Genomic DNA, 461,373 nt, shown 5'->3' on the forward strand with positions numbered 1-461,373 from the left:
TTACTTGGATTAAGTGGCTCCGTTCTGGTTTTCAGAACGGAGCTCGATCATTTCTTTAACAGGAAATTGCTTCATGGGTTACCGACCGGGGATTCCGGCAAGGATCAGGTATTAAAGCGGTGTTATGAACGTATCACAAACAGCTATCCGAATTTGGATGGTATCGCCTGGGTCAATCCGGATGCAGGACCTGGGGATGCGTATAATTTTAGAATTTACTTCAACGATACACATCTGCTGACCTATGACCTGGCATTAATTTCATTTGATCCTGCTACCGGTAAAATACTTCGGGAGGGGCCTGCCAGTGATTTTACACCCAGTTTTATCGAATGGCTTTTTCAATTTCATTTTAGTTTTCAACTGGGGATTCCCGGCGCCGCGTTGACGGCAATTTTTGGTATTACCATGTTGCTGTCACTTTTAACGGGTGCGGTTGTATACCGGAAAATGCTGCTGAAAGTACTGACATTTCAGATAAAATTTAATACAAAAAACTGGCGGACAATCAGTTCGGACCTGCACCGGACGATTGGTGTTTGGTCTTTGCTCTTGAACTCAGTTATTTTTTTCACTGGGTTCTGGATGAATCTTTTTGCTTTTAAAGAGAAGACATGGAAAAATGAGTTGGTTGCTACGAAGCCCAATACAAAAATATTGATCTCACCAGATCGCATGTATCGTCAGGCCCTTTTGACTATGCCGGAACTGGAACCTACGTATGTGTATTTACCAACACAACCTGAACGCAAATTTGAAGTCAGGGGCTACGAAAAAGGCCAGTGGAAATTATGGGGTAGCGGCAATTCAGTGCGTGTTAATCAGCAGACTGGCGAAATCATCCAGGTTATAAGGATAGTTGACAAACCTTTTTGGGAGCGCGTCGAGGCAACTTTTTTTCCATTACACGTGGGAAATTACGGAGGCATTATAGTCAAGATTCTTTATGTTATTATCGGTCTCACGCCAGGATTGCTGTCTGTGACGGGTTTTTTACTCTGGTGGCGTAGGGTTAAAAAATAACAACTGCAGCAAATTGATATAACATCCCCGCTTTGATAATTTGGATGCCTCAGTATTTGTGATTGTCTGTTTTAACGTTAATTGAGATATATAAAGGTTTTATTGCCCCGCGGGCGGATAGTTTTTGTGTATGGCAGATTTTTTGTAGAGGATTTGTAAATTAATTTTCACAAAATGAACAATCTGCCAATCTCCGTATTAACAATCGCCAAATCGAGGAATGAGGCTCTGCGTAACTTAGTTCTCGGTCTGGAAATGTCTGAGAGATATCCGGCTGAGCTGATAATTGTCAATATGAACGAACCTGCGAGCGAGCTCATCTCGGAAAACTTTCAGGTTCGTTCTTTTCGGTTCGATGCTGAGGAAAAGCTGCCACTTGCCGCAGCGCGGAATTTCGCAACTGTTCAGGCGACTTTTCCAGTAATGATTTTTCTTGACGTCGATTGCATTCCCTCTTCAAATCTGACAGGTAAATATTTTGATGCTTGTCAAGAAAGTGATCATCTTTGGATAGGACCTGTGAGATATCTTACAAAAGGAGCAACTCTGGGACACGATTTTTTGCATAAAATGCGTGAAATGAGCTCACCAGATCCGGTAAGAGGCGATTTGCGCGATGTGAATTACGCACTTTTCTGGTCGCTTAATTTCGCTTGCAGTAAGAAAATCTATGATCATATTGGCGGCTTCGACACACGATTTACGGGTTATGGAGCAGAAGACACAGATTTTGGATTTAGCGCTAGAAAAAAGTCAGTTCCGCTGAGTGTAGTCGACGCTGTTGCTTATCATCAGTATCATGCAAGTTATGATCCGCCTCTAAATCACTTCAGAGATATTCTTGCAAATGCCAGAACCTTTTTCGACAAATGGAAAACTTGGCCTATGGAAGGTTGGCTGCGAAAATTTGAAATTGCCGGCCTGATAGAACTGGAAAATGATGAAGTGAGGATTTTACGTGAACCCGAAGAAATGGAAATCATCGCTGCCATGAAATCACAGTAAATGTTCAGGGAAATTATTTTGCCAGACTTTATGTAATTGCAAAGCAATATCCGATAATGCCGATTTGCTGATTACGCCTTTCCAGCAATCCGAAGGCAGATTTTCAGCACTTTCGATTGTCTTTTTCCAGTCGAGATTCTCTAAATTTTCTGCCTGGACGACAATGGCAAAACCATTTTGTCTCAATAGTTCTGCTTTACGAAGTTGCTCCTGAAACGGACGATCTTCCGGTATGCAGATAAACTTTTTTTCAAGGTCGGCCATTTCCATTACCGTGTTATGTCCGGCATTCCCGACAACGACACCACACTGATAAATCACAGATGCCGGATTTTGGATCTGACCATGAAGTAATACATTAGGCGCTGAGATTAGCTCTGAGTCTGCTATTTTACCTATGACTGAAATTGTCCTGTCAGGGCATTGTGCTGCCAGAGCACTTATAATCCTGCCGTCTAATGAAGTGCCACCTGTGCCAACAATGACACCAATCTCCCTATAATCCTTTTCCTTTGAAAATTTTGCATGCCCTGAATATTTAGAAAACCCACCTGAGAAAAATGTTTTTTTTGTTACCCATTCATGGCATGATGAGTCAATCAACCGCTCCGGTGACGGTGCAATCAGCAATTGTGCGCATTCATACGCGCGTAGGTGAGGATCGTCATCTCGGTCGCCATTCTGGCGCATCACTACCGTGGGGGTACCGCCCAGCGTGGCTAATATTGTCACCTCGACAGATACGTCAACAACCAGTATGACAGGAAACAATTTGAGCAGTGAAGCTGAAATCACCGCGGTGCGCCTGGCAACCTTTTCAATGTTAATTGGGACGTAATGCAAAAAGCCTAACCGTAACAGGGAAGAAAAAGTATCTTCTGGTCCCGCCACATCGCCTGGCAAGTGTATGCATTCGAAGTCCTCTGGAATAATATCAGCAAACCGTTTGAGGTCACTTCCAAGGAAAGTAACCCTTGCGTCTTTTAGCTGTGATGCAATCGCAAGAGCCCTCATGAAGTGCCCCGAGCCGTGATGATGAATGTAAAAAGCAAAATTAGCTGACATTTTCTTTGATCTTCGTTCTGGTTGCCTCAAAAGCTTTTTTTATAAATAATGCCTCATATGCGTCGACCATTTTTTCGACATCAAAAAGACGCTCTGCGCGGCTGCGGCATTCGTAACGATCCAATTTTTCTGCCTGTAAAATACAGTCAGCCAATTCCTGTACATCGTTGCCGCTACATAGCTTACCGGTAAGCCCATCGAGCAGATTTGGCAAGGCTCCTTTGGAGATACCTGCTACCGGCGTCCCGCATGCCAATGATTCAGCAACTACAAGCCCGAATGGCTCATTCCAGCACGGAGTGATCAAAGAAACTATTGCGTTACCGATCAGTCCGTTCAGCTTTTTATGATCACAGACCCCGAGCAATTCAATGGAATCGTCAAGACGTGGCAGTATCTGGGTTTCATAATAATATTGATCGCTTATTGCACCTGCAACCTTTAATTTTTTTCCGGCAAGTTTGGCTGCCTCAATGGCGAGGTGAAGACCCTTGTCCGGATGTATCCGGCCAAACCACATTACATAACCGCCATCATTCTCAGGGTAGAATTTCCAGGCGGCCAGATCGACGCCGTTAAGTATCACTTCGCAATTTGGTGCGTAATCTTTCCAGTTTTCAGCGTTGGTCTGAGAAACGGATACATATTTAATTCGTCCGGAATTCTGTTCGAGTCGTATGGCATTTTTCAGCTCAAAGATCGGTGGGGTATGCAGCACTGTAACCATTGGAGCCTTAACGAGTTCAGACATCATGATGGGAACATAATTAAGGCTATTGTTGAAAATCACATCCAGCTCATCTTTATCTATATCCTGCATCATTTCCACATAAGCGTGATGTGTAGAAATATATTCCGTACTTAACTGGTGAGATGTGAACTGTGAAGATGTAATAGGGTGATAATCTTCCGCACAGAGTATCGGCCTAACGTTAAGAATGGGGTCCGATCCTGCGCAGGCGTATAAGAGCACATCATGTCCGCGTGAGAGTAACCGCTGACAAATATCATAGGTGAAAGCCTCCAATCCGCCCATGAAGGGTTTAGATATTGGATACTTAAGGTGAGCAATTATACCAATTTTCATGTCGCTTACAGTAAAGTTTGATGATGAGTATATGCGGATATGGTGTAATTAGATACGGATGTATTTTGACCGCGTCGTACCTATATAGAAAATCGTGCCGACGATAAATGTTTTCCTGATCGGCTGGTACGAAATTTAAACTTACCTTTCTTTACTTAAAATGAAAGCATCGTGATCTTTACACCAAAAGAAACACTTACCGAGCGAGAGGTCGAAAACGGGCTGAATACAGTGCTAAAGGAAGGAATGGCGACTGAGGCCATGGTAACTCTGGCCGGAGGGACCTTTATGGTTGCATTTGCAATCATGCTTGGTGCAAGTAATTTTCAAATCGGACTGCTGGCTTCATTGCCTACATTCACCAATATTTTCCAGCTAGTTTCGGTCTTTTTAATCCGTAAATATAATAACCGCCGGGCAGTTTCAGTTATTTGCTGCATACTGGCCCGCATTCCGATGGTATTACTGGGGGCGATGCCATTTTTTTTCGGTGACAATGCTCCGGTTAGTTTGCTGCTTTGTTTCCTGTTTTTTTACTACCTGTTCGGCTCGATCGCGGGTCCCAGCTGGAATGCCTGGATGAAAGACCTGGTACCTGGTGATAAACTTGGTGCTTTTTTCTCAAAACGAAGCCGGTATGCACAAATATTAAATGTCGTTCTCAGTATTCTTCTGGCAGTCTCTATTGATTACTTGCGCAGGAATGCACCGCAATATCAACTCTACGTGTATGCGGCGATGTTCATGACAGCCGGAATTGCCGGTCTCGGTGCGGTAGGCTTGTTGGCTAGGGTGCCGGAGCCCAGATCTTATCTTCCGAACGAAAATATCATGAAAATGTTCGTGAAACCGTTGCGTGATAAAAACTTCCAGAGATTGTTGGTTTTTAATTCGCTATGGTTGTTCTCAGTAAATATAGCGACACCTTTTTTCACTGTCTTTATGTTAAAAACGCTGGGGCTTACCATGACCTATATCATCCCGCTGACTATCTTGAGCCAGCTTGCCAGTATTCTTACGATCGGATACTGGGGGAAATTTGCCGACCGGTATAGTAACAAGACAATCATTTCCATTTGCGCGCCGCTCTATCTGGCGTGTGTAATCGCGTGGTGTTTCGTAGGAATTTATACCAATTTAATATCCAATCTCGCACTTCTGGCAGTGATCCACATAGTCAGCGGGTCGAGTAATGCAGGTATAGGGCTGGCGTTGACAAACATAGGATTGAAGCTTGCTCCTTCGCGTGAAGCGATCGTCTATCTTTCGGTCAAAAATATTATTACCGCAGTCTTTTCCTCACTAGCACCATTGCTCGGAGGCTATATGGCCGATTATTATACATTAAGACAACTGCGGGTAATTGCCGAATGGAGTGGGCCAAATCTGCAAAAAACCTTTCGATTACTGCTTTTACATGAATGGAACTTCCTTTTTCTTATAGGTGCAGTACTCATGGTGATTGCACTCCAGTTTTTACCTCGTGTGCGCGAAGCAGGAGAAGTTCACAAAAGCGTGGTAAAAAGGATCATGCGGACAAGCCTGCGGAGCAACTTACGTGATTATTTTGTGATTGATGTATTAATAAACTGGCATTCATCATTAAATAATATGCTTAAAATTAACCTTCTCAATTCTGAAAAGACCAGCCGGGAACAGCGGCACCAGTAGTACTTTGCCGGATTTCTGTAAAGCTTTAAAGGAATCAACGAGAAAACATTTTACCAATCAATTGCCCAATCTCCGCAAAATCGTCATGATTATTTACTGAACGTTTTTCTTTGTGATCAGGGTGCTGCTGACTGAAAGGATAAACAAGAAGAAAGTTATTTTCCTTGACGTGTTTATCGAGAAAATCGGTAATTAAAGCCATTTGCGGGAAATAGGAAACCATTCCCCGTTTTGCCATAAATATAATCAGGCCTTCGTCTTCGGTAAGACTGGTTGCAGCCAATTCTGCTTCCTGCCAATGACTTATGCTGTGCAGCGACGATTCAATACTGGATTTATTTATAACTCTTTGCAAGACCTGCAAGACAGAATCGTCAGCATAAAAGCTCATTAATGCACCTGAATTTTTGGCGATGTTCCAGACACGCAGAAGAGCATTGAAAAATCCTGCTTCTCTTTCTGCTCTGCTTGGAATAAGAACGAGATATCGCTTAACAGTAGCAATGGGCTGCCCAGCGTGATAGATCAGCGTATTTACATTATCATTTTGAAGATATCCATTGTGAAGATTGTGTACGAATGATGGCGTGAAACCTTTTTCCGGCTGCAAACCGATGACAAGGTCTGTGATATGCTTTTCCTTGATAACATTGCTTATTCCGGATGCAACATCGCTGTCGTAACGAGTCAGTGACTGGATTTCTACATCAGCGGCGGCACCTGTATCGACTGCGATATGAAGTGTTTTTTTTGCATTTCTGATCGACGATTCGTTTTTATCATCATTAATAATATTCAAAGCAATCAGCCTGTCGTGGTTATGGTGTGCCTTGATCAGTAAACTGAGATTGACTATTTTTTCTACCGTTTGTTCATAATTTACAGCCATCAGAATATTCTCTGTTTCAGGATTGATTCCGGAGGCAGTATCTTCCTTTTCTGCTTCGGCAACACGTTGTGCGCTGGACATCGATACAAACGAAGAAACAGTACAGGAAACAAGAATAAGAAGAATACTACCATTCAACACGTGTTCACTAAGTAATCTGACAGACGTTCCATCGGCTGTTTCAGAAACGATAATATTGTATCCGACCATGACAGATGCCAGTGTAGCTGCCGCTGATGCCGAACTCATTCCGAAAATAAGCATTCCTTCATCTTTGCTGAGGTGGAATGTCTTTTGAGTTACAACAGCTGCCAGGTATTTTCCTCCAATTGAGGCGACCAGCATAACGGCAGCAACGCCCAAAGTTTCCAGACTTTTAAAGAATACCTTAAAGTCGATCAGCATCCCGACACTGATCAGAAAGAAAGGAATGAAAATCGCATTGCCTACAAATTCAACCCGGTTCATCATCGCAGATGAATGAGGTATCAGTTTATTTAACGCCAGTCCTGCGAAAAAAGCTCCGATAATTGCTTCAATACCCGCCAGTTCGGCCAGCACGGCAGCCAGATAAATGATGACAAGAACAAAAATATATTGTGAGATTTTATCATCTACACGTTTGAAAAACCACCTTCCGATGATCGGGAAAACGAAGAGTACCGTCGCTCCGAATGCTACGATTGATAAGCTCAGGCGGGTCCAGAAGGCATTGTTAACTTCCCCTTGTGTCATTCCGACGACAACAGCCAGAACCAGAAGAGACAATACATCGGTGATCATCGTGCCTCCAACGGTGATGTTGACCGAGAGATTTTTCGATATGCCCAATTTGCTCACCATCGGGTAGGAGATGAGCGTATGAGAAGAAAACAAACTGGCAAACAGCACAGAGGTTAACACAGAAAAATGAAGGACGTAATAGCCACCTGTAAATCCCAGAATAAAGGGTATTGCGAAGGTGTACAACGTGAAAGTGATACTTTTCCATTTGTTCTTTTTGAAATCGCCCATATCAATTTCGAGCCCGGCCAGAAACATAATGTAAAGCAATCCGGTTGTCCCGGTGACGACTACGCTGCTGTCTCGTGCGAGAAGATTTAGACCATTTGGCCCAACCACGGCTCCGGCAATCAGTAGTCCGAGTAAATGCGGCACCTTTATTTTATTAAGCAAAAGTGGCGCGCTTAAAATAATGATGAGTTCGAGCAGAAATTTCAATACCGGGTCTTCAATCGGCAGGCTGCCGATATGTATATTTAATAACGGCATATTAGCGTTGGGTTGAACGGGTGAGTTCCACATAAAATTTAGCCGTACAAGACTGATTAATATTAATTGTCTGTATGCCTTTCAGAACCTCATTGGTAAGAGGATTAAGATCAACGGTTAGCGTTGCCATTTTGGTTGCTGAAGTATCGCTGCTAAATTGCAGGTTTATGCCGGTACTATCAAAACGCGCATTGTAGACCCGGACAGTTTTGTTGTTTTTATCAATCACCCGGGTGTATAATCCGGTCGAATCGCTTATAAATTCCCACTGATTTGCACGCTGATCACCGATGACATATTCGCTGCAATTGGACTCGCGGCAGACGGATCTTCCGCTCCACAGGCCAGCAATATTTTCAGGCCAATGCTGAATAATCAGCGTGTCCTTTTTGGTTAAAAGGCTATCCCGCATCTTTAAGAGTGAAATGTAATCCGCTTCTTTTAGCGCGAACTCTTGCTCTTTTTTGCTTACTGCCTGTTCTCGCTGGGCAAGTTGCTGCTCTTTCTGCTCGTTTTGGCACCCCCATATTAAAATGCAGCTGAGCAAGATGGCGAAGAAAGTTTTAGGTATCGTCATGGCGTATGGGCTGGATTGAAACGATCTTTATCGTCTGCTTTTTCTACAATTTACTTTCGCAAGTTATCAATCCAATTGAAGGAACCAAATATAAGCCTTGATTGCTTCATGAAAATCTTTCAGCAGTTTAATGAAAGTACGTCCTGATACTTTTCGTAAGGCCATTTGGATGTGAGTTATATCAGTTGAATATTATTTGTCGGGATCGGTAAAGTTTTTTTAGATGAAAAACTTCATATGGGTTTATAAAGAATAGACGAAATAATGAAAGAAGTTTTCCGGAAGCCCTTTCTTTAGCGTATTGTCAGTATGTCTGATAAATTTTTTTGTAAAAAAGAGAAGCCAACCTTTTACAATTGACTTCTCAGAGGCGTAATAATTCAGTTTAGGTTTCGAAAATTTTATCCGATGACTTTCTTTAAATTCGTATAACAAGTCTGGATGGTATCAAATGATGGCGCGAGGTCATATTCAACAAAAAAATATTTTAATCCTGATACATTGGCAGCTTCAAAAATTCTCTTAAATTCTACCACTCCGTTACCAACTTCGGTGATGGTCTGAAGATCTTTTTTAATATCCTTGACGTGCCACAACGGAAAGCGGCCAGGATGTTCTTTGAATAACGCAACAGGATCTTTTCCGGCTTTAGTTGCCCAGGCCAGGTCCAGTTCCATTTTTACAAGATCTTTATCTGTTTGAGAAAGTACCAGTTCGTAAGCTGTTTTACCGCCTTCAACAGGATCAAATTCCGTTGCATGATTGTGATATGCAAACTCAATTCCTGCTTTTTTACTGGCTTCTCCTGTCTTCTGGAACACTTCGATGGAATTTTTCACTTCATCCATAGTGCCCACAGGCGTGCTTGCACAAACCAAAAAACTAAGTTGAGCTTCGGCAGCGTCGTCAACCAATTGCTGATAATTATCACGAAGATTCATCATCGTAGGGATTGTAATCGGTTTTCCGTCCGAACCCGTAGGCATTTTACGGCCCGGTGGCATTTTGAAAGGCGCACCGAGCGCATGGTGTGCACGCCATTTTAAACCCAGATCTTCCGCTAACTTTTTGAATTCTTTTGGTTTATATCCGTAATATCCTCCACGTGTGCTGAATGCTGTTTCAATTTCTTTATATCCGATCGAGGCAATTTTTTCAAGTGTTGCTTTCGGATCGTTGTTCATTTTTTCAAATACAGTAAATAACTGAATGCCGACAGGTCTTTCCGCTGCAAACATCTCAGCCAGCCCCGAAGCTTTTGATAAATAGGGTAAAGCCAGGCTTCCAGCCGCAATTGCGCCTGCTTTTTTTAGAAAACCTCTTCTGTTATCACGCATAAAATAGAAAATTAGTAAGTTAAAGTTAGTTCTGGACTATTGCTGAAATTTGATTTTTGAGAATGACATCAAAGGCTGAATTGCCTTCGCTTCCTCATTTTTAAACACAAAGTATAAATCGTGTTTTCCTTTGGTGTCGTTTAATTTGATCTTTACCGGGGGGCGTGCGAACGGATTTCTAGGTTTCACGGGTTCTCCCGGTTTTGCATTTTTCTTTTCACTTTCCATTTCAGCCATTACTTTGGCGATATCTACTTCCGGCGCAATGTCCACCTTTTCCGTTCCAACGACCGGTCCTGTCGGAGAATCAAGTCTAACCTCTATCGTTCCTCCAACACTTCCTTCCCGTCGTTGCGCAGAAGCATCCAATTCAAGTTTTTCGATACCCGAAAGATCGATGTTTTGTAAAGCCAGATAACTGTTATTGAACGTGACCATACTAAAACCTAAACCTGCCACACCGAGTGCTTTTAACTCTGTTCCTTTCGAAACAGGCGCTTCGGCCGCATATATTTCAGGATTTCTAAGCACGATCATTTCTTCGGAAGTTTGTGCCGGAATTGATTTGGCTCCGCTAACAGCTCGGTCGGTGAACGCGGCGCGAATGATCACAGAGCCTTTCCCGTTGTCACCTTTTGGAATTTCAGGCTTATAATCACCTTTGATAGGAAGGGTGCTGAGTGTTTTGTCTGTACTATTCAAAATATATTTGACAATAACTTCCGCGTCAGCTACCGGTAGCGCCGGGTGAGCAGCCATTGCAACTTCTCCCCAAACACCTGATCCGCCCTCTAGTACTTTTTTTACAAGTTTATCCAGTGCACCTGACTGTCCTTTGTATTTATTGGAAATATCGGCGAAAGACGGACCAACCGATTTTGTGTTTGGCTGATGACAAACTTTACAATCGCTTTTACTCATCAGGACCTGGGCCACGGCAAATTGTGTTGACGCGTCTACACTTCGTTGGCTCTGAATTACTTCAGCATAATCAAAACCTTCGGAAGTGTAATCAATACTGACTGCCACCTGATCTGGTTTGATTTTTCCGTCTGACAAACTTCCGTCTTCCTTATCGCTTACGTTTACCGCATATGCTATCGGCTTATCGGCAAAGAAAAATGTTTTATTTCCTGTCAGATCGACTGAAACCTGTGGAGGCTCATTACCTGCAACAATTTTCAAAGACTGGGTATTACTCGCGCCTTTCGCATCCGTTACTGTCAAACTTGCCGTGTACACTCCCGATTTAGCGAATGAAACGGCAGGGTTTGCCGTTGCAAAGGTTCTTGGAGCGACTCCTGCTCCTGTAACTTTCCAACTATATTTCAAAGCGTCGCCATCAAAATCTTTTGTGCCTTCCGATGACAATTTAGCAGAAAACGGAACTGTTCCACCTTTTTTATCAGTAGAGACCTGGACGATCGGCTTTCTGTTTCCTCCGTTGTATTCAATTCTGATCAGACGTGAATTATCGCTTTTTCTGAACCAGTTGCTGCCATATTCCAGAATATACAAGTCGCCATCGGGACCAAATTTAATGTCGATCGGCTGCACCGGATGATAACTCGGAAGAACCCGCTCCATAGTATCATAGTCCCCGTTTTCTTTCATGGATATTGCCATAATCCAGCCACGTGAAAAGTCGGCAGCGATCCACTTGTTTTCATAATATGCCGGCCACGGACGTTTTGGATTTACAAAATCTGATTTGTGGTAAATCGGTCCGCCTGTCGCACTTCTTGAACCTGAGCCAACCAATGGGAATTTCTCAGAAACACCGTAAGGATAGTAAATAAAATTAGGTGCCGTGGCAGGCAGTTCTCTTAATCCTGTATTATTCGGTGAAGTATTAATCAGGTTATTCGGATCTTTTTTCTCCATCGGTTTATTGGCAGCATAATCGAAAACCGGGAAAGCTTGATTATCAGCAACAAACCAGGGCCAACCGAAATTTCCAGGTTTGCGGGCCTGATTCAACTCATCATAACCTCTTGGTCCGATATCAGAATCTTCATTGGCGTCAGGGCCCACTTCTCCCCAATATACATAACCTGTTTTGCTGTCAATCGCAATTCTCCATGGATTCCTATGTCCCATAGAATAAATTTCCGGACGCGTTTTTGCTGTTCCCTTTGGATAAAGGTTACCATCCGGGATTGTATAGGTACCGTCCGCTTCCGGATGAATTCTCAGAATCTTTCCTCTCAAATCATTTGTGTTTCCGGCATGTCCCTGGTCGTCCCAGCTGCTTCTTCCTTCGCGCTCATCAGTTTGCGCAGCCTTCTGGTTTCCGGTATTATTTCCAACGGTCAGATAAAGATTTCCAGCCTTGTCCCAGGTCATTCCGCCGCCGGTATGACAGCAGACCTCGCGTTGCGTTTCGACTTCTAAAACTGTTTTTTTGGAACTTTCCACCAACTGGTCCTCTTTAATTTCCCAGCGCGTGAGAATGTGTTTTTTCTCGGTCGGGTGTGCATAGTACAGATAAATCCAGTGATTTTTTTCATAATTCGGATCCATCGTGAAACCCATTAAACCTTCCTCAGCTTCCTTAACCACGCCGTCTGCGCCTGTATACTTCGTATTGACCGGGATCATGGCAATAAGATCCGTAGTTTTTGTTGCTGCGTTATACTTTTTGAGCGCCCCTTTTCTCTCAATAATGTAAGCGGAACCGTCTTTTAAAACCTCGAAAACCATAGGCTCGTCAAGATTTTCAGCGACGACAACCGGTGTGAAACGGCTTTCATCGGGCTTTGGCGGACTGTCCTGAACGGTGAATGAAGCCAGGAACGCAAGTCCGGCCACTTTCAAACTCAATTTCGTAAAACTAAAAATTCGGGGTAACATCATGGATGGATCAATTATATAGTCAGGTTAATACAATACTTTTGAAATATACTAATATTTTAAGAAAAAATAGTTAAAAGCGAAGAGGTGCCGAATCTTTCAATCCGACACTCTTCTTTCCATCCATCAGTATTAAAATTCGAAAGCCAGTGATAGCCATAAACTTCTTGGAAGCAAAGCTCTGCCTGGCATCATTGTACCTATTTCAACAGCCGAAAAATCACGGAACTGATCACCACGAACATCCCCTTCTGTCAAAACTCTTGCATTAAGTAAGTTATCAACCCAGAATCTTGCGTTCAGATTTTTAGTGAAACTATAACCAGCGCCACCTTTCATCAAAGCATATGCCGGTAATTTGTAGCTGTCACTCGGAGCAGTAAAACGACTTCCGATATAACTTCCCGCCAGATAAATATTGAATTTTTTGTAATCATACGTTGCAGATAATTCAGTGTTCAGGACCGGAACGCGTTCTGTTCTTTTGCCTGTAAAACTGTAAGTAGTATCACCCAGTATCGCCACGATTGCAGAATTTGTATTGGTGCTCGCGGAATAATCCGTATACTTCGAATCTTGAACTGTACCCGTTAAACGTAAGTTCAGTGACTTGGTAACTTTGTAAGATGCTTCAAATTCTGCACTATAAGTTCTGGTAGATCCGAAAGCCAGAAGACTCTGGTTTCCTGACGAAATTGTTGGTACCGTAATCGAAAGGGAGACGTTTTTAATTGCTGAATAACTCGCCGAGGCAAAAAGTGAAAAATCATTTTTTGCATATTTAAAACCAATTTCTCCCAGGTATACCGGACGTTTCTTGATTTTCGCCGGATCATAAGCGGTTGCGTTATAATCTGCGATGTTTGGTGCGTTGTAGGCTCTTGTAGCTCTGGCGAATAAAGCAGATTCGTTATTAATTTTGTAATTCAGACCAGCAGTCGCTGACCAGTTCGTAACGTTCTCAGAATAATTGGTATAATCAGCGATTACCAAGGTCGAAGCTTTCGTATAATCCGGCGTTCCGTCTGCCTTGTAAGCATAGAAAGGACGTTTTCCGTCCACATTCTGGTTGTCGATACGGGCACCCAGATCCAGTCTCCATTTTGCGTTCAGAGTTATCTCATCCGAAGCATAAGCGGACAAAGTTCTGGAATCACCAATTACCGTTGACAATGTTAACGGCGTGATTTGTGCCGCCGTTGGAGATGTGATAAGTCTTCTTGGCTTTTCCTTAAATTCCTGCAAATACGAGAAATTGTAGTTTGGTCCGTCGTTCCGGTTATATTGATGAATCCCTGCACCAAATAATAAACTATGATTGCCAAAAGTCTTTTTCAGATCGAGATAATTCACAATCTGGACATCTTCAAGTTGTTGTGTTACGCCTGTCACATTCACAAGTCTGTCTCCGGATTTTAAAGAAGCCGCCGTTCCATCCAGGTAATAATACTGCGTAGTACCGTTGTAAGCCACATTACTGGCAGGAATTCCAGCCGTAACATTCATATTCGTATGCTGATAACGGAAGTTATTATTGATTTCCCAGCCCTGGTCGGTTGTGTAGTTAAACTGAAATCCGCCAGCACCCTGTTTTGTGTGAATCCCGTCCGACATATCGTAATTTCTTGTCACGCCGTCTGCACTTTTGTAACTGAATTTTGTATCAATTGTCGCCAGGGACTGATTAACCATATCAAATGAACCAAATTTCGTAGGCTTTCCGGTTCCATCATAAGGATAGAAACTAGTCAGCATCCACTGTACTTTGTCGTTTAGATATTTCCCGTAAACACGAACAAAACCTTTCTGATTTTTAAAGTTGTAGGTCATGTTTCCTTTAAGCTGTCCACCCTGGTTTGCGGTATAGCCCGGGGGAACAATTCCTTTATCTGTACGATAAAAACCACCGATATTGTAACGGATATTGCTGTTTACTTTCCCGCCAACATTTCCGTCCAGACGGTATAATCCTTGTGATAATCCTGTCGTAGCCTTGAACTTACCATAAGTTTTTTCTGCTCCGGTATAGCTCAGATTATTGATAACAGCACCTGGCGTATTCGCCATAACGATTGAGGCATTTCCACCTCTCACTGCTTCAATATTTTTGATCGTAAGATCTGTTTTATAATATTGGTCAACGGAAGGAAGTGAATTGTAACCAGTAGGCAATACCGGTAAGCCGTCTTCCATAATTCCAAGAAAGATATAACCTCCTTGCTGGGGAAATCCCCGAACCCACACGTTGCCCGGACCGTCTCCACCGGTACTTTCTACCGTCAATCCCGGGATTGCTTTCAATAAATCGGTGCTGTTCAAAGGTGCGCGGGTCTGGATATCTTTGTTATTGATGGTTGTGATTGCAACGCTGCTTTCTATCTTCTTTTTAGGATTTCCTCCGGTAACGATTATTTCCTGCAATTGAAGAATGTCATCTTTCATCTCCACATCGATCTGTAAATCACCGCCGATCACCTGGATTTCTTTCTTGACGCTCGTAAAACCGATGCTGCTGATTGTCAGTGTGTAACTTCCTTCCGGTATATCCACAAAAGAAAAAGCACCATTAATATCCGTGACAACGCCGTTACTTTTATAATTCAAAAGAACAGTGACACCGCCAAGTGTTTCACCTTTACTATCTTTAATTTTTCCCGAAACAGTGAAATTTGGAGCTTTACTTTTCACCACCGGAAGCGACTGCGCGCCGTCTTTTGAAGTACGGCTGATAATGATGAGATTTTCAGTAACCCGGTAGGTAAGATCCAGCGGCTTAAGCGTTTCATCCAGCACTTTATATAACGGCTGATCTTTCACTCTCACATTGATTTTGCGGTCTCCTCTGATAATTTTGGTACTGAAAACAAACTTGCCGCTGATCTGTTTTTCAATATTTTGAAGTACATTTTCAACCTCCTTATTATTCAGGTTTACACTTATTTTCTTACTTAATAATGTCTGGGCATTACTTTCTGCCGCGTTGGCGTTACCCAAAGCCCATATTGCAACTACAACCTGATAGAGCGAGATACGCATAGCTCTTAGAATAACTTGAAAATTAAACGCTTCTTTCATACATTTGAAATGTTTTATTGAGGTTAGATTTGGTAAAACGGTCCCCTTCATCCTTTTAGCGAAGGATGTCATGTTGGTTCCGAAAGCAACTTGGGGGATTCATAGAGGGTCGGAGATGTTGGTAGCATTATCCGACTCTTTTTTTTAACTGTACTTCTATTTTTACATAAGTGTTGAGATAGGGTTAAAAGAATTTTTTAGCTTAATTTTTGCAACCTTTACTATATACGACGATCTGTCCGTCAAGCATTTCGTATCGCGCTTCAATGGCTTCGCAGATAATATCAAGCTTCTTATACAACGACTGATTTGTCAAAGATGCCGTAATCGGACAACCGCGAAGAAGGTCTTTATCAAAAATTATATCGACCTGATAAGCGTCTTCCAGGTCTGTCAAAACTTCCGAGGCGGGCGTATTGACAAAATTAAAACTCACCGTGTTTTCACCTGGAATGAGCTGGGGGCTATCACTGATCGTCTTTATCATATTGGTGGATTCCCTTTCGTAAACTACTTTTTGATTCGCAGTCAGCACCATACCTTTTGATTGCAGAGCTTTTTGATCTTTTGTATCAACAAAATCATTTTCCCGAAATACTGAAACTTTACCTACTTTCACATCTACGGACGTTTTCTTAGCTGCATCCTGAGCAACAATCGTAAATGTTGTTCCTAAAACCTTTGTTACGAGCTGATTGGCATATACCAGAAAAGGGCGTTTTGCATCTTTCGAAACATGAAACAATGCTTCTCCGGAAAGATATACTTCACGTTTCTCAGCTGGGAATTTTTCAGGAAAGCTGATCTTCGCATGCGGTGTGAGCGTTACTCTACTTCCGTCCGTCAGTGTTATCAATTTATTGGCGTTACTATCATTTTCTTCCTCGTGCAGCGACTTCCCGCGAGTCATTCGCTCGTAATCCGTCAGTGATCTGGCATTTTGTTGATATAACCAACCCAGGCCAAGCATTAACACGATCGTTGCTGCTGCCCAAAAAATTGAATTCCTGGCGAAAAAGCTATGCACAGGTGCAATGCCCGCCGCCTCGGCTGAGAGAATCCCATCATTGTTATTACGCACTTTGGTAAGCAATTCCTGAATCTCGAAATCAATTTCACGATCATCGATATGGGATTCGTAATGAATATAAACACTTTCGAGCAACGTTTTGGCACGCATAATATCCTGCGATTGTCCGCTGTGATTTTGCAGATATGTTTCCCAAAAAGTCACATCGTTGTCACGTTTGTACCGAACCCAGTTTTGAAACTGTGCATCTAATACAAAATCTTCCAGGCTATATTCTTGGTATTGATTCATGTTAATATTGGCTTCTACTTATACATAGGCAACGATTAACATGAAATAATCAAAATATTTCATTTTTTTTTGAAAAAAAATGAAAGTTGTCGGTTAGTATGGTTTTGGCTTACAGCTTATCCTTTAATTCCTGAATGGTACGGTATAGGAGATTGGCAACGGATTGCTTCGAGATGGACATTACCTGGGCAATGGATTCGTTATCCATATTCTCAAAAAAACGGAGGTAAATAATTTCCTGCTGGCGTTTGGTCAATAAAACAATCTGCTGATTCAGCATTTTCAGCATGGCTTCACTGGTTTCAATTTCAATGATCTGCTGTTCGATTGAAGTTTCTCCGACATGTTCAGCTTCAAAATTCAGATCTTCATCGTCTGACTGCCATTGCTGTTTCTGACTCTCCCGATGAATTTTCCGGCGAAGAGATTTAAGAAGGTAAAATTTAACAAAGTTAGTATCGCCGATCGTTTCCCGTTTTGCCCATAATTCAAGAAACAAATCCTGAATACAATCTTTTACAAATTCGCGGTCTTTGGAAAATTTGACACCATAGCTGAACAGGCTCCGGTAATATTGTCGCGCGATTTTTCCGAAAGCAATATCGTCTCCTGCGCGAAAAGCGTTCCATAGCTCCGAATCGTCTGCGTTTTGGTCGGTAGGGCTGGGCATTTAAAATTTACGGACGATTCAAGTTAGGTTATGGACTGCAATCCTACGATTTTTTATATAAAAGTACAATATTATTTCATCTTTTTCCGTCATACTCAGCCGTATTCTGCGGCAAACAGCGCGATTTTAGCGGTGAAAAGAATAACGTTATGTCATTTTTATCTTAGCGAAAACGTAAATATCTTCCTTCTAAAAAGTTGTCGTGATCGTTTCTTGCCTATATTTGCAGCGTATGTCAAGGACGAAATGGCGATTTATCTTTTGTAAAAATTGAAAAGCACTAAGAAACAATGGGTAGCAATGAGTTTGCTGACACTGATGCTTGTGAAAGCATGGGTGCTTCCGTTGTTATATCTTGACTTCGAGATTCGCCGCGACTATATTATTGCCAATTTGTGTGTCAATCGAAATAAACCGATGATGCATTGCAACGGTAAATGTTATCTGGCCAAACGTATCGCAGACGCAAAAGAAAAGGATGCGAGACAAGCAGAAAATAATTATTTGTCACATCTCATTTATCAGGTGATGGACAGCCGGGAAGTTCTTTATTCTGCAACGCCTGTCACATTTGAAATCCGCACATCCATTCATTATCAATATAAATCTCCTTTCACGGCGCGCAATCCTGTTGCCGACATTTTTCATCCGCCGCTTGTTTAACTGATTTCTTTTCAAGGTAATTACAAAACAATTATTTGTCTCAAAAAAGGCAGATTGTTAGCGTTTCTGTTCGTTCAGATCAGATATGCTATGTATTTATCATTTTTCGAATTTTCAGATTAAACTTAATTCCATGAAAGTCCGCTTTTCATTCATATATATATTCTTATTTACAACCCTCATTTTTTCCTCTTGCGGTTCGGACGATGCTGAACCAGAGTTAAATCTTAATGGAAGGGGTGACCTTGTTTTTTATTTTGACAATACCGTTGGCAATGAACTACTTGCCCTGAATAATACCACGTACAAAAATTCCAGCGGGGAAAGTTTCCGGGTTACAGGATTGAGTTATTATGTATCCAATTTCAAGCTTCAGAGGAAAGATGGAGGTGAATACGTTATTCCTCAGGATTCCAGTTATTTTTTGATCAACGCGGCCGACAAAAACTCGTATGAAGTAAGGTTGGAAAATGTTCCTGTTGGAGACTATTCCGGTGTTAGCTTCGTACTAGGTGTGGACAGCGCCAGAACGGTTTCTTCTTTGGAAAAGCGTAAGGGTGTTTTAGATATTGCTGCCGGGCAACCGGGCGCTTCCATGTATTCAGATGCGAACGATGGTTATACATTTTTAAAATTGGAAGGTACATCCGTTTCGGCAGCAAGTGGAAAATTTGAGTACCAGATCAAAGGGTTTGGGGGAGCAACGGCGAGAACAGTAAATAATATTAAAACAATTAATATTCCGTTTACAGGTACCATAGCAAGCGTAACAACTACAAAGTCACCCGAGGCGCATTTGCTGATTAATATTTTAAAAATATTCGATGGAAGTACCAGGATCAGTATCGCGGGCCTGCCACAAGCTATAACGCCGGAACTGACCGCACCGCTTGCTAGTAATTATACGACGATGTTCACGCTGGATCACATCCATCCGACATCCAGTGCCCATTGATTGTAATGTTAAAAACAGTGAAATCAATTCGAGATATCATCCAGCAGAAATTTTTGGTAGTGCCTGTTTTGGTATTACTGACGGGAGCAATGTGGCTGATGATAATGGTTGGCGCGTGTACATCAGAAGAGACTGTCGATCCGGAAAATAAAACGCCAACGCCGTTGGCATGGAGAAAGCCGGCGAATTTTCCGGACCCGGTTTATGATCTTAACAAAAATCCATTAACCGTTGAAGGCGTTGAGCTTGGAAAGTTTTTGTTCTATGACGGCTTGCTTTCGAGAACCAATGTGATTGGCTGTGGAACCTGTCATCAGCAGCAGTCGGCTTTCACACATCATGGGCATGAATTGAGCCACGGTGTTGATGACCAGCTTGGTAAGCGAAATACGCCTTCAATTCAGAATATGGCATGGAATCCACTTTTCTTTTGGGACGGCGGTGTGCGTGATATGGATTTTGTCCCCTTCAACCCGATTGAAAATCCGGTTGAAATGGGAGAAACAGTAAATCATGTTCTCGAAAAACTGAGACTGACACCGGATAAATCTGCAAAAATTCCGGTCGATTATCCAAAGATGTTCAAAGCCGCTTTTGGTACGCCGGAAATTACGACGGAACGGATGATGAAAGCAATTTCTCAGTTTATGACAACAATGGTTTCGGCAGAATCCCGGTATGATAAATTCGCGATCGGCGATGTGACTGCACTTTCGGCGCAGGAAAAAGAGGGATTGATACTCTTTCGCAAAAATTGCAGCTCTTGTCACGAAGGTGAATTGTTCACCAATTACAGCTTTCGAAATAACGGCTTGGCGCCTTTAAAATACGAGGATTTGGGTCGTTTCGATGTAACCCGTAGGGAATCTGATCGTAATTTATTCAAAGTTCCAAGTTTGAGAAACGTGAGTTTTACCGCGCCTTATATGCACGACGGCCGTTATAAAACATTGGGTGAAGTGCTTGAACATTATACTGACAAGGTTGTAAGCTCGCCAACCTTGGATCCTGCATTCATTCAGTCGGGCGGAAAAACGGGTTTGAACTTAACCGATGACGAAAAGGAAAGCATAATTGCTTTTCTGAGGACACTTAGCGACGATAATTTTATAAAAAATAACGCGTTTTCCGATCCGGGGATTGGTAATGCTTTTTAATTTATTTGAAATGAAAACACTTCGATTTCTTCTTTTAATTTTTTTGTTTCCGCTCGCTTCGCAAGCTTGTGATATTTGCGGTTGCGCAAATAGCGGATCGTATTTCGGACTTATGCCGCAGTCGAATAAATCGGTTGTTGGCATCCGTTATAATTATCTGAATTTTACTACCCATCCGACAAGTCAGGTTTTGCGCACGGAAGAAAAATTTAATGTTACTGAGCTCTACGCAAGGTTTTTTCCAATCAAGCGCGTGCAGGTAATGGCGTTTTTACCGTATCGGATGGATCAGCAAGTCACCACGTCCGGTACTAAAAAACAGAACGGATTAGGCGATATGACGATTCTGGCAAATTACAATATCCTGAATACACTGATGGATACCGAAAGCAGTTCAAAATTCAGTCATACGTTACTTGTAGGGGGCGGGATCAAGTTACCGACAGGACGTTTCAAATATGATGAGAATGACGTTTTGCAGGTAGCCAACGCCAATTTTCAGCCGGGAACAGGAAGTACAGATTTTATTCTTAATGCCTTTTATACGGTCAACCTTGATCAGTGGGGTTTAGGTGTAAACGTTTCCAGAAAATTTAACACAACCAATTCTCAGGAGTATAAGTTTGGAAATCAGCTTTTCGGGACGATGGATCTTTACCGGTCATTCAAAGTTGGGAAAGTTACATTGACGCCGACGGTAGGGCTGTATGCTGAACAGTCTGGAAAGGGCAGGAAAAATGACCTGATATTGGACGAGACAGGCGGTAAACAATTGAACGGCACGTTGGGTATCAATTTGTTCTCAAACCGCTGGATGCTCGGAATTAATGGCCAAAAGCCGATAAGTCAGCGAAGCAATTCAGGGCATGTTGTGGCTAAAGAAAGAGTGCTGGTGCAGCTTGGTTTTCTTTTCTGATATCAAAGAAAATTAATGTGGCAGTTCGTTCTATTTTATATAATGAATCGTTCGGTTTAGCCGTTTTTGAAAGTAACCGACTGATCGAAATATTGGAAATTCAGGTACTGATTTAGTCAAAAGAATATGAAAAAACTTATTTATTTATCGTTTATGCTGTTTATTGGCGCAGCTTGCATGGTTGCTTGCAATGATGATTCAGATGATATTCCGGTTGATCCGGATCTGACAGCAGGTACGGGCAGAATGCTTCTTAAATTTGACAATGTTGCTGGAAACGAGGATCTTGTGCTGGATAATAAAACCTATGCGAATAGCTCAGGCGAAGATTTGACGATATCAAAATTCAATTATTTCGTTTCGAATTTTAAGCTGGTAAGGGACGACGGAAAGACCTACACAATTCCACAGGATTCCAGTTATTTCCGAATTGTTGAAGCCGATGCAAAATCTCAAACAATTGCTTTGAACAGACTTCCTGAGGGAAATTATACAGGAATTGAATATATTGTTGGGGTTGACAGTCTGCGAAGTGTTTCAGGTATTGAGAAAAGAGGAGGAGCTTTGGACCCATCCGGTGATATGGCAGGAGATGGCATGTATTGGGCATGGACATCTGGATATATTTTCGTAAAACTGGAAGGAAGTTCGTCGAAGTCGAGTTCTTCAAATGGCAAATTTTATTATCACATCGGTTTTTATGGCGGATTTGAAAGTAAAGAAAAAACGGTCAATAATATCAAAAATATAAAGATTGATTTCGCAGGAAATAATGCTGTTGTGCGTGGTGATAGTGTTCCTCAGGTTCGGATAACAGCCGATGTTCTGAAAGTTTTCAATGGGCCAAATCCGGTCAGTGTAGCAAAAAATCCAAGTATCATGTTTGACTTTACGCTTTCGTCCGGTGTGGCAAACAATTACAAATCCATGTTTGGTTTTGGGGAAATAAAGCAGAATAGTTTGGCTAAATAGCATTGTATGAATCGTGGTTTTTGGGAAATTTTGAAAAGGGCAAGCTTACTTTTGGGTATGCTGATATTGCTTTTGCAAGTCGGTGTGTCCTGTACTTCCGGTTCGGGAGGAAATACAGAAGAGCCTGATCCCAATCCTGAACCCACTGGCCCGACTGCGCTTCAATGGAAAAAGCCAGCACATTTTCCCGATCCCGTTTATGACCTGGCCAAAAATCCGCTGACGGTAGAAGGTGTTTTGTTAGGAAAATTTCTGTTTTATGACGGTATTCTTTCCCGGACAAATGTGATTGGCTGTGGTACTTGTCATCAGCAGTTATCTGCGTTTACACATCACGGGCACGAATTGAGCCACGGTGTTGATGATCAGCTTGGTATACGCAATGCGCCGTCTGTGCAGAACATGGCCTGGAATACTTCATTCTTTTGGGATGGAAATGTACACGCTCTCGATTCAGTTCCGCTTAATCCGATTCAAAATAAAGTTGAAATGGATGAGACGATGGATAACATTCTCGCGAAACTGAGAGCGACACCGAATGCAACATCCAAAGTACCTGTCGATTATCCAAAAATGTTTAAGGCTGCATATGGAACAACCGAAATCACTTCCGAGCGCGTCAGGAAAGCGTTGTCACAATTTATGATGACGATGGTTTCCGCCAATTCGAAATATGATTACTATGTTCTGGGAGATGCGGCTGCCTTAACAACGGAGGAAAAAACGGGGATGGCGCTTTTTAAACAGAAATGTTCGTCCTGTCATGTTGGCGAATTGTTTACGGATTTTAGTTATCGGAACAATGGATTGCCGCCGATCAAAATTGATGATCAGGGACGATATTCGGTTACTCAAAATGAGTCTGACCGGTATAAATTTAAGGTGCCAAGTTTGAGAAATATTGGCTTGACCGCTCCTTATATGCACGATGGAAGGTTTGTGACTTTGGAACAAGTCCTGAATCATTATGGTGATAATATGCAGTCTTCGGCAACTTTGGACAATATTTTCAAACTGCCAACCGGAAAAGTTGGTATTAATTTATCGGCCGCTGAAAAGCAAAGTATTATCCTTTTTCTCAGGACTTTGAGCGACGATCAATTTATCCGCAGTGCGGAATTATCTGATCCCGGTGTCGGAAATGCTTTTTAATTTATTCTGATGCGCTCGTTTTTAGCATATATATTATTGTTTTCAATCATGCTGCCCACGATTAGTCCGTGGGGAACGATCGCGTATTTTCATTTGAACCGCGAATATATTGCAAAGGTGCTTTGTGAAAACCGCCAACGCCCGGAGCTGAAATGTAACGGACAGTGTTATCTTGCCAAAAAACTGAAACAACAGGAAGATAATAAGGATAAGGAAACGGCAAATCGCGTTCAAAATCTTCCGGTATTGCAGCTTTTTACACAGGCTGTCGACTCGTTTAAATTCGACTTCGATTATTCTCAATTTTTAGAAAAGCCTCGTTTTTTCTACCAATTGGTAATTTATATTTCTCCCGCATCCCGTTTACTAAGGCCGCCCAGGCGCTAAATAATCGCCCTTATTTTTTGTGGTTCAGTATACCGCTTTCCCCTGGAACGCGATATGAGATGTTATTCCTTTGTCTGAACCCAACTCATTTTCAATTATTTAACTGGATTATTATATTAATTAAATATTATGAAAAGAATTTTCATCTTCGCCATTGCCGCTTTAATTTTTACTTCTTGTGATAATAATGATGATTCAACAGAAATACAGCCTGTTGAGAACGCAAAAACAACAATCACTTTCGACGCACGTGTAGGTAATGCAGACTTCGCTTTAAATAAAGATTTTACAATCGGGACGCGTACATATAATTTTTCCAAACTGCGATACTGGGTTAGTAATGTGACACTGATTGATTCAAAAGGAGCTGAATATTTGATCCCCGATTCATATTACCTAATGGAAGAAGTCGGCGATCTAAATCTTTCTGGTACGATTTCAGATAAGCTGACCTATCCGGCGCGTAAACGCGAATCGATTGACGTTGAAGATATTCCGGCAGGAGAATATAAGAGTATTAAATTTTCAATCGGTGTTGATTCCAAGCACAATGACAATCTAAGTTTGCAGTCCGGGGAATTATCGATTGCGAACGGCATGAGCAATATCGCGTGGATGTGGCATACCAGTTACATTTTTTCTTCGGTAGCCGGAATTGTGAAGGAAGGTACGACAAGTGCAGATTTTTTAGCAGAAACGGGTCTGAACGCTAATTATAAAACGGTATCCATCGATTTCGCTGCGCCGGTCAATTTCTCGACAGCGAAAGGAGTTGTGTTAAATCTGGACGTTACCAAGATCGTCGACGGAATTGATCTGATAAAAACTCCGAAAGTAAATGCTGCGCAAGCTGAGGTTATGTCTGCTTTGGCTACCAACTATGGTTCAAAAGCAATGACTTTTGGCAGTATTGCTAACTAAAAAAACGGATATTTTTGAAAATAAATTTCTCATATAGTATCCTGTTGAGTCTTATTTTGACTGCTTGCAGCAAAAAGGAATCTGTTGATCCGGAGCCGCAAATTTATCAGTTTGCGGTTCCGGCCAACTTTCCACGACCCGTCTTCGATATAGAAAACGCGATGACGAGAGAAGGTATCGAATTAGGCAGAATGCTTTTTTATGACGTACGTCTTTCGGGAAATAATAAGGTTTCCTGTGCGAGCTGCCATGATCAAAAACTTGCTTTCAGTGATGGAAAGGCTTTAAGTAATGCTGGTGTCTCTGGAACTATTCTTCATCGACATGCTCCTGCGCTGGTCAATCTGGCGTGGGCAAATAATGGTCTTTTTTGGGATGGCGGCGCAACAAATCTGGAATCGCAAGCCTTTGGCCCGCTTACGGCCTCGGATGAAATGCATCAGGATTTGTTTGAATTAGTAGATGAGCTTAATGCGGTACCGGAATATGTAAAACAGTTTGATCTCGCTTTCAAAGATCAAATCAGTTCTCAAAATATCGTGAAGGCACTGGCGCAGTTTCAACGGACTTTGGTATCTGCGAATTCCCGTTATGACAAATTTAAACGAAATGAAGCGGAAGGGAATTTGTCTTCAATGGAATTGCGAGGCTTGGAATTGGTCCGGCAAAAATGTCAGAGTTGTCACACGGGTGAATTATTCACAGACAATGCCTACCATAATAATGGAATCGATGCTGATTTTAGCAACGATCAGTCTGAAGGACTTTTTCAGGGGCGATTCAGGATTAGCTATAACCCGGCTGATATGGGAAGTTTCAAGACACCAACACTTCGTAATGCCGCACTGACTGCGCCTTACATGCACGACGGGCGATTTACGAAACTGGAAGATGTGATTGATCATTATTCCGGTGAAATAAAAGTTTCCCCGACGCTGGATAAAACAATCCCGACTAATGGATTTCAATTTAATCCCGATGAAAAGAAGGCGATCATGGCATTTTTGAATACACTGACGGATGAAGAATTTGTCACAAACCGTGAATTGAGCAGGCCCTGATGCTGTTGTTTAAAATAATCGATTACGAAAAATAATAACCGTTACAAATTCAACTAAAATAAAATGAAAAAATACCTTTTTGCAGTTTTGGCGATTACTTTCATATATGGATGCAATAGTGCAGACGAACGGAAAAATGAGCATGAAGGACATGCGCATCACGAATCTGATGGTCCTGTAAGTGATGAAACGAAGAAGATGCTTGCCATACACGACAGCATTATGCCACATATGGACAAACTCATGGATTATAAAAAGCAGATCAGGCTGGAACTTGAAAAAACGGATAGTCTGATTGCGATAAAGTCCAGTGAGGTTTTGAGAGCACGTAAAGAAGAAGCCGAAAAATTGCACACCGAACTCGACAGAGCCGATAAAGCGATGATGGACTGGATGCACGAATTTAAATTTGACACCTTAAAATCGCTGGATAAATCAGAAACCGAAGCTTACGTAGCTGATCAGAAGTCGAAGATTGAAAATGTGAAAGTTCTAATGAACAAAAGTCTATTGGATGCAAGTCAGTTTATTGGTAAAATAAAAAAGTAATATGAAAGCACAATGGATTTGGCTTACGATGATCATAATTACCGTTGCCGCTGGTTGTGAGACGAAAAAATTACCCTATCTGGGAGAGCCGGATGTTGTGAACAAGGTGATAGATGGAAAAGAAAAGGAAGAGAAAATTTACCCGACTATCCCTGATTTTTCCTTCACGAATCAGGATAAACAAACCGTGACTCAGGCGGATTTTAAAAACAAAGTATATGTAGCAGACTTCTTTTTTGTTACTTGCCCAACCATCTGCCCAATCATGAAAAAAAATATGCTCACGGTTTATAAAGAATTTAAAGATAATCCAGATGTTAAAATTCTTTCACATACGATTGATCCTGAGCATGATAACCCGGATGTTTTGAAACAATATGCTACGGATCTGGGAGTTGCCGGAACGATGTGGCAGTTTGTAACCGGTGATCGTGAAAAAATCTATGACATCGGGCAAAAACATTATATGGTAAGTGCGATGGAAGATTCAAGTCAGGCTGGAGGATATATCCACAGCGGAGCCTTTGTTTTAATTGACAAAGAAAGGCATATTCGCGGAATGTATGACGGAACAACGGAAGCGGGGACGGCAAAATTGAAAGAAGATTTGAAAATACTTTTGAAGGAATAAATGCAACGTGGCTGGCTAAAAAATCAGTCACGTTTTTGTTTCCACCAGGAACATTAAAATAATCCAAATGCAAAAAATCTAATTTTTTTCTAATTTACCAGCGGATTTGAACATTTTCAAGAACTATAACAAAACCAATGTTGTTGGCTAATGATGATGCGGTGAGCAAACCGTAACATAAAAATAACAGTAAAGAAATATGAGAAGCCGGTTAAAACTGGCACTGCTTTTTTAATCTGTTGTAAACCATTTTGTTAACACCGATTATTTCTACAATGATGTACGATATCTGTACGATAGGTCATATAACGCTGGATAAAGTAGTAACGACCAAGTCTGTTAAACACATGCCGGGCGGTACTTCGTTTTATTTTTCCAAGGCAATTCAACAATTTGATATAAATTACGTGCTGGTCACGGCGCTGGCGCAAAGCGAGATGAAGGTGGTTGATGGATTGCGCAATGATGGCATCCGGATCCATACGTTACCAAGTGAACATTCCGTATATTTTGAAAATATTTACAGTGAAAACCAGGATTACCGCGAGCAGAATGTTTTGCAGAAAGCGGCACCTTTCGGTGTTTCCGTAATGCCGGCTGTTGACGCTAAAATTTATCATTTGGGACCTCTTTTGTCGGACGATATCTCTGTCGACCTAATTCGTTTTCTTTCCTTGAAAGGTCTGGTATCACTTGACGTTCAGGGACTTTTACGTTCGGTCGTAAATAAAAAAGTAATATACCATGACTGGGCAGACAAAAAAGAAGCGTTGCCTTATGTTTCGATTTTAAAGGCTAACGAGCATGAAATGGAAGTGGTAACGGGTTGGTCAGATGTGCAGCAGGGAGCCCGCTATCTGGCGGATCTTGGTGTTCAGGAAGTGATAATTACTCTGGGAAGCCGTGGTTCTTTGATTTTCAGAGACGGTATTTTCCATGAAATTCCGGCATACAAACCTTCCGCTATCATCGACGCAACAGGTTGTGGGGACACTTATATGGCAGGTTATTTGAGCAAAAAAATACAAGGCGGTGATATCCAGGAGTCTGGTGAATATGGTGCGGCGATGGCTACTTTGAAAATTGGATCATCCGGGCCATTCTCTGGTAACGCAGCGACTGTAGATAAAGTGTTGAAGCATGGAATTGCCGAAAAATATAACGTATTGCAAGTTGGCTTATAATTTTATCAACTTCATCAGAATTAAAAAACCGGCTTTTTGCCGGTTTTTTAATTTAGGATTAATCTTCTAACGCAATTTCTTCGGATGTTGTACTGAAAAGTCTTTCGGCCATTTTCTTATCATGACCGTAAATATCTTTTCGGAAATTTAAACGGCCATTCTGGTCTACCCACACAGTAAAATAACCAATAAAAACTGGAATTTCTGCTTTTCCCCGCAGCCTGACATATTTTTCTTTTCCAAGATTCATAGCGGCTGTGATTTTTTCTTCTGTCCAGACACTGTCTTTTCTCAGCAAGAACTCTGCCAGCTTTTTGGGTTCTGAAAGACGGATGCAGCCGTGACTAAATGCTCTGCTAGATTCTCCGAAAAGGTTTTTCGATGGCGTGTCGTGCAGATAAATATTATAACTGTTTGGGAAAAGAAACTTCACAAGCCCCAGGGAATTTTTCGGTCCGGGTTTTTGACGAACGGCATTTCCGTTCCATTCCATATTATGTCGGGCCAGATAATTCTTGTTCTTCTTAATTCCAGGCAAAATTTCATTTTTTAAAATACTCGGAGGGACATTCCAGTACGGACTAAAAACAATCTGGTTAAGTGTTCCTGAAAAAATGACAGTACTATGCGCTTCTGACCCCACAACGACATTCATGTTGAAAGCCAATTCTCCGTCCTGATACACATGGAGCTTGTATTCAGGAATGTTGACAAGTAAATAATCAGTTGTCGGCGTCGCAGGCACCCAGCGGATCCGTTCCATATTAATCAGAATCTGTTGAATTCTTTGCTGGACGGGAACATTTAGTTCTCTAAAAAACGAAGCACCAATTTGTCCGTCCTGTTTTAGTCCGAAGCGAGCCTGGAAACTTCTGACAGCCCTGGTCAAAGTCGTATCAAGTATGTCGGTGCTGTCAGCTTCCGGCAAATCGCCCAAGGCAAAGAGACGGTTTTTTATTTCCGGAATTATAGCATAACGATTCCCTTCTTTGAACTTTTTCTTACCGGCCGGCAAAGAATCCCAGGTTTCTTCTTTCCGGATTTTGTAATAATTCAACAGATTTTCTTTCAGGAGATTATATTGTCTGTTTACAGGCTCATACGCTGACAGATTCTGTGCTTTATTTTTCAAAAGCGAATCAAGAAATGCTTCGGTATTTATTTTTTTGCGTGGTATAAACCAGTTCAGTTCCTGCGTGTTGATGCGGTGATCTCCGGTATAGGCTTTGCTGGCATAACGGAAAAATTGCTCCGTCAGCAAAAGCTCAGTACGGAGAACAGCCGTGTCTTTCGGGTTTATCTTTTTGAGTATTTTTAGAGAATCAATCCGGGAGACTAGCTGCGCATTATATAAAGAACTATCTCCTGAATAATGAATGTAGTCATTTTGCAAACCTAGAAAAGTCGGCACAAAATCTGCAAGTCCATCCGGGAAAAACCAGGCGAACTGATAATTTCGATGATTGTAAAAACTCTGGATCTGGTTCGCAATACTATCGTTTTCAGTTGTTTTAACAAATCCGTTAAGCGCAACGCTATCAACGAATAATTCGGTGAATGAATTTTCTATTGTGATCGTCGTATCGCGAACTGCAATTTCAGGCAGCTTTTTTTCTTTTTTAGAACAGGATGCTAGCAATGCGCAGATTACCAATAAGATCCAGGGATTATTTCCAGCGTGTGTTTGAATGTTTTTCAAAATCATTTTTTAGTCGGGTTTGATGAATTTCTCAGAACAATGTCTTTGCTCAAAGCCCAAGCTACTTAAATTTTTGAAAACTCAGATGATTCTTTGAAGTTTGATCATTGCAAAAAAGGTTTTCTTATCGCGGGTTACCATAATATCCAGTGCTTTTCCATCACCTTTTTTCATGAGCTGATATACGTCGTTAATGTTCATTTCCTTTACCGAAGCACCGTCAATAAACATGATTTGATCACCCTTTCTTAAACCTGCTTTCTCACCAGGGGAATTCTCTTTTACATGATCGATGAAGTAGGCATCCAGTTTTTCGCCGACGGCAAGGATGTCCAGTCCGCTCATGTTATATTCAAAACCTTCTTTTAGACGGCTTTTGATTGGTTTGAAAATTACATACTTTTCGGGATAATTAAAGGTAATCTTGAAACGGCGCAGCATATCGCAGCCAATGCTTCCCTGACGATTATTGCGGTCTTCTATTTTTAATCCATAAGCAATACTATCCGGAAAAGACGTGAGGACATTTGTGAGCTCATTTGAACCCAGTTTAATTCCGTCGATTCGCCCCAGACTTCCCCGCACCGCTCCGTTTAAGCCAAGTCCCTCCCGAGGTTCAATCACAAAAGCTGGCAGGGAAATCTGATTTTGAGCCGTATGATCGATTAGCAGAGCATTTCCTGCACCAGTGTCGATCATCAACCGTAAATCTTTGTAATTCTTGCCGGATATTGTTGCATCAGTAGCCAGGTAAGGCTTGGTATTTTCAATCTGGATTGGCAATTTATCACCGTTTTTAGCGCTGTATTTGTATTTTGCCGGCACACTCAGCAACATTTCTTTTCTGGCGAAGTCCAGTGTTACGACAAAGCTATTGAAAATTTCGTAGCCGATAATGCCATGTATCGGTATTCCCGCGTAACCCGAAAGGCTTGTGATCGGTTCATCCAGAACGAGCATATTGTGCTGATTCACCTGCATGTGCTGCATCGATAACGAGTTGCCGATGGCCGTATGCCCGCTGATCATTTTTCCGTCACCCAATCCTTCGATCATCATCTTGCGTTTCAGATCAAGTTTTGTTTTATCCAGTGCGGTCGGATCTGTGATGATCGTATTTGCTACGCCGGTATCCAGGATAAAATTTAATGTATCCGAGCCATTAATCTGGATTGGAATAATGATCAGGTTAGACCGAAATTTAAAAGGAATCCGGTCATGTTTACGATTTCCGGTCAGGAAAAAGCCGCTTGCAGTCTCTTTTACCGGTTTCTTTTCGGCTGCTACACAGCCTGAGAAATAAATATAAAATATGGTTAATACGAATATTAGCCATTTTATCTTTTTCATTTTGTCAGAGGACTAAATTATACTATCCTAAAAGCATGAATTTTAATATTATTATTTCGCTAAATAAATGACTAAAACCATGAAATTCCAATCGTAAAATTAGCACGATATATTTAAAAACCGTCTAAATATTAGGATGATCGGTATATTTAAATTGCTGAATTGAAGATTAGTAGGGCCGGGTTTTAGCAAGCAGTTTTGTTTTGAATCAGCTCAAATAAGAAAACGTGCAGTTCAGATAATTCCGGTAGGTACGAAAATGTTGATTTTCTACTTTTGTTCCCGGATAAACTTTGGTCATCTTCAACTGATTTTGTTGCGGTTGACGGATATCTTAAAAATTTATTCAAAGTTGAAGGACCTAAACCGTGCCATGTATGCACTTTGTTCAACGTTTGCTTTCGCAGTCAAAACTCCCGCTGACACCGAAACAATTTTGGTGGTATGCACTGGGTTACTGGAGTATTTTTGCGATTATCACTTTCGGGCAGCTCAGCATGTTATGGATTTTGAAAGAGGGGTTGGTCATGCAGTATCACGAAACGTTCATCTGGCTGCTCGACGGGCTTTTCTGGTGGTCGACGACGCCGTTGATCTTGTATGCGTCTTTGAAAGTTCCCATCGCTTTCAAGGAACGTAAAACATTATTGATCAGACAAGTATTTCTTCATCTTCTAATTGTCACATTTCTTAATATCTTTCTCAATTCGTTTCATTACCTGATAACTAATCCGATTATGTTTTGGGCCGTCGGTAAATCTGTGCCGGCAGAAAAATATTTATTTTCGCTGTTCATGGCATATACGGCAAGTTTTAGCCAGTACATGCTGCTGGTAATCGGGTTCAATAAAGTGTCATATATTTATCGGTATCAGGCTTTAAAACAGGAACATTTCAAGGCAGAGCTTACAAATGAGCAATTACGCGGACAACTTGCAACAGCACAACTTCAATCCTTGAAAATGCAGCTGAACCCTCACTTTCTTTTTAATACCTTGCATGCCGTCGTAAGTCTGATGATTAAAAATGATATAAGAAAGGCAACTCAGATGATCACAACCTTGAGTGATCTTTTACGTGCGGTTCTTGTAAATCAGAAGGCCGATTTTATTCCTTTGCAAGAAGAATTGAAGCTTACGCAGCAATATCTGGCCATTCAGCAAATCCGGTTTCAGGACAGATTAAAAGTGGAATACGACATAAATCCGGCGACTGAGCTTTGCGCAGTTCCTCAGCTGATTTTACAACCGCTCGTCGAAAATTCTTTCACGCATGGTATTTCTGAACTAACGACGAATGCTGTTATTCGTATTACGAGCAAAATTCGAGGTACATTCCTGATCATTGAAGTAATTGACAACGGTGTCGGAAATAAACAGCGCAAATCTTCATCGGGAACAGGTCTTGGTTTAAAAAATACCATGCTTCGATTGCAGCAAGCTTATGGAAATCATGGAATTCTTGATTTTACTCAGCCGCCGGGAGGAGGAACGATTGTGAGCCTGTCATTTCCAAGTCAAACTAAAACCAAAATTCAGGAAACCAATGACTTATTGCTGCCTTATCATAGATGATGAAATATTGGCAAGAGACGTGATCCGTACATTTTTATCAGCGGATCTTTCTATTCGTGTGGTGGATGAGGCCTCGAACGGAACGCAGGCTGTCATCAAAATTTTGCAGCACAAACCCGATATTATTTTTCTGGATATCCAAATGCCCGAACTGGATGGCTTTGAAGTATTGAAGGAAATATGGCCGTACCATCAGCCTTTTGTCGTTTTTACAACTGCATATGATCAGTATGCTCTGCGTGCTTTTGAGGTCAATGCAATTGATTATTTGCTGAAACCATTTGATGAGATCCGATTTCATCAATCCATTGGACGTTTGAAAGAACGACTAAGCCAGCAGTCTCAGCCGCGTGTTGAAGAATTGGTAAGCCGGCTGTTGAACGAGCAAAAAGAGGGAAAGGAAGGGAGCCATCTGAAGCGAATTTTAGTCAAGGAAGCCGGGCGTATGTATCTGGTAAAATTGGAGGATATCACTCACTTCGGTGCCGATGGAAACTATATTTCTCTGTACACGCTGGCAAAAACGTACACGATCTACGAAAGTCTGAGTAGCCTGGAAAATCGTCTGGATCCATCTGTGATGATCCGTGTGAGCCGTTCCAATATAATTAATATCAATTTCATCTCAGAAATGGAAACCTATTTTAACGGCGAATACATCGTGCATTTGGCGGGAGGTCATAAGATTAAATGGACGCGCGGATACCGGGATACGATCAAAGCTTTTTTAACGAAAATGGGTTCATAGAGTTTATTATAACGGATTTGGCGCTGTATTTCTTAGAACGATTTAGTGAAATAAATTGTGTTCAAGAAGATACTTGGGAAAATTTGAACCGCTGAATTTCAAATAACATCCTGAAAGTTTTTCGGTAAAGCCATATTTAATTAGCTATGAAATCAATATTTAAAATTGGGGCTGCGGTTGATATAAAATCTGAGTAGGCAGGATGAGTGCGGCCGGATATACCTGTTAACCGGAATTTGTCCTTGAAAAAAGGGGGACGACTGATAAAGTTCGGTCTTATTAAAAGTATTTGATTTTTTTAAAGTAATGAAATTAGAAAAGCAAGATCAAGTGTGTTTATAATTTTCAAAATGCTTCGAAGACCATTTCATCCTGGCTGGATAAGCGGATCTTTCGAACAGCGCCAGTCCCCTGAAAGGTGTAAGCTATTCCGATAATCCTGACGTTGTTTTTAGGTAAAGGAAACTCTATGGCGATCTTTTTATTCACAAAATATTGAATATTAGAGCTGTTGCTTTTGCAGGAAACTTCGACCCAATTTGAAAAATCAACTCCAAATGCAGATAAATCTGCTTTTTTTCCGGACACATAATGATCGACGCTTAAAAGGTTTAATTCGGAGACACAGCCTTTAACAGAAAGCGGAATGACAATCGGAATGCTATCTGTAAATAAGGTTATTCTGGTCAACTGACACACTGCGGCGCCTTCCCGGAATTCATTTTTTATCTCACTGGTAAAAGAAAAGTCGTTTAAAGAAACAGGGTCAAAGTTGCCGACATTAGAATAAGTTACAACGGGTGGTTTTGGCTGCATCGGAATATTTTTCTGACTAATAACCGGAATCGGAAGGCTCAAAATTCCGTCTCTTATAAAGTCAGAATTTTTAAGATAAACCGGAATTTCTTTATCGTCAATTGTACCAAGCCATCCGTCAGTCGGGACTAAAAGTTTGTGTTCTCTAATGACCTGGTTTCCAATTATAAGTTTGGCGATAAACAAACCTGGTTCATAATAAATAGACGTGTGTTTGTGTTGGTTTTTATCAACCAGCGTCCGTTTATTATTGTCCCAAGACTGCTGGATAAAAACCGAGTCGTCCGGTGCTTGTGAGGCATCATAGGTGAACACGACAGAATTTGGAATTCCTCTTGTGATGGGCTGGCTGCTGAATGAAAAATCTTCTGGTTTTAAAAGCGCATCACCGTTGTCGAATGCGAAAATACTGATCGTTCCGATGATCAATAGCGAGCCAAACAGCCAGGCCAGTTTTATGGCCGATCCATTTTTGGCTGCCCTGTTATTTTGGTTGGCAGGTTCAGAAATTTCTTTCTGAGCTGTCGTTTTTGTTTTTATAAAATTTCGCCAGTCTTCATAACCCGCAAACTTAGCCAGCGTATTCAACGTCGTCACACTTGGGAGATGATTATATTCAACTCTTCCCCAGATTCTTCGCAGTGTACTAACGCTTAATGAAACGCCGGTATCATCCAGAATAAGCTGGCTCAGGTTTTCAAAATCAATACTTTGCCAACTTTCGCCTGGTCCCCAATCAAGCTTTTGCTCAATTAATTTCTTACACCGTAAAAGTTCGTTTATCTCGGATGGCATTGGTTTTCAATGTGATATAACTTGAAATAACTTGACCAGGATTTGAGAGAGAAAAGAATGTCCATTCGCTTAGGTTTGTCAAAGGTAACAAGTCACCTGTAAAATAACCTGTCATTTTACACAATATCTGAAAGTATGTACAAAGTTATAACACGCTTACTGATAATATCATTGCCACTTACGCAATTATTGAAAGCGCAGACCATCTTTCTGGATTCCTCGAAAGGTGACGACCGAAATAAGGGAACCGTTCAGTCGCCTGTCGCAAGTTTTGATGCAGCCATGAATCTCGCTGCAAGCTTTTCCCGAAAAGAAAATATCACCATTAAAGTGCAGCCGGAATTATATATCCTGATGGATAAAATCATTTTGTTCATTCACATCTTTTAATCCTTTATCCAAAGCCATGAAAACAATAATATTTATTTTGTTAGGCCTTATTTCAGTCTCTGTTGTTGCTCAAAAAAAGAAACATACTGATGCTGTCAAAATCAATTCGGTTTTGAAAATTCCCTTAACAGCAGATAGCTGGGACTTTTGCAGGGTAAGGTTGAATTTACAGAAGTCGATTCCAGGCAGGCTATGAAGATTTCAGCTAACGGTGTCCAGGCAGTTTTAAAAAACACAACGTTTATTAACGGGACCATCGAATTTGATCTTCTACCCAACGATCCATACTTTGCTACCGTTTATTTTCATTGGGAAAATCCGAAGGAAAATGAATGTTTTTATTTCAGAACAGACCAAAATAGAGACTCTGCTGCAACAGATGCGGTTCAGTATGCAGCCACAATTTCAGGCGTGAATTTATGGGATTTGCTGGGTCACTTTCAGGGAAACACTTATTTCTGGAAAGATGGATGGAATCATGTGAAGATTGTAGTTTCCGGTATGCAGATGCGGGCATATGTCAATGATATGGCGCGGCCAGCCGTTGAAATTCCAAGACTTGAAGCCAATACTTCGAAAGGTACTATCGCTTTCGAAGGAGATTGCGTTATTTCAAACCTCGTTATGAAAGTGGATCAGACAGAAAATTTATCCCCATTGCCGGGAATTGATCTTTCGGATCACGACCCCCGATATATTCGTACCTGGCAGGTAAGCGAGCCTATTGAAACACCGAAAGGAATCGATTTCAGTATCGATTTTTTGCCGAAGTCCGGAGATATCTGGGAGACTATCAGCTCAGAAAGAATGGGTTTAATTAACCTGACGCGAAAATTTGGAGGACATCAAGGTAAGCGGAAGATTGTCTGGTTAAAAACAATGATTGACTCCAAAACTGAACAGAAAAAGAAAATGTCTCTCGGTTTCAGTGATGAAGTCTGGGTATTTTTAAACGGTCGCTATTTGTATGTCGATAAAAACTTATACGGCTCGCCCATCATGAAACAACCAATTGGGAGGTTGTCACTTGAAAACTGCTCTTTTGACATTCCTTTCAAACAAGGGAAAAACGAGCTTTTAATAGGGGTTGCCAATAACTTTTTCGGATGGGGGATTGTTGCCAGGCTTGAAAATATGGGAAGTATTTCGGTGTTGAAATAGCAGGATTATCAGGGGCGCGAACCGCTGCTTTGGAAAGGATCGAAATCTCCTTTTCCTAAGCGGCGGTTTTTTGCTTTTGCCGGCAATGATCGTGTTCACGGATATACAATACCTTCGCTGGTACGGAAAATGATGTTTTGCTGAACCGTACGAACTATTAGAAGTTGGTATTGTTTAAGGTTTATAGCCTGAACCGGAAAAATGGAGACAAAAATAGTCAGAGTGCCACAAGGATTAACAAGCGCCCCTTATAACCAGAAAAGTCTGAAATTTAAAGATCTATCGGTCATCGAATCCTGCGTGTTTTCAGACACTCGGACGGGCACTATGTTTCTGGAAGATCACCTTTTGTTGTTTGTTCTAGAAGGCACTTACAAAGCGCGCCACGGAAGGGAAGAATATACCGTCAGAAAAAATCAGATGGTTTTATTGAAGAAAGCAGTTGTGATAGATTATCATAAAGCTGCGGAGCCAGGGCAAGACAGTAGGGTCGAGTATATGATGTTTTTTCTTAAAGACGATCTTTTAAAAGATTTCATCAAAATAGCTGATATCAAATCTTTGTCTACCGATGAATCGGCGGCTGTTCCTGTGTCGGTTAGAGAAGTCAACGAGCGCTTGCTGAAATATCTGGATTCACTAAAACCTTATTTCAGCGAGTCAGAGAAAATCGAGGAAAATCTTATCCGGCTTAAATTACTCGAACTGTTATTTGATCTCACGAATACCGACCAGAATATTCTGGCACAATTATTACAACTCAATCAGATCAGTCGTAAGAATATTAAAGCAATTGTGGAGGAAAATTTGCTGAATCCGGTTTCGTTAAATGAACTTGCCTATTTATCAGGACGGAGTTTGTCGAGCTTTAAGAGAGATTTTCAGGCCTTATATAACATGCCGCCTTCACAGTGGATTCGTGAGCAGCGGCTCGAAAAGGCCAAAGATTTGCTTTTAAATAAATCGATGTCCGTCACGGATGTTTGTTATACAACAGGTTTCGAGAATATTGCTCATTTTTCCAGATTATTTAAATCACATTTTGGCTATTCGCCCTCGTCACATAAATGAAAATCATGCGATCTTTTGAAAATAAAATAGTGGTTATAACCGGTGCAGGAAAAGGTATTGGACGGTACGTAGCTTTGGCTTATGCAAGAGAAGGGGCGAAACTTGCAATTCTTGACAGAAACGCGGACGATTTAAAGGAAACTGAAAATCTGGTACGCGAAAAAGGAGCAAAAGTTTTTTCAAGGATCGTGGATCTCACTCAGCCAGTTGACATTGCTGATACTTTCAGAGAAATTAAATCAGAATACGGGAAAGTCGATATTTTGATTAATAATGCAGGATTAGGAAAAAGCAAGTCGCCCTATGAACTGGACATTGATGATTGGGATTACGTATTAAATACAAATTTGAGAGGCACATTTATTTGTAGCCGAGAATCCGCCAAAATAATGAAGGAAAATGGAGGAGGGGCGATCATTAATATTTCGTCAACCCGGGCACTGATGTCAGAACCAAATACGGAAGCTTATGCAGCATCGAAGGGAGGAATTCTGGCTTTAACGCATGCGATGGCAGTTTCACTTGGGCCGGACAAAATTATGGTGAATGCGATAAGTCCGGGTTGGATAGAGACTGGTGATTATTCTCAACTGAAACCACTTGATCACCAACAACATCCGGCAGGCCGGGTCGGGAAGCCGGAAGACATTTCCAGGGCGTGTTTATTTTTAACAAATCCTGAAAATAATTTTATAACGGGTACAAATTTAGTCATTGACGGAGGCATGACCCGGAAAATGATTTATGAAGAATGAACGGAAATGATAACTGCTACGGGCAAACGTAACATATCTTTTTAGCGCGCAGTAGGTATTAAAGTGCCTCCTGAGCCTAAAAAAACACTTTTTTCGTCAAGAAACAAAAAACACGCAGGTTTCAAAATGAACCCGCGTGTCAAATTACACTTCATCAACAAACTAAAAACCAAATAAAACTACTACGAAAAAAATCGCTTGTCAAGTTTTTTTTGCTGTAGGAGGGGGATTCGAACCACCCACGGTGCGGTTAGCCGCGATACAAAATACTGTTGGTGGTCCACCCCAGTCGACTCTCGTCGGCATTATACCGTGTTTATCCCTGATTCACCACCCCCGAGACAGGAGGGCATGGCTGCCAATTTCATCACCCTACAATGTGATATTTTGTCGATTCCAGATTTTAAAATAAATTGTCTTCCCTGGAATGACAATGCAAAAGTAAGGCGTAAAATTTTAATTATAAAATATTTGCATAAAAAAATCGAAAAATTTACGATATTTCTATAAATTGCTTAAAATCATTGCCAAAAATTCAATAAAAATCCTCTTTATGCAGAAATATTCAGATATAGACAGTACTGATTTAAGAATTCTATCGCTGCTGATCGAGAATGCTGCGCTTCCCTATACTGAGATAGGAAAGCGCGTATTTGTGTCCGGCGGTACGGTTCACGTGCGTATGAAGAAGATGGAGCAGCTCGGTATTGTCAAAGGTTCACAACTATTGATCGATCCGGCCAAACTGGGGTGGGATATCAGTGCTTTTCTTGGTGTTTATCTTGATAAAAGTTCTCTGTATGAACAGGTAGCACAAGAACTGGAACGAATTCCGGAAGTAGTAAATATTCATTATACTACCGGAATCTATAGTATTTTTATCAAAATTGTTTGTCGGGATACAGGTCATTTAAGAGAGATTCTTCATGACAAAATTCAAAAAGTCAGTGGAATTCAGCGAACAGAGACATTTATTTCGTTAGAGGAACGTATTAATCGCTCCATTCCACTTACAGACGACTGATAATTTACTAAATACTTATTTTTAATCAAATTTTAATCTTGCTTATTGTATATATAAAAAACTTATATATATTTGTAAGGTAAAAACTGACTTATGGATACGAACACAACAAGCAACGAATACGTGCGTGGTACGCTGAAAACCATTGTTCTAAATTTACTGGCTGAGGAAAAGCGTATGTATGGTTATGAAATTACCCAGGAGGTTAAAGAGCGGACAGGCGGGGCGATTGCATTAACCTTTGGTGCGTTATATCCAGTGTTACACAAATTGGAACAGGAAGGGCTTCTTGTGACTGAATCTGTCGAAGTTGACGGTCGCTTAAGGAAATATTATTCGCTGACAACGCCGGGAAACGAAGCCGCGCGTGTTAAGACGGATGATCTCGAACGATTTGTAGATGCGATCCGTTTATTGCTTGCGCCGAAAAGTCTGGCGACTGAATAACAGATCATTGGCTAATAGTTTTTATAAATCCTGTAATACCCTAATCTACTTTACAGATGAAACGCCTTCAAGAAAACAAAATAGAATTGCTCAGCAATTATTTGAAAAAGAGTGGGTTGAGTGCGGAATTACTTCCTGAAATTCTCGATCACCTGGCGTGCGAAGCAGAAGAAAGACTTTGGGACGGGGATTCGTTTGAGCATGCTTTTAGCGGAATCGTTGAAACAGCTGATCCGGAAACGCTCCATGTATTGAGTGTTGAACATAATCATCTATTAGCCATGGAAAAAACATTAAATGACATCGTTTTTGAAGGACGAAACAAATCTTACGGAGCTTATCAGCTTCGAAAAGGGTATAACAGCACAATGCAGCGCTCACTTTTGCTGGGGGTGACGTTCTTTTTACTCATTATGCTGTTGCCGAATTTGTATGCTCGACTGGTACCTGAGCCTGAAAAGGATGATATTGGTTTTCAGGTCGAACTGATAACAGTGGATGTCAAACCAGAAGTAACGCCGCCGCCAGTACCGGTTGAACCTCCGAAGGCAGAACCTCAGCCTAACACAGTGAAATCTCCGTCCTTTGATGTTTTGCCTGATAATATGGTGGTGGAGGAAGCAACGCCGCCAACAGTGGACGATTTGGAGCATGCGTTACCTGGAGAAAAAACGATTGAAGGAAATTCGGATATGATGGACATCGTTCCTCCGGCAGCAGAAGCTCCGGCTGGAAAAGGCAAGGCAGTGGAAGCTGAGGCTCCAAAAGAAGAAACTTTTTTAGTCGTTGAACAGGCGCCCGCGTATTTAGGGGGTAATGCAGCCATGGCTGAATTTCTAAGAAAAAACCTGAAATACCCCTCTCAGGCATCAAGGGCGAATATTCAAGGAAGAGTTTTTGTTTCTTTTATTGTGGGCTCTGATGGTAAGATTGAGGATGTGAAAACGCTCAAAGGGATCGGGTTTGGTTGTGATGAAGAGGCAGAGCGCGTTATCAAATTGATGCCAAACTGGAAAGCTGGACGTCAGTCAGGGAATCCTGTGCGTGTTCGTTTTAACTTGCCAATTGTGTTTCAGCTCGACTAGTTTCCAACGGAAGAGTTTAGTGAATCTAGTAAATATTTGAAAAAATCCTCGCCATTTGCGGGGATTTTTTCGTTTTTTTGTATTTCAAATGCAATTCAAAATAACTGTTTAAGAGTTCCAGCTAACACGATTTGTTTACCTATGCAGATATTCGTTAAGTAATGTACGCCATTGTTGATATAGAGACAACCGGAGGAGGAGGAAATGCTCGTATAACTGAAATAGCTGTTTTTCGTCATAATGGAGTAGAAGTTGTCGACTTCTTTCATTCCCTGATCAATCCTGAAATATTTATTCCACCATTTATTACCCGCCTTACCGGTATTGATAACCTGATGGTTCAGGATGCGCCGACGTTTTCGGAGGTTCAGGATGCGGTTCGTCAGTTGACGCTTGACGCATGGTTTGTAGCGCACAACGCAAAATTTGATTATGGATTTTTGAAAAAAGAATTCGGCGCTCTGGATGAATATTTTCAGCGAGATTTGCTATGTACTGTGCAGTTAAGCCGAAAAATATTTCCCGGGTTGAAATCGTACAGTTTAGGAAATCTATGTGAAAGCCTTCAGATATTAATTGAAAACCGTCACCGCGCCCAGGGCGATGCCGCCGCTACCGTAAAACTTTTTGAATTGCTTCTGCAAAATGACCTGCAAAAATTGATTCCGATGGATTACGCGTAAATCCTGGCATGATTGCTCAGATACATGTGGAATGATTTTTATAATAGTGAGAGGTATATAAATTAACCTAAATTATTATACGCATGAAAGCTTACATGAACTTCCTCATCGTCTTTTTCCTAATGATTGGCTTAACCAGCTGCGAACTTGCCGGAGGCATTTTCAAAGGTGGTATGTGGGTGGGGGCAATCCTAGTCATCGCTGTTATAGGTTTAGTTATCTGGTTATTCACCAAAATGCTTGGAGGCAATAAGAGCTAAAAAAGCACTAACGATAAATACGGGACAGAGCTAAGTCGGAAAATGACTGCTCTGTCCTTTTTTTAATGCCTTGTCTATGAGATTCTTGCCATTTTGTTGAATAAAAGTAGTTGAAAAATAGCGTTATCATTTGTTTATACCATTTCTCTCATACATCTTTGCACTCTGAACAAGGGGGATTAGCTCATTTGGCTAGAGCGCTTCGCTGGCAGTGAAGAGGTGATCGGTTCGAATCCGATATTCTCCACAAACCGATGTTTAAAACAAAAAGCTACCTGGAGAGGTAGCTTTTTGTTTTAAAGGATGTCCAGGACCGGCGCCAAAGCTCCAAATGGCGTTGGAGCTCTGGCCGACAAATACTTTTTAAGATTTCCCATCCGTTGTTAGGACTGACTGTACTGCTTTTTGAATAGAGAAATCACAAGTCAGCATTCTTCAGAATTTCTTTCGTTTTGTGCATATGGAAGCCGATTTTTTCCGGACTTAGCCAAGTTAAAAAATTGTTAAGCTTTTAGAAATCATCTGGATAAAATTGTTGGCGATGTAGTTTTACAGCCTAACTACTCACAATTATTATGTTCCAAAAAACTACAATCTCAGCCTGCACTTTACTGGCATTACTTGCCTTAGGTTGCACAGATCATTCTATTGAACAACCTGGAAACGAAAATCCAGCATCATTTAGCGAGGTGGCCCAGATAGATTTAGGGGGCGCGGCAGCGTCCGAGATCTCGGCATACGATCCTACAACGAAAAGACTTTTTAATGTCAATAACGAAGCAACTGCAATCGTAGATGTGCTTGATCTTTCTTCATTTCCAGCGATCAAGAAATTACAGCCTATCAATGTTTCGGCGTTGGGTGGTGTTGCCAATAGTGTGGCAGTGTCGGATGGGAAGCTCGCTATTGCACTTGAAGCGACTAACAAGCAGCAGAATGGCAGTGTCATTCTTATAAATACATCAACACTTACGCAAATCAAACAAGTAACGGTCGGTGCTTTGCCGGATATGGTTACTTTCAGTCCTGACGGAAAGTACATCGTCACCGCGAATGAGGGAGAACCGAATGCGGATTATACCGTCGATCCGGAAGGTTCTGTATCAATCATTAATGTGCAGGATAATTACAATGTGAAAACGCTGTCATTTGGTGGATTTGCAGGTTCATACATGCAGTTAGCAGCCAATGGTTTTCGTATTTACGGCCCAAAGGCAACATTTGCACAGGATGTCGAACCTGAGTATGTCGCCATTTCAGAAAATTCAAAAAAGGCTTTTGTGACTTTACAAGAGAACAACGGGATCGCAGAAGTTGATCTTGAAAACGGAGTCATTTTAAAAATTAACCCGCTCGGTACTAAAGACTATAATCTGGCGGCGAATGCGATTGACCCGAGTGATAGGGATAATAAAGTTGCGTTGGCGCAATGGCCCGTCAAATCATTTTTTCTTCCGGATGCTGTTTCCTATTTTTCAGTGAATGGGGCCGGGTATCTTATTACAGCTAATGAAGGCGATGCACGGGAATATGCTGCATTTGATGAGCAGGCGCGTGTAAGTTCTCTCAAATTGGATGCATCAGCATTTCCCAACGCTGTGTCTTTGAAACTACCGGAAAATATTGGCCGTCTGCGTGTGACCAGTACCTTGGGCGATACGGATAATGACGGAGACTATGACGTGCTTTATGGTTTTGGCGGCCGCGGTTTTAGTATCTACAACGCTGAAACTGGACAGTCGGTTTACGACTCAGGGAAAAGTCTGGAAGAAGAAGTAATTAAAGCTAACATCTACGACGATGATCGCTCAGACGATAAAGGCGTTGAACCGGAGGGAGTTACCATTGGCTGGATGAATAATAGTCCGGTTGCATTCATCGCGCTTGAACGAGTGGATGCCATCGCCGTATATGATGTACGTAACCCAATGGCTCCCAAATTTCTTCAAATGATCAAAACAGGAGATGCTCCGGAAGGTATTTTATTTATATCAGCGGATAAAAGCCCAAATGGCAAAGCTATGCTTGTATCGTCTAACGAGGGGGATGGAACGGTGAAGTTCTATCAGACAATTTAAATTTAGGGCCGTCGGAGTTACCATTTACCGGAAACCCGGCGGTCTACAATCAAATCCGGATGTTAATTCTACAAAAACAATGGCTTGATAGTTGCTTTATCCTTATAATTATCTGTGAGTTAGCGACGATCAATCATTAAGTGTGCGTTGCGTGAACAGGTTTTTCTACTCTTACTGCTATTTTTTAAAATTCCAGTTACTATTCTGATAATCTCGAATTCAAACGAGATTCAGAAAAATAACATAATAGAAATATAGAAATAATACTACACAAATGTAGAATGCAATTATAATAATTCCTATAAATAAATTTTATTATTCAGTAATTTGATTAAAATTTACTCAGTAATCATATCGCCTGCTTCCAGGATATGGTTACAATTTCCAATGGAGGTTTCATAGTTTATTTTTTATCTGAAATTGACCGATTTTGCAATAAAAACGTCCGATTTCGGACACTACTGCTCCCCCTAATCCTTCAAAATGGTTCTAAGACGCATTTTGATGAACTGGTATGAATATTTTATACAAGGAACTATGTTATGCAATGTACCGTAATATTTGGTAATTTTGCATAAGGTGTATTAGCCATGAAAAATATTCTAACAGTACTCAATTTACTTTGCAATGATCCGGAACTACTTTAAAATCGCCTGGCGGAATTTGTTACGCAATCGTGTTTTTTCTGCAATCAACATCGTGGGCCTTGCGATCGGCCTTGCTTCATGTATGCTGATTAGTTTGTATGTACTTGATGAGCTAAGTTTTGATCGGTACAACGAGAAAGCCGATCAGATTGTGCGTGTTGTATTCAAGGGGACGATGAACGGCGGAAAAATAAACGAGGCACACGTGATGCCTCCTACCGGGCCAACTTTGAAAGACGAGTATCCCGAAGTGCTGGAAGCAACACGTCTGCGACAGGCAGGACGACCGAAAGTGATTATTGGAAATAAGCAATATTCTGACGAGAACATGGCTTTTGTCGATGCTAATTTTTTTAAAGTTTTTACATTACCCTTCATAAATGGAGATGAAGAAACCGCATTAAAGGAGCCAAATACTATTGTTATTACAGAAAATGCGGCAGTCAAATATTTTGGCGGCACGGATGCTGTTGGTAAAATATTAAAGTTTAAAGGATCAGATAGCCCATTAAAAGTAACCGGTGTGATCAAGGAAGTTCCTGTCAACTCTCATTTTCGGTACGAGCTTTTTGGTTCCATGGGAGGACTGGAAGAGTCTCGCTCTGATTCCTGGATGGTGTCAGAATTTTTCACATATCTCCTTTTACAAAAGGGATATGATTACAAAAGGCTTGAAGCAAAATTGCCTCAGACAGTCGAAAAATATATGGGGCCTCAATTGAAAAAAGCGATGGGCATTTCGTTGACGGAATTTCGTAAGTCTGGCAATGATATCGGATTACACCTGCAGCCGTTGACTGATATCCATTTGTATGGCGATGCAGTGTATGATTTAAGCAATAGCGGCGATATTAAATACGTATATATTTTTGGTGGAGTTGCGGTAATTATGCTGGTCATCGCTTGCATTAATTTCATGAATCTTTCCACGGCTGGTTCTTCGAAACGAGCAAGAGAAGTGGGTGTCAGAAAAGTAATGGGCTCAGAGAAAAGAGAGCTGATATTGCAGTTTTTGTTAGAATCAGTCTTGCTAACGTCCATAGCATTGATCCTGGCAACAATTTTTGGTTTTCTGGCCTTGCCTCTTTTTAATGATTTATCTGGCAAAGATTTATCGTTGCAGCTTAAATCAGTACCACAAATCCTTCCTTATCTGTTACTTTTTGGCCTATTGATCGGACTTTTATCAGGCAGTTATCCGGCATTCTACTTATCATCCTTCAAACCAATTTCGGTGTTGAAGGGCAGATTCAATTTCGATAAGAAGAGTATCAGCCTGAGAAGCGGGTTGGTTGTTGTGCAGTTTTTCATTTCCATCACTTTAATGATCGGAACTACTGTGGTTTATCAGCAACTTAAATTCATTCAAAACAAAAAACTGGGTTATAGCAAAGATCAAGTCCTGGTTTTGGATACCTGGTCGTTGGGAAAAAACCAACGGGCTTTTCATGACGAGCTTTTACGAGATCCAAATGTTGTCAGTGTGAGCGCTTCTGGTTTTCTGCCTGCCGGTCCGTCTAACAATAATAATTACATGGTTTTTCCGGACGGGAATAATTCCACGTTAGTAAAAACACTTCGCTATGAAGTTGACTATCAATATATTCCAACTCTGGGTATGGAAATGGCTTACGGACGAAATTTTTCAAAAGATTTTGGAAACGATTCTTCGGGTGTGATTATTAACGAGACTGCCGCCAGTATGTTGGGATGGAAAAATAATGCGCTGGACCACACGATAAGCAGAGCAAATAACGAGGGTCAAACATCAACTTTTCGTGTAATCGGGGTCGTTAAAGATTTTCACTTCCAGTCTCTCCATGAGCGCATTAGTCCTTTGGTGATGACACTCAGCGGCGAAGCGGGAACTACAATTGTAAAGTTGAAAGCGAAAAATGTAAAAGATGTACTCGCGAAAATGAAAATAACCTGGGACAGCTTCAAACCTGAAAATCCTTTTGAGTATACATTTCTTGATGAAAGGTTTAACAACACGTACAAGGCGGAACAAAAGACGGGGCAGATTCTGGGAGTTTTCGCGGGACTGACAATTTTTGTAGCATGTCTTGGTTTGTTTGGGCTGGCTACGTTTACTGCTGAGCAAAGAACGAGAGAAATAGGCGTACGAAAGGTATTGGGCGCATCTGTCTCAGGGATCGTCATGTTACTTTCCAGGGATTTTATTAAGCTGGTAGGCATCGCCATTATTGTCGCAATGCCAGTTGCCTGGTACGGAATGAATAAATGGCTTCAGGAATTCGAATACAGAATTGAAATTTCATGGTGGATGCTTTCACTTGCTGGCATTTTATCCATTGCAGTTGCGGTGTTTACAGTTTCATTTCAATCAGTTAAAGCCGCTTTGATGGATCCTGTGAAAAGCCTTCGGTCTGAGTAGGACCATGTTTGTTCGGAATTTCAAAGACTCGGATTGTAAACAGTTTTTGGAATTTCGGGTATATAATCCCCGAACAAATGCAGGCGATCGTTGAAGTTACTCATAAAGCTGACTTGAAAGTCACCGCTCATGCGCCATATGACGAAATTATCGCATATGCATTCATCACTGGTGTCGGTGGGATTGAACATGGTTATGGAATTTCAGAAAGTACACTGTGATCAATGGCTTTGAAAGGAACTTATCCAGTTCCGATATGTATTTATACGGGCCGAAATCACCTGGCGCTGAGGCGAAAAATGCAGCTGCTTCATATCTGGAAGCTGGTTTGGCGCTGGAAGATGTGTTGCGGATCAGTGCTTATAACTGAGCAGTCGCCTTCTGGCAAAAGAATTTGCTTGGTGTAATTAACGAGGGTGCATTTGCGGATATCGTTGCTTTTGATGGAAATCTGGAAAAAGACTTGGTGAAACTTCTTTATGGTAAAGTGAATTTTGTAAAAAAGAATGGAAAAATTTATTTGAATAGCGGGAAGCGATCTCCTCTAAATCAAGATTGAAACTAACAACCCTTCATTAACTTTTCATGAAGGGTTACTAATTCAAAGAAACCAGATTAATCTACCAACCCGTTCAACTTCGCAAACGGGTCATGATGAGGATCCGTATTCCATTCATATTCGGCACCATTTGCTACTTTAATCGCGGTTTCTCTTCCAAATAATTTGTCTATAAGCGCCAATGCCATGTCGGTTCCGGCAGAAATTCCGGAAGAAGTAAAATATTTACCATCTTCCACCCATCTTGCCTGCGCAACCCATTTCACCTTTTCCCCCTGGCTCGTCGCCCATTTATACGAGCGCTTGTTCGTGGTGGCTTTTAGCCCGTCGATAAGACCTGTTTTGGCAAGCACAGCGGAGCCGGTACAAATGGAAGCAACGTGAGGAGTCGCTTCTGCCATTGATTTGAATGAAGCCAGAAAGGGAGCATTATTAACTTCCCGGCGCGTTCCCATTCCTCCGGGGATCATCACGATATCCAGCTTTGGAGCATTGTCAAATGTATAATCAACAGCTACGGCCGGGCCCGCGCTGCTTTTGATATTTCCGGCTTTCTCACCGATCATATAAATCGTCACTTTGTCTTTCAAGGCCCCAAACATTTCCAGAGGCCCGAAGGTGTCGAGCAACTGGAATCCTTCAAAAACGACCATGCCAAGAATCATTTTCTTGTCTTCCGCCTGCGTTGTAATATTTCCTTGTTTGGTTTTTGCCATACCGGATAGGGGTAAAATTGATAGTGCAGACAAAGCCGTTCCTGTTGCTGAGAGCGACATAAATGTTCGCCTTGACAGAAAACGTGACTTGCAATTATCATGTGTAGATTGGTTTTTCATAGGAGTGATTATTTATATTTATCCGTCAATTTACCAAACAAAATCGGTTTTACCGGAAGATATTTACCAGAAGAAAAACATACTTTTATTTTATCAGGAAATCGTATTCTTAGTTGTGTCAATTTTTGGAAAACATAATTAAATAACGAGTCATGAAAAACGTAATTTTGGACTTGGCAGTGATGCCGGATGGTTTTATTGAAGGACCAGATGGTGAGATCGACTGGTGTGTAAATAGATGAAGGTATTAAATTCGACGAGTTCCTTACGGATATCGATATGATCTTTCATGTCCGTTTGAGTTAAAATCTTTGGGAACCGTATCAACCGGATTAAAATGTCTCGGAAACAGAAAGAAAATCTCTGGTAAAGTGTTCTCAACAAATAGAAATACGTTTTCTCACGAAATCCAAAAAGAGATAATTACGATAACTTTTATTAGTTCGGATATCTTGGAAAAAACTGAAGCGATTAAAAGAGCGTGGGGGGGATAGGTGATATGGCGGCAGTAGCCAGATAACCATATATCTGATATCAATCAAAGGGTAAATTTAGTTCTGGATAAAATGTAATGGTGTCTGGATCTGGCGTTACAATGCTTCCTTATCATCGGAAATAATGAAAAAACTTGGGGACCCAGACGATAAAGATCCAATCCCCAAATTCTGTATTATCCTTTTCCTTCCACGCCTGGCTTTGTTTCTATGGCAGCTTTTTTACGAAAACCTGAAAATACCATCGGATTTTTGGCAGGCCTTTCATCGCCCAATAAAACACCCCATTGTTTAAAAATGTCGGTACGGTCAAAAATTACTTTCAATACCGCGATGATCGGCATGGATAAAAACATTCCGGAAACACCTGCAATACTACCGCCGATAACTACTCCCAGAATCGAGAAGAGTGCATTGATTTTGACTTTTGAACCTACAATGCGAGGCATAAGTATATTATTATCCAGGAACTGAATTCCGGCAATTACACACAAAACGGTGACAATCGGCCACAGTTCTGTTGAGGAAGTAAGTGTAAGCAGTACGCCGATCACGTTTCCGATCAAAGCGCCGATGTAAGGAATCAGATTTAGAAAAGCGAAAATGACACCGATCAATAAAGCGTGTTTTATCCCTATAATCATTAAAATTCCCCCGAGAAGTATCGTCATATACGTAACCTGTATCAACAATCCGATCAGATAACTTTTTATAATCGTTTCTGTTTCGTAAATAGCTTCTTTCACTTTCGGATGATGGCTTTCGCTGAACCACATAAAGATGAAACGCAGAAGAATGTCCTTATAAAAAAGGATCAGATAAATGTAAATGGGCAGCAGGCCGACAAAGACAAATAATGAGCTTAGCGTCACGGCAACGCCGCTCATTTTTTTTCCCGCAAAGCTGACCACCTCATTTGTGTTTTTATTAATAAAATCGACTTGCTCTTTTGCAGAATAATCGCTGATGCTTGAAATCCAGTCACTAAGCGATTTTAAATGAATACTGACATTGTTTTTGATGCGCGGAAAATCTTCGACCAGATTACTTACCTGCGCTGAAAAAAACCAGACAATTCCGGCCAGCAGGATAACGAGCATTAATATAGGTAAGACAATAGCCAGCGCTTCAGGGAATTTGTACTTCTTTAAAAAACGAAAAACGGGAAGCAGCACCAGGCTGATAAAAAAGGCCATGATCACCGGCATGATGATGTCGCTGCCAATAACGAGTATAGTCCCCAGCAATACGAGACCGAGCAATTCAATAGAACGTTTGACAGTTAGAGGTATATCATTCATTTGTGGATGTGTTTAATTGGTGCAAGAATTGTTTTTGATAAATTATAAAAATTATACGTAAATTGTTTCCCTTTCACACATGAAAAACAATCGGTTTCGTTAGCCATCTCCTCTCTGAATAGTATTTGGAATTCCATTTATTTACACAATAAAAGTGTACCATCAATAATTATCGGCTTTGTTGGATTAAAAATCCCGTTCGCGGCAATTTTCAGGAACAATTATTTTAAAGGCGCTGCAAACAAACTTTACTTCAACATGAAAATGATAAGAAATAGTATCGGACTTTTGGCGCTGGCGACGATGCTGGTATGTAGCTCATGCGGCAAGGAAAAGTCATCGGATTCTGACAGTGGCTCGGATTCACAAACTACACCAAACGATAGTTCCGGGGTTGAAAGCAAAGCTGCCATGGGTACAGATGAAGGCAGGCAAAAGGAAGTTTCAGGGTATCCGTCCAACCAGGCCAACCTGAACAGCGATTCGACAAGAAGGCTGCATGATATCGACACAACCGAAAAAGCAACGACAAAAGATAAGCCCAACAAGCATCAGTAATTGTTATTTTAATAATGGTATACCAAGTACAGCCATACTTTCATTAAATATCACATCATGAAAAATGCAGGAAATACAATGCCATTGATATCCAAAAAAACTGCTCTCTTTGCCGCATTGGGTGTCGGATTATTTGCTTTGGCAAAAACCGTTTACAACGAAATGACAAAATATGATCTGCGCGGGAAAGTGGTGCTGGTTACGGGTGGTTCCCGAGGCCTCGGATTGGCAATGGCCAGAGTATTAGCTGAAAAAGGCGCGAAAATTGTGATCTGTGCAAGAACAGAAGAACAGCTGGAAGATGCAAAAATGGATTTGCTTAACAGAGGTGCGGAGGTGCTTGCCGTGGAAGCTGATGTAAGTATACAAAATGATGTAGCAAGAGTGATTCAAAGAACGCTCAACCGGTTCGGCCAGCTTGATGTCGTGATTAACAATGCAGGAATCATGATGGTTGGTGCGGAAGATGTTATGGAAGTGGAGGAATATAAAAAGGTGATGGACAGTAATCTCTGGTCAGCATTGTACACGATCAAAGCGGCACTCCCTCAATTTTTATCGCAGGGAGAAGGCAGAATTGTGAATATCTGTTCCATTGGCGGCAAGATTGCGGTACCACATATGCTTCCTTACAGCGTAAGCAAGTTTGCGATGGTTGGTCTGTCGGAGGGGCTGGGAGCGGAGCTGAAAAAGGACAATATTCACGTAACAACAGTCATTCCGAATCTGATGCGCACCGGAAGCCCGAGAAATGTATGGGTTAAGGGCGATCACAAGGCAGAATATGAGTGGTTTAAATTAGCAGATTCATTGCCAATGCTATCTCAAAATGCGGACGATGCAGCGAAATCAATTATTGAGGCGTTGGAATTTGGGACAAATGAGGTTATTCTTACTCAAACTGCCAAAGTTGTCGTAGCATTACAAGGGCTTATTCCCGGCGGAATTAATTCGATCATGCAGCTCGCTAATCGTTTTTTACCAAAAAGCGGAAACGATCATGAGATGAAACGAGGGTGGGAGAGTGAAACGAAGTTGTCTAACAGCTGGCTCGCCTCTCTAACCAACGATGCTGCCGTGAAATTCAACGAAGTTTAGATTCCGAACAACATAAAAGTAAAAATCTCCGTCAGCTAGTGGCGGAGATTTTTTTGTTATTTAAGTCCTGATTCCGCCTAGTCGTGATTCACAGGTTTTTGCTGTTCGTTCATTAAATGAGCTACTGTACTGTCAGGAGTTATCGCAGACATTGCGATTTGTACCTTGTTTTTAAATCCGGAAATGACTTTGTCTTTTCCAGCCATCAGTGCCTCGTACCCGTCTTTGGCAACATCTGCGGGATCAGATAGCGCATCCTTATCCTGAACGGCTTTGCTATCATTCATATCAGCCTTATTGAAGAAATCTGTATCGGTCGCCCCCGGCATTAGCGCTGTTACCGTGATATTTTCATAATCTTTAAGTTCTTCCCTTATGGCTTCGGAAAATGAAAGCACGTAAGCTTTGGTGCCATGATACACTGCTTGCCACGGACCCGGAACTTTGCTGGCGATTGAAGCAAGATTTAAAATTTTGCCAGAATTCCGGAGCATCATATCTTGTAAAAAACATTTTGTAAGAATAGTGAGCGCCGCCACGTTCAAGTCGATAATGTTGAGTTCCCGGTTAATATCCGTATTCTTGAATTCTCCATAAACACCTTGTCCGGCGTTGTTTACAAGTATCTCTACTTCTATATCTCTTCTTTTTACTTCTTCATAAAGGGAGAAAACTTCATCACGATTAAAGAGATCGCGCACCATCGGGATAACATCAATCGAATCATTTGCCAGCTGGCCTGCTACCGCTGAGAGGTCAGCTTCATTTCTCCCGACGATAATTAAATTGTATTGATCTTTCGCGAACAGCTTCGCCAATTCCAGCCCTATACCACTCGTCGCGCCTGTTATCAACGCGTATTTTTGTGACGTTACCATATCAGATTTTTAATTTAAATTGTTGATGATTTCGCCTAATGTTAAAAATGTTATGCCTAAAGTGCCTGATCAAATCCGTACTAGGTTTAAGCCGGTGATTTGTTTGTTAATAATTCTGGTAACTCTGCCGTGGACGGGCAGGGCTGAAAATTCCTGGATAAGGATTAACCAGCTTGGTTATCAGCCAGCAAGTATAAAAGTTGCAGTCTGGGTAGGCAAAAGAGGTTCTGAACCTGCTTCAACATTCCAGGTTATTGATTGCAAAACCTTCAAGTCAGTTTTTACAGGAAAAAGCGGGAAAGACTTTGGAGAGTTTGGGCCTTTTTCAAAAGTAATCCGGCTTAATTTTAGCCAGTTGAAATCAGAAGGTGATTATTTTATCTCGTGCGGCAAAACAGTTTCGCCAGTTTTTCGAGTCAGTAAAGATGTCTATACCGGAGCAGCCGATTTTGGGCTTCGTTATATGCGCCAGCAGCGAAGTGGTTTCAATCCTTTTTTAAAAGATTCCTGCCATACAACTGATGGTTATACGATGTATGGCCCGATGCCTGATACTACCCGTATTGACGTGTCTGGCGGCTGGCATGATGCAACAGACTACCTGCAATATGCGACAACTTCGGCTAACGCTACTTATCATTTACTGGCCGCATACAGAGATTTTCCGGAAGTGTTTTCCGATAAACATCTCGCCAATGGTCTGGTTGGAGTCAATGGAACGGCTGATGTTCTTGACGAAGCGCGCTGGGGACTGGATTGGCTATTAAAAATGCATCCGAAAGAGGATTGGTTATTTAATCAGCTGGCGGATGATCGGGATCACGTTGGTTTCCGATTGCCGACAAAAGATTCTGCGGATTATGGTGTGGGGCCTGGCAAAGGCCGGCCTGTATATTTCGCATCGGGCGTGCCTCAGGGGCTAGGGAAATATAAGAATAAATCTGCCGGTGTTGCTTCAATTGCAGGAAAATTTGCCAGCGCCTTCGCTCTCGGATCCTCTCTATATACCAATTTAAATCCTCAGTTTTCTAAGTTATTGAATCAAAAATCACGATCGTCTTATCAGCTGGGCCTCAATAAACCAGGGGTCGCTCAGACTGCTCCAAACCGTAGTCCTTATTTCTATGAAGAAGACAACTGGTCGGATGATATGGAACTCGGGTCAGCAGCTTTGTTTCAGCTGACCGGTGAAAAGAAATATTTTGAGGAATCATTGAAGTTTAGTTCGCAGGAACCTGTGACACCATGGATGGGAACAGATACGGCCAGACATTATCAGTGGTATCCCTTCCATAATTTTGGGCATTATGAACTGGCAAAAAACTCCGACCCAAGGAATAAAGCAACGATGGCACTTTATTACAAAACGGGTATTCAAAAAGTGTGGGAAAAAGCTTCCAAGAATGGTTTTTATCAAGGGATTCCATTTATCTGGTGTTCCAATAATCTGACAACTTCTTTCGCTATTCAGTGTTATTTGTATCGTCAAATGACCGGTGATAACCAATTTCAGGAACTTGAACAAGCTTGTTTTGACTGGCTTTTCGGATGTAACCCATGGGGTAAATCGATGGTATACGGCTTGCCGGAAAAAGGCGATACTCCAAAATATCCGCATTCGTCGTTTTCGCTTTTATATCAGTATCCGCTTGATGGAGGACTTGTCGATGGTCCGGTTTATGGAAGCATTTTCAAAAATCTTAAAGGTCTTACTCTATCAGGGGAAGACAAGTATGCCGAATTCCAGTCTGATTACGTTGTCTATCACGACGATGCCGGGGATTATAGCACAAACGAGCCAACCATGGATGGGACTGCTTCTTTAATTTATCTGCTGGCTGCCAAGCAGCATCAGTCGGGCGATAAGAAATTAAAGAAAAAGCCTGTCAAAGTTTACGGTGGTATCATTCGCGGAGATCAGACGAGCAAAAAAATAGCACTGGTTTTTACAGGAGATGAGCATGCTGATGGAGGACATTACATTGCCGATGTACTTCACAAGGAAAAAATCAAAGCCTCTTTTTTTCTGACAGGAAATTTTTATCGAAATCAATCTTTTCAACCTGTTATAGCAAGATTGAAAAAAGAAGGGAATTATCTGGGCTCACATTCGGATAAACATCTTTTGTATTGCGACTGGGAGAAACGAGACAGTCTTCTGGTTACCAGGGAGCAGTTTCAAGCCGATATTTCTAACTCGTTCGAGGAATTGAAAAAGTTAAATATAGACAAGAAGCAAGCCAGCTATTTCCTGCCGCCTTATGAATGGTACAACGATTCGATCACGGATTGGACGAAGCAATCCGGATTGCAGCTGGTAAATTATTCACCCGGCACACGCAGCACCGCAGACTACACATATCCTGAACTTGGCGCACGTTATGCAACCAGTAAAACAATTTATAATTCGATCCTGAACCACGAAGAAGATAGCCATGATGGTCTCAACGGATTCATCTTGTTGTTACACATAGGCGTGGATCCAAGACGAAAAGATAAATTTTATAAATATCTGCCTGAATCAATTAATGAATTAAAAAAAAGAGGTTATCAATTTGTGAAAATTGATAACCTGCTTGATTGAAGAAATCTGAGTTTTAAAGTATGGCATCCATTTCGTAGCCCGAATTGAATTTGATACTTCAGGCCTTCCAATTTCACAATTTTTCTACATCGCTCAGGGAAATAAATGTGAGGAGAAATCCTTGTTCTTCCTTTCGGTGTCGGTGCAATGTCGCGAAGCTTTAGCGGCCTTCGTTGAAGAAAATAGCCAGGCCATCTTTTCCTGCAACAACGATATCCTTTTTGCCGCTGTTGCGAAGATCGGCTATTGAAAAATAAATTCCAGCTCCCTTGCCTTCCCCGTACGGGCCATAACTGATGAAATTTTTAGTGAAGGAATCGCCATTCCACTTAAAATAATAGAGACCGACCGGGTCATATTCTCCCGGATCGTTTCCATTATGTGCCCGGAATCTTTTGCCGGTAATCAGCTCATTTTCACCATCGTTATCAATGTCGGTCCATGCCATTGTATGGTATTGCGACTGAAAAGGATCGATGGCATGTTTGACAAAACTTATCGTTTTTCCGTTTCGTTTTTGTTCGTACCAATCCAGGCCATAAGTATGCCCTTGCCCAACAATAATATCGCTCAATCCATCTTTATTAACATCTGCGACGATAATAGGAACACTTGCGTCGCCTAATTTGAAGTCTGAGTGAAGCGTCCACGGTTTGTTTTTTCGATCTTCGGGAGCTTCCAGCCAGCCGTCAGCTACAACAAAATCTCCGCGACCGTCACCATTGATATCACCAAAACCAAGCCCGTGCCCATGTGTATCAGCGACCTTGGTCGGTATAAATTTTCCAGTCGCCTTTTTATTTTGATCACGAACCATCGTGTAATAAACCAACGGCAATTTTGGCGTGTTAGGAACAATTTCCTCGAAACCGTCTCCATCGATGTCCCATGCCCGCGTTGTTTCTATATTCCCTGTTTCAAATAACTCATGTTCCGTCCACTCCCCGTTCGTTCCCGGATTTTCCCGCCAAAGCAATTTTTTATTAAACCATCCGCCGGTGACATAATCCATCTTGCCATCGCCGTTCACATCATAAGGGACGGTCGAAAAGTCATCAAAATATTCACTAACTCGTTTTATCTGGCCGATTAAATGTCGTTTTTGGTATAGCGGGCCTTCATACCAGTAACTTCCCGAAACTATATCCGGCACTTTATCTCCATTCACATCAAAAACACCGGCAGATTCAGCGCTTTCTGAAGCTATCATTTGTTTTCTGAAAGTGAGTTGTTTTAACGTCTGGGCAGGGAGCACTTGTGTGATGGTTAATCCTAAAAATAACAGTATGTATTTCTTCATCGTATTTATTTTAAATCGTTTCAGAGTTACAACTAAAAGCGAAATTTTATTATAAATACTTGAAATAAAACCACGGATAAGCCTGTGTTCTTTAATGATTTACAAAGATTGACAGAATTCAAGAAGTTTTACCAGATCAGTTTCTTTCAAAAAATCGGTCTCGTTTTCTTTTAAATATGCCGTGATGTCCTTACGTTTTTCAGGAAAAAGTTTCAGGAAATTTGCTCTGTTCGGAAGGGCGAATCTCAGATTCTGATCGATCAGGTAGTAATCAGATTTTCGTCGCAGGATTAATTTGTCGTTAGATTGGAGCTGCTGTAGTTCGCCGTTTCTGTTGGAGAAATTTGAAAAACTTGAAACCGCAGCCGTACCGGAATATTCGTTATATCCCGCATATTTTTCATTTCCCATGATCAGAAGCATTTGCTGCTTCCCCAACTTTATCTTACCATAATTCCCAATTTTTTGAATATGTCCATGGCTTCGATCGAAATAGAACGTGTCAGACTGAATGATAATCTTACTTATAAAGTCATTGTCTCCAAGTAATAATGTGTCTTTGGCCGGGCTGATGAACTGGATTTCCCGGTGAAAAAGGCTGTAATTCAATGGTGATTTTGAAATATTTCCATTTCGGAAAAAGACTTTTCCTTCCTTAAATTCTTCATACAGATATCTGTCACGCATCGGAACGGTTTTCCGGATATCAGATCCATTTTTTACACGAATCGTTTTATCCGTGTTCTGGGCATTAAGATTGGTGTAAATACAAATCAGTATACAGAAAATGGAGAAAATTTTTATCATGGCGTTGTATCTTAAAGGGAAGCTTAATTTACAATAAATACAATTATTAGTCTAAAAAATTGTATTTAAAGTTTGTCTCACATTTGATCATATACTGTTTATGGATTGTATTATCCTCCTCGCTCAGGGTATGAATTAGTTTGGTATAGCATGTCGATACATATAAATATTTTAATATGGAAATTTAATTATTGTTTAATCAAAATACGATTAAACAATACGATTTTGATCTAATAAAATAGCATATTTGTGATAATATCGATATTTTCTACTTGAATAATAGTAGTATTTTATAGGTTACTTACAAAGCGTTTTATTGTAATAATTAAATTCTACTATCCAAACAAAATCGATCTTCTACTCCTTGATTTATGTTTTAGAATGACCTTTGTGCAGTAAAATTTAAAGCGGCTCTGGGCGCTTCACACAAAAATTTAATAATGCACAAATTATCTACTTCCATTATCCCGCTATTGCTTTTTGCTTTACTCGCAACGCTGAAATCTTATGCAGAGGGTACCAAGGAAATATCACCAAAATCATCCAGCATTTCGGCGCTTTTGTTAATGCCGGATAGAAATACGGGTTCGTACAAAGGCGCATCGGATGATAACCGTATACGGTTTAATATCGCCAATATCGGCGAGAAATTTTACTATGGATTTAACTGGCAGGAGTACGGCTCTTCCTCTAACGTGGGCACCAATATGTATATCCGGATTTACGCGCCAAATGGAGATCTGGCAGCGGGCCCGATACAATTACCTAATTCAGGAGACGGATATATATCTTCTTACACCCGTGCTGTCAATGGCCCTAACTTGGGAAGTGCAACAAATGGTTATGACGCGAAGGTCTTCATTCCGACGACTACCGGAGAACATTATATCGAAATCTATAGAAGTTCGGATAAGGGAAAAACGCAGGTTGCAGCAGCAGAGAACAATGATTCCAGAAGTAAGTCGCCATATTTTGATTTTACTGTGGCCACGACTTCTGGTGAGAGAAAGCCCGGCAGAGTGTTTTGTAAAAAGTGGGGGCTGGTAGCTGTCAACTCCAAATTTGAGCCGGATGCTGATGCTTCTGCGTCGCCAATCATCTATTCATATTCAACCGATGAGACAATTTTAAAGGTTACCTTTCAGGATGGTTTCAAGCCAATCGCGTATGATATTGCATTGAATGACTACGGCGTTGTAAATAAGGGAAACTGGATCGAAGATCGAAAATCGATCAATTCGCCGGATTCACCTGAACTTGTTGGTGGGTATAAACTTTTTCTCAACAGCCCTGAACGATCACTGTATCCGGTAACGCCTATAACGTCGGCAGCACAATTTGCTTCTTTACCGGTTACGGGTTGTGGCGGTGGATATGTTTTACATTTTGTAATGCCTGCCGCAGGCGATGCGCGTTTGCAGCTAGACTTAAACGGGAAAGCAGGTTTTGATGAAGGAACCAGCGACAGAATTATCGAAGTGCCGAATGCTAAGTTTGGCGACAACGCTGTTGCCTGGGACGGAAAAGACGGCTTGGGCAATGTTGTCAAATCGGGGACTAAAATGTCGATCAGTGCTGTATACCAGCGTGGACGATTTAACATTCCGATCTATGACGCTGAGATTAATGCAAATGGTTTTAATATTGAAACGATAGCACCGATCAGTCTTCCAAATAACAGGTTATACTGGGATGATAGTGCGTTAAAAAATGTAGGAACTGGAAACTGCAACACGAGCAACGCGCAAAACAATTTTACGGGTGCCGGTTTAAACCGGACACTTCTTGGTTCGCTTTCGCCTGCACATGCATGGAACGGCGATGGCAATTTGAAGTTAACGCTGCCCGCTCCGTCTGTGGGTAATAATGATGAGAATGGTTTTCAGTGTGACGATTTCGGGAATGTGCGTGTGATTAATTCCTGGGGATGGGCACTGCAATCTTCATCTTCGTCCACCACGCTGACTTTTGGCTGTTTTACAATCGGTGGAAATGTTTTTCATGATGCGAATGGTTTGAAAAATAATCTTGTAAATCAGACAGAAACTGGTTCAGGAACAAACGTTTCTGGTGCTTTGAACGCTATTCTGGTGGGTACAGATGGTAAGGTTGTGGCTACAGTTCCTGTAAATGCGAATGGAAGTTATTCCTTCAATAATGTTATTGGTTACACTTTTAACGTGATACTGAGCACAACTGCCGGCGTTGTTGGGCAGCTTGCTCCAGGCCCGTCTTTGCCGTCAGGCTGGGCAAATGCGGGAGAACAAATTGGCATTACCACGGGCGAGGGAGTTGACAAGGTCACGGATGGCAATATAGAAATCACTGTTACGGGTAATATCACAAATATAAATTTTGGAATTCAACAGCCACCCGTGGCAGACCCCAAAACGTACTTTGCAGATAATAGTTTGTTCTTCTCTAATCCGGAAGGTTTTCCATCAATTCCAGGATATCAGGCCGTTGCGGCTTCTGCTTTGGATGGTGGTTATCCTACAAAAGGCTCTTTATCAGGAAGCGATATTGAAGATTGTGCAAAAGCCGGGAGCTGCAATGCGTCAAAATCATTCACTATTGAAACCTTAAAGACAAACACAAAGGTTTATTATGATTATGGTTCAGGCCCGGTTGAAATTACTGCCGGAACATCAATTCCTGATTTTGACGTAACCAAGTTGTATATATACGGACAAACAGGATCGGGTGCTGGTGGCAATCCATTCGGATTCACTTATTCGATGACGGACGAAGCAGGATTAAAGAGTCAGGCAACTACCTACGATATTAGTACAAACGGACCTTTGCCGGTCACGCTCATATCTTTTGAAGTGAAATCTGCCGAACAAACTGCTCAGCTTTACTGGGCTACCAGCGAAGAAACGAATAGTGATCGATTTGAAGTTCAACGCAGTATGGACGGTAAAACCTGGTCTGCTATCGGGGAAGTTGACGCGGTAGGGGAAAGCAAAGTTAATCGCGAATATTCCTATACCGACAAAATGCCTGGGAGGGGAGAAAATCTCTACCGTCTGAAAATGATTGACCTTGATGGAACATTTGCTTACAGCCGAATTAATAAAGCAAATTTTGAATTTGGATTTGAAACAGCTATTTATCCAAATCCGGTGAGCGAACAATTACATTTAAAAGTATCAGATTGGTCGCAGGTAAAAAGTATTGAAATCTTTGACCTTAAAGGGAACAAAGTATATTTTTCAGGAACAACGGTATCTGACACAGTAAATGTTCAAAATTTGAATCCGGGGGTATACTTGGTTCAAATTACATTGAAAGATGCTGCAATAGAAAAGCATAAGATCATTCACATAAGATAACCAATCCTTAGGTATCTTGTCAACAGCTTCTCAATTTGGGGAGCTGTTTCTATTTTTTGGCCAGTTATTTCGCCTTTTGATAGCTGTCGGCTTGAGATCGTCCGACTGGAAAATCGCTGACTATTTAAAAGGTTCAATGAAATACGGCGATCGGCACTTACAACATGGAATTTCTATGTGGCATCTAGAGCCGGGAATTTGTATAGGGCAAGTCAGAGCAGTTTTGAGGAGATCAAACAAATAACTATCTTTTTCATGAAAACCGCCTTTTTTATATTTGCAAATTCCTTTTTCTAAATTCCTAAGAATGAAAAAATCAGTTTTAGTTTTTCTTTGTTTATTAAGTTTCTCGTTGAACATTTCAGCACAAACGAAGGAACGCCCGAATATTATCTTTATATTTTCTGATGATCACGCTTATCAGGCGATCGGGGCATATGGAAACAAACTCGCCAAGACTCCGAACATTGACAGGATTGCGAGAGAGGGGGCTTTGTTGAAAAATAATCTTGTCACAAATTCTATTTGCGGGCCGAGCCGTGCGACATTGTTAACCGGAAAATACAGCCATATCAATGGTTACAGAAATAACGACCGGACTAAATTTGATATTACCCAGCAGCTGTTTCCGGATTTGTTGCAAAAAGGCGGATATCAGACCGCATGGATCGGAAAGCTGCATTTAAATAGTCTTCCAACTGGATTTGATTATTGGAATATTCTGCCGGGGCAAGGGATTTACTACAACCCGCAGTTTATTACAGCGCCCAATGATACGATCAGAAAACAGGGATATGTGGCTGATATTATCACAGAAAGTTCTTTGGACTGGATCAACAAACGGGATGAGAAAAAACCCTTTTTTCTTGTGGTAGGGCAGAAATCTGTTCACCGCGAATGGCATCCGGATTTGCAGGATTTAGGTGCTTACGATGATATAGATTTTCCACTGCCGGAAACATTTTATGATGATTATGCGGGCAGAGCGGCAGCGAAAGATCAGGATATGAGCATTGAGAAAACGATGCGATTGAATGAGGATCTGAAAGTGCATCTGGATTATGACAAAGTGCCGGGTTACAAATTTTTCCCGGATGAAAAGAAAAAAATTTTTAAGGATTACTACGATAAGATCACCAAAGAATTTGATAATAAAAAACTAACCGGAAAAGCGCTTACCGAGTGGAAATATCAACGTTATATCAAAGATTATCTGGCAACCGCAAACGGTCTTGATCGCAACATCGGGAAAATTTTAGATTATCTGGACAAAACGGGATTATCAAAAAATACCGTAGTGATCTATGCGTCGGACCAGGGATTTTATATGGGAGAACATGGCTGGTTTGACAAACGTTTTATTTATGAAGAATCGTTGAAAACGCCGTTTGTAATTCGGTATCCGGGTGTGGTCAAACCAGGGACGACGGTAGACAAATTGATTTCAAATATAGACTGGGCACCGACCGTGCTGGATCTGGCGGGCGCGCAAATCCCGGCGGAAATTCAGGGGAAATCATTCCTGCCATTGCTGGATAAAAATGCCAGAGCAAATACTTCATGGCGCGATGCTGCTTATTATCATTATTACGAATTTCCTGAACCACACCACGTTTACCCGCATTTTGGAGTAAGGACGAAGCGGTACAAGCTGGTCAGATTTTATGGCGGGATCGATACCTGGGAATTATTCGATCTCGAAAAAGATCCGCGTGAACTTAAAAATGTATATGCAGATAAATCAAATGCAGCGATTGTGAAAAGTCTTAAGGCACAGCTTAAAACACTTATTGTTCAGTACAAAGACGACGAAGCATTGAAAACTTTTAACGACGGGAAGTAGTTTTGTTGCGACTTACAATTCTTTCTTGAAATAAATACAAAAGGATCCGGTCATAATGGCCGGATCCTTTTCTGTGTTGTAGTGGTACTAATTCCTTGTGAAGATCTGATTTGAGCTGTGCAAAAAAACTGGTTGCCCGTGATTCTTAAACTTCATTGATATGGCTTATAATTAGCACTTGCCGGATAAGGAAGGCGTTTCCCTGATTTGATAGAGATATTTTCTTCCCTGGGCTATTTTCTCTGCAAAACCAAGTTCGACGAGCCAGTTAAGAGAATTATAAACGGAAGCAATGCTGATATCCAGACGTTTCTCTTTTATTTGAATCCACAGCGTTTCTGCGGTAACTTCGTTTTTGTGCGTTTTTAAATACTTTGCAACAAGTAGTTTTTTATGAGCTGTTCTAAGATTATTATCAGTGAAGTAATGTGTGATTTGATCTTCAATATTCATAATAACTAAATTTAATTCATTGATGTATAGCAACCTGACCTGTAAACATTTGGAAAATTATAATACAATCAAATCCAATATCAGTCGGTTTGAAGACCTGCGATCGATTAATCAACTGATTTTAAAAAGCGGGTAACAGGCTAACCCTGAGTCTGAAGAGAAATTTTTGCCTTCTTCTCCTTTTTCGGTTTGCCCCATTTACTTCGTCCCCACCAGACATAGGCGCCTGTCAAAGGCAAAGTAGCGCAGATAAGGCTGGCGATGAAATAAAGTATTTTGGTGGTGATGCCTCCGATGGCACCCACATGTATGGCGTAATTTGCTCTCCGGATCCAGTCTGCCAGGTTTAATTTATCGATATGAACCTGAGTAGAAGGTAGTTCAGCGAGCGTGTACTGGTCCAGATTGACGTATCGCCACGATCCGTTATACATATCTGTGCAAAGCTCGATAGGTTCAGATGGTTTGTTGGGAAACGACACGATGATGGCATCTTTATTTAAGGTGCCGATTTGTGTGATACCGCGCTGAAACGCAATATCGACATTGCGCATGCCGATGTCCGGGACTATTTTGGTCGTATCAGAGCTTGCGTTGATGTAAGGTGCGGGAGAATTACCACCCGAAGTGAGCCAGTAAATACTTTTAGAAATCCAGGCAAACCCCATGGTAAGGCCTGTTATTGTGATGACAAGCGCGACAATCAGAGAATAAAAGCCAAGAACGTTATGGAGATCATAATTGATTCTTTTGAATTTTGCGCTCCATTTAATTTTAAAACTTTTATCCCGGTTCGATTTATTCCATTTTTTTGGCCACCATAATACTAGTCCGGAAATAAGAAGGACAAAAAAAATCAGTGTTGCATACTCGACAATTTCTGCACCAATGTTCAATTCTCCGCGTTTTGCTTCAACCCAAAGCGCAGTATGGCCATCGAGAATAAAATGGAAAAAATCCTCTTCATTGACAATTCCAACAATGGAAGCATTATAGGGATTTACGTAAATCGCCGAATCTGAATTCATGCTTAGTTTGGCAGTTTTGCCATGCCCGTAATACCATATCCCGGATATTTCTTTTCCAGGAAATGCAGGAGCAACCTTTTCTTTAATGACCGAAGGAAGCAAATAAGGGGCATTTTCAGGCCTTTCTGCATGCAACCAGGGTTGGGTGAGCGATTTAAATTCCTGCTCAAAGACTAATATACAGCCAGTTAGGGCAACGATAAAAACAATGATACCGGATGCAAGCCCCAGCCATAAATGTAGCCAGGCGTTTATTTTTTTCAATATTGTCATGGAGCAGCTGATTTTCAACCTGTCTGCCTTACCGGACAGACAGGTTGTTTCTTTATTGCTTTAAGCTTATCTCATTTTGTCCAGACGAAGGACCCAGTCATATCCGCCAACCAGTTCTAATCCTGTTTTTACTGTTTGGGCCGCGATATCATAGATGTACACATAGTCTTTGCCGGTTTCAGCATTCGTGATCATGAAAACTTTTCCATCTTCCACAATGATATTCTGGATATAGGCATCACCGTCAGCGGGAATTTCAGTCAGTTTTCTCGTGATTTTTCCAGTTTCAAGATCCATTACAGCAAATGCATAAATGTGGGTCGAGCCTGTGATAGCCGGATCGATGTATTTAAGAATTGCTTTTGTTCCACCAATATACCACAAACCAACACCCTCGTAACCTAATGTAGACTGATTTACAGTGTAACTTGCGTCCAATTCCGTTGTTCCTTTTTTGATTCTGTAAATGGCTGATTTTCTTCCTGATATGCTGCTCCATTCTACATTTGTTGAGAAATATGTATTTCCGCTTTCGTCAACAAACGAAGATGATAACCACAATTTATTTGTTCCTGGTCCGGCAGAAGTAGTGCTTTCTAGCGTTTTCTCATATTTCAATGTTGCATAATCTACCACACCGATATAAGTTTTGTTCTGCCATGGATTAGGCCAGTCGCCGTTGTATCCAAATTGGAAAAATACTTTCCCGTTTGTAAACTCAATGTTGCCAAGATTGAAGTAATTATACCCCGTAGGAATTGACGGTGCATCCAAAACTCCATTAGTCATTTTCAGCGTTTCGATATCTACAACCGAGTAATGCACCTTATTTTGATCGCCGTTTGTGCCGATAAGGAAAAGCGTATTGTCATTGATCCAGGTAAATCCTGAAACGTCGGCCATATGCGTGTATGGAACCTCCAGAACTGTGTTGTAAAGTTCTTTTTCGTATTTGAACTTAGAAAAACGTCCGCTAGTGGTGTTGTAGTAGTAGTAATAACCTCCTTTTGTAATAATTCCATAAGCCGACTTGCCAGTTACTTCTGCGCCATGGCCTGTAAGGTTAACAGAGCCTTCGGTCAGAGAGTTAGTTCCCAAAACATACTGTGTCGTATTCGGCCAGCTACCGATTTGAAGCCAAACGGTATATTTTTCCTGTGTTTCCTCCACCGGAGTCACAGTTTCGTCGTTATCGTCACTGCCAGAGCAGGAATTCATTATAGAAACAATTGCCACCGCAATCAGAAAAGTGTAGAGTCTGAAATTTTTAAACATGGTTGTATTATGGATAATTATATATGATAGTTAAAATAAAGATGTTCGGGCTATCGTAAGAAATACCGCAGTTTTACAGAAAATGCACGTCCGGGCTTTTGCAAACGAAAGTTGTCAAATGCGAGATTGTTTGTGAAATTCCTGCATTCAATCGAAACATTGTAGCGCCCGTTGTTCCATGAATTTGATACGGAAGCATTATGTATATATTGATCCGGAATGGTACTTTTTCCAGCTTTGTTTCCATAAGCCTCCCAGGTCAGATAAAACCAGTGGACATACTGTGTGCTGAGATTGAGCTGCATTCTGGATGCTTTCCCGAGGATATTATTTTTCCCAATACTAAAATCACCGTTTGCGAAAAGCCATGGCTGATTTGGTATTTTATTTAGATAAGTAGCTTCCGGAGTTCCACTGGTTGTTCCTACCGGATACTTGGTATTGTTGATCGCGTTTTGATAACTTACATTGGCGTTGAAATACAGAAGATCGCCGTAGTTGTATTTTAAATCTCCTTCAAGCCCGGTGACTTTTACCTTCGAGGTGTTTTCGTAACGGCTCACACTAGCATTTGACTTGTAAACCACTGCGTAGATGAAGTCGTTAGCATTGCGGTAAAACCAGGAACCTTCAACAAATAATTTATGCTTGTCAATAGTGATGCCATAATAAGCGCCAATGTTCAGATTCTGGCTTGATTCCGGTTTAAGATCAAGATTTGCGATCACAGTATAGCCATTGCCAAACATTTCGCCGACTTCCTGCAAACGATATGCTTTTTCAAAAGACGCTTTCACGCCCAGATCTGGCAGGATTCTAAAACGGCTTGCAATTCCATAGCCAGTATACGTCTGCGAGTCGTTTGCTTTTGAATATTCACCGGAAGCCGTGACCAGTCTTGATTGCTGAATGTTGATATTATACAACTTGCCAAAAAGCGTATTGGTTAACCGGTCATTTAAAAGATTTTGCTGGTAAGCTCCGCCAACAATATTTTTGGCAAGAATTCCCGGAATGTCGGCCCGGTCGGTGATCAGCTCGTCATAACTTTCATTTTTAAGATGATCAAAGGTGTAGTTTAAATTGAAAGAATGGATTTTTGATAAAGTATATCCAAGATTTGCACGTACAAAAGTTCTCGGGCGATTAATATTAGTAACGGCTTTCGATCCGTTTATTTCGGCCAGACTTGTTTTAACGCGCGATCCATCCCAATAATATTTGTAGCTGGATGTATCTGTAACAACATAATTATCGACCGATCTTGATGCAAAAACATTAGCATTTAAGCCTTTAACAAACAGATTGTCTTTGCGATAACGCGCTGAAGCATTATAAGCGTGGCCATTTTTCGTGACAGCCCCATATACAACATCCTGTCTCGTACCGGTTTGGATATCCTGTTCAGTACCGGAATAAGAAAGGCCTACGAAAAATACGTCAGCCCATTTTTTATTAACTACACCGAGCTCAATCTGCCCCATCGCCGATTGGTACTGGTCGTGAAAACGTCTGAAATCTTTATTTACATATTTGTACTGCGCCTCATCCCAGATCTCCATACCACGCATGATATAGTTGTTATCGGAATAATTTGCAAATGCACTTGCTTTGATAATCAGTCCATTTGCTGTGCTATATTGTCCGTTTAAGGCGAGGCGGTGTGTATTGAAAGACCCGACACTATAACTTGCGTCCAGATAATTATTTACATTTTGGTTAGTGACAATATTTACGGCACCGCCAAGCGCATCAGATCCCAGACTGACCGGTACAACACCTTTATAAACTTCCATCCGTTCAGCAAGGTTTACCGGAATATTATTCAGCGACATCGTGCTTCCCATCAATTCAAGAGGTACGCCGTCGATAAAAAATTTCACAGCTTTTCCTGAAAGTCCGTTGATGGAAAAGTTGAAGTCAGACCCCATTCCGCCTTCTTCACGGACCCGGACTCCGGCAGTTTTGTTCAATACCTGGTTCAGATCCGCTGTTGTATTAGCGAACCTTTTCGTTTCAATTGCATTAACTGTGAAGGCCTGTTCTTTAATTTCCTGCGTTTCGTTTTTGCCATGAACCGTAAGTTCATCCATATTCTGGGTATCGCTTTTCAGTAAAAAGTCGATCGTATGGCCCTGACCTTTTCTTATATTCACCGTTTTTGTCTGAGTGATCTGTCCGACAGAAGAAACGGTAAGTGTGTAAGTTCCCGTTTTCGAAACATTTAATTTATAAAAACCTTCTACATCTGTTACAGAACCAATGGAAGTGCCTTTAATAATAACGTTTACGCCAGGAAGTGAACCGCCGTCTTCGGATTGTATCGTTCCCGAAATCGTTATCGATGTCTGCGACCAGGCTGCCGAGCCCGCCACGACCAAACCTGTAAAAAAAAGAGTAAGTAAAAACCTGCCTGGATACATTGGATTAAGTGATAAATATGCATTATGCAAGGATGGCCTGGAAAACGGTCTCACCTTTTCTGTTGAGAAGTAGCACAATTGAAGCTTTCCCGAAGGTGCCCCCTGAGAAAATTTTATTTTTTTTAAAGACCGGATGATTAGTCATAAAGTCTCGCTTGTTTAACCCTAAATACAAATAACTGCCTGACCCGGAATCTTGAATCCGAATCAGGCAGTTATGTTTTTATCAGCAGTATTTAAAACCTATCTATTAAGGGATGTCGTCATACAGTTTCTCGATCCTGAGAATATAATCGATATCATCTTTAACTTGTAACCCTTTGGTCAACGTTTCATCCTTCGGGTTATATATCCAGATATAATTTCCGCTTTCCGAATTAATTGATAAATAAACGATTCCATTTTCAAGCAGGACGCATTGACGCGAAGTGCCCTTATCCAAAGGAAGGTCAAGTTTTTTTGAAGTTTTTTTAGCCAGATCCAGTACATAAAATTCAATGTGAGGAACTTTGTAATGATCTTCGAAGCCTGTAAACAAGTCTTTTCTTTCGCTGCGTAGGATCGCCTTCCCGTTGCCGATATCCCAAAGACCATAGCCATGATTTTTTATCGATTCAGAAATGTTCCAGTAAAAGGTACTATCCAGCTTGTCTTCATCTTTTTTAATTCTGTACAGCGAAGTAGGTTTTTCTGGCCTGTTGCCAAGAGCAATTCCCGGACAAGCCAGAAAATAAAAATCTCCGTTCTGATCTGTAAACGTATTAGGCTGCGCTGTATTTGCGCCACCCGGATAAGCAGACCGGGCGTCCTTTATTGTTTTGATCACTTTCAGGCCGGGGTAAGTTAGGACATCTACGTAAACAGTGTCGGCCGTGGTAAAATCTCGGGCAGTAATTGCGTGATAGGTGTAACCTAGGAAAAATTTGTCTTTTCGAAGCATTGAAAAGCCTACCGACATAGAATTAAATGGAGACTTTGGCAGTGCTACGGGAATATTTCCTGTTTCTGCTTTCATCGTTTTCACGTTCACACGCGCATACTCAAGCCTGGAAAGCTTTCGATCAAACGATACTAAAAATAGTGAATCAGGATGAACCCATTGATAATTATCAAAATAACTCATTTCGGTGAGAAAAACAGAATCAACCGGGGTATAGCGGTTATTTTGAACTGCATATTTTAAAAAATAATTGGTTTTTCTTTCCAGCCGGTAATAGAATCCATCCCGCACGATCAGGTCATACCAGATTTGTTTGGGATATGTACGCACACCGTTTTTTACAGGATCGAGTTTTCCGGAAGATAAATCGTTTACCTGGCTTATGTGTTCCTTGTAGTCGTCAGCCATCGTGTAAATACTATACTTATGACGTTCGTCTGACCGTTTTTCAGAACAGCCGAAAAGAAAAATTAAACCTGGAAGAATTATGAGTTTTAACGTAATCAGGTTGCCTCGGGCATGCATCGTATTTAAGAGATTTCAAATATTAAACTGATCCATAATCTGCCGTTTAACCATCGGCGGAAGGCCCATCAGTAGTTTTTCGTCCATTACAATTAATTCGTTGTCCTTCTTGTTTCCAAAATTAAGTGCAATGTAAGTTTCACCTTTTTTAAAATTCATCTTCCCGGTATTTGACTTCGTGTTGTCGCAAACGTCATTGAATGACAGCAAAATATCCTTTTTAGGGCTAATCAGTATCGCTCCGCAGAAATCGATCAGGCCGCTTTCGGAGTTAATGCTGGCATTGCTTTCCGGAGCTAAGGAAATAGTATAATCTGACGAATGAATTTCTTTATTGGTTGAGACAGGAATATTTGCCGAGCTTAAAACAGCTTTTTTGTTGTGCGGTTTAAATTCAAAAATGGAAACTGTCAGCAAAATTACGATGCTTGCGGCAGCTGCAAAATAGAGCCAGCCCTGACGGGAGTTGACGATCTTATGATTGGCAGAAGGCAACGAGGAAGAGATCTCATCCCACATTTCAGCTTTAACCTTTTCTTTATTCAGATTTTCCGGCAGCGCAGTTTCAAATTCAGAATCATCGTCAAGAAGCCAATTTTCAACCATAGCAGACTCTTCCGGGGAGCATTTTCCCGAATGGTATTTTTCAATAAGCTCTTTACTAACCTCCATGAAAGCCCCTTTTTAATATCCAGAAGTACTTTTCAGTAAAAGTAGCATATCTGATCGTTTTACGAAGCCGTCACGAAAGAAAATCAACAGGAATATTCAGTAAGGTTGGATTTTAGCGAAGTTACCGCTTTGGAAATATGGTATTCCACAGCTCTCTCGGAGATGAGAAGATCTGAGGCGATTTCTCTGTTGGAGAGTCCTTGTTCCCGGCTCATTTTGAAAACCCGGCGGCACTGGGAAGGAAGATTTTCAATTAGTGCGGTGATGCGTTCCGAAAGAGTGCTGACCATCACTTCATTTTCAGTATAGTTTAAGGAAACAGATTGGCTGGCAATGATATTCTCAAGATGCTGCTCTCTGATTTTTTTATTTCTGATATATTCAAAAACCTTGAATTTGGCGGAACGAACCAGATATCTCTCGACAGACTGATTAATTTCCAGCTCTTCTTTCCGCTCCCAAAGTGATTTGAAAATTTCCTGAACCATCCCTTTGGCCGCTTCCGACTCTCCAAGATTGGAGTAACAAACGGAAAAGACTTTTTCCCAATACAGATTGTAGATTTCCTTGAAGGAATTCTCGTCAATTCTGAATGTGATTTTGTCGGACTGAATGTTATTCATAAGCATTGGAAGTCATAAACAGACTAGCGGTTTACAAATATAGATTGTTATTTATATCTAGTCCAAATAATTGTTTGATATTTTTGAAAAGATTAAAATCTGATTGGTGATTTATGTCTTATGGTTTCAAGATATATTAAGGTCACTGCCTTTCACGCCATGGATCGGTCGGTATGCGCGATTGGATAATAAAATCACCAGAAAATTTGCGTAGTTAAATGGCTACACATATATTAGTAGTCAAATAGCTACACAATGATATTAAGACGAGATGTATTTCAGGCAATAGCAGATCCGACCAGGAGAGCGATACTGATACTGGTCGCTTCACAATCGATGACAGCGGGGGCGATCGCCGCTAATTTTGATACGGCCAGACCGACCGTATCAAAACATTTACAGATACTTACGGAGTGTGAATTGCTGCTGCAACAGCAAAACGGGCGTGAGGTTTACTATGAAATAAATGCAAAAAAGATGAAAGAAGTGGCCGACTTTATAGAACCGTTCCGGAATATGTGGGACGACAGGTTCAATAAACTTGAGGCCATCATGAAAAATTATAAACCTGAAAAATAAAATAATATGGAGCGAAAAACCAAAGTTGAGGCCGAGAATGGTAAGCAGGAAATTATAATCACCAGAGCATTCGAACTGCCTGTGGAATTGCTTTTTAAAGCCTATTCAGAGCCGGAAATTGTGGAGCAATGGATGGGAACGAAGGTGCTGAAACTTGAAAGCCGGAAACATGGCAGTTATCAATTCGAAACTTCGGATCCGAACGGCAACGTGATGTTCAGGGCTAATGGTGCTATTCATGAATTTATTCCGGATCAGAAAATTACGCGGACTTTTGAGATGGAGAATACGCCTTTTGCTGTTCAACTTGAATTTTTAGAGTTTGAAAAGCTAACGGAGAATACCAGCAGGCTTGTCATGCAGATTGTCTACAAATCGGTTGAATTACGAGACCAAATGCTGAAAATGCCTTTTGCACAAGGATTGAACATGGCGCATAACCGTTTGCAGGAAGTTGGGGATCAGTTAAAATAGTAAAACCATGTCAAAAAGGAATAAAATTATTTATTGGGTTGCGACCCTTTGGCTCGCTTTGGGCATGGCCTCAACCGGCATTGTCCAGCTGATCAAATTGGATGAGGAAGTAACTATGATGACCCGACTGGGTTATCCGCTCTATTTTCTGCCGATTATAGGAGTTTGGAAAATACTTGGTGTGATCGCAGTTTTGCTTCCCGGGTTTCCGTTGGTAAAGGAATGGGCATATGCAGGTTTCTTTTTTGCTATGTCTAGTGCCATCCTTTCTCATTTTGCAGTCGGAGATGGCGGCAAGGAGTTTTTTGGACCGGTATTATTATTATTTTTAACAGTGATATCCTGGTACTATCGGCCTTTGGATAGAAAGTTCATTTCTGTTAATCCATAATAATTGACATGACACTTGAAGAAACACTTTCTCAGCTCGAAGGACTGGGATCAGAAAGAATGCGGGAATTTAATGCCAAACACGGTGTCGGGCAAAACCAGTTTGGTGTTAAAATGGGTGATATCCGGGCGGTGGCGAAGAAAATAAAAACCGATCATTCCCTGGCACTGCAACTTTGGAGTACTGAAAATATTGATGCGCGGTTTTTGGCAATTTTGATCATGAATCCGAAAAAACTGACGCATGAGGAACTTACGGAAATGGTCAGATCGGAAAAGTTTACGCATGTGGCAGATTGGTTGTATTCCTACGTTATCAAGGATTATCCGGAGACAGAATCGCTGCGAACTCTGTGGGTTGAATCCGAAAATGTGATGCTTGCCCGGGCCGGATGGAGCCTTACAAGTGGCTGCGTGGCCAGAAACCCGGATTTACTCGACTTGCCTGCTATCCTAGACAGATTAGAATCTGAAATGGCTGATTCAGCACCGGAAGTGCAGTGGACAATGAACTCTACACTGGCAAATATTGGCATACGTTTTCCGGAATATCGCAGCCGTGCACTTGAAATAGGAGAGAGGCTTGGAATTTATCGGAATTACCCGGTATCAAAAGGATGTACTTCGCCTTTCGCTCCGATATGGATTAATGAAATTGTACGCAGGCAAGAACAAACAGCATAAATCCTGACATTTTTTTAATAAAGCTGGCAAGTGGCAGCAGAAAATCGAAAACTTGACATTTGGTTGCGCTTGATTATGGTTTAGGTAAAGCATTAAAATGAGGGTATGCCTGCTACACATCAGAAAGCAATATCGTTCCTATCCATGTTTTTAAAGAATATTGTGCATGTCTATTTTTGACCTGGACTTATGGAAGAATCGAAAATAAGAGAACTTCGAATGACCAGATTGTTTTATGCGCCCTTGGAAAAAATGTGGGCAGTCTGGACGAATCCGGAACTGATCGTAAATTGGTGGGGGCCTGATGGCTTTACAAACACGATCCACAAAATGGATTTTTGTGAGGGTGGAGAATGGAAATTGACCTTGCATGGACCGGATGGTCGAAGCTATCCCAACAGAAGCATTTTTAAGGAGATTATTACAAACAAAAAAATTGTCTTTGAACATTTTAACCCGCACTTCATCACGACGGTACTCTTTGAACCGATGGATGAAAAGACTTGGGTCGACTGGTCGTTGTTGTTCGATACTGCGGAAATGTATGACCTCGTCGTAAAGGTGCACAAGGCAGACGAGGGGCAGAAGCAAAACTTAGATAAACTCGAAAGATACCTGATAAAAATACAGACGCTATGAAGTACGAAAAAAAGGAATTACAGCCGGAACATCTGGAAGAGCTTTTCAAAGTATTAAAGGACCGTTTTGAAAAAAATCAAAAAAGGCATGACGGCTTGGAATGGACAAAAGTGAAAGCAAAATTAGATTCTGCACCGGATAAGGTTTGGTCGCTGGATAAGATGGAAGAGACTGGTGGTGAGCCGGATGTGATCGGGTATGACAAAAAGACCGATGAATTTATTTTTTGTGATTGTTCAGCGGAAAGCCCGAAAGAGCGACGAAGTTTTTGTTATGACCTAATTGCACTAGAATCAAGAAAAGCGAATAAACCAGAAGCCAGCGCTGTTGAAGAGGCCGCCGATATGGGTGTAGAACTTTTATCCGAAGAACAATATCAAGCGTTGCAGGAGATTGGTAATTTCGATCTAAAAACGTCAAGCTGGCTCAAAACGCCTGCTGAGATCAGAAAACTGGGAGGGGCAATTTTTGGTGATCGCCGTTTTGGAAGGGTATTTATTTACCATAATGGTGCAGATTCTTACTATGCTGCCAGAGGTTTCCGAGGTTTATTGAGAGTTTAGCATTAGAGCCAGAATAAATAAAACACGTGGGACATTTTTTTATATTATCAGTTGATTTGAATGATACTGGATGCTTTTTCGATCGCCCAATATCATTCAAAAATCAGATCCGTGATAATCGTATGTGTAATACAAATTTACCGTGCTACATATAGAAACGATTTGGTTACGGACACCCGAAGGGGTTAAATTTGACTTTTTCGAAGTTTTCTTTTGCCGGGTTATTTCGAAGAGTCTAAATGTTTGATAATGGCGATGAGATCTTCATCGCCAAGTGTTTTTTCCGCCTGCCGAAATGATTCATACGCGGCCTCGCCAAGTGGCGTGTCCAGTCCCTGATCTCGGGCCAGACCGAGGTCTTTGTAAATATGTTTCAGGTAAAAAGCCGGTTCGAAATTATTATTCAGAATCGCATCCCCTTTGGTTTTTGTGTAAACATTTGCAAGTGCGCCATTATTGATGATCGTAAGGAAATCGTCAATTTTAATGTCATTTTTTTTGGCAAATAAAATTGCTTCTGACAGACCTTGGGTATAAAAACCGATCATAGAATTTACAGCTAATTTCGCTGCATTTCCTGCACCGGCACCGCCTACAAGTAAGGTGAGTTTGCCGAGTTTTTCCAGTATTTCTTTAACGTTTTCGTAAACATTTTCTTCTCCGCCGACCATGATGACAAGCTGGGCGCTTTCAGCTTGTTTCACACTTCCCGATACCGGTGCATCGAGATAATGATTATTTTGGTTACTGCAGAGTATAGACATTTCCCGACTGATCGCAGAAGAAACCGTGCTCATATTGATGATGGTTTTTCCGGATGTTTTCGCGCTCAAAAGGCCGTCTTCTCCGAGGAAAACAGCATGGATCGCCCGGTCATCTGACACCATGACAATTACGACATCGGATTGTTCGATTAACGCCGCAGGCGAAGGTGCGGTTTGTGCTCCCTTTGCCAGTAACTCTTCTTCTTTGGCTTTGTTCCGATTGTAGACGCTAACCGGCAATCCCGATTTTATCAAATTTTCAGCCATGGGAACTCCCATTTTTCCAAGACCGATCCAACCTATTTTTATTGTACTCATGTTTTTTCTTTGGGTTATATTGCGATCATGCAAAGTGATTAATTTTTCGTCCTATCCGAAAACTCATTTTATGGATTCTTTTGTTCATCAAAAACCAAACCATTATTTTCTCACGCACCATCCGCGGTAAATTTAACAAATCTTATGAGCTTGATTAAAGACATATACTCGCCTTCCTTCTACGGCAAATTTGCAGATGTTCTGGCAGAGGCGGTACCTTCCTTTGATAAGAAAAAATTTATAGAACTGATTTTTAATAAAGATTTTAACTCGATGGAGTGGAAGGAGCGAATGAAACACACTACCAGGGTTTTTCATGAATTTATGCCTGCTGATTTTCCAGAAGCCGTCAAAACTATTGAAAGGATTATCGCCAGATTAAGGAAGAATAATTTTACCGACGATAATCTGGCTTTCATTTTTTTTCCTGATTATGTGGAAGTATATGGAATTGAAGATCTGAAAACATCTGCAAAAGCTTTCGAATTTATCACTCAGTTTATAAGCTGCGAATTTGCTGTCAGGCCGTTTATTGTAAAGTATAATGATCAAATGATCGGCTATATGGTCAACTGGTCGATGCATGAAAGTCCGAAGGTTCGCCGTCTGGCAAGTGAAGGAAGCCGGCCCCGTTTGCCATGGGCGATGGCGATACCTGAATTAAAGAAAAATCCCCGGGCCATTTTACCGATTCTCGAAAATTTGAAAACAGATCCCTCCGAGTCCGTGAGACGAAGCGTCGCCAATAGCTTGAATGATATAGCGAAAGACAATCCAAAGATAGTCCTTGACATTGCTTTGAAATGGAAGGGAATCAGCAAGGAAACAGATGCAATTATTAAACATGGAAGCCGCACTTTATTGAAGCAGGGGCATTCCGAAATTTTGAAACATTTTGGCCTGGATGGAGCGAAAGTTTTGGTATCAGATTTCAAAATACTGACCCCGCATGTGAAAATTGGAGATAGCGTGGATTTCTCTTTTTCAGTTAAAAACGATACTGCCGAGCCTCAGGTTGTCCGGCTGGAATATGCGGTTTACTATTATAAGGCAAATGGGCAGTTATCGAAAAAAGTATTTAAGATCAGTGAGAAAATTTTTCAGCCAAACGAAAAAGTACAGATCCTAAGAAAGCAATCTTTTCGGATTATCACAACGCGCAAGTTCTATATTGGGCAACATAAATTGTCGGTAATTGCAAATGGAGAAGAAAAAACGGCGGCTGCTTTTGAGCTTATCGATTGAAGTATTGGTTTAATTAAAACGCCAAACCTCAATTTTGAGATGTGACTGCCATTTCTAGTTGAGCAGGAAATTCATTTTTATAAGTGAGAATAATGAAAATATGATGATCTGTTAATAGCGGGTTAACATGGCTGATTGTTTCATGCGATATATTTGGCAGGTATAAATCAATTGGAAAATCAGATGAAGAACGGACGGATGTTGCGTCTGATCTTCAATCTGTTATCAGTAAAGTATCGTGATCAAATGAATTCAAGGCGAGATTTCTTAAAAAAGGCAGCACTTTTATCAGGGACTGGTGCGATGGCAAATATGTTGCCTGCGGTTATTGAAAAGGCTTTGGCAATCAATCCGGAGCTGGGCAGCACATTTTATGACGCCGAGCATATTGTGTTTTTAATGCAGGAGAACAGATCGTTTGATCATCAGCTTGGCACATTGCAAGGCGTTCGCGGGTACAATGATCCGCGCGCGATTACGCTTCCCGACAAAAATAAAGTTTGGCTGCAGACCAATAAGGAAGGAGAAACCTATGGTCCTTTTCAGCTGAATGTGAAGGATACCAAAGTCGCGTGGATGGGCTCGATTCCGCATGGCTGGTCGGATCAGACGGATGCGATGAATGGTGGAAAATATGATAAATGGCTCGATGTTAAAAAGGCCAGAAATAAAGAGTATGCGAAAATTCCATTGACCATGGGTTACTGCGACCGCAAGGATTTTCCATTTTATTATTCTCTGGCGGATGCTTTCACAGTTTGTGATCACAACTTTTGTTCAAGTATAACCGGCACGCACCCAAACCGTCATTACTGGATGACAGGTACGGTTCGGGAGAAAAATGAGGTGGATGCTGTTGCGCATTTGTGGAACAACAGCAATTATGAGTATCCGGAATTGAGCTGGAAAACCTATCCCGAGCGGTTACAGGAAAACGGCGTTTCATGGAAAGTTTATCAAAATGAACTGACGATGGGATACGGCCTGAAAGGCGAACAGAGTGCATGGTTGAGTAATTTCGGGACCAATGTTCTGGAATATTATAAGCAATATAACGTACGTTTGCACGAAGGTGGAATTGCAAATTTGCAGACTAAAAAAGAAAATATTCTGCAGCAAATTTCCGACCTGGAAAAACAGCCATCTGATGAGAAAACTACACAGCGACTGGCAGCGGCGAAAAAGTTGTTGGGATTAATTGAAACTGCACAGTCAAGATTTACCACCGACACTTATAACAATCTTTCTGAACAAGCGAAGGAATTACATAATAAAGCCTTCATAACAAATATCAACGACCAGTATTATCATGAATTGGAAGCGTTGAAGTACGACGACGGCGGAAAGGAACGCGAATTGAAAGTGCCGAAGGGAGATGTGTTTCATCAGTTTCGTGAAGATGTGAAAAACGGAACTCTGCCAACAGTTTCCTGGCTAATGCCGCCTGCACACTTTTCAGATCATCCGGGGCAGCCGTGGTTTGGGCCTTGGTACGTAAGTGAGGCAATGGAAATTTTACTTCAAAATCCGGAGGTTTGGAAAAAAACGATTTTCATTGTAACCTATGATGAAAATGACGGCTATTTTGATCATATGGCCCCATACGTTGTCCCCAATCCATATAAGGAGCATACAGGAAAGGTGTCAAAAGGGATCGATCCAAAAATGGATTTCGTGACCCGAAGCCAGCAAACCAATCCATCCATGTCTGAAAGCAATATCCGTGAAGGTGCGATTGGGCTTGGTTATAGAGTGCCGATGATTATTGCTTCGCCATGGTCACGCGGTGGTTTTGTTAATTCAGAAGTATTTGATCATACCTCATCTTTGCAATTTTTAGAAAATTTCCTTGAAAAGAAATTCAATAAAAAAGTGAAGGAAGAAAACATTACGCAATGGCGACGGACGATTTGCGGAGATTTGACCTCTGTTTTCCGTCCTTACAACGGTGAGGATATTACCAAACCTGAGTTTCTCGATCGTAAACCTTTTATTGAAGGAATTCATCAGGCGCAATTCAAAGATGCACCAGCAAATTATAAACAGTTAACTGCTGAGGAAATACAGCAGATCAACACAAATCATTCTGAATCTCCTTATTTCCCGAAACAGGAAAAAGGAATTCGTTCGGCTTGCGCGCTGCCTTACGAACTTTACAGTCAAAGCGTTTTTAATAAGGATAAAAACAGTGTTGAGCTATCATTCAGAGCGGGAAATAAGGTTTTTGGAAACAAAGCAACAGGTTCTCCTTTTCGTGTTTATGCCATGAATCCGTATCAGAACGATTTGATGAAATCATGGGATTATAGTGTAGCTGCTGGTGATATGCTTCAAGATGAATACAAGATCAGTGATTTTGAAAACGGCCAGTATCATTTCCGAGTATATGGTCCAAACGGGTTTTTTCGTGAATTTTCCGGCGATTCAGAAAATCCGTTGGTGAAAATAGCTTGTAATTATGAATCGGCACGGCTAAACCCTTCCAGATTGACGGGTAATGTCGTTGTTTCGATCAAAAATAATGATACGAAACCGCACATTTTATCAGTTCTTGACAACAGTTATAAAACTGCTTCGCAGACTAAAACTGTTGCAGCGGGTGCGCAAATTTCATTCACTCTGAATATTACTAAAAACTATAACTGGTATGATTTCAGCGTAAAGTTGAAAGGATACGAAAAATTTGAGGAGCGATTTGCCGGCCACGTAGAAACCGGGACAATTACAAAAACGGACCCGCTGATGGGTGGGATTGTTTAGACGAATACACAGGCATAATAAAGGCCGGTTGACGATAAGTCTTCCGGTCTTTTTTTTATGTTTTGACTGTTATTTACAATTTGATGTATCCTTTTGCAACTTTCGTTATACTTAAATTATCTTATCAAAACTTTCGTTTAATATTAATTATTTGATAATTTATTAATATGTTTGTGTTAAATGCCGAATAATATATTGTTTTTCGATATTTTGTTCGAGTGAGATAAACGAGTGAATAATGTGTTAACCCGCGACCTACATAACGAAAAAGAATTGCTTGCACTTGCTTCCCAGGCAGATGAAGGTGCATTTACTTTGCTTTTCCATATGTACAAAAACAAACTTTACGGGTATCTTTTCCGCCTGACCGAATCTGAAATGTTATCGGAAGATATTGTTCAGGATGTTTTTATGAAACTCTGGAACGATCATCAATCGTTATCTTCCATTGAAAATTTTGGCAGTTATCTTTTCCGGATGTCAAAAAATCATGTGATTAACCATTTTAAAAGAATGGCGCATGAAACATCTATTATGGCAGAAATGTTTGGTCAGAACTCCGCCGGTCATAACGAAACGCTTGATATCATCGCGTTGAAAGATGTGGAAAAACTTTTGGCGGAAATTCTTGAAAAACTTCCTGCACAGCAAAAGATCGTGTACCATCTGAGCAGAGAAGAGGGCAGGACGCATGATGAAATTGCAAATCTGCTAAAAATATCTCCTAATACAGTCAAAAATCATATCGTTCAGGCGATGTCAACCATTCGAACAAACCTGCGCCGGCATGCGGATACCATGCTGACGATTGCCTTGATACTCTCGCTGAAAAAATAATTTAATTTTTTTCAAAACCGGCTAGTTCCTTAGTTCTTCCTGTTTGTCTTTTATTTGGTTATATGCCCGGATGGGTTTATGTCTATTTTGACTTTGTGTCATTTTATTACAATACGGGCGGTGAATAGCGGAATTTATAGTAGAAAATGGAATTGGTAAGAATTAATTATCTGACTGGAAAATTCTTTGCAGGGAACTGTACAGAAGCGGAAAAGCTGGAACTGGCTTCATGGATAAAACAAAATCCAGATGATGAAAAACTTGCCGCTATCTTGGAAAATTCGTGGCAGGACTTTGAGGCGCAGACAGAGATTTCTGAAAAATCTTCGGACCGTATTTTATCCAATATTTTTTCGGAAAGAGAAATAACGGATGGTGAAGATCAGGTAGAAAATTATCAGGTCAGGTCACTCTGGCCAAAAATAGCCGCAGCAGCTATTTTGATCCTCGGCTTCGGCTTATATTTTTGGTTGGGATCGAAAGAAACACAACAACTTGCAACGAATGAGTCTTTGAAAACTTCGGACTCAGATTTGCCGCCGGGAGGTAACAAGGCAGTTCTGACACTTGGAGACGGTTCCAATATTATTTTGGATAGCGCAGGGAATGGAAATCTGGCAAGCCAGGGGAGCGCGAATGTTGTGAAATCAAAAAACGGAGAGCTTGTTTACAGATCAAATAACAAGGAGAACGAAGCGATCGTCTTCAATTCTTTGGCTACTCCAAAAGGCGGGCAGTATCATATCGTGTTGCCCGACGGTTCGAAAGTCTGGCTAAATGCGGCTTCCAGTTTGAGATTTCCAACTGTTTTTAAAGGTAAGGAGAGAACAGTCGAAATTACGGGGGAAGTTTATTTTGAGGTTGCGCATAACACAAAAATGCCTTTTATCGTAAAAGCAAATAACACAGAAGTCACCGTTCTGGGAACCCATTTTAACGTGATGGCATATCCTGACGAGAAGGTTTTGAAAACTACCCTGCTTGAAGGCTCTGTAAGAATTTCAAGAGAAGGGAAATCTGCGTTGTTGTCTCCGGGACAGCAAGCGAGAATAACAGCAAGTTCCAATAGCATTAATGTGTTGAATGGTGTCGATACTGATAAGGAGATGGCATGGAAAAATGGATTTTTTCAATTTGAAGATGAAAATCTGGAGAGTATTATGCGTCAGGTTTCGCGGTGGTATGATGTGGCTGTGGCCTACGAAGGCAGTGTGAGCAGGGAGCGCTTCACCGGTCGACTTCCGCGAAATGCGAATATTTCGAAGGTATTGAAAATATTATCGCTCAGCGGATTGAAATTTAAAATAGAAGGTAAAACAATCACAGTAACACCATAACCCAAACCAGCACAGATGAAGAAATAAACACCTTTACTTTAATCAAAATCAGGTGTTGTCTCCTTTGCTCTGAAGCAAAAAAGAACGGGAACGTTGCAACCGTCCCGTTCAGCAGAGTCAGCACATTCACAAATTATCTCAAACCGTTTAGTACAAACCCAACAACAAAAGTATGAATCACAACTCTTTAATCCAAAAGAGGCGTGGACTGTCGTATATAGCTGACAGGTATCCCCGGCTCCTTTCAACCAGAACTATTTTGGTTATGAAAATGATCTTTATTTTTTCGCTGGCTTTTTGTATGCAGGTGAGTGCCAGCAGTTACTCACAGAAAATTACACTTGTCGCGCAAAACGCAACGCTGGAAAAAGTGCTAAAAGAGATTGAAAAGCAAAGCGGGTATTCATTTTGGTATAAAACCGAGCTGATCCAGAAGGCGGAAAAGGTGAGTTTCGTTATCAAAGAAAGCAGTCTGGAAAATGCACTGGAAAAATGTTTTAAAAACCAGCCATTTGAATATTCTATCGTAGACCAGACCGTCGTGCTGCAACCGCGAAAACAAACCAAATCGATTGCGCCGGTGAAAGAGATTTTGGAGTTGATTAAAGGTCGGGTCGTTGGGCCCGACGGAAAACCTTTGATCGGAGTTACCGTTATTGTAAAGGCAAGCAAACTGGGAACTACCACGGATACGGAAGGGAATTTTTCTGTAAATGCCGCCGATACGGATGTTCTTGTGTTCTCGTATATTGGTTTCACGACAAAGGAAGTTGTTGTTGGAAAACAAAGTAATATTTCCGTATCTATGGCCGAAAGCAACACTACGCTCAGTGAAGTGGCGGTAATCGGGTACGGTCAGCAGTCACGTAAAAATCTTTCCAGTGCCGTCAGCACAATCAAAACAGAAGAATTAAACCGGGGAGCAATTACTGACGTGGGCCAGCTTTTGCAGGGGAAAGTACCCGGATTGAACATTACAGCGAGTGGCGATCCGAACAAGCCAGCTGCGGTCGTGATGCGCGGTGCGTCGACGATCAATAGCGCGCAGGGACCATTCTACGTAATTGACGGCGTACCGGGAGCTGATATTTCTACTATCGCGCCGGACGATATCGCATCTGTAGATGTTTTGAAAGATGCTGCTGCTACCGCAATTTATGGTAACCGAGCAGCAAACGGCGTGATTATGGTAACCACGAAAAAGGGGAAACCTGGACAAATGCAGATATCGTACAACGCCTATGTCGGCATTGAAAAAGTATCCAATAAACTGGACATGATGACTGCTTCGGAACTGCGGGCATTTTTGGAAAAAAACGGAATCGGTTTTTCTCCGGCCGATGATAAAGGGGCAAGCACAGACTGGCAATCTTCAATCCAGAAAAAAACAGCAGTATCTACCAATCATAATCTATCGTTCAATGGCGGAGGCGAGCATACTACTTACAGCGCTAGCTTAAACTTTGTAAAAAAAGACGGCGTTTTGCTTAACAGTTCATTGCAACGCGTTATCGGGCGTCTGGGAATTGAGCAACTGGCTTTGAAAGATAAACTCAAATTCAGTTTTTCTGTGACCAATTCGCACAGCAGCGCGGATGATGTTCCGTATAGAAATACGGTTCTGTTGCAGTCAGCGATGTATTTGCCGGTTTCACCAATCAAAAATGCAGACGGAAGTTATTTTGAAAATTTCCAGAATACCAATTATTACAATCCTGTTGCGATGATAAACAACAGCGAAATGAATACGAAAACAAACAACCTGATCGGAAGTTTTAAAACGCAGGTTGAGCTTCCTTTTGGTTTGACTTACAATGTTGATCTTTCATACCTGAATTCGACCGCATTACAAGGTTCGTATTATAACAAATATTTTACGACCAATTACAACAATATGTACGACAACCCGGATCCCGGGGTCGGGTTTCACTCGGTGCAGGCATTTGGAAAAAATGGCCAGGCGAGCCGGAGTTCATATCAAAACACCAATAAAATACTGGAAACGTATCTGACCTGGAATAAGGAATTTGGAGATCATTCCCTGAATGCGGTGGTTGGTTATTCATGGCAAAATAATAAGATAGGCGAAGGTTTTCAAGTGACAACCAGCAACTTGCCTGTTGATAATATCAGCTATAATAATCTGGCACTGAGCAATCCTTATGGAATTTCTGGCTATCAGATCAGTTTTGGACCAGACGGTATTTACCAGGAAACACAATTAATTTCTGATTTTGCAAGATTTAACTACAATTACAAGAGTAAATATTTACTTCAAGGTTCTATACGTCGCGACGGAAGTTCAGTATTTGGTAAAAATAACCAGTGGGGATATTTTCCTTCGGTAGGTGCTGCCTGGCGGATCAGCCAGGAGTCTTTCATGGAAAATCAGTCATTGTTCAGCGATCTGAAATTGAGAGCAAGTTATGGCGTAACCGGAAACGCGACTGGATTTAATGCGTATACGGCGCAGTTTATTTCAGGAAGTCTGGGTACTTATTATTATAATGGAACCCTGACTGGTGCATATGGCCCTACAAAATCGGAAAATCCTGATTTGAAATGGGAGAAAACTGCAACGGCGAATATTGGTCTGGATTTCGCGATTTTTGGAAATAAGGTCAGCGGTTCTCTGGAGTTGTATGATAAGAATACAACGGGTATGATCTATTCCTACACGGTGGATCCGATTCTGGTGCCGTCGGGAAGCATCGTGGCCAATGGAGGAAGCGTTAATAACAAAGGGATTGAATTCAATCTAAGCGCAAAAGTTGTTTCCAACAGTAAGTTTAACTGGACAACCGGTGTAAATCTTGCGCACAACCGAAATTTGATCACAAGTTTGTCGAACCCTTTATTTGCCGGCGGTGATTCTGTTCTTCTTTCCCGGCCTGAAGGTGGCGGGCAATCGGGCAGATCCCTTCAGATTTTAAAGGCGGGCAAGCCACTTGGGCAGTTCTTCTCTTTCCAGTATGCCGGAAAAAATGAAAGTGGTGTTTCTCAGTTCCTTGCCGCAGACGGCAGCCTGACCACTACGCCGATTGTTGGAAAAGATTATCACTACATGGGTAGCTCGCAGCCGAAATTGTTGTTAGGATGGAACAACAATTTTAAATACGGCAATTTTGATATGAATGTGTTCATTCGAGGCGCTTTTGGAAACAAAATCTTTAACGCAACGAGGGCGGACTTGTTCAGGCCTAATACGGCGCAGTATACCAATATCCTGAAAGATGCTGCTGATGAATCAGTAAAAGATATCAATGCCTATTTCTATTCATCACGTTTTCTCGAAAACGGAAGTTTCGTCCGGTTCGACAATGCGACTTTGGGTTACAGTTTTAAAAAATTAGGGGCCTTTGTCAAAAACCTGAGAGTTTACACGTCGGTAAACAATCTTTTTGTAATCACGAAGTACACAGGAGTTGATCCGGAAGTAAATCAGGGTGGTATAGCGCCAGGGGTTGATTACAACAATTTTTATCCTAAAACGCGCACGTTCCTTTTTGGAGTTAATATTTCCATCTAATGCTAAAAACTGAAATCATGAAAAAATCATATATCAAAATATTATCATCGGCTTTTATGATTGGGATAATGGCGTCTTGTCATGACCTGGAAGTGCCGGTAACGACTGAGCTTACAACCGATGTTTTCCCAACCACAACCGAGCAATACATTTCGGCTTCGGGTCCTGCTTATGTTGCTTTAAGAGGGAATTTCGGCGCAGAATATTTTCAGCAGCAATCCTATACTACGGACGAAGGCATTATGCCTGCAAGAGGAGGGAACTGGTATGATGGCGGGCAAAATCAAACATTTCACTACCATAACTGGACGGTTGATAACAGTTATATCAACGGTAACTGGACATGGCTTTCTACGATTATCGGAGTTAGTAATCAAACCATTTCGATCCTAAGATCAAAAATGCCTGAAGGCGCAGCAAAACAAACTGGTCTTTCCGAAATCAAAATGGTACGTGCTTTTTCCTATTTCATGATGATGGATAATTATGGAAATGTACCATTGGATACTCTTTACGGTGATTTTACGCCGCGTACCAATACACCCCGTGCACAAGTCTTCGATTTTATCGAGAAAGAGATAAAAGAAGCTTTGCCTTATTTGAGCGATGTGTCCGGAGTGAGTACCTATGGGAGAGCGAACAAATGGACGGCCTACGCGCTGTTGGCGAAAATGTATTTGAATGCGGAGTATTACACCGGTACAAAACGGTACGATGATTGTATTGCTGCCTGTGATAAAATCATGAGCTCGGGCCTTTATGCAATCGAACCAAAGAGCAGTTATTTGCGAATGTTTTATCCATCGAATGGTCCGCAGATGAAGGAATTTATCTTTGCAATACCCTACGATCCTGCTGCAACAAATACATTTCCTTTCCGCTCTGTAAATAACCGTTCGCGCTATGATGTGCCGAGAAGTGAAGTCAAAAAGTTCAGCCTGCCTTTTACGCCAGCTGGGTGCGCGAGTACTCTGCCTGAGTTTTATGCAAATTTTAATGATAAGGACGATGTCCGGAATGGCCAGTGGCTTACCGGCTTGCAATACATGAACGATGGCGTGACCCCGGTAACAGTTACAACAACAAACTTGGGTTATGACCAGTTTTACAAAGGGGATAATCCTTCAGGGGCGTACACTTATCAGGTTAACTTGACACCGCAGATTACGCTGAGACAAGACGTTTCTGCATTCGATGCCGGTAATGATGAGATCGCATGGCATATGGGTTACCGTAATATCAAGTTTTATCCTGATGCTACGTCGATGAACAGAAATCAAAATAATGACATTCCAATTTTCCGCTATTCAGATATCCTGCTTATGAAGGCTGAGGCGATTTTGAGAGGTGGAGCAGCAACGCTGGGACATACGCCATTAATTTTGGTGAACCAATTACGTGCAGAAAGAACATCGGCTGCGGCATTATCGACTGTCGATCTTGAATTTGTATACGCAGAAAGAGCCCGTGAGTTTGCATGGGAAGGGTGGCGTAGAAATGATATGATCCGTTTCGGGAAATATGAAGGAAAGTGGGGCTTTAAGACAGATTCAGATATTAATCACCGTATTTTTCCGATCCCGAGAGTGGCTCTTCAGCTTAATCCTTCATTAAAACAAAATCCAGGTTATTGATTGGTCCGGGATGACTTATTCCTAAACGCTTAACAGGTTGTTTCCCTGGCGAAACGACGGATTTTAAGTGAAGCAATGATAAAAAATGGCGTAACCAATCATCTGAAAGGTTCGCCATTTTTCTATTGTAAATAGTAGAAATTTACGTTGCAGACTTTCTTCACTAAAACAAATGCTTAGTATCAAACATGACTTTACGAATAAGAAATGCAATTTTTGCAAATGTTAATTTTTTAGTTTTTCAAGCAGCGATCCTGGTTTTTTTACTTGCTTCGGGAGAGGCATTTGCACAAAAGGATTTAAAGCTGTGGTATAGACAGCCAGCCAAAAACTGGAATGAAGCTTTGCCAGTTGGAAATGGAAGAATCGGAGCGATGATTTTCGGGAGAGCGGATGAGGAATTAATTCAGCTCAACGAGGAAACGCTCTGGTCGGGAGGGCCGGTCAATACGAATCCAAATCCCGGAGCGGTAAAGTTTCTTCCGGAGATCCGCACCGCCCTGGCAAATGAGGATTACAAACTTGCAGAAGACCTTACGAAGAAAATGCAGGGGTTGTTTACAGAATCCTACGAGCCGCTGGGTGATCTGATTATCAAACATAATTTCACGGGAACGCCAACAGGATATTATCGGGAACTGGATATTTCTAACGCAATGTCATTAACTAAATTCTCGGTTGACGGCGTTGATTACAGCCGTGAAATTTTTATTTCGGCACCGGATCAAATCATGGTTATCAGGTTGAAGTCCAGCAAGAAAGGTACTTTGAGTTTTTTAGCTTCAACGAAAAGTCCGCTGGTATATACCAATGTTAGGATAAATAAAGATGAAGTTGCCATGAAAGGGCAGGCGCCTTCTCACACGGATCCGAGTTATATGCAAACGATGGAAATTCCGGTTGTCTATAATGATCCGTCCAGGTGCAAGGGTATGCGATTCGAACTTCGCCTGAAAGTGAAGGAATCGGATGGGAAAGTGACTTCTGACAGATTAGGTTTACATGTAAGTGAGGCAACCGAAGTAGTGCTTTTGGTTTCAGCTGCGACCAGTTTCAACGGATTCGATAAGTGTCCTGACAAGGATGGGAAAGATGAAGTTAAACTTGTTGAGGGATATCTGCAATCGGTAAGCGCTAAAAGTTTTGAGGCATTAAAAAGCGACCATATTGCTGATTATCAGAAATATTTTGACCGGCTTAGCCTAGTGTTAAATGGAAATCCAAAGGTAGACCAGCCAATGGACGAGCGATTGAAAAACTATACAGAGGGAGCGAAAGACCCGGGTTTAGAGGCTTTGTATTTTCAGTTTGGGCGTTATTTGCTGATTTCCAGCTCTCGTCCCAATGGAATTGCTGCAAATTTACAGGGTATCTGGAATCATGAAGTTCGTCCGCCATGGAGTAGTAATTTTACGACTAATATCAATGCCCAGATGAACTATTGGATGGTTGAAACTGCCAACCTTTCGGAATTGCATATGCCGTTGCTTGACATTATCAAGCAGATGGAAGTGACTGGAAAAGAAACAGCCAGAAATTTTTACAACGCAAATGGCTGGGTTGTTCATCATAATTCCGATATCTGGGCCACATCCAATCCGGTCAGCGGAAGTCCGTCCTGGGCGAATTGGCCAATGGGTGGTGCTTGGCTTTGCCAGCATTTGTGGGAACATTATCGGTTTACCGGAAATAAGGAGTTTCTCTCAAAAACAGCATATCCGCTTATGAAGTCGGCCGCTTTGTTTTGCATCGATTGGTTGATAGAAGACAAAAATGGCAAACTTGTAACCGCACCGGCCACCACGCCTGAAAATATTTTTATAACCGAAAAAGGCTTCAAAGGATCGGTTTCTGTGGCGACTACAATGGATATGTCGATCATCTGGGATTTATTCACAAATCTGATCGAAGCATCTGAAAGACTGAATACAGATGCCGATTTCAGAAAAATACTGATTGAAAAAAGGAGCAAATTATTTCCATTGCAGATTGGTAAAAAGGGAAACCTTCAGGAATGGTATAAGGATTGGGACGATACCGAACCCGAACACCGGCATATTTCCCATCTGTTTGGATTATTTCCTGGGCGGCAAATTTCACCGCTCAGCTCTCCGGTGTTTGCAGATGCGGCACGCCGGACTATGGAACTTCGTGGTGATGGTGGAACAGGGTGGAGTAAAGGATGGAAAATAAATATCTGGGCCAGATTACTGGATGGAAATCATGCTTACAAACTGATTCGCGAACAACTTAAGTTGACTGGCGTTGAGGGTACAAATTATTCAAAAGGTGGTGGTACATATCCGAATCTTTTTGATGCACATCCACCTTTTCAGATCGATGGAAATTTTGGAGGCACTTCCGGGATCACTGAGATGTTACTTCAGAGCCATGATGGAATTATTAACATTTTACCTGCAATTCCGGACGACTGGAAGAGTGGTGAAGTGAAAGGTTTAAAAGCAAGGGGCGGTTTCGAAATTGACGTTGCTTGGGAGGGTAGAAAAATTACTACGCTTACTATACGATCGAAGTTGGGAGGGAATTGCAGAATTGGAACGCCTACACCAATGAAGTCAATAAGGAAAAATAAGCTGCAATCGGCAAAAGGAGAAAACTCGAATCCGTTTTTTAAAACAATTCAACAGCCGATGGAGGGTGGAGCTCTGGTTAAAAAAGGAAGCCTTGCCCTTGATTTTGAAACAGAGCCTGGGAAAGAATATATTTTTAAAGCCGGAAAATAAGTAAAATTGAGAAAAGAGCGGCGAAAAGTTTCGCTGCTCTTTTCTCAATTTTAGCTTTTAGTAAAATTATCGGTTAGTAAAGTTTGTTCACATATTTTTATTAAGATTCAATGACCCACATCCAGTTTCTTGGCCAATAATTTAGATTGATCTTCTCGTGAATTACCAATTCATCATTTACAAATTCGTAGCCCTTCAAACTTCCACCCTGGTTTTCGACATCTGATTTGGCGATGTTGTGAAGCTCAATCCAGGTTTCGGCGGCAATTTCCTCTGTGTCCAGCCATTTTAGTGATTCCCACTTGGGGTCTTCGGAATTGTATACATAACGCAGCACTAAATAGTGAAGATAGGAGTCGTTATTGAGGCCCATGACAGAAGGCTTTTTTTCAATAATTTTCATAAAAGTAGAGATGGTTGATATTGGTGAGAAACATAGTAATTATAGAAAAACTTCCCAAAAAAACCAAGCCAGAACTCAAATTAGTTCTACTAACTTATCGAGCGGAAAAGTGGGATTGTGAAAATAGTTTCCAGTCCTCGCTGTTAAATTGAAATACATTTCGCGAACCAATTCAGTTAAACCTTATAGGAATAATTAAAGTGGCTCTCCTGCCGTGTGAATTATCTTATAGGTGCCTGCTCAGTTTCTGTCAGAATAGATTGATGAACCGGTTTCAGCTGTCCGATATAGTTTTTCCGGTGCGGATTTAAAAAGCGATATCTTCGGAAAATACAAAATGTCGGTGCCTTATACATTTTATTGAATGATTGTCTGCAACTTCTCTTTAATGAAAGTTTTCTCGGTTTCTGAAATTTGAATGTTCATCGCTCCGGCGTTTTCAATAGCTTGTTGCGCATTTCTCGCTCCGGCAAGTACGATGGTGATCCCTGGTTGCACGTCGTCCAGCAAAGTAAGAGTTGTGACAAAGTCGCATTTTTCGAACTGATCAAAATACCCATTCGGTGATCATTGCAAACACCTGTAGCTCTTATTTTTCCATGTTGGATTAAAAGTTCCATCACATAGCGCCGCCTATGGCGAATGCTCCGTACGTTATCGCTGACAGCTTTAACTCGTTCGCTCCTAATTGTCTGTACTCCAATTTTCTGATTTGGCAATATGCTGATAAGCATATGGTCATGTATAGTTTGGTATAAAAAATGCTGAGTTCAATTCTCAGAAAATGATCTGCGCCATTTGCTCGCCTGAATTCTTTTGTAAAATTGGAAGGAAAAGCATTATCATTAAAATAAGTACTTTTATTACTGGATATTATTTAAATGATAGATACAAAATGGTGAATCTGGAATGGTACAGAACCTTTAAAGCGATTTATACAACAGGAACTTTAACAGGCGCGGCTGAAACTTTATTCATTTCTCAGCCTGGTGTAAGTCTGCATTTAAGTTCGCTTGAAAGTTATGTAGGGTATAAATTGTTTGACAGGACAGCCCGGAAAATGATTCCTACCGAACGGGGAAAAGTTTTCTATAATTTTATTATTGAGCCGCTTACAAAACTGGAAGAAGCGGAAAAAAACTTTCAAAAAAGCACCGAAAAGCAGACGCCGACGATTAGTGTTGGAATGTGTTTTGAAACGTTTCAGATCACTTTGGAGCAATATATTTCCACACTGCCTTTCAATGTAATCATCCAGTTCGGCCAGTATCCCGAAATGCTGGAAAATCTGGAAAAGGGAATTCTGGATCTGATAATTACACCTCAGAAAGGATCAAGCGGGAATATAGAGTATGAAGCGTTTTCTTCAGAAACCATTGTGCTGGTTGGAGGAAACGAGATTGATCACGAAAAACTCGATGCTATTTTATCGGAAAATGAGCCGGACTCGCTCGAAAGCTGGTTGAAACAACAAAAATGGTATGGAACCACCGGCGATATGGAACATTTGAGGAGATTCTGGCAACTGAATTTTAACAAGTATCCGGATTTTCGTCCAAACTATATCGTTCCAAATTTGAACTCGATTGTGCGTTGTCTGACGAGCGGCGTCGGTTTAGCGATTATCCCCGATTTTCTTTGCAAAAAGGAGGTTGAAAACGGACAGATAAAGCTGTTATGGGAAGGTAAAACGAAGCTGATCAATACCTTACATTTTGGTACCAGAAAGAAAAATATGTATAACGAGGAAACGGATGTGATCAAAAAGTTATTCAGAGAGGTTATGTAATTGAATTATTTCGATCGTTTAAGAATATTTTTGATCATATTATTTGTTTTTTATCTGTCTTCATGTTTACATTTACATCATGAAAACGCAAAACATAATTTTTTCGGTTTCCTTCTGGTGGCGCAATAACCAACTCTGGTATTGTGAACGCTGGCTTTCCTGTTAGAAAATTCTTCTGATCTATACAAGGCTCTCTGTTCGCAGGGAGCCTTTTTTATTATCTAATCCTCAATAAATTATGTCTTATCAAGTAGATGAAAACGGATTTTATGGTCGTTACGGCGGTGCTTATGTGCCGGAAGTTTTGTATCCGAACGTTGAAGAACTGAGAGTGAATTACCAATCCATTCTGCAAGATCCGGATTTTCAAAAGGAGCTGGAACAATTGCTGAAATTGTATGTTGGCCGGGAAACGCCGCTTTATCCCTCGCATTTTTTGTCAGCAAAACATGGTGCGGCTATATTTCTTAAACGCGAGGATCTTTGTCATTCCGGTTCGCACAAAATCAATAATACGATAGGGCAGGTTTTGGTGGCAAAACGACTTGGGAAAACCCGCATCGTCGCCGAAACAGGAGCCGGTTCGCATGGAGTTGCAACGGCTATGGCCTGTGCGTTGCTGAAACTGCCCTGCACTGTTTATATGGGCGAGGTCGATATGGAGCGGCAAGCCCCTAATGTAGCGCGAATGAAGCTTTTAGGGGCAGAAGTAGTACCTGCATCGAGTGGAAGCAAAACGTTGAAAGATGCAACAAATGAGGCTTTTCGAGACTGGATAAACCACTTGACAAATACTTTTTATGTAATTGGTTCGGTGGTTGGACCTCACCCTTATCCAGATATGGTCGCTCAGTTTCAATCGGTTATCAGCAAGGAATTGCTGGGTCAGGTTCCGTCGCTGACCGGACAAAGTTATCCGGACTACGTCATAGCCTGCGTTGGAGGCGGCAGTAATGCGGCGGGTTCTTTCTATCACTTTCTGGATCATTCTGAAGTCAGCCTCATTGCAGCCGAGGCAGCGGGGAAAGGATTGGATTCCGGTTTTTCGGCAGCTGCAACTTTTCTTGGCAAAGAAGGAATTTTGCACGGGTCGAAAACAAAATTCATGCAAACGCCAGAGGGACAGATTTTGGAAGCGCATTCCGTTTCGGCTGGTCTCGACTATCCGGGAATTGGTCCGTTGCATGCTTACCTGCACGATTGTAAGCGGGTGCGGTTTGTTCCTGTGACAGATTGTCAAGCATTGGATGCAGGTAGTTTGCTGAGCGAAAACGAAGGGATTATTCCAGCCATTGAGTCCGCTCACGCCCTTGCTGCACTCGACCAGGTGCGTTTCAAATCTACTGATGTTGTGGTGGTATGCCTCTCGGGGAGAGGAGGTAAGGACCTTGAAACTTACAGTCAGTATTCATCTTCAAAAAAGTAATTTTATGAATCAGTTAACTGAAAATCGATTAAACAATATCTTTAAAAATAGGAAGAAAAAGATAAGTATTTATCTCACCGCGGGTTATCCAAATCTGGCTGATACGATTGATTTAATTGCGATATTGGAGAAAGCCGGTGTTGATTTTATCGAGATCGGTATTCCATTTTCAGATTCGGTGATGGACGGGCCTGTGATTTTAAACAGTCATAAAATCGCTTTGGAAAACGGTATGACGCCGGAAATTCTTTTTGATCAGCTGGCAATTATCCGTGAGCGAATTACTATTCCACTGATTTTGATGGGATCAATGAATCCAGTATATCAATTTGGTTTTGAGCGCTTTTGCCAGCGCTGTTCCAGAGCAGGTGTTGACGGATTGCTTCTTCCTGACCTGCCATTATCTGATTTCAAGTTGCATTATCAAAATTATTATAGACTAAACAATCTGGCGCCGATTTTTATGGTCACACCACAGACAAGCCGTGAACGTCTGACAGCAATTGACGCGGCAGGAGAAGGATTTTTATATGCCGTCTCGAGCAGCTCAACAACAGGTTCTTCAAACAAGATGGCTGATAGCAGTGACTATTTTGAGAAATTGAAATCTTTGAATCTGAAAAATCCAGTCGCCGTCGGCTTTAATATCAACACCAAAAATGACGTCGAATTTGTTCATGGATATACCGATGCTGCAATTATCGGCTCGGCCTTTATCCGGGAAATTGAAAAGGGAATTGACGAAAAACGGATCAGGGAATTTATTGATGGACTAATAAATTAATACGCGTTATTTCCTATCCTTACCGGAATTTTTTAAGTCATGTGTTGCTTTTCAAAGAGAACACAGCCGGACATATAGTAGTATTCCCGATTCTGCAAAATTTAGCCATAGCAACAATTCCAGACTCAAATTTTGCCAAACAGAACAAAAAAGCGAAAATTTGCGCACCTTTTTGCCAAGACGAGTAAATCGCTATGATTGATTTCACATCCATTTCTTACCTGAAAAATGGTAATCCGAAGCAAAAACTGGCTTATAAAATCCTGAATGAAAACAGGATTATGGACATTTTGCATGAATTCGATCCGATATTGGTCGGGACAGTTCCGATTAATATCGACATCGAAAACAGCGATCTGGATATCATTTGCTTCTGGAAAAATCAGCGGGCTTTCCGGGAAAAACTAATCGCGCAGTTTAGTGAATTTAAAGCTTTCAGAATACAGGACATTTCAATTCACGGCCAGTTAACAACTTTAACAAATTTCTTTATTGATAAAATTGAAATAGAAATTTTTGGACAAAATATTCCTACCGAAAGTCAGTATGGCTATCGGCATATGCTTATTGAAAATAAATTGTTATTGGAAAAAGGAGATAATTTCAGAATGGAAATTATAAAATTGAAACAGCAGGGCTACAAAACTGAACCTGCTTTTGCAAAAATTCTGGGTCTTGAGGGAGATCCTTATCAGGAACTTATGAAATTTGAAACTGCATATCCTGAAACAAAAAAGCGTATCAATTAGCTCATTGATACGCTTTTTTTATTTTACCAGGCGCTTGCTTCGTTCAATTTTTCAATAGATTCTGCACTAAGTTTAAGTGTGGCAGCTTCGATCAGTTGTTTCAATTGTTCCGGACTTGTCGCACTTGCAATCGGCGCAGTCACGGCCGGGTGCGCAATAAGCCAGGCCAGTGAAATCGCTGCAGGGTTGCTATTGTACTCAGCGGCCACTTCGTCCAGCGCGGAAAGAATTTTAAATCCTCTCGGAGTTAAATATTTTTCGACCATTCCGCTCCTTTTACTTCCCTTTAAATCGTCTTTTGATCGGTATTTTCCCGAGAGAAAGCCGCTCGCCAACGAAAAATAACTGATGATACTGAGATTATTTGCAGTAGTAAACGGCGCGACATTGGTTTCAAAATCTTCGCGGTCAAACAAATTAAATTCTGGCTGGAAAGTCTGATAAACCGCCAATCCTTCCTGCTGACTTATTTTGATCGATTCTTCCAAACGATCAATCCGAAAATTCGATGCACCAATAATTCTGACTTTTCCATCTTTCACGAGCTGGTCATATGCTTCGAGCGTATCCGTGATCGGCGTCGCCGGATCGTCATAGTGCGATTGATACAAATCAATATAATCGGTTTGCAGTCTCAGAAGTGAATCCTCAACCGCTGCAACAATATATTTTTTACTTAATCCCTTTTTGTCTTCACCTAATTCCGCTCCAACTTTTGTGGCTAAAACTACTTTTTCGCGTTTTCCACCTTGTTTGAACCATTTTCCAATAGCAGTTTCCGATTCTCCGCCGTTGTTCCCCGGAACCCACGCGGAATATACATCTGCAGTATCCACTGCGTTAAAACCTGCATCAATAAATGCATCCAGCAATCGAAATGTCGTAGCATCATCAGCTGTCCAGCCAAAAACATTGCCTCCAAAAACAAGCGGAGCTATTTCAATTTCGGAATTACCTAATTTTCTATTTTCCATATTTTTAAATTTTCATTTCAATTTTGTTGTTAAATCATTGTGCCAAATCGTTCCGTTCGTGAAAGTCAGAAACAGATCCGGGCCAATGGAGTCAGATTTCGGACTGGCTTGCATCTTCCTCAAACTTACATTAGTTTTGAACTTAATTAATGTTAATTGGACAATATTATCGTTTTGTTCATTATTGCTGAACTTTTTATGATACAATCGATCGGGCGCGCTTTTGAAATACTGGAATATATTGCCTTTAACGGAAATTTCGTCAGGCTCAATGATATTGCCGATGCGGTTGGATTAAAGAAAACGACTGTTCACAATTTCCTTCATACGTTAAAAGAGCTCGGCTATATTGAACAAGACGAATTAACTCCGCGTTATAGAATAACTTACAAGTTTCAATGTTTATATTCCCCGGATGTTTCGCTTTTCCAGATCAAAAAAGAGTTGAAGCCCGTGCTGGAAAATTTGACAGAATCGACAGGAGAAACTTCCTATCTGGCAATTCAAATGGGTTCTTATTTTCGGCACGAGTTGAAATGCGAGCCAAATCGCTCGGTTCGTATCTCGCTTGACCTTGGAAAAGAATATGAGATGACAACCACGGCGATAGGGAAAGTTTTTCTGTCCTATTCAGACCATTTACAGGCAAGTCTGATCAAGTTTAATGATGAGAATTTTAGTCAGGCTTTGAGGGAGGAAACAAAGGAAATCAAAGAAAACGGATATGCACTCGACCTTTGTCAGTATGAAGCTGATCTGAATTGTGTGGCCGTTCCGGTTTTTCACCATCGGAAAGTAATAGCAGTAGTTTGTGTTTCGGGTCCTGCCTATCGTTTCGGTGAAAAGGAGATTCAAACAAGCTTGGTGAAAATGAAAAAGCTACTTTCAAACCTGGAAAAATATTCTGTAAAACAGGTATAGAGGGTTAGTCGGAGTTTATTAAATAGCGATGAAAATTAATAGCAGTACAAACATAAATTATGGCGAGGGCAAAGGAATTTAACGAAGAAGAAGTTCTGGATAAGGCGGTCGATCTTTTTTGGTATAAGGGCTATAATGGGATATCTGCGCAGGAAATTGTCGATGGCCTGGGGTTAAGCCGATCGAGTTTGTATGATACTTATGGAGACAAACGTACGCTATTTATAAAGGCTTTAAAGCGCTACCGGATCAGAGAAACCGGAGCTATGATAACGTTACTCGACAATGCTCAGGACGTTTTCAGCATCATCAAAGATATCTTCAAAACTTCCGGACGCGACTCTCTGGTGGATAAGCTGGGGATGGGTTGTTTTATGGTTAATTCAAGAATAGAGCTTGCGGCCCATGATGCTGAAATAGCAGAAATAATCTCTGAAAGCCGTGCTGCGATGGAGGATGGATTCTTGAGGGCTGTGGAGAGAGGGCAGATGTCGGGCCAGATTTCGCAGAAACAATCCGCACGTGCACTTGCCAGTTTTTTAGTGAATAATCTATGGGGACTTAAAACCTATGGAAAAGCAGATCCGGAAAAAAGTGTGATCGATGATACCGTGAACATTATATTGGCAGTCCTTAAGCCGTGACGGAGAATGACAATTCAATTTTGTCTTAACAGTAAAAGTAGCCTGATTTATAAAATCTGGCTGCTTCAACTGTTTTAAATGGCCCAACAAAAATTAAAGAAACTAAAATCCTGTGGATTTTGTGATCGATTCCCATTTGGAATATTCCTTTTCCAGTCTTTCTAACTTGGAAAACGCGCGTTCGTAGGCGTCATTTCCCAGAAGGAGATAGAGCGGTGGATCTTTTTCTGAAACAATTTTAATCATCGCCGCCGCTGCTTTCTCGGGATCTCCCGCCTGATTTCCATCCATTTTTAAGTATTTGCTATGCGAGTCGCGGACTTCCTGATAGTCTTCGATTGGATTTTTAGTAAGAACCAAAGATTCCTGTGAAAGAAAACTGGTACGGAAAGCTCCCGGAGCAACCACCGTGGCTTTAATGCCGAATGATTTGACATCCTCAGACAAAACTTCGGTAAGGCCAATCACAGCGTATTTTGAAGCCGCATAGACAGCCCAGCCGGTATTAGCGGTTATTCCGGCAATCGAAGCGATGTTTATGATATGCCCGGATTTTTGCTTTCGCATGTAAGGAAGAGCTTTTCGGATAACATTCATAGTTCCAAAAACGTTGACGTCGAAACTGAGACGAGTTTCTTCATCGGTCAGTTCTTCGATGCTTCCTCCGATGCCATATCCGGCATTATTTATGACGACATCGACACTTTGAAATTTCGAATTAGTTTGCTTTAACGCAGCTGATACACTTTTTTCATTGGCAAGATCCACTTCCAACGGAAGGAATGAGTCTATTTCAAAATTGACGGCTGCGGATAATTCAGCAAGATTTCGGGATGTGGCCGCAACATTCTGACCGGCTTCCAGTAATTGTTTAACCAAACTGAGGCCCAAACCCTTTGAAGCGCCTGTTATAAACCATGTTTTTGGATTGTCCATTTTAACAATGTTTTGTTAAAACAAAATTAGTATGGAACGAGATGGTCTGGCTTGCAGGCTTCAAACATATATTTGCAAATTTCAAACAACTACAAACGATCATTTTTTAATGGTCTGAACATGAAAAGTCTAGTTATTTCTTCTGGCCATTTTTAGGAAGCGATTGATGAGAAATACCGAGGCAAGAGTCAGACCTATAATCAATCCGAGCCAGATACCGGGTGCGCCCATGTCGAAGTGGAAAGCTAAAATATAACCTGTTGGCAGGCCGATGACCCAATAAGCTATGGCAATTAAAATAGTCGGTGCTTTCACATCTTTTATTCCACGTAAAAGTCCTGCGCTGATCGCCTGCGTACTGTCAGAAATCTGAAAAACGGCGGCAAATAGTAACAGGTAAGCTGCAAGGTCAAGAACCTGTGCATTGTCATTAAATGCTTTTGGCAACTGATAACGGAAAACAGCAAAACCGATCGCACAAAACGTCCCGTAGATCAATGCGGTGATCATCGTGCTTTTCCCGATTACTGCAATTTTAGGCCAGTTAGCTTGTCCCATGGCATTACTAACCCGGATAGATCCGGCTTGAGCAAGTCCCATAGAAACCATAAAAGTAAACGAAGCGCTGCTTAATGCTATCTGATGGGCAGCCTGAGCCACAGCTCCGATTGTCCCGATGATAATTCCGGAAACGGCAAAAGCACCCGCTTCCATACCAATTTGCAAACTACTTGGAACGCCGATGTGGAGCAATTCACCAAGCGTTTTCGTACGAAGTTTCCACTGATTTTTACGAACGGCTATGTATTTGCTGAATGTTTTATGTTTCAGGATCGTGATTGCAAGGGCTATGAATATGAAAGAGCGCGTGATAAGCGTTGCGTAACCTGCGCCAATTAATTCCAATCGCGGAAAACCCCAGTTACCATAAATCAGCAGCCAGTTTAAAAGTATATTTACGGGCATCCCCGCCAAAGAAAGCAGCATAGCTGTTTTCGTAAATTCCAGCCCATCCGTAAATTGTTTAAGTGTCATAAACAGCAACATAGGAATAATAGATAACCCCATCAGCTGCATAAATGGAAGAGCAAGCGTAACTACCTCCGGATCCTGTCCGAGATGAAAAAGGATATTTTTTCCAAAAACAAGGGTCAGCGAGATCAGTAACGCGGTCAGGGCACATAATAGAAATCCATTAAACAAGTAATGAGAAACCTGTTGAGCATCCCGTTTTCCGTGTGCAAGGGAAACCATCTGGGAAACGGAAATCGTCATACCAATCCCTATTACGAAAGGGATATTCATCGTGTTGATTACCAATGCCGCTGCCGCTAGCTGTTTATAACTGATCGCACCGACCATGGCCGTGTCAATCAGGTGTAACGCCATTTGTGCAAGTTCACCGATGATGATAGGCAGCGCCAGACGTATTGTTTTTGAAGCTTCACTTTTCATAAAATCTGCAATCCACTCTTAAAAAGATGCAAAGTTATGGAAGTTTGAAATAAGGCGGGTAGAGAAATAAAAGTAATTAAGATATAACTGTCCAGGACAGATTTTAAAAAATTTTGCAATTCACATTATTAGAATATGATTTGCTGAATTCTTGGTTTTAGACAATTACTTCTACCAGTTTTTTAACATTTACAGTGGTTTTATTTTTACAGCAAAGGATAGAAAAAATGTTCCGCTGGCCTTAGTGAGGCAAAAAATATCATTAGCATTTACGAGATAATTATCCTTTTGACAGGATTTTCATGATCATGTCTCCGGTTTTAATACCATTCCCAACAGATATCAAAAGAGAAAAGAGCAATGCGGGAAACGAACAAAATGAAACGGTTGGAAGTAATATAAATGAAATTAGAAGATTCCACATGGGTACGGACAATGGAAGCGTTTGCTATTATTGCCATAATTCTCTTTATGTGATTCTTTCCGTAACCTAACAACAATGTCGTGGACAAGACAGCTTAAATTTCCAAGATCAGGTAGGATCTGTGATTTTTATCCACAGTTTTTTGGCAAATCGCACTGATTATTAGATAATTCCACAGCCGCAACTGTGCTGATAGATCAGAGTCGGAGTAATTTTATTCTTGGTATGATTATTTAATAGTAGGAGTAAACCTGATTAATAACTGGAACTAATTCGTTATGGTACAACTACTTAAATATTCAGATGTCTTCGGACCTTATTTCTTCATGATTCTGGTTGTTTTCACGCTTTCATGCGCTTTCTGGCTGATATCCGGATTAAGAAAAAGTACGATGAAAAATGATTGGTTTGTCAAAAGATCGCAGAATCAATTCAAAAGAATGGCTACTCGTTAATGGAACTCGGTTGTAGTGGCTTGTCTTGCACCAATACTTTAAAGCATTGTTACTTTTCGAAGGACCAGTTAACTATTTAATAATTTGCATTTAATTAATCTACAAATAGTTACAATAAGTAAAGACCGCTACATTATAAATTGTTGCTGACAGCAGTTTTTATGACGTATGGGCATAAAAAAACATCCCGGAGGCAGGACCTTGGGATGTCTGATTTTACTCAACGTTATGAGAACCATTTAACTGGTTTTCAGTCACAAAGCTAACTCATTTTTGCAAAATCACCAGCTTTTTTTGTAGAATGCAATTAACAAATGCTTCAAAAATTAGTCAAATGAACAAGAAGCTTTGAAAATTCATATTCTTACTTTATTATCTTTTAGAACAAATATTACAGTAGAAATTCGCTTTTTTTATATTTTAGTACAGCTAATTTTAACCGTGATTTTCGGGATATTAACTGCATACATTGGCGTTTCGATGAATGCGGAGAAATAGGTCGTATTTAAGGAACTTCTACAACTACAAATTGTTCAAAATTCTTCGAATACAGTTTTTTAAAATTTGCCAAAAAAATAAATTTTCGACAGGAAATTTTAACATTTTTATTTTTAGAAAAAATTTCAAAAAAAATAAAATTTTTTCTAACAAAGCGGCAGTTTATTCCATATTTGCCTTTACAGCCTCGATAAATTTCTGCAAATCGGTGGTAGAATAGTGCTCTTTTTTTAGATGCATGAACTCTGAGTGGATCTGGAGCATCTTATTATACTTGGTTAAAGGGCTGTTCGTATGAGACTTCAATTCCCTACCTTTATATTCAAGGTATTCGTCCATCCGATCCACGAGATACGACATCATGTAATAATGCATACCGTTATTTGCATCGAATCCTTCAAATTCAAGACTGCCAAGATCCAGCAATTCCTTATCCTGATCACTCAGTAATCTGATTGAATCATTAATCCGGCTGTACATCTTAAGGATGGTGTCCACCTCCTGATAGGTACTTATAGGAACTTCCTCGTAAAGCGTATTAAAAACTTTCTGATAAAGTCCGGTGTAACCCTTTTCCAGAATTTCGATTCTCCTTTCATATAATGCTTTATCCTGCCCGTCGCCGAGAACAGATAAAATTTTGCATTGGTTAATTAATAATTGGCGGTCCACGAGCGATATAGTCTCGGGAATCATGTTATTTAGCTTTTCGGAATCCATTAAAAGGTTTTGATAAATTATTTGTCAGTGGATGTATGAGGTATACTGCAAAAGTAATTGTTTTGGTAAATCTCAGATAGGAGATAAACATTTTTAGAGATAGCAGATGAATTTTTTCGATAATATATACAATAGAATAAGCGGAATGTCAATTGTCAGGTGCGGTAAAAAAAGTGAGATTTGTTAATTCGGCCCATACCTGGCAGGGATGCTGCTATTAATTAATCACCTGTTTTAATAATTTTCATGGCCTATGCCTGGGATTACATCATTTGAAACGTAAAATATAACCACCAAAAATCTTTCAAAATTGCAAATAAACCGCAGGCTGATAAATAATATAGACTCATATATCTGTAAATTAGAATCTGTAAGCTTATTTGTATTTGACCAAGAAAATTTCGTAACACCAAAGTCCATGTGGAAATCGAGGTTCGTATTATTTTTTCTGCTGTTTTCTACGCTTATATCCGTTGCTCAACAGATACCCGAGCCGATATATGATATTGGTAATCTGGCCGCGCAATTACAAGAAAGCGAAAATGATACAACACGTATACGGTTATTAGTTCAGTTGGCCAATTATAATTATTACAAGGGAGATCAGTTGCCGTCCAGATTGGGCCAGTCATTGAAATATATAAAAGAAGCAATAAACTTATCAGACTCGTTGAGCTCGGACAAATGGTCCTATGAGTCCAGACGTATGTTAGGGATATGTTACATGAAAATGGGTGACTTTGACAAAGGTATCCAAATCCTGAAAGCCGGTATAAGCAGTGCCATGCAGCACGGAGCAAAAGACCAGCAGGCAACGACCATGCTTTGGCTTGGAAATCACCTTCCTTTCTCAGAACATTACTATGCTGAGAAAATCTCGCTTTATCGTCAGGCTGCATTTTTATTCCGGCAGACGAGAAACAAACGACAGGAGATCGTAGCGCTCAAAGAGATTGGAGACGTCCATTTAAACGAGGGAAAGCTTGACTCTGCCGAGACTGAATTTTTGCAGGTTGTGCATATGTATAAAGTAATTGGATATAAGAAATTGCATTATACCTACGATCTGCTTTCTGCCTTGTACCGGCTTCGGGGAGACTTTGATAAATCGCTTTCGTATGCTATTCTCTGTGTCAAAAGTATGCAGGCTACCGGCGATAAAAAATCTGCGGCTTATTTTTACAGACGTCTTGCATATATCTATGACGAATTGGGAGACAGGAAGGTTTCAGCTGACTGGTTCAGACTGGCATTTATGGAATTTAAGAAAATCGGTTCTTTGGAAATGTACGATTCGCTCAAGGACCTTATCCGTGTTTTAATCAAATTGAATAATGCACAGGCTGGACTGAATTTGCTTTTGGAAACGCGAATAGAATACCCTCCTGGCAAACCATTTGATAAATCCATTATTGCCACTGCTTTGGGAGATTCGTATAAGGCATTAGGGCATTTCGATCTGGCGGAGAAATTTTATCTTGAAATGATTACCTGGCAGGAATCTTTAAAACAGGAAAATTTTTTTCTGGCAGATTCTTACAAAACGATTGGTACCTTTTATCTGGAACAAAAACGATACGACAGGGCGGCAGTTTATTTGAATAAGGCTTTGAAGTTGCCAAAGGGAATTTACACTTTATCAAACATCAAGGATATTGAGTTATTACTTTTTAGAGTTGATTCAGCATCAGGTAATTATGTCTCTGCGATACAGCATTATCAGTTGCATAAAGCGTTGAACGATTCCATTTTTAATGAGGCCAGAAGCAAGCAAATCGAGGAACTTCAGGTTCAGTACGAAACGGAGAAAAAGGAACAAAATATTCAGCTTTTATTGAATAAAAGTCTTTTGCAGGAAAATGAACTGCAGCGTGCCAATTTGTTGAGAAACGTGACATTTGCATGTATTTTATCGATGCTGATAATCGTAGCGCTAGGGTATAACCGCTATCGTCTCAAACAGGCTAGTAACCAAAAACTCCAGTTTCAGCAAAAAGAAATTAATCAAAAAAATTTATCACTTCAGAATCTTGTAGATGAAAAAGACGCACTTTTGGAGGAAAAGGAATGGCTGCTGAAGGAAATTCACCACCGTGTAAAAAACAATCTTCAGATCGTGATGAGTTTGCTGAACTCTCAGTCAAATTATCTGGAAAGTGACGCCGCCGTGACCGCCATTCGTGAAAGTAAACACCGTGTTCAGGCGATTTCATTGATTCACCAAAAATTGTATCAATCCGATAATGTTGCTCTTATTAGTATGCAAACATATATTCCTGAACTTGTTCATTATTTGAAGGACAGTTTTGATACGCGTGAAAGAATCCGTTTTGAAGACGTAATTGAGCCGATTGAACTTGATGTTACCCAAGCCGTGCCGATTGGCCTGATATTAAATGAAGCCATAACGAACGCAATCAAATATGCTTTTCCGAATGGAGAAAACGGGCTTATCATTATTTCAATGAAAGAGATTTCAAAAAATCGATATGAACTGATTATCTCCGATAACGGAATAGGTTTACCTGACGGGTTTGATTTTAACAAGATAAAAACGTTGGGTATGAGTCTTATGCGTGGGCTAAGCAAGCAGCTTGGCGGAACCTTTAATCTCAAAACCCAAAATGGCCTGGAACTATTTATAACCTTCGGATTTGACAAAATAAGCAGAAAGCGAAGAACTCCGTCTTTATTTAATTACTCAGAGGTCGGCGATAAATTGACATAACAAACATACAATAGTTAGCCATTATACTAAGTGAAAGAGCACTTTTGGTTAAGCGTCAAAATTGACTTTTATGCGTGAAAAGATTCTAATTGTCGAAGATGAATTTATTGTGGCCAACGACTTGCGCCTCATGCTGGAAAGAGCAGGCTATAAAGTCTGTGGTATCGCGGGATCTGTGGCTGAATCGTTGGAAATTATTGATAAGCAAAATCCATCGTTGGTTTTACTGGATATTCAATTGAAAGGAAAGTTAACCGGTATCGACCTGGCAAAGCAGCTAAATGAGAGAAATATTGCGTTCGTCTACCTTTCGGCGAATTCCAATCAAAGCATTTTGGAGGCAGCCAGAGCGACCCAGCCCTACGGATTTCTGGTCAAACCATTCCGGGAGAAAGATGTCCTGGTCAGTCTGGATATTGCCCGATACCGACACGAACATAGCCTTGAGTCAAAGCTCAGGAGAGAAATTCTGTTACGAAGTTTACTCGAAGAAATTCTGGTCGAGGATTTCGGTTGGGATAGTAAAATGTTAAAAATAGTTCGCGCTTTTCAGTCCGTTATTCCTTTTGATTATCTGGCTATTGGTACCAAAGCAGAAGGAGATATTCCGTACGTTGGAGGAAGTTTTTTAAGGATAGGTTTTGATGAATATCAGTATATCGGAATCGAGGAATTTCTGATCATGTCGAAGACCAAAATGCAGGATTTAAAAAAAATGCAGGAAAAAACTCCGCCAAATGTTACCGGTGCGCGGTACGATGAAAAATCCTTCCTGGCAATATGTATTGAAAATCCGGTCAAGGAGTTGATTGCTAAAACTTTCGGATTGAAATCTAATCTTGATATACCTTTGCCTCTGACGGGCGGCGGCGTTTTCAATTTTTCGTTCTTCAGTCGCAGCCCTGCAATTTACAATGTCCAGCACCTTGATTTGCTGACAAGTTTAAAAAAATCTCTTGAAGCCGCTGCGTACGGTATGCTTGACTTACGGGGACCTGAGATACGGAAGGATAATCTCCCTATCGATGTTACCGGAGAGTCTCCACGACAGTCCGTTGACTTTGAAGGTATTATAGGGAGTAACCATGTTCTGTTAACCATACTGGATGAAATTGCGCAAGTTGCTCCTTTTGATACATCAGTGCTGATCCTGGGTGAAAGTGGAACCGGAAAAGAACGTGTGGCGTACTCGGTTCATCATTTATCACCTCGTAAAACAAAGCCATTTATCAAAATTAACTGTGCAGCATTGCCTGCGAATCTGATCGAATCTGAATTGTTCGGTCATGAAAAAGGCGCCTTTACAGGTGCGGCCGAGCGGCGGATCGGAAAGTTTGAACAAGCTGCGGGTGGTACCGTTTTTCTAGATGAAATTGGGGAAATGCCTTTGGATATGCAGGTTAAATTACTTCGGGTTTTGCAGGAAAAGGAAATAGAAAGAATTGGAGGAAAAGCGCCCATTGATGTTAATGTCAGGATCATTGCGGCTACGAACAGAAATCTGGAAAAGGAAGTTGCCGAGGGGCGTTTTCGACTTGACCTTTACTATCGCCTCAACGTTTTTCCCGTCCAGTTGCCTCCACTCCGCGAAAGAAAAGATGACATCGAAGCTTTATCCAACTATTTTGTTCAGAAATACTGTTTAAAAATGAAGAAGACTACACCAGCGATATCGAGAGATATGATGTCTGAACTGCATGCCTATCACTGGCCGGGGAATATCCGGGAGCTGGAAAATGTTATCGAGCAGTCACTTATCCTGAGCGACGGTAAATCGGATCTGGTTCTTAAGCGCTCGCTTGCTCCGGCCGCTGGTTCCCGTCCTGCATCGCACACCCAGCAACCGGCAATCCAGACTTTTGATGATGTTAAAAAAATTCAGCACCAGACAGAACGTGAATACATTATTTCTATTTTGAGAAAAGTAAACGGACGTATCCGTGGTGAACATGGAGCCGCCAAAATTTTATCCATAAATCCTACAACGCTTGAATCGAGGATAAGTAAATTAGGTATTAAAAGAGAAGATTTTTCATCCTGAACGACAGGACAAAGTCTGATTTCTCCAAAACTGAGTGAAACAATCTCCTGTATTTTCGGAGATTTTGAGACGAACTCCGAAATTTTCGGAGTTCGTCTTTTTATTAAATTATGATTTTTTTATTTTAAGTGATTGTTGATAAGGTAGTTGTGTAATTGTTTTGATTTTATTTATCAAGATGTGATTTTGGCATATTTATGAAGTAACAGTGATAGTAACCGAATAAGAATGATTGGTTTCCTGATTCGATCTCTCACGCAAAACTCCACAGTTATGACCAACAGTTTCCCGAATTATCACAATCCTGCTGTCCGTTTGAATAAAACAGCAACGCCGCCGATGCAGCAATTAAAAACTGGCAATAACGTGCCATTTGAAATACAGACCATCAATTGGATGCGGGAAAATAAATGGAAGGACGATCTTGTGCCTCAACGACATAATTATTATATGATCATTTGGGTTAAGGAAGGCTCTGGGACGCATTTGATTGACCTGGAAAAGTTTGAGATTACGAACAAAACTATCTATTGCCTAAGGCCGGGCCAAATCCATTTGTTTCGTCCGACTGAGGATACCGACGGTTATGTGATCTCCTTCAATTCGGAATTTTTATGTTTACACGAAAACAATTTCGATTTACTTTTGAATACAGGATTGTTCAATACCTTTTCACATTCTCCGGCTTTTTCGGTGCACGAAGAAATGGAGCGTGAGCTGGATCATGCGGCCTTGAAAATGAAGCAGGAATTTGACAATATGTTTTTACTGCGTTCCGAGATTTTGAGGGTTTTTCTCAAAATTTTCCTTATCCATTTGACTCGTCAATATGAAAACCTAAGCTACAAAACGACACAATCCAAGAATGTAGAGTTAGCAAAAAAGTTTCATTCGCTGCTGGAAAAGAATTTTACTAAAAAGAAAATGGTGACAGATTATGCCGAGGAATTGATTGTAACTCCAAATTATCTAAATGAAATTGTGAAAAAGGTATCAGGATTTCCGGCGAGCCATCACATTCAGCAGCGAATTGTGCTTGAAGCGAAGAGACAGGCGGTTTATGCCGATCTAAGTATGAAGGAAATCGCTTACGATCTGGGCTTTGACGATATAGCGCATTTTAGTAAGTTTTTCAAAAATGTATCAGGCAGGAGCTACACTAGTTTTAAGAAAGAAATCAGCGGGCAGCTGGCTTATTGACTTCGCGCATTTTTAAACAACTTACTCTTCATCAAAAAAAATTCTTTGGAAATTAAATGAGCGAAATTCAATTCTCTACATTTTTTCGGTACGTATTTATTCTGCCTACTCACTGGAAATCTTAAATAATTTCTGGCAATAGCATTTTCACGAAATTCGTATTTATACAACAAAAGCCGGATTTTAGACATTTCTTCAATGGTCTGTTTAAGATAAGTTTGCTTACTTTATTTAAGTACTTTTTTCTATATCTATAACAAACTTTCTCTACTTATGGCACAAGTTAAATGGCTGCTGGATCCTGCACACAGCGAGATTTCGTTCAAAGTAAAACACCTGATGATAAGCACAATTACGGGTTATTTCAGGAATTTCAGTCTTGAAGTTACTACTGAGGATGAAGACTTCTCAACAGCATCAAATATTATCTTCACGGCGGATATCGATTCGATAGACACAAAAAACGAGCAGCGGGATGCACACCTGAAATCTGCCGAATTTTTCAATGGTGAAGAACATAACCAGCTCAGGTTTGTCGGAACCGGCATTCATCAGGAAGATGAGGAAAGCAAACTGAAAGGAGAATTGACGATCAAAGTAATTACCCATCCTGTCAAGGTTAAAGTCGAGTTTGGAGGAATCGCCGTTGATCCGTACGGACAGCGAAAAGCCGGGTTTACTGTGAAAGGAAAGATAAGCCGGGAAGACTTCGGACTGACCTGGAACGCAGTAACAGAAGCGGGTAGCGTCGTGGTTGGCGACAAGGTAAAATATTCGGGAGAAATCCAGTTGATTAAGCAAGCATAAATGCAAAATGCGGAATCTTATGCAGATATTTGAGGAAAGTAACCGGTATTTTGAAAACCTAAATTTCTAAACCAAATCTGCCCCTGAAATGAATTATTCTGTCTTGTTGGAAGAAGTTGAAAACTTTATAAGATCTGAAAATAACAAGAAGGTTTCAGGCGAATTGCCGTATCATAATCTTAGTCACACGGAGGAAGTTGTAGCGAATACTTCCAAGCTTGCAAAACAATATAAATTAGAGGATAAGGATTTTTTCATCGTTATTTCGGCGGCATGGTTTCATGATTGCGGGTACTACACAGGAGACGCTCCCGGCCATGAAAAGAGAGGATCAGAGATTGCAGCATCGTTTTTGGCAAAGCTGAACGTAGAGGCGGGAATTATCAAAGCTGTCGAAGGATGTATTCTTGCAACGCATATTCCGCAATCTCCTGAAAATCTGCTAGAAAAAATTATTTGCGACGCTGACCTTTATCATCTGGGCACGGAACAATTTTCCGGGATGAATAAGCTTTTGCGAAAAGAAATGGAACAAAATACGGGCAGAAAAATAGATAAGAATGCCTGGCGGGTCAAGACAATTAAATTTCTGGAATCACATCAGTATCAAACGGAATTTGGTAGAAATTTTTTAGAGAGCGGGAAGCAGGAAAATCTCGAAAAACTGAAAAAGAAAGTGCTGAAAGAGGAAAATTTATTCGATGCTATTCCTGAGCCTGTTAAGCAAAAAGAAAATGTCCAAACAGATAAAAAAGGAGAAGACGACAACGAAACTTCAAAAAATAAAAAGTCAAAAAATGACAGGCCGGATAAGGGAATAGAAACGATGTTCCGGATCAGTTCGGGGAATCATCAAAGGCTCAGTGATATGGCGGATAATAAGGCTAATATTATGATTACGACCAATTCAATTATCATTTCTGTTTTGCTCAGTGTGCTCCTCCGGAAACTCGAAGACAATTCAAATTTAATCGTACCGACTTTGATGCTCCTGACCGTCTGCGTGACAACCATGGTTTTTTCGATTCTATCAACCCGCCCTTCGGTTCCGCACGGTACTTTTTCAAAAGAAGATATTGAAGATAAAAAAGTAAACCTGCTGTTTTTTGGTAACTTTTACCGTATGAGCTTCGAGGATTATGCAGAAGGTATGCAGGAAATGATGAACGATCGTGAATTTCTATATGGAAGTTTGACCAAAGATGTTTATTCTCAGGGGGTGGTGCTAGGAAAGAAATACCGGCTTTTGCGCACCGGTTACAATATTTTTATGTTTGGGATTGTAGCGTCGGTTATCGCTTTTGTAGTCAGTTCTATGTTTCTCGGATCTTAATATTCTTTATTGATGAGTGCTTATTTTTTCGCAGACCGGGATATTAGCTGGCTCTCTTTCAACGAACGGGTGTTGGAAGAAGCAGGAAAGGATTCTGTTCCGTTGAATGAGAGAATTAAATTTTTATCGATTTTTTCTTCGAATCTTGATGAGTTTTACCGCGTTCGGATGCCTGCTCTTTTGGCGTTGAAAAAAATGGATAAGGAGAAAACCGGCCTGACTGTTTACCGGAAAGCTGTTCAGATTATAGATCGTCAGCAGGAAGAATTCGGCCAGATTTTTAACGAAGCGGTTTTGCCCGGCCTGACACAGTATTGTTTCAAACTCATTTACAATGATAAGATACCTGAGAAGCTAAAAGAACACACGGATTATTACTTTTTTACGCAGGTTGCAGGCTTTTTACAGCCGGTTCTTATCAAGCGGAATACGGACTTTTTTCTTGAGAACAACCAGCTTTATAAGGCAGTTATTGTTCAACATACCTCGGGCGACGAACAATTATATCTGGTCAATATTCCAACAAATAACTTGCCCCGTTTTTACAAAATAACGCAGGAGGACGGAGATTACATCGTTTTTCTTGAAGATGTGATCCGGCAGAATTTACAGCATCTTTTTCCTTCCGCGGTTATTGTCGGGTCATATAATATCAAGATTACCCGGGACGCCGAACTTGACCTTCGCGACGAGTTCGGAGATCTGGCCGCTAAAATTGAAAAACAGTTGCGTAAAAGGGATTTTGGTTTTGCCACCAGATTTCTTTACGAACCCGGAATGCCACTGAGACATTTACAGGATATGATCGAGATCTTTAATCTTCAGAAAGCCTCAGTTGTTGAAGGTGGAAAGCATCATAATCTCAAAGATCTGGCGCAGCTTCCGGTTTCCAATGCTTCGCTTTCGTACAAGCCGTGGCCATCCGTGCAAAGTATCAGGCCTTCGGAATTGCAGGAAACGCTTTTTCGGGCAGTTGAAAAAGAAGACCGGATTGTCCATGCCCCTTATCAGTCATATGATACTATAATAAGGTTTTTTAACGAAGCCGCGATCGACACTTCCGTAGAGCGGATCTATACGACAATGTATCGGGTTGCCAGTGATTCAAGGATTGGTTACGCGCTGATCAGTGCTGCGAAAAATGGGAAAAAAGTTTCTGTTCTGGTTGAATTGAAGGCTCGTTTTGATGAAGCAAATAACATTCGCTGGGCCAAAAAAATGAAGGCTGCTGGCGTGAAAATTATTTATAGCGGCAATTTATTGAAGGTACACGCCAAAATCGCGCTGGTGAAAAGGAAGAACCAGAGCGCTCCTTATCTTGGACTTTTGGCAACGGGGAATTTGAATGAAAATACGGCACGTTTTTACACCGATCATATTTTGCTGACGGCGTATCAGCCTATGCTGGCCGAAATGGAAGCGCTTTTTGATTTTTTGAGAAAACGGAAAGGAAAAGCGACACAGCATATCCTGTTTCAGCACTTGCTTGTAGCCCAGTTCAATTTACAGACGCGATTTCTGGAAATGATTGATCGCGAGATTGAAAATGCGAGACGCGGACTGCCTGCTTCTATCATAATAAAAATGAATAATCTGGAAGAAGAAGTATTGATAACAAAACTATACGATGCTTCAAATGCCGGTGTGAAAATCAGTCTGATCGTTCGTAGTATTTGCCGGCTGGTTCCGGGAATTCCCGGGCAGAGCGAAAATATAACGGTCAAAAGAATTGTAGACAGGTATCTGGAACACGGCCGGATTTTCCTTTTTCACAACACTGGTAAAGACGAAGTTTATATGGGTTCGGCTGACTGGATGAACCGCAACATTTACCGAAGAATTGAAGTTTGTTTTCCTATTTATAACGATGTGATCAGAAGGCAGATGATCAATCTTCTGACAATTCAATGGCAGGATAATGTCCAGGCTGTTCTGATCGATAAGGAACTGCATAATGTTTCGCTGCAAAATAAAGATGGTGATCAGGTGAGATCTCAGGAAGCGATTTATGAACTTTTATCATCAGAAATTAAATAAAACAGACCATGTTGTCTGTTTTTAATGAAGAAATATGAACCACCATAAGATTTCATTCTCAGCTCTTTTTTTCTCATTCATTCTTCTGGGAATGGGGTGTAATACTACTGGCGGAAGTGCAAATTTTCTGAAAGAGTATGACCTGACCCGGCCCGAGGCTTTTAACATGCCGGAGAGCCTGAAAGAAATTTCCGGAATTGCTTTTAACAAGGGAAAAAACGATGTCGTATATGCAGTTCAGGACGAAGAAGGTAAAGTTTTTCGTTTAACCTGGCAAAATCATAGACAGAAGCACACGAAGTTTTCAGGGAAAGGTGATTATGAGGATATAACATTGGTGAAAGGACAGGTTGTCGTCTTAAAAAGTACTGGCGTTTTGTATACATTTTCGGTTTCGGAAGCTCAGTTTGAAGAAACTACCAAAACAAAAGAGTGGAAAAACCTGTTGCCGAAAGGAGAATATGAGGGCATGTATGGAGACGAAGCTACTGGTAAAATATACGTTCTGTGTAAAGCCTGTTCCATTGATAATCCCGGGAAAAAAGTCTCAGGGTTTATATTAAATGTTGGAAGTACTGTTCAAAAAACGGGAAGTTTTACACTGAATACAGATGAGGTAAAAGCACTAGGCGTTAAAGTTAAAAGAGGATTTCAGCCATCCGCACTTGCGAAAAACCCTGTTTCGGGAGACTGGTATATACTCTCCAGTTTGAATAAAACTTTGGTCGTGACTGACAAAAATTGGAAGCCAAAATTAGCTTACCCGCTTAGCAGCAATAACTTCAACCAGCCTGAGGGGATTGCCTTTGATAATTCGGGGAATCTGTATATCTCTAACGAAGGAGATGATACAAAGGATGGAAATATCTTAAAATTTAAAAGATTGGCGAAGTAACATTTCAGTACCGTATTATTTATTCCACTTGCTCTTTTTCTTAAATGGGAGTTCATGGATTTTATATGCTGTTGAGTTTGCAATTTATGATCACAACGTGTTTTTAAATCGTCGCAATGAAAATAAAACTACTTTCTTTATTCGGGATTTTCGGCCTTGTATTGGCTTCTTCCTGCGCTTCTTATAAAAAAAATCAATACGTAAAAGAGACGGCTGACTGGAAAAATCAAAATCCGGGTCCGGGATTGATATTGACGCATACCATGTATCTTGTGGGCAATGCTGGCGATGATTCGCCAACTTCACAGTCGCCGGTTTTGAAATACCTTAAAACGAAGTTGCCGACAGAATCTTCCAACAGTTCAATCTTGTTTCTTGGAGATAATATCTATGAAAAAGGAATGCCGCCGAAGGAAGATTCGGTAGAACGAAAGAAAGCTGAGTATCGGATCAATTCGGAATTGCAGACGCTGGATAACTACAAAGGACGGCCAATATTTTTGCCTGGAAACCGCGACTGGAAAGGCTGGGGCCTGAAAGGGTTGAAACGTGAAGAAAATTATATTGAAAATTATCTGAACAGCCGCCGGGGAAAAACGGAAATGGATGAGTTTGAGAATTATTTTATTCCGGATGATGGCTGTTCCGGGCCGGAGGTTGTTGAACTTAGCGATCAGGTTGTGGTTCTGGTCGTGGATTCGCAATGGTGGCTGACGGATTGGGATAAAGAACCAACCATTAATGACGGCTGCGATGTTAAAAACCGGGCGACATTCAAGTTTGTTTTTGAAAATCTTGTCAGGAAATACAAGAATAAAAACTTAGTGATCGCTTTGCATCATCCTCCTTATACCTACGGTGAACATGGCGGAAATTTTACTGTGAAACAGCATCTTTTTCCGTTGACAACACTTCATGAAAATTTATACATTCCGTTACCTTTTATCGGCAGTTTGGCTGCGTTGTTCCGCAGCAGTATCGGACCGAAACAGGATATTTCGAACCCATTTTACAAAGATATGAAAGCGGGAATGATGGCAGGTGTTCGTAAAAACGGAAGTTTTATTTTCGCAAGTGCCCATGAAAATGCCTTGCAATTTATTGAAAGCGAATCTCAGAAATTCATTGTCAGTGGAAGCGGTTCCAGAACTGCGCCGGTAAGATTGGGGAAAGGCTCACAATTTGCTTCGGCAGCTCTGGGATACACTACACTGGCTTTTTATGATAACGGAGAATCGTGGGTGCAATTTTGGGAAGTTAATGAGGATGGTACAAAATCTGAGTTGGTTTTTCAAAAGAAAATCAAAGGCAGATCAACCGAAGCGAAAGATGAAGTTCAGCCAGCTTTTACAGAATATAATCAGCACAAAGATTCGACAGAGAAATCCATTTTGGCGAATCCTGTAAAGAAGGTTAACAAGGGACATAATTTCTTTTTCGGATCACATAACCGTGAGCTTTATCAGGAACAATATCCGTTTCCGGTACTTGACCTTTCAACTTATCATGGCGGGCTGACACCAGTCAAACAGGGCGGGGGAAATCAAACGAATTCGCTTCGCCTTCGTGATTCGGAAGGGAAGGAGTATGTGCTTCGCGGAATGACCAAGGATGTGAGCCGGCTGTTACCTTTTCCATTTAATAAGATGACCGCCGCAAAATATATCGCGGAAGACAACTTCCTGTCGACGCACCCATTTGCGCCGTTGGCAATTCCTCCGCTGGCTGATGCGATCCAGGTTTACCATACCAATCCTAAATTGTTTTATGTGCCATCACAGCCGGATTTGGGTGTATTCAATTCGATCTTTGGTGGAAGCATGAGTCTGTTCGAGGAGCGCCCTGATGGGAAACGATGGAAAAATGATGACTTTTTCGGGAAAGCAGACAAGATTGTCGGAACACCGGATCTGATGGAAAATATTCTGAAAGACGGGAAATATAAAGTGGATGAAGAATGGGCTCTGCGTACCAGGTTGCTGGACTTTATCATTGGCGACTGGGACCGGCATGACGACCAGTGGACGTGGTCTTCGAAAAAGCAAGAGGACGGAATCACATTATACCGGCCTATCCCGCGCGATCGTGACCAGGCTTTTTCGAGATATGACGGTTTGTTTACATCCATTGCGAAACTGACTACAATGCCATTTTTAAGGCAACTTCAGACATATCAGCCTGAGATAAAAAGTATGAAATGGACGAGTTGGAGTGCGCGGCTTTTTGACCGTACGTTTCTGACTGAACTAAGTTGGGAACAGTGGGAAAAGCAGGCAAAATTCATTCAGTTAAATCTGACAGATCAGGTTATAGAAAATGCTTTTGCAAGTTGGCCCGATAAGGCGCGTGAACTTTCGGCACCCTGGATCATTAAAAGTATCAAAACCAGACGGGATAACCTGCTGAAAATTGCAAGGGAACATTACGCTTTTGTAAGCAAATCGGTTGATATTCTGGGGACGGAAGAGCGGGAGAGATTTGAAATCGAAAGAATCGACAATGATCATACCCGCGTGACCATTTATGAAATATCAAGAAAAGGCGAAGAAAAGCGGCTTGACTATCAGCGGACTTTCGACCACAAGATCACCAGGACCATCAATATTTACGGCAATGGAAATGATGATGAATTTATAACAAAAGGTTCTTCAAAAAAGGGAATCAAGGTTCGGCTCATTGGCGGAACGGGTAAGGATACCTTTGCGGATAGTTCAATCGTGAGAAGCGGTGCGAAGAAGACGATTGTCTACGACGATCTGGCGGAAAATGTAGTTGTGAAAGGTAACGAAACAGCCGATGAACGGACCGGCCTATATCGCTACAATATTTATGATCGTCGCGGGACAGGCAGCGATTACAATATTAATATGCCTATTCCGATTATAGGCTACAATCCGGACGATGGATTTTTGATTGGCGGAAGTTTGACAATGATACGTTATGGTTTTAAAAAGGAGCCTTATGCGTCGATTCAGCATATTGGCGGCAGTTTTTCTTTCGGGACAAAAGCCTTAAAACTCGACTATACCGGCGACTTTATTAATGCCTTTAAAAAATTCGATTTTTATCTTGACGCATTTTACCACGGCCCGTCTTACGCGTTCAATTATTCAGGTTTGGGAAACGACAGCCAGCGTCCGGTCGATGATCCGAATTTTTACCGCGTTCGACAGAAAGCGATCCACATTTATCCGGCTATTAAAAAGCGAATCGGATTGAATGGATTTGTGGCGCTCGGACCATTATTTGAAGTTTCAAAAATTCAGGAAACGGCTGGGCGGTATATTACGACAACGGACGGCGATCTCGATAAAAGTGACATTTTTAAGACAAAATATTTTGGTGGTGCACAGGCCAGATTTAGTTTTAACAACGTTGATAATATCTTTTCGCCGCATTCCGGTATCCGGTTTCACACTGATTTAAGCTGGGCATGGAATCTTAAAGAGAGCAATAATTTTACGGCATTGCGGGCACAGCTGGCTTTCTATAAGAGTATGGATAAAAAAGAAAGATTCGTTATCGCTTCCCAAATTGGTACAGGCCTGAACTTCGGTGCCGGTTTTGAATTTTTCCAAATGCCAACGTTGGGTGGAAACCAGGAAAGTCAGGGATTACGTGGCTATCGTACGCAACGATTTTACGGGAAAAGCAGTGTTTGGCACAGTACCGATCTTCGCGTTAAAGTTAACAGCAGTTATAACGAGACACTGCCTTTCACTTTCGGCGTCTTCGGCGGATTTGATTATGGCCGTGTCTGGCTAAAAGAATATCCTTCCGAAAACTGGCATTATGATTATGGGGGCGGAGTCTGGTTTTCACCGGTTGATATTGCTACATTATCGCTGGGAGCATTTTTTCCAAAAGAAAAAACCGAAGAATCTCCAAGGATTATGTTACGTCTAGGCTTCTGGTTTTAATTGAAACAACGGTTTCAAAATTCATTCTAAGAAACACCGAGATTTTTATGTTTTGAATGAAAAAACAGGCCGCAGGATAATAATTCCTGCGACCTGTTTAACTATTATTTAACCACAATTATCAACTCTTAATTTCGCCAGCCTCCGCCGAGAGATCGGTAAAGGTCAACGTTAGCAGCAAGTTGCGCACGCTTGATGGCCACCAACTCTAGCTCGCTTTGAAGTACATTGCTCTGCGCGGTAATCACTTCAAGATAATTGGCCATACCACTCTGGAAAAGCATTTTCGAATTTGATATCGCTTGCTGCAGCGTCCTGACCCGCGTGTCGGCGATGGTTTGCTGTTCTTTCAGTTTTTCAATTTTTACCAGAGCATCAGATACTTCGCCAACTGCATATAATACTGTTTGTCTGAATTCCATCACGGTTCTTTCACGTTCTAATTTCGAAACTTCGAACTGCGTTTTTAACTGATTTCGTTGAAACAAAGGCTGGGTAAGTCCGCCTGCTGCGGCGCCAAACAAGGAAGCCGGAATGTTAAACCAGTTTGATGCCTTGAAAGAATTGATACCGCCCGATGCTGTGATCGTTAGAGCTGGGTACATATTAGCTTTTGCGATACCTACGTTGGCATTGGCTACGTCCAGGGCAAGTTCTGACCTCCGGATATCTGGACGGCGGTTTAAAATTGATGTCGGAACCCCAGTCGCCAATGTTTCAGGGAATGAAATCTGATCAAGTTTAAGATTTCTTTCCATTCTCCCAGGCAAATCTCCTGCAAGGATACTCAGCGCATTTTCCTGCAAAATAATTGCCTGCTGCAATTCTGGAATTAGTTTTGATGCTGTCAGTTTTTGAGCTTCTGCTTGCTGGATGGCAAGAGAGGTTACTTGCCCGGAAGCAAACTGAAATCCAAAAATTCTTAACGTACTATCACTTAAAGCAAGGTTTTTTTCGGCGATACCAAGCTGGGCGTCCAGCATCAGCAGGTTGTAAAATCCTTGAGAAACCATAGCTACCAAATTGGTCCGGATCGCATTTTTTACCTCAATTGTTTGAAGATATTCTGCCAGTGCGCGACCGTTTCTGTTTTTGATTTTTCCCCATATGTCGGCTTCCCAGGATAAACCCATACTGACAGTATAATCTTCAATATGCGTAGTATTTAAAAAAGAACTCGCACTTAATCCATTCAAACTATTATCAGACGGACGGTTAGAGCCGGCTGTGATCTGAAGCCTTGCATCCGGGAAATAAGCCCATTTTGTCTGCTTGAACAAAAGCTGTGAAGCCTCGATATTTTTAAGAGCAATTTGCATATCGTAGTTTTTCGCGATGGCGCTGTCAAGTAACTTTTGGAGCGATGCGTCGGTAAAAAAACTGTCAAGCGGCAGATCAGCAATACTTGCCGTGTCCGTTGTTGCGACCGCATTCCTGAAAGTTTCAGGTAATGCAGTCTGTGGGGTTTCCACATTTTTGGAGATCTTACATGCAGCCAGCGCTGTCAGCAACACCAAAAATGTGAGTATATTAAGGTACTTTTTCATGTTGTATTTCTTTAAATTGCTTCTGCCAGTTCGGCTACTTCGTTTTTCACAACAGCAACTGGCTTTCCTGTAACTAGCTCCTGAAGGTATTGGAAGACGATGAACAGAACAGGAATGATAAATAGTCCAAGCACAACTCCGGTGATCATACCGCCGGCAGCTCCAATACTGATCGAATGGTTACCCTGTGCGGAAGGCCCGGTTGCAGTCATCATCGGAATAAGCCCTACAACAAAAGCCAGCGACGTCATAATGATTGGACGAAGACGCAGTTTGGCAGCTTCAAGAGAAGCATATAGTAGTGACTTGCCGACTTTTCTCCGCTGGACTGCAAATTCGACAATCAAAATCGCATTTTTTGCGAGCAAACCGATAAGCATGATCAAGGCAACTTGTACATATATATTGTTTTCGATTCCTGTCAAACCGATTGCAGCAAATACTCCGAAGATTCCGGTTGGGATTGATAAAATAACCGCGAAAGGAAGGATGTAACTTTCGTATTGAGCAGAAAGTAGGAAGTATACAAAAACCAGACATAGCATGAATACGACGACAGACTGACCTCCCGACGAGATTTCCTCTTTGGTCATACCTGAAAATTCATACTTGAATCCGTTTGGTAAATTTTTCGCAGCCACTTCTTCCACAGCTTTGATCGCATCTCCCGAACTGAATCCAGGTTTAGCTATCGCATTAATACCGATCGAGTTAAAAAGGTTGTAGCGGGAAGCATTTTCAGGTCCATAAACTCGTTTCATTTTGACAAGTGTATTAATCGGAACCATTTGGCCCAAACGGTTTTTAACAAGTACTCCATCCATAGAGGCCGGATCGGTACGGTCAGCTATATTCGCCTGGACCATGACACGGTAATACTTTCCAAAACGGTTGAAGTCAGAGGCTTGTGCACTACCGAAATATGCTTGCATCGTTTGCAAAATGTCTTTCACATTGACACTCAACTGCTCTGCCTTTACTTCATCAACTTCCATCTCAAGCTGAGGATAATCTGCCCGGAAAGCTGTAAAGGCAACTGCAATTTCAGGGCGTTTCATCAATTCACCGATAAAGCCGTTTGCTACGCCACTGAATTTATCTAGTGTTCCCCCGTTTCTATCTTGTAAAACAAAGTCGAGGCCGTCCACATTACTGAATCCAGGAACGGTAGGGAAGGTAAAGACAAAGAAATTTGCTCCTTTTATCGCACCCAGTTTTTGACGGACTTCATTCATAATTCCGTTGATGTCTTTCACGGCACCACGGTCCTTCGCAGGTTTTAGCAATACGAATGCAACGGCTGACGACGGACTTGAAGACTGCGTAAGAATATTAAATCCTGAAAGTCCCATCAACGTTTGTTTCGACTCCATCGACCCAAGGATAGTTTCTGCTTTGTGAACAACTTCAGTAGTACGTTCCAGCGAAGCACCAACAGGCATAGATAATGAAATTGCTATGAATCCTTGATCTTCAGAAGGTATAAATCCTGTTTTTGTTTTTGAAACCATAAAGCCGGTTGCAATTGTCACCAACGCCAAGGCGGCAAGACTTAACCATCTGTAATGGATCAGGAAGCGAAGACTGCTTACGTAACGGTTGGTAAGTTTGTCGAATGAGGCGTTGAAACCCATAAAGAATTTCTCTTTGAAGCTCTTTTTAACATAGACGCCGTTTTCATGATGTTTGTGTTCTTTCAAGAAAATTGCACACAATGCAGGGCTTAAAGTCAAAGCGTTAACGGCAGAGATCACAATCGCGATGGCTAATGTAAAGGCAAACTGGCGATAAAAAACTCCGGTTGAACCTTCAAGGAAACCAACAGGAAGAAACACAGCAGACATGATCAGCGTGATCGAAATAATTGCACCTGTAATTTCACTCATTGCGGAGACTGTGGCTGCCTTGGGTGGCAATCCTTTTTTCTCCATTTTTAAATGAACCGCCTCGACGACGACAATGGCGTCATCGACTACAATTCCTATGGCTAATACCAAAGCGAAAAGGGTAAGCAGGTTGATTGAGAAGCCGAAAAGGGACATGAAAAAGAATGTTCCTAAAATGGCAACCGGCACCGCAATTGCAGGGATAAGGGTTGAACGGAAATCCTGAAGGAAAATATAAACCACAATGAAAACGAGGATGAACGCTTCCAGCAAAGTATGCTGCACCTGCTCAATCGATTGATCCAGAGAATCTTTGGTATTATATAGTATCAGGTATTTCATTCCTTTCGGAAAATCTTTTTCCGCCTTTTTCATCAGATCCTGGATAGCGATCTGAATTTCGTTCGCGTTGGATCCGGCAAGCTGCATGGTGGCTATATTTACGCCTTGCTTGCCGTTTACCCGGGTGAAGTTTCCATAAGTATACGAACCGAACTCAACTTTTGCGACATCTTTAAGTCTTAAAATTGAACCATCTGCATTCGAGCGGATGATGATATTTTCATATTCTTCTGGTTTGTTCAGCTTTCCTTTATACTTGATCACATATTCAAAAGATTCCTGGCTGTTTTCTCCGAATTTTCCCGGCGCAGCTTCCAGGTTTTTATCCCGAATTGCGGCAATCACCTCATTTGGAGTCAGATTATAAGTAGCGAGCTGACTTGGTTTCAGCCAGACACGCATCGAATAATCCTTATTTCCTCCAAAAATAATCGATTGACCAACACCTTTAATACGCTTGATTTCCGGAATAATATTGATCTGCGCATAGTTCGCAAGAAACGTCTGGTCATACACGGCTTCGTTTTCCGAGTAAAGGTCAACAACCATAAGCAAACTGTTTTGCTGCTTCGCTGTTGTTACACCCGCCTGAACAACTTCCGCCGGCAGCTGGCTTGTAGCCTGCGAAACGCGGTTTTGAACGTTAACAGCCGCCTGGTCAGGGTCAGTACCCAATTTGAAATAAACGGTGATTACCAACGATCCGTCATTGCTGGCGGTTGAGCTCATGTAGCTCATGTTTTCGACCCCGTTTATAGATTCTTCCAGCGAAGGAGCAACAGAACGAAGAACGGTTTCTGCATTTGCGCCGGGGTAATTTGCGATAACCTGAACTGCCGGCGGTGCTATATCCGGGAACTGCTGCAAGGGCAGGTTCGTAAGTCCGAGCACCCCGAGTATCACCAGCAGAACGGAGATAACCGTGGCCAAGACAGGTCTGTCTATGAATTTCTTAAACATAAAGATTCAATTTGGGTGTTATATTAATTTTGGGCAATCACCGGTTTCGCTTTTTCCGGCGTAATTACAGTGCCCTCCTGTAGGATATCAAGTCCGGCAAAAACGATTTTGTCGCCCGCTTTAACGCCGTCTTTAATAAGGTAATTGTTACCGCTTTTTCCAATAATCGTGATAGGCATTTTCCTGACCTTATTACCTTCCGATACTGTATATACGAAGACCTTGTCTTGCAATTCCAGTGTGGCAGATTGAGGCACGAGAACTGCCGACTCATGCTGTAGGCTTAGACGCACTTTTCCCGTATTCCCGGAGCGAAGAAGCCCTTGTGCGTTAGCGAATGTGGCGCGTAATGTGATCGCTCCGGTGTTTTTATCAAACTGTCCGTCAATCATGTCAACTTTTCCCTGCTTTGGATATACCGTCTGATCGGCTAGCAGGAGCGATATTGGTTCCAGCTTTTTTAATTTGTCATTCAGCGTCGCGCCGTCATACTGTGCTTTGAACTTGATAAAATCAGCCTCGCCAAGTGAGAAGTAAACGTGTACCTCCTGAACATCCGAAAGCTGTGTCAACGGCTCAACGTCTGCGCGGGAAACAAGGCTTCCGTTTTTCTTGGGCAAGCGGCCAATAAAACCGTTTACAGGCGCTTTGATCGTAGTATACCCAACATTGATCTGTGCAGATCCAACAACTGCTTTCGCTTGTTCTGCATTTGCAATCGCCACGGCATTGGCCGCTTTGGCTGCTTTTAACTGAAAATCAGAGATTACTTTGTTTGCAACCAGCGGTGTCAGTTTGTCAATTTCAAGCTGCGTATTGACGATCGAGGCTTGTGCTGCGCTCAAATTAGCTTTTGCATTGTTCAGTTGTTCGCGGTATGGGTTATCGTTGATCTTGAACAGAGGCTGGCCAGCCTTAACATAGGCGCCTTCGTCAACAAAAACTTTATCAAGGTATCCATCCACCTGCGGACGAATTTCAACATTTACTTTTCCTTCGATTGAAGCGGGATATTCTTGGTAAGTAGTAGCCTGTCCTGAAGTGATTTCAACTACCGGCAACGTTGGTGGTGGCGGAGTCGTTGGTGCCTCCTGTTTTTGCGCGCATCCGTATAGCAGGATGGCTAAGCCTAAAATTAGATTTCTCATGAAAGTGTTATTAATTGTAATTAAGAGATGAAAACTTTAAAGACTGTTTTCTGACTTTTTTGCGGTGGTAAGACTATAATGTTTATTTTAGAACGATCGTTCAAAAATTATTCGATTTTCTAAAAAAAAACTTTAAAATCATCCAAATCATGCTCTAATCAGTGCTTTTATGGTTAGAATAGGTAATTCGATTTGATTATTTTGTTGGTTATTTTGAGTAAAAAAAGCCTTACATATAGTTCACGCCGATCCGGATAGCCTTCAATCCGGCGACTCCCTGCAGCTCTTCCAGCTCTAGATATTCCAGGTCATCTTTCAGTAAACCCATCTGCTGAAGGTCCCCGATATAGTCAAGATATTCCTGAGCTTCGCTGTCATTAAAATACACAAGTGCAATTTTTCCTGGTTGGGTCAGGCGCTCGCCACTTTCCCTCACAAACGCCTTGTCGATCCGTTTTTTGATAATTTCATAACGGATATTGTAAGCGCCTTCCACGTCGAATCTTCTCTCATCATTCCTGAAATTTATATTGATCGGATTTGAATGAATAAATATCAGCTGCGTGGTTTTCAGCGGACGTTGCAGTTGGGGCAGAAGTTTTTCAGTAAGCCTTGTAATTTCAGCCATTGAAGTGAGTTGCCACAAACGCAGATTTTTAAGATAGAGGGTATCAAAAGGTTTTTCAGGGGCCATCGACTGCCCGATGTACATGTCATACTCGATTCCATCCGTTCTGAATTTTTCAAAATAAAATGGATAAGCGGATTTAAGTGCTTTTTGAGCGTTATCAATATAATTCGATACCGAGGCATTGATGAGCTGTAATGAAGATTCCAGTTTTCGCCGGTTCTCAAAAAACAGACCGTCGGTTTCTGAAAGTGCCTGAAAATAAGAATCCACTATATCTTTGGTCATCGGATATTGTTCCCTGATCTGCAACAAAAAAGGGTTAACTTCAGCATCCAGAAAGCGGTTGAGTGCCAATTCATCTTCGGAGGAAAGGTATCCGTTTATTTCAGTTGCCCAACGGTCACAGGCACATACAAACGTCTCTGTTGTTTCAAGTTCGATCACTTTTTTGATTGAATGAAAAGTGTTTCCAAGAAATGACAATTGATTTTTGATATCTTCCCGGACAGCACGATTTCTCTCGAAAGTGGAATTTCTGACGTCAATCGCTCCATACAAAGGGTGTACCTTTTCAAATGTAACGGTCTCGATCTCAGCGTTTGGCGAACTGATACTGGTTTCCAGAAAATTCCATGCGGCTTCATTGAATTTCCATTGTACAGAAGGCTGCAACGGCGTGAATTTATCCCGGATAACGTTGTCAATTTTTGCGTTGAATTCGTCCGTACTGTATTTCAACAACTGAGCAATCAGCGGAAGTGCCGTTTGAATTCTCGAAAATAAAGCATCGTCAAGCGCGATCCCATGTTTTGAGAAGACTTCCAGAATTCCTGCTACTTTTTTATTGTAAAAAACAGGTATAAGCGCGAAAGAGGAAATGCCTTCGGATCTCAAAATATTAAGTAAAGGTTGCTCGGAAACCTGCTGATCCGTTATGTTATTAAAAACAGCAGTCTGAGGATTTGTATAATATTTATTAACCAGCTGATTAAATAATTCCTCAGTAACACCGAATTTTTTCGCAGCCTCAATGATCATACTTTGCGAACATTCCGCGTTGGCAAAAACATATTTTCCGTTAATTTGATAGGAAGGAATCAGACCAAAATCAACACGGTCGTCCCCAGCCAAAGTTTTCAGCGCCTGGATGATCGAATCGTTGGATTCCGTTTCATAATTGTGGTTCACCAAGGCTTCTTTGATAATATCTGTAGCACGTTGGATCGTTACATCCTGCAATGTGATAACAGAAAAACCTTCGAAGCGAAAACGGTTTAGCGGAAGAATACTTTCCAGAATTGTAGTATCAGCGCCCCCCTGCAGATAAGGCTCGATCGCTTGATAATCCAGCGCCGGCAATTTTCCCTGCAGCTGAATGTCGATAAACCTTGTATCCGTATTGATATTATAAAATTTAGGAAGATTGGTTACGGCATCGGTATACTCAAATAATATCTCATTCTTGACAAGCGATGGAATATTATAAATTCTTTCGAGGATCAGCCGGTACATAAACTGGATCTGCTGCGCTTTAAAATGCTGGACCGGGCTCAAATTGACTGTCTGACCATCAGTACTCTGTTGAGCCAGAAAATGATAGAAACCGTCAGTGCTGAAAAATATTTTATCAGGAATAGGAGTGCTCAGCGCCCAAAAATTTTCCTTTTCATTTGTCGCCAATGGCGTCAGGATCATGTAAACAAGTTCCATCAGCTCTTTGTATCGAACGTGATCTTTGGCTAAAACTGCCGATCCGTTACCTTTCATTTCATTTTCAAACTTTTCAATTACGAACCGGTAAAATTCAGATTTTACTGCTGGTTCGTCTTTGAGCATGTTTTTCAAATGGGCAACGAATGGCTTAAACGACAACGTAGATTCCATGACAGCAGGCCGAAAATCATTGTTTTTGATTTCAAGCGCTCCTTTCAGGGAATTTGAGTCGGTATTTGATTTAGCCAGATACATGTCCTTTCAAATGGTACTGTTACACTGATAATTTATTCGGAAAATCTAGTCTTTCGGTCCTCTTGTTTTTGTTGTAAAACAAATCCTTGAAAATACATTTAAGATCGGATTTAATACATAATCGATATTGTTGAATGATCGTTCCAAATGTGAAGAGTAATCTTAAAAAAAGATTATTTTTCTTTATATAATTCAATTTTAAATAATTTTATAATAAAAATATGCCGAAACAGATAGCGGATTCGATATTTTTGTAACTGATAGTTATATTCAATATACTATCGAAAAAGGATATACGTTTTTGTTTGGTCAGGTGAAAAAAAATGTTTTTTGTTTAAAACACATTGAATTTACCAGCTGAAATAAAGTGAAATGTTTCCGACATTATGACCATATAAACCTTTGGCATATGCAGTCGTTGGTTTTTGTGTGTAGGATATTCCCAGCGCACCTGATGCGAGTACAAGGCCGAAGTCAACATTTCCCATGACATGGTTGATATCCGCAGTATAAGGCGACTTTTTTTCGTTTGAAAGCTGTGCGTTGTTCTCAATTTCTCCATGCATCAAGGCATTTGAGGCAAGCATGGTAATTTGGGGTCTGACAAAAAAATAGAATTGAATTTTCCTGCGGATTGCAAAATTACTGAACTGACTGAAAAATCCATCAAAATAAGAAGACATATATCCAATTCTAAAAAGCGGATAAATAGAAAGGGAATTTGTTAACGTACCGGCGGAAATCTGTGCGCCTCCAATTACCTCCATATAATGCCCTGCCGCCAGCAATTGTTTCTCCGCCGCGAAATTTAAATTGACCAGAGCCTTTGTATTACATTGATTTTTCCAGCCCATCGGTATTTCGTCCCCGATCATTTGATGGATCCAGACCTGAGTTTGACGTGCAAAAGAAGCAGGGCCGCGAACACCAGCGAGAATTTCTGTCTGGAAGTTATATTTTTTTTCCCTGTTGTAAGAAGCGAGCGAGTGTGTCACAAATAACGCTCCCGAATAAGGATAGTCGTTTGCCTGAAAATCTGGAATGGTAAGATTATTTGGCGTTACCATCATCTGCATTACCGACCAACCGTAAGTGTCAGTACTGTGTTTTCCGGCTTTTGGAAAAAAACGATCGATCGGGAATTTGGAAGGCTTTTTTCGCTCATAAAAGATATCCAGCCTAACTCCGTTTGTGTACGCTTTGTCGGTACCGGCACCACGGAAGTTCAGGAAATCATTGTCCTCATAAAATCTGAAAATTCGGTCGGGACGCGAAGATTGTGCATTAGTTAAAACTGAATTTATGAGGCTTAACAGAAATGAAAAAAGAACAGGTAGCAGATATTTTTTCATGGTCGGAGGGTTAAAGCTGTTACATAATTTGAATTGTTTTAAGATGAAATAAGTATGTGTAAAATTAGGTACAGACTATATTGCGTGCTGCAAGTGTAACAAATTCAAACTGCCCAAAGGTCCACCGAATTGCTGCATTCTACCGCCGCTGGCAAGGTTTCCAAGATCTACCGGCGCGAAACCGATTCGCCTGACAACCTCGGAAAATTCTTTTTTGGCATACTGGTCATCGCCCGACAAGAAAACCACTCTTTTTCCATGTTCATGTTCGGGATATTTTTCCAATATTTTGTAATACAATGTGTTAAATGCTTTGACAAGACGCGCTCCGGGGACGAGTTCAGCGACGCGTTCACTGGACGTACGTTCACCAACTTCAATGGCGTGGGCAGCATTTTCGAGACTGAAATTCGGATTTGTAGCATCTATGACAATTCGGCCTTCCCAGGGAGGAAGATTTGCAAGTGCTTTTGGAAGCTGGTCCCAATGGACGGCGAGCATCACAATTTTTGCTTTCGCAACTTCCTCGGTCGTGGCGGCCCTCACGTTCGAACCCAGGTCTGTAACTACGGAACTCAGCGAGTGAGGGCCTCTGCTGTTACACATTATTACATTGTAGCCAGTGTTGACAAGTTGCCGGGCGAAAGCTCTTGCCATCTTTCCGGCTCCGATAATTCCGATGGTCATATCTTAGTGTTTAGTATGTTTCGATATTTTTATTAACTAATTGGATATTAAAAAGTTGTCTGATAGCATCACCGTGAAAAATGGATTGATAATGGTTTGCGCTGTATAAATAACTGCACATTTTAACCGGTAGGAGATGGTTTATCAATCCTTTCGATAACCACTTTTCCTGTGTCGGGATCGACGACTTTCAGTTCGATGTATACCACATTTGGAGCCAGTTTTGAACCTCCGTCGATATGAACAAAAATTCTCTTCAAAACATGTTCTTTCTGATTTACATGAATATAAACGCGGTAACGGTTGCGGTTATCTCTTCGTAAATACAGCGGTGACCGTGTGTATGCGACTGATTTCAACTCAAATGCTCCGTCACCGATAGGTGTAACTTTTAATCCATACGCAAATTTGTTCTGGATAAAATTCAGCTCTTTTATCGTTCCACCTTCAGGATATCGGATCCAGAAAGCATGTACCGGATTTTTGGTATCAAGCTTGCCTTCTTTGTCAATGTTCAGTTGATAGCAAATCGTGTTGGAATTCGGGTCGCGCTGAATATAAAAAAGTAGATTGGGGATGTTCGGTACAGGCATTGTATCCGGAGAAAACTGCTCCTGAGCGGCTGAGCATATAACTTCCGAAGTTACAAGCAAAAGCAGAATGAAGATGAAATGCTTTTTCATATCGGTTGTATATGAAAGTAAATAAATGACACCGTTTTATAGAAGGCTCCAAAGCTGAATCGTTTCACCTTGCTGGTAAACTTCTTCGAGGGACAATCAAAATTCAATCCGCCTTGTCTGATTAAGGAAATGCAGTCCTTTGCTTTTCCCGACCTTCTATGATCAAATAACCCCAAATCTTTGTCAAGGAGATAAACAGTTTTGGAGGTTATAAGCGGTGTTTATTCTTTAAAAATCAAATTTTACCCTTGCCCTGATTCCCCATTCCGAAACATTCGGATGATCCAGGTAATTTAAACGTTTCACAAGATCAACTCTAAGCAATTTGAAAATGTTGGCGATCCCGACACTTCCTTCGATGTACGGCTCTTTTCGCAAAGTGTAGGTGGCCAGTGTCCCATCTTCATTTGTTGGAAAACGATACAAGGATGGATTTTTAACTGGATTATTTTCATCACGAACGTCTCCCACAAGCCCCCGGAAGCTGAAAACTTCCCTTAATTTCAGTCGTTTTAACAGCGGTATTTTATTGAAAATAAATCCGTTAAAATAATATTCGACATTCAGACTTGCGTAATGATCGCTGACAAATTCAAGAAAATTCATCAGGTTATATGACCCGAGCTGATATGCATAAGTCTGGTTAGCGCGATGAATCGAAAGCAACGGAAAGGGGATCTGATTGCCAAAAATGTAACCGCCTTCGAGTGTCACGTCTGTATATCCAAACTGTGAAAGAAAAATTCGTTTGTTGACATTTCCTGTCAGGTTGTGGTAATTATATTCTCCTTTCAGGAAACCGGAAATTCCGGTGTTGTATCGCATGGTAAAAATCGGATACTTATTCGGGATCGGGATTCTGTAAAGTTTTCCCTGATAATATTGCTCTTTTGGAGCATATCTGAGTTCGACGTTTACCTCCGTGTTATTCAGTTCCGGCACATTGATCAACGCGTCGTTCTCAACATCAAGGTACTGATATTCTAATGCTCCGGCAGGTGTTTGCCGCCATTGTGTAAAGCCTATTTTATATGACATTTTATTTCTGAATTCCCTGACATATTCCAGCTTGTAAATATCATTATACAGCCACCGGTCATTATTTCCACGTTTAAAAGAGAGGAGAAAATTATCTTCCTGAACAAACTGTAACTCCTGGCCTGGAATTTTCGTATCGCGCTGATAGCTGACACGCAGGTAGTGAAGCGGAAAATGATATACTGATTTATTGTTCAGTGAATAAGTCCCGCTCAAAAAATATTTCCATTTCTGATCTTTGAAACCGTATGCTGCATAGGATTCAAAATAGACCCGTTTGCTGAACTCCGGCGTTGTTCTCCCCCCAAATCTCAACCGCAAACCCTCCACTGGGTTGAAGCTGTAAAATGTGTTGACCGGACCCATTTCGACCGCGCCAAAATTTTTGTATCCGGCAAAAAGCAGTGTGATAATGTCCATGGTTCGCTGAAATGACTTGATCGTCTGTAGCGTATCTACATTTTTGTAAATTGCTATTTCCGTTTTTTCCAGCGGAACATGCCTCGCGGCCTGCCAATATTCCGACGTAGGTTTTACTTCAAGATCGTAACCAATCACTTCTGCCGGGCCTTTGAAAATGCTGTCGGGAATCGACTGGTTAATTGCATAATTTTTATAGGTTACCATCCGCTGTCCGTACAAACCGCCACCCTTTTCTCCCAAAGCAAACTCCATAGCCAAGGTTTTTTTCATAGGCCGGTAACGCCCGTCTGCACTTTTCTCATATTCAAGTTTTGCCTCCAGATCCCGCATGAAATTGAGATTAATATCTTTATTTACAGTCAGGTATGCGCAATGCACGCTGTAATGACCGTCTAGTGTAATAAACATTTTTCCCTCAAAAAGCAGGTCTGTTTTGTTTCTGGGAATAAAATTTAATTCAACAAGCCACGGTTGTTCTGTTTTAACCGTGTCACGGATGAAAAATTTGTAAAAAGTCGGTGAATTATTCGCGATCGGACTTAGAAGAAGATTGGTGACGACAGAAATGTTATTGTCATAAATATTTATGTCTTCGTAAAGTCTGTTGAAATAAGTGCTCAATCCGTCGTTGTCAATAAATCTCGAATCATATTCCGCTCGTTGATCTGCCAGGATAACCTGTTTCTTTTTTGTGGGATCCTTACGGTAATAAACCTGGGAAATTTTTTCCTCCAAATATGCCGGAAGAATATTTTTACCGCCTATGGAAGCAGAGTCCTGTTGCTGAAAAAGAAACTGGTAATTCCTGAAAATGCGCTTGTCTTTGAACTTATTTGAAAGGTTACTGAGCGCGAATGAAATTTTCTCATATTGCTCATATTCAACAAAGTCGTTGGCTTCCGGCTGATTTTCCTTTTTGTGATCGATCACATTCTGGATGAGCTCAACCGCCGGATTATTCCTGTTTCGATAGCGGCCTTTGCCTCTCACAACAACCTCCTTTAACAAAGAGGTATTTACATTCAGGCGTAGGTTGATAACCTGTTCTCTTCCTGGCATAAAAGTTCTGGTAATCGTGTTGTAGCCAATATATTGAACCTGAATTTTGTTATAATTTCCCTGGATCTGAATTGTAAATTTTCCGTCGTCGTCAGCCAGAGCTCCGAACGAAGTTCCTGGTACGACTACACTGGCGTAAGGCAAAGTTTCTTTTGAGGCAGAATCGGAGATCACACCACGAATGGTTGTCGTCTGAGCGAACGTCAGATTTGCCTGCATAAAAATGATCCACAAAACCAATATCGGAAGTTTGTAACGTGTCTGCATTCGGTGAAATTTAAGAGACAATGTTATTGTCAGCTATATAACTATTCTGCTATCGCCACATTTGATGCGCGCGGCTGACGCGATAAAATCCAATGCATTGAACTTTGTCTGCTCAATTTTGCATCCGACTTCGTACATATCGGCACCAGCCGCCACGTCATCCAGTCAGACTCCCACCAGCAAGGAGCTTTCTGTCTTTTTGATAAGAAGAGGTTTACACTTTCTTTTAAATGTACGGTATCAGAAATAACGGTCTGCCAACTTATTTTGAGAGGGGTTAAATCCTGAATTTCTGTATTCGAATCGTGATGGTTTTTCTGCTGGTGTTCTTTTGCGCTGCTTTCTGATAAGAATAATTCCAACGCTCGCGGTGATAATGGTAAATGTTTTCGGCTTTAATAAGGTTTCGTTTGTGGTTTATCTATTTGTATTTCAGTTATTTGTAATAAAGTAAACAAATTTAGATCAATACTTTATTTCTGGCAATTGACAAACAAAGGTTCATAATGTATATTTCATGTACTCTTTAAAACCGGCTCTTCAACTAATTTCATCAACTGGATCTCGGCGTTAAAACTGACTTCTTCTCCGATCAGCAAACTCCCTAAATCTGCCATGGTGGTCGCGGTCAGGTCAAAGTCTTTCCTGTTAATTTCGCCATGTACGGAAAAACCAACTTTCGTCAACCCGTCGGGTTCAATTGTTTTTCCGCTAAATTCAACAAGTAGCTCAATCGGCCTCGTGATGTTTTTTATGGTAAGATTTCCGATCAATTTATCTTCATCGAACGAGTTGAGATATTTTTTGCCTACAAATTTCAATACTGGATATTTAGATGAATCAAAGAATCCGGCTGATTTTAAATATGCGTCACGTTCCTTATCAGAAGTGTCCAGCGAATCAATTTTTGCTGTAAAGACGATGCCGTAAAATTTTGTGAAGTCATCCTCCTCCGTGGCTACTTCGAGTTTGATTTTTCGGAAATAGCCGGTAATGTTTTGAAGAAGTAAATGTGTTGTATTGAACAGTACCTCACTGCGATCCGGATCCGCAATCCATTTTGTCGTAGCCATGTCGGTATATGATGCTAGGGTGCCAGAATTTTTTTTCCATACAAATATCTGATAACAGTATCCAAAAAGAAATGTCTATAAGATGGCTGATGATGTACAAATTCTCGCTTTGGGCTGTTGCGGCTGAAAACGTATTCCTTGATTACCCAAGACGATTTTGACATTGATAAAATTGATTACGGTTACCGGAGCGGAAAGTAGTATCAGCCGGAGATAAATTGCCTATTCTTCAAGTAGGATCAATCTATTCACCCCTCCATTCTGCTAAATTTGAATTATAATGAGAGTTTTTGTACTTGTTTTACTAAAAAATAGAAAACATTCTACAAAAATATCAAAAACATTCTATATGATTTAAAAAGTAACCTTTGTAAATTTGTGGCGTTCTTATATACAATTCTGTATTTATTTACACAATTCTCTTTCCCGGCTTCGGGTTGGTAATATAAAAACGTTGAGTGTAATACATAAGACCTGCTATGATTTCACAGCAGGTCTTCTCTTTTTACGGCAACTTAGGAAATGTCGTCATATAATTCCGCGTACCGCCATGATCAGGTATTGCAAACAAATGACGGGTTGAGTAACAAAGTTCAGGCTAACAATTAGTTTTCCGCCAACGAAATATTGTAAATAATGAAGAGTCTTATGAACAGTTTTTCTCAACGGAGCTTTTGTAACTTCTTTTATAATCAAGCCGAAAAAAGCGCAGCATAATCATTTGCAAACTTGTCAAAAGCAATCGGCTCTCTTCCAATTATCTCTCTTAGACCCGATTTAATTTCTGATGCTTCACCCGCTTTATAATGCGCGTAATCCTCGACCAACCCCTCTGCCTGCCATCCCGGGAAGCCAGCCTGAAGCAAGGTGTCATGCAACATCATCGGTGTGATATCAATAAATTGAATAGGCCTGCCTGTTGCGATTGAGAGCTTGTGAGCGACTTCTGTGTGCGTCAACGATTCCGGGCCGGTAAGATTGTAGATTTTTCCTTCGTGCCCCGGCGTAGTCAACGTTTGCGCGGCAACCGCGGCAATGTCCCTGATGTCAATCAAGCTGATTTTCGAATCGCCAACAGCCCCAAAAAACTTTCCTTTTTCAACGATCGTTTGCCGAAATCCCAGCAGTCCCTGCATAAATAAATTCGGTCTTAAAAAGGTATAGGCTATGCCCGACTTTTTTATTAGGTTTTCAACGACCGCATGATATCGTAGAAATCGTACCGGCGAATCCGCATCTGCTGCCCATTGTGAAAGTTTGACGATGTGTTTTAATCCGCTTTGAGACCCTACCTCGACAAAAGAGCATTGTTGCCGTTCAGCAAGTTCTGACGAATTGGTAAGCAAGAATGCTTTTTCGACTCCTTGAAGCGCATTTCTTAATGAATCGTGGTTATTAAAGTCTCCTTCCACAAGTTCAGATCCAGGCAGGCTGGCCAGTTCCTCTGCCTGTTCGGGTGAGCGTACCATCGCCCGAAAACTTATCCCTTTTTCTGACAAAAGTTTAGTCAGTTCCTTTCCTATATTTCCAGTAGCACCGGTAATAAGAATTTTTGGTGATTGTCTATTTGACATGATAAAAATGGTTTATTGAAAGAATAATTTCTATTGCAAAAGTACCTGAGGCAGCTATCCAGAAATTGTAAGAAAACGAAAGTGCCGGTTCGCTTTTAACCTGCTTATATACATGACTTCTTTGTAGCTTTACTTTAAAAGAAAACAGGCCAGCAAAATGGATTCGACCGGATTACATATTAATATTGGCGAGCCGCTAAATGATGTGGTGAAACATTTGTATTGCATCAGGACGTCTGAAAATTTCAACGCCATCGTTCAGCATTTATCGCCAAACCTGGAAATGATGCTGGTCTTTAATTTCGGAAAACCTGTGCGTGTTTCTTTTGCTGATGATGAATTCCAGGATCTGAAAATGGAAAAAATGGCTGTGGTCGGCCCACTTCGTAAGATGCTCAATTATGAAATTTTACCGAACACAAGCCTGATTGCAGTTGTATTTACCGCAGACGGTTTTTATCGTCTGTTTCAATTACCAGTTGATAGTCTAAGCGGAGAAACTGTGATTGATCCGGATGAGCTTTTGGGTATTTCAGGGTTTGAAGCGTTATGGCAGGAACTTAGCAAGCTGAAAGATTTGGAACAAAAAGTAGATTTATTAAAAGCATATGGATTATCTTTCATCCAGCGTGCGGAGGAGGGAAGTATGCCATTACTAAATGGAATTGGCTATTTTCAACAAGAGTCGGTGCAGCCAGTACGCGCGATTGCAATGGACTCTGATCTGTCGGAGAGAACAATACAGTTAAGGTTCAAAAAATATCTTGGTTATTCTCCCAAGGAGCTTTTACGTTTTATTCGTTTTAAAAAAGTTATCCATCAAATTTTGCAAACGGAAAATGAGCAGGTTGATTGGTATAGCCTGATCGAAACGTTTGGCTACCATGATCAGAGCCATTTGATCAAAGATTTTCATCATTATCTGGGGACAACGCCTCAAAAGTTTGTGAGAGATATTGTCGGGAAAGAATTCTGTGTGAGCAAGGAGGGAAAATATTATTCCTAGGCAAGGTCGAAACGTTTTGATTCGACCATTTTAATATGGTTATTGGCTATTTCTCTCACGTATTTTTTCTAATGGCAATTTTTCAGGTTTTTAAAAGCAGCACTAAAAATCAATACCACTATTTATTGAAAGCTACCGGCACGTCACAACTTATACTTTCTTGTGAAGGGTTTTCTTCTAAGCAAAAATGCCTTGACGGGATACTTTTTGTGCAAAAACACGTGGCGGGCGAAGAGGTTTTTGAGCGGCAGGACAGTTATCTGAGCTTCACGTTTATCATAAAAAACGACATTCAGGAAACTGTTGCGAAAAGTGAGAATTACACTTCGGAGTCGCCAAGAGAACAGATTATCGCTTTGATCAGGAAAGATGCAGGAACTGCCATAATTCAGGATCTGACCTAACTGGTGCTTTAATTTCTGCTGAAATGAACAGCCAGATTGTAGCGGCACGCTACTGATTTCCCTTTTACCTTCCCGGGAATCCAGCCGGGCATGTTACTAACCAATCGGACTGCTTCTTCATCGAATTCTGGCACTTCTGGTCTTAAAACATGCACGTCTTCAATTTTTCCTCTTTCCGTTATGATGAACGTGACAAATACCCGACGTTGAATTTCTTCTTTTAAAGCTTCTTTTGGATACCTTAAATTTTTTCTAATATATTCCTGGAGATTTCCGGACTCTCCTCGAAAACGCGGCTGCACTTCCGTGACTGTATACACTGTCCGTTCCGGCGTCGTATCCGGATCGGCCTGAGGCTGCTGCGCCTGAGCGGACAGGCTGCAGAGGAACACGAACAATAAAATTAATTTTAAAGCATACATATCATCTGTATTAAACCGTGGCTTTCTGGAAGTTTGTTTAATATTAATCATAACTAAAAGTAAAATCACTACCACTAAGTAAGATGACATTTTAGGCGGAGGGCTGCAGGAATCAACCAGGATGGGGGAGGATTCAGTATCAGGGAATGCCACTCATCGGAATGAAATTGCTGCCAATAGAACTGACATTGAAAACTGCAAAAAATGGAGGAAGATTGTTGAACAAATCCGTGAATTTCTGGGGCAATACTATCGAAGTCAAAAAACTGGAAATTTATTTTGCAAAATCACTCTGGGAGTGATTCGAAATCTGAGGAAAATCAAAACGCCGGAAGCGTTAATCTTCCGGCGTTTTGGATTGTGAATTTATCCGAAAATAGTTTTTTTAGAACGTATAGGTGAAGTTCGCTAATAAAGCCCGAGGTGTCTGAGGAGCGATAGTAGACCAGCCCTTGTAATATTCTTTGTCAAAAGCATTGTTCAGCTTGAGGCCAATACGATAGCTGTCGGCCTGATAAAATAATGACGCGTTGGCGATAGTGTAAGCAGGTAAAATGAATTCGCCCGTTGATGCATAATTGATGGCGAAGCGCTCGCTTGCTCCATTGCATCCGGCGCCGATACCAAATCCTTTTAATTTTCCAGCCGGTATTTCATAATTTGCCCATACATTGTAAAGCGTTTTTGAGCCTGCCTCAAGAGGTCTTGTATTAAGGATTTCGTTGTTGTCTGACTTGGTAACCTTGCTGTCATTGTTACTGAATCCGGCTCTGATGTTTAATCCATTAACCGGATTTGCGTTTAGTTCAATTTCAAAACCTTTGCTGTATACCTCACCCCCCTGTATCTTATTGAAAGGCGAAGATGGATCAGTAATTACCTGATCTTTAACTTGAATGTCATAATAACTGATTGTCGCGTTCAGTTTATTTTTGATGATGTTGGTTTTGATACCAAATTCGATCTGGTTTGCCTGCTCGGGACGGAAGCTTTTAAACGTCTGCGGACCGTCCGCCGGGTTTCCAACGAGTGCAGGCGCTACGTTGGTAAATCCGTTTTGGTAATTGGCAAAAACAGATATTTTGTCTGCAACTGGCTGGAACAAAATTCCGAATTTCGGCGACAAGGTTGTCTGATTGTAGTCATCATCCGAAGTTGCAACACTTCCCTGGTTATCGAAATGATCAAGACGGAGACCGACCATTACAGATAAATTATTGGTAATGTTCAGTACATCAGAAGCATATGCACTGTAAATATTATATTTCGATTTAGAATTCGATACAGGTTGTGAAGCCAGCACCGCATCCACACCTGCGGTAGAAAGCGGATAAGCCGTCGTTTCAACCACGTCCGCAGTAAACGGGTCATCACCATTGGCACCGCCCTGGGGTGTTACATTTCCGTAAAAAGCATAGCCGGTACCGTTGCTGGTGGAAATAGCCGAGAAATAGTCAAGGCCCAAAACAACTCTGTTTCTCAATTTTCCCAGCTTGAAGTCGCCGATAAAGTTTTGTTGGATATCCGAAGTCCCCGTGTATTCGTTCTGCTTATTTAAAAATCGGGAAAATGTGTCGTTTTCTAAAATTCCAAAATCGAACAGATAGGTGTAATATCCTTTCGTTGAGGTTGCGCTTTTAGAGATAAGCGTTTGCGACTGCCACGTATCTGAGAGGTTGTAATCCATTTCAACGCGGTAGTTCTGAGTCGGGTTTTGCAATGTTAAATCATTACTTGTGAATGAAAGTTTATAGTTGTATCCCAGGTCTTTGATGTTTTTTGAATGCTGGGGAGCGCTTCTGTTCAGGAACAAAAACATCGGATTTGTCTGCTCAGCCTGCGTTATTTCTCCATAGAAAGAAAATGATAATTTGTTGTTCACTCTGTAAGAAAGTGACGGCGCAACAAAAAACGATTTTCTAAAACCAGCATCCTGGAAACTGCGCTCAGTTGCGTAGGACGTGTTTAGTCTGAAATACAAGTTTTTTTCTTTGTTTAACGCGGTATTGAAATCACCTGTGATCTGATTCAATCCAAAAGAACCTGTTGTGAATGAAAGTTCTCCACCAGTTCCAATGTATGGTTTTTTAGTTACTACATTGATAAGCCCGCCGTAAGAGCTCACTGCATTTCCGAACAATGTTGCAGAAGGGCCTTTTAAAACTTCGATCCGTTCGATGTTGGCCGGGTTGATAGTTCCGTTGGTAAGCCCTGGCAGACCATTCACTAACTTCGGCTGAACGGAGAATCCGCGTAGCGAGAAATACCCGGCTCCATCGCCTCCACGACCTGTGGATGTCCAAAGATTTTCTACTCCCGTTGCATTTTTCAGAGCATCATCAAAATTTGTAACGATCTGAGTTTTTAAAAGGTAATCTGTCACTGTGCTGTAAACCTGCGTGTTTTCAAAGTCCTTTAACGGCAATTTAGAAACATAGGCAGTTTTATTTCGGGAGAATTTATTATCTCTTTCTCCTTCAATAACGACTTCACGCAAGATTTCATCACCCTCGTACAGTGTTATCGTTTTAAGATCGACCTCGTTTTCTGAAATGGTAAAAGGCAATTCTTTGGTTTTGAACCCCAGAGAAGATACCGACAAAATGTAATTACCATCTTTGATATCAGCTATTTCAAAGAAGCCAATATCATTGGTCTGAGTACCAGTGCTTGTGTTTTTGATATGAATCGTTACGCCCGGCAGCGTATTTTTTGAGTTGTCCATCACAATGCCTTTCACTCTGCCCGTCTGTGCAAAAGAAAGGGACGAAAGAAGCACAAGGATTGAAAATGATAAAAGATATTTCATTTATTTAATTTAGAATTAGAATAATTAACTCGGGGCTGCAAATGTATTGTGTGCAAGTTACTCCTGCAAACTATTTGTAATATTTCGGTGATTATTAATTTGGATGGGAAGGAATTGTACATAGAAGGATTAGTTTACAGTGCGCTGCTTTAATTGTCTTAGTGTCAATTTCTTAATCGCCTCTTTTGATCATTCATTAACAACTCTGTTAATAGTTTTACAAACTTATAGCTTGGTATTTACACCGACCGGACATTTTTAGCAAGGTTCAAACAGAGATTGCTTCTTGTACATTTCTACTATACTGCATCAGGACTTTTACGTTTTTTTTAACCGCTTATTTCTTCATCTACATGAATAAATCCCCGAAGAGCTGCTCATAATTTTGTGAAAAAAGAATATGAAAACATTACTTGTAATTAATTCGAGCCCTCGCGGCCCCAGATCGCACAGCAGGAAAATGACACAGGTTTTTATTGACGACTGGAAGAAACATTATTCTGAAAGTTCAATAACTGTTCGAGACCTGGCTTCCAGCAATATCCCCCATATAACCGAAACGTGGATTTCAGCAGCATTTAAGCCTGAATTAGAACGAACAACCGAAGAGTTGAAAGCATTGGAATTTAGCACAGAGCTGATCCTGGAATTAAAAGCGGCTGATGTCATTGTTGTGGGCGCACCCATGCACAACTGGTCTATTACAAGCTCTTTGAAAGCTTACCTCGACCAGGTTTTACGGATCAACGAGACCTGGGCGCTGAATCGGGATAACCGGCTCGATCCATACATTGGTCTGCTTAAAAACAAAACCGTTTTTCTATTATTGTCGCGGGGCGCAGGAGGATATGAGCGCGGGGGATATAATGAAAATATTAATTTTCAGGCACCTTATCTAAGGAGAGTGTTTAATGTTATCGGGATTACGGATGTTCACGAAGTTGCTTTGGACGGAGAGATGTTTGAGAAACAGACACACTTGGTGTCATCAAAAATTGCGGAGGCGGAAATTCAATGGCTTATTACCACAAAATGTTTGTTGTAACATGTATATCAAATCATAAATGCCCACTATTGTCAGCGTTTCTTCGCCCTTAATCCACTTAGAAACTGGGGCGTGAAACCAAGAAATGAAGCTAGCATATATTGCGGGATTAATCTGACAAAATCAGGAAAATCAGTTGTAAACTGTGTGTATCTGTCCTGCGCGGATTCGCAGAGCATAATCTCACTCTTTTTCAGAGCCGCAGTATATGCTTTTTGCATCATCAATCTGAAATAATTGTTGAATCCGGGAATACTATAAAATAACTCATGCGCGTCATTTCTGTTCAATACGAAAACTTCCGTTTTCTCTACCGTCTGGATGTAATATTCCGAAACTTTTTGACTGTCGAAGCTTTGATAATCGCTTAGCCACCAACCAGGAATGCCAAACTGCAAAATTTGCTCAAAGCCTGTATCAACGATTTTATAAAGTCGCAGGCAACCGGATAATACAAAATAGTAACTGCTGCAGACTTGTCCTTCCTGTAATAGAAAATCTCTTTTATCCAGTATTTTATATCGCATTTTCGAGATCAGTAACTGCTCCTCTTCCGTGCTGAGTGAATCAAATTTCCTGATGTGATTCAATAAAAAATCCTGGTGTTTCATAAGATAAGCAAACCTTTTTTGTTCCAAAAGTAACAACTCAAATGATGATTTTTTTTAAAGTATATTAATTTTTAGGGAAATTCTGTTGTGCATATTTGCATCATAAATATTTCAATCACTTATAGTTATGAATAATAGAGTTGTTATCAAAGAGTTGGAGCCAAAAGCTTATGAGGCAATGTTTGGGCTGGAAAAGTATCTTTCAAAAACGAATCTGGATGCTTCGTTAAAAGAGCTTATCAAAATCAGGGTTTCGCAGATAAATGGTTGTGCATACTGTATTGATTTGCACACCAGGGAGGCCAGAAGTATGGGTGAAACCGAACAACGCATTTATGCCCTGAGTGCGTGGCGGGAAACATCCTGGTTTACACAAAAAGAGCGGGTGGTTTTGGCTTTGGCTGAGGAAATTACCTTTATCAGCAAAGGTGTTTCTGATAAGACTTACAGCGCAGCAGCAGAGCTTTTTGATGATCATACGTTAGCTCAGGCAATTATGGCGATCGTTACAATTAATGCCTGGAACAGAATCGCTATCGCAACGCACATGCGCCCGGCACAGCATTGAATCGGTAGCTAAATGAAAAGATTTGTTTTCTATTCCACGCTATTTGGTTGATGAAATCTGGCATTCATGAGTGTCGAAGGATCAAAAGTTTATTTTTTTCGCTTCTTTCAGTCGTATAATTGTACCTTTGCGGCTTCAAAAAATGAGAAGATGATCACAGTTGAAAATTTGGCCGTTGAATTTAGCGGTTCTGTCCTTTTTAGCGAAGTTTCCTTCGTTATTAATCCTACTGATAAAATAGCCCTGATGGGTAAAAATGGAGCTGGGAAATCCACAATGATGAAAATTATTGCGGGTGAACAAAAGGCCAATCGCGGCCATGTACGTGCACCCAAGGACGCCGTTATTGCTTATTTGCCTCAACATTTACTAACTGAAGATAACTGCACCGTTTTCGAAGAAGCAGCTAAGGCATTCATGCAGGTGTTTGAAATGCGTGCAGAAATGGAGAAGCTGAATCATGCGCTCGAAACCCGTACGGATTATGACAGCGATGAATATATGGCAATCATCGAACAGGTTACTGAAATAGGTGAAAAATATTATCAGCTGGAAGAAGTTAATTATGATGCTGAGGTTGAAAAAGCCTTGAAAGGATTAGGGTTCAGACCGGAAGATTTCCAAAGACAAACAAAAGAATTCAGTGGCGGGTGGCGTATGCGTATTGAGCTTGCCAAAATATTATTGCAAAAACCGGATCTTATTTTACTGGATGAGCCAACAAACCATATTGACATTGAATCGGTAATGTGGCTGGAAGATTTTTTGGTGAATAAGGCCAATGCAGTAATGGTTATTTCTCACGACCGCGCCTTCATCGATAATATTACCAACCGTACGATTGAAGTGACCATGGGGCGGATTTTTGACTACAAGGCCAACTATTCACATTATCTGGTGTTACGGGAGGAACGCAGGTCACATCAAATTAAGGCTTATCAGGAACAGCAGAAAATGATTGCCGATAATATGCAATTTATTGAGCGCTTCCGCGGCACATATTCCAAAACAAACCAGGTTTCCTCCCGAGAACGCATGTTGGAAAAACTGGAAATCATTGAAATCGATGAAGTTGACAACTCATCTCTGAAACTTCGTTTTCCACCTTCACCACGGTCAGGGGACTATCCGGTTACTGTGAAAGATGTGTCAAAATCGTACGGAGATCAGGTTGTCTTTAAAAATGCCAGTATGTCCATTTCAAGAGGAGAAAAAGTTTCTTTTGTAGGGCGAAACGGCGAGGGGAAATCGACGATGATTAAGGCAATTATGGGTCAGATCGATGTTGATGGGACTTGCCAGCTCGGACACAATGTCAAGGTTGGCTATTTTGCGCAAAATCAAGCATCCCTACTGGATCCTAATCTGACTATTTTTCAGACGGTAGACGAGGTTGCTGAAGGAGATGTAAGAACCCAGATTAAAAACATTCTGGGGGCATTTATGTTTCAGGGCGAGGATATCGATAAAAAAGTAAGTGTTCTGTCGGGAGGAGAAAAAACGCGGCTTGCCATGGTGAAGTTGCTATTGGAACCTGTAAATCTGTTGATTCTTGATGAACCTACCAATCACCTGGATTTGAAGTCCAAGGATGTTTTGAAAGAAGCACTCAGAAACTTTGATGGTACATTGGTGCTGGTTTCTCACGATCGTGATTTTTTACAGGGTTTATCGCAAAAAGTCTTTGAATTTAAAGACAAGCGTGTGATCGAACATTTTGAAACGATCGATGCTTTTCTTGAACGTAACCGTATAAAAAGTATAGCAGATCTTCAACTCGCTAAATAGATAATGCTGAGATGAAATTCTTCCGGTAGTTGTTATCTTTTTTCGTTCAGATTATTAGGAAATGATTTATTGGAGGGGTACTTATATTTCATATTAAAACGATAAAACGTATAAAGGTAAAAATCCTGTCTGGTTACCAGGCAGGATTTTTACCTTTATACGTTTCGGTTACCACGGGCTCACGCCCGTTTGCGGATTGTTATCATCGCTGAAAAACTGGCTTGTAGGGCCGTCAGCAGCTAGTGTCGCCGCTTTTACGAGTCGTGCTGCGGCATCTTCAACAGTTCCCGGTCCGCTGTGATGATTAAAATCTGTGGCCGTATAGCCCGGATCAACAACATTTACTTTGAAAGCCGTATCGCGCAGCTCGTAGGCCAGCACAATGGTATAGGCATTTAGTGCAGCTTTGGAAGCGGTGTAACATGCACCCTTGACGTGATAATATTTCCAGTGAGAGTCATTATGCAAAGTCAATGATCCAAGGCCAGAGGTCACATTGACAATCCGTGGACCGGAGGATTTTTTAAGCATATCCAAAAATGCCTGGGTGGTCTCAATCGCTCCGAAAAAGTTTGTCTCAAAAACCTGACGGAAGGTGTGTATATCCACCTCGGAGGCCGTTTGCGGAAAACCTCCGCTGATGCCTGCATTATTGATCAATACATCCAGCATTTCAATTTTGCTGCCAAGCTTTTGCCGTGCAGCTTTAATAGACTCACTATTGTCGACGTCGATAACAATAGCCTCTACATTTTCATATCCTTCTGCTTTTAACTGCGCGACAGCCTGTTCGCCCTTTTGTTGATCGCGGCTGCCAATGTATACAAAATAGCCCAGTTGCAATAGTTGACGGGCGGTTTCGAAGCCAATACTTTTATTAGCACCAGTGATTAATACGGTTTTCATAATTCATTTGTTTATGTTGCTACAAATTTAGATTGTCCCGCTCTGGCAACTTGTACACATTGCGCAGCATCACTGGTACATTTCGCAGGTGGTAAGCGTGACAATCATCCGGAAAGCTTTTTAAACAAGGTCGTTTTCTGTTTCACTATTTTTGTAGACTGACCCAGAGCGTTCATTTTAAGTATATTATAGCAGATAATGCTTTTATGATAACGTGAATGGGGTGTTATGAAATACTTTGTGACCTATGCTTTTGTCAGTGAACTATGTATCACCATCACCAGTCTGTGATTAGATATTTTAAAAAAACCAACTCAAATATAAATTATGGCACTCATCAATCCCCACATCAACTTCAACGGAAATGCCGAAGAAGCCTTCAATTTTTACAAATCAGTATTTGGCGGAGAATTTGCAACGATTGTACGATTCAAGGAAATTTCAAGTCCTGAAAATCAGATATCCGAGACTGAGGGAAATAAGATCATGCACATTGCGTTGCCGATCGGGCAAAACGTGCTGATGGGCAACGACGTTCCGGAATTTATGGGACGTGTCGATGAAAATGAAAACAGGTCGAAAATCTCTATCAGCGCTGAAAGCAAGGAAGAGGCCGATAAATTGTATAATGGACTTTCTGCAGGTGGAAGTATTGAAGTTCCCATTAATGATAGTCCCTGGGGCTCCTATTTTGCCATGTTCAGAGATAAATATGGCATTGAATGGATGGTGGATTTTGACCCGAAATACAAAGGGAAAGTTTAAGGGGAGTGCAATCACCTGCACAATAATCAGAACATCACTGGTACATTTCGCGGGTAAGCGCCCGGTATTCGGCGGGCGTTACTCCCGTTTCCCTTTTGAAGAAACGACTAAAATAAGAAGCGTCTGAAAAACCCAGGTCAAAACCGATCTCCTTTAGAGAATACTCCGTATGAAATAGCATGCGCCTGGCTTCCAGCACCATGCGCTCCTGAATGTGTACGATAGCCGATTTTCCACTCTGGGATTTGATTACATCTCTCAAATGCCCCGGCGAAACGGAAAGTAAGGCTGCGTACTCACTAACCTGGTGTATTTTCCGGAAATTTTCTTCGATGGCAGCCTGATACTTTTTTAGCAGGGATTTATCGTTTGGAGACGTGATACTTTTATACTGCTCGTCATAAAGCCGGCTCAGGTAGGTCAGCAGCAATGTCAAGGATGCCGTAATCATTTTTTGCTGCCACTCGCCGGGTTGCATGAATTCTTTTTGCATTTTTGCCAGCATATCCTCGACGAAAGTAACGTCAGCCTGGGCTAATTTCAATTCATGTGTATTCTGTTCATTACGAATGACCGGCAAATGAGCCATAGATGCGTTGTCGTGCAGCGCGAGAAATTCCCGGTCAAATGCAATCGCAGTGCCCCACATACATTTGGGTTCTTCCTTCACGATCACCTGATTAGGTCCGAAGAAATAAAATGTGTTTTCTGTCGTCACATAAGGTGTCATATCAACCCAATGACGGGAATCTCCGCGGCGGGCAAATACTAACAAATAATAGTCTTTTCTATGCGGTACGAGCAGCTCCGACTCATGCGGACGCATACCTTCGAAGTGTCTCATGCTGAACAATTTTCCAGGTAGCACGGGATCATGTTCCAGCGAAAAAACAGGTACATCCTGGTCAATTTTGATTGTATTCATGGTTTAAATGTACGGAAACCGACAGAGATTTCTGCATAAAAAACACCAATGCCTGCGTTGGAGCAGATATTATGGTGCGCCTTCGTTCAATAACGTGTTTATATTTCACATTGCTTGTAAAGCCCTGGATAGATTATTTTGGTTTTCCAGGATATTCGGCCGATGGAAATAGCCCTGGAATCTATTATCTTCCATATCACTTAACCGCTGCTTTTTCCTCAAAAACTTAAATTTTAAGCGCTCCTACGTGCCGAAAAGTATTGATAAGTACGCCTGTTGAAGTTACCTTTGTGTTGACGAAGGCAAGTTCACGCGCATTAAAGCTTTCCGAAAAAATGCGTTTGCCTTTACCAAGCAAAACCGGATAAGTAATCAACACAACTTCGTCGATGAGTCCCTGATCCAACAAAATTGTGGTTAGCGTTGAACTTCCCCAAAGAATCACATCAGGTCCATCCGTATCCTTAAGGCGACGAACGCCTTCAACGATATCCGTGCCGAGATCTTCAACCGGTCCCCATTCAAGGCTTTCTGGGCGGTGAGTAGCGACATATTTAGTTGCAGTATTAATTCCGTTTGCTATCGGGATATTGGCTGCATGCGGCCAGTATCCTGCCCAGATATCGTAAGTTACACGACCGAGCAGTAAGTCAAAAACGTTGCCATGAGCTTCCATCACTGCTTCTAAGCCTGCGGGGCTTCGAAACGCTGCCGTCCAATTATCATATGCGTATCCTTCTCCCTGCTCGATGATCCCATCCAGCGAGATATGTTCCATGATTTTAATTTTTCTCATTTTGCTTTTGGTTTTAGATTTATGCAAAGTTAAGTTGGGACATGGATTTGGGAGAGGGGGGATTGTGACTTGTTTAGGGCGTTTTACGGCGGAGTTTTCCCGGTTTGACTGGGTGACACCGTTACCCCGAGGTGAAAGATCGCAATTTATGATGCCTGTGCCTGATTTTATATTTAATAGTGGGCAGAATGTTCATTAGCATTCGCCTTTTAAAACAACGGAGCTTATCGGTCTGTGGTTCTGGACATTAGGGTGGCGTGACTATTATTATATACTTTTCCCTTTTTCGGGTGCGTAAATTTTATAGCTGACCATATCGAATTAATGCTCAAACAAGTACTTTCAACAAGACCAAACTGATACCCTGTTCTAATTACCTTTGGCAGCGAAAGGTCGGTATCCAGCTGGCCGCCTTTTGGCCAGGAGACCCAAAGCATGCCTTCGGATTGAAGATGCGCCTTTAATTCCGGAAAAACTTCTTCCTGCTCCTTCTGGTTTATTACAAACAGATGAATATAATCAAACTTGCCGGACAATGTAGGCGAAACCTCGATCTGAGGCAGGTTCATTTCATCCAGAATTTCTTTTTGAGCATTTACAAAAAAAACTCTTGCGTGCAGTTTAATACCCATTTTTTGTGCTACCGTTTTCATGAGTTTATTCGAGTTATCTATTGTCTACATGACTTTTTTTATAATAATAGCAGAACCAGTAAAAAACTCTCACAAAAATTCATGCCCGGTTACGCTCTTTGATTGAATAAATTTCGATCTGCTTTTTAATGAATACTGAATTAGGTTGCTTTACATTAACCTGGTAAAGTGTAAAATAAAGCTATTAAAATAACAGTTGTGACTACATTTAACGAGGAAGCCCAGAACGACAATTTAAGGACATATTGCAGATTGGACGCGAGAACTGAATTCAGCTCTGACAGCAGACAGTTTACAGGCGCATTATTTACGCTCACCGGAGGTAAATCTGAGTTTATCTTAACACTTCATTTCTTCGCGTTATTTATTTGATCTTATTTGTCCATCCAACACTCACCTAAATGGAGGACTACAATATTTATATTTCACTTGTAAACAAAAAATCCTGTAAATGCTTGATTTACAGGATTTTTTTTGGTTTTATTTTTTGTTTTGCAGAGAGGAAGAGATTCGAACTCTCGATACGGTTACCCGCATACACACTTTCCAGGCGTGCTCCTTCAACCACTCGGACACCTCTCTATTGGGTAATGTGGGTGCAAAGATAGCTTTTCTGGCTGTATAAGCAAATGAAAAACTATATAGTTAGGTCTTATTTTACGAACAAATAAGTTCTCGGTTGATTGTCAATATTTTAGCTTATTCAGGTTTGCACAGAGAGAGGGATTCGAAACCCCGCGTAGGTTTATGTTAAATAAAAACTTACAAAAAAACGCATTTTTTAAATACTCATTTCCCCACAAACCGGATTGGCCAGCATTTCTACACATTTAAGATGCTCTGTCTCTTTTCCAAAAACGTACATCATTTTTGTGATCGCTGCCTCAGCGGTAATATCAGAGCCGCTGACAACGCCAACTTGCTTCAGATACTTGCTGGTCTGGTAATGACCTTGGGCAACGCGTCCGCCGTCGCATTGAGAAACATTGAAAATAATAATACCACGATTAATCGCGTCGGTTATTGCGTCAAGAAACCATTGTTCAGTTGTTGCATTTCCTGCCCCGTAAGTTTCCATTACGATACCTTTTAATCCGCTTATGTTAAGAATCGAGTGTACTACTTGTTTATTAATTCCAGGGAATAATTTCAGAAATGCCACGTTTGTATCGAGCTGCTGCCGAATTTTCAATTTCTTGTTAGCCTCGTACGGCTTAATGAAAGGTGAGTTCCAATCGATTCTGACACCTGCATTTGCCAGTTGTGGATAATTTTCCGAATGAAAAGCATTAAAATCAGAGCTTTCCTGCTTTTTACTGCGATTCCCGCGAAGCAGCCGTGAATTGAAATAAATGCAAACTTCTGAAAGTACGGGATGTCCTTCATCAGAAACTGAAGCTGCCAATTCAAGAGCTGTGATGAAATTTTCACGTGCATCTGATCTTGCAACCCCGATCGGAAGCTGAGCGCCTGTAAGAATAACTGGCTTGTTCAGGTCTTCAAGCAGAAAACTCAAAGCAGAAGCCGTGTAAGCCATGGTATCGGTTCCATGTAAAATCACGAAACTGTCGTATAAGTTATATTGTTCGTCAATAATTTTTGCAAGCTCAATCCAAATGTCAGGATTCATGTTGGATGAGTCAATAGGTTCGTTGAGTGTCAGAAAAGTGATCTCGAAATCCAGCCGGCGAATTTCCGGTACTTTCTCTATAACCTGCTCAAAATTGAAGGGAACAAGCTGTTTTCCCTTCGTTTCATAAACCATTCCCAATGTTCCTCCGGTGTAAATCACCAGAACAGAGGCGCGGGGAGGCTCCGGAGAAATCGGGTTTATATGTATTTTATTATAAGCCATTTATTCAGTTCAAATTCAGTGAAGAAACGTTCATTTATTTGCCTTCAACAAGGATTTTGCAGTTTCGGTTGTTGTTTCAATAACTTCTTTTTTAGTGATTTGTTTCAAGTCTGCAACACGTTGCGCTACCAGATCAACATAGGAAACTTCGTTTCTTTTTCCGCGATAAGGGGTAGGAGCGAGGTATGGACTATCCGTTTCCAATACCAGATTTTCGAGATCAATGAATGGAAGGACTTTATCCAGTCCCCCATTCTTAAATGTTGAGACACCACCAATTCCTAGTTTAAAGCCTAATTCGATTGCTTTTTGCGCTTCTTCCAAAGAACCTATAAAACAATGAAAAATGCCCGTTAACGAAGGATCTCCAAATTTCTCAATCAGACTGACCGTCTCCCGGAATGCTTCGCGACTATGAATATCAATCCATAAATTGTGTTTACGGGCTAATGCGCATTGAAATAAAAAGGCTTCTTCCTGCTGAGCCTTAAATGTTTTATCCCAAAATAAATCCATACCAATTTCTCCGACGGCGATGAACTTAAATTTATCGAGCCACTCTTCGACTATTTGTAATTCTTTTTCAAAGCCATCTTTCACGTATGTTGGGTGCAGGCCGATCATAGGCAGACAACGATCCGGATAGGATTCTGCAAGTGCCATCATTCCCGGAATTGTCGTATGATCGCAATTGGGCATCCAGATTTGCTCTATACCAATATCCCAGGCGCGCTGCAACATTTCGGTACGATCTTCGTCATACTTTTCGTCATATATATGGGCATGCGTCTCAATCATAATATTTTATTTCTCTCAAAATTAATTCAATAAATTCGATCTTTCCATAGGGTTTTACCGGGAATCACATGGACGACGAGCATAAGACAGCTGATACCAATTAAATAAAACCAGAAAAGAAAAGATGTTTTCAGTAAATCCCATTGGCGTAAAATCATGATTGCTATCAAAACAATTCCTGTTATTAATAAATAGTTTGATACGACCATTCGTATACTGCGCAACGGATCCCATATCGCAATCAGCATAATTCCGGGAATCAATAAAGCAGAGAAAATAAGGCAAAGTCTGATAATCAGTGGAGACTTCATAATTCCCTGCATCCATCGTTTTCGCTGCTCTAGAAGCCCGTAAAAAGAGGATACTGGTTCCGAAACCGCGATAACATCTCTGGAATATGCCTGTACAAAGCCGAATTTTTTCTTTGCAATTGCCATGAAGAGTGCATAATCCTCAACGATTGAAAATCCGATTCCTTTGTATCCGCCGACGGCGTCATAGGCTTTTTTTGTGACTGCCATATTATTCCCAAGACCTGAGACCGGAATGTTAAGCAAAGCAAAATAACGCATCAGGCTTAGCGTAAACAGCCACTCTAGGGAAAGAAAATCGGAAAGGAAACCTGCTTTCGTCATCCGGGTCAAACCAACTACGACCCCGGTATTCCCTTCAAAATGTTTAAGCATACTTTCAATCCAGCCTTCCGGAACCGCTATGTCGGCATCGCAGAAAAATAAATGATTTCCCTGGCTGAAATCCGCGAGTTGCGCCAGCACATTTGCTTTTCCCTTCAAACCAAAAGTCTGTTCAGAGATTTTGTGGTATTTAAAATATGGTTTGTCTACAATGTAATCAAGAATAATCCGGGCAGTTTCATCGGAAGAATCATCATCTCCGATGCAGATTTCTATATTTTCTTTTGGGAATCTTAATGCTTCGAGCGAACGTAAACAACGTTCAATATTTGCTTCTTCATTCCTGGCTGCCAACAAGATACTTACTAAAACAGGTGTTGATTCTTTAGACATAAAGTCTGGTTACTGATACTTGAATACTATGAATGCAGTGTCTTTGAAAGTCTGCTATAACATCGGCAAAGCTTCAAATTGATATCCGTTTTTTCGAAAATGATCAAGAAATCGAGGCAAAGTATATTGCATATTTTTAGCGGCTTTCAGGCTGTCGTGAAATAAAACAATCGAGCCAGGCCGGGCATATTTTATCGATTTCCGCAGACAAACTTCTGGTTTTATTTCAGCAGAAAAATCGCCGCTTAAAACATCCCACATAATTATTTCTTTATTCAGAGGTAGCTGACGAGACTGGCTCTTTTTCATTCTCCCATAGGGTGGACGAAACAAATTTGTATCCAGGTTCAGCTGTTTTTCGCAGAGCTCAATATTTGCCATATAAGCTGAGTCATCAGACTTCCACCCGTTCATATGATTAAATGTATGATTTCCAATGGAGTGGCCTTGTTTTAAAATTTGCTCAAAAATATCCGGATGTTTCCGCACATTGTCTCCGATGCAGAAAAAAGTTGCCTTCGCATTATATTTTGTCAAAGTGTCAAGAACAAATTCTGTCACATCCGGAATAGGACCGTCATCAAAGGTCAAAAAGATTTTCTTTTCCTCTGTATTAACACGCCATTTGTAACGTGGGAACAACGCTTTTAGCCAGAATGGAGAATAATGTAAAAACATTAGTATGTCTATTTACAGATAATCTGAATCAAAAATAGTTGAGTCAAATATAAGGATGATCGCTGGTAATCCGGCCAATATTGAATAGTAAGAAACTGTATAACAAAATAAGCCACTCATCATGAGTGGCTTATTTTGTTATTTTTGATTCTATCTAACGAAAATCAGGCATGAGCAAAAACCGGATTCAGCATTGAAACTGCTTTCGCTTCAAGGAATGATTCTCCCATCAGGTATTCATCAACAGCACGTGCTGCTTCCCGACCTTCGCTGATGGCCCATACTACCAAAGATTGTCCTCTGCGGCAGTCGCCCGCTGCAAAAACTTTCTCGTTCGTAGTAGACTGATATCCGTTTACTTTAATATTGCCACGTTCGTCAAACTCAACTTCCAGATCTTTCAAAAGTCCGGTCTGTTGTGGATGCAAGAAACCAGCTGCTAAGAGAGCAAGTTCGCAAGGGAGAGTTTGCTCACTTCCAGCGACTTCTTTCATTTGCATACGGCCCGTTTCCGGATCTTTCTGCCAGTCAAGTTCTACAATCTTCAAACCGGTAAGGTTTCCATTTTCGTCGCCAACGAAGGATTTTGTGTTAATAGACCAATGTCTTTCGCAACCTTCCTCATGTGAAGTTGACGTGCGAAGCATCATTGGCCAGTTTGGCCATGGTGTGCTTGTATCACGATCTTTTGGCGGAACAGGCATTAACTCGATTTGTGTCACCGATTTTGCGCCATGACGATTTGAAGTTCCAACGCAGTCAGAACCTGTATCACCACCACCAATCACAACGACATTTTTGCCAGTTGCAAGAAGCTGTCCGTTTTTATATTTAGCACCCTGATGATCAACTTCGGGGAAAATATCAGCCACACGTTTGTTTTGCTGGCTCAAAAATTCCATTGCAAAATGAACACCTTTCAAATTGCGGCCTTCAATGTTCAGATCTCTTGGTACTGTTGACCCCATCGTCAAAACCACGGCATCATAATCGTTCAAAAGTTCATCTGCTGTAATATCCACTCCAACATTTACATTGGTGATAAACTCGATACCCTCTTCCTGCATCACGGCAAGACGGCGGTCGATCACCTTCTTTTCAAGTTTGAAATCAGGGATACCATAGCGTAGCAGTCCGCCAATTTTATCAGCACGTTCCAATAGAGAAACTGTATGACCAGCCTGGTTAAGCTGATTGGCAGCAGCCATCCCAGCGGGACCTGACCCTACGACAGCAACTTTTTTACCTGTACGTTTCTTCGGTAATCTTGGTTTAACAAGATTCAGTTCAAACGCCTTTTCAACAATTGATTTCTCAATAAATTCAATCGCAACAGGCGGTTTATTGATACCCAGAACACAGGATGCTTCGCAAGGTGCAGGGCAGATTCTTCCCGTAAATTCAGGGAAGTTATTCGTCGATATTAAAATTTCATACGCGAGTCCCCAGTTGCCATCGTAAACGGCGTCATTGAACTCCGGAATAATGTTTCCGAGCGGACATCCGTTATGGCAAAAAGGAATTCCACAATCCATACAACGTGCAGCCTGTTGTTTAGAGTGCGACTCTACCGGCATGGTCTCAATTTCTTTGTAATCGTGAAGACGCTCCTCGACAGCACGTTTTTTTGGTAATTCCCTTTCAAACTCTATAAATCCGGTTGGCTTTCCCATTCTTATAATTTCCTTATTAATCGTGATTCAATTGGGCTGTATATTTTCTGTGGCGGCCGAAGCTAACAGCGAATAGCTAACGACTAATGATTACAAATGGTCTACGTCAACAACAATGTCCTGATATACAACATTTTTGTCGGCAATTTGCTGGGCAAGTGTGATGCCGCGTCCATCCAGCGCTTTCTTGAAATCGCTTGGCAGAACTTTCACAAATTGTTTGGTCGCTTCTTCCCAATTTTGCAGCAATTGGAATGCGACGTTACTTGTTGTATACTGGAAATGTTTTTCAAGAGAATCACGAAGGATCAGCTGATCTTCTTCGTTGATGGTTTCAAGCGTCACCATTTCAAAGTTTACTTTCTCTTTGAAATCTCCTTTCTTGTCAAGAACATAAGCTACACCACCTGACATACCAGCCGCAAAGTTTCTACCCGTTGCGCCAAGAATCACGGCCAAACCACCCGTCATATACTCTAACCCGTGGTCTCCTAATCCTTCAACAACTACTTTTGCTCCTGAATTTCTTACACAGAAACGCTCTCCCGCAGTTCCACGGATATAGGCTTCACCGGAAGTTGCACCATAAAATGCTACGTTACCGATGATAATGTTTTCTTCCGGCTTGAATTTGGAGTCACGATCCGGATAAACAATAAGTTCTGCACCGCAAAGTCCTTTTCCGAAATAGTCATTCGCATCGCCTTCCAGTTCCAGACGGATACCTGATGTGTTAAATGCTCCAAAACTTTGTCCCGCAGTTCCACGGAAACGGTAGTGGATCGTTCCTTTTGGAAGCCCGGCACCACCATGAATTTTGGATATTTCGTTTGACAACATTGTACCCACTGCACGGTTCAGGTTATTGATCGGAAATTCTCCATATACCTCTTCCGAATTTTCCAAGGCAGATTTCGCCGATTCGATCAGTTTAATGTCGATAATCTGATCGATTCCATGATCCTGATCTTCCTGTTTGTATTGTGCAACCGAAAGATCTGCATCTTTAAACAAGATCGCGTCGAAATTAAGGTTTTTGTATTTCCAGTGTTTAAGATCGTGGCGTGGTTCAAGGTATTGAACTTGCCCAACCATTTCATTCACGGTACGGAACCCAAGCTGCGCCATTATCTCGCGAAGCTCCTGTGCCATGAATGTGAACATATTAACAACATGTTCCGGTTTTCCAGAGAACAAAGCACGAAGTTCCTTATTCTGCGTAGCAACCCCAACAGGACATGTGTTCAAGTGACATTTACGCATCATGATGCAGCCCGCCGCAACAAGAGCGGCCGTTGCAACACCCCACTCTTCTGCCCCCAGCATCGCTGCAATCGCAAGGTCGCGACCTGTACGAAGCTGGCCGTCAGCCTGAACAGTAACACGTCCGCGTAACTTATTTTTAACAAGTGTCTGATGTGTTTCAGCCAAACCAAGTTCCCACGGAAGTCCGGCATGGCGGATTGAACTCAGTGGCGAAGCACCCGTTCCTCCATCATAACCTGAGATCAGGATATGGTCAGCATGCGCTTTTGCCACACCGGCAGCGACCGTTCCAACGCCAGCTTCGGATACCAGTTTCACACTGATACGAGCCGCGCGGTTGGCATTTTTTAAATCGAAAATCAGCTGAGCCAAATCTTCAATCGAATAAATATCGTGGTGAGGCGGGGGAGAAATAAGCCCTACACCTGGAGTCGAGTGACGCGTACGCCCAATCCAGTCATCAACTTTGTGACCTGGAAGCTGTCCGCCTTCACCTGGTTTAGCACCCTGTGCTGTTTTAATCTGCAATTCACCGGCATTACTCAAATAGTGGCTTGTTACTCCGAAACGTCCGGAAGCAACCTGCTTGATCTGAGAATTCATGCTGTCGCCATTCGCCAGGTTTTTGTAACGAAGTTCGTCTTCCCCACCTTCTCCCGAGTTGGATTTCCCTCCAATCCGGTTCATTGCAATTGCCAAAGTGGTATGCGCTTCCCAGGAGATAGAACCGAAAGACATAGCACCCGTTGCGAACCGTTTGAAGATGTTTTCAACCGGCTCAACTTCTTCAATCGGAATTGGATTTCCTTTTTTGAAACGTAACAATCCGCGAAGCGTCAGTGCCTTATGCGTTTGATCGTCAATTAGTTTCGAATATTTTTTAAATTCAGCGTAGCTGTTATTTTTGGTCGAATGCTGTAATAGATGGACAGTCGCAGGATTGAAAATATGTGCTTCGCCACGTTGTTTCCACTGATAGAACCCACCTACTTCCAAACGAGGAGTTAACGTCGATTCTTCATGGTAAGCCACTTTATGACGAACCAAAACTTCGCGGGCAATTTCAGAAATACCCATGCCGCTGATCCGCGAAATAGTACCTGTGAAATAACGGTCAATGACATCTTTGTTCATCCCTACACACTCAAAGATCTGGGCGCCCTGATATGACTGAAGCGTTGATATTCCCATTTTAGAGAAAATCTTCAAAAGTTCCTTATTAACCGCTTTGATGTAGTTATAATATAACTTTTCATCTGTGAACTCACCATCGATCATGTTCTTGCGATTCATGAAGGAAAGTGTTTCAAAGGCCATATAAGGACAGATACCCGCAGCACCGTAACCAATTAAAGTTGCGAAATGGTGCGTCTCCCAAACGTCTCCTGCTTCAACAAGAAGCCCAACTTTTCCTCTCAAACCTTCACGGATCAAATGGTGGTGAACAGCTGCTGTTGCAAGTAAAGTTGGTATCGGCGCATGATCAGAATCAATGGCACGATCAGAAAGGATAATGATTTCAAAACCATCTTCAATCGCTTCTTCCGCATAACGGCAAATCCTTGCCAAAGCACGTTCCAGTGCTTTTCCGCCCTGGTCTGCACGGAAATAGATATTTATCGTTTTTGCCTGGAAGTGGTTTTTATCAATAAACCTCAATTTGTCAAATTCCGAAACCGTTAATACCGGATGCGGCAATTCGATCTGACGGCAATGCTGAGGCGTTTCCGTCAAAATATTTTCTGTACTTCCCACGAATGAGATCAGCGACATGATTGCTCTTTCACGGATCGAGTCAATCGGCGGGTTGGTTACCTGTGCAAAAAGCTGCTTGAAGTAACTCGACATATGCTGGCTCTGCTCGGAAAGAACAGCCAAAGGAACGTCTGTACCCATCGACCCAATCGCTTCCATACCACTTTGCGCCATAGGAGCAAGGATCATACGCAAATCTTCCGACGTAAAACCGAAGGCCATCTGGCGTTTCAAAAGTGAAGAGTCTTCGTATTGTCTGTATGTGCGGATCGGCTGATCAAGATCCTCTATATGCAATTTATAATCATTCAGCCATTGTTGATACGGCTGTGCAGTACAGATTTGTGATTTAATTTCTTCATCAGGAATAATACGCCCTTGTTCCATATCAACAATGAACATACGTCCTGGCTGCAAACGGCCTTTGGTAACCACTTTTGCCTGATCAACTTCCAAAACGCCCGCTTCTGATGCCATAATGATGGTATCATCATCGAGAACCCAGTAACGGGACGGACGCAAGCCATTACGGTCAAGCGTTGCACCTACCATTTTTCCGTCTGTAAAAGAAATAGAGGCCGGCCCATCCCAAGGCTCCATAATTGCAGCATGGTATTCGTAGAATGCCTTGCGTTCCGCATCCATCTGATCGTTACCATCCCAGGCCTCAGGAACAAGCATCATCATCACGTGAGGAAGTGAGCGGCCTGAAAGGTGAAGCAATTCAATGGCATTATCAAGATTTGCAGAATCCGACTGGCCTCTGTCGCAAATAGGCAGGATCATATCCATTTCCTCTTTGCTGAAAAACTCAGACTGGAATGCTTTTTCACCGGCACGGATCCAGTTCACATTTCCTTTTACGGTATTAATTTCACCATTGTGGGCAATGTAACGGAAAGGCTGGGCAAGTTCCCATTTCGGGAATGTATTGGTCGCAAAACGAGAGTGAACAACGGCTAGCGCTGAAACCACTGATTCGTTTTCTAGATCAGGGAAATAATATTTTAACTGTGCAGTAGTCAGCTGTCCTTTGTAGGAAATGGTGCGGCATGACAACGATGAATAATAAAAGAAGCCTTTGGCACCTTTCACCGTGTCATTAATTAACCTCGCAGAAACCTGACGTAGTATATATAACTTGCGTTCGAAAGCGATATCTTCGGTGACATCGTCCGGACGTTTAATGAAAACTTGTTCTACATAGGGCTCAACGGACAAAGATCCTTCACCAAGCGTGTTGTTTAGCGTAGGTACCTTTCTATAACCCAGAAGTGTCAATCCAAGCCGTTTTAATTTACGGTTAACGATATCGCGGCATTCTTCCCTAACGGTTTCATTGTTTGGAAAGAAAATCATACCGACACCATATTCTCCGGCCGGAGGTAATTGAAAACCAATTTTTGAGCATTCCTCAACAAAATACTCGTGCGGGATTTGGATAAGGATACCGGCACCATCACCGGTGTTTGGATCGAAACCGGTAGCACCACGATGCTCCATTCTTTCCAGCATGTGAATGGCGTCCGCCACAATCTGATGTGACTTACGACCTTTGATGTTGGCACGGAAACCTATCCCACATGCATCATGTTCAAATTCCGGGCGGTAAAGCCCCTGTTGTTCTACCATTGTTTCAGACATTTGCGACATATATCGAAGAGTGTAGATTTATTTACAAATTCGTATGTAGAATTTATATAAATAAGCAAATTAAATGAATTGCCCGCCGCTATTGTATTATGAATAGTGTAAAGCCTCGCAAGATAATGATAAAAAATATTTGGTGTAATATGAGAAACACGAAATTTTCTTCAACCTGTATCAATTCGGTTATTTAGTTACAATAAATCTATAAATATTGATAATATGTCAATGATCGGATAAGTTTATTGGAAATTTCCCAAAGGGGAATTGTACAATTATTTGTTTTAGCCTGGAAGATGAAGTGGTATTTCTTACTTATGTCAAGCTACTAAAATTTACCGTAAAATAAAAAAAATCACCCCTGGAAAAGAGGTGATTTAATGTCATTCTAAATTAGGAAACGGTCAGGGTTCTTTTGATTCGCTGACATTATCGTAGTCGTCGGCATCGTAATCGTCGTCACCAGCTCCGAATTCGTTTTCAAGATTATTCATAAAAATCGCATCGATCGCTTCTTCCTGCGTAGGAAGAATGTTGAGATCCGGTATTTTCAAAGATTCAAGCAAATCGATAAAATCGTCATCTTTGGTAACGATCACCAACATACCCAGATCATTAATGCAAAGTCTGTTGATTTTTTTCAATATCGAGGTTCCGTTTGCATCGATATCTTTTGTTACCTGCATATTCACAATCAGGTTGTTGAAACCTTCACGAAAAAGTTCACGTGAAGTTTCTTCGAAAGAAGCTGGAACATCATTCGAAAACGCCGCTTCTTCAAGATCGATGTAGGCGTACTGCTCTTTTTTCTGTAGGCTGTAATTCATACGAGTTTTTGTTAAAACCAGATGATTTGATAGGTTAATTGATTGGCCAGACTGCTATGCTATTGCGCGGAGAATGGCTTTTTCTATTCGTTGTAATGGATTATCTAAATTATTTTTCTGGAATTTTTTACCCGAAACTTTTTCAAAAAGCTCAATATAGCGTTCTGAAATCATCTGGATACGGTCGTCGTCCATAACCGGAACTGTTTGTCCTTCTTTGCCTTGAAACCCATTTTGAATAAGCCATTCCCGCACGAATTCTTTTGACAGTTGTTTTTGCGGCTGGTTTAATCGCTGATTCTCGTCATACACATCTTTGTAGAAATAACGGGAAGAATCAGGCGTATGGATTTCGTCTATTAAATAAATCGTGCCATCAAGCTCACCGAACTCATATTTTGTATCAACCAGGATAAGTCCCTGATCCGCTGCCATCTCCGTTCCCCGGTTAAACAAAGCCAATGTATATCTTTCAAGATGTTCATATTCATCCTGTGATACCAATCCCTGGCTTAGAATTTCCTCACGGGAAATATCCTCGTCATGCCCTTCGTGCGCTTTCGTAGTCGGCGTGATAATAGGTTGCGGTAATTTATCATTTTCTTTTAATCCATCAGGCAGCGAAACTCCGCAAACTGATCGTTTGCCAGCAGAATACTCACGCCAGGCATGTCCTGCCAGATATCCTCGCACAACCATTTCCACCGGATAGGCATTACATTTAATTCCCATACTCACATTTGGATCCGGAACTTCCTGCAGCCAGTTTGGGACGATATCAGCTGTTGCCGTTAAAAAATGTGCGGCAATCTGATTTAAAACTTGTCCCTTATATGGAATAGCTCTTGGTAAAATAACATCGAAGGCTGAAATTCTATCTGTCGCAACCATCACAAGGCGATTTTCAAAGGAATACACATCACGTACCTTTCCTTTGTAAAAAGCTGTCTGGCCTGGAAATTGAAAATTTGTTTCTGGGATACTGTTCATGGAGTTTATATAGTAAGAATTACCATTCTATTGTCTCATTTTTCTCAGACTTCTTTGCATATTGTTTTCGTCTGAGCTGGTAAATATATTGGGATTCGTTCGATTTCATGGCATCCAGAATCAGGCGCGCCTGTTCTTCCGACATGTTCATGGCTCTCAGGCTTTTCAAAAGCTGCTCTCTCTTTGCCGCCTCTTCCTGCTCGAAACCCTCGGGTTTTGGTTCTGGCTGTGAGGGAGTTGGCTGATTTTTGCTTGACTCATTTTTTGCCTGCCTTCGTTCATCACTCTTATTTGATGGCTGTTCTATGCCTGAAAATCGCTGTTTTAAAATTATATAATTTGATCGGGCAAGTGTATTTCTTGGTTCGAGCCGAAGCGCTGTTTTTAGATTTTCGAGCGCAGAAGCGGTATCTTTCTGAGAGACGAGGATCAAGGCAATCTGGCAATTTGCAATGGAGGAGATTGTTTTGTCATTTACTTTTTGTAAAAGCTTGTAATGATACAAAGCATCGTTCAGTTTTCCGGCCTGGTAGTAGGAGTGCGCCATATTCAGACGTGCCGCGGGATCGGAAAAAAGCGAACCATAAGTAATCTGATGGTATAGCTTCGATGCATTGATATATTGCTTTTTATCATAGGCCATCTCGGCACCGATTTTTCGTTCATTCGTTTTAGTAATAGAATCAAACGTACGGTTGTCCCACAGCAAAAGCAGTAAATATAGTAGCAGGGCATTCATAGCGATTCCGGTTAGAGCGCAAAAATAATAATAGTTCCTCAGAGTCGGAATGTTCCGATTGTAATTAAAACATCCATCACTAATAAAAACAGCGCAGCGCCCAGGAAATAATAATATTTATTACTGACAACGGTGACGGTCCGTGTATCGACGAGTGTGCCGTCTGCGTTATTGATATCGGCGATCATGCGGTTTACATCATTTTTTTCATTGTTTAACTGATAATAAAAACCTTTTGCATTAGCAGCCAGATTTTGCAGAAAGTCATCATCAAGTTTGCTTATTACCAGATTATCCCTGCTGTCTTTCAGCGGTTTTCCTTCAGAAGGTATGCTGCTCCCATTTTTTGTACCGATCCCTGCTACATACACCCCGATACCGAATCTTCGAAGATTATTGTACAATGAGCCACCGCAATCCGTCTTGTTTTCGCCATCAGTAAAAATTACCATCATTTTGGAACGGCCGGAAGGATCGTCACCGTTGACCAGTTTTTTATACGCCAATTCCGCAGCTCCGCAAATATTCGTACCGCTGGAGGGTAAAAGGTTGGTTTGTAAGCTTTGGATAAAAAGGTCAAGTGCAGCAGCGTCATAAGTTAACGGAACCTGTACAAAGGCGTCGTTGGAGAAAACGATCAGGCCAATTCTGTTGGATCGCTGATTCTGAACAAAACGATTTATTTCAAACTTAACCTTTTCAAGACGGGAAGGCGTCACGTCGGTTGCGTCCATTGATTTAGACAGATCAACCAGCACATAAATATCTTTTCCTTTTGATTGCAAAGCCTGATCTGCCTCTCCGAATGACGGGCCTAGCAAACTGATGATAAGCAATGCGAAGGCAATTGAACGTAAGAATAATTTTAAGATTAAAGTTCTGGCTGTCGTATTCAGCTGGCGTGCCACACGAATCGTGCGAATAATGAAGGTTACGTAAGCAAGAATGAAAAAAAATATAAAAAAATATTCAGTTGTTTCAAAGGGGTAATTCCAGTTCATAATGAACGTTTTGGCTAATTAAAAGTTTTCCAAAAATAGACATTAGAAGCTTGTGACAAAGATTTTTTTTCTAAAACATTTGTTTTTCTGATTTGCAACCCGCTATATTTGCAACCCAGAACGGAAAGACGGAGGGATGGGTGAGTGGCTGAAACCAGTAGTTTGCTAAACTGCCGTACTCGCAAGGGTACCGCGGGTTCGAATCCCGCTTCCTCTACACTGTTTCTCTTTTAGCGGTCATCCGCACGTTTAGGGTTGTTGAAATTTGACGAAATTAAAGATCAGCAACAGGGCATAATGACTCGGGGAGTGGCGCAGCCCGGTAGCGCATCTGGTTTGGGACCAGAGGGTCGCAGGTTCGAATCCTGTCTCCCCGACAATAATTCAGTGATCAGTTGGCAGTACCATTGAGTAATTTGATTACTTGCTGCATACCACCAACTGTTTTAGTATTACAAGGTCCCGTAGCTCAGCTGGATAGAGCAACTGCCTTCTAAGTAGTAGGTCTTTGGTTCGAATCCAAACGGGATCACCACATTGTCAAGCACTTAACGAAATTCGTTAAGTGCTTTTTTGTTTAGCAGAATGACTAACACCGGATCCCAATCAGCTCTCCATCGCTGTACAAATTTCGATCAGGAAGCCATCAATATCTCTGACATAAGCAACCGTCTGACCCCAGGGTTTTGTTTTAGGTTTTTCAACCAGCAACGCCCCGGAATTCAGCGCATTTAGCAAAGTTTTCTCCACATCATCAACAGCAAATCCAATTTCGATTCCGAAAGGTTTTGAGGTTGTATTACTTTCTATAAAGCCGTCGGAAATATTTGAAGTTGCTAAACTCATTGATGCAAAGGAAAGCGTGGTATCACCTGTCACCAATTCGGCATAATCTTCATCCGGAGAAATAAACTTGCGGTAAAAACCAAAAGCTGTTTCGTAAAACAAGATTGAAGCGGATACATTTTTGACATAAAGAATTGTGTAAGCAAATTTGATCATGATAATAGATTTCGATTAAGCGGAAAACGATTAGCTGTTTTACAAAGGTAAGGTTACAAACTAGCATCGTCTGCTATCCACACTGATTAATTGCTAATAGCTTTAATTTTAACAAGTAAACAATTGGTCATAGAGATTTGATATAACGAGCAACGTCAGGGATATTGGCCGAATGTGAAAAACTTTTTATAACAAAACTTAAAATGATTTAAATACAAATAAAATGCTTTAATTTGTAGGTATGTATGAACATATTAAATCGTTTCTAAACGCTTTTTAATTCAAGGATGAAAATCATGTATAGAACATCTGGCCTGATCTTTGTTTTTTTGGTTATGCTTACCGTTGCAAGAGGGCAGGACCTGCTGAAATTTGTAAATCCGGAAATCGGAACGGCGCATAGCCGCTGGTTTTTTTATACCCCGGCCGCTGTCCCTTACGGACTTGCAAAACTTGCACCATCAACCAATGGCCATTATGGCAATCCGTCAGGCTGGGAAGCGGTAGGATATGATACCAGGCATAATTCAATAGAAGGTTTTGTAAATTTTCATGAATGGCAGATCGGAGGTGTAAGTTTTATGCCGACAACCGGTAAAATCAAAGTTCAACCGGGTGATCTTGACGTAAGTTCCAATGGATACCGATCTGGATTTGACCGTAATAACCAAGTATCCGAACCTGGTTATTACAAAGTATTACTCGATGACTATGGTATAACGGCGGAACTCACTGCTACTAAACGCGTTGGTTTTCACCGCTATACTTTCCCGGAAAATACCCAGTCACATATCATTTTGGATATCGGAAATAAACAAGGGGAGAGCGGTGAAGTTATTGATGCAAGTATTGAAATGATTGATGAAAGACGATTTGAAGGCTACGTGGTAACGTATCCAAAATATGTTCAATTGTACGACCCGCAGGGGAAAATAACGATGTATTTTTCGGGTGAGCTGAGTAAAAAGCCGGATTACGTTGGCGCATTTAAAGGCTCTGAATTAAAAGAAAATATGTCGTCTGTCAAGGGAAAAGGGGCTGGTTTGGTTTTGAATTATTCAACAGAGAAGGGCGAACAGATCGAAATAAAAGTTGGTTTATCCTATACTTCCATCGAAAATGCCAAAGAAAACCTGATAGCCGAAGCGGCGGACCTCTCCTTTGAAAAAGCTAAAAATAATGCGCAGGATATATGGAGGGGAGAGCTTGGGAAAATTGTTATCAATGACAGCAACGAACAAAATAAAATCAAGTTTTACACGGGATTATTTCATGCGCTGCTGGGCAGGGGTATAGCAAGTGACGTTAATGGCGCTTATCCCAAACATGCAGGAACGTCCGGCAAACTGATCGCTAATGGAAAATATAAACGCCCGGAATTTATGAATACAGACGCAATCTGGGGTGCATTTTGGAATATCACGCAGCTTTGGTCATTGGCATATCCGGAATGGTACGGCAATTATGTAAACACGCAGCTTCAATTATATAAGGATAAAGGCTGGCTGGGAGATGGGATCGCGAACAGTGAGTATGTGTCGGGCGTCGGAACCAATTTCGTAGGCCTCGCCATAGTTGGGGCATATAATTCCGGGATTAGAAATTATGACGTTAACCTGGCCTATCAGGCGGTAAAGTCTAATGAACTTAACTGGAAGAACAGAAAAGAAGGTTCTGGAAAAATGGATACAAAAGTTTTTACAGAGCGTGGTTTTGTTCCCTTTATTGAGGGAGAAAAAACAGATTCAACAGGCTCCCAATTTTCAGCTTCCCATACATTGGAGTACAGTTTCAGCGCATTTGCAGCTGCTCAAATGGCAAAAAAATTAGGCAAAAAGGGAGATTTCGAAAAACTGATAAAGTATTCTGATGGATGGAAATTAATTTTTAATCCGAAAAATAAGCTAATGCATCCGAAAGGTATTGATGGCATGTTTATCGACAAATTTGATCCGTATCAGCCTTGGCGAGGTTTTCAGGAGGGGAATGCGGTTCAATATACATTTTATGTTCCTCACAATCCAGCTGGCCTGATTGATGCAATTGGGAAAGAAACCTTTAACAACCGGCTGGACAGTATCTTCACCGCCTCTGAAAAGGCAGGGTTTGGCGGTGGAAAGGTGATAGATGCGTTCGCGGGCATCAAGTCAATTTATAATCATGGAAATCAACCGTGTCTGCACATAAGCTGGTTATTTAATTTTTCGGGAAGACCTTGGCTTACTCAGAAATGGACCCGCTCGATTTGTAATGAATTTTATGGCACAGAGCCGATTCATGGATACGGATATGGCCAGGACGAAGATCAGGGACAGTTGGGTTCCTGGTATGTACTTGCGTCGCTTGGTTTGTTTGATGTAAAAGGATTGACAGATGCAAGACCTATTATTAAATTTGGCAGCCCGTTATTTTCAGAATCATTAATTCGCCTGGGAAATAATAAACAATTGAAGATCGAAGCTGTAAATAATTCAAAAGAGAACATTTATGTTCAGTCTGCTGAATTCAACGGAAAAAAACTGGATAATTGCTGGCTTTACCGCGACCAACTTATGAAAGGAGGAACGTTGCATTTTGAAATGGGAAGCCAGCCAAATAAATCGTGGGGTGTTCAAGTTCCACCTCCATCTGCACAGTAAATTTTAAGGTATAGATCAATTCAAGGCCGAAGACGTGATATTCCAAAATATCACGTCTTCGGCCTTTGTCTTTTTTATTTCGAAATAATCTCGAATAATTGTTGAAATACAGATAAAAAATAACACTGGAAAATATTGTAATTTATTAATTATCAGGCATTTGATTGTTGGTTTCAAATTTGTAATTCTCCCGCTTTATCCTAACAATAACGATATGGCAAAAAATGAAATTTTACTCCGGATTTTCTCTTCGCGCAATCCTCCATAAACAAGTACGAACACCTGTCAGGCTAAATCGATTATCAACTCACCTTCACTTACTCGTATGAAAACAAAATTTCTAACACTGACTGCCTATTTTTTTGCTGGCTTGACTGCCTCTTTTTCGCAGGCTCCCGGGGCAAGTTATAACACAAGCGATTTCAAACTGCAAGCGGCAAAAGTTTACTATGAAATGAAATATGATGCATTGGTTTTTGAAATCAGTGTAGAAGGCCAGGCCGGCAGGACAACACCAAAGCCTGTTGGAAGTATGCATGGTGCGCCGGTACTTGCCTATGTTTTTCCTACCACATTAAAATCAAACGATATTGGGTTTTCAGCTACTGAAGGCATCGTTGCCATGGCTTTGACCTCTCATCCTGATATGGACGACACGCCACTTTGGGATGAAAATATTGATGGGAAATATGATAACGATGGAATAATCTGGCACGCGCACTGGGTTGTGCTTACAAAAGATGAACGAGTTCCTGGCGGACTCAGCGTCAAGGAATTCAAAGACGGAGACAAGTCAGTAACGCTGCCCAAAACAGCACCGGGTATGCCGATTTTTTTCGATTCTCCTGGTTTTAATGTCATCAAATCAGGCAAAGAAATTCGGGTGCTCGTTCCATCATTCAGGATGAAGAATCAGAGAAATTTCAAGTTCGATGCGGTAAGCTGCTATATGGAAATGAGCCACGGTGAAAATCATGATGCTTCCAAAAAGCCAATTTTAGGTGTTTACAATATTTATGGAGTGCTTTCGGGTAATTTATCACTTCCATATGCTGTTACACAAAAACTAGCAGAATCACAGCAAGTTCATTAGGAAACAACTTACGTTTCTCAACGGATTTTTTAGAGGTTTTACGTTAGAAAAACATGTCGCAAATGCCCCTTGATAATGTCAGTTTCACACAGGTTGCTACTCATTCGCCTCTTTTATTTTTGACTTTTCAAACAATTATTAAACGACATGTATCATGGAAAATAGAATTGTTTCGCAAAAGATCACACCCAACCTATGGTTTGATAACAACGCAGAAGAAGCGGTGAGATTTTATGTTTCCGTTTTTGGAAATTCACAAATCGGTAGAATTACAAGGTATGGAAACCAAGGGCAGGAAATCCATAAAATGCCGGAAGGGACCGTTATGACCATTCAGTTTAACATTGAAGGGCAGGAATTTGTTGCATTAAATGGTGGTCCCATTTTTCAATTTAGCGAATCGGTTTCATTCATAATCAACTGCGAAACGCAGGATGAAGTTGATTATTTTTGGGAAAAACTCTCTGAGGGAGGTGATGTCAGAGCGCAGGAATGCGGTTGGCTGAAAGATAAATTTGGCCTGTCATGGCAGGTTGTTCCAACCATTTTAACCGAACTTATGCTGGATAACGATCAGGCGAAGGCTAATCGAGTAATGGCTGCTATGTTAAAAATGAAAAAGCTCGATATTCAGACATTGAAAGATGCATAACGAGGTTAGTTCATCTACCGACTTGATTTCAGGACGATTCTCTGATTTAGAATTGTCCTGAAATACTCGTAATCACGTGCTTATGCAATCCGTTATTTCAGATCTATCCGCAGGATAAAAATGCGTTGGAAAAAACGTTTCGAGGTCTTTGCTCATCCATTGCCGTAACTTTCGATATAACGCTGCATTGAAGATGCAAAAATTTCCTTCGCATTTCCGACCAGGTTCTGACCTTCAAAAGCACCATACATAGTGTCAAATTCCAGATTTTTTGTTTTATCAAAAAACGACAGAAATTCTGATTTTGAAAGTAAGATATGGTTGGGAAAACTATACATCACAGAAACATAACGTTTGCTTTTAGAGATGTATAATGTGTCTCCGCTCAGAATTACGCCTTTGTCCGAAAAACCAGGTATTTTCAAAATGCAGCTTCCCGGAAAGTGCCCGCCGGTATTGATTATTTCGGAATCCGCGACAGACATAGAATAACCTTTCCAAAATTTTAAATAATCACTTTTGTACATTACCCAGTTTTTGTCGTTTTCGTGAATGTAAATTGGACAATTAAAATTTTCTGCCCAGACATTCATGTTGCTGTAATAATGAGGATGCGAGAAAGCGATTGCTTTCAGGCCACCTTTTGATTTAATAAATGCAGTCGTAGCTTCATCGAGAAGTGGAATACAGTCCCACAAAATATTTCCCGAAGGTGAAAGAACCAGAAAAGCACGTTGTGTAATCGCGAAATCAGGAATTATTTTCAGGGTATATAAGTTCTCCCGGACTCTGGTTGTTTTAGTACAGTACTGCGCTGACAGACTTTCCAGCTCAATCCATACCTGTCCCAACTCGGTAATATACTGCCGGTCGTCGTTACAGATCGTACAAAGTTCAGGAAGTTTTTGATCGGCGGGATATTGTGTTCCGCAGGTTTTACAAACAGGCTTGATAGGGAAGTCCATCATTTTTAAAGTTTTTAAACCGGACATTTTCTTCGATATATCCTGAAATAAATACAGTTTAAAGATGGAAAACAAATCCTGTTACTGATTGTTTTTAATATGCCAAATCACCTTCATCCTTCTCTGCAAAAGTTCTAAATAACTGATTAATACCACAAGAGCATTGACTTATACCGTTAACGGTTTTCCCCGCCAGACTACCTTTGTCATATTAGAAAAAACAGACCGTTCTGTTTTCCGAAGAATATGAAACAAAGGATTATCAAGCCACGAGAACGTGTTTTAGAAACGGTTTCAAAACTGTTTTACCAGCAAGGATATAATGCTACGGGAATCAACCAGATTGTTGAGGAATCGGGCGTTGTAAAATCGAGTGTTTACCAGATTTTCGGTTCGAAAGAAGAAATTGCCATTGCTTATCTAAACGAACGACATGATTTTTGGTTTCAGGGCTTAAACACATTTATTTCTTCGTCGCAAGGGATCATGTCCAGGCTAATGGCTGCTTTTGATTATATCTGTTTTATGAATAACAAAGAAGATTTTCAGGGTTGCGCATTCTTGAATTTTCTTTCCGAAATACCGCAAGAAAACGTAGCGATCCGCCAGGTTATAATCCGGCATAAAACAGATCTTCGCTATTTTTTTCATACGCTGCTGCTCGATACCGGAATCGATCCCAACTATATCTACATTCTTTTTGAAGGTGCTATACTGGAAAGTAAACTTTTCCGGGAACAATGGCCCGTTGATACTGCTAAATCAATTATTCAATCAATTTACATCAAACAAAATGGAGCAAAAATTTCCTTTACCGCCGTTTAATTTTGAAACCGCAAACCTGAAAGTCCAGCTTGCGGAAGATGCATGGAACAGCCAGGATCCAGTGCGGGTTTCACTGGCGTATACCGTAGATACGGAATGGCGCAATCGTTCCGAGTTTATAAACGGGCGTGAAAATGTCGTACAATTCTTATCCGGAAAGTGGCAGCGAGAACTGGATTATAAATTGAAAAAAGAACTTTGGGCTTTCACCGGCAACCGGATTGCAGTGCGGTTCGAGTATGAATACCACGACGCAAGCGGACAATGGTTTCGTGCATATGGTAACGAAAACTGGGAATTTGATGAAAATGGGCTAATGAAAAAACGATACGCCAGTATCAATGACCTTGCCATTCAGGAATCGGAGCGCCGGTTATAATAAGTGCACGGATGAGTGGGAAAGGCTGAGTTGTGAAAAACATTCAAAATTTCACTATGCCAGTCAGATAGGGACGGCCGGGCCGAAAATCATGAGACTAAAGCTTCGCTACAAAACATGACTGGCCCGAAAATCCTTACCGGACGTTTGAGGTTGAGATATTTATCAGGAAACCCAGATACGGTTAAGGGCAAGGGAAAACCGGCGGAAGAATGTTCAGATTTTTTAAAAAGAGCATTATGCTGCAAGGTTCGGAGTAAGTAGAGTTAAGTTTGATTTTGAGTGGGTTATCATCTTAGAGTCAAATTATTAAACGTATTTATAAGTAATGAAAATAAATTGAATGACTTTCAAAAAAACAGCATAGCACAGGATAGTTGACGCGCACATGTTTGTTTATATTGCCCAAAAATTGTACATTTATTTAGTCGATTATTTATATTGTATAAAAATTGGATGTAGTTCACGGGTGATTTTAATATGCGGAAAACTTCGTTTTTTTTATTCATTGCGGTGTGCCTTGTTATAGCATTTCAGTGCTGCACCAGCAATTCTTCAAATCAACCTAAAGAGGAAAAAGTACCGGAGCGGATAAGTTACAATTTTGATATCCGCCCGATCCTTTCCGATAAATGTCTTGCCTGTCACGGCCCCGACGCCAATAAAAGGGAAGCTGGACTAAGGCTTGATCTGGCTGAAAATGCTTTTCAGGCCTTAAAGGAAAATCCCAAAGCACACGCGCTTGTGGCTGGAAAACCAGAATTATCGGCGGCTTATCTCCGGATCACATCCAAAGATACAGCTCTTTTAATGCCTCCTCCGTCTTCAAATCTGAAACTTTCCCAACATGAAATCAATCTGATCGAAAAGTGGATCAAGCAGGGAGCAAAATATGAAAAACACTGGGCTTTTGTAGCCCCGAAAAAGCCGGCAGTACCAGAAGTAAAAATGACGGACTGGCCAAAAAATGAAATTGACAATTTCATTTTACAAAAACAGGAAGAGCAAGGTTTGAAACCAAATCAAGAAGCGGATAAAGAACGTTTATTGAAAAGATTGAGTCTTGATCTGAACGGATTGCCGCCAGGGCTGCAGATGATGGATGAATTTCTCGCCGATACAAGCCCGGCAGCTTATGAGAAAATGGTAGATAAACTGCTGAGAAACGCGGCTTATGGAGAAAAAATGGCGCTTCACTGGCTTGATCTGGCACGTTATGCAGATTCGCATGGGTATCAGGATGACGGCTACCGGACACAGTGGCCGTGGCGTGACTGGGTTATCCATGCTTTTAATAACAACATGCATTACAATGATTTTGTGACCTGGCAAATGGCCGGTGATCTTATGCCGAAAGCTACGAAGGAACAATTGCTGGCAACTGGTTTTAACAGAAATCATAAAATCACGGAAGAGGGCGGCATTATTCCGGAAGAATACCGGATCATGTACGTTACCGACAGAAACGATCTTTTTGGCAAAGGGCTGTTGGGTGTAACGCTGGAATGTGCACATTGTCATGACCACAAATACGATCCGTTTTCGCAAAAAGAGTATTACCAGATGTTCGCATTTTTTAATAATGTCAAAGAAGTTGGTATTGAATCTGTGATCGGTGGGCCGGAGACTTACGCGAAAAAACCGTTAATGGAGATCAGTAATGAGGACGTAAAGAATATTTTAACTTTTGTCAACAAACAGGATACCAACAGATTGATCGTGTCGGTGATGGGCGATCTGGACACTACCAGAAAAACTTATGTATTAAAACGCGGCGTATACGACGCGCCGGGAGAAGAAGTGCAGCCTGGAACGCCAAGTTCTATTTTACCTTTCAGCAATAAGTATCCAAAGAACCGTCTGGGGTTGTCGCAGTGGCTGTTTGATAAAAAAAATCCGTTAACTGCCAGAGTTTACGTCAACATATTATGGCAGGAATTCTTTGGAAAAGGTATTGTAAAAACTTCAGGTGATTTTGGTATGCAGGGCGAGCTTCCGTCACATCCTGCCTTGCTCGACTGGCTTGCTTCTGACTTTATGGAGCATAATTGGGATATTAAACGTCTTGTCAAACAGATGGTTACGTCCGCGACATACCGTCAGTCAGCTGTTGTTACCAAAGATAAACTGGCGGCAGACCCGGATAATATTTTGCTTGCACGAGGACCCAGATACCGTATTCATGCAGAATTCATCAAAGATCTCGTCCTTTCTAGCAGCGGTTTACTGAACAAAACGATTGGCGGCCCAAGTGTTAAACCCTACCAGCCTGCGGGTTTATGGGAAGGTGCTACGTCTGGTCGTGGGCTACTTTCGGTTTATAATCAGGATCATGGCGGAAGTCTGTACCGGAGAGGAATGTACACTTTAATAAAACGCACTGTTCCGCCTCCGACGATGGGGATTTTTGATGCTAGTAACCGCGATTTATGCGAAGTGAAAAGATTGAAAACTAACACACCTTTGCAGGCCCTGGTGATGATGAACGATCCCGCGGTCCTGGAAGCTTCGCGGGTTTTGGCAGCCAAATTATTACAGGAAAAAACAGAGTCAGAAGCTAAAATTGTCAAGGCATTCAGACTGATCGTTTGCCGGACGCCAAGCGAAAAGGAAGTAGGTGTTCTAACGGCCTATTATAACAAAGAACTGAAAACGATCAAACCTGAAGCTGCAAAAAAAATGGTGGCAATAGGGGAGTATCCAATTACAAAAAATATTGATATCAAAACGCTGGCTGCGCTTATGCGTGTAGTCTCTACGATCTATAATCTGGAAGAAACGATTACGAAAACTTGATTAAGGGATAATTGAGGAACATAGGTATCGTAAGTTTTGAAATAAGCAGGCGCTAAAAAGTTTTTAATTATGGAGAAGGAAATTTTGGAACATGGCCTCAACTTTAACAGAAGGCGGTTTTTATCATCCATGAGTTTGGGAATCGGGGGCATTGCGCTTGGTTCTCTGCTTATGCCTGATCTTTTTAAAAATGGCGAACTGGATGAAGAAGCGCTGGTTGCCGGGATGCCGCATTTTGCTCCAAAAGCAAAACGTGTCATTTATTTATTTCAAAACGGCGCACCTTCGCAGCAGGAGTTGTTTGATTATAAACCCAAACTCAGGGATCTTTTTGGTAAGGAAATTCCGCCGTCGGTGCGCGGAAACCAGCGATTGACAGGCATGACCGCCAATCAGGCTTCTTTTCCTTTGGTAGGCTCTTTTGTCGATTTTAAACAATATGGCGAATCCCGCGCCTGGGTGAGCGATCTGCTTCCTTATACTTCCAAAATTGTTGATGATATCTGCATCGTCAAATCCATGTACACCGAGGCGATCAACCACGATCCGGCGCTGACATTTTTACAGACAGGCTCGCAGCAGGGAAACAGGCCCAGCATGGGCGCGTGGCTAAGTTACGGACTGGGAAATGAGAATAAAAATCTGCCCAATTTCACTGTTCTGCTCTCTCGTGGGGTAGGAAACGGACAAGGTGTTTATTCAAAATTATGGTCAAACGGATTTCTGGATTCCGTGCATCAGGGAGTACAGTTCAGCAAGGGTGAAGATCCCGTTCTTTATCTGCGCGATCCGGAGGGAATGGACAGGAAGGAGCGTCGGGAAATGCTTGATAATTTGTCGGAACTGAACGAAATTTCTTATCAGGAATTCGGTGATCCGGAAATCACTGCCAAGGTAAAACAATATGAAATGGCTTACCGGATGCAGACCGCCGTACCGGAAGTGATGGATCTTTCTAAAGAGTCGGACGATATAATAAAATTATATGGACCCGACTGCCTGGTGCCCGGAACTTTTGCGGCAAATTGTTTGCTTGCCCGTAAACTTTCGGAAAACGGCGTACGCTTTGTCCAGCTCTATCACCAGGGTTGGGATCAGCATGGAAACCTGCCTTTTGAAATAACAAAACAGGCGAAGGATGTTGATCAGGCTTCGGCAGCTTTGGTGACTGACTTAAAACAACGGGGGCTGCTTGACGAAACGCTTGTCATATGGGGCGGTGAATTCGGGCGGACGAGTTATACGCAGGGCAAACTGACCCAGGATAATTACGGACGCGACCATCATCCGCGCTGCTTTACGATCTGGATGGCAGGCGGAGGAATAAAACCGGGCATCGTTTATGGGGAAACGGACGAACTGGGATATAACATTGCCAGTAACCCCGTTCATGTTCATGATTTCCAAGCGACGATATTACACCAGTTAGGGCTCAACCACGAAAAGCTGGTTTTTAAACATCTCGGCCGGAGATACCGCCTGACTGATGTTTCAGGAAAGGTTGTTAATGATATACTTATTTGAGAATCAAATAAATAAGTGCATTTTTTAACTGGTAGAAAGTTTAAATTCATGAATTGAGTTTCTGATGCAGATAAAATTAAAACGGTTTGCTGAGCAGTTATTATTCGCTTCAAATATTCTTATCGCATTTTTATTCTTTTTCGAAGACAAATTAGTTATTCCGGTATGGCTGCAAACCGTCGGCCGGATGCATCCGCTCATTCTGCATTTTCCCATCGTTATTTTGCTGATTGCGATGTTGATGGAATTTTTTCGGTTTAAAACTGAAAATTCTACCAATATGTTTTACCGGAATTTTCTGCAAAACCTGCTCCTGATCGGTGCATTGTTTGCAGCAGTCACCGTTATTATGGGATTGTTCCTTTCCCGCGAGGAAGGTTATTCGGGAGAACTTCTGCTTTGGCATAAGTGGACCGGCCTCGGGATATTTTTCATAGCTTCTTTAATTTATTGGGTACGTAACAGCAGCTGGTACAAAGCGCCTATTGCGCAGTCCGGGGCAATATTGACGGTTATTGGTCTTGTCCTTACCGGACATTACGGCGCATCTCTTACCCATGGCGATAATTTTATTTTTGAGCCCATTTCAAGCCGGCAGGAGATGGCGGCAGTACCTCTTGAAAAGGCCGTCGTTTTTAATGATTTAATCAGACCTGTATTGGAAAACAAATGCGCGAGCTGTCACAATCCTGATAAACTTAAAGGTGAACTCGTTTTAACAGATCCTGAATCAATAAAGAAGGGTGGGAAATCAGGGAAATTATATGTCCCAGGCAATCCGGAAGTGAGCCTGCTGTTGCAGCGTATTCATTTATCTCCTGATGATAAAAAGCATATGCCTCCAGCCGGAAAAGCCCAATTAACGCCGGATGAAATACAGCTTTTAACACTTTGGGTAAAAGAGAATTCAGGTTTTACAAAAAAGGTTGTCGATTTGCCTGTAAAAGATCCCTTAAGATTACTGGCGACAGCGAGACTGGTGCCGTCAGCGAAAAAGGAAGAAGCATATGATTTTGATGCAGTTGACGAAGAAACGGTAAAGAAGCTCAACAACGATTACCGTACAGTTGCGCCATTAGCAAAAGAATCGCCTGCATTGTCTGTAAATATCTACAACCGCAGTGCCTTTAATATCAAACAGCTGGACGAACTCGACGAGGTTCGTCAACAGGTCGTTTCCTTGAATCTGAACAAAATGCCGGTAAAGGATGAGGATTTGAAAAGTATAGCCAGATTTGAAAATCTGAGGAAACTCGACCTGAATTTTACCGATGTAACCGGAAAGGGTTTGAAGGAAATAACGACCTTAAAACATCTGCAAAGCCTGACCTTATCAGGAACGAAAGTTAATTATAAGGATTTGCAAAGTCAGATTTCTTCGTTTAAGAAACTCAAAACGGTATCGGTATGGGATACGGAAATATCGGTTGCAGAAGTAGCGCAATTACAGAAGTCGCATACAAATATTTCTGTTATCGGTGGTTTTCGGGATGATGGAAAAGACCCTTTAAAACTCAATCCGCCACAGATTAAAAACGCCGCGACCGTCTTTTCACAAGCTACGCCATTGTTATTAAAACATCCGATAAAAGGTGTTGCGATCCGTTTCACCACAGACGGAAGCGAGCCGGACAGCCTGAGATCGCCGGTTTTTAGTGATAAAACTATTTTGAATGAAAGTGTAACGATCAAGGCAAAAGCATTTAAAGAAGGTTGGTATGGGAGTGATATGGCGACCTTTGATTTCTTTAAATGCACGTATAAGCCAGATAGCGTCAATTTACTTCTGCCGCTGAACCGCGTGCATCAGGCGGAAGGTGCCAAAACGTTTTTTGATAATAAACTCGGCACAATTGGCGCAAATAATCCTGCTTGGGCCAACAACTGGGCTGCGGTGCGGGATAACGATATGGCGATTGTTTCTGAATTTAAAAAACCTGTGACGATTTCTTCGGTAGGGATGCACTATATGATTGAAGAAGATACAGGAATCTTTCCGCCTGACATTGTTGAAATCTGGGGAGGCCCAAATCCTGATAAGTTAAAATTACTGGACAGAGTCAAGCCGGGTTTGCCATCAAAAGGAGATAAGCCTTCGTTGAAATCATTGGAAGGAACATTCAAGCCGGAGACTGTCACCTATCTGAAAATCGTTGCCCGACCAATAAACAAAATACCGGATTGGAATAAAAATAAAGGAAAGAAGGCACTTTTGCTGGTTGATGAAATGTTTATAAATTAAAAATAATGGCTGTTGTTTTAGAATTAAAAAGTACTAAAAACAACAGCCATTGTGTAACAAATTGGCATTACTATTTTTTAAATGCTTTCTTCAAGGCATCAGAGGCATAAGCCTGCGCATCTTTCGCCTGCGGAACAACAGCAGCCATACCAAAAAACTCATGCGTAACGCCTGAATAGTTTTTTGAATCAACCTTGACGTCAGCTGCTTTTAGTTTTTCAGCAAGCATTTCTCCATCATTTTGTAAAGGATCGATTTCCGCTGTAATGATCGTTGTAGATGGCAAACCTTTAAGATTTGCGTTAACCAGGCTAATTCTCGAATCTTTCGCTTCACTCATATTATTCAAATAATTTTTTACAAACCACTCCATCATCGGTTTGTCGAGAGGCTTGGCGGCTGCGTATTTCTGATATGATTTCGTCGTCATATCCGAACCTGCAACAGGATAAACCAATACCTGATGAACTGGAATTTGTGCCCCTTTGTCGCGCGCCATAATGCTCACGTTGGCAGCCAGGTTTCCACCTGCACTTTCGCCAGCAACGGCAATATTTTTCGGGTCGCCTTTAATCGATGCTGCATTACTCACTGTCCACAGATATGCTGCATAAGCGTCATTATGTGCTGTCGGGAATTTATGTTCAGGAGCAAGGCGGTAAGCAACGGAAACCACAACAGCGCCGGTTTGTTCTGCCAGTCCTTTAGCGGAAGCATCATAAACGTCAAGATTCGCAATCACAAAACCACCGCCATGATAGTAAACAATGACCGGGAAAGGTGCGCTTCCAGTTTTAGGTGTGTAAATCCTCAGATGAATATTTCCACCTTTTGCCGGAATATCTTTACCCATCGTGTCGACCATCGAAGCTGGTACAGCAATGTTATTTTCCTTAATAAGGTCCATAACTGCATCTGTAGGCGTGTGATTTTTTCTGGCCTCCTGCGCTGTAAGCTGTGGAATTGGGGTGTCTTTATAGCTTGCCAGTTTTTCGATTACAGCCTGCATTTCCGGTTTGATGTCAGGAGCCCAGGATGGCGCTTCACCCATTGGTTTGATTGATTTTTCCGACATCGAAGAATCCATGTTTGTAGCCAGTGAATCCGTTTTGGATCCTTTTTCAGAAGAGCCGCCGCATGAAGTCAGCAGAAAACAGCTGATTGTTGCTGCGCAAGCAATTTGTAAGCCAGTTGAAAGGTTTTTTGAAATTTTCATGATGTTGATGAATATTTTTTTACGATTACTTTTTTTGCACACATACGAAAGGTATTAAGGTTTGGATTAAAGAGGAGAAATTTTGATAGCAGGCGGTTTATGAGCGGCACAATTTTTTATGAATTTTGACACAAATTATTTCTAACACATCATTTAAAACATAATGGAAGAAATCGAGGTTAATGGCTTGTCAATCGCTTACAGTCAATACGGTAGCGGAAATGTAACTTTATTATTTATCCATGGATCTTACATTGACCAGACCTACTGGAACGACCAGATGAAATATTTTCAAGATGAATATCATGTGATAACGCTTGATCTGGCTGGACATGGAATGTCGGGAAGGGAACGTGACAACTGGAGTGTTGAGGGTTTAGCTGATGATGTAATTGAGTTCACTAAAAACCTTGATCTGAAAAATGTTATTTTGATCGGGCACTCTCTAGCCGGCAGTGTCAATCTATATGTTGCCACGAAATATCCTGATCCCATTATTGGGTTTATCGGAATCGATAATTTCAAAAATGCAGCAACGCCCCTGCCAGATGAATACGATAGCCAGGTTATTTCTATTCTGGATAATTTGAAGAAGGAGTTTATCGCCACCAACGAGGAATATGCCAGAATGGTGTTGTTGACAGCAGATACGCCTGAGGAAATCAGGCAACGTGTTGTTCAGGATTACAGGAATGCTTATGAGCCTATGGGGCAAGCAATTATGCCGGAAGTTTTTATCATGGATAAAACTGAAAAAGCCCTGTTGCCGGAACTACGTTTAAAACTTTATCTGATCAATGTCAGCTACATGCCCACGAATATGGAAGCACTTGTTGAGCAAGTGCCTAACGGTTTTGAAGTCCGGGAAATCGCAGGAACTTCGCATTATCCCATGCTGGAAAGTCCGGAAATACTAAACGAAACTCTGGATCAGGTGATTAAACAGATAATAAAATACGAAGCTTATAAGTTTTAGCACCTAAAAAGCGGAAGATATTTATCGACTGCTTTTATATCTTAATGAAATGTCAACTATTTCTGAGCTTCATTGCAGCGTTTTCCGGTATTTGTATAACGGGGGATGAGTTCATCAAGGATGTCTATGTAGTTACAAGACAAAATATTTGCCTGCATCACCGGAGATAGATATGATTATCTGACTACGGTAGAGCAAAAGCTACATATCGATCTCCTGATTTTGAGTTTAATTTCCCGCCTCCGCATGCAATCACAACGTATTGTTTGCCATGCACAGAGTAGGTGCTTGGCGACGCATAACCGGCTGCAGGTAATTTCGCAGACCACATGATTCTCCCGTCATCCTTGTCGATGGCCCTGAATTGTTCATCTCTGGAGGCAGCAATAAAAATAAGTCCGCTCGCCGTTACCAGCGGGCCTCCATAATTATCGGTGCCTGTTGGCGCAATCCCTTTTTCGGATAGCTCCTGATATTCACCCAACGGAATTTGCCACCGGCGTTGTCCATTGTTCAGATCAACGGCTGTTAAAGTTCCCCACGGGGGGTGGCTGACAGGATATCCATTGCGATCATACCAGCGGTTATATCCAGTATGCTGATAGGGGATCTCACTTTTAGGGACGGAGGCGATTTTCGCTTCCGAGAATTTTCCGAAAATAAAATCGACAATTGCAGCTCTTTCTCCTCCGGATAGATGAGAAAATGCAGGCATCATACCACGGCCATTTACTAATAATTCACGGACCTGTTTTTCACTCAGACGTTTTTCAATATTGATCAGAGATGGATAAGAGCCATCGTGATTTCCGGCTTTGTCCGCGCCGTGACATGCAGCACAATTCGCGTGGTAAAGCTTTGCTCCGCCAAGTACTTTTGTGTCAGTATTTTCTTTTTTTACGAGGGATGTATAAACAGGGATTTCTTTGGCAGGGATGTACATGATGCCCTCGGGATCCGTTGCTGCGCCTCCCCATTGCGCTCCGCCGTCGGTTCCCGGATAAAAAATTGTCATATCGAACCCAATGGGTATATAAGCGCTTCCCGTTCTGGATTTTCTAATCAAGTTGCGCAACGAATCTTTATCTGCTACAAATACATTGAGGTCGTTTTCTGTAAATTTTTGCCTGGTAAATGGAAGCGGGAATGTTGGAATAGGCTGAGTCGGATAAGTGATTTCGCCGGCAACACCGTCTTGCGGGAAAGACGTTTCTATAATCGGGAAAACAGGGTTTCCGGTCACACGGTCGAAAACAAAAACGTAACCTTGTTTAGTAATCTGGACAACTGCGTCAATAATTTTATTACCAGCTTTTATGGAAACCAGGTTTGGAGGGCAAGGAGGGTCCCGGTCCCAGATATCATGATGAACCAGTTGATAATACCAGATTAATTTTCCTGTCGAAGCATTTAAGGCAATTAAGCAGTTGGCAAAAAGATTTTTTCCCGGTCGGTTTCCGCCATAGAAATCATACGCAGCCGACCCGGTAGGGATATACACGATACCTCGTTTTCGGTCTATTGCCATGCCGGCCCAGGAATTTGCTCCTCCGGTTTTTTGTCGGGAGGGCTGATTTCCCCAGGTTTTATACCCTAATTCTCCTTTGTCCGGAATCGTGTGAAATGTCCAGATTAATTTTCCTGTTAAGACGTCATAAGCGCGTATATCCCCCAGAAGTGCAGTTTCTGATTCATTAACACGTGTGCCGACTATGATCAAATTTTGGTAAATCGTGTTCGGCGTGTTTGACAAAACATAGTCGTCAGCTCCCGGTCTTTCAATACCCTGTTTCAAATTTATTCTCCCATTTTCACCGAAGCCGGGAAGTGGAATGCCGGTTTTTGCATTAAGCGCGTATAACCATTTCCCTGCTCCAAAAAATATTCTTTCACCAGTCTTGCCTGCCCAGTAGGTGACACCCCGGCTCGTTGTTCCGCCGTTGTCTTTAAGATTTGTTTTCCATATTTCCTTACCGGAAGAGGCATCAATGGCAAAGGCTTGTGTTCCCGCAGAAACGCCGTACATTACTCCGTCTATGACGATCGGATTACATTGCATTTGCGATCGGTTTCCTATTGAATCAGCGCCGCCCGACGAGTATGTCCAGGCGACTTGCAGCATTGAAACATTTTTCTTATTGATCTCGGAGAGTTTTGAATAATGATTCCGGTCGCCATTTCCATTGTATTCAGGCCAATCATTGGCACTATTTTCACTTGACAGCAAAAAGCTGACAGCGGAAATGACGATCATGCATGTTGCTATAAATCTCATCAGGATTAATTGTTATGACATTGTCCATAAAAGTTTTAACAAGATCATACTTACCGCTCAAAATTGATTTATATTAAATTGCCAGGATCTTATTTTATTATTGGAGGATTTGAGATAAACATCCTGTCAAAAAATAACACAAGACTTTTTTTATGTATACATTTACGTAATCAGTTACGTAAATTATTTATTATGGAATTTTTTGATCAGATAGGTAAGGTTGCGCTTGGAAGCCGGCTTCGTATGTTAACAGAAAAAATCACCGAAGATTCGGCACAAATTTATCGTCTTTATAATCTTGACATGCAACCTAAATGGTTTCCAGTGTTTTATGTCCTTTCGAAGGGAGAAGAAAAAACGATCACGGCAATCGCTAGGGAAATCGGTCATTCGCATCCTTCGGTTAGCAAAATAATTGGCGAGATGTCAAAAGCTGGTTATGTAACTGAAAAACGTGATGCAGCTGACGGACGTAGAAATGTGGTGTCGCTTTCGGAGACTGGTAATGAGCTGACTACTAAAATTGAGGATTTATATATTGATGTTGCCAGTGGGGTTGATGATATTTCTTCGCAGGCGAGCCATGATTTATGGAAAGCGATTGGTGAATGGGAATTTCTACTGGAACAGAAAACACTGCTTCGCCGCGTTCAGGAGCAAAAAAAAATACGTGAAGGTGTGAAAGTAGAAATTGTAAATTATTCTTCGAAATATCAGAAAGCTTTCCGTGCGCTTAATGTCGAGTGGATTTCCACTTATTTCAAAATGGAAGAAAATGATTACAAGTCACTGGATGACCCGGATGGATATATTTTAAGTAAGGGCGGTTATATTTTGGTCGCTTTGTACGAGGGAGAACCGGTTGGTGTCTGTGCGCTGATAAAAATGGATGATCCGGAATATGATTTTGAACTGGCGAAAATGGCTGTATCGCCAAAGGCTCAGGGAAAGAATGTCGGTTGGCTGCTCGCGCAGGCGATTATTAAAAAAGCAGAAGAACTGGGTTCGAAGAGACTGTATCTTGAAAGTAACACGATCTTGAAACCTGCCATCAATCTATATCATAAACTTGGTTTTCAGAAAGTAGCCGGCAGGCCGACGCCTTATGAACGCGCTAACATTCAAATGGAGCTGATACTAAAATAATGTTTACAAAACCTTAATTCCAGCCTCTTTGAATAGCTGGAATTTTTCATTTTGTGCGTCCATTTCCGTGATCATGTAATCCAGCACCTGAATCGGACAAACACGGTACGAGTCAAAAGTTTCCAGTTTATCGAAAGTACTGAGCGCAATGGACATTCCGGATTGCTGCAGCATCGCCTGCTTCAATTCGGCCTCTTCCATATAACTTGCAGTGACACCTTTCTCCATGTCCAACGCGCAGACACCCATAAAATAAAGATCTGCCTGAAAATTTTCGACCATTTTTATGGCCTGATAACCAACGACAGTTTCGGATTGCTTTAAATATTTGCCGCCCAGAACGATCAGATCCACACCAGCATAAGCAGATAGTGCCGGGATGATTGCTGTATTGTTGGTGATCACGGTAAGTTTAATATCAGTGGAAAGCAAAGAAACCAGTGTGTAAACCGAAGTTCCGCCGTCCATAAAAATGGTTTGCCCTGATTTGATCAGTGTTTGCGCCTTTAAGGCAATTACCTCTTTATCATCCCGCAATTGTCCAATCCTGTCCTTAAATGACAGGGGATTGTGAGAGCGCGGAATTGCCCCGCCGCGAATTTTCAGCAAAAGTCCATTATTCGCCAGGGCATCAATATCGCGCCGGATGGTGTCTTCCGAAACATTCAGATCACTGCTTAATTCGCTAAAACCAACTTCGTTATTGTCATGAAGTTTTTCCAGAATATAGGTAAACCGTTTCTCTCTTACCATTTCAAAAAATGTTTTTGCAAACATATGCAAATTTGCATATGTTTGCAAAATACTATTCGAAATCATCATGGAAAACGCTGTGGTTACAGATGCCGGAAAAACGAAATCGGCAAGAAATGCCAGTTTGTTAATATTTTTAGTCTGTGGAATCGGGCTTTCCAGCTGGGCTCCGATGGTTCCGTTTGCGAAAATTAATCTTGGTCTGGATGATGCTGCGCTAGGTTTGGTCTTGCTTTCACTCGGTGCAGGGGCGATTCTGACTATGCCTTTCACCGGGTTTTTTATCAATAAATTTGGAAGCCGGAGGGTAATGCTTATCTCGGCAATTGTTATCGCGATCATACTTCCTTTGTTGCTGTTAACGTCCTCAGCTGTTGAGTTAGCCATAGCGTTATTTGTATTCGGAGCGTCGATCGGGTCGATTGACGTGGCAATGAATTCTCACGCTGTTCTTGTTCAGGACAGATATGGGCGGCACATCATGTCATCGTTCCACGGTATGTTCAGCCTTGGCGGTCTGGCTGGCTCGATTGGACTTGGCTTTTTAATCAAAATGGGATTATCTCCAACCGTCGCAGCTGTGAGCATTTCTGCTTTACTGGTCTTAATAGCGGTCAGTCAATATCAAAATCTCTTTCCGAAAGCTGAAGAAAAAAGCGTTGATTCATTTTCATTCAGTTTGCCGAGGGGCCCGGTTTTAGCTTTGGGTTTGATGTGCTTCGTTTTCTTTCTTGCTGAAGGAGCACTTTTAGACTGGAGCGCAGTCTTCCTGCAGTTCAATAGAAATTTCGATCCGTCGATGGCTGGTTTGGGTTATGCTGTTTTTTCCGTAGCTATGGCCATCATGCGTCTGACTGGCGACAAAATTGTTCACAAAATCGGTTCTTCAAAAGTAGTTTTGATCGGGGCCTTAGTTTCAGCAGCCGGGTATATGCTCGCTGTTATGGTTCCTTGGCAAGGTGCGGCACTGATCGGTTTTGCGTTGGTTGGACTAGGTGCAGCAAATGTTGTCCCTGTATTTTTTACCGCAGCCGGAAATATTCCAAACATTCCTGCTTCCGTTTCTTTGCCTGCGGTAACAACGCTCGGTTATATGGGCCAGCTCGCTGGTCCTGCTATGATTGGATTTATCGCAGAAGCTTCTTCTCTGCCAATCGCCCTGGGTTTTGTCGGTGTGTTATTGCTCATTGTCGCTTTTACCTATAAAGAGGGAAATTGACTTGCTTCAACAAAAAAGACCTCCGCAATGATCAAAAGCCTTTCCACACTAACTCATCTAATCCATTAGTTTCCAATACGGACAATTTTTACCAAGCGTATGTGCTTGCCGGAATAGCAGTTGATGTGTTCCGGCAAGACTTTATTTTTAGCCCACACGAAGATATTCCCCGGCAAGAATTTCCTGAATTTCTGCAATTCTTCTACGTGCGATCGGTAATTGCTGACCGCAACTAAGCAACACACTGTCTGATTCGATTCGTGCGACCAGGTGGTCCGGGTTAATCGTGTGGGATTTATGAATTCTTAAAAAATCAGCGTCGAGCACAGCCACAATCGTCTTCATTGTTTTAGAAACAAGGTAACGTTTTCCCGTGGTCGTGTGTACGAAGGTATAATTTCCGTCGCCTTGCAAATAGGTAATATCTTTCGCTTCTAGTAACAGGACTTTGCTTCCTAAATGCACAGTCACGACATTTTTACGTTTTTTTCTAGTCGGACGGATCAGACTTTGGAATGTCGTATGGTTAATTTGAGTTTTCACAGTTGTGTAAAGTTGAGGTTAAACTGATTGAGTTATGGATTTCCGAAAACGGATACTATGGCTGTGCCGGCACTGGTGAAGTTTTATCAATGTTACTCTTCGTTTTAACGCCTTTTTATGGCTCTCTTCAAGTTGTTTTTTCATGGCTAATCGATGTTTATTTTATACATTTATTAATACAGAGGATTCTAAATAAATCGTCCGCAGCTGATTTTTCCGCATGTCCGGGCCATTGCCAGGATATGGATTTCCTGTGTGAGAGCAGTGAGGCATTCTGCATTTTTGCTTTCGAATTGAAATAATGATTTCCGGCCTCACACATTTGGTTTATCACTACACGAAGTAATAGCCGGTATGACTAAAAGTTGGCTGCGAAACGTTTCATCTATACGAAAGATTAATTTTCTAGGAGGTGCGTTTTTCGTCAATTTCAGGACAGTTGAACGGTTGTTTTATCCGGCCACCTATTCCAGGCATAAAGCAGACATGCAACGAGGAAAAGCATTGATTCGGTTTTGATCCAAAGGTTTCCGAAATCACCGAGCGGCCCATCTTTGAAAATGGTGATAAGACGGGAAACTGCATAAAATCCCCAAAGCATCATCAGAAAGGCGAGCGCGTTTTCAGTATGTTTTCTGAAAGAATAAACCAGACTGATCGCAATCGCAAAACCCGCGCCGCCATATACGCCGCGAATCGAAGAGTAGGCGTCATTATTAGTTAAGCTTACCTGTACCAGATCCATCACCGACTGCGGATCGTCGAAAGCCATGACACTCACCGACAAAATGCTGAGCGCTGATAAGATGATAAAAGACTGTGATAAAATTCGTTTCATTTTCATGCTAGATATTATTATTTCCAATTAGTAAGATATGGCGCTCAGATTCCTTCCCGGCCCTGGCAGCGTGATACAAAATTGGTATCTTAAAGGCCTTATTAAAAACGCATATTGGTTGAAGTGTGAGTTTTGGTCCCTGAAATTTACTTTTCAGGTGATAATCTGTTATTCAGTACTTTCCGCTATCTATAAGTGTTAAAATGACAAAAAATCTGATTGACTTGGCCTTTACAACATTTCAGGGATTATTTGTGACGATTGAAGTCTAACGTTATTCTTTTCCAGAAAAGGCTTATATATTTTTACAACACATTTTGTTTGTGACCGTATGCCGTTTATTTCACTAGAACAGTATTTTGATTCCGTACGGCAAAACCGTCTCTATTTTTATATTCTCTTTTTACTGCTTCCTTGGTTCGTTCCGCTGATTGGATATCTCATGTGGGGGAACTCTTATTTTACGGATCTGGGAATATTTGCGGGAGGGAGTTTTATAAATCTGATTTTGTGTTTGCTGGCAAATCAGATCAACCAGATGACAGCCAAATTTATCGCCGGAGTTTATCCTGATATCGATCAGACTGCCTACCGAGTGACGCTCTGGTTTGTAGTGTATTCACTTGTGAATGTTGTTATTTTATATGTTGTTTTGACGGTTTATGATTTGATAGGTTTATTTGGCTACAAGCTTGATAACGTTCATCTTAAATGGTCTGTCATTACGCTTGTCGGTGTTTCACTGATCGGTGCCGGCTTGTCGGAACTGGCTTATACGTTCATGCAGTGGAAAACGAATCAGAATGAGTTGAAGGAAATGGAGCAGAGACAATTGCAAAGTGAGCTGGAAATGGTGAAGCAGCAGGTTAATCCTCACTTTTTGTTCAATTGCCTGAATGCGCTTTCTGTTCTTATTTCAGAAGCGCCGACGACAGCGGAGAAATTTGTCGATGAGATGTCGCAGGTATACCGTTATTTATTGACGGTCAACGGGCAGGATTGGGAAAGTAATCTGGTATCGCTTGAAGCAGAGCTCAGATTTATCAGGTCTTATATTTATTTGCTTGAAATTAGATTTGAAGAGGGGATTGATATCAAAATCCAGACAGCTGAGTTATGCCAGAACGGTCAAATGGCACCTCTGACCCTGCAAACGCTGATCGATAATGCAATCCGCCACAACATTGTTTCAGCGGAAAATCCTTTGTCCATCAGCATAAAAACTACGGCGACCGGACAACTGGAGGTAAGAAATAATCTTCAAAAAAGGGCTGTGAGAATGCCTGTGACCACCGCAGGATTATCGACGATTATATCAAGATACAAATTACTTTTTAACCAGGCCGGAACGATTCAGGTGAAAGAAGATGAAGAAAGTTTTACCGTTTTGCTGCCTCTGATTTATACATGAGAAACTGGTCTGTTTTTAATAGGTTGGGGAAGCTTATCTGGCTAAGCCTTTTTGGTCGCTGGATGTATGTGTTGCTGTTGCCCTGGTTTGTACCAACGATCAGTTATTTATTAATAGGTGATCCATATCTGGAAAGTTTTTCCAACTTTTTACTGGGAACTTTGATGGTTATGCTGATGACTACACTCGCATTCATCCCACACGACTGGGCTGCGCAGCTGATTGCTGATAAATATCCTTCTATTCATTCTTCAGCAAAAAGAGCATTGTTGACTGCATTTGCTTTTTTTGTGCTGACAGCTGTCTATGTAAGTTTTTATGGATGGCTGATTATTCGCTACCGACCGTTAAATGCAGAGCTGAATTTTGATAAAATGCTCTATGTTTATCTGTTTGAACTGTTGGCAATTTTCCTGCTAACGGGGCTCTATGAGGTTAATTATTCTTTGAAAAAATGGAAAGAAATTAAATCTAATAAGGAAGCGATAAAAAAAGCCGGGATGCAGGGCCAGCTGCAAAGTCTGAAAAGTCAGGTGAACCCACACTTTTTGTTTAACAGCCTTAACACGTTATCGGCACTGATAACGGATGAGCCGGAAAGGGCTGAGCAATTTGTCGATGAGATGGCAAAAGTTTATCGGTATCTCCTACAAACAAATCAGCATGAACTTACGCCGCTGAGCAAGGAAATAAAATTTATCCAGTCATATTATCATTTGCTTAGAACACGCTATGATACGGGTCTCGAACTGGTAATTGACGTAAATGAGGCAGCACTGGCCAGTTATATACCGCCACTTACCTTACAGCTTTTGGTTGAAAATGCTGTAAAGCATAATTCAATTCTGGAAAAAAATCCGCTCTACATTATCATTACATCTATTGGAAACGATATGCTGGAAGTGAAAAATAATCTGCTGGGAAAATCTACGCCTGTGAAATCTACAAAACTGGGGCTGGCAAACATCCACGCAAAGTACCAGATCTTATCGGAAAGGCAGCCAGTTGTAGATTTTGGCCCTGATTACTTTAAAGTTTTATTACCGTTGCTTACTGAAAAACCCGTACATCAATGAACATATTAATTGTTGAGGACGAAAAACTTGCCGTTCGTAAACTTACTAAACTTTTGGAAGAAACTGCACCGGAACTTATTGTCAGAGGCGTTGCACCCAGTATAGCCGCGACCGTCGAATGGATCGGGGAGAATCGTGCAGCGGGAGAAAAGGAGCCGGACCTTATCTTTATGGATATCGAGCTGGCCGATGGACAAAGCTTTGAGATATTCAATCGTATCGATATTAAAAGCACGGTTATTTTCACTACTTCTTATGACGAATATGCGCTGCAGGCTTTCAAGGTGAATAGTATCGACTATCTACTAAAGCCTGTTCAAAAAGAGGACCTGCAAAGGAGCCTAAAAAAATTTCATGATCTGACAGGACAGCAAAGACATGAGGAATCTACTGCATTGCCTTCAAGTCTGGAAACTATTTTGCGGAATTTTCAGATGCAGCAACCTCCTGTGGAATATAGGAAACGCTTTCTGGTGAAACAGGGAGCCAGATTGCTGTCGGTGGAAGTCTCTGATATCGCTTATTTTTATATTGATGAGGGAATTAGTTTTTTCAAAAATCATCAGGGACAAAAGTTCGTTGTGGATTACCGGATAGAGGAGCTCGCCGAATTTCTTGATCCCGAAAATTTCCTTAGAATCAACCGAAGCCTGATCATAACCCATCAATCGGTGGTCCAGATCCAGCCATATTATAACAACAGATTAGCGCTTACCCTTAAACCTGCTTTCGATAAAGAAGCGATTGTAAGCCGTGAGAAATCCAATGAGTTTAAAAAGTGGATGGGGAAATAGAGAGAAGTCGTGATGCAAAACGAACAGATTCCCGGTGTAGAGCTATTTCTTCAATTTCAAAAATAAAGCCCTGTTAATAAGCCTTCATGTTTTGGAATGGTATTTTAATACTCGTTTGAAACGGTTAAATAAGATGGATTTGCGGCTGTAAATTAATTTTAAAATTAAAGGAAATGAAAGATATCAGATATATAGCGGGAGGGCTGGCCGGAGCATTGGCTTTGAATATTTTACATGAAACTGTAAAAAGGCTTGATCCTGACGCGCCAAGAATTGACCTGGTAGGAGAGGAGGCGTTGGCAAAAGCTGTTGAAATGACGGGAGCCGAACCTCCGAAAGGTCAAAATTTATTCGCAGCAACCTTAGGTGCAGATCTCGTGAGTAACGCAATGTATTTCAGTGCCATAGGGTTGGGTGATAAAAAAGGTTTATTAATGCGCGGCGCCGGGTATGGTTTGGCTGCGGGAATCGGTGCTTTGTCGTTGACTGAGCCGTTGGGGCTGGATGATGAGCCTATTACGAAGACTACCAAAACCAAGGTGTTAACTGTGACCTGGTATGTTTTTGGCGGTTTGGTTACGGCACTTGCGATCAAGGCATTGAGCAAATAAGTTTCGGGCCCAGTAATCCGGTTTAAATGAAATATCTAAGTCAGTCGGAATTATATTCGGGCACGAGCGGCCTTATACTACCAGTTAAAAATAAACTTTTTTATCCGGTAGAATATCAGGAAAAAAGCCGGCTGACTTACTATGCCTCTCTATTTAACAGTATAGAAATTAACAGTTCTTTCTACAAAATACCGATGGGTTCCACGGTTAGGAACTGGGCTGACCAAGTTCCGGAAGATTTCCGTTTCACTTTCAAATTGTGGCGCGAAATCACACATAATAAAAATCTGGAATTTAGAAATAATGACGTAGCGCATTTCTTCGACATAATTAATCATTCCGCATCAAAGAAAGGCTGTCTTCTTGCCCAATTTCCACCCAGTCTGAAAGTAGATATGCTGAGGCAGTTGGAAAAGCTGTTGCAAAGTATCTCGCAGGCTGATCCTGAGAGAAGTTGGAAAACAGCATTTGAGTTCAGACACAGCTCATGGTATCAAAAGGAGGTTTTTGAGATGTTGGAGGAGAATGGAATTGGTATTGTTGCTCATGATAAGCCCGGTTCAATCACACCGTTTTTTGATTCCAAAGTCAGCTTTAAATACTTGCGTTTCCACGGTCCGAATGGTGATTATAAAGGTCGTTATTCCGATGATTTTATTCATGAATACGCCGGGTATATCAAAGAGTGGATTCAGGAAGGAAAAACAATTTATGCCTATTTCAACAACACGATGGGCGACGCTATCAAAAATCTGGATTTTCTTAACTCCTCTTTTGTTTTAAATAAAGATAAAAGGTAAGCTTGGTCTTCAATACCATAACTTGGTACCATAGAGCACTTTTATTTCCTGACGATTATCTTTAAATTCTTTAAATTTATTCGCATCGTCCAGGTCCAGTTTTTCGCCGTTGCAGAAATACTGATGCTGATTTGTGGAACTGAACAATGAGTTTTGCACCTCAATGATCTGTTTTTCATCAAATTTGTATAATACTATTGCATTTGTTTCCTTCCCGCCTATGAATTCTTTAAACTGTTTATTCAGCCAGGGTAAATCCTCGATAGGGTTTGCTGTGCCGCATACAAGATTTCCTTCGTCCGTCAGATCGTTATTTTTACAATTGAAAAAAAACGTAGCGAGGATAAAAAGAAAAAGCGAATTATAGATTTTGGCAGAGTATATTTTCATGGGATGATCATTTCTTTTAAAGACACTTTCTTATTAACTGACATTTCAATTTCTTAACTGGTTGGATTTATAAAATAATAATTTCGATTATTTAAATTAATAAAATGCGCGCCCATTAACAAAACTCTAAGTTTGGTGATTTGTTTTTTATTTCATTCGAAAAAAGGTTTGTTTTGTTATTATGCGCAAGTAAATTTCGATTAGTGAGGTTGACGGGTAATTTTTTTATTTCAAAAATCATACAATGAAACTCAACGTTCAGGAAGAATTACAACAGGCATCTGCGCCGGTTCCGGAAAACGAATATGAAAGACTGATAAGTCTGGCGAATCTCGATTTGGATTATTCTGATCATCAAAATAATTTTAAAGACCTTGCAAAGCTGGCAGCGAAAGTTGCCGGGACGAGTATCTCGCTAGTCAACATGATCGATTCGTTAACACAATGGACGATTTCAAATTATGGGATGGATATTGACCAGATGCTCCGTGAAGACACCGTTTGTCAGTATACCATCATGAGCAATGAGCCGTTTGAAGTTGGTGATATGACGATTGATGAGCGATTTAGAGAATTGTCGTACGTAAAGGGGGATCCTAACATCCGCTATTATTATGGTGTTCCATTACAGCTTAATGCCGGATTGAACATTGGATCATTGTGCGTCATTGATAGTCAGCAGAGAGTATTGGATCCTGAAAAGATAGAGCTGCTAAAAATTATTGCAGATGAGATCGTTGGCCGGCTGAAAACTTTCAAAGTGATGGAAAGTCTGAAAGCTAAATTATTGGAAGCTAATAACACTCAGAAAAAAGTTGCACATGATATTCGTGGACCGATTGGCGGAATTATAGGTCTTGCGTCAATTATTCAGGGTCAGGGCGAGAATAATCAGATGGAGGAAGTATTGGAATTTATCAGTCTGATCCATAAAAGTGGAAATTCCGTACTTGAACTGGCAGACGAAATTTTGAGCAGTCACAAGCCAGAAACAAAATCGGGAATACTTTCGTCCAATGAATTTAATCTTTCTGTTTTTAGAGAAAAACTTCTAAAACTTTACGAACCTCAGGCGAGAAACAAAAATATTCATTTTCAGGTTAATACCACACTTGCAACAGAAACAGTACCTTTTTCCAAAAACAAGCTGCTGCAGATCGCCGGAAACCTGATCTCGAATGCGATGAAATTTACACCGGCTAACGGAGAAGTTGTTGTCGATCTGGACCTGGCTGTCAACCAGTTTGATAAGACTCTGGTCATTGTTGTAAAAGATACAGGAATCGGGTTGTCAAAAGATGCGGCCACAGCGATCTTGAATGGAACATCCGGAACAACAGACGGGACCGGCGGAGAATCCGGTTATGGTTTTGGATTGGCGCTGGTGAAACATTTGATCGAAAGTCTGAAAGGAAATCTTCGGATAAATTCACAACCCGGAGAAGGAGCGATGTTCATCGTGACATTACCTCAAAAATAAAAAATGAGCAGCCGCAATCTGCTGTGGCCGCTCATTTATAGTATGTGTTATAATCTATATTCCGGTTAGTCAACAGTTTGCCATCCTGATTCCGATGGCGACAAAACCGGAAGTCTTTCCTTGTAATTTTTTCGGGGAATGAAATTTTCGTCTGTCAGATACAGCGAACGTATTGAAGCACCTTTAACAACTGTCAATTCATGAAAGGAGGACAGGGACCCTGTTTTCCAGGTATTTTCGTTTAACCCTGTTCTAAAAAAAGTTTCTACCAAACAGAAAAAGACATATCCTTCCGGAGTTTCTCTGATTGCATAGGTGTGGTAATCGTCCCGGTTGCTGCTGTTTTCATAGCGGATTATCTTCTTCTTGTTCATTGATTCTGAAAAAAGACTAAAATACTCCTGATTTGTCATGCTTATTCTATTTCGTGAAACAAAGGACTCGTATCCATTATATACGATGCGAGAAGCAGGATAGATTTTTAACAAGAAAAAGTTTGCTGTGTATGAAACATAAGAATTAATGGCTGGAATTAAGCATATTGTTTGTCTGGATCGGTTTTTGCTCAGGTAATAACGTGTATGAATTAACGTTAAATGTTGGTAGCCGGCAGCTTAAATTTTGAACTCAAACTATTTCGACTTCTCAATCCGAAAGAGTTGATAAAATGAATAGTTGCGATGTAAAAATATTAACACTTTTATAATCAGTTATTAAAGCCAGTTTCAACAATAATTCATCTATATTTGAGTTCTATAGGCGAAACGAATAAACATCCAATTAAGGAAACGTCAACGATTTACTGAATCAGGTAATACTGATCAGAGAAACAGGGCAGAATTACTTTGTAAGAAAGAAGGTTTTCTGACCTGATACGGCTTTTAAATAAAAAGATAGCCTTAAAATTAATTATTGATCTTCTGCCATCACACGTCAGTCGATTTTCGATAAGACTGTCAACCCTTTTAATTTATAATTTATTTTTCAATGGCATTTTTAGATCATGTATTACAACCACCGGCATATGGCTGGAAGGATGAGGAAGGCAATTTGGTAAAACCGGGCGTTGGTGAAATTTTCAGAGAGTTTTTTGCAAGACTTAACATATTTGAAACACGCAAGAACTGGCTGCCCTTTTTTAGTTGGCTTAAAGTTCTTTGTTTGATACCTTTCTTTTTTCTGTTTGTTTTCAAGTATTTCAGTTTCTCATTATTTGCTGCTGCTTTTCTTTACAGTATGATTATCATGGGGACGCACGGCACGATCTGGCATCACCGCTATTGCACCCACGGAGCCTACAAATTTCGAAATAAATTCTGGCGGTTCTTTACTCAGAACCTTACTATCAATGTGATACCGGAAGAAATTTATGTAATATCGCATCACGTCCATCACGCCAAATCTGATCAGCCGGGGGACCCTTACAACGCCGAAGCAGGTTTTTTTTACTGTTTTCTTGCTGACGTAAATCATCAGCCGATTGCTAAAAATTTAACAGAACAGGATTATAACCGCGTAAAATTGCTGATGAGCCATACGGGTATCAAGGCAAATACATACGAACAATATCAGAAATGGGGTTCTTATGTAAATCCATGGCGCGCCACGATGGCCTGGGTTTTGAACTGGTCATTTTGGTACCTGACTTTTTATTTAATTGGTGGTCATGGGCTCGCCTGCACATTATTTGGAGCCGCAGGATTCTGGGCAGTCGGTGTGCGAACTTTCAATTATGAAGGTCACGCAAAGGGAGAAGATAAGCAACGTGAAGGAACTGATTTTAGTCAGAGAGATAAATCGATCAATCAATTATGGCCTGGTTTTGTTGCAGGCGAATGGCATAATAACCACCACTTATTTCCGAAAAGTGCCCGAAGCGGATTTAAGGCGCATCAGATTGATATGGCTTTTTATTATATCAAATTTATGAGTGTTATCGGTGCTGTAAGTTCTTACACAGATTCAAAAAAACAGTTTCTGGAACAATATCATTTGCCTTATCTGGAAAGCAAGAATGTCGAAAAAAAGGTTTTAATAAACGATTAATAGAAAAAATAAAAAACGGTCAGCTTGTGTTTCACAAACTGACCGTTTTTTTTATTCACTCTGCAAAGACCTTACCGGATTCATCAAAGCTGCTTTTATGCTTTGAAAGCTCACCGTAAACATCGCTACAAAAATGGCAATTGCTCCGGCCAATGCAAAAATTTCCCACGTCAGTTCGATACGGTAAACGAAACTTGTCAGCCATTTATCTACTGCATACCAGGCAACGGGGATCGCGATGATAATGGAAATAAAAATCAGTTTCACAAAATCTCTCGAGAGTAAGCTGATAATGCTGGCCACATTTGCTCCCAAAACTTTTCTGATTCCGATTTCTTTTGTCCGTTGCTCAGCAGTGAATGCCGCCAGACCTAGCAGCCCAAGACAGGATATAACAATCGCAAGAATACCGAAATACTTGATTAGTGTGTTGACGATCATTTCTGATCGATACATTTTTTCATAATCTTCATCCAGAAAATGATAGTTGAAAGGGTAATTTGGATTGAATGTTTTGGTTACTTTTTCTAAATGCGCAATGGCCTCAGATGTTTTTCCAGCCTTCGCTTTTATCATCATAAATTCGGTATTCAAACCTTTGTAATTGACAAAAATCAAAGGCTGAATCGCTGAATGAAAAGTACTCAGGTGGAAGTCTTTCATTACACCGACGATGGTGCCTTTTCCCATCCAGAAGCTGACCTGCTGCCCAACCGGACTTTTCATTTTCATCATTTTTGCAGCAGCCTCATTAATGATATAATTCGCTGTATCTGCGGCAAATTCTTTGGAAAAATCCCGTCCGTCAACCATCTGTATATTCATTGTCTTGGCGAAATCGTATCCGACAAAAGTGGCATTTACAGTGTTATCAAGGTCCTTGTCGCGACCAGCCCAGTCCAGATCGCCGGAATTAGCCTGAATGTTGGTCGGAATAGCTCCGGTGGTTGTAGCAGATCCAATAAAAGGTGAATCCAGTATTTCCTGCCGAAAGGCTTCAAGTTTATTCGGAAGCTCTCCTTCAAGCGAAATATACATCACATTTTCCCGGTCGAGCCCCAGTTTTTTTGTTTGTATGTAATGCATCTGGCGACTAATGACCAACATACCTGTGATCAGAAATACCGAAAGAGAAAACTGAAAAACAACAAGACCCTTTCTTAGAAACGCACCGGAATTAGTAAAAGTCAGCCTTCCTTTAAGTATACGGATCGGCTGCAAACCTGAAAGGTAAAGTGCAGGATAACTACCGGCAACGAGCCCCGTGATAAAAATTAATCCGATCACCGAAAGCCATAAAACAGGATCAGAAACAGTGAGATTGATTTGTTTTTGAACAACTTCGTTGAAAACCGGCAGTAATAAGGCCACGAATACAAGTGCCAGAACAGCAGCAAGCATGCTCACGATCAAAGACTCGCCCATAAATTGCATAACCAGAAATTTCCGTTCAGCCCCTACAACTTTCCTGACTCCGACCTCTTTCGCCCGTTTAACAGAACGCGCCGTGGCAAGATTCATAAAATTTACACATGCAATCAGCAATATAAAGACAGCGACAAGCGAAAAAACGCGGATATATTCGATTCGTCCGCCTACTGGTTTCAGATTTTCAAATTCGGAATACAGGTAAACATCTTTTAGGTTCTGCAGTATAGGAAAACTTACAAATTGCGGAGGAGAATTCTTTTTTATAATTTGCTGCATCACTTTTTCTGCGTGTGCAGGATCGGCATTTTGGGATAATCTGGCGTAGGTTTTAAAACTGTAATTCCCCCAGGTTTTCATCCAGTCCTGCTCCTGAACTTTAAAATTAACGATCCAGTCGCAGCTCACCGATGAGTTTTGAGGGATGTCTTCAAAAACCGCATTGACGGTGAAATTTGCTGCGTTATCAAGCTGGATTGTTTTGCCCAAAGCACTCGTGGTTCCGAAATATTTCTCCGCAAGTTTTCTGGAGACGGCGATCGATGTTGGGGCGATCACGGCTGACTGCGCATTACCTTCTAAAAATGGGATCTGAAAAACTTTGAAAAAATCAGAGGTTGCATAAAAACCAGTTTCCTTTGTTGATTTCTCTCCAACTTTAACGAGCAAATCTCGGTTATACGTAATTTTAGTTATCGCCGCCAGATCGGGAGATTCCTTTTGGATGGCCTCAAACCAAGGCCCGGGTGTCGTCTCACCCACGTTTTTCTGTCCTTTCCAATCAGATGCGGGACGGACAAAATAGATTTTTTCAAGATCTGGATAAAAACGGTTAAATGACAATTCGTCCTTAACCCAAAGCCAGATAAGCAGGCTGCAAGACATGCCCAACGCAAGGCCAAAAATATTGATGAATGAAAAAAGCTTACTTTTTAATAAACTTCTGATCGCAATTTTAAAGTAGTTTTTGAACATGGCGATATTGTATTATTAAATGTAGGTTAAGGTTTAATAATACAGCAAAAAATATATACCACTTTAAGTCATTATTTCAATTATTTGATTTTCAGCTTGTTTGATAAATTTCAAATTTGTCTTTTGTTCGTTTTTGAACACTTGAACATAGGATCGGACATGAACGAACCTTTCCTAATGTGCCACTATTCCGGTTTGCTAGTTAATTTTCAGCCATCCGGTTATGCTTAGCCGCGTTGTGTTGGTAAGTAAAACTTCGTGTTCCAGTTCACTGCTTTTGAAAAACACACTTTTCCCACTTGTGGGGGCAATATTTTGTTGGGTGTTTTCCTGATGAATACGTAATTCTCCTCCATCCTTTTCCTCCCAATCGGCGTTAAGATACATGATCATCGAATACTGGCGACTTCCGTTATTTCGAAACTGATCCAGATGCTTTTTGTAAAAACTGCCTTTTTCATATAAGGTATAATGAAATTCATAGCCGGTAATTCCGGTGTAACAAGAGCTGTTTAAATGACTGACAAATTGATCCATCAAATCAAAAAAATCGTTTTCGTGAGGGTCGTTATGCTTGCGGTCAAGCCAGTAAATCTTGTCTCCCCTGACCCTTTTGTCCTGCACCACAACGACTTCGTTTCCGGTTCCGGCATCGAGAAGTTGCTTATCAGCATATAAAGTTCTGAGATTATCTTTTAAATGAGAAGCCAGAGCTTCGCTTAAAAAATTTTCTGCGATGCCCACCTTGTTGTCTATAAAGCTGTCGATGAGGGTATTAAAGATTTTTAGCAATGAGCTGAGTTAAGCACTCCGGCAGATCGCCGTGTCCTGGTGAAGGTAGCTGTAAATCGGCATTAAATAAGATATAATTTTGCAGACCGATAACGTTCTGACAAACTAATTTTGGTATAGTTATTTTACAGACTTACGATAGATCAATAATGCTTACGATAGATCAATAATGCTATTTATTAACAACCAACGCATGACAACAGAAGAAACAGACCGGATTATAGAAATGGCCTGGGAAGACAGAACCCCGTTTGAAGCGATAGAGTCTCAGTTTGGGTTATCAGAAAATGAAGTTATAAAACTAATGCGGAATCAATTGAAGCGAAGCAGTTTCGTGATGTGGCGAAAGCGAGTGAATAGCGGCGTTAGTCAAAAACATCTGTTGAAAAGGGAGCCGGGTATCAACCGTTTTAAATCATCGCTGCAACGTATTATCACCCATAATTCGATCAGCAAACGTTAATCCTGATCCGTTTCTTTATTAATTTTTTCTTCCGCCAAAGCGACGTCTTCACTGTCTGCCTTGGGTTCTTCCTGTTGGACGTCTGCATTGACTTCGTATTGCAGAGAAATAAGAATTGGGAAATGGTCTGAATTGAAATTTTCTAACCTTAAAAGTCTGATCAGTTTGAAATCGGTAGAACAGAAAACGTGATCCAGAGGGAATCTCAGGAAAGGGTACTTCGCATGGAAGGTATTGAAAAATCCACGTCCAATCCTTGGATCAAGTAACCCACTGATTTTAGTAAATAATTCGGTTGTATATGACCAGGCAACGTCATTCAAATCACCGACGACGATAGTAGGAAAAACATTTTCTTTCACTTCTTTCGCGACAAGGAGAAGCTCTTTATCACGCTCGGTAGAATACATATTCTCACCCGGTACCGGTGGAGTAGGGTGTACGCAATATAACCTCACCTTTTGGCCGGACAGTAATTTCACTTCTGTCTTTATGGACGGAATCTCATCATCCACCAGATATCTTACTTCTGAATTGACAAGTTCAAATTTGGAATATAGAAGCATTCCGTAGGTATTTTCCAGAGGAACGAGTACCTGATGCGGGTATTTTTCTTTCAGTTCTTCTGTTCCCTTGCACCAGTATTGATCTGTTTCAAGGAGCAAAATAATATCCGGATCGTGTCGGTGAAGCATTTTTAAACACCCTGCCGTATTCTTATTGTCCTGAAAAACATTGGAAGAAATAATACTGACCTGATTTTTGTCGTCAGGCCTCGCAGCTTTTAGCAGAACTTTCTTGGCGAAGAACGTAAACTTATAGATTTGAAAAACAAGATAACCTGCATTACCAATCAGTGCGGCAATAAATACGTATTGAAAGTTTGTGGAAACAGTAAAAAGGGAAGTGTAAACGATAAGAATGATAAGGTTCAGAAATAGTTTCTGTAAACGGGGATATTCGAAAACACGGAAAGCCCAATAATCATTTTTGATCAGTGGAATAACCGAAAACAGGACGATAAGTCCCCCAAATATTTCAAGAAATAATTTTAACGCGTGCATTAATTTAAAGCGTAGGTATTTAACGATGACGCGCGAATATCGAATAAATTCAGTACTGAAAAAAAGAATAATTTTTTTAAGTACTGAATTTCATCATGATATCTCATCCGGATAATGGGTTATTTGGCTAAAAAAGGCTTTAAAAGCTCAATTTCACCTTCCAGTTCCAGAAGCAGTCCGATTAGATTTTCTTTATGAAAAGATTTCATATGTTCCAGTATTCCAGCAATTTCTGTGATTTTTATCAAATAAGCAGCGGATGATGCTCCTTTAAGCTTGTGTCCTATGGCGTTAATCCCGCTCAGATTTTCGGTTGCGACGCTAAATTTCAAATCACTTAAATTTTTTATCAGACTGTCTCTTGTTAATTCCAGGAATTCAGCGATAAATTCGTCATCGCCCATGTAAACTTCTTTCAGTTTATCGATATCAATGTGGTGATTTTCGGGCTTACCGGCTCCGGTTTTTTCGATTGATTCCTGTATGCCCGTTGAGCCAGTATATTTATGAAAGACCTGCCAGATAGCATCTTCGACAAAGGGTTTTGAAATAAAATCGTCCATGCCCGCTTCGAGACATTTATCACGCTCACCTTTCACATTGCCTGCGGTTAGAGCAATTATTGGTATATGCTTGTTCGTTACCAGTTCCCGGATTGCTATGGTAGCTTCGTAACCATTCATTTCTGGCATTTGCACATCCATAAAAATGAGATCCGGTAGTTGCTTTTTGCATAATTCCACTGCTTTTAAACCATTATCGGCTTCCAGTATCTGCGAGTTCGGACTAATTTTCCCAATGATTGTCTTCGCCAAAAACATATTGACGGGATTATCTTCTGCGACAATAATCCGTAATTTCCCATTACTTATTTCATCTTGAACTTCTGTGTAGGTAACTTCCTCTGTTTTTTCTTTTTGAGACAAACGGGTTAATGACAGAAAAATGTCATGAAGTTTAATGGGTTTGATCAGCCGGTAATTGATATTCAGTTCCTCGCAACCTTTGAGGACTGTAGCGTCATCCGCAGAGCTGTTCAGCAATACTATCGGAAGCTCATCGGCATCCATCGAAAAAGTTTCTCTTATTTGTCTTATCGTTTCCAGTCCGTCCTGATAAGGCATATGATAATCCATCAAAACCGCATCAAAAGTTTCCCCCCGGGCGAGGATATTCAAAGCATCAAAGCCATTGCTAGCCTGGTCGGATTCAACTTTTAGAAGCCTGAGCATTTCAGCCAGAATAATACGGTTGTTGTCATTATCGTCAACAATTAAAACACGTTTGATAGAATCCAGATTTTCCCATTCGATTGCTTCGCCAGGCTCAGAGCGCATGGCCAGATCGAAAAAGAAAGTACTGCCGACGCCCGGAACGCTTTTGAGCTGAAGCCTGCTTCCCATCATGCCTAGCAGCTTGTTCGAAATGGTAAGTCCCAGACCCGTTCCACCATATTTTTTGGTCGTAGAGCCGTCTTCCTGCAAAAATGCCTCGAAAATTTTATTCTGCTTATCTTCCCTGATTCCAATTCCGGTATCACGTACAGAAAACCTGCACATGATATGTTCGTTTTCCTGTGGGTCGTATTTCAGAATTTCGATTTTTAGTTCAATTTCGCCGTGCTCTGTGAATTTGGCCGCGTTACTTAACAAATTTATTAAAACCTGTTTTAGTCGGATCTCGTCAACCCAGACAAATCTCGGTAGATCAGAGGGTATATTCAGAAGCATTTCCAAACCCTTGCTTTGAATCGGAAACGAAATTATATCGGCCGATTGGGAAGTTATTTCATAGATATCGCATTTATCAACATCTAGTTCCAGTTTGCCAGCTTCTATTTTCGAAAAATCCAGAATGTCGTTTATAATACTCAGAAGTGCGTTGGCAGACTGATTGACTATACCTAAATATTGCTTTTGCGTATCGGTCATCTTGGTTTTCATAACCAGATCGGTGAAGCCGATAACCCCGTTAAGTGGTGTTCGGATTTCATGGCTCATATTCGCCAGAAACTCAGATTTTGCGATACTAGCCTGCTCTGACTGGATTTTGGCCTGCTTCAGCTCTTCTCGCCGAAGTGCTGTTTCTGTGATATCCTGAGTGAAAATCATAATTCCCCCGACGCTGCCGTCAAATTGATACCATGGCCTGACTTCCCATTTCAGATACTGGTCGTGGTCCCATCCCGGCGGACGCCATGTTTCTTCGTCTTTTGTGAGAATTTCGCCTTTCAGGCTTCGCTGATGGATTTTTTTCCAATTATCGTCAATTCCCGGAAAAACCTCGTAATGAGATTTGCCAATAATGTCCTGACCTACAAGGCGGTACTCTTCCAGCCAACGATGGCTGATAGCCAGATATCTTACATTTTGGTCAAACATTGCGACCGCGGCTGGTGCATGCTCAACGAAAGCAAGTAACCTGGCCCTTTGTGTAACAAGTTCTTCCTCAGCTTTCTTCCTTGCCGAAAGGTCGCTTGCTACGCCAAGATACCCAATAATTTTGTTTTGAATGTCTCTGATAGTTGTAACGACAACTGAAACAGGAAAAAGTGTCCCGTTTTTCTTTTTATATATCCATTCACTTATCTCGGAGCCTTCCCGTTCAGCTTTATATACCAAAGTCTTAAAGCCTTCAACGGGAGTTGAATACAACCGCGATAATTCTTCTGACCGGGCCCGTATTTCTTCCTCGAGGTGAAGCTTGGAAGGTGTCGATTTGCCAATCATTTCTTCGGCAGAATAACCGAGTAGTTTTTCAGCGCCTTTGTTAAAAACTGTGATAATTCCATTGATATCAGTGGCGATCACGCTTACTTCGGATGCTGCATTCAGGACATCATCCAGTAGTTTTTTTGAATTCCTAAATTCCAGTTCAGCACGTTTCTTGGCGTCGATATCCTGAAATGTTCCGTAAAGCCTTTTACAGGTTCCGTTTTCCATTTCCGAGTTACCAATTGCGCGTACCCACAGATCTTCGCCTTTTGAAGTCGTCAGTTCCAGTTCAAGATCGTATCCGGTACCTTCCCGCAATGCGAGGTCGACAGCCTTTTCAAGCTTTTCTCTACTTTCTCCATGTTTGTAAAAATCCATAGCCAATTCAAGGGTTGGCTGATAATCAAGTGCTACCTGATGAATTTCCTTTGTAACCTCTGACCAATTGATTTTTCTGGTTTCCGGATCAACTTCCCACCCTCCGACGCGCGCTGTACGGTTAGTTTGCAACAGCATTTCCTGCGTTTTCTGCAGGCTTTTGGCCATTTGATGACTTTTAGTAATGTCGATAGAATTACCAACGACGTAAGAAATACCGTCCAAAGACTGGACAAGAACATTGTGATAACTCCAAATTCTGTAACTACCGTTTTTGTGTACCGTGGTCATCAATCCGCTGGACTTTCCTGTTGTGGAAATTTCGTGCAGATAATCCGTTAAAATAGTATGATGTTTTGGTGGAATGAGGTCAAAAAGGCTTAGGTTCAAAACTTCTGCGGTCGTATAACCTAATAATTCGGCACCTGCGGAGTTCACGGTCAGGAAATTTCCGTTCATGTCATGAGTGCACATGAGGCCCTGCGAATTTTCAAAAAATGATCTGAAATTTTCTTCGCTAATCCTTAATTTATTTTCGCTGATTTTTTCGTCTGTGATATTTCTGGCAATAGCAAAAATATTTCCGGTCACCGGCTCCGGCGTTGCAGTCCATTGCAGATAAAAATATCGTCCGTTTTTTGCTCTGAACCGGTGTACAAAGTTGACTGTAGTCTGCCCTTCTGCAAGCCTGGCAACTTCCAGATATGTTTTGTCGACATCCTCCGGGTGAATAAGCTCAAACAATGTGGTTTTTAAAAGGAATTTTTCATCCCAGCCTAATATTTCCTCAAATGCAGGATTTATCTTTCTGAAATATCCGTCTGTGCCGGCAATGCAAACAAGGTCATTTGAAAGCTGGAAAAGTTTTTCAAAATGTCTGAGTTCTTCTCTTTTACGCTGGTCAATAATAAGCGAAATTGCCTGTTCAGCAAGCAGTTTTAACGCGTCTTTTTGATATGTAGTAAGTTTGTTTATTTTTTTGTCAATCACGCAAAGTGTCCCCAACGAATATCCTTTCGGATCCACGAGCGGGAACCCCGCGTAAAATCGAATATCAGGGCTTCCGGTTACCAGTGCATTTGTTTTGAAGCGTTCGTCCTGCGTTGCGTCTTCTACTTCAAATAACGAATCACCCATGATCGCATACTGGCAAAATGCAAGATCTCTCGACGTCTCCTGGACATCAAGACCTTTTCTTGACTTAAACCATTGCCTTTTTTCATCAACAAAAGAAACAAGTGAAATCGGCGTCCCGCAAATCATAGATGCCAGTTCCGTCAGTCTGTCAAATTCTCTTTCGGTATGAGTATCAAGAATTTGATAACTTTGTAAGGCTCGTAATCTTTCGTTTTCATTGTCTGGTATGGGGGGAAGTTTCATTTTTTCGTTGAGTATATCACATTCCAAATTCCACTAAATCTCATGATTTTTTTTGGATTATTAAAGAATAATAGGGTAAATGTACTTATCCATGAAAAGAATGTAGTCTGGTGTGATTGAGGCATGATAAATTATATTTTTGTTTAAAAAAAATATGTAAATCGTTCAAGGTTATTGGTAAGTTACGAGTTGGTGTCGGCGTATGGTTGAAACTTAAAAATCTCTTAATGAATGTTCTTAATATGATTACAGAATATCTTGAAAGCACGAAAAAGCAGTTTCGTTATTATAAATTGCTTGGCGATAAAACTCTTGAACAGCTGTCAGACGAGGAGCTTTTTTGGAAATTCAATCAAGAAAGCAATAGCATTGCGGCCTTGGTTAAACATTTGGCGGGAAATATGCTTTCTCGCTGGACGGATTTTCTGACGTCTGACGGTGAAAAAGAATGGCGCGACAGAGACTCCGAATTTGATGATGATTTGAAAAGCAGGCAGGAAGTTTTGAAGAAATGGAACGAGGGATGGAAGTCTTTATTTGACGCTTTGGATTCTTTAAATGAGGAAAACTTTCATACAATCGTCTACATAAGGAACCAGGGACATACGATTACCGAGGCAATCAACCGGCAGCTTTCACACTATCCTTATCATGTCGGGCAAATGGTTTTTATTGGGAAAATGGTAAAAAACAATCAGTGGCAATCGCTTTCTATTCCACGTGGCCAGTCAGGAAATTACAACGATGAGAAGTTTTCAAAGCCGAAAAAAACTGAACATTTCACAGATCAGTATATCAAAAAGGACGGTAATCAGCATTAGTGATTTCAGGAAAGTGGATAGAAATGTTCTGCTGGCGATAGCAATCTTCAAAAGATTAAATCCTTATAATTATTAAAAAACAACTGTTATTGTCGACTGCTGTTACTCGAAAATTATCACTGAACTAATCTTGTCACATAATCAAATTGTATCAAGGCGGTCCATTAATAGCCATCAAACACAAAGGCTGTGATTATCTCTTCGCCATTACGTATTTCCGGGATGCCACATTTTGGACAACAATGAAGGTGTGGATTTGCAGTGATTGTTTAGTATTAATTAACATTTAGTTAATATACTTTTCAATTTATCCGTATACTTTTACGCCATGAAAGTATTTATACAAATCAAATGTTAAATATTTATAAACATTTATTTGGTGATACTTCTTATTTCAACTATTTTTATAGCGCCTGAAATGACAAAATGACTTAATTGTTTTGACATTTCTGTTAAGTACCACTTCACAGTAGTTTTATTTGTTGAAGTAGATAATTGAAATGAGTATTTTGTGAAATTTAGAAATGTTAAGTATTAGTTCACCAATTAAATCAATACAAAAAATGTCAATTGAACTTGTTGTGTTTGACATGGCCGGAACCACCGTTAAAGATAAAAACGCCGTGGGGCTTGCGTTTCAAAACGCGATGAATGCTTATGGTTATGCTATCGCGATAGAAAATATAAATCCGATCATGGGCTATGAAAAGCCGGTTGCGATTAAAATGATGCTTGAAAAGCATGAAACAGATAAGAGCAAAATTACAGATCAGCTGATTGATGACATTCATACAGAATTTGTGACCAGCATGATCCACTTTTATGAAACTTCCGGTGATATCGTCCCTCTACCGAATGTTGAAGAGACATTTGATGTGCTGCGTGAGGCTGGAATCAAAATCGCCCTGGATACAGGATTTTCGAAGAATATTGCCGATGTGATCATCCGACGTCTGGGTTGGGAAGATAAAATCGATATTATGGTCGCCAGCGATGAAGTTGAAAATGGCCGGCCTTTTCCTGATATGATCGACAAGATTAAGTCTGAGCTTGGTGTCGTTTCTTCGGAGGTGATCGCCAAGGTTGGTGATACCGAAGTGGATATTAATGAGGGAATCAATAGTGGATGTAGATATGTGATCGGAATCACGACCGGGGCATTCACACGTGAAGAGTTGATGCCTTACAAGCCGACACATATTATCGATAATATTTCGGAAGTGATTGCGATTATTTCCGCCGATGTTAAAATATTATCTGAAAAAGAAAGCTAGTCAGTATAAACACTATTGAAGCATGAGCAAATCAGCAATTGTGATCGGCGCAGGAATAGTAGGGTTGGCGACTGCCCGTGCATTAGGTGCCAGGGGATATCACGTAACCGTTATTGAAAGATCAAGCAAGGCTATCGGGGCATCTGTAAGAAATTTCGGAATGGTATGGCCTATTGGACAGCCGGAAGGAAAGCTTTATGACAGGGCACTGAAAGCAAAAAGTATCTGGAAAGAAGTTTTGACGGGTGGCAAGCTATGGTTTCATGAAGGAGGAAGCCTTCACATGGCCTATCACCGGGATGAATTTGAAGTGATCCAGCAAATCGTTGATGCCAGCGAGAAAAGGCCGGTAAGTGTTTTGACGCCGGAGGCAACACTCTCAAAATCACGTGCTGTAAATCAAAATGGACTGTTAGGTTCACTTTTTTGCGAAGACGAAATGATCGTCGATCCAAGAGAAGCTATTGCGGGAATTCCTGCATACCTCACTGAAAAATATGGTGTTAATTTTCTCTGGGATACTGCCATTTCAGAAGTTAGTTATCCGACCGTAAGATCGGGTAAAAAAGAGTGGGGGGCAGATGAAATTTTTGTTTGCAGCGGTCAGGATTTTGAAACATTGTACCCGGAAGAGTTTTCTGATACTGCCATTACCAAATGTAAATTACAGATGCTTCGTCTGGAATCACAGCCGGATAACTGGAAAATCGGACCAGCATTGTGTGGTGGATTATCACTGATCCATTACGACGGATTTAAAGCTGCGGCTTCACTTGGGAAATTAAAAGAAAGATATAAAGCTGAATACGCTGACTATTTGAAATGGGGAATTCACGTCATGGCATCTCAAAATGGATTGGGTGAAATAACGGTTGGCGACTCACACGAGTATGCTCTCACGTTTGACCCGTTCGACAGAGAATTTATAAATACAATGATCCTGGATTATCTGGCAACTTTCGCGGAATTTAAATCATCGAAAGTTTTTCAGACATGGCATGGGATCTACCCCAAAATGACCAATGGGAATACGGAAATTGTATTGCATCCAAACGAAGGCGTGACCATCATCAACGGCTTGGGAGGGGCAGGCATGACACTTTCTTTCGGTTTGTGCGACGAAGTTGTCGGAGGAACTTATTAACTATTAAACGATAGTCCGTCTGTGAGAAATACACATAACAAATTTCTCACAGACATTTTGCCAAATACGGATATCATAGAAGGCAGCAAGTCAGTTGGCGTAAACGCAGGCTGATTAATACGACGTTTAACACAATTTTTTCGCTGTGTTTCACAACCAAGGATTGAATAAGCCAAGTCATAAACTCATAAACCTGATTCTGGGATGAAATCTTACGCTACAAGAAAAGTATTGCTGCAAAGCGCTGAACCGGTAGCCTTGGATTTGATGACTTCCATCACCACGATAGCCTTCGGCCGTACGGAGCACCTTGCTCATACTTTCGTTGCTCTGAATGACGGACAGCGCAGATATGTATCCAAAAGCACCAAACACGCTGCACGAAATTTTACTTCGTATAATAGTAATCGTTCAATTTTTGGGAGTACATCACTACAAACCGGAGTGCAGGGAAAAGTGCCCAGTATCAAAGTACGGTCGGTTCCGGGAAGCAATGTCTCTGTTAAAGATTTGCAAAAAAGCACGGCTGCTGACCCTGCCGGCAGTGTCAGGTTTAGCGAGAATTCTGGATCAGAAGTTCCTGGTATTTCATTCATTGGTTATAAAACCCATCAGGTAATCGTTGGTAATCAGACCGGCATATGCCTTGCTGCCGCAGGCCTTGAAGCATGGTCGGAATGGAGAAGAGCAGGAAATTGCAAATATTCCATTGGGACAGGTGGGCCAGGATTATTCACCGAGAAAAATGTTTTATCCGGAAGACGAACTTTGTATTAGTGAGGCTTGATATCAGCAGGCACTTGGTGGCTCGGCGCGAACGATTTAAAATCGCACGTTTGGTGGAAAAATAAATTCAGGAAAAAGATTTATAGCAGCAAAACGATAACATAATGATTTGTAATTCCCGAACCCTTAATTTTCTTTTCTTAATTTCATTGTTTGCCTCCTGTAAAAAGGCATCCGAGAAGTCACCCGCGGGTATTGAGCACGTCATCGTCATTGGCGTTGACGGGCTTAGTCCTGATGGGATTCAAAAAGCCAAAACGCCGGTGATCGATGACATGATTGCAAAGGGGAGCGTAAAATGGAATGTGCGCACGGTATTAACTTCCAGCAGCAGCCAAAACTGGGCTTCTATGATTATGGGCGCCGGACCCGAACAACACGGTATCATCAGTAACGACTGGGAAATGGACGATCACACGCTGCCGCCAATTGTACAGGAAGCAGATGGCCGTTTCCCGACCATTTTTAGTGTTCTACATCAGGCAAAACCAGAGGCTGAAATTGGTACAGTCTATCACTGGGGAGGTTTTGGAAGACTATTTCAAAAAAATGCGCTCAATTACGACAGGAATTTTTCAACAGAGGATTCTACGGCAACAGATTTTGTCCGTTATATTAAAGAAAAAAAACCAGTACTCGGATTTGTTCATTTTGATCATGTAGACCATGCAGGACACCATGGCGGTCACGGTTCACCAGAATATTATCAATCGGTCGCAAAGGCAGATTCACTCATAGGACAGATTTTAAAAGGGATCAGAGATGCAGGAATAGAGGATAATACGCTGGTTATAATTTGGGCAGATCATGGTGGAATTGGGTACGGACATGGAGGTGCAACGCCGCAGGAAGCAGAAATTGCAGGGATTTTTTACGGCAAAGGCGTGAAAAAAGGCTATAAAGTCGAACAGCAGGTTTATACCTATGATTTAGCGGCAACGATCGCTTTTGCATTGGATGTAACGCCTCCGTATGCATGGACCGGCCGTGCTGTGAAATCCGCTTTTGAAGGGTTTTCGGAACCTGAAAAATTGTGGCTTGGAGAAAAAATGGTGATCCAGCCGGTTATCTATCCCGAAAGAAAATTATATCAGCAGGCAGGCGGTTTGTTTACGACTGAAACGGCGATCGTTAAAATCGATACTAAAGCGGAAAAGGGGGTAACACGTTTTACAACCGACGGGAAAGATCCGGATCAATCTTCGCCCGAATACAAAGTTCCTTTTACGGTGAATAAAACGACGGTTGTAAAAGCGAAATCTTTCGACGAAAAAGGAAATGCGAGTTTGTTATCGACGGCCTACTTTCGGCTAGTTAAAGCCGGTTTCGGTAATGGGCTCTCTACTCATTTTTATCAGGGAAATGAGCTTTCCAAAATTCCTCAGTTCAACACATTAAAAAAAGGATCGTCATGGATTAGCCCGGAATTTAATATAAGCCGCGACCAAATTAACAAATTAATAGAAAAGGGTAACGAAAGTTTCGCTTTACAATTTTCCGGTTTTATCCAGATTGATAATCCCGGCAAATATACATTCAGCACACAGTCTGACGATGGGAGCAAACTTTTTGTTGACGGAAAAGTGGTTGTGGATAATGACGGAAATCATGGTGTGATGGAAGAAACCGGATCGATCGAGTTAACGGCAGGCAGACATCCTATTCGTGTCGAATATTACAACAATGGCGGCGGGTTCTGGCTCGACGCTTTTTATAAAGGCCCCGGAGTCAGCAAACAACTGATTCCGGCCGATAAGCTCTTTGTGAAGCAGTAACTGACTATTCCTAAATACTTTATCTTTTAAAAATAAACTGACGCCGACATTTTTGTAAACTGCAATGAGCGAAAAACAACATAACCGTACCGAAGGAGATATCAATTTAACATCAGAGCGGAGCAACTGGTATGCTGTAATCAAAGATGCAGATACACTTTCGCGGCTGGAAGAAGATGCAGAATATTTCCTACATCAGGCATTATCCACGCCTTGTCTGGATGTGCTGGCTTCATGTGAGGGGATTTATCTTACAGATATTCAGGGTAAGAGATATATGGATTTTCACGGAAACAACGTACATCAGGTTGGATACCGAAATCCTCATATCATCGATCGGATTAAAGAACAAATGGATATTTTGCCGTTTTCTCCGAGGCGGTATACCAATGTCCCGGCTATCGAACTTGCTAAAAAATTGACGTCACTTTTATCCGGTGATTTAAGGCGTGTTCTCTTTGCGCCAGGCGGTACCTCGTCGATTAGTATGGCGTTGAAACTCGCAAGGATTGTTACGGGAAAACATAAAATTATTTCGCTGTGGGATTCCTTCCACGGCGCTTCGCTGGACGCCATATCAGCCGGCGGTGAGCTGGATTTCAGAAAAGACATTGGTCCGCTTATGCCCGGCGTGGAGCGAATCCCTCCGCCTATGACGTACCGCGGGCCTTTTAAATCTTCGGTAGATAGTGACATTGCATACGCTGATTATCTTGAATATGTTATTGAAAAAGAAGGAGATATCGGCGCGTTTATCATTGAAACAATTCGCAATACCGATGTCCAGATTCCTTCCCAGGCTTATTGGACGAGGGTGCGCGAAATCTGTACCAAACACAATGTACTTCTGATTTTGGATGAAATACCAATTGCATTCGGCAGGACGGGGAAAATGTTTGCTTTCCAGCATTTTGATATCGAACCAGATATTATCTGTCTGGGTAAAGGGCTGGGTGGAGGCGTGATGCCCATTGCGGCAATTGTGGCCAGAGAAAGTTACAATGTCGCGGGAGGTGTTTCGCTTGGGCATTTTACACACGAAAAAAGCCCTTTGGGCTGTGTAGCGGCTTTGGCAATGCTCGAATTTATAGAACATAATGATATCCTCGCGAAAGTTTTGAATGACGAGCGATTCATGAAAATAGAGACGGACCGGTTAAAAAGGAAATTTCCCTTGATAGGAGATGTTCGAGGAATTGGTCTGTTGTGGGGAATCGAGCTGGTCTGTGATCGGGAAACAAGGGAAAAAGCGGTGCGTGAGGCAGAAATAGTGATGTATGAATGCCTGAAAAATGGGATGAGTTTCAAGGTTTCCCAAGGCAATGTCTTGCAGCTGTCGCCTCCGCTCACCATTACACGCGAAGAATTAACAAAAGCTTTACAAATATTGGAAGCGGCTTTGGAGACTGCATCCGTTTAAGATAAATATTGGATATTTATTCACAGCGTCATGCGAATCAAGAAGGCATTACTGGATTCAAATTTATTGTTTATTACCTGGTCGATTGTCGCGTCGTTTGGAGCATATTTTTGTATGTATGCATTTCGAAAACCCTTTAATTCGGGTTTGTACGAAGGATTGCAGTTGTCAGGAATTGGCTACAAAACGATCCTGATTCTTTCTCAGGTCGCGGGTTATACTTTGTCCAAGTTTACCGGGATCAAGATTATATCGGAGCTCAAATCGACATCACGTGTAAGACTGATTATCCTGCTCATTCTCATTGCCGAAACCGCGCTTTTACTTTTTGGCATGATCCCTTACCCCTACAATTTCGTTTTCCTGTTTATAAATGGGATGCCTCTCGGTATGGTTTATGGCGTGGTTTTCAGCTTTCTGGAAGGACGGCGTTTTACAGAGATGATCGCTATGGGGCTGAATATAAGTATAATTATTGCCTCCGGCGTACTGAAAACTACTTACCTTGAGGTGCATCAATGGTTTCCATGGATATCCGAATTCTGGATGCCTTTTAGCATTGGGTTACTTTTTTTGCCATTCTTTTTTCTGTTTGTCTGGATGCTCGACGTATTACCTGCGCCGACCGATGAAGATATCCGGCTCAGAACGGAGCGCGTTCCGATGACTAACGACGACAAAAAGAATGTACTCGCGGAGTATGGTTTACCGGTTTTTTGCTTGCTGGTTTGTTATATCATGCTGATCGTCGTCAGAGATTTCCGGGACAATTTCACGATTGAAATATGGAATGAAATCGATACAAACTGGGTCAGCAGCGTTCTTTCTCAGACAGAAATGATAACGGGCTTTGTGGTTTTAGTCGTGATCGGAAGTTTAGCGTTTATCAAAGACAATCTGATCGGGTTCAGATTGACGAACCTTGTTATTTTTACCGGGATTCTCATGAGCGCCGTTTCTACCTATTTGTTTGAGAAGCAGCTTATCAATGGTTTTTACTGGATGCTAACCATCGGAACAGGGATGTTTTTGGCCTTTACCGTAATTCAATCCGCTATTTTCGACCGGCTGATTGCGTTGTTCCGGCTTAGGGCTAATGCAGGTTTTTTTGTTTATATCTGTGAAAGTTTCGGTTATCTGTCAAGCGTAGGACTGCTACTTTATAAGGAGTTTTTTATGAAACAATTAAGCTGGTCACATGTTTTGATGCATTTCATTTATTTACAGGCGGCGGTAAGTTTGATACTTCTTATTGTCGCAAATCTCTATCTTGAAAGGCATAGAAGAAATGCGAAAGCTGTTGCGAAAAGCCGGCTTGTCACAGCAATGTAATTTGAATATACAGGATTGCAGATTCAACATGAGGCCGATGCTCTTGTGTATGTTCTCACCAATTAAATTCCGGAGAAATATTCAGTTAAAATGTGAATCATATTCGGATTTATTCAACTAGAAAATGACTGAAGAAGTTTGGGCAAAATGTTCACATTCACAGTATTTCTATTTAGTTTCCTGCTTATACCAAATGTTATGATCTCAACGATAATCAAAACATTGGCATTTTGGTATGAATACATTTAGATCAATTCCCTTCCTTTTACTTTTTTTCGTTATTAACTTCTGGTATCCGTCTCACGATGCAGAAAGGAATGCTGAACCACCTGTTTCGAAAGATCCGGTACTGCGTATTGTTCAGAATAAGTCCTTGGAAACAATCAGCATTTTTCGGGGTGCTGAGACAAAACCGATCATCGTTCAAAATGCGAAAGCAAATTTTCGGCCTTATTTACATCCCATCGAAGCGCCGGATGGAAAGGGGATTTTAACAGAATACAGTCCCGGACATCATAAACACCAGACGGGTATTTACTGGGGTTATACCCGAGTCAATGGACGGGATTATTTTCATCATCCGGACAATGGCTATTGGAGGCGTGTTTCCGCGACGGTTTTGGAAGCGAAAGGTTTGGAAGTTAAATGGCAAACGGTATATGATCTGCTTGATTCGACGGGAACGGCTGTTTTAACAGAAACACAAAACTGGTCGATGAGACAAAAGGATGGGAAATATCTGCTTGATCTGGAATGGAGCGGTGAAGCAAAAACAGATGTAACGATCGGAAAATATGATTACGGCGGACTTTTTGTCAGAATGCCCTGGAAACCCGGAATTAAAGGAGAAGTGGTCAATGCTGCCCGCCAGCGTAATGAAAAAGCAGAAGGTCAGCCTGCCATGTGGGTGGATATTTCCATGCAGATTGAAGGACGAAATGACCTGGCGCATATTGCCATTCTCGATCATCCGGAAAATAAAGGGTATCCGCAAACCTGGCGAGTGGATGGTCAACTTGGCGCTGGTCCTGCAAGGGCGAGAAAAGGCGACTGGCATATTAAGAAAGGTGAAACAGAGGTAATAAAACATGAGCTTGTTATATATACAGGGCTCCTGAATGATGTCGAACTGACAAAAACTTTCGGAGATTTTATCGGTAATAACGGAACTTATAATACCGCAGCTCTGTGGGCAGTTGCACAGAAAGAGGGCAGGGAAGCAAAGTTTTTAAGTGCAACGGAAGCAGTTGCGGCCATGACAGTAAAGGAAGGTTTTGAGGTAAATGCATGGGCTTCTGAACCGATGATGACCCAGCCTATGGCTTTTTGCTGGGATGATCGTGGTCGTATGTGGATTGCTGAAAACAAAGATTATGAATCACGTGGGAAAGGATTTTCCAATTCGGGAGACAGCAGGATTCTGATTCTCGAAGATACTGATCACGACGGGGTGGCAGACAAACGGACTGTTTTTATGGAGGGAATTGCCTTTCCATCGGCCATTGCTGTGGGGTTTGACGGCGTATTTATCGGCGCACCGCCAAATCTGCTTTTTGTCCCTGATAAAAATGGTGACGACAAGGCAGATGCTGATGCCGTCGAAGTCCGTCTGACAGGCTGGGGAATTCGTGACAGGCACGAAACGCTGAATAGTTTTCATTGGGGGCCAGACGGTTGGTTGTATGGTTTGCAGGGTTTCGCGACACCTTCGAAAGTTGGAAAGCCCAATGGCAAAGGTAAAATTTTCAGACATAATGATCCGTTTCCTACGGATACTCTGAAAGAAGGAACTGATATTAACGGCGGAGTTTGGCGGTACCATCCAACAAAAGATAAATTTGAAGTGGTAGCGCACGGTTTCAGCAACCCTTGGGGGATCGACTACGATGCAAAGGGGCAGCTGTTGATGACAGCCTGTGTTATTCCACATTTGTGGCACGTAATCCCAGGAGGAATTTATCATCGTCAGGGTGGGCAGCATTTTAATCCATACGTTTATAACGATATCAAAACCATTGCCGACCATAGCCACCGTTCGGCACATGGCGGAGCGCGTGTTTATCTTTCCGATGCGTTTCCTGAAACAGAAAAGGGCAAGCTTTTCATGGCAAATATTCATGAACATGGAATTTTGTCTGATATCCTGGAACGTAAAGGATCTGGTTTTTCAGGAAAACATGGTGATGATTTCATGATGGCGAATAATGCGCAATGGGTTGGATTCAGTATGGAAGTTGGACCGGAAGGCGGGCTTTACGTGCTCGACTGGCATGACGCAGACATTTGCGGATCTGATGTCTTAAATTCGGAAACTGGCCGTATTTTCCGGATTATGCCAAAAAAATCTCAGGCTGAAAACTGGGAAGGCCGTTATGCAGATCTCGGTAAATTATCGGATCATGAACTGGTCGGCTTACAAACCAGCAAAAGCGAATGGCATGCAAGAAGAGCCAGGATTATTTTGCAGAACAGAGCTTCAAGGAAATCCTTGTCAAAAGAAATTTATAATGAGCTTTTTACGATTTATAAAAAAAATACAAATCCCGACTTCCGTCTGCGCGCACTCTGGGCTTTGCAGATAACAGGCGGTCTGGATAATGAGGCATTACTAAGTGCGCTATCCGACACCGATGAACACGTCAGATCGTGGGCGGTCCAGTTTCTAACAGAAGATAAAAAACCTGGCAAAGAAGCAATCGCCAGGTTTACGCAGCTAGCCCGTGAGGATCAATCCGCCGTCGTCCGGTTATATCTTGCTTCTGCGTTGCAACGTCTGGATTATGACGACCGATGGGATATCGCAAAGGCCTTGTTGTCGCATGGAGAGGACTCGAATGACCATAATCTTCCGAAAATGGTCTGGTATGGAATTGAACCCCTGGTCCAGGAAAACACAGCGCGCGCCCTTGATCTGGCCGTTCAAAGTCGAATTCCGATGGTCACCCAATTTATTGCCAGAAGAACGGTTGATGCCGACGTGATTGAACGAATGGTGACTCTGGTTGGAAAGAAAACATCCAATCAAATTTCATTGCTGGAAGGAATGCGGGACGGACTTGAAGGTAGAACGGATTTGAAAACACCAGCCAATTGGAATGCTGTTTACAATGGTTTGAAATCACAGGATAAACCGGTTGCGCAGCTTGCCTCGGAAATATCTAATCATTTTGGAGATACAGAAGCTGCAAAAAATGCGCTCATTGTTTTAAAAAATCAAAAAACAGCTCCGGAGATTCGTAAAAAATCCTTACAGTTGCTGGCAGTCAGACAGCGGCCGGAACTTGTTAAAGAGTTGCCAGCCCTGCTTGAAGATAAAAACTTAAGTGTGGAGGCAATCAGGGCGATGGCCGGGTTTGATAATGAGGGGCTTGCCAAATTATTGATAGAACGCTATCCAAAATTTACTTCCCCTGAAAAATCGGAAGCGATCCAGACACTAGCATCACGACCAAAATCCGGATGGCTTTTAACGCAGGCACTTTCTAAAAATGTGATTTCAAAAAAGGATATTCCGACCTATGTCGCCAGGCAGTTGAGGCGTGTCGTGGGTAGTGGCTTTGTTGAAGTCTGGGGTCCGATTGATCACGTGGCATTTGACGAAAAGGCATATAAAAAATACAAGAATCTGCTTACAGATAAAAACGTCGGTCTGGCAAATGCCGGTCAGGGGAGGTTGATTTTTAAAAGAACTTGTGCGCCCTGTCATAAAATGTATGGCGAAGGCGGAATCATCGGTCCGGAACTTACAGGTTCTAACCGCGCAAATCTTGATTATCTTCTTGGCAATATTCTTGACCCGAGCGGAGAAATTCAGGATGATTACAAAATGGTCGTGATCACCACACGTGATGGCCGGACTTATGTCGGGAATATTGCCAAGGAAACTGAGCGCCAGGTAACGCTCCGGATTGTCGGACAGGACGCTGTTGCGATCAATAAATCAGATATTCAGACTCGAGAAACAACTCCGGTTTCGATGATGCCTTCCGGATTACTGGACAATTTATCGGACAAAGAAATTACCGAATTGATCGGCTATATGAGAACGACAAAACAGACGGAACTACCAAAATAACTTCAAGACCAGGTTTTCAGGATTATTTATATGAACACGGTACTGAACAATCCCGCTATGAGATACTACCCTTCGCTCATTCTGCTTTTTATATGCGTTATCAAGCAAGCAGTTGCACAAACGAGTCCCAAACCTGGGCTCACGTCCAATTATTTTAGAATAATTCCGGCTTCGGAAAATTCTGTTAACCATCGGGTTGTGCTCTCTTCTGATGTTGACAGCACTTGGGATAAATGGAAAGAACGGGGATATAATTTTGGATTTAATCCAAAGATCACGCCAATGTATACTACAATTGATGGCATTTTGAGTACGCCTTATATGATTCAGGTTCGTGGAAATGCGAATGAGAGAAACCGGAAACGCTGGGGATATCATGTTTTTGAGGGCTATGCAAGCGACGATAAGTCACGGATTACCTTTCTTGTTAATAAACATACGGAGCAGGATCGCCCGGTCGCAGAAGCATACTACTACGGCACTGCTTATGATCATTCCGAAAATGCCTATAACTGGTTTAAGATCGGGTCGGATGTTAGGCAGCATTCATTTCTTTTTGGCAGGGACAAAGCTATTTTTTATGGTTCGCTGAAAATGACAAATTCCCTGACTTTGGGTAACATCGGAAAAGAGGACATACTTGAAAAACAGCCTGAAAAAGATGCTGAGCAAAATTTTGTTGACGACGCCAAACATGTCAATTTTAAAGAATTAAAGGGAGCCGGAAACGGTGCGATGTTTTATGATAAAGATAATAACATCATTGTAATCAAGGTAGATGGAAAATGGATGAAAGTCGTTGTGGAAGCCCTGCCGGAAAATGTCAAATATCCATTCTGAATTACGATAGATTCGGCCCTGACAACACTTTATATTTTATCTGAGTCAGCTTCAAAAATTTTAAATAATATGAAAAATCAGGAAATTTCCAGAAGAGAGTTTTTGGGCGCGTCTTCACTTGCACTGGCTGGTATGGCACTCATATCAGAATCGACCTTTGGTATGCCGGCGTATATAAAAACACTTGGTAAACCGAACTCTCTTTTTAATGGAGTGCAGATTGGCGTGATCAGTTACTCCTGGCGGAGTATGCCAAGCAGTGCCGAGCAGGTTTTGCAGTATTGTCTAGACAGTAATATCAGTGCGATCGAATTAATGGGACCTGCGGGAGAGACTTTTGCGGGAGCGCCTATTGCCCCGCCTCGTCCGACAGGAGCGCCCGGTCAGCGCCCTGAGTTTACACCAGAACAAAAGGCGGAACAGGCGGAATATGCCAAAAAAATTGCAGAGTGGCGGGCGAAAGCGCCCATGGAAAAATTTGTTCAGCTTCGCAAAATGTACAACGACGCCGGCGTGAGTATTTACGCTTTTAAACCCTCTGCGCTGGGCGTTAATAATACGGATGCCGAGGTCGACTACGCATTTCGGGCAGCCAAAGCATTAGGGGCAAATCAGGCTACGGTTGAGCTTCCCACAGACCCTGCGCAAACAAAACGTTTAGGGGAAATTGCCGCTAAAAATAAGATATATGTTGGATACCACGGCCATTTACAGCAGACTTTTACCGCATGGGATGTTGCGTTGGAACAGTCAAAGTTCAACGCACTTAATTTCGATATGGGACATTATGTCGCAGCTGGCTTTGATCCATTGGCATTGATTAAAGCTAAGCATGAGCATATCGTCAGTATGCATACAAAAGACCGGAAGTCAAAAGCGAATGGTGGACAAAACGTGCCCTGGGGTGAAGGTGATACGCCTATTATTGCGGCGTTGGAATTGATGCGCAAAAATAAATATAAATTTCCCGCGACCATTGAGTTGGAATATGATATCCCTGCGGGTTCAGATGCAGTGAAGGAAACGGCAAAATGTGTTGAATATGCGCGGAAGGCTTTGATGGCTTAGAAATATCTCAACTTTAAAATGCAGGTTCTGGTCATCAGAAGCCTGCATTTTTATTTGAGCCTTGATGGCTTTTTTCCTATTTTCGGGCCTACTAAATTTATGGACTTTTTTCTGAAAAGGCGCTATATTAACTTTTTGCTTCTAAAATGGACACTACTGACCTAATCAAACAAATAGAATTTATCAAAGAAATTGATAAATTGAAATATATTCAGCGCCGCACGAGGCTGTTTAATAGTGATCGAAATGAAAATGATGCGGAGCATAGCTGGCACCTTGCGATGATGGCAATTATTTTATCTCAGCATTCAAATACCCCTATTGATGTATTGAAAGTAGTGAAAATGGTTTTGATACATGATATTGTTGAAATCGACGCGGGAGATACTTTCATTTATGATACTGCTAAAAATCACGTCAATACAGCCGACGAAAGGCTGGCTGCAGAACGGATTTTTGGTTTGCTTCCCAAAGAGCAGGCAGACGACTTGATTGCGATTTGGGAGGAGTTCGAAGCGGGTGAAACAGATGAGGCAAAATTCGCAAAATCTATGGACCGCTTGGAACCGCTGCTTCAGAACGTTTCAAACAACGGAGGAACCTGGAAAGAGTATGATGTTGATTACAAGAAAGTATATGAGAAAAAACAAATCATTAAAAACGGCTCTGTCTCTATCTGGGATTATGCTGAAAAACTAATCGAAGAAAGTGTGGCCAACGGCATTTTGAAAAAACTTTAAAAGTAAAAATTGATGTCAATACTCTTATGTTTGGGATAAATTCCTGAACATAGATATTGACAAATTATGCCCACCCGTGTTAAAATAGTTTCATTCTGTTTTTTCTGTTTCTTCAATCCAATATTCGCCCAGCAGCTTCCGATATGGACTGCTGAACTTGGAAATAAAAAACCCGTAGACTGGCTTGTTCGCCCGGTAACAGACAAAGCGGGGGTTTTTCAAAGTAGTGATGGTCGTAATATCGTTTTATATAACGGGTTATTGAAGCGGACTTTTCGGATCACTCCAGACCTGGCTTGTACTGATTTTCAAAATTTAAGCAATAATCAGCAGCTTTTAAGGGCCGTGAAAGCGGAAGCGCGTTTAACCATAAACGGAAAGTCATTTCCAGTCGGAGGGCTGTATGGACAGAAGGAAAATGCCTATCTGCTTCCTGAATGGATTGATTCTTTTAAAACCTCCGACAGCGCCTTTCACTACATCAATTATTCTGTTGAAGACATTAAACCCTATCTCAACTGGAAGACCTCCATGTGGACGGGCAACATGAAAAATGCAACAGGAAAATCAGTCACGTTCAATTTTAGGTCTTCTCTTCCGGCATTAAAAGGGTTCAATGTGGCTGTTCATTATTCAATTTATGACGGAATTCCTTTACTCAGCAAATGGGTGACCTTGCAAAATAATACCGGCGAAAATGTCATGCTGGATCAGGTTGTGAACGAGATTCTGGCAGTGGTTGAAGAGGAGAGCGCGGTGGAAGGAAATACGGAACAAATGGCCGTCCCGAACGGAATTTATGTCGAAAATAATTTTGCTTTTAATAATGCGATGCGCTACAAGCTGAGCGATCAGGCGACGCATTGGAAAAAGGATTCGACCTATACTTCCCAGGTAAATTATCGTTTTCAAACACCTTGCCTGCTGGAAGTGCATCCAAAAATTGATGTTGGAATTAACCTGAAAGCTGGTGAAAGCTTTGAATCTATCCGGACTTATGAACTTTTGCAGGATGGCTATGACCGTGAACGGAATGGGCTGGCGATCCGTAAAATGTACAGGACAATTGCGCCGTGGACAACCAGCAATCCGATTTTTATGCACCTTGTCAGCAAGAATGATGCTGAGGTTAAAACAGCGATTAACCAATGTTCTGAAACAGGATATGAAGCGTTGATTCTGAGTTTTGGAAGTCATTGCAACATGGAGGATACCACTGCTTCTAATTTGAAAAAATGGAAAGAGCTTGCCGACTATGCGCATAGTAAAAATATTTTTATTGGCAGTTATTCGCTTTTCAGTTCAAGAAAAATAAGTCCGGAGGATGATGTAATCGACCCGAAAACAGGAAAACCAGGCGGTGCTTTTTTTGGTAATGCACCCTGCATGGGAAGTAAATGGGGACTGGCTTACCTGGAAAAGCTCAAACTTTTTATGCGGCTCACAGGGTTTAATATTTTTGAAAACGATGGTCCATATCCAGGTGATGTGTGTGCTTCCACAAACCATCCGGGGCATGAAGGGTTGCATGATTCTCAATGGAAACAAATGGAATTGCAGAAAAGTCTGTATCGATGGTGTAATGAAAATGGAATATATGTCAACGCGCCGGACTGGTATTTTCTCGATGGGACAAATAAAATAGCACTGGGATACCGCGAAGTGAATTTTTCCTTGTCACGAGATCAGCAGATGTTATTAAACCGCCAGAATATTTACGATGCGTCCTGGAATGAAACCCCGTCGATGGTCTGGGGATTTGTACCGCTTACGAAATATCAGGGAGGAGGCCCCGATGCCATTCTTGAACCACTTTCAGAACATCTGGATGCTTACGAACAGCTGATGACGCAATATTACGGGGCGGGAGTTCAGGCTTGTTACCGCGGACCAAGATTGTATGACACGGAAACAACCAAAAAGACAGTAAAAAATGTAATACAATGGTATAAAAAATACAGAGATATCCTGAATTCCGATGTGGTCCATTTGCGACGCGCCGATGGCAGAGATTGGGATGGGATCATGCACGCGAATCCTTCATTGAAAGAGAAAGGTTTGGTAATGATCTATAATCCGCTGAACGAAGATATTATTCGAAATATTAAGCTGCCCGTTTACTACACAGGAAAACATAATTCAATAAAAATCAGAGAAAAAGAAGGGGTTGAAAAGACATTTTCTGTTGATCGGGACTATTCGGTTTCGATGACAGTCAAACTTGCTGCGAAAGGATACACCTGGCTGGTTTTAGAATGATTTTTCTGATCTGCAACAGGTTGTCCGAACAGGAAATGGGAAATGTTGTGTCCATGTAATCCTGATTTTTATTCAGATACTTACTATTCAGGCAGATAATTATCAGAATAACCTTAAATTCGATTTTGAAACTACTTACCTGAACCCGTTAAAATGAAAAACTTTTTAATATTCCTGATGCTTTGCAGCATCAGGGTCTTCGGTCATACTCCTGTAGCCGACTCAACCTCTGAAATCCGGGGTTTCTGTATCGCTGCCCCGTCCGTTGCAGAACATCAGCGTTTTCTGACTTTTATTGAAAAAGAGCTGGTGTCAAGAAAGGTGAATACCCTGATTCTTCGGGTCGACTGGAATTACCAGTTTAAATCTCATCCGGAACTGCGTGATGAAAAAGCCCTTTCGGGTGATCAGATCAAACAGATTGTAAGACTTTGCAAGGCAAATGGCATTAAGTTAATGCCGCAGATCAATCTTCTGGGACATCAATCCTGGGCGGAAACCGTTTATAATCTGCTCAAAGTTTACCCTCAGTTTGATGAGACGCCTCATGTGAAAATGCCCGAAAAATATGTCTGGCCAAATGCTGACGGGTTGTACTGTAAAAGTTACTGCCCATTGCACCCGGAGGTACATAAAGTCGTCTTCGAACTAGTCGATGAGATCATGGAAGCGTTCGAGTCAAAAGAATTTCATGCAGGTATGGATGAAGTCTTTTATATCGGCGATGAAAAATGTCCGCGTTGTTCTGGAAAAGACAAGGCAGAGCTTTATGCAGGTGAGGTAACCGTTTTGCGGAATCATGTAGCAGAAAAAGGTGGGAAGTTGTGGATCTGGGGAGATCGGCTGCTGGATGGAAAGACAACTGGGATGGGTATGTGGGAAGCAAGTGAAAACAATACTTTCCGCGCCGTGGATTTAATTCCGAAAGATGTTGTGATCTGCGACTGGCATTATGAAAGATCGGAGCCGCCTGCCGCATATCTTGCGATGAAGGGATTTCAGGTAATTACCTGTGTCTGGAACAAACCTGCCGTTGCCTTGAAACAATATGACGATTACAAATCCTACAAAGCAAACGTAAATCCAAAACTAGCCGGCCGGTATGAAGGAATGATGCAAACGGTCTGGTCAGGAGCGGGTACTTTTATGAATGCTTTGGACGCGATGAAAACCGACCTGAAGAAGCCGGACGGCCAGGTAGCGTGCTTTACACAACTTTTTGACAAGATTAACAGCGATACTAAATGACTTTCAAAATTTCCCTGAACCGACTTGATTCCATTGATATTTTCAGAGCAGTGACGATGTTTCTGATGATTTTTGTAAATGATCTCTGGACACTCGAAGGTGTTCCAAAATGGCTGGAACACAGTGCGGGCCCGGACGATGCCATGGGTTTTTCCGATATCATTTTTCCTTGTTTTCTTTTTATTGTCGGCCTGTCAATTCCCTTTGCCATTTCAAACCGAAAATCGAAAGGGGATACCGATACGACTATTTTAATGCATATCGGAGAGCGGACTTTTGCCTTGCTTCTGATGGGATTTTTTACTGTGAATCTTGAAAACGCGCATAGCGAAATGATGATCAGTAAATATGTATGGCAAATATTTATGGTTATTGGCTTCTTCCTGATCTGGAATGTGTATCCGGGAGATTCCGGAAAAAAGTCGTTTTATACGTTGCTCAAATTCATTGGATATATGATACTGGCCGGGCTGGCAATTATTTACAAAGGGGGCGAAGGGGATGATATTACCTGGATGAAACCTCACTGGTACGGAATTCTGGGATTGATCGGCTGGTCTTATCTGCTTTGCGCGACGATTTATCTTTTCATCCTGGACAGGACAGTACTGATTATCATTGCGTGGCTGTTTTTTGTATTATTTAATCTTGCGGATTTTGCCGGAGTACTGAAATTTCTTGATGAACTAAAACAGCAGGTTTGGATTGTGGGAAGCGGATCTATGCCCGGTTTTACCATGGGCGGCGTTGCTGCTTCTGTTATTTACAGAAAGTATTCAAATCGTATAGCTCCGTTAACTTTCATCGCAATTTTGGTTGCGCTGGGCATTCTCTCTCTGATCTACGGTTTCGGAACCAGGCCTTTTTGGGGAATTTCAAAGATCAGAGCCACGCCTTCCTGGCTGGGGATATGTTCAGGAATCAGCTTCATTGCCTTTGCATTTTTTTACTGGCTTACCGACTTAAATGGAAGGAAAAACTGGGCACAAATTCTGAAACCCGCAGGAACTTCAACGCTTACCTGTTATCTGATTCCTTATATATGGTATGCAGTTATTACAATTGCGGGTATCAGTTTACCAATGATTGTGAGAACCGGGTTGGTTGGAATTATCAAGTCCCTGATTTTTTCGCTTCTCGTCGTGGTACTGACCGGATTGATTAATAAAATTGGTATCAGACTGAAAATTTAAATCGCTTTTTTTGGAAGCGGATGACACGGATCGTCAGAACTTAGGCAAACTATTCTGCCGGAATTCCGACGTCCACGTCATCTCAGCGAACTACTCGTCATCACACTCAACCTTTATCTAGCAATTTTTTAGATCAGATGCATCTCCTTCAAAGTAGCGGAGAATGATTTTTACACTAATTACCAATTTGTGTTCATTAATGACCTGCATCATCCTTCATCTCCGGACATGCCTTTGATCTCCGGCTCTGCCACAATGATTCAGTAAAATTATATCCTGTGAAGTAGGGGGACAATAGACAAATACTCGTTAATAATATACATTTCATCGAAGCCGATCTAATGGTTCGATGGTATATTTCAGGTTATTTGTCCTTATAAATAAGGGTCTGCTTTAAAAAAATAAAAGGATGAATACGAGACGCGATTTTGTAAAAAAAGGTGTCGCCGGTCTGGTGGCCGGGACAATGGTTTCTGAGGCTGCGAGTTTTGCCACACCTGTTAAAGAAAAAAAAGAGGATCTTTTTAAACTGGCTATGGCTGGTTTCAGCTTTGTCCATTTCAACCTTGATCAGTCACTCGCGATGATGAAAAAAACCGATGTGCATTATTTATGCATCAAGGATTTTCATTTGCCATATGCGAGCACTACAGAACAAATCACCGCGTTTCATGAAAAATTAAAACAATCCGATGTAACCGGTTATGCTGTCGGGCCAATTTATGCTAAAACCACTCAGGAAATTGACAATGCTTTTGACTATGCAAAGCGGATAGGGGTGAAACTAATTGTTGGTATTCCGAACCATGAAGACCTGCCTTATGTTGATAAAAAAGTCAAGGAATATGATATACGTTACGCTATACACATCCACGGTCCGGGAGATAAATTGTACCCTAATGCAGTGACTGTTTATAATCTGGTAAAAGATCTGGATCCAAGAATTGGTATCTGTTTTGACATGGGTCACAATGCACGTTATGGAAATGACCCGATTGCAGATCTGGAAAAGTACCAGAAAAGAATTTTCGACATACACCTGAAGAATGTGACGGCGGCAACAAAGGAGGGTACAACCTGCGAGCTTGGCCGGGGAGTTATTGACATTCCTATGTTTGTGAAAACACTTCGCAAAATCAAATATTCCGGTATGTGCAGCCTGGAATACGAGAAGGATATGAAAGACCCGTTAGCCGGAATTGCCGAATCTGTCGGATATTACAGGGGCGTCTGTCAGGCAAGCTGATTTACTATTAAGCTAAATTCGTCTTGCACTTTCTATCACTTATCCTGACGTTTATTTTATTGATCCTTAAACATGTTGAAAAACAGTTTGTTAATATCTAAACTTTGAATTTTAAGGTAATTTAAATTATCAAAAGTGGCTTAAAACGCTACTTTTGTGCCGGGCTAACAGTAAATTGTTTTACTCTATGCTTTCATACTAAATTGATTTTCTAAACATAAAAAACGTTCAACTCATGCTTCAGTCGACACCCTTTGATCAAACAGCAGCATATAAGAAGCTGAAAACCCACCATAAAACAATATCTCAAAAGCACTTAAAAGACTTATTTCTTGAAGACCCTGACCGTCATCGTAAGTTTTCGATCCGTTTCGGTGATATCGTTCTGGACTATTCAAAAAACAGAATTACTACCCGTACAAGATCATATCTGATTCAATTGGCCGAAGAATGTGGTTTGTCCGACGCGATCGAGCAGATGTTCAGTGGAGAAAAAATTAATGCGACGGAAGGACGTTCGGTTTTGCATACTGCATTAAGAAACCGTTCTAATACACCGGTTCTTGTGGACGGAAAAGATGTGATGCCTGACGTTAACGAGGTTCTTGCTAAAATGAAGGATTTTTCGAACAAGGTTCGTTCGGGTTCCTGGAAAGGATATACTGGGAAGGAGATTACAGATATTGTAAATATCGGCATCGGGGGCAGTGATCTTGGTCCGGTCATGGTTACAGAGGCGCTTAAATCTTATGGGAAAAAAGGATTAAATGTACATTTTGTTTCCAATGTTGACGGTACGCATATCGCTGAAACTGTGAAATCGCTGAATCCTGAAACAACTTTGTTCATGATCGCTTCGAAGACTTTTACGACGCAGGAAACGATGACAAACGCGTTGACGGCCCGTGGCTGGTTTTTGGAGAAGGCCGGCGAGGAAGAGCATGTCAAAAAACATTTTGTAGCAATTTCTACAAACCGTGCCGAAGTTGAAAAATTTGGTATCGATCCGGAAAATATGTTTGGCTTCTGGGACTGGGTTGGGGGTCGTTATTCTCTGTGGTCTGCTATCGGCTTATCAATTGCCTGTTTCATAGGTTTTCAGAATTTTGAACAGCTTTTGGCTGGTGCGCATGATATGGACAATCATTTCAAAACAACAAAACTGGAAAGAAATATTCCTGTGATTCTTGGACTTTTGGGTGTTTGGTATAATAATTTCTTCGATGCACAGACGCATGCAATCTTGCCATATGATCAGTATTTACACCGTTTTGCCGCTTATTTCCAACAAGGAGATATGGAAAGTAATGGTAAGTATGTTGGAAGAAACGGAGAGGCTGTTAATTATCAGACAGGACCGGTAATCTGGGGCGAGCCTGGAACGAATGGGCAACATGCTTTTTATCAGTTGATTCATCAGGGAACGAAAGTTATACCGGCTGATTTTATCGCACCGGCAGTTAGTCATAATCCGATCGGAGAGCACCACAAAATGCTTTTGTCAAATTTCTTTGCTCAGACAGAGGCGCTTATGAATGGAAAAACGTATGAAGAGGCTAGCGAAGAATTAAAAAAGGCTGGAAAAACTCAGGAAGAAATTGATTTCCTGACACCTTTCAAAGTTTTCCAGGGAAACAAGCCGACCAATTCATTCCTTGTTAAAAAGATCACTCCAAAAGTTTTGGGAAGTCTTCTGGCAATGTATGAGCATAAGATTTTTGTTCAGGGAATTATCTGGAATATTTTCAGTTTCGACCAGTGGGGCGTTGAGTTAGGCAAACAGCTGGCAAACAAGATTTATCCTGAGCTTCAAAATGACTGGCCTGTATCAAATCACGACAGCTCTACAAATGGTCTGATCAATCAATACAAGCGCTGGAGATAACGGTCAATAATCAGAGTCTTGAAACTGTATCCCAGCAAAACTCCAACAGAGTCTGCCACTGCGTCCCACCAGTCAAATGTGCGGTCAAATGGCAGAATCTGTTGGTAAAATTCAATACCAAGTCCATAAGCCATACCTAAAACGATTATCAGTTTGCGCTTGTTTGGATAAGGAAGAAGCCACAAAACGGCCCAAACCACAAACATTCCGCCGTGAACCAATTTGTCGAAATTTGGAAATGGAGGATCGGGGATGTCTTGCCCGGGCCAGGTACATACGGCCAGAATAATTAAAGTCCAAATTATGGCGATCCAAGAATTTTTTGCGAAGACATTAAAGAAACTTTGAACTGCGAAAATGATTTTCATGGATCTGCAAAATGATATTTGACGGTAAATTTATATGGACTTCCGATAAAAAACAGGCCTTATTAGCATGTTCGAGAATTACTCCATCAAATTATTTAAATAGTATTGTTTAAGTAAGCAAAAGCTGTTTTAGGTTAGACCCTAAAACAGCTTTTCACATTACACACTTGCAGAAAGAGGATTTAACTATATTTTCTCAATGGACAGATTCACTTTATATTCTTCCGGATCAGGTTTTCTGTCAGTTATCGGATATGGTAATACTTCATGCACCACAAGAGAATAATTTTGCTTTCCTAGTAAGAAGGTCTGGTGCCCGGACGCTTTGCTATCTGATTTAAACGATACCGGAATGTTCACTTTATTAGTGCCGTCTGAAACACTAAGCTGAAGATCCACACTACCTGCCTGAATACAATCGGCATTTATAGGACAACGGCTGTCATTTAATTCGAGTATATTGACAATCAGAGCTTGTCCCTGAATAGTTACAGATGTAGACTTTCGATAAGGAGCACTGACAGTTTGTTCCTGGATTTCAGGTGCTTCGTCTTTTTTCGTCTCACAGGCGAAGCATGTGAGATACAGGAATGTCAGAATAATGAGCTTTTTCATGGCAGAAGGTTTTATTATAACTTTAAGACCCTCCTAAGTGAGAAATGGTTGCAAAGTGTAGGAAATAAAAATGATATTCGCGGAAATACTTTCGGATCGATTACAACCTAAACAATGCTTCTGTGTCCTTGTCAGAAAGCTAAATGTCAATTAGTTATGAACAGACTAAAAAATGCGATGCTACAAGTTGCTGTGCTGATCTTGATTATATCCGGTTGTAATGAAGACAAAACCTCACCGACTTCTGATAGTGAAAGTTGTTACAGGGGAGAGGTCATCAAAAGTGTACGAGATCAAAACGGGAGAGTTTTATATGATTCTACCGAAAATCAGTATGTTATCCTCGTATCTATTCCTGGAACCTATGATTCAGTAGATGCCGGATTTATCTGTGATAAGGTTGCTGGTATTGAAATTGAAAAAGAAGGAATAACAACGATCAACTTCGATGGGGAATATTTTCCTTACGATAGAAATACAGTCCCACCAATCGCAGGGACGAAATATTATTATCTCAAAATTTCTGATTTTGAGATAATTAAATGATTTGAATTTGGATGAAAAATAAAATAACGGTTGATGAAATATCAACCGTTATCTGCAAATTCAGGATATAGTGTCATTCCCCCGTCGATGTAAAGCGTTTCACCATTTACATAATCCGAATCATCGGAAGCGAGCCAGGCAACTGCTTTGGCAACATCCTGCGGCGTCCCTATTCTTTTATATGGGATCAGTTTAAGCAAATCTTTATATTTTTCCGGATCTGACCAGACCTCTTTATTGATCGTCGTTTTTATCGCTCCCGGGCTAACAGAATTAACACGGATTTTGTGCGGTGCCAGTTCCTGCGAAATAGATTTCATCAACATCATAATTCCTCCTTTTGAAGCTGCGTAATTTACATGGCCAGCCCAGGGAATAATATCATGTACAGAACTCATCAGGATAATCTTTCCGGAAGATAATTCGCTGTGATCAGGTTGTCCTTCTTTGGAAGCTTCTTTTTCCTGTGCAACAAATTGTCGTGCAGCTTCGCGGGTACATAAAAACTGTCCTGTTAAATTAACGTCGATCACTTTCTGCCATTGCTGCAAGGTCATTTCTAAGAATGACGCGTCTTTTTGAAGGCCTGCATTACTTACCAGAATATCCAGTTTTCCGTATTCGCTGATTGTACGATTGAATAGAGCCTTAACCTCTTCCTCCCGGCTTACATCAGCTTTTACAACAATTCCGTTCCCGCCTCCTTTTTTTATTTCTTCTAAAACTTCATTGGCCGCTTCTTCATTCGCGCTGTAATTAACGACAACATTTGCTCCAAGCTGACCTAGATAAACTGCACATGCCTTACCGATTCCCGAACTGGAACCTGTCACTATTACTGTCTGTCCTTTAAATTTTTGGTTTGAATCAATCATATCGTTTCTTTTTCAATTGACTTTAATTTTTTCCAAACGTTTCTGTTTATACTCTTGACTGCCCAGTTTTTGGCAATTAGAACAGCTTTGGAAACAGCGTCTTTTGGAGAAATGTTAGAAGTCCTTAACAAATCCTGTGCAATGGTCATTGCCTTTTCTCGAGTTGTTGGAGACAAATACCGCATCTCCGGCAAGGTCATCATATTATCCATAAATGTAGAACTGGTTTTGATGTTCGATGAATGTGTTGCTCTCAATAATAAAAACTTATGCCAGGATTTTAGCCAACTTAACGTCATACGGATGGAGATTATTTACGCACTTTTCAAAAAATGAGCTGAAAAAAAATCCCCAACTAAAAGCAGGGGATTTTTTATAATTCTTATTCTTTATTTGACTTCCTCGAAATTTACATCGGTGACGTCTTCCGCTCCGGCGCTTTCGCTGGCTCCATTTCCCTGTGGATTTCCAGGAGCACCCTGCTGGCCTTCAGCTCCCTGAGCATACATCTCCTGAGAAGCTGCCTGCCATGCAGCGTTTAATTTTTCCATAGCGGTATCAATGGACGACAAATCCTGGCTCGAGTGCGCAGTACGCAACTCAGCAAGTGCACCTTCGATCGCCGTTTTATTTGGCTCAGACAATTTGTCTCCAAATTCTTTCAACTGTTTTTCAGTCGAGAAAATCAGGCTGTCGGCCCCATTGATTTTTTCAATTTTCTCACGTTCCGCCTTATCGGCAGCTTCGTTGGCTTTTGCTTCTTCACGCATACGGTTAATTTCCGCATCTGTCAACCCGCTTGAAGCTTCAATACGGATTTTCTGTTCTTTCCCAGTTCCTTTATCTTTTGCAGAAACGTGAAGGATACCGTTTGCATCCACATCGAATGTTACTTCAATTTGCGGAGTACCACGTTGTGCTGGTGGTATATCTGAAAGGTGGAAACGGCCTAACGTACGGTTTTGGTTCGCTAATGGACGTTCTCCCTGTAAAATATGAATCTCAACAGAAGGCTGATTATCAGCAGCAGTAGAGAATACCTCCGTTTTCTTCGATGGAATCGTCGTGTTTGCTTCGATTAATTTCGTAGAAACACCACCCAAAGTTTCGATACCAAGTGACAAAGGAATAACATCCAAAAGAAGTACATCTTTCACTTCACCTGTTAAAACTCCACCTTGAATTGCAGCACCAACCGCAACCGCTTCATCCGGGTTAACACCTTTTGAAGGTTTTCTTCCAAAGAATTTCTCAACCTCTTCCTGAACACGAGGAATACGAGTCGATCCACCTACAAGGATTACTTCGCTGATATCGCTGTTTGAATAACCTGCATTTTTCATCGCTCTCTTGCAAGGCTCCATCATACGCTGGAACAAGCTGTCTGCCAATTGTTCAAATTTGGCACGGGTCAATGAACGAACAAGGTGTTTTGGAATACCATCTACCGGGAAAATATAAGGAAGATTGATCTCTGTTTGCGTTGAGCTTGAAAGTTCAACTTTTGCTTTTTCAGCGGCTTCTTTCAAACGTTGCAATGCCATAGGATCTTTTGTAAGATCTACACCTTCGTCCGTTTTAAATTCAGCAGCAAGCCAGTTGATGATAACCTGATCGAAGTCATCTCCACCAAGGTGCGTATCACCATCAGTTGATTTCACTTCAAAAACACCGTCTCCCAATTCAAGTACTGATACGTCAAACGTACCACCACCTAAGTCGAAAACAGCAATCTTCATATCAATATGTTGCTTGTCAAGACCATAAGCCAAGGCAGCAGCGGTTGGTTCGTTGATGATACGTTTCACATCCAAACCAGCGATTTGACCAGCTTCTTTGGTTGCCTGACGTTCAGCATCGTTAAAATATGCGGGAACAGTAATTACTGCTTCTGTTACTTCTTGTCCTAAATAATCCTCAGCAGTTTGCTTCATTTTCTGCAAAATGAAAGCTGAAACTTCCTGTGGGGTATATAAACGATCACCGATTGGAATACGAGGTGTGTTGTTTGGGCCTTTTTCAACACTATATGCGATAGTTTTCATTTCACTTGAAACCTCGTCATATTTTTTACCCATGAAACGCTTGATAGAGCTAATCGTATGCTTGGGATTGGTGATTGCCTGACGTTTGGCAGGCGCACCTACTTTACGTTCGCCGTTATCCATAAATGCAACCACAGAAGGAGTCGTACGAGCACCTTCGCTATTTGCGATTACGACAGGCTCATTACCTTCCATGACAGCTACACAGGAGTTCGTGGTTCCTAAGTCTATGCCAATTATTTTTCCCATTGTTATATATTAAAGTTAAAATTATTTGATTCTTAATTTGTGACGAAGATTCTTTTGAAATTTTCTGTCGTACTCAGGTATTGTTTAAAAAGCCCGTACCAGAGCACGGCATACCCTATGTGCAGTGACAAACTGTCAGTTTTGACAGCATCGGGCAGCCAATTTAAATCAAGTCGCATTGGGGTAGTTTTAACATAAAGTATCCGTACGCTCTATGTCAACCTGCAAGCAGCGTCCGGATAAAAATGCACTTTTGTAAAATTGTATTGAAAATCTCAGTAATACATTGACTAACAGGTTTTAAAACCAATGAAATTTGCAGGTTTTGGGCTTGATAGTAACATTAAATATCATAGCCTTATTGTTTTATGAATTTACTGCTGACACTGCTTCCGTCATGACCTTTTATTTTAAGGATATAGATTCCTGTCGCCAAATTTACCACCGGAATTGAAACTGCATTATTTGCAGACATTTTTCGAAATTTGGTAACCGATATGCCATTTATGTCAGTTATTTCAAATTCGGCACCGTTCGCCAAGTCATCAATCGAGACGTGTAAGAAATCTACAACCGGGTTAGGCCAAAGATTAATTATGCCTATTTTACCCATATCAACAGAAATAATTCGTGAAAAAGTGGTTGTGCCGTCGCGGTCAACCTGTTTTAGTCGGTAATAATTCAACCCCTCGAAAGGCTGCTGATCAGCTGTTTCGTACTTTTTTTGGCCTTTGGAAGAAAATAATCCATCAATCTTGGCAATCGAAGTCCAGTAACGTGCATCCGGAGATCTTTCCACTTCAAAAAAATCATTTTCCTTTTCCTCGGTAGTTTCCCACCGAATACCGACTTTTTTGTTTTCTTTTTTAGCATCAAAATAAGTTAATACCACGGGCAAGGCGCTTTCTTCGTAAAATGCTTTGTAGCTCAAAGCACTGGTCAGCGGAGTAAGGGTGATTTCCGGATCTGTATTTGCTGTCCCATTGCTGTCTTCCCATCGTAAAAAGCGGCTTCCGGGCTTCGCGATAGCTGTTAATTTTAATGGAACATTCTGAAAATAGATGCCATTCCATGGATACGGATTTGAACCAATTCCGTCGGTCGCCGGGGCGATAGTGATAGAATTAACTTTCACATAACCGCGGTTTGGATCTGACACATTTACGGTCAGACTGAGATTTTGATAACTCGATCCGAATTGCGTACGTACATTATCCCGGTAAAAGCCGGGACGGTTGGTTATGAAATTCTGGATACTGGTAACATTTGCATTCCAGGCCTCCATAGTCGCCGGACTTTTCCATCTGGCAATGTGCTCTGGCATTAATGGTTCATACTGTGCTTTTACGCTAGCCAAGATCGAAATCGAGCGACTCGATAAAAAGGTAGTATTTAATAGGTCTGCGAGGCGAGCAAGGAAATATCTTTTATATTCAGAGTTTTCCAGAAGCTTTTTAAATAAAGTTGCGAGAATACTTCGCTGTGCGTCGGTTGCCTCAGGAAAATAGTTATGGCTGACGCTAAAACCGGAACCCAGGCTTAAGTCTGTATCAAACAACATCCATCGCCATTTTCCATCCTGCGCGTAAGGTGCATCGGCAGCAATGTTCGGCACTTTCGTTCTCCATAAGCGAGAGTTCTTCTGGGGCCAGTCAACATTTCCACAAAAGATTTCTGCAATTTCGTAATCTGTGAAATTGTCGATATCAATAAGGTTTTTCAGATTGTTATAGTTGATCGTGTTGCTCAGCGGATTGTTGTTGACGAAGGTAATCAGCTCGTTGAATTTTACGTTATCACCTTCCTCAACCTCTGAATCTTCGATTGATATGAGGTCAACATTATCTTTGTCCACGCCATACTTTTTGGCAAGATAGAATCTGTCGTAACGTTCAGTAATCGTATGAATTCCCCAATACTCAGAATTCAAAAACACGACCGAAGGCCGTGAGAGTTGTGTGTCAAAAGATAAATTCCTGACAACTGTCTGGTAAAAAGCGTCCCTGAACATTGTCGACCCATTATCATTTCCTGAATTTCTTAATAGCAGTCGCTTAGGAAACAAGGTGGGTTTTTCAGGAAAAACGCTAAGATTAAAATCTGTATCGCTATATAAACGAAGCGTTTTTTCCGGAAGCGAGCGTGTACAGCCACCATGTATGCGAAAGGAAATATCCTGATTCAAACGGTTGCTATTATCAAAAAATTCAACAGTACCGCGGCGTTCCCATAAATCTCCGTCACCCGAAAAATTTCCTTCCGTACAAGACCACGCTGCAACCGAGGGACTTGCCTGACGATACAAGTCGAATCTTCTTCCTGGCGTGTACAACCCATCGGTATAGTCGAACAACGAGCGTTCATTTGTACTGACCGAGATAACCGGCACGGGATATTTTGGCCCTCCGGAATTGATAAAATATGTCTTCGTAACCGTCTCGCTTGGTATAAAACCTTCCTTAAAGGCCTTTGCCTTGATTACCGTTCCTTTGTAGATTGGAGTTGCGGGCAGATAGGCGGGCTCAAAAGCAATGGATGAGGTTTTCATCGCAACCCGGTTGGGCTCATTTCTTCTGTCTGTTATCGAAATAGGGCCGGAATAAGAAATTGAAGAATTAGTCTCGACAGATAATCCGGCATCGACCCCCTTGGCAACCAGCTGCTGACCACTCGTTCCATTTTCATTATATCTATTTTTGTACTGCCAAGATGTTGCTGCTGAATTATTTACGGGCTCCGAACCGTCCGTGGTGTACCAGATCGTAACCGTCGGATCATTACCTGCGGAAGTGATTCCCAGAGAGAAGTCAGAGTTCTGAAACCCAGCTGTATGAGAGAAAACGGGAACCGCCAGTTTTGTTAGCTGAATTGTTCCTGTTGCGTTGCTTGCCCGTGGAGATGGCGCAGAATAATACGCCCAATCCGGTCCGCCATCTGCACTACGGCCAAAGGAGACGTCCTCTTGTTGCGGGCCGAAAGATTTTTCATCGATTGTCTCATCGGAAGGAGAGTAAATGCCGACAAATTCTCCGGAAGCGGAAAGGCCAAACGACGTATGCAATGGGCCTCTGGCGGGAGAACTGCTTGCCCAGATAATCAGAAATCCTTTGGCAGGAATCGTGGTTTGTGCGCTAAAATTTGCTGGAACCTGAAATTTTTTATGGTTAGAAGCATTATCAGTTAAATAATAATTGGCAATATCAACCGGCTGGTCGCCCGGGTTATAAATTTCGAACCAATCTTCGGCTTTGCCCGTCTCGTCCGTGATTCCTTTGCTATTGGAGGCAAGAATTTCATTGATGTAAAGTTTCTTTTGTGCAAGAAGCTGAGTGTTTGTGACGGAAAGAAATAAAAGTAATTTTATTAAAGTAGAGTATTTGTTCATATGTTTTCGCGGGGTTAATAAAATGAGATATAGAGTCAAATTTAATCATAGTCAGAGCCTTGGCGAATACCGATTAATAAATGTATCCAGCCAGCAAGCCGGGAAATAGACTTCCGCTGATGTTCGTGTGAGGAAACGGCAGGTTTTAAAATAAAAATCCTGATCAGGCTGGAATTTACCAGTTGACCAGGATTTCAGATTTTTGATTAAGGAAGTTTTGAAGATTATGTCATTGCTTAACAAACCGGCTGCTATGATTAACTCCGTCCTTTGTTTTAATTTTAATCAAGTAAATTCCGGTGGCCAGATTTCCAACCGGGATGGTCAATACGGAAGTCTCCGGCAATTTTTGACGTCTTCTAATTAACCTTCCGTTTATATCGGTAATTTCATACTCTCCGGATTCAACCGATTGATCGAGCGAAATATTCAACAGATCGGCCACAGGATTTGGCCACATTTTATTAATCTGAAAGTTTCCCATATCCACAGAAACAATGCGGGAATATGTTGTGGTCCGGTCAAAATCAACTTGTTTTAAACGATAGTAATTGAGTGTTGGAAATGGTTGTTCGTCAGCTGTTCTATATTCCTGGAGAACTTTTGTCGTGGCAGCACCCTTAACGGTTGCTAACAAAGTCCAGTTTCTTGTATCGGCTGATTTTTCAACTTCAAAGTAGTCGTTATTAACCTCAGATGTCGTTTCCCAAGTCACAATTACTTTATTGTCTGCTCGTTTTGCTTCAAAAGAGCGCAGAGTAACAGGAAGAGGCCCGTCGGCGAAAATAGCCTTGAATTCCATAGCACTGGTTGTGGAAGTCAATAGAATTTCCGGAGTAGTTGCGTAACTGATTCCTGATTTTTCCCATCTTTCAAAATGGCTTCCTGTTTTCGAAACAGCTGTCAGTTTTATTGCATTATTTTGGAAATAATTGCCTGTCCATGGATAAGGCGAAGAGGCGATGCCGTCTGTAGTTGGCAAAATATCCATCGTGTTGACTTTTGCATATCCGCGATTGAAGTCACTGACATTGATCGTAAGTGCAAAGTTATTATACGAAGAGCCCAAGCTTGCTCTGATGTGATTTTGAAGGTTAGAACCTCTGTCGTTTAGAAACGAGGCGATTTCACTAATGCTTTGTTCCCAGAAAGCCTTGTTAACGGGTGACTTCCATCTGGCCAGATGCTCGGCAATCAATGGTTCATAGATTGCTTTTGTTGCAGTCAGCAACGGAATGGAACGAGACGGAAGAAAGGTAGAATTCAAAAGATCAGCGACCCGGTTAATGAAGTAGGTCTTGTAGTCTGGGTTATCCAAAAGTTTGTTAAGGATCGCTGAGGGGGCTCCTCCATTCCGTGCATTTGGAATCGAGTTTACGCTGGCTCCAATATTTAAGCCTAGGGCGATATCAGTATCATAAAGCATCCATCTCCATCGTCCATCCAGACCGTAAGCTACGTTTCCCGCGGGGTTGTAAGCTACCTTGTTTCGCCAAAGTCTTGTGTTTTTATGTGGCCAGTCTGTATTGGCACTAAAAATTTCGACAATCTGATAATCTGTGAAGTTTTCCAGATCGATCATTGTTTTTATAGCGGCATAATTTGTAGAATTCGCAAGGGAGTTGTTGTTAACGAAAGCCATTAATTCGTTGTACTTGACAGCATCGCCTTCTTCTACTTCTATGCCCTCGACGTCAATTAAATCCACATTGTCCCGGTTTACCCCGTATTTTTTTTCGAGATAATATTTGTCATAACGTTCTGTTATATTCTGAATTCCCCAATATTCTGAATTCAGAAAGACAACAGCAGGTCTGGATAATTGAGTATCAAACGAGAGATTTCCGACCAGTTTCTGAAAATAAGAATCACGGAATAGGGTAGAGTTGTTATCATTTCCCGAATTTCTTAACAATAATCTTTTTGGAAAGCGGGTGGGGGCTTCAGGAAAAACTGCGAAATTAAATTCTGTGTTGCTGTAAAGCCGGAGCGTTTTTTGCGGGACGGAACGTGAGCAGCCACCGTGTATGCGAAACCCAAATTCCTGGGATAAAATCAGGTTGTTGTTATTAAAAAATTCGATTGTTCCAGGTCTTTCCCATACGTCTCCGCTGTTGGTGAAATTTCCAACTGTGCAGAAGCCTGCCGGAAGTCCTGGATTATCTCTCCGGAACTGATCAAAAGTTATCCCTGGTGTATAAATTCCCGTATTATAGTCGAAAAACGAAGTTTCAGGAGCTGTAACCGCCACGACTGGAACTGCGTATCTGGTAGCTCCTGAGGGGTTGATAAAGAAAGTTCTGGTAACGGTTTCGCTTGGTGTAAAACCTTCTTTAAAAGCTTTTGCACGAATGACAGTCCCTTTGTAAATCTTTTCGGTAGGCAGATAATCAGGATTGTAGGTTATTGACGAAGTTTTACGAGAAATTTTGTTGCTGGCAGATGTCCGGTCGTCAATTCGTATTGGACTTTCGTAAAGATTTGTTTTATAGGTTTCGAGAGACCAGCCTTCCCCAACGCCGCCGACATCCGGATGAGTACCATTGTCGTTATATCTATTTTTATACTTGAAATCCCGCGTATTGGCGTCATCCTGAGGTTCTGAACCGTCAAGCGTATATCGAATTCGTACCCCCGGTTCCGTATTGGTTATCACAAGGTCAAATGCAGCATTTTTAAAACCGGCAGTCTGCGAGAAGATTGGAACTGATAGTTTTGGAAGAACGACAGGTGCATTATTGTTAGATGTTGCATGAGATGGCGTGGAAAAAAAGGCAAATGTGGCTGATCCATCGGGTTTTCTACCATAAGAAACATCGTCTGTTTGAGCGCCAAAGGTAATCACATCGATTTGCTGTTGTTGAGGAGATGACAGCCTTAGAGTTTCACCGGACGCGGAAAGACCAAAATTTGTATGCATTATTCCTCTTTCTATTTTGTTGCTTGCCCAGAAGATAATGTAGCCTTTTGCAGGAATTTTCGGGGACGTCGCACCAGTTGGAATTTGAAATAATGTCGGTTCGAGAGGTTTGTCCGAAAGATAATATCCACCGAGATCAATCTGATAGTTATTTGGATTGTAGATTTCAATCCAGTCCTCTTTCGAACCTGTATTGTCGGTAGCTCCGTTTTTATTTGATGCTAAAACTTCGTTGATGAAAAGGACCTCCTGCGCCTTTACGAGATTGGGAAATACTGATAGGAGAAAGAATGAAACTGCGAGAGCTAGAAATTTACCCATAGTACAATTGCTGGTTTTTATAGAAAATATTCTATCAAAACTAATTAACAATTTGATAATACAGGTATATTGCCAGCCCTTTTTATTTCGCGGCAAATAACAGGTTCTAACGCCAGCTTTGTAGACTAACGGTAGTCCTTTATTTTAAAAATTTAAAGCATTCTTCCCATAAAAGGATCGCTCTGACTTTCCTTTCCTGTCTCTACATGACCGGCAAATCTTTTTTCTGTAAGAGTATTTCCCGAAATTTTTACGCTGAAATCATACCAGCTAAAACTTTTTTCCAGATTAATAGTAATTAGAGCGGAAGAAGATTTTTGCTGCGCGCTTTCCAAAACTTTCGTTTGTTTCGCCGTTTTATAAGCGTTGTCTACAATCTCAAGGATAGCCTTTTTATCCGGATCAAGGTTTTTTACATGCAATTCAATGTTTCCTGTCGGATTTTTATTCTTATCCAATTGATACTCGCATGTAATATCAACCATCGGATCGCTTGCATTTCCAATGAATTCTCGGAAAAAACCATTAGGACCGTAAGCCCTTAGATGATATTTCTGGTTTCCAAAATTTTCAATCTTATAAGAGTCCCTTAACGAATCCCCGCTTTTTACGGCATAATTCCAAACCTTCACTTTTTCGCTGAGATACTCACCAGGTGCATACACTGCGAAAGGTGCGCCTTCGGATTTGTTGCCAAAAATTTCACTACCGGCTTTTAGAAATAATTCTATCTGTTTTTTATCCTTACTTAATCTTACATCGGCATAAAGTTGATAAGGAAGCGAGCATGCAGGACGTGTTCCTTTTTCCTGTTGCGGCATATAAGGGGAGCTGGAAGGATCCTGATTTATTTTCGAAACTTCTTGCTCTGTTAAAGATTTGTAGCCATTCGGCAATGCCTTGAATTTTGCTTTATGAATTCCTTCAACAAATTCGTCACGTTCGACGAACTTTGGTAGTGCTACTTTTTCGCCGTTATAGGGTTTAAACGTTGAAGTCAGATCTCCGCAAATAGTCCTGCGCCAGGCACTAATGTTCGTTTCTTTGATTTGTTTGCCCGACTTATGGCTAACGAACTTTTCCAGAAATTGAATAATAGAAGTATGATCAAAAACTTCTGAACAGACATTTCCGCCACGATTCCATGGAGAAGCTATAACAAGAGGGACGCGAAAGCCTAAACCGATCGGACTTTCACGTGACTCATTTTTCGCTTTTTTCGTCATGTCCTGTTCCAAGGTCACAAACTCTGCTTTGATATCAATCCCTTCAGAAGTTAGCCCCGTATCCGCTTTATACGGATTCGGAACCACATAGGGAGGAACATGATCAAAATATCCGTCATTTTCATCGTAACATAAAATGAAGACGGTCTTTTTCCAAACCTCGGGATTTTTGGTTAAAATATCCATAACTTCCGACACATACCAGGCGCCATACCAGGGTGAAGTCGGATGATCTGAAAAGTTCTCAGGCGCAACCAGCCACGATACTGTTGGCAATTTTCCTGTTTTAACATCCTCTCTGAACTGATGCAAAACATCGCCTTTGGGAAGTTTGGCTTCCCGATCTGTTTCACCGTCTTTGTAGTTAAAGGTTGTTACTTCGTGGTAATCAGCGTCATTGATATTGGTCGTAAAAGCTTTTTGATGCAGATTTTTTTCACGTTGCGATAGTTTCGCGTAGTTTTCAGGGCTCCATTCTGATAGCTCCTTTTTTACAATTTCATATAAAGCAGTTTTCTCCTTTAAAGATTTTTGCGCAGATTCTACTTCCTCACCTGTTGCGGGAAGAGATTTTATTTTTGCTTCGAGATCAGTAATATCCTTGGGTAACTGCTGCGCCTGCGTTTTCAAATGCTTTTGAAAACCAGTCGAATATCTGACATGATATTGCGAAAACCACTCGATAGGGTTATCTGTAAAGTTGGCAAGCCAGGATTCTTCCTCACCCTTGAATCCCATTGGAAGGCTTAATTCGTTTTGATAAATCCGCCAGGAAACGCCGTTATCTTCCAGCCTTTCAGGAAAAGTAGTCCATTTGGCGGGTTTGTCATAATCGACATTTTCGTTACGAACATTGGCATATGATTCAGGATCTGCTTTCTCTCGAAGTGTACCAGTCCATAAGTAGAGGCGATTTGGCGTAGTTCCGGTTAGGGAAGAACAAAAGTTTTGATCGCAGACTGTAAAAGCGTCGGCAAGGGCATAGTAAAATGGGATATCCTCGCGATTATAAAAACCTTGCGTCAAGGGCATTTTTCTGTAATCCTTATGGCCGGCTTGCTTCGCAATCAGCCATTTATCATACTTTCCATCATTCCGGGCGTCCACCTGATTTGGCCAGGAATGGGGGAGCGAACCCATCCAGGTTGCGTTGGAATCTTTCATATTCAACCGGAAAGGTGTATAAGTCTCTCCGGCTGCATTTGTTTGCATCCAAACCAGATTTTTATTTGGTAACGTGATGGCTCTCGGGTCGTTAAATCCTCTCACGCCACGCAGGGATCCATAACAATGGTCAAAAGAGCGGTTTTCCTGCATAAGAATAACCACATGTTCTGCATCCAGATAGGTGCTTCCGGGTTGCGGATCAATCGCCAGTGCCCTTTGTATTGAAGGAGGGAGTACGCTGAAAAGGCCAGCACCGCCGGAAAGCATAGCGGCCTTCTTTAAAAATTCTCTTCTTGAATCCATGGTCATATTAATGGGTTTGGGAATTCTTCCAGTATTACCTGAAATTTTTGCTAAAGTACCATCGTTTGAGAACACTACGCTGTTAAATAATGGTTATCTTTCATATAGCGAATGAATGGGATTTCTGGCAAAATAAAAAGCAGTAAGCCGGAAACTGTTCCCGACTTACTGCTTTTAATTACTTTATGTAAAGTTTATTTGCCGAATAAGCCTCCGAGCAAACCTCCGAGATCAAGTCCTTCCTTTTTAGGTTCTGGCTGGGAATTCGTGTTGCTGTTGCTGCCAAAAAAACTTCCGCCTATATTCATAATATCGTTCATATCCAGCTTTCCGTCAGCCATAGCGTATCCTATCTGATTAAAATCAAAACCGGAATTGGCTGCCGAACCTGTATTGGAAGTTGCACCTCCGCCGAGCAAGCCGCCGAGCATGCTGTTAAAGTCGATGCTGCTGTCACCGGGATTGCTGACTTTACTGATCAGTCCGCCTATAACACCAGGAAGGACAGAAGCGACCAGCCCGCCTGCTGCACCGTTACTTAAGCCAAATTTCTGAGTAATTGCTGAAATGGCGTTACTGGCAATAGAAGCCACGATTGGGTTGTTCATTAAACCGCCTCCGGTTTCTTTACTCGAAAGCAATCCCATGATACCTTGTACATTTCCTGCTTGCGCCTGTTGCTGCAATCCGCCGGTTATAGATCCCAGCAAAGTTTGCATCACTTCTGTATTTTGACTGTTTGGAATTTCCGGGTTTTGGACGATGGCCTGTTGAGAGTTATCTTGAATTAGGCCCATAAGTTGGTCGAGCATGATCGGTATGTTTAGTTGTATATACCTAAGACTAATATTTAGCTAAAAGTAACGATACCCTTAAACATAAAAAAACCCGCCGAAGCGGGTTGCTGTTTTATTTAACCTGATCAACGATTGCTTTAAATGCATCCGGGTGATTCATTGCCAAGTCGGCAAGTACTTTACGGTTCAACTCAATGCCTTTTGCATTGATCTTACCCATAAGAGCAGAATATGATAATCCGTGCTGACGTGCACCAGCGTTAATACGTTGGATCCACAAAGCGCGGAAGTTACGTTTCTTTTGTTTACGTCCTTTGTACGCATATGCAAGTCCACGCTCAACGGCGTTTTTCGCTACGGTCCAAACATTTTTGCGGCGGCCGAAATAGCCTTTCGCTAATTTTAACACTTTTTTACGTCTTGCGCGTGACGCAACATGATTTACCGAACGTGGCATAATATTAACTGTTTTTGATTGACGGCGCCCGTCGTGGGACTTAAAGGCCGGCTATCGGGTTGAACAAAAAACCGAAATGGTATTTGGTAATTTTTTGGCTTTCGGAATTACTTCCCAAGCATTGCCAACACTTGTTTGTGATTAGACACATCAATAAGACCAGTTTTAACCAATCCACGCTTACGCTTGTTTGATTTTTTAGTCAGGATGTGGCTGTGAAACGCATGTTTGCGTTTGATTTTACCAGTACCAGTAAGCGAAAAACGCTTTTTAGCACCAGAATTTGTTTTCATTTTACCCATGGTACAAAAAAATAATAATTGAAAAAATATAAAACAGCGCGCGAAATTACTAAAATTTCGTTTAAAACAAAAATCGTGTTAAAGACAAACGTCAATAACACGATTTTACAGTCCATTGTAAATAAAAATATATCTATCAAATCCAGCCACGACTTATTCTGACATGTTAGCTAATTTACTGATTAGCCAAAAGCCAACGGCTAAATATTTATTTTTTCGGAGGAAGCGGAGCCAGAATAATCGTCATTCTTTTTCCTTCCAGTTTAGGCTCCATTTCAAGCTTGCCATATTCGGAAAGAGCCTCTGAAAATTTATTCAGCAAATTAACTCCTCTTTCCTTAAAAACAATCGTACGACCAACAAAGTGAACGTATGCTTTAACTTTTGAACCTTCTTTTAGAAAATTGATAGCATGTTTAAGCTTAAAGTCAAAATCGTGATCATCAGTGTTAGGGCCGAAACGGATCTCCTTGATGACAACTTTCTGCGCTTTTGCTTTTATTTCTTTCTGTTTCTTTTTCTGCTCGTACTTGAATTTTGAGTAGTCAACTACTTTACACACAGGCGGTACTGCCGTCGGTGCGATTTCAACAAGGTCAAGATTCTGTGTTTTTGCGATTGCTCTCGCGGTATTGATATCTACAACGCCAGCTTCGATATTTTCGCCTACAAGACGAACTTCCTTAGCTGTGATACGTTCATTGATTTTATAAGGTTCTTCGACAACTCTGAAACGTCCACTTGGGGGTCTTAATGCCATATTACTTGGTTTGGTGATTTTTGTTTTTTTAGTTGGAAATCAGAAATTTAACAATGCTGACACAAAAATAGTGCGTTATTGTGGGAATAATAACAAAAATTGCAAAATCATCCAATTATTTTTGCTTCTTTTTGAAAATAGCTGGCAAATTCTTCAATTGACATACTTCCCAAATCGCCTTCGCCTTTTCTGCGGACTGATAGAGTGCCTTCGGCAGCTTCTTTCTCCCCAACGATCAGCATGAAAGGAACTTTGGTAACTTCCGCGTCACGGATTTTACGGCCGATCTTTTCATCGCGGTGATCGATAAATCCTCGAATGTCGCTTTCCTGTAATTGTAAAAATACTTTTTCAGCATATTCGGCATACTTTTCGGAAATTGGCAAAATAGCAATCTGGTCAGGTGACAGCCACAATGGGAATTGTCCGGCTGAGTTCTCAATCAAAATTGCAATGAAACGTTCCATGGATCCAAAAGGAGCGCGGTGAATCATAACCGGTCTGTGCTTCTGGTTGTCCGAACCTGTATATTCCAGCTCAAAACGTTGTGGAAGCTGATAATCAACCTGAATTGTTCCGAGCTGCCATTTTCTTCCCAAAGCATCACGGACCATGAAATCCAGTTTCGGGCCGTAAAACGCCGCCTCGCCGAGTTCTGTTACAGTTTCCAGCCCACGTTCAGCCGAAGCTTCTATGATCGCGCTTTCAGCACGCTCCCAATCTTCGTCTCTACCAATATATTTTTGTTTGTCGTTCGGATCACGCAAAGAGATCTGTGCGCTGTAATCTTCAAAACCCAGCGATTTGAAGACGTATAACACAAGATCAATCACTCGAATAAATTCTTCCTTCACCTGATCCGGGCGACAGAAAATATGCGCATCGTCCTGAGTAAACCCACGGACACGGGTCAGGCCATGTAATTCGCCACTTTGCTCGTAACGATAAACTGTTCCAAATTCAGAAAAACGCAACGGAAGATCTTTGTAAGAACGCGGTGAAGTTTTGTATATCTCGCAGTGGTGCGGACAGTTCATCGGTTTTAACAAATATTCCTCTCCGGGATTTGGGGTTTTAATAGGTTGGAAAGAATCCTTGCCATATTTATCCCAATGACCAGAAGTTACATATAGATCCTTGCTTCCAATATGCGGTGTAACAACAGGAAGATAACCAGCTCTGGATTGAGCTTTGCTCAAAAACGCCTGCAAACGTTCACGCAGCATCGCACCTTTCGGCAGCCATAATGGCAAACCCTGACCCACTTTTTCGGAGAAAGCGAACAGTTCAAGTTCTTTTCCCAATTTACGGTGGTCGCGTTTTTTTGCTTCTTCCATCAATGTAATATACTCTTCCAATTCTTTTTGTTTTGGAAAAGTAATCCCGTAAATACGGGTTAACATCTTATTTTCCTGCTTGTTACGCCAGTAAGCGCCGGCAATATTTGTCAGCTTAACAGCTTTGATAATACCTGTATTTGGGATATGCGGTCCGCGGCAAAGATCAGTAAATGCTCCCTGCTCGTAAAGCGTAATCGAGCCATCTTCCAGACCATCAATCAGTTCAAGTTTATACTCGTCACCTTTTTTGGTAAAGAAGTCGATCGCGTCCTGTTTGCTGATCGGGATACGTTTGAACTCACTTTTCTGACGTGCCAGTTCCAGCATTTTTGCTTCGATCTTCGGGAAGTCATCCGATGAGATTGTGTTTTCACCCAAATCAACATCATAATAAAATCCTCTTTCGATTGAAGGACCTGTACCTAATTTAACGCCCGGATATAGTGCTTCCAAAGCTTCGGCCAATAAGTGGGCAGAAGAATGCCAGAATGTTGATTTACCATCTTCATCATTCCATGTGAGCAACACTACAAGTGAATCTTTTTCAATAGTGCGCGTAGGATCCCACACTTCACCATTTACTTTGGCCGCGATGACATTGCGGGCCAGACCTTCACTGATACTCAACGCGATACCATGGGCAGTAATGCCTTTTTCGTACTCGCGCACGCTACCGTCGGGCAGGGTTATTTTAATTAGAGACTCGTCTTTCATTCAAAAAAATAATTCTATTACTCTTAATTCTTACAAATCTATTGAATTTTAGCATTTCGCGAGGAATCAATTCGCATATTTATGGTTCCGCGCGGTTTGATCATGTCAATTTTTACCCTTGTGGTATCAATCGTTCTGTAATCTGATTCGATATTGTCATCCGCGTAAAACGATGGATACATCCGTCCATTTTCACGCTGCCTTATGCGCCACAAGCCATACCGCGACATTTGATCCGCCGGATTTTTTTCCATTTCATAGGTGAAATATTCTTTCGCCTTGATATCATTTCCCAGCTTTTCATAGCAAAAAGCAACCAGATAATTAATCTGGGGATGATTCGGATTTATTTGCAGCAATTGCTGAAATGCTAATAAAGCGCTGTAATATCCGTGCTGTTTGATCTCTAAAGCGCCAATCTGGAAAAATGCTTCTCCATATTTAGGGTTTAAAACTGTTGCCTTACGATAGTTCGCAATCGCCGTGTCAATTACAGCCATATTTTTATATATCTCGCCTCTTTCAAAATATAATTCCGGATTATTTGGAAACCGCTTCAGGCCGCGGTTATTAAAGGAAAGAGCATCTGGATAATTTTTCAGTCTGAGGTTAATAAGCGTGCTCTGCTGATATGCCCGTACCAATCTTGGATTCATCAGAATAGCGCTGTTCAAACTCGCCAGACTCGCAAGGGAGTCTCCCTGGCGCGCTTGAAGCATTCCCTTGACATAATAAGCAGAACCATCATATGGAGCCATTTTCATGGCGTGAGCCAAATAGACTCCGGATTCCCGAAAGCGGTTTTTAGCCTGAAAAATATCAGCCATTAAGACATATAAATCAGGCGTGTTTTGCTGTAATGCTTCCGCCCGTTCGGCGTCTTCCAATGCATTGTCAATTTCTCCAAGTTCACGGTTGATCTTCCCCCGCAACAGGAAATACTCCGAAACATTATCTTTTTCACTGATCGCCTCATTAATATCTTCCATTGCCTGAACATATTGTTCGCGATCGTAATATATCCGGGATCTTTTAAAATAGTTCAGGTCTACATCGACATTCCTGTTGATCAGATCTGAAAGCGAATTCATGGCGTCTGTTTGCCATTGTGCTTTGGATTTCTTTATCGTCGGTGGTATACGAGTGGAATTTCTGGCATCACTTTCACATGACTGTATCAGGCTGCCGAGCATGAGCATGGCAGACAATAGACAAAAATTAAATAAAAAGCGACTTTTTTTCATGCAAAACACACGGCTTTCCTTAGAAGCAGACGAACTTACCTTACTGGATATAACTGCAAAATTGTGCAATCTGTTCGTAGTTTAATTCTTTTGATCTGAAAAACGAGAAAAAACTCCGAGCGGCAACTTTTTTCCAAACGAGTCAGGAATAAATAACTCGCCGAATTCATGATTTATCTGATCGCCAAAATGCGCCTTGATAAGATTTTCAAGGATAAGCGCAGAGAAACCAAGAGAGTATAAATTGATAATGAAAAAGAAATTCTCCTTCTTTAATAACAGCGCGCAGAGCCGTAAAATTTCGTTCAGATTCTCTTCTAAAAGCCACTTTTCGCCATCCGGGCCACGGCCATACGCAGGAGGGTCTAAGATAATTCCGTTATACTGATTACCCCGGCGAACTTCACGATTTACGAATTTCAACGCATCTTCAACAACCCAGCGGATATTATCAAGTCCGCTCAGTTCCATATTTTCACGTGACCAGCTGATCACCTGTTTTACTGCATCCACATGTGTAACATCTGCGCCAGATGCCTTCGCTGCGAGGGAAGCAATTCCTGTGTAAGCAAACAGATTTAGAACATTAGGTTTAGTTTCCGGGATCTGTTTAACTTTTTTTGCAATGTAATCCCAGTTTGTTGCCTGTTCCGGAAAAACACCAACGTGCTTGAAAGACGACAATGCCAGTTTGGCGCGCAGATGAAGCGGGCCGGATCGGTATTGCATGATCCAACGTTCAGGCATATCATCTTTTGTCACCCACTGACCTTTTTCCTGGGAATTTTTGTCACGTTTGAAAACGGCGTTTGATTTGTCCGCCCACTCTTTCTCGGTCATGGATTTGTCCCAGATCGCCTGAGGTTCTGGACGGGAAAGAATATATGGGCCGAAACGCTCAAGTTTCTCGAATCCGCCGCTATCAATAAGTTGATATTCTGTATGTTGTTCTGGTGAAAGAAGTATCACAAATATGTATTAAGTTATAAGTAGTATTTTAGAGAACAAAGGTAGTGATAGTAAGCAGGTTATTAGCTTCTTACCAGGTTCTTTAAATTAAAATGAAATTTTGTTCAGGTAATACACGTTGCGTCTGCCGCGGGTTTGGACGTCTCCCTGCGCATTGACAATCCTTTGTTCGCCCCAGGAAAGGTAAAAGTTATCAAACCAGTAGTCGATATCATCCGTACTGGTTTTTCTCACCTTGTCACCTTCAACGGTAGTACCGTTTTCGATTACGCGGTTATTGTCGACTACTTTGCTTCCTTTAATAAGTTTGCTGCGAATACCGCCGTTATGGCTGTAAACCAGTTGCGTTGCGCCATCCGGCTCGCTCTGAACCTTTATCTTTTCACGCAGTTCCATGCTTTTAACATTGTCAAAGCTGATACTGTTGTCCCAAAGTAACTTTCCAGTCTGGTCCACGTCGGCGATGATTGCGTGTGTATAGGTAAAACCATCAAAAACCTGTTGATTATATCCACGGCCGCCATACATCGGATTCCATAAGTACGGATTGTATAACCCCATACCAAACGGATATCCTCCGCCCATCATCATCGAGCCATAACCAAATCCACCCATCATGTTAGGATTTTGATAGCGGTATTCAGGATAAAAGACTTCTGCGACAAGGAGAAACTGGTTGTTTCTTGGAACTATATCGTGTACAAGAAGGCGATAATTCAATTTAAGATCGTCACCGCTGTCTTTCTTTTTACGAATTTTTTTCTCGATTTTTTCTTGCTGCCTTTCGCTCATATAATTGAAGAAATTACTGAAATCCGTAAAGCTATGATATCGCGTAAACGCTACTTCTTCATTCACAATTTTACTGATATAAAGCCCTTGCGAAGCCGCATTGCTGGTGCTCTGCATGTTGCGGTATCCATAGGTACCGATTACCATGCGCACAGAATCGTTTAAAATTTGTAAACGGCCGCTCAAAAGAGAGTAATCATCTTCGGGATCGATGGAAGCCTGGACATACAGCTCGCCGGTTTCTTCATAAGAGCGAGCTACGATTTTAGTCTGACGGCCTTTTTTGACTGCGAAACAAACATTTACAAGATGGTGTGTTGTGTCAACTTCAACGGTTTGAATCGCATTAGATCCTTTGATTGCCGATGGCAACACACGCGTTTGGGAAGTGGTAAGGTTGGTATGGATCAGAACGGGTTCATTTCGAACCATTCCAGCCATAAAAACTGAATAGCCTAGTGTTTTGAAATCTGTAATTTCAAAACGATCCACAGTATTTATTGTAAAGGTTTCAACAAATCCCGGGCCGACATTTACTTTAACGATCTGGTAAACAGAACTTCTGTATTTACTGAATAAAAGAAAAACAGCCTGCCCGTCGTAACAGGAAGCCACGTAATCAAGATTTCCTTCAACCGGTCCGTCGATTGACCAGATCCGTTCAAGGTTGGTATCAAATTTTTGCACATTGTAAGTTCCTCTATCAGGCTTTGAGATAAGCAAAACGCCTTTCTGACCAAGCGGCATCGTTTGAAACGCGGTATTTGCATTTTGCAACGGCAACTCAATTCTTTTGACAACCTGCCCTGATGCTGAATAACAAACTGAAAAAAAGCAAAGCATGAGCAATGCCTGATAAAGAAAACAATGTTTTTTACGCATGTGCTAATCCAACAATATGGTCAAACTCTTCTGGTTTTACAGGAATTACAGACAAGCGGGACTGGCGGATCAGCGCCATATCCTTCAAGTTTTCATCTGCTTTTATTTGTGCTAATGTAACAGTTTTAGGGAAACGTTCAACAGGAACAAACTCCACGACAACCCAGCGATCGTCTTCCGTTGTCGGGTCTGGATAATGTTCCTTTGAAACTTTTGCCAGTCCTACAACTTCCTTTCCTTCGTTGCTGTGATAAAATAGTGCAAGATCGCCTTTTTTCATAGCCATCATGTTATTTCGTGCTTCATAGCTGCGAACGCCATCCCACATCGACTTTCCTTCCTCAACGAAGTGATCCCATGAATATTTGAAAGGTTCGGATTTTACAAGCCAGTAGTTCATTTTTATTTAGTTGAGAGTTGAGAGCGCCTTGCGCCCTGTTGAAAGTTGAAAGTTACTGCGGAAGTGTTATTCCGGAGGGTTGAAATTTTAACAATTTGAAAGAATTATTACGATAACCCATTTCAAAATGTCACACTTTCAACGCTCCATCATCAACTTCCAACTAAAAAATCAAGGGAATTTTGGATATTTGCTGAAATCAGGATCACGTTTTTCAAGGAACGATCTCTGGCCTTCTTTCGCTTCTTCGCTTAGATAGTATAAAAGCGTTGCGTTGCCTGCCAATTCCTGAATACCGGCTTGTCCGTCAAGCTCTGCATTGAAGGAACTTTTCAGCATACGGATAGACAAAGGACTTTTTTGCTGGATTTTTTTACACCACTCAACCGTTGTTGTTTCAAGTTCTTCCAAAGGAACAACCTTATTTACCAAGCCCATTTGCAATGCTTCCTGCGCATCGTACTGATCGCACAGAAACCAGATTTCACGCGCTTTTTTCTGTCCCACTACCCGTGCGAGATACGAAGCACCAAAACCGCCGTCAAAACTTCCAACTTTTGGACCTGTTTGTCCGAAACGTGCGTTTTCAGCTGCGATCGATAAATCACAAATGACGTGTAAAACGTGGCCGCCACCGATCGCCCAGCCAGCGACCATGGCAATAACAGCCTTAGGAATAGAGCGGATCATTCTTTGTAAATCCAAAACGTTCAAACGAGGTACGTGATCGTCGCCGATATAACCGCCATGTCCACGAACAGACTGATCGCCGCCCGAGCAGAACGCTTTGCCGCCTTCTCCTGTCAAAATGATGACATCAATGCGTGTGTCTTCCCTGCAAATGTGCATCGCATCGATCATTTCAGTAACGGTCTGAGGCGTGAAAGCATTATGTTTATGAGGACGGTTGATACTGATTTTGGCAATTCCTTCATGTAACGTAAAAAGAATTTCTTCGTATTCTTTAATGGTTTCCCATTTTATTGAACTTGACATATGAGCAATCTGTGAATGAGTGAATATAAATGAACGGTTTTGATAACCGTAACATTCCAATTAATTGGCGAAATTACGGATTGTTTGTCTTTCCATCAAAAACAAAATGATAACTTTCGGTGCCGGAAAATGGCTATCCGGTTCAGATTTATTTTAAATCAGGATAGAAAGCATGTGACCTATCAGACTTCCAGCGTTTTGGTGTCTGATGCAAGATTAATTTGACAAATAATGATTTGGAATACGAACTCGAATTTAATAAAAACACAACCGGTTCCTGATGATCCGTATGCCCGTAAGGCTTACGATTTCATGATTTCCTGGTTGGCAGGGAAGGAGGTTTTTATTTTGCATACCTCCGGTTCAACGGGAATTCCCAAAGATATAGAAATCAAAAGAGCTCAGCTGCGAAGCAGTGCGTTGTTGACCGGAACGGCGTTAAATTTACCGAAAGGAACGCGTGCACTGGTTTGTCTTAACGTCAATTACATCGCCGGGATCATGATGCTGGTGAGGGGTATGGAATTGGAATGGGAGTTGAGTATCATTATACCGTCCTCAAATCCATTACTCGAATTTGAAAATCCCGGTTTTGATTTCGTTTCCATGGTGCCGTTGCAGCTTTCAACGATTTTGTCTGACGAAAAAACTAAGTCCAAAGTCAACAGTCTGGGTAAAATACTTTTGGGCGGGGCACCCGTCAATGTGAGTTTACAAAAACAGATCGACCATTTGAATGTAGCTGTCTACCAAAGTTATGGAATGACGGAAACCGTTTCGCACATCGCCCTGAAAAAACTAAATAACCCTGTATGCGAGAATGATTACACAGTTTTGCCGGGGGTTAACTTTGGAGTTGACGATCGCGGGTGTATTTTTTTGCAAGGCGCAGTAACAAACGATGACAAAATTCAGACGAATGATCTGGTTGAGATAACTTCGGAGAATACTTTTAACTGGCTTGGAAGGGTCGATAACGTGATCAATTCCGGCGGCGTCAAAGTAGTTTTGGATAAAGTGGATCACGTTATTGCAGAGCTTTTTTACGAATCAGGCTATTCAAATAATTTCTTTTCCTGGTATGAAAAGGACGAAAAACTGGGACAGAAATTGATTTTGATTATCCAGAAAAACGGACAGGAATTACCTGTTTTAAGTCTGTTGGAAGAAATAAGAAAGCGGATTTCAACCTACGAAACACCAAAACATGTTTACTTTGTGGAAGAATTTATTAAAACACCTACTGACAAGATTGATAAACGTAGAACAGTCTACGAGCTTTTGAGCCACTAATCTTAGCAGTTTTATATTTTACGACATTTAAATTTCATGGATAAAAATCTTCAAATACCTGGTTTATACATCATTCGTTTCCAGACGGCACCGGTCGTGCCAGCGCCATATTCCAATTTTCAGACTATCAAGCTGAACCTTATTTCAGAGGATGATTTAAGTGTTGATTTCTCGATAAAATATCTTGATCGCGACGACATGGATGAAGAAGAAATCGTGGAAGAAGGCTTCACGATAGATGACGATTTTTTCTGGAAAGGAGCGTTGCCCGCTAACTGGATAAAGGAATTTGACACAATTTATAATTCTTCAAAAATTATCCGTCAACGGGAAGAAAAAGAATTTGAAGATTTTGTCGAAATCGAGATTGAAGAAAACGATAAGCGTGTGACTGTGTATCCGGTTGACAAAGAACGTTGGGTATATTTTCTTCAGGAATTTATGCAGGCTATCCTGGAAACTTCTGGGCGCGAAATGCCTTTCGAATTGACCTATCTTGATTACGATGCTGAGCCGAAAAGCGAAGTAGCTTTGAAAGCTTCCTTTGCGGATAAAACTTTTACTATGAGTGAAAACGGAGGCCCGTTGAAAAAGCTGGATTGGGGATTTTTACAAAAAGTAATGGATACGGTCTACCGTGCCGAATTTATATACGATAATGCTGAGGAAAAGAAACCAACAAAAAAGGGAAAATATCTTTACATCGGTGATCAGCTTTGGTATCAGCTTGGTATAGCTGTCGTTGAAACAACAGCCAAAAGCAAAGATTTGCAGCAAATTGAATCGCTGTTTTCTAAACTAGTACGGTAATCCTCCGAATGGTTTAGTACGGTTCAGCTCATTTTGAAGCTCATCAACCAGTTGCCCGATTCGATCCATGGAAGGAGAAGGATTGGGCAATTGCGAGCTTATGAAAGCTTTAACTTCCCATACTTCCAAAACGTCATGCAGTGATGCTTCGATATTTGGAATCTCCGCAATATCTGAACTTAAAAGTAAAACACCTTTTGTTTTTACCTGATTATAAGCCTTTCTGTAAAGAAAGCCTTGGTTTTTGAGTACAAATAAATAGTGTGAACCATCCTTGATGTCATACCAGTTGCGAATAAAAGTTCCTACAAGCAATGCACCCGGATACTCAAAATCCGATCCGCTTTCAAAGGCCCGGTAGTAACCTGACGGCAGATTTGGAAGCTGAAAAGACGGGAGATGTGTCAAAAATGCTGGGTTTTGGTAGTTTGTTATATACTCCATCCATTGGTTTTTACCTACCCATTGAATCGTAGGATAATTAGGTAACCGCTCCTCGCGATAGACAGGCGCGGGTTCCGGATTGATGGCATATTGATTATTAAAAACCGGCATCCGGTGGTCAGCCAGATTCGTCTGCGGAATTGATGCCTGCATCTGGCCCGGTCTGGAATGCTGAATAGGCTGGTACGCATCTCCGTTGACTGGCTTAAGTGTTACCTGCCGGGAAACCATACGTATCGACGGTTCCGGCTGCTGGTAGTGATCCATTACTTTTGAAAGTGGCTGCGGTTCCGAATAGGTTGGCATTCGAGGCGGAGCTGACGTTGCACCGGAATGCGAAACGGTCATAGGTCTTTGTCCATTAAGTGGCAAGGACATTTCAGGGGTTTCCCGGATTTTTCTAAGATCGTTTTTTAGTAAATTGTCCACAGAGATGCCAAAAGCCGCTGCCATATTCTTAAGGTTAGTAAGATTAGGGTTGGCACGCGCTTCCTCGTAAGCACCTAAAAGAGACCTCTTAATTGCGATTTTTCGTGCAAATTGCTCTTGTGTAAGGCCATTTAGCCTACGGAGATATTTTATGTTGTTGCTGACTATGCTCATGAAATAACCTTTGCGAGAAAGTTACAAAGAAATGACAAAATTTTTAGCAAAATTTAATTTGAGCAAATTGAAATGGTTTTTTATTTGAAATTAGATACATCTAATCATCTTGATATTTAGCTCTGAAACAGGCATTGAATTCAAGATAGGCGTTATTAATTGCTGTTAATTTAGGGTCAAGTATTGAGATGAACAATGAGACTTGGTTACAGTTGCCATAATATTCATCAACAAATACTAATATTGACCTTCAAAAAGTTCAAGTTATGAGCGGTAATTTCAATACTTTCCTTCACAACCTAGTTGTGTTGAACAGATTAAACAAGGCATTTTTTAAAATATTGGAGATTTAACTGGCTTTCTTCGGTTATTCAGAAAAAGTTTTTTAATCTCAACTTCAATCGACTTATTCATAATTTTCGCGTTATACTTATCAAACTTAGTAAAATTAATCTGTCTGAAAACAGGCGATATCATTCAGTCGAACTTTGAGTAAGAAAGTTATTTTCGTTAAAGCAAAAAGCGCAGAAAATTGAGTATCAATTCCCTGCGCTACAATTTTATGTAATCGAAACTATTTCAAAATATCACTTATATATCTCTTTCCTGGCAGCTTTCAGCGTATTGGTCAATAATCCACAGATTGTCATCAAACCAACTCCGCCAGGAACCGGTGTAATGAAGCTGCTTTTTGGGGCAACATCAGCAAAGTTTACGTCGCCTTTGATTGCAAAGCCACTTTTTTTCGTTGCATCTTCGACGCGTGTAATACCTACATCAATCACAACCGCGCCTTCCTTCACGTAATCCGCAGTTACGAATTCTGGTCTGCCCAATGCTACGATAAGGATATCAGCTGTTTGACATATCTCCTTAAGATTTTGAGTTTTACTATGGGTAATCGTCACCGTGCAATTTCCAGGATATTCATTACGCTGCATCAAAATGCTCATAGGCAACCCAACAATTTGGCTGCGGCCGATTACTACACAATGTTTTCCTGATGTTTCAATTCCGGCACGAATAAGCATTTCCAGAATCCCGAAAGGCGTCGCCGAAATGTATGCCGGAAGTCCTTTACACATTCTGCCAACATTAATCGGGTGGAAACCGTCCACGTCTTTCGAAGGGTCCACAGCTTCCATCACTGTGTTTTCAGAAATGTGTTTTGGCAAGGGTAACTGAACGATAAATCCATCCACATCCGGATTATTATTCAGTGACTCGACTGCTTCCAAAAGCTGAGCTTCGGTCGTTTCGGCGCCAAAACGAAGCAGGGTAGAAGTGAAGCCAATTTCTTCACAGCTACGGATTTTGGATGCAACGTATGTTTCGCTCGCACCGTCTTGTCCCACCAATATAGCTGCCAAGTGCGGTTTTTTTCCACCGGTTGAAACCCAGTTTTCAACTTCAAGTTTTATCTCTGACTTAATCTGGGCTGAAATCGCCTTTCCGTCAAGTAGTTGCATTTTTATAAAAAGGTATAATAATCGTTATTTATATGAAAGCAAGCGGATATCTGAGTCTCAGGCGTCACTTGCAATCCTGAGTTCATTTTTCAGTTTTTCCAATCCAACTGACGCTTTTTCCTGAATGAAGGTCATATTTTTTCTGAAGGAAATGTCAGGTTTGGCCGGATCAATGATGTAGATTGGGTTATAAGCATGTACATAATGCACAAGTCCGGCTGCTGGATAAACTGCCAGGGAAGTTCCGACAACTACAAAGATATCAGCTTGTTCAGCAATTTCAATCGCGACATCCATCATTGGAACAGCTTCTCCAAACCAGACAATATGCGGACGAAGCTGACTTCCCAATTCACACAAATCTCCCTTTTTTAGTTCCCAGGACGTGATATCATAGACAAGCTCAGGGTTTTTTGTGCTTTCGGATTTAAACAGTTCTCCGTGTAAATGAATCACGTTTGATGATCCGGCAACTTCATGCAGATTATCAACATTTTGTGTGATAATCTGCACGTCATAATATTTTTCGAGCTCAACCAACGAGTAATGAGCCGGATTTGGTTTTACAGAAAGGGCCTGTTTTCTCCTTTCATTATAAAACTCAAGGACGACATCCGGATTTTTGCGCCAAGCTTCCGGCGTTGCGACATCTTCAATCCGGTGATTTTCCCACAGACCGCCACTGTCGCGGAATGTACTTATTCCGCTTTCAGCACTAATTCCGGCACCGGAGAGAACAACGAGCTTTTTCATAGTTTATAAGCTTTTGGCAATTAACTTTAAGCTTTCAGTTAAAAGTAATCTTAACTTTTAGTCGTTTTTTTAGCGGCTGGTTTTTTAGCTGCTGGTTTCTTAGCTGCGGGTTTTTTAACTGCCGGTGCTTTTTCCGTTGCGGCTGCTTTTGGCGCTGCTTTTTTGAAACCACCTCGCCCGGTTGGCTTATCAGGCGTGTCGGCTGCGATCTGTAAAATTGCTTCGTAAGTCAAATCTGCGGGCTCCGTTCCTTTTGGGATTTTCAGATTCCGTTTTTCGAAGGCTACATAAGGACCATACCGACCATTAAGAACTTTCACGTCCGGATTTTCTGCAAATTCCTTGATCGTTTTATTGCTATCCGAAATTCTTTTTGTCTCGATGATTTCGATAAGTCTGTCTTCGGCAACCGTCATCGGATCGTCAGTTTTTGCCAGCGAATAGTATTTTCCTCCATGTTTTACATAAGGACCGAATTTCCCAACGCTCACAATCATTTCAGAATCTTCGAAAAGCCCGACTGTTCGTGGTAATTTAAAAAGTTCAAAGGCTTCTTCCAGCGTAATGTTTTCCATTAGCTGACCTTTTTTCAAACTTGCAAACTTCGGTTTTTCTTCGTCCTCCGCATCACCAATCTGCACATAAGGGCCATACTTACCGATCCGAACTGTTATTTTCTTACCGGTTGCAGGATCTTCGCCAAGTTCACGGGACGTAAGGCTTCTATCGATCGCTTCTTCTTCTGCTTCGCCAACCTTTTTATGGAACGGAGTATAAAAATCAGTGATCATTTTTTGCCAGGGCAGTTGTCCCTCGGCAATGTGGTCAAAGTCTTTTTCTACGCTGGCAGTAAAAGAATAATCAATAATATCTTCAAAGTGATTTACTAAAAAGTCGTTTACAACCATCCCTGTACTTGTCGGAAAAAGTTTTGACTTTTCAGTACCATATATTTCTTTAAGTACTACACTTTTTATTTCATCTTTCGCGAGTGTCATTTCCTTGTAAGCGCGTTCGGTACCGTCGCGGTCTTCCTTAATGACATACTCTCTTCTGATAATTGTAGAAATTGTAGGTGCGTATGTGGACGGACGGCCAATACCCATTTCTTCCAGTTTCTTAACAAGGCTTGCTTCCGTATAACGTGGTGGGTTACGGGTGAAACGCTCCGTTGCTTTCATGTCAGCAAGGTTCAGGACCTGGCTGATATTCAAAGGAGGAAGCATACCTTTTTGTTCCTCATCTTCGTCGTCGCTTGATTCCAGATATACCTTTAAAAAACCTTCAAATTTAATAACCTCTCCTTGTGCAACCAATTCTTCGCTGGTTGAAGAAATTCCGATCGTTGCAGTAGTTCTTTCCAGTTGTGCGTCAGCCATTTGAGAGGCAATGGCACGTTTCCAGATAAGTTCATACAAACGCTGTTCGTTCCGGTCACTGCTTCCCTGTAATGTAGAAAAATCGGTTGGGCGAATCGCTTCGTGCGCTTCCTGAGCCGACTCGTTTTTCGTTTTAAAAACCCTTTTGTTATAAAACTTGTCACCGTATTCTTTTGTGATTTGAACACGGGCTTTCTCCATCGCCTCTTCCGACAAATTCGTCGAATCGGTACGCATATAAGATATTTTACCCGCTTCGTATAGCCTCTGTGCAACGGTCATGGTTTGAAGCACGGAGAAGCTTAGCTTACGGGAAGCTTCCTGTTGTAATGTAGACGTTGTAAATGGCGGTGCGGGAGTTTTTTTAGCTGGTTTTACTTCAAGATTTTTAATCGAAAAAGTCGCCTTTATACATTTTTCCAGAAATGTAAGAGCATCTGTTTCCTGAGCAAAATTTTTGGGCAGCTCTGCGTTCAACACTTTGCCGTTTCCAAGATCAAAACGTGCCGTTACCTTAAAACTACCTTTGGCTTTGAAGGCATCGATTTCGCGTTCGCGCTCCACAATAATACGCACCGCAACGGACTGAACTCTTCCGGCGGAAAGATTGGACTTTCCTATGCGTATCTTTTTCCATAATATAGGAGAGAGTTCATAACCCACCAGACGATCCAAAATCCGGCGAGCCTGCTGAGCATTTACAAGATCAACGTCTATGACACGCGGAGTTGCAATCGCATTTTGCAAAGCTGATTTAGTGATTTCACGAAAAACAATACGCTTGGTATCGTCAGGCAACCCTAAGGCCTCTTTGAGGTGCCAAGATATGGCTTCCCCTTCACGGTCGGAGTCAGTTGCGAGCCACACTTCGGCGCCCTTCGCTAATTTCTTTAACTCATTAATGACTTTCACCTTGTCACCTGAGACTTCGTAAGACGGCTGAAAACCATTGTCTACATCGACACCCATATCATGTTCGGGAAGGTCGCGTACATGCCCAAAGCTGGATTTAACGATGAAGTCTGTCCCTAAATAATTTTCTATGGTTTTGGCCTTCGCCGGTGACTCTACGATCACCAGATTTTTTGACATAATTTTGGAATTAAGATACTAGGTGGCTCTTTGGAGCTCAAATATAGGGTAGAAAGCAGCAAAAAATCAAAGTACTCGGTAAAAGGTGTGCAAGAAACTTATTTAAGACAACTTCGGAAATGTGATATTTTATTGTTTTCAGGTCTGAGAATTAGGAGTAGAAAGAACAAAAACCAACGTTTACAGGTTATAGTATTATACGCCTAGTTCATAATGATTGTAAATAATTGCAAAAAACGAACTGTCAAAGGCGAGGTTATAAGGAATTTTGTACTTTTATGCGTTTTATTGATAACAAATAATTTGAATCGTTGAATCACTATGGCTTTTGACTTAGACATGATTAAGGGTGATTATGCCCGCATGCAAGAGCGAGTAGAAGTTGCTCGCAGAGTAGTAGGCAAACCTTTAACATTGAAAAGATTTTTATTATGAATATTTATAAGGATTACATCCAGGAAATTGAAGAAAGAAAGGCGCAGGGACTTCATCCTAAACCGATAGATGGAGCTGAATTATTAAGCGAAATCATTGCGCAAATTAAAGATGTCAACAACGAATACCGTGAAGACTCTCTCAAATTTTTTATTTACAACACATTACCAGGTACGACAAGCGCTGCCAGTGCAAAAGCCAGATTTTTAAAGGAGATCATTCTGGGGGAATCGCTGGTAGAAGAAATATCACCTGCTTTTGCATTTGAGTTATTATCTCACATGAAAGGCGGACCTTCAATTGAAGTTTTACTCGATCTTGCTCTTGGTGAAAACTTTGCTATTGCAAAAGAAGCCGGCGAAGTTCTGAAAACGCAGGTTTACCTTTATGAAGCAGATACGGACCGTCTGAAAGAGGCTTTCAAAAATGGAAACCAGGTTGCGATAGAACTTCTTGAAAGTTACGCCAAGGCTGAATTCTTTACGAAATTGCCGGAAGTACCTGAGGAGATTAAAATAGTTACGTTCATCGCCGGTGAGGGTGATATCTCAACCGACCTGCTTTCTCCAGGTAACCAGGCTCATTCGAGATCTGACCGTGAACTTCATGGCTTATGTATGATCACTCCCAAAGCCCAGCAGGAAATCAAAGCTTTACAGGAAGAACATCCTGATAAGAGCGTGATGCTGATCGCTGAGAAGGGAACGATGGGTGTGGGATCGTCGAGGATGTCAGGTGTAAACAATGTGGCGCTTTGGACTGGTAAAAGAGCAAGTCCTTATATTCCTTTTGTCAATATCGCTCCGATCGTTGGAGGTACAAATGGTATTTCTCCAATTTTTCTTACCACAGTTGATGTAACGGGTGGTATTGGTATTGATCTTAAAAACTGGGTTAAAAAAGTTGACGAAAACGGCGCAGTAGTTCGCAACGAAAATGGTGATCCTGTACTTGAAGAGGTTTATTCTGTTGCTACCGGAACGGTACTTACCATCAATACCCAGACTAAAAAGCTGTACAATGGAGATCAGGAACTGATTGATATTTCTAAGGCTCTTACGCCGCAGAAAAAAGAATTTATCAGAGCCGGAGGATCGTATGCGATTGTATTTGGTAAAAAGATCCAGACAATCGCCGCAAAGATTTTAGGCATTGAACCAACAACGGTATTTGCTCCGGCGAAAGAAATTTCTATTGAAGGACAAGGTCTGACGGCGGTTGAAAAAATCTTCAACAGAAATGCAGTTGGTATAACACCAGGGAAAGTTTTACATGCCGGCTCAGATGTTCGTGTGGAAGTTAATATTGTTGGCTCACAGGATACAACAGGCTTAATGACTGCTCAGGAGCTGGAGTCAATGGCTGCCACGGTTATTTCGCCAATCGTTGATGGTGCGTATCAATCGGGTTGTCACACGGCGTCAGTCTGGGACAAAAAAGCGCAGGCGAACATTCCTAAACTGATGAAGTTTATGAACGATTTCGGACTTATCACTGCCCGTGACCCGAAAGGTGAATATCATGCGATGACGGACGTGATTCACAAAGTTCTTAACGATATTACGATTGATGAGTGGGCGATTATCATCGGTGGAGACTCTCACACGAGGATGTCCAAAGGTGTTGCTTTTGGTGCTGACTCTGGAACAGTTGCGCTTGCATTAGCGACGGGAGAGGCATCGATGCCAATTCCTGAATCAGTTAAGGTAACGTTCAAAGGTGACATGAAAGATCACATGGATTTCCGTGATGTCGTTCATGCTACTCAGGCTCAGATGCTTCAGAAGTTTGGTGGAGAGAATGTTTTCCAGGGTAGAATCATTGAGGTTCATCTAGGAACGCTTCCTGCCGATCAGGCATTCACGTTTACTGACTGGACTGCGGAAATGAAAGCGAAAGCTTCGATCTGTATTTCTGAAGATGACACGCTGATTGAATCCTTGGAGATTGCAAAAGGCAGAATCCAGATTATGATCGATAAAGGAATGGAGAACCACAAACAGGTTCTTCAGGGATTGATAAATAAAGCCGACAAAAGAATCGCGGAAATTAAATCAGGGGAAAAACCGGCTTTGGTTCCGGATGCGAATGCGAAATATTATGCTGAGGTAGTTATTGATCTTGACATTATCGTTGAGCCAATGATCGCTGATCCGGATGTTAACAATAAAGACGTTTCCAAAAGATATACGCACGATACAATCCGTCCAATATCTTTTTATGGTGACGATAAGAAAGTTGACCTTGGGTTTGTAGGCTCCTGCATGGTGCATAAAGGAGATTTGAAAATTGTTTCCCAGATGCTTAAAAATCTGGAAGAACAACAAGGTAAAGTTGAGTTTCACGCACCTCTTGTCGTAGCAGCTCCTACCTATAACATCGTAGAAGAGCTGAAAAACGAAGGTGACTGGGATGTTTTACAAAAATACTCAGGTTTCGAATTCGACGATAACGCGCCGAAAGTCGCTGCACGTACTGAATACGAAAATATGATGTATCTTGAACGTCCGGGCTGTAACCTTTGTATGGGTAATCAGGAGAAAGCTGCCAAAGGGGATACGGTATTGGCAACTTCTACACGTCTTTTCCAGGGAAGAGTTGTTGAAGATTCGGATCGTAAAAAGGGAGAATCCCTGCTTGCGTCAACACCCGTGGTTGTTCTTTCTGCAATCCTTGGAAGAATCCCTAATATAGAAGAATATAAAGCTGCAGTGGTCGGTATTGATCTGACGAAGTTTGCACCTCCTACGAAGCAGTTAAGCAGATAATATCTGTCTTGAATCTTGGGACGCCTGGAAATACATTTCCTGGCGTCCTAAGATTCTATTGAAAAACGCGTTCAACAAAAGTCGTTGGTTCGGTTTTTGATAAGTAAATGTTTAGACATTAATTTAATTACTATGGCATTTGACTTAGATATGATCAAGGGTGTTTACGCCCGTATACAGGAAAGAGTTGAAGCTGCCCGCAGAATAGAAGGGCGGCCGTTGACTCTGGCAGAAAAAATATTATATTCTCACTTATGGGAAGGAACTCCTTCTCAGGCCTATGATAGGGGAAAATCTTACGTAGATTTTGCTCCTGACAGGGTAGCAATGCAGGATGCCACGGCGCAAATGGCACTTTTGCAATTCATGCAGGCAGGCAGACCGCAAGTGGCTGTTCCTTCAACAGTTCATTGTGATCACCTTATTCAGGCAGAAGTTGGTGCTGTAGAAGATTTACAGACTGCCAAAGATAAAAATAAAGAGGTATATGATTTTCTTGCCTCGGTATCTAATAAATATGGTATAGGATTCTGGAGACCAGGAGCAGGGATTATTCACCAGGTAGTGTTGGAAAATTATGCATTTCCCGGGGGGATGATGATCGGGACAGACTCCCACACGCCTAATGCAGGCGGTTTGGGTATGGTGGCGATCGGTGTTGGAGGTGCGGATGCGAGTGATGTGATGTCAGGATTAGCATGGGAGCTTAAAATGCCTAAGTTGATCGGTGTAAAACTGACCGGCAGATTAAACGGATGGGCTGCTCCGAAAGATGTTATTCTTTGGGTGGCAGGTCAGCTGACTGTGAAAGGTGGTACAGGTTGTATCGTGGAATATTTCGGAGAAGGTGCTGAGAGTCTTTCATGTACCGGTAAGGGCACCATCTGTAACATGGGAGCAGAGATAGGAGCTACTACTTCTATTTTCGCTTACGATGAAAAAATGGCTGCATATCTTCGTTCGACTGACCGCGCGGACGTAGCGGATGCTGCAAATGACATTGCTGGTTATTTACGGTCGGATGATGAAGTATATGCCGATCCATCTGCATACTATGACCAATTGATCGAGCTGGATCTTTCTAAACTTGAACCGCATGTAAACGGACCGTTTACCCCGGATTTGGCCTGGCCTCTTTCTAAATTCGCTACGGCAGTTAAGGAAAATGGCTGGCCGGAAGTGCTTTCGGTTGGTTTGATCGGTTCTTGTACAAACTCTTCCTATGAAGATATCAGCCGCGCTGCTTCATTAGCTCAGCAGGCTGTTGATAAAAAACTGGTTGTAACGTCAGAATATACGATCACGCCAGGTTCGGAGCAGGTTCGGTATACTGTTGACCGCGATGGTTTTCTTGATACATTTGCTCAAATCGGTGGAGTGGTGCTTGCAAATGCCTGCGGACCTTGTATTGGTCAATGGGCGCGTCATGGTGCGGAGAAAGGCGAAAAAAACTCGATCATCACTTCTTTCAACCGTAACTTCTCGAAACGGGCGGATGGAAATCCAAATACCCACTCGTTCGTGGCCTCTCCTGAAATTGTAACAGCGTTAGCAATCGCGGGTCGTCTGACTTTCAATCCGCTTACGGACACACTTGTTAATTCAGAGGGACTTACTGTTATGCTCGACGAGCCATCCGGAATGGAACTTCCTTCCAGGGGATTTGCAGTTGAAGATGCGGGTTATCAGGCTCCGGCTGAGGATGGAACGAATGTACAGGTTTTGGTTAGTCCAACCTCTGACCGATTACAATTGCTTGAACCATTTAAGGCTTGGGAAGGTACTGATCTGAAAGGACTGAAACTTTTGATTAAAGCAAAAGGTAAATGTACGACTGACCATATTTCCATGGCTGGCCCCTGGTTGAAATATCGTGGCCACCTCGACAACATTTCTAATAATATGTTGATCGGTGCGGTTAATTTTTACAACGAAAAAACGAATACTGTAAAAAATCAGCTTTCCGGAGAATACGGAGAGGTTCCGGCGGTGCAGCGTGATTACAAAGCCAATGGCATCGGAACGATCGTGGTAGGAGATGAAAATTATGGCGAGGGATCGTCACGTGAGCATGCAGCTATGGAGCCTCGGTTCCTGGGTGCACGGGCAATTCTTGTAAAATCGTTTGCCCGTATTCACGAAACGAACCTAAAAAAACAAGGTATGCTGGCATTGACTTTCGCTGATCCGGCTGACTATGACAAAATACAGGAAGACGATACGATTGATATTATTGGATTGGAAACGTTCGCCCCCGGTGTTCAGTTGACCATTATTTTGCATCATTCAGATGGTTCAACCGAATCATTCCCTGTTAACCATACGTATAATGAACAACAAATAGAATGGTTTAAGGAGGGTTCTGCATTGAATATCATCCGTAAATCAGTGAACGCATAATTTGAAATTAAGATAGTTTTAAAACAGAAAAGCTCTCAACCAGAGAGCTTTTCTGTTTTAAACAAATTGGAATTATCTGATCGTATCCTGTATCACCGGAACGTTCAGTTCTACTTTCACCAGCTCTCCGACGCCTTTTTTTAAAAGATTAAAATCGTTCCGGTTAATCTCAAATATACCTTTGAATACCCCGATCTGACCCGTCTGGTCAAATGTAAAGGGAAATGAGATTTCTTTGCTGATGTCTTTAATTGTCAACAAGCCCGTAACAGTAAATGCAGTATCTGATTTTACAACATTCGAAGATTTAAAACGAATTTCCGGATAATGTTCAGCATCGAAGAAATCTTCTGCAAGCGCATGTTTGTTTTTCATGCCAATTCCTGTATCAATCGTTTTTACATCAACAGCAACATCAAATTTTGACTCTGCAAACCTGATCGTGTCAAAATGAATGGTGCCTGTTAACCCCCTGAAACTCCCTTTTGCCCCTTTCGTTTTGAAAGTAAGCGAATAGGCGTTTTCCTTTATTTGCCAACCAGGAAGTATGTTCGATATAAACGATACACACAATAAAAAAATGCCGTAGAATAAAATCGATTTGTTTTTCATAGCTTTTCAGTCAAGCTGCAAAATTGAAAACAGAAATTGTCAAATCAGCGCTCTGACATCGAAAATTAGCAAGCGGCAACTGCTTCAACATATACTTGAATTTTATGTTACCCGACAAAATAATAATTGTTTCCTTTATCTTTTTGGTTAGGAAGAAATTATTAGTTTTGTAGAGTGATTGGTCAGTCAGGGAACAGCACTGATCATTGCCCTTCAAATTTTACATCAATGAGAAAACGAGTTATAAAAATGTTATTGATACTAGTTGCACTGACGGCTCTCGTCGTTATCTCCGTTTATATTTTTTTACAACAACCCAAGTTTGGAAAAACGCCATCTGGCTCGCGCCAGGCCAGAATTGAGAAATCTCAAAATTTTAAAGACGGGCAGTTTCAAAACCTGAACTTCACACCGGATCTGGCAGAAGGTGTAAGTTATTTCAAAGTTTTGAAGGAATTTATATTTAATAAAAGCAAAAATGCAAAACCAGCGTCTGCATTGCCTTCTGTGCATTCAGATTTGCTACACTTAAATCCAGCGCAAGACATTCTGGTATGGTTCGGCCATTCTTCCTACTTCATGCAGATTGATGGCAAGACAATGCTGGTAGATCCTGTATTCAGCGGGTCCGCTTCACCCGTTAAATTCACCACAAGGAGTTTTCCCGGCAGTGACGTTTATTCAGTTGAGGACTTTCCGGAAATCGATTTTCTTTTTATTTCCCATGATCACTGGGACCACCTTGATTTTGAAACGGTGACGAAGTTAAAATCAAAAGTCAAAAGAATTATCACCGGACTTGGAACAGGGCAGCATTTTGAAACCTGGGGATTTGATATGGCGAAGGTCGAAGAAAAGGATTGGAATGAAGCCGTCGATCTTGGAGATGGATTCACGGTGAATATCACGCAGGGACGACATTTTTCAGGACGTGGCTTGTCGAGAAACCGCGCGATGTGGGTGTCATTTGTGCTTCGGACTCCTTCCAAAAAAATGTTTCTCGGAGGAGATTCAGGATATGATACGCATTTTAAATCAATTGGAGAAAAATTTGGTCCGTTTGATCTGGTACTATTGGAATGCGGGCAGTATAACAAGAATTGGAAGTATATTCACATGATGCCGGAAGAGGTTGTGCAGGCGGCAGAAGACCTAAAAGCCAAAAAGTTGATGCCGGTTCACTGGGCGAAATTTGAACTCGCGCAACACGCCTGGGACGAGCCGATTATTCGGGTATCTGCCGCAAGTAAGCTCAGAAATATTCCGCTGGTAACGCCGATGATCGGAGAGGTCGTCAATCTGGATGAAGACAAAATATTTAGCCCCTGGTGGGAAAAAGTTAAATAATCTAAAAATAACAAAAGGCTGATGTACTAACGTCAGCCTTTTTCGTTGTTTTCGTAAACATCTGCCTCATGTATACGCTGTTGCTTTCCAGTTTGTTATGGATTTATCCGCAAATTCCTGTATCCGTACACGATGACATTTTTGTTATGTTAAGATGTTATAACCAGCATAATGCATCTGGTCTTCCCGGAAAAGTCAGTGCCATTTTTAAAAAAAGCCAACGGATACTGGGGCAAAGCAATGAGTCGGGAATTCTTTTACTGCATATCCCTGATTCAACAAGATACCTTTTGTTTGAAGCGGAGGGTTATGTAACGTCAAAGATGGCGGTAAGTCTTTCAGGGAAAATTGAAAAGGGTACCGAGTTCAATCTGGCTATACCCTTCGTACTGAAAGATTCTGTTAATGCTGCAATAATAACACCTCAGAACTTATTATCACTCTCCTTCGATATAACCGAAAATGAAAGTTTAGGTTTTCTGATGCGCAATACAAACGTCTCTTCCAGATCCAATTATAGTTTTAGTATTCCAAAGGGGTTGCATCCGTTTTTTTTAAATGATGTTTTACCAGGCACTTATAATATGGATGCCTCTGATCGTAAGGGACTTTTAAAAAGAGAAAAAATTGAGATAAACCCCGGTATTAACTTTAAAGCTATCCATGTTGAAAAACGGAAATATTTGCCAGGAGATTCACTAATGGCTTCCGCAGTTTCATTGAACTCCCTAAAAAGCGCCGGAAAAACTATTTATTTTAATCAGAGCAGTTATGAATTAAGACCTGAGGCCAAGATTGAACTAGACTCAATTTCGTTACTTCTAAATAAAAAATCCGAATTGCTGGCTATTGTTACGGGCTTTACAGACAATGTGGGAAGGAGAGATCTGAATATGGCCCTGGCGGAATACCGGGCCAGGGTTGTCATTAATTACCTGAAACAGAAAGGCGTGAAACCACAGCAAACTACTGCAAAATGGAAAGGCCCGGATCTTGCTGCTGCACCCAGTGATTCTCATGAAAATAAAGAAAAAAACAGACGTGTTGAGATAGAGTTAATTACTAAATAATCGATCAGATGTAGATCTGGTACTGCAAAAATTATAACAATCCAACGAACCTCTATAATTAAATAGTAGTTTTAAATATTTGTTTAAATTATACATTTAAACATTTGCAAGTTTGAATTTAATTGAACACCTTTGAATCGTAATTACAAAAGCAGTTAAAAGGATAGTCAGTGAAGTGTATAAGCAGTAAGCCAAGTGAAGAGCGGATTAAGGAGGCAGCAAGGAAAGTTTTCTTGAAAAAGGGTTTCGATGGGACCACTTCAAGAGACATTGCTGAGGAGGCAGATATGAATATTGCGCTTACGAACTACTATTTCCGGAGTAAAGAAAAATTATTTTTGGAGATTTTTAAAGATTTGCTGAATCTCTATTTTCAAAACACACTGGATATTTTAAATAAAGATCTTGATTTCAAATCTAAGATTTACGAAACGATTGATCATACATTTGAAATGGTCAGTAAGGAGCCGGATCTTTGTAATTTTATTGTGAATGAGGTTCATAGATCACCTGAACGCCTCGTTCCGGATATCAATTTTGTGCGCCAGGTCAGACATACAAAGTTTGGCGAGCAGCTTGAAGAAGAGATAAAAAAAGGAAATATCCGTCCTATCGGTATAGAGAATATTTTGCCGATGCTTTGCGGTTATATCCAGTTTATTTTCATGGGAAAAAGTATGCACATGAGGATTTTCGAGATTGGTGAGCATGAGTTCGATGCTTACGCGAAAGATCACAAGGAAAGAATTAAGGAGATGATTATTTGCTATCTGTACAACTGATATTTTTTTGCCCCGATTTTAAACAAACATTTAAAATAAATATTTATTTAAATTACCCAAGATGAAATTTTCATTTCACTATGCATTACTGTTTGTCGTGCTGATGACAACACGTGTGCAAGCCCAGCAACATAATCTCGAACAGCTGGTAGAACTAGCCATGAAAAATAATTATAGTATCCAGTCTTCCATGCTGGATGAAGCAAAGACGAATGCTAAAATCGACGAGGTGAAGTCAAATCTTTTACCTTCCCTAAATGTGACAGGTGACTATAAGCGCTATTTCAAAATTCCTGGTCAGGTTGTCCCTGCCAGTGCGTTCGGCGGGCCGGAAGGAACTTATAGCACTTTGGCCTTTGGACTTCCTTATAATTTGTCAACTTCTGCACAAGTGACTCAGACACTGTTCAATCCGTCTGTCAAATACGCGCTGAAAGCGGCTGATTTGAACAGAGATCTGACGTCTCTCACTACTGTAAAAACAAAGGAAGACATCGCATACAACGTTACAGATGCTTATTATAATCTGGTAACTGTTGTTCAGCAAATGGCTTTTTTAGATAGTAACCTCATTTCAACCGACAGACTTTATAAGGTTACAGATTTACTATATCAAAATCAGTTGGCCCAGCGTGTGGATAAGGACAGGATTCTCATCAACAAAACGGCTACGGAAACGCAGCTGAAAACGTTAAAGAATTCGTATGCTCAATTGGTTAATCTGCTGAAATTTTATACCGGAATTCCTCAATCTGATTCGTTGCGTATAGAGATACAGGTTAAAGACGTTTTACTTCCTTCACAAGCAGATAAAAGTGGTTTTCGCCGTACTGATATTACGCTTTTGGAGCGTCAGAAAGACTTAAATGTTTTACAGGATAAGAATTTAAAGTCGGGTTATCTGCCAACCGTAAATGCCTATGGTGTTGCGAACCTTACCTATTTTGGAAAAGGCGGAGAAAATTCAGTGTTTAAGCAGGTTCCGGGATACTGGGCCGGGCTGCAATTAAACTGGAATGTTTTCGATGGAATGGCAAGGAAAGCACAAAGGACTCAGAACAGAATCGACAACGAGAAGCTTTCTGTTCAATTAAAACAGCTCGAACAATCCATTGAAATGGAGGAGATCAATGCACGGAACAAATTCGCCGTCGAACAGCAAAATATCAATTCTAAAAACGAACAAGTCGCGCTTGCGAGCCGCGTTTACAAACAAATTCAGCTGCAGTTCAAAGAAGGAATTGTATCGCTTTCAGATGTGATCCAGTCAGAGCAAACCTTGCTGGATACCCAAAGTAATTATCTGACTTCGTTGGTTCAGCTACTTCAGGCTGAGCTGGAATGGAAGAAAGCAACCGGTTCTTTATTGACAAATATTTCAAAATAGTTAGCTAATAATCTCAATATCAAAAGTATGAAACGCCTTTTAATATTTGTTGCAATCATCGCGGTTTTGGGCCTCACTGCGGCAAAGCTTTTGAATAATAAGGAAGCTACTGAAGCCAAAGTTTACCAGCCGGATCCTAACCTGAAAGTAGGTGTGAGGACAGCCGTTGCTGAAATGCGGAATATGTCTCAGGATACCAAATTTCTGGGTTCATTTTCTCCGAACAGACAGATAGAAATACGTCCGCTTGCCGGAGGAGAAATTGTAAAATTAAATATTCAGGAAGGTCAGCATGTTAGTGCTGGTCAGCTTCTTGCCAAATTAGATGACGACCAGCTTCGTTTTCAGGTTGAGGCTTTGCAGGTAACATTAGAAGGGTATCAAAATGATTTGAAACGTTATGAAGTTTTAGTGAAAGGCGATGCAGTTCCGGCTGTGAATATTGAGAGAACGCAACTGAGTATCCGCGGGACGCAGGCCCAAATAAAACAGCTGAACAAGCAGATTGCCAATACGAGCATTACAGCACCTTTTTCTGGAATTATTACTTCCAAACTGGTTGAAAAAGGATCAGTTGTTTCCATTGGTACGCCAATGGCAGAAATTACAGACATCGCTTCTTTAAAACTGGTTGTAAATGTTCCGGAAAAAGCAGTGAACCAGTTCCGCCTGGGACAGACAATTACAGTACAGACGGAGGTATATCCCGATGCGAAATTTCAGGGAAAAGTTTCAATGGTTGGTGCGCAGGGTGATGAAGCGCATAATTATCCGGTTGAAATAACTGTACAAAATACCACAAATAATCCCTTAAAAGCAGGAATGTATGGTTCGATTGCAAACTCGAACGAGCTGAAAGGCGAATCGCTTGCGATACCCCGTCAGGCCATTATGGGTTCTGCAAAAGAGCCGCAGGTTTATGTCGTGGAAAATGGGAAGGCAGTTTTAAAAAGCGTGATGATCGGTGTGGCGACAAACGAGTTTTATGAAATTACGAAAGGTCTGAAAGCAGGTGATCAGGTTGTGACCAGCGGTCAGATCAATTTGCAAAACGGAACGCTCGTATCAGCTCAGTAAACCTCATTCTCAAAAGAATAAATTATGAAATTTATTGAATCCATAATCAAACGTCCGTCGATGATTATCGTGCTTTTCGCGATCCTCGCCATCGGCGGTATATTTTCCTACCGATTGCTGAGTTACGAATTATTACCGGAATTTTCGGTTCCTATTGTCACGATCACAACGCTTTATCCTGGCGCTGCGCCGTCGGAAGTGGAGTCTGAAATCAGCAAGAAAATTGAAGATGCGGTATCGGGGCTGGATAATATTGATGATGTCACTTCCAAATCTTATGAAAGTGCTTCGTTGGTCATCGTTCAGTTAAAACCGGGCACGGATATCGACAAGGCATTGGAAGATGCGCAGCGTGATATTAACAACATGGTAAGCGATTTGCCGGACGACGCGGAAACGCCTTCTCTGTCAAAAATTTCTCCAAGTGACCAGCCGATCATGCAGCTTCTGGCAACTTCCTCACTTCCCAATGAAGTTTTTTATCAACAGGTTGAAGACAAATATTTGCCCGTTATCCAACAGATTGCCGGTGTTGCAGAGATCAATATGGTGGGAGGGGATCAGCGGGAAATCCGTGTCAATGTAAATGATGATAAGCTGAAATATTATGGTTTGTCGCTCTTGCAGGTTACGCAGGTGATCAATCAGGCCAATCTTGATTTTCCGACAGGAAAAGTAAAAAGTTCTTCTGAAAATATGACGCTTCGTTTGGCTGGAAAATTCAGCTCAGTCGATGATATCCGGAATCTTGTAATTTCGACATCCAAACAAGGAAGCCAGATTCGTGTAGGTGATGTGGCCGATATTACGGACGGTTTAGGAGAAACGGAAAGTATTAGCCGTTACAACGGACAAAACGGTATCGGGCTTTTTATTAAAAAACAATCGGATGCCAACGCCGTAGAGATCAGCCGTCTTGTTCAGTTAAAATTATCAGAAATTGAAAAGGCAAATGCGAAGGATAAAGTCCATTTCGCGATCGCTTATGACAGCAGCATTTTTACGCTCGAATCTGTGGAAGCGGTAACGCACGACCTCGTACTTGCAGTAGTTCTGGTGGCCGCAGTGATGTTGCTTTTCCTGCATAGTTTTAGAAATGCGTTCATCGTAATGGTTTCTGTACCCGCATCTCTGGTGTCTGCATTTTTATTCATGTACGTCATGGGTTATTCGCTGAACCTGATGACGTTGCTAGCTCTTTCGCTGGTGATTGGTATCCTTGTTGATGACTCGATCGTGGTTTTGGAAAATATCCAGCGACATCTGGAAATGGGCAAAAACCGTTGGCAGGCAACGATTGATGGTGTGACAGAAATTGGTTTTGCAGCACTGGCTATTACCCTGGTGATCGTCGTTGTTTTTGTTCCGATTACGATGGTAAATTCAGTTATCGCAGATCTTCTGCGCCAGTTTTCTCTGACAGTTGCCTTTGCGACGATGATCAGTTTGCTGGTGAGCTTTACACTTACGCCGTGGATGACCTCCAATATGGCGCGTATCGAACATCTTGATCCGAAAAATCCATTTCAACGTTTTTTACTTTGGTTTGAAAAACAACTGACTGCGCTGACGGCCTGGTATCATGGAAGTCTGGAATGGGTGTTAAGCCATAAATTGATTTTCACCGGTGGACTTATCGCACTTTTTGTAGTTACAGGCTGGGTAATGGGGCTAGGGATTATTGGTCAGGAATTCGTTGCACAAGGCGATCAGGGTAAATTTTTGTTGACGATGAAACTGGATAAAAGCGCATCGTTACAACAAAATAACCTGACTGCCCGGCGTGTTGAAGAATATTTGAGAAAAAAACCTGATGTGACTACCATTTTTGCCAACGTCGGTGGGGCAAGTACAGGTATGAACAGTTCCGGTCAAGGAGAAACGAACAGGACAGAATTGACCGTCGAGCTGAGGCCAGTGGAAGAACGCGAAGGCTTAGTCCCGACAGAAAAATATATGCTGGATGTTCGGAAAGAGCTTGAAAAGCAGTTTGCTGGCATTGAATTCAATTCAGCGATTGTGGGTATGGTAAATTCAGGATCCGCTCCGATTGAGATATTTTTAGCAGGAAATGACCTGAAAGAAATTCTGGCTTCGGCAGATAATCTGGCTAATCGCTTGAAAAAAACACCTGGCGCTAACGACGTGAATGTTTCGGTTGAATCCGGAAATCCGGAAGTAAGAGTTGACATTGATCGTGAAAAAATGGCTCGGCTGGGATTGAGTATTCAAACCGTGGGAGCTACGATGCAGAATGCTTTTGCAGGAAACGACGACTCTAAATTTCGGGATGGGGGAGAAGATTATGATATCCGGATTATGCTTGATGCGTTTGACCGTAAAGATCCGGACGATGTAAAACACATCACATTTTTCAGCCCTTCGGCCAGTCGCCCGGTTCGTCTGGAAGAATTTGCAGACGTGACGTTGAGCACCGGCCCATCCGTTTTGGAAAGAAAAAATCGTCGCTCATCTGTTACCGTTACTGCAAATACGCTGGGAATTGGGTCGGGAACTTTGGTGGCGAATATTCAGGCGGATCTTGCAAAAAATCCACTTCCTGCCGGCGTGACGATCACATGGGGCGGTGATGCAAAAAACCAGAGTGAAGGTTTTGGATCATTGGGATTAGCTATGCTGGCCGGGTTGTTCCTGGTTTATTTTATCATGGTTTTACTTTACGACAGCTTCATTTATCCGTTCGTGGTACTTTTTTCTATTCCCGTAGCCGTGATCGGTGCCTTGCTTGCCCTTGCGTTATCATCTTCAAATATTGGGATCTTCGCGATGCTCGGTATGCTGATGCTGATCGGTCTGGTAGTAAAAAACGCCATTTTAATTGTGGATTTTGCTAACCAGCAAAAGGAACTCGGAGTACCGTTCAGGAAGGCTATCCTTAATGCTGGTGAAGAACGTTTGCGTCCGATTCTGATGACTACAATTGCCATGGTGATTGGTATGATTCCTATCGCGACAGCTTCCGGAGCTGGTGCAGAATGGAAAAATTCGCTGGCCTGGGTGTTGATCGGCGGACTTACAAGTTCAATGGTACTGACTATTTATCTCGTTCCAATGGCTTATTATCTGGCCGATAGACTAGGTGAAAAATGGAAGTCTTTCCGTTCAAAATCTAAACCGGAAACCGCTGTGGCGTCCGTTGTCCAGTAATTTTTTAATGTCGTAAAAATGAAAGAGCAACTATTTCAATTACTCAGCATGGCGTCGGGATTGCCGGTGTCATCAATATCCAGAGATTCCCATTTGACGAAAGATCTTGGCTTCGACAGCCTCGATACAATTGATCTTGTCTTGCAAATGGAAGACCAGTTTCATATAGCCATACCGGATGAAGACTATGAAAAACTTCAGACAGTAAGCCAGATTGAACATTACTTATCGGAGAAACAGCTGGCGTCAGCCTGAAACGAAATCGATAATGAAAATAATAATTGTTGGCGGCGGGTTTGCAGGCGTCAGGCTCGCCCTGTCGCTGGCGCACAACATCAAATTTCAGGTTAAACTGGTAGATAAAAACAGCTATAATTTCTTTCCGCCTTTTTTGTATCAGGTTGCTTCGAAATTTTTCGAGCCTTTCCAAATCAGTAGTCCTTTCCTGGAATTATTTTCAGGAAAGGAAAATTTGAGTTTTCAAAAGGGAGAGCTTCAGCGTATCGAACCGACTGAAAACCAGATTATATTAGATAACGGGACGCTGGATTACGACTATCTGGTATTAGCCACCGGAATGGAAGCTGACTTTTCCGGAGTGAAAAATATTGAAGAAAATGCATTTTTAATGAGGACCGTTGATGATGCAATGGCTTTGCGTAAAAGGCTTTTGCTGCAAATTGTAAAAGTCTCCGGAATGATGGAAATAGATGAGTTTCGTCGAATAATGACTTTCGTAGTCGCGGGAGGTGGCCCATCAGGTGTTGAAATGGCAGCTTTGCTGGCGGACCTCAAAAGGGACATATTTAAAATCTCATACCCGCAACTGCCAGCCGATTGGTGCGAAATTTACCTGATTCAAAAAGATTCTGTTTTATTACCAACCATATCGGATAGGTCGAGGCAACATTCATTTAAATTTCTTCAAGACCGTGGCGTAAAAATTCTCTTGAATACCAGCGTTCAGGATTTCCGGGATGGTGAAGTTATTCTATCTTCCGGAGCCGTGATACAGACAGAAAATTTGATCTGGACGGCCGGAATAAAAGGAAGAAAATTTAAGGGATTGGCTGATGAGGTGTTTGGAAAACAAGATAGGATCAGAGTTGATGGTTATCACAAGGTCGTTGGGACCTACAATATTTTCGCTATCGGTGACATTTGTCTTGAAACGGATTCTGCTGAATATCCAGAGGGGCATCCGCAAGTAGCACAGGTGGCAATACAACAAGGGGAAAACCTCGCAAGGAATTTCCAGCTGATGGCGGAGCAAAAGGGACTAGGAAAATTTATCTATAAAGATCCTGGAATTTCCCTGTTAACGGGTCGTATGAAAGCGGTTGTTGGCTGGAATAAATTTAACATTCACCTGACTGGAAAAATAGCCTGGGTGGCAAATATTTTTCTGCATTGGTATCCGATGACGGGTCATGTGAACAGATACAAGATGGCTTTTTACGGTATCAGATCGTATTTATTTAAACATCAGTCTTTGGGAAAAATGGATTAACGGCGAAACAATTTGATAAAATGAAAAAGATAGATCTATTTTTACAAACCATAATTTATAAAGCAATCGAAGATCTTTCCGACGCTTCGGTTCATTATCTTATTCACGCAAAATATTTTTTCTACGATATTCAAATGCATGATTACGAGCCGATTCATTTAAATAAAAATTCGATTAAGCGGGTCGAGCTTTTGAATGATGGATTTAAATGCAAGATGATGCTGGACGGACAGGAAAAAGACGATATTTTTTCCATTGTTATCCCATTTCACCTGATCCGGAGTGTCTCCAGGTTTTACAGATCCGAATTTAAGAATGAGGAAACGCTATTTTCCAAAGCCTGATGTGCCCGGATTTTAAAAACGGACGCCATTTTCTATCAAATCTTTTACAGCCGTTTTCTCATGATCAAGGAGTGGGCGCAGGATTTTGGAATCTACTTTCTCGCTGGAAGCCGGAATAAATTTAAAAATTTCAGATTGAGAGAAAACAGCGCTAAAAATAATCTTTGCCCGTTGCAGGTGATAATCCGACGTGACAACTAAAACTTCTTCCGGATTAATTTCTTCTATGATCGATTTCGATTCCGTCGCGTCTTCAACAGAATGGCGCGACTCAACCAGGCTCAAAATCGCCGATTCCGGAATCCCATTTTTCAAAAGTGCTTCTTTCAGGTAAAAGGCGTGCGGCTTTTCTGTTACATTGAAGTGAGTGCCATACCCGCCGGTAAGAATAATGCAGGTATTCTCCTTTTCATATAACGAAAGACAGACCTTTACCCGACTTTCCGCCATTTCACTTAAAACGCCGTCATTTGAATTTGGTGAACCCAGAACCAATATGATCCGCATACCTCAATCTATTAAAATTACCTCAAAAATAGTCAACCATTCCTGTTGAAAAAAAAATTGCCCGAATTTCGTACATATATTTTGGTTTATTAATTTTTGCTTTCGAAATGCTCATTAAATTTTCATGATAGGATAGCAATAGAAAAATTTAAGTGTATTTATATTTAATAATCGAATTCATATTTAAATAATACAACTTTTAGTTAGGAGAATTTACGTCCGTGGCAGTATAAAACGGGTAAGTGATTGTGTCTTTTATACACTTTTTGATTTTTCATAAAATCTTAAATAGCTTATGCAATCGTTCCCGGCAACGTGTGCATAAAAAAAATCAAATAAATAGTTGTATTCTACCAAGTGCCTAAATAGACTTGATCAAGGGTTTTAGCTCTTTTGGCTGCCGAAAATCTCAGTAAATATTGGTAAAGTTATATTTAATAGACACGTTCAGATGACTAAAAATGTTCTACTTATTTTTTTCCTTCTGAGCCTATCGCTTAGCGGGATGGCACAGACCCGCCAGTTGAAAGGTGAGGTCAAGGACGGTGTTTCGAAAGAAAATCTGCCAGGAGTCTCAGTCCTGGTTAAGGGCACGCGTACGGGTACTACAAGTGACGCGGAAGGAAGATTTACCTTGGAAATTCCTGCCGAAGGAAGTTCAATCGTAGTGAGTTACGTCGGGTTTATTAATCAGACAATAGACATTGGTAATCGTACTTTTCTGGAAATCAGTATGGAACCGGATATAAAAGCACTGGATGATGTGGTGGTCATCGGATATGGAGAGCAAAAGCGGTCGCACTTGACTGGCGCGGTGGCAACGGTGAAAATTAACCAGATTGATGAACTGCCGGTTGGTGATATTTCGTCTGCCCTTGTAGGAAAACTGCCCGGCGTGGCAGTAAGCGGAGGAACTGCCCGTCCCGGAACTCCTGCGTCTATTGTCATACGTAACCCGACAAAGGCGTCAAAAGACGGAGGTAGCAACTCACCGCTTTTCATCATAGACGATGTGATCAGGACAGAGGCCGATTTTCAACTCCTGGATGCTTCAGAGATCGAAAATCTTTCGATTTTGAAAGACGGAGCCGCGGCTGTTTACGGTGCCCGTGCCGCTTTGGGAGTCGTGGTTGTGCGTACAAAAAGAGGAAAAGCAGGAAAACCTCAGTTTAATTACACCACAACTTTTGGCGTTTCGGATGCCAGTTACAAGCCGAAAGTTATGAATGGTGTTCAGCTGGCCACCTATCTGAACGATTATAACAAAACCCGGGGACTTGCTGCCACGGATCCGGAATACTATTCTCCAGATGAACTCGAACATTTCAAAAACAACAACTACAATTGGTTTGATATGGCATGGAAACCTTCTTTAAACACACGTCATGCTTTAAATATTAGCGGAGGAACCGAAAAGGCTACATTTTTTGCCGGTGCGACTTATTTTTATCAAAACGGAAATGTCGACAACATCAATTATAAAAAATGGAATTTCAGAGCGAGCGCCGATGTAAAAGTTACGAATAATATCAAAATTGGGTTGGGCGTCAGTGGAAACCTTGCTGATAATAAACTTTTTTATTTGAAACAGGGAGGTGAAAATGTCGAAAAGGATGTAACCAATCTTTTAAATACGCCTCAGTTTATTCCGCCATACGTGAACGGTTTGCCTGTCTTGCTTCCGGGTGGTAGTAATTCAACAGGATTTCATTTTTTTGAGGCTCAAAAATTGAATAATTACACGAGAGCAAGAAATACGGTTTTAAACATTAATGCTTACCTGGAATATAATGTGCCGTTTATTCCGGGATTTAAAATCCGGACAGTTTATAATAAAAACATGGGCAACGATTGGGGTAAACAGTTTGGTACCTATTATAAAACTTACGGTTTCTCTATGCTGGGCGATAACAAGCACATTTACGGAGGAACGCCGAATCCTGCGACCAGGCTTAATAACGGCGACAGGTTAAGGTTTAATCCAGGATATTCGGATGGTTATCAAATGAACGTAAACTTGAGTTATGCAAAAGATTTCGGACGGCACTCTGTAAGCGCATTAGCCCTTGTAGAGCAGTCGGAGATCTATACAGAAAGTATCGCGACGATGAAGGAGGGGGTTTTTGAAGGTGGAAATGATTACCTGATGTCTGCTCTGGGAGCTAAAGACATAGGGCCGAATCTGGCGAATGAAAGCGGCGTTTTGTCGTATGTCGGTAGGTTGAATTATAGTTATGCCGAAAAATATTTACTGGAAGTTTCCTTTCGCCGTGATGCTTCGACGAAATTTGCACCCGAATACCGCTGGGGGACTTTTCCGCAGCTTTCTGCGGGCTGGGTGATTACGGAAGAGAATTTTTTCAAACAGAAAGTGGCCTTCGTAAACTTTATGAAACTTCGGGCATCAATCGGGTTTCTGGGAGGTGACAGGACTGCGAACTGGCAATGGATGCAACGCTATACACCACAAGCATCAAACGGAGCAGTATTTGGAGGAAACAGCGATCGGACTGTTGGTATTAAATTGGAAAAATTGCCGAATTATTTCGGGCGTTGGGACGATGTGACGAAGAAAAATATTGGTTTGGACGCATCTTTTCTGAATAACAAACTTTCAACAACAATTGATGTTTACCACGATCACGGTTACAACCTACTGACCACGCTTTCTTCGTCGGTTCCGCTTACAATCGGTTCTGTGATGCCTTCTGAAAACTATGAGACAATCAACTCATTCGGGATGGAATTTTCTACTGGTTGGAATGACAAAATTGGAAAGAATTTGAATTATAACGTGAACGCATTTTTAGCATGGAATGACAATAAAAATATTCTCGTTGACGTAGCGTCGACGAATATCGGAACGTGGCTTGATCCCACCGGCAAGTCGAGTGACCGGGGAGTTCAGGGATATCACTATCTGGGAATGTTCCGCTCTCAGGAGGCGGTTAATAAATTTCTTGAAACCAATGCCGGCTATACGATTTTCGGACAGGCGCCAAAACCTGGTATGCTCTACTATAAAGACATCCGAGGTCCGCGGCAAACGGACGGGACCTACGCAGATCCGGACGGAAAAATTACAGAAGATGATGTTGACTGGCTGACGCATAAGGAAAATAATCACTACACTTTTGGTCTTTCGTTCGGCATCGGTTTCAAAGGATTTAAGCTGGATATGGTTACGGCTGGCTCATTTGGAGGACAGGCCCTGGTAGAAGGCGACGCGCGGAAAAGAGCTGCAAAAGATATTTCCCGGCCAGCTTTCTGGGCTGATCATTACACGCCTGAAAATCCATCTGCAACTTATCCGGACCCATTTTACGAAGACACGTACTCTGTCGTTTCATCATTCTGGTTCAGAAATTCTTTTTCGCTCCGGATGCGCAGCTTGAATTTATCTTATACACTGGGACAAAATGTAGCCCAAAAACTGGGTGTAAGTTCCCTGAAAGTCATTGGTGTCGCCATGAATCCGATCAATTTTTATAACCCTTACGATTATAAAGACGCCGCCGGATCCTACAACATTTATCCCGTTATGCGTACCTGGTCACTTGGTATAAACCTCACACTTTAAAAGTCAAGAAAAATGAAAACGAGATATATCATCGCAATGCTGACGGCTCTCATACTTTCCGGATGCGAAAAAGTACTGGATAAAACGGACCTTTCAGCTTTTAACGAAGAGCAGGTTTTTAACGATTCGCTGCTCGCAAAAGGATATGTGGATTATGTTTATGACCAGAATTTACCTGTTTGGCCAACTGGTGATTTCCTAAAGGCAACCGACGAAATTTCCGGAGAAACCCGGTTTTTTGAAGGCACCGTACAGGTTAATACCGTTGTAGATTTTGGTACTTCTGTTAATGCTACAAATAATTATGGTAAGATTCGTTCGATCAATCAGTTTTTGGCAAAAATGCCAGCCAGTGTTCTGAGTGAAGGTTATAAGAAAGAGTTGCAGGCACAGATTACTTTTTTCAGAGCGTACCGCTACTTCGATCTGGTGCAGCTTTACGGAGGTGTCCCACTTGTTTTGACTCCCCTGGAAGGTGTTGGACAAGAGGCCAAAGATGAAGCAGCTATACCTCGTAGCAGCACTTCGGAAAGTATTCAGCAGATCGTGAGAGATCTTGACTATAGCATCGCCAATCTTCCTGGTAAATGGTCCAATACAAATGATTGGGGAAGAATCACGAGCGGTGCGGCGGCGGGCTTTAAGGGCCGGATTTTGCTGCATTATGCCAGTCCGCAATTTAATCCAAATGACATAACAGAACGCTGGCAATCGGCTTACGATGCTAATAAAAAAGCGCTCGAATTGTTGACTGCGAACGGTTTCAAACTGCATACCAGCTTCAAAGATCTTTGGTTCACCGAAGCTAATAATCCCGAGGCAGTCTGGGTGACTTGTTACAATAATAAGGTGGGTGATCAGATCAATAAAAATCAGACCTGGGATAACAATACCAGACCCTCTTATCTGGGAACAGGAAGTGGATCAAACCAGCCGACCTGGGAAATTACACAGGCGTTTCCAATGAAAAACGGTAAAAATATCTCGGAAGCAGGCTCAGGTTATGATGCGAAGTTATTCTATAAAAACCGCGATCCGAGATTTGACAATACTATTGCTTACAACGGAGCGACATGGCGCATCAACGGGAATGCGAATTACCGGTTGTGGACTTATTTTGTCGATAATAAAACGGTTGAACAGAAAGCAACTGTGAGTGGATTTTACGTGCGGAAAGCGATTGATCCAAACCTTCCGACAGGGGCGGTTGCAAACAGCGGAACAGACTGGATCGAAATGCGTTATGCGGAAGTGATGCTGAATTTTGCAGAATCTGCCTGTGGAATCAACAAACTTGATGAAGCATATACGCAATTGGCCGAAATCCGCAAGCGCGCAGGAATTGAACCGGGAGCAGACGGACTTTATGGATTGAAAGCAAAAATGACAAGAGCTGAAATGTTTGAAACAATTCTTCGGGAACGTCAGATAGAACTTGCTTTTGAAGGGAAACGCTTCTGGGATTTACGCCGCTGGAAATTATTTGAATCAACACTTAACGGAAAAAGAAGAACGGGTGTAACGATTAACCTGAAAACGTCTGTCATTTCAGCTTCAAACTTTGCCGCGCAGCGTGATGGAATGAGTCTTGATTCTGCCTATAAGAATTATTTTGAAATAGTACCAAAACAACTTGATACAAAATATGCGATCAAATGGCTTCCCGAATATTATTTCTTCGCAATTCCGTCGACCGCCTTGGCCAACAATGCGCGTCTGGAGCAAAACATCGGATGGCCATCGGGCACTTTTGACCCATTGAAATAAATTGAATATAATCAATCCTGTTACTTTATGAAAACTAAACGTTTTTCCTTTTTTTCGATCGTCATTCCGTTTTTAATAGGGGCAGAAGCTCTGGCACAATACCCTAAAATTCCTGCTGCTGCGCAGAAAACCAGCGATTCCTTACTAGCGGAAGCAAATAAAAGATCTGATATTGCCTGGCAAAAAGCCTGGCCAATTATAGAACAGGAAGCGAAAAATGGTAAACCATATATTCCCTGGGCTGCCAGGCCCGTCGATTTGCCGCAATCGGAAATCCCTGCATTTCCAGGTGCCCAGGGAGGCGGCGCATTCAGTTTTGGAGGCCGCGGAGGAAAAGTTTATGTCGTCACAAGTCTTGCAGATAGTGGCCCGGGGACGCTGCGTGATGCGTGTGAAAAGGGTGGGGCAAGAATTGTTGTATTTAATGTTGCGGGTATAATCCGGCTTAAAACACCATTAATAATCCGGGCTCCTTATATCACCATTGCCGGGCAGACCGCTCCGGGAGACGGCGTCTGCGTTGCTGGTGAAACTGTCTGGATCAATACTCATGACGTTGTGATAAGGCATATGCGTTTTCGCCGCGGAGAAACTTTTGTGGGGCGTCGCGACGATTCAATCGGAGGGAATCCGATCGGAAATATCATGATCGACCATGTTTCTGCAAGCTGGGGTTTGGATGAAAATATGTCCATGTATCGTCACATGTATAATGACAGTACAGGTGTCGCCGAACAAAAACTTCCCACCGTGAACATCACGATACAAAATTCAATTTTTTCAGAAACGCTTGATACATGGAATCACTCGTTCGGAAGTACCTTGGGCGGCGAAAATTGTACTTTTATGCGAAATCTCTGGGCGAATAATGCCGGGAGAAACCCGTCAATTGGCTGGTTTGGGATATTCAATTTTACAAATAATGTAGTTTTCAACTGGGTGCACCGCTCGATCGACGGCGGCGATTACAGGGCGATGTATAATATCATCAATAATTATTTCAAGCCAGGTCCGCAGACACCAAAAAATTCACCCATAGGTTACCGTATCCTGAAACCAGAATCGGGAAGAAGCAAATTGAATCACCTCGTTTTTGGCCGTGCTTATGTGAGTGGAAACATTATGGAAGGTTATGAAAACGTGACGAAGGACAATTGGGATGGCGGTGTCCAGGTGGAAGAACAGGCGAGCACAGGCAAGTATCGTGATCAGATTAAGTGGAACAAACCGCTTCCAATGCCGGAATATCCAATTATGACTGCGAAAGAATCTTTTGATTATGTGTTGGCAAATGCGGGAGCGACCTTGCCAAAACGTGATCCGGTTGATACGCGTGTCACAACCCAGGTACGTACAGGAAAGATTAACCCGATTGAGGGCGTAAAATTACCGACGACGCAGTTTGAGCATCGTCGCCTGCCCATTGATTCGTATAAAAATGGAATCATTACCGATATTTCGCAAGTAGGAGGATATCCGGAATACAAAGGTACTCCCTATAAAGATTCGGATAATGACGGTATGCCGGATGAATGGGAAATCAGATATGCTTTGAATCCCAAAGATCCATCCGATGCCCAGAAAGATATGAACGGCGACGGATACTCAAATATTGAGAAATTTATCAACGGAATAGATCCAAAAAAGAAAACAGATTGGAGAAATCCAGATAATAATTTTGACACACTTGCTTCTTCAAAAACTGCGTCAAATAGGAAATAATCTTCCCGTCGGACGGCTTTTTCGCCGTGCGACGGGTAAAAAAACTTGTAAAAGTCTGTACAAATTTCTTTCAAAAAGAATAACCCCAAAAAAGCAAAACCGCTAAACCGTAAAAATCACCATTGAGAAAAATAAATTACACTTCAGCGACTAACATGTTTTATACAACCCTGCTGATCTGCGGGTTGTATTTGCTTGTTGACGTACAGGTTTTTGCTCAAACGAAGATTAAAGAACCCCTTCCGGTAGGGCTTGGAAAAGACGGGAAGCTCCTCTATATACCGGATTCACTGGGCAACAGGATTATTGATTTTTCTCATAGCGGCTACGAAGGAGGCAATTTCGGGATTCCGGATGTTCCTATTAAGGTTATTGTTCCTGTAAAATCCGGTGACGCCACAGGGAGGATTCAATCCGCATTGGATTACGTAGCCTCACTGCCTTTGGATCAAAATAACTTTCGCGGTGCAGTGCTTTTAGAAAAAGGTATCCATTCGATTTCCGGAAGTCTTTTGATAGCAAAGTCAGGTGTGGTTTTAAAAGGAAGTGGAGCTGGCAGGGAGGGTACTATATTATTTGGTGCTGGCAAAACCCGCGAGACGATGATTACCGTTGCCGGGGTCAATGATTTCAGACCAGGAAAAGAAATTTCGATCTTAGAAGATTATGTCCCGGTAAATGCCACGACTTTTAAAATTCAAAATGCGGAATTGATAACAAAGGGAGACCGTGTCCGTATCAAAAGACCTTCTATAAAAGCATGGATTCAGGCGCTTGAAATGGAAGAATTTGGAGGCGAAACCGAATGGCTTGGCTGGAAACCGGGCCAGCATGAGCTCGTTTGGGATCGTATTGTAACGTCGGTTTCAGGAAGTCAAATAACTATAGATGTGCCGATAACGACTGCACTGGAAAAGAAGTATGGCGGCGGATTTATTTCTGCCTACGAGTGGAAAGGTCGAATTTCGCACGTTGGAGTCGAGAATCTGAGCCTGGAATCCAGTTTTGATGAAACAAATCTCAAAGACGAAGATCATCGCTGGATGGGATTGACATTTGGGAATATTGAAAATGGCTGGGTTCGTCAGGTGAATTTTAAAAATTTGGCAGGATCGGCCGTAGCTCTTTATGAAACCGCTTCGAAGGTTACAGTCGAAGATTGCAAATCACTAAATCCGGTGTCGGAAATTGGCGGTCAGCGGCGATATACTTTTTTCACTCAGGGGCAGCAAACGCTTTTTCAACGCTGTTATGCCGAGTATGGCTATCATGATTTTTCCACAGGTTTTTGCACAGCCGGACCCAATGCTTTTGTTCAGTGCGAATCCCGTTTGCCATATAATTTCAGCGGCACAATCGATAGCTGGGCATCGGGCGTTCTTTTCGATATTGTCAATGTCGATGGCAATGCCTTATCTTTTAAAAATCGAGGACAAGATGGGCACGGTGCTGGGTGGACTGCGGCAAACAGCGTTTTCTGGCAGTGTTCTGCTTCAAAAATGGAGAATTTCAGTCCTCCTGCGGCACGTAATTTTGCGTTCGGGAGCTGGTCACAATTTGCAGGCGACGGTTACTGGGAAAATGTAAATGAACACATCCAGCCGAGAAGCCTTTACTATGCGCAACTCGCAGAAAGACTATCCAAAGATGTTTCAAAAAGAGCTTTTTTAATGCCAACATACACGGAAGCATCAAGCAGCCCAATGATTGAACAGGCTGCGGACTTATCCGCTTCGTCGAGTAAACCTGCGCTTCAACTTCCTCAATGGATCGACGAAGCGACGAATAGAAGGCCGATAGCTATTATGCACAACCAGGTCAGGGCAATTGATGAAATCGGAATTAAAAATGTCCCGCCTAAAAAGTATCTGCCGCCTTTGGAGATAAAAAACGGCTGGCTGGTTCGCGGTACTGAAATCGTGACCGGGAATCGGCAGGAAGTGCCGTGGTGGCGCGGAAGTCTCAGGCCTAATGATATTTCAGCTGCGAAGCCGCACATTACAAGATTTGTTCCGGGGAAAAATGGGAATGGATTGACGGATAATCCTGACGAAATGACGGATTCGCTGTTAGTAAAAAACATAACTATTTTGGATCACAATTACGGTATTTGGTATGACCGGAGGAGGGACGATCATGAACGAATCCGTAGAATTGACGGAGACGTTTGGCCGCCGTTTTACGAACAGCCTTTTGCCAGAAGCGGAGTAGGGAAGGCCTGGGACAACCTGAGCAAGTATGATTTGACAAAATATAATGTTTGGTATTGGGACAGACTTCATCAGTTCGTCGATCTAGCGGATAAAAAAGGATTGGTACTATTTCATCAAAATTATTTTCAGCATAACATTCTGGAAGCAGGTGCTCACTATGCAGATTTTCCATGGCGTCCGGCGAATAATATCAACAATACAGGTTTTCCAGAACCGCCGCCTTATGCCGGCGACAAGAGAATTTTTATGGCAGATCAGTTCTACGATATCGGTAATCCGGTTCGTAAAGAATTGCACAAATCCTATATTCGAAAATGTCTTGATAACTTCGTTGATCAAAGCGGAGTCATTCAGTTTATCAGTTCAGAATATACAGGGCCGCTTCATTTTGTAAAATTCTGGCTTGATGTCATTGCGGATTGGGAAAAAGAAAAAGGAAAAAATGCGCTGGTGGCACTAAGTACTACAAAAGACGTTCAGGATGAAATTCTGTCTGATCCGGCATATGCTGGAAACGTCGATATTATTGATATCCGGTATTGGAATAAAAAAGAAGATGGAACGTACTATGCACCTGCCGGAGGAAAGAGTCTTGCACCAAGACAACATGCACGAATTCAGAAAACAGGAAAGGTTTCTTTCGACGCAATCTATCAGACTGTTTTAGAATACCGTCTTAAATATCCTGAAAAGCCTGTTTTATATTCATCTGCGGGTTATGATACGAATGCCTGGGCCGTTTTTTTTGCAGGTGGTTCACTAAGCGGAATTCCGAAAATTGCCAGCAATAAATTTATTTCAGATATTTTGAAAATGCAGGTTTCTGTATCGGCGAATGGTCAGTATGGCTTAGTCAATCCAGGACAGGGAATGATCGCATATCAGCCGGCGGGAGAAATTCATGCGCTTGACTTGACGAAATTTAAAGGCAAATTTTTACTCACAAAGATCGATTCGAAAACGGGGAAAATTCTGGAAAAAACTGCAATAGTGCCAGGCGGTAACGTGCTGTCGGTCCCCAAACCGGTCGATAATCCAATTATCTTATGGCTGTCAAAGATGTGATTATGAAAAATAACAAGTGGTTTTATTTTCAAATCAGTTTTGTATTTTTCCTATGTTCCTGCTCCAGGAAGGATTTTGGTCCGGCTATTTTGAAATCTGAAAATTACCGGCATCATGTCGAGCATTTTAACCGGATGGAAGATGAGAATAAGATAAACGCGATTTCAAATGCGCAGTCGTGGGATTGGATGAAAGCAAATATTCCTCTTTTCGACTGTCCTCAGGATAATTTCCAGGAGATCTATTATTACCGTTGGTGGACTTTTAGAAAGCATATTCATAAGACACCTCAAGGCTTTATTCTTACCGAATTTCTTGTCGACAGGAATTACGCGGACAAATACAATATGATCAGTTGTGCACTCGGACACCACATTTATGAAGGACGCTGGCTGCACGATCAAAGGTATTTAAACGAATATGTCCAAACATGGTACCGCGGGAATGACGGAGGGAGAATGAAAAAATTATTGACTTTCAGCAGTTGGACGGCCGATGCCCTTTTCAATCGATACAAGGTTAATGCTGACAAGGATTATCTGGTTAATATGTTACCGGATCTTGACGCCGAGTACAAAACCTGGGAGAAAGATCGCCGAACCGCAAACGGATTATTCTGGCAGAGTGACGTGAAAGACGGTATGGAGGAATCGCTGAGTGGTGGCAGGCGGGAGCAAAACGCAAGGCCGACAATCAATAGCTATATGTTTGGAAATGCAAAGGCAATAGCGGAAATCGCTTCGCTCAAAAAGGATACGAACTTGTCACTGGTTTACAAATTGAAAGCGGACACATTAAAAAAAGTGATAGAAAACAGGTTATGGAATAACGGCAGCAGGTTTTTTGAAACGGTAAAAAAGCAAGGCAATGGTGATTTCGCCAGCGTTCGGGAAGCAATAGGTTTTATTCCTTGGTACTTTAATTTACCTGATGAAAAATACGATGACGCATGGAAGCAGGTTTCGGATCCGGCAGGTTTTAGAGCGCCGTTTGGACTGACAACCGCAGAGCGCCGACACCCTGATTTCCGTACGCATGGTTGCTGCAAATGTGAATGGGATGGAGCCATATGGCCTTTCGCGACTTCGCAGACATTAACAGGAATGGCGAATAGGATGAATAACGACACGAAGAAAATACTGGCAGATACCACCTATTATCGATTGATGGAGCTGTATGTGGAATCACAATATTATCGGGGAAAGCCTTATATCGGAGAATATCTTGACGAGACTACGGGCTATTGGCTCAAAGGTGACCAGGAGCGAAGCCGCTACTATAACCACTCTACTTTCAACGATTTAATAATCTCCGGTTTAATCGGTTTACGGCCCCGAACGGACCAGGTAATAGAAGTAAATCCGTTGGTTCCACAGGAAAAATGGGACTGGTTTTGTTTGGATAATGTTTTGTACCATGGAAAAATTCTGACAATTATCTGGGATAAAACCGGTGATCATTACAAAAAAGGCAGGGGACTGCAAGTGCTTGTCAATGGAAAGAAAGAGGCATCATCTGAAAAAATTGAAAGGATATTAGTTAAGAATCAAGCCGTAAGGCGGTGAAACTGTCCGACGACTTTTTTGTCGTCGGACAGATAGAAAACACAATGATTATAGATATAGAAAGTATGAAAAAACTGACTTGTATAATTTTCCTGGGTGCTGCTCTGAATCTGTTAGCAAGCACGTTATATGCGCAAACCTGGAAGGAAGGCATTCTCAAAGATGAATTTATTTTTGAAAAAACCTCTTTTCCGGAAAGTCATGCAGCAACGATTGCCGAAACGTCGGGCGGATTGATTGCGGCGTGGTTTGGCGGGACAAAAGAACGAAATCCCGATGTGGGTATCTGGACGAGCCGTTTGGTTAACGACAAATGGACTGCTCCGGTTGAGGTCGCGAACGGTATCGTGAATGATACGCTCAGATATGCTTGCTGGAATCCTGTTTTGTATCAAATACCGAAAGGAGATCTTTTTCTTTTTTACAAAGTTGGTCCCAATGTGGCTGGTTGGAAAGGGTATATTATAACCTCAAAAGATCAGGGAAAAAGTTGGTCGAAACCAAAAGCCTTGCCGAAAGGATTTCTCGGTCCCGTGAAAAATAAACCTGTTTTGTTAGCCAACGGCGAGTTATGGTGCCCGTCCAGTACAGAAGGAAATGGGTGGAAAGTGCATTTTGAAGTAACATCCGATTTTGGAAAAACATGGCGGAAAGTCGGCCCGATTAATGACGGAAAAACAATTAATGCTATACAGCCAAGTATTCTCATGCATAATAATGGTGATTTACAGATTTTGTGCCGCAGCAAAAACCGCTCGATAGCCGAATCCTGGTCGCGTGATAACGGAAAGACCTGGTCTGAAATGGAGCTGACGGATATGCCAAATAATAATTCAGGAACAGATGCAGTAACGCTGAAAGATGGAAGACAGTTGCTGGCCTATAACCATGTGAAAACGCCGGAACTGGAGAAAAAAGGATCACGGACACCATTAAATATTGCCGTTTCCAAGGACGGCGAAAATTGGGAAGCAGCTCTGGTTTTGGAAGATTCTCAGATCAGTCAGTATTCTTATCCGTCTGTCATTCAGTCTGCGGATGGAATGGTTCATGTCGTTTATACATGGCGCAGGGAACGGATAAAATATGTCAAAATTGATCCAGCAAAGTTGAAGACTAAGCCCGTTAAAGATGAGTTGTGGCCGAAATGAAGGATATCAAACTGAGCAGAAAATCTATTCAGCCGGTTTCAAAGGTTGATCGTTCCGAAATAAAGGATGATAGATAAAATTTCTTATTCCATGCAACAGACAAATCAATGCGCAGCCAAAACCGATTTAAAACACTACTAATCGCTGTTATTTTTCTTTTTTTTCTGACTAATCTCGAAGCAAAGGACAAACGACAAAAAGAACAGCGCTATAAAATCGCAGTTATTGACCTGATGATTTTGAAGCGTCAAAAAATAAGTGCCATTCCCTTAGCCAAAGAAATTGGCGCTGACGGGCTAGAAATTGACATGGGTGGACTTGGAAAAAGAGAATCCTTCGACAATAAACTTGCTGACGCTGAAATCAGAAAGCAATATATGGACAAGGCGCAACAGCTCAATCTGGAATTTTGCTCCCTGGCGATGACGGGATTTTACGCACAGTCTTTTGCAAAACGGGAAGGTGTAGATAAGATGGTCGGCGACTGTATCGAAACCATGAAGCAGATGAATATTAAGGTAGCTTTTCTTCCGCTTGGAGTTCAGGGTGATTTGGTTAAAAATCCGGAATTACGCCCGTTGATCGTTGAGCGATTAAAATCGGTAGCTAAAATCGCTGAAAAAGCAAAAGTGATTATTGGGATTGAAACTGCACTGAGCGCGTCAGAGGAGGTGAAGTTGCTAAAAGAAATAGGTTCGAAATCGATTCAGGTATATTTCAATTTTTCTAATCCACTGGAAGCAGGACGCGATTTGTATAAAGAACTGGAAATTCTTGGAAAAAACAGGATTTGTCAAATCCATTGTACTGATAAAGACGGTGTCTGGCTGGAAAATAATACCCGGCTTGACATGAAAAAGGTGAAAAGTACACTCGATAAAATGGGCTGGAAAGGTTGGTTGGTCGTTGAAAGGTCGAGGGATGCTTCGAACCCCAGGGATGTTCAAGGAAATTTTAGTGCGAATACTGCCTATTTAAAAAAGATATTTCAATAACAATTTAGAAAATTATGAAAAAGTTTCTGACAGTTCTAACTGCAATTCTCCTGGCTGGAAATGTATCGTTTGGACAAAATAGTAAGGAGAGCGATGACGCTTACGTTAAAACAATAACCCAAAGAGCTGAAAAAATACTTGCTGCTGTCAACCTCACCGACTCTGTTAAGTATAAGAAAGTGAGAGACGTTATTGTGTCACAATATCTGAATTTGAACAAGATTCATGAAGAAAAAAATAGTCAGATAAATAGTGAAAAAACAAAAGAGCCAATAGACAAAGAACAACGTGATAGAAATTTGAAACTGATAGAAGAGGAGGCAGGCAAGCGTTTATTTGTTTTACATAAAGAATATGTGAAACAGCTGTCATCTAACCTGACGAAAGAGCAGGTCGGGCAGGTGAAAGACGGTATGACCTATGGTGTTCTCAATGTGACTTATAAGGCTTACAGTGATATGATCCCATCCCTTAAACCGCTTGAAAAGGAACAGATTTTGACGTGGTTGACAGAAGCCCGTGAACTCGCAATGGACGCCGGTACCTCCGACGGAAAACATCAGATTTTTGGAAAATACAAAGGAAGAATTAATAATTATCTTTCTTCTGCCGGATATGACATTCAAAAGGAACGCAAGGCCTGGGAGGAACGATTGAAGGTCTCGAAATCGAACGGACGGTAGTTCGTTTGATAGATATGCCTGACAAGCAATCAATTAAGCCCCAGCCGCTCCAGAATTTTCTCAGCGGCAACTTTTGTTTTTTCAACAATTGCATCAAAAGAAATACTCTGATCCGATTTTGAGGTGAGTGCCGCGACGGTCAGAGCTGCAATGATATCTCCCTGCGACGTGCATAAAGGAATACAGATATCAGTTACACTTCGGGTGGAATCACTGTCTTTTACGCAATATCCCAATGTTTTAATTTCGTCCAGCAGCGTAAGTGTCTGCTTTTGCTGTTTCGCACTTTGGCTCATGTAAAGATCGTTTCTTCTTAATAAGTGCAGGCGCTCTTCATCCCGCATAAATGCCAGTAAAACTCTGCCGGAAGTAGTCAGCAGCAACGGGAACAAACTTCCCTCTTCGATAGAAAGAGAAATCGCGCCCGGACTTCTGGACTGAGAAATCACCATTAGTTTTTCAATATATAAAATCCCTAGATGGCAGGATTGGTTAATTTCTGATGACAGCTCATCCATCGGGAATTGTGACGCTCTCCGGATATCGTCAACAGGAGAATGACGGTGTGACAAGTGAAAAAGTTTTAGTGACAGTTTATACTTTCCCGAAACTTCATCTCTGATCAGATAACCCCTGTTTTCCAGACAGACCAGCATCCGGTAAATTTCGTTCGGCTTCTTGTTAATTCCCGCAGCAATTTCTGTCTGCGACAAAGAAGTTGCTTTTAAAGAAAGATATTCCATAATATCCAGGCCTTTATCAAGCGCTGGGGCCTGATACTTTGATTCGTTTTCCTTCATGTTTCGGGTGCTGTAAATCTTCGGATTAGTTTATTTGTAAAGGAACGATTTATATTTAAATAGATGGTTCAGAATGCAGCTATTGGAATATAAATGTGTCAATTTTACAATATTCGAAAATTTTCGCTCAACTCATGTGATATAAAATGGAAAATATGTTCTTTTTTATTCAGGGAGCATTAGCGAAATGAAAGTCATACTTAAAAGCATGGAGAAAATAGATGCCAGATGTCAAAGCTTATCATTCGGGAAAACCTGAAATGCAGAATCAAATTTTAATTATCGGTGCGGGCGGAATTGTGAAAGATGCGCATTTGCCGGCCTACAAAAAAGCCGGATTTCCTGTTTTTGGAATCGTCGATATAGTGAAGGAGAAGGCAAGTATTCTGGCAGAAAAATATCACATACCTAACGTATTTTCAAATATTGAAGATGCGGTAAAAAATGCCCCGAAGGATGTTGTATATGACCTTGCCCTGAATCCGGATCAACATTTGAATGTCGTAAAATTGCTGCCGGACTATTCAAAAGTTTTGCTGCAAAAGCCATTGGGCGCTTCCAGTGACGAAGCGAAGGTTTTGCTGAACCTGTGTCACAGTAAAAATTTGTTGGCTGCGGTAAACTTTCAGCTGCGTTTTGCGCCTTTTGTTCTGGAAGCCAGGGGACTTATGGATTCCGGCGTGATTGGAGAAATTTACGATATGGAAATTCGGCTGACAACGCATACTCCGTGGCAGTTTTTTCCAGGCTTAGCCGGCAAGGACAGGCTTGAAATTGTCTACCACAGTATTCATTACATCGATTTGATCCGATCATTTTTAGGTGAGCCAAAAGCTGTTCTGGCCAAAAGTTTTGGCCATCCGCTGAAGCCTTTTTCTTCAACCCGAAGTACAATTTTACTGGATTATGGAAGAAACATACGAGCTGTTATTAATACCAACCACGACCATGATTTTGGGTCCGAGCATCAGGAAAGTTTTATCAAATGGGAGGGAACCAAAGGTGCAATTAAAGCTAAAATGGGTGTTTTGATGGATTATCCAAACGGTGCGGCAGACCAGCTTGAATATTGTTTTTTAGATCAGGACGTAAAGCCGGAATGGAAAAACATAGAGTTGAAAGGTAATTGGTTTCCGGATGCGTTTGCCGGCATTATGTCGCAGCTAATGCATTTTGATAAGGGAAAAAGTGAAAAACTTTTAACCCATGTCGATGACGCTTTCAAAACGATGAAGCTGGTTGAAAAGTGTTTCCACTAATAATTTAGCCTAGGCGGTAAAAAATATAATTATATCCTTAAAAATTTATCAATGATTTTATCGAATTCTCAACGAAGTACAACAGTTTTTTTTCTAACTGTTTTTGTCTCAATCTGCTCCGTCTCTCACGGTCAGCAGAATCTTAAACTTTGGTACAAACAACCATCAAAGCAGTGGGAAGATGCCTTGCCTGTCGGAAACGGAAAGCTTGCCGCCATGGTTTTTGGTGGGGTCAAAACAGAGCGTATCCAGTTCAATGAAGAGACATTGTGGACGGGTGAGCCACGAAGTTATGCACATAAAGGAGCGAGTCAGTATCTGGATCAGATACGTACCCTGTTGAATGAAGAAAAACAGAAGGAAGCGGAGGATTTGGCAACCAGGGAATTTATGGGCGTTCCTATGCGCCAGATGGCTTATCAGGCTTTTGGTGACCTGTATATGGATTTTATGGATCATGAGAATTTTACAGATTATTCCAGGGAGCTTGATCTTCAAGATGGAATAGCACGTGTAAAATATAAAAGCAATGGAGCAACATTTACAAGAGAAGTTTTTGCAAGTTTTCCAGCCAAAGCAATTTACATAAAACTCAAAACGGATCAGTCGGGAAAATTGAATTTTGTATTGCGCATGGACGCGATTCATTTAGACAAAAAAATGACAGCAAACGGAAATGAGCTGACTCTACACGTCAAAGTGGATAAGGGGGTTTTAGAGGGCGTCGCAAAAGTCAAGTTATTGACAGATGGAAAACTTCGCCAAGGCGAAGGGAAAATTACGATTGAAAATGCCACGACTGCAACGGTCATTCTTTCAGCGGCAACAAGCTACATCGATTATAAAACCGTAAACGGGAAGCCTGGCGAGATCACTTCTTCTATACTTAAAAACTCCGTTGATTTTGAACAAGCTAAAAAAGGACATACCGCTGATTATCAGAAATTTTTTGCACGCTTTAATCTTGATTTACCGGCAAACGAAAATTCAGTTTTGCCAACAGATGAACGGCTATTAAAGTTTAAAGATGTTCCTGACGATCCGGCATTTTTAGCTTTGTATGTGCAGTATGCCAGATATTTATTGATCACAAGCAGTCGTCCCGGAACGCATCCGGCCAATCTTCAGGGCAAATGGAATGACAAATTAAATCCTTCCTGGGATAGTAAATATACGGTCAATATTAACACCGAAATGAACTATTGGCCTGTCGAAATGACAAACCTAAGCGAGCTTCATCAGCCACTTTTTGGAATGATCAGGGATCTGTCCAAAACAGGAGCAGAAGTAGCAAAGGAGCATTATAATGCCTCAGGCTGGCTTGTTCATCATAATACAGATTTATGGCGCGGGGCGGCTCCGATTAATGCGGCCAATCACGGAATCTGGGTTACAGGTGGTGCTTGGCTGAGTCTACATCTGTGGGAACATTATCGATTTACGCAGGACAAAGAATTTTTAAAACAGACTGCCTATCCTTTGATGAAAGGTGCAGCCGAGTTTTTTGTTGATTTCCTCGTGAAGGAGCCTAAAACCGGATTTTTGATAAGTTCGCCATCCAATTCTCCTGAAAATGGAGGTTTGGTTGCTGGTCCTACGATGGATCATCAGATTATCCGGGGACTTTTCAAAGCTTGTATCGAAAGTGCGGAAATCTTAAAAACGGATGCTGATTTTGTTTCAAAATTGAAGATGATTATACCTGAGATTGCCCCGAACAAGATCGGGAAAGCCGGACAATTACAGGAGTGGATGACGGACATAGATGATACGACGAGTCACCATCGCCACGTTTCTCATCTTTGGGGTGTTTATCCCGGAGAAGAAATTACGCCTGTAAAAACACCTGATTTACTGAATGCAGCCAAAAAATCCCTGGAATTTAGAGGCGACGACGGAACAGGATGGAGCCTTGCATGGAAAATAAATTACTGGGCAAGATTTCTGGATGGTGATCATGCGTACACGATGATCCGCAAATTATTCAATCCGATTATGGACGCGTCGATAAAAAAAGGTGGCGGAGGCTCCTATCCCAATCTTTTTGATGCACATCCGCCATTTCAGATTGATGGAAACTTTGGCGGGGCTGCGGGAATTCTGGAATGTCTTGTTCAAAGTCATTTAGGAGAGATCAATTTATTGCCCGCCCTGCCTTCTGCTTTGCCTGATGGCAAAATAACAGGGTTGGTCACAAGAGGAGCGTTTGAGCTGTCTATGGAATGGAAAAGCGGAAAACTGGTGTCGGTTAGTATTCTGTCAAAAACAGGAAACAAATGCAGGCTGAGATATGGAAATATCTTTGCCGAGTTCCCGACATCCAAAGGAAAATCGTATCGTTTAACCAGGGAGTTGAAAATTATGTAAGCCCCTTAAATTTAATAATAACAACGAAACCAATTATTTATATTTAATTTTTATGTTTTCTTTCGATTGTTTTTCTTTTATTTGTTTTTAGAAGCATTATTGATGATTTTTACTAATTTCTAGGATTGTTACATGACTAATGGATCTTACGTTCTGGCTATTGATCAAGGTACAAGCAGTACTAAAACGCTCGTCTTTGATCAGTCTGGCGTTGCGGTTGCAAGAGGAGTCGAACCGTTAAGGACGCATTATCTCGACGGAGGTTTTGTTGAGCAGGACCCTTTCGATATATATGAAAATGTAATTTCGTCAGTTAAAAAATGTTTAAAGGATTTTGTTGGTAAGGGTGGATCACTTTTTGAAATCAAAACGTGCGGAATTACAAATCAGCGTGAAACATTCGTTCTTTGGGATGAGAAGGGGCAGCCATTGTATAATGCGGTTGTCTGGCAATGCAAGCGGTCTACCGCAATTTGTAATCGTTTGCAGTTAAATGGTTTTGACATAACGATAAAAGAAAAAACGGGGTTATTGGCGGATCCTTATTTTTCAGGTACCAAAGTGATGTGGTTGAATGAAAATCACAGCGAGATTGGAAAAAAAATCATATTGGGAAAAGTATTTTTTGGTACTGTCGACACATGGCTGCTCTATAAATTAACCGACGGGAAATCTTATCTGACAGATCATACAAATGCTTCCAGAACTTTATTTTTTAATTTAAAGACACTGGAATGGGACCACGAACTTATAGAAAGTTTTGAGCTAACCGGTCTCAATCTTCCAGGGATCCAGGCATCTTCCAGTTACTTTGGTTCAACAGATTTTGGCGGATTATTTGAAAATAAGATTGATATAACCGCCATGATCGGAGATTCTCATGCCGCCGCTTTTGGAGAAGGTTGCTTTTCGTCAGGTATCGCCAAAGCAACCATGGGTACGGGTTCGTCTATTCTGATGAATATTGGGTCCGAGCCTCAGACTTCTCAGAAAGGTATGGTTACAACCATTGGATGGAGCAGTGAAACTCACATAGAATACGCTTTTGAAGGTGTGATAGTAACCTGTGGCGCGACCATCGAGTGGATGAAAAACAGCATGGGGCTTTTTGAAAATATAAAGGATACTGAAAAAATAGCAGCTGAAATCCCGGATAGTAACGGCGTATATGTCATACCGGCGTTCAGCGGCCTGGGTGCGCCTCACTGGGATATGAACAGAAAGGCGTCCATCGTCGGCCTGACATTTGACTGCAACAAAAATCACGTGATCAGGGCTGCACTGGAATCTATTCCATATCAGATAAAAGATGTAATCAATGCAATGGAATCGGAAACCGGGATTTCGTTGCAGGAATTGATGATTGACGGAGGGATGACGTCTAATTTGTTCGTGGTACAATTGCTCGCGGACCTTCTCGAAAAGCCGGTGATAAACCTTGGGCTTGCAGAAATATCAGGCCTTGGCGCCGCTTATCTGGCAGGCTTAAAATCGGGAGTTTATGAAAATATAGAGTATCTGAAAAAATTGAATTGCGATAACCGTGTCAGCGTTATGCCGAATCCAAACGAAAAAGTTAAGGCTGGCTACGAAGGCTGGCAGGCTGCAATTGCTAATAAGATCTGATATATGAATGCAAAATATGTTCTACTTCTAATTTTGGTTTCTGTTTTTTCTTTTTCCGTTGTTGCACAAACAGAAGCGATCGAACGGTGGGATCGTTTTGAGGTTACTTTCTCTGGTCCTCAATCTGGTAATCCTTTTGATGAAGTAAACCTTTCCGCTGATTTTTCCAATGGAAAGGAAAAAGTCAAAGTCAACGGATTTTATGACGGAAATGGAAAGTATAAGATTCGTTTCATGCCGGAAACCCTCGGGGAATGGCGTTATAAAGTAACCAGTAACAGCAAGGTTTTGAATGGTAAAACCGGACATTTTACTTGTGTTGGGGCAACAGGAAATAACCACGGACCGGTAAAAGTGGCAGATACTTATCACTTTAAATACGCTGACGGAAAGAGGTATTATCCCTTTGGGACAACGCTTTACGCCTGGACACATCAACCGCAGGAGTTGGAGGACATTACCTTGCAAACTTTGAAAAATGCGCCATTCAATAAAGTCAGGATGTGTGTTTTTCCTAAATATTATTCCAATGTCGAAAATGAACCAGTTTTTTATCCCTTTGTGAAAAAAGGCGGGATGGCAGGGAAGAAGGGTGAAATTAATTTTGTCTGGGATTTTTCTAAATTCGAACCGGCCTTTTTTCAGCATTTAGAAAAACGTATCGATGATCTCAAATCGCTTGGTATTGAGGCGGATATAATTATTTTCCACCCATACGACAAAGGGCATTGGGGGTTTGACAGTTTGGGTAAGGAAAACGATTTGCGATATATAAAATATTTGACAGCCAGATTGTCATCTTTCAGAAATGTGTGGTGGTCATTGGCGAACGAGTTTGATTATATCAAGACTAAGCCTCGTGAAGTCTGGGATGTTTATACCAAAGAGGTAGTGAATAATGATCCTTATAAACACCTTTGTTCTATCCATAATGGAAGTGTTTATTATGACAATTGGAAGCCGGAATTTACACATGTAAGTATCCAGAACGGCTCAACAGTTGAAGATTTTGGTCGCGCAACCTTGCTTCGAGATGTATTTTTTCGACCGGTGTTGTATGACGAAGTGTGTTACGAAGGAGACCTGCCGCAGCGCTGGGGGCATTTAAGCGGAGAAGAAATGACATCCGCATTTTGGCACGGGGTTATTGCGGGAACGTATGTTACGCATGGTGAAACATATAAGAACAGCGGCGACACCATTTTCTGGGCAAAAGGCGGAAGGCTGATCGGGAGCAGTCCTGCACGTATCGGATTTTTGAAAAAAATTCTTGAAGAAGCACCTGGGCCGATCGAGCTTGCCGATGTTTGGAAAGACCATAAAACGGCTACGGCTGACAGTAGCCATTATCTGATTTATTTTGGGAGGGAAATGAATCAGGAATGGGAATTTAATTTGCCCAAAAAAGGAGGCCCGGCAGCGGGTAAGAAATTTCAGGTTGAAGTGATTGATACCTGGGAAATGACTATCAGGAAACTGCCTGAGGTTTTCGAAATAGCTACACCTGAGACATATCGGATTTTTGACAAAAACAGGAAGAAGATCAGGTTACCAATGAAGCCTTATCTTGCTTTGCGTATTACTGAGATCTGATATTTTGCACAGTTTTCCAACGCTGACCTGGAAATATACTTATTGAAAATCAGTACAGCGTAGAGCACTGATTACAAATTGGTGCCTGCGTTGTCATAAATCAGGGCAAACGTGCTTTAAAAAATCAAAATAAAGCGGATTGTCGATATCTTCGTCATTTGAAATGCTTGCTTTTTAAAACAGGCTCGCCAAATGTTGAAATTGAATTATGAAAACTTGTTTTTGCGGATCTTACCAGCCTTACTCACAATGTTGCGGACCGATTATAAAAGGTGCCGTCAAAGCGAATTCAGCTGAAAAACTGATGCGTTCACGTTATAGTGCGTATGTTATGGGTGAGGTGGATTATCTCTTTGAAACAACGCATACGTCGCAACGCGCAGGACTTGATAAAAAAGATATTGAACAGTGGGCGAAAAGTAATCGTTGGCAGCGGTTGGAAATTATCGGCGCGGAAACATTTCTGGTAGAATTTAAGGCATATTTCACAGACAGATCTGGCAAAAAACAAGTCCATCATGAAAAATCTTCTTTCGTTTTTGAAAATGGGAATTGGTTTTATGTAGATGGCGTTTTCAATGAAAATATTTGAAAATTCATGAAATCTAAATTCTGATGTTTCGACAATTTGTGATTGCCCGGTTTATGATCGGTTTTATTGTCTTTGTATTAACTTACATGGTTGCAGCTTATTCCTACGATAATTTTTTCAAATTCATCACAGTGAGTATGTTTCTGCTTTCGCTTTACATTATGAACGAAGCCGGAAAAGGACAGCTTCTGGAGCTTGCCAAAAAAGAGCTTGAATGTCAGGAGAGGATTCAGGAAATCGAAACACAACTACATCAGAAGGAAGCGGAATGCGAATTTTTAATACAAGCCATCATAAAAGCAAGTGAAGCAAAAGAATAGTTAATTTCACTTGCGATTATAACATTTCCCAAAAAATCGTTAGTGCCGTTCGCGGCATTGCTTATTAAGGAATCGCTTTGCTTTAATCCTCTGATGTAAAGCAAAGTGATTTTGTTATTTGGCACATCCTCTCTCTTCAAAAAAACTTTCTTTCGTTGCCGGACTTTTCAAAATTACCGGTATTTAATTTTCAATGATTTCGAATTGGTATGTTTTGGTATCGTATAAATACCAATATTTGATACTATTACGCGATATACCCTTCCCAAAAAGATCTTTTTCACAATTTTTTATAAAAATAAGTCATAAATTTTACGAAAATATTTTTTCTGTATTAAAATGTTACTAATTTTCGTAAAAAATAGAATAAAAAGAAAAATAAAAGAAAGTATCATGATCATTTATAACCCTGGTTACTACTTATGAAACAATTCTTCTGTATCATTTTTGCATTAACGCTGCTATCGCAAGCCATATATGCACAAAGTCCGACCGTGAAAGGTAAGGTGACGGGCGCGAATGACAACGAGGCTCTTCCGGGCGTCAGTGTTGTAATCAAGGGTACGCAACGGGGCACAACAACCAGTGCTGAAGGAACTTTTCAACTGGAAATTCCTGATGCTTCAACAGTTCTTGTTTTTAGTTTTGTGGGTTATAAATCGGTCGAAGAAGCAGTAGGGAGCCGTTCGGATATTTCAATCAAACTTTCGCCGGAAAACAAATCGCTGGAAGAAGTCGTAGTAGTAGGATATGGAACACAGAGTAAAAGAGCGGTAACCGGATCCGTGATTTCCATCAATTATGACAAATTTAAAGACCGTTCATTTAGTAATGTCACGCAGTCGTTGGCTGGAAGTTTGCCGGGTGTTAACATTTCTCAATCACAGGGGGCGCCGGGTTCTTCCCCGGTTATTAAAATCAGGGGCGTAAGTTCGATCACGGCCGGAACAAATCCTTTGATTGTAGTGGATGGTGTTCCGCTTGAAAACTTCAATTTGAACCTGATCAATCCTCAGGATATAGAGTCTGTGGAGGTTTTGAAGGATGCATCTTCCGCGGCTATATATGGCTCGCGCGGATCCAGCGGCGTCATTCTCGTAACTACAAAAATGGGAAAACCAGGAAAAACAAATATCAGCGCCAACGTCGAATATGGTTCACAGAAAGTAATTCGAAAAGTGGGTATGATGGACGCGCAGCAGTATATCTCAACCTATATTGATGCAAAAAATAACGCCTGGATGGCGCAAGGGGGAAAGGCTAGCGACCCTAACAGCGCTCGGCCGGCAACGCTGAGGATTCCTGAAGATTTTACAAATAATCCGCAGCAGTTCGGTAAAGGCACCGACTGGCAGGATGTAATGTTCCGCACGGCTCCTTCAGTAAATGCTCAGCTATCTGTTTCGGGTGGTACTGAAAAAACGCAGTACCTGTTTTCCGGAGCTTATCTGGATCAGACTGCGGTACTGGACGAAAATTATTACAAACGATTATCCCTTCGTTCCAATGTGCGTACCCAGGTCAGTAAAAAACTGGCTATTGGACTGAATCTTGGTGTAACTGCGATATTTGACAGAACAGAAGGAACGAAAGGGAAGAGCGACGTGATCAGTCTTGGTTTGCAGAGTGATCCGATTTTTCCGGTATATAATGAAAATGGGAACTACGGATTCAGGGATCCGAATTCGACATGGTTTCGTTTTACTTCTTATGCTGACATGAACCTCTGGCATCCATATTCTCTCACACGAGAGGTTGATAAAGGAAATAAATCCTTCAATACTTTGGGGACCGCTTTCCTTGAATACAATATCCTGGACGACCTGAAATTCAGAACGAGTATCAGTGGAAATCTATTCAACAACCGGAATCATTTTTACTGGAACGATAAACAAAAATATGGTTATTCCGCGGTGTTGGCTGCGCAGGGAAATGCAGGAGACGCGTATATGCTGAACTGGCTGAGTGAAAACACACTTTCCTATGATAAAAAGATCGGAGATCATGCTTTCACCGGATTGTTAGGTTACACCATCCAGAAACAGCGTGACGAAACAATGTATGTTGCGGCAAATAATTTTCCGAATGATCTTGTCCATACCCTGAATGCCGGTACGGTGACGGCCGGAAATACCACAGCGAGCGAATGGTCTTTGTTATCTTATCTGGGACGTATTCAATATAACTTTAAGAATAAATATTTCATCACAGGTGCGCTTCGCCGAGACGGGATGTCAAGATTCGGAGAAGATAATAAGTGGGGTTACTTTCCTTCGGTATCAGGAGGCTGGCTAATCTCGGATGAGAATTTTATGGCGGGTGTCAGCGCAGTAAATAACCTGAAATTGCGTGTAAGTTATGGTGTGACCGGAAATAACCAGATTCCAAATTATGGAGCGATCAGCCTTCTCGGTGCTGCTAATTATGTGACCGGCACTAATCTTTCGAACGGTTTGAAAGTGAGCGGTCTGGCTAATTCGGGCTTGAAATGGGAGAAGACGAACCAGTTCAATGTGGGCGTGGACCTGGGGCTTTTTAACAACAGGATCAATCTTTCCGCAGAATTCTACAATTCGATTACACGGGATATGCTGCTATATGTGCCCGTCCCTGACATCACCGGATTTTCTTCACAGCTTTCCAATATCGGAAAAATGCGCAACCGTGGTGTTGAATTTAATATTTCAAGCAAAAATCTTACAGGTGATGGAAACGGTGACGGCCTGACGTGGACGACAGACTTCAACATTTCAAGAAACCGCAACGAAGTTCTGCAGCTCGGACCGGGAAATGCACCGATCCAGTACGTTGATAATGTGGTGACCGTAAGAACGGAAGTGGGCCAGCCGGTATCAAATTTCTTCGGTTATAAATTTGATGGAGTGTTCAAAAATCAGGCGGAGATTGACGCTTATCCGCATCATGCAAGCACAACACCAGGCGACCCCAAAGTGAGAGATGTTAACGGCGACGGCAAGATTACCGATGCAGACAGGACCATTATCGGCAATTATCAGCCAGATTTTATTGCCGGTATAACAAACACGGTCGGTTATAAAGGCTTTGAGCTTTCCTTCATGTTTCAGGGATCTTTTGGAGGAGAGATTGCAAATAACAACATCCGTTATCTTGGCACCTGGGATAATGGCCGGAATTTCTTCTCGAATACCTATGATTACTGGCGTTCAGAAAGTAACCCTGGAGACGGCAAGCATTTCAAGCCAAACGTAAATTACCTGGGCCTTCAGAAACAATTTTCATCTTATTGGGTTGAAGATGCGTCTTTCGTAAGATTAAGAAATATCCGAATTTCTTATTCAGTTCCATCGAGATGGATCAGCAAATTGGCAATGACTAACGCTCGAATTTATGTCAATGCTGAAAACGTGCATTTGTTTAGCAAATACACGGGTTATGATCCTGAAAACACGACTTATGGCACGACTTCATACAGTAGCAGCATGGAAACTTCCGGCTCATACAGTAGTGGCAACGCCCCGGTTCCGGGTGCATTTCAGGGAGTGGATTACGGATCGTATCCGTTGCCGCGTGTAATCACAGTAGGTATCAAAGCTGACTTTTGATTTGAACTTTTAAAAGAATAATCGAAGGTGAAAAACCTTTTAACCGATAAAAATTATGAAAAAAATATCAGGATATCTGGCAATGTTTTGTCTGCTGATGGTGGGCATGAGTTGTGGGGACTCGTTTCTTGAACTGGCTCCGGTATCAAATCCGAATGCAGAGAATTTTTATAAAACCACTGCTGATTTTGACCTTGCTGCTAACGCGGCTTATAATACATTATACACCGTTTACAATCCGGAAGGACCTGTCTCGTATGCCGGAGAATTGATGGGAGATAATGTGACGATTTATAATATTTCTGGGAATCAGGCTGACAAATGGCAGTTCAGGGATTATTCGCTAGCACCCGCGAATACAATGGTATATCAATTCTGGCAGGATTTCTACAAATCATTATACAGCATCAATATAATCCTTTCCAAAATTGAATCCGCTGAGCTAAATGCTGACTACAAAGCGAAAATGCAGGGAGAGATGTTGTTCCTGAGGTCTCTTTATTATTATCAGATGGTACAAATCTGGGGCGATCTTCCTATTGTGACGGCTCCCGTTTCTGCTGCTGAAAGTTATAATATTTTACGGTCCCCGGCCATCGAAGTTTATGCGCAGATTGTGAAAGATTTACAGGAGGCGAAGGTGAAATTACCGATTGCCGCTTCCGCAGTTGTCGGACGGGCTTCGAAAGGTGCCGCCCAAACCCTGCTGGGAAAAGTCTATCTTTCTATGGGTGATAAAAATAATGCTGCCAAAGAATTGAAAGAAGTTTACGATAGTAATCAATATCAGCTCTTGCCTTCTTATGCTTCATTATGGGATGTGAAAAATAAAAATACCAGGGAATCTATTTTTGAAATTCAATACCTTGGAGGATCTGCGATCAATCCTTACAGTAATTATTATCTTGTTTTCTTCCCCAACTCCAATGCACTCGGTTTTTATGGAGCAGGTATGAATCAGGTGGTCAATGATATTTGGGACGAGTATGAAGCAGGTGATAGTCGTCGTGTGGCTTCTATCGATACCGGATATACGGACGCAAAGGGAAATTTTACAGCTGCACGATTTCCAAAAAAGTGGACAGATAAAACCGCGCCGCTTATCAACCAGTCGATTGCTGCAAACAACAACTTCATCGTTTTGCGTTATGCAGATCTGCTGATGTTATTGACTGAGGCGACCGGCGAGGTTTCCTACATGAACCAGGTTCGTAAGAGAGTAAACCTGCCCTTGTATGGAGAGGCTGGTTATCCTGCAAAATACTCATCAGTAGCCCTGGCGCTTGAACATGAACGGCGTGTGGAATTAGCATTCGAATTTCATCGCTGGTTTGATTTAAAAAGAACTAATCGCGCTGTACCGGTTTTGACTTCGAAGGGAAAAAATGTGACCCAGGAAAAACTTGTTCTGCCGATTCCAAATATCGTTCGTGACCAAAACAATAAAATCACTCAAAACACGGGATACTAAAATTCTTAAATATCAGAAAGTTAACAGGCCAAAAAGGCTCTGTTAACTTTCCGGCATTTACGTCAATCCAACATATTGACAGAATAATCAGCGTTATGACAGATAAAAAATTTTCGTTTCAGTGCGTATTTGTTTCACTTCTTTTGCTTTCGGGGGTATTGGGTTGTCAAACTGATAAAAAAGCTGAACAAAAAGAATTGAAACCGAAACTGAATATTTCAGAAAACAGGAGATTTTTCACCGATGAAAACGGAAAGCCATTTTTCTGGCTGGGCGATACAGGGTGGCTTTTATTCAGCAAGCTGGATCGGCAGGAGGCGATTAAATATCTGGACGACAGGCAGAAAAAGGGGTTTAACGTGATTCAGGTCATGATTTTACATTCCTTAAAATTCGCTGATGCCTATGGAGATTCTGCTCTTGTCAATAAAAATGTGGCCAGACCATATATCAAAGAGGGAATTTCAACCGATTCGAGCCAGGATGATTATTGGGACCACGTGGATTTTATAGTCGACGAGGCTGGGAAAAGAGGAATATTCATGGCCATGGTTCCTGTATGGGGTAATAATGTCAAATCTGGTCGCGTAAGTCGCGATGATGCGAAAACTTATGCGTCCTGGCTTGCAGATCGTTATAAAAATAAACGCAATATTATCTGGCTTAATGGCGGAGATATTATGGGTACGGATTCAACAGAAACCTGGAAAATTATCGGCAACACTTTGAAGGCAAAAGATCCAAATCACCTTGTTACGTTTCATCCATTCGGTCGCCGGCAATCTTCTGCCTGGTTCCACGATGAGCCATGGCTTGATTTCAATATGTTCCAGTCCGGTCACCGTGATTATGCGCAGGATATTGATTCCAATAGCCTGAAATTTGGGGAAGATAATTGGCGATACATACAAGACGATTATTCAAAAACACCGGTGAAACCGACATTGGATGGAGAGCCATCTTACGAGGGAATTCCACACGGCTTGCACGATCCGAACAAGCCGCTATGGACAGCCGACGATGTGCGGCGTTATGCTTACTGGTCGGTTTTTGCTGGCGGAAGCGGTTTCACCTATGGGAATAGTGCGGTGATGCAAATGCTGAAACCAACAGATAATAAATCTTCTTATGGGGCAAAATCATATTGGTATGACGAAATAAATGCACCAGGAGCATCGCAAATGATCTTTTTGAAAAACCTGATGTTGTCAAAATCTTATTTTGACCGTATTCCTGACCAGTCGTTGATCGCTGATAACGGAGAGAAATATAACCGGATTGTAGCGACTCGGGGTAAGGATTACGTCTTTGCATATACCTACAACGGCCGCAATTTTAAAGTAAATCTTGGAACAATAAGCGGTGAGAAGATAAAGGCTTCATGGTATAACCCGCGGAATGGGAAAAATGCTGAAATCGGAGATTTTGATAATCAGGGAGTGAAGGAATTTGATCCCCCTGGAAACCTGAAAAATGGAAATGATTGGGTACTCGTGCTAAGTCATTAATCCTTAACAATTAATTATTATAACATGGCCTTTAATCCATTCCGACTTTTTTTGTTCGGTCTAACGGCTGTTCTTGGAGAAATCCAGGCACAGGACACAATCAGCTATACCGGGGCAACATTGGTCAATGTAGATTATCATCATGGACAGCTGAATCCGGTAATAGGCGTGCATAACGTGCAGACTTTACGCGTAAGTCGGGATAATAAAGAAACGGGTTACGACTGGACTTACAACCATGCGCCTATGCTTGCCTATTGGAATAATACATTTTACCTCAATTATTTGAGTAACCCGGTTGGGGAGCATATCCCGCCCGGGCAAACACTTTTGCAGACATCAGCTGATGGGAATTCTTGGTCAAAACCAAAAGTGATATTTCCACCTTACAAAATTCCGGACGGCACAACTAAAAAAGATTATCCGGGTGAGGCGAAAGATCTTTATGCGGTTATGCATCAGCGCATGGGTTTTTTTGTATCCAAAAATAATCGATTGCTGACGCTGGGGTTTTACGGAATTGCGCTGGACGCGAAAGATGATCCGAATGATGGAAATGGAATAGGACGGGTGGTACGCGAGGTTTATAAGAATGGAACACTTGGTCCGATTTATTTCATTCGTCACAATGCATCATGGAAACAAAAATCGGAATATCCGTTGTATTCGACGAGCATGGATAAAGAATTTATTGCTGCTTGTGATGAATTATTATCGAACAAATTAATGACACAGCAGTGGGTTGAAGAGGCTGATCGTAATGATCCAATTGTCTCGCTGAAAGGAGAATACAAGGCATTTAGCTATTATCATTTGCCAGATGGACGTGTTGTCGGATTGTGGAAAAATGCCTTGACGAGTGTTAGCACGGATAACGGGAAGACTTGGTTATATAAGCCTAAAAGAGCTCCGGGCTTTGTTAATAGTAATGCCAAAATATGGGGACAGAAGACTTCCGATGGAAAATATGCCACTGTTTATAATCCGTCAGAATTCCGCTGGCCGCTTGCTCTATCCGTAAGTGATAACGGATTGGACTATAAAAATCTCCTGCTTGTAAATGGTGAAATCACTTCCATGCGTTACGGCGGAAATTATAAATCCTATGGACCGCAATATGTTCGGGGTATTGAAGAAGGAAATGGAGCACCGCCGGACGGAAAACTCTGGCTGACTTACAGCATGAATAAAGAGGATATCTGGGTGTCGTCTGTACCTATTCCCGTGAAAGAAAAAGCCGAACGTCACGCGAATGATAATTTCGCGGAAATGCTGGATGGGAAGGAGCTTGATTCCTGGAATATTTATAGTCCGCTGCTCGCGTGTGTGAAAATTGAGAAGTCTCCGGAAGGTGAGAAGGTACTTTCTTTACAAGACTCCGACCCATTTGATTATGCAAAATCGGAACGTGTTATACCTGCGTCGAAACATCTACAAGCAGAAATCTCAGTGACACCTGAACAAAACTCAAACGGTCTTTTGGATATCGAATTTCAGGATGCAAAAGGAGCTGCGGGTATTCGACTTTCATTCGATTCAACAGGAGTTTTTAGAGCTAAAGCGGGATATAGAAACAAGACTTTGATGAGATATGAAGGAAATCGTGAATACAAAATTGTCGTTAAACTGAATACGGAAACGCGCTTGTATACGGTCGCGGTCAATGGGAAAAATACTGGAAATAACATTCTTTTTGCGCCATTGGAGAGCGTTGAACGTATTGTTTTCCGTACCGGAGATATTCGTCGTTTTCCAAATGCTGACACGCCTACCGATCAAATGTATGATTTGAAAAATGCTGAAAAGCTTGATAAAAAAGCCCGGTACAGAATCAGGTCGCTGAAAACGAGCAGCTTTTAACTAATGAAATTTATAATGTTTTTTTCCAAAAATGTTTTTGGTGTCACTTGTCTGCTGTGCATTTTTTGTACTGAATTGGTTTTTGCACAAAACACGGCAACCTGGATCTGGTATCCGGGAGATTATGAAATATGGCTAGGCAATTCCATGCAAAATCGTCGGACTGAAAGAGGCTCATTTTTGCCGCCGTTCTGGAAATATGACAGTCATTACATCATGGTAGATTATTCTAAGGAATTTAATCTGACAGCGCCGGAAGAAATTGAGATTTACGCAGAGGGAGATTATAATGTAAAAATCAACAGTAATCTAATCCATGGAATGCCTGAAAAGCTGCTGATTCCAGCAGGTAAACAAAAACTCAATTTCAAAGTTTATGCCCAGGAGCGTGTCCCTGCGTTATTTGTAAAAGGAAAAACGATCATCTCGGATCAAACCTGGAAGGTTACTAATGAAGATAAAGAGTGGATCGATGAATCCGGAAAAGTTTCTGATATATCGGGTACTAAATATCTGCTGGCTGGAAGTTGGAATTTTTATGATCCAAACTCTCCGCCTTCTAAATTCAGATTACCGACAGAACCTCAAGCTGCAGCTCATATTACTAAAAATGAAAAGTCATGGCTGGTTGACTTTGGCAAGGAAACTTTTGGCTTCGTCAAGCTGCATGGTTTGAGAGGAAAAGGGAGGTTAACGCTTTATTACGGGGAGTCAGAGGAAGAAGCGTTGGGGACGAAAACGTGCGAAACGCTTGATGAGCTGGAAATTAATAACAGCGTTTCGCGGGATACTACCTTAACTGGTTCGCGGGCTTTCAGATTTGTCAATATCCATTTTGATGATGGAATCAGTTTTGACTCTGTCTCCATGCTGTACGAATTTTTACCCGCCGCTGATCGTGGCGCCTTTAAAAGTTCTGACGAACAACTGAATAGGATTTGGGAAGTTTCGAAGTACACATTGCACCTGAACACACGTGAGTTTTTCATTGATGGTATCAAACGTGACCGATGGATTTGGTCGGGAGATGCTTATCAGAGTTATCTGATGAATTATTATCTGCTTTTTGATTCGCCTTCTGTAACCCGTACACTGTTGGCCAATCGTGGCAAAGATCCCGTGACTAGCCATGTGAACACGATTATGGATTATACATTTTACTGGTTCATGGGAATTTACGATTACTATCTGTATTCGGGAGACAAGCTTTTTATCAGGCAGTTTTATCCCCGGATGCAAAGTCTGATGGATTTTTGTCTGGCAAGAAGAAATAAAGATGGGTTACTTGAAGGGAAGACCGGTGACTGGGTATTCATCGACTGGGCAGAGGGATTAAGTAAAAAGGGAGAGGTCAGTTTTGAGCAGTTGCTTTTTTGCAGAAGCCTTGAAGCAATGGCCCTTTGTGCGAATGTGGCCGAAGATACTGACGGGGCTAACCAATATGGTGCGCTGGCCAAAGACCTGAAGGCGAAAGTTTTTTCGATTTACTGGAATGAAGGTAAAGGTGCATTTGTGCACAGCAGAGTCAATGGAAGCCAAACGGATCATGTAACCCGATATACAAATATGTTTGCGATTTTCTTTGATTATTTCAACGAAGTGCAAAAACAGTCTGTAAAAAAGAATGTGCTCATGAATGATAAGGTACAGAAAATCACGACGCCTTATATGCGCTTTTACGAGTTGGAGGCTCTTTGTGCTATAGGTGAGCAAGAGCATGTTTTGAAAGAAATGAAGGATTATTGGGGAGGTATGCTAAATCTCGGCGCGACATCTTTCTGGGAAAAATATGATCCGAATGAAAAAGGAGTACAGCACTATGCTATGTATGGCCGGGAATTTGGAAAAAGTCTTTGCCATGCCTGGGGTGCCAGTCCGATTTATCTTTTGGGGAAATATTATCTGGGTGTGAAACCAACTTCACCAGCATATCAAACTTATTTAATTGAACCTGTCTTAGGTGGGTTGCAGTGGATAGAGGGAAAGGTCCCAACCGCTAATGGTGACATTTCTGTCTACTGTAGCACAAAGCAAATCAAGGTCAAGGGTGATACAGGAATAGGAACATTGCGGTTTAAAAGCAAAAATAAACCAGTTAGTAAGGGCAATAATATACGTGTAATTGGAAACGGTGTTTTTGAGTTGACAATAGAAAAGGGGAAAGAATATGTCATTGCATATAGTGCGAAATTGTAAAAAACAGTTAAAAGTGATGATGCGAAAGAGATCGAAATATATTCTGGGAGCTTTTGTTTGCACTTTGCTGGCAAGCCAGGAAGGTAACGGACAAAGTAAAGGTCTGGTGAACACATCTAAAAGTTCACATGCAAAACTTTACAGCACGGATATGGATGCGGTGCAATGGACGCAGGGTTTTTGGGCCGACAGATTCAGAGTTTGCAAAGAAATGATGGTTCCTGACCTTTGGAAAACATATACAAATCCTGAATTAAGCCATTCATTCCGCAATTTTGAAATTGCCGCCGGTCTTGAAGAAGGGAAATTCAGGGGGCCGTCTTTTCATGATGGCGACTTTTACAAAACCTTTGAGGCGATGGCCAGTATGTATGCTGTCACTAAAGATGTAAAGCTGGATGCAACTATGGATCATGCCATCGCTGTAATTGCAAAAGCTCAGCGTAACGACGGATATATTTATACGAAAGCAATCATCGAACAAAAGCAAAAAGGTGATTCGAAAATGTTCGATGACCGGCTGAGTTTTGAAGCCTATAATTTCGGCCATTTGATGACGGCCGCCTGTGTTCATTACCGGGCGACCGGAAAAACTTCGCTGCTGGCTGTTGCTAAAAAATCTGCTGATTTTCTGATTGGTTTTTATAGTACCGCCTCCGACGAGCAGGCAAGAAATGCCATTTGTCCGTCACATTACATGGGTCTTTCTGAGTTGTACCGGACAACCCGTGAAGAGAAATATCTTACGTTGGTCAAACATTTGATTGCCATAAAAGGTGCTACTGAGGGAACGGACGACAACCAGGATCGTATTCCATTTTTGAAACAAACGAAAGTAATGGGGCATGCGGTGAGAGCAAATTATTTGTTTGCCGGTGTTGCTGATGTGTATGCCGAAACTGGCGATCCTGCACTGCTATCACAGCTGAATTTGATGTGGGATGATCTCACACAACATAAAATGTACGTAACCGGTGGATGTGGTTCTTTATATGATGGAGTTTCGCCGGATGGGACTTCTTATAAGCCGAATGAGGTACAGAAAATCCATCAGGCGTATGGCCGCGATTTTCAGCTTCCAAATTTTACTGCTCATAATGAAACTTGCGCCAACATCGGAAATGTACTTTGGAACTGGCGAATGCTGCAAATTACCGGCGACGCGAAGTATGCTGATATTGTAGAACTAGCACTCTATAACAGTGTTTTGTCAGGAATAAGTTTGAGTGGAGACAAGTTTTTATATACAAATCCATTAAGTTCTTCCGACGCTTTGCCCTTTGCGCAGCGCTGGTCGAAAGATCGTCAGCACTACATCGGACTCTCGAATTGCTGTCCGCCGAATACGGTTCGCACCGTTGCCGAGGTCAGTCAATATGCTTATAGTGTATCAGATAAGGGACTATATTTTAATCTGTATGGTGGAAATAATCTTGAAACAAAACTGAAAAGCGGCTCCGTTTTAAAACTTTCGCAGACCACTGATTATCCATGGGATGGCAAAGTGAGCATCAAACTGGAAGAAGCGCCAACAGAATCATTTTCTTTATTTCTTCGTATTCCCGGCTGGTGTAGTGACGCAAAGCTGCTTGTAAATGGCAAATCGCAAACCGTGAAACTGACACCAGGCGAATATGCAGAAATAGATAATACCTGGAAATCAGGTGATAAAATTGAGCTTATGCTGCCTATGCCCGTTCGCCTGATAGAGTCAAATCCTTTGGTAGAAGAAACACGGAATCAGGTTGCAGTTAAACGAGGACCTGTGGTATATTGCCTTGAATCCATGGATCTTCCAAAAGGAAAAACCATTTTTGACGTGGCCATTCCGGTAAAAAACAACCTGAAACCATCCCGCTTAACAATTGAAAACAGCCCAATTATGAGCTTGGAAGGTGAGGCAGCTTTGGTTGACAACTCTAACTGGAGTAAAAAATTATATCGCGAAATATCAACGGAAACACCGAAAATGATTCCCGTTCGCCTCGTGCCTTATTATGCCTGGGGCAACCGCGGTCACAATGACATGTCCGTCTGGCTGCCCCTGGTCAGGTGATCAGGCATTGTCCAGTAAAAAGCCAGGATCGATATCCAATTTTTTGTACACAGCTTTTAGAAAAGAAACATCTGGCTCACGTTTGCCACTCAGGATTTGCGAAAGTTTAGGTTTTCCCAGACCCAGCATATCGGCTAAAGCAGCTTGGGTAAGTTTGAGTTGGAAACGTTTTAATTCGACCATTTCGCTAATCGTTTTGGGCATAGGGAAAGGATAAAAAATCTTTTCATAAGCTTGAATGGAAGAAGCCAGTGTTTCGATTTTTTCAGCCTCTTGAATGGTGATATTATTCTCACCTTTCTTCATCAACGAATTAAGTTGATCAAGGGCGTTTTGGTAATCTTTTTCTGTTTTTATGATTTTCATAAAATTGATCATTATAATGTTGTCAGATCCAATTTATCATACGCTTTATGTGTGCCCACGAAACGAATAAAGAGTGTTCGCTTTCTGAAAAATATCCTGGCGATTAGTCGACAATTATTTCCGGAAATGTTTAAAACAAATAAACCGTTACCAACAGAGTCGACGGACTTATAAGAATGTTTTAAATCGCTGAAATTAGACCAGTCGGCTATTGTAGTTTCTCGATACCATTTTTACAACGCGTTTTGATAAAGCGGATTTATTATGCAAAACTCTCTGATGGCACGATGCGAAACAATTACCATAAAATGAATTTTAAGTGTGTGTGTAATAAATATTATTTACAAATATAAAATAATATTTCAAATTATGAAATTTATGAACATTCTGAAATTTTGTACTTGTATTGCTGTTTTAGTATTAATTTCAAGCAGATACGGCTATGTGTCAGCTCAACAAACCTACCAGTCCAACTGGCCTTCTCTGGAAAAACATGTTGAAGTCCCGGAATGGATTCGGGATGCGAAATTTGGAATTTATTGTCATTGGGGCGTTTACGCAGTTCCGGCGTATAACAATGAACATTACATCCAACACATGCATAACGACAGTCCGGATTATTCAAAACTGGGAACTTATAAACGCCATCTGGCACTTTACGGACCACTGGAAAAATTCGATTATCATGACTTTATCCCGATGTTTAAAGGTGAGAAATTTAATGCTGATGAGTGGGCAGATTTATTTGTGAAAGGCGGAGCGAAGTTTGCCGGTCCTGTAGCTGAGCATCATGATGGTTTTGCAATGTGGGACAGTAAGTTGACACCGTTTAATGCAAAAGCGATGGGCCCTAAACGTGATGTAGTTGGTGAACTGGAAAAATCGATACGTAGCAGAGGGATGAAATTTTTCACGTCGCTGCATCATGAGTTGAATTACACAAATGTGAAAATGAAGCCGGGATGGGCCGGAACAGATCCGAAATATGCAAAGCTATATGGTTCTACAATGAAAAAGGCGGAGTGGGATCAGATGTGGATGGATAAGTGTAATGAACTGGTTGATAAATATCACCCGGATATCATTTATCATGACGCATGGCTCGAACAAGTCCCCACAAAGAATATTCAAACTTATCTGTCCCATTTTTTCAATGAGGCCGAAAAGAGAAAACAGGATGTGATTGTCACATATAAAGGCGATGATCTCCCGGCTGGCGTGGGTATGGAAGATCATGAAAACTCAAACCCGACACAAATAATACCTAAACCATGGTTATGTGATTATTCGATCGGAACGGGTTTGTCTTATTCATGGGGGTATACGGAAGGGATGGAGATAAGGCCGGCGAAAGAAATTATTCAGACATTGATTGAAGTCGTCAGCAAGAACGGTCAAATGCTTCTGAATCTTTCTCCAAAAGCAGACGGAACGTTTCCGGACGATCAGAAAGAAGTGGTTTACAAAGTCGGGCGGTGGATGTGGTCGTTCGGGGAGGCACTTTATGATACAAGACCTTTTGATGTTTTCGGTGAAACGACCCAGGCAAAAAATAAGGTTTATTATACGCGAAAAGATAAAACTGTTTATGCGATTTTTCTTGACTGGCCAGGCGACAACGTTGCGATTAATTTGAAACAAATGACAAAGGAAAGTCTTAAAGGAAATGTAAAGTCAGTGCAATTGTTGGGGTTGAAAAATTTGGTGAAATGTGAAAATCAGCTGAATGAAACTGGTTTGAGATTTACGGTTCCAGCAAAAACGAGAGTTCCCTCTGATATCGCTTATGTTTTTAAGATAGAAACGGAATAGTATTTTCGGTACCAGGAAAAGATCACAGATTAAAATTAATTTAGTCTGTGATCTTTATTATTTCCAGCCGCTGCAAAACATGTTTGCACGTGATGAAATCATTCTTCCAATCTACAATTCTCTTACCCAGATATTCCGAAAACTCACGCGGCTGTTATGCTCCTGTAGCCGCAAGGGAAGTTTTGATTCATGGTATTCATATTTTGGATAACCCTGATAAACCATCGGGCCTTTAATTTCCGAATGGTTAAGGATCAGTACGTTATTGTGAAAAACGGTCAGGAATCCAGGTGTTTTCAGTGTTTTATCTTCACGAAAAACCGGGGCGTTGAACACGATGTCGAACGTTTGCCAGGTCTGCGGTTTCAATGACGCGTTTACAAGCGGAATTTGCTGTTTATAAATACTACCTGCCTGCCCGTTATAATAGATGCGCGTTTCATACTGATAGGATTCATATATCTGTAATTCGTATAAACCCATTAGAAACACGCCGCTGTTTCCTCGATTATTGCTTTTATCTTCCTTGGGATTAGGTGTTTTCCATTCAAGATGTAGTTGAATGCTCCCGAATTTTTGTCTGGTTTCAATATCTGTTGTTTTTGGAACTATCGTGAGTTCATTTTGCGAAGCATTCCACTTCACAGGCTCACCATTGATATGCTTCCATTTATCAAGATCACCTTTTCCTCCATACAGAACGATCGCGTCGGATGGAGGGCTTCCATAAGATGCAGGTGTTACCAAAGGTGGTTTTACAGACCAGTCTTCCGTAGCAGATGCTGGCGGAAGTGTCTGGTTGTTGTCAGATTGCGCGAAAGAATATGTACGCGATAGCAGGAAAGTTATCAGCGAAATGAAAATTGAAAACCTTCTCATTATAAAAATGGTTTAAAAGGTTGGATGAGCAGAACAAAGAACAAAATTGAAAAATCTCCTTTTTATTTTACCCGCATAATACCCTTCATTACAAATGAATGTCCGGGGAAACTGCATAGATACGGGTAATCCCCTGCTTTCGGAGCGGTAAAGTAGATAGTTTGAGAAGTCTCCGGCTGTATCAGGCAGGTATGAAAGAGTACTGAATTTGTCGCAGGGATATAGCCGGCGTTCGTGCCATCTAAACCCATATCCATCGCAAGTTTTCCGACTTCTGCACCTTTTCCCGGTGTTGTGATCACAAGATTGTGGAGCATGTCGTCATTATTGTTAAATATTAATTTGACTTTTGCTCCCGGCCTCACTTCAATCAGTTCCTTATCAAATTTTAGTCCGGGTTTTGTTGCCATTGTAATGATTATGTCCGGTCCTTTTTTCCAGTCGGACGGCTGTTCGCGGACCGATTTTTGAGAATCTTCACCGCAACCTGAAACCTCAACTTTGTTGTCATGGTTCATCGCATGATGGTCATGAACACTTCCTTCGGGGAATGAATTTATGGTATAATACGCTTTCGGGTGGAGAATTTCCTCTCCGTCCGCCGATTTGAGATTATCCACTTTTAGTTCATGAATATAACCTTCTCGAAGTCCGTTGATATCCAGTTTTACAGTTTTTCCATCGGATGAAACGGTCGCTTTTTTGATCGTGCATTTTCTGGAATTGATGACCGGACTGCCATATTTTTTATGATAACTGTATGTAAATCCTGTCATAGCATAATTAGAAACGCTTGCAGCCATCTTTTGGTCAACCGGTTTGGTAAATTCCAGGTCAAATCCGTCTTTCGTTATCCGCATTTCCTTGATTTCCATCGGAATTTTTCCATCCCATTTTAGTCGCTGAAGTCCGTATAAATCCTTTCCGGTTGATGCCCAGCCGCGGCTTGTCATACCTACAAAAAGTGAATTGTCGCTACCCCAGGCCATACGTAGAATTCCGGATGAAAAACCTTCCCGAAACGGAAAGCAGGCGCCCTGATACTGACCGTTTACCTTTTCAAGAAATGCTCTCATTATCTTGCTATGTCCTTGATCTCCAACCAAAAGTTGTCCCTCGAATGGTCCGAACTTATCAGAATTTACGGATATGATTGCTGAGGTAGAAATGCCCATAACTGTGTGCGGAAACCAGATCGAAGGCAGTTTGAAGTTTGGCTTTCCTTTGGCATAATCAAACATCAAGCCGGCCGAATCAGGAAATGAAGATCGTTTTAATGCGATAGGGGAGTTTGGTTCACCCGACCAGCGCAGGCCTGCCGGATGGCCCGCAAAATCACCTTGATCTAAGTGCGTTATCCTTCCGGATCCGATCCAGTCTCCCTGATTTTCAGCAAAAAAAATATCTCCAACCTTATTTAATCCAAAAGCTGCTGGCGACCGCATACCTGTTGCGAAGGGAGTCATTTTTCCGTCTTCGGTAATTTGTAGCATCCAGCCCCGCCACTTCGTAAGGCTCTCACCGCGACCAACCCAGGAAAGGTTAAGTGTCACCAGCATATTGCCATTTGGTAAGATCAATGGTCCGTAAGAATATTCATGATAATTTCCTGAAATCGGCCAGGAGTATACTGTGTGAAAATTGTCAGCGAGTCCGTCAGCGTTCGTGTCTGAAATTTTCGTCAGTTCCGACCTTTGCGTCGTGTAAAAAGCTCCGTTTTTTTGAGCCAGCCATAAAGGTTCGTGAAGTCCAGAGGCGAAGAGAGAATATTTAGGTAGCCGATTTTTTTGTTGGTAAGGATCCTCAATCACCCAAATTTCTCCCCGCCGGGTCGCAACACCAAGTTTATCGTCATCGGTAAAAGCAAGTCCGCCCACTTCAAGTTTGACACTATCCGGAATCGGTACAGAAATGATTTGATAAAATTTGTTTTCACGATCTGCAATGTCGTTTTGCGCGAATGATACCTGCGTAAATAAACTTACAAGAATCGAGTAAAAAATTCCGTTCAAATGTTTACAAAAGCGTTTTTTGCTTAGATGTTCTTTTTGAATCAGGTCGGTATTGCAACAATACCGTCTGCGTTTCAAAGAACAGATTTCTCCTTCAAACCTCGAAAAAATGCCAACAAAATTGCTGTCGAAAGCTACCATATTATATCAAACTTAATCATGCTGTTTTCTTGTTGTGCAGGAATTGAAACGACAAGTTTATCTCCCTCGGTTCCATGGTAAACTGTTGCCTTCGTGGCACCCGTTTCCAGGCCTGCGATGTAATATTGTTTATCATCCACTGAAAAATTCCCTTCACTTACTTTTTCAATGACCTTGCCTTCGGCCAGTAAACAATAGGAAGTTTCGACAGGGTTTTTGATTTTCAGCAACCGTGTCAGGCCGGTTCTGTCCTGGTTAGGAACGAAGCTATCTTCTATCGAAACGCCATCGAGTGCATAATAAAATATCGGAAAACCATCGTGACCCAATTTATATCCGCGGTTGGAGTACACACCTTCCGGAGCTTGCACTGAATCTGGCCAGACGGAACTTTCGGGAATTTTTTTTGCGAGAATTGGCTTGCCAGGCAATTCCAGCCTGGCCCCCAGCGGAATTTCCAGTTGCTTCTCTCCACGCTCGGTCCACATGTTGGAAACATCTATGTATTTCCCGTGCCACACAGTCGTCAGGCTGAATTTTTTCATGTCGTAAGCATAGTTCAAGCCTTGGGAGTTTTTGTCGGTCGGAATACCAACGGAGACGATGTATGGATTTATTATGCCATTTTTTAGCATAAAGCCGCGCTGTATAACAGGTCTCCTTCTGACCTTATATTCCAACGGATCAAACTTTTCGCTTAGTCTTACCGATGCGTTCGTGGTTAGCGAATGCCATGGAATCTGGGGACCTTCATAATGCAGAACAAGGCATTCGTCAGAATTTGAATAAACGATCCTGAAGGGAAATTTTCCTTTTTTTAGTTTTTGTTTTGCGTAAAAAGCTTTCTCAAAATCCCGTGATCCTTTATTTTCAATCACTAATTTTCCATCAATAAAAAGCCATGCTCCGCCGCCTGCTGTCAACTTGAAAAGGTATTCGCCATCTGTCGGGATTTCGGCAAAACCATTAAAGACCAGTTGAGATTTTCTATCACCGACTTGGTGCGAGATGGAATCAGTAATTCCGGTTCGTTTCGGTTTGAGACTTAGAAGCGTGTCGATATTCTTATGCAGCCCCGGATATACTTTAAACTTTATATCCGTTAATTTAATCTCGTCTTTTTCATAAATTTTATAGCTGATATTTCTGATTGCGAAAGGTGATATTTCTCCCAGAATGACCAGTGGCCCTGTTTCACTTTCAGTCCTAAAAGAACTGTGTTCCGAAATCAGAATTTTTGTCGATCCCTGAACCTGTTGCCCGTTAATCAGAATTTGCTCCAAAACGGCATCTTTGATCTTCGAGCCTCTGGAATCGAATTCGGAAGCTCTGAAACGCACAGACAGATTTTGCCAAAGTCCTGGTGCTCTCATGGCATTATTTGCATTGCTCAGCCAGGCGTCGGTTATTTTTACCTCATAACGTCCTTGAAAGAGTATAGAAAAAGAAGCAGATTTACTCAATAAAAAGTCCAGATTTAAGTCAATGTCGCCGTGTTTTAGTTTCGTTTCTAATGCTTTATCTCCTTTTAGTTTAGGTAAATAAACTAAAACGCCTTTTCCATTTTTTGTTTCAAGATCATTTTTCTGATCACGATCAGCTGAAATATTCCCGGCAATGATCCATTTCGTTGATTTCGAAGGATGGAACTGGCTCAAATCATCTGTCGTCAACGGTTCGGAAGATAATGAAGGAGAAGAAATATTTTCCTGACTTTTAGCTTTTTCGATAAATGCGAAAGATAGTAAGGTAAGAAAATACAGAAAAGGAAATTTAAAGCTTGTCATAAGAAAATAAAAAGATCGAGGACAGATAGTAATGACATTACAATGATATCATTTAATTTTTAATTGTTGTTTTTTATTTTCTTTTATTTTCTAAAATTTGCTTTTGTTAATTAAATTCTATCTATTTGTGTTGTTGATCTGTATATTTTCAATATGGTGTACTTAGTTAAGTGTTTTCCTTTATTTTTAGGTAAAAAATAAAAGGAACTACAAACAATATAAAAATGCTCGCAAATCAACGAAGAGATAAAATACTTGAATTGTTAAAAGAGGATGGGTCGGCTAAGGTTATTGATCTTGCCAAATTATTCAAAGTAACAGAAGTTACCATCCGTCAGGATCTGGATAAGCTGGAAAAAGATGGTCTGGTAATAAAGGAACATGGCGGTGCATTTTTGAAAAATGTGGAAGATCAGGTTCGTAATTTTTCTCTGGCAAATCAGGAAAATCTTGACAAGAAAGAGCTGATCGCTATTAAAAGCCTGGAGTTTATAGAAAATGGAGACACTATAATTCTTGATTCAGGTTCTACGACAACAGAGATCGCGAAAAAACTGAGAGGAAGTAATCGTCATTTGACTGTGATTACCAATGCGTTGAATATTGCACTATTGCTCGGAGCGGAGACGGGTATCGAGGTGATCATGACTGGTGGCGAGTTTAAGCCACCAACATTGTCACTAACAGGACAGAAAGCAGCTGATTTTTTCAAAGGGCTGAATGTTCAAAAGTTATTTCTGGCCACAGCTGGTCTGTCTTTGAAATCAGGTTTGACATATCCTAGTATCAGTGATCTGGTTGTGAAAAAGGCAATGATCGATGCCGCTGACACTACATATCTGGTTGCAGATTCAACAAAAGTTGGAAAGAGTGCATTTGCCAGTTTAGGAGCATTGTCGCTGATCGATTATATCATCACGGATGCAGGGGTGGAAGAAAAACATAAACAGCTTTTCAGCGATAACGAAATAGAATTAATTATTGCCGGGTAAGAAAGCGTCAAAATATTTAAAGAATAGAGCTGGTAGTTATGCTATCAGTCAACAGTAAAAAACAACATGGGCGAAAAAGGATGTTTAGGTGTAATTATCGGAAACCGTGATTTTTTTCCGGACCGACTGGTGGCTGAGGCGAGAGTTGAGATTATTGAGCTGTTTAAAAGGCTGAACATCAGAGCAATCATGCTGGATACTAACGATACCAAACTTGGCGGGGTTGAGTCATTCCAGGATGCGCAGAAATGTGCGGCCTTGTTCAGGCAGCACCGTGATGAAATATTAGGTGTGCTGGTTGTACTTCCAAATTTTGGAGATGAAAGAGGAATAGCTGAAACGCTTAAACTGGCTGAGTTGAACGTACCGGTTTTGGTTCAGGGCTATCCCGACGATCTGGATAAACTCGATGTTGCCAGACGCAGGGATTCGTGGTGCGGGAAAATTTCAGCTTGTAATAATCTGTACCAGTTCGGAATTAAGTATTCATTGACATCAAAACATGTTGTTCATCCGACTGATCCGGTTTTTATCAACGACTTATTGAATTTTGTAGGCGTTTGCCGGGTTACGCGAGGTCTTCGGAAGGTAAGAATTGGCGCGATCGGCGCACGGCCTGGTGGCTTTAATACGGTCCGTTACAGCGAAAAAATATTACAGAGAAATGGAATTTCGGTGGTGACTGTCGATCTTTCAGAGATTCTTGGCAATGCGAATAAATTGACAAAATACGATATCAGCGTTCAGCAAAGAATTCAGAAAATAAAAGATTATGCACCTGTTGGCCGCACACCCGACGAGTCTCTGATCCAGATGGCGAAACTCGACGTTGCATTGACCGATTTTGTCCAGCTGCATGCGCTGGATGCGACAGCAATTCAATGCTGGACTTCTGTTCAGCAGAATTACGGCTGCAATGTTTGCACGAGTATGAGTATTATGAGTGAAAATATGCTTCCCAGCGGATGTGAGGTCGATGTTACAGGAACGTTGAGCATGTATGCGTTACAACTCGCATCCGGTTCTCCAAGTGCGCTTGTTGACTGGAACAATAACTATGCGAATGATGATAACAAATGTGTTCTGTTCCACTGCGGAAACTGGGCGAAGTCGTTTTTGCCGGATATCGAAATCAGTACCGCGCCAATTCTGGGAACTTCGGTAGGAGAGGAAAATACCTTCGGAGCGCTCTCCGGGCGCACACCCGCTTCTCCGCTGACATTCGGAAGGATCAGTACCGATGATCCAAAGGGAATTATGAAAGCCTATATCGGCGAAGGCAGACTAACGGACGATACTTTAAAAACGTTTGGAAACCGAGCAGTCGCAGAAATCCCGAATCTGCAAGGTTTGATGCAATACATCTGCAGAAATGGTTTTGAACACCATGTAGTGATGAATGCGTCAAAAACCGCCGGGATATTAAAAGAAGCATTCGAAAATTATATGGGTTGGGAGGTTCAATATTTTAAGGACCCGGCTGAACAGCCATTAAGAAACGAATCGGCCAATACTAAAAACGAACTGGCAGCTCAATATTGATTCCCTGCCAGTCCAACGGACTTATTATCTGAGCCGCGGGTTTTTCCCGCGGACGGATTATCAGCGGTTTGTTCATCCCGCAAAGGATTCGTAAAACAAATAATTCAACAAACGATGTCAGAAAAGGAATTGGCTCACAAGTCGGTCGACTATCGCAGGAAAATACTCAAGTATATTGTCAAGGCAAATGCCGGCCATACGGGAGGGAGCCTGTCCTGTATTGATATTCTGAACGTTCTCTACAACTACACATTAAATGTTGATCCTGAAAATTTCAGCTCGCCCGACCGGGATCGCTATATTCAAAGTAAGGGCCATACGGTTGAAGCACTGTACGTTGTGCTGGCTTCCAGAGGGTTTTTTCCTGAATCTGATCTTGAAACTTTGTGCCGGTATAAATCACATTACATTGGTCACCCAACCAGAAAAGTACATGGAATTGAACAAAATACCGGTGCGCTCGGTCACGGTTTATCGCTAAGCGTAGGCGTTGCGATTGCTGGAAAACTGGATAAAAAAAATTACAAAGTTTTCACATTGCTTGGAGACGGAGAGCTACCGGAGGGTTCTAACTGGGAAGCTGCGCTTTCAGCTGCGCATTACAAACTGGATAACCTGTGCGCCATTCTTGACAAAAATAATTTACAGATCACAGGCACGACGACCGATGTTTGCAATACTGATCCGGTAGATAAAAAATTCGAAGCCTTCGGTTGGGAAGTACGCCATGTGGATGGTCATGATATCAAACAATTGAAAGAAACGTTTGATGCGATCCCCTTCGTAAAGGGAAAACCCAGTATGGTGATCGCACATACGGTGAAAGGAAAAGGCGTGAGTTACATGGAAAATCAGCTCAAATGGCATCATGGCGTTCCGAATCAGCAACAATACGCAGAAGCGTTGCAAGAGCTTGACTTTCAGGATAAAAGCATCTGAGAGCGTGGTTAGATATAATGTTAATCAATAAACTTATTCAAGTGGATGCTACCATTGAGAAAATAGCTGTGCGTAATCAGGCGAATCTTGAAGTATTTTCGACGACACTTCAGGATTTGGCAAGAACAGATCGCGACATTATTGTAGTGACCAGCGACTCCCGGGGTTCGGGAAAATTGGTGCCTTTCGGACAATCGTTTCCCGAACAGATTGTGGAAGTCGGGATCGCTGAGCAAAATCTTGTTGGCGTTGCGGCAGGGCTGGCGTCAGCCGGTAAAAAGGTATTTGCAGTTTCTCCCGCCTGTTTTTTGACTGCACGTGCTTTGGAGCAGATCAAAAACGATGTGGCTTATTCCAACAATGCTGTAAAACTAATAGGCATAAGTGCCGGAGTAAGTTATGGCGCATTGGGGTCTACGCATCACAGTCTGCATGATTTCGCAGTACTCAGGACCGTCAACAACCTGATTATCGCCGCGCCCGCTGATAATTTCGAAACTGAGCAGGCCATTCGTCTTGCTGCTGAATCAGATCTTCCAATTTACCTGCGCTTCGGAAAAAAGGCTATGCCACTCCTCTCGACGGAGGAAACGACATTTGAATTTGGAAAGGGCAGGAAAATCCGGGAAGGTGGCGATGTCGTGATCATTGCGACAGGAGAAACCGTCGCGCCTGCTTTGAATGCTTGTGAGAAATTATCGAGAGAGTCTGGTATTGAAGCGGCAGTTATTAGCATGCACACCATTAAGCCACTTGACTACAGGTTGTTATCCGAAATTGCCAACCTTGGGAATCCAATTTTGACAGTCGAAGAGCATAGCATTTTCGGAGGATTGGGTGAGGCATGTGCTTCTTTTTTATTGGAAAATAATTACCGGAATAAATTTAAAATTATTGGCATTCCTGATGAATATACCGTTACAGGTTCTCAGCAGGAAATTTTCGATCATTACGGAATTTCGGAAAATGGCATTGCAGACGCTGCCTTGAAATTGTGTAGGGGTTAAATAAGAAACTTTCAGTCACATTATTATTTATTAAGCAATTCCAAACCCTGGTATATGAAATTGACGAAGATACTCATTGTATTTTTTGCAAATCTGTTCTGCATTATTTGCCATGCACAGGAGACTTCTGTTAAAAAACGGGTGTTGGTTTTGACGGATATTGAGAATGAGCCGGACGATACGCAATCTTTAATCCGATTTCTCACTTATTCAAATCAGTGGGACGTTGAAGGGCTGGTAGCCACAACTTCCATTCATCAACAGAATAAGATTGCAGTAAACAAGATAAAGGAAATTGTTGCTGCTTACGGAAAGGTAAGAGCTAATCTGCTGCTTCATGAAAATGGGTATCCTGAAACAGATTATTTACTTAAAGTAACCAAGGCAAGTTATCCCGAATTCGGGATGAATGCCGTCGGAAAGGGAAAAGATTCTGAAGGGTCTGACTGGATCATTTCCGTCGTCGATAAAAAAGATGAAAGACCCGTTTGGATACCGGTTTGGGGTGGGGCGAATTGTCTTGCGCAAGCTTTATGGAAGGTCAGCATGACGCGATCTCCGGAGGAGTTGAAAAAATTCATTTCTAAAATCCGCGTTTATACGATTTCTGATCAGGATGATACGGGGCCCTGGATACGCAAAACTTTTCCTGACCTGTTTTTTGTAGCAAGCCCGGGTTACCACGCAGCAGGTGCTTATCATTATGCGACATGGTCAGGTATCAGCGGCGACAAATTCCACGGCAGGTTTTCCGGTGGTGATTTTGAAATTGTCGATAATCCCTGGTTGGATGAAAATGTACGTAATCATGGACCGTTAGGTGCCGAATATCCGTTCACTAAATTTCTGATGGAAGGTGACACTCCGTCATTTTTAGGGCTGGTGAATAATGGGTTGAATGATCCTGAGAAACCGAACTTCGGTAGCTGGGGCGGTCGCTACGAATTTTACACGCCACGTACACAAAAATGGTTTTTAGAACCGGAAACGCGTCCATTTTGGACTGATGCTGTGGATGAAGTTGCTGGGAAAGACGGCAGTTATCAGACCAGCAACAAGGCAACAATATGGCGTTGGAGATCCGCGTTCCAAAATGATTTTGCAGCGCGAATGGACTGGACGATAAAGCCTTACAAAGAAGCAAATCATCCGCCGGTTGCCGCCCTGAAGCATGGAAATGCAGTAAAGGCAAAGAGTGGCGAGAAGGTAACACTGAGCGCCGAAGGTTCGAAAGATCCGGATGGCAATACGCTTTTTTACCAATGGATATACTATCCTGAACCGGGTAGTTACGCGGAAAAAGAGCCTTTGAAAATTTTAGATATCCATGCGGTCAATACAAGTTTTGTAGCTCCGAAAGTTGCCAGGCCCGAGACGGTACATATTATTCTCGCTGTCACAGACAACGGAAAACCTGCACTTACGAGATACCAGCGCGTGATTGTTACGGTGTTTCCGGAATAATTATACAGGTGCCGGCAACATAAACATACTCAGATTCTGATCCATAAAATTTTCCCGAATGAGATTTAGTCCCAAATATTTTATAGCGTTGATCCTTGTCTTATTCTGGTTTGCATTAATCCGTTGTAAAACAAGACAAAGCACAGATGAGCCAAAGAAAATGGCCATTGTCGTTTCAACGTTGAACAATCCATGGTTTGTTTTTCTGGCTGAAAGGGCGGCGGCAAAAGCGAAGGAACTGGGATATGAATCGAAGGTTTTTGATTCACAGAACAACACATCCCTGGAAACAGATCATTTTGAAAATGCGATCTCTTCCGGATATGATGCTATATTATTCAACCCAACTGATGCAGACGGTTCCGTTGTGAATGTTAAAAATGCGACGGCAGCTGGTGTTCCTGTTTTTTGTATGGATAGGGAAATTAATTCTACCAACGCAGCTACTTCGCAAATCTTGTCTGACAGCTATTCCGGCTGCGTGACCATCGCAAAATATTTTGTGGAAACATTAAATAAGAATGGTAAATACGTTGAGCTTCTTGGTTTAGTGGGCGATAACAATACCTGGAACCGCTCTAAAGGTTTTCACAGTGTGGTTGATCATTATGCTGGATTGAAAATGGTCGCGCAGCAAAGTGCTGATTTCGATAGAAATAAAGCGATGGAAGTACTCGAATCAATTTTGCAGGCTAACCCTGATATTGACGCGGTTTTTTGTGGAAATGATGCCATGGCGATGGGCGCTTACCAGGCATTGGCAGCAGCTGGGAAATCGGATAAAGTAAAGGTTTTTGGGTTCGACGGCGCGGAAGATGTCGTGAAGTCAATTCAGGATGGTAAAATAAAAGCGACCGGCATGCAGTTTCCGGAAGTTATGGCGCAGACAGCCGCAACCATGGCGGATCAATATTTTAAGGGCAAGCGGGATTTTCCGAAAAAGATGCCCGTCGCCGTTGAGATGGTGAAAAAGGATAATGTCGACAACTACGCGGCTTACGGTAAAAAGTAATGAAAAAAATAATAAGATATGTCGCTTCACTGGTGCTCGTTGCGTTAGTCGCCTATAACTCCGTTTATTTTAAAAAACTGGATGAGGTAAAAGCAGGCACAGCTTCATTTAATGCGGCTAAATATGCTTCCGAATTCTGGACAAAAAAATTGCTTCCGCATACAACCAGAGCAATCGAAATCGGGCAACTGCTTACTTTGTTGCAAACGGATAAGAACAAGGCTTTCTCAGATTATTCTCACGCTCTGGGAATTGGCAACGTCAGGTATTTTCTTGTAAAAGGAAGCGGCACTGTTCAGGCTGTGGAGGAAAATCAGGTTTTGGTTAAAGTCGCCTCTGAGCGTGAAAAGCCGGAGGTAATCTTGGTGACCGAATTTGTTTTTGGAAACGCCGTTCGGGACGCTTCGGGTGAAATTGATATCAATGAGTTTACAAATTCAATGGACTTTAACAACGTTTCAGCAGAAATAAATAAGATTATTAGAGAAAAGATTATTCCTCCGTTTAAGTCAAAAGTAAAAAGAGGAGATAGGATTAACTTCATTGGAGCGATCGAATTAAATAAGGAGCATTTAAATACGCGATCTATCGAAATTATCCCGGTTGATCTGAAAATTACTAATTAACCGCCGTCCCCAACCAAATATATTTTGCGGAAAAAAGATCATTCTATTTTTCATCAGCTATGTTAACAGTAGATAAAATAACGAAGAGATTTCCTGGCGTAATAGCTCTGGAAGACGTCAGTCTGGCACTCGAAGCAGGGAAAATTACTGCGCTTATCGGAGAGAATGGAGCGGGGAAATCTACGCTGATGAAAGTTCTTTCAGGCATTTATCAGGATTATGAGGGGCAAATTATTTTTAAAGGACAGGTTGTTCGTTTTTCAAATCCCAGAGACGCGCAGGAGCAGGGCATCGCAATAATACATCAGGAACTCAATCTCATTCCCTATCTGAGTATTACCGAAAATATTTTTCTCGGGCGCGAGCTGATCACGCAGTATGGCACGCTGGATAAACGGAAAATGAAGCTAAGGACACAGGAATTGCTGGATATGCTGAAACTTGCGGTGAAGCCGGATACTCTGGTTGCGGGTTTGAAAGTGGGTCAGCAGCAAGTCGTTGAGATCGCTAAAGCATTATTGACGGACTCGGAAGTTATTATCATGGACGAACCAACTTCGGCGATCACGGAAAGTGAAGTGGAAGTGCTTTTCGAAATTATTAACGATTTGAAAAAACAGAACAAAGCCATCGTCTATGTCTCTCATAAGTTGGATGAATTGTTCCGGATCGCAGACAATTATGTGGTGCTGCGAGATGGTAAATCGATCGAATCCGGCAAAATGGAAGGCATTACCCAGGATTTGCTGATACAAAAAATGGTAGGGCGAAGTATTCAGGTACAGCGGAAAGCAGTGTGTGAAAATAAGGAAGAAATCCTGATTTCTGTAAAACGATTATTTTTGAAACATCCTGTACGCCAAAAAGAAGATTTGCTTAAAAACATATCTTTTACAGTCAAAAAAGGAGAAATAGTTGGGATTTTCGGATTGATGGGCGCAGGTAGGACGGAGCTTTTGGAAACGATTTTCGGTCTGCATCCTTTCATTTCGACAAGCGAAATTCAAATTGAAAATACCAGGGTTATTATCAATTCGCCATCTGACGCGATCAGGTCAGGGCTGGCTCTGGTTCCGGAGGATCGTAAAAAAGACGGTTTGGTTTTGGGTATGGATGTTAAAACGAACATATGCCTGACTACGCTGCCAGATCTGGAAGACCGCGGCTTTCTGAGTGATTTAAAGGAAAAGACGCTTTCTGAAAAGTATATCGATGAACTGAAAATTAAAACTCCATCACCTTATCAGCAAGCGAAGAATCTAAGCGGGGGAAACCAGCAGAAAATTGTTTTGGCAAAATGGCTCGCCACGAAACCGAAGCTTTTGCTTTTGGATGAACCGACACGCGGTATCGATATTCATGCAAAAAGTGAGATTTATAAACTGATTTCAGGCCTGGCAGAGAAAGGGCTGGGAATTATTTTCGTTTCGTCTGAGTTGCCGGAAATTCTTGCAGTTTCTGATCGTGTCCTGGTTATGGCCGAAGGTGCAATCACTGCTGAATTCTCCTCAATAGAAGCTACGGAAGACGCGATCCTGAAAGCTGCCATACCTAAATCTGTATACGAAAACCAGTTATGAATTTACAAAAATACCGGGCTGACCTCATTCGTTTCCAGTCATTTATTGCATTGTTTTTGCTCTGCCTGGCGTTGAGTATCATGTCTGATAAATTTCTTACCGTTTCCAATGCCTGGAATGTCATGCGGCAGATTTCTGTCAATATTTGCATTTCCACAGGTATGACTTTGATCGTTTTAACGGCCGGAATAGATCTTTCAGTTGGGTCGGTACTTGCCCTTTGCGGTGCTATAACTGCCGGATTGTTAAGAAACGGGATAGAATTCCCGTCCGGTAACCTCTTCATCGGTTTCACACTTTTTGGCGCGGTTGTCGCAGGTATTTTAACAGGTTCCGCACTCGGTGCATTTAACGGATGGGCGATCACAAAATTCAAAGTTCCGCCTTTTGTAGCAACACTTGCGATGCTTACAATTGCCCGCGGCCTCACCATGTTATGGACTCAGGGTTTTCCGATCAGTGGTTTGGGCGACACCTTTTTATATTTCGGAACTGGCTGGTTATTGGGTATTCCCGTTCCGGTCTGGATTTCCGGTACCATCGTTTTGATAGCTGTTTTAATTACGAATAAGACGCGATTGGGAAGATATATTTATGCGATTGGCGGTAACGAAAGTGCTTCAAAATTATCCGGTATCAACGTCAGCAAAGTTAAAATTACCGTTTATACAATTGCCGGTGCACTCGCAGCAGTCGGAGGAATTCTGGTCACTTCACGGCTTGATTCCGCGCAGCCAAATGCCGGTACCAGCTACGAACTCGACTCCATTGCTGCGGTGGTTATCGGCGGGACATCGCTGTCCGGAGGGCGCGGGAGCATTTTGGGAACAGTTCAGGGAGCGATCATCATTGGTGTTTTAAATAATGGACTTGTTCTGTTGAACGTGTCTCCTTTTTGGCAGCAAGTTGTGAAAGGCTTCGTGATTTTACTTGCTGTCATTATCGACAAGTCCAACTCAAAAAACGACTAATGAATTTTCGAAATTTTCTCTTGATACTGATTGGTTTAAGTCAGATTTCCTGTTCGAAAGAAAGCTATGTTTTTACGTCGTTTCGAGAACCGGCAACGGATGGTTTGCATTTGGCATACAGTAAGGATGGATACAATTGGACCGATCTTGGCGGTTCATTCTTGAAACCGGAAGTTGGCGGAAAGCTGATGCGCGACCCGTCAATCGTTCGGGCACCGGATGGCGTGTATCATCTTGTCTGGACCACCAATTGGAAAGGTGACAAAGGTTTTGGGTATGCAAATTCAAAAGACCTGATCAATTGGTCGAAACAGGAATTTATTCCGGTTATGGATCACGAGCCCGATGTCGTCAATGTCTGGGCACCGGAGCTTTTCTACGATGACGTAACTGGTCGGTTTATAATCATCTGGGCTTCGACAATTCCTTTCCGTTTTGAAAAAGGGGAGGAAGATGAGAAAAATAATCACCGGATGTATTACACGACCACAAAGGATTTCAAGGATTTCTCCAAAGCCGCGCTGTTTTCTGACCCTGGTTTCAGTATTATCGACGCTGTTATAGTCAGGTACGTAAAAGGAAAATATGTTTTGGTCTTAAAAGATAATACGCGTCCAAACAGAAATATTAAAGTTGCATTCAGCGAGAAAGTTCTAGGTCCTTTTGAGCATGTTTCTGCACCGTTCACCGGATATCTTACCGAAGGCCCGACCGTTGCCAAAGTAGGTAATGATTGGCTGATATATTTTGATCAATACCGAAATAAAACGTATGGTGCGGTAAAAACAAGCGATTTCAAAACTTTTACAGATATATCAAAGCAGGTAAATATTCCGAAAGATCACAAACATGGAACGATCACAAAGATCAGCAACAGGACATTAAATGGGTTAAAGAATCGAAAAAATTAACGACTCTGTTTTAATTTTCCTGGCGAGTTGTAATATTGATTTTTGAAAGCACGGATGAAAGCTGCGTCACTTTCATACCCAACCTGAAAAGCGATTTCGTTGATTGGTAGGCTTCCGTCCTGAATCAGATCATAGGCATATTCGAGACGTAAAAGCTGGATATATTTAAAAACAGATGTTCCGAAAAGCTGTTTGAAGCCGCTTTTTAGTTTGAATTCATTGAGTAAAAAGTTTTTTGAAAGGCCCTCCAATGTGTGTGTCAGGAGATAATTTTTTGATAGGTATTCTCTCAATTCAAATAGTTTACTTTCATCTGATTTACTAAGTGGCTTTAAGCTGATAGTTTCACCGTTATTGTAATTATTGAGCGTAAGCAGAACCAATTCTTTCACCTTCGATCTCAAAAAAGGAATTTTCAACGAATCCGCCACATTCGGGTTTTGGATAAGCTTTAAAGCATTCAGCTGAAAATTATTAATAATGCGATTGGTCTGAAAAAGTGCAAAGGATGCAAGATTCTGGCTTTCTATAAGTAAGTTTTTGTAATCCGAGCCGCATTCTATAAGTACTTCGTTAAAAAATGCTGGTTTTAACCCGACGCAGATGTACTCATATTTTTTCTGCTTCGGAAATAAAAAAGTGCTAACAGGATCAACACAATTAATCAGGTTGAATTGTCCGGAACCCATATTCATTCCCGGTTTTAATCCTGAAATATCGGCAGCCGAATTTCCTCTCATCTGAAAATGCAAACTCACATGCGTCGTGTCCTGCAACTTTTCAATCTTTACGTCGTCATGAAAATCTGACGAAAGGAAAAGGATATCAAAATTTTCGTCCCTTATATTTTTGCTTTGGCAATCAAATTTTCCTTTAAGGGAGCCCGAGGCCTCTTGCACCGAAAAGTTTTGAACAAACTGCCGGCTTATCAAACTGGAAAATTCATTTCCTTTCAACGTAAACATAATCCGTTTCGGTTAACTTTTGCTCCCTTTGTGCAAGTTCAGACAATGATTTATTCGAGTACTTTGTCCCATGAAAGATACAAAAAACAAAACGAAAATTGAGATCGCAACCTGGAAGAGGCGTGAGCATTATGCTTTTTTTAAAAATTTTGAGCAGCCTTTCTGGGGCGTTACAACAGCGGTAGACTGCACCGAAGCCTATCATTATTGCAAAGAGAAAAACCTTTCATTTTTTGCTTTCTATCTTCACAAGTCTCTCCTTGCAGCCAATACCATAAAAGAATTTCGGTACAGAATCGAAGGTGACGATGTTTTCGAATACGGGGAAATCTCAGGGTCAGTTACAGTTTTGCGGGAAGATGAAACTTTTGGCTTCGCTAATTTTGCCTATCACTCAAATTTTGAATCGTTCAGCGCCGGCATAGAGATTTCTTTATCACAAGAAAAGAAAAGTCAAGGTTTGACACCGGATTTTGAGTTGATCAGCCTGATTCATTATTCGGTATTGCCGCTAGTAAATTTCACAGGTTTTCAACATGCGCAAAAGCTCGGCACAAAACATTCCATTCCGCAAATCGTTTTTGGGAAATTTCATCTTTCGGAAGGTCGTGTAAAACTTCCCGTATCCGTTCATGTTCACCATGCTTTATGCGACGGAATTCATGTTGGAAAGTTTATTCAGCTATTTGAAGCAGCTTTGGCTATGCAAAATATGGAAACCTATCATGGCTTTGGCTCATCTGTCGTTTGATATAACCGACTGCTTTGAAGAAATTTTCTGGCACAAAAAACATTGAAATAAGCGAAAAATGGTGCTGCGAGAACATCCATAGAATAGTGGACGTGCTGAACAAGCAGCAGCAGCCCGACTACGCCCGTGGCAAATAAAACCATCAGTCTGTCATTTTTCTTTTCCAGGCACAGAAATATTAAGAATAAGGTCGCTGTGTGGCCAGAATAAAAAAGATCTTTGGTAATAAATATCTGCCCGTAGAAATAATTACTTAGTGGATCTCTCAGCGGAATAAGTCCGGCCGGAGCGTCTAACGGGACAAGCGAGATCGTAATAATTCTGGTGAGGCATAAGGCCACATACGACCACAAAAATACAATAAAGAGCATGGGATTATTCAAAAAACGAATAGTCGCCAAAGCCACGCAAGACCAGATCAGAATAAAAATAGCTTCTGAGCAATCCTTTGCCGGTAAAATTGAAAGGAGGATATCATCGATCTGAATGCCTTCCCGTATTTCTATCGCCTGGAAAAAAGGATTTAAAAAACACGAAATAATACTAAGCGTAAGCACGCCGGAGAAAAGGGTGGTTTTAAATGATTTATTTTCCCACGTTTTTCTCCATACACTGGAAATCATACTCTTTAATGGTGTCTGTCTTATAATTGGTGGTTGTCAGTCATATGCAAGCAAAAATATTTTTGTTTATAATATTATTGATCACTTATTCTGACTGTAATAATCAACGGTAAAAGTATTCAATTTAGAGCAGACGCGATTTGCCAGATCGGTTGTTTCCTGCATATCTAATTAATTTATAATCTATTTGCGGGCTTCTATTGTTTTTGATAAAGAGTCCCGGAAATTGACAACAAATTTTTCTCTCAATTCATTGCTCAGCAAATCAATGGACAGATACGGATTTAGGTCTTCCAGCTCCACAAGAAGTAAATTCCCATCCTGAGTTCTGCATGCATCGACACGCTGTATTCCATGCGAGAGCGCGTTCCAGTCAATAAATTTTCTAGCGAAACCGAGATCCTGCGAAGTCGGTTCATAAAGTGCCAGATCCCAGCGTTTGCTTTTATCCGGAGCATACAATGCGTATTGAAAATCCTCATCGATGAAATAGAACGAAACTTCGTAAACAAAGTCTACAAAAGGTTGCACAATACTCCCATCAAGATCGATATTCAAAAGTTGTGCGGCACTTACGACATGCATGCCAATCGAATCAGCGCCATTTTTTAGTTTGACCATGTATTGGTCAGTGTGTGGCAGACGATAGAGATCTTCCGGTTTTTCAATAGTCGGGATAACAGGATACCCTTCCCTTGTCATCTCTATCAGATAATCCTTCCCATTCATATCAGCCCTGCCTTGCATGGAATTGTAGGAGAGAATATTTGTGGAATTAATTCTGCTTTTAAATGCATCGAAATAAGTCTTATAATTCATCACCGGACCGGCATTTCTGAAAATAACCAGATCAACGGCGTTCTCAAACTTACATGAATCGCAGGGATGACAAATCAATATTTCAAAATCAGATCGTAAACGGGACGTCAGAAATAGATCTTCCTCGTAATATTTTCGTCCTTTCGCCTCAAAATATAAATCAGTTAGATATAATATTGATCGTTTCTCTTTCATTGTAACCATAACACCATTAAATAGTTCTGCAAGATACAACATCGGGCGAAGCGATGAATTACTTCTTGCCAAATAACATCTGAAAAGTCAGGTAGTTATGCATAATATAATTTTTTCAATATCTTAAATTTATAAACCTGGAAGCCTGCAATTTCTTGTACCTCCATAGAATGTATGGTTAAATATTTAACAAGTCTTTTCTGGTGGGGTATTTAATAATTTTACCAAAAAAATATTTGGTAAAATTGTCATTTTTCGCCTTTTTCTCTATCTTGACAACTGATCAGTATTCCAAATACGATTACAATTTGTGTTATCAAAAATATTATTATTCTTCATCTTATAATTATAAAGATTAGCCGCAACGAATGAAAAGAAGAGATTTTATGCAGATGTCGGGTTTTGGAATTGGCGCTTTAATGCTGCCATCCGTGCCTGTACTTGGAAGTATAGTTTCAAGTGAGCATTTGCTTGAACCGGGAGTTGATGTTGCCATCAAGAAAAAATTTGCGGATATCGCCTTAAATGCTGCCAGAGGCAAGGGGGCTACCTATACGGATGTTCGGATTGGACGTTACTTGCAGCAATACGTTTTCACGCGTGAAAAACAAGTTCAGAATATCGTCAATGCAGAATCTTATGGCGTTGGTATCCGGGTAATTGCAAACGGAACATGGGGTTTTTCTGCCACCAGCGATGTAACGCCCGAAGGAATCGCAAAATGTGCTGAAACAGCCGTTGCGATCGCAAAAGCAAACTCGAAATTTCAAAAAGAACCAGTCGTACTTGCACCGCAAAAAGGGGTAGGGGAAGTGACCTGGAAAACTCCGGTCAAGAAAAATGCATTTGAAATTCCGCCAAAAGAGAAAATAGATCTGCTGATGAAGGTCAATGCCAGGGCAATGGAGAATGGGGCTGGTTTTGTTACCTCAAATTTGTTTTTTATCAATGAACAGAAATATTTCGCTTCTTCGGACGGATCTTACATCGACCAGGATATTCACCGGATCTGGCCAACTTTTACCGTAACGGCGATTGACAAAGCTGCCGGAAAGTTCAAAACCCGCGACGCGATAAGCTCGCCGATGGGAATGGGTTACGAGTATCTGGACGGACTTGCATCTGAAAAAATTGCTGGTCCGAACGGGTTGGTAGGTTACAGGAATTCTTACGATATGGTTGAAGACGCCATAACAGCGGCAAAACAAGCGAAAGAAAAATTAACGACTAAATCGGTTTTGCCGGGAAAATATGACCTGGTTCTGGATCCAAACCATTTGGGGTTAACAATCCACGAATCGGTTGGTCACCCGACAGAACTTGACCGTGTGCTCGGGTATGAAGCCAATTATGCCGGAACAAGTTTCGCGACACTGGATAAATGGGAGTCAAAAAAATTCAATTATGGAAGCAAAAATGTGAACATCGTTGCTGACAGATTGCAACCGCACACACTTGGCGCTGTCGGGTACGATGACGAAGGCGTCCCTGCAAAAGAATGGAATATCATTAAGGACGGTATATTGGTCAATTATCAGGCGATCCGTGATCAGGCAAAAATAATAGGCGAAAAAGAGTCGCACGGCTGCTGTTATGCAGACAACTGGGATTCAGTCCAGTTCCAGCGCATGCCAAATATTTCTCTTAAGCCAGGTACAGAAAAACGCAGCGTTCTGGATATGATCAAAGGCGTTGAGAAAGGGATTTATATCATCGGTAGGGGATCATATTCAATTGATCAGCAGCGCTATAATTTTCAGTTTGGTGGTCAGGTTTTCTATGAGATCAAGAAAGGTGAAATCGTAGGTATGCTCGACGACGTGGCATATCAATCCAATACCCAGGAATTCTGGAACTCTTGTTCACAGCTTTGTGATAAGGATGATTACAGAACGTTCGGATCTTTCTTCGACGGAAAAGGACAGCCTTCGCAGGTCAGCGCGGTATCACATGGAAGTGCGACGACACGTTTTGACGGTGTAAATGTCATTAATACAGCTAGAAAAATCTGATGCGGATCAGTTTAATCTGCGTTCGGAGATAAAATTGAATGATTAATGCGTGCTTAATTGACTGTTTTTCAATATTAAAAAAATTTAAATATGGCTGTCTTATCCAAAGAGGAAGCAAAGCAAATAATTGACAAAGTACTGGCCTTTTCAAAGGCAGATGAAATAAGTGCGGGACTTACAGGAAGTCGCGTCGGTAATATCCGCTATGCAAGGAATTCGGTTTCGACCAGTGGAGAAGCAACGAACCTTTCTCTTTCGGTAACGTCCGTTTACGGAAAAAAATCAGGGACAGCGACGATAAACGAATTTGATGATAAATCGTTAGAGAAAACAGTGAGACGTGCCGAGGAAATTGCTCAGCTCGCTCCTGAAAACCCGGAATATGTGCCGATGCTCGGACCGCAAAATTATCTGGAAGTAAATTCCTTTGCTGAAAGCACCGCAGCTATTAACCCGGATTTTCGGGCGGAAGCGGCTTTTAAAAGCATTGATCCATGTGTCAAAAAAGGCCTTACCTCTGCCGGATACTGGGAAGATCGTACAGGTTTTTCGGCCATGGGGAACAATAAGGGACTTTTCGGTTATAATAAAGCTACCTCTGTTGACTTTTCTATCACTGTTAGAACGAACGATGGATTAGGGTCGGGATACGCAGCACGGGACTATAACGATGTTTCCAAACTTGATACTGCACTGGCTACCGAAGTTGCGATTCAGAAGGCGCAGGCCTCTTCAAAGGCGAGAGCGCTGGAACCTGGAAAATATACTGTTATTCTTGAACCGACTGCCGCGGTTGATCTGCTTCAAAATATGATGGGAAGTATGGATGCGCGTAACGCGGATGAGGGACGAAGCTTTTTAGGTAAAAAAGGTGGCGGAACCAGATTGGGAGAAAAATTATTTGATGAGCGCGTGAATATTTATTCGGACCCGCAAAATCTCGAAATTCCGGGTTCTCCGTTCGGTGGAGGTGGCGGTCGCTTCGGCGGTGGCGGAAGCGATGGACGGGCACAGGAAAAAGTAGTCTGGGTTGAAAATGGCGTTGTGAAAAACATGTATTATTCACGCTATTGGGCTGAAAAAAAAGGTGTTAAAGCAATTGCTCCTCCTTCCGGATTTATTTTTGCAGGTGGAACAGAATCTCTTGCCGATCTTATCAAGGGAACGGAGAAGGGAATTTTGGTAACGCGTCTTTGGTATATCCGGGCGGTGGATCCTCAGACTTTGCTTTATACAGGACTTACCCGCGACGGTACTTTTTACATCGAAAACGGACAAATTAAATATCCGGTCAAAAATTTCCGGTTCAACGAAAGTCCGGTAATTATGCTGAACAATCTGGAAGCAGCTGGGAAACCTATGCGGGCGAGCGGAAACCTGATACCGCCGTTGAAGATCCGTGACTTCACGTTTACAAGTTTATCAGATGCTGTCTAGCCGTCCGATGCAACATTCAGTTTATTTTTCAATCATTAATCGAAACTAAAAAGGAGGGACTCAACTTGAACCGACGCGACTTTATCCAGATGGCCGGACTTGGTACCGGAGCAATGATGTTACCCGGTTTTGCCAGTGGCAGAACTGTTTCGCCCGAAGCTCTGATGGAGCCGTGGCTCGACGTTGCCGTCAAAAAAAGATTGGCTGACGCGGCACTCAATGCAGCAAAATCAAAAGGGGCAACCTATGCGGATGTTCGGATCGGGCGTTACCTGAACCAGTTTGTGATCACGAGAGAGGATAAGGTTCAAAATATTGTCAATACAGAATCTTATGGTGTCGGTATCCGGGTGATTGCAAATGGATGCTGGGGTTTTGCTGCGGTCGCGGATGCACAAAGTGATGCTCAGATCGCAAAAGCGGCAGAGGACGCGGTAGCCATAGCAAAAGCGAATTCGAGATTGATGAAAGAGCCGGTAGAGCTTGCTCCTCAGAAGGGATTCGGAGAAGTAAGCTGGAAGGCTCCTATCAAGAAAAATGCCTTTGAAGTTCCTGTAAAAGAGAAGGTTGATCTGTTGCTTGGCGTGAATGATGCTGCGATGAAAAACGGTGCAAACTATGTCAATTCTGTACTTTTCATGGTAAATGAGCAGAAATATTTCGCTTCAACGGATGGGTCATATATCGATCAGGATATCCATAGAATGTGGCCAAACTTTACTGTCACCGCGATCGACCCTGCATCAGGAAAATTCCAGACGCGGAATTCGCTGAGCGCGCCGATGGGGATGGGTTACGATTATTTACAAACGAATCCGAAAGATAAAGTTACCGGTATCACGACCCGTTACAACATGGGTTATGATATGCTGGAAGATATAACGTCTGCGGCTCAGCAGGCAAAAATGAAATTAAGTGCGAAATCGGTTGAGGCCGGAAAATATGATCTGGTTCTGGATCCGTCACATCTTTGGCTCACGATCCACGAATCGGTTGGTCACCCGTTGGAACTCGACCGTGTCCTTGGCTATGAGGCTAACTTTGCAGGGACTTCTTTCGCGACATTAGATAAATGGCAATCGAAATCTTTCAAATATGGAAGCGACCAGGTAAATCTGATTGCGGACAAAACGCAGGTAGGATCCTTAGGTGCTGTTGGCTGGGACGATGAAGGTGTAAACACTAAAAAGTGGGACCTGGTGAAAGACGGAATTCTGGTTAATTATCAGGCTATCCGTGACCAGGCAAAAATTATAGGTGAAAAGGAATCGCATGGCTGCTGCTATGCGGATAGTTGGAGTTCTGTGCAGTTTCAGCGCATGGCAAATGTTTCGCTGGCGTCAGGAAAAACGCCGCTGTCGGTTGAAGAAATGATTAAGGATGTTAAAAAGGGAATTTACATCATCGGTGACGGATCGTTTTCAATCGATCAGCAGCGATATAATTTCCAGTTTGGCGGACAATTATTCTACGAAATCAAGGATGGGAAAATTGCCGGCATGTTGAAAGACGTTGCGTATCAATCGAATACTCAGGAATTCTGGAATTCTTGCGTGAAGGTTTGTGATGATCGGGATTATCGTCTCGGCGGATCGTTTTTTGATGGAAAAGGCCAGCCTTCGCAATCGAGCGCGGTTTCCCACGGAAGTTCGACGGCACGATTTAACGGCGTTAATGTGATCAATACAGCCAGAAAGATTTAACCAGCAGAAACAATGGCAGTGATATTAACCGAGGACGAAGCAAAAGCTTTGTTACAAAAGGTTTTAAAATTTTCCAAAGCGGACGAATGTGAAATCAATATTTCGGGAGAAAAAAGCGGAAACCTGCGATATGCCCGGAATGAAGTTTCTACCAGTGGGTCGCAACTAACGCAGAATCTAATCGTTCAGTCGGCTTTTGGAAAAAAGGTGGGCGTCGCAACAACCAATGAATTCAGTGAAGAGGCTTTCGAAAAAGTAGTTCGTCAATCAGAAGAACTCGCGCAGCTTGCTCCTGAAAACCCTGAATATGTTGGCGTTCTCACGCCCCAGCAATATAAAAAAACATCAGGTTTTTTTGATTCAACCGCCAACATAACTCCTGATTTTCGTGCAGGTGCCGTTGCAAAAAGTCTGGAATTGTCGAGGACGCAAAATCTTGCAGCGGCCGGCTTTTGGGAAGACCAGCACGGATATTCTGCCATGATGAATTCCAAGCAGCTATTTGCCTATTATCCAAGTACGAACGTCAATTTTTCGCTGACGGTACGGACGCCTGACGGAACCGGTTCAGGATATGTTGCCCGCGGATATAGCGATGTGACTAAACTGGATATCGAAGCTGCGACTAAAACAGCAATACGGAAATCAACAGGTTCATTGGGAGCAAAAGCGCTCGAACCTGGAAAATATACGGTAATTCTTGAACCCACGGCAGCTGCTGTTTTACTGGAAAATATCTTTTTTAATATCGATGCGCGAAGCGCTGACGAAGGCCGTTCTTTTCTGAGCAAGCAGGGCGGAAAAACCAAGCTGGGAGAAAAAATAGTCGATGAGCGTATCAATATTTATTCTGATCCTGCACATCCTGATTTGCCTTCCTCACCTTGGGCAGGTGACGGGCAGCCAATGGAAAAAGTTAACTGGATCGAAAAAGGTGTTGTGAAAAACATGGCTTATTCTCGTTTTTGGGCCCAAAAGAAAGGTGTAAAGCCAGTTCCTTTTCCCAATAACATGGTTGTAGCCGGTGGAACAGCCACGCTTGAAGAAATGATCGCGTCGACTAAGCAGGGAATTCTGGTCACAAAATTATGGTATATCCGCGAAGTTGATCCGCAAACGTTATTGCTGACGGGACTGACGCGTGATGGTACTTTTTATATTGAAAATGGAAAAATAAAGCACCCGGTTAAAAACTTTCGTTTTAATGAAAGCCCTGTGATCATGCTTAATAATCTTGAAACCTTGGGAAAATCCGAAAGGGTTGTCAGTACGGAAACAAATCGAAATTATTTGATTCCACCCATGAAGATCCGTGAATTTACTTTTTCGTCGCTTTCGGACGCCGTTTAAATTTTAGTTTACAGCGAAAGCTAATTTTTCGCTGTAAATATTTCAACCTAACCTATGAAACCGTTTTTCTTTACCCGTCTTCAATATACCTCAGGAAACTGGGATACCGATCAGCGCATGCCATCAAATCTGCTGCATTCGCTGGTAGAGTATACTACGATTCCAATTGATGAGAAAGAAAAAGTGGTTCTTTTAAGTAGTAACGAGATTTTTAAGAGTCCGTTTTGTTATTTAAGCGGGCATAAGCTCGTAGAATTCTCCCAGCAGGAGCGGGACCATTTTAAAAGGTATGTCCAAAACGGCGGATTTGTTTTTGTGGACGATTGCAATCATGACATAGACGGATTGTTTGCCAAATCGTTTGAACAGGAAATGTCCAGAACTTTTGGCCCGAAGGCTTTACAAAAAATCCCCAATAACCATCCGATCTATAACAGCTTTTTCCACTTTGAGGAAGGGCCTCCAACAACGTCTTTTGAACTGAATGGCTGGGGAGACGATCTCGTGCATGATTACCTGAAAGCAGTTACGATAAATGGGCGGATCGGAGTGCTTTACAGCAACAAAGATTATGGATGTGAGTGGGATTATGATTTTAGAAATAAACGGTTTTTGGCCGTGGACAACACCAGGTTCGGGGTCAATATTGTCATGTATGCTTTAACTGCTTAACGATTGGAAACACAGGAACTAACCCATTATAAAGCCTTGGTAGCCAAGCTGCCACTTCTAAAAAAAGAGATTGGAAAAGTCATTGTAGGGCAGGAAGATGCAATTAATGAAATCCTGATTTCCCTTTTGGCGGGCGGTCATTGTTTGCTTGAAGGAGTACCCGGACTGGCAAAAACGCTGATGGTAAAAACGATGTCGGAAGCTTTACATATGAGCTTTAAAAGAGTCCAGTTCACGCCCGATTTGATGCCCGGAGATATTGTTGGAACCGAAATTCTGGAGGAGGATCACGATACAGGGAAGAAGTTTTTTAAATTTAATCAGGGGCCTATTTTTGCGAATGTGGTGCTGGCTGATGAAATCAACCGGACGCCGCCAAAAACACAGGCCGCGTTGTTGGAAGCAATGCAGGAAAAAAGCGTTACCTATGCTGGAACAAATTATGCACTGCCGAATCCGTTTTTGATCATCGCGACCCAAAATCCGATTGAACAATCAGGTACTTATCCGTTACCGGAAGCTCAACTCGACCGTTTCCTGTTATACATAAAACTGAGTTACCCAAGTGAGCAGGAAGAGCTGGATGTACTGAAAAATACGACGGGTTTCACGAGTATGGAAATCAACAGGATATTAACGGATATTGATATTATTCAGCTTCAAAAACTGACTCGACAGGTACATATCAGCGACGACCAGATAAGTTTTATCAACAGGCTGGTTCGGGCTACCCGGCCGGATGGAAGCCCGTCGAATTACGTAAAACAATGGTGTGATTGGGGTGCAGGGCCACGGGCCGGGCAGGCGCTCGTACTTTGTGCAAAAGCAAGGGCAGTCCTGAATGAACGGTTTTCAGTAATTCCGGAAGACATTCATACGCTTGCCTATCCTATATTAAGACACAGAATTTCAATGAATTTCCGAGCGGAAGCAGAGAATATTACATCGGATCATGTGATTGGAGATTTAATTAAAAACCTGAAATAACTTCGGCTTTCGGCAGTCGGCTTTCGGCAATCGGCAATCGGCTTGCTGACAGCAGGAAATCTGAAAGCCAAAAGCTAAATGTTAAGTAAAATAACAGCTGGATAATAAGCTGTAAGTTTGGTTATGCCAAGATCTGACAGCCGATTGCCGACTGCCGAAAGCCACAAACCTATGTCCCAAAAACGTACCGGGCTCCTTGCTGCGGATCTGATCAAACTCGGGAATCTTCAACTGGTTGGAAAACTGGTGAGTGAAGAACTTATGCTCGGTGTGCATGCGAGTAAGCGATCGGGCATGGGGACTGAATTTGAGCAATACCGCCATTATGAGCCTGGCGATGATCCGAAGCGTATCGACTGGAAACTATTTGCAAGAACGGATAAGCATCTGGTTAAAGAATCGTCGGCTGAAAGTAATCGTCAGATCCGGTTTTTGCTGGATCTTTCTGGTTCGATGAATTACGCTGAAAATGGAATGAGCCGTCTGGAATATGCGAAACTCTTAATTGCATCGCTCGCTTATCTTGGATACATCCAGAATGACCAGATGAGCCTGTATTCTTTGCAGGATGGAAAAGTAAATAGTCTGGCAAGCGGCGCTTCAACTTCCGGAAAACAGGCATTTAATAAAATATTGTTCGGACTGCAGAAAACCGTTGCAGCGGGAGAATGGCGGACTGAAAATATGGAAAGCGGAAAATTGCGATTTCCTGAATTTGCCACCAAAAGTAAAGAACAGCTGGTTTTTGTTACCGATTTTCTGCAAGTAGGAGAAGAGTGGCTGACGCTGATAAAATCCATCGCAAGCCCGCGCCGGGAAATAGTCATTTTTCAGATTTTGGGAGATAATGAAGTCGATTTTAATCTGACAGGATTTTTCCGTTTTCGGGATTTGGAAACTGGAAAAGAGATCGAATTGCAGGCTGAGGCCGTACGTGATGAGTTTAAAAAGTCGTCCAAGGCTTATTTCGATATGCTGGAAGAAGAATTGCGAATTCCTTATGTTAACCTGGTCCAGGCAAAATTAAGTGACCCTTTGGGGATGGTTTTAAAAGAGTTTTTAACGAGAAGGAAAGGCTAATGAATTTCTTGCAACCTTTCATGTTTTGGGGAGCGTTGGCTATTGCCATTCCTGTTTTTATCCATTTCTGGCACCAGAAAAAAGGAAAAGAACTTGACTGGGCTGCTATGCAATGGTTAATCGATAAAAGCCAGCAACAAAGCCGTGGTTTTCGTTTAGACGACCTTCCGCTATTGATTGTCCGTTGTCTGCTACTTCTGCTGCTCGTTTTTTTAATGGCTCAGCCGGTTTTGGAATGGTTTAAAAAAACGGATCATTCAGAGCGGATCCATTTGGTTGAACCTTCTGCTTATTTGGCCGATAATTATCGATTTGAATTGGAAAAAGCGTTTGAAAAAGGCGAAAAGGTCTATTGGATAAATACTCCTATCGAGGAGATAAAAGATTTATCATCTGTTTCCGGTCAGCAAAGCAGTGGGATTATGTATTTGCAGGAAGTGGTCAATAAAATCAATAAACCAGGAGCGAAACTTGATATTTATTTATTGAATAATCAAAAAATAATCAATCAGCCTAAAATTTATATTCCGGGCAATTACACCATACACACAGCCATTGATTCTTCGGAGAATTATACTCACAATTATCTTGATTTAGGTAATGGGAAAAAGCTTTTTGTTAATAGTGCAAAATTGACTGCATCCGATTCGAAATCGGGAAACCAGCCACGATTGGCATCTACGGCAATTCATTCCGGTACGCTGAGTGTATTAGCCGATTACAAAAACAAAGCCGAACGCGAGACTGTGCAAGCAGCATTAGGCGCGCTCTCAACTGTTTATTCGTTACCTTTTAAAATTGATGAGAAAACTGATAACCGCAAGAAATATGATATAGTACTAACGGACCGGGAAATTAAAAAGGTCAGTCCCGAGACGCTTTACCTGCTTTCCGGAAACAGCAGGAATAATGTAAAAACAAGCCTTCCAAATGTAGCAATTCTGGAAGATTCTCTCAGGATTCAGACGTCAGAAATCGTTACTTCCGGTCAGTTGCCAGAATATCTCGGCGATTTACTTATCGACCATTTTAATCTCAATGAGGTTAATGGTACGCTGAGCACACAACAGTTAAACGCTGTTTTTGTTCATGCAAAACCGTTGGAAGGAAACGTCGAAGGAAATTTAAGACCGTGGTTGTTAGTTGTTTTTCTGATTTTACTAATTCTGGAACGCTGGATGGCATTGAAAAAAACGATACAGAAAAGTTATGCATGAGCTAAAAAAATTGATTAATTCAGTAACGGCACAGCTCTACGCCAATGCTTTCATTCGGTGTATCCTGCTGGGTGTTTCCGCTTTTGTTCTGGCATCCGTCGTAGAAAATTCTTCTACGCACGTGCCCGTCATGGCTGCATTTGCAGGGCTGGGTATTGGCGTGTATCTCACCAAATTATATCAAAATAAAAAGCCTCAGGCAATTAACTGGATTCATCAAACGGTGGATGAGTCAGAATATAGTTTGCATTTGCTTGAAAAAGAAGAGCTCAATATCGCCGAACAGTTACAGTTGAACAGGCTCAGTGAAAATGTTTCCGCAACCAATTTTCACTTCCGAAATCTATATGACGGAACAATGATCTATGCCGTTATTTTTCTTATGTCGTTAGTCTTTTACAATTTGTATCCACAACTTAATTTCTCGACAAATAGTCCGGGAGATATTTTGAATAAAACAAAAAAGGGAGAAAATGCGGTTTTGTCAATTCCTCCAACATTTAAAACTGCATCCGTCAGCGTAAACCCACCGGCCTATACAAGCTTGCCGAAGTCGAAAAACGAAGACCTGAACGTCAGTGCCATTATTGGTTCGACTCTGAAATGGGATGTAACGTTTAGTCATCAGGAAAATTTGTCGGTGCGGCTGGCAAATAATCGTGGTGATGAGTTAATGTTCAGGAAATCAAACGGGCTCTTTGAATATCAGGATAAATTGACAGGTTCCGGCCTCTATTCCATTAAGGCATATTGGAAAGATTCTCTGGTATATCAATCGGATTTTTACAAGCTGGAAGCCCGGCCGGATCTTGCACCAAAAATTGAGCCTGATTCGAAAGAATTGTATCAGTATCATTTTTTGAAAGACAAAAAAATAATTCAGGTATCAGCAAAAATTTCTGATGACTTTAAAGTAAGACAAGCGTTTATCGTAGCGACATTAGCGCGTGGTTCCGGTGAGAATGTAAAGTTTCGTGAAATGAAATTTCCGCTGACACCGGCCAATTTTAAGGAAGCAAAACTGTCACAATCCATAGACTTGAACGCGCTGAATTTTACGCCCGGTGACGAACTATACTATTATTGGGCGGCCATCGATAATAAGGAACCCGAAGCAAATTTCACGAAATCGGATACTTATTTTATCGTCTACAAAGACACAGCAAAAGTCGAAGAATCGCAGCTTGCGACAATGTCGGTTAACACAGTTCCTGAATATTTCAGAAGTCAGCGCCAGATCATTATTGATACTGAAAAGTTAATTGCCCGCCGTAAAAAGATCAAAAAGGAAGAATTTAATAGTATATCCAACGAGATCGGCTTTGATCAGAAGGTATTGAGATTACGTTATGGTCAGTTTTTAGGAGAAGAATTTGAACAGAATATTGGTGGCGGAGGTGGAGATGCACCTCATGACGAGGGGCACGGCGAAGGCGGAAATATTCTGGATAAATTTACGCACAAGTCAGATTCGGAAGGTGAAGCGGCTGAAAATCGTAAGTCTCAGCCGGAAGAACATCATCATGAACACGGCGGTGAAAGTCACGCCGATGCAGGTTCGAAAGATGCGATTGCAGAGTTGATGGAGCAATATGTTCATGCTCATGACGATGCGGAGGTAAATACATTTCACGAACAGTCGACGAAGAGTTTATTAAAAATGGCTTTGGAGCAAATGTGGCAATCGGAGTTGCATTTACGTATGTATGAGCCAGAAAAAGCTTTGCCTTTTGAAAATAAAGCACTTGAATTTTTGAAACAAGCGCAGCATAAAGCAAGAGCATTTGTAAAGAAAAGCAGCTACGATCCTCCTCCAATTAAGGAAAAAGAGAAACGGCTAAGCGGAGAGCTGACTGATTTGAGCAAGAGTTTCAACCAGGAAAAAAAGATTGATAAAATAAGAACAGAGCAACTGGTGGCTGAGGTGCTTGGTTTTTTAGAATATGAAAAACTGAATAGCGCGCAGTTAGCAAAATTCCGGCTTGCTGGTGCCCAGTTATCAGATCAATTAATAAGTAGCGGTCCATTAAACGGCGGAATGCAGAATTGGTCGGTACTGGGGTCGCTGCAAAAAATGATCAGCGGGAAAGAAGTATCCGATAAGGAAAAACAACAGCTAAAAACGGAACTTTATAAGAGAGCAGGAGCAACTTTACAAAGCAGCCGTTCTTACGTTAGCGATAAAAAGCTGGAAAATATATTTTGGAAAAAACTTAAATAAACCGGTCCAAGCTGGTTTGGTGATAACGTATGATTGCATTTGATTTTGACTGGTCAGCTCCCCTCAACCTGGTGCTGGTTCTGCTCCTTTTTCTTCTTGGTGGATTGCAGATCTGGCTTTTAATGCGAAGTTCCGGGCATGTTTCAAGGCAAAAATTGAATGTAAAAATCTGCCTCAATCTTTTAGCTTGGCTGACAATCGCATCTTTTATTTTTCAGCCCATTTTCAGATCGAATATCTTAGAAAGTAAAATTCTTGTAGCAGGCAGAGATGTACCGTCAGAAGAAGTCCGTAAAATAAAGGATAGTTTGAAGGTAAGCGAAGTTTTTTCTGAGCGCGACTTTAAGGTAAAATCTTTTGATACGCTCACCTTGGTTGGACAAAATTTTAGTGATTCTTTTTTTTCAAAATTGAGTCAGTCCTTAACAACTAACTCCACGGTGAACTGGATTTCTTACTTTCCTGAAAATCAGGTCCAGTCGGTTTCCTGGAAAGGCTTGTTACGAAAAGGGCAGCTGCAAAAAGTCACAGGATCCATCCATTTAACTAATCCCCAATGGATCAAGATCAAGTTTGGCGATCAAACGCTCGATAGTGCCAGACTGGAAAAAGGTCAGCAATTTTTTACCCTTTCGTTTCCTGTTTTTACTGAAAAAAGGACGAGAGCAGTATTATTTTTGGATGATAAAAGTCAAGGCGAAATTCAATTTTTTGCTCAGTCATTGCCTCCTTTGACGTTTCAGTTCATCCTGGACAATCCTGATTTCGAAAGCAGAACCCTGGCGACATGGCTTGCGAATCAGGGCCATGCCGTCGAACTATCCACGAATCTTTCAAAAGATATCCGCAGTAAATTGTCAATTAACAAAGCAGGAGATCCCGATATCATCGTTACCGATCCGAAAAATGCGGGAAATGCTGTGGTGAAAAAGGCTTTTGCAAGTGGGAAAAGTATTTTATTTATCAATCTCACAGCTCCCTCCTCTGAAGTTGCATCGATAAATTCATCACTGGGGACGAAATTGCTCGTGAAAAAAATCTCGAATGAAGAGATATTGCCGGTCATGGGAGAGCTTACGAAATTGCCATTCGAGTTCAGCAAATCCAATGGCTATATTACATTGCCAAAATATCCGATCGCGGTTGAAAAAGCGGCCGGGAAGATTGCTGTGAGTCTCTTAAACGAAACATTTCCTACTTTGCTAAACGGCGATAGCCTGGTCTACGGAAATATCTGGACTTCCGTTTTATCGGCTATTCATCCCGCCTACAAAACGAATATTGAAGTTGCTGCACCGGTTTACAAAAATATTCAAACGGAGCTTCGACTTAATAATTTAACAGAAAGCCCACGTTCATTGGCGATTGCAAACGATACTTTACTTTTGAATTATTCCGTTATCAATACACAAACGGCTCACGCACTTTATTCGCCAGCAGAATCTTCCTGGCTCACGCTCGGAGAGGATTCTGAAATTCTGGTCAGCGATAGTCTGAATTTTAATCAGGTTTACCAAAGTAAGCGGATCGAAGATTTTGTGAAGTCTCGGGCAGGCATGCAGACAAATCTTTCAGATTCAGCAAAATTATCTGATTCAAAATCTCAACCATTAAGTGAAAGCCGGATACCGGATTGGGTCTGGTTTTTGGCGATATTGATCTGCTTTACTGCACTCTGGCTGGAACCCAAGTTTGAATAAATCTCTGGCTACAAATGTTCCGGTGCTCTGCACCTCTCTATGACAATAATTTATGCTGTTTCTACAAATATTTTAGTGCTCTGCACCTTTTATTGTTATACAAGATTCTGAAAATTCCGGTGCAGCGCACCGGAATAAAGATTCAAAAATCAGGCAACTGATATCCAATCGATATAGTTTTTGATGTTATAAAATCAAAAACAATTACTTTTACGCTCAGCGAAATAGTGTGTTCCCTCATTAAGAATGCAGATTACGCATCAATTGAAATCAAAAACTTATGATTGAAAACGGACCTCAGCTACGAACCGTCAATGTAATACGATATGTGACGCCCTTGCGGGAAGGCGGTTCACTTCCGGCCATTGCTGAGGCGGACGATGACTTCCTGTACGTCTTAAAATTCAGGGGAGCCGGCCAGGGAGTAAAAGCCCTGATTGCGGAAATAATTGGTGGAGAAATTGCACGGGCGTTAGGATTAAGAATTCCGGAAATTGTATTTGCAAATCTGGACGAAATGTTTGGTATGACCGAACCGGATGAAGAGATCCAGGATCTTCTAAAAGCAAGTACGGGCTTAAATCTTGCCATGCATTATTTATCGGGTGCAATCACTTTTGATGCACAGGTAACAACAGTTGACAGCAAACTGGCTTCTCAAATTGTGTGGCTGGATTGTCTTTTGACCAATGTCGACAGAACAGCGAGAAATACAAATATGCTGATGTGGCACAAAGAATTGTGGCTGATCGATCATGGCGCTTCTTTATATTTTCATCATTCCTGGACAAACTGGGAAGAGCAGGCAAAACGTCCATTCATCCAGGTAAAAGATCATGTGTTATTGAAGCAAGCTTCTGATCTTGAAGCTGTTGATGAGGCATTTAGTAAAATTTTAACGGACGATCTGATTCATTCGATCTGTTCGCTTATCCCGGACGACTGGTTGCTTCGTGATGCTCCGTTCGAGACAGCAGAGGAGCATCGTCAGGCTTATGCCAAATTTTTAATATCAAGAATTTCAGTATCAGAGGTATTTGTAAAAGATGCGCAGAATGCAAGAACATCACTTATTTGAGTACGCCGTCATTCGCGTCGTGCCCAGAGTCGAACGTGAAGAATTTCTAAATGTTGGAGTGATCCTTTATTGTCAGAAGCAGGGTTTTTTACAGAGTAAATTTAATCTGGATTCTGGCCGACTTCAAGCCTTTTCAGGTGCATTGGATATTTCCGAGGTAGAAGAATATCTGTTTTCACTGAATAAAATTTGTATCGGAGGAACCAAGTCCGGACCAATTGGAAGTTTGCCCATTGCTTCGCGTTTTCGTTGGTTAACTGCAACCCGCAGTACAGTAGTTCAAACTTCGAAAGTTCACCCCGGGTTTTGTAAAAATGCAGGTGAAACGCTCGACAAGTTGTTTAATGAGATGGTTTTATAATTCGTGATTTGTAAATGATTTGCCATTACATACTAATGGTAGCGAGCATACCTTTCTGAAACTGTATTAAGATAGGAGAAAAGCGTTTAATATAGAAGGTTAAATTTGCTAAATCGGTATGTATGAGCAAATTTACGAACTGAAATAACCGTAATCGGTAAACTTCGCAAGGCTGGAAATCTTCGATTTTGTGAGTGCGATATGTACAAAGTTAGCCGTCATTCATCCATTGTTAAGCAATCTGCGAGCCTTTACATTTGAGTTTTTTACAAAATGAATTCAAGTTTAACTCGTAAACCATATTGCTATGAAACGTAACGCAACTGCCGTTTGGAATGGTTCAGGAAAAGATGGAAATGGATATTTGACGACGCAAAGTACTGCATTAAACCAGACGCAATATTCCTTCAACAGTCGCTTTGCAGATGGTGTCGGTACAAACCCCGAAGAGCTTTTGGCTGCTGCCCATGCGGGTTGTTTTACTATGAAATTAAGTTTTGTGCTGGACGAAGCGGGTTTCACGGCAAATACCCTTCAAACGACAGCTTATATAAATTTTGAAAATGGAAGTGTAACAGAATCCCATCTAGTGCTAAAAGCTGATGTCCCCGGCATTCCAAGAGAAACTTTTGAGGCGAGTGTTAAAGAGGCAGAGTTAAATTGCCCTATCAGCCGTGTTCTAACCGCTAAAATCACCGTCGAGTCATTTCTGGAGTAATGTCCAATTTTTATCTGTTCTTAGCTGATTTCGAAAGTGTTTATCATTAATTATTGAAATAGCAACAATTATTTTGGTTTAGATTTGGTTCAATGGTTTGGTAATGAGATTGTTATATTCTGGTATGTTAATTGTCTATCTACATTATCTGCGTATAAGAATCTAACACATTTCAACCTTGGAGCTATGAACAACATTTCCAACTATGACCGGAAGGCATTTAGATTAGGTTCGCCCGGTAAAAATTTGCCGCATAGTGAAGACACAGAAAGAAAGCTCTTTTTCTATGCAAGCGTTATTGAAAATGAAACGGAAAGAAGTAATCTGAACGTGCTGCAAAGATTAAACAATTATCAGATTGTCTGGTTAACCAATGGCTCAGCGACTTGCGTGGTGGATATGGAGGAACATTGCCTTGAAAGTCAGTCTATGTATATTGTAGCGCCGGGGCAGATCCATTTTCTTCATCCGAAAGGAGAAGTGGAGGGTTATATAGTTTCTTTTTCAGAGGAGTTTTTATTGATGATGAGTGGAAGTTTAAACCTCCCTTTTGATGTACAACAGCAGGTTGGAGATGGGCAGCTACCCGTAATTAGTATTGACGTCGATATGAAGAGTGAAATGGAAGATCTGATTAAAAGAATGATGAAGGAAATATCAGGTCAATTTCAACTGAGGTCAGAGATTTTAATGGCTCTTTTAAGAATTTTGATCATTTATTTTTCAAGACAGGTTGTTATCAGACAACACGAAAAGGCGCAGCATCATGATATGGTCCTGGTAAAAAGATTTAAATATTTGCTGGAACAACATTTTTTCACTAAAAAAACAGTTGCTGATTATGCCAGTGAGCTGGCAGTATCTCCGAATTATCTGAGTGGAAAAATAAAAACAATTTCTGGCTTCTCTGCGAGCCATCATATTCAACAGCGCATCGTTTTGGAAGCGAAAAGAAAGGTAATGTTTTCCGGAGGTAGTCTTAAAGAAGTTGCCTATTATCTGGGTTTTGACGATACTTCACATTTTAGCAAGTTTTTTAAAAATAAGTCGGGCGTTAATTTTTCTGACTTCAAAAAGGCCATTTGCTGAGCAGCGAAGTTTATAGAATCTCACCAAAGAGCTGCACTCGATTGACGGTGCAGCTCTTTTATATTAGCAGTTTATTCAAGATATCAGAAGGATTTTAAGGCCTTGAAAATCTCAGTGTAGGGTTGTTCGCCCTCAAATGTCCTCAGGTGTTTTCCATTTTTATCATACATCGCTATATACGGAAATGATCGGATCTGATAATATTTCTGCACGAGATAAGACGTTCCTTCGGTTCCAATTTTAATGTTGGGATAAGAGGCCAGATTGTATGTCGTTGCAAATTGTTTCACCATCTCCATGGGCTGAAAGGTGATCATAACCAACTGCTTGTTGCTGATCACCGTGTAGTTTTTCAATAATGCTTTCGTAAACTCCTGACAGTGATCACAATCCGGTGAAAAATACATTAAGACTACCGGTCCCGGAGTTAATTGTGCAAAATTGTAAGGTTTCCCGTTTGTCAGCGTCATCTGAAACGGTGCAATTTTTTTTGTTCCAACGGCTGTCTGACTAAAACCCGAAACCGAAAGAAGTATAAAAAGGAAAAGAGGAATTATTTTTTTAGACATCTGAATTATTTTTTAAACAAGGCTGCAAGATAGGATTCTTTTTGATATAGAGAGATTGAAGTATGCAAGAAATAAAAGCATCAAATGTGATAAAGATTCGGTGAACGAGTGAATGACATTATTGCGACTTGAAATTTCCAGAGAGTAAACCAGATCAATCACACGAAATCTTGGGAAAAGGCATTTGATTAAAGATTTTAAAATCATAACCTGCATGATAATCAGAGTCAGAACTTACAGCGAGGTCGGAAAATTTATGGTCATCAGGGTTATTTCTAAAGCCAAAACCTTTTCCGTCTCATAGTCTTCAACTTTTACATTTCCATTACAATGTTTTACAAGCCTTTTACCAAAGGATTTTTGGCGGCCACTACTTTTGATCCGGTTCCTCAAAGTTTATTCATTCACCTTAAAATAACGGATCATGAAAAAGCGAAGTCTTTTGGTAGTCGGATGGCTGGTAGCCAGCGCCGGAATATCGTTCGGACAAAAAACATTCACGAGTTGCTCGGCAGTGTTTCTCAATAACAAAATGGTCGCGAGCGAGTATAGTTCGAGTGGGAAAAGCCAACTGGCTGCAAATACAACAGGAATGCTTACGGTTTGCACAGCGGAAATAACATCTGCAGAAACAAAGGCAGTAGATAAAATATCGTTTAAGGTGGCAATACGTAATCAACGTACAAACACGTTGACCCTATTTTCCAAACAAGATTTCAGGCAGGTAAGTATTCAAAACATTTTAAAAAAATGCACAAAAGGTGATTTTATTGTTTTGATGACCACAGATGAACAGTACGCTTTACCGCATAATGAAATTCTCGTTTTATAAAACAACATTCAGAAACATGAAAAATCAAATCACAAGAATCTTAATGATACTGATTTACACATCGACGATTTCGATTTCGGACGCCTTACCCAAAAATAGTGCGACAACTCGTTTGTCATTGCGCCTGAATGGAAAGTTGACGGAGCCGAATGAATTTATTCACGTAACAAACGGACGCCTGACTCTGGTTGACCACAACTCTAAATATGGCTCTGAAACTGAATTGCAGTTTTTTGCATATCTAAAACGAGCGGGAAAAATCGTTGATGTAAATGCCTACGCACATAATTTTTCAGTCCGTAGTATTGAGTTGAGCGAAATTCTACGATCAGCGCAGGTGGGTGACGACATCATTATTGAACCTGCCAGAAAAGCAGATAATTCGGGCAGAAAAGTAATATATGTGAGATATTCGATGCTTTTCCCGGTTTTTAACTGGTTTCCATTTTTGAACAGAAATAAGGGAGGATGTTAATTCGCAGCATTTTGGTAAGTTTATTATAAAATTTCGAAAAGATGAGTTTCAGAGGTGTCAGGTTGAACACAAAGGCGACATTCACTTTAATGGGGATGATTTTTCTGATATTTTCCACGCAGGAAAAAGTGACGGGTAATAATGAGTCTGTCAGGTTTTCTGAAAAAGTAAATCTTGCTTTACGCCGCACAGCGCATCTTTTACTTGTTGAAAACGGAGATTCTACGTCCGGTATATCACCGGTTAAACAGGAGGATGCCGGCACTTTTGTGGTTAGAATTAACAAACTTTTTGACTATGACAAACTCCCTGGTTTACTGCAAAAATCATTGAAAGTTCATGGAATTGACCGGGGTTATGATGTTTCAGTGTTTCGTTGCGAAAACAGCACAATTGTTCTGGGTTATAATTTTCAGGATTTAAATCAAAAAGAGGGGGTGCCATGTAATGGACGAAAATTGGAGGCTGATTGTTACAATCTGAAAGTTACTTTTTATCCTGAAATAAAAACTGCCTCTGCAAGCACTAACTGGTGGATTTTGCCAGTTGGAAGTTTACTGGCAGGATTGGGCTTTATCGTATGGAAAAGAGCAAAAAAGGAGGAAAAAGTAGTTGATTTCGTGTCGAATATCGAAACAGATCACAAAATAAATTTCGCCAATTCTTCGCTTGATATAACCAGCCTTATTTTAATCTCCGAAGGCAGGATTCACAATCTGACATATCGGGAAGCCAAATTGTTACATCTTTTCGCGAATAATAAAAACAAGGTTTTAGAACGTGATTTCATTTTGAAATCAGTATGGGAAGACGAAGGGATCATCGTTGGAAGAAGTGTTGATGTTTTTGTCTCCCGTCTGAGAAAAATGTTGGCAGATGATCCGAACGTCAAGATTAGTGCAATCCACGGCATTGGTTACAGGCTGGATATTATCCAGTAAAGTAACGGAGTCAGTTTTCAAACGCTGACTCCGCTATTATTGATAACTGACAAACGTAATCTTACAAATTCTGTTTTTTCAATTCCTCGACAGCATGATTCGCAGATCTGGCCGTCATCGCCATGTACGTTATCGACGGGTTTACACAGGACGAAGAAACCATTGCGGCGCCATCCGTAACAAATACATTTTTACAATCATGGATCTGGTTGAATTTATTCAGAACTGACGTTTTGGGATCTTTTCCCATCCTCGCCGTTCCCATATCATGAATTCCCAAACCCGGATGTGTGTCCGTACGGTTGAATCCTGAAACGTTTTTAAACCCGGCTGCATCGAGCATTTCCATAGCAGAAGCCATCATATCTTTACGCATAGCGAGCTCGTTTTCGCCAAAAGCAGCGTCAAAAACAATCATTGGAATTCCCCATTTGTCTTTTTTGTCTTTATCTAAAAACATCCGGTTGGAAGGATCCGGCAAAATTTCTCCGAAACCACCAAAACCCATGGTCCAGGTTCCGGGACGTGTCATATCTTCTTTGAAACTCGCGCCAAAACCATTCATTGTTATGCCGCGCTTCCAGTCACTTTTACTCGCACCTCCCTGATAACCATATCCGCGAAGAAAGTCTTTTTTATCAGTTCCCCAGTTTCTGAAACGCGGAATGTAAAGTGCATTTGGCCTTTGTCCAAAAATATAATCATTTTCAAATCCGTCAACCGTTGCGTTCGCGCCGACGCCCAGGTGGTGATCCATAATGTTACGTCCTACCTGATCGCTGTCATTGCCGAGTCCTGTCGGGAAACGTGAAGATTTGGAATTAAGAAGCAAAGCGGCGGTATTCATTGAACCAGCGTTCAAAAAGACAATTTTAGAAAAAAACTCTTCGACCGCCATCGTATTCTGGTTAATTACCCGGACTCCTTTGGCCTTTTTCGTATTTTCATCATAGATGATTTCAGTCGCGATTGTATCATGCAGTACAGTTAATTTTTGGGTTTTCCGAGCTGCCGGAATCGAGCCGGACAATGAACTGTAATAACCTCCGTAAGGGCACCCTCTTGAACATTTGCTGCGGTATTGACACGAAGCTCTTCCCAGTTCAGTATGCCAGGGCTGCGGTCTTGTAAGATTTGCGACCCGCCCGACTGTAACAGGCCGATTGAGTTTTTTCATCATCGTGTCCCTAAAATAAACCTCGGGCGCGCTCATAGGCATTGCAGGCAAATAATGACCGTCCGGCAACACTTCCCAACCCTCTGCCTGTCCGCTGATTCCAACAAATTTTTCAACATGTGCATACCAGGTTTCCAGGTCTTCATAACGGATTGGCCAGTCGATCGCAATACCTTCTTTTGCGTTTGCTTCGAAATCTTTTTTATTCATCCGGTAAGATTGCCGTCCCCAATGCATCGATTTTCCACCGGTATGGTAGGCTCTGATCCAGTCAAAAGGACGTTTTTCTATATAGGGATTTTTCTTGTCATCCGTAAAAAACTCAGCTGTTTCTTCATTTGCCAAACTCCCAAAACGGCTGTTCGCCCAGTATTCTTCTGCGGACTGGATCGAAACTTTTCCACGGTGATCGAATTCCCATGGCCCTTTCATGGCTGTATCATAATCTTCAATATGTTTCACCTCACGTCCCCGCTCGATCATCAGAACCTGTAAGCCACGCTCTGTGAGTTCTTTGGCAGCCATGCCGCCTGTCATTCCCGACCCTACAACTATGGCGTCAAATGTATGTGCTTTATCTGCTTTTAAATTTAAGTTCATGGTGATGCTGGAAATTAATAGGCGAAGGATTTTTGATTGGGTTTCAGTTTGATCATTTCCAGTTTTCCAGGAATAGGAACATAATCAAAAGAAGATTTTAAACCTTCTTCGGAAGTAAAATAGCCGAGCATTGTGAGCTCTTTCATCAGGCGCCAATAGGGAAGGCCTTTTACCTGTGCAGCCATCTGCTCTCGATCTTCATTGTCGCCCATTTTTGTCTGCTGCACCTGATATGCCTTCATCTGTTCAACTGTGTCATTTTCCACTTGTTTCAGCATTTCTGTTTTTTGTGAAACTGTTAACGATAGAAAGTCTTTCTTTTCCAGGTTTCTGATACCTTCCAGGAAGCTGACATGTTCGGGAGTTTTGTAACAATCTTTCAACATCATCACAATGAAGGCAGGCACGCCGGCATCCTTCGCGCCGGGCGTGCCGGTTTTTGGTATGATCAGCTCCGCAACTTCTGCAATGATAAGCTTCTGATTATCTGTCACGACGAAATCAGCAGCAGAACTCCCCGAGACCGGATTTTGCCAGTGATCCATCGCCAGCAACGTCGGTGCGGAAAATGTTCCTCCCAGCATAAGGGCAACACTTTTTAGGACATCTCTTCTGTTCATTTTGGTATGAATTTTGTTTCTGTATCGTATTTATGACTGACAGATATGAATTGTCACCTTTTTAAGGGGCTTTTAACCCGCTTGGGATTAATATTAACAAGCCGAACCTGCTGACTATCAACTATCCATTTCTTGTGTCGATACTTAAAGAGAATCTTTTGGCGGAAATACTTGGTAAGACAGAAGTGTCAGCTGGAAAGATAAAAACGGTACATAAAAAATCTGCTTTAATTGATTTTCAGAGCGGTTTTCAGATTTATTTATAACATTTTTAAACTGCAAACGGCAGTTATTTGTTGTTACTTTGCAAATCAAATCAGTAATCAGAATTTTTTAGCATGACCTGGAAAACATTAAAGACAGAAGCAGACGTTCAAGAACTTTTCAATGCCAACGAATATTCTCTGATTTATAAACATAGTCCTCGCTGTATGACCAGCCTCATGGCATTCAGAAATATGAAGTCGGGGTCGGAGTCAGATTACAGCATTCCTTTCCATATTGTAGACGTGATTGAGGATCGTGAGGTTTCGAGTCTTATCGCCAAAACCTTTGAAATCAAACATGAATCCCCGCAGGTTCTGATCGTTAAAAACGGCGAGTGTATTTTTAATACATCCCACGAAAGTATAGTTTTGAAGGACATTGTTAAAAAGATCAATGCCCTGACTGAGGCATAATCCTGCTAAGTTCTGTTTTTATTTATCCAATTAACTTTTTGCGCGTGAAAAGAATTTTTGTTGCTTTTCTGTTTCTAATTTCGGTTAATCATTTCAGTTTTGGGCAGGAAGGTATTCTGCCATTGGATAGCAAAAGCAACGCGGTATATTCCGATCTTGGCTCAGTTCAGCTGACGAAAGATATTCTTTTCCAAAATGCTCAGAAATGGGTCGTGAAGACATTTGGTAACTATGAAAATGCCGTGGTTACTGAAGATAAGGCCTCTGGAAAATTAGTCTTGAATACTTATGCGCCCATCCAAAGTGCCGCCTATGAATATCTACGTCTGACGATGACTATTAACTGCCAGGATAATAAATATCAGGTTTCGGTAACTGAGCTGGAAGGGATAGCCAAATCGCAGACGATCACACGTTTAGGAAAAAGACAAAATGACGCCATTCAGGAGAAGTCTGTTTTAGTTAAAACGGAGTCTAACCGTAAGAAAAAAACGGTGGCTGAAAACGAGCTTGAAGAAATGAAGCTGGACAACGACCGTGTAAATGATACGGTTTACGGTTTATTGGCCTCACTTAAACAAATGATGGTTTCTGATGCCGAAAATTGATCAAGGTGAAATTACATCACCTTGATATTATTTTCTTTAAACTTTCGATAAAGCGTTTCCAGGACATAACTTTTGAAGCCAGCCTCCACATAAACACTTTTTACCCAGACGAGAATTTTTAATTCGACGTTATCCGCACCAATACTATTAAAAAGAATCTGGCGTGGAGCATTTTTAATAATATCCTCCGACTTGTCAACCGTTTCAGTGACCAGTTTTTTTACCAGGTCAAGATCGGATTCAACGTTTACTTTGAACAGAATTTCGCTTTTAAGCTGAGCGTTTTTCTGCGTATAATTTGTCAGTCTTCCTGACAGTAGGTCACCATTTGGAATGATAACCCGCGAACCTTGCGAGGTCAGCATTTTGCTCGACCGGATTCCAATATCAAGCACCTTTCCTTTTTTGTCGGCCAATTCGATATAATCCCCGATGTTGAAGGGTTTCTCAAAAATCAGGATGATTCCTGAAACAAAGTTGTTAATAATGTTTTGCAGACCGAGCCCGATACCAACTCCCAGCGCTCCAAGCAGAACAGTTATTTTGTCGAGCGGAACGCCGGAAGCGGTTATCGCAAAAAGAAATCCGATTACAATAATAACGAGCCGAACGAGCGCAAGTTTTGAATTTTTTTCCACCGCCGTGCTGCCAAAGCTGCTGTCCGATTCGCCGAAAAGTATTCCGATGTTCTTTTGAAGAACATTGGATAAATAAATGATAACCGCAAAAAATAGTATATTCCCTAATGAGAACGTGATATTCCCGATAGTCCGTGGTTTTAGAAGAAGTTGCTGTAACAAGTCGACGATAGAGTCAATGATGTTCAGGTTGATCGCGAACACCAGAATCCAAAGCAATACCGATATAAAAGACAGCATTTTAGTAAACTTTGCGCGGCTGCTTGCGACATTAATCCTCGAAAAAATCCCTCCCGAACAAGAACTGACTTTGATCTGCAATTCCATCGCTTCGGCGACAATCTGAACAAAAACGGCGAGACTTAAAATTTGCACAAGCCCGCTGATCGCTGTTAAATGGAAAGATTTAGCCAGACTGATTCGTCCGAAAATATTCAATAACACAGCCAATAAATTAAGAATTACATAAATAACAACGACCGGCTTTATGAACTTTTTATGAAAGTTTGCTTCCTGCATCTTTCTGTAAAGCCAGATTCCAAAATATATCGATAGGGCATTCAGCAAGATCAGTAAAGATCTTAACAGAAGTGTTTCATTAACAAATGCGTTGGTGAAAATGACAAGGGTATATAATCCTAAAATTGTAAACCAGACGCGCAACTGGGTTTTAGGTAACCGCCGGAACAAAAATATACTGAGTGTAACAAGTAACAGAAACTGATTCAATTCAATGTAAATAGACGGAGAATCCGGCTCAAAAAGGGGCGTCAGATTAAATAAAACAACCAGTGTCGAAAGGATCGGGACTCTGGCGATGTAACTAAACTGTAATTCTCCGATGCTGGCTGAAAGTTTCGGCTGAGAAGCCAGACGAAAATTAATATATACCCACCAGAAAAAAGCTGCGCAAACAAGGAGCAGTAGAATCCTGTTATCCCAGGTCGAATTGAAAAAATAACGCAAGATCTTATCCTGGCCGAAGTATGAGGTTTTTATAAGTTTTCCAATATTATCAGAATTATTCGTCTTCGGTGCATTCCAGAGATAACGATATTCTTTGCTTAAAACGTTTTTTCCAGATTCTCTGATGTAATCATCGACAACGGTTTGTAAGTCAATTGTTTGAAAATAAAGAGTCGAGACATCTGCAAGAAGCCGGCTAACGGTATCCAGATTGGCAACTGTAACTTTTCCCGTATTTTGGAGTCGAACTCTTAGATCATCAATTTGTTGTGCATATAATTTTCGCTGTGTCGTATCGCTGCTGTCTACAATCAGTAGAGAATCTCTTCCGAATCGGATAACCTCCTCGGACATACGTTGTAGTTCGGAATTGTATTTGGACAAGGATTTGCGCCAGGAAGCCGTTTTAAGCTGCGCGTCAGTTAGCATTAAACGATAATTCAGAAGATTTTTATTATCCGGAATTGTTTTGTTAACCTGCATCGCTGAATCGATCTGCGCCACGTTCAGCTGAATTTTCGTTAGATCATGCCTTATTTTGTCGCCATCATATCCTTTTTTGTTCGCACCATTCATTTCGGTAATTGCCGCCTGATATTTTTCCAGCCGGAAAAGCAAGGTGTCGGGAATGACAACAGTGGAATCCGCTTTGATGTTTTTATTTTGTGCTGATAATAATCCACAGGAGAAAACTAACAAAAAAAATAAAGCGGTGTAGAATAGCCTCGGGCATTTTGATCCTTTTGATGCAATGAATTTCTTCATATCAATTTTTAAATTAACAGATGTGGCAAACCAGCAAATAACATGCCCGATAAGGATAGATTCTATAACGAGACGCTTTTTTGTTTGTAATATCAGAAATTTGAGATTAGGTATCATAAGTATTCGTTTCATTGAATTTTTAAATTATGATCAAGGGAACAGAGGCAGATAAAGATTTGGTTGTGAACATTCTGACCAGTGCTTTTTTGGAAAACAAGAGTGTGAATTACATCGTCAGACAGGATAAATTCATACGAAAAAGAATAGAGGCGCTGATGGCATATTCATTTGATTGTTGTACTCTTTTCGGTGAAATTTATTTATCAGAAGACAGAAACGCATGTGCATTAGTATCGTTTCCAGATCGCAAAAAAACAAGTTTAAAATCGATTCTGCTTGATATTAAACTGATTTTAAAGTCAACCGGCATTTCCAACATTCCGAAGGTTCTGGGGCGTGAAAAATTGATCTCGAAAAATTATCCGGATTCTGGTATCTATTATTTATGGTTTATAGGCGTTGCTCCGGAAAATCAAAATATGGGTCTTGGAAAAAAATTGCTGGCTGAAATTATCGAAGATGCCCATCAAATGAATCGATCTGTTTATCTCGAAACATCGACAGAGAAAAATGTACCTTGGTATCAGAACTCAGGCTTCGAAATTTATAACAAGCTTGATTTTGGATATATCCTCTTTTTACTGAAACGAAAACCTGAATTGAAAAATTGAACTGCTATCAATCGTCGAGTTCTGTGAAAAATTAAGAACTATGCAGACTTAATTTTTAGTTTTGCAGACAATTTTATTTTGCAAAAATGACCGGTTACCTCAATTTATTCGATTTCAAACAAAAAGTAGATTACAAAAACGAGATTTTGGCAGGTCTCACGGTCGCAATGACAATGATGCCCGAATCCTTATCTTTCGCAATTCTGGCCGGACTTCCTCCTCTGGCTGGCTTGTATGCCGCGTTTATTATGGGTTTGGTGACAGCGTTTTTTGGTGGCCGACCGGGAATGGTTTCAGGCGGAGCAGGAGCAACGGTTATCGTGCTGATTTCCCTCATGCAATCGCACGGCCTTGACCATGTATTTGCAGCGGTTGCAATGGCCGGAATTTTTCAAATTTTAGTTGGTGTTTTCAAACTTGGAAAATTTATACGTCTTGTGCCGCAACCCGTTATGTACGGCTTTGTGAACGGGCTCGCAGTGATTATTTTTACGTCGCAATTTGAACAGTTTAAAACGATTTCGAACGGTCAGACTTCCTGGCTGACAGGAATGCCGCTGTATATTATGGCAGGTCTGGTGGCCTTGACAATTGCGATCGTTTTGGTTCTTCCGAAACTGACAAAAGCAGTGCCAGCTTCTCTGGTTGCCATTATTGTTGTGTTTGGTCTGGTTCTTGGCTTTGAAATTGATACAAAAACGGTACGAGATATCGCTTCCGTAAGCGGTGGGTTTCCCACGTTTCATTTTCCTGCTGTACCTTTAAATTTTCAAACGCTACAAATTATTTTCCCTTATGCCCTCATTATGGCCGGCGTCGGCCTGACGGAAAGTTTATTGACTTTAAATCTTGTAGATGAACTGGTGGGTAATCGTGGTAATGGAAATCGTGAATGTATCGCCCAGGGAAGCGCAAATATCTTAAATGGATTCTTTTTTGGAATGGGCGGCTGTGCGATGATCGCGCAGACTTTTGTCAATATTTCTGCGGGAGCGAGGGCAAGATTATCCGGTATTATCGCGGCTTGTACGATATTACTTGTTATTCTTTTTGGTGCGCCACTTATAGAGAAAATTCCTATGGCAGCGCTTACGGGCGTGATGATCATGGTAGCGATCGGCACTTTTGAATGGGGCAGTTTTAAGATCATTAATAAAATGCCCAATAAAGATATTTTCGTGGGAATTCTTGTCGCACTTATCACGATCTGGCTTCACAATCTGGCACTCGCCGTTCTGATCGGCGTGATAATTTCCGCTCTTGTTTTCGCGTGGGAAAGCGCAAAAAGGATCAGAGCAAGGAAATATGAGGATGAAAATGGTGTAAAACACTATGAAATTTATGGTCCGTTATTTTTTGGCTCAACAATGGCCTTTATCGAAAAATTTGACATCGCCAATGATCCTGAAAATGTTGTTATTGATTTCAAAGAGAGTAGGATAGCTGACATGAGCGGGATCGAAGCGCTCAATAAATTGACGGAGCGTTACAAAAAAGCAAACAAGAAATTACAGCTGCGACATCTGAGCGAGGATTGTCGTCTGCTTCTTAAAAATGCTGACTCAGTTATCGCGGTAAACATCCTTGAAGATCCTACCTACAAGCTTCCAATTGAGGTGAACGATAAAAGTTAATTGGAGAAGACAACTTCAATCTATCTTAACAGTAGACAACAGGAGAGTTCTGAAAGGACGCTTGCCTAGATTTACATTGACGATTATACTTTTCGCACCTTAAATGTCTGTAAACGAACGGATATTGATACGCAAAAGTGCACCGGACCAATTGACTTTCAGGTAAAATATTCAGTGATGAAGCACAAGAATTCGATCAGCCGCAGAAAATTCGTGAAAAATGCAGTGTTGTTAACCGCCGCTTTTCCAGCGGCCGGTTCGTTTTCAAAACAAAGTGATATCAGCAAGACACCGGCAGCGGAACCGGTTGCGTTGAAATGGCTGGATTCCGAAGCTCCGGTAAAACTAAGCGGAGCAACTTGGGGCGTTCCCTGGCCAAAAGGTGTTTTGAAAAAGGATGTTTCCCTGAATTTAGAAAATAAAGATGGCAAAAGCATTTCGCTGCAAAGCTGGCCGCTCGCCCAATGGCCGGATGGCTCTTTGAAGTGGACTGCACATGCGATTGGAGCGAATGCGAATTTACCGGAAGGACTTACACTCAAACCTGGAAAGGCCCCTACTTCCGCAAAACAAATAAAAGTCGATGAGACAAGTAAAAGTATTGATATTGATACCGGAATTATTTCCTGTAAATTAAACAAATCAGGAAATATCATAATTTCTTCTATTTCGAGAAACGGGAAACCAGCTCTGCAGCATGGAAAATTAGTTTTATTGGTACAGGATAGGGCGGAGAACGAACCGGGAGAATCTGTTAATTCAGAACTTTTTGACGGCAGGATTGAATCGGTAGCGATTGAACAAAAAGGGCCGGTAAGGGCTGTTGTCAAGATTGAAGGAAAACATAGTACCGGAAAGAAAAATCTACTTCCTTTTGTCATCCGGCTGTATTTTTATGAAGGAAGCGACGCCATCCGGATCATGCACACGATTGTGTTTGATGGAGATGAGAATAAGGATTTTATAGCCGGATTGGGAGTTCGCTTTGCTGTTCCTTTGCAAGATGAACTATACAATCGCCACGTGCGGTTTACGGGCGAAAAGCATGGCGTTTTTTCCGAGGCAGTACGTGGGCTGACAGGTTTGCGACGCGATCCCGGACAGGCCGTGTCTGATGCACAGGTTGGTGGGAAGGCAACTCAGGATGCATCAACATTTCCGGCAACTGTCTCCAAACGATTAAATTACATCCCGGCGTTTGGCGATTATACGCTTTTTCAACCAACCCCCGATTCATTCGAAATTCAAAAAAGAACGAAAGGTGGGCACGGATGGATCCAGTCTGCTTTTGGCGGTAGATCTTCCGGTATGGGATATCTGGGATCTCCTTTGGGTGGTGTTGCGTTCGGAATAAGAAATTTCTGGCAAAGTCATCCGGCACAGCTGGATATACGGGATGCTCAAACAGAACTTGCAGAGGTGACGATGTGGCTCTGGGCTCCCAAAGCTGCTGCCATGGATCTTCGTTTTTACCATGACGGAATGGGACAGGATACGTATGAAAAGCAGCGTGATGCTCTGGAAATCACCTACGAGGATTATGAACCGGAATTTGGCCGGCCTGTCGGGATAGCCCGAACAAGTGAATTATCTATCCAGATTCTAGCCGCAACGCCAACAAATGCGGAACTTTCAAACCTGGCCTCAGCAATACAAAATCCGGCGCAGATTATCTGCGATGCGAATTATTACAGCAAAGTTGGAATTTTTGGAGGAGCGTTCAGCGCGGTTTCCAATAAAAATCCATTGGAGGAAAAGATTAACAGGCAACTGGATTTTTACTTCGATTATTATCAAAAACAAGTTGATCAGAGACGCTGGTATGGGTTCTGGAATTTTGGCGATGTAATGCACACCTACGACGATGACAGGCACGTTTGGCGCTACGATGTAGGCGGATTTGCCTGGGACAATTCCGAATTATCAACCGATCTCTGGCTCTGGTACTATTTTCTGCGAACTGGAAAAAATGATGTTTTCAGAATGGCGGAAGCAATGACGCGGCATACCGGAGAAGTGGATGTACATCACATCGGGCCGTTTAGCCCGCTTGGTTCAAGACATAATGTGCAGCATTGGGGGTGCAGTGCAAAACAATTACGAATCAGCACAGCTGCGAACCGCCGCTTTTACTATTATCTTACCGCAGATGAGCGCGTTGGCGACCTGATGCGTGAGCAGATACACGCTGACCGTACTTTAAGAGAAATTATTCCAGGCAGAAAGATTGGACAAGTGGCGCCAAAAAATGATTCAAAAGAAGAACTTGCCAGTATTTCTTTTGGTACTGACTGGGGAGCTCTCTCGGCAGCATGGCTTACGGAATGGGAGCGGACAGGTGATGAAAAAATGAAGACCAAACTCCTGAACAGTATGGAAACCATCGCTGGTCAGCCGCATGGCTTTTTCACAGGTGTTTCCACCATGGATTTGAATACCGGAAAGTTTGAATCTGCCGATCCAAAGCAATTATCTGTTTCTCATTTAAGTTCAGTTTTCGGCCTCGCTGAAATCTGTGCTGAGCTTATTCAAACTTTTGAGCTTCCGGAATTTGAGAAAGCATGGGTCCGGTATTGTGAATTATACAACGCGACGCCAGAAGAACAGAAGGCAGTTTTGGGAGAAAGTCTGACTAAATTGAATTTGAAACAGGGTCATTCGCGTTTGACAGCTTTTGCTTCGCTGCGCAAAAAGGATAAGGTGCTGGCGGCAAGAGCCTGGAGCGAATTTTATGGAGGAGAGGCGGGTATCAAAAAGCCGGTTTTGAAAGTAACTCAGCTTACTGGACCTTTGGTACTAAATCCAATTGACGAAGCAGAAGGTGTGTCAACAAATGCTGTCGCTCAGTGGGGACTTGCCGCCATGCAATGTCTGGCTTTTGCTGGCAGTGAATTGAAATAAGCCGGAATTGAAGTGTTTCTTGAGTATAAAAGTAAAAAGTGAGCATGGTTTGGCATTAACCTTGTGCCTTTGTTTATAAGTTAGAAATTTTTACCAAACTACTGATCTTCAAAGAACCGGTAAACAGCCCCTGTTTAAACCGATTTTAATTCCTATCTTTTCCTAAACAGAAATTATCTTTCACACTTTTCTGTTAAAACAGAGCGTTGTGCGGGCTTTAACACAGTTATGCCAGGCAACGCATAATTTTCATTCTTCACTACAAAGTTAGATACTTATGGAATACAGGCAATTAGGTGCTTCCGGTATTAAAGTTCCGGTTTTAAGTTTTGGCACTGCTACTTTTGGCGGTGGAACTGAATTCTTTAAAGCTTGGGGCGAGACCCAGCTGGAGGAAGCGAAGAGACTTGTAAATATTTGTCTGGAAGAAGGCGTAAATCTCTTCGATACAGCTGACGGTTATTCCAAAGGATTAGCAGAGGAAATCCTTGGAAAAGCATTGGGAGGGCTGCGGAATCAGGTTTTAATTTCTACCAAAGCAACATTTCCAACCGGTGACGGGCCAAATGATTATGGCTCATCACGTTTTCATTTAATTCAGGCCTGTGAAGAAAGTTTGCGTCGCTTAAACACGGATCATATTGACATTTATCACATGCATGGCTTCGATGGCAACACGCCTGTGGAGGAGACACTCCGGGCGCTGGACGATCTTGTCACAAGTGGAAAAGTGCAATATATAGCCTGTTCTAATTTTTCTGGCTGGCATTTAATGAAATCGTTGTCGGTTTCGGAACGGTATGGCTGGGCCAAATATGTTGGGCATCAGGCTTATTACTCGTTGTTGAACAGGGAATTTGAATGGGAATTGATGCCTCTCGGCCTTGACCAAAAAGTGGGAACCATCGTCTGGAGTCCACTTTCAGCAGGATTGTTAAGCGGAAAATTCAAAAGAAACCAACCAAAACCAGAGAACAGCCGATTAAGTCAGGGCGGCTCACAAGGGCCGGAAACGAATTTTGAGCTGCTTTATAATATTGTCGATACTATGGAAGAAGTAGCTGGCGAGACTGGGAAATCCGTGGCGCAGGTTGCGTTAAACTGGCTTTTGCAGCGCCCAACCGTTGTTAACATCGTCATCGGTGCCAGAAATGAGGAACAGCTGAGACAAAATCTCGGCTCTGTTGGCTGGAATCTGACAGCTGATCAGATCAGAAAACTTGACGAGGCGAGTAACGTGCCACCTATCTATCCATACTGGCACCAGCGCGGAAACACGACGTTGAATCCAATTCCTAAATTTTACTGAAAACTTTTTTGCCACGAATGCACGAATTTTTCACAAATTGTTTGCGTATGTTTTTGTGAAATTTGTGTATCCGTGGCTAGAAATGCTGTTTAAGTGTCAAAATTTAACGGGATCAGGGAATTAAAGAAAAAATCTTGAGCCAAATTTGTTTACTTACTAATAAGTAAGTAATTTTGGTTTGTCAATAATTAAGAAGATAATGAAAGCAAGAACGGAGACTAAAGAGAAAATCGTTGAACTGGGAACAGACCTGATGAAATCGATTGGATATCCTTCGTTAAGTTATCATCAGATTTCGTGCAAGCTCGGTATTAAAAATGCTGCGGTACATTATCATTTTCCAAGCAAGGAAAGTCTGGGATTAGAGATTCTGACTGATGCGATCATCTCATTTGAGGAAGTTATCTTCAATGTTTCCGGTCTAGGCTCCTGGGAAAAGCTGGACCTTTTTTTTAAAAATTACAGGAGACATTTAGAGAGTAACAATAAGATATGTTTGATCGGCGCCAGTGCCTCCGACTACCAGGAATTGCCCGAATCGATGCAAACGGCAGCTACCGAATATCTGGTTTTAGTTAAAGGTTGGTTTGTTGAACTGCTCGACAAGGGTAGGAAGGAAGGTAATTTTCACTTCAAAGGTGAGCCTGAGAACAAAGCAGCAGTTATCGTTTCTGCATTGGCGGGAGGATTGCAACAAGCTCGTCTTATCGGAAATGCTCATTTCGACGGCATCGTAAATCAATTAAAAGAAGATTTAAAGCCGTAAAAATTTTTGTAAGCATTACTTACTTATTAGTAAGTAAAATATTCACTATTTAATTTTATATCTACAATCGAAGTCATGTCAACACAAAAAGTAGCATTTATCAGCGGAGCCAATCGCGGAATTGGATTTGAAACGGCTAAAAAATTAGGGAGGCTAGGTATATTTCCTGTCATCGGGTCAAGAAATGAATCGGCTGGAAAAGAAGCGGTTGCCAAATTAAAGGCAGATGGAATTGAGGCTGATTCTATTATTTTTGATGTCAACAATAAAGCGGATTATTCCAATGCTTATAATTATTTTGAAAGTAAATTTGGAAAACTGGATATACTCGTCAACAATGCCGGTGTCTCATTGGAGGGTGATCCCGTTGCTTCGATGTCCAATGTGAATCCAACCACCGAAATTTCAGAAGAAACACTTCGAGGAACACTGGAGGCAAATTTTTTCGCGCAGGTTTTCAGTACCCAGGTACTTTTGCCGCTGATCAGAAAGTCAGAAGCCGGCCGGATTGTAAACGTATCCAGCAGACTGGGATCTCTGTCACATCATTCTGATCCTGCATCGCCAATATATCCGATTCAAATGTTCGCTTATAATACCTCAAAAACAGCACTGAACGCTTTTACGGTACATCTTGCTTACGAATTAAAAGATACAGCGATCAAAGTAAATTCTGCACACCCGGGTTGGGTTCAGACGGAACTGGGAGGTTCTTCGGCTCCTGTTACACCTGAGGACGGAGCTGAAACCAGCGTTCGTCTGGCCACAATTCCGGCTGACGGACCAACAGGTGGATTTTTTTATTTGGATGATGTCATTCCGTGGTAGAATAAAAAACGGATGGGTTCGGCTACCAGGTTTCACAAGAATCTGAAGTCTGCCACGATAACTATTTTTTGCCATTGGGAAGCTTGGCTGTGAACCGGCCAAGTTTTTTTTCTTCATTTTTTTATATTCTCCGGACTAAAAAAGACGCGTTTACTAAAATATTGAAGCACGAAAGTCAGTTATATATCAAAAATAATTGTCTATGAATTTCAGATTTATCGGATTCCTTCTGTTCATTTTGTGTGTTGAAAATAGTCAGTCTTCGCTGGCTCAGGTATTGAGAAGTAAGGGGAAAATGAACCAGCAGTTTGTGATGAACGACGAAACCGTCATAATAAATCAAGCGACCGGAAAACGTATCAGTTATAATGCGTACGACGACTTACTGAAAAAAAATCCGGGCAGATACCGTACGCAGCCGGTTTTTGACAAGTTTGGAAAAGCATCATCCTTCGCATTGATCCCGAAGACAAAATCAGAAATTGAAACGGGTATTACTCTGACGGTTGACGAGGACGGAATGCCGGAAATCGGGCAGCCGCTTCCGCCATTTATTATGACAGGTCTGGACGGGAAGACTTATGATTCTGAAAAACTTCGTGGTAAATATATTCTTCTCGGATTTTGGGTGAAGTATGAAAAGCCAATGTATACCTGGGAAAGCACTAAGATTATTTCCAATTTTATACAGCAAAATGAAGAGAAAGGTGTCGAGATAGTTTCTTTGGGAACAACCATCAACACAGACGAAGAATGCAGGAAGTTCATCCCAAAACGGAATTGCGGATTCATTCCTGTACCAAATTCTTACGGTTTCAATCATCGATATAAAATAACCGAAACACCTTTTTTTGTTCTCGTCGATAAAAAGGGAATTGTAAGGGCAATGGCTCCGCATACCGAATTTGACAAGATCAGCGAGTTGTCTCTGCGCTGAAACCTTTGCGTTCAAAGATGATATTGGGATTCAGAAAACTTCAGGGCGCGTAAACGCCTACCCTGAAGTTTTGATTAGTCATCTAAACAGTAACGACAACCTTTCCCTTGGTTTTTCCTGTTTCAACTTGCAGATGAGCTTTTCCCATTTCTTCGAATGGAAAAGTTTGCGAGACGTGCGCTTTCACAATTCCGGTTGACAGAAGTTCAGCAACAGATCTCATATCTTCGCCATTAGAACTTACAAGAAAGAAAAAACCATTGATACCCTTTGCCTTAGCCTTTTCAGTAATTGACTCGGCCATGCCGGATGGAATTGTAATCAATATTCCACCTTCTTTGATCGTTTCAAGAGATCGATCCATATTGTCACCACCAATGGTATCCAGTACAAAATCAGCGTCTTTAACAACGTCTTCAAATTTTTGAGCTTTATAATCAATATGTTGATCAGCACCAAGTGAAAGAACGAAGTCCTTATTTTCGACAGAGGAAGTGCCGATTACATAAGCGCCAATATGTTTTGCCATCTGGACCGCAAAATGTCCTACACCACCAGCTGCAGAATGAATTAAAACTTTATCGCCTGCCTTAACTTTTGCATGCGTTGTCAATGCCTGGAAAGCGGTAAGAGCGGCCAAAGTTGCAGCGGCAGCTTCTTCATGCGAGATGTCTGCGGGTTTGGTCGCCAAATGTGAAGCGGGTGCGGCGATATATTCCGCGTAGGCTTGTCCATGACCAGGAAAATTGACCATACCAAAAACCTCGTCTCCTATCAGAAATTCAGTAACTGCGGAACCAGTTTCTACTACAATTCCGGAAATATCCCAGCCCAGAATCAGTGAATTCACCTCCTTTAGGCGGCCATACATACCTTTTCCTTGCCGAGTTTTCACGTCAACAGGATTGATACTGATCGCTTTAACTTGAACCAATACTTCATTTTCAGTGATGGTAGGTTTTTCTATGTTTGATAAAACCAGATTTTCTACATCTCCGGGACTTTTTAACACGTAAGCTTTCATAAATTTTGAAATGTTTTATATTTTTTTGATGCAAAATTATACTGATCTTAACTGTAATTTCTAGTATAATTTTGCCATTAATCAGTAAATTGCGTCTGCTATGAATGAAAATATATATCAGCCTTTTGAGATTCTTTTTAAAGAAATAGATCAGAGTCCGAAAGAAGGGCACAGACATAATTTCTTTGAACTGGTATACATTATATCCGGAACCGGGAAACAGTGCATCAATAAAAGTTCGTTTAATTATCATGCCGGGCACATGTTTCTGATCACTCCGGAAGACTGCCACTCTTTTGACGTTTCAACGACTACTAAGTTTTGTTTTATCCGGTTTAACGATCATTACATAAAATCCAGTTATACCAAAACGCATCAGCCGTTTGCTGCTGAGCGGGTGCAAAAACTTGAATTTATTCTTCAGAATGCCAACCATCAGCCTGGCTGTATACTTCGGCAGCCGGGAGATAAAGCATTAGTAAAACCGATGGTGGACAGTATCTTCCGGGAGTATGTGAACCGGGATTTATATAACCGGGAACTGATTGAGCAGTTGGTCAACACGCTCATTATCATAGTTGCCAGAAATATCGCCAAGATAATGCCTGAACAGGTTTTTGAAGGAACAGAGGAAAGAGCGGTTAATATCTTGCATTATATTCATCAGCATATCTTTGAACCGGAAAAGATAAGGACAGACTTAATCAGCAGACATTTTGGCGTTTCTGAACATTATCTTGGGAAATATTTCAAGAAGCAAACCGGAGAAACATTACAGCAGTATGTGATCAATTATAAGCTTAAGATGGTAGAAAACAGGCTTCTTCACAGTGAAATGAGAATCGGCGAAATTGCAGCAGAAATGAGTTTTACCGATGAGAGCCACCTGAATAAGTTATTTAAAAAATACAAAGGTGTTAGTCCCTCGGAATTTAGAAAAATGTTATTGCAGGATGCTGGGAGAATTGATTTTGGTAACCCTGTTTAACATCATTTTTGTTATTTTTTTGCTTTGTTATATCGATCGAACATCACTTCCACTCTCGTAATTTGGACTTAAAATCAGCTGACAGAATACATGACAATGAATGCTTTGAATGAACAATTCTATTCGGGGTTACCTGTGAATGAGATTTCGCTGAGTGACTTGCTTCGGGCTGATCATTTGTTTTTCCGCGTGCCGGACGATTGGCTCATTGTTGTTACGGATGTAAAAAATTCTACCCTTGCAGTGCAAAGCGGTTTACACGAAACTGTAAATCTGATTGCGACAGGATGTATTGTTGCGGTACTTAACATTGCCTACAAAAATCATCTGAACATACCTTTTTTCTTCGGAGGCGACGGGGCAACCTGCATTATCCCACCTTCTATATTGAATGCGGTAATTCAGTCTCTTATAATTCACAAGGAAAATACTTTCAACAATTTTGAAATTGATCTGAGAGTGGGGTATCTAGCTGTCAGCGAAGTTTACAAGCAAGGATATGAACTTAAACTGAGCAAATTCAAGAGCTCGGCCACTTTTTCAATTCCTGTTGTTCTGGGCAACGGGCTGATGTTTGCAGAGAAAATAATAAAGGGTGAAGATCACCGTCTTTCTATTATAAAATCTGACGAAGAGAACCTGGATCTTGAAGGGATGCAGTGCCGGTGGGATAGAATAGCGCCACCAGAAAATTATGATGAAGTAATCAGTTTGCTTGTGGTTGCAATGAACGAACAACAACAAGGGATTGTGTTTGGTAAGGTTGTAAAATTACTGGATGAGATTTACGGAACGTCTCAAAAGAGGCAGCCGATCTCTATTGCGCGGCTTAAATTGAAAGGGACCATGTCAAAGCTTGATCTGGAAATGAGGGTGAAGTTTGGACACATCCGTTTTATTTACGGTCTGTATAATTTTATCATGACTTGGTTTGGCTGGTACTATTTCAGTACAAAAGAAGGAAAGACTTACCTCAGCAGTATCGTTGATTTCTCCGACACACTGGTCATTGACGGAAGGATAAATACCGTCATTTCTGGCACCGGCGCACAAAGGGTTGCACTGGAAAATGAGTTGAACGAGCTGGAAAAAGCAGGTGAAATCAAATATGGCTTATTCGTAAGCAAAGAATCCGTAATGTCGTGTTATGTACCGGATGCTGATAAGGCACACATCCATTTTGTGGACGGCGCCGAAGGAGGTTATACCAAGGCCGCAGGAGTTTTGAAGCTAAAAAGCCGATATAGTTAAGAAGCTATATCCCTTCTCATTCGCTGGAATCGCTGTTTTTTTGTTTACTTTTTGTGTATCTTAGATTTTCAATTTCCTGTTCTTCCGAATCATACCTGGGTTCAAAAAATCTTCCGCATTTAGATTAGTTTTTGTCTGAAATGACTTTGATAGATATAACAAACACAATTCACCATGGCGTTATTAAAATTGCAAATCAATAACCGCAGCTACGAAGCAGATGTGGAGGAAGATACTCCGCTTTTATGGGTACTGCGCGACAATCTTGGTCTTGTGGGCACCAAGTTCGGATGTGGAATTGCTCAGTGCGGTGCCTGCACCGTGCATCTCGACGGAGAAGCGGTTCGTTCATGCGTCTTGCCGGTTTCGGCAGTTGGCAAAGGAAAGGTAACAACCATTGAAGGCTTGTCTGAAAATGGCGATCATCCGGTACAAAAGGCCTGGGAGGAAGTGGATGTGGCACAATGTGGTTATTGCCAGGCTGGGCAGATCATGACAGCCGCTGCATTTTTAAAGAAAAATCCTAAACCGACCGACGCCCAGATTGTCGAAACGATGAGCGGTAATCTTTGCCGTTGTGGAACTTACCACCGTATAAAAGAAGCAGTGAAATCGGCAGCATCCAAAACTAAATAAACATGCAGAGCATAGAACAAACATCAAGGAGAAATTTCCTAAAAATAGCTGCTGCAACCGGTGGAGGATTGTTTTTAGGTTTTAACTGGTCGAATGCGGCAACACTTCCAATTGTTGTGAATCCGGAGGCACTTGCTGCCGGTGCTGTCAATTTTAATAGCTTTCTGAGCATTGGTACAGACAATATTATTACAATTTTTTCTCCAAATCCGGAGATCGGGCAAGGAATAAAAACGGCGTTTCCGATGATCGTCGCCGAAGAATTGGATGCTGACTGGACTCTGGTAAAAACGGTTCAGGCCAATCTGGATACAAATAAATACGAACGCCAGGTGACGGGCGGGAGCGGGGCTGTACCACATTCGTGGGAGCGTTTGCGCAAAGCCGGAGCTACGGCCAGATATCTGCTGGTTGAGTCCGCTGCAAAACGCTGGAATGTTCCGGCTTCTGAAATTACTACGGAAAAAGGAAAGGTTTTTCATAAAACTTCCGGGAAGTCGCTGACCTATGGCGAGCTTGCCGAAGATGCATCAAAAATCGCTGTCCCAAAAGAAATAAAATTAAAACAGGAGAAAGATTTCACATTGATCGGACAGAGCGTACGCAATGTCGATAATAAAAATATCATTACCGGAAAACCGCTATTTGGTCTGGATTTCTACCGGGAGGGGATGCTGTTTGCATTGATTCAGCGCCCGAAGGCTTTTGGTTTGAAACTAAAATCCGTGGATTCGGCTGCTGCCAAAAAAATGCCGGGAATTGTCGATGTTGTGACATTTGAAAATAGTGTTGCCGTTGTCGGCAAATCGACCTGGCAGGTTAAAAAAGCTCGTGAGGCACTAAAAATTGAATACGAAAAAGAATTCGATCTTGAAAGTTCTGCAGATCATAACCGGATTTTCAAACAGTTGCTGGAAAATGGAGAAGCCACTGTTCGCAGAAAAAATGGGAATGTCGAAGAGGCCTTTAAGAATGCTTTCAAGGTTGTAACGGCAGAATATCAATGTCCATTTTTGCCACATAGCCCGTTGGAGCCTATGAACTTCTTTGCACATGTCCGCGAGGACGGAGTTGAATTGGTAGGTCCGACCCAAACTCCGGATCGTGCACGTAATGAAGCGGCAAAAATAACAGGATTTCCTCCAGAAAAAGTAACAGTTGAAATCACCCGGCAGGGTGGAGGTTTTGGACGAAGATTGTCCGCCGATTATGCAATCGAAGCAACGCACGTCTCCAAACTTGTGAAGGCGCCGGTAAAAGTAATTTGGACGCGCGAGGATGATATGACTGGCGGTACGTACCGTCCGGCAGTGCGTTACAGGTTCGAGGCGGCTCTGGATAAATCCGGTCAGATGATTGGTTATAAATTAAGAGGAGTGGGGATGAATTCAGGTAATCCAACGCGAGAAGATAATTTCCCGTCAGGTGCGGTAGACAATCTGTTAATCGATTCAGTTGAACATAAATCTCCGATCACAACAGGACCGTGGCGGGCGCCTATCACCAATTTTCTTGCTTACGCTGAGCAATCATTTCTGGATGAAGTAGCGGAAGCTGCCGGAAAAGATCCGATCCAGTTTCGTCTGGAATTATTTGAAAAAGCGAAAAAATCTCCGGTTGGAGAAATAAAGTATGATATCGACCGTATGGTGGCCGTAACAAAACTGGCTGCTGAAAAAAGTAACTGGGGAAAGAAAAAAGGTGTTCACCAGGGATTTAGCGTGTATTTTTCTCACCGTTCCTATGTCGCTCAGGTGGGCGAGGTGGTGGTAGAAAAAGGAAAACCGGTTCTGAAAAATGTTATTGCGGCCGTCGATTGTGGTATTGTTATCAATAAAAGCGGTTCGCTTCAACAGGTCAGAGGTGGCGTTGTCGACGGAGTTGGCCACGCGATGTATGGAAATATGACATTTAAAGACGGAGCTCCGGACCAAAATAATTTTAATGGTTTCAGGCTGATAAGGATGAGCGAAATTCCCGAAGTCGATGTACATTTTGTAAATAACGGAATATCGCCGACCGGACTTGGAGAGCCAGCTTTGCCACCGGCAGGCGCTGCGGCAGCCAATGCTTTTTACAAGGCAACGAAGAAAAGGCTACGTAATCAGCCATTCACAGAGGAAGAGGCCTTTAAGAATATTTCGTAACGACAGCATACAAATGAAGGTTTCAGGCAGGTGTTTCGACGCATCACCTGAAACCTTTCGTTTTTTGGGTATGAAAAATGTTAGTATTGAAATTGTGGCTTAATATTTGTACAATTATACCTGAGTTAAAAGCTTTAGCGACCCTTAAATTCACCAGGTTATGGATACAGAAACAGCTATCGTTATTCTTGCTGCCGGGCAATCTTCAAGATTAGGCCAGCCAAAGCAACTGCTGCCTTTCAAGGGTAAAAGCCTGCTTTTGCATATCATACAAACCGCAAAAAAAGTCTCCGATCAGGTTTTTGTGATCATTGGTGCCGACAATGTCCGGGTTCAATCGAATATTAAAAATGCTGACGTGAAAATTGTTTTCAACGACAAATGGGAAGAGGGAATGGCATCCTCAATACGTTGCGGCTTATCTGTTTTGAAAAATGAAGTGCCTGACCTGAAATCAGCGATTTTTATGGTATGCGACCAGCCTTTTGTTACAAGTGATCTGTTGGAGAATTTGATAAGGGAAAAAGATTTATCGGGTAAAAGTATTGTCGCAAGTTCCTATTCTGAAATCGCTGGCACTCCTGTTTTATTTGACGAAAGCATTTTTCCTGAATTGATGGAGTTGAAGGGCGATATAGGGGCAAGAAAAATCATTGCTAAAAGTAGAGATCGACTTGCAACCGTTGATTTTCCATTAGGAAATGTGGATATGGATACTGCCGAAGATTACAAAAGATTATTGGCACAGAAAGCTCTTATGTAGCCTGACTTTTTTGGTAACTCTACTTTTCCAGCACAGCTTTGAGCTTACTGCTTTCCTCAGAATTTAAAACAAATGTTCTTGTGGAAACCTCGTCTCCGATAACGGAATCTGCCAGAATTAACCTGATCATAATATTGTAGCTTTTTAACCACACGCCTCGCTCTTTCAAAAAATCGCCCGACGTAAGCTTTTCCTGAAAATCATAAAACGGCTCCTGAAATGCAACAGAAAGAATCGGTTCATGATTACTATAATCGATATGTAAGGAAATTTTTTGCTTCTCTGCCAGAAGATCCTCTTTAAAATGAGTGTTCTTTAATATGATATTCAGCGAATTTTCCGTGGGAATCACCCGGGTGAACTGGGAATGTACAAAGAGCATGTTACGTCGTATGGTCAAAAATCGTAATTATTTTACTTATGGACACAAAATTGAAATATGGATTTTAGGTCATCTTCATCAGGCACGGTTTTATTAAAAGTAAACAATATCATCAAAAACTAAAAATCATGAAATCATCAGCAGAACACATTCAGGAGACTAATTTTAATGTAAATGACGACTTCGAGCAGTTTCAGGACAGTACGAATCCATTCCTTCCAAAAGTGAGAAACACGGAGTCGGCACAGTTAAATAAACCCGGAAAGCGTCGACGGATTATGAAGCCCTTGTATAGCGTACGGCTCAGTTAACCGACCGATAGCATTGAAAGAACACTTAGTCACTCAGTCGCATATCCGGTTTGTTTTTATTGGAAATAGTTAAGAAAGTACCCGCAATTCGATTCGTTCATTGTCCGGGTGCTTTTTCTTTTATATCTAAACTACATCGGCCCGATTCCACATACATTTGAACCCTCATCTTCCACATTTGCTACAACTTTTCTTTTAGCACGTTTTTCGTTTGATGGTGCTGAATTTTTTTCAGATCGGCTATGGATTACGTCTTTCTTCAAACGCAGTGAAGTACCTGTTTTTCTATTTAAAACTGCCTTTATTTCAGCAAGAACCGACAATGCGATTTCTTCGGATGTTTCTGCTCCAATGTCCAGGCCGACCGGACCATAAATTCTCGTCTTCTGGTCGTCTGTGAGAATAATTCCTTCTTCGCTCAATTCCTGAAACATTTTTTCAAGTTTTTTCTTTGGTCCAAGACTTCCGATATAAACAGGAGTATCGGTAAAAATAAACTGTTTCAAAACACCAAGATCATAATTGTAGTTATGAGTCATCAACACAAAGACAGTCTGGGGATCACAATCTATCTGAGAAATAACATCGTAAGATTTCGCAACCAGAATTCTGTCCGCCAAAGGAAAGCGTTCAATAGTGGCCTGATTTGCCCGGCCGTCTGCGACTGTAATCGTCCAGCCTAAAAGTGCTGCCATACCCATTAGTGGAATGGCATCATTTCCAGCGCCTACGATTACCAGCGATACGGGAGGTTTAAGGAACTCTATAAATGCAGTTAGTTTTTGCTGCGAAAAATAATAGGTTTTAAAAATAGATTCCTGGTTTTCAAATGCTATTTCAGAATCAGCAGTGAATGTGCCGATGTATTTTGAAAAGTCATCAGCAGAAGTAATTTCGGATTCATCGCTTATCAATAGTATGCCTGTTCCGGGCTGGTTCGTTCGATTAGTCATCGAAAACAAGGTGATCAAAACACTATTAATTCTTTTCCTGGTAGCCTTGATCAGGAGTTCGACGGGATGATTTTTTTTTAGCGGATCGATTGGTTCGAATAATATATGAACGATGCCATTGCAGCCTAACTGAACGCCGAATTTTGCATCGTCATCATCGTCCATCGTATCATAAGTGACCAGCTTATTACTTTGCTGAGAAATTGCCAGCAGCGCTTTTCGCAACGCGTCTCCTTCCAGACAGCCGCCACTGATCGCACCCGTCAGCTGTCCGTCTTCGGTAACCAGCATGCGGGCTCCCGGCCTGCGATAAGACGAACCCTCGACGTGAACAACAGTCGCCAGCGCCATTCTCTTTCCTTCCCTAAGTGCCTGTTGGTAGGCCGCGATAATATCGGTGATCTCTTTCATTTATATTTTCACAACAGAAAGTTTCACAATATTCCTGTGTTTTTCGACAATTTCGGACAACGTACTATAACTATATTCAATTTCAGAAAGTGTGGTGAATCTTCCAAGGCTGAATCGAAAAGAACTAAGCGCAAGCTCATCGGAGATTTTCATCGCATTTAAAACGTGGCTTGGTTTGGAAGTAACCGATGAGCAGGCAGAACCTCTTGATACTGCTACTTCCTTACATATTTCCAAAAGCAGATTATCTCCATTCACTTTTTCGAATGCGATATTGGTGATATGTGGCAATCTATTTTTGATACTTCCGTTAATTTTTGTCCCGTCAATTTTGAGTAATTCCCTTTCCAGCTGATCACGAAGTTTTGTAAGAGCCTCGTTCTCCTGACTAAGATTTTCCAGGCAAAGTTCGCAAGCCTTTCCGAATCCGACAATTCCGGGAACATTCAATGTGCCGCTCCGCATATTTTTTTCATGGCCGCCCCCATGAATCTGGGAGGAGATTGAAACCTTCGGATTTTTCCTGCGCACGTATAAGGCACCAATTCCCTTAGGCCCGTATAATTTGTGGGCGCTCAACGAAAGGATATCAATTCCATCTTCTTCAACATCAATCGGTACTTTTCCTGCAGCTTGCGTTGCATCCGTGAAAAACAGAACATTGTGTTTTCTGGCGATTTGGCTAATATCGACAACCGGCTGTATAACACCTATTTCGTTGTTTGCATACAGTATCGAAATTAGAATCGTTTCCGCTGTCACTGCATTTTCTAACGCATCCAAATCAATCAATCCGGCTTCGTCAACCGGAAGGTAGGTTACTTTTCCACCATTTCGCTCGATCCATTCACAGCAGTCAAGCACAGCGCGATGTTCGGTCACGCAGGTAATAATGTGATTTCCTTTTTCAGCGTAATTTTCAAAGGTCCCTTTGATTGCCAGATTGACCGCCTCAGTCGCACCCGACGTGAAAACGATTTCTGTCGCATGCGCGCCGATAAGATCGGCAACCTGCTCGCGTGCGATATCTACTGCTTCTTCCGCAGTCCAGCCATATACATGTGAACGACTTGACGCATTGCCGAAATTTTCCAGGAAGTAGGGGAGCATTGCTTCCAGAACTTTCGGATCCATTGGTGTTGTGGCACTGTGATCAAGGTATACGGGTAATTTCAAAATAGGAAATGGTTAGCGTTTTAGCAATAACGAATCAATCAAAAACTTCATTCCTGAAATAAAGATAAACGTATAAAAATCTTTAAATAAGCGATAAAATGCAGCCTGGCAATTTATTGGTTTATTCTAAAAAATGTATAAAAATGAGTAACTAAATACCCTGCTGTTCAGTTATTAACAATACTTTTTTTTTGAATTTTATTGCTTATTCTATGCCGGCGTACGGTCTGCGCGATGTTCGACTTTTCGAGATTCTGACTGTCAACGGTTTTGTTATTCAGTAAGTTATTAAACTGTACCCAACAAATGTAAAATGAGCTTCGAGTTATTTGGTGTTATTCTTTGAAAAAATATAAAAAATATAGTACATTTCATTTTTTTGTTTAAACGATTAAAACTTACTTTCAAGAGGCTTTTAAAGTTATACTTTTATGAATGCTAAAAAGGTTTCCTTAAAGGATATAGCTTTGAAAGCAGGGGTGTCTACGGCATTGGTTTCTTATGTTTTGAATGGAAAAGAGAAGGAAACCAGAGTAGGGCAGGCGATCGCCCAAAAAATTAAAGAGATCGCCAGAGAGCTGAATTATCAACCTAATCATCTGGCAAAAAGCCTGAGAAGCGGAAAGACGCATACGATTGGTCTGATTCTTGCCGATATATCCAACCCGTTTTTTGCAAATATCGCACGTGTTGTCGAAGATGAGGCAAAAAAAAGTGGATATACAGTCATTATAGGAAGTTCTGACGAGAAAGCTGACAAAGCCTGGGACTTGTTAAACGTGTTAATTACCAGACAAGTTGACGGATTCATCATTGTATCATCCGAACATTCTGAACCTCATATTCATTACCTGAAAGAGAGAAATATTCCGTTTGTTTTGCTTGACAGGCATTTCCCCGATTTGCAGACTGATTTTGTAGCAACGAATAATTACAAAGCTTCCTATGATGCCGGTGTTCATCTGGCCAAAGGCGGATATGAGCGGATTGGAATCATCGCTTACAAAACGGATATGTATCATATGCGGGAGCGTATCCGTGGATATAAACAAGCACTGCAAGACCACAAGTTTACTTTTAAAAATAACTGGCTGAAAGAGGTTCAGTTTGAGAATATTGAAACAGAAGTAAAGATTGCCATTGATGAAATGACTTCTTCAAAGGATCCGGTGGATGCAATTATTTTTGCAACCTATGGTCTGGCTATCAATGGTTTAAAATATATTAATGAATTGATGCTCAAAGTGCCGTCAGATCTGGGAATAGTCAGTTTCGGACAGGCAGAGGTTTTTGATCTGTATTATTGTCCGATAACATACCTGAAGCAGCCTCTGGAGTTATTGGGAATGACGGCAGTGGAATTTCTTTTGAAAAAACTTAAAAACCCGGAAGAAGGTGTAAAGCAAATCCTGATGGAGGCAACATTAATTGCACGCGACTCATCCATGTTGAAACCAACATAGCGGTTGGATCATGCATCTTTCGGTTTAATCGATTAAGAACTTCTTGAACACTATTCCTAAACCTAAAACATGTCCTGTGTGAAGGAGAAATTTTATCAAACCTTTGCCAACGGGATCAGCTGTTGTTTTGGTCAATTTTTAGAGTGAAAAGCCGAAGCAGCCAGCTAATTGAAAATTACTAAAACAAGAAATTTGCGTGCACCGGTTTACAACATGCCACTTTTTTCATGCCCGCTGTCTTAACCTTCCAAGCTTAAACCTGGGAGGAAAAGTCCGGCATTGTCTGCCGGTGGGCTGTGATCGCATCGTATAGGTCCTACCGGTTGGGAGTGTTGAAGGGGCAACTTTATCCGTGATCCTGAACTTGTAATAGTTAATATTTTATGGCTAAACAGTTTGATAAATAATTTGATAACCGAAAGTGAAATATCGAAGCTAACGTCTTCATTTCAGTATTTTTTTCCGTTTGCGGATTTTGGTAAGCATATGCACTGTCAATTTACTGATAAGCAAAACCGCGTGGTACAGGCAGGCCTGATCAGGTTGATTACGATGCGCTTAATTCAGGTCATTTACAAGGATGGACCATAGGTGCAAAAGGATTATTATCTGCCGATAGACTGTCGCCAACGCAATTTGCGGAAGAGTTGTGGATGAATGTGCCTGCGAATTTCCTTGTGAAGTAACCCGCTGATTGGATTTGATACGATTGGAATTCTAACCTTCATTAGTGTCTCGCTCGAATACGACGGCAGGGATTATCCGAATGACCAATAAATTTTCAGGTTGTCTAATCCGCCTTATCCACGTGAGAATAATTTGTTTACTTTTATTGGTAAAATAATAAAATGCAAAAAATGAAACAGAAATTTATATTCCTGGGTTTGGTTATCAGCTTATGCAGTGCCATTTTCAAACCCGCTGATTTTCCGGAAGCTGACATCACCAATGGCATCATCAGGGCTAAATTATACCTACCCGACGTTAACAATGGCTATTATCAGGGGACACGGTTTGACTGGGGCGGCGTAATCCCAAGCCTTGAATATAAAGGACACACATTTTTTGGAAAATGGTTCGATAACTATGATCCCAAACTCCACGACGCAATCAGTGGTCCGGTTGAGGAATTTACGCCGCTGGAATATAATGACGTGCAAACCGGATCAGAATTCGTGAAAATCGGGGTTGGGATACTGAAAAAACCAGACGATAAGCCCTATTCGTTTGCACGTAATTATGAGGTGGTTGACAATGGCAAGTGGACGGTGAAAAGGAAAAATGATGTGGTTGAATTTACGCAGGAGCTGGCGGACAAATCGGGTTATTCGTACATCTATCATAAAACCGTAAGACTTACCAAGGGAAAGCCGGAGCTTGTTTTAGAACACAGTCTGAAAAATGTCGGCAAAAAAGCTATTTCAGCGAGTGTTTATGATCATAACTTTTTTATGATTGACAATGAACCAACGGGTCCCGGTATCAAAACAACGTTCTCATTTGACGCAGCAGCTGAGGGGAAAGGGTTTGGTACGATTGCTAACGTTCAGGAAAAATCATTGCTCTTTACACGAAATCTTGAAAAGAAGGAAAACGTTTTCACCGCCGGTATACAAGGGCTAAGCCAGTCAGCAAAAGATTATGATCTCAAAATCGAGAATTTAAAAACGGGAGCCGGCGTTAGAATTACCAGCGACCAGCCAATTGAAAAACTGGTATACTGAGCCTGTTCAACAACTGCATGTCCGGAACCGTATATCAAGCTGAATGTTGAGCAGGGAAAAGAGATCAAATGGACAATCAATTATGAATTTTTCGCAAAAGACGATAAATAAAAACGCCGGACCTTTGTTTGGCTCTTGTTAAAGTAACTTTTGGGTTTAGTGCCAGAATACACTGAAAGACAATGAGCTAGGTATTATTTTGAATAAATACGTAATGAAATATTTTTTCATTATAAAACTTCTATTTTACTTGTCCTCCCAACCATTTGCGTGGAATAAAGATTGGAAATGAGTTAATTTACCAGGTAATTGCGCAAAATAAAAGCCTGGTTATTGCAGCGGAAATAGTTTATATGAGCTAAATAAATTAGTAATAAGACTTAAATCTCGTAAAGAAATTAAAACGGTTTAGGAGATTTAGTTGATAAAACGACAGTAGCAGAGCAAGTAAGGAATTATTAAAGTCAGACATTAAAAATGAATAAAATATAAATCATGAGTAAAAATTCTTTTTCACAGGAATTGTTTAAAAAAGCACCGATTGTAGGTATCATCAGAAATCTTTCGCTGGAAGATGTGAAAAAGATTTTGCCGATATACCGCGAAGCTGGTCTAACGACGATTGAAATAACGATGAACACGCCCGGAGCAGAAGAGATGATCCGGTATGCGCTGGAAAATGAGAGCGAGGGGTTGAATATAGGCGCGGGGACGGTTTGTACAAAAGAAGATTTAGAAAATGCGCTGGATGCGGGAGCTCAGTTTATTGTGACGCCGGTGATCAATAAAAAGATCATCAAGTATTGCGCAAAAAATGGAATTCCGATTTTTCCTGGCGGGTTTACACCCACGGAGCTTTATAACGCATGGACCTACGGCGCAGCAATGGTTAAGATTTACCCGGCAACTTCTCTCGGACCAGACTATATCAAAGATTTGAAGGCACCTTTAAATAAAATGAAAGTGTTGCCGACAGGGGGGATAAATCTTGACAATATGGACCAGTTTTTAAAAGCCGGTGCAGACGGATTGGGTATTGGTAGCCAGCTTTTTGATAAAAAGATGATTCAGGAAAAAGATTGGAGGGGTCTGAAAGCATTTTTCGGGCAATTTGCCGAAAAGCTGAAAGCGTTTAACTAGAATTTCCGTTTGCTGCGGGTCATTTACGATTATCGATTTACTAATTTCATCTTATAATTTCATTTCTGGTCTTCTTTTAAAGATTAAAAATCAACGCAGTATCATAATAAAATCGTCACTAAATCTGGCTATACCATAAAGATCATTTTTTTGGAATATCGCAGGCATCCTGCGCGCCTCGGTAAGAAGTGAATTCGCTTTGCTGTTGCCCGTGTTGGTCTCGGCAGAGAGTTATCCGGCGATGTTGAAAACGATTGCAGAATGCCTTCCGCAAAAGAGCGTGCATCGGCGACCGGAGTTTTTAATGCCGGAACAAGTATTGTGAAATAGTCGAGTTATTCATACTTCCCCAAGACTTGGTCATATATCAAAGGAAAATGTTTAATTGATCCAATATATTGGTTTTTTCTTCTGGCTTCTGCTTATTTTCATGGACATTCAATCGGGACCTTAAAATCAGACTAAACTATTTTTGGCTCCGTCGTAGTTGCTTTGCGCATCCCGGAATAACAGATAATTTCTATTCACTCGCCACGTATAATTTTCGCCGGATTGATATATATTATCCTAAACGTCTGGGAAACGACAACAGCTGTTCCAACCACCAGGACAATGCCGAATCCGATTAATAGGTTGTAAAAACTTAAATCTACATGAGAGCCGAAGCGTGTTTTTAGTAGATTTCCGCAGAACCAGCCCAATGGAATTCCGAAGACTCCTGACAGCAGCAAAAGTTTTAAAAATGGCTTGGTCACCGATGCCAAAATTTGTTGATTATTCGCTCCAAAGGTTTTTCGAATACTGATCGGAAGCTTACCGGATTGTACAGCGTAATTCGCCATGCCCAGAACTCCAAGGCATGCAACGAGCATAACTACACTGCACAAAACGCCAAAAGGTAAACTGAATTCAGCCTCGCCAGCCTTCGATTCTGAGATTGCATTTTCTCTGTAATTGTAAATTGCCGGACTGAAATCAGGGAATGTTTTCTGCCAGATTTTTTTTAATAACCGGATGTTGTCTGAAGAAGCGGGATGACTTTTGATTGCGAGAAAATTCGCGTTCGAATCGTTATACCGATAGATCGTAGGAACCGTAAATTCAGAGTCAAATTCATTTTCGGCAAGAATTCCAATGATCTGGATATGTGTCGAATCGACTGCAATGATTTCTCCGATAAGGTCATTTTCCCGACCGTTTTTCTGTTTGATCAAACGGGCTGCCGATGTATTAACGAGCGCATAATGCGCGTCTTTTTCTACGGCTTTTCCAGGGAAATTACTGCCGGCTTTTAATTTTAAGTTGAAAATTTCGAGGAAATTCTGGTCGACAAAAGCAGAATAAACCACTGTTTCTCTTTCCGGCGACGTGAGTTTTAACGTGCATTTTTCAGAAGGGTTACTGAATGGAAGACAATTTGATAAAGCGATTTTTTCAACTTGTCCAAGTCTTTCAATTTCTGATTTAATAATAGTCGCCTTCCTGTTTTTTAATTCAACAATAATAATATTTTCCGGCAGATTACTCAAAAGAAGATCGTGCTGCTTGCCCATGCTATCTTTCAGTATAACGAAGAAGATCATGAGCATAACAGTAACAGAGAATTGAATGACGATGATAGCTTTATAAAAGTTGATCCTCGTTACCAAACGTATTGTTTTTAGATTTTTTAAAACATCAACCGGTTTGAATCTGGCAAGGAAGAAAGCCGGAATAATTCCAGCCACAAAACCCGTGATAACGGCATATAGGAATAGTATTGGAATAAAATACAGATCAGGTTTAATGTTCAAATCTGCACCTATGCTAAATCCTCCGGCTTGACGAATGGAAAAAATTCCAAGATAGGCAATGATCAGCGCTAAAAATGAAATCACGATAGCCTCAACGATAAACTGCGAAAATATCTGTTTCTGCCGTGCACCGTTTGTTTTTCTTATTCCAACTTCTTTGGCTCTCGAAAGAATTCTCGCTACGGACAAGCCTGTGTAATTAAAGGCCGCCAGTAAGGTTAGTCCCAAAGCGAGAAAAATCCACATATTCATAGCTTGCTGATGCATACCTGCATGGAGATCATTTTTTACAGCTGGATTCCATGGTGTTATTTCTTCAATATTCTGAGCAGAGAAAATGTATTTCTCTCCGCCGTTTCGACTTTCGACAGATAGATTTTTAAGAGCATTATTTAACTTTTCGACATCTTTAGAAGCTTTGGTCAGTACGTAAAGTGAAACACTTTTATAATCTTCGCTGGTCGAGAGTTTTTGTATCAGATTTCTATTTTCCAGCGCCGTCGCTGCTTTCAAAGAAAACATTACTTCGACGGGTAAATGAGTTTTAAATAACGGTTTCTTGATTATTCCACCTACTAAAAAATTTCCCCAACCGTCAAATTTTATTGCTCTCCCCAGCGCATTTTGAGTATCAAAAAGTTTTTCCGACATCTCTTCGCTTATCAAAACTGAATTTGGATCATCCAGCGTTTTTCGGGAATCTCCGCTTAGCAATTCGAAACCAAAAATTTCAAAGAAGGCAGGCTCCGAAAATGTCACGGAAGCAGAAACAGCGCCTTTTTCTGTTGAGACATTCATCAGGCCTCCGTGCCTCACAAGTATGGTTTTCTCGACAAAACTCAGCTTTGAAATATTTTGGACAATCGTTGGCGGGGAGGTTGCCCAAAGTGTATTTTCTTTCCCCTTAACGGAAGTGAGTATCCGGAATGTTCTCGCAATATGACGATGAAAATGATCTGTTTCCCAGTTTGTTTTCACCATGGCAAACAGCAGTACACCGATGACCATACTTACAGAAAGTCCGACGATATTGGTTAACGTCGACAGTTTATTCTTATAGAGAGAACGGAAGGAAACCTTGATGTAATTTTGTATCATCTTGATTACTGGTAATATAACATTTAAGCTAATATAAAAAACAATAAAATATAAAGTTAAATTATATATTAAAATTATAAAAAAAATAGATCCGCAATTTTGCGAATCTAATTTTCACCTTCGAAACTTATAAAGAAACATTAATCAATTATACCCCGGCGGTCCGCAAAGCTTTCGCTTCTTTTCTGTATTTATCCAGATTAATCAAAACAACACTTCCTAAAATGACGATCAGGCCGATTATTTGAATGGAAGATATGGTCTCTTTTGCAAAAAATATCCCTAGTAAAACAGCGATGACCGGGTTCACGTACGCATAGGTACTCACTTTTGTTGAAGGCTGAACTTTAAGCAGCCAAACGTAGGCGCTATATGCTGCAATTGATCCGAAGAAAATTAAATAAATGACTGACAGCCATGTCGCTGTCGGTATATTGTTCCACTGAATTATTGAGAATTCCCCCTGAATCAGACTTCCGGGTATGAATGCAACGCCTGCGATCAGCATTTGCCAGGAAGTATTTACCATCGAGGAGCCACCTGTTGTGTTATATTTTGAATACAATGAACCGCCGGCCCAGGAAATTGTCCCGATAACGAGCATCGATAAACCGATCAGCTCAGATCCGTTTTGTATGGACGAAAATGCGGCGATCAGATGTTCGCTCAATAACAATATGACTCCCACGAAACCAATTAAAAGCCCTATAATGGTTGATCTGTTGTTCAGGTTTTCTTTCCATTTTGGTTTGTCAAGAAGGATAAACCAGATTGGGGAAGATGAGATCATAATGGCGACCATAGCGCTTGGCAGTGTCTGTTCAACCCATATAACAACGCCATTTCCAACAAAAAGCAAAAGCAAACCCGTGACTGCCGCAGTCTTGATACTGGGGAAATCAAAAATTTTCTCACCTTTTATTGCACACCAGGCCATCATTAGCAAACCTGCGGCAATAAATCGTAGAACACCGATCAGAAACGGCGGGAAGCCCGTAAGTGCTTTTTGAATGAAGAAATAAGTGGACCCCCAAACGATATAAACCGTTGCGAAAGCCAGAACCACCATGGCGGTCGAGGCATTTTTGTTTTGGTTAGATTCCATGAGTACTATTTTTCGGGTATTACCAGTTGTTGTTGTTCTTTCACAGTTTCCAGAACGATCGTTGTTCTGGTAGACAGAATATTAGGGATCTTACTGAATGAATTTCTCATCAGGTCCATCAACGTTGAAGAGTCACTTGTTCTGACTTTGATCAGATAACAGTCGTCACCTGCAATACAATGAACTTCCTGCACTTCCGGAATTTTAGCAAGTTCGATCGCTGCATTATTACTTCCAAGACCATCCGCAGCCTTCATTGAAATAAACGCCACCAGATTTTGTTGTAATGCTCCGGGGTTAATTCGGGTGGTATATTGCAGAATCACGCTTTTCTGTTCGAGTTTTTTCACTCTTTCCAGAACCGCCGAGGGGGCCATCTCCAGCTCACGTGCCAAATCTGCATTTGAAATGCGTGCATTTTCCTGCATCAGCCGAAGGATGCTCAAATCCACTTTGTCAAGTATAATATCTATTCCGTTCATTGTTCTGTAAATTTATTTAAATTCAGAATTATATTCAAAACATAATCCATTAAAATTTATAATATTCGATTTTGAGGTACTAATGAAGTATGTTTTAAATTTAATCAGGCTGGAATTTTCTTTGTGTAACCTTCGTTTCCTATGTAGTTTCCTAAAGTTTTAACTTGTAAGTTGCCTATCAATCTCATGGCTGATATTTTAAATGAAGAAGTGAAAATGAGTAGTATGATCTCCGCATCGACGACATATCAGGCTGCCCAGTCGGTAGCAAAGACAGTGGAGGAACATTTTCTTTACCATCACGAATCTGCGAAACAACATAATGTGGATGATTTTGCACCACGGCCAAGTGCAGAAGTGATTGAGGCAATCATTGATACTACTTTTTGGGCAAGTTTGCGTCGGGAAGAGGGGCATTCTCCTTCTGTTTCCCTGGCTTTTCTGCCGCCGGAACGTTCTGGGCAGCCCCTGATTTTTGAAAAAAGACTGAATTTTTCGCCGGCCATTCTGACCAAGCTCGCGCCCGCTGTGGAGCGTTCGGGAATACATCTGGGTATTTGGATTGAAAATGGTGAGTTATATATTTGGGGAACCACCCGTGTTATTCCCAATTTATGTTTTGTTCTTGAAGTAATTGAACCCGGAATGCTGGTAATCAAACACCGCCGGATCGATGGTTTCGGCAAGTTTGTCAATGTGGCAGTTCTTAAGGGTGATCAGATAAAAATTGTGGATGATATCAGCGGGAAAATTCCTGATTGTCCGAATTTGGTAACGTCATTGATCGGTTTTAATTCATCATCGCTTTGGAACGATTCATTGAATGTAATGGTGCAGTTGGCCGTTTCAATGCGCGATCATAAACGCGGTGGCACTTTACTGGTCGTTCCTTCGGGTAAGGAAACGTGGCGCGATTCAATAATTCACCCGATTTCTTATTCTGTTACGCCGACTTACACGGAACTCGCGGACCTTTATAAAAAACATGAAACTGAAGCGGAACATCCCGTTTGGCTGAATAAAATTACCAGCGCCGTTAACCATGTTGCTGGCCTGACTGCCGTTGACGGCGCTACGATTATTAATGACCGATTTGAATTACTGGCCTTTGGCGTAAAAATCGGTCGTTCAGGGTTTTCGTCGAGGGTGGATAAAATCATGGTTACTGAGCCGATTGTTGGAAATGTGGCTTCGGTCGTTCATCCGGTTCAAAATGGCGGTACACGGCATTTGTCCGCCGCGCAATTTGTTTACGATCAGCGCGATAGTCTCGCTCTGGTTGCTTCTCAGGACGGACGGTTTACAATTTTTTCCTGGTCGCCTTGTGATAATATTGTACAGTCGCACAGGGTTGATGCTTTATTGTTCTGATAGAAATTTTAGATAAGGCTGGTCTTTTGATTTTCAAGATTTCTCTGTTCTGTTTATTACCTGTCCAACGGTAAAAAAAACCGTCGGACAGGAAGCTCGACAAACGTTTTCCCAAATTTTGAGATCCGGTTTTCAAACTGGAAATATTACGAAAAATAGCCTTTTGCTGTAAGCTTTATGATGGCTATTTCGTATAGTGCCGAACGTACCCCCTTTAATAATCTCTCGTAACTTTATTAAAAAAAATCAAAACTTTTAAAGTAATATCAAAAATCATCCGTCTTCCTGAAAAAATTGGGAAATGCTTAGCCAAGGAATGACAACAGACACCGGAAATACAATTGGGGATACAATCAAGGAATACGGAAAACGTCTCTTTGGTTTTATCCGCAATAAGGTACGTTCGGAGGAAGATGCGGAAGATATTTTACAGGACGTTTGGTATCAGTTAAGCAACGTGATCAATATTGACGAAATTGATCAGATGAGCGGCTGGTTACACCAGGTTGCGCGAAACAAAATCATTGATAAATATCGAAAAAAAACACCCGAGTTAATTGAAGATTTCAATTATGAAGACGACGATGACGGGTTTAATATGGGTGAAATTCTTCTCGCCGATAATTATACGCCCGAAACTGAATATATAAGAGAGGCATTTTGGAAAGAATTGTTTTTGGCACTGGAAGAATTACCGGAAAATCAGCGTCAGGTATTTGTGTGGAATGAATTGGAAGACCTTACTTTGCAGGATATTGCAAACCGTACGAATGAAAATTTAAAAACAATTATTTCGCGTAAAGGATATGCAGTGAAACATTTAAGGAAGCGGATGAAGCGCTTGTATGATGAATTTTTTAATTAAAGAAACTATAAAAGATGTACGACGGTCCCAAAGATTTTAGAAAAAACAAGGCCAAATTTTTGCTGATTGTTCCGCTTATCATTTGTCTGGTAAGCGGTGTTGTGATGCTTCTGTGGAATGCAATTCTCCCTGAACTGCTGGGTGTAAAATCTATTACTTTCTGGCAATCTGCCGGTTTGCTCGTGCTTTGTAAAATACTTTTTGGTGGCTTTGGTTTTGCCAAGCGCCATGATGGTCCTGGGATGGGCTTCCGGGAAAAATGGCAGAGAAGTTCAGAGGAGCGAGAGAAAATTCGTGAGGAATGGAAGAAGCGCTGCGGACAATGGAAGGATAAGGGATAATGAAAGTTTTATGAATAATTTTCATTTTTTTGCGTAAAAACTTTTGCGTCTATCATTTCATAATTTAAATCATAAAAGGCCGACTTAGGAGATGTCAAGGCCAACTTTGGTTCAGGTTGGTGTTGGTGTGTTGCTCTTTTTTGTCTCGTTTTACATACTTCATTTTCTCGATTTTTCCTTGTGTTCGGTGAGCCCGGTACAGTTTTTCCGCAGCACGGCATAGCGGGTTTACTCGGTTCGGAGCTGGCTTCGGGCCGCAAGAGAGAGGTTTTTAGTCCCCGCACGGAATGGCCTTCGCCGATAATATCAGAAACGTGAGCGAGAAGGAGTACAGCAGTTTCAAACAGAGATTTTAGAGTGGCGAGTATATCGCGGTCGTAGTCGTGGCAGCAAAGACAATCCTTTTAGTTTTAAAAAACTAATATTAAAAATATTTTCGTCATGAAAAGGAAACCAGATCTTTACCAGATTGGCGGCGGACATGGTTGGGACGCCATGGTCTTTTCAAGGACAAATTTGAGCTGAAATTTAAACATGCAGATAAATCTTCCCGGCCATCAGGTGCAGAAGAAATTTACAAAGAATTTCCCCGGTAATTTTTGAGATAAAAATCAAAACTAAGTGTCAGGTGTAGAAAGGTTGCTCGCAATACGGGTTGCCTTTTTTGTTTTTTTACATGTTTTTGTCTGTCAGTATTGTCTTATACCTGATTCGATTTTCAAACGTGAACTTAATTTGAAAGTATGGTAATAAATGTACTATTTTCGGGATATAATCGCGAATTTCGGCTTATTCCTGAAAACGGAAAATGAAATATTTTGAAGAATGGTGATTTTTGTATTTTATAGATTACCAGTTGATAATCAGGAAAGGTAAGCTCAACGATGGACTACTTAAAGAAGGAATTTTACAATTTAATTAGCAGACGTGAGGATATATTTGATTTCATCCAGCAATTTGGTCTGGATGGCTTCTGGTATTGGGATTTGGAAAAACCTGCTAATCAATGGGCTAATCCTAAATTGTGGAACAGTCTGGGTTACAATGCTCAGGATATTCCTCTTTTTAAAAATAATCTACAAACCATTGCCTATCAGTCAGATATCGATGAGTTAGCTGAAAGTGCTTTCTTGTATTGTGGTATTTTTGAATCAGTTTTTGAAAAAGTGATTCGATTTGTCCATAAAAATCAATTTACGATCTGGATGCGCTGTCAAATGAAGTGTATTCATGACGAGCAAGGCAAGCCGATTCGCTTTGTATGCGCTGCGACAATTATTCCAAACGAAGGCGAGGAGGATGTAGACGCCAGTGAACAGGCGCGTTTTTACCAGTCCGTATTGAATAATCAATCAATTTACATCACAAGGATCAACTGGGAAGGTAAGTATACGTATGTCAACGAATACTTTTGCAAAGCTTTCGGAGTGAGTCGGGAAGAAATTTTAGGTACCAGTGCGACAGCTACAATCGTAGAAGAAGATCATCAAAAGTGTTTTGAAGTAGGAAGGTTTTGCTTCGCAAATCCAGGGGAGCCTCATAAAATTATTCTCCATAAGTATACCAAAGACAAAAAAATTAAGGCAAGTGAATGGGAGTTCACCGGAATTCTTGATGATAAAGGTTACGTAACTGAAATATTGAGTGTTGGTTATGACGTAACCAGGAAGATCAAAATGGAAAGAGATTTTTCAGCTCTTGTTTCCAATATGACTGATGTCCTCTTTATCATTAATCCGGAGGGAATATTTACCTATACATCACCAAGCTGGACGAAGTTGTATGGTTATGAAATTTGCGAGACGATAGGGCATAGTTTTACCGAATTTGTACATCCCGAAGATATTGATCGCTGTTTTGTGGCTTTGAGATCGACAGTCGAAAATCAAACTTCGGCACCTCAGGTTGAACATCGCATTCGTCATAAAAATGGAAATTGGTTTTGGAGTAATACCCAGGCAAGCCTAGATCCTACAAATGGTGAAATTGTGCTTACCAGTCATGATATTACCCAAAGAAAACTGGATGAAGAGAAATTAAAAGAATTGGCCCTGGTCGCTTCCAAGACAACGGAAATGATTATAATTTCAGATGCGAACGGCCTTATTACCTGGGTTAACGAAGCTTTTGAAAAGAGGTCGGAATATAAACTGAGTGAAGTTACAGGAAAAAAACCATCTGAGCTGGTTCAGGGGCCGGAGACGAGTCAGGAAACAAAACAACGTTTGGCTAAGGCCATTGCAGAAGGGCTTCCGGTTCATGAAACCATACTGAATTACAGCAAGTCGGGAGTCAAATACTGGATCGATCTTAATATCAATCCAGTCTTTAATGAACGTGGTAAATGTACCAATTTCATTGCCGTTATGCGGGACATCACGGTTTTTAAGCAGGCCCACGAAGAGCTAAAACATACGAAGGAGCTGTTGGAGCAAACCAGCAAGGTTGCGAAGATCGGCGCCTGGGAATATGATGTAGAAACTGAGTTATTGGTTTGGTCGGCATTAACAAAAGAAATTCATAAGGTTCCGCAGGATTTTGTTGCGACCGTTGAAATAGGATTAAGTTTTTATAAAAACGATGTTATCCGCGAAAAGGTAGTGGCAGCTTTCCAGGCTTGTCTGGAACATGGAACACCAATGAATCTGGAAGCTGTGATCGTGACGGAGACAAAAGAGGATATCTGGGTACGAATCATTGCAAAGGCGGATCGTAAAAATGGAAAAACCATAAGGGTTTTCGGTATAATTCAGGATATCGATGAGTTGAAAAAGGCAGAAGAGCTAAGTCAGAAAAATGCCGTGTTGCTTCGAAAACTTTCGGCTCAAATTCCGGGAACATTGTTCCAGTTCCAGGTTTTTGCTGATGGGACCATGTCTTTTCCTTACGTCTCAAAAGAAAATCTGAGCTCCTATCATCTTACGAACGGGTATACAGTCAGTGATCGTACACAACTTTTCCAAAAAGTGCATCCGGACGATGTAATAAGATTCAGTGATTCGATTGCCTATTCGAAAGAAACACTTGAAAAGTGGAGCCTGGATTATCGTGTCGTGAGCGATTCAGGCGAGATTCGCTGGCTAAATGGCGAGGCTGTTCCCGAAAGCCTGGAAGATAGTTTATTATGGCACGGGTATCTCCAGGACATTACAGATCGAAAGTTGGCGGAGCAGGAAATTTTAAACGCTCGTCAGTTAGCCGAAGCCGCAAGTAAATCCAAGTCAGAATTCCTGACAAATATGAGCCACGAGATACGTACCCCTCTGAACGGTGTCATTGGATTTACTGATCTTTTAATGAAAACGGGTCTTGATGAAACTCAGCATCAATATCTATCCATGGTTTTTCAATCTGCCAATTCGCTGCTTGATATTATTAACGATATCCTTGATTTTTCTAAAATTGAAGCAGGTAAATTGGAACTCTCGGTTGAGAAAACTGATCTGTTGGAACTCTGTGGGCAGGTTACTGACATGGTGACTTATCAGGCGCATCAAAAACATCTTGAAGTTTTACTGAATATTTCCTCGGATGTTCCCCGATTTGCGTGGGTCGATCCGGTTCGTTTGCGTCAGATATTGATCAATCTTTTAGGAAACGCTGTTAAGTTTACCGAAGAGGGAGAAATTGAACTTAAAGTAGAAGTGATCGAAAAATTGGAAAATGGAGATACGGTATTCTGTTTTTCTGTGCGCGATACCGGAATTGGAATCAATGAAAAAAATCTGCTGAAAATATTTGAAGCATTTGCCCAGGAAGACGCCTCTACAACGAAAAGGTTTGGAGGAACCGGACTCGGTCTGCCGATTTCAAATAAGCTTTTAGCGCTGATGGATAGCCAGTTAAAGCTTGAAAGCCGGCCTGCGCAAGGGAGTAAATTCTTTTTTGAAGTCACTTTTAAATCTTATCAAAGCGCTTTGCCTGACTGGTCGAATATTGAGTCGGTTCATAATGTGTTAATCGTTGATGACAGTGTAGCAAATGGTTTGATACTTAAAGATATGCTTGCCAATCGGCAAATTGAATCGCAAATCGTACATACCGGCGCAGAAGCGGTTGATCTACTGAACTCGAAAAAGAAATTTGACGTCTTGTTAATTGATTATCATCTATCGGAAATGACTGGTGTTTCGACCATCCGGGAAATAAGGAATAGTACAGATCCTATAATGCGGGACCAGCGAATTATTTTGATGTATGGTTCTGCGGATGATCAGCATATAAGTGATTTCAGCAGAGAGCTAAATATCGTTTACCAGCTTGTGAAACCAGTTAAAATCCAGAAACTTTTTAACGCACTGCAAAAATTGGATACTAATGATAAACCCGAGTTGCTGCCGGCAGCGAAAACAAAAGTCGTCGAAATTCCTGAATTAGATCGAGGAGAAATTACGATTCTGGTCGCAGAAGACAACCGGATTAATATGATTTTGGTCAAAACATTTCTAACTAAAATACTAGCCGGCGTTCGAGTTGTTGAAGCCTTAAATGGCAAGGAAGCGGTATCGCTTTTTGCAAAGGAACAGCCTGATCTGGTGTTAATGGATGTCCAAATGCCGGAAATGAACGGTTACGAGGCATCCGTTGAGATACGGAATAAGGAATCTGGCGGAAAACGCACACCAATTATTGCGCTGACAGCCGGGACTTTAAAAGGAGAGCGCGAGCGTTGTGTAGAAGCCGGGATGGATGATTATTTAACGAAGCCGGTCTTGAAAGAAACGCTTCAGGCCACATTGGATAAATGGCTTGTCAAACACGTTTAGCATAGCTGTGCGGGGACATTCGCGTTAGACGAATGTCCTTGTGCCAGCATAATTCTCCCTGAATTCCTTGGGTGTACAGCCGTTTTTATTTTTGAAAATCCGGTTAAAATAGGAAAGGTTATTGAAGCCGCATTTGTAGGCAATCTCAGAAATAGTATTGGTTGTATCGATCAGCGACCGTGATGTGTGTCCGAGCCTAATCTCATTCAAGCTTTCAATAAAGGTTTTTCCTGTCCTTTTTTTAATAAACCGGCTGAAAGATACTTCTGTCATTCCTGCGAGTTTAGCAACTCCCTCCAAGGTGATTTCCTTGTCATAGTTATCGCGCATGTAAGCAAAAACTTTCTCAATTCTCCGGCTGTTAAAATTGATATTATCATCTGTAAATGTACTGTTTGAAAGTACACGCATATTACGTGATATGGAGAGGTCGTGCAATATGGACATTAGCTCAAGCATGGAGTCAAAGCCGCTTTTTTGATTCAGCGACATCAAACGGGGCATAATTCTCTCTATTGTGTCTTTCGAAAATGCAATTCCCCGCACCGCCTTTTCCATAAGAGACCGAATAAAAAATAACTGGTTGCGGCGAAGCAGCTTCTCATCAAACAGGTCCCGGTGGAACTGAACCGTAATTTCTTCAACTTCCGGCATACCTTCTTCCCATTTATACTGATGCGTAAACCAGCCGTGAGGAAGATTATTCCCGACCAGTACAAGCTCTGCGTTTTCGATCACTTCGGTATGATCGCCGACAATTCTCTTCACACCTTTCCCACCCATAATCAGGTTTAATTCAAACTCATTATGATTGTGGAGCGGGAAGTCGAACGTCTTCTTTTTTCTGGAAAAAACAGTAAAACAATCATACTGCGTTAACGGTGTTATTTCCCTGTAAACTTCGATCATGTCAGTGTTTCAAAATGTAAAATAGAATCAAATATATGTATTAATAATGACTGTAAGTATTATGATTTTCCAGAAATGTTTTGTTAAAATATCAATATTAATTATTTAATATTTTAAGAAAAAGAGATTTCAAAGGGATTAATACTTATTATTCTACAATATTAAACCAAAATATGCATGTTATTCTGTTTCTATCAATTCATGGATAGATAAAATAGTATTAGTTAAAGGCGCAGTTTTGTACATAATTTTGCCGTTGCCTAAATACCGATTTCAAAACTTCATTTTTTATCGGTTCTGGAATTGGAATAAAATGTCGACAAAATAGATTTTTAAATTACTCAGGATGCTTTTATGAAAAAAAATACTCTTTTTACTGTGCTGCTTCTCTGCATAAGCCATGTCGGCATTTCCCAGATCGACACAAAGGCTACGAAAGAAACCAAAGCGCTCTACCGTAATCTGGGGAAAATCGCAAGTACGAACATTTTGTTTGGCCACCAGCATGCCACCGAGTACGGCCACGGATGGTCTGGTGAGTCAGATCGTTCCGATGTAAAGTCTGTAACTGGCTCGCATCCGGCGATTATTGGCGTGGATATAAGCGGATTGTCGGGCCGTCCCGCTGATGAGATCTTAAAGAATAGCGAAGTTCTGCGCAAAAATGTTGTTGATACTTATAACCGTGGTGGTGTAACGACGGTCGCCTGGCATTTTTCGAATCCGGCTTCCGGCGGAGGATTTTATTGGAAAGACTCTGTGTCGGCACGGGCAATTGAACTGATAAAACCAGGTGGGTCTCATCATGAAAAATACAAGGAAATTTTGAGAACGATCGCTGATTTTGCAAAATCGGCAAAGGGAAAAGATGGCTCGAATGTCCCGATGTTATTCCGCCCTTACCATGAGTTTGACGGGGACTGGTTTTGGTGGGGTAAAAGCCATTGTTCCAGAGAGGATTTTATTTCAGTGTGGCAGTTTACGGTCACTTATCTGCGTGACACATTAGGCGTGCATAATTTCATTTACGTTTTTTCTCCTGACTGCAAATTCAATTCAGAGCAGGAATTTTTGGAGAGATATCCAGGAGATAAATTTGTGGATATGGTCGGAATGGACAATTATGCAGACTTCGGCAGGGATGGTAAATACAACTTAGAAGCCGGCATAAAAAAGTTAAAAATTGTTTCGGACTACGCGAAAAAGGCAAATAAAGTCGCCGCATTCACTGAAACCGGTCTGGAGAGTATTCCTGATAAAAACTGGTGGACAGAATCTCTGTTAAAATCCCTGAAAGCCGAGAAGATAAATCTTGCTTATGTTCTTGTCTGGAGAAACGATACAAGGAGTTCCACTCACTATTATGCTCCATTTCCCGGTCAGGTCAGCGTTCCGGATTTTAAGGTTTTTTACGACGATCCGTACACGTTATTTGAAAAAGATCTCGTAAATATTTATCATTAATTTTAACTCCGGCTGAAACTGATTGTGAATTTTTCACGCTCCAAAATGTTATTGAAAAGATTGCAGTTTAATGAATGTATATTGCAACTTTGATGCAAATAAGTTAATAGTATGAAATCACAGTCAACAATTAATGTATATCTGATCACCGGTTTTTTGGGTGCCGGAAAAACAACTCTATTAAATCATCTGCTGAAAAGTCTGGAAGGCAGCCGGAATGTAGTGATTGAAAATGAATTCGGCAAGGCTTCGATTGATGGAAACCTGATCGCCAAACAGTATAGCCAGCTTTATGAATTAAATAATGGCTGTATCTGCTGCTCGCTTGACGAGGAATTATACGATGTTTTGAATGTACTGGCTTTCAGTGAACAACGTCCGGATAATTTGTTTATCGAAACAACGGGCGTTGCAGATGCCGGAACAGTCGCCGAAATTTTCAAGAGAGAGGACGTAGGGAAGGTTTTCAAACTAAAAAAGGTTATTTGTGTTGCAGATGCCGAAACAGTGGAAGATTATATTACCGAAACCGAAGAAACGATTCGACAGATTGTAATTTCAGATTTGATCATCATCAATAAAATAAATTTTGTTTCACCAGAATATGTCGCAAAACTGGAAAGCCTGATGCACTCATTGAATCCATTCGCTGAAATTATTTTATCAGCTGATGGTAAAATTTCGATAGATGCTTTGGAAGGCGAAAGACAGGAAAAGACGCCAGATATTTCAGAGATTGAACAGAATTTTAAGCATACCAACGTTCACAAGATCAAAACAGTAACTTACAAAACGGAAAATGTATATTACCGGGATTATCTTATGCATGCGCTGAATGTGTCGCTGATGATCCATTACAAACAGATTTACAGAATCAAAGGCTTTGTTAAATTTGAAGGAAGTAATGAAAAAGTGCTGGTGCAATCGACTGGGAAAAGGTTGACGTTTGAAAATTACGGGACCTGGGAGGACGACGATCCAATCTCGGAACTGGTGTTCATCGGTGTCGGGTTGGAGATGGCGGCAGTCCAGAGAATCTTACGGCCGGCGATAAAAAAAGTGACGAACGATAAGTTAAAAACTATGCGGCTTGCCATAAAAGGCGGCATCTGACCCGACCACGATACACGAAAATGTCATCGGATTTCTGACATTGGAATTTGTTAAACCGGATTAGTGCAAATTTGTGTATTCGTGGCAAGTTTTTACTAAATTAGCTTGTGAACTCACTAAGCTATTTAATTTTGAAAACAACCGCCTTTTCGTTCAGTGGATCAGATTTTCATTTGATCAAAAAACACAATTCTCTCCGTCTTGCTTTTCTTTTAATTTTTCTGTTTTCAGCAACCGCAGATCTCTTCGCACAAAGAGGAAAAGTTAACGAAGATTCACTTTACATCCGCGAACATTACAATAAAATCGAAAAAATGATCCCGATGCGGGACGGTGTGAAGTTGTTCACGGCGATCTATATTCCGAAAGATATTTCGGCTTCCAAGAAATACCCCATCCTCCTTAATAGAACTCCTTACAGTTCTGCACCTTATGGTGAAACGATGTTCAAAACGGTGTTAGGCCCATCTATGAATTTTGCCCGGGATGGATATATTGTTGTCTATCAGGATGTTCGGGGGAAGTATATGTCGGAAGGCGACTTTGAAGCATATCGCCCTTTTATTCGTGAGAAAAAAAGCAAAACTGATATTGATGAAAGTTCTGACACGTTTGATACAATCGACTGGCTGATAAAAAATATTCAGGACAATAATGGAAAAGTAGGAAGCTGGGGAATATCAGCTCCGGGATATTATGCAACGATGACAGCTGTGGATGCGCATCCTGCACTTAAAGTTGCTTCGCCTCAGGCACCGGTCACGGACTGGTATATGGGCGATGACCGACATCACAACGGTGCTTTTTTCTTGATGGGAACATTTGCTTTTATTTCTTCCTATGGCGCTCCAAGGCCTGTTCCGACCCCAAAGGGCACACCTGCTTTTTCTAATTATGGCACACCGGATTCTTATGAGTTCTACAAAAATTTGGGGCCGTTAAAAAATGTCAATGAAAAAATCTTCAAACACGAGAACCGCATCTGGAATCAGTTGATGGAGCATGAGGTTTATGATGAATTCTGGCAATCCCGTACTCCGGTACCTCACTTGAAAAACATTAAACCGGCTGTTATGGTCGTTGGTGGCTGGTTTGATCAGGAAGATTTATACGGACCATTGAAAACATATCAGGGCATAGAAAACAATAAACCTAAATCTCCCAATCTGCTCGTGATGGGACCCTGGATTCATGGGGGATGGGCGAGAGGAACGGGAGAGTCGCTTGGTAATATCCGTTTTGGTTCTAAGACAAGTGCATTTTATCAGTCAGAAATTGAATTGCCATACTTCAATCATTTCCTGAAAGACAAACAGGATCCGAAACTTCCGAAGGCATTTATCTTCGAAACCGGATCGAACGAATGGAAAAAGTACGATCAATGGCCACCAAAAAATTCGGTTGAAAAGAAACTTTATTTGCATGCGAATGGAAAGCTTTCGTTCGAACCTTCCGGGGGAAATGCTGCAACTTCTTTTGATGAGTATACGAGCGATCCGGCAAAACCAGTTCCCTACACTTCAGAGATCCGGATTATTCGCGGTAGTGATTACATGTATGAAGACCAACGTTTTGCTGCGACCAGGCCAGATGTACTTGTTTACGAGTCTGATGTTTTAAAGGAAGATGTGGCAATTTCCGGAAATGTTTTTGCCGATCTTTTTGTGTCAACCACGGGAACAGATGCAGATTTTGTTGTCAAGCTGATCGATGTATATCCCGGGGATGCACCTAATGACAGCCCTGTGAATCCGTCCATGAAAATGGGTGGTTTTCAGCTACTGATCAGGGGAGAGGTGATGCGTGCCAAATTCCGCAACAGTTTTTCAAAACCCGAAGCAATGACTCCTAATAAAGTGGAACGTGTGAAATTTGACATGCAGGATGCCGCACACCGATTTAAGAAAGGTCATAAAATTATGATCCAGGTACAAAGCTCCTGGTTTCCGCTCGTGGACCGAAATCCACAGAAATTTGTGAATATTTACCAGGCAACCGAGGCAGATTTTCAGTCAGCTAAACATAGAATTTATACGTCGGGAACAAGCGGTTCATATGTTGGAGTCCGCGTTATCGAATAGAAACTACTTGCTAAAAATATTTGATAAAAATTAAGATCCGCTATCAGAATTTTCCTGATAGCGGATTTTTTAATCGCGGGTATCCTAGTTCTCCTGATGGATCAGCTTGTTCAACCGGTCAATTAAACGGATCAAGTCTTCCTCCGCATCTGACAGCTCTTTTAACTCGCCTCGTTCAATCACATTTCCAGCAGGATCATAAAAATTCTTGAATTCCTCACTTACATCGGGGTTTTCGCGGTTTTCTGAGGCAAATTCAGTATTAAGATCAATCTCAGTCTTTTCAAACTCGACCTGTTGTCGCTTAGCCATAATTTTTTCCTGCAGCTCTTTTATTTCCCTCTCTTTCTGATTTTCCATGGTAGATTTCTGTTTTGTCCTGACGGCAAATACTCAAAAACCAGGCCAGTAGCAATGGTACGGGTAATCTGTTTTTGTGTTTTGAAAATCAGTATTTTAATTGAATTGTAACGTTCGCTCAATCTCAAACTGATAAAATTCTTATCGTTTTGATAGGTATAATTTGCTAGTCAGAGTCTTAAAAAATAAGTAAAGTATTATTATTCAAAAGTTTACGACATTTAAACTTTTTGAGGAATAGAAATGATACAATCATCATCAGCATTTAATTTGATTGATTATGATAACACAATTTCAAATCATTGGTTTATTAAAACACGAGCTTCCCAAAATGAATGGGAAAGCCTATTTCTCGGAAATTCCGAGAGCATTCTCGTCCATCCATGCTTCAATTTATTGCTTGTCTGATTTTACTCGAAAAAATCTTGAATCAAAACATTTCAAAACGGCCCGTAAGTGTTTCGCACTGGCAGAAAAAATCTATCTGGACGGAGATATAATGGTGCAGCTGTTGATTGAGCGGGTTTTTATTGATTCTTTAATTCTGGAAAAAACGATAAAGGGAAAAAATCATCTGGAAACACTTATTCCGCCGGTTCTTCAAAAGATATATCTCACGCACCAGGAGCAAATATCTCCCAGCCATACTTAAAGATCATAAGGGTAACGACCACCAGGAAGATGATACGTACGAAATCGTTGCCTTTTCGTAATGCAAGTTTGCTGCCTATCATGTTTCCGGCCATGTTCATGGCCGCCATGATCAGCGCAAGTTCCAGCATATAATTTCCCTGACGGATGAAAACAAACAAGGCCGAAATATTGGTGACGCAGTTGACGATTTTTGCATATGCAGAAGCCTGAACAAATTCAAATCCAAGTACAACAACGAAAGCCAATACAAAAAAGCTGCCGGTGCCTGGACCAAAAAAGCCATCGTAAAAGCCGATTACGAGGCCAATCAGACCGCCATAAATAAGTTGTTTTGTCAAAGGAAGTTCCTTCGTTTTGATAGATCCTAGATCCTTCTTGAAAAAAGTATAGAGCGCGATAGCTATTAAAATAAACAGAATGATTGGTTTGAGCACATTGACATTGATCATGCTGACGATCCGCGCGCCGGTGAACGAGGAAATGAAACAACAAAAAGAAATGACAAACAAAAGAAGGAAGTCGAAAACAATTTTCTTGGCATAATGAAAAGCAGCAACAGCCGTTCCGGCGAGAGCGGCAATTTTATTTGTACCGAATAAAGTTGCAATCGGAGCATTGGGGAAGCCGATCAAAAGAGCTGGAATCTGAATCAGCCCGCCGCCTCCGACAACGGCGTCAATGAAGCCTGCGATAAAGGCGAGTACACCAAGTATAAAATAAGTAGTAGAATTATAATCTGTAAAAAGTTCAGATAACATAGCAGATAGGGACGTGCCGGAAGATGCGGCGAAGCTAGGTATCTGTCAGGTAGAAAAAAAATGCCGGAATACATTCCAGGGTAAATTATAATTTCATCTTTAGGACGTTCAACTTCTGAATTTATTTTTTTGAAAAATAAAAACTTAAAATGTTGAATGTGAATAACCTCATGGATCTAAGCTTATCAAAAATAGATTCTAATCATGATTAAATTTTGTTTATTTTAGTCAGGGGAATTCGTTTCTCGATTAAAAGGAAAAGAAAATTTAAACAAAAATTCAAGGACAGCATGAAAAAGGAAATTATTGCAAAAGGTTTTATGATGACATTTGCGATGTTGCTAATGGCAACTCTCACATGGGCTCAGGGCGATAAAGCAAGTAGACCAAGCCCGCCGCAAACTGCATCGGGAAAAGTGGGTGGCGCAAATATTACGATCAGTTATTCAAGTCCTTCGGTGAAAGGACGCAAAATATTTGGCGACCTCGTTCCGTACGACAAAGTATGGAGAGCTGGCGCAAATGAGGCAACAATTTTTGAAACGGATAAAGCTGTGACCATCGGCGGGAAACAATTGCCGGCCGGAAAGTATAGTCTTTATGCAATTCCCGGCGCGAGTGAGTGGACATTTATTTTCAATTCTGAAACAGGTCAGTGGGGGATAAAACGTACAGGTGATACGAGCAAAGATGCCTCAAAAGATGTTTTGAGCGTTACAGCTAAACCAGCCAAAAGCGCGTCTATGAATGAAAAACTGAAGTATGAAGTGACATCAACTGGTTTTACACTGTTGTGGGATAACACCGAAGTGCCGGTTGCAATCAAGTAAATTCTTTAATGAAAAGGCCAGGGAGGATTTCTGTCTGAAGTCCTCCCTGGCTTTTTTATTAGATCGATTATTTCAAAGTAAAATCACTCTGTGTGGTTCAGGAAAACTCTCCACGGGCGCTTCCGGATATTCGAGCGAGATGCGCTTTCCTGATTTTTCGGCTTCTTCTAAAAGCTGGAAAATTTTCTCCTCGCCTTCAATTTTCAAGGCCTGATACAAAAGGTTTCCGTACTGGAACTCATTAGAACCAAAACCGTTTACCTGCGCAGCGAATTGGTATTGATCGAATAATTGTTTTCCTGTCATGGCTATTTAATGTTTTTGGAGTGTTTCTTTGCCTGAACAACAGATGTAATTATGAAATCAAAGGTTGCATGATAATTTTTGATCTGAAATAAAATTATGAGCAACGGTAAATTCAGACTATATGGTGCCCCCGCCCAGGCGATCGGTAATTATTGCCTGCCATTGTTGTGATCGATCGTTGGCTTCCTCCATTTGGGTAGACAGTAAATTTTGTTTAGAAGTCAACATATCAGTGTAATCTGTGGCCGGGCAATAACGCATAAGTTTTTAGTGAAGTCAACCGATTTTCTCAGAGCCAGCAACTGTTTCGCACGAACTGTTTGCTGCTCCAAAGCTGTCTGTAAAAAATAATGCAGATACTGTGAACCGTGTTCTGAATCAAACTGTTGATCATAAACTCCGGCAGCCACCCGGTCTGTATCCTGGAATTCAAGTTTATGGTTCAAAAAATTATACATAACTACAAGGTTTCTTTCAGCGGCCTAAGTAAAGAAACATGGCTTTTGAGTTTGGTAATTCTCATCAACCGATGCGGATATATGGCCGTGCCTTTTATGAGTATGTATATTACGCAAAGCATGCACCGAAGTATAGCCGATGCGGGGTTAATCATTACGCTATTTGGTGTCGGTTCGGTACTTGGCGCCATGGCTGGTGGATATTTGACTGATAAAATAGGGTTTCATACAGTCCAGATTGTCAGTCTGATAACAAGCGGTTTATTATTCGTTTTATTTGGACATGTCGATGACTTCAATGGTTTATGCGCATTAACGGTTGTGCTTAGTTTTTTTGTTGAGGGATTTAAACCTGCCAATAATACGGCTGTGGCTTCTTATTCAGCGCCTGAAAACCTGACGCGTTCATATGCTTTAAACAGGCTTGCGCAAAATGTTGGTTTTGGGTTTGGTACTTCCGTAGGCGGACTTCTGGCAGCTATTGACTATCATTTATTGTTCTGGGTGGATGGGGCAGTTTATTCCTTTGCAGGATTATTAATTCTGCTTCTTTTACCAAAAGGAAGAAAAAATGAAAAAATAATAGCAGGCGAAAGTGCTGATGTTCCGTCCTTATCTCCCTGGAAAGATCCTTTTTTTACCCGCTTTATTTTTCTAGTAACCGTCTATATGGTCAGTTTTGTATTACTTTTCAGACTGGTGCCTGTTTACTGGAAAGAGCAGTTACATATTGGAGAATCGACGATCGGAATTTTGTTGGGCATGAATGGCGTCGTCATTGCGCTCTTCGAAATGGTTCTTATCCAAAATCTGGTAGGTCGGAAACCTGAGACTTTTTACATTGTCGCGGGGGTGGTGTTTACTGCAGTCGCCTATGTCTTTCTCGTGCTTCCCGGCGTTGGTCCTGTAATTATTGCTGCTGCAACAGTATTATTTTTTACAACGGGTGAAATGCTGACACTTCCTTACATCAGCACTATGATCATGAGCAGGGCAACTGAGCTGAATCGTGGGAAGTATTCTGCCGCTTATTCCTTGTCATGGGCAGTTGCTCAAATTATCGGTCCGGCAGGCGGAGGATATATTGCAGCGCATTGGGGATACAATACGCTGTGGATGGTGCTCGTCGTTTTTAGCGTCGTAACTGCAATTGGATTTAAATTATTATTTCAAAAACAGATACGTCTGGGTTAACGGCTATTTTAATTCGGTTGTTATAAATTCTAAAATGCCGTCTCCTGTATTTTCGAGGTCATGGATTGCACTTCCATTGACCAGAATATTTTGAAATGATGTCTGGTTTTTTGTAAAAGTAAAACTTACTATGCTGCCATCTTCCTGATGTGAAATTCCTTTTCCATCCTGCAAAACAACCCAGAAATAATCGTAATTATGGCGGTGATAGTGAATTCTTTCTCCGGGTTGAAGTCCTATATGCCAGACTTTTACTTTGTCATTTTCAAAAAGTAAAGTATCTCCAACATTCTGATTTTCATTGTTTTGGATAAGCTCTTCATGCAAATCTTCTGGTGATAACGGTGACCTGGACATAGTAGTGAAAGTTTAAAATGCTTTTGAGTAATGATTTGTCAGGATAAAAGTCAGAAAATTGATAAAATTACTGTTCGACTTACTTACCATATATACAGCTTTCGCCATGGCACGAGTCGGAAATATAAATCACCCCTCTTGATAATCAGTATATTAAGATTTCATTATCATTTTTTTATGCTCTTTTCCCCAATCGATCATTGCCAGAATTATATTTCCAAAAGTTTTACAATATTCAGTTGATTCGTATTCAACCAGGACCGGAGACTCTGGATAAACCGTGCGCTTCACCAGCTTATTCAATTCCATTTCCTTCAATTCCCTAGATAACATTCGTGTAGTGATCCCAGGAATACTGCGCTCAATTTCTCTGAATCGCTTGTTTCCGTTACATATCGAGTTAATAATGGGGAGTTTCCATTTGCCTCCGATGACATAAATTGTGTCCTGGAGAGCTTTTACTTCCTCTTGCTGATTTCTGATAAATTCTGTTTTTGTTTCCATGACCTTGTTGATACACTCTGTGATACTGATTACAAAGTTATATCAGTATTGATTATTTCGACATCATCAGGTAAAAATTATGAAGCAGTCGATATAGAACCCCGATAAACATAAATAACGGGTAAGCTCGGTTAATCATAAATTCTGGCAAAGTTCTTTTGTAAAAAGGGTTTTGGGCGACCAAAATTTTTAAAGAAATTTTAAATCGGGCGCATGCCAAGTTGATCAGGTTTTTAAAATATACAAAAAGATTGAATTCATTCATTGTAGTCCGGGTAAAACGGGAGGCACTTTGCTTCCCGTTTTCTTTGTAGCCTGAGCAACCAACAGGATCATTCATTCGTATGTTCATTGAGGTTGGCGATATTAAATAAGCACTACGCCTTGTTCTCATCGAAAATACTTTATATACTAGTGAAATAGTTTTATCAAGTATAAAAACTTGTATGCTCATCGACAGAAATACTTTAAAATTACTGAGAATACCATTTTCATTCTTCCTGATGCCGTTGTTTTTGTTTGCTGTCAGTCAGGCAGAGTCTGTTTCTATTTCAAAGGCTATAATCTCATTTTTATTAATTCATTTTCTAATTTACCCTGCAAGCAATGGCTACAATAGCTATATTGACCGGGATGAAGACAGTATCGGCGGTATTGAAAAACCACCTATGCCAACAGAAAAACTTTTTTACATAACTGTGGCTCTTGACGGTCTGGCAATAATCCTTGCAGCATTTTTTATCAGCTTTTTGTTTGCCTTTTGCCTTGCTTTGTACATTGCAGCTTCCAGAGCTTATAGCTCAAGACAGATCCGGCTGAAAAAATATGCAATTCCCGGGTTTCTGATAGTTGCGATTTTCCAGGGCGCTTTTACTTATTACATGTCTGCTGTTGGCATAACTGGAAACGCGTTAAAGCTCGACAAACAAGCCCTTTTTGTATTATTGGGATGTTCATTTCAAATTGCCGGCGCTTATCCTTTGACGCAGATTTATCAGCATAAACAAGATTTACGTGATGGCGTTGTTACGCTCAGTTACAGACTGGGATATCGGGGAACGTTTATTTTTACGGCCATAATGTTCGCTTTATGCAACACTTTTTACTATTTGTATTTTGAGGGTAAAAATTCTGGAACGGTTTTTTTTATCATTCAAATGTTCTTTTTGCCGATCGTAGCTTATTTCTGTTACTGGTTCTATCTTGTCAGTAAGAACGTTACAAATGCTAATTTTAAAAACACGATGCGCATGAACTGGATCGCAGCAATCTGTATGAACAGTTGTTTTTTTGTACTCATTATTATCAATCATTTCCTTTGAGTTATATCACCGCTATTGAAACCGCAGTTCCTGAAAATTGTTTTTCACAAGACATTTTGAGCACATTTTACATGAACTCGACGGACGACGAAACATACAAACGTAAGATCAAGATTGTCTCGGCGAAAACAGGTATAGAAAATCGATATTCTGTTGTAGGGGATTTTGAAGAAAATGTGAAGGAAATAGAATTATTTGACCAATCAACGGATCGCGAACCTGGCCTGTCAGAAAGAATGCAGGTTTACAAAAAATATGCGACGGAGCTTTCAATTAAGGCTATTGAAAAGATTCCGGATTTTCATCAACGAAAAGATCAGATCACGCACCTTATTACTGTAACCTGTACAGGCTTGTTCGCACCAGGTCTGGATATTGAGCTGATCCGCGACCTTGATCTGAATCCTGCCACGCAACGAAGCAGTGTAAATTTCATGGGTTGCAACGCAGCCATTATCGCCCTGAAAAATGCCGATGCTATTTGCAGAAGTCAGGCGGATGCGAATGTATTGGTCGTATGCACTGAACTTTGCACGATCCATTTTCAGAAGCGGTTTAATGACGATTATTTGCTTTCAAATTTAATTTTCGGCGACGGTGCTGCGGCGGTTATATTGAGTTCGCAACCTCAGGAAGAATATTCTGAGAAGAAAGTCCAGGTTAACAGATTCGATTCGATGATTCTTCATAACGGATACCGGGATATGGCCTGGCAGTTATCAGAGACAGGTTTCATCATGAATCTTACCTCTTATGTTCCGGGGCTAATCAAGGAAAATATTCTACCAATGTTAGATAAAATTAGACTTTCGCCCTCGTCAATCGCTTATTGGGCGATTCATCCCGGAGGGAAGAAGATCGTTGACGATTTTGCCACTGCTCTTGATCTGGATAAATCATTACTTTCGGAAACTTATGATGTCCTTAGAAATTTCGGAAATATGTCGTCTCCAACAGTATTGTTTGTCTTGAAGAGTGTACTGAAAAAAGCAGATCGCGCAGAACTCGGAGAAAAGATCTTTGCTGCCGCTTTCGGTCCCGGATTGAGTATCGAAACGATGCAGCTGCAATATGTTTAAAAAACGAAGTCAGGAGAAGGAGCTGTTGGATCAGGAGGAAATTCCTGAACAGGATTTATTCAGGAATCTGCGTGAACTTGATTTTATAAATCACTGGCTTGGCGGCTACAAAATATCCTTTTCAGGCTTGAAGAATATTATAAAACCTGGACATCACTACAATTTTGTTGATATCGGATGCGGGGGAGGTGATACGTTAAAGCGGATCAAAAAATGGCGAATGAAACACGCTTACTTGCTTGATTTATACGGCGTTGATCTGAAACCTGTTTGTGTTCGGTATGCAATGAGTAACCCTGAGAATAATGGGATCACTTTCATCTGTGATGATTACAAAAATATGAAAAAACATATTGAAAAAATCGATATCATTCATGCCTGTCTTTTCTGTCACCACCTTTCGGAAACGGAATTAATTGAACTTATAAAATTTTCGGTTTATAATAACGCGATATTACTGATCAACGATCTCGAAAGAAATCCGATTGCATATTATTCGATTAAAATTCTGACCCGGCTTTTTTCCAGATCTTATCTGGTAAAGAATGATGCACCGTTATCTGTTTTACGGGGCTTCAGGAAGAAAGAGTGGGTTGACATTCTTCAAAAATCCGGTGCCTCCAGGTATACTGTGTCTAATAAGTGGGCATTCAGACATCAAATAATTATCCATGGAAACGAAAGCTAACCACTACGACTGTGCCATTATCGGGGGAGGGCTGGCAGGGCTTTGTCTATCCATTCAGTTAGCTGAGCAGGGAATTTCTGTGGTTTTATTTGAAAAAAATGAGTACCCTTTTCATAAAGTTTGCGGTGAATATATTTCAATGGAAAGCTGGGAATTTCTCGAAGGTCTGGGTATGCCTTTAAGCCAGCTAAATCTTCCCATTATTAATGAAGTTGGAATAAGCTCTGAGAAGGGATTTATGATAAAACATAAACTTGATCTTGGTGGCTTTGGCGTTAGCCGCTTTACCCTGGATTCACATCTTGCCAGAATTGCTGCTGGCAAGGGAGTTGAAATAGTACAAAATTGCAAGGTGAGTGCAGTATCGGAACCGGATGCTTTGAGTCGTAAAATTGAAACATCTCAGGGGCCGTTCAATGCCCGTATTATATGTGGAAGTTATGGAAAGTATACTCCTTCATTTGTCAGCATGCAGGAAGATTTCAAAAAAATAAGTTCTTCGGAATCACGCAAATTTATCGGTGTTAAATATCATATCAGTGCTAATACCGCCGATAACCGCATTGAGCTGCATAATTTCAAGGATGGTTACTGCGGAATATCAAAAGTTGATAATGGAAATTACTGCTTATGTTATCTGACTACGGCAAAAAATCTTCGTGAAAATCGTAACGATATTAAAGCAATGGAAGAACAGATTCTCTATAAAAATCCGTTTCTGAAACGTTACTTTACAGAATCTGAATTTGTAAATGCTCAGCCGCTTGTCATTAGTAATATTCAATTTAATAAAAAACAGACCGCTGTAAACGGTCTGTTTTTACTTGGAGATGCGGCAGGTGCGATCACACCTTTATGTGGAAATGGAATGAGTATGGGTATGCGAGCATCAAAGTTATTAGCCAGCCAGTTGAACGCTTATTTCGCAGAAAAAATTAACTGGAACGAAGCTCTTACAAATTACAATAAATCCTGGAACGCGGCCTTCAACAATCGGATAACGGCAGGATATTATCTTCAAAATCTGTTCGGGAAACGGAACACTACCGATATTGCGTTGAGGATACTGGATAAGCTTCCCACACTGATGGATAAGTTGGTATCGCTGACGCATGGAAGCAAATTTTAGGCCCTAAATTGCGTTTTTGTCACCGGCTTCTGTTTATCAAGGGATGCTTTCGCTTCTCTGAAATATTTGAACGAAACCCACAACATACCAAAACACTCGCCGTCGCGTTTCCCTAAATGTTTGTGGTGCACCTTGTGCGCTTTTCTGATTGCTTTCAAATAGAAAGATTCGGTATTTCTGAAAATTTTAAAACGCTGATGAATGAAAATGTCATGAACCAGAAAATAGGTCATGCCATACAATGTAATACCGGTACCAATCCAGAAAAGAGCATTGAAATCGTTTTGTAAGCCGATAAAAAGACACAGGATTCCGGGTGTGGCAAATATTAAAAAAAAGAAATCGTTTTTCTCAAAAAAATCACCGTCATCCCGTTGATGGTGATCGTGGTGTAAGAACCAGAACAAGCCATGCATCAGATACTTATGCGCCAGCCACGCAACGCATTCCATGCCTATAAAAGTTGCAACAACAATCGAAATATTAATCAAAACCGGACTCATAAATTGTTTAAAGTTTAATTTTACTCAATACCTCGTCGAGGCAAATTTTGAACCATTCGGTGTAAATATCAGGACGCTTTTTCATGTCCTCCCTGAGTTCCTCGGGTGTGATATATTTATAGTCGAGAACCTCGTCTATATTTATCGTCGGCGTTTCGTCCGAAACGGCCCAGAAAATGTGATCTAGTTCATGCTCAATGAGACCATTATCCACCGCCGCCTCGTACCGGAATGAGTACAGAAAATACAACGGAGAATGAATCCCCATTTCTTCATAAAGGCGTCTTTTTGCAGCGCTTAACGTGCTTTCGTTCGGATAGGGGTGGCTGCAGCAGGTATTTGACCAAAGTCCTTCTGAATGGTATTTTCCATAGGCTCGCTGCTGAAGCAGCATTTCTCCCCTCGTATTAAATATAAATATTGAAAAAGCACGATGTAAAACACCTTTTTGATGGGCTTCCAATTTGGGCATCAAACCGATTTCATCATCATTTTCATTTACTAAGACAACCTGGTTATTCATTTTGATCGGGATTTAGGTTTTATAAAAGCAGCATATATTTTGTCCAGCTTTTATATTACTGATTATAACAACAAAAAATTGTTATAAAAGATCAAATTGATGGCGGAACAATGACTGAAACATCAACCCGATCTTGTCGTAATCCGGAATTCTGATCCTGGCAGTCATCACTTTTTCAGGCGGGCATTCTTTGATCCGGAGAAATAACTTTTTGTAGTAAAAATAGGCAAGATAAACTCCGCGTCTTGCTCCCGCCGGAAGCTGTTTGATACCTATCAAGGCCTGATTGAAGTCGTCTTCAATTTCATTCTGAATCTTCTCTTTATCTTGAAAATTAAAATAACGAAAATCTATATCCGGAAAATAATTTCTCCCAAGCATCTGATAATCAGCCATGAGATCACGGAGAAAATTTACTTTCTGAAAAGCTGATCCCAATTTCATGGCATAGGGGTTTAGGTCACGGTAAGTCACATAGTTCCCCTCAGTGAAAACACGCAGGCACATCAGTCCGACAACCTCAGCTGATCCCATAATGTACTGATTATAGGAATCGACCGTGTGTGTAGTTTTATAAAGATCCATTTCCATACTTTTTAGAAATGTATCGATGAGTTCCCACTCAATATTATATTTATGAACGACGTCCTGAAAGCTGTTTAAAATCGGATTGATACTGATTTTCTGCTCGATTGCCTCAATGGTATCCTTTCGTATTTTTTCCATTAAAAACGGCTTGTCGTAGTCGTGAAAACTGTCAACAATTTCATCTGCCAGGCGTACAAATCCGTAAATCCCGTAAATCGGTGCATGGAATTTCTTATCCAGAAAGTTGATTCCCAGGGAGAAAGATGTACTGTATAATTGGGTTGTTTTCTTACTGCAAGAGGCAGAAAGAGTGTCGAAAATCACTTTCATGGTTTTTTATTTAGGAATTTAATAAGTTCATGAGCAGCGATTCTCCCCGATATTATAGATGGAGGCACGCCGGGCCCTGGCACGGTCAATTGACCTGCATAGTACAAATTGTCAACTTTTTTACTTCTCATCTTCGGCTTAAAAACCGCCGTCTGCATCAGGGTATTGGCCAGGCCGTATGCGTTTCCTTTGTACGCATTATAATCGTTTACAAAATTGGAGACAGAATAACTTCTTTTGTAGACCACGTGGGATCTGATATCTTCTCCTGCAAATTTTTCCAGTCGAGCCATTAACGTGTCGTAATATTCTTCCTTGATTTCTTCTGTTTCAGACAAGCCTATCGCAATGGGCATTAAAACGAAAATATTTTCACTGCCCTCAGGCGCAACGGAAGGATCTGTTTTTGACGGACAGCAAACGTAAAAAAGTGGATTGGTAGGCCACTTTTTCTGCTTGTAAATTTCAACTGCATGCTGCTCGAAATCCTCATCGAAAAAGAGATTGTGATGTCTCAGTTTATCTATCTTTTTACTTACACCCAGGTAGAACAAAAGACAGGACGGAGCGAATGTTCTGCTTTCCCAGTAATCTTTGTCGTAAGATCGAAAAGATTCAGGTAATAAACTATTTTCAATATGTTCATAATCAGCGCTCCCGATTACTCCGTCGGTTGCGATTGTTTCACCGTTTACGTGAATATGGCTGATAGCACCCGAACTGATTTCAAGTGACTCGACCCTATTTGATGTCTGGAACCGGACACCGCAATCTTCCGAGATTTTTCGGAAGGCATCTGCAACCTTTCCGAAACCGCCCATAGGATAAAATGTTCCCTGTTTAAGTCCGGCAAAATTCATCAGACTATATAATGCCGGAGTGTCTTTTGGCATGGCCCCTAAAAAAAGGACAGGAAATTCGATGATGGCAAGTAACCTCGGATCTTTGAAATATTTTCGTACGTGATCGCTGAAAGATGAGAAAAGCTGAATTTTCAGTGCATCCCGAAAAAGTTTTAAGTCTAAAAATTCAGTGATTGAATGGCTTGGTTTATAAACCATGTCGCCCATGCCAACCCGGTATTTAAATTCACCTTCCTCTATAAATTTTCTGAGTTTTGAGCCGCTTCCTGTTTCAATACTTTCGAAAAGAGAACAGATAGAGTCGAAGTCTGCGGGAATGTCTATAACCTCGTTTTGTCCGAACACAACGGCAAAACCCGGATCCAATTTTTTTAGGTCGTAGAAATCGCTTGTTGTTTTGCCAAATAAATTAAAATAACTCTCGTAAACGTCAGGCATCCAATACCAGCTTGGCCCCATGTCAAAAACAAATCCCTGACTTTCGAACGAGCGGGCACGTCCGCCGATCGTTGCATTTTTTTCGAAAATAGTAACGTCGCTACCATTTTTTGCCAATACTGCCGACGCGGCCATTCCGGCAAACCCGGAGCCGATTACGGCAATTTTTGACTGGTCCTTATGGATTACATTACTTTTTCCCTGACTCATTGTGTTCAGATAAAATTTGGATTAAATTTTCAATCGTGTAAATCATTCGTGCGCCCTTTTTTTGCGTGATTTCGGCAACTTTGAGATCTCCGCCGGAAATGTAAACACCACAGCTTCCGAAATCTTCGGTGAGTTTGTCAACCAGATCAATCAGTTCTCCACCATTGGGATTAACTGTAAAAAATGTATAAATGTGTGTGGGTTTGCATTGTAAAACCACGTCGGAAAGGTCAGCATACGGAACCCGCTGTCCAAGATAGACTGCCTTTTTACCATATTGCCTGATCAGATAATAGGAAAATAGCAATCCGATTTCATGATCCTCTTTCTCATTCAGAAACAATATCCAGCTTTGGTCAGAACTTTCAGGCAGCGGCAATGCATCAATGGCTGCATATAATTTCTGCTTGATAAGATTAGAAAAAAAGTGTTCCTGAGCCGGTAGCATATCATCCTTGATCCACATCAGGCCCGTGCGAACAAGTAGCGGATAGACAATATTTACATATGTTTTAACTAAACCAAATCGCTTGACCGAATTCGAAAATAATTGGTCAAAGAGAACCTGGTCATATGTTGCGACTGCAATTAGAGCTTGGTTTATAATTACTTCGACATGTTGATCGCTTTGGAAGGATTGAACAATTATTTTATCAATTTCCTGTGCTAATTCGCTCTTGCTGAGTTTGCTAATATGTGAAATTTTCATTCCGTGCGTCATCAGCATGCAGACGTTAAGCAATTTCTTGAGTTGCTGATCATCATAAAAACGGATGTTGGTATCCGTTCGCTCCGGTTCCAGCAATCGATAGCGCTGCTCCCATATCCGTATGGTATGAGCCTTCTGACTGGATATTCTTTCCAAATCTTTAATAGAATACTGCGCCATGATTTTGTTTAATGTTTTTTAAAAATAGTTAAACAAAATATATAAATCAATTTTTTTCAAAAAAATGAATTTAGCATTGTCCCAAATTAGAAATGAGTATAGAAATTTTATCCGGCAAAAAGTAATCTATTGCCAAAACTTTAAAATCACCGGGTGGAAAATATTTTTTTTATACGGAGTAGGTTTTGTTTAAAAAGTTACTACATTTGATATCTAAAATATCTATTGATTGATTTCAAAAGTATCTGATACGTTATGGCAGCTCAGCAATTATTTTGGTCAGGAAACATCAGGCACCTTCGGCTTCGTAAAAAAATGAGTCAGGAGACATTGGCCGAGAAACTGGGAATTTCCCGTGTAAAGCTTAATGCGCATGAAAGTGGCCGGACGGTGAATCCCACGGTGGAGGATCTGGTAAACACTTCCGAGTTTTTTAAAATGAGTATCGATTGCCTTCTGAAAATTGATCTTACGACGCTTACAGAGCAGAAGATCCAGGATCTGGAAGATGGTAGCGAAGCCTATATGTCGGGAAGTAAAATCCGGGTACTGGCGATCACAGTAGATAAGGAAGAGGCGGAAAATATCGAATACGTTCCGGTGAAGGCAAAAGCCGGTTATCGGTCCGGATATAATGACCCGGAATTTCTAGCTGGCCTTCCGAAGTTTAATCTGCCGAATCTTCCTAAAAACGGAACATTCAGGATGTTTCCAACTGTTGGCGATTCGATGCTTCCGGTTCCCGAAGGTAGCGATATAATCACACGTTACGTTCAGGATTGGAGGTTGCTTAAAAAGGAAACGCCATGCATCGTGATTTTGAAAGGAGATCAGGACTTCGTATTCAAACAAGTGACGATTAATGATGATGGGACCATGTTGCTTCAATCGTTTAACAAGCAATATTTTGCCTATACTGTTCCGGTATCTGACGTCATTGAGCTCTGGGAGTATTATAGTTTCCATAGTAAACAGCTTCCTGAGCCGCAAACTGATATGCAGCAGCTACTGAAAATGTTGCAGGAGGTTCAACATGAAATTAAAGACTTGAAAAAATAAATTGAGAATGGGTGTAGGTTGTATATAGAAGCTCCGGGTTTTGGTTCAGCCCAGGAGCTTTTATTTTGTAATGGCCGTGATCATTCCTTTAAAAATAAAAAAATGAAAGGGCAGGGAAAGGTACCAATAAAGCCGGCCATAAAGCCCTTTTGGCCTGAAAGTAGCTGTCTGCGTGAGGTAGTTTCCATCTATTTTGAATTCGAGCCAGGCTTCTCCGGGAAGTTTCATTTCTGCAAAAAGTAACAATCGGCCTTGTTTTTTATCAGCTAACAGAACACGCCAGAAATCAAGCGTATCACCAGCATGAATGTCAACGGCCGACGTTCTGCCCCGACGCATTCCGACACCTCCTGCGAGCTTATCAAAATATCCTCTAAGCTGCCAGAGCCATGTTGCGTAATACCAGCCTGTATGACCTCCGATTGCCCAGATCCGCGACTGAGTATCCAGCCTGTTTTTAAATTTAAAATTTTTAATATCCTTGAAACACCCGTCTACCGGAACCTGCACATACTGCGAGAGTTTAGTGTTAATCCGACCGCTGATCAGCGAATCCTTCCAGCTGGAAATAATCGCATTTTGCTCAATTTTGGTAAATGCCGCCGCAATGGCATCGCGGTAAGACATCGGTTGCAGGTCTAAAAGCCCGGCGAGCCGGTTGTCGTGACAAACTACTTCAACTTTCATGCTGTCGACCAGTTTTGTAGCTAACGAAAAAGTCGTTGACGTAACAAAATAAAGCCAGTAGGAAGAAAGTCTGGGCGTCAGTACAGGCAGGGTGATAATGTATCGTTTCAGCTTTCGGATTTCTGCGTATTGCAGCAGCATCTGTTTGTAGGTTAATACATCCGGCCCGCCGATATCAAAACTTGATCCAAATGTTTTCTCATTAAAAAGTACTTTTTCAAGCATCGTAATTACATCCCGAATTCCGATCGGCTGCGATCTGGTTTGCAGCCATCTTGGAGTAATCATAATCGGAAGTTTTTCTGTCAGGTCACGGATGATTTCAAAAGAGGCACTTCCTGACCCGATTATAATTCCGGCGCGCAGTGTGGTAAAATTGTAAGACCCACTATTCAAAATATCTTCCACATTTTTTCGGGAAGCAAGATGCTTTGACAGGTTCTGATCGTTAATGATGCCACTCAGATATACAATGTGTTTTACACGCGTCTGATTCATACGGTTCCGAAAATTTTCCGCCGATTGATCTTCCAGTTTGGCAAAATTTTTGGAATTGGATGACATGGAATGGATAAGATAATAAGCTCCATCGATATCATCAGGAATTTCGTTCAGACTTTCAGGATTAAGAAAGTCGATCTCAATAATGCTTACCTGATCCCGGTGTAATTCCGGCACAGTGAATCTACCTTTATCGCGAACACAGCATACCACACGGTGACCATTTTCAAGCAAAACGGGCAGTAATCTTTTGCCAATATATCCGGTTGCACCGGTTAAAAGTATTTTCATTTGATTACTCAATTTACGGATGAAATATTCATATTCCTGCCAACCATACCTACGAAACCGTAATAAGAAAAGATTATATATTCATGCAGCATTAAATGTTACTATTTCGTTGTAAAACAGTCTAATATTTGCCGTATTGAATTAATTGAATAACGTTAGATAAGTTTTTTGATAATTTTCCATTGAATTATCCGATATTTTTACAATTTAAATTATTTTTATATCAAAAAAACTAATACAAAATAGCCATGGTACATGAGAAAGTGTTCACATTGAAAAATCGGAGAGAGGTGAAGGTTATATTTAAATCCATTCCAAATCCGATCACACAGAAAATAAAATTTGAATATGAAGTCCTGATCCGGGAGCCGGGAGAGAAGTCGTTTAGAATTCCGATCGGAGTAAGTCATCCAAAATATTGGAAGTTGCAGAAGTCGACCAAAGAGCAGGCCAATGAACTTATATTAACGTATAGCGGAATAACCCGGAGACATCTTCTTGAAGTGGAAAGAGAATTTAACAACCTTTTTCTGGTACCGGCCTGACGCTCAGTCAAAAGTTATTTCACCAGCTTCTTTCTCGAAAGAAGCTGGTTTTTTGTTTCTCAGTAAATACGCTTAACAACAACTTTACTATTGGTAAGCTGCGCGGCGTAAGCGCGGGCATTTTCGTTAGGCAGTGAGATAAAAGTCTGCTTCTTTTTCTTGCCATCCGTTGTAATCCAGTTAGCAGAATAGATTTCAAACGGAGGAGCCCCTGCGTATATCGGGCGATTATCTGAATGCACGAAATTATCTTCCTCTTCGTAAGCCAGTTCAAGATCGCTTCCTTCCAAAACCTCACAAATGATCCTCAACTTTCCAAATTCGTCGTCAGCCAGACCTTTGATGCGAGCTTTACCAAAAAATGGCTCTTCTCCAAATTCCCAACGGTCGTAGTACTCTATAATATTTCCAATCTGAGAATCGATATAATCTGCACTCAATTTTGTGTCCTGGTCCATGGTAGTAACGGCTTTGTTTAACATTTTTTTTTCGGGGTAATCTTATCACGGATTTGAGTGATTCAGACTTTTAAGTATTTATGTTATTCAGGCCATTTAAGTCAAAAAAGCTGACTTTCAATTTATGAATATCTGCAAATATATGAACGCCCGTATATCTACAACACAAAGAGCGGTTTTTATTAATGTATTTACAGTTAAAATAGAAATAAATTTTATTATTCGGCATTTAATTAAAAAAAAATCCCGAAAATAATATAAAAATAATATTCATAAGTAGTTGTCAATCATCAATTTACAACATAAATTTTTCAAAAAGGTTACAAAAAATATGCAAACTTTGACTAAATCTAAATTGCGGCAAAAAATAGAAAAATCCCGTGTTAACCGAATCTTATCAGAAAAATGATGAGATCCGGTCAAAACGGGATTGTAAAAAATAAATTATTTATCAGAAAATGAACTTCGTGCTTAGGAAGTTGGAACTATCACTCTTGACGATTTCATTAATTAGATTTGTATTACTTTCATTCATTTTAAAAGCCACCAAAGAGCGGATTGAAAATGAGCGGATTGCATCGGGAATAGAAAGTGTTCCTTCTGCACTGTCCTTACGACCTGTGAACGGGAAAGCATCCGGCCCGCGCTGCGACTGCGTATTGACATTAACACGACTTACCAGATTTACAAGCGGATCAATCAGCCAGGCAACTTCATCAGCGTTTTCACTGAAAATACTAACCTGCTGTCCGTGTGTCGATTCGATCAGAAAGTCGATTGTTTCTTCCAGGTCATCAAAAGGAACAATCGGGATGATCGGTCCAAATTGTTCTTCACGATAAAGCTTCATTTTTTCGTTCACCGGATAAACAACCGCGGGATAGAAGAAAGAAGCCGCTGAGGTTCCTCCGTTTTCGTTCATGACCTTCGCGCCGTTTGCCTCTGCATCTGCAATACACTCGTTCAGATATTCAATTTTGTTAGGTTCTGGCAGGGGAGTCAGCGAAACGCCTTTTTCCCATGGCATACCATATTTTAACTGTGCAACGGCTGCGCTGAACTGTTTAATGAATTCGTCAGCGATGCTTTTATGTACCCAAACAATTTTCAGGGCTGTACACCGCTGGCCATTAAAAGACAAGGAACCTGTTATGGTTTCCTTCACCGCGAGGCTTATGTCGGCGTGTTTGGTAATAATAGCGGCATTTTTTGCATCAAGTCCCAAAACCGCCCGAAGCCTGTTCACTTTTGGGTGCTGTTTTTTTAACTCATTTGCAACCTTGCTGGATCCGATAAGTGTTAAGACGTTTATTTTTCCTGATTGCATAAGACCCGGGACGATCGCGTTACCACGGCCGTAGATCACGTTGACAACTCCCTTCGGAAAACAATCCCGGAAAGCTTCCTGCAGTGGATAATGCAATAAGGTGCCAAATTTCGGAGGTTTAAATAAAATGGTGTTACCCATGATCAATGCCGGAATAAGCGTTGTGAAAGTTTCATTCAAGGGATAATTGAATGGCCCCATACAAAGAACAACGCCGAGCGGGGAACGCCTGATCTGGGCAGCGATTCCGTCAACAATTTCAAAACCGGAGGAATCCCGGTCCAGATGTTTCAATGAATCGATTGTTGCATAAATATATTCAACGGTGCGATCAAATTCTTTCGTAGAATCAGCAAAGGATTTTCCAATTTCCCACATGATGAGCTTGACGATGATATCCTTTTGCTCAATCATTTTTCCAGTAAATTGCTCTACATGTTTAATCCTGTCTGATACGCTCATTGTCGGCCATGCACCACGTCCGTTGTCATACGCAGCTACCGCAGCATCCAAAGATTCCTGCGCTTCGGCTTCGGTACTGACCGGATAGCTTCCGATCAATTTTCGTTCTAGCCCATTTTCAGTTTTGATACATATCGGAGAAAAAACTTCATGAACCGGGCCGTTCCATTGTTTCATCTCACCATTGCTTAGGTATTTGCGCTGATGTACTTCCGAAGGCAAAGAGAATTCTTCCGGGACATCTTTGGCTTCAACAAAGAGGTTTTCTAAGGTAGTTTTGAAATCCATTATCTAAGTTTAAAAGTAGTTAATAACAGTTCACCTTCTTAATTATATGTCTATTTGACAATTAATAAAAATGATACAAGAAACCCTAAGCTAATTTGTTGGTTTTTTGCCTCGATTTAATAATTTGCCCCAAAACTATTTTTAAATATTAACTATTCCAATGATTAATATGTATTTATAAATAATTATTCTGTAACGAATTCTTACAGAGTAACCTATACGTGCCAACATTGTACTTGTAAAATTGGTTTACAAAACCGACGAAGAAGTTTTTCAGAATTGTATCAGCTATCGGTGGCTGGCAAATGCTCTATAAATAATGGGTACATGGGTAAATTTTCTCTCGGTATTAATGAGTCGCCAGTGAATTTATAAAATCAGAAATTCCCTTGATATCTAATACAAGATCAATTTCCATATTCGAAATGGCGTGCTGCGGCATGAAAGGCATCTGTGCAGATTCCGGTTTCTGGGCTATCGCAAATCCGTCAGTTTTTTTTACAGCGATAAGTCCTTCAGTACCATCATCGTTTGCTCCGGATAGTAAAATCGCGGTCAGGTCCGGGCCAAAAACATCAGCAGCGGATTCAAATGTGACATCGAGGCTTGGGCGGCTGAAATTTACTTTTTCTGAATAATCAAGAGAGAAAATATAATCCTTTTCAATTAATAAGTGATAATCAGCCGGTGCCAGATATATATTCCCCGGCAGGATAGGATCTTTATCTTCAACCTCTCTTGTCGGAATTAATGTTTTGGTTGAAAGCAGTGCAGACAACGAGGAATCAGCCGAGTTTTTACGATGCAGAACTAGAATAATTGCAATAGATAAATCAGTCCGCAAAGCAGGAAGCATTTCAAATAACACCGAAAGACTTCCGGCAGAGCCGCCGATCACGACTACCTTAAACTTATTTTTTAGATCATTTTCTTCCATATTTTTTCTTTATCCAACTGTCTGAATCTCGATTGTATGGTTGAGAATTTCAGTGTTTCTTTTGATCCAAGTGCAAGAAAACCTAATGTGCCCAGGCTATCATCGAATAATTTTAAAGCACGTTCCTGCAGATCTTTATCGAAATAAATAAGGACATTACGGCAAAGTATCAGGTCAAATTCATTAAACGATCCGTCGGAAACCAGATTATGGGTCGAAATGATAATTTTCTCAGACAATTCCTGGTTCAACTTGGCCTGGCCATAGTTAGCCGTGTAATAAGTTGAGAAATCTTTTGTTCCGCCGGAAGCGATATAATTTTCCGAATATTGCTTCATTTGCGTTAAGGGGAAGATACCCTTTCTTACTTTTTCCAAAACGCTTGGATTCAGATCGGTAGCATATAACAGTGATTTTTTGAGAAGATTCGCTTCATGTAACATAATCGCCATGGAAAAAACTTCCTCGCCGGTAGAACATCCGGCATGCCAGATTCTTATGAACGGCTTCGTGCCAAGAATTGGCAGAATATCTGTTCTTAACACTTTATAGAAAGAGGGATCGCGGAACATTTCGGTCACGTTTACCGTGATTTCCTCAACAAATCTTTTCAAATAATCTTCCTCGGAACGGATTCTGTACCTTAACTCAGCAAAACTTGGGAATTTGTCCAAGGCGCATAACCTGATAATTCTTCTTTTAAGCGATGCCCGGGAATAACTGGTGAAGTCATATCCGTAAATCTCGAAAACATCATTTAGCAGTAAATCTATTTCCTCATCCTCAATCGTCATATTATACATTTCTTAGCAATTGCAACAAGTTGTCTACATTAATAGGTTTTGAAATATAACCGTCTGCTCCGGCCAAAAGACATTTCTCCCGGTCGCCGACCATTGCCTGAGCGGTGACAGCAATAACAGGCGTATGTTTTCTTGAATCAATATTTTTGATTAACGGAATAGCTTCATACCCATCCATGTCCGGCATCATCATATCAATCAGCACTGCATCGATTATTTCATCTTTTGCTAATAATTCCAGCGCCTCCCTGGCTCCGGAACATGAAACACAATCGAAAGATTTTGCGCGCAAGGTAGCCGAGAGGGCAAAAATATTTCTGGCATCATCATCAATGATCAATACCTTTTTCTTATGCATATTTCTTGATTGTTGTGGGGGTTGGAAATTTTACAATTTAATTATTTCCCTACGATTTTTCATAAAGCCAAACACGTAGCAGTGACATTAGCTGGTCTATATCGACCGGCTTGGTAATGTAATCCGACGCGCCTGCATTTATGCATTTTTCCCTGTCGCCAGTCATGGCTTTGGCTGTGACAGCGATCACCGGAAGATTTTTCCATTGGTAATTTTCACGAATCCTTCGTGCCGTTTCGTAACCATCCATCTGAGGCATCATCATGTCAAGCAACACCACATCGATTCCAGGATTGTCATGCAGCTTTTGAAGTGCTTCCTTGCCGTCCAGCGCCGTGATGACGTTCATTTTGTAATTCTCTAGTGATTTCGTGAGCGAGAAAATATTCCTCACGTCATCATCCGCAATCAGCACTGTTTTGTTTTTCAGGATCTGCTCAAGTGCGCCAAGTTTTTTGAAATCTCCATCGCGAACGGAAGGCTTCTTGCTTTCTTCAACAACATGTAAAAAAAGAGAAACTTCGTCCAGCATGCGTTGATAAGAATGGGCCGTTTTTACAATGATAGAATCTGCATATTGTTTGATCCGCAGCTCTTCTGACAGCGAAAGACTTTTTCCGGTGAAAATAATGATGGGCAGATTTTCAAATCCAGGGTTCTTTTTTGCCTCTTCCAAAGTTTCGTAAGCTCTCTTATCCGGAATGCCCATGTCGAGTATCACACAGTCAACCTCCTCTGTTTTAAGTGCTTCGATACCTTCTGAAACATTACTTCTAAGTTCAGAATTAATATTAAATGTTTCCAGGAAATAGGCCAGTGCTTTTGCATGCTGCGGGTTATCTTCTACGATCAGAACCTTTTTGGATTCCCGGCTTAATACATATTCGATCTTCTTGAAAATCTCCTGCATTTTTTCCAGCGCCATCGGCTTGTCAATAAAATCAACAGCACCCTTCATTAAACTTTCGTTCTTCAACTTATGCGAAGACATGATATGGACCGGGATATGACGCGTTTTCGGATTTGTTTTAAGCTTATCCATAACTTCCCAGCCGCTCATGACAGGCAGCTGAATATCCAGCAAAATCCCCTGCGGTCTGAAACTTTCTGCCAATTCCAAACCCTCATCACCGCGAACGGCAACAATTCCCTTATATCCTTTTTTACGGGTATAGTCTAGAAGCGATTTAGCAAAATTGGTATCATCTTCGATAATCAGAATGGATTTTTCACCCTCTGAGACCGCGCTCCGATCATCCGGAATACTTTCCGGAATTGATGTACTCAGATAACGATAAGCCGACTCCTCAGGTTTTCTGACGGGAATCTCTTCTTTAGCTGCCATGAAAAAGTTCGCATTTTCAGGTGCAGAAGCAACCGCTGACTGAGAAACCGGGATTGTCAGGACAAACTCACTTCCTGTACCCGCCACGCTGGTAAGAGCAATTTCTCCGCCAAGCAATTTTACCAATTCACGGCTGATCGACAGTCCCAGACCAGTTCCTCCATATTTCCTTTTGGTCGACCCATCTGCTTGTTGAAATGCCTCAAAAATCAGTTGTTGTTTTTCTGGCTGAATACCAATTCCGGTATCCTTAACAGCAAAACAGATTGATTTTTTATTTCCCGGATTCGGCTTAATAGTCAATTCTACTGAACCCTGGGAAGTGAATTTCAATGCGTTGGATATAAGATTTTTTAAAATTTGTTCCAGACGCATTCGGTCCGTTTCGATAAGTGCCGGAATATTTTCGTCAATAGTAATCCGGAAATCAAGATTTTTTTCTTTGGCAACCGGGCTGAAAAGTCCATTAAGATCGGATGTGATATCTTTGATGAATACGTTGGTATAATCGAGATCCATCTTTCCTGCCTCAATTTTTGAAAGATCAAGAATTTCATCAATTAAGCCTAGAAGCCCATTCCCCGACGACTGGATTACCGTGGCGTATTCTACTTGGTCACTATTCAGATTTTTCTCGTCGTTTTCAGCAAGTAAACGGCTAAGCAGCAGGATCGAGTTTAGCGGCGTGCGGAGTTCATGGGACATATTGGCCAGGAACTCAGACTTATAACGTGTCGTCAATTCCAGCTCTTCCGCTTTTTTCTGGATTTCTAAATTTTTTTCTTCCAGTAATCCGCTGCGTTCTTCAAGTTCTTCATTTGTCTGCTGAAGTTCTTCCTGTTGCACACGCAATTCTTCTTCAGATGCCTGAAGTTTTTGCGCTTGTGCTTCCAGCTCCGCATTCAGATTTTCAAGTTCGTTGTGCTGCGTCTGCAATTCTTCCGATTGCGCCTGTGTTTCTTCAAGAAAATCTTGAAGTTTCACATAATCGAGTGCGGCGTTAACTCCGATAGAGAGCATTTCAAGATTATTCGTCAGGAAAAGCATTTCCAGTTCGTTTGGCTCACGGAGCAGCCCAAGTTCAATAACCCCGATACATTCATTTGCATACACCAAAGGTAAAATGACCAGACATACCGGCGGTGTTTGGCCAATTGATGAATTAACCGACACATAATTTTCAGGCAAATCGCGAATAATAACGGGCATTTTGCTTTTAATAACCTGTCCTGAAAGTCCCTCGCCGCCTCTGATCAAATCCGGAGCGTTGGTTGCCGCGAATGATCCGGCAAGTTTGTAGTTCCAGTCTTTGTCCAGAATGTATACCGTTCCAAGCGGCGCATTTATATAACCCGTAATGATTTCGATAAGGTTTTCTGCCAGTTTAAGCAAGATTCTTTCGCCACGAATGGCATCGCTTAATTTCACTGTACCAGCCTGGAGCCAGTTTTTATTAGACAAATCGTTGAAAGTTTGTTCCAGAGATCCGGTCATGCTGTTCAATGCTACCGAAATCCTCCCAAGTTCGTCGTCGTTTTCATCTGTACTTCTGACTGTGTAATCTCCCTCGGAGACTAGTTTTGTAATACCTTCAATGACGTTGATTCTTTGTCTGGTATGTTCGTACACCGCCTCTGCTTCTTTTTGTTTTCTTATTCGGTCGTCCAGGTCTTTTTTGATTCTGATATATGCAAAACCGGTTATCAGAATCGAAATGATAGCAGCCAGCAAAAGCAGGATTGGGGTATAAGTGATATAAACCTGCTGCGCTTCTGTGCGTTCTGTCAATATTTTGTTTTCCTCAAGCTTGATGCGCTCAACGACCAGACGCAGCTGGTCCATAACATTTTTTCCCTTGATCATTTCCTTTTGACGTTCGGCGACGTCAAAAGCGAAGGCTTCATTCTTTTTTGTCCTGTCGATGGTTTTTTGCATTTGAATAAACTTAGCTTCGTAAAGCTTTTTTACCTCTGCCAAATTCCGATGCTGAACAGGATTGTCAATAGTCAGATCTGTTAGCGAATTATAATTGGCAGTTGTTTTTTCATAAGCGCCATTGTAAGGTTCAAGAAAGGATTCGTCAAGAGTCACCAGAAAGCCGCGTTGGCCGGTTTCTGCGTCTTTAATATTGGAAATAATATTTTCAGCTTCTATCAAAACCTGGTTGGTATGATTGACGAGCCGGGAATTGGAGATTAGTTTTTGAGTACTGTAAAATGATGCGACGAGGCTTAATATCAATAACAGTACCGAGAAAGAAAAGACAATTTGTAATTGCTTGATAATGGAAGTGGAAGAAGAGGTATTTGGCATAGCATTATTGGTAAAGCTTGTCTGTATTTAGAGCGTTTACAGCTTGATTTGTCTGGGTTAAAGGTAAAATTAATATAAAACTTGCACCTCTATTCTCGCTGCTTTTTGCAGAAATAAGGCCATTATGTTTATCCATAATTTTTTTAGCAATCGCCAGTCCGATTCCCGTACCTTCATAACTGCTCTGATTGTTAAGTCTTTGAAAAATGACGAAAATCCGGTCCAGGAATTTCTCGTCAAAACCAATACCGTTATCGCTGATTGTTATGCGACAGAAATCTCCGGTTGGTGAAACTGGCGAATCTTCATTCAGTGATTCAATAATTTCCCCCGTTATGGAAATTACAGGAGAGATGTCCGGCTTGGAAAATTTCAATGCATTGCTGATCAGGTTTTGAAAAACCTGGCGGATCTGGCTTGGGATTGTTTCTACAACAGGAAGGCTGTCAATAGTAAGAACTGCGTTTTTGTCCCGTATATTTTCCTCAAAATCTCCCAAAATCTCATCAATCAGCTCGTTAAGATTCGTCTGAGAAAAATTCGCCGAAATAGACAGACGGGAATAATCCAGCAAATCGCTGATCAGGCTTGACATACGTTTCGAGGAACTGATCGATCTGTCGAGATAGGATTCGGCTTCAATGTTTCCGGTTAAAAATTTGTCTTTTATAATATGGTTAAAAGTCTGAATCTTCCGCAAAGGCTCTTTGAGGTCATGTGAAACGACCCAGGCAAATTGCTGAAGCTCATGATTTGTTGTTTCAAGTTCGGAGTTTTTCAATACCAGTTCCCTCGTTCGCTGCTCAACTTTATGTTCCAGCACTTCATTTGCCATTTTTTGCTGATGTATATCGGTATAGGTTCCAACCCAGCGAATGACATTTCCCTGCTGAATAACAGGAATGATTTTTAGCAGAAAATATCGGTATTCTCCGCTGGAAAGTTGCTTTAAACGAAGATCACAGGAAAATTCCGAACCTTTTAGAAGTGCTTCTTTCCAGCTTTCGCAAGAGGGATCATCCGGATGCGTCTCAGGTAAATGGAGTGTGTCTTCCGAATACTGATACCAGTGCTCATTGACATATTCAATTTTCCCATCGGTTGACATGGTGAAAGCAATCTGCGGGAGAGATTCAAGAACGAACTGCAGTTCCTGCATGTGCGCTGCAAGATTTTCCTGGGCCTGCTTCCGGGTTTCTATTTCATTCTGAAGGGAAAGCTGAATCGCTTTAAGTTCCTGCTGTTGTTCGTATAGTTTATTAAACGTTTTAACCTTCAGCAGTAAAATATCCGGATCGACCGGCTTGGTCAGATAATCGATACCGCCGGAAGTATAACCTTTCGTAATAAATTTTTTCTCCTTATTAACAGCTGAAAGAAAAAGAATTGGAATGTCTTTGGCCTTATTGAAGCCTGAAATGGCTTCGGCAACTTCAAAACCATCCATACCAGGCATCTGCACATCCATAATGATGAGCGAATACGTATTGTGAAGTATTTTTTTTAAAGCCTCCTCCCCGGATTCAGCACTGTCAGTTTTAAAATTATGCAGTTCAAGAATTTTCTTCAGCGGGAGGATATTTTCGGATCTATCGTCAACAATAAGAATCATAGGCAGAAAGCGAAATTTTCGAGAAACCAGTCCTGGTATCGGTTCATACCTTTATCCAACTTTTTCATGGGATAAATTCTTCTCATTACTAAAAATTATAGATTTATATGTGTATACGTAAATATCATACCAAAGACGCAGTTTTATTTTAAAACCTGGCCCTCTAAATGCCAAAACAATTTGATATCCGTGAATATTTAATAAATAGCTATATCTTCAATAGCCCATCATCTTTTAGGTACTTAATGAACTGAGCGATATCATAACCATTCATTTCTGTAACTTTCTTCTTGAAAAGCGAATGTCTGCTACCATATGTAAAATCGTTTATCGCTTCATCTGTAATGAGTTTTAGTTCATCAATCCATTTCTGAATTGTGATCAGCGGATGTATGTACGGTTTCTCAAAATCGTCAGTGATGGCTTTTCTGTGTTTTACTCTTGTAAGCTCTATGATCGCGTCAACAATGTATTGCTGATCTGTGGAATATTTTGTATCCTCATTGCTTTCCTCGATTTTTGAAAGAAAAACGTGAATTTCTTCCAGCAAAGTCTTTTCTATTTTGGATTGCTGCGGCATATTTTGAACATTTAGCATTAAAACTGGGGAATTATTTCCCTTGTTACCACTTGTTTTCAATGAGCGGTTACACACCTGGATATGTTTACAGACTTGTTTGTATTAATTCAAATATTATTCCGATTATAAGGGTTAGTGGAACAGAATTTGAGAGCCAGAAAGCACTAATTAGGTAATATTGTTTTAATTATATTAATTATTAACTTAATAAAATTATGGCCAAAGGAAATCATCTTAGCGGCCTTGATATGACGACAAGGCGAAAAGCATCATCCCGCGCTTTCGAGGATATGAAAGCAGGAAAAGGTGAGACTGCCAAAACAAATAACCCGGTTACTCAGGAGAAAAAGTTGGAAAGAGTAGGGACAGGCAGTCGGGAAAAGAAAGTAACAGCGGAAGAGCCTTATTTCAAAGCCCGGCTCACCGTGCGTGAAAGAAAAACAAGCCGCGTAAAAACCGGTGTCAGTATTGCAGACGAATAGTTTGAGTGAATAACCTGATAGTTTAACGAGCGGCCGGTAAAATGGCTGCTCGTTTTTTGTTATAGTTTTGGATACATTATCAATCTATGAATCCCGGAAAGCGGAAGGCGTTGCCCCTGTTTTTTTCTTGAATATTCTTGAAAAATAAAATTCAGATTCAAAGCCCGTCTTGTAAGCAACTTCGGAAACCGACAGCGTAGTTTCCCGAAGCATCTGTCCGGCTTTGTCCAGTTTTAATTTTAAATGATATTGGCCGGGGGAGATACCTATCACTTCTTTGAAAGCTTTTCTGAACCACACGTAACTTACATGGTGCTTGGAAGCAATTTTCTCCATATCAAGCGCTTCCATCCAGTTTTCATGAAGCTGGTAACGTATGTGATGAACGATCTTTTCTTTCCGCGATCGCAGGGTGTCGGACATAAGGGCGGATGCGTAAACCAGACCCAGAAGCTGTATGACCAGGCAGGAAGAGATTTGTTTGAAGGCAATCCCTTCAAATTTCAAAGTGTCGATAAGTCTGATAAATACATTCAGAAGCTCAGCGTCAAAACCAATATTGATAATGGGATTGCCCGCTTTGAAACAATCCTGGCGCATGATATATTCAGAATAAGGTCCTCCGAAACCAACCCAGAATTCTTCCCATCCTGTATCTTCCGAAGGTCTGTAACGGTGCCAGACGTTCGGGAAAAGCAAGAAGGCTGTACCTGCTTCTACAATTGTAGGCGGGACATTTTCACTTTCAAAAACCCCAACTCCATTCGAAATATAAACCAACTGAAATTCATGGATAACGCGCCCTTTTTCCCAGTTGAAACAATATGCGTCCGGGTGATTTCCATCCGGATAGTTTCTTTTCGCCTGATGTACGTTATGCCCTACATTCAAAATAGAAACTCCCCAGTTAGGTTCTGAATCGACCAGCTGCTGAAGCTGTTGCGTATTGAAATACTTTCGGTATAGCTCCATATATCAATAAGTGTAAGTAATTCATCAAAATCTACATTGAACATGAGATTGACTTTGTCCTACTTTTGTCTGGTAAATTACTAAAATAAAGTCTTTTAAAAGAGAATCCGGCCACAGTTTATTTTTCGTATTCAGTTCCAACTTTTCCGACCTTACTCAACATATGTATTTTTTGATATGGCAAAAACCGTAAATTATTCGTTAAAAGCTGGGCTGTTCGGGATAGGATTGGAGGCTTACTGGAATCAATTTGAAGGACTTGAAGAGCGACTGAAAAGTTATCTTGAAATCGTCGAAAACAATCTGACAGCATTTGGTGCTGAAATCGTTAATCTGGGTTTGATCGATACGCCTGAAAAGGCAGTGCAGGCCGGCCATCAGTTCAGGCAACAGGATGTTGATCTTATTTTTTTGTATGTAACAACTTATGCGCTCTCTGCTACTGTTTTGCCTGTAGTTCTTCGTGCCAAGGTTCCGGTCATTGTATTAAACCTTGTTCCGGAAGCGGCGATTGATTATAAATCTTTCAACCTGATCAGTGACCGAACGCGTATGACAGGTGAATGGCTTGCCTATTGTTCCGCCTGTTCTGTCCCTGAAATTGCCAATGTATTCAAGCGTTCCAATATCCCGTTTTTCCAGGTCACCGGTATGTTGCGCCACGATCCGGCTGCATGGGATCAAATCAGGGAATGGATTGAAGCTGCCCGGGTAGCGAATATTATGGCTCACAATCGGCTGGGCGTTATGGGGAATTATTATAGTGGCATGCTAGACATTTATTCTAACCTGACGCTGCAATGTGCTACATTTGGCGGTCATGTGGAAGTTATCGAAGTCGATGAGTTGTCGGATCTGACGCAGCATATTGATAAGGGAGAGGTAAACGCAATGTTGAAAGAATTCGATTTGCACTTCGATATCCAGCCGGATTGTTCTTCTGAGGAATTGGTTCGGTCCGCAAAGACAGCTGTGGCCCTGCATAAACTTGTGGAGAAACATAAGCTCGGATCTATGGCTTATTATCACAAGGGGACTGGAAATCCGTTAAATGAAGATGCGATGAGTTCGGTGATTTTGGGGAATTCACTGTTGACGTCAAGAGGAATTCCGGTTGCCGGTGAATATGAGATCAAAAATGCTCAGGCGATGAAAATCATGGACAGCTTCGGATCTGGCGGCTCTTTCACCGAATACTATGCGATGGATTTTTTGGATGACGTAGTTTTAATGGGGCACGACGGACCGGGACATATCGCCATTGCCGAAGGAAAAACCAAGGTCCGTCCGCTTTATGTTTATCATGGTAAGGTTGGAAATGGCCTTTCCGTAGAAATGTCTGTGCGGCACGGCCCTGTTACATTGTTGTCAGTCGTCGAAACTTTTGACGGTAAAATTTCACTGCTTGTCGCAGAGGGCGAGTCGGTGGAAGGCCCGATTCTGGAAATTGGAAACACAAACAGCAGGTATAAGTTTTCGATCGGAGCCCGAAAGTTTGTAGAAGATTGGAATGATCAGGGGCCTGCCCACCACTGTGCAGTAGGTATCGGTCATATCGCATCCAAAATCAGGAAACTTGGGGCACTGTTAAATATTAAGACCGTTCAAATCTGTTAACCGGTACTATTCAATATTTCGGATCTTGATATTCATATCGTGCGGTGCGGTTTCATCACCACCAAAATAGGGAAGAAGTTTGTAGGATATACCCAGGCCGCCAGAACAATGACGGGGCATGACAGTTGTATTTCCGTTTAGTACAAAAATATAAGTATTATTTGAAGTGCTGAGTTTGTAGCTGGAAGATTTTCCAAGTTCGACAATCCCTAATTCTCTTTCCTGACGCTGGCCGGCGACGTAAACATAAGCATAGATACGCAAGGCATTTTCCCGCCAGTTCCATCCAAAACGCGCGCTGTTTTCGTGATGCTGCGTATTGCAGTCCGAAAATCCGAGGAGCTTGTTAATATCATGCTGATTGCCCGCGTCAGCCGTCTGGTATATACAGGTACTATCAAAAATCGCCTGGAATTTCAACTCGCTTCCGGTAAAAAGGCCGTTGGAGTTATTGTCGATCTCATGATTTCCCTTGCTGATTTTATAGGTAATATAATCGTCTCCGAAGCTCGGGGAATTTCCAAGCCATTGACATGAAGAGAATGAAAATAAAACAAATAGAACTAAAAAACTGAGTTTCATCGGATCCGGTTTACAAGTCACAAAAACAAAAACTATGAAGTTTCTGATTGTTTCAAAACTTCATAGTAACGAACCGTTCTGTAGAATAATGTGTGACGACTACTTATATTGATTCAGGAGCGGTGTTTTTCACTGCACGCGTTCCTTCGTATAGTTCATATTCAAGCAACCGGCAGTCGATCGTACTTGTGTAGAATTCAATTCGGCGTTTTGCTTTAAGGCCAATTTTTTTGGCAAGATCAAGGTTACCAGTGAAGACATACCCGAAATAACCTTTGCATTTCTGTTTCATGAAATCTCCGATACGTGCATAAGTTTCTTCCAGTTCATCAATATCACCCAGTCTGTCTCCGTATTCAGGGTTTACAAAGAAAACACCTTTCGCACCCTCAGGAACTTCGGTATCAGCAAAATCGCAAACGCCGAATTCAATCATATCGGCTACGCCAGCTGCTATTGCATTTTTCCTGGCATTGTTGACAGCGAGTTCACTTAAATCGGTAGCAAGGATTCGAAGACCAGGAACTTCCGCGATCTGATCTTCAAGTTTATACATTTCGTTGTAATAAATTTCCTTGTCATAACCCTGAATATGCATAAAAGCAAAATTGTCGCGGAATAAGCCCGGACGGGTATTGCTGGCAATTAAGGCAGCCTCGATTGCAAGTGTTCCGGAACCGCACATCGGGTTGACAAACGGAGATTTTTTATCCCACTGACTGGCAAGAATAGTTGCGGAAGCCAGCGCTTCAAGCATCGGAGCACGTCCCGGAATCTTACGGTAACCATGACGCGCCAGGGAATCGCCTGACGTGTCCATAAAAATTTCCGCATTTTCATGTTTCCAGAAAAGATGTACAACGGCACCTGTCAGTTCCGAACCAGTTGATGGTCGGGTACCGCGTTTTTCTCTTAAACGGTCCACAACGGCGTCCTTCACGCGTAAATTCGCAAACATCCCGTTGTTAATCGTTGGATGCTGAACATTGCTGGTCACTGAAAAATAACCTGGATCCGGAAGTATATTTTCCCATTCCATTTTCAGTAAGTGATTGTAAACTTCATCAGGATTATTCGCTTGAAATTTTTCAAGACTGTATAACACCTGGCTGGCGCAATACAAATTCAGGTTAAGGATAATGCAGTCGTTTAAGGTGCCGTTCACCCGCACACCGGTAACAAAAGCTTCTTCAATTTTGAATCCGAGATCCTTCACTTCCTGTTCCAGATAAGGCGCAAGACGTTTGTTACAGGTAATGATAATCGAAGATTCGGTAGTATATAATGACATAAAAATGTGGTGCAATGCAAAAGTAAAGTCGCAAAGGTAACGCTTCGTGATGGAGTATTAATGCGTTTTTGTTAAATGTTTAGTTTCAAGTTTTGCAGTTTAGTGAGTTAAACTATTGTAATATTTCAATTTGCAATGATCAGTTATATGATTTCAGTAATTTTTTATCTATTTTTCCATCTGAACGAAACATTCTTCTGATGACACAGGAAATTAACAATCCTTTACCGAGTGCTTACGAGGCTATTGACCTGGCTACCAAAGCTTCGGGTTTTAATATGGCGTCTGATATTCAGACTTGTTCACTTTTAAAAACGCTGGCGGCTTCAAAACCATCCGGAAAATTTCTGGAACTCGGAACTGGCACAGGATTGTCTACTTCATGGATTCTGTCGGGAATGGATAGAAATTCCTCGCTAATATCAATCGATAATGACGAGAAGTTTCTGGACATTGCAGACCGGTATTTGTCTCAGGATTCGCGTCTCGCGCTTGTACTTGCGGATGGGGAAGAATGGGTTGAAAATAATCTGGAAATGAAATTTGATTACATTTTCGCTGATACCTGGCATGGGAAATATTTACTGCTGGACGAGGTTTTGGAAATGTTGAACAAAGGCGGAATTTATATAATCGATGATATGATGCCGCAGCCGAACTGGCCGGAAGGACATGACCAGAAAGCAAAAAATCTTATCAAAGATCTGGAAGCGCGTAAAGATCTGGTACTAACCAAACAGGTTTGGGCAACGGGGATAGTCATTGCTGTAAAACTGTAAACCCTAATAAAACCAAAAAGCCTGAGTTGGAATTTAATTCCATTCTCAGGCTTCTTCGTTATATTTTTAAAATTACATTCCGTTCAGCTCTTCGACGGTAAAAGCTTTTTGGCGATTGGTCAATTTTTTTCTTGTTGATGCAACCTCCTCCGTGCTTATTTTATCGCCGTTATTTCTCCATGATTTTCGAATAAAAGTAAGTAGCTGCGCTACGTCTTCACTTGGCATATCTTTGTCGTACCCGATTCCTGGCATATCGCCGCTTACTTCCGGCGTTTTGTAAATGTGCCCGTTAACTTTTACCGGACCGGTGAGACCGAACAGAACAATTGAAATCAACTTGTTTTTATCACCCGTTACCCATTCCGACTGATTCAGAGGAGGCCCCAGCGATTTAACGCCATTGCCATCCGGTCCGTGACAAGTCTGACAAACAGTATTGAACAATGCTGCTCCTTTCGGATATTCTTTCAATAAAACTTTCGGGTCGCGGTTTGCTCTTGCATTGGCTGCCTGTGCAATAATTTTGCCGAGTTGTTTTTGAATCAGCGCATTAGAATCAGGTAGTGAGGCTGTCAGTTCATTTTTGAAAATGTCTTCGTTATCCTGCAAGTTACTGATCACTGCATCCGCCACATATTTGTTGCCCGGATATTTTTTAGCAACACTTACCAAAAGATTATTTGCCGCGGCTTTATCAAAGGGCTTAACAGAATTTGCCAGAAAAGCAATATAGGGAGCGCTCAGTGTGTCATTTTGCGTAACCATCTGGCTCAATGCTGAGGAATATTGCTTAACAGTCTGCTCGTTTATAACGGAAGGTAAAACTGCCAGTGCTTCCATCCGGATTGGCCATGAAGATTGTTTTAGCAATGCCAAGACCTCATCTGTTTTTAAGGCATCCAACCCCTCCAGCGTCCAAAGTGCATGAATCGCAAGCAATTGATTTGTAGTTTGTTTTGCTGCATTTTCCAGTGCCGGAATTGCCTGTTTCATTTTTCCGTCAACCAGTGCTTGTTGAGCGTAGTCGCGGATCCAGCCATTTTTATTACTTAATAATTTCACCAAACCATCAGCATCTGTTGCCAGAGCCGGTGCTTTCGGATCGGTATTTTTTGGAACGACTTTATATATTCTTCCGGCTGAGAGAGGCTGTGTTAAGTCCCTTTTGTCAATTTGTCCTTTCAGATAAGGCGTCAGATATGTTTTATGCTGAATAATTCCCCTGTACATGTCAACGATATACATCGCTCCATCGGGTGCATTATACAGGCTTACCGGACGGAAACGCTCGTCTGTACTGGCCAGAAATTCTTTTCCTTTATACGCCTGCTCGCCCTTAACTACATATCCCTGATCATTTAAAATATTACGTTTGATCAGGTTTGCAGAGGGTTCCGCGACAAAAACATTGGATTCATATGCACTTCCAAATATATCTCCACGGTAGACAAGTGGGCTACACGCAGCAGTGAAATCTACCAGTCGCAGACTGTCATCTACCACACCTTTCATATAGGCCCGGTTAACCCCGGGAGTGGGACGGATTGGATATACCTTATTATTAGCGACTGATTTTTCATTAAAACCAGCTACATAGCGCTGATTTTTATTTGTTGCTCCAAGCCCGGGCATAAAGAAATCACTCAGAACGTTTTGAGAATTGTTATTATAGTAAAGTCTTCCATAATTATCTTGTGAAATTCCCCACTGTCCGCGGAAATGAGTTTGTTCGATCAGCCATTTATCACCTTTCCGACGATAACGTTTGCTTGATTTGGCATTGTAAATCCAGTTATCCATCGCGCGCAGCAAGCCGTTTGGCTGATGCTCAACATTTCCGCCTTCGGTATATTTATCGTCAACCAGCGTCTTACTGACAGGCTTGTCATTTTTAATTTCATAAAACCACAGATTTGTCGGCTCGCCGATCAACACTCCATTTTCGATCAGGCAAAGTGCTCGTGGTAAAACCAGAGAATCCAGGAAAACTTTGCGGTCGTCCATTACGCCGTCTCTGTTTTTGTCTTCAAGAATTACAATTTTCCCATTCGGCACATCTTCGCCGGTACCCACCGTGTCGGGCATATATCCCGTCATTTCAATCACCCACATTCGCCCTTTGTTATCAAAAGAAAAAGCAACGGGCGTACTGATCAGTGGTTCGGAAGCTACAAGTTTTATCGCAAAGCCGTCTTCAATCCTGATTTTTTTCATGGATTGCTCAGCGGTAAGAAAGGGCGACTTACTGAAATCTGTTTGTTCAGGTTCAGTTTTCGGAACTTCCGTGGTAGAAGTTGCCGACAGTGATGTTCCGCTTTGCTTGTTTGACTTGCAGTAAAACAAAGTTCCGGCAAGTGCGATCAGCAAAATGGGATAACGTAACTTTTTCATTTTTAAGGTTATACAGTTAATGGGGCAACGCAGATTCTTACAAATAATCTGCCATGGTATAATAATACGTATATTTTTCAGGATTAGTATAACTACAAGTCCCTCAGCGCTTCCTCAACAGGAGTCATCTTCTTAGTCAGTAGTTGAATACATGTCCATGCAATGAAATAAGTGCACCCGCAGATGATAAAAAGGATATTATAACCTGCACCAATATTTCCTGCAGCTTTATAATAATCCAGTAAAGCACCTACTAGAAGCGGGAACAGCGTCGAACCCATCGAACCTACAAATCCACCCATACCTACCACAGAACTTACGGCGCGCTTCGGGAATAAATCCGAAACGATTGTGAAAATATTCGAGCTCCATGCCTGATGCGCCGCCGCCGCAACACTGATAATCCCGACAGCAACCCAGACATTGGTCGCAAATTGTGCAAGCATGATTGGTAAAACAGCAAACGCAACAATTAACAACGTAATTTTTCTGGCGCGTAACGGTGCCCAGCCTTTTTTAATAAGATAGGACGACAGGTATCCGCCCCCGATACTTCCAAATGTTGTTGCGGTGTAAACGACAACCAAATGGATACTAGGTTTTTTTAGATCAAGAGAAAACGTGGTTGCGAAGTAGGATGGGAGCCAGAAAAGGAAAAACCACCAGATTGGATCGGTGAGAAATTTCCCGATTATGAAAACCCAGGTCTGTTTTAATTTTAATAAAGAGATCCACTTGATAGGCTTGTCCGTGGCGGAAGTATCTGCTTCATTATCACTGTGGATATACTCAAATTCTGCTACCGATAATCTTTTCTGACGAGAAGGAATTTCATATAAAAACCACCAGAAAATCAGCCAGACAAAACCAAATGCGCCTGTGATAATAAAAGCCATCTGCCATCCATAGGTTCCCAAAAGCCAGGGTACAATAATAGGTGCGGCAACAGCTCCGATGCTGGTTCCCGAATTGAAGATCCCGGTTGCCAGTGCGCGTTCCTTTTTAGGAAACCATTCTGCAACGGATTTAACCGCCGCCGGAAAATTTCCTGCTTCTCCCAATCCTAAAACCGCTCGGGCAGCTCCGAAACCAAAAGTACTTTTCACGAAAGCGTGGGCGATCGCGGCAATACTCCATATAATGATCGATACAGAATAACCCAGTTTCGAACCTATTTTGTCAATGAAATTTCCAAAAATAATGTAGCCAAAAGCATAACATCCGGCGAAGACAGTAACAATATTGGCATAATCCGATTCCGTCCAGTTAAATTCAACTTCAAGGGTTGGTTTGAGATAACCAAGTATCTGGCGGTCAACGTAATTAATGGTAGTTGCAAAGAAAAGGAGGGCGCAAATAACCCAACGGTAATTACCGGTTTTGGTGTTGTCCATAGCGAAAAATGACTGTATTTACTGGAATTAAGGGTTTTGGGATAATTATCTTCTTTGGAAGTAAGACGGTGAAATCTAATTTCTACCCCTTATTGATTCCGCAAACGTTTTCGCTGCCGAGATAAAATTTGCTGAAAATCAAAAAACCTATCACCGGAATTCGAGATTCCAGGGATAGGTTTTACATATCGACAATAAAATTTAAGCTATTGTAAGATAAATATTGTCGATAACAATGTCGTATTATTTACGCTATTGGGTATTTCAGTTGTGCTTTTACCAATTCAGCTTCATTCGTCAAATCAAGCCTTAACGGAGTTATCGAAACAAAATCATTTTCAATAGCCCAACGATCTGACCCTTCTTCAGCTGCCTCCAGAGGCACCACCGTGAACCAATAGCTTTTCCTTCCCATCGGATCCAGTGCCGGAACGATTTTATTATCATATAGCCTTACCGATTGCCTCGTCCAGCGTACACCTTTCGGGTTCTTTGGGAAATTTACATTAATCAGATTAAGATCAGGATTTTTGAGCAAAATATCCAGCGCCTTCTCAACGAATGGGTCAAGTAAATCAAAGTCTGGTTCCACATCACCCACGGGCGTACTTAAAGCGATGCCCTTCATTCCAAAAAGAACGGCCTGTTTGGCTGCGGCTAATGTTCCCGAGTGCCACATCGCATTCCCCAGGTTTGGCCCCATGTTGATACCGGATAATACCACATCTGTTTTTTCCCAAAGATGCTGCCCAAGGGCAACACAGTCAGCAGGCGTACCATTTACACGGTATGCGTCGATACCTTCAAAAACAATGGGGGATTTCTTATAGGAAAGGGGACGCGATGCCGTAATGGCATGACCCATAGAGGATTGTTCGATGTCGGGCGCTACAACCCTTACCTCGCCAAAGCGGGAAGCAATCTTTGCAAGGGCTGCAATTCCCGGGCTATATATTCCGTCGTCATTTGTTACCAGGATTCTCATAAGCGTATGATTTTTTCTTTCTGCCTTAAAAAAATGGTGCCTGGTATATTTTTATTAGGATTGTTTTAACTTAAATCTATGCTATGAAACGTGCTCAGCTATTACATAATCCGCGTGCCGGAGAAAAAGATTTTTCGAAGAAAGAGCTTACAAAGCTCATAGAAGCCGAAGGTTTTGATGTTGCTTATTCGTCAGTGAAGAAAGATGGCTGGGATGATTTTGACGACAAGACTGATTTCCTTGTGGTTGCGGGCGGCGATGGAACGGTTCGTCGTGCCGCTAAAGCGCTCGTAAACAGAAAAGTGCTGGATAAACAATTTCCAATAGCACTGCTTCCTCACGGGACAGCTAATAACGTAGCGACGACCCTCAATATTTCTGGCGAGGTTTCTGACATCATCCGGTCCTGGCATAAAGCTAATAAGAAGAAATTTGATGTCGGAAAGGTTCTCGGCCTGGATGAAGATGTTTTTTTTCTCGAAGGATTTGGTTTCGGTATTTTTCCAAAACTGATGAAAGTCATGAAGAAAATGGAAGATCAGGTGAATGAGAACAGGGATGAAAAAATAAAAACAGCCAGAGCTGTTTTATACGATGTGGTATTATCATATGAACCGCGTCAGTGTAAAATTATCGCTGATGACGTAGACCATTCCGGAAAGTATATTCTGGTAGAGATTATGAATACAACTTCAATCGGGCCAAATCTTGGGTTATCGAATTCCGGAGATCCGGGTGATGGTGAATTCGAGGTCGTGCTGATTTCAGAGGGTCATCAGAAAAAATTTGAAGAATTTCTGCTAAGCAGGATTAACGGAAAAGAAGATAATTATTCTTTTTCAACACTAAAAGCAAAAAAAATCGAGGTTTCCTGGGAGGGGAAAGATGTACATGCAGATGACGAGATTCTCAAAATTGAGAAAGCAACCGCAGTATCAATAGAAATACAACCAGGAGTTTTAGAGTTTCTGGTTTCAGAATAAATTTTAACCCATCAGCGTGAAATTAAGATTTCTGCTGATGGGGCAAAGATGAGAGAAAGCGCTATTTTTGATGGAAGAAATAAACTATTAACATATGGCAGCTTTCCTGGTACTTATTTTTTGGAACGTGTGGTAATCTGCCATCAAAAAATAATGAATCTCCGGCGCTCAGACTGTAAATATCTCCGTTGATCAGATAATCAACCTGTCCGCTTAAAATATATTTAAATTCAAAGGCTTCCGTATAAACTTCTTCGCGGTGAGAATCCGGCAATAACTCCAAAAGAACAAAATCAATTGTGGTTGCCTGAAGGCTTTTGGTAAAAATCCGCTGATAGTTGAAACCCTTGGTATTTTCCTTTTCAAAACTTTCATAATCATCCCTTTTTTGAAGGATAATTGTTGGTTCAATGAGATTAAGATCCTTGAAGAAATCGCCTACATCCATTTCCAGCGACTGGATAATGCTGAACATTACTGGCAATGAAGGTATGCTCCGGCCGTTTTCGATCTGTGAAATCAGACCTTTACTGACGCTTGATTTATCGGCCAGTTCCTGCAAGGTCAGTTTTTTTTCAATCCTTTTTTCTTTAATTCTCCGGCTAACTTCAAGTAAAAATGCACCTTCCATATGATGTCGTTATTTCTCTGGATTCATGATATAGTTGCCAAAGTTAAAGTCTTCCGGCATTTACGCATTAATTATTTTAATACTTCACATAAAGGTAATTCTATATGAACACTCCGTCCCGAGAAAATCCTTCTGATTAGTACCTGTTAAAATAATTTTTTTACTTCTGGACTTGCTTCATCCACCCAAAGTTGATGCATTTTTCCTGAATAATGAAGACCATCTGTCGCCACAAGAGAGATGTCTGTCAGTGCTTTTTTTGAAGTCGGCGTTATGTCAATAAAAAGAATTTTTGCCTTGGCGCACTCTTCCTTTGCCACTTCATTATATTGATCAATTTCTTTCCCGATCAATTCTCTACCACTTGAACCAGCAGGAGTACTGCCCCAGTCCGGTATGGATAATACAAAAACCCTGTTGTTTTTTCCGCCGGCAAAGCTTATGCTTTTCTGCAGTAATTTGACAAATTCTGAACGGTATTGCTGCAAGCCTAAATTTTGATACTGATTATTCACGCCAATGAGAAGGGACACCAGATCATACGGTTTTTCTGAGTTTACCGCACTTATATTACTGAGAAGATTAGCCGTTGTCCAGCCAGTTTTAGCGATAATATCTGGCTGAGCTATTTTTAGACCATTCGCACTTATAGTTTTTGAAAAAAGTACAGGCCATCTTTCCGCCTCGGTAACGCTTTCCCCGATCGTATAGGAGTCTCCGAGAGCAAGATAAGTCAAACCATTTTTTGTGTCAGGATCTGTATTTATTATTTTTTCATCATCCTTCATACAAGCGATGCAGGAACAGATGAAAAGGATAAAAACGAGATGAAGTTTCATAGTTTGTTATGTTTTTGCCGCGTTCGCAGCGGATTTCTTTTTTCTATATACCTGAATTTTCAGGATTTGGATTGAAACCTGGCGTGCAAATTGCATATTTATCTGTTTATGATTTATGGTTCAACCGGATCGGATTTTTTACAGCAACTTCCTTTTATTACTAAACAGTTGTTTAAAAAAATGATTTTATCAACAATTTGCAGCTTGAAAGGCAATAAAAAGCCAGGCACTGTTATTTAATACATTTATAATTAATCGAAAATTGATTAACTAAAAAACAAATTAAAACCCTGCTTAAACAGAACGGTAATTATGACCATATTCAGATCAATATTGACAATCACACTGGCTTCTGTGTTGTGCCAATTCGTGGATATAACTAAAGTAAGGGCACAAGCGGTAGACTCAACAAGCGAAATTACTTACAGGCCGATCTATCATTTTTCCCCGCCTCAAAACTGGACGAATGATCCGAACGGACTGGTTTACTATGGAGACAAGTATCATATGTTTTACCAATACAATCCCGAAGGCGATACCTGGGGGCATATGTCGTGGGGGCATGCAACGAGCAAAGACATGATGAAATGGGAACATCAGCCGATAGCCTTGCAGGACTACCAGAACGGGGACGGCACCAGCACGATGTTTTTCAGTGGAACCGCTGTTGTCGACAAAAACAATACTTCAGGCCTTGGCAAGAATGATGGGGAAATCCCGTTAGTCGCGATTTACACGGCACATATTGATAGTGCAGGAAAGGGGATTTCTCAAAGCCAGAGTCTGGCGTATAGCCTCGATGGACAACATTTTACAAGATATGATCATAATCCTCTGATCAATTTACGAACGACAGATTTTCGTGATCCCAAGGTTTTCTGGCGTGAGGAATCCAAGCAATGGATTATGATTGTTGCGCAGCCGCTCGATTACCGCCTGCAATTTTACGGATCGTCGGACTTGAAAAAATGGAATTTGCTGAGTGAATTTGGAGATAAATTGGGTGACAAAAGTAAAATATGGGAATGCCCGGATATTTTTGAGCTGCCCGTTGAGAACGAGGCTGGTGTCAGTAAATGGATTATTACATTATCAGGCGGACATCCTCAGCAAAACGGAAACCTTGGGATGCAATACTTCATCGGGAGCTTTGACGGAAAAACGTTCATAGCTGATCCATTGCCTTATCCGTTGTATCTGGATAATGGTAAGGATTTTTATGCGGGAATTATCTTTAATGATCTTCCAGAAACCGATAAGAGAAAGATTATGATCGCCTGGGAAAATAGTTGGGAATATGCAGCTGCGACTCCGTCCCAGGGCTTTCGCGGGCAAATGGCAGTTCCGCGTGAGCTGACACTTTACAAAAATGAGAAAGGTGAGTACCGGATTAAATCATTTCCGGTGCGTGAAGTAAATAATTACCGCGGAAATCTTCTGGCGACGCAGAATTCGGTTGCTGTTACGGGAAGTAAATTACTGAATTCAGTTACCGGAAATGCGCTGGACATCGAATTCGTGATAAAACGAAGCTCCGCGGAGCAAGCGGGTATCAAGTTGTTAAAACACGGGGAGAATCAAACACTGGTTTATTTCAATAAAATTGACAACACGCTTAAAATCGACAGGACTAAAAGTGGAAACGTGAGTTTCAGTCCTAAATTTCCAAGTATTGAGTCAGTCCCGCTCCCGGATGATGGAGGAGATATTGCTATCAGGATTTTGATAGATAATAATAGCGTGGAAGTTTTTGCAAATCGTGGCAAACAGGTACTTACAGATCTAGTATTTCCGGTGTCAGATAAGGTAAGTTATGAGTTGTTTTCAACGGAAGTAGCGACGACTTTTAAAGATCTAAATGTCTGGGAGATGAAATCGTCAATGGAATAAAAATGTATCAGCTAAAAACGGGTTTGTTGCAGATTCATCTGTAACAAACCCGTTTTAGATATCAAAATGTAATCGGCACGGATACTACGGTGTTTTCCCAACCAAAATTCATTACGGCTCCGGCGCCTTCTTTTGCAAATTGAAGCGAAAAGTTTTCAAGTACTGTATCTGATTTTTTAGCTGGGGCTTTTACGCGCAATACGTCATTTTCCTCTTTGTATTTATAAGCGCCCCAAAAATCAACATCCTTATTCAGAATAATAGTCCATTCTGTCTCACCAGGAATAGCAAACAAAGAATAGATACCTGCTTTAACTTTTTTCCCACCGAAAGTAGCGTCCTGATAAAACTTGATTTCAGGAGACTCGTCTGCACCCATACGCCAGACTTTTCCGAACGGAACAAGTTTTCCGATCACTTCACGGTTATTTTTTGCAGGACGGCTGTAAGTCACTTTGACAAGGGCTTTTTCGTCACCTTTTCGGTCATGGGCGAAATTGTCAGGATAGTAGGCAATGTCCGTCGGACTTTTATCAAGTCCTCTGAAAGTCTGGGCATTTGCAGAAAGTGCTCCTATGAATAACATAGAAGAAAGTAAAATTGCTTTTTTCATTTTTCTTTTAGTAATAGATTGGGGAATAGTAACCAGATTATCTGTAAAATTTCAATTACTTTTTATTCATAAAATTAGCCAGGCTTTCCATCGCTGTTGTCTGCACTTTATTTTTGAAATAAGGCGTCCAGCCGAGCAGAAGTCCGGTGAAGCCAAAGGCCTGTTTCGCCCAGACATAAAAATCAAAAGTATCCGTATGGCCAATTATCTTGCCATTTTCGATCTCAAATCTGGCATGAACATTATTGACAACCATTTTGCCGGTTCGCGAAAAAAGATAGGAGGCTGTCCACTCTGCGGTTGCGCCACCGTTTGTTTCAGAGATATTCCCAAAGGTTAATTTCAATTCTTTGCCTGTTTTACAAAGCATTTCCCACATCGCTTTTACCTCATTGCTGTCAAGATTCTTAAAGGCTTCGTCATTAAAAACGGCCTCATCTGCATAACATTCCTGCATTCCCTGGTAATCTTTTTTCTGAAAACAGGTATAAAAGGTAGTGATCAATTCTTGATTAGACATTCGGGAAGTAGGTTATTGTAGCTGGAAAATCTGCCAGGCAAAAGCCGATTAAAGCCGTTTTTCCCATAAATGTACAAAACCCGGGCACAAACCCTAGTCAAGCCTGTTATATTAATTATTCGATAAACCTTAAAGCAGACTTTTGATTTGTTATTTTTGCGGGGAATTGATTTATTGCGAAATGGGAGGGATTATTTCGAACACAAATCCTTCCATTACTTAAAGTTGACACAGAATTATGACTTATTGCTTAGGTATCAAAGTAAAAGAGGGATTGGTTGCGATCGCGGATACACGCATCACCGCTGGCACCAATACGACTACAAAAAAGAAAATGTACATTGCTCAAAAAGATAATTATTCACTTTTCATCATGACAAGCGGACTACGCTCTGTAAGGGATAAGGCGGTGCATTATTTCGAGGAATTGATTGATGAGGGAGTTGTCTATAATAAGCTATATAAGGCTGTAAATGCCTTCGGAGAGCAGGTGAAAAGGGTTGCCGTTGAGGATAAGGAGGCATTGGAAAGAGCCGGACTTAAATTTAACCTGAATACAATTGTGGGCGGGCAACTGAAAGACGACGCCGAACATAAGTTATTTTTGCTTTATTCAGAGGGCAATTGGGTGGAACTGGATGAAGGTTCGCCTTATGTGATCATTGGAAATTCGGGGCAGGGAAAGGCTATTTTAAATCGCGTTCTGGCAGACGATTCTAGTATGAAACAGGCCTTGAAAGCAGGTTTTCTGTCATTTGATTCTACTCGGGTCAGTAATAATGATGTAGAATTCCCTATTGACGTGGTGCTGTACAAAAAAGACAGTTTTGCCATTGTGGAACATCGTTATGAGAAAAAGGATATGGAAAAAGTATCAGAGCTCTGGGCACAAAAGCTGAAAGAAGATCTGGACGAAATCCCGGAAGACTGGATGGATGTTTCGTTTGATAAGATTAAAGAGAAACAGGATTGAAAATTTGGGTGAAAATAAAAGAGCAGGCCGGAATCAATTGATTCCGGCCTGCTCTTTTATTTGGTTTTACTTATGTTATTCTACTCCATATTTATCAACTAAATACATCATCGCCGCCATTGCAGCACCGCCAAGTTCAAGTTCGCGTTTGCTGACCTTATCGAATGTATCGTTTGATGCGTGATGATAATCAAAGTAACGCTGAGAATCTGGAATCAAGCCTAATAATACGGTTCCTTGCTGAGCCAGCGGGCCAATATCCGCGCCGCCACCACCAGGGCCGATTTCATGGATTCCATAGGCTGCGAACAATTTACTCCAGGCAGCAATTTTTGCTTTCTGGGCAGCCGTTCCTACAACCCCAAAACCGAGCGGCGTAAATCCGCCGCGGTCAGATTCAATCGCGGCAATATGTTTTTCATTTTTCGATTTAGCTGAATCTGCATAAGCAACACCGCCTTTCAAGCCGTTTTCTTCGTTCATATACATCACTGCGCGCAATGTATTTTTAGGTTTATACCCCACATCTTTCAGCAAACGAACAGCTTCCATCGCCTGAACACAACCAGAGCCGTCATCATGCGCACCCTGGGCAAAATCCCACGAATCGAGATGGCCTCCGACAACAATATATTGAGCCGGATTTTGAGATCCTTTCAATTCGCCGATCACGTTATGGGAAGGAGCGTCTGAGAGCGTTTCTGAAAATTGCTCGAAGAAAATTTCAGTGTCTGGATTTTCTTTAACCATTTTGCTTAGAAGTTCAGCGCCATTAGTGCTTATGGCAGCTGCCGGAATGATAGGAGCGCCGCTGGCATAACGCATGCTTCCGGTATGAGGGATATCATCCAGCCTGGTAGTCATAGAGCGAACGATCGCTCCGACAGCGCCAAGTTTCGCGGCTTCGCTGGGTCCTGAACCTCGCTGATCAACTGCTCCTCCGTAAGCCTCAAAAGTATTGAGCTTGGTCGGGTCCATCGGACGATTGAAGAATACAATCTTGCCTTTAACTTTTTCCGTTCCTAAAGCGCGAAGTTCCTGAAAGTTTTTTACTTCTATAACTTTCGCTTTTGTTCCGCCTTTTGGAGTGGCAACTGATCCTCCGAGCGCTGCAATCGGAACATTGATTTTTTGTTTTCCGGAAACAATGTAAGCTTTTTCCTTTGCACCGCGCACCCAATGAGGGACCATTACGTTTTGCAGAAACACGTTGTCAAATTTCGCATTGACCATCGCATCTTTGGTGTACTCCACCGCCTTTGCAGCTCCTTCAGAACCACTTAATCTTGGACCGACTTTCTGGGTAAGATCACGGAGCCATTCATAGGAACGGCCATCGCTCAGAGCGGAATTGAAAATCTGGCGGATGAAAATTGAATCAGCCTGATAATCGGTTTGAGCATATGTCATGCCCGTTGAGCCAAACGCCAACAGGGCGATGGAAAGGAAGGTTTTTCTCATTATTTTCGTTTATAGGAGTGTTTTTGTTCAGCGCAAAGCTATCAAAAATCAAACTGGTTTTTCACCTTTTTTCTGCCATTTTGAAATAGTCAGAAGTAAAGCAGGCAACAAAATGAGATTTGTACACATCGCAACCAATAACGTGATCGAAACCATAACACCCATAGCAGCGGTACCTCCAAAACTTGACGCTGAGAAAATAGAGAAACCGCAGAAAAGAATTACCGCAGTATAGATCATACTAAGTCCCGTTCCGAAAATAGAATTCGTAACAGCCTGAGAAGCATTCAAACCTTTTTCATATAGCTCCTGGCGATATCTTGTCAGGAAATAAACAGTCCCGTCCGAGGCTATACCGAATGTGATACTGAAGATAAGAATTGTTGTAGGCTTGAAATAAATTCCGAAATATCCCATGATACCCGCTGTCAGGGCAAGCGGAATCAGACACGGCAATTTTGACAAAAGAATGATTGGAATTGAACGGAAAAGAACCATTCCAACGATCGCGATCAGCACGATAGCGATGAGCAAACTTTCGTATAAATTACCCAGGAGATAATCATTACTTTTCAGGAACACAAGGCTGTGTCCTGTCAAACTCACCTTGTATTTAGCAGGATTGAATATGGAATCAACTTTTGGACGTATCTGGCTCATCAAAACTTTAATGCGTTCGGAACCGATATCGGCCATTTGGAAACTTACCCGGGTTACACTTTTGTCTTCATTCAGAAAGGAATTGATTTGCTTCGACGCGCCTGTTTCCTGGCCCTGAACAAAATTCGTCAGTTTGGATAATTCCAACACGCCCGGTAATGCATAATATTTTGAGTCTCCCCCGCGATATGCCTGATATAAAAACTTGGAAGCTTCAACAACAGATACAGGTTTGGAAAATTCTTCATACTTCGCCAGCTCATTTTGCAGCGCTTTGATTTTATATAACGCAATTGCCTGATCCCCGAAAACTCCATTTTTTTCTTTGGTATTGATCATCACTTCAAAAGGCAGCACACCATGGAAGTTTTTCTCCAGAAAGCGCAGATCAGTGTAAACAGGATCGTTTTTTGGAAGATCGTCAACCACATATCCGATCGCTTTAATTTTCGTCATTCCATAGGCGGAAACGATGATCATGATCACCATGGCGATGTAGATTTCCCTGCGACGGTTATGAACCAGATAATTTACTTTTGAAAGGAACCCAAATGCCCACTTTCCATCCAAATGTTTTAGATGCCTTGGCTTAGGCGTGTCCATGTAATACAATGTAATTGGCAAAAGAAGCAGGCAAAGTACATAGGTCACCATAACGCTGATAGCTGCCACAATACCGAATTCTACCAAAAGGGAACTATTAGTAAAATAAAAGACCCCAAAACCAATGGCTGTCGTGATATTTGCAAGAAAAGTCGACAACCCGATCTGCCGCACCATTTCCAGAATAGCGTCGTTTTTGCTTCGGTTTGCTTTTAATTCACCCTGGTATTTGTTAATAAAAAATACACAGTTAGGTACTCCAATAACAATGAGAAGCGGAGGGATAAGCCCTGTAAGCGCAGTGATTTTATAGCCGAAGAGCTGTAAAAGACCGACCGAGAAAACCACGCCGATAAGAACGACTACAATCGAAAGAAGTGTAAGCCGGAAAGATCTGAAAAATGCCCAGAGGATAAACAGCGTTACCAGAACAGCAAGTCCCATGAAAAGCTCCATCTCTCCGGAGATCTTTTTCATGTTGACCGTTCTGATATATGGCATACCGGAATAATGAAGGTCAGTTTTATATTTGATGGCAAATTCCTCAGCCATCGCTTCTATATCACTTACGATGGTAAGACGGCGCTTGGAGTTAAGTGATTTATCGTTAAAGGTGATAACGATAAGTGTGGCGTTTGTTTTGGAATTCAGTACCAGACCTTCGTAGAAGCGAAGGTTCAGAATTTCCTTCTTTAAACTATCGACCTCTGTTTGTGTTGTTGGGATATCGCGAATAACGGGAGTGAAATCGAAGCGTTGAAGGCTGTCATTTCTAACTACTTTCTGGAGATTTGCAAGTGATAATACATTTTTGATACCTGCTGTATTTTTGATCTGCTGCGAAAGCTTGCACCAGTCCTGAAATTTGTCTACTTCAAAAAGACCGGGATCCTGCCATCCGATCACCATTACACTACCATCTTCTCCAAAAAGTTTCCTGAAATCCTGGTATTCTTTTTCAACGGGGTCGTCGGAGGGAAGAATGCGGGCAAACTGATAAGAAAGCTCAATTTTGCTTGCCTCGTAAGCCATAAAGACCGTAGAGACCAATACGAATGCAACCCACCAAAGCCGGTAGCGGATTATGTAAGTTGCTAATTTATTCCACATATTTAAATCGGTAGGTTTTCTGCAAAAAGCTGCAAATATACGCAGCATGTTTAGGAAATGGTCGGTTTGAAACGTTTTATCGTCAATTAAAGACCGTTTTTAAAGTTTTTGAGGGCTCGTTAACGAGTTAAATTCCTTTAAGACAATTACTAATGTAAATTCCCGTGCCACTCTGTCAAATTCCGAGAATTCTTTCCAAATGATGATACTCAATGCCAAAATAAGCCTTGGCATCTTTTATTTTTTTCAAAAGAACAGCCTTGTCAGGCTTTGATTTATTATTTTTTATCCCAACAATCATAACATTTTTCGGTGTGTGCGCATCAGAGATAAATTCAAATACCTTGGTTTTATAACCCGAGTATTCTAGAATCATCGCCCGTATGCCATCGGTTACCATTTCAGCCTGGCGCTCCAGAAATATGCCGTATTTTGTAAGAAAATCGACGTCGTTATGCGCCTTATGTTTTTCGATCTCACGTCGAATCTGTTTATGGCAGCAAGGTGCAACAACGATAAGTTCTGCCTCTGCTTTAATCCCTTTATAAATGGCGTCATCTGTGGCCGTGTCGCAAGCGTGAAGTGCGATCAATATATCCGTACCCATGCTGTCGTAGGATTCTATCGTTCCTTCTACAAAATTAAGTGTAGAAAAAGAAGCATTTTTTGCGATCGAATTACAAAGAGTTACAAGATCTTCCCTGAATTCAACACCGATCACGTTGGCTTCAAGCTTTAAAACATTTTGAAGATAATCATATAAAGCAAAGGTCAGGTATCCTTTTCCTGAACCCATATCCACTACTTTGAGCGAATTCTTAGCGGGGATTTCCTTGATCAGTGAACTAAGTATTTCAACGTAATGATTGATCTGCCTGTATTTGTCCTGTGCATTTTTGAAAACATTTCCCTCAGTATCTGTTATTTTCAGCTCTGTCAAATAACCCTTTTCATTCGCAGTGATCAGTCGTTTTTTATTTTTATCATGATCAAGCGAGGGAATGGCTTTGGACGCAGGATTTTTCTTTTTAAGGATAATTTTGCCGTTGTTCTGAATTTCAAAAAGGAGATCAAAATCAGTTGAAAACAGCGTCGCCACTTTAAAACCGACGCTCAGATAATCCTGAATAAGCTTAATACCTTCTTCAAAAGAATAGTTTTTAACAATATCCCGGGTTTTGTAGCGGTAAGTGAAGCTTAATTTTTCCTCCTTCTTGATTAATATTCTTTTGGCGTAAAGATTTTTGAGATTTTCTTCGGAGCCTTTGTAGTTACCAAGCGATATGCTGACGAAAGTTTGATTGGAAATTGTTTGTGCAAGTGTGGTCACAAACTCTTGCACTTTTTCGGAAATATTCATTAGATCGGTTTATGTTTCACCCTTTAAACCTAACGCAGTGAATAGCAATACAGTTTACGGCGCGAAGATTTATTTGTCTTGTATACTTTTGGACTAAAAAATATGAATCAAAAAGAGCCTATTTAATACCTGGCTTGGGAATTTCAATTTCAATTTTTGTACCTGGATTTTCCTCTGTCGAAATCTTGATTTTTCCCATAAGACTTTGAACCCGGCTTTTAACATTTCCAAGGCCGACGCCATGACTTGACTTACTTTTCATTCCGGAGCCGTTGTCGATAATAGAAAGATTAATCGTTTTCATATTTTCTTCCAGATTAATACTTGCGGTGTCTGCCTGTGAATGTTTCAGAATGTTATTTGTCAACTCCAGTACGATGCTATATAGTTCAAATTCAACTTTTTTACTCATTCTGTTTTCCAGGCCGCTGATATTAAAAGTAAAATGTATGGAATTGTTTTCATTCAGTTTGCCTACTAACCTATGAAGCGCCATAACCAGCCCGTGCTCTTCCAATTCCATGGGCATCAGGTTATGAGACAAACTCCGTACTTCCCGGTACGCTGCGCCGACCATTTGATGCACACTGTTGTATGTTTTTTGTTCTTCTTCGGATAAAAGCTTTTTATCCATTCCGTATAGATACCAGTTTAGAGATGCCAGTGTCCCGCCAAGATGGTCGTGCAATTCAGCCGCCACGCGCTTTCTTTCAATTGTTTGTCCCTGTATCAATGCTTCTTTAATTGCAGCATTTTTCTGGCGAAGCTTTTTATTATTTAGCCAAAGAAAAGCCGCAAATCCCACAATCAAGCATGAAAATCCAACCAGGAATCTTTGTATTGTTGTTTGTTCACCGATGATTTTTTGCTGTATCTCCGAATCCATCTGCTGATTTTCATAGATCAGCTTATACATATTGTACTCTCGGGCAATGCGCTCAATATGTCGGGTCCTTCGGATATAATCGACTTTTTCCAGGTAAAAAAGAGCCGTTTCAATATCATTTTTTGCCTTATAGGACTTATATAAACAAATAAGTGCCCAGTTTGTTTGCCGCGAAGATTTATAAAGGTGAGAAAGTTCCAGCGCTTCTTTTTCAGTTTTTATCGCATTATCGAAATCATTTTTCAAAAAATAAATATTCCCTATGTCATTAAGGCCATTAAGAATCCCATAGCGGTTATTCATTTTTCGAAATATATCCAGCGCCTCATTTACATTATCTTCGGCATTGTCTAGTTCGTCTTTTCTCACATAGAGGTAGCCACGGTTTTGTAATGTACTTGCCATTCCCCATTGTGAGCCTATTTTTTTATACGCAAAAAATGCCTGGTCATAATATCGCAAAGCCTCAGGATACTCCAGTTTTTCACGATAAAAATTTCCCAGTGTTTCGAGAGAAACAGCCTTCAAACTATCCTGGCGAAGCTCGGTGTAAATCTCAATTGCACTTTGAAGATTGGCTTTTGCAGCCTCAAACTGTTTGTACTCTGCACTTGCTTCGGCTAAAAACCTTTTCGCATTTGCCGTGTAAAGCGGCATCTCAGTTTTTTTGGATAGAATCAGTATTTCGTTCGAAACTTCACGGAGGATATCATAGCTGCCATCAATCACATAATAGTTGCTCATAAGATCGTAGGCCATCATTTTGCCTTTGTTCCATTGATGTTTTTGGGCGATCCTTAAAATTTGCTGTGAGTATAACAGCGATTTTTCGGCATCATAATAGAGATTGGCAAGTGCTAGATTATAATATTTTTTGATAAGAATGGTGTCGGCAGGAAAAGTCTTGTCATGCTTCGAAGCGGCCAGATCATTTTCAGCACGTGCGGTTTCAGCAAAGCCAGCAGGAATTCCTTTCAGGAAAAAGTAGAAAGTAAGAAATATTATTGTGTAAAATTTAGCCATAGAAATATTCAGCATGTATGGCAAGACACGAGGTTAGACCATTATAATAAATTGCTGGATTCAATAAAACGCTGAGTATTTTTTACTAGGCCTCAAAGATAGATAATGAAAATGCAAAATGGCAAAATGTAGCAATATCTTTTGCCATTTTTGTAGAATAAATTTTGGATAGAATTCGATGTAGCCAACTATTTGCTAACAAATCGATTATTTTTGACCGTATATCGGTAAAGAAGGTCTGCGCCTTGCGTAATGCCGATTCGCTTGGAAATTTCGATCTCAAAATGGCCAAGGATTTGAGGACGAATGTATAAACTGCTCGTATCCAGAGATTGCGCGTTATGGATTGACCTGTCTATCCCCATCGCCTGAACGAGTTTTCCCGGGCCTTTGCATAATTCCCGGAGTGCGACAGGTTTCGGCACAAAACCAGGTAATAAATTTTTTCTACTAAACCGACGGCGCATTTCCATCAGCTCGATACCTTCCGTCGGTTGCAGCGCTCTTATCAATACAGCTTCTGCGCAGCCATCCTCTCTACTTACAATGTTGACGCATTGATACATTCCGTAGATAAGATAAACGTAAATTGTTCCGGCTGCGGAATACATAGGTTCTGTCCTCGCAGTGCGTTTCCGGTATGCATGGCAGGCAGGATCATCCTGCAAATAAGCCTCCGTTTCAACAATAATCCCGCTGGTCAAACCTTCGGGACTATTGTGAACGAGTTCACAGCCAAGTAATTTCTGGGCTAGTGTACGGGTGTCGTAAGCTTCGTAAAAGGAGAGGGGCAACCGATTTTCCTCCGATATCATTTAGATAATGTTCATGGTTTGCTCTTTGATCTTTTCCAGTTCGTCTTTCATCTGAACAACCAGACGCTGGATTCCTGAGTCGTTTGCTTTCGAGCCAATGGTATTGATCTCACGGCCAATTTCCTGTGCAATGAAGTTTAGTTTTTTACCATTGCTTTCAGGAGATTGAAGTGTCTCGTTGAAATAGTTCAGGTGATTTTCCAAACGAATTTTTTCTTCTGAAATATCAAATTTTTCAATATAATAGATCAACTCCTGCTCGAAGCGGTTTGGATCGAAGTTATCATCTGACAATAAATCCCGCACCTGCTTTTCCAATCGCTCGCGGACGGCGGGAATCCGTAATTTGTCCTGTTCTTTTACACCTTCAAGCAGCGAAGTGATTGTTCCGATGTAATCAACAAATTTATCAGCGGTCATTTTTCCTTCCTGCTCGCGGAAAATTGTACATTTTCTCAGGGCTTCATTAACTGCTTCTTTGATTTGCGACCAGTCGTTCTCACGATTTGTTTCACTTACAGATTCAGTATTATAAGCATTTGGAAGTTGTAAAGCCATTCTTAACAATTCTGTCGAATCGCCTGAAAAGCCCAGGTCATTGGCCGTTTCCGCTAGATCTGAAAAATAAGCTTTCACCAACGGACGATTCACCGCAGTTGTTGCGATCGCTTTTCCAACCGGTTGAACCGTTAGAGAAACCTCAACTTTTCCGCGTTCCAGCGACTGCGTTACAAGGTTGCGGATTTCTATTTCGCGTTCTGAATAGTTTCTCGGAACCCGGCAGTATATATCTAAAAACTTGGAATTCAGTGTTTTAATTTCAACAGTGACGTTGATCGATTCGGATTCGATGTTTGCTACACCGTAGCCGGTCATAGATCTAAGCATGTAGGGGCTTTTTTATTAAATATGAAGAATTATAAATTAAGAATACGCCATTGAAGGTATTTCTACTTATTTATTAATTCAATTATTATGTCTTGGTTTCCCTGATTTGGCGGGGTGCTGACTTTCGGACTGCTGAGGTTTTCCAACGAGTGCATTTTTATCGATGGCCTGGCTTTCTGTTCTGTATTTTGAAACATCACAGGCCAGATAAATTGCCTGTAAAAGTGAACCCGGTTCTGCCTGATTTTTTCCAGCGATATTATATGCCGTTCCATGATCGGGAGAAGTCCTCACTGCGGAAAGGCCTGCCGTAAAATTAACTCCTTCGTTGAAAGCCAAAGTTTTGAAAGGGATAAGTCCCTGATCATGATACATGGCCAAAACCGCATCATACTGCTTATAAGTTCCTGCTGCGAAGAATCCATCCGCCGGAAAAGGCCCAAATACGAGGTTTCCTTTTTCTTTAAAGGTTTTCAATACCGGGTTTATCACGTCGATTTCTTCACTTCCCAGGAGGCCATTTTCCCCGGCATGAGGATTCAGGCCTAAAACTGCAAGTCTCGGTTTTTTGATACCAAAATCACCTTTAAGCGATTGAAGCATTTGTTCGATTTTAGCAGTTAACTTTTCAGCTGTTACCTGAGCTGCCACCTGGTTTACAGGAATATGCCCGGATAGGACACCTACACGTAAATCGCCAGAAACCATGAACATCAAACCTTCCTGTGCTCCAAAGGCTTCTGCCAGGTATTCGGTATGCCCCGGAAACTTGAATTCGGCACTTTGGATATTGTCCTTATTAATCGGCCCTGTCACGATTGCGTGAATTTTCCCCGCTTTCAAATCGTCAACGGCTCTTTTCAAAGAAGATAAAGAAGCCTGCCCAGCTTCAGGCGTAATCTTCCCTGGTTGAATTTCCGTTTGATGATCATGCCAGCAGGTAATGACATTCGTAAGTTTATGATTAGCCTGTTCGGGGCGCTGAATACCGTGCAAAGTCCAGTCTTTCATTTCTAAAAGATTGCGGTATTGATTCAAAACGCGAAGAGAACCGTATACGATTGGTGTGCATAATTTAGCTAACTGATTACCTTCCAGTGCTTTCAGGATTACTTCCGGCCCGATGCCGTTGTAATCGCCCAGTGAAATTCCGATCAGGGGTTTATCTATTGATAGTTCACTCATTTAATTGATATAGTATTGATTGTTATTTCTCACTTTTTGAAATTACTTCGCAAGGTACTGATATTAATAATTTTGTCCCGGTTTAGGTAGTTTAAACTATCAAATTGCCTCTGAATATTGCTTTTTGGCACCCCTTGTCTGTATTTCTGATTACTTTTGTTAAAACTAATCAATCGGCAAGTTACAAAAAATCCATTGCTCCTATGAAAATCCTGATAGCAGACTCGATGCATCCTTCTCTTTTTTCCATGTTAGAGTCACAAGGCTGGGAATATGCCTATCATCCGGAATATAAAAGAGATGATATTATCCAGGCGCTACCCGGATTCGAAGGGCTGTTTATCAGAAGTAAAACCTTTGTGGATCAGGAAGTTATGGAGAACGCTCCGCAATTGCGTTTTATCGCCCGGGCAGGCGCAGGGCTGGACCTGATTGATCTGGAAGTAGCCAAACAGCGCGGCGTGGAAGTATTTCATGCAGGAGAAGGAAACAGAGACGCAGTCGCTGAACATATGCTCGGTATGCTGCTGGGTTTGTTAGCGAATATTGTAAAAGCAGATAAAGAAGTCAGAGGCGGTGTATGGGACAGAGAAGGCAACAGAGGAGTGGAACTGATGAAAAAAACGGTTGGCCTGATCGGTTATGGAAATAACGGCGGAGCAACCGCGAAAAGGCTTAGCGGATTCGGGTGCAAGGTGTTGGCTTACGATAAATACCGTGAAGATTATGGTGATGAGTATGCGCAGGAAGCTTCGCTGGAGCAGATCATGCAGAAAGCTGATATTTTAAGTCTCCATATACCATTAACGGATGAAACAAAATATCTGATCAATCAAAAATTTATTGAAGATTTTTCAAAACCTTTCTACTTGATGAATCTATCGAGAGGGAAAGTGGCAGATCTTACGGCTGTTGTAGAAGGTTTGAAATCGGGAAAAATAATTGGAGCATGCCTCGATGTCCTCGAAAATGAAAAACTTAAAACGCTTTCTGACCCGCAGCAAGCTGTCTTCGATTACCTGTCCCAATCAAATCGGGTTGTTCTAACTCCCCATATCGGTGGGTGGACTCATGAAAGTTATGTTCGGATAAATGAAGTTTTGCTTCGCCAGATAAAAGACTGGCTGATTGTAGCGTAACTATTCTTTCAGGATGACACTAATATTACCTGTTGCCTCGAGGTAGCAGGTTTTTACTTTTTTATAATCATCTACATCCTTTTCCCGCAGCAGCGCAGTCAGCTCTTCTTCGTCGATGAGCTCCTTTTCCATATTTTTATGAAGTAACCTACCATTTCGTACAAGTAATACCGGATCAGGTTTGGCGAACTTTCCAAAGATCACTTTTTTGTATCCCATCCAGTCGATCGCATAATCCCAGAAAAGCAGGGTCAGGATCAGGACAGCTCCCTCGCTGATCGAATTATAGGTTCCGGCCATTGCATTTTGTGCCGCATCGGAAATCATAGTGATCAGTAATAAATCTGCGATACTTAATTGCCCGGTTCCGCGGCGGAAAAGTCGCATACACAAATAAATGACCCAATATGTCAGCGTTCCCCGCAAGAATATTTCAAGCAGCGAGAGGCTGGGAATAAACATCGAATGCCAGTCCACATTGAAAAGCTTATCCATCGGAGAACTATGATTAATTATTTGTCCCGTTAAGTTAAAAAAGAAATTGCCTGGATAACAAATATGCCGACCAAAGGTCGGCACGTTTGCATCTATTAGCCATGAAAAATAAAATACTTATTATTTACCCAAAGTACCGCGAAGTGCACGTGGGATTTCAACTGAGGCAATCGGGTTGCTAATCGCTGTAAGGATAACAAATCCTTCCGGCTTGATAGCTCCAACCTTAACAGATTTTCCAAGATCGAGTTCAGTTACATCAACTTCTACATAATCAGGAATATTTTCTGCCAAACCTTGTACGCGCAATTTACGCAATTTTTGGTTCATTTTACCACCTTTCATTACACCAGAAGATGCGCCCGTCAATTTCACAGGTACGTCAACTTTAATTTCCTTGCCATCAATGATCTGAAGGAAATCTGCGTGTAACAACATATCATTTACAGGGTGGAATTGTTTTTCCTGCAAAATGGCATTATATATAGTTCCCTCGATATTCAAGGTTACATTAAATACATCCGGTGTGAAAAGCAATGTGCGGAACAACATAGCAGGTGCATAGAAATGCACTTGTTCGTTTCCACCATACAGTACAGATGGTACATAACCCTGAGCACGTAACTCCTGAGCTTCCACCTTACCGAGATTCGCTCTTTTAAACCCTACAATCTCATGCGCTTTCATAAGAATAATAATTAAAGTTAAAAAAAATAAAATTTACTGATAATTTATAAACAATGAACTAATAGATTCATGATCTCTGATACGTCCGATTGCTTTTGCGAACAACTCCGCAACTGACAATACGCGTATTTTATCATTCTGTTGCTTCAGAGGGATCGTATCTGTAACAATTAATTCCTCAAGAACAGAATTGGCAATATTTTCGTGCGCCTTTCCGGACATGATCGGGTGTGTACTAATGGCTCTTACCGAATTTGCACCTTTACCCATGATAATTTCAGCTGCCTTGCACAACGTTCCGCCGGTATCAATAAGGTCGTCCACCAAAACTACATCCATTCCCTCTACCTCGCCAATGACCTGCATACTGGCAATTTCATTAGCTCTTTTTCTGTGTTTGTCACAAAGGATCATATCCACATTCAAAAACTTGGCGAAATTACGAGCTCTTGCAGCACCACCCATATCAGGTGAGGCAATTAAAAGATTTTTTAAACCCAATGACTTGATGTAAGGAACAAAAATCGAAGTTCCTTCCAGGTGATCAACGGGTAAATCGAAAAAACCCTGAATTTGCCCTGCATGAAGGTCAACGGTCATTAGTCGGTCTACGCCCACAGATGTCAACAAATTGGCAACCACTTTCGCTGCGATAGCAACGCGTGGCTTATCCTTTCTGTCCTGACGTGCATATCCAAAATAGGGAATAACAACCGTTACGTAATGTGCGGAGGCACGTCTCGCTGCATCTACCATCAAAAGCAGTTCAAGCAGATTGTCGGCCGGTGGGAAAGTTGACTGAATCAGGAATACGTCACAACCGCGTACCGATTCTTCAAAGCTTGGAGATAATTCGCCATCGCTGAACTTGCGAAGTGTATAGCCTCCCAGCTCTTTGCCATAATACCGTGCAATGTCTTTTGCCAGGTATTCTGACTGACTTCCTGAAAATATTTTTACTGTATTAAAAGAGCCCATGGCCAAACTAAAATTTGCGCAAAATTAATAAAAATCAATTAATTAGGATAGTATTTCTTTAAAAATATTAAATAAAGTTGAACACATATCCACCCAACAATAAGACCAACCAGGGCTCCGACGAGAATATCACCAGGATAATGTACGCCCACATAAACCCGGCTATATGAGTAAAATGCTGCCCATGCAAACAGCCAGCCCATATTATTGATCTTATTCTTAGTGAGTTGGAACCACACAATGGCCAACGAAAAGCTTGTTGCGGCGTGTGCAGATGCAAATCCATAGAGTCCTCCGCAGCCTCCGACATTATGAACTAGTCCTGAAAGTAATGGTTCATGACAAGGCCTGAAACGCATAAAATAAGGTTTCATCAGGCCAGATGTAACTTTATCTGCAAGGATTACAGCAGCAAGAACGGTTGCAATAATGGCAATAGATCTGAATTTCTCTGCCCTGACCGTTAGAAAAAGCAGAACAATGTACATGGGAATCCACGTAAATTTAAACGTTCCCCAGCACATAATCGTATCAATCCAGGGCGTATGTTTTCCATTTAACCACAGAAATAAATCCTGGTCGCCATGAATGACTATGTCAATTGCTGTGGTCATGATCCAAATCCGAGAACACGGCGGACTTTGGAAATTGTCCGACGGGCGATCACACGCGCTTTTTCTTCGCCAGCTTTTAGAATACCTTCCAGTTCGTCATTATTGTTCATGTAGTAATTATAAAGGCGACGAGGCTCAGCATACCTGTCAAGGATTACTTCCAACAGTGCCTGTTTAGCATGGCCATACCCGTAACCACCGTTCAGATAATTCTGGCGCATGGTATCAATTTCTGCATCCGATGCCAGCAGCGAATATAGTTTAAACGTAATATCAGTTTCAGGATCCTTCGGTTCTTCCAGAGGTGTCGAATCAGAAACGATCTTTTTTATAACTTTTTTCAATTCATTTTCCGGAAGAAAAATATTGATGTAGTTATTGTAAGATTTACTCATTTTCTGCCCATCGATTCCGGGAATCGTCATCATTTTTTCATCGATTCTTGCCTCAGGAAGAATCAATACATCTTCGCCCGCAAGCTGATTAAATCGTGAGGCAATGTCCCTGGCCATTTCAAGATGCTGTTTTTGATCTTTCCCAACTGGAATAATATTGGCATCGTAAAGCAAAATATCGGCTGACATCAACACAGGATAAGTAAATAATCCGGCATTAACATCTGCAAGTTTTTCAGATTTGTCCTTGAAAGAAGTTGCATTTTGCAGCATCGGGAAAGGCGTGAAGCAGCTCAGATACCAGGAAAGTTCTGCATGTTCCTGAACCCGGGATTGTCTCCAGAAAACATTTTTGTCAGTATCAAACCCAAAAGCAAGCCAGGTTGACGCAATGGAGCGAACATATAACTCACGCTCGGCGCCGTTTTTCAGAGTGGTCAGCGAATGAAGATCCGCGATAAATAGAAATGATTCGTTGTCTGGATTTCTGGATAGTTCGACAGCGGGCTGGATTGCGCCCAAAAGGTTTCCCAAATGAGGCAGTCCGCTACTTTGTATCCCGGTAAGAATTCTGGCCATTTATTTAATTAACTAATTTACTTGTATTAAATTACAAACGTGGTTTTCGGCGATTATCCCAGAATTGGAGTAGTATGACTACATCATTTTCAATCTGGTAAAAAAGGGAGCACCGTTTGTTTAAGAAACCTTTTCGAATAGAAGAATTTGAAGCTGATGCCTCAAAATACGGTAAATTGGCAATTTCTTATATCGTGTTGTTAAGGGTTCTTACAAATTTTAGTGCTTGTTTTTCTGATCTGTGCTCTTCGGTGTGTGTGTGACATAACCGAAGCTTCTTGAGCTTCGATTTCAAGTTGTTTTTTGATCTTATTCCAATATTCAATCGGTATCACGCCAGCTGTCTTTTCACCCTTTTCATTTAACAAAATTGAAGGTTCATAATTTTCAGTTGATTATGAGTTTTAAAGAAACTTCGTTACTTCAATTCGTAAAATTCGTTAAATTGATTCAGAAAAACGTGGTAAATTTGATATTTGTAAATTGTTTCAGGTTTACAAAACCTGAAAAACAGATTCTTATCTCAGAATATATTTTATGCTTCAATCATCAACACTGAAATTTCTGACTGACTTAGTTCAAAATAACAATAGGGAATGGTTTCTTGAAAACAGAAATCGATATGACGACTCCAAAGCAGATCTCGAAAAATTAGTCGGTACCCTGATTACAGAAGTTGGTAAATTCCACGATTTGGGAAACCTTCAAGTGAAAGATTGCATTTTCAGAATTAACCGTGACGTCCGTTTTTCAAAAAATAAAGATCCATACAAAAGTAATTTAAGTGCCGGTATTGGTCCGGGCGGAAGGAGTTCTGGCCGTGTTGATTATTATCTCCACATTCAGCCAGGCGGACAGTCATTTTTGGGCGGCGGAATGTGGGATGCGACAGCGGAACAATTGGCTAAATATCGTCAGGAGGTGGATTATAATGCTGACGAATTAAAAAGCATTATCAATGACAAGGAGTTTCGTGAATATTATCCTGAAATCTCCGGTGAATCTTTAAAAACGGCTCCCAAAGGTTATCCGAAAGATCATCCGGAAATTGAATTGCTGCGAAGAAAACAACTATTTTTTATACATCGGTTTTCTGATAAAGATGTGACCTCGAAGGGTTTCGCGGATTCTATTGTTAAAGGAATGAAATTGCTGAAACCTTATACCGATTTTATGAATTATATATTGTACGATGCCAATCCGGAAGCCGAGGATATTCAGTTGTAAAGATTGAATGATAGAATTAGTGATTGATTGACTTGAGCGAATCTTCAAATAAAAAATATGCAATTTTCCCACTTACACTGCCACACCCAGTTTTCACTTCTCGACGGCGCTGCTGATATCAAAAAGCTTTTTAAAAAGGCGAAGGAAGATAATATGCCGGCCGTTGCCATCACCGATCACGGAAACATGTTTGGTGTTTTCGAGTTTGTGGCGGAAGGTAATAAGCAAGGTATAAAACCGATTGTCGGCTGCGAGTTTTATGTGGTGGAAGACCGCCATATCCGGCAGTTTACAAAAGAGAAAAAAGATGTTCGCCACCATCAGCTGCTTTTGGCAAAAGATGAGATCGGATATAAAAATCTTGTTAAAATGTGCTCGCTCGGATTTATCGAGGGGATGTATGGGAAGTATCCGCGTATCGATAAGGAGCTTATTGTAAAGTATCATAAGGGACTTATCGCGACAACTTGTTGTATTGGTGCGATTATTCCTAAAACGATTATTCGGAAGGGAGAAGCAGAAGCTGAAAAAGAATTTAAATGGTGGCTGGATCTTTTCGGAGACGATTTTTATGTTGAATTACAACGCCACGAAATCCGTGACCAGTACATCGTAAACGAAGTCCTGATTCGTTTTGCACGAAAATATAATGTCAAGATTATCGCTTCCAATGACTCGCATTATGTTGATCAGGAAGACTGGAATGCCCATGATATTTTGCTTTGTATCAACACCGGTGATAAACAAAGCACACCTTCGGCGAAGGATTTTGATGATGACAAAGGAATTCCGAAAGGGTCCCGATTTGCATTTTTTAATGATCAATTCTATTTCAAGAATACCAGCGAAATGATGAAGTTGTTTAACGACCTGCCAGAGTCGATAGACAATACCAACGAAATCGTTGACAAAATTAAAACACTCAATCTTAACAAAGATATTTTACTGCCAAACTTTCCAATCCCGGAAGAATTCAAGACGCATACGCTGTCTGAAATGGTTGGTAACAAGGAGCTGACAGCTGACGTTTTGAATCAGTGGGAATATCTTCGCCACCTGACTTTTGAAGGAGCAAAATTTAAATATGGTACAATAACAGCCGAAATTGAGGATCGTCTGAACTTCGAGTTGAACACAATCCGAAATATGGGTTTCCCGGGTTACTTCCTGATTGTGGCAGACTTCATAGATGCCGGGCGTAAGATGGGCGTATTTATTGGTCCGGGACGCGGGTCGGCGGCCGGTTCGGTCGTTGCTTATTGTACCGGGATTACTAATATAGACCCGATTAAATATGACCTTCTTTTTGAGCGTTTCCTGAACCCTGACCGTATTTCACTTCCCGATATTGATACCGATTTCGATGACGAAGGCCGGCAGAAAGTGATTGATTATGTAGTTAAGAAATATGGTTATAACCAGGTTGCGCAGATTGTGACCTATGGCACAATGGCGGCTAAATCTGCGATCAAGGATGTTGCGCGTGTGATGGATCTTCCCCTGCAGGATGCCAATATGCTTGCTAAACTTGTGCCCGATAAGCCTGCCTATAACATGACTTTGTCGAGAATTTTCTCTGCGCCACTGGAAGGTGAAGGAAGCTTGACAAAGAAAGAAGGAATTGCGCCGGAAGAGCTGGATAATGTGAAGAAGATGCGTGCCATTATTTCAGGTAATGATCTTCAGGCAAGCGTTTTGCAGGAGGCCCGAAGGCTGGAAGGGACCGTTAGGAATACAGGTATCCACGCTGCGGGAATTATCATTGCGCCAAGTGACTTGACGGAAATTATTCCGGTGAGTACTTCAAAAGATTCCGACTTTTTGATAACCCAATATCAGGGAAAAATCATTGAAGATGCCGGTGTAATTAAAATGGACTTTTTGGGTCTGCGAAACCTGACGATTATCAAGGAAGCGCTTCGTCTGATCAAACGGAATCATGGTGTGGAAATCATCATTGATGATGTGCCGCTGGATGATCCGAAGGTATTCGAACTTTTCCAGAGAGGTGATACCAACGCAATTTTCCAGTTCGAATCCGACGGTATGAAAAAGCATATGCGGGATCTTATACCGGATCGCTTCGAGCACCTTATCGCAATGAACGCTTTGTATCGTCCGGGGCCAATCGCCTATATCCCAAACTTTATTCGCCGGAAAAATGGACAGGAGGAAATTACTTACGATTTGCCTGAACTGGAAGAATATCTGGCAGATACTTATGGTATTACGGTTTATCAGGAACAGGTAATGCTTTTGTCCCAGAAACTGGGCGGATTTACCAAGGGACAGGCCGATACCTTGCGTAAGGCGATGGGTAAAAAGCAGATCGAAACCCTGAACAAGATGAAGGGGTATTTCATGAAAGGTGGGGAAGAAAAAGGCCTTGACCTAAAAAAACTTGAAAAGATCTGGACTGACTGGGAAGCTTTTGCATCCTATGCGTTCAACAAATCTCACTCAACTTGTTATGCTTTTGTTGCATACCAAACGGCGTATCTTAAAGCACATTATGCGGCTGAGTACATGTCTGCGGTATTGACAAGTTCGCTGGGTAACATTGAAAAAATTACCTTCTTCATGGAAGAATGTAAAAATCTCGGCATTACGGTTCTCGGTCCGGATATCAATGAATCGGATCGTCAGTTTAATGCCACGGGGCGCGGAGAAATTCGGTTTGGACTTGCCGGCGTAAAAGGGAGTGGGGACGCTGCGGTTGAATCGAT

Annotated in this window: 366 protein-coding genes, 5 tRNA genes and 1 pseudogene (2 of these 372 running past the window's edge); 212 read left to right on the forward strand and 160 right to left on the reverse strand. The window is 41.4% G+C overall.

Features of this window, described 5'->3' with window-relative positions; all coding sequences use genetic code 11:
- Both BMY70_RS18995 and BMY70_RS19000 read left to right on the forward strand, forming a co-directional pair.
- Positions 1–1,023, forward strand: partial view of a PepSY-associated TM helix domain-containing protein gene (locus BMY70_RS18995; RefSeq protein WP_090337887.1) — the 3' portion only. It extends 78 nt beyond the left edge of the window; the window shows 1,023 of its 1,101 coding nt (coding positions 79–1,101); its start codon lies off the left edge, out of view; its stop codon occupies positions 1,021–1,023.
- Positions 1,024–1,197: 174 nt separating this feature from the next.
- Entirely contained in the window at positions 1,198–2,028 is an 831-nt protein-coding gene (locus BMY70_RS19000) for a glycosyltransferase family 2 protein (RefSeq protein WP_090337888.1), read from the forward strand.
- Here the strand turns inward: BMY70_RS19000 and BMY70_RS19005 are convergent.
- The gene (locus BMY70_RS19005) at positions 2,020–3,093 is read right to left on the reverse strand and encodes a glycosyltransferase (protein ID WP_090337889.1); all 1,074 of its coding nucleotides are present in this window, start codon (positions 3,091–3,093) and stop codon (positions 2,020–2,022) included. The two genes, BMY70_RS19000 and BMY70_RS19005, sit on opposite strands and share 9 nt — an antisense overlap.
- Entirely contained in the window at positions 3,083–4,180 is a 1,098-nt protein-coding gene (locus BMY70_RS19010) for a glycosyltransferase family 4 protein (protein ID WP_090337890.1), read from the reverse strand. The genes BMY70_RS19005 and BMY70_RS19010 overlap by 11 nt, the downstream gene beginning before the upstream one ends.
- Before the next feature lie 171 nt (positions 4,181–4,351).
- On the opposite strand from BMY70_RS19010, the gene BMY70_RS19015 reads away from it, so the two are divergent.
- Entirely contained in the window at positions 4,352–5,851 is a 1,500-nt protein-coding gene (locus BMY70_RS19015) for an MFS transporter (protein ID WP_090337891.1), read from the forward strand.
- Positions 5,852–5,885: 34 nt separating this feature from the next.
- Here BMY70_RS19015 and BMY70_RS19020 read toward each other — a convergent pair whose 3' ends face one another.
- The 7 genes from BMY70_RS19020 to BMY70_RS19050 form a co-directional block, all read right to left on the reverse strand.
- Entirely contained in the window at positions 5,886–8,012 is a 2,127-nt protein-coding gene (locus BMY70_RS19020) for a cation:proton antiporter (RefSeq protein WP_090337892.1), read from the reverse strand.
- 1 nt (position 8,013) lies between these two features.
- Positions 8,014–8,589 (reverse strand): hypothetical protein, encoded by a 576-nt coding sequence (locus BMY70_RS19025; protein ID WP_090337893.1) that lies wholly within the window; start codon positions 8,587–8,589, stop codon positions 8,014–8,016.
- Positions 8,590–8,990: 401 nt separating this feature from the next.
- Positions 8,991–9,926 (reverse strand): sugar phosphate isomerase/epimerase family protein, encoded by a 936-nt coding sequence (locus BMY70_RS19030; protein WP_090337894.1) that lies wholly within the window; start codon positions 9,924–9,926, stop codon positions 8,991–8,993.
- A 36-nt stretch (positions 9,927–9,962) separates the two neighbouring features.
- A complete protein-coding gene (locus BMY70_RS19035) occupies positions 9,963–12,782 on the reverse strand; it encodes a PQQ-dependent sugar dehydrogenase (protein ID WP_090337895.1) in 2,820 nt (939 codons plus the stop codon).
- A gap of 129 nt (positions 12,783–12,911) precedes the next feature.
- Complete coding sequence (locus BMY70_RS19040) at positions 12,912–15,854, reverse strand: TonB-dependent receptor domain-containing protein (RefSeq protein WP_090337896.1); 2,943 nt, start codon at positions 15,852–15,854, stop codon at positions 12,912–12,914.
- Between the two features lie 202 nt (positions 15,855–16,056).
- Entirely contained in the window at positions 16,057–17,175 is a 1,119-nt protein-coding gene (locus BMY70_RS19045; protein ID WP_090337897.1) for a FecR family protein, read from the reverse strand.
- A 109-nt stretch (positions 17,176–17,284) separates the two neighbouring features.
- Positions 17,285–17,845, reverse strand: coding sequence for an RNA polymerase sigma factor (locus BMY70_RS19050; protein ID WP_090337898.1), 561 nt, complete (start codon positions 17,843–17,845; stop codon positions 17,285–17,287).
- A 270-nt stretch (positions 17,846–18,115) separates the two neighbouring features.
- Between BMY70_RS19050 and BMY70_RS19060 the strand changes: the two genes are divergently transcribed.
- The 12 genes from BMY70_RS19060 (at position 18,116) to BMY70_RS19115 (ending at position 28,393) form a co-directional block, all read left to right on the forward strand.
- Positions 18,116–18,508 (forward strand): hypothetical protein, encoded by a 393-nt coding sequence (locus tag BMY70_RS19060; protein ID WP_229209685.1) that lies wholly within the window; start codon positions 18,116–18,118, stop codon positions 18,506–18,508.
- A 133-nt stretch (positions 18,509–18,641) separates the two neighbouring features.
- A complete protein-coding gene (locus BMY70_RS19065) occupies positions 18,642–19,463 on the forward strand; it encodes an MbnP family protein (RefSeq protein ID WP_090337900.1) in 822 nt (273 codons plus the stop codon).
- A 17-nt stretch (positions 19,464–19,480) separates the two neighbouring features.
- A complete protein-coding gene (locus BMY70_RS19070; RefSeq protein WP_229209686.1) occupies positions 19,481–20,620 on the forward strand; it encodes a cytochrome-c peroxidase in 1,140 nt (379 codons plus the stop codon).
- A gap of 10 nt (positions 20,621–20,630) precedes the next feature.
- Positions 20,631–21,536 (forward strand): transporter family protein, encoded by a 906-nt coding sequence (locus BMY70_RS19075; protein WP_143072132.1) that lies wholly within the window; start codon positions 20,631–20,633, stop codon positions 21,534–21,536.
- Positions 21,537–21,662: 126 nt separating this feature from the next.
- Complete coding sequence (locus BMY70_RS19080) at positions 21,663–22,508, forward strand: MbnP family protein (RefSeq protein ID WP_090337902.1); 846 nt, start codon at positions 21,663–21,665, stop codon at positions 22,506–22,508.
- 6 nt (positions 22,509–22,514) lie between these two features.
- Positions 22,515–23,660, forward strand: coding sequence for a cytochrome-c peroxidase (locus BMY70_RS19085; protein ID WP_229209687.1), 1,146 nt, complete (start codon positions 22,515–22,517; stop codon positions 23,658–23,660).
- A gap of 48 nt (positions 23,661–23,708) precedes the next feature.
- Complete coding sequence (locus BMY70_RS19090; protein WP_310590646.1) at positions 23,709–24,047, forward strand: hypothetical protein; 339 nt, start codon at positions 23,709–23,711, stop codon at positions 24,045–24,047.
- 129 nt (positions 24,048–24,176) lie between these two features.
- Entirely contained in the window at positions 24,177–24,968 is a 792-nt protein-coding gene (locus BMY70_RS19095; RefSeq protein ID WP_090337904.1) for an MbnP family protein, read from the forward strand.
- Positions 24,969–24,982: 14 nt separating this feature from the next.
- On the forward strand, positions 24,983–26,029 hold the full coding sequence (locus tag BMY70_RS19100; RefSeq protein WP_229209688.1) for a cytochrome-c peroxidase: 1,047 nt from the start codon (positions 24,983–24,985) through the stop codon (positions 26,027–26,029).
- Between the two features lie 63 nt (positions 26,030–26,092).
- Positions 26,093–26,578 (forward strand): hypothetical protein, encoded by a 486-nt coding sequence (locus BMY70_RS19105; protein WP_090337905.1) that lies wholly within the window; start codon positions 26,093–26,095, stop codon positions 26,576–26,578.
- A 1-nt stretch (position 26,579) separates the two neighbouring features.
- Positions 26,580–27,209, forward strand: coding sequence for an SCO family protein (locus BMY70_RS19110; protein WP_090337906.1), 630 nt, complete (start codon positions 26,580–26,582; stop codon positions 27,207–27,209).
- A 275-nt stretch (positions 27,210–27,484) separates the two neighbouring features.
- Complete coding sequence (locus BMY70_RS19115) at positions 27,485–28,393, forward strand: PfkB family carbohydrate kinase (protein WP_229209689.1); 909 nt, start codon at positions 27,485–27,487, stop codon at positions 28,391–28,393.
- A 58-nt stretch (positions 28,394–28,451) separates the two neighbouring features.
- Here the strand turns inward: BMY70_RS19115 and BMY70_RS19120 are convergent, their stop codons facing one another.
- On the reverse strand, positions 28,452–30,098 hold the full coding sequence (locus BMY70_RS19120; RefSeq protein ID WP_090337907.1) for a L,D-transpeptidase family protein: 1,647 nt from the start codon (positions 30,096–30,098) through the stop codon (positions 28,452–28,454).
- A gap of 75 nt (positions 30,099–30,173) precedes the next feature.
- Complete coding sequence (locus BMY70_RS19125; RefSeq protein ID WP_090337908.1) at positions 30,174–31,442, reverse strand: aspartyl protease family protein; 1,269 nt, start codon at positions 31,440–31,442, stop codon at positions 30,174–30,176.
- 377 nt (positions 31,443–31,819) lie between these two features.
- Here BMY70_RS19125 and BMY70_RS19135 point away from each other — a divergent pair, with 377 nt between their 5' ends.
- Together BMY70_RS19135 and BMY70_RS19140 are read left to right on the forward strand one after the other, a co-directional pair.
- The gene (locus BMY70_RS19135; protein WP_229209690.1) at positions 31,820–33,016 is read left to right on the forward strand and encodes a sensor histidine kinase; all 1,197 of its coding nucleotides are present in this window, start codon (positions 31,820–31,822) and stop codon (positions 33,014–33,016) included.
- Complete coding sequence (locus BMY70_RS19140; protein ID WP_090337910.1) at positions 32,988–33,764, forward strand: LytR/AlgR family response regulator transcription factor; 777 nt, start codon at positions 32,988–32,990, stop codon at positions 33,762–33,764. The genes BMY70_RS19135 and BMY70_RS19140 overlap by 29 nt, the downstream gene beginning before the upstream one ends.
- 345 nt (positions 33,765–34,109) lie before the next feature.
- Here the strand turns inward: BMY70_RS19140 and BMY70_RS19145 are convergent, their stop codons facing one another.
- Complete coding sequence (locus BMY70_RS19145; RefSeq protein WP_090337911.1) at positions 34,110–35,375, reverse strand: hypothetical protein; 1,266 nt, start codon at positions 35,373–35,375, stop codon at positions 34,110–34,112.
- A 135-nt stretch (positions 35,376–35,510) separates the two neighbouring features.
- Between BMY70_RS19145 and BMY70_RS19150 the strand changes: the two genes are divergently transcribed.
- From BMY70_RS19150 to BMY70_RS30965, 13 genes are all read left to right on the forward strand, one after another.
- Positions 35,511–35,765: a hypothetical protein gene (locus tag BMY70_RS19150; protein WP_090337912.1), complete on the forward strand. Its 255-nt coding sequence runs from the start codon at positions 35,511–35,513 to the stop codon at positions 35,763–35,765.
- Between the two features lie 192 nt (positions 35,766–35,957).
- Positions 35,958–36,926: a hypothetical protein gene (locus tag BMY70_RS19155; RefSeq protein ID WP_143072133.1), complete on the forward strand. Its 969-nt coding sequence runs from the start codon at positions 35,958–35,960 to the stop codon at positions 36,924–36,926.
- A 201-nt stretch (positions 36,927–37,127) separates the two neighbouring features.
- Positions 37,128–37,997: a helix-turn-helix domain-containing protein gene (locus tag BMY70_RS19160; RefSeq protein WP_090337914.1), complete on the forward strand. Its 870-nt coding sequence runs from the start codon at positions 37,128–37,130 to the stop codon at positions 37,995–37,997.
- A gap of 5 nt (positions 37,998–38,002) precedes the next feature.
- Entirely contained in the window at positions 38,003–38,752 is a 750-nt protein-coding gene (locus BMY70_RS19165; RefSeq protein ID WP_090338313.1) for an SDR family NAD(P)-dependent oxidoreductase, read from the forward strand.
- 553 nt (positions 38,753–39,305) lie between these two features.
- Positions 39,306–39,776: an Lrp/AsnC ligand binding domain-containing protein gene (locus BMY70_RS19170; protein WP_090337915.1), complete on the forward strand. Its 471-nt coding sequence runs from the start codon at positions 39,306–39,308 to the stop codon at positions 39,774–39,776.
- A gap of 93 nt (positions 39,777–39,869) precedes the next feature.
- Positions 39,870–40,223, forward strand: a complete 354-nt coding sequence (locus BMY70_RS19175) for a PadR family transcriptional regulator (RefSeq protein ID WP_090337916.1) — start codon at positions 39,870–39,872, stop codon at positions 40,221–40,223.
- 56 nt (positions 40,224–40,279) lie between these two features.
- Positions 40,280–41,308: an energy transducer TonB gene (locus tag BMY70_RS19180; RefSeq protein ID WP_090337917.1), complete on the forward strand. Its 1,029-nt coding sequence runs from the start codon at positions 40,280–40,282 to the stop codon at positions 41,306–41,308.
- 161 nt (positions 41,309–41,469) lie between these two features.
- Positions 41,470–41,991 (forward strand): 3'-5' exonuclease, encoded by a 522-nt coding sequence (locus BMY70_RS19185; protein WP_090337918.1) that lies wholly within the window; start codon positions 41,470–41,472, stop codon positions 41,989–41,991.
- A gap of 83 nt (positions 41,992–42,074) precedes the next feature.
- Positions 42,075–42,251: a hypothetical protein gene (locus tag BMY70_RS30960; protein WP_177197074.1), complete on the forward strand. Its 177-nt coding sequence runs from the start codon at positions 42,075–42,077 to the stop codon at positions 42,249–42,251.
- A gap of 173 nt (positions 42,252–42,424) precedes the next feature.
- Positions 42,425–42,498, forward strand: a tRNA-Ala gene (locus tag BMY70_RS19190).
- A 328-nt stretch (positions 42,499–42,826) separates the two neighbouring features.
- Positions 42,827–44,329, forward strand: coding sequence for a choice-of-anchor I family protein (locus BMY70_RS19195; RefSeq protein WP_090337919.1), 1,503 nt, complete (start codon positions 42,827–42,829; stop codon positions 44,327–44,329).
- A 627-nt stretch (positions 44,330–44,956) separates the two neighbouring features.
- Positions 44,957–47,374 (forward strand): ABC transporter permease, encoded by a 2,418-nt coding sequence (locus tag BMY70_RS19200; protein WP_090337920.1) that lies wholly within the window; start codon positions 44,957–44,959, stop codon positions 47,372–47,374.
- Positions 47,375–47,451: 77 nt separating this feature from the next.
- A complete protein-coding gene (locus BMY70_RS30965) occupies positions 47,452–47,595 on the forward strand; it encodes a hypothetical protein (RefSeq protein ID WP_177197075.1) in 144 nt (47 codons plus the stop codon).
- 394 nt (positions 47,596–47,989) lie between these two features.
- Here BMY70_RS30965 and BMY70_RS19210 read toward each other — a convergent pair whose 3' ends face one another.
- Positions 47,990–48,769 (reverse strand): DJ-1/PfpI family protein, encoded by a 780-nt coding sequence (locus BMY70_RS19210; protein WP_218148651.1) that lies wholly within the window; start codon positions 48,767–48,769, stop codon positions 47,990–47,992.
- 670 nt (positions 48,770–49,439) lie between these two features.
- Entirely contained in the window at positions 49,440–50,564 is a 1,125-nt protein-coding gene (locus BMY70_RS19215; RefSeq protein ID WP_090337923.1) for an AI-2E family transporter, read from the reverse strand.
- Between the two features lie 258 nt (positions 50,565–50,822).
- Here BMY70_RS19215 and BMY70_RS19220 point away from each other — a divergent pair, with 258 nt between their 5' ends.
- Both BMY70_RS19220 and BMY70_RS19225 read left to right on the forward strand, forming a co-directional pair.
- The gene (locus BMY70_RS19220) at positions 50,823–51,122 is read left to right on the forward strand and encodes a hypothetical protein (RefSeq protein WP_090337924.1); all 300 of its coding nucleotides are present in this window, start codon (positions 50,823–50,825) and stop codon (positions 51,120–51,122) included.
- A 57-nt stretch (positions 51,123–51,179) separates the two neighbouring features.
- Positions 51,180–52,220, forward strand: coding sequence for an SDR family NAD(P)-dependent oxidoreductase (locus BMY70_RS19225; protein ID WP_090337925.1), 1,041 nt, complete (start codon positions 51,180–51,182; stop codon positions 52,218–52,220).
- Positions 52,221–52,297: 77 nt separating this feature from the next.
- On the opposite strand, the gene BMY70_RS19230 is transcribed toward BMY70_RS19225, so the two are convergent.
- Positions 52,298–53,098 carry an SDR family NAD(P)-dependent oxidoreductase gene (locus BMY70_RS19230; RefSeq protein WP_090337926.1) on the reverse strand — a complete coding sequence of 267 codons (801 nt, stop codon included), beginning with the start codon at positions 53,096–53,098 and terminating at the stop codon, positions 52,298–52,300.
- Positions 53,099–53,150: 52 nt separating this feature from the next.
- Here BMY70_RS19230 and BMY70_RS19235 point away from each other — a divergent pair, with 52 nt between their 5' ends.
- Entirely contained in the window at positions 53,151–55,682 is a 2,532-nt protein-coding gene (locus BMY70_RS19235; protein ID WP_177197076.1) for a bifunctional glycoside hydrolase family 9 protein/polysaccharide deacetylase, read from the forward strand.
- A 160-nt stretch (positions 55,683–55,842) separates the two neighbouring features.
- On the opposite strand, the gene BMY70_RS19240 is transcribed toward BMY70_RS19235, so the two are convergent.
- Both BMY70_RS19240 and BMY70_RS19245 read right to left on the reverse strand, forming a co-directional pair.
- Complete coding sequence (locus BMY70_RS19240; protein ID WP_090337927.1) at positions 55,843–56,982, reverse strand: FG-GAP repeat domain-containing protein; 1,140 nt, start codon at positions 56,980–56,982, stop codon at positions 55,843–55,845.
- 99 nt (positions 56,983–57,081) lie between these two features.
- Positions 57,082–57,789, reverse strand: a complete 708-nt coding sequence (locus BMY70_RS19245) for a hypothetical protein (RefSeq protein WP_090337928.1) — start codon at positions 57,787–57,789, stop codon at positions 57,082–57,084.
- A 440-nt stretch (positions 57,790–58,229) separates the two neighbouring features.
- Here BMY70_RS19245 and BMY70_RS19250 point away from each other — a divergent pair, with 440 nt between their 5' ends.
- Positions 58,230–61,124, forward strand: a complete 2,895-nt coding sequence (locus tag BMY70_RS19250) for a T9SS type A sorting domain-containing protein (RefSeq protein ID WP_090337929.1) — start codon at positions 58,230–58,232, stop codon at positions 61,122–61,124.
- Positions 61,125–61,431: 307 nt separating this feature from the next.
- Positions 61,432–62,967 carry a sulfatase family protein gene (locus BMY70_RS19255; protein WP_090337930.1) on the forward strand — a complete coding sequence of 512 codons (1,536 nt, stop codon included), beginning with the start codon at positions 61,432–61,434 and terminating at the stop codon, positions 62,965–62,967.
- A 171-nt stretch (positions 62,968–63,138) separates the two neighbouring features.
- Here BMY70_RS19255 and BMY70_RS19260 read toward each other — a convergent pair whose 3' ends face one another.
- From BMY70_RS19260 to BMY70_RS19290, 7 genes are all read right to left on the reverse strand, one after another.
- Positions 63,139–63,420 (reverse strand): transcriptional repressor, encoded by a 282-nt coding sequence (locus BMY70_RS19260; RefSeq protein WP_090337931.1) that lies wholly within the window; start codon positions 63,418–63,420, stop codon positions 63,139–63,141.
- Positions 63,421–63,560: 140 nt separating this feature from the next.
- The gene (locus tag BMY70_RS19265; RefSeq protein ID WP_090337932.1) at positions 63,561–64,721 is read right to left on the reverse strand and encodes a PepSY-associated TM helix domain-containing protein; all 1,161 of its coding nucleotides are present in this window, start codon (positions 64,719–64,721) and stop codon (positions 63,561–63,563) included.
- A 66-nt stretch (positions 64,722–64,787) separates the two neighbouring features.
- Complete coding sequence (locus BMY70_RS19270) at positions 64,788–65,939, reverse strand: DUF4374 domain-containing protein (protein WP_218148652.1); 1,152 nt, start codon at positions 65,937–65,939, stop codon at positions 64,788–64,790.
- 107 nt (positions 65,940–66,046) lie between these two features.
- Positions 66,047–68,419 (reverse strand): TonB-dependent receptor, encoded by a 2,373-nt coding sequence (locus tag BMY70_RS19275; RefSeq protein ID WP_090337934.1) that lies wholly within the window; start codon positions 68,417–68,419, stop codon positions 66,047–66,049.
- Between the two features lie 250 nt (positions 68,420–68,669).
- Positions 68,670–69,884: a DUF4374 domain-containing protein gene (locus tag BMY70_RS19280; RefSeq protein ID WP_090337935.1), complete on the reverse strand. Its 1,215-nt coding sequence runs from the start codon at positions 69,882–69,884 to the stop codon at positions 68,670–68,672.
- Between the two features lie 15 nt (positions 69,885–69,899).
- Positions 69,900–70,556, reverse strand: a complete 657-nt coding sequence (locus tag BMY70_RS19285; RefSeq protein ID WP_090337936.1) for a hypothetical protein — start codon at positions 70,554–70,556, stop codon at positions 69,900–69,902.
- A gap of 83 nt (positions 70,557–70,639) precedes the next feature.
- Complete coding sequence (locus tag BMY70_RS19290; RefSeq protein ID WP_090338315.1) at positions 70,640–71,179, reverse strand: RNA polymerase sigma-70 factor; 540 nt, start codon at positions 71,177–71,179, stop codon at positions 70,640–70,642.
- A gap of 255 nt (positions 71,180–71,434) precedes the next feature.
- Here BMY70_RS19290 and BMY70_RS19295 point away from each other — a divergent pair, with 255 nt between their 5' ends.
- The 6 genes from BMY70_RS19295 (at position 71,435) to BMY70_RS19320 (ending at position 74,508) form a co-directional block, all read left to right on the forward strand.
- The gene (locus tag BMY70_RS19295) at positions 71,435–71,758 is read left to right on the forward strand and encodes an ArsR/SmtB family transcription factor (protein WP_090337937.1); all 324 of its coding nucleotides are present in this window, start codon (positions 71,435–71,437) and stop codon (positions 71,756–71,758) included.
- Between the two features lie 6 nt (positions 71,759–71,764).
- Positions 71,765–72,232: an SRPBCC family protein gene (locus BMY70_RS19300; RefSeq protein WP_090337938.1), complete on the forward strand. Its 468-nt coding sequence runs from the start codon at positions 71,765–71,767 to the stop codon at positions 72,230–72,232.
- A 7-nt stretch (positions 72,233–72,239) separates the two neighbouring features.
- Positions 72,240–72,623 carry a DoxX family protein gene (locus BMY70_RS19305; protein ID WP_090337939.1) on the forward strand — a complete coding sequence of 128 codons (384 nt, stop codon included), beginning with the start codon at positions 72,240–72,242 and terminating at the stop codon, positions 72,621–72,623.
- An 8-nt stretch (positions 72,624–72,631) separates the two neighbouring features.
- On the forward strand, positions 72,632–73,306 hold the full coding sequence (locus BMY70_RS19310; protein WP_090337940.1) for a DNA alkylation repair protein: 675 nt from the start codon (positions 72,632–72,634) through the stop codon (positions 73,304–73,306).
- Positions 73,307–73,495: 189 nt separating this feature from the next.
- Positions 73,496–73,945 (forward strand): SRPBCC domain-containing protein, encoded by a 450-nt coding sequence (locus tag BMY70_RS19315; RefSeq protein ID WP_090337941.1) that lies wholly within the window; start codon positions 73,496–73,498, stop codon positions 73,943–73,945.
- Positions 73,942–74,508: a DUF4256 domain-containing protein gene (locus BMY70_RS19320; RefSeq protein ID WP_090337942.1), complete on the forward strand. Its 567-nt coding sequence runs from the start codon at positions 73,942–73,944 to the stop codon at positions 74,506–74,508. Before BMY70_RS19315 ends, BMY70_RS19320 begins: the two co-directional genes overlap by 4 nt.
- A gap of 221 nt (positions 74,509–74,729) precedes the next feature.
- On the opposite strand, the gene BMY70_RS19325 is transcribed toward BMY70_RS19320, so the two are convergent.
- Entirely contained in the window at positions 74,730–75,623 is an 894-nt protein-coding gene (locus tag BMY70_RS19325; protein WP_262485752.1) for an NAD(P)-dependent oxidoreductase, read from the reverse strand.
- Between the two features lie 111 nt (positions 75,624–75,734).
- On the opposite strand from BMY70_RS19325, the gene BMY70_RS19330 reads away from it, so the two are divergent.
- The 7 genes from BMY70_RS19330 (at position 75,735) to BMY70_RS19360 (ending at position 89,676) form a co-directional block, all read left to right on the forward strand.
- A complete protein-coding gene (locus BMY70_RS19330; RefSeq protein WP_090337944.1) occupies positions 75,735–76,835 on the forward strand; it encodes a DNA alkylation repair protein in 1,101 nt (366 codons plus the stop codon).
- 183 nt (positions 76,836–77,018) lie between these two features.
- Complete coding sequence (locus BMY70_RS19335; RefSeq protein WP_310590647.1) at positions 77,019–79,595, forward strand: phosphocholine-specific phospholipase C; 2,577 nt, start codon at positions 77,019–77,021, stop codon at positions 79,593–79,595.
- A 231-nt stretch (positions 79,596–79,826) separates the two neighbouring features.
- Positions 79,827–80,432 carry an RNA polymerase sigma factor gene (locus tag BMY70_RS19340; protein ID WP_143072134.1) on the forward strand — a complete coding sequence of 202 codons (606 nt, stop codon included), beginning with the start codon at positions 79,827–79,829 and terminating at the stop codon, positions 80,430–80,432.
- A gap of 146 nt (positions 80,433–80,578) precedes the next feature.
- Positions 80,579–81,769 carry a FecR family protein gene (locus tag BMY70_RS19345; protein ID WP_090337946.1) on the forward strand — a complete coding sequence of 397 codons (1,191 nt, stop codon included), beginning with the start codon at positions 80,579–80,581 and terminating at the stop codon, positions 81,767–81,769.
- 265 nt (positions 81,770–82,034) lie between these two features.
- Complete coding sequence (locus tag BMY70_RS19350) at positions 82,035–85,298, forward strand: TonB-dependent receptor (protein WP_177197077.1); 3,264 nt, start codon at positions 82,035–82,037, stop codon at positions 85,296–85,298.
- A 17-nt stretch (positions 85,299–85,315) separates the two neighbouring features.
- Positions 85,316–86,932 (forward strand): RagB/SusD family nutrient uptake outer membrane protein, encoded by a 1,617-nt coding sequence (locus BMY70_RS19355; RefSeq protein ID WP_090338318.1) that lies wholly within the window; start codon positions 85,316–85,318, stop codon positions 86,930–86,932.
- A 188-nt stretch (positions 86,933–87,120) separates the two neighbouring features.
- Positions 87,121–89,676, forward strand: coding sequence for a glycoside hydrolase family 95 protein (locus BMY70_RS19360; protein WP_090337947.1), 2,556 nt, complete (start codon positions 87,121–87,123; stop codon positions 89,674–89,676).
- A gap of 100 nt (positions 89,677–89,776) precedes the next feature.
- On the opposite strand, the gene BMY70_RS19365 is transcribed toward BMY70_RS19360, so the two are convergent.
- Positions 89,777–90,079 (reverse strand): hypothetical protein, encoded by a 303-nt coding sequence (locus BMY70_RS19365; protein WP_090337948.1) that lies wholly within the window; start codon positions 90,077–90,079, stop codon positions 89,777–89,779.
- Positions 90,080–90,436: 357 nt separating this feature from the next.
- Positions 90,437–90,589 (reverse strand): hypothetical protein, encoded by a 153-nt coding sequence (locus BMY70_RS19370; protein WP_218148653.1) that lies wholly within the window; start codon positions 90,587–90,589, stop codon positions 90,437–90,439.
- Between the two features lie 385 nt (positions 90,590–90,974).
- On the opposite strand from BMY70_RS19370, the gene BMY70_RS19375 reads away from it, so the two are divergent.
- The 4 genes from BMY70_RS19375 to BMY70_RS19390 all read left to right on the forward strand — a co-directional run bounded on the left by BMY70_RS19375 (position 90,975) and on the right by BMY70_RS19390 (position 94,827).
- Positions 90,975–91,868 carry a LysR family transcriptional regulator gene (locus BMY70_RS19375; protein ID WP_090337949.1) on the forward strand — a complete coding sequence of 298 codons (894 nt, stop codon included), beginning with the start codon at positions 90,975–90,977 and terminating at the stop codon, positions 91,866–91,868.
- Positions 91,869–92,106: 238 nt separating this feature from the next.
- Positions 92,107–93,294: a tryptophan synthase subunit beta gene (gene trpB, locus BMY70_RS19380; RefSeq protein WP_090337950.1), complete on the forward strand. Its 1,188-nt coding sequence runs from the start codon at positions 92,107–92,109 to the stop codon at positions 93,292–93,294.
- Between the two features lie 4 nt (positions 93,295–93,298).
- Entirely contained in the window at positions 93,299–94,078 is a 780-nt protein-coding gene (trpA, locus tag BMY70_RS19385) for a tryptophan synthase subunit alpha (RefSeq protein ID WP_090337951.1), read from the forward strand.
- Between the two features lie 194 nt (positions 94,079–94,272).
- Positions 94,273–94,827: a DUF4269 domain-containing protein gene (locus BMY70_RS19390; protein WP_090337952.1), complete on the forward strand. Its 555-nt coding sequence runs from the start codon at positions 94,273–94,275 to the stop codon at positions 94,825–94,827.
- A gap of 23 nt (positions 94,828–94,850) precedes the next feature.
- Here the strand turns inward: BMY70_RS19390 and BMY70_RS19395 are convergent, their stop codons facing one another.
- Positions 94,851–95,801: an aldo/keto reductase gene (locus BMY70_RS19395; RefSeq protein ID WP_090337953.1), complete on the reverse strand. Its 951-nt coding sequence runs from the start codon at positions 95,799–95,801 to the stop codon at positions 94,851–94,853.
- A gap of 198 nt (positions 95,802–95,999) precedes the next feature.
- On the opposite strand from BMY70_RS19395, the gene BMY70_RS19400 reads away from it, so the two are divergent.
- Together BMY70_RS19400 and BMY70_RS19405 are read left to right on the forward strand one after the other, a co-directional pair.
- A complete protein-coding gene (locus BMY70_RS19400) occupies positions 96,000–96,722 on the forward strand; it encodes an IclR family transcriptional regulator (RefSeq protein WP_143072135.1) in 723 nt (240 codons plus the stop codon).
- A gap of 59 nt (positions 96,723–96,781) precedes the next feature.
- Positions 96,782–97,366 carry a TetR/AcrR family transcriptional regulator gene (locus BMY70_RS19405; protein ID WP_090337955.1) on the forward strand — a complete coding sequence of 195 codons (585 nt, stop codon included), beginning with the start codon at positions 96,782–96,784 and terminating at the stop codon, positions 97,364–97,366.
- 102 nt (positions 97,367–97,468) lie between these two features.
- Here the strand turns inward: BMY70_RS19405 and BMY70_RS19410 are convergent, their stop codons facing one another.
- From BMY70_RS19410 to BMY70_RS19420, 3 genes are all read right to left on the reverse strand, one after another.
- Positions 97,469–98,302, reverse strand: coding sequence for an oxidoreductase (locus BMY70_RS19410; RefSeq protein ID WP_090337956.1), 834 nt, complete (start codon positions 98,300–98,302; stop codon positions 97,469–97,471).
- A 129-nt stretch (positions 98,303–98,431) separates the two neighbouring features.
- Positions 98,432–99,757 carry an MATE family efflux transporter gene (locus BMY70_RS19415; RefSeq protein ID WP_090337957.1) on the reverse strand — a complete coding sequence of 442 codons (1,326 nt, stop codon included), beginning with the start codon at positions 99,755–99,757 and terminating at the stop codon, positions 98,432–98,434.
- Between the two features lie 1,539 nt (positions 99,758–101,296).
- Positions 101,297–101,854, reverse strand: coding sequence for a YfbU family protein (locus tag BMY70_RS19420; RefSeq protein WP_229209691.1), 558 nt, complete (start codon positions 101,852–101,854; stop codon positions 101,297–101,299).
- Between the two features lie 418 nt (positions 101,855–102,272).
- On the opposite strand from BMY70_RS19420, the gene BMY70_RS19430 reads away from it, so the two are divergent.
- The 8 genes from BMY70_RS19430 to BMY70_RS19470 all read left to right on the forward strand — a co-directional run bounded on the left by BMY70_RS19430 (position 102,273) and on the right by BMY70_RS19470 (position 116,815).
- Positions 102,273–104,582: a sensor histidine kinase gene (locus BMY70_RS19430; RefSeq protein ID WP_090337959.1), complete on the forward strand. Its 2,310-nt coding sequence runs from the start codon at positions 102,273–102,275 to the stop codon at positions 104,580–104,582.
- Positions 104,583–104,652: 70 nt separating this feature from the next.
- Entirely contained in the window at positions 104,653–106,623 is a 1,971-nt protein-coding gene (locus BMY70_RS19435) for a sigma 54-interacting response regulator (RefSeq protein WP_090337960.1), read from the forward strand.
- Between the two features lie 273 nt (positions 106,624–106,896).
- Positions 106,897–107,823, forward strand: coding sequence for an AraC family transcriptional regulator (locus BMY70_RS19440; RefSeq protein WP_218148654.1), 927 nt, complete (start codon positions 106,897–106,899; stop codon positions 107,821–107,823).
- A 273-nt stretch (positions 107,824–108,096) separates the two neighbouring features.
- Positions 108,097–108,630, forward strand: coding sequence for a YceI family protein (locus BMY70_RS19450; protein ID WP_090337962.1), 534 nt, complete (start codon positions 108,097–108,099; stop codon positions 108,628–108,630).
- Between the two features lie 88 nt (positions 108,631–108,718).
- Complete coding sequence (locus tag BMY70_RS19455) at positions 108,719–109,963, forward strand: Pycsar system effector family protein (RefSeq protein ID WP_090337963.1); 1,245 nt, start codon at positions 108,719–108,721, stop codon at positions 109,961–109,963.
- A gap of 12 nt (positions 109,964–109,975) precedes the next feature.
- Positions 109,976–112,000, forward strand: a complete 2,025-nt coding sequence (gene ppk1 / locus BMY70_RS19460; protein WP_090337964.1) for a polyphosphate kinase 1 — start codon at positions 109,976–109,978, stop codon at positions 111,998–112,000.
- Positions 112,001–112,034: 34 nt separating this feature from the next.
- The gene (locus tag BMY70_RS19465) at positions 112,035–112,895 is read left to right on the forward strand and encodes an SdiA-regulated domain-containing protein (RefSeq protein WP_090337965.1); all 861 of its coding nucleotides are present in this window, start codon (positions 112,035–112,037) and stop codon (positions 112,893–112,895) included.
- A 116-nt stretch (positions 112,896–113,011) separates the two neighbouring features.
- A complete protein-coding gene (locus tag BMY70_RS19470) occupies positions 113,012–116,815 on the forward strand; it encodes a BamA/TamA family outer membrane protein (protein WP_090337966.1) in 3,804 nt (1,267 codons plus the stop codon).
- A gap of 128 nt (positions 116,816–116,943) precedes the next feature.
- Here BMY70_RS19470 and BMY70_RS19475 read toward each other — a convergent pair whose 3' ends face one another.
- The 11 genes from BMY70_RS19475 to BMY70_RS19525 all read right to left on the reverse strand — a co-directional run bounded on the left by BMY70_RS19475 (position 116,944) and on the right by BMY70_RS19525 (position 133,453).
- Entirely contained in the window at positions 116,944–118,362 is a 1,419-nt protein-coding gene (locus tag BMY70_RS19475; protein ID WP_090337967.1) for an efflux transporter outer membrane subunit, read from the reverse strand.
- 11 nt (positions 118,363–118,373) lie between these two features.
- Complete coding sequence (locus BMY70_RS19480) at positions 118,374–121,550, reverse strand: efflux RND transporter permease subunit (protein WP_090337968.1); 3,177 nt, start codon at positions 121,548–121,550, stop codon at positions 118,374–118,376.
- A gap of 23 nt (positions 121,551–121,573) precedes the next feature.
- Positions 121,574–122,698: an efflux RND transporter periplasmic adaptor subunit gene (locus BMY70_RS19485; protein WP_090337969.1), complete on the reverse strand. Its 1,125-nt coding sequence runs from the start codon at positions 122,696–122,698 to the stop codon at positions 121,574–121,576.
- 229 nt (positions 122,699–122,927) lie between these two features.
- Positions 122,928–125,297, reverse strand: a complete 2,370-nt coding sequence (locus tag BMY70_RS19490) for a hypothetical protein (protein WP_090337970.1) — start codon at positions 125,295–125,297, stop codon at positions 122,928–122,930.
- Between the two features lie 350 nt (positions 125,298–125,647).
- Positions 125,648–126,649, reverse strand: a complete 1,002-nt coding sequence (locus BMY70_RS19495) for a lipid A deacylase LpxR family protein (RefSeq protein WP_090337971.1) — start codon at positions 126,647–126,649, stop codon at positions 125,648–125,650.
- A gap of 75 nt (positions 126,650–126,724) precedes the next feature.
- On the reverse strand, positions 126,725–127,336 hold the full coding sequence (locus tag BMY70_RS19500; RefSeq protein ID WP_090337972.1) for an NADPH-dependent F420 reductase: 612 nt from the start codon (positions 127,334–127,336) through the stop codon (positions 126,725–126,727).
- 122 nt (positions 127,337–127,458) lie between these two features.
- The gene (locus BMY70_RS19505; protein ID WP_090337973.1) at positions 127,459–128,019 is read right to left on the reverse strand and encodes a DUF4833 domain-containing protein; all 561 of its coding nucleotides are present in this window, start codon (positions 128,017–128,019) and stop codon (positions 127,459–127,461) included.
- Between the two features lie 228 nt (positions 128,020–128,247).
- The gene (locus BMY70_RS19510) at positions 128,248–130,806 is read right to left on the reverse strand and encodes a DUF5686 and carboxypeptidase-like regulatory domain-containing protein (RefSeq protein ID WP_090337974.1); all 2,559 of its coding nucleotides are present in this window, start codon (positions 130,804–130,806) and stop codon (positions 128,248–128,250) included.
- 41 nt (positions 130,807–130,847) lie between these two features.
- Positions 130,848–131,168, reverse strand: coding sequence for a hypothetical protein (locus BMY70_RS19515; protein WP_090337975.1), 321 nt, complete (start codon positions 131,166–131,168; stop codon positions 130,848–130,850).
- A 153-nt stretch (positions 131,169–131,321) separates the two neighbouring features.
- A complete protein-coding gene (locus tag BMY70_RS19520; protein WP_090337976.1) occupies positions 131,322–131,879 on the reverse strand; it encodes a YceI family protein in 558 nt (185 codons plus the stop codon).
- 692 nt (positions 131,880–132,571) lie between these two features.
- Positions 132,572–133,453: an SDR family oxidoreductase gene (locus BMY70_RS19525; protein WP_090337977.1), complete on the reverse strand. Its 882-nt coding sequence runs from the start codon at positions 133,451–133,453 to the stop codon at positions 132,572–132,574.
- A 157-nt stretch (positions 133,454–133,610) separates the two neighbouring features.
- Between BMY70_RS19525 and BMY70_RS19530 the strand changes: the two genes are divergently transcribed.
- Both BMY70_RS19530 and BMY70_RS19535 read left to right on the forward strand, forming a co-directional pair.
- Positions 133,611–134,459 carry a helix-turn-helix domain-containing protein gene (locus tag BMY70_RS19530; protein ID WP_090337978.1) on the forward strand — a complete coding sequence of 283 codons (849 nt, stop codon included), beginning with the start codon at positions 133,611–133,613 and terminating at the stop codon, positions 134,457–134,459.
- Positions 134,460–134,530: 71 nt separating this feature from the next.
- A complete protein-coding gene (locus BMY70_RS19535) occupies positions 134,531–134,863 on the forward strand; it encodes a YegP family protein (protein WP_177197078.1) in 333 nt (110 codons plus the stop codon).
- Positions 134,864–134,871: 8 nt separating this feature from the next.
- Here the strand turns inward: BMY70_RS19535 and BMY70_RS19540 are convergent, their stop codons facing one another.
- Complete coding sequence (locus BMY70_RS19540) at positions 134,872–135,336, reverse strand: energy transducer TonB (RefSeq protein WP_218148655.1); 465 nt, start codon at positions 135,334–135,336, stop codon at positions 134,872–134,874.
- Between the two features lie 334 nt (positions 135,337–135,670).
- Positions 135,671–138,094 (reverse strand): TonB-dependent receptor, encoded by a 2,424-nt coding sequence (locus tag BMY70_RS19545; protein ID WP_090337981.1) that lies wholly within the window; start codon positions 138,092–138,094, stop codon positions 135,671–135,673.
- A 400-nt stretch (positions 138,095–138,494) separates the two neighbouring features.
- Here BMY70_RS19545 and BMY70_RS19550 point away from each other — a divergent pair, with 400 nt between their 5' ends.
- The gene (locus tag BMY70_RS19550; protein ID WP_090337982.1) at positions 138,495–139,139 is read left to right on the forward strand and encodes an FMN-dependent NADH-azoreductase; all 645 of its coding nucleotides are present in this window, start codon (positions 138,495–138,497) and stop codon (positions 139,137–139,139) included.
- A 32-nt stretch (positions 139,140–139,171) separates the two neighbouring features.
- Here the strand turns inward: BMY70_RS19550 and BMY70_RS19555 are convergent, their stop codons facing one another.
- Complete coding sequence (locus BMY70_RS19555) at positions 139,172–139,750, reverse strand: Crp/Fnr family transcriptional regulator (protein ID WP_090338321.1); 579 nt, start codon at positions 139,748–139,750, stop codon at positions 139,172–139,174.
- 127 nt (positions 139,751–139,877) lie between these two features.
- Between BMY70_RS19555 and BMY70_RS19560 the strand changes: the two genes are divergently transcribed.
- Both BMY70_RS19560 and BMY70_RS19565 read left to right on the forward strand, forming a co-directional pair.
- Positions 139,878–140,318, forward strand: a complete 441-nt coding sequence (locus BMY70_RS19560; RefSeq protein WP_090337983.1) for a carboxymuconolactone decarboxylase family protein — start codon at positions 139,878–139,880, stop codon at positions 140,316–140,318.
- A 150-nt stretch (positions 140,319–140,468) separates the two neighbouring features.
- A complete protein-coding gene (locus tag BMY70_RS19565; protein ID WP_090338322.1) occupies positions 140,469–142,106 on the forward strand; it encodes an ABC-F family ATP-binding cassette domain-containing protein in 1,638 nt (545 codons plus the stop codon).
- 168 nt (positions 142,107–142,274) lie between these two features.
- Here the strand turns inward: BMY70_RS19565 and BMY70_RS19570 are convergent, their stop codons facing one another.
- Positions 142,275–143,012, reverse strand: a complete 738-nt coding sequence (locus BMY70_RS19570) for an SDR family oxidoreductase (protein WP_090337984.1) — start codon at positions 143,010–143,012, stop codon at positions 142,275–142,277.
- 327 nt (positions 143,013–143,339) lie between these two features.
- Here BMY70_RS19570 and BMY70_RS19575 point away from each other — a divergent pair, with 327 nt between their 5' ends.
- A complete protein-coding gene (locus BMY70_RS19575) occupies positions 143,340–143,777 on the forward strand; it encodes a VOC family protein (protein WP_090337985.1) in 438 nt (145 codons plus the stop codon).
- A gap of 34 nt (positions 143,778–143,811) precedes the next feature.
- Here BMY70_RS19575 and BMY70_RS19580 read toward each other — a convergent pair whose 3' ends face one another.
- From BMY70_RS19580 to BMY70_RS19645, 14 genes are all read right to left on the reverse strand, one after another.
- Positions 143,812–144,702 (reverse strand): helix-turn-helix domain-containing protein, encoded by an 891-nt coding sequence (locus BMY70_RS19580; RefSeq protein ID WP_090337986.1) that lies wholly within the window; start codon positions 144,700–144,702, stop codon positions 143,812–143,814.
- A 226-nt stretch (positions 144,703–144,928) separates the two neighbouring features.
- Positions 144,929–145,498 carry a dihydrofolate reductase family protein gene (locus BMY70_RS19585; RefSeq protein WP_090337987.1) on the reverse strand — a complete coding sequence of 190 codons (570 nt, stop codon included), beginning with the start codon at positions 145,496–145,498 and terminating at the stop codon, positions 144,929–144,931.
- A 224-nt stretch (positions 145,499–145,722) separates the two neighbouring features.
- The gene (locus BMY70_RS19590) at positions 145,723–146,151 is read right to left on the reverse strand and encodes a hypothetical protein (RefSeq protein ID WP_090337988.1); all 429 of its coding nucleotides are present in this window, start codon (positions 146,149–146,151) and stop codon (positions 145,723–145,725) included.
- Between the two features lie 495 nt (positions 146,152–146,646).
- Positions 146,647–146,733: transfer RNA gene (locus BMY70_RS19595), tRNA-Ser, on the reverse strand.
- Between the two features lie 199 nt (positions 146,734–146,932).
- Positions 146,933–148,006, reverse strand: coding sequence for an asparaginase (locus BMY70_RS19600; protein WP_090337989.1), 1,074 nt, complete (start codon positions 148,004–148,006; stop codon positions 146,933–146,935).
- Positions 148,007–148,036: 30 nt separating this feature from the next.
- The gene (locus tag BMY70_RS19605; protein ID WP_090337990.1) at positions 148,037–148,804 is read right to left on the reverse strand and encodes a TatD family hydrolase; all 768 of its coding nucleotides are present in this window, start codon (positions 148,802–148,804) and stop codon (positions 148,037–148,039) included.
- A gap of 26 nt (positions 148,805–148,830) precedes the next feature.
- Positions 148,831–149,832 (reverse strand): glycosyltransferase, encoded by a 1,002-nt coding sequence (locus tag BMY70_RS19610; RefSeq protein ID WP_090337991.1) that lies wholly within the window; start codon positions 149,830–149,832, stop codon positions 148,831–148,833.
- A gap of 54 nt (positions 149,833–149,886) precedes the next feature.
- Positions 149,887–150,510, reverse strand: coding sequence for a polysaccharide deacetylase family protein (locus tag BMY70_RS19615; RefSeq protein ID WP_090337992.1), 624 nt, complete (start codon positions 150,508–150,510; stop codon positions 149,887–149,889).
- A 164-nt stretch (positions 150,511–150,674) separates the two neighbouring features.
- Complete coding sequence (locus tag BMY70_RS19620) at positions 150,675–152,183, reverse strand: glutamate synthase subunit beta (RefSeq protein WP_090337993.1); 1,509 nt, start codon at positions 152,181–152,183, stop codon at positions 150,675–150,677.
- Positions 152,184–152,273: 90 nt separating this feature from the next.
- A complete protein-coding gene (gltB, locus tag BMY70_RS19625) occupies positions 152,274–156,857 on the reverse strand; it encodes a glutamate synthase large subunit (RefSeq protein ID WP_090337994.1) in 4,584 nt (1,527 codons plus the stop codon).
- A 398-nt stretch (positions 156,858–157,255) separates the two neighbouring features.
- Positions 157,256–157,678 carry an anti-anti-sigma factor gene (locus tag BMY70_RS19630; RefSeq protein ID WP_090337995.1) on the reverse strand — a complete coding sequence of 141 codons (423 nt, stop codon included), beginning with the start codon at positions 157,676–157,678 and terminating at the stop codon, positions 157,256–157,258.
- 54 nt (positions 157,679–157,732) lie between these two features.
- Entirely contained in the window at positions 157,733–158,668 is a 936-nt protein-coding gene (locus tag BMY70_RS19635; protein WP_090337996.1) for a phosphoribosylaminoimidazolesuccinocarboxamide synthase, read from the reverse strand.
- A gap of 19 nt (positions 158,669–158,687) precedes the next feature.
- Positions 158,688–159,407, reverse strand: coding sequence for a tetratricopeptide repeat protein (locus BMY70_RS19640; protein WP_090337997.1), 720 nt, complete (start codon positions 159,405–159,407; stop codon positions 158,688–158,690).
- Between the two features lie 38 nt (positions 159,408–159,445).
- Positions 159,446–160,408 carry a vWA domain-containing protein gene (locus BMY70_RS19645; protein WP_090337998.1) on the reverse strand — a complete coding sequence of 321 codons (963 nt, stop codon included), beginning with the start codon at positions 160,406–160,408 and terminating at the stop codon, positions 159,446–159,448.
- A 130-nt stretch (positions 160,409–160,538) separates the two neighbouring features.
- On the opposite strand from BMY70_RS19645, the gene BMY70_RS19650 reads away from it, so the two are divergent.
- From BMY70_RS19650 to BMY70_RS19660, 3 genes are all read left to right on the forward strand, one after another.
- Positions 160,539–160,625 (forward strand) — tRNA-Ser (locus BMY70_RS19650).
- Positions 160,626–160,711: 86 nt separating this feature from the next.
- A tRNA-Pro gene (locus BMY70_RS19655) sits at positions 160,712–160,785 on the forward strand.
- Positions 160,786–160,866: 81 nt separating this feature from the next.
- Positions 160,867–160,943, forward strand: a tRNA-Arg gene (locus tag BMY70_RS19660).
- Between the two features lie 71 nt (positions 160,944–161,014).
- Here BMY70_RS19660 and BMY70_RS19665 read toward each other — a convergent pair.
- Positions 161,015–161,410, reverse strand: coding sequence for a VOC family protein (locus BMY70_RS19665; protein WP_090337999.1), 396 nt, complete (start codon positions 161,408–161,410; stop codon positions 161,015–161,017).
- Positions 161,411–161,706: 296 nt separating this feature from the next.
- Here BMY70_RS19665 and BMY70_RS19670 point away from each other — a divergent pair, with 296 nt between their 5' ends.
- From BMY70_RS19670 to BMY70_RS19680, 3 genes are all read left to right on the forward strand, one after another.
- The gene (locus tag BMY70_RS19670) at positions 161,707–164,049 is read left to right on the forward strand and encodes a GH92 family glycosyl hydrolase (RefSeq protein WP_229209692.1); all 2,343 of its coding nucleotides are present in this window, start codon (positions 161,707–161,709) and stop codon (positions 164,047–164,049) included.
- 325 nt (positions 164,050–164,374) lie between these two features.
- The gene (locus BMY70_RS19675; protein ID WP_090338001.1) at positions 164,375–165,142 is read left to right on the forward strand and encodes a hypothetical protein; all 768 of its coding nucleotides are present in this window, start codon (positions 164,375–164,377) and stop codon (positions 165,140–165,142) included.
- 154 nt (positions 165,143–165,296) lie between these two features.
- Complete coding sequence (locus tag BMY70_RS19680) at positions 165,297–165,794, forward strand: VOC family protein (RefSeq protein ID WP_090338002.1); 498 nt, start codon at positions 165,297–165,299, stop codon at positions 165,792–165,794.
- Positions 165,795–165,946: 152 nt separating this feature from the next.
- Here the strand turns inward: BMY70_RS19680 and BMY70_RS19685 are convergent, their stop codons facing one another.
- Positions 165,947–166,762: an MBL fold metallo-hydrolase gene (locus BMY70_RS19685; protein ID WP_229209693.1), complete on the reverse strand. Its 816-nt coding sequence runs from the start codon at positions 166,760–166,762 to the stop codon at positions 165,947–165,949.
- A gap of 243 nt (positions 166,763–167,005) precedes the next feature.
- Between BMY70_RS19685 and BMY70_RS31565 the strand changes: the two genes are divergently transcribed.
- From BMY70_RS31565 to BMY70_RS19710, 5 genes are all read left to right on the forward strand, one after another.
- Positions 167,006–167,584 (forward strand): TetR/AcrR family transcriptional regulator, encoded by a 579-nt coding sequence (locus tag BMY70_RS31565; protein WP_177197079.1) that lies wholly within the window; start codon positions 167,006–167,008, stop codon positions 167,582–167,584.
- The gene (locus BMY70_RS19695; RefSeq protein ID WP_090338004.1) at positions 167,553–167,963 is read left to right on the forward strand and encodes a nuclear transport factor 2 family protein; all 411 of its coding nucleotides are present in this window, start codon (positions 167,553–167,555) and stop codon (positions 167,961–167,963) included. Before BMY70_RS31565 ends, BMY70_RS19695 begins: the two co-directional genes overlap by 32 nt.
- Positions 167,964–168,443: 480 nt before the next feature.
- A complete protein-coding gene (locus BMY70_RS19700; RefSeq protein ID WP_090338005.1) occupies positions 168,444–170,759 on the forward strand; it encodes a PSD1 and planctomycete cytochrome C domain-containing protein in 2,316 nt (771 codons plus the stop codon).
- Positions 170,760–170,828: 69 nt separating this feature from the next.
- A complete protein-coding gene (locus BMY70_RS19705; protein ID WP_090338006.1) occupies positions 170,829–172,283 on the forward strand; it encodes a DUF1501 domain-containing protein in 1,455 nt (484 codons plus the stop codon).
- Between the two features lie 64 nt (positions 172,284–172,347).
- Complete coding sequence (locus BMY70_RS19710; protein WP_090338007.1) at positions 172,348–174,525, forward strand: c-type cytochrome domain-containing protein; 2,178 nt, start codon at positions 172,348–172,350, stop codon at positions 174,523–174,525.
- A gap of 70 nt (positions 174,526–174,595) precedes the next feature.
- On the opposite strand, the gene BMY70_RS19715 is transcribed toward BMY70_RS19710, so the two are convergent.
- On the reverse strand, positions 174,596–175,741 hold the full coding sequence (locus tag BMY70_RS19715) for an alpha/beta hydrolase (protein WP_229209694.1): 1,146 nt from the start codon (positions 175,739–175,741) through the stop codon (positions 174,596–174,598).
- Between the two features lie 163 nt (positions 175,742–175,904).
- Here BMY70_RS19715 and BMY70_RS19720 point away from each other — a divergent pair, with 163 nt between their 5' ends.
- Positions 175,905–176,717, forward strand: coding sequence for an alpha/beta fold hydrolase (locus tag BMY70_RS19720; RefSeq protein ID WP_090338008.1), 813 nt, complete (start codon positions 175,905–175,907; stop codon positions 176,715–176,717).
- 184 nt (positions 176,718–176,901) lie between these two features.
- On the opposite strand, the gene BMY70_RS19725 is transcribed toward BMY70_RS19720, so the two are convergent.
- Positions 176,902–178,992, reverse strand: coding sequence for an outer membrane protein assembly factor BamB family protein (locus BMY70_RS19725; protein ID WP_090338009.1), 2,091 nt, complete (start codon positions 178,990–178,992; stop codon positions 176,902–176,904).
- Between the two features lie 192 nt (positions 178,993–179,184).
- On the opposite strand from BMY70_RS19725, the gene BMY70_RS19730 reads away from it, so the two are divergent.
- Complete coding sequence (locus BMY70_RS19730) at positions 179,185–180,138, forward strand: bifunctional helix-turn-helix transcriptional regulator/GNAT family N-acetyltransferase (RefSeq protein WP_090338325.1); 954 nt, start codon at positions 179,185–179,187, stop codon at positions 180,136–180,138.
- Between the two features lie 3 nt (positions 180,139–180,141).
- Here the strand turns inward: BMY70_RS19730 and BMY70_RS19735 are convergent, their stop codons facing one another.
- The gene (locus BMY70_RS19735) at positions 180,142–180,960 is read right to left on the reverse strand and encodes a DeoR/GlpR family DNA-binding transcription regulator (RefSeq protein ID WP_090338010.1); all 819 of its coding nucleotides are present in this window, start codon (positions 180,958–180,960) and stop codon (positions 180,142–180,144) included.
- On the opposite strand from BMY70_RS19735, the gene BMY70_RS19740 reads away from it, so the two are divergent.
- Positions 180,959–182,110 carry an MFS transporter gene (locus BMY70_RS19740; RefSeq protein ID WP_090338011.1) on the forward strand — a complete coding sequence of 384 codons (1,152 nt, stop codon included), beginning with the start codon at positions 180,959–180,961 and terminating at the stop codon, positions 182,108–182,110. The two genes, BMY70_RS19735 and BMY70_RS19740, sit on opposite strands and share 2 nt — an antisense overlap.
- A 147-nt stretch (positions 182,111–182,257) precedes the next feature.
- Here BMY70_RS19740 and BMY70_RS19745 read toward each other — a convergent pair whose 3' ends face one another.
- On the reverse strand, positions 182,258–182,653 hold the full coding sequence (locus tag BMY70_RS19745) for a LytR/AlgR family response regulator transcription factor (protein ID WP_229209695.1): 396 nt from the start codon (positions 182,651–182,653) through the stop codon (positions 182,258–182,260).
- A gap of 430 nt (positions 182,654–183,083) precedes the next feature.
- On the reverse strand, positions 183,084–183,491 hold the full coding sequence (locus BMY70_RS19755) for a DUF4345 domain-containing protein (RefSeq protein WP_229209696.1): 408 nt from the start codon (positions 183,489–183,491) through the stop codon (positions 183,084–183,086).
- 442 nt (positions 183,492–183,933) lie between these two features.
- Here BMY70_RS19755 and BMY70_RS19760 point away from each other — a divergent pair, with 442 nt between their 5' ends.
- The 5 genes from BMY70_RS19760 (at position 183,934) to BMY70_RS19780 (ending at position 188,183) form a co-directional block, all read left to right on the forward strand.
- Positions 183,934–184,902 (forward strand): sensor histidine kinase, encoded by a 969-nt coding sequence (locus tag BMY70_RS19760; RefSeq protein ID WP_177197080.1) that lies wholly within the window; start codon positions 183,934–183,936, stop codon positions 184,900–184,902.
- Complete coding sequence (locus BMY70_RS19765; protein WP_090338015.1) at positions 184,899–185,978, forward strand: sensor histidine kinase; 1,080 nt, start codon at positions 184,899–184,901, stop codon at positions 185,976–185,978. Before BMY70_RS19760 ends, BMY70_RS19765 begins: the two co-directional genes overlap by 4 nt.
- Positions 185,975–186,772 (forward strand): LytR/AlgR family response regulator transcription factor, encoded by a 798-nt coding sequence (locus tag BMY70_RS19770; RefSeq protein WP_090338016.1) that lies wholly within the window; start codon positions 185,975–185,977, stop codon positions 186,770–186,772. The genes BMY70_RS19765 and BMY70_RS19770 overlap by 4 nt, the downstream gene beginning before the upstream one ends.
- Positions 186,773–186,945: 173 nt before the next feature.
- Complete coding sequence (locus BMY70_RS19775; RefSeq protein ID WP_090338017.1) at positions 186,946–187,383, forward strand: hypothetical protein; 438 nt, start codon at positions 186,946–186,948, stop codon at positions 187,381–187,383.
- Between the two features lie 26 nt (positions 187,384–187,409).
- Complete coding sequence (locus BMY70_RS19780) at positions 187,410–188,183, forward strand: DUF72 domain-containing protein (RefSeq protein ID WP_090338018.1); 774 nt, start codon at positions 187,410–187,412, stop codon at positions 188,181–188,183.
- A 9-nt stretch (positions 188,184–188,192) separates the two neighbouring features.
- Here the strand turns inward: BMY70_RS19780 and BMY70_RS19785 are convergent, their stop codons facing one another.
- Positions 188,193–188,573 carry a hypothetical protein gene (locus BMY70_RS19785; RefSeq protein ID WP_090338019.1) on the reverse strand — a complete coding sequence of 127 codons (381 nt, stop codon included), beginning with the start codon at positions 188,571–188,573 and terminating at the stop codon, positions 188,193–188,195.
- Between the two features lie 244 nt (positions 188,574–188,817).
- Between BMY70_RS19785 and BMY70_RS19790 the strand changes: the two genes are divergently transcribed.
- The gene (locus tag BMY70_RS19790) at positions 188,818–190,053 is read left to right on the forward strand and encodes a GAF domain-containing sensor histidine kinase (protein WP_090338020.1); all 1,236 of its coding nucleotides are present in this window, start codon (positions 188,818–188,820) and stop codon (positions 190,051–190,053) included.
- Between the two features lie 65 nt (positions 190,054–190,118).
- Here the strand turns inward: BMY70_RS19790 and BMY70_RS19795 are convergent, their stop codons facing one another.
- On the reverse strand, positions 190,119–190,466 hold the full coding sequence (locus BMY70_RS19795; RefSeq protein WP_090338021.1) for a hypothetical protein: 348 nt from the start codon (positions 190,464–190,466) through the stop codon (positions 190,119–190,121).
- Positions 190,467–191,040: 574 nt separating this feature from the next.
- On the opposite strand from BMY70_RS19795, the gene BMY70_RS19800 reads away from it, so the two are divergent.
- Positions 191,041–192,099, forward strand: coding sequence for a fatty acid desaturase (locus BMY70_RS19800; RefSeq protein WP_090338022.1), 1,059 nt, complete (start codon positions 191,041–191,043; stop codon positions 192,097–192,099).
- Between the two features lie 51 nt (positions 192,100–192,150).
- On the opposite strand, the gene BMY70_RS19805 is transcribed toward BMY70_RS19800, so the two are convergent.
- Positions 192,151–194,502, reverse strand: coding sequence for an ABC transporter permease (locus BMY70_RS19805; protein ID WP_090338023.1), 2,352 nt, complete (start codon positions 194,500–194,502; stop codon positions 192,151–192,153).
- Positions 194,503–194,700: 198 nt separating this feature from the next.
- Complete coding sequence (locus BMY70_RS19810) at positions 194,701–195,294, reverse strand: 2OG-Fe(II) oxygenase (RefSeq protein ID WP_090338024.1); 594 nt, start codon at positions 195,292–195,294, stop codon at positions 194,701–194,703.
- 193 nt (positions 195,295–195,487) lie between these two features.
- Between BMY70_RS19810 and BMY70_RS19815 the strand changes: the two genes are divergently transcribed.
- Positions 195,488–195,757 (forward strand): TIGR03643 family protein, encoded by a 270-nt coding sequence (locus tag BMY70_RS19815; RefSeq protein WP_090338025.1) that lies wholly within the window; start codon positions 195,488–195,490, stop codon positions 195,755–195,757.
- Here BMY70_RS19815 and BMY70_RS19820 read toward each other — a convergent pair.
- Positions 195,754–196,821, reverse strand: a complete 1,068-nt coding sequence (locus BMY70_RS19820) for an endonuclease/exonuclease/phosphatase family protein (protein WP_090338026.1) — start codon at positions 196,819–196,821, stop codon at positions 195,754–195,756. The genes BMY70_RS19815 and BMY70_RS19820 overlap by 4 nt on opposite strands.
- Positions 196,822–196,940: 119 nt before the next feature.
- Positions 196,941–201,293, reverse strand: a complete 4,353-nt coding sequence (locus BMY70_RS19825; protein WP_090338027.1) for a PAS domain S-box protein — start codon at positions 201,291–201,293, stop codon at positions 196,941–196,943.
- A gap of 242 nt (positions 201,294–201,535) precedes the next feature.
- Between BMY70_RS19825 and BMY70_RS19830 the strand changes: the two genes are divergently transcribed.
- The 16 genes from BMY70_RS19830 to pgi all read left to right on the forward strand — a co-directional run bounded on the left by BMY70_RS19830 (position 201,536) and on the right by pgi (position 224,399).
- Positions 201,536–202,114 (forward strand): DUF1572 domain-containing protein, encoded by a 579-nt coding sequence (locus tag BMY70_RS19830; RefSeq protein ID WP_090338327.1) that lies wholly within the window; start codon positions 201,536–201,538, stop codon positions 202,112–202,114.
- A 563-nt stretch (positions 202,115–202,677) separates the two neighbouring features.
- Positions 202,678–203,388: an HAD hydrolase-like protein gene (locus tag BMY70_RS19835; protein WP_090338028.1), complete on the forward strand. Its 711-nt coding sequence runs from the start codon at positions 202,678–202,680 to the stop codon at positions 203,386–203,388.
- Between the two features lie 22 nt (positions 203,389–203,410).
- Positions 203,411–204,532: a TIGR03364 family FAD-dependent oxidoreductase gene (locus BMY70_RS19840; RefSeq protein WP_090338029.1), complete on the forward strand. Its 1,122-nt coding sequence runs from the start codon at positions 203,411–203,413 to the stop codon at positions 204,530–204,532.
- Positions 204,533–204,736: 204 nt separating this feature from the next.
- A complete protein-coding gene (locus BMY70_RS19845) occupies positions 204,737–205,309 on the forward strand; it encodes a hypothetical protein (protein ID WP_090338030.1) in 573 nt (190 codons plus the stop codon).
- A 113-nt stretch (positions 205,310–205,422) separates the two neighbouring features.
- Positions 205,423–207,093: an alkaline phosphatase family protein gene (locus BMY70_RS19850; protein ID WP_090338031.1), complete on the forward strand. Its 1,671-nt coding sequence runs from the start codon at positions 205,423–205,425 to the stop codon at positions 207,091–207,093.
- A gap of 64 nt (positions 207,094–207,157) precedes the next feature.
- Entirely contained in the window at positions 207,158–208,513 is a 1,356-nt protein-coding gene (locus tag BMY70_RS19855) for an aspartate aminotransferase family protein (RefSeq protein WP_090338032.1), read from the forward strand.
- Positions 208,514–208,543: 30 nt separating this feature from the next.
- The gene (locus BMY70_RS19860; protein ID WP_090338033.1) at positions 208,544–209,845 is read left to right on the forward strand and encodes a DUF5690 family protein; all 1,302 of its coding nucleotides are present in this window, start codon (positions 208,544–208,546) and stop codon (positions 209,843–209,845) included.
- Positions 209,846–210,080: 235 nt separating this feature from the next.
- On the forward strand, positions 210,081–213,920 hold the full coding sequence (locus BMY70_RS19865; RefSeq protein ID WP_090338034.1) for a PVC-type heme-binding CxxCH protein: 3,840 nt from the start codon (positions 210,081–210,083) through the stop codon (positions 213,918–213,920).
- A 57-nt stretch (positions 213,921–213,977) separates the two neighbouring features.
- Positions 213,978–214,760, forward strand: a complete 783-nt coding sequence (locus tag BMY70_RS19870; RefSeq protein WP_090338328.1) for a hypothetical protein — start codon at positions 213,978–213,980, stop codon at positions 214,758–214,760.
- 69 nt (positions 214,761–214,829) lie between these two features.
- Positions 214,830–215,828 (forward strand): sugar phosphate isomerase/epimerase family protein, encoded by a 999-nt coding sequence (locus tag BMY70_RS19875; protein WP_090338035.1) that lies wholly within the window; start codon positions 214,830–214,832, stop codon positions 215,826–215,828.
- Between the two features lie 146 nt (positions 215,829–215,974).
- Positions 215,975–216,568: an HD domain-containing protein gene (locus BMY70_RS19880; protein WP_090338036.1), complete on the forward strand. Its 594-nt coding sequence runs from the start codon at positions 215,975–215,977 to the stop codon at positions 216,566–216,568.
- Between the two features lie 66 nt (positions 216,569–216,634).
- Positions 216,635–218,827 (forward strand): alpha-galactosidase, encoded by a 2,193-nt coding sequence (locus BMY70_RS19885; RefSeq protein WP_090338037.1) that lies wholly within the window; start codon positions 216,635–216,637, stop codon positions 218,825–218,827.
- Between the two features lie 153 nt (positions 218,828–218,980).
- Positions 218,981–220,075 (forward strand): family 20 glycosylhydrolase, encoded by a 1,095-nt coding sequence (locus BMY70_RS19890; RefSeq protein ID WP_090338038.1) that lies wholly within the window; start codon positions 218,981–218,983, stop codon positions 220,073–220,075.
- Positions 220,072–221,268 (forward strand): DUF5009 domain-containing protein, encoded by a 1,197-nt coding sequence (locus BMY70_RS19895; RefSeq protein WP_090338039.1) that lies wholly within the window; start codon positions 220,072–220,074, stop codon positions 221,266–221,268. Before BMY70_RS19890 ends, BMY70_RS19895 begins: the two co-directional genes overlap by 4 nt.
- 409 nt (positions 221,269–221,677) lie before the next feature.
- Complete coding sequence (locus BMY70_RS19900) at positions 221,678–222,514, forward strand: sugar phosphate isomerase/epimerase family protein (RefSeq protein ID WP_090338040.1); 837 nt, start codon at positions 221,678–221,680, stop codon at positions 222,512–222,514.
- A 235-nt stretch (positions 222,515–222,749) separates the two neighbouring features.
- On the forward strand, positions 222,750–224,399 hold the full coding sequence (gene pgi / locus BMY70_RS19905; RefSeq protein WP_090338041.1) for a glucose-6-phosphate isomerase: 1,650 nt from the start codon (positions 222,750–222,752) through the stop codon (positions 224,397–224,399).
- Here pgi and BMY70_RS19910 read toward each other — a convergent pair.
- Positions 224,378–224,767 (reverse strand): VanZ family protein, encoded by a 390-nt coding sequence (locus tag BMY70_RS19910; RefSeq protein ID WP_090338042.1) that lies wholly within the window; start codon positions 224,765–224,767, stop codon positions 224,378–224,380. The genes pgi and BMY70_RS19910 overlap by 22 nt on opposite strands.
- A 186-nt stretch (positions 224,768–224,953) precedes the next feature.
- Entirely contained in the window at positions 224,954–225,382 is a 429-nt protein-coding gene (locus tag BMY70_RS19915) for a hypothetical protein (protein ID WP_090338043.1), read from the reverse strand.
- 156 nt (positions 225,383–225,538) lie between these two features.
- Here BMY70_RS19915 and BMY70_RS19920 point away from each other — a divergent pair, with 156 nt between their 5' ends.
- On the forward strand, positions 225,539–225,928 hold the full coding sequence (locus tag BMY70_RS19920; RefSeq protein WP_090338044.1) for a hypothetical protein: 390 nt from the start codon (positions 225,539–225,541) through the stop codon (positions 225,926–225,928).
- Positions 225,929–225,969: 41 nt separating this feature from the next.
- Here BMY70_RS19920 and BMY70_RS19925 read toward each other — a convergent pair whose 3' ends face one another.
- The 16 genes from BMY70_RS19925 to menB form a co-directional block, all read right to left on the reverse strand.
- Positions 225,970–226,803, reverse strand: a complete 834-nt coding sequence (locus BMY70_RS19925; protein ID WP_090338045.1) for an SDR family oxidoreductase — start codon at positions 226,801–226,803, stop codon at positions 225,970–225,972.
- On the reverse strand, positions 226,800–227,102 hold the full coding sequence (locus BMY70_RS19930) for a hypothetical protein (RefSeq protein WP_229209697.1): 303 nt from the start codon (positions 227,100–227,102) through the stop codon (positions 226,800–226,802). Before BMY70_RS19930 ends, BMY70_RS19925 begins: the two co-directional genes overlap by 4 nt.
- Before the next feature lie 90 nt (positions 227,103–227,192).
- Positions 227,193–229,097, reverse strand: a complete 1,905-nt coding sequence (gene dnaK / locus BMY70_RS19935; protein WP_090338046.1) for a molecular chaperone DnaK — start codon at positions 229,095–229,097, stop codon at positions 227,193–227,195.
- A 358-nt stretch (positions 229,098–229,455) separates the two neighbouring features.
- Complete coding sequence (locus BMY70_RS19940; RefSeq protein WP_090338047.1) at positions 229,456–232,482, reverse strand: CotH kinase family protein; 3,027 nt, start codon at positions 232,480–232,482, stop codon at positions 229,456–229,458.
- A 229-nt stretch (positions 232,483–232,711) separates the two neighbouring features.
- Entirely contained in the window at positions 232,712–235,723 is a 3,012-nt protein-coding gene (locus BMY70_RS19950; RefSeq protein WP_090338049.1) for a CotH kinase family protein, read from the reverse strand.
- 152 nt (positions 235,724–235,875) lie between these two features.
- Positions 235,876–238,419: a phosphocholine-specific phospholipase C gene (locus BMY70_RS19955; protein ID WP_090338330.1), complete on the reverse strand. Its 2,544-nt coding sequence runs from the start codon at positions 238,417–238,419 to the stop codon at positions 235,876–235,878.
- A 194-nt stretch (positions 238,420–238,613) separates the two neighbouring features.
- A complete protein-coding gene (locus tag BMY70_RS19960; protein ID WP_090338050.1) occupies positions 238,614–239,231 on the reverse strand; it encodes a DUF937 domain-containing protein in 618 nt (205 codons plus the stop codon).
- Between the two features lie 97 nt (positions 239,232–239,328).
- Positions 239,329–239,673 carry a 50S ribosomal protein L20 gene (gene rplT, locus BMY70_RS19965; protein ID WP_090338051.1) on the reverse strand — a complete coding sequence of 115 codons (345 nt, stop codon included), beginning with the start codon at positions 239,671–239,673 and terminating at the stop codon, positions 239,329–239,331.
- 107 nt (positions 239,674–239,780) lie between these two features.
- Positions 239,781–239,975, reverse strand: a complete 195-nt coding sequence (rpmI, locus tag BMY70_RS19970) for a 50S ribosomal protein L35 (protein ID WP_090338052.1) — start codon at positions 239,973–239,975, stop codon at positions 239,781–239,783.
- Positions 239,976–240,183: 208 nt separating this feature from the next.
- Positions 240,184–240,735, reverse strand: coding sequence for a translation initiation factor IF-3 (gene infC / locus BMY70_RS19975; protein ID WP_090338053.1), 552 nt, complete (start codon positions 240,733–240,735; stop codon positions 240,184–240,186).
- 107 nt (positions 240,736–240,842) lie between these two features.
- Entirely contained in the window at positions 240,843–242,789 is a 1,947-nt protein-coding gene (thrS, locus tag BMY70_RS19980; protein ID WP_090338054.1) for a threonine--tRNA ligase, read from the reverse strand.
- 38 nt (positions 242,790–242,827) lie between these two features.
- Positions 242,828–243,880 (reverse strand): tetratricopeptide repeat protein, encoded by a 1,053-nt coding sequence (locus BMY70_RS19985; RefSeq protein WP_229209698.1) that lies wholly within the window; start codon positions 243,878–243,880, stop codon positions 242,828–242,830.
- Between the two features lie 234 nt (positions 243,881–244,114).
- Positions 244,115–245,002, reverse strand: a complete 888-nt coding sequence (locus tag BMY70_RS19990; protein ID WP_090338056.1) for a class I SAM-dependent methyltransferase — start codon at positions 245,000–245,002, stop codon at positions 244,115–244,117.
- 87 nt (positions 245,003–245,089) lie between these two features.
- A complete protein-coding gene (locus BMY70_RS19995) occupies positions 245,090–246,676 on the reverse strand; it encodes a hypothetical protein (protein ID WP_229209699.1) in 1,587 nt (528 codons plus the stop codon).
- Complete coding sequence (locus tag BMY70_RS20000; RefSeq protein WP_090338057.1) at positions 246,669–247,076, reverse strand: EVE domain-containing protein; 408 nt, start codon at positions 247,074–247,076, stop codon at positions 246,669–246,671. Before BMY70_RS20000 ends, BMY70_RS19995 begins: the two co-directional genes overlap by 8 nt.
- Before the next feature lie 171 nt (positions 247,077–247,247).
- Entirely contained in the window at positions 247,248–248,072 is an 825-nt protein-coding gene (gene menB, locus BMY70_RS20005) for a 1,4-dihydroxy-2-naphthoyl-CoA synthase (protein ID WP_090338058.1), read from the reverse strand.
- A gap of 231 nt (positions 248,073–248,303) precedes the next feature.
- Between menB and BMY70_RS20010 the strand changes: the two genes are divergently transcribed.
- Together BMY70_RS20010 and BMY70_RS20015 are read left to right on the forward strand one after the other, a co-directional pair.
- Positions 248,304–249,365, forward strand: coding sequence for an AMP-binding protein (locus tag BMY70_RS20010; protein ID WP_090338059.1), 1,062 nt, complete (start codon positions 248,304–248,306; stop codon positions 249,363–249,365).
- A gap of 36 nt (positions 249,366–249,401) precedes the next feature.
- A complete protein-coding gene (locus tag BMY70_RS20015; RefSeq protein WP_090338060.1) occupies positions 249,402–250,175 on the forward strand; it encodes a hypothetical protein in 774 nt (257 codons plus the stop codon).
- On the opposite strand, the gene BMY70_RS20020 is transcribed toward BMY70_RS20015, so the two are convergent.
- The 4 genes from BMY70_RS20020 to topA form a co-directional block, all read right to left on the reverse strand.
- A complete protein-coding gene (locus BMY70_RS20020) occupies positions 250,164–251,222 on the reverse strand; it encodes a helix-turn-helix transcriptional regulator (RefSeq protein WP_090338061.1) in 1,059 nt (352 codons plus the stop codon). The genes BMY70_RS20015 and BMY70_RS20020 overlap by 12 nt on opposite strands.
- Positions 251,223–251,809: 587 nt before the next feature.
- Positions 251,810–252,691, reverse strand: coding sequence for a bifunctional 5,10-methylenetetrahydrofolate dehydrogenase/5,10-methenyltetrahydrofolate cyclohydrolase (locus tag BMY70_RS20025; RefSeq protein ID WP_090338062.1), 882 nt, complete (start codon positions 252,689–252,691; stop codon positions 251,810–251,812).
- A 57-nt stretch (positions 252,692–252,748) separates the two neighbouring features.
- Complete coding sequence (locus BMY70_RS20030) at positions 252,749–253,444, reverse strand: SIR2 family NAD-dependent protein deacylase (RefSeq protein WP_090338063.1); 696 nt, start codon at positions 253,442–253,444, stop codon at positions 252,749–252,751.
- A 50-nt stretch (positions 253,445–253,494) separates the two neighbouring features.
- Positions 253,495–255,915: a type I DNA topoisomerase gene (gene topA, locus BMY70_RS20035; RefSeq protein WP_090338064.1), complete on the reverse strand. Its 2,421-nt coding sequence runs from the start codon at positions 255,913–255,915 to the stop codon at positions 253,495–253,497.
- A gap of 431 nt (positions 255,916–256,346) precedes the next feature.
- Here topA and BMY70_RS20040 point away from each other — a divergent pair, with 431 nt between their 5' ends.
- Positions 256,347–259,118 carry a bifunctional aconitate hydratase 2/2-methylisocitrate dehydratase gene (locus tag BMY70_RS20040; RefSeq protein ID WP_090338065.1) on the forward strand — a complete coding sequence of 924 codons (2,772 nt, stop codon included), beginning with the start codon at positions 256,347–256,349 and terminating at the stop codon, positions 259,116–259,118.
- Positions 259,119–259,250: 132 nt separating this feature from the next.
- Positions 259,251–261,518, forward strand: a complete 2,268-nt coding sequence (locus BMY70_RS20045) for an aconitate hydratase (RefSeq protein WP_090338066.1) — start codon at positions 259,251–259,253, stop codon at positions 261,516–261,518.
- A 72-nt stretch (positions 261,519–261,590) separates the two neighbouring features.
- On the opposite strand, the gene BMY70_RS20050 is transcribed toward BMY70_RS20045, so the two are convergent.
- Positions 261,591–262,130 (reverse strand): YceI family protein, encoded by a 540-nt coding sequence (locus BMY70_RS20050; protein WP_090338067.1) that lies wholly within the window; start codon positions 262,128–262,130, stop codon positions 261,591–261,593.
- Positions 262,131–262,358: 228 nt separating this feature from the next.
- Between BMY70_RS20050 and BMY70_RS20055 the strand changes: the two genes are divergently transcribed.
- From BMY70_RS20055 to BMY70_RS20095, 9 genes are all read left to right on the forward strand, one after another.
- Complete coding sequence (locus BMY70_RS20055; protein WP_090338068.1) at positions 262,359–263,477, forward strand: MBL fold metallo-hydrolase; 1,119 nt, start codon at positions 262,359–262,361, stop codon at positions 263,475–263,477.
- Positions 263,478–263,545: 68 nt separating this feature from the next.
- Entirely contained in the window at positions 263,546–264,547 is a 1,002-nt protein-coding gene (locus BMY70_RS20060) for an OmpA family protein (protein ID WP_090338069.1), read from the forward strand.
- Positions 264,548–264,717: 170 nt separating this feature from the next.
- On the forward strand, positions 264,718–265,329 hold the full coding sequence (locus tag BMY70_RS20065; protein ID WP_090338070.1) for a TetR/AcrR family transcriptional regulator: 612 nt from the start codon (positions 264,718–264,720) through the stop codon (positions 265,327–265,329).
- Positions 265,330–265,390: 61 nt separating this feature from the next.
- Complete coding sequence (locus BMY70_RS20070; RefSeq protein WP_090338071.1) at positions 265,391–266,716, forward strand: TolC family protein; 1,326 nt, start codon at positions 265,391–265,393, stop codon at positions 266,714–266,716.
- Between the two features lie 27 nt (positions 266,717–266,743).
- On the forward strand, positions 266,744–267,793 hold the full coding sequence (locus tag BMY70_RS20075; protein WP_090338072.1) for an efflux RND transporter periplasmic adaptor subunit: 1,050 nt from the start codon (positions 266,744–266,746) through the stop codon (positions 267,791–267,793).
- Between the two features lie 24 nt (positions 267,794–267,817).
- Positions 267,818–270,961 carry an efflux RND transporter permease subunit gene (locus BMY70_RS20080; RefSeq protein ID WP_090338073.1) on the forward strand — a complete coding sequence of 1,048 codons (3,144 nt, stop codon included), beginning with the start codon at positions 267,818–267,820 and terminating at the stop codon, positions 270,959–270,961.
- Positions 270,962–270,979: 18 nt separating this feature from the next.
- The gene (locus tag BMY70_RS20085; RefSeq protein ID WP_090338074.1) at positions 270,980–271,216 is read left to right on the forward strand and encodes an acyl carrier protein; all 237 of its coding nucleotides are present in this window, start codon (positions 270,980–270,982) and stop codon (positions 271,214–271,216) included.
- Positions 271,217–271,229: 13 nt separating this feature from the next.
- Positions 271,230–272,471 (forward strand): NAD(P)/FAD-dependent oxidoreductase, encoded by a 1,242-nt coding sequence (locus BMY70_RS20090; RefSeq protein WP_090338075.1) that lies wholly within the window; start codon positions 271,230–271,232, stop codon positions 272,469–272,471.
- 20 nt (positions 272,472–272,491) lie between these two features.
- Entirely contained in the window at positions 272,492–272,815 is a 324-nt protein-coding gene (locus tag BMY70_RS20095) for a hypothetical protein (RefSeq protein ID WP_090338076.1), read from the forward strand.
- A gap of 12 nt (positions 272,816–272,827) precedes the next feature.
- Here BMY70_RS20095 and BMY70_RS20100 read toward each other — a convergent pair whose 3' ends face one another.
- Positions 272,828–273,322, reverse strand: a complete 495-nt coding sequence (locus BMY70_RS20100) for a YdcF family protein (protein WP_090338077.1) — start codon at positions 273,320–273,322, stop codon at positions 272,828–272,830.
- Positions 273,323–273,773: 451 nt separating this feature from the next.
- Between BMY70_RS20100 and BMY70_RS20105 the strand changes: the two genes are divergently transcribed.
- From BMY70_RS20105 to BMY70_RS20140, 8 genes are all read left to right on the forward strand, one after another.
- Positions 273,774–276,902, forward strand: coding sequence for a SusC/RagA family TonB-linked outer membrane protein (locus BMY70_RS20105; RefSeq protein WP_090338078.1), 3,129 nt, complete (start codon positions 273,774–273,776; stop codon positions 276,900–276,902).
- A gap of 12 nt (positions 276,903–276,914) precedes the next feature.
- The gene (locus tag BMY70_RS20110; RefSeq protein WP_090338079.1) at positions 276,915–278,669 is read left to right on the forward strand and encodes a RagB/SusD family nutrient uptake outer membrane protein; all 1,755 of its coding nucleotides are present in this window, start codon (positions 276,915–276,917) and stop codon (positions 278,667–278,669) included.
- Between the two features lie 27 nt (positions 278,670–278,696).
- Positions 278,697–280,391, forward strand: coding sequence for a polysaccharide lyase (locus BMY70_RS20115; RefSeq protein WP_090338080.1), 1,695 nt, complete (start codon positions 278,697–278,699; stop codon positions 280,389–280,391).
- Between the two features lie 155 nt (positions 280,392–280,546).
- Entirely contained in the window at positions 280,547–283,669 is a 3,123-nt protein-coding gene (locus BMY70_RS20120; RefSeq protein ID WP_090338081.1) for a DUF6298 domain-containing protein, read from the forward strand.
- On the forward strand, positions 283,651–285,234 hold the full coding sequence (locus BMY70_RS20125) for an MGH1-like glycoside hydrolase domain-containing protein (RefSeq protein WP_229209700.1): 1,584 nt from the start codon (positions 283,651–283,653) through the stop codon (positions 285,232–285,234). The genes BMY70_RS20120 and BMY70_RS20125 overlap by 19 nt, the downstream gene beginning before the upstream one ends.
- A gap of 65 nt (positions 285,235–285,299) precedes the next feature.
- The gene (locus BMY70_RS20130) at positions 285,300–286,385 is read left to right on the forward strand and encodes a sialidase family protein (RefSeq protein WP_090338332.1); all 1,086 of its coding nucleotides are present in this window, start codon (positions 285,300–285,302) and stop codon (positions 286,383–286,385) included.
- Positions 286,386–286,492: 107 nt separating this feature from the next.
- Positions 286,493–287,380: a sugar phosphate isomerase/epimerase family protein gene (locus BMY70_RS20135; protein WP_090338082.1), complete on the forward strand. Its 888-nt coding sequence runs from the start codon at positions 286,493–286,495 to the stop codon at positions 287,378–287,380.
- 14 nt (positions 287,381–287,394) lie between these two features.
- Entirely contained in the window at positions 287,395–288,063 is a 669-nt protein-coding gene (locus BMY70_RS20140; RefSeq protein ID WP_090338083.1) for a DUF3826 domain-containing protein, read from the forward strand.
- 29 nt (positions 288,064–288,092) lie between these two features.
- On the opposite strand, the gene BMY70_RS20145 is transcribed toward BMY70_RS20140, so the two are convergent.
- The gene (locus BMY70_RS20145) at positions 288,093–288,863 is read right to left on the reverse strand and encodes an IclR family transcriptional regulator (RefSeq protein WP_090338084.1); all 771 of its coding nucleotides are present in this window, start codon (positions 288,861–288,863) and stop codon (positions 288,093–288,095) included.
- 260 nt (positions 288,864–289,123) lie between these two features.
- Here BMY70_RS20145 and BMY70_RS20150 point away from each other — a divergent pair, with 260 nt between their 5' ends.
- From BMY70_RS20150 to BMY70_RS20205, 12 genes are all read left to right on the forward strand, one after another.
- The gene (locus BMY70_RS20150; protein WP_229209701.1) at positions 289,124–290,122 is read left to right on the forward strand and encodes a Gfo/Idh/MocA family protein; all 999 of its coding nucleotides are present in this window, start codon (positions 289,124–289,126) and stop codon (positions 290,120–290,122) included.
- Positions 290,123–290,173: 51 nt separating this feature from the next.
- Positions 290,174–292,489, forward strand: a complete 2,316-nt coding sequence (locus BMY70_RS20155; RefSeq protein ID WP_090338086.1) for a glycoside hydrolase family 95 protein — start codon at positions 290,174–290,176, stop codon at positions 292,487–292,489.
- Between the two features lie 132 nt (positions 292,490–292,621).
- Positions 292,622–294,115 (forward strand): FGGY family carbohydrate kinase, encoded by a 1,494-nt coding sequence (locus BMY70_RS20160; RefSeq protein ID WP_090338087.1) that lies wholly within the window; start codon positions 292,622–292,624, stop codon positions 294,113–294,115.
- Positions 294,116–294,118: 3 nt separating this feature from the next.
- The gene (locus tag BMY70_RS20165; protein ID WP_090338088.1) at positions 294,119–295,708 is read left to right on the forward strand and encodes a DUF5060 domain-containing protein; all 1,590 of its coding nucleotides are present in this window, start codon (positions 294,119–294,121) and stop codon (positions 295,706–295,708) included.
- Positions 295,709–295,916: 208 nt separating this feature from the next.
- Complete coding sequence (locus BMY70_RS20170) at positions 295,917–296,300, forward strand: YchJ family protein (protein ID WP_090338089.1); 384 nt, start codon at positions 295,917–295,919, stop codon at positions 296,298–296,300.
- Between the two features lie 23 nt (positions 296,301–296,323).
- Positions 296,324–296,620, forward strand: a complete 297-nt coding sequence (locus BMY70_RS20175; RefSeq protein WP_090338090.1) for a hypothetical protein — start codon at positions 296,324–296,326, stop codon at positions 296,618–296,620.
- A 422-nt stretch (positions 296,621–297,042) separates the two neighbouring features.
- Entirely contained in the window at positions 297,043–300,204 is a 3,162-nt protein-coding gene (locus tag BMY70_RS20180; RefSeq protein WP_090338091.1) for a SusC/RagA family TonB-linked outer membrane protein, read from the forward strand.
- Between the two features lie 55 nt (positions 300,205–300,259).
- Positions 300,260–301,675, forward strand: a complete 1,416-nt coding sequence (locus BMY70_RS20185; protein WP_090338092.1) for a RagB/SusD family nutrient uptake outer membrane protein — start codon at positions 300,260–300,262, stop codon at positions 301,673–301,675.
- A gap of 95 nt (positions 301,676–301,770) precedes the next feature.
- Positions 301,771–303,183 carry a glycoside hydrolase family 140 protein gene (locus BMY70_RS20190; RefSeq protein WP_090338093.1) on the forward strand — a complete coding sequence of 471 codons (1,413 nt, stop codon included), beginning with the start codon at positions 301,771–301,773 and terminating at the stop codon, positions 303,181–303,183.
- 24 nt (positions 303,184–303,207) lie between these two features.
- Positions 303,208–305,043, forward strand: a complete 1,836-nt coding sequence (locus BMY70_RS20195; RefSeq protein WP_090338094.1) for a sialidase/neuraminidase family protein — start codon at positions 303,208–303,210, stop codon at positions 305,041–305,043.
- Between the two features lie 15 nt (positions 305,044–305,058).
- Entirely contained in the window at positions 305,059–307,239 is a 2,181-nt protein-coding gene (locus tag BMY70_RS20200) for an alpha-L-rhamnosidase-related protein (protein WP_218148656.1), read from the forward strand.
- 16 nt (positions 307,240–307,255) lie between these two features.
- Positions 307,256–309,295 carry an aceric acid hydrolase gene (locus BMY70_RS20205; RefSeq protein WP_229209702.1) on the forward strand — a complete coding sequence of 680 codons (2,040 nt, stop codon included), beginning with the start codon at positions 307,256–307,258 and terminating at the stop codon, positions 309,293–309,295.
- Here the strand turns inward: BMY70_RS20205 and BMY70_RS20210 are convergent, their stop codons facing one another.
- Both BMY70_RS20210 and BMY70_RS31700 read right to left on the reverse strand, forming a co-directional pair.
- Positions 309,296–309,661, reverse strand: coding sequence for a helix-turn-helix domain-containing protein (locus tag BMY70_RS20210; RefSeq protein ID WP_090338333.1), 366 nt, complete (start codon positions 309,659–309,661; stop codon positions 309,296–309,298). It lies immediately after the preceding gene.
- Between the two features lie 11 nt (positions 309,662–309,672).
- Positions 309,673–309,882 (reverse strand): annotated as a pseudogene (locus BMY70_RS31700) (type II toxin-antitoxin system HigB family toxin); the annotation flags it as partial.
- Positions 309,883–310,039: 157 nt separating this feature from the next.
- Between BMY70_RS31700 and BMY70_RS20220 the strand changes: the two are divergent.
- Entirely contained in the window at positions 310,040–311,473 is a 1,434-nt protein-coding gene (locus tag BMY70_RS20220) for an alpha-L-fucosidase (RefSeq protein ID WP_177197081.1), read from the forward strand.
- 111 nt (positions 311,474–311,584) lie between these two features.
- On the opposite strand, the gene BMY70_RS20225 is transcribed toward BMY70_RS20220, so the two are convergent.
- The 3 genes from BMY70_RS20225 to BMY70_RS20235 all read right to left on the reverse strand — a co-directional run bounded on the left by BMY70_RS20225 (position 311,585) and on the right by BMY70_RS20235 (position 316,292).
- Positions 311,585–312,352 carry a 3-keto-disaccharide hydrolase gene (locus BMY70_RS20225; RefSeq protein WP_090338098.1) on the reverse strand — a complete coding sequence of 256 codons (768 nt, stop codon included), beginning with the start codon at positions 312,350–312,352 and terminating at the stop codon, positions 311,585–311,587.
- Positions 312,353–312,414: 62 nt separating this feature from the next.
- On the reverse strand, positions 312,415–314,364 hold the full coding sequence (locus BMY70_RS20230; protein WP_229209703.1) for a plastocyanin/azurin family copper-binding protein: 1,950 nt from the start codon (positions 314,362–314,364) through the stop codon (positions 312,415–312,417).
- A 134-nt stretch (positions 314,365–314,498) separates the two neighbouring features.
- A complete protein-coding gene (locus BMY70_RS20235) occupies positions 314,499–316,292 on the reverse strand; it encodes a PA14 domain-containing protein (protein ID WP_090338100.1) in 1,794 nt (597 codons plus the stop codon).
- A 224-nt stretch (positions 316,293–316,516) separates the two neighbouring features.
- On the opposite strand from BMY70_RS20235, the gene BMY70_RS20240 reads away from it, so the two are divergent.
- The 10 genes from BMY70_RS20240 to BMY70_RS20285 all read left to right on the forward strand — a co-directional run bounded on the left by BMY70_RS20240 (position 316,517) and on the right by BMY70_RS20285 (position 327,336).
- Complete coding sequence (locus BMY70_RS20240; protein WP_090338101.1) at positions 316,517–317,284, forward strand: DeoR/GlpR family DNA-binding transcription regulator; 768 nt, start codon at positions 316,517–316,519, stop codon at positions 317,282–317,284.
- A 66-nt stretch (positions 317,285–317,350) separates the two neighbouring features.
- On the forward strand, positions 317,351–318,826 hold the full coding sequence (locus BMY70_RS20245; RefSeq protein WP_090338102.1) for an L-fucose/L-arabinose isomerase family protein: 1,476 nt from the start codon (positions 317,351–317,353) through the stop codon (positions 318,824–318,826).
- A 114-nt stretch (positions 318,827–318,940) separates the two neighbouring features.
- Entirely contained in the window at positions 318,941–319,765 is an 825-nt protein-coding gene (locus BMY70_RS20250) for a transketolase (RefSeq protein ID WP_090338103.1), read from the forward strand.
- A 41-nt stretch (positions 319,766–319,806) separates the two neighbouring features.
- Positions 319,807–320,772: a transketolase family protein gene (locus tag BMY70_RS20255; RefSeq protein ID WP_229209704.1), complete on the forward strand. Its 966-nt coding sequence runs from the start codon at positions 319,807–319,809 to the stop codon at positions 320,770–320,772.
- A 54-nt stretch (positions 320,773–320,826) separates the two neighbouring features.
- Positions 320,827–322,236 carry a DUF1593 domain-containing protein gene (locus BMY70_RS20260; protein ID WP_090338105.1) on the forward strand — a complete coding sequence of 470 codons (1,410 nt, stop codon included), beginning with the start codon at positions 320,827–320,829 and terminating at the stop codon, positions 322,234–322,236.
- Between the two features lie 58 nt (positions 322,237–322,294).
- Entirely contained in the window at positions 322,295–323,248 is a 954-nt protein-coding gene (locus BMY70_RS20265; protein ID WP_090338106.1) for a D-ribose ABC transporter substrate-binding protein, read from the forward strand.
- Entirely contained in the window at positions 323,248–323,874 is a 627-nt protein-coding gene (locus BMY70_RS20270; protein ID WP_090338107.1) for a DUF2291 domain-containing protein, read from the forward strand. Before BMY70_RS20265 ends, BMY70_RS20270 begins: the two co-directional genes overlap by 1 nt.
- A gap of 59 nt (positions 323,875–323,933) precedes the next feature.
- Positions 323,934–325,454 carry a sugar ABC transporter ATP-binding protein gene (locus BMY70_RS20275; RefSeq protein WP_090338108.1) on the forward strand — a complete coding sequence of 507 codons (1,521 nt, stop codon included), beginning with the start codon at positions 323,934–323,936 and terminating at the stop codon, positions 325,452–325,454.
- On the forward strand, positions 325,451–326,425 hold the full coding sequence (locus BMY70_RS20280) for an ABC transporter permease (RefSeq protein ID WP_090338109.1): 975 nt from the start codon (positions 325,451–325,453) through the stop codon (positions 326,423–326,425). Before BMY70_RS20275 ends, BMY70_RS20280 begins: the two co-directional genes overlap by 4 nt.
- Positions 326,425–327,336, forward strand: coding sequence for a glycoside hydrolase family 43 protein (locus BMY70_RS20285; protein WP_090338110.1), 912 nt, complete (start codon positions 326,425–326,427; stop codon positions 327,334–327,336). The genes BMY70_RS20280 and BMY70_RS20285 overlap by 1 nt, the downstream gene beginning before the upstream one ends.
- Here the strand turns inward: BMY70_RS20285 and BMY70_RS20290 are convergent.
- Positions 327,333–328,301 carry a helix-turn-helix domain-containing protein gene (locus BMY70_RS20290; protein WP_090338111.1) on the reverse strand — a complete coding sequence of 323 codons (969 nt, stop codon included), beginning with the start codon at positions 328,299–328,301 and terminating at the stop codon, positions 327,333–327,335. The genes BMY70_RS20285 and BMY70_RS20290 overlap by 4 nt on opposite strands.
- Before the next feature lie 70 nt (positions 328,302–328,371).
- Between BMY70_RS20290 and BMY70_RS20295 the strand changes: the two genes are divergently transcribed.
- Entirely contained in the window at positions 328,372–329,052 is a 681-nt protein-coding gene (locus BMY70_RS20295) for a CatA-like O-acetyltransferase (protein WP_090338112.1), read from the forward strand.
- Here the strand turns inward: BMY70_RS20295 and BMY70_RS20300 are convergent.
- Entirely contained in the window at positions 329,025–329,675 is a 651-nt protein-coding gene (locus tag BMY70_RS20300; RefSeq protein WP_090338113.1) for a phosphatase PAP2-related protein, read from the reverse strand. The genes BMY70_RS20295 and BMY70_RS20300 overlap by 28 nt on opposite strands.
- A 183-nt stretch (positions 329,676–329,858) precedes the next feature.
- The gene (locus BMY70_RS20305) at positions 329,859–330,761 is read right to left on the reverse strand and encodes a hypothetical protein (RefSeq protein WP_229209705.1); all 903 of its coding nucleotides are present in this window, start codon (positions 330,759–330,761) and stop codon (positions 329,859–329,861) included.
- A gap of 296 nt (positions 330,762–331,057) precedes the next feature.
- On the opposite strand from BMY70_RS20305, the gene BMY70_RS20310 reads away from it, so the two are divergent.
- The 14 genes from BMY70_RS20310 (at position 331,058) to BMY70_RS20375 (ending at position 348,314) form a co-directional block, all read left to right on the forward strand.
- The gene (locus tag BMY70_RS20310; RefSeq protein WP_090338114.1) at positions 331,058–332,701 is read left to right on the forward strand and encodes a TldD/PmbA family protein; all 1,644 of its coding nucleotides are present in this window, start codon (positions 331,058–331,060) and stop codon (positions 332,699–332,701) included.
- Between the two features lie 90 nt (positions 332,702–332,791).
- Positions 332,792–334,138 carry a TldD/PmbA family protein gene (locus BMY70_RS20315; RefSeq protein ID WP_090338115.1) on the forward strand — a complete coding sequence of 449 codons (1,347 nt, stop codon included), beginning with the start codon at positions 332,792–332,794 and terminating at the stop codon, positions 334,136–334,138.
- Between the two features lie 65 nt (positions 334,139–334,203).
- Positions 334,204–335,841 (forward strand): TldD/PmbA family protein, encoded by a 1,638-nt coding sequence (locus BMY70_RS20320; RefSeq protein WP_090338116.1) that lies wholly within the window; start codon positions 334,204–334,206, stop codon positions 335,839–335,841.
- Positions 335,842–335,853: 12 nt separating this feature from the next.
- Entirely contained in the window at positions 335,854–337,191 is a 1,338-nt protein-coding gene (locus BMY70_RS20325; RefSeq protein ID WP_090338117.1) for a TldD/PmbA family protein, read from the forward strand.
- A gap of 54 nt (positions 337,192–337,245) precedes the next feature.
- Positions 337,246–337,863, forward strand: coding sequence for a DUF4159 domain-containing protein (locus BMY70_RS20330; RefSeq protein WP_090338118.1), 618 nt, complete (start codon positions 337,246–337,248; stop codon positions 337,861–337,863).
- Positions 337,864–337,866: 3 nt separating this feature from the next.
- Entirely contained in the window at positions 337,867–338,850 is a 984-nt protein-coding gene (locus tag BMY70_RS20335; protein WP_090338119.1) for an AAA family ATPase, read from the forward strand.
- A 171-nt stretch (positions 338,851–339,021) separates the two neighbouring features.
- Positions 339,022–339,930, forward strand: coding sequence for a DUF58 domain-containing protein (locus BMY70_RS20340; protein WP_090338336.1), 909 nt, complete (start codon positions 339,022–339,024; stop codon positions 339,928–339,930).
- On the forward strand, positions 339,930–341,147 hold the full coding sequence (locus BMY70_RS20345) for a BatA domain-containing protein (protein WP_090338120.1): 1,218 nt from the start codon (positions 339,930–339,932) through the stop codon (positions 341,145–341,147). Before BMY70_RS20340 ends, BMY70_RS20345 begins: the two co-directional genes overlap by 1 nt.
- A complete protein-coding gene (locus BMY70_RS20350; protein WP_090338121.1) occupies positions 341,140–343,368 on the forward strand; it encodes a hypothetical protein in 2,229 nt (742 codons plus the stop codon). Before BMY70_RS20345 ends, BMY70_RS20350 begins: the two co-directional genes overlap by 8 nt.
- 29 nt (positions 343,369–343,397) lie before the next feature.
- Positions 343,398–345,068 carry a hypothetical protein gene (locus BMY70_RS20355; protein WP_090338122.1) on the forward strand — a complete coding sequence of 557 codons (1,671 nt, stop codon included), beginning with the start codon at positions 343,398–343,400 and terminating at the stop codon, positions 345,066–345,068.
- Between the two features lie 280 nt (positions 345,069–345,348).
- On the forward strand, positions 345,349–346,146 hold the full coding sequence (locus tag BMY70_RS20360; protein WP_090338123.1) for a HipA family kinase: 798 nt from the start codon (positions 345,349–345,351) through the stop codon (positions 346,144–346,146).
- A complete protein-coding gene (locus tag BMY70_RS20365) occupies positions 346,124–346,507 on the forward strand; it encodes a DUF3037 domain-containing protein (RefSeq protein WP_090338124.1) in 384 nt (127 codons plus the stop codon). The genes BMY70_RS20360 and BMY70_RS20365 overlap by 23 nt, the downstream gene beginning before the upstream one ends.
- 307 nt (positions 346,508–346,814) lie before the next feature.
- Positions 346,815–347,225: an OsmC family peroxiredoxin gene (locus BMY70_RS20370; protein WP_090338125.1), complete on the forward strand. Its 411-nt coding sequence runs from the start codon at positions 346,815–346,817 to the stop codon at positions 347,223–347,225.
- A 186-nt stretch (positions 347,226–347,411) separates the two neighbouring features.
- Positions 347,412–348,314: a helix-turn-helix domain-containing protein gene (locus BMY70_RS20375; protein ID WP_090338126.1), complete on the forward strand. Its 903-nt coding sequence runs from the start codon at positions 347,412–347,414 to the stop codon at positions 348,312–348,314.
- A gap of 83 nt (positions 348,315–348,397) precedes the next feature.
- Here BMY70_RS20375 and BMY70_RS20380 read toward each other — a convergent pair whose 3' ends face one another.
- Complete coding sequence (locus BMY70_RS20380; RefSeq protein ID WP_090338127.1) at positions 348,398–348,883, reverse strand: TlpA family protein disulfide reductase; 486 nt, start codon at positions 348,881–348,883, stop codon at positions 348,398–348,400.
- 424 nt (positions 348,884–349,307) lie between these two features.
- Between BMY70_RS20380 and BMY70_RS20385 the strand changes: the two genes are divergently transcribed.
- Genes BMY70_RS20385 through BMY70_RS20395 form a run of 3 tightly spaced genes read left to right on the forward strand, consistent with a single transcriptional unit; the run spans position 349,308 to position 351,131 of the window.
- The gene (locus BMY70_RS20385) at positions 349,308–349,715 is read left to right on the forward strand and encodes a hypothetical protein (protein WP_090338128.1); all 408 of its coding nucleotides are present in this window, start codon (positions 349,308–349,310) and stop codon (positions 349,713–349,715) included.
- 16 nt (positions 349,716–349,731) lie between these two features.
- Positions 349,732–350,190 (forward strand): hypothetical protein, encoded by a 459-nt coding sequence (locus tag BMY70_RS20390; RefSeq protein WP_143072136.1) that lies wholly within the window; start codon positions 349,732–349,734, stop codon positions 350,188–350,190.
- Positions 350,191–350,231: 41 nt separating this feature from the next.
- Positions 350,232–351,131 carry a winged helix-turn-helix domain-containing protein gene (locus tag BMY70_RS20395; protein ID WP_090338130.1) on the forward strand — a complete coding sequence of 300 codons (900 nt, stop codon included), beginning with the start codon at positions 350,232–350,234 and terminating at the stop codon, positions 351,129–351,131.
- A gap of 61 nt (positions 351,132–351,192) precedes the next feature.
- On the opposite strand, the gene BMY70_RS20400 is transcribed toward BMY70_RS20395, so the two are convergent.
- Both BMY70_RS20400 and BMY70_RS20405 read right to left on the reverse strand, forming a co-directional pair.
- Positions 351,193–352,908, reverse strand: coding sequence for a GMC oxidoreductase (locus tag BMY70_RS20400; RefSeq protein WP_090338131.1), 1,716 nt, complete (start codon positions 352,906–352,908; stop codon positions 351,193–351,195).
- Positions 352,909–352,922: 14 nt separating this feature from the next.
- Positions 352,923–353,528: a gluconate 2-dehydrogenase subunit 3 family protein gene (locus BMY70_RS20405; RefSeq protein WP_090338132.1), complete on the reverse strand. Its 606-nt coding sequence runs from the start codon at positions 353,526–353,528 to the stop codon at positions 352,923–352,925.
- A 338-nt stretch (positions 353,529–353,866) separates the two neighbouring features.
- Between BMY70_RS20405 and ytxJ the strand changes: the two genes are divergently transcribed.
- Together ytxJ and BMY70_RS20415 are read left to right on the forward strand one after the other, a co-directional pair.
- Complete coding sequence (ytxJ, locus tag BMY70_RS20410) at positions 353,867–354,208, forward strand: bacillithiol system redox-active protein YtxJ (RefSeq protein ID WP_090338133.1); 342 nt, start codon at positions 353,867–353,869, stop codon at positions 354,206–354,208.
- Positions 354,209–354,252: 44 nt separating this feature from the next.
- Entirely contained in the window at positions 354,253–354,816 is a 564-nt protein-coding gene (locus BMY70_RS20415) for a DUF4468 domain-containing protein (protein WP_177197082.1), read from the forward strand.
- 11 nt (positions 354,817–354,827) lie between these two features.
- Here the strand turns inward: BMY70_RS20415 and BMY70_RS20420 are convergent, their stop codons facing one another.
- A complete protein-coding gene (locus tag BMY70_RS20420) occupies positions 354,828–357,185 on the reverse strand; it encodes a mechanosensitive ion channel family protein (protein ID WP_090338337.1) in 2,358 nt (785 codons plus the stop codon).
- 146 nt (positions 357,186–357,331) lie between these two features.
- Here BMY70_RS20420 and BMY70_RS20425 point away from each other — a divergent pair, with 146 nt between their 5' ends.
- The 7 genes from BMY70_RS20425 to BMY70_RS20455 all read left to right on the forward strand — a co-directional run bounded on the left by BMY70_RS20425 (position 357,332) and on the right by BMY70_RS20455 (position 366,291).
- On the forward strand, positions 357,332–357,916 hold the full coding sequence (locus tag BMY70_RS20425; RefSeq protein ID WP_090338135.1) for a GNAT family N-acetyltransferase: 585 nt from the start codon (positions 357,332–357,334) through the stop codon (positions 357,914–357,916).
- 86 nt (positions 357,917–358,002) lie between these two features.
- The gene (locus tag BMY70_RS20430) at positions 358,003–359,550 is read left to right on the forward strand and encodes a SulP family inorganic anion transporter (protein ID WP_090338136.1); all 1,548 of its coding nucleotides are present in this window, start codon (positions 358,003–358,005) and stop codon (positions 359,548–359,550) included.
- A gap of 177 nt (positions 359,551–359,727) precedes the next feature.
- Positions 359,728–362,451 (forward strand): exo-rhamnogalacturonan lyase family protein, encoded by a 2,724-nt coding sequence (locus tag BMY70_RS20435; RefSeq protein WP_090338137.1) that lies wholly within the window; start codon positions 359,728–359,730, stop codon positions 362,449–362,451.
- A gap of 277 nt (positions 362,452–362,728) precedes the next feature.
- Positions 362,729–363,760: an aldo/keto reductase gene (locus tag BMY70_RS20440; RefSeq protein WP_090338138.1), complete on the forward strand. Its 1,032-nt coding sequence runs from the start codon at positions 362,729–362,731 to the stop codon at positions 363,758–363,760.
- A gap of 199 nt (positions 363,761–363,959) precedes the next feature.
- A complete protein-coding gene (locus BMY70_RS20445; RefSeq protein ID WP_090338139.1) occupies positions 363,960–364,526 on the forward strand; it encodes a TetR/AcrR family transcriptional regulator in 567 nt (188 codons plus the stop codon).
- 75 nt (positions 364,527–364,601) lie between these two features.
- On the forward strand, positions 364,602–365,354 hold the full coding sequence (locus BMY70_RS20450) for an SDR family oxidoreductase (protein WP_090338140.1): 753 nt from the start codon (positions 364,602–364,604) through the stop codon (positions 365,352–365,354).
- A gap of 202 nt (positions 365,355–365,556) precedes the next feature.
- Entirely contained in the window at positions 365,557–366,291 is a 735-nt protein-coding gene (locus BMY70_RS20455; protein WP_090338141.1) for a TlpA family protein disulfide reductase, read from the forward strand.
- An 82-nt stretch (positions 366,292–366,373) separates the two neighbouring features.
- Here BMY70_RS20455 and BMY70_RS20460 read toward each other — a convergent pair whose 3' ends face one another.
- Positions 366,374–367,315, reverse strand: a complete 942-nt coding sequence (locus BMY70_RS20460; RefSeq protein WP_090338142.1) for an NADP-dependent oxidoreductase — start codon at positions 367,313–367,315, stop codon at positions 366,374–366,376.
- A gap of 100 nt (positions 367,316–367,415) precedes the next feature.
- On the opposite strand from BMY70_RS20460, the gene BMY70_RS20465 reads away from it, so the two are divergent.
- The 5 genes from BMY70_RS20465 (at position 367,416) to BMY70_RS20485 (ending at position 373,100) form a co-directional block, all read left to right on the forward strand.
- The gene (locus BMY70_RS20465) at positions 367,416–368,303 is read left to right on the forward strand and encodes an AraC family transcriptional regulator (protein ID WP_090338143.1); all 888 of its coding nucleotides are present in this window, start codon (positions 367,416–367,418) and stop codon (positions 368,301–368,303) included.
- Between the two features lie 96 nt (positions 368,304–368,399).
- Complete coding sequence (locus tag BMY70_RS20470; RefSeq protein ID WP_090338338.1) at positions 368,400–369,554, forward strand: DUF3095 domain-containing protein; 1,155 nt, start codon at positions 368,400–368,402, stop codon at positions 369,552–369,554.
- Between the two features lie 174 nt (positions 369,555–369,728).
- Positions 369,729–370,190 (forward strand): (2Fe-2S)-binding protein, encoded by a 462-nt coding sequence (locus BMY70_RS20475; RefSeq protein ID WP_090338144.1) that lies wholly within the window; start codon positions 369,729–369,731, stop codon positions 370,188–370,190.
- 2 nt (positions 370,191–370,192) lie between these two features.
- On the forward strand, positions 370,193–372,337 hold the full coding sequence (locus tag BMY70_RS20480) for a xanthine dehydrogenase family protein molybdopterin-binding subunit (RefSeq protein ID WP_090338145.1): 2,145 nt from the start codon (positions 370,193–370,195) through the stop codon (positions 372,335–372,337).
- A gap of 160 nt (positions 372,338–372,497) precedes the next feature.
- Positions 372,498–373,100, forward strand: a complete 603-nt coding sequence (locus tag BMY70_RS20485; RefSeq protein WP_090338146.1) for a nucleotidyltransferase family protein — start codon at positions 372,498–372,500, stop codon at positions 373,098–373,100.
- A gap of 19 nt (positions 373,101–373,119) precedes the next feature.
- Here BMY70_RS20485 and BMY70_RS20490 read toward each other — a convergent pair whose 3' ends face one another.
- Entirely contained in the window at positions 373,120–373,482 is a 363-nt protein-coding gene (locus tag BMY70_RS20490; protein WP_090338147.1) for a hypothetical protein, read from the reverse strand.
- A 128-nt stretch (positions 373,483–373,610) separates the two neighbouring features.
- Here BMY70_RS20490 and BMY70_RS20495 point away from each other — a divergent pair, with 128 nt between their 5' ends.
- Positions 373,611–373,793 (forward strand): hypothetical protein, encoded by a 183-nt coding sequence (locus BMY70_RS20495; protein ID WP_090338148.1) that lies wholly within the window; start codon positions 373,611–373,613, stop codon positions 373,791–373,793.
- A gap of 131 nt (positions 373,794–373,924) precedes the next feature.
- Here BMY70_RS20495 and BMY70_RS20500 read toward each other — a convergent pair whose 3' ends face one another.
- A complete protein-coding gene (locus BMY70_RS20500; RefSeq protein ID WP_090338149.1) occupies positions 373,925–375,157 on the reverse strand; it encodes an XdhC family protein in 1,233 nt (410 codons plus the stop codon).
- A complete protein-coding gene (locus BMY70_RS20505; protein ID WP_090338150.1) occupies positions 375,158–376,333 on the reverse strand; it encodes a cysteine desulfurase family protein in 1,176 nt (391 codons plus the stop codon).
- A 431-nt stretch (positions 376,334–376,764) separates the two neighbouring features.
- Between BMY70_RS20505 and BMY70_RS20510 the strand changes: the two genes are divergently transcribed.
- The 3 genes from BMY70_RS20510 to BMY70_RS20525 all read left to right on the forward strand — a co-directional run bounded on the left by BMY70_RS20510 (position 376,765) and on the right by BMY70_RS20525 (position 380,660).
- Positions 376,765–377,796 carry a LacI family DNA-binding transcriptional regulator gene (locus BMY70_RS20510; RefSeq protein WP_090338151.1) on the forward strand — a complete coding sequence of 344 codons (1,032 nt, stop codon included), beginning with the start codon at positions 376,765–376,767 and terminating at the stop codon, positions 377,794–377,796.
- Positions 377,797–378,653: 857 nt separating this feature from the next.
- Positions 378,654–379,520 carry a hypothetical protein gene (locus BMY70_RS20520; RefSeq protein ID WP_310590648.1) on the forward strand — a complete coding sequence of 289 codons (867 nt, stop codon included), beginning with the start codon at positions 378,654–378,656 and terminating at the stop codon, positions 379,518–379,520.
- A gap of 495 nt (positions 379,521–380,015) precedes the next feature.
- A complete protein-coding gene (locus tag BMY70_RS20525; protein WP_090338153.1) occupies positions 380,016–380,660 on the forward strand; it encodes a bifunctional 4-hydroxy-2-oxoglutarate aldolase/2-dehydro-3-deoxy-phosphogluconate aldolase in 645 nt (214 codons plus the stop codon).
- Between the two features lie 524 nt (positions 380,661–381,184).
- On the opposite strand, the gene BMY70_RS20530 is transcribed toward BMY70_RS20525, so the two are convergent.
- The 3 genes from BMY70_RS20530 to BMY70_RS20540 all read right to left on the reverse strand — a co-directional run bounded on the left by BMY70_RS20530 (position 381,185) and on the right by BMY70_RS20540 (position 385,138).
- Positions 381,185–383,551, reverse strand: coding sequence for an ABC transporter permease (locus tag BMY70_RS20530; protein ID WP_090338154.1), 2,367 nt, complete (start codon positions 383,549–383,551; stop codon positions 381,185–381,187).
- A 148-nt stretch (positions 383,552–383,699) separates the two neighbouring features.
- Positions 383,700–384,656 (reverse strand): EamA family transporter, encoded by a 957-nt coding sequence (locus BMY70_RS20535; protein WP_229209706.1) that lies wholly within the window; start codon positions 384,654–384,656, stop codon positions 383,700–383,702.
- A 5-nt stretch (positions 384,657–384,661) separates the two neighbouring features.
- Entirely contained in the window at positions 384,662–385,138 is a 477-nt protein-coding gene (locus tag BMY70_RS20540; RefSeq protein ID WP_090338155.1) for an Lrp/AsnC family transcriptional regulator, read from the reverse strand.
- Positions 385,139–385,324: 186 nt separating this feature from the next.
- Between BMY70_RS20540 and BMY70_RS20545 the strand changes: the two genes are divergently transcribed.
- From BMY70_RS20545 to BMY70_RS20565, 4 genes are all read left to right on the forward strand, one after another.
- Complete coding sequence (locus tag BMY70_RS20545) at positions 385,325–386,509, forward strand: putative sensor domain DACNV-containing protein (RefSeq protein ID WP_218148657.1); 1,185 nt, start codon at positions 385,325–385,327, stop codon at positions 386,507–386,509.
- A gap of 301 nt (positions 386,510–386,810) precedes the next feature.
- Positions 386,811–387,374 carry an RNA polymerase sigma factor gene (locus BMY70_RS20550; RefSeq protein ID WP_229209707.1) on the forward strand — a complete coding sequence of 188 codons (564 nt, stop codon included), beginning with the start codon at positions 386,811–386,813 and terminating at the stop codon, positions 387,372–387,374.
- Positions 387,375–387,388: 14 nt separating this feature from the next.
- Positions 387,389–387,715, forward strand: coding sequence for a hypothetical protein (locus BMY70_RS20555; protein ID WP_090338156.1), 327 nt, complete (start codon positions 387,389–387,391; stop codon positions 387,713–387,715).
- Positions 387,716–388,599: 884 nt separating this feature from the next.
- The gene (locus BMY70_RS20565) at positions 388,600–392,481 is read left to right on the forward strand and encodes a PAS domain S-box protein (RefSeq protein WP_090338158.1); all 3,882 of its coding nucleotides are present in this window, start codon (positions 388,600–388,602) and stop codon (positions 392,479–392,481) included.
- A 24-nt stretch (positions 392,482–392,505) separates the two neighbouring features.
- Here the strand turns inward: BMY70_RS20565 and BMY70_RS20570 are convergent, their stop codons facing one another.
- Positions 392,506–393,390, reverse strand: coding sequence for an AraC family transcriptional regulator (locus BMY70_RS20570; RefSeq protein ID WP_090338159.1), 885 nt, complete (start codon positions 393,388–393,390; stop codon positions 392,506–392,508).
- A gap of 354 nt (positions 393,391–393,744) precedes the next feature.
- Between BMY70_RS20570 and BMY70_RS20575 the strand changes: the two genes are divergently transcribed.
- The 3 genes from BMY70_RS20575 to BMY70_RS20585 all read left to right on the forward strand — a co-directional run bounded on the left by BMY70_RS20575 (position 393,745) and on the right by BMY70_RS20585 (position 398,048).
- The gene (locus tag BMY70_RS20575; RefSeq protein WP_090338160.1) at positions 393,745–394,854 is read left to right on the forward strand and encodes a glycoside hydrolase family 26 protein; all 1,110 of its coding nucleotides are present in this window, start codon (positions 393,745–393,747) and stop codon (positions 394,852–394,854) included.
- A 111-nt stretch (positions 394,855–394,965) separates the two neighbouring features.
- Positions 394,966–395,967 carry a CobW family GTP-binding protein gene (locus BMY70_RS20580; protein WP_090338161.1) on the forward strand — a complete coding sequence of 334 codons (1,002 nt, stop codon included), beginning with the start codon at positions 394,966–394,968 and terminating at the stop codon, positions 395,965–395,967.
- A gap of 131 nt (positions 395,968–396,098) precedes the next feature.
- Positions 396,099–398,048, forward strand: coding sequence for a CocE/NonD family hydrolase (locus tag BMY70_RS20585; protein ID WP_229209708.1), 1,950 nt, complete (start codon positions 396,099–396,101; stop codon positions 398,046–398,048).
- An 84-nt stretch (positions 398,049–398,132) separates the two neighbouring features.
- Here the strand turns inward: BMY70_RS20585 and BMY70_RS20590 are convergent, their stop codons facing one another.
- Positions 398,133–398,408, reverse strand: coding sequence for a hypothetical protein (locus BMY70_RS20590; protein ID WP_090338163.1), 276 nt, complete (start codon positions 398,406–398,408; stop codon positions 398,133–398,135).
- A gap of 280 nt (positions 398,409–398,688) precedes the next feature.
- On the opposite strand from BMY70_RS20590, the gene BMY70_RS20595 reads away from it, so the two are divergent.
- The gene (locus BMY70_RS20595; protein ID WP_090338164.1) at positions 398,689–399,060 is read left to right on the forward strand and encodes a DUF7674 family protein; all 372 of its coding nucleotides are present in this window, start codon (positions 398,689–398,691) and stop codon (positions 399,058–399,060) included.
- On the opposite strand, the gene BMY70_RS20600 is transcribed toward BMY70_RS20595, so the two are convergent.
- The gene (locus tag BMY70_RS20600) at positions 399,023–399,820 is read right to left on the reverse strand and encodes a sulfite exporter TauE/SafE family protein (RefSeq protein ID WP_090338165.1); all 798 of its coding nucleotides are present in this window, start codon (positions 399,818–399,820) and stop codon (positions 399,023–399,025) included. The two genes, BMY70_RS20595 and BMY70_RS20600, sit on opposite strands and share 38 nt — an antisense overlap.
- A gap of 290 nt (positions 399,821–400,110) precedes the next feature.
- Here BMY70_RS20600 and BMY70_RS20605 point away from each other — a divergent pair, with 290 nt between their 5' ends.
- Complete coding sequence (locus BMY70_RS20605; protein ID WP_090338166.1) at positions 400,111–400,650, forward strand: DUF2911 domain-containing protein; 540 nt, start codon at positions 400,111–400,113, stop codon at positions 400,648–400,650.
- Between the two features lie 72 nt (positions 400,651–400,722).
- On the opposite strand, the gene BMY70_RS20610 is transcribed toward BMY70_RS20605, so the two are convergent.
- Positions 400,723–400,956 carry a hypothetical protein gene (locus tag BMY70_RS20610; protein ID WP_090338167.1) on the reverse strand — a complete coding sequence of 78 codons (234 nt, stop codon included), beginning with the start codon at positions 400,954–400,956 and terminating at the stop codon, positions 400,723–400,725.
- 221 nt (positions 400,957–401,177) lie between these two features.
- Entirely contained in the window at positions 401,178–401,414 is a 237-nt protein-coding gene (locus tag BMY70_RS20615) for a hypothetical protein (RefSeq protein ID WP_143072137.1), read from the reverse strand.
- Between BMY70_RS20615 and BMY70_RS20620 the strand changes: the two genes are divergently transcribed.
- Positions 401,394–402,608 carry an MFS transporter gene (locus tag BMY70_RS20620; protein WP_090338169.1) on the forward strand — a complete coding sequence of 405 codons (1,215 nt, stop codon included), beginning with the start codon at positions 401,394–401,396 and terminating at the stop codon, positions 402,606–402,608. The two genes, BMY70_RS20615 and BMY70_RS20620, sit on opposite strands and share 21 nt — an antisense overlap.
- 3 nt (positions 402,609–402,611) lie before the next feature.
- On the opposite strand, the gene BMY70_RS20625 is transcribed toward BMY70_RS20620, so the two are convergent.
- Both BMY70_RS20625 and BMY70_RS20630 read right to left on the reverse strand, forming a co-directional pair.
- Positions 402,612–402,965, reverse strand: coding sequence for a cupin domain-containing protein (locus BMY70_RS20625; RefSeq protein ID WP_090338170.1), 354 nt, complete (start codon positions 402,963–402,965; stop codon positions 402,612–402,614).
- A 153-nt stretch (positions 402,966–403,118) separates the two neighbouring features.
- Positions 403,119–403,469 carry a winged helix-turn-helix transcriptional regulator gene (locus BMY70_RS20630; RefSeq protein WP_090338171.1) on the reverse strand — a complete coding sequence of 117 codons (351 nt, stop codon included), beginning with the start codon at positions 403,467–403,469 and terminating at the stop codon, positions 403,119–403,121.
- Positions 403,470–403,915: 446 nt separating this feature from the next.
- Between BMY70_RS20630 and BMY70_RS31360 the strand changes: the two genes are divergently transcribed.
- Genes BMY70_RS31360 through BMY70_RS20650 form a run of 4 tightly spaced genes read left to right on the forward strand, consistent with a single transcriptional unit; the run spans position 403,916 to position 407,687 of the window.
- Entirely contained in the window at positions 403,916–404,791 is an 876-nt protein-coding gene (locus BMY70_RS31360; RefSeq protein ID WP_229209710.1) for a UbiA family prenyltransferase, read from the forward strand.
- Positions 404,788–405,870: a type III polyketide synthase gene (locus tag BMY70_RS31365; protein WP_229209711.1), complete on the forward strand. Its 1,083-nt coding sequence runs from the start codon at positions 404,788–404,790 to the stop codon at positions 405,868–405,870. The genes BMY70_RS31360 and BMY70_RS31365 overlap by 4 nt, the downstream gene beginning before the upstream one ends.
- Positions 405,863–406,558, forward strand: a complete 696-nt coding sequence (locus BMY70_RS20645; protein ID WP_090338173.1) for a methyltransferase domain-containing protein — start codon at positions 405,863–405,865, stop codon at positions 406,556–406,558. Before BMY70_RS31365 ends, BMY70_RS20645 begins: the two co-directional genes overlap by 8 nt.
- Positions 406,542–407,687 carry an NAD(P)/FAD-dependent oxidoreductase gene (locus BMY70_RS20650; protein WP_090338174.1) on the forward strand — a complete coding sequence of 382 codons (1,146 nt, stop codon included), beginning with the start codon at positions 406,542–406,544 and terminating at the stop codon, positions 407,685–407,687. Before BMY70_RS20645 ends, BMY70_RS20650 begins: the two co-directional genes overlap by 17 nt.
- On the opposite strand, the gene BMY70_RS20655 is transcribed toward BMY70_RS20650, so the two are convergent.
- The 5 genes from BMY70_RS20655 to BMY70_RS20675 form a co-directional block, all read right to left on the reverse strand.
- Complete coding sequence (locus BMY70_RS20655; protein WP_177197083.1) at positions 407,684–408,190, reverse strand: sterol desaturase family protein; 507 nt, start codon at positions 408,188–408,190, stop codon at positions 407,684–407,686. The genes BMY70_RS20650 and BMY70_RS20655 overlap by 4 nt on opposite strands.
- A 7-nt stretch (positions 408,191–408,197) precedes the next feature.
- On the reverse strand, positions 408,198–408,713 hold the full coding sequence (gene idi / locus BMY70_RS20660) for an isopentenyl-diphosphate Delta-isomerase (RefSeq protein WP_090338175.1): 516 nt from the start codon (positions 408,711–408,713) through the stop codon (positions 408,198–408,200).
- Positions 408,714–408,794: 81 nt separating this feature from the next.
- The gene (locus BMY70_RS20665) at positions 408,795–409,631 is read right to left on the reverse strand and encodes a phytoene/squalene synthase family protein (RefSeq protein ID WP_090338176.1); all 837 of its coding nucleotides are present in this window, start codon (positions 409,629–409,631) and stop codon (positions 408,795–408,797) included.
- A complete protein-coding gene (gene crtID / locus BMY70_RS20670) occupies positions 409,628–411,142 on the reverse strand; it encodes a bifunctional phytoene desaturase/3,4-desaturase (protein WP_090338177.1) in 1,515 nt (504 codons plus the stop codon). Before crtID ends, BMY70_RS20665 begins: the two co-directional genes overlap by 4 nt.
- Entirely contained in the window at positions 411,123–412,031 is a 909-nt protein-coding gene (locus BMY70_RS20675) for a MerR family transcriptional regulator (protein ID WP_090338178.1), read from the reverse strand. The genes crtID and BMY70_RS20675 overlap by 20 nt, the downstream gene beginning before the upstream one ends.
- Before the next feature lie 255 nt (positions 412,032–412,286).
- On the opposite strand from BMY70_RS20675, the gene BMY70_RS20680 reads away from it, so the two are divergent.
- Positions 412,287–413,090, forward strand: coding sequence for an XRE family transcriptional regulator (locus tag BMY70_RS20680; protein WP_090338179.1), 804 nt, complete (start codon positions 412,287–412,289; stop codon positions 413,088–413,090).
- 60 nt (positions 413,091–413,150) lie between these two features.
- Here the strand turns inward: BMY70_RS20680 and BMY70_RS20685 are convergent, their stop codons facing one another.
- Complete coding sequence (locus tag BMY70_RS20685; RefSeq protein WP_090338180.1) at positions 413,151–414,569, reverse strand: SDR family oxidoreductase; 1,419 nt, start codon at positions 414,567–414,569, stop codon at positions 413,151–413,153.
- A 248-nt stretch (positions 414,570–414,817) separates the two neighbouring features.
- Between BMY70_RS20685 and BMY70_RS20690 the strand changes: the two genes are divergently transcribed.
- Positions 414,818–415,114, forward strand: coding sequence for a hypothetical protein (locus tag BMY70_RS20690; RefSeq protein WP_090338181.1), 297 nt, complete (start codon positions 414,818–414,820; stop codon positions 415,112–415,114).
- 59 nt (positions 415,115–415,173) lie between these two features.
- On the opposite strand, the gene BMY70_RS20695 is transcribed toward BMY70_RS20690, so the two are convergent.
- The 8 genes from BMY70_RS20695 to BMY70_RS20730 all read right to left on the reverse strand — a co-directional run bounded on the left by BMY70_RS20695 (position 415,174) and on the right by BMY70_RS20730 (position 425,597).
- Positions 415,174–415,596, reverse strand: coding sequence for a hypothetical protein (locus BMY70_RS20695; RefSeq protein ID WP_229209712.1), 423 nt, complete (start codon positions 415,594–415,596; stop codon positions 415,174–415,176).
- Positions 415,597–416,023: 427 nt separating this feature from the next.
- Positions 416,024–417,649 carry an NADP-dependent glyceraldehyde-3-phosphate dehydrogenase gene (locus BMY70_RS20700; protein WP_090338182.1) on the reverse strand — a complete coding sequence of 542 codons (1,626 nt, stop codon included), beginning with the start codon at positions 417,647–417,649 and terminating at the stop codon, positions 416,024–416,026.
- Positions 417,650–417,998: 349 nt separating this feature from the next.
- Positions 417,999–418,586 carry a chemotaxis protein CheB gene (locus BMY70_RS20705; protein WP_090338183.1) on the reverse strand — a complete coding sequence of 196 codons (588 nt, stop codon included), beginning with the start codon at positions 418,584–418,586 and terminating at the stop codon, positions 417,999–418,001.
- Entirely contained in the window at positions 418,568–419,380 is an 813-nt protein-coding gene (locus tag BMY70_RS20710) for a CheR family methyltransferase (RefSeq protein ID WP_090338344.1), read from the reverse strand. Before BMY70_RS20710 ends, BMY70_RS20705 begins: the two co-directional genes overlap by 19 nt.
- A 1-nt stretch (position 419,381) precedes the next feature.
- Positions 419,382–419,747, reverse strand: a complete 366-nt coding sequence (locus BMY70_RS20715) for a response regulator (RefSeq protein WP_090338184.1) — start codon at positions 419,745–419,747, stop codon at positions 419,382–419,384.
- 49 nt (positions 419,748–419,796) lie between these two features.
- Positions 419,797–423,405, reverse strand: coding sequence for a response regulator (locus BMY70_RS20720; RefSeq protein ID WP_090338185.1), 3,609 nt, complete (start codon positions 423,403–423,405; stop codon positions 419,797–419,799).
- Positions 423,406–423,409: 4 nt separating this feature from the next.
- Positions 423,410–425,017, reverse strand: coding sequence for a hybrid sensor histidine kinase/response regulator (locus BMY70_RS20725; protein WP_090338186.1), 1,608 nt, complete (start codon positions 425,015–425,017; stop codon positions 423,410–423,412).
- 208 nt (positions 425,018–425,225) lie between these two features.
- A complete protein-coding gene (locus BMY70_RS20730; protein ID WP_090338187.1) occupies positions 425,226–425,597 on the reverse strand; it encodes a hypothetical protein in 372 nt (123 codons plus the stop codon).
- 215 nt (positions 425,598–425,812) lie between these two features.
- Here BMY70_RS20730 and BMY70_RS20735 point away from each other — a divergent pair, with 215 nt between their 5' ends.
- Positions 425,813–426,079: a hypothetical protein gene (locus BMY70_RS20735; RefSeq protein WP_090338188.1), complete on the forward strand. Its 267-nt coding sequence runs from the start codon at positions 425,813–425,815 to the stop codon at positions 426,077–426,079.
- 84 nt (positions 426,080–426,163) lie between these two features.
- Here BMY70_RS20735 and BMY70_RS20740 read toward each other — a convergent pair whose 3' ends face one another.
- Positions 426,164–427,051 carry a helix-turn-helix domain-containing protein gene (locus BMY70_RS20740; RefSeq protein WP_090338189.1) on the reverse strand — a complete coding sequence of 296 codons (888 nt, stop codon included), beginning with the start codon at positions 427,049–427,051 and terminating at the stop codon, positions 426,164–426,166.
- A gap of 177 nt (positions 427,052–427,228) precedes the next feature.
- Between BMY70_RS20740 and BMY70_RS20745 the strand changes: the two genes are divergently transcribed.
- A complete protein-coding gene (locus BMY70_RS20745) occupies positions 427,229–428,668 on the forward strand; it encodes an arabinose isomerase (protein WP_090338190.1) in 1,440 nt (479 codons plus the stop codon).
- A 6-nt stretch (positions 428,669–428,674) separates the two neighbouring features.
- On the opposite strand, the gene BMY70_RS20750 is transcribed toward BMY70_RS20745, so the two are convergent.
- Positions 428,675–429,250, reverse strand: a complete 576-nt coding sequence (locus BMY70_RS20750; protein WP_090338191.1) for a hypothetical protein — start codon at positions 429,248–429,250, stop codon at positions 428,675–428,677.
- Between the two features lie 103 nt (positions 429,251–429,353).
- Positions 429,354–430,541 carry a THUMP domain-containing class I SAM-dependent RNA methyltransferase gene (locus BMY70_RS20755; RefSeq protein WP_090338192.1) on the reverse strand — a complete coding sequence of 396 codons (1,188 nt, stop codon included), beginning with the start codon at positions 430,539–430,541 and terminating at the stop codon, positions 429,354–429,356.
- A 200-nt stretch (positions 430,542–430,741) separates the two neighbouring features.
- On the opposite strand from BMY70_RS20755, the gene BMY70_RS20760 reads away from it, so the two are divergent.
- On the forward strand, positions 430,742–431,320 hold the full coding sequence (locus BMY70_RS20760; RefSeq protein WP_090338193.1) for an O-methyltransferase: 579 nt from the start codon (positions 430,742–430,744) through the stop codon (positions 431,318–431,320).
- A gap of 72 nt (positions 431,321–431,392) precedes the next feature.
- Here BMY70_RS20760 and BMY70_RS20765 read toward each other — a convergent pair whose 3' ends face one another.
- The 3 genes from BMY70_RS20765 to surE form a co-directional block, all read right to left on the reverse strand.
- Positions 431,393–433,714, reverse strand: coding sequence for a DUF7133 domain-containing protein (locus BMY70_RS20765; RefSeq protein ID WP_090338194.1), 2,322 nt, complete (start codon positions 433,712–433,714; stop codon positions 431,393–431,395).
- A 92-nt stretch (positions 433,715–433,806) separates the two neighbouring features.
- A complete protein-coding gene (locus BMY70_RS20770) occupies positions 433,807–435,108 on the reverse strand; it encodes an MFS transporter (RefSeq protein WP_090338195.1) in 1,302 nt (433 codons plus the stop codon).
- A 247-nt stretch (positions 435,109–435,355) separates the two neighbouring features.
- A complete protein-coding gene (surE, locus tag BMY70_RS20775) occupies positions 435,356–436,093 on the reverse strand; it encodes a 5'/3'-nucleotidase SurE (RefSeq protein WP_090338196.1) in 738 nt (245 codons plus the stop codon).
- Between the two features lie 83 nt (positions 436,094–436,176).
- On the opposite strand from surE, the gene BMY70_RS20780 reads away from it, so the two are divergent.
- Positions 436,177–437,076 carry a diacylglycerol/lipid kinase family protein gene (locus BMY70_RS20780; RefSeq protein WP_090338197.1) on the forward strand — a complete coding sequence of 300 codons (900 nt, stop codon included), beginning with the start codon at positions 436,177–436,179 and terminating at the stop codon, positions 437,074–437,076.
- A gap of 61 nt (positions 437,077–437,137) precedes the next feature.
- Here the strand turns inward: BMY70_RS20780 and BMY70_RS20785 are convergent, their stop codons facing one another.
- Both BMY70_RS20785 and BMY70_RS20790 read right to left on the reverse strand, forming a co-directional pair.
- On the reverse strand, positions 437,138–437,707 hold the full coding sequence (locus BMY70_RS20785; RefSeq protein ID WP_090338198.1) for a helix-turn-helix domain-containing protein: 570 nt from the start codon (positions 437,705–437,707) through the stop codon (positions 437,138–437,140).
- A gap of 146 nt (positions 437,708–437,853) precedes the next feature.
- On the reverse strand, positions 437,854–438,546 hold the full coding sequence (locus BMY70_RS20790) for an SGNH/GDSL hydrolase family protein (protein WP_229209713.1): 693 nt from the start codon (positions 438,544–438,546) through the stop codon (positions 437,854–437,856).
- Between the two features lie 312 nt (positions 438,547–438,858).
- Between BMY70_RS20790 and BMY70_RS20795 the strand changes: the two genes are divergently transcribed.
- Positions 438,859–440,436, forward strand: coding sequence for a glycoside hydrolase family 32 protein (locus tag BMY70_RS20795; RefSeq protein WP_090338199.1), 1,578 nt, complete (start codon positions 438,859–438,861; stop codon positions 440,434–440,436).
- A 61-nt stretch (positions 440,437–440,497) separates the two neighbouring features.
- Here the strand turns inward: BMY70_RS20795 and BMY70_RS20800 are convergent, their stop codons facing one another.
- Together BMY70_RS20800 and BMY70_RS20805 are read right to left on the reverse strand one after the other, a co-directional pair.
- The gene (locus BMY70_RS20800; protein WP_090338200.1) at positions 440,498–441,049 is read right to left on the reverse strand and encodes a DUF2911 domain-containing protein; all 552 of its coding nucleotides are present in this window, start codon (positions 441,047–441,049) and stop codon (positions 440,498–440,500) included.
- Positions 441,050–441,104: 55 nt separating this feature from the next.
- Positions 441,105–441,569 (reverse strand): nuclear transport factor 2 family protein, encoded by a 465-nt coding sequence (locus tag BMY70_RS20805; RefSeq protein WP_090338201.1) that lies wholly within the window; start codon positions 441,567–441,569, stop codon positions 441,105–441,107.
- 238 nt (positions 441,570–441,807) lie between these two features.
- Here BMY70_RS20805 and BMY70_RS20810 point away from each other — a divergent pair, with 238 nt between their 5' ends.
- Entirely contained in the window at positions 441,808–442,542 is a 735-nt protein-coding gene (locus tag BMY70_RS20810) for a proteasome-type protease (protein ID WP_090338202.1), read from the forward strand.
- A 75-nt stretch (positions 442,543–442,617) separates the two neighbouring features.
- On the opposite strand, the gene BMY70_RS20815 is transcribed toward BMY70_RS20810, so the two are convergent.
- From BMY70_RS20815 to pdxA, 7 genes are all read right to left on the reverse strand, one after another.
- Positions 442,618–444,003 (reverse strand): M28 family peptidase, encoded by a 1,386-nt coding sequence (locus tag BMY70_RS20815; RefSeq protein ID WP_177197084.1) that lies wholly within the window; start codon positions 444,001–444,003, stop codon positions 442,618–442,620.
- A gap of 48 nt (positions 444,004–444,051) precedes the next feature.
- Positions 444,052–446,376, reverse strand: a complete 2,325-nt coding sequence (locus BMY70_RS20820) for an efflux RND transporter permease subunit (RefSeq protein ID WP_090338346.1) — start codon at positions 446,374–446,376, stop codon at positions 444,052–444,054.
- Between the two features lie 175 nt (positions 446,377–446,551).
- Positions 446,552–447,736: a class I SAM-dependent methyltransferase gene (locus tag BMY70_RS20825; protein ID WP_090338204.1), complete on the reverse strand. Its 1,185-nt coding sequence runs from the start codon at positions 447,734–447,736 to the stop codon at positions 446,552–446,554.
- A gap of 118 nt (positions 447,737–447,854) precedes the next feature.
- A complete protein-coding gene (locus BMY70_RS20830) occupies positions 447,855–449,645 on the reverse strand; it encodes a tetratricopeptide repeat-containing sensor histidine kinase (protein WP_177197085.1) in 1,791 nt (596 codons plus the stop codon).
- A 188-nt stretch (positions 449,646–449,833) separates the two neighbouring features.
- Complete coding sequence (locus BMY70_RS20835; RefSeq protein WP_090338206.1) at positions 449,834–450,460, reverse strand: DNA-3-methyladenine glycosylase; 627 nt, start codon at positions 450,458–450,460, stop codon at positions 449,834–449,836.
- A complete protein-coding gene (locus tag BMY70_RS20840) occupies positions 450,461–451,348 on the reverse strand; it encodes a YicC/YloC family endoribonuclease (RefSeq protein WP_090338207.1) in 888 nt (295 codons plus the stop codon).
- 78 nt (positions 451,349–451,426) lie between these two features.
- Positions 451,427–452,533, reverse strand: coding sequence for a 4-hydroxythreonine-4-phosphate dehydrogenase PdxA (pdxA, locus tag BMY70_RS20845; RefSeq protein WP_090338208.1), 1,107 nt, complete (start codon positions 452,531–452,533; stop codon positions 451,427–451,429).
- Positions 452,534–452,736: 203 nt separating this feature from the next.
- Between pdxA and BMY70_RS20850 the strand changes: the two genes are divergently transcribed.
- Complete coding sequence (locus tag BMY70_RS20850; RefSeq protein WP_090338347.1) at positions 452,737–453,672, forward strand: NAD(P)-dependent oxidoreductase; 936 nt, start codon at positions 452,737–452,739, stop codon at positions 453,670–453,672.
- Here BMY70_RS20850 and BMY70_RS20855 read toward each other — a convergent pair whose 3' ends face one another.
- The 5 genes from BMY70_RS20855 to trpS form a co-directional block, all read right to left on the reverse strand.
- A complete protein-coding gene (locus tag BMY70_RS20855) occupies positions 453,673–454,167 on the reverse strand; it encodes a DUF421 domain-containing protein (RefSeq protein ID WP_090338209.1) in 495 nt (164 codons plus the stop codon).
- 120 nt (positions 454,168–454,287) lie between these two features.
- On the reverse strand, positions 454,288–454,854 hold the full coding sequence (locus tag BMY70_RS20860; protein ID WP_090338210.1) for a 50S ribosomal protein L25/general stress protein Ctc: 567 nt from the start codon (positions 454,852–454,854) through the stop codon (positions 454,288–454,290).
- Positions 454,855–454,887: 33 nt separating this feature from the next.
- Positions 454,888–455,832 carry a ribose-phosphate pyrophosphokinase gene (locus BMY70_RS20865; protein ID WP_090338211.1) on the reverse strand — a complete coding sequence of 315 codons (945 nt, stop codon included), beginning with the start codon at positions 455,830–455,832 and terminating at the stop codon, positions 454,888–454,890.
- Positions 455,833–455,870: 38 nt separating this feature from the next.
- Positions 455,871–456,446: a phosphatase PAP2 family protein gene (locus tag BMY70_RS20870; protein ID WP_090338212.1), complete on the reverse strand. Its 576-nt coding sequence runs from the start codon at positions 456,444–456,446 to the stop codon at positions 455,871–455,873.
- On the reverse strand, positions 456,443–457,420 hold the full coding sequence (trpS, locus tag BMY70_RS20875) for a tryptophan--tRNA ligase (protein ID WP_090338213.1): 978 nt from the start codon (positions 457,418–457,420) through the stop codon (positions 456,443–456,445). The genes BMY70_RS20870 and trpS overlap by 4 nt, the downstream gene beginning before the upstream one ends.
- A gap of 537 nt (positions 457,421–457,957) precedes the next feature.
- Here trpS and BMY70_RS20880 point away from each other — a divergent pair.
- Together BMY70_RS20880 and dnaE are read left to right on the forward strand one after the other, a co-directional pair.
- Complete coding sequence (locus BMY70_RS20880) at positions 457,958–458,647, forward strand: DUF2461 domain-containing protein (RefSeq protein ID WP_090338214.1); 690 nt, start codon at positions 457,958–457,960, stop codon at positions 458,645–458,647.
- 57 nt (positions 458,648–458,704) lie between these two features.
- A protein-coding gene (gene dnaE, locus BMY70_RS20885) for a DNA polymerase III subunit alpha (RefSeq protein ID WP_090338215.1) crosses the window boundary here: on the forward strand, positions 458,705–461,373 show its 5' portion. The gene runs 985 nt beyond the window's last position; only the first 2,669 of its 3,654 coding nucleotides appear in the window; the start codon lies at positions 458,705–458,707; its stop codon lies off the right edge, out of view.

This window comes from Dyadobacter koreensis (assembly GCF_900108855.1).
Taxonomy (GTDB): domain Bacteria; phylum Bacteroidota; class Bacteroidia; order Cytophagales; family Spirosomataceae; genus Dyadobacter; species Dyadobacter koreensis.

Coding starts and splice junctions, on each gene's coding strand:
- BMY70_RS19175 (WP_090337916.1), top strand. CDS start 39,870: ATGGATACGAACACAACAAGCAACGAATACGTGCGTGGTACGCTGAAA.
- BMY70_RS19900 (WP_090338040.1), top strand. CDS start 221,678: ATGAATACGAGACGCGATTTTGTAAAAAAAGGTGTCGCCGGTCTGGTG.
- BMY70_RS19245 (WP_090337928.1), bottom strand. CDS start 57,789: ATGATAAAAATTTTCTCCATTTTCTGTATACTGATTTGTATTTACACC.
- BMY70_RS20570 (WP_090338159.1), bottom strand. CDS start 393,390: ATGATCGAAGTTTACAGGGAAATAACACCGTTAACGCAGTATGATTGT.
- BMY70_RS20250 (WP_090338103.1), top strand. CDS start 318,941: ATGTCAGAAAAGGAATTGGCTCACAAGTCGGTCGACTATCGCAGGAAA.
- BMY70_RS19215 (WP_090337923.1), bottom strand. CDS start 50,564: ATGAATGATATACCTCTAACTGTCAAACGTTCTATTGAATTGCTCGGT.
- BMY70_RS19830 (WP_090338327.1), top strand. CDS start 201,536: ATGATTACAGAATATCTTGAAAGCACGAAAAAGCAGTTTCGTTATTAT.
- BMY70_RS20795 (WP_090338199.1), top strand. CDS start 438,859: ATGACCATATTCAGATCAATATTGACAATCACACTGGCTTCTGTGTTG.
- BMY70_RS20730 (WP_090338187.1), bottom strand. CDS start 425,597: ATGCCGCAGCAATCCAAAATAGAAAAGACTTTGCTGGAAGAAATTCAC.
- BMY70_RS19155 (WP_143072133.1), top strand. CDS start 35,958: ATGAAGATTTCAGCTAACGGTGTCCAGGCAGTTTTAAAAAACACAACG.
- BMY70_RS20470 (WP_090338338.1), top strand. CDS start 368,400: ATGAATGCTTTGAATGAACAATTCTATTCGGGGTTACCTGTGAATGAG.
- BMY70_RS19870 (WP_090338328.1), top strand. CDS start 213,978: ATGAGATACTACCCTTCGCTCATTCTGCTTTTTATATGCGTTATCAAG.
- BMY70_RS20565 (WP_090338158.1), top strand. CDS start 388,600: ATGGACTACTTAAAGAAGGAATTTTACAATTTAATTAGCAGACGTGAG.
- BMY70_RS20620 (WP_090338169.1), top strand. CDS start 401,394: ATGGTTCAAAAAATTATACATAACTACAAGGTTTCTTTCAGCGGCCTA.
- BMY70_RS19685 (WP_229209693.1), bottom strand. CDS start 166,762: ATGATGGACTTCCCTATCAAGCCTGTTTGTAAAACCTGCGGAACACAA.
- BMY70_RS20480 (WP_090338145.1), top strand. CDS start 370,193: ATGCAGAGCATAGAACAAACATCAAGGAGAAATTTCCTAAAAATAGCT.
- thrS (WP_090338054.1), bottom strand. CDS start 242,789: ATGAAAGACGAGTCTCTAATTAAAATAACCCTGCCCGACGGTAGCGTG.
- BMY70_RS19145 (WP_090337911.1), bottom strand. CDS start 35,375: ATGCCATCCGAGATAAACGAACTTTTACGGTGTAAGAAATTAATTGAG.
- BMY70_RS19570 (WP_090337984.1), bottom strand. CDS start 143,012: ATGAAAACCGTATTAATCACTGGTGCTAATAAAAGTATTGGCTTCGAA.
- BMY70_RS20550 (WP_229209707.1), top strand. CDS start 386,811: ATGCTTAGCCAAGGAATGACAACAGACACCGGAAATACAATTGGGGAT.
- BMY70_RS19235 (WP_177197076.1), top strand. CDS start 53,151: ATGCCTAAAGTGCCTGATCAAATCCGTACTAGGTTTAAGCCGGTGATT.
- ppk1 (WP_090337964.1), top strand. CDS start 109,976: ATGAGTGCTTATTTTTTCGCAGACCGGGATATTAGCTGGCTCTCTTTC.
- BMY70_RS19675 (WP_090338001.1), top strand. CDS start 164,375: ATGAAAACAAAATTTCTAACACTGACTGCCTATTTTTTTGCTGGCTTG.
- BMY70_RS19835 (WP_090338028.1), top strand. CDS start 202,678: ATGTCAATTGAACTTGTTGTGTTTGACATGGCCGGAACCACCGTTAAA.
- BMY70_RS19495 (WP_090337971.1), bottom strand. CDS start 126,649: ATGAAAAAATATCTGCTACCTGTTCTTTTTTCATTTCTGTTAAGCCTC.
- topA (WP_090338064.1), bottom strand. CDS start 255,915: ATGTCAAAAAATCTGGTGATCGTAGAGTCACCGGCGAAGGCCAAAACC.
- BMY70_RS20580 (WP_090338161.1), top strand. CDS start 394,966: ATGAAATCACAGTCAACAATTAATGTATATCTGATCACCGGTTTTTTG.
- BMY70_RS19640 (WP_090337997.1), bottom strand. CDS start 159,407: ATGAATGCCCTGCTACTATATTTACTGCTTTTGCTGTGGGACAACCGT.
- BMY70_RS19455 (WP_090337963.1), top strand. CDS start 108,719: ATGAATTATTCTGTCTTGTTGGAAGAAGTTGAAAACTTTATAAGATCT.
- BMY70_RS19775 (WP_090338017.1), top strand. CDS start 186,946: ATGAAAGATATCAGATATATAGCGGGAGGGCTGGCCGGAGCATTGGCT.
- BMY70_RS20650 (WP_090338174.1), top strand. CDS start 406,542: ATGGAAACGAAAGCTAACCACTACGACTGTGCCATTATCGGGGGAGGG.
- crtID (WP_090338177.1), bottom strand. CDS start 411,142: ATGAGTCAGGGAAAAAGTAATGTAATCCATAAGGACCAGTCAAAAATT.
- BMY70_RS19255 (WP_090337930.1), top strand. CDS start 61,432: ATGAAAAAATCAGTTTTAGTTTTTCTTTGTTTATTAAGTTTCTCGTTG.
- BMY70_RS19925 (WP_090338045.1), bottom strand. CDS start 226,803: ATGATTGATTCAAACCAAAAATTTAAAGGACAGACAGTAATAGTGACA.
- BMY70_RS19185 (WP_090337918.1), top strand. CDS start 41,470: ATGTACGCCATTGTTGATATAGAGACAACCGGAGGAGGAGGAAATGCT.
- BMY70_RS20070 (WP_090338071.1), top strand. CDS start 265,391: ATGAAATTTTCATTTCACTATGCATTACTGTTTGTCGTGCTGATGACA.
- BMY70_RS19665 (WP_090337999.1), bottom strand. CDS start 161,410: ATGATCAAATTTGCTTACACAATTCTTTATGTCAAAAATGTATCCGCT.
- BMY70_RS20475 (WP_090338144.1), top strand. CDS start 369,729: ATGGCGTTATTAAAATTGCAAATCAATAACCGCAGCTACGAAGCAGAT.
- BMY70_RS19200 (WP_090337920.1), top strand. CDS start 44,957: ATGATCCGGAACTACTTTAAAATCGCCTGGCGGAATTTGTTACGCAAT.
- BMY70_RS20810 (WP_090338202.1), top strand. CDS start 441,808: ATGACTTATTGCTTAGGTATCAAAGTAAAAGAGGGATTGGTTGCGATC.
- BMY70_RS19135 (WP_229209690.1), top strand. CDS start 31,820: ATGCACTTTGTTCAACGTTTGCTTTCGCAGTCAAAACTCCCGCTGACA.
- BMY70_RS20170 (WP_090338089.1), top strand. CDS start 295,917: ATGAAAACTTGTTTTTGCGGATCTTACCAGCCTTACTCACAATGTTGC.
- BMY70_RS20605 (WP_090338166.1), top strand. CDS start 400,111: ATGAAAAAGGAAATTATTGCAAAAGGTTTTATGATGACATTTGCGATG.
- BMY70_RS20205 (WP_229209702.1), top strand. CDS start 307,256: ATGATGCGAAAGAGATCGAAATATATTCTGGGAGCTTTTGTTTGCACT.
- BMY70_RS20860 (WP_090338210.1), bottom strand. CDS start 454,854: ATGAAAGCGCATGAGATTGTAGGGTTTAAAAGAGCGAATCTCGGTAAG.
- BMY70_RS19065 (WP_090337900.1), top strand. CDS start 18,642: ATGAAAGTCCGCTTTTCATTCATATATATATTCTTATTTACAACCCTC.
- BMY70_RS20830 (WP_177197085.1), bottom strand. CDS start 449,645: ATGGCTAAATTTTACACAATAATATTTCTTACTTTCTACTTTTTCCTG.
- BMY70_RS19295 (WP_090337937.1), top strand. CDS start 71,435: ATGATATTAAGACGAGATGTATTTCAGGCAATAGCAGATCCGACCAGG.
- BMY70_RS20615 (WP_143072137.1), bottom strand. CDS start 401,414: ATGTATAATTTTTTGAACCATAAACTTGAATTCCAGGATACAGACCGG.
- BMY70_RS20155 (WP_090338086.1), top strand. CDS start 290,174: ATGATTTTATCGAATTCTCAACGAAGTACAACAGTTTTTTTTCTAACT.
- BMY70_RS19480 (WP_090337968.1), bottom strand. CDS start 121,550: ATGTTTAAGAAATTCATAGACAGACCTGTCTTGGCCACGGTTATCTCC.
- BMY70_RS20840 (WP_090338207.1), bottom strand. CDS start 451,348: ATGCTTAGATCTATGACCGGCTACGGTGTAGCAAACATCGAATCCGAA.
- BMY70_RS19345 (WP_090337946.1), top strand. CDS start 80,579: ATGGAATTGGTAAGAATTAATTATCTGACTGGAAAATTCTTTGCAGGG.
- BMY70_RS19705 (WP_090338006.1), top strand. CDS start 170,829: ATGGAGAAGGAAATTTTGGAACATGGCCTCAACTTTAACAGAAGGCGG.
- BMY70_RS19525 (WP_090337977.1), bottom strand. CDS start 133,453: ATGTCAAATAGACAATCACCAAAAATTCTTATTACCGGTGCTACTGGA.
- BMY70_RS19730 (WP_090338325.1), top strand. CDS start 179,185: ATGGAATTTTTTGATCAGATAGGTAAGGTTGCGCTTGGAAGCCGGCTT.
- BMY70_RS19500 (WP_090337972.1), bottom strand. CDS start 127,336: ATGACCATCGGAATTATCGGAGCCGGAAAGATGGCAAGAGCTTTCGCC.
- BMY70_RS19010 (WP_090337890.1), bottom strand. CDS start 4,180: ATGAAAATTGGTATAATTGCTCACCTTAAGTATCCAATATCTAAACCC.
- gltB (WP_090337994.1), bottom strand. CDS start 156,857: ATGTCGCAAATGTCTGAAACAATGGTAGAACAACAGGGGCTTTACCGC.
- BMY70_RS19315 (WP_090337941.1), top strand. CDS start 73,496: ATGGAAGAATCGAAAATAAGAGAACTTCGAATGACCAGATTGTTTTAT.
- BMY70_RS20300 (WP_090338113.1), bottom strand. CDS start 329,675: ATGATTTCCAGTGTATGGAGAAAAACGTGGGAAAATAAATCATTTAAA.
- BMY70_RS19875 (WP_090338035.1), top strand. CDS start 214,830: ATGAAAAATCAGGAAATTTCCAGAAGAGAGTTTTTGGGCGCGTCTTCA.
- BMY70_RS20405 (WP_090338132.1), bottom strand. CDS start 353,528: ATGAACAGAAGAGATGTCCTAAAAAGTGTTGCCCTTATGCTGGGAGGA.
- BMY70_RS20820 (WP_090338346.1), bottom strand. CDS start 446,376: ATGTGGAATAAATTAGCAACTTACATAATCCGCTACCGGCTTTGGTGG.
- BMY70_RS20000 (WP_090338057.1), bottom strand. CDS start 247,076: ATGAACTACTGGCTTGTAAAATCCGAACCTTTCAAATATTCATGGGAT.
- BMY70_RS19850 (WP_090338031.1), top strand. CDS start 205,423: ATGATTTGTAATTCCCGAACCCTTAATTTTCTTTTCTTAATTTCATTG.
- BMY70_RS20465 (WP_090338143.1), top strand. CDS start 367,416: ATGAATGAAAATATATATCAGCCTTTTGAGATTCTTTTTAAAGAAATA.
- BMY70_RS20625 (WP_090338170.1), bottom strand. CDS start 402,965: ATGTCCAGGTCACCGTTATCACCAGAAGATTTGCATGAAGAGCTTATC.
- BMY70_RS19465 (WP_090337965.1), top strand. CDS start 112,035: ATGAACCACCATAAGATTTCATTCTCAGCTCTTTTTTTCTCATTCATT.
- BMY70_RS19435 (WP_090337960.1), top strand. CDS start 104,653: ATGCGTGAAAAGATTCTAATTGTCGAAGATGAATTTATTGTGGCCAAC.
- BMY70_RS19865 (WP_090338034.1), top strand. CDS start 210,081: ATGAATACATTTAGATCAATTCCCTTCCTTTTACTTTTTTTCGTTATT.
- BMY70_RS19535 (WP_177197078.1), top strand. CDS start 134,531: ATGGCAATTTTTCAGGTTTTTAAAAGCAGCACTAAAAATCAATACCAC.
- BMY70_RS20180 (WP_090338091.1), top strand. CDS start 297,043: ATGAAACAATTCTTCTGTATCATTTTTGCATTAACGCTGCTATCGCAA.
- BMY70_RS19330 (WP_090337944.1), top strand. CDS start 75,735: ATGAGCTTGATTAAAGACATATACTCGCCTTCCTTCTACGGCAAATTT.
- BMY70_RS20740 (WP_090338189.1), bottom strand. CDS start 427,051: ATGGAGCTATACCGAAAGTATTTCAATACGCAACAGCTTCAGCAGCTG.
- BMY70_RS20150 (WP_229209701.1), top strand. CDS start 289,124: ATGCAGAATCAAATTTTAATTATCGGTGCGGGCGGAATTGTGAAAGAT.
- dnaK (WP_090338046.1), bottom strand. CDS start 229,097: ATGGGAAAAATAATTGGCATAGACTTAGGAACCACGAACTCCTGTGTA.
- BMY70_RS19300 (WP_090337938.1), top strand. CDS start 71,765: ATGGAGCGAAAAACCAAAGTTGAGGCCGAGAATGGTAAGCAGGAAATT.
- BMY70_RS19735 (WP_090338010.1), bottom strand. CDS start 180,960: ATGATGATTTCGAATAGTATTTTGCAAACATATGCAAATTTGCATATG.
- BMY70_RS19960 (WP_090338050.1), bottom strand. CDS start 239,231: ATGCTCGACCAACTTATGGGCCTAATTCAAGATAACTCTCAACAGGCC.
- BMY70_RS20325 (WP_090338117.1), top strand. CDS start 335,854: ATGGCAGTGATATTAACCGAGGACGAAGCAAAAGCTTTGTTACAAAAG.
- BMY70_RS20850 (WP_090338347.1), top strand. CDS start 452,737: ATGAAAATCCTGATAGCAGACTCGATGCATCCTTCTCTTTTTTCCATG.
- BMY70_RS19800 (WP_090338022.1), top strand. CDS start 191,041: ATGGCATTTTTAGATCATGTATTACAACCACCGGCATATGGCTGGAAG.
- BMY70_RS20420 (WP_090338337.1), bottom strand. CDS start 357,185: ATGAAGAAATTCATTGCATCAAAAGGATCAAAATGCCCGAGGCTATTC.
- BMY70_RS19785 (WP_090338019.1), bottom strand. CDS start 188,573: ATGAAAATATACTCTGCCAAAATCTATAATTCGCTTTTTCTTTTTATC.
- BMY70_RS20045 (WP_090338066.1), top strand. CDS start 259,251: ATGGCATTTGACTTAGATATGATCAAGGGTGTTTACGCCCGTATACAG.
- BMY70_RS20455 (WP_090338141.1), top strand. CDS start 365,557: ATGAATTTCAGATTTATCGGATTCCTTCTGTTCATTTTGTGTGTTGAA.
- BMY70_RS19440 (WP_218148654.1), top strand. CDS start 106,897: ATGACCAACAGTTTCCCGAATTATCACAATCCTGCTGTCCGTTTGAAT.
- BMY70_RS20330 (WP_090338118.1), top strand. CDS start 337,246: ATGAAACCGTTTTTCTTTACCCGTCTTCAATATACCTCAGGAAACTGG.
- BMY70_RS20310 (WP_090338114.1), top strand. CDS start 331,058: ATGAAAAGAAGAGATTTTATGCAGATGTCGGGTTTTGGAATTGGCGCT.
- BMY70_RS20360 (WP_090338123.1), top strand. CDS start 345,349: ATGATTGAAAACGGACCTCAGCTACGAACCGTCAATGTAATACGATAT.
- BMY70_RS19335 (WP_310590647.1), top strand. CDS start 77,019: ATGAAGAACGGACGGATGTTGCGTCTGATCTTCAATCTGTTATCAGTA.
- BMY70_RS19510 (WP_090337974.1), bottom strand. CDS start 130,806: ATGCAGACACGTTACAAACTTCCGATATTGGTTTTGTGGATCATTTTT.
- ytxJ (WP_090338133.1), top strand. CDS start 353,867: ATGACCTGGAAAACATTAAAGACAGAAGCAGACGTTCAAGAACTTTTC.
- BMY70_RS19360 (WP_090337947.1), top strand. CDS start 87,121: ATGACTTTACGAATAAGAAATGCAATTTTTGCAAATGTTAATTTTTTA.
- BMY70_RS19805 (WP_090338023.1), bottom strand. CDS start 194,502: ATGTTCAAAAACTACTTTAAAATTGCGATCAGAAGTTTATTAAAAAGT.
- BMY70_RS19000 (WP_090337888.1), top strand. CDS start 1,198: ATGAACAATCTGCCAATCTCCGTATTAACAATCGCCAAATCGAGGAAT.
- BMY70_RS20545 (WP_218148657.1), top strand. CDS start 385,325: ATGGCTGATATTTTAAATGAAGAAGTGAAAATGAGTAGTATGATCTCC.
- BMY70_RS19390 (WP_090337952.1), top strand. CDS start 94,273: ATGATTGATTTCACATCCATTTCTTACCTGAAAAATGGTAATCCGAAG.
- BMY70_RS19075 (WP_143072132.1), top strand. CDS start 20,631: ATGAAAACACTTCGATTTCTTCTTTTAATTTTTTTGTTTCCGCTCGCT.
- BMY70_RS20485 (WP_090338146.1), top strand. CDS start 372,498: ATGGATACAGAAACAGCTATCGTTATTCTTGCTGCCGGGCAATCTTCA.
- BMY70_RS19470 (WP_090337966.1), top strand. CDS start 113,012: ATGAAAATAAAACTACTTTCTTTATTCGGGATTTTCGGCCTTGTATTG.
- BMY70_RS19815 (WP_090338025.1), top strand. CDS start 195,488: ATGACAACAGAAGAAACAGACCGGATTATAGAAATGGCCTGGGAAGAC.
- trpS (WP_090338213.1), bottom strand. CDS start 457,420: ATGGCCAGAATTCTTACCGGGATACAAAGTAGCGGACTGCCTCATTTG.
- BMY70_RS20720 (WP_090338185.1), bottom strand. CDS start 423,405: ATGCCAAATACCTCTTCTTCCACTTCCATTATCAAGCAATTACAAATT.
- BMY70_RS20865 (WP_090338211.1), bottom strand. CDS start 455,832: ATGGGCTCTTTTAATACAGTAAAAATATTTTCAGGAAGTCAGTCAGAA.
- BMY70_RS20425 (WP_090338135.1), top strand. CDS start 357,332: ATGATCAAGGGAACAGAGGCAGATAAAGATTTGGTTGTGAACATTCTG.
- BMY70_RS20085 (WP_090338074.1), top strand. CDS start 270,980: ATGAAAGAGCAACTATTTCAATTACTCAGCATGGCGTCGGGATTGCCG.
- BMY70_RS20400 (WP_090338131.1), bottom strand. CDS start 352,908: ATGAACTTAAATTTAAAAGCAGATAAAGCACATACATTTGACGCCATA.
- BMY70_RS20450 (WP_090338140.1), top strand. CDS start 364,602: ATGTCAACACAAAAAGTAGCATTTATCAGCGGAGCCAATCGCGGAATT.
- BMY70_RS19405 (WP_090337955.1), top strand. CDS start 96,782: ATGGCGAGGGCAAAGGAATTTAACGAAGAAGAAGTTCTGGATAAGGCG.
- BMY70_RS20855 (WP_090338209.1), bottom strand. CDS start 454,167: ATGGATAAGCTTTTCAATGTGGACTGGCATTCGATGTTTATTCCCAGC.
- BMY70_RS19265 (WP_090337932.1), bottom strand. CDS start 64,721: ATGACAATATTGAAAAAAATAAACGCCTGGCTACATTTATGGCTGGGG.
- BMY70_RS20175 (WP_090338090.1), top strand. CDS start 296,324: ATGTTTCGACAATTTGTGATTGCCCGGTTTATGATCGGTTTTATTGTC.
- BMY70_RS19275 (WP_090337934.1), bottom strand. CDS start 68,419: ATGTATCCAGGCAGGTTTTTACTTACTCTTTTTTTTACAGGTTTGGTC.
- BMY70_RS19270 (WP_218148652.1), bottom strand. CDS start 65,939: ATGAATTCCTGCTCTGGCAGTGACGATAACGACGAAACTGTGACTCCG.
- BMY70_RS19140 (WP_090337910.1), top strand. CDS start 32,988: ATGACTTATTGCTGCCTTATCATAGATGATGAAATATTGGCAAGAGAC.
- BMY70_RS19415 (WP_090337957.1), bottom strand. CDS start 99,757: ATGAAAAGTGAAGCTTCAAAAACAATACGTCTGGCGCTGCCTATCATC.
- BMY70_RS20285 (WP_090338110.1), top strand. CDS start 326,425: ATGAATTTTCGAAATTTTCTCTTGATACTGATTGGTTTAAGTCAGATT.
- BMY70_RS19025 (WP_090337893.1), bottom strand. CDS start 8,589: ATGACGATACCTAAAACTTTCTTCGCCATCTTGCTCAGCTGCATTTTA.
- BMY70_RS20725 (WP_090338186.1), bottom strand. CDS start 425,017: ATGATTCTTATTGTTGACGATAGATCCGAAAATATCCTCCCGCTGAAG.
- BMY70_RS19580 (WP_090337986.1), bottom strand. CDS start 144,702: ATGAATACAATCAAAATTGACCAGGATGTACCTGTTTTTTCGCTGGAA.
- BMY70_RS19195 (WP_090337919.1), top strand. CDS start 42,827: ATGTTCCAAAAAACTACAATCTCAGCCTGCACTTTACTGGCATTACTT.
- BMY70_RS20020 (WP_090338061.1), bottom strand. CDS start 251,222: ATGAGCATAGTCAGCAACAACATAAAATATCTCCGTAGGCTAAATGGC.
- BMY70_RS20185 (WP_090338092.1), top strand. CDS start 300,260: ATGAAAAAAATATCAGGATATCTGGCAATGTTTTGTCTGCTGATGGTG.
- BMY70_RS19290 (WP_090338315.1), bottom strand. CDS start 71,179: ATGAATAACATTCAGTCCGACAAAATCACATTCAGAATTGACGAGAAT.
- BMY70_RS19285 (WP_090337936.1), bottom strand. CDS start 70,556: ATGGAGGTTAGTAAAGAGCTTATTGAAAAATACCATTCGGGAAAATGC.
- BMY70_RS20595 (WP_090338164.1), top strand. CDS start 398,689: ATGATAACACAATTTCAAATCATTGGTTTATTAAAACACGAGCTTCCC.
- BMY70_RS19725 (WP_090338009.1), bottom strand. CDS start 178,992: ATGAGATTTATAGCAACATGCATGATCGTCATTTCCGCTGTCAGCTTT.
- BMY70_RS19790 (WP_090338020.1), top strand. CDS start 188,818: ATGAAACTCAACGTTCAGGAAGAATTACAACAGGCATCTGCGCCGGTT.
- BMY70_RS20655 (WP_177197083.1), bottom strand. CDS start 408,190: ATGAGTCCGGTTTTGATTAATATTTCGATTGTTGTTGCAACTTTTATA.
- BMY70_RS19560 (WP_090337983.1), top strand. CDS start 139,878: ATGAATAATAGAGTTGTTATCAAAGAGTTGGAGCCAAAAGCTTATGAG.
- BMY70_RS20385 (WP_090338128.1), top strand. CDS start 349,308: ATGAAAAAGCGAAGTCTTTTGGTAGTCGGATGGCTGGTAGCCAGCGCC.
- BMY70_RS19820 (WP_090338026.1), bottom strand. CDS start 196,821: ATGCACGCGTTAAAATTATTTCTTGAAATATTTGGGGGACTTATCGTC.
- BMY70_RS19400 (WP_143072135.1), top strand. CDS start 96,000: ATGATACAATCGATCGGGCGCGCTTTTGAAATACTGGAATATATTGCC.
- BMY70_RS19680 (WP_090338002.1), top strand. CDS start 165,297: ATGGAAAATAGAATTGTTTCGCAAAAGATCACACCCAACCTATGGTTT.
- BMY70_RS19565 (WP_090338322.1), top strand. CDS start 140,469: ATGATCACAGTTGAAAATTTGGCCGTTGAATTTAGCGGTTCTGTCCTT.
- BMY70_RS20690 (WP_090338181.1), top strand. CDS start 414,818: ATGGTACATGAGAAAGTGTTCACATTGAAAAATCGGAGAGAGGTGAAG.
- BMY70_RS20135 (WP_090338082.1), top strand. CDS start 286,493: ATGCGCAGCCAAAACCGATTTAAAACACTACTAATCGCTGTTATTTTT.
- BMY70_RS20340 (WP_090338336.1), top strand. CDS start 339,022: ATGTCCCAAAAACGTACCGGGCTCCTTGCTGCGGATCTGATCAAACTC.
- BMY70_RS19740 (WP_090338011.1), top strand. CDS start 180,959: ATGGAAAACGCTGTGGTTACAGATGCCGGAAAAACGAAATCGGCAAGA.
- BMY70_RS20495 (WP_090338148.1), top strand. CDS start 373,611: ATGAAATCATCAGCAGAACACATTCAGGAGACTAATTTTAATGTAAAT.
- BMY70_RS20125 (WP_229209700.1), top strand. CDS start 283,651: ATGGCTGTCAAAGATGTGATTATGAAAAATAACAAGTGGTTTTATTTT.
- BMY70_RS20105 (WP_090338078.1), top strand. CDS start 273,774: ATGACTAAAAATGTTCTACTTATTTTTTTCCTTCTGAGCCTATCGCTT.
- BMY70_RS20355 (WP_090338122.1), top strand. CDS start 343,398: ATGATTGCATTTGATTTTGACTGGTCAGCTCCCCTCAACCTGGTGCTG.
- trpB (WP_090337950.1), top strand. CDS start 92,107: ATGTCTTATCAAGTAGATGAAAACGGATTTTATGGTCGTTACGGCGGT.
- BMY70_RS20395 (WP_090338130.1), top strand. CDS start 350,232: ATGAGTTTCAGAGGTGTCAGGTTGAACACAAAGGCGACATTCACTTTA.
- BMY70_RS19305 (WP_090337939.1), top strand. CDS start 72,240: ATGTCAAAAAGGAATAAAATTATTTATTGGGTTGCGACCCTTTGGCTC.
- BMY70_RS20100 (WP_090338077.1), bottom strand. CDS start 273,322: ATGCGGATCATATTGGTTCTGGGTTCACCAAATTCAAATGACGGCGTT.
- BMY70_RS19710 (WP_090338007.1), top strand. CDS start 172,348: ATGCAGATAAAATTAAAACGGTTTGCTGAGCAGTTATTATTCGCTTCA.
- BMY70_RS19995 (WP_229209699.1), bottom strand. CDS start 246,676: ATGCGTAAAAAACATTGTTTTCTTTATCAGGCATTGCTCATGCTTTGC.
- BMY70_RS20880 (WP_090338214.1), top strand. CDS start 457,958: ATGCTTCAATCATCAACACTGAAATTTCTGACTGACTTAGTTCAAAAT.
- BMY70_RS19240 (WP_090337927.1), bottom strand. CDS start 56,982: ATGAAGAAATACATACTGTTATTTTTAGGATTAACCATCACACAAGTG.
- BMY70_RS19250 (WP_090337929.1), top strand. CDS start 58,230: ATGCACAAATTATCTACTTCCATTATCCCGCTATTGCTTTTTGCTTTA.
- BMY70_RS19920 (WP_090338044.1), top strand. CDS start 225,539: ATGAACAGACTAAAAAATGCGATGCTACAAGTTGCTGTGCTGATCTTG.
- BMY70_RS20010 (WP_090338059.1), top strand. CDS start 248,304: ATGATTTGGAATACGAACTCGAATTTAATAAAAACACAACCGGTTCCT.
- BMY70_RS20380 (WP_090338127.1), bottom strand. CDS start 348,883: ATGTCTAAAAAAATAATTCCTCTTTTCCTTTTTATACTTCTTTCGGTT.
- BMY70_RS19080 (WP_090337902.1), top strand. CDS start 21,663: ATGAAAAAACTTATTTATTTATCGTTTATGCTGTTTATTGGCGCAGCT.
- BMY70_RS19950 (WP_090338049.1), bottom strand. CDS start 235,723: ATGGGTAAATTTCTAGCTCTCGCAGTTTCATTCTTTCTCCTATCAGTA.
- BMY70_RS19160 (WP_090337914.1), top strand. CDS start 37,128: ATGGAGACAAAAATAGTCAGAGTGCCACAAGGATTAACAAGCGCCCCT.
- BMY70_RS19575 (WP_090337985.1), top strand. CDS start 143,340: ATGGCACTCATCAATCCCCACATCAACTTCAACGGAAATGCCGAAGAA.
- BMY70_RS19105 (WP_090337905.1), top strand. CDS start 26,093: ATGAAAAAATACCTTTTTGCAGTTTTGGCGATTACTTTCATATATGGA.
- BMY70_RS19030 (WP_090337894.1), bottom strand. CDS start 9,926: ATGCGTGATAACAGAAGAGGTTTTCTAAAAAAAGCAGGCGCAATTGCG.
- BMY70_RS19755 (WP_229209696.1), bottom strand. CDS start 183,491: ATGAAACGAATTTTATCACAGTCTTTTATCATCTTATCAGCGCTCAGC.
- BMY70_RS20350 (WP_090338121.1), top strand. CDS start 341,140: ATGCATGAGCTAAAAAAATTGATTAATTCAGTAACGGCACAGCTCTAC.
- BMY70_RS19530 (WP_090337978.1), top strand. CDS start 133,611: ATGGATTCGACCGGATTACATATTAATATTGGCGAGCCGCTAAATGAT.
- BMY70_RS20630 (WP_090338171.1), bottom strand. CDS start 403,469: ATGGAAACAAAAACAGAATTTATCAGAAATCAGCAAGAGGAAGTAAAA.
- BMY70_RS19045 (WP_090337897.1), bottom strand. CDS start 17,175: ATGAATCAATACCAAGAATATAGCCTGGAAGATTTTGTATTAGATGCA.
- BMY70_RS20500 (WP_090338149.1), bottom strand. CDS start 375,157: ATGAAAGAGATCACCGATATTATCGCGGCCTACCAACAGGCACTTAGG.
- BMY70_RS19520 (WP_090337976.1), bottom strand. CDS start 131,879: ATGGCTACGACAAAATGGATTGCGGATCCGGATCGCAGTGAGGTACTG.
- BMY70_RS20115 (WP_090338080.1), top strand. CDS start 278,697: ATGAAAACTAAACGTTTTTCCTTTTTTTCGATCGTCATTCCGTTTTTA.
- BMY70_RS19825 (WP_090338027.1), bottom strand. CDS start 201,293: ATGAAACTTCCCCCCATACCAGACAATGAAAACGAAAGATTACGAGCC.
- BMY70_RS20770 (WP_090338195.1), bottom strand. CDS start 435,108: ATGGACAACACCAAAACCGGTAATTACCGTTGGGTTATTTGCGCCCTC.
- BMY70_RS20490 (WP_090338147.1), bottom strand. CDS start 373,482: ATGCTCTTTGTACATTCCCAGTTCACCCGGGTGATTCCCACGGAAAAT.
- BMY70_RS20870 (WP_090338212.1), bottom strand. CDS start 456,446: ATGACCACAGCAATTGACATAGTCATTCATGGCGACCAGGATTTATTT.
- BMY70_RS19120 (WP_090337907.1), bottom strand. CDS start 30,098: ATGATTTTGAAAAACATTCAAACACACGCTGGAAATAATCCCTGGATC.
- BMY70_RS19670 (WP_229209692.1), top strand. CDS start 161,707: ATGTATAGAACATCTGGCCTGATCTTTGTTTTTTTGGTTATGCTTACC.
- BMY70_RS20525 (WP_090338153.1), top strand. CDS start 380,016: ATGAGTAAAAATTCTTTTTCACAGGAATTGTTTAAAAAAGCACCGATT.
- BMY70_RS20735 (WP_090338188.1), top strand. CDS start 425,813: ATGGCCAAAGGAAATCATCTTAGCGGCCTTGATATGACGACAAGGCGA.
- BMY70_RS30965 (WP_177197075.1), top strand. CDS start 47,452: ATGCAGGCGATCGTTGAAGTTACTCATAAAGCTGACTTGAAAGTCACC.
- BMY70_RS20060 (WP_090338069.1), top strand. CDS start 263,546: ATGTATACGCTGTTGCTTTCCAGTTTGTTATGGATTTATCCGCAAATT.
- BMY70_RS20235 (WP_090338100.1), bottom strand. CDS start 316,292: ATGACAAGCTTTAAATTTCCTTTTCTGTATTTTCTTACCTTACTATCT.
- BMY70_RS19620 (WP_090337993.1), bottom strand. CDS start 152,183: ATGGGAAAGCCAACCGGATTTATAGAGTTTGAAAGGGAATTACCAAAA.
- BMY70_RS20050 (WP_090338067.1), bottom strand. CDS start 262,130: ATGAAAAACAAATCGATTTTATTCTACGGCATTTTTTTATTGTGTGTA.
- BMY70_RS20015 (WP_090338060.1), top strand. CDS start 249,402: ATGGATAAAAATCTTCAAATACCTGGTTTATACATCATTCGTTTCCAG.
- BMY70_RS20705 (WP_090338183.1), bottom strand. CDS start 418,586: ATGGAAGAAAATGATCTAAAAAATAAGTTTAAGGTAGTCGTGATCGGC.
- BMY70_RS20265 (WP_090338106.1), top strand. CDS start 322,295: ATGAGATTTAGTCCCAAATATTTTATAGCGTTGATCCTTGTCTTATTC.
- BMY70_RS20440 (WP_090338138.1), top strand. CDS start 362,729: ATGGAATACAGGCAATTAGGTGCTTCCGGTATTAAAGTTCCGGTTTTA.
- BMY70_RS19695 (WP_090338004.1), top strand. CDS start 167,553: ATGGAGCAAAAATTTCCTTTACCGCCGTTTAATTTTGAAACCGCAAAC.
- BMY70_RS19605 (WP_090337990.1), bottom strand. CDS start 148,804: ATGATTGAGACGCATGCCCATATATATGACGAAAAGTATGACGAAGAT.
- BMY70_RS19260 (WP_090337931.1), bottom strand. CDS start 63,420: ATGAATATTGAAGATCAAATCACACATTACTTCACTGATAATAATCTT.
- BMY70_RS19700 (WP_090338005.1), top strand. CDS start 168,444: ATGCGGAAAACTTCGTTTTTTTTATTCATTGCGGTGTGCCTTGTTATA.
- BMY70_RS19210 (WP_218148651.1), bottom strand. CDS start 48,769: ATGAAAAACCAATCTACACATGATAATTGCAAGTCACGTTTTCTGTCA.
- pgi (WP_090338041.1), top strand. CDS start 222,750: ATGCTTCAGTCGACACCCTTTGATCAAACAGCAGCATATAAGAAGCTG.
- BMY70_RS20610 (WP_090338167.1), bottom strand. CDS start 400,956: ATGACAGGAAAACAATTATTCGATCAATACCAATTCGCTGCGCAGGTA.
- BMY70_RS20145 (WP_090338084.1), bottom strand. CDS start 288,863: ATGAAGGAAAACGAATCAAAGTATCAGGCCCCAGCGCTTGATAAAGGC.
- BMY70_RS19230 (WP_090337926.1), bottom strand. CDS start 53,098: ATGGTAACGTCACAAAAATACGCGTTGATAACAGGCGCGACGAGTGGT.
- BMY70_RS19635 (WP_090337996.1), bottom strand. CDS start 158,668: ATGAACAGTATCCCAGAAACAAATTTTCAATTTCCAGGCCAGACAGCT.
- BMY70_RS20240 (WP_090338101.1), top strand. CDS start 316,517: ATGCTCGCAAATCAACGAAGAGATAAAATACTTGAATTGTTAAAAGAG.
- BMY70_RS20665 (WP_090338176.1), bottom strand. CDS start 409,631: ATGAAAGTGATTTTCGACACTCTTTCTGCCTCTTGCAGTAAGAAAACA.
- BMY70_RS20710 (WP_090338344.1), bottom strand. CDS start 419,380: ATGACGATTGAGGATGAGGAAATAGATTTACTGCTAAATGATGTTTTC.
- BMY70_RS20375 (WP_090338126.1), top strand. CDS start 347,412: ATGAACAACATTTCCAACTATGACCGGAAGGCATTTAGATTAGGTTCG.
- BMY70_RS20315 (WP_090338115.1), top strand. CDS start 332,792: ATGGCTGTCTTATCCAAAGAGGAAGCAAAGCAAATAATTGACAAAGTA.
- BMY70_RS19780 (WP_090338018.1), top strand. CDS start 187,410: ATGAAATATCTAAGTCAGTCGGAATTATATTCGGGCACGAGCGGCCTT.
- BMY70_RS19930 (WP_229209697.1), bottom strand. CDS start 227,102: ATGACGTTAAGTTGGCTAAAATCCTGGCATAAGTTTTTATTATTGAGA.
- BMY70_RS20225 (WP_090338098.1), bottom strand. CDS start 312,352: ATGAGAAGGTTTTCAATTTTCATTTCGCTGATAACTTTCCTGCTATCG.
- BMY70_RS19715 (WP_229209694.1), bottom strand. CDS start 175,741: ATGAAAATTTCAAAAAACCTTTCAACTGGCTTACAAATTGCTTGCGCA.
- BMY70_RS19985 (WP_229209698.1), bottom strand. CDS start 243,880: ATGAATTCGCTTTCAGATCTGATCAACAGGAATGTCGATGTAGACCTG.
- BMY70_RS19845 (WP_090338030.1), top strand. CDS start 204,737: ATGAAATCTTACGCTACAAGAAAAGTATTGCTGCAAAGCGCTGAACCG.
- BMY70_RS20130 (WP_090338332.1), top strand. CDS start 285,300: ATGAAAAAACTGACTTGTATAATTTTCCTGGGTGCTGCTCTGAATCTG.
- BMY70_RS19085 (WP_229209687.1), top strand. CDS start 22,515: ATGAATCGTGGTTTTTGGGAAATTTTGAAAAGGGCAAGCTTACTTTTG.
- BMY70_RS20365 (WP_090338124.1), top strand. CDS start 346,124: ATGCAAGAACATCACTTATTTGAGTACGCCGTCATTCGCGTCGTGCCC.
- BMY70_RS19320 (WP_090337942.1), top strand. CDS start 73,942: ATGAAGTACGAAAAAAAGGAATTACAGCCGGAACATCTGGAAGAGCTT.
- BMY70_RS20745 (WP_090338190.1), top strand. CDS start 427,229: ATGGCAAAAACCGTAAATTATTCGTTAAAAGCTGGGCTGTTCGGGATA.
- BMY70_RS20460 (WP_090338142.1), bottom strand. CDS start 367,315: ATGAAAGCTTACGTGTTAAAAAGTCCCGGAGATGTAGAAAATCTGGTT.
- rplT (WP_090338051.1), bottom strand. CDS start 239,673: ATGCCACGTTCGGTAAATCATGTTGCGTCACGCGCAAGACGTAAAAAA.
- BMY70_RS19545 (WP_090337981.1), bottom strand. CDS start 138,094: ATGAAATATCTTTTATCATTTTCAATCCTTGTGCTTCTTTCGTCCCTT.
- BMY70_RS19940 (WP_090338047.1), bottom strand. CDS start 232,482: ATGAACAAATACTCTACTTTAATAAAATTACTTTTATTTCTTTCCGTC.
- BMY70_RS19225 (WP_090337925.1), top strand. CDS start 51,180: ATGAAAAATGCAGGAAATACAATGCCATTGATATCCAAAAAAACTGCT.
- BMY70_RS19430 (WP_090337959.1), top strand. CDS start 102,273: ATGTGGAAATCGAGGTTCGTATTATTTTTTCTGCTGTTTTCTACGCTT.
- BMY70_RS20530 (WP_090338154.1), bottom strand. CDS start 383,551: ATGATACAAAATTACATCAAGGTTTCCTTCCGTTCTCTCTATAAGAAT.
- BMY70_RS19590 (WP_090337988.1), bottom strand. CDS start 146,151: ATGAAAACGGTAGCACAAAAAATGGGTATTAAACTGCACGCAAGAGTT.
- BMY70_RS20590 (WP_090338163.1), bottom strand. CDS start 398,408: ATGGAAAATCAGAAAGAGAGGGAAATAAAAGAGCTGCAGGAAAAAATT.
- BMY70_RS19880 (WP_090338036.1), top strand. CDS start 215,975: ATGGACACTACTGACCTAATCAAACAAATAGAATTTATCAAAGAAATT.
- BMY70_RS20835 (WP_090338206.1), bottom strand. CDS start 450,460: ATGATATCGGAGGAAAATCGGTTGCCCCTCTCCTTTTACGAAGCTTAC.
- BMY70_RS19630 (WP_090337995.1), bottom strand. CDS start 157,678: ATGAATTACAGCCTACAGAAAAAAGAGCAGTACGCCTACATCGATCTT.
- BMY70_RS19220 (WP_090337924.1), top strand. CDS start 50,823: ATGAAAATGATAAGAAATAGTATCGGACTTTTGGCGCTGGCGACGATG.
- BMY70_RS20245 (WP_090338102.1), top strand. CDS start 317,351: ATGGGCGAAAAAGGATGTTTAGGTGTAATTATCGGAAACCGTGATTTT.
- BMY70_RS19180 (WP_090337917.1), top strand. CDS start 40,280: ATGAAACGCCTTCAAGAAAACAAAATAGAATTGCTCAGCAATTATTTG.
- BMY70_RS31565 (WP_177197079.1), top strand. CDS start 167,006: ATGAAACAAAGGATTATCAAGCCACGAGAACGTGTTTTAGAAACGGTT.
- BMY70_RS20790 (WP_229209713.1), bottom strand. CDS start 438,546: ATGAAACTTCATCTCGTTTTTATCCTTTTCATCTGTTCCTGCATCGCT.
- BMY70_RS20435 (WP_090338137.1), top strand. CDS start 359,728: ATGAAGCACAAGAATTCGATCAGCCGCAGAAAATTCGTGAAAAATGCA.
- BMY70_RS20120 (WP_090338081.1), top strand. CDS start 280,547: ATGTTTTATACAACCCTGCTGATCTGCGGGTTGTATTTGCTTGTTGAC.
- rpmI (WP_090338052.1), bottom strand. CDS start 239,975: ATGGGTAAAATGAAAACAAATTCTGGTGCTAAAAAGCGTTTTTCGCTT.
- BMY70_RS19555 (WP_090338321.1), bottom strand. CDS start 139,750: ATGAAACACCAGGATTTTTTATTGAATCACATCAGGAAATTTGATTCA.
- menB (WP_090338058.1), bottom strand. CDS start 248,072: ATGTCAAGTTCAATAAAATGGGAAACCATTAAAGAATACGAAGAAATT.
- BMY70_RS19610 (WP_090337991.1), bottom strand. CDS start 149,832: ATGTCTAAAGAATCAACACCTGTTTTAGTAAGTATCTTGTTGGCAGCC.
- BMY70_RS20345 (WP_090338120.1), top strand. CDS start 339,930: ATGAATTTCTTGCAACCTTTCATGTTTTGGGGAGCGTTGGCTATTGCC.
- BMY70_RS20210 (WP_090338333.1), bottom strand. CDS start 309,661: ATGAAAATCATAAAAACAGAAAAAGATTACCAAAACGCCCTTGATCAA.
- BMY70_RS20575 (WP_090338160.1), top strand. CDS start 393,745: ATGAAAAAAAATACTCTTTTTACTGTGCTGCTTCTCTGCATAAGCCAT.
- BMY70_RS20600 (WP_090338165.1), bottom strand. CDS start 399,820: ATGTTATCTGAACTTTTTACAGATTATAATTCTACTACTTATTTTATA.
- BMY70_RS20140 (WP_090338083.1), top strand. CDS start 287,395: ATGAAAAAGTTTCTGACAGTTCTAACTGCAATTCTCCTGGCTGGAAAT.
- BMY70_RS20445 (WP_090338139.1), top strand. CDS start 363,960: ATGAAAGCAAGAACGGAGACTAAAGAGAAAATCGTTGAACTGGGAACA.
- BMY70_RS20390 (WP_143072136.1), top strand. CDS start 349,732: ATGAAAAATCAAATCACAAGAATCTTAATGATACTGATTTACACATCG.
- BMY70_RS19090 (WP_310590646.1), top strand. CDS start 23,709: ATGCTGCCCACGATTAGTCCGTGGGGAACGATCGCGTATTTTCATTTG.
- BMY70_RS20780 (WP_090338197.1), top strand. CDS start 436,177: ATGAAACGTGCTCAGCTATTACATAATCCGCGTGCCGGAGAAAAAGAT.
- BMY70_RS19050 (WP_090337898.1), bottom strand. CDS start 17,845: ATGCCCAGCCCTACCGACCAAAACGCAGACGATTCGGAGCTATGGAAC.
- trpA (WP_090337951.1), top strand. CDS start 93,299: ATGAATCAGTTAACTGAAAATCGATTAAACAATATCTTTAAAAATAGG.
- BMY70_RS20075 (WP_090338072.1), top strand. CDS start 266,744: ATGAAACGCCTTTTAATATTTGTTGCAATCATCGCGGTTTTGGGCCTC.
- BMY70_RS19035 (WP_090337895.1), bottom strand. CDS start 12,782: ATGATGTTACCCCGAATTTTTAGTTTTACGAAATTGAGTTTGAAAGTG.
- BMY70_RS20760 (WP_090338193.1), top strand. CDS start 430,742: ATGACACAGGAAATTAACAATCCTTTACCGAGTGCTTACGAGGCTATT.
- BMY70_RS19855 (WP_090338032.1), top strand. CDS start 207,158: ATGAGCGAAAAACAACATAACCGTACCGAAGGAGATATCAATTTAACA.
- BMY70_RS20110 (WP_090338079.1), top strand. CDS start 276,915: ATGAAAACGAGATATATCATCGCAATGCTGACGGCTCTCATACTTTCC.
- BMY70_RS30960 (WP_177197074.1), top strand. CDS start 42,075: ATGAAAGCTTACATGAACTTCCTCATCGTCTTTTTCCTAATGATTGGC.
- BMY70_RS19770 (WP_090338016.1), top strand. CDS start 185,975: ATGAACATATTAATTGTTGAGGACGAAAAACTTGCCGTTCGTAAACTT.
- BMY70_RS20220 (WP_177197081.1), top strand. CDS start 310,040: ATGAACATTCTGAAATTTTGTACTTGTATTGCTGTTTTAGTATTAATT.
- BMY70_RS19375 (WP_090337949.1), top strand. CDS start 90,975: ATGGTGAATCTGGAATGGTACAGAACCTTTAAAGCGATTTATACAACA.
- BMY70_RS20160 (WP_090338087.1), top strand. CDS start 292,622: ATGACTAATGGATCTTACGTTCTGGCTATTGATCAAGGTACAAGCAGT.
- BMY70_RS20695 (WP_229209712.1), bottom strand. CDS start 415,596: ATGTTAAACAAAGCCGTTACTACCATGGACCAGGACACAAAATTGAGT.
- BMY70_RS19365 (WP_090337948.1), bottom strand. CDS start 90,079: ATGAAAATTATTGAAAAAAAGCCTTCTGTCATGGGCCTCAATAACGAC.
- BMY70_RS20165 (WP_090338088.1), top strand. CDS start 294,119: ATGAATGCAAAATATGTTCTACTTCTAATTTTGGTTTCTGTTTTTTCT.
- BMY70_RS19020 (WP_090337892.1), bottom strand. CDS start 8,012: ATGCCGTTATTAAATATACATATCGGCAGCCTGCCGATTGAAGACCCG.
- BMY70_RS20095 (WP_090338076.1), top strand. CDS start 272,492: ATGAAAAAGATAGATCTATTTTTACAAACCATAATTTATAAAGCAATC.
- BMY70_RS19165 (WP_090338313.1), top strand. CDS start 38,003: ATGCGATCTTTTGAAAATAAAATAGTGGTTATAACCGGTGCAGGAAAA.
- BMY70_RS20055 (WP_090338068.1), top strand. CDS start 262,359: ATGAGAAAACGAGTTATAAAAATGTTATTGATACTAGTTGCACTGACG.
- BMY70_RS19860 (WP_090338033.1), top strand. CDS start 208,544: ATGCGAATCAAGAAGGCATTACTGGATTCAAATTTATTGTTTATTACC.
- BMY70_RS19005 (WP_090337889.1), bottom strand. CDS start 3,093: ATGTCAGCTAATTTTGCTTTTTACATTCATCATCACGGCTCGGGGCAC.
- BMY70_RS20685 (WP_090338180.1), bottom strand. CDS start 414,569: ATGAAAATACTTTTAACCGGTGCAACCGGATATATTGGCAAAAGATTA.
- BMY70_RS19475 (WP_090337967.1), bottom strand. CDS start 118,362: ATGAAAAAGTACCTTAATATACTCACATTTTTGGTGTTGCTGACAGCG.
- BMY70_RS20765 (WP_090338194.1), bottom strand. CDS start 433,714: ATGAAAAAGTTACGTTATCCCATTTTGCTGATCGCACTTGCCGGAACT.
- infC (WP_090338053.1), bottom strand. CDS start 240,735: ATGGCATTAAGACCCCCAAGTGGACGTTTCAGAGTTGTCGAAGAACCT.
- surE (WP_090338196.1), bottom strand. CDS start 436,093: ATGAGAATCCTGGTAACAAATGACGACGGAATATATAGCCCGGGAATT.
- BMY70_RS20805 (WP_090338201.1), bottom strand. CDS start 441,569: ATGTCTAATCAAGAATTGATCACTACCTTTTATACCTGTTTTCAGAAA.
- BMY70_RS20555 (WP_090338156.1), top strand. CDS start 387,389: ATGTACGACGGTCCCAAAGATTTTAGAAAAAACAAGGCCAAATTTTTG.
- BMY70_RS19955 (WP_090338330.1), bottom strand. CDS start 238,419: ATGGATTCAAGAAGAGAATTTTTAAAGAAGGCCGCTATGCTTTCCGGC.
- BMY70_RS19355 (WP_090338318.1), top strand. CDS start 85,316: ATGAAAAAATCATATATCAAAATATTATCATCGGCTTTTATGATTGGG.
- BMY70_RS20520 (WP_310590648.1), top strand. CDS start 378,654: ATGAAACAGAAATTTATATTCCTGGGTTTGGTTATCAGCTTATGCAGT.
- BMY70_RS19115 (WP_229209689.1), top strand. CDS start 27,485: ATGATGTACGATATCTGTACGATAGGTCATATAACGCTGGATAAAGTA.
- BMY70_RS19125 (WP_090337908.1), bottom strand. CDS start 31,442: ATGAAAAAGATAAAATGGCTAATATTCGTATTAACCATATTTTATATT.
- BMY70_RS19450 (WP_090337962.1), top strand. CDS start 108,097: ATGGCACAAGTTAAATGGCTGCTGGATCCTGCACACAGCGAGATTTCG.
- BMY70_RS31360 (WP_229209710.1), top strand. CDS start 403,916: ATGCTCATCGACAGAAATACTTTAAAATTACTGAGAATACCATTTTCA.
- BMY70_RS20645 (WP_090338173.1), top strand. CDS start 405,863: ATGTTTAAAAAACGAAGTCAGGAGAAGGAGCTGTTGGATCAGGAGGAA.
- BMY70_RS20680 (WP_090338179.1), top strand. CDS start 412,287: ATGGCAGCTCAGCAATTATTTTGGTCAGGAAACATCAGGCACCTTCGG.
- BMY70_RS19540 (WP_218148655.1), bottom strand. CDS start 135,336: ATGATTAATATTAAACAAACTTCCAGAAAGCCACGGTTTAATACAGAT.
- BMY70_RS20200 (WP_218148656.1), top strand. CDS start 305,059: ATGTTTTTTTCCAAAAATGTTTTTGGTGTCACTTGTCTGCTGTGCATT.
- BMY70_RS19420 (WP_229209691.1), bottom strand. CDS start 101,854: ATGGATTCCGAAAAGCTAAATAACATGATTCCCGAGACTATATCGCTC.
- BMY70_RS19885 (WP_090338037.1), top strand. CDS start 216,635: ATGCCCACCCGTGTTAAAATAGTTTCATTCTGTTTTTTCTGTTTCTTC.
- BMY70_RS20750 (WP_090338191.1), bottom strand. CDS start 429,250: ATGAAACTCAGTTTTTTAGTTCTATTTGTTTTATTTTCATTCTCTTCA.
- BMY70_RS19585 (WP_090337987.1), bottom strand. CDS start 145,498: ATGAGAAAAATTAAAATCATGGAACATATCTCGCTGGATGGGATCATC.
- BMY70_RS20280 (WP_090338109.1), top strand. CDS start 325,451: ATGAATTTACAAAAATACCGGGCTGACCTCATTCGTTTCCAGTCATTT.
- BMY70_RS20825 (WP_090338204.1), bottom strand. CDS start 447,736: ATGAATATTTCCGAAAAAGTGCAAGAGTTTGTGACCACACTTGCACAA.
- BMY70_RS20290 (WP_090338111.1), bottom strand. CDS start 328,301: ATGTTTACGTTGAAAGGAAATGAATTTTCCAGTTTGATAAGCCGGCAG.
- BMY70_RS19840 (WP_090338029.1), top strand. CDS start 203,411: ATGAGCAAATCAGCAATTGTGATCGGCGCAGGAATAGTAGGGTTGGCG.
- BMY70_RS19150 (WP_090337912.1), top strand. CDS start 35,511: ATGTACAAAGTTATAACACGCTTACTGATAATATCATTGCCACTTACG.
- BMY70_RS20430 (WP_090338136.1), top strand. CDS start 358,003: ATGACCGGTTACCTCAATTTATTCGATTTCAAACAAAAAGTAGATTAC.
- BMY70_RS19095 (WP_090337904.1), top strand. CDS start 24,177: ATGAAAAGAATTTTCATCTTCGCCATTGCCGCTTTAATTTTTACTTCT.
- BMY70_RS20090 (WP_090338075.1), top strand. CDS start 271,230: ATGAAAATAATAATTGTTGGCGGCGGGTTTGCAGGCGTCAGGCTCGCC.
- BMY70_RS19350 (WP_177197077.1), top strand. CDS start 82,035: ATGAAAATGATCTTTATTTTTTCGCTGGCTTTTTGTATGCAGGTGAGT.
- BMY70_RS20715 (WP_090338184.1), bottom strand. CDS start 419,747: ATGCATAAGAAAAAGGTATTGATCATTGATGATGATGCCAGAAATATT.
- BMY70_RS19395 (WP_090337953.1), bottom strand. CDS start 95,801: ATGGAAAATAGAAAATTAGGTAATTCCGAAATTGAAATAGCTCCGCTT.
- BMY70_RS20700 (WP_090338182.1), bottom strand. CDS start 417,649: ATGGATTTCAAAACTACCTTAGAAAACCTCTTTGTTGAAGCCAAAGAT.
- BMY70_RS19485 (WP_090337969.1), bottom strand. CDS start 122,698: ATGAGAAATCTAATTTTAGGCTTAGCCATCCTGCTATACGGATGCGCG.
- BMY70_RS19645 (WP_090337998.1), bottom strand. CDS start 160,408: ATGAACTGGAATTACCCCTTTGAAACAACTGAATATTTTTTTATATTT.
- BMY70_RS20025 (WP_090338062.1), bottom strand. CDS start 252,691: ATGCAACTACTTGACGGAAAGGCGATTTCAGCCCAGATTAAGTCAGAG.
- BMY70_RS20815 (WP_177197084.1), bottom strand. CDS start 444,003: ATGAGAAAAACCTTCCTTTCCATCGCCCTGTTGGCGTTTGGCTCAACG.
- BMY70_RS20675 (WP_090338178.1), bottom strand. CDS start 412,031: ATGGCGCAGTATTCTATTAAAGATTTGGAAAGAATATCCAGTCAGAAG.
- BMY70_RS19600 (WP_090337989.1), bottom strand. CDS start 148,006: ATGGCTTATAATAAAATACATATAAACCCGATTTCTCCGGAGCCTCCC.
- BMY70_RS19890 (WP_090338038.1), top strand. CDS start 218,981: ATGAAAAACTTTTTAATATTCCTGATGCTTTGCAGCATCAGGGTCTTC.
- BMY70_RS20540 (WP_090338155.1), bottom strand. CDS start 385,138: ATGAACGGAATAGATATTATACTTGACAAAGTGGATTTGAGCATCCTT.
- BMY70_RS20080 (WP_090338073.1), top strand. CDS start 267,818: ATGAAATTTATTGAATCCATAATCAAACGTCCGTCGATGATTATCGTG.
- BMY70_RS20370 (WP_090338125.1), top strand. CDS start 346,815: ATGAAACGTAACGCAACTGCCGTTTGGAATGGTTCAGGAAAAGATGGA.
- BMY70_RS19760 (WP_177197080.1), top strand. CDS start 183,934: ATGTGGGGGAACTCTTATTTTACGGATCTGGGAATATTTGCGGGAGGG.
- pdxA (WP_090338208.1), bottom strand. CDS start 452,533: ATGAGTGAACTATCAATAGATAAACCCCTGATCGGAATTTCACTGGGC.
- BMY70_RS20535 (WP_229209706.1), bottom strand. CDS start 384,656: ATGGAATCTAACCAAAACAAAAATGCCTCGACCGCCATGGTGGTTCTG.
- BMY70_RS19040 (WP_090337896.1), bottom strand. CDS start 15,854: ATGAAAGAAGCGTTTAATTTTCAAGTTATTCTAAGAGCTATGCGTATC.
- BMY70_RS19310 (WP_090337940.1), top strand. CDS start 72,632: ATGACACTTGAAGAAACACTTTCTCAGCTCGAAGGACTGGGATCAGAA.
- BMY70_RS19280 (WP_090337935.1), bottom strand. CDS start 69,884: ATGCATGCCCGAGGCAACCTGATTACGTTAAAACTCATAATTCTTCCA.
- BMY70_RS20270 (WP_090338107.1), top strand. CDS start 323,248: ATGAAAAAAATAATAAGATATGTCGCTTCACTGGTGCTCGTTGCGTTA.
- BMY70_RS20040 (WP_090338065.1), top strand. CDS start 256,347: ATGAATATTTATAAGGATTACATCCAGGAAATTGAAGAAAGAAAGGCG.
- idi (WP_090338175.1), bottom strand. CDS start 408,713: ATGAATAACCAGGTTGTCTTAGTAAATGAAAATGATGATGAAATCGGT.
- BMY70_RS19410 (WP_090337956.1), bottom strand. CDS start 98,302: ATGGACAATCCAAAAACATGGTTTATAACAGGCGCTTCAAAGGGTTTG.
- BMY70_RS20510 (WP_090338151.1), top strand. CDS start 376,765: ATGAATGCTAAAAAGGTTTCCTTAAAGGATATAGCTTTGAAAGCAGGG.
- BMY70_RS20800 (WP_090338200.1), bottom strand. CDS start 441,049: ATGAAAAAAGCAATTTTACTTTCTTCTATGTTATTCATAGGAGCACTT.
- BMY70_RS20275 (WP_090338108.1), top strand. CDS start 323,934: ATGTTAACAGTAGATAAAATAACGAAGAGATTTCCTGGCGTAATAGCT.
- BMY70_RS19110 (WP_090337906.1), top strand. CDS start 26,580: ATGAAAGCACAATGGATTTGGCTTACGATGATCATAATTACCGTTGCC.
- BMY70_RS20755 (WP_090338192.1), bottom strand. CDS start 430,541: ATGTCATTATATACTACCGAATCTTCGATTATCATTACCTGTAACAAA.
- BMY70_RS19915 (WP_090338043.1), bottom strand. CDS start 225,382: ATGAAAAAGCTCATTATTCTGACATTCCTGTATCTCACATGCTTCGCC.
- BMY70_RS19170 (WP_090337915.1), top strand. CDS start 39,306: ATGCAGAAATATTCAGATATAGACAGTACTGATTTAAGAATTCTATCG.
- BMY70_RS20260 (WP_090338105.1), top strand. CDS start 320,827: ATGAAATTGACGAAGATACTCATTGTATTTTTTGCAAATCTGTTCTGC.
- BMY70_RS19765 (WP_090338015.1), top strand. CDS start 184,899: ATGAGAAACTGGTCTGTTTTTAATAGGTTGGGGAAGCTTATCTGGCTA.
- BMY70_RS20195 (WP_090338094.1), top strand. CDS start 303,208: ATGGCCTTTAATCCATTCCGACTTTTTTTGTTCGGTCTAACGGCTGTT.
- BMY70_RS19720 (WP_090338008.1), top strand. CDS start 175,905: ATGGAAGAAATCGAGGTTAATGGCTTGTCAATCGCTTACAGTCAATAC.
- BMY70_RS19490 (WP_090337970.1), bottom strand. CDS start 125,297: ATGTATCTGGCTAAATCAAATACCGACTCAAATTCCCTGAAAGGAGCG.
- BMY70_RS19910 (WP_090338042.1), bottom strand. CDS start 224,767: ATGAAAATCATTTTCGCAGTTCAAAGTTTCTTTAATGTCTTCGCAAAA.
- BMY70_RS19895 (WP_090338039.1), top strand. CDS start 220,072: ATGACTTTCAAAATTTCCCTGAACCGACTTGATTCCATTGATATTTTC.
- BMY70_RS19550 (WP_090337982.1), top strand. CDS start 138,495: ATGAAAACATTACTTGTAATTAATTCGAGCCCTCGCGGCCCCAGATCG.
- BMY70_RS20295 (WP_090338112.1), top strand. CDS start 328,372: ATGAAAGATACAAAAAACAAAACGAAAATTGAGATCGCAACCTGGAAG.
- BMY70_RS19795 (WP_090338021.1), bottom strand. CDS start 190,466: ATGACAAATCAGGAGTATTTTAGTCTTTTTTCAGAATCAATGAACAAG.
- BMY70_RS20030 (WP_090338063.1), bottom strand. CDS start 253,444: ATGAAAAAGCTCGTTGTTCTCTCCGGTGCCGGAATTAGTGCTGAAAGC.
- BMY70_RS19615 (WP_090337992.1), bottom strand. CDS start 150,510: ATGTTTTTACATTATTCTCCATTCTGGCTAAAAGCGTTGTTCCCACGT.
- BMY70_RS19505 (WP_090337973.1), bottom strand. CDS start 128,019: ATGAAAAAGCATTTCATCTTCATTCTGCTTTTGCTTGTAACTTCGGAA.
- BMY70_RS20785 (WP_090338198.1), bottom strand. CDS start 437,707: ATGGAAGGTGCATTTTTACTTGAAGTTAGCCGGAGAATTAAAGAAAAA.
- BMY70_RS20190 (WP_090338093.1), top strand. CDS start 301,771: ATGACAGATAAAAAATTTTCGTTTCAGTGCGTATTTGTTTCACTTCTT.